General features: G+C 67.6%; 416 protein-coding genes, 2 tRNA genes, 1 other RNA gene, 1 pseudogene and 1 riboswitch (2 of these 421 only partly in view). Of the genes and pseudogenes, 241 read left to right on the top strand and 179 right to left on the bottom strand.

The window, feature by feature from the left end:
• The 4 genes from DQG15_RS04300 to DQG15_RS04285 all read left to right on the top strand — a co-directional run.
• Window positions 1-1111, top strand: the 3' portion of a protein-coding gene (locus tag DQG15_RS04300) for a biopolymer transporter ExbB (RefSeq protein WP_116083011.1). It extends 98 nt beyond the left edge of the window; only the last 1111 of its 1209 coding nucleotides appear in the window; its start codon lies off the left edge, out of view; its stop codon occupies window positions 1109-1111.
• Window positions 1112-1114: 3 nt separating this feature from the next.
• On the top strand, window positions 1115-3175 hold the full coding sequence (locus DQG15_RS04295) for a peptidoglycan -binding protein (protein ID WP_116083009.1): 2061 nt from the start codon (window positions 1115-1117) through the stop codon (window positions 3173-3175).
• A gap of 270 nt (window positions 3176-3445) precedes the next feature.
• Window positions 3446-4432 (top strand): TAXI family TRAP transporter solute-binding subunit, encoded by a 987-nt coding sequence (locus DQG15_RS04290; protein WP_116083007.1) that lies wholly within the window; start codon window positions 3446-3448, stop codon window positions 4430-4432.
• Window positions 4433-4513: 81 nt separating this feature from the next.
• Window positions 4514-6736, top strand: coding sequence for a TRAP transporter fused permease subunit (locus tag DQG15_RS04285; protein ID WP_116083006.1), 2223 nt, complete (start codon window positions 4514-4516; stop codon window positions 6734-6736).
• Between the two features lie 459 nt (window positions 6737-7195).
• Here the strand turns inward: DQG15_RS04285 and clpA are convergent, their stop codons facing one another.
• The gene (gene clpA, locus DQG15_RS04280; RefSeq protein WP_116083004.1) at window positions 7196-9532 is read right to left on the bottom strand and encodes an ATP-dependent Clp protease ATP-binding subunit ClpA; all 2337 of its coding nucleotides are present in this window, start codon (window positions 9530-9532) and stop codon (window positions 7196-7198) included.
• A gap of 248 nt (window positions 9533-9780) precedes the next feature.
• Window positions 9781-10548 (bottom strand): hydroxyacylglutathione hydrolase, encoded by a 768-nt coding sequence (gloB, locus tag DQG15_RS04275; protein WP_116083003.1) that lies wholly within the window; start codon window positions 10546-10548, stop codon window positions 9781-9783.
• Window positions 10549-10617: 69 nt separating this feature from the next.
• Here gloB and DQG15_RS04270 point away from each other — a divergent pair, with 69 nt between their 5' ends.
• From DQG15_RS04270 to DQG15_RS04245, 6 genes are all read left to right on the top strand, one after another.
• Window positions 10618-11400 (top strand): methyltransferase domain-containing protein, encoded by a 783-nt coding sequence (locus DQG15_RS04270; RefSeq protein ID WP_116083001.1) that lies wholly within the window; start codon window positions 10618-10620, stop codon window positions 11398-11400.
• 421 nt (window positions 11401-11821) lie between these two features.
• Window positions 11822-12382, top strand: coding sequence for a F0F1 ATP synthase subunit delta (locus tag DQG15_RS04265; protein ID WP_116083737.1), 561 nt, complete (start codon window positions 11822-11824; stop codon window positions 12380-12382).
• A complete protein-coding gene (gene atpA, locus DQG15_RS04260) occupies window positions 12382-13920 on the top strand; it encodes a F0F1 ATP synthase subunit alpha (protein WP_116082999.1) in 1539 nt (512 codons plus the stop codon). The genes DQG15_RS04265 and atpA overlap by 1 nt, the downstream gene beginning before the upstream one ends.
• Window positions 13921-13943: 23 nt before the next feature.
• A complete protein-coding gene (locus DQG15_RS04255; RefSeq protein WP_116082998.1) occupies window positions 13944-14825 on the top strand; it encodes a F0F1 ATP synthase subunit gamma in 882 nt (293 codons plus the stop codon).
• Between the two features lie 19 nt (window positions 14826-14844).
• Window positions 14845-16269, top strand: coding sequence for a F0F1 ATP synthase subunit beta (gene atpD / locus DQG15_RS04250; RefSeq protein ID WP_116082996.1), 1425 nt, complete (start codon window positions 14845-14847; stop codon window positions 16267-16269).
• Window positions 16270-16278: 9 nt separating this feature from the next.
• Window positions 16279-16716 carry a F0F1 ATP synthase subunit epsilon gene (locus DQG15_RS04245; protein ID WP_116082994.1) on the top strand — a complete coding sequence of 146 codons (438 nt, stop codon included), beginning with the start codon at window positions 16279-16281 and terminating at the stop codon, window positions 16714-16716.
• A 174-nt stretch (window positions 16717-16890) separates the two neighbouring features.
• On the opposite strand, the gene DQG15_RS04240 is transcribed toward DQG15_RS04245, so the two are convergent.
• Entirely contained in the window at window positions 16891-17706 is an 816-nt protein-coding gene (locus DQG15_RS04240) for a PRC-barrel domain-containing protein (RefSeq protein WP_157968887.1), read from the bottom strand.
• Between the two features lie 242 nt (window positions 17707-17948).
• On the opposite strand from DQG15_RS04240, the gene DQG15_RS04235 reads away from it, so the two are divergent.
• A complete protein-coding gene (locus tag DQG15_RS04235) occupies window positions 17949-18332 on the top strand; it encodes an H-type lectin domain-containing protein (RefSeq protein ID WP_116082991.1) in 384 nt (127 codons plus the stop codon).
• On the opposite strand, the gene DQG15_RS04230 is transcribed toward DQG15_RS04235, so the two are convergent.
• Together DQG15_RS04230 and DQG15_RS04225 are read right to left on the bottom strand one after the other, a co-directional pair.
• Entirely contained in the window at window positions 18329-19027 is a 699-nt protein-coding gene (locus DQG15_RS04230; RefSeq protein WP_116082989.1) for a YoaK family protein, read from the bottom strand. The two genes, DQG15_RS04235 and DQG15_RS04230, sit on opposite strands and share 4 nt — an antisense overlap.
• Window positions 19028-19141: 114 nt before the next feature.
• The gene (locus DQG15_RS04225) at window positions 19142-20152 is read right to left on the bottom strand and encodes a ribose-phosphate pyrophosphokinase (RefSeq protein WP_116082987.1); all 1011 of its coding nucleotides are present in this window, start codon (window positions 20150-20152) and stop codon (window positions 19142-19144) included.
• Window positions 20153-20337: 185 nt separating this feature from the next.
• Here DQG15_RS04225 and DQG15_RS04220 point away from each other — a divergent pair, with 185 nt between their 5' ends.
• Both DQG15_RS04220 and DQG15_RS04215 read left to right on the top strand, forming a co-directional pair.
• Window positions 20338-20937 (top strand): 2-hydroxychromene-2-carboxylate isomerase, encoded by a 600-nt coding sequence (locus DQG15_RS04220; protein ID WP_116082986.1) that lies wholly within the window; start codon window positions 20338-20340, stop codon window positions 20935-20937.
• 3 nt (window positions 20938-20940) lie between these two features.
• Window positions 20941-21708 carry an alpha/beta fold hydrolase gene (locus tag DQG15_RS04215; protein ID WP_232830704.1) on the top strand — a complete coding sequence of 256 codons (768 nt, stop codon included), beginning with the start codon at window positions 20941-20943 and terminating at the stop codon, window positions 21706-21708.
• 4 nt (window positions 21709-21712) lie between these two features.
• Here DQG15_RS04215 and DQG15_RS04210 read toward each other — a convergent pair whose 3' ends face one another.
• Genes DQG15_RS04210 through DQG15_RS04195 form a run of 4 tightly spaced genes read right to left on the bottom strand, consistent with a single transcriptional unit; the run spans window position 21713 to window position 25135 of the window.
• Window positions 21713-22756: a low specificity L-threonine aldolase gene (locus DQG15_RS04210; RefSeq protein ID WP_116082984.1), complete on the bottom strand. Its 1044-nt coding sequence runs from the start codon at window positions 22754-22756 to the stop codon at window positions 21713-21715.
• Window positions 22756-23268 (bottom strand): YcgN family cysteine cluster protein, encoded by a 513-nt coding sequence (locus DQG15_RS04205; RefSeq protein WP_370454158.1) that lies wholly within the window; start codon window positions 23266-23268, stop codon window positions 22756-22758. The genes DQG15_RS04210 and DQG15_RS04205 overlap by 1 nt, the downstream gene beginning before the upstream one ends.
• The gene (locus DQG15_RS04200) at window positions 23265-24200 is read right to left on the bottom strand and encodes a bifunctional riboflavin kinase/FAD synthetase (protein ID WP_116082982.1); all 936 of its coding nucleotides are present in this window, start codon (window positions 24198-24200) and stop codon (window positions 23265-23267) included. The genes DQG15_RS04205 and DQG15_RS04200 overlap by 4 nt, the downstream gene beginning before the upstream one ends.
• Window positions 24201-24253: 53 nt before the next feature.
• A complete protein-coding gene (locus tag DQG15_RS04195; protein ID WP_116082981.1) occupies window positions 24254-25135 on the bottom strand; it encodes a TIGR01459 family HAD-type hydrolase in 882 nt (293 codons plus the stop codon).
• Between the two features lie 176 nt (window positions 25136-25311).
• On the opposite strand from DQG15_RS04195, the gene DQG15_RS04190 reads away from it, so the two are divergent.
• Window positions 25312-25776: a GNAT family N-acetyltransferase gene (locus DQG15_RS04190; RefSeq protein ID WP_116082979.1), complete on the top strand. Its 465-nt coding sequence runs from the start codon at window positions 25312-25314 to the stop codon at window positions 25774-25776.
• Between the two features lie 70 nt (window positions 25777-25846).
• Here the strand turns inward: DQG15_RS04190 and groL are convergent, their stop codons facing one another.
• Window positions 25847-27493, bottom strand: coding sequence for a chaperonin GroEL (gene groL / locus DQG15_RS04185; RefSeq protein ID WP_116082978.1), 1647 nt, complete (start codon window positions 27491-27493; stop codon window positions 25847-25849).
• 50 nt (window positions 27494-27543) lie between these two features.
• Complete coding sequence (groES, locus tag DQG15_RS04180) at window positions 27544-27831, bottom strand: co-chaperone GroES (protein ID WP_116082976.1); 288 nt, start codon at window positions 27829-27831, stop codon at window positions 27544-27546.
• 340 nt (window positions 27832-28171) lie between these two features.
• On the opposite strand from groES, the gene DQG15_RS04175 reads away from it, so the two are divergent.
• Window positions 28172-28534: a hypothetical protein gene (locus DQG15_RS04175; RefSeq protein WP_116082975.1), complete on the top strand. Its 363-nt coding sequence runs from the start codon at window positions 28172-28174 to the stop codon at window positions 28532-28534.
• Window positions 28535-28553: 19 nt separating this feature from the next.
• On the opposite strand, the gene DQG15_RS04170 is transcribed toward DQG15_RS04175, so the two are convergent.
• Entirely contained in the window at window positions 28554-29159 is a 606-nt protein-coding gene (locus tag DQG15_RS04170) for a hypothetical protein (protein WP_116082973.1), read from the bottom strand.
• A gap of 2 nt (window positions 29160-29161) precedes the next feature.
• The gene (locus tag DQG15_RS04165) at window positions 29162-31048 is read right to left on the bottom strand and encodes a YadA-like family protein (protein WP_232830703.1); all 1887 of its coding nucleotides are present in this window, start codon (window positions 31046-31048) and stop codon (window positions 29162-29164) included.
• A gap of 226 nt (window positions 31049-31274) precedes the next feature.
• On the opposite strand from DQG15_RS04165, the gene DQG15_RS04160 reads away from it, so the two are divergent.
• Window positions 31275-32195 carry a manganese-dependent inorganic pyrophosphatase gene (locus DQG15_RS04160; protein WP_116082971.1) on the top strand — a complete coding sequence of 307 codons (921 nt, stop codon included), beginning with the start codon at window positions 31275-31277 and terminating at the stop codon, window positions 32193-32195.
• Between the two features lie 90 nt (window positions 32196-32285).
• Here the strand turns inward: DQG15_RS04160 and DQG15_RS04155 are convergent, their stop codons facing one another.
• Window positions 32286-33659, bottom strand: a complete 1374-nt coding sequence (locus tag DQG15_RS04155; RefSeq protein ID WP_116082970.1) for an L-serine ammonia-lyase — start codon at window positions 33657-33659, stop codon at window positions 32286-32288.
• Between the two features lie 156 nt (window positions 33660-33815).
• On the opposite strand from DQG15_RS04155, the gene rpiA reads away from it, so the two are divergent.
• The 5 genes from rpiA (at window position 33816) to wrbA (ending at window position 39269) form a co-directional block, all read left to right on the top strand.
• Complete coding sequence (gene rpiA, locus DQG15_RS04150; protein WP_116082968.1) at window positions 33816-34601, top strand: ribose-5-phosphate isomerase RpiA; 786 nt, start codon at window positions 33816-33818, stop codon at window positions 34599-34601.
• Between the two features lie 55 nt (window positions 34602-34656).
• Window positions 34657-36024 (top strand): glutathione-disulfide reductase, encoded by a 1368-nt coding sequence (gene gorA, locus DQG15_RS04145; protein WP_116082966.1) that lies wholly within the window; start codon window positions 34657-34659, stop codon window positions 36022-36024.
• 82 nt (window positions 36025-36106) lie between these two features.
• Window positions 36107-37342 (top strand): FtsH protease activity modulator HflK, encoded by a 1236-nt coding sequence (hflK, locus tag DQG15_RS04140; RefSeq protein ID WP_116082964.1) that lies wholly within the window; start codon window positions 36107-36109, stop codon window positions 37340-37342.
• Window position 37343: 1 nt separating this feature from the next.
• On the top strand, window positions 37344-38480 hold the full coding sequence (gene hflC / locus DQG15_RS04135; RefSeq protein ID WP_116082963.1) for a protease modulator HflC: 1137 nt from the start codon (window positions 37344-37346) through the stop codon (window positions 38478-38480).
• A gap of 195 nt (window positions 38481-38675) precedes the next feature.
• Window positions 38676-39269 (top strand): NAD(P)H:quinone oxidoreductase, encoded by a 594-nt coding sequence (wrbA, locus tag DQG15_RS04130; protein ID WP_116082961.1) that lies wholly within the window; start codon window positions 38676-38678, stop codon window positions 39267-39269.
• Between the two features lie 120 nt (window positions 39270-39389).
• On the opposite strand, the gene DQG15_RS04125 is transcribed toward wrbA, so the two are convergent.
• Genes DQG15_RS04125 through DQG15_RS04110 form a run of 4 tightly spaced genes read right to left on the bottom strand, consistent with a single transcriptional unit; the run spans window position 39390 to window position 45050 of the window.
• A complete protein-coding gene (locus tag DQG15_RS04125; protein ID WP_116082959.1) occupies window positions 39390-40934 on the bottom strand; it encodes a Ppx/GppA family phosphatase in 1545 nt (514 codons plus the stop codon).
• A 54-nt stretch (window positions 40935-40988) separates the two neighbouring features.
• Window positions 40989-43193, bottom strand: a complete 2205-nt coding sequence (locus DQG15_RS04120) for an RNA degradosome polyphosphate kinase (RefSeq protein WP_116082957.1) — start codon at window positions 43191-43193, stop codon at window positions 40989-40991.
• A 28-nt stretch (window positions 43194-43221) separates the two neighbouring features.
• Window positions 43222-43908 (bottom strand): DnaA ATPase domain-containing protein, encoded by a 687-nt coding sequence (locus tag DQG15_RS04115; RefSeq protein ID WP_116082955.1) that lies wholly within the window; start codon window positions 43906-43908, stop codon window positions 43222-43224.
• On the bottom strand, window positions 43905-45050 hold the full coding sequence (locus tag DQG15_RS04110; RefSeq protein WP_116082953.1) for an AI-2E family transporter: 1146 nt from the start codon (window positions 45048-45050) through the stop codon (window positions 43905-43907). Before DQG15_RS04110 ends, DQG15_RS04115 begins: the two co-directional genes overlap by 4 nt.
• A gap of 185 nt (window positions 45051-45235) precedes the next feature.
• Between DQG15_RS04110 and proS the strand changes: the two genes are divergently transcribed.
• Window positions 45236-46573 carry a proline--tRNA ligase gene (gene proS / locus DQG15_RS04105; RefSeq protein ID WP_116082952.1) on the top strand — a complete coding sequence of 446 codons (1338 nt, stop codon included), beginning with the start codon at window positions 45236-45238 and terminating at the stop codon, window positions 46571-46573.
• A 64-nt stretch (window positions 46574-46637) separates the two neighbouring features.
• Here proS and DQG15_RS04100 read toward each other — a convergent pair whose 3' ends face one another.
• Window positions 46638-47345: a glutathione S-transferase N-terminal domain-containing protein gene (locus DQG15_RS04100; protein ID WP_116082950.1), complete on the bottom strand. Its 708-nt coding sequence runs from the start codon at window positions 47343-47345 to the stop codon at window positions 46638-46640.
• Between the two features lie 29 nt (window positions 47346-47374).
• On the bottom strand, window positions 47375-48277 hold the full coding sequence (locus DQG15_RS04095; protein WP_116082948.1) for a hypothetical protein: 903 nt from the start codon (window positions 48275-48277) through the stop codon (window positions 47375-47377).
• A gap of 156 nt (window positions 48278-48433) precedes the next feature.
• On the opposite strand from DQG15_RS04095, the gene DQG15_RS04090 reads away from it, so the two are divergent.
• Window positions 48434-48889, top strand: a complete 456-nt coding sequence (locus DQG15_RS04090; protein ID WP_116082946.1) for a GNAT family N-acetyltransferase — start codon at window positions 48434-48436, stop codon at window positions 48887-48889.
• Window positions 48890-48897: 8 nt separating this feature from the next.
• On the opposite strand, the gene DQG15_RS04085 is transcribed toward DQG15_RS04090, so the two are convergent.
• Window positions 48898-49572 carry a glutathione S-transferase family protein gene (locus tag DQG15_RS04085; protein ID WP_116082945.1) on the bottom strand — a complete coding sequence of 225 codons (675 nt, stop codon included), beginning with the start codon at window positions 49570-49572 and terminating at the stop codon, window positions 48898-48900.
• A gap of 136 nt (window positions 49573-49708) precedes the next feature.
• Window positions 49709-49787: riboswitch (SAM riboswitch) on the top strand.
• A gap of 51 nt (window positions 49788-49838) precedes the next feature.
• Here DQG15_RS04085 and metZ point away from each other — a divergent pair.
• The 3 genes from metZ (at window position 49839) to DQG15_RS18080 (ending at window position 53582) form a co-directional block, all read left to right on the top strand.
• On the top strand, window positions 49839-51041 hold the full coding sequence (metZ, locus tag DQG15_RS04080; protein WP_116082939.1) for an O-succinylhomoserine sulfhydrylase: 1203 nt from the start codon (window positions 49839-49841) through the stop codon (window positions 51039-51041).
• A 97-nt stretch (window positions 51042-51138) separates the two neighbouring features.
• Complete coding sequence (gene folE2 / locus DQG15_RS04075; RefSeq protein WP_116082938.1) at window positions 51139-52236, top strand: GTP cyclohydrolase FolE2; 1098 nt, start codon at window positions 51139-51141, stop codon at window positions 52234-52236.
• Window positions 52237-52478: 242 nt separating this feature from the next.
• A complete protein-coding gene (locus DQG15_RS18080) occupies window positions 52479-53582 on the top strand; it encodes a hypothetical protein (protein WP_157968885.1) in 1104 nt (367 codons plus the stop codon).
• 116 nt (window positions 53583-53698) lie between these two features.
• Here the strand turns inward: DQG15_RS18080 and DQG15_RS04070 are convergent, their stop codons facing one another.
• Entirely contained in the window at window positions 53699-54616 is a 918-nt protein-coding gene (locus tag DQG15_RS04070; protein WP_116082936.1) for a cation diffusion facilitator family transporter, read from the bottom strand.
• Between the two features lie 85 nt (window positions 54617-54701).
• Between DQG15_RS04070 and DQG15_RS04065 the strand changes: the two genes are divergently transcribed.
• Window positions 54702-56150: a TrkH family potassium uptake protein gene (locus DQG15_RS04065; RefSeq protein WP_116082934.1), complete on the top strand. Its 1449-nt coding sequence runs from the start codon at window positions 54702-54704 to the stop codon at window positions 56148-56150.
• A 94-nt stretch (window positions 56151-56244) separates the two neighbouring features.
• Here the strand turns inward: DQG15_RS04065 and DQG15_RS04060 are convergent, their stop codons facing one another.
• Window positions 56245-58011, bottom strand: coding sequence for a trypsin-like peptidase domain-containing protein (locus DQG15_RS04060; RefSeq protein ID WP_232830702.1), 1767 nt, complete (start codon window positions 58009-58011; stop codon window positions 56245-56247).
• A 196-nt stretch (window positions 58012-58207) separates the two neighbouring features.
• Between DQG15_RS04060 and DQG15_RS04055 the strand changes: the two genes are divergently transcribed.
• From DQG15_RS04055 to glmM, 7 genes are all read left to right on the top strand, one after another.
• Window positions 58208-59173 carry a glycine--tRNA ligase subunit alpha gene (locus DQG15_RS04055; protein WP_232830701.1) on the top strand — a complete coding sequence of 322 codons (966 nt, stop codon included), beginning with the start codon at window positions 58208-58210 and terminating at the stop codon, window positions 59171-59173.
• Window positions 59170-59685, top strand: a complete 516-nt coding sequence (locus tag DQG15_RS04050) for a DUF6446 family protein (RefSeq protein WP_116082929.1) — start codon at window positions 59170-59172, stop codon at window positions 59683-59685. Before DQG15_RS04055 ends, DQG15_RS04050 begins: the two co-directional genes overlap by 4 nt.
• 3 nt (window positions 59686-59688) lie before the next feature.
• Window positions 59689-61734, top strand: a complete 2046-nt coding sequence (gene glyS / locus DQG15_RS04045; protein ID WP_116082928.1) for a glycine--tRNA ligase subunit beta — start codon at window positions 59689-59691, stop codon at window positions 61732-61734.
• 54 nt (window positions 61735-61788) lie between these two features.
• Window positions 61789-64458, top strand: a complete 2670-nt coding sequence (locus tag DQG15_RS04040; protein WP_116082926.1) for a putative PEP-binding protein — start codon at window positions 61789-61791, stop codon at window positions 64456-64458.
• Window positions 64459-64633: 175 nt separating this feature from the next.
• Window positions 64634-65536: a dihydroneopterin aldolase gene (locus DQG15_RS04035; protein WP_116082924.1), complete on the top strand. Its 903-nt coding sequence runs from the start codon at window positions 64634-64636 to the stop codon at window positions 65534-65536.
• Window positions 65533-66540: a dihydropteroate synthase gene (folP, locus tag DQG15_RS04030; protein WP_116082923.1), complete on the top strand. Its 1008-nt coding sequence runs from the start codon at window positions 65533-65535 to the stop codon at window positions 66538-66540. Before DQG15_RS04035 ends, folP begins: the two co-directional genes overlap by 4 nt.
• A gap of 13 nt (window positions 66541-66553) precedes the next feature.
• Entirely contained in the window at window positions 66554-67912 is a 1359-nt protein-coding gene (gene glmM, locus DQG15_RS04025) for a phosphoglucosamine mutase (RefSeq protein ID WP_116082921.1), read from the top strand.
• Window positions 67913-67937: 25 nt separating this feature from the next.
• On the opposite strand, the gene DQG15_RS04020 is transcribed toward glmM, so the two are convergent.
• Window positions 67938-68861, bottom strand: coding sequence for a DMT family transporter (locus tag DQG15_RS04020; protein ID WP_116082919.1), 924 nt, complete (start codon window positions 68859-68861; stop codon window positions 67938-67940).
• 115 nt (window positions 68862-68976) lie between these two features.
• Window positions 68977-69999, bottom strand: coding sequence for a ketol-acid reductoisomerase (gene ilvC / locus DQG15_RS04015; protein ID WP_116082918.1), 1023 nt, complete (start codon window positions 69997-69999; stop codon window positions 68977-68979).
• Between the two features lie 130 nt (window positions 70000-70129).
• Between ilvC and DQG15_RS04010 the strand changes: the two genes are divergently transcribed.
• Both DQG15_RS04010 and DQG15_RS04005 read left to right on the top strand, forming a co-directional pair.
• Window positions 70130-70585: an Lrp/AsnC family transcriptional regulator gene (locus DQG15_RS04010; protein WP_116082916.1), complete on the top strand. Its 456-nt coding sequence runs from the start codon at window positions 70130-70132 to the stop codon at window positions 70583-70585.
• A complete protein-coding gene (locus DQG15_RS04005; RefSeq protein WP_116082914.1) occupies window positions 70582-71049 on the top strand; it encodes an Lrp/AsnC family transcriptional regulator in 468 nt (155 codons plus the stop codon). Before DQG15_RS04010 ends, DQG15_RS04005 begins: the two co-directional genes overlap by 4 nt.
• A gap of 16 nt (window positions 71050-71065) precedes the next feature.
• On the opposite strand, the gene DQG15_RS04000 is transcribed toward DQG15_RS04005, so the two are convergent.
• Window positions 71066-72259 (bottom strand): FAD-dependent monooxygenase, encoded by a 1194-nt coding sequence (locus tag DQG15_RS04000; protein ID WP_116082913.1) that lies wholly within the window; start codon window positions 72257-72259, stop codon window positions 71066-71068.
• A gap of 128 nt (window positions 72260-72387) precedes the next feature.
• On the opposite strand from DQG15_RS04000, the gene DQG15_RS03995 reads away from it, so the two are divergent.
• Window positions 72388-73053, top strand: coding sequence for a GntR family transcriptional regulator (locus DQG15_RS03995; protein ID WP_116082911.1), 666 nt, complete (start codon window positions 72388-72390; stop codon window positions 73051-73053).
• Here DQG15_RS03995 and DQG15_RS03990 read toward each other — a convergent pair.
• Both DQG15_RS03990 and carA read right to left on the bottom strand, forming a co-directional pair.
• Window positions 72992-75004, bottom strand: a complete 2013-nt coding sequence (locus DQG15_RS03990) for a glycosyltransferase family 2 protein (RefSeq protein ID WP_116082910.1) — start codon at window positions 75002-75004, stop codon at window positions 72992-72994. The two genes, DQG15_RS03995 and DQG15_RS03990, sit on opposite strands and share 62 nt — an antisense overlap.
• Before the next feature lie 91 nt (window positions 75005-75095).
• Window positions 75096-76259, bottom strand: a complete 1164-nt coding sequence (gene carA, locus DQG15_RS03985) for a glutamine-hydrolyzing carbamoyl-phosphate synthase small subunit (protein WP_116082908.1) — start codon at window positions 76257-76259, stop codon at window positions 75096-75098.
• A gap of 165 nt (window positions 76260-76424) precedes the next feature.
• Between carA and DQG15_RS03980 the strand changes: the two genes are divergently transcribed.
• On the top strand, window positions 76425-76892 hold the full coding sequence (locus DQG15_RS03980) for a GatB/YqeY domain-containing protein (RefSeq protein ID WP_116082907.1): 468 nt from the start codon (window positions 76425-76427) through the stop codon (window positions 76890-76892).
• 145 nt (window positions 76893-77037) lie between these two features.
• Here DQG15_RS03980 and DQG15_RS03975 read toward each other — a convergent pair whose 3' ends face one another.
• The 3 genes from DQG15_RS03975 to ctaD form a co-directional block, all read right to left on the bottom strand.
• On the bottom strand, window positions 77038-77928 hold the full coding sequence (locus tag DQG15_RS03975) for a hypothetical protein (protein WP_116082905.1): 891 nt from the start codon (window positions 77926-77928) through the stop codon (window positions 77038-77040).
• The gene (locus tag DQG15_RS03970) at window positions 77928-78413 is read right to left on the bottom strand and encodes a DUF2244 domain-containing protein (protein WP_116082903.1); all 486 of its coding nucleotides are present in this window, start codon (window positions 78411-78413) and stop codon (window positions 77928-77930) included. Before DQG15_RS03970 ends, DQG15_RS03975 begins: the two co-directional genes overlap by 1 nt.
• Before the next feature lie 215 nt (window positions 78414-78628).
• Entirely contained in the window at window positions 78629-80305 is a 1677-nt protein-coding gene (gene ctaD, locus DQG15_RS03965) for a cytochrome c oxidase subunit I (RefSeq protein WP_116082902.1), read from the bottom strand.
• 489 nt (window positions 80306-80794) lie between these two features.
• Here ctaD and DQG15_RS03955 point away from each other — a divergent pair, with 489 nt between their 5' ends.
• Together DQG15_RS03955 and DQG15_RS03950 are read left to right on the top strand one after the other, a co-directional pair.
• Window positions 80795-82081, top strand: a complete 1287-nt coding sequence (locus tag DQG15_RS03955; protein ID WP_116082898.1) for a lipoprotein-releasing ABC transporter permease subunit — start codon at window positions 80795-80797, stop codon at window positions 82079-82081.
• Window positions 82074-82775 carry an ABC transporter ATP-binding protein gene (locus DQG15_RS03950; protein ID WP_116082896.1) on the top strand — a complete coding sequence of 234 codons (702 nt, stop codon included), beginning with the start codon at window positions 82074-82076 and terminating at the stop codon, window positions 82773-82775. Before DQG15_RS03955 ends, DQG15_RS03950 begins: the two co-directional genes overlap by 8 nt.
• Before the next feature lie 26 nt (window positions 82776-82801).
• Here DQG15_RS03950 and DQG15_RS03945 read toward each other — a convergent pair whose 3' ends face one another.
• The 3 genes from DQG15_RS03945 to parE are packed head-to-tail and all read right to left on the bottom strand — an operon-like array spanning window position 82802 to window position 86442.
• Window positions 82802-83758 carry a phosphotransferase family protein gene (locus DQG15_RS03945; protein WP_116082894.1) on the bottom strand — a complete coding sequence of 319 codons (957 nt, stop codon included), beginning with the start codon at window positions 83756-83758 and terminating at the stop codon, window positions 82802-82804.
• Between the two features lie 17 nt (window positions 83759-83775).
• Window positions 83776-84447, bottom strand: a complete 672-nt coding sequence (locus DQG15_RS03940; RefSeq protein WP_116082893.1) for a hypothetical protein — start codon at window positions 84445-84447, stop codon at window positions 83776-83778.
• A 36-nt stretch (window positions 84448-84483) separates the two neighbouring features.
• Window positions 84484-86442 (bottom strand): DNA topoisomerase IV subunit B, encoded by a 1959-nt coding sequence (gene parE, locus DQG15_RS03935; protein ID WP_116082891.1) that lies wholly within the window; start codon window positions 86440-86442, stop codon window positions 84484-84486.
• Between the two features lie 157 nt (window positions 86443-86599).
• Between parE and DQG15_RS03930 the strand changes: the two genes are divergently transcribed.
• The 3 genes from DQG15_RS03930 (at window position 86600) to DQG15_RS03920 (ending at window position 90049) form a co-directional block, all read left to right on the top strand.
• A complete protein-coding gene (locus DQG15_RS03930; RefSeq protein WP_116082890.1) occupies window positions 86600-87490 on the top strand; it encodes an NAD(P)-dependent oxidoreductase in 891 nt (296 codons plus the stop codon).
• A 127-nt stretch (window positions 87491-87617) separates the two neighbouring features.
• Window positions 87618-88982, top strand: a complete 1365-nt coding sequence (locus DQG15_RS03925; protein WP_116082889.1) for an MATE family efflux transporter — start codon at window positions 87618-87620, stop codon at window positions 88980-88982.
• A gap of 92 nt (window positions 88983-89074) precedes the next feature.
• Window positions 89075-90049 (top strand): DUF4123 domain-containing protein, encoded by a 975-nt coding sequence (locus DQG15_RS03920; protein ID WP_157968884.1) that lies wholly within the window; start codon window positions 89075-89077, stop codon window positions 90047-90049.
• A gap of 172 nt (window positions 90050-90221) precedes the next feature.
• Here the strand turns inward: DQG15_RS03920 and DQG15_RS03915 are convergent, their stop codons facing one another.
• Both DQG15_RS03915 and DQG15_RS03910 read right to left on the bottom strand, forming a co-directional pair.
• Entirely contained in the window at window positions 90222-90644 is a 423-nt protein-coding gene (locus DQG15_RS03915) for a hypothetical protein (protein WP_116082887.1), read from the bottom strand.
• A 65-nt stretch (window positions 90645-90709) separates the two neighbouring features.
• Window positions 90710-91912, bottom strand: a complete 1203-nt coding sequence (locus DQG15_RS03910) for a pyridoxal phosphate-dependent aminotransferase (RefSeq protein ID WP_116082885.1) — start codon at window positions 91910-91912, stop codon at window positions 90710-90712.
• Between the two features lie 95 nt (window positions 91913-92007).
• On the opposite strand from DQG15_RS03910, the gene DQG15_RS03905 reads away from it, so the two are divergent.
• From DQG15_RS03905 to DQG15_RS03895, 3 genes are all read left to right on the top strand, one after another.
• A complete protein-coding gene (locus DQG15_RS03905; RefSeq protein WP_116082883.1) occupies window positions 92008-92445 on the top strand; it encodes a helix-turn-helix domain-containing protein in 438 nt (145 codons plus the stop codon).
• Complete coding sequence (locus tag DQG15_RS03900) at window positions 92445-92726, top strand: succinate dehydrogenase assembly factor 2 (protein ID WP_116082882.1); 282 nt, start codon at window positions 92445-92447, stop codon at window positions 92724-92726. Before DQG15_RS03905 ends, DQG15_RS03900 begins: the two co-directional genes overlap by 1 nt.
• A 90-nt stretch (window positions 92727-92816) precedes the next feature.
• Window positions 92817-93314 carry a MarR family winged helix-turn-helix transcriptional regulator gene (locus DQG15_RS03895; protein WP_116082880.1) on the top strand — a complete coding sequence of 166 codons (498 nt, stop codon included), beginning with the start codon at window positions 92817-92819 and terminating at the stop codon, window positions 93312-93314.
• A 129-nt stretch (window positions 93315-93443) separates the two neighbouring features.
• Here DQG15_RS03895 and DQG15_RS03890 read toward each other — a convergent pair whose 3' ends face one another.
• The 4 genes from DQG15_RS03890 to DQG15_RS03875 all read right to left on the bottom strand — a co-directional run bounded on the left by DQG15_RS03890 (window position 93444) and on the right by DQG15_RS03875 (window position 97078).
• Window positions 93444-94133 (bottom strand): DUF1194 domain-containing protein, encoded by a 690-nt coding sequence (locus DQG15_RS03890; RefSeq protein ID WP_116082878.1) that lies wholly within the window; start codon window positions 94131-94133, stop codon window positions 93444-93446.
• The gene (locus tag DQG15_RS03885) at window positions 94130-94558 is read right to left on the bottom strand and encodes a VOC family protein (protein ID WP_116082877.1); all 429 of its coding nucleotides are present in this window, start codon (window positions 94556-94558) and stop codon (window positions 94130-94132) included. The genes DQG15_RS03890 and DQG15_RS03885 overlap by 4 nt, the downstream gene beginning before the upstream one ends.
• 83 nt (window positions 94559-94641) lie before the next feature.
• Window positions 94642-96060, bottom strand: coding sequence for a hypothetical protein (locus tag DQG15_RS03880; RefSeq protein ID WP_157968883.1), 1419 nt, complete (start codon window positions 96058-96060; stop codon window positions 94642-94644).
• Window positions 96032-97078, bottom strand: a complete 1047-nt coding sequence (locus tag DQG15_RS03875; RefSeq protein ID WP_116082874.1) for a hypothetical protein — start codon at window positions 97076-97078, stop codon at window positions 96032-96034. The genes DQG15_RS03880 and DQG15_RS03875 overlap by 29 nt, the downstream gene beginning before the upstream one ends.
• Before the next feature lie 226 nt (window positions 97079-97304).
• Here DQG15_RS03875 and thyX point away from each other — a divergent pair, with 226 nt between their 5' ends.
• Complete coding sequence (gene thyX, locus DQG15_RS03870) at window positions 97305-98213, top strand: FAD-dependent thymidylate synthase (protein WP_116082873.1); 909 nt, start codon at window positions 97305-97307, stop codon at window positions 98211-98213.
• 139 nt (window positions 98214-98352) lie between these two features.
• Complete coding sequence (locus DQG15_RS03865) at window positions 98353-98682, top strand: hypothetical protein (protein ID WP_116082871.1); 330 nt, start codon at window positions 98353-98355, stop codon at window positions 98680-98682.
• An 81-nt stretch (window positions 98683-98763) separates the two neighbouring features.
• On the opposite strand, the gene DQG15_RS03860 is transcribed toward DQG15_RS03865, so the two are convergent.
• Both DQG15_RS03860 and thrS read right to left on the bottom strand, forming a co-directional pair.
• Window positions 98764-98970 carry a cold-shock protein gene (locus tag DQG15_RS03860; protein WP_116082870.1) on the bottom strand — a complete coding sequence of 69 codons (207 nt, stop codon included), beginning with the start codon at window positions 98968-98970 and terminating at the stop codon, window positions 98764-98766.
• Window positions 98971-99111: 141 nt separating this feature from the next.
• On the bottom strand, window positions 99112-101115 hold the full coding sequence (gene thrS, locus DQG15_RS03855; protein WP_116082868.1) for a threonine--tRNA ligase: 2004 nt from the start codon (window positions 101113-101115) through the stop codon (window positions 99112-99114).
• 184 nt (window positions 101116-101299) lie between these two features.
• Between thrS and DQG15_RS03850 the strand changes: the two genes are divergently transcribed.
• Complete coding sequence (locus DQG15_RS03850; protein WP_116082866.1) at window positions 101300-101887, top strand: MOSC domain-containing protein; 588 nt, start codon at window positions 101300-101302, stop codon at window positions 101885-101887.
• Between the two features lie 96 nt (window positions 101888-101983).
• Here the strand turns inward: DQG15_RS03850 and DQG15_RS03845 are convergent, their stop codons facing one another.
• Window positions 101984-102790 carry a hypothetical protein gene (locus DQG15_RS03845; protein ID WP_157968882.1) on the bottom strand — a complete coding sequence of 269 codons (807 nt, stop codon included), beginning with the start codon at window positions 102788-102790 and terminating at the stop codon, window positions 101984-101986.
• A gap of 201 nt (window positions 102791-102991) precedes the next feature.
• Here DQG15_RS03845 and DQG15_RS03840 point away from each other — a divergent pair, with 201 nt between their 5' ends.
• Complete coding sequence (locus tag DQG15_RS03840) at window positions 102992-103315, top strand: chorismate mutase (RefSeq protein WP_116082863.1); 324 nt, start codon at window positions 102992-102994, stop codon at window positions 103313-103315.
• Window positions 103312-104211, top strand: coding sequence for a bifunctional methylenetetrahydrofolate dehydrogenase/methenyltetrahydrofolate cyclohydrolase FolD (gene folD / locus DQG15_RS03835; RefSeq protein ID WP_116082861.1), 900 nt, complete (start codon window positions 103312-103314; stop codon window positions 104209-104211). Before DQG15_RS03840 ends, folD begins: the two co-directional genes overlap by 4 nt.
• Before the next feature lie 4 nt (window positions 104212-104215).
• Here the strand turns inward: folD and pdeM are convergent, their stop codons facing one another.
• The 4 genes from pdeM to DQG15_RS03815 all read right to left on the bottom strand — a co-directional run bounded on the left by pdeM (window position 104216) and on the right by DQG15_RS03815 (window position 108663).
• On the bottom strand, window positions 104216-104944 hold the full coding sequence (gene pdeM / locus DQG15_RS03830; RefSeq protein WP_116082859.1) for a ligase-associated DNA damage response endonuclease PdeM: 729 nt from the start codon (window positions 104942-104944) through the stop codon (window positions 104216-104218).
• Window positions 104945-105068: 124 nt separating this feature from the next.
• The gene (locus DQG15_RS03825; protein ID WP_116082858.1) at window positions 105069-105485 is read right to left on the bottom strand and encodes a pyridoxamine 5'-phosphate oxidase family protein; all 417 of its coding nucleotides are present in this window, start codon (window positions 105483-105485) and stop codon (window positions 105069-105071) included.
• A gap of 60 nt (window positions 105486-105545) precedes the next feature.
• Window positions 105546-107978: a ligase-associated DNA damage response DEXH box helicase gene (locus tag DQG15_RS03820; RefSeq protein WP_116082856.1), complete on the bottom strand. Its 2433-nt coding sequence runs from the start codon at window positions 107976-107978 to the stop codon at window positions 105546-105548.
• A gap of 76 nt (window positions 107979-108054) precedes the next feature.
• Window positions 108055-108663 carry a MarR family winged helix-turn-helix transcriptional regulator gene (locus DQG15_RS03815; protein ID WP_232830700.1) on the bottom strand — a complete coding sequence of 203 codons (609 nt, stop codon included), beginning with the start codon at window positions 108661-108663 and terminating at the stop codon, window positions 108055-108057.
• Between the two features lie 142 nt (window positions 108664-108805).
• On the opposite strand from DQG15_RS03815, the gene DQG15_RS03810 reads away from it, so the two are divergent.
• From DQG15_RS03810 to DQG15_RS03765, 10 genes are all read left to right on the top strand, one after another.
• Window positions 108806-110344, top strand: coding sequence for an MDR family MFS transporter (locus DQG15_RS03810; RefSeq protein ID WP_198665058.1), 1539 nt, complete (start codon window positions 108806-108808; stop codon window positions 110342-110344).
• A 190-nt stretch (window positions 110345-110534) separates the two neighbouring features.
• On the top strand, window positions 110535-111557 hold the full coding sequence (locus DQG15_RS03805) for a tripartite tricarboxylate transporter substrate binding protein (protein ID WP_116082855.1): 1023 nt from the start codon (window positions 110535-110537) through the stop codon (window positions 111555-111557).
• Between the two features lie 79 nt (window positions 111558-111636).
• Window positions 111637-112119 (top strand): tripartite tricarboxylate transporter TctB family protein, encoded by a 483-nt coding sequence (locus DQG15_RS03800; RefSeq protein ID WP_116082853.1) that lies wholly within the window; start codon window positions 111637-111639, stop codon window positions 112117-112119.
• The gene (locus tag DQG15_RS03795) at window positions 112116-113639 is read left to right on the top strand and encodes a tripartite tricarboxylate transporter permease (protein ID WP_116082851.1); all 1524 of its coding nucleotides are present in this window, start codon (window positions 112116-112118) and stop codon (window positions 113637-113639) included. Before DQG15_RS03800 ends, DQG15_RS03795 begins: the two co-directional genes overlap by 4 nt.
• Window positions 113632-114456 carry a sugar phosphate isomerase/epimerase gene (locus DQG15_RS03790; RefSeq protein WP_116082850.1) on the top strand — a complete coding sequence of 275 codons (825 nt, stop codon included), beginning with the start codon at window positions 113632-113634 and terminating at the stop codon, window positions 114454-114456. The genes DQG15_RS03795 and DQG15_RS03790 overlap by 8 nt, the downstream gene beginning before the upstream one ends.
• Window positions 114453-115784, top strand: coding sequence for an enolase C-terminal domain-like protein (locus tag DQG15_RS03785; RefSeq protein WP_232830699.1), 1332 nt, complete (start codon window positions 114453-114455; stop codon window positions 115782-115784). The genes DQG15_RS03790 and DQG15_RS03785 overlap by 4 nt, the downstream gene beginning before the upstream one ends.
• A gap of 79 nt (window positions 115785-115863) precedes the next feature.
• A complete protein-coding gene (locus DQG15_RS03780; protein WP_198665057.1) occupies window positions 115864-117024 on the top strand; it encodes a Gfo/Idh/MocA family protein in 1161 nt (386 codons plus the stop codon).
• The gene (locus tag DQG15_RS03775; protein ID WP_116082846.1) at window positions 117021-118166 is read left to right on the top strand and encodes a dihydrodipicolinate synthase family protein; all 1146 of its coding nucleotides are present in this window, start codon (window positions 117021-117023) and stop codon (window positions 118164-118166) included. Before DQG15_RS03780 ends, DQG15_RS03775 begins: the two co-directional genes overlap by 4 nt.
• Entirely contained in the window at window positions 118163-118990 is an 828-nt protein-coding gene (locus tag DQG15_RS03770) for a sugar phosphate isomerase/epimerase (protein ID WP_116082844.1), read from the top strand. Before DQG15_RS03775 ends, DQG15_RS03770 begins: the two co-directional genes overlap by 4 nt.
• Window positions 118991-119118: 128 nt before the next feature.
• Window positions 119119-119787, top strand: a complete 669-nt coding sequence (locus DQG15_RS03765) for a TetR/AcrR family transcriptional regulator (protein ID WP_116082843.1) — start codon at window positions 119119-119121, stop codon at window positions 119785-119787.
• Here the strand turns inward: DQG15_RS03765 and DQG15_RS03760 are convergent.
• Together DQG15_RS03760 and DQG15_RS03755 are read right to left on the bottom strand one after the other, a co-directional pair.
• Window positions 119784-120263, bottom strand: coding sequence for an NUDIX domain-containing protein (locus tag DQG15_RS03760; protein ID WP_116082841.1), 480 nt, complete (start codon window positions 120261-120263; stop codon window positions 119784-119786). The genes DQG15_RS03765 and DQG15_RS03760 overlap by 4 nt on opposite strands.
• Window positions 120260-120502: a hypothetical protein gene (locus tag DQG15_RS03755; protein ID WP_116082839.1), complete on the bottom strand. Its 243-nt coding sequence runs from the start codon at window positions 120500-120502 to the stop codon at window positions 120260-120262. The genes DQG15_RS03760 and DQG15_RS03755 overlap by 4 nt, the downstream gene beginning before the upstream one ends.
• Window positions 120503-120669: 167 nt before the next feature.
• Here DQG15_RS03755 and DQG15_RS03750 point away from each other — a divergent pair, with 167 nt between their 5' ends.
• The 3 genes from DQG15_RS03750 (at window position 120670) to msrB (ending at window position 122470) form a co-directional block, all read left to right on the top strand.
• A complete protein-coding gene (locus tag DQG15_RS03750) occupies window positions 120670-121383 on the top strand; it encodes a M48 family metallopeptidase (RefSeq protein WP_116082838.1) in 714 nt (237 codons plus the stop codon).
• Window positions 121384-121488: 105 nt separating this feature from the next.
• Window positions 121489-121746 carry a GlsB/YeaQ/YmgE family stress response membrane protein gene (locus tag DQG15_RS03745; protein ID WP_116082836.1) on the top strand — a complete coding sequence of 86 codons (258 nt, stop codon included), beginning with the start codon at window positions 121489-121491 and terminating at the stop codon, window positions 121744-121746.
• Between the two features lie 226 nt (window positions 121747-121972).
• Window positions 121973-122470 (top strand): peptide-methionine (R)-S-oxide reductase MsrB, encoded by a 498-nt coding sequence (gene msrB / locus DQG15_RS03740; RefSeq protein ID WP_116082835.1) that lies wholly within the window; start codon window positions 121973-121975, stop codon window positions 122468-122470.
• Window positions 122471-122507: 37 nt separating this feature from the next.
• Here the strand turns inward: msrB and rimO are convergent, their stop codons facing one another.
• The 5 genes from rimO to DQG15_RS03715 form a co-directional block, all read right to left on the bottom strand.
• Window positions 122508-123890 carry a 30S ribosomal protein S12 methylthiotransferase RimO gene (gene rimO / locus DQG15_RS03735; RefSeq protein ID WP_116082833.1) on the bottom strand — a complete coding sequence of 461 codons (1383 nt, stop codon included), beginning with the start codon at window positions 123888-123890 and terminating at the stop codon, window positions 122508-122510.
• 36 nt (window positions 123891-123926) lie between these two features.
• Window positions 123927-124964 carry an AI-2E family transporter gene (locus DQG15_RS03730; RefSeq protein WP_116082832.1) on the bottom strand — a complete coding sequence of 346 codons (1038 nt, stop codon included), beginning with the start codon at window positions 124962-124964 and terminating at the stop codon, window positions 123927-123929.
• Between the two features lie 64 nt (window positions 124965-125028).
• Entirely contained in the window at window positions 125029-125790 is a 762-nt protein-coding gene (locus DQG15_RS03725) for an ABC transporter permease (protein ID WP_116082830.1), read from the bottom strand.
• Window positions 125787-126716, bottom strand: a complete 930-nt coding sequence (locus DQG15_RS03720; RefSeq protein WP_116082828.1) for an ABC transporter ATP-binding protein — start codon at window positions 126714-126716, stop codon at window positions 125787-125789. The genes DQG15_RS03725 and DQG15_RS03720 overlap by 4 nt, the downstream gene beginning before the upstream one ends.
• A 379-nt stretch (window positions 126717-127095) precedes the next feature.
• Window positions 127096-127752 (bottom strand): GcrA family cell cycle regulator, encoded by a 657-nt coding sequence (locus DQG15_RS03715; protein WP_116082827.1) that lies wholly within the window; start codon window positions 127750-127752, stop codon window positions 127096-127098.
• 201 nt (window positions 127753-127953) lie between these two features.
• Between DQG15_RS03715 and DQG15_RS03710 the strand changes: the two genes are divergently transcribed.
• The 6 genes from DQG15_RS03710 to DQG15_RS03685 all read left to right on the top strand — a co-directional run bounded on the left by DQG15_RS03710 (window position 127954) and on the right by DQG15_RS03685 (window position 133777).
• Window positions 127954-128757 (top strand): ABC transporter permease, encoded by an 804-nt coding sequence (locus DQG15_RS03710; protein ID WP_232830698.1) that lies wholly within the window; start codon window positions 127954-127956, stop codon window positions 128755-128757.
• Window positions 128758-128828: 71 nt separating this feature from the next.
• Window positions 128829-129830 carry a serine hydrolase domain-containing protein gene (locus DQG15_RS03705; RefSeq protein ID WP_370454167.1) on the top strand — a complete coding sequence of 334 codons (1002 nt, stop codon included), beginning with the start codon at window positions 128829-128831 and terminating at the stop codon, window positions 129828-129830.
• A gap of 116 nt (window positions 129831-129946) precedes the next feature.
• The gene (locus DQG15_RS03700; protein ID WP_116082824.1) at window positions 129947-130855 is read left to right on the top strand and encodes an ABC transporter substrate-binding protein; all 909 of its coding nucleotides are present in this window, start codon (window positions 129947-129949) and stop codon (window positions 130853-130855) included.
• Window positions 130856-130866: 11 nt separating this feature from the next.
• Window positions 130867-132045 (top strand): ABC transporter permease, encoded by a 1179-nt coding sequence (locus DQG15_RS03695; protein WP_116082822.1) that lies wholly within the window; start codon window positions 130867-130869, stop codon window positions 132043-132045.
• The gene (locus DQG15_RS03690) at window positions 132042-132998 is read left to right on the top strand and encodes an ABC transporter ATP-binding protein (protein WP_116082820.1); all 957 of its coding nucleotides are present in this window, start codon (window positions 132042-132044) and stop codon (window positions 132996-132998) included. Before DQG15_RS03695 ends, DQG15_RS03690 begins: the two co-directional genes overlap by 4 nt.
• Window positions 132995-133777: an ABC transporter permease gene (locus tag DQG15_RS03685; protein ID WP_116082819.1), complete on the top strand. Its 783-nt coding sequence runs from the start codon at window positions 132995-132997 to the stop codon at window positions 133775-133777. Before DQG15_RS03690 ends, DQG15_RS03685 begins: the two co-directional genes overlap by 4 nt.
• Window positions 133778-133858: 81 nt before the next feature.
• Here DQG15_RS03685 and DQG15_RS03680 read toward each other — a convergent pair whose 3' ends face one another.
• From DQG15_RS03680 to cobT, 3 genes are read right to left on the bottom strand one after another with little or no spacing between them, the layout of a single operon-like run.
• Complete coding sequence (locus DQG15_RS03680) at window positions 133859-134206, bottom strand: DUF427 domain-containing protein (protein WP_116082817.1); 348 nt, start codon at window positions 134204-134206, stop codon at window positions 133859-133861.
• Between the two features lie 57 nt (window positions 134207-134263).
• Window positions 134264-136081, bottom strand: coding sequence for an aminopeptidase P family protein (locus DQG15_RS03675; RefSeq protein ID WP_116082815.1), 1818 nt, complete (start codon window positions 136079-136081; stop codon window positions 134264-134266).
• Between the two features lie 4 nt (window positions 136082-136085).
• Window positions 136086-137960 (bottom strand): cobaltochelatase subunit CobT, encoded by a 1875-nt coding sequence (cobT, locus tag DQG15_RS03670; protein WP_116082814.1) that lies wholly within the window; start codon window positions 137958-137960, stop codon window positions 136086-136088.
• Between the two features lie 125 nt (window positions 137961-138085).
• On the opposite strand from cobT, the gene DQG15_RS03665 reads away from it, so the two are divergent.
• Window positions 138086-138340: a hypothetical protein gene (locus tag DQG15_RS03665; protein WP_116082812.1), complete on the top strand. Its 255-nt coding sequence runs from the start codon at window positions 138086-138088 to the stop codon at window positions 138338-138340.
• Between the two features lie 103 nt (window positions 138341-138443).
• On the opposite strand, the gene DQG15_RS03660 is transcribed toward DQG15_RS03665, so the two are convergent.
• Both DQG15_RS03660 and cobS read right to left on the bottom strand, forming a co-directional pair.
• Window positions 138444-138845 carry a hypothetical protein gene (locus DQG15_RS03660; RefSeq protein WP_116082811.1) on the bottom strand — a complete coding sequence of 134 codons (402 nt, stop codon included), beginning with the start codon at window positions 138843-138845 and terminating at the stop codon, window positions 138444-138446.
• Window positions 138842-139828, bottom strand: coding sequence for a cobaltochelatase subunit CobS (gene cobS, locus DQG15_RS03655; RefSeq protein ID WP_116082809.1), 987 nt, complete (start codon window positions 139826-139828; stop codon window positions 138842-138844). Before cobS ends, DQG15_RS03660 begins: the two co-directional genes overlap by 4 nt.
• A gap of 216 nt (window positions 139829-140044) precedes the next feature.
• Between cobS and DQG15_RS03650 the strand changes: the two genes are divergently transcribed.
• Complete coding sequence (locus tag DQG15_RS03650) at window positions 140045-140599, top strand: sigma-70 family RNA polymerase sigma factor (RefSeq protein WP_116082808.1); 555 nt, start codon at window positions 140045-140047, stop codon at window positions 140597-140599.
• Window positions 140596-141312, top strand: a complete 717-nt coding sequence (locus DQG15_RS03645) for an anti-sigma factor domain-containing protein (protein WP_157968881.1) — start codon at window positions 140596-140598, stop codon at window positions 141310-141312. Before DQG15_RS03650 ends, DQG15_RS03645 begins: the two co-directional genes overlap by 4 nt.
• 121 nt (window positions 141313-141433) lie before the next feature.
• Here DQG15_RS03645 and DQG15_RS03640 read toward each other — a convergent pair whose 3' ends face one another.
• Window positions 141434-142402, bottom strand: coding sequence for a YihY/virulence factor BrkB family protein (locus DQG15_RS03640; protein WP_116082804.1), 969 nt, complete (start codon window positions 142400-142402; stop codon window positions 141434-141436).
• A 229-nt stretch (window positions 142403-142631) separates the two neighbouring features.
• Between DQG15_RS03640 and DQG15_RS03635 the strand changes: the two genes are divergently transcribed.
• From DQG15_RS03635 to cydB, 3 genes are all read left to right on the top strand, one after another.
• On the top strand, window positions 142632-143186 hold the full coding sequence (locus DQG15_RS03635; protein ID WP_116082803.1) for a fasciclin domain-containing protein: 555 nt from the start codon (window positions 142632-142634) through the stop codon (window positions 143184-143186).
• Window positions 143187-143393: 207 nt separating this feature from the next.
• Entirely contained in the window at window positions 143394-144827 is a 1434-nt protein-coding gene (locus DQG15_RS03630; RefSeq protein ID WP_198665056.1) for a cytochrome ubiquinol oxidase subunit I, read from the top strand.
• A 9-nt stretch (window positions 144828-144836) separates the two neighbouring features.
• Window positions 144837-145865, top strand: coding sequence for a cytochrome d ubiquinol oxidase subunit II (gene cydB, locus DQG15_RS03625; RefSeq protein ID WP_116082800.1), 1029 nt, complete (start codon window positions 144837-144839; stop codon window positions 145863-145865).
• Between the two features lie 185 nt (window positions 145866-146050).
• Here cydB and DQG15_RS03615 read toward each other — a convergent pair whose 3' ends face one another.
• Entirely contained in the window at window positions 146051-147076 is a 1026-nt protein-coding gene (locus tag DQG15_RS03615; RefSeq protein WP_116082798.1) for a Hint domain-containing protein, read from the bottom strand.
• A gap of 190 nt (window positions 147077-147266) precedes the next feature.
• On the opposite strand from DQG15_RS03615, the gene DQG15_RS03610 reads away from it, so the two are divergent.
• The 8 genes from DQG15_RS03610 (at window position 147267) to DQG15_RS03570 (ending at window position 155631) form a co-directional block, all read left to right on the top strand.
• A complete protein-coding gene (locus DQG15_RS03610) occupies window positions 147267-148046 on the top strand; it encodes an SDR family oxidoreductase (protein ID WP_116082796.1) in 780 nt (259 codons plus the stop codon).
• Window positions 148047-148303: 257 nt separating this feature from the next.
• Complete coding sequence (gene radA, locus DQG15_RS03600; RefSeq protein ID WP_116082794.1) at window positions 148304-149668, top strand: DNA repair protein RadA; 1365 nt, start codon at window positions 148304-148306, stop codon at window positions 149666-149668.
• 53 nt (window positions 149669-149721) lie between these two features.
• On the top strand, window positions 149722-150342 hold the full coding sequence (locus tag DQG15_RS03595; RefSeq protein WP_116082792.1) for a CvpA family protein: 621 nt from the start codon (window positions 149722-149724) through the stop codon (window positions 150340-150342).
• Between the two features lie 114 nt (window positions 150343-150456).
• Complete coding sequence (gene purF, locus DQG15_RS03590; RefSeq protein WP_116082791.1) at window positions 150457-151962, top strand: amidophosphoribosyltransferase; 1506 nt, start codon at window positions 150457-150459, stop codon at window positions 151960-151962.
• Between the two features lie 99 nt (window positions 151963-152061).
• Window positions 152062-152733 carry an SDR family oxidoreductase gene (locus DQG15_RS03585; protein WP_116082789.1) on the top strand — a complete coding sequence of 224 codons (672 nt, stop codon included), beginning with the start codon at window positions 152062-152064 and terminating at the stop codon, window positions 152731-152733.
• Between the two features lie 79 nt (window positions 152734-152812).
• Window positions 152813-153607 carry a 5'/3'-nucleotidase SurE gene (surE, locus tag DQG15_RS03580; protein ID WP_116082788.1) on the top strand — a complete coding sequence of 265 codons (795 nt, stop codon included), beginning with the start codon at window positions 152813-152815 and terminating at the stop codon, window positions 153605-153607.
• Between the two features lie 16 nt (window positions 153608-153623).
• On the top strand, window positions 153624-154274 hold the full coding sequence (locus DQG15_RS03575; protein ID WP_116082786.1) for a protein-L-isoaspartate(D-aspartate) O-methyltransferase: 651 nt from the start codon (window positions 153624-153626) through the stop codon (window positions 154272-154274).
• Between the two features lie 148 nt (window positions 154275-154422).
• Complete coding sequence (locus DQG15_RS03570; RefSeq protein ID WP_116082785.1) at window positions 154423-155631, top strand: M23 family metallopeptidase; 1209 nt, start codon at window positions 154423-154425, stop codon at window positions 155629-155631.
• A 49-nt stretch (window positions 155632-155680) separates the two neighbouring features.
• On the opposite strand, the gene DQG15_RS03565 is transcribed toward DQG15_RS03570, so the two are convergent.
• A complete protein-coding gene (locus DQG15_RS03565) occupies window positions 155681-157552 on the bottom strand; it encodes an ABC transporter ATP-binding protein/permease (RefSeq protein ID WP_116082783.1) in 1872 nt (623 codons plus the stop codon).
• A gap of 118 nt (window positions 157553-157670) precedes the next feature.
• On the opposite strand from DQG15_RS03565, the gene DQG15_RS03560 reads away from it, so the two are divergent.
• Complete coding sequence (locus DQG15_RS03560) at window positions 157671-158822, top strand: ABC transporter ATP-binding protein (protein ID WP_116082782.1); 1152 nt, start codon at window positions 157671-157673, stop codon at window positions 158820-158822.
• Window positions 158823-158885: 63 nt separating this feature from the next.
• Here the strand turns inward: DQG15_RS03560 and DQG15_RS03555 are convergent, their stop codons facing one another.
• Window positions 158886-159812: an MBL fold metallo-hydrolase gene (locus DQG15_RS03555; protein WP_116082780.1), complete on the bottom strand. Its 927-nt coding sequence runs from the start codon at window positions 159810-159812 to the stop codon at window positions 158886-158888.
• 174 nt (window positions 159813-159986) lie between these two features.
• On the opposite strand from DQG15_RS03555, the gene DQG15_RS03550 reads away from it, so the two are divergent.
• The 7 genes from DQG15_RS03550 (at window position 159987) to DQG15_RS03520 (ending at window position 166082) form a co-directional block, all read left to right on the top strand.
• Window positions 159987-161021, top strand: coding sequence for an Atu2307/SP_0267 family LLM class monooxygenase (locus DQG15_RS03550; RefSeq protein ID WP_116082778.1), 1035 nt, complete (start codon window positions 159987-159989; stop codon window positions 161019-161021).
• A gap of 161 nt (window positions 161022-161182) precedes the next feature.
• The gene (locus tag DQG15_RS03545; RefSeq protein ID WP_116082776.1) at window positions 161183-161443 is read left to right on the top strand and encodes a twin-arginine translocase TatA/TatE family subunit; all 261 of its coding nucleotides are present in this window, start codon (window positions 161183-161185) and stop codon (window positions 161441-161443) included.
• Between the two features lie 32 nt (window positions 161444-161475).
• Window positions 161476-162027 (top strand): Sec-independent protein translocase protein TatB, encoded by a 552-nt coding sequence (gene tatB, locus DQG15_RS03540; protein ID WP_116082774.1) that lies wholly within the window; start codon window positions 161476-161478, stop codon window positions 162025-162027.
• Complete coding sequence (gene tatC, locus DQG15_RS03535) at window positions 162024-162896, top strand: twin-arginine translocase subunit TatC (RefSeq protein WP_116082773.1); 873 nt, start codon at window positions 162024-162026, stop codon at window positions 162894-162896. The genes tatB and tatC overlap by 4 nt, the downstream gene beginning before the upstream one ends.
• 2 nt (window positions 162897-162898) lie before the next feature.
• On the top strand, window positions 162899-163753 hold the full coding sequence (locus DQG15_RS03530) for an ATP-binding protein (protein ID WP_116082771.1): 855 nt from the start codon (window positions 162899-162901) through the stop codon (window positions 163751-163753).
• An 80-nt stretch (window positions 163754-163833) separates the two neighbouring features.
• Complete coding sequence (locus DQG15_RS03525) at window positions 163834-164820, top strand: XdhC family protein (protein WP_116082769.1); 987 nt, start codon at window positions 163834-163836, stop codon at window positions 164818-164820.
• A gap of 248 nt (window positions 164821-165068) precedes the next feature.
• Window positions 165069-166082 carry a molybdopterin-binding protein gene (locus DQG15_RS03520; RefSeq protein ID WP_116082768.1) on the top strand — a complete coding sequence of 338 codons (1014 nt, stop codon included), beginning with the start codon at window positions 165069-165071 and terminating at the stop codon, window positions 166080-166082.
• 59 nt (window positions 166083-166141) lie between these two features.
• Here DQG15_RS03520 and lexA read toward each other — a convergent pair whose 3' ends face one another.
• The 7 genes from lexA to DQG15_RS03485 all read right to left on the bottom strand — a co-directional run bounded on the left by lexA (window position 166142) and on the right by DQG15_RS03485 (window position 171721).
• Window positions 166142-166792 carry a transcriptional repressor LexA gene (gene lexA, locus DQG15_RS03515; RefSeq protein ID WP_116082766.1) on the bottom strand — a complete coding sequence of 217 codons (651 nt, stop codon included), beginning with the start codon at window positions 166790-166792 and terminating at the stop codon, window positions 166142-166144.
• 66 nt (window positions 166793-166858) lie between these two features.
• Window positions 166859-168049 carry a gephyrin-like molybdotransferase Glp gene (gene glp / locus DQG15_RS03510; RefSeq protein ID WP_116082765.1) on the bottom strand — a complete coding sequence of 397 codons (1191 nt, stop codon included), beginning with the start codon at window positions 168047-168049 and terminating at the stop codon, window positions 166859-166861.
• A complete protein-coding gene (moaC, locus tag DQG15_RS03505) occupies window positions 168046-168525 on the bottom strand; it encodes a cyclic pyranopterin monophosphate synthase MoaC (RefSeq protein WP_116082763.1) in 480 nt (159 codons plus the stop codon). The genes glp and moaC overlap by 4 nt, the downstream gene beginning before the upstream one ends.
• A complete protein-coding gene (trpC, locus tag DQG15_RS03500) occupies window positions 168522-169322 on the bottom strand; it encodes an indole-3-glycerol phosphate synthase TrpC (protein ID WP_116082761.1) in 801 nt (266 codons plus the stop codon). Before trpC ends, moaC begins: the two co-directional genes overlap by 4 nt.
• A 100-nt stretch (window positions 169323-169422) precedes the next feature.
• On the bottom strand, window positions 169423-170109 hold the full coding sequence (locus tag DQG15_RS03495) for a uracil-DNA glycosylase (RefSeq protein WP_116082759.1): 687 nt from the start codon (window positions 170107-170109) through the stop codon (window positions 169423-169425).
• 8 nt (window positions 170110-170117) lie between these two features.
• Window positions 170118-171131 carry an anthranilate phosphoribosyltransferase gene (trpD, locus tag DQG15_RS03490; protein ID WP_116082758.1) on the bottom strand — a complete coding sequence of 338 codons (1014 nt, stop codon included), beginning with the start codon at window positions 171129-171131 and terminating at the stop codon, window positions 170118-170120.
• Entirely contained in the window at window positions 171128-171721 is a 594-nt protein-coding gene (locus tag DQG15_RS03485) for an aminodeoxychorismate/anthranilate synthase component II (RefSeq protein ID WP_116082756.1), read from the bottom strand. Before DQG15_RS03485 ends, trpD begins: the two co-directional genes overlap by 4 nt.
• Window positions 171722-171893: 172 nt before the next feature.
• Between DQG15_RS03485 and DQG15_RS03480 the strand changes: the two genes are divergently transcribed.
• Complete coding sequence (locus DQG15_RS03480) at window positions 171894-174887, top strand: divergent polysaccharide deacetylase family protein (RefSeq protein WP_116082754.1); 2994 nt, start codon at window positions 171894-171896, stop codon at window positions 174885-174887.
• Window positions 174888-174937: 50 nt separating this feature from the next.
• Here DQG15_RS03480 and DQG15_RS03475 read toward each other — a convergent pair whose 3' ends face one another.
• The 3 genes from DQG15_RS03475 to pyrC all read right to left on the bottom strand — a co-directional run bounded on the left by DQG15_RS03475 (window position 174938) and on the right by pyrC (window position 178537).
• A complete protein-coding gene (locus DQG15_RS03475) occupies window positions 174938-176440 on the bottom strand; it encodes a replicative DNA helicase (protein ID WP_116083722.1) in 1503 nt (500 codons plus the stop codon).
• Between the two features lie 301 nt (window positions 176441-176741).
• Window positions 176742-177416 carry an orotate phosphoribosyltransferase gene (locus DQG15_RS03470; protein ID WP_116082752.1) on the bottom strand — a complete coding sequence of 225 codons (675 nt, stop codon included), beginning with the start codon at window positions 177414-177416 and terminating at the stop codon, window positions 176742-176744.
• A gap of 77 nt (window positions 177417-177493) precedes the next feature.
• Window positions 177494-178537 (bottom strand): dihydroorotase, encoded by a 1044-nt coding sequence (gene pyrC / locus DQG15_RS03465; RefSeq protein WP_116082751.1) that lies wholly within the window; start codon window positions 178535-178537, stop codon window positions 177494-177496.
• Between the two features lie 107 nt (window positions 178538-178644).
• Here pyrC and DQG15_RS03460 point away from each other — a divergent pair, with 107 nt between their 5' ends.
• Genes DQG15_RS03460 through DQG15_RS03425 form a run of 8 tightly spaced genes read left to right on the top strand, consistent with a single transcriptional unit; the run spans window position 178645 to window position 182596 of the window.
• A complete protein-coding gene (locus tag DQG15_RS03460; protein ID WP_116083720.1) occupies window positions 178645-179493 on the top strand; it encodes an urease accessory protein UreD in 849 nt (282 codons plus the stop codon).
• A gap of 16 nt (window positions 179494-179509) precedes the next feature.
• Entirely contained in the window at window positions 179510-179812 is a 303-nt protein-coding gene (locus tag DQG15_RS03455; protein WP_116082749.1) for an urease subunit gamma, read from the top strand.
• Window position 179813: 1 nt separating this feature from the next.
• Complete coding sequence (locus tag DQG15_RS03450) at window positions 179814-180389, top strand: HD domain-containing protein (protein ID WP_116082748.1); 576 nt, start codon at window positions 179814-179816, stop codon at window positions 180387-180389.
• The gene (locus DQG15_RS03445; RefSeq protein WP_116082746.1) at window positions 180386-180691 is read left to right on the top strand and encodes an urease subunit beta; all 306 of its coding nucleotides are present in this window, start codon (window positions 180386-180388) and stop codon (window positions 180689-180691) included. Before DQG15_RS03450 ends, DQG15_RS03445 begins: the two co-directional genes overlap by 4 nt.
• A gap of 49 nt (window positions 180692-180740) precedes the next feature.
• On the top strand, window positions 180741-181313 hold the full coding sequence (locus DQG15_RS03440; RefSeq protein WP_116082744.1) for a hypothetical protein: 573 nt from the start codon (window positions 180741-180743) through the stop codon (window positions 181311-181313).
• A gap of 35 nt (window positions 181314-181348) precedes the next feature.
• Window positions 181349-181663 (top strand): antifreeze protein, encoded by a 315-nt coding sequence (locus DQG15_RS03435; protein WP_232830696.1) that lies wholly within the window; start codon window positions 181349-181351, stop codon window positions 181661-181663.
• Window positions 181664-181667: 4 nt separating this feature from the next.
• The gene (locus DQG15_RS03430; RefSeq protein WP_116082740.1) at window positions 181668-182159 is read left to right on the top strand and encodes a GFA family protein; all 492 of its coding nucleotides are present in this window, start codon (window positions 181668-181670) and stop codon (window positions 182157-182159) included.
• Entirely contained in the window at window positions 182156-182596 is a 441-nt protein-coding gene (locus tag DQG15_RS03425) for an SRPBCC family protein (protein WP_116082739.1), read from the top strand. The genes DQG15_RS03430 and DQG15_RS03425 overlap by 4 nt, the downstream gene beginning before the upstream one ends.
• Before the next feature lie 54 nt (window positions 182597-182650).
• Here the strand turns inward: DQG15_RS03425 and ureG are convergent, their stop codons facing one another.
• The 8 genes from ureG to DQG15_RS03385 form a co-directional block, all read right to left on the bottom strand.
• Window positions 182651-183262, bottom strand: a complete 612-nt coding sequence (gene ureG / locus DQG15_RS03420; protein ID WP_116082737.1) for an urease accessory protein UreG — start codon at window positions 183260-183262, stop codon at window positions 182651-182653.
• A gap of 14 nt (window positions 183263-183276) precedes the next feature.
• Window positions 183277-183924 carry an urease accessory protein UreF gene (locus DQG15_RS03415; RefSeq protein ID WP_116082736.1) on the bottom strand — a complete coding sequence of 216 codons (648 nt, stop codon included), beginning with the start codon at window positions 183922-183924 and terminating at the stop codon, window positions 183277-183279.
• Window positions 183914-184195, bottom strand: a complete 282-nt coding sequence (locus DQG15_RS03410) for a YrhK family protein (protein WP_116082734.1) — start codon at window positions 184193-184195, stop codon at window positions 183914-183916. The genes DQG15_RS03415 and DQG15_RS03410 overlap by 11 nt, the downstream gene beginning before the upstream one ends.
• Window positions 184192-184629 (bottom strand): urease accessory protein UreE, encoded by a 438-nt coding sequence (locus DQG15_RS03405; RefSeq protein WP_370454166.1) that lies wholly within the window; start codon window positions 184627-184629, stop codon window positions 184192-184194. The genes DQG15_RS03410 and DQG15_RS03405 overlap by 4 nt, the downstream gene beginning before the upstream one ends.
• Window positions 184630-184832: 203 nt before the next feature.
• Window positions 184833-185060 carry a DUF1127 domain-containing protein gene (locus tag DQG15_RS03400; protein WP_116082733.1) on the bottom strand — a complete coding sequence of 76 codons (228 nt, stop codon included), beginning with the start codon at window positions 185058-185060 and terminating at the stop codon, window positions 184833-184835.
• 261 nt (window positions 185061-185321) lie between these two features.
• Window positions 185322-187031 carry an urease subunit alpha gene (gene ureC / locus DQG15_RS03395; RefSeq protein ID WP_116082731.1) on the bottom strand — a complete coding sequence of 570 codons (1710 nt, stop codon included), beginning with the start codon at window positions 187029-187031 and terminating at the stop codon, window positions 185322-185324.
• Between the two features lie 191 nt (window positions 187032-187222).
• Window positions 187223-188200, bottom strand: coding sequence for a phosphoadenosine phosphosulfate reductase (locus DQG15_RS03390; RefSeq protein WP_116082729.1), 978 nt, complete (start codon window positions 188198-188200; stop codon window positions 187223-187225).
• 151 nt (window positions 188201-188351) lie between these two features.
• Window positions 188352-189020 (bottom strand): hypothetical protein, encoded by a 669-nt coding sequence (locus tag DQG15_RS03385; protein WP_116082728.1) that lies wholly within the window; start codon window positions 189018-189020, stop codon window positions 188352-188354.
• A gap of 130 nt (window positions 189021-189150) precedes the next feature.
• Here DQG15_RS03385 and DQG15_RS03380 point away from each other — a divergent pair, with 130 nt between their 5' ends.
• From DQG15_RS03380 to der, 6 genes are all read left to right on the top strand, one after another.
• On the top strand, window positions 189151-190059 hold the full coding sequence (locus DQG15_RS03380; protein ID WP_116082726.1) for a MoxR family ATPase: 909 nt from the start codon (window positions 189151-189153) through the stop codon (window positions 190057-190059).
• Window positions 190059-191327, top strand: a complete 1269-nt coding sequence (locus tag DQG15_RS03375; RefSeq protein ID WP_116082724.1) for a VWA domain-containing protein — start codon at window positions 190059-190061, stop codon at window positions 191325-191327. Before DQG15_RS03380 ends, DQG15_RS03375 begins: the two co-directional genes overlap by 1 nt.
• A 60-nt stretch (window positions 191328-191387) precedes the next feature.
• Entirely contained in the window at window positions 191388-193439 is a 2052-nt protein-coding gene (locus tag DQG15_RS03370) for an OmpA family protein (RefSeq protein WP_116082723.1), read from the top strand.
• Window positions 193440-193709: 270 nt separating this feature from the next.
• Window positions 193710-194372: a hypothetical protein gene (locus DQG15_RS03365; protein ID WP_116082721.1), complete on the top strand. Its 663-nt coding sequence runs from the start codon at window positions 193710-193712 to the stop codon at window positions 194370-194372.
• Window positions 194373-194484: 112 nt separating this feature from the next.
• Window positions 194485-195804 carry a PQQ-binding-like beta-propeller repeat protein gene (locus DQG15_RS03360; RefSeq protein ID WP_232830695.1) on the top strand — a complete coding sequence of 440 codons (1320 nt, stop codon included), beginning with the start codon at window positions 194485-194487 and terminating at the stop codon, window positions 195802-195804.
• Between the two features lie 79 nt (window positions 195805-195883).
• Entirely contained in the window at window positions 195884-197371 is a 1488-nt protein-coding gene (gene der / locus DQG15_RS03355) for a ribosome biogenesis GTPase Der (protein WP_116082718.1), read from the top strand.
• Between the two features lie 121 nt (window positions 197372-197492).
• On the opposite strand, the gene serS is transcribed toward der, so the two are convergent.
• The gene (gene serS / locus DQG15_RS03350) at window positions 197493-198785 is read right to left on the bottom strand and encodes a serine--tRNA ligase (protein WP_116082716.1); all 1293 of its coding nucleotides are present in this window, start codon (window positions 198783-198785) and stop codon (window positions 197493-197495) included.
• Between the two features lie 297 nt (window positions 198786-199082).
• On the opposite strand from serS, the gene yajC reads away from it, so the two are divergent.
• From yajC to DQG15_RS03305, 9 genes are all read left to right on the top strand, one after another.
• Window positions 199083-199415 (top strand): preprotein translocase subunit YajC, encoded by a 333-nt coding sequence (gene yajC / locus DQG15_RS03345; RefSeq protein WP_198665055.1) that lies wholly within the window; start codon window positions 199083-199085, stop codon window positions 199413-199415.
• Window positions 199416-199428: 13 nt separating this feature from the next.
• Window positions 199429-201090: a protein translocase subunit SecD gene (gene secD, locus DQG15_RS03340; protein WP_116082715.1), complete on the top strand. Its 1662-nt coding sequence runs from the start codon at window positions 199429-199431 to the stop codon at window positions 201088-201090.
• A 1-nt stretch (window position 201091) separates the two neighbouring features.
• Window positions 201092-202069: a protein translocase subunit SecF gene (secF, locus tag DQG15_RS03335; protein ID WP_116082713.1), complete on the top strand. Its 978-nt coding sequence runs from the start codon at window positions 201092-201094 to the stop codon at window positions 202067-202069.
• Window positions 202062-202814 carry a sulfite exporter TauE/SafE family protein gene (locus tag DQG15_RS03330; protein WP_116082711.1) on the top strand — a complete coding sequence of 251 codons (753 nt, stop codon included), beginning with the start codon at window positions 202062-202064 and terminating at the stop codon, window positions 202812-202814. Before secF ends, DQG15_RS03330 begins: the two co-directional genes overlap by 8 nt.
• Before the next feature lie 50 nt (window positions 202815-202864).
• On the top strand, window positions 202865-203218 hold the full coding sequence (locus DQG15_RS03325) for an Mth938-like domain-containing protein (RefSeq protein WP_116082709.1): 354 nt from the start codon (window positions 202865-202867) through the stop codon (window positions 203216-203218).
• 212 nt (window positions 203219-203430) lie between these two features.
• Window positions 203431-204615, top strand: a complete 1185-nt coding sequence (locus DQG15_RS03320; protein WP_116083715.1) for an aspartate aminotransferase family protein — start codon at window positions 203431-203433, stop codon at window positions 204613-204615.
• Complete coding sequence (gene argF, locus DQG15_RS03315) at window positions 204612-205541, top strand: ornithine carbamoyltransferase (RefSeq protein ID WP_116082707.1); 930 nt, start codon at window positions 204612-204614, stop codon at window positions 205539-205541. The genes DQG15_RS03320 and argF overlap by 4 nt, the downstream gene beginning before the upstream one ends.
• A 176-nt stretch (window positions 205542-205717) precedes the next feature.
• Window positions 205718-207124: an NADP-dependent phosphogluconate dehydrogenase gene (gene gndA, locus DQG15_RS03310; protein ID WP_116082705.1), complete on the top strand. Its 1407-nt coding sequence runs from the start codon at window positions 205718-205720 to the stop codon at window positions 207122-207124.
• Window positions 207112-208095 carry a peptidoglycan DD-metalloendopeptidase family protein gene (locus DQG15_RS03305; protein WP_116082704.1) on the top strand — a complete coding sequence of 328 codons (984 nt, stop codon included), beginning with the start codon at window positions 207112-207114 and terminating at the stop codon, window positions 208093-208095. Before gndA ends, DQG15_RS03305 begins: the two co-directional genes overlap by 13 nt.
• A gap of 477 nt (window positions 208096-208572) precedes the next feature.
• Here the strand turns inward: DQG15_RS03305 and DQG15_RS03295 are convergent, their stop codons facing one another.
• The 6 genes from DQG15_RS03295 to DQG15_RS03270 all read right to left on the bottom strand — a co-directional run bounded on the left by DQG15_RS03295 (window position 208573) and on the right by DQG15_RS03270 (window position 212914).
• Window positions 208573-209067, bottom strand: coding sequence for a DUF892 family protein (locus tag DQG15_RS03295; RefSeq protein WP_116082700.1), 495 nt, complete (start codon window positions 209065-209067; stop codon window positions 208573-208575).
• 144 nt (window positions 209068-209211) lie between these two features.
• Window positions 209212-209958, bottom strand: coding sequence for a Crp/Fnr family transcriptional regulator (locus DQG15_RS03290; RefSeq protein ID WP_116082699.1), 747 nt, complete (start codon window positions 209956-209958; stop codon window positions 209212-209214).
• A 93-nt stretch (window positions 209959-210051) separates the two neighbouring features.
• On the bottom strand, window positions 210052-211284 hold the full coding sequence (locus DQG15_RS03285) for a DUF3618 domain-containing protein (RefSeq protein WP_116082697.1): 1233 nt from the start codon (window positions 211282-211284) through the stop codon (window positions 210052-210054).
• Window positions 211277-211723, bottom strand: coding sequence for a phage holin family protein (locus DQG15_RS03280; RefSeq protein ID WP_116082695.1), 447 nt, complete (start codon window positions 211721-211723; stop codon window positions 211277-211279). Before DQG15_RS03280 ends, DQG15_RS03285 begins: the two co-directional genes overlap by 8 nt.
• Entirely contained in the window at window positions 211723-212346 is a 624-nt protein-coding gene (locus DQG15_RS03275; RefSeq protein WP_116082693.1) for a hypothetical protein, read from the bottom strand. The genes DQG15_RS03280 and DQG15_RS03275 overlap by 1 nt, the downstream gene beginning before the upstream one ends.
• A 142-nt stretch (window positions 212347-212488) precedes the next feature.
• Complete coding sequence (locus tag DQG15_RS03270; RefSeq protein ID WP_116082691.1) at window positions 212489-212914, bottom strand: DUF4112 domain-containing protein; 426 nt, start codon at window positions 212912-212914, stop codon at window positions 212489-212491.
• A 267-nt stretch (window positions 212915-213181) separates the two neighbouring features.
• Between DQG15_RS03270 and DQG15_RS03265 the strand changes: the two genes are divergently transcribed.
• The 17 genes from DQG15_RS03265 to rpmG all read left to right on the top strand — a co-directional run bounded on the left by DQG15_RS03265 (window position 213182) and on the right by rpmG (window position 227210).
• Window positions 213182-214414: a putative DNA modification/repair radical SAM protein gene (locus DQG15_RS03265; RefSeq protein ID WP_116082689.1), complete on the top strand. Its 1233-nt coding sequence runs from the start codon at window positions 213182-213184 to the stop codon at window positions 214412-214414.
• Entirely contained in the window at window positions 214414-215859 is a 1446-nt protein-coding gene (locus tag DQG15_RS03260) for a UdgX family uracil-DNA binding protein (protein WP_116082688.1), read from the top strand. Before DQG15_RS03265 ends, DQG15_RS03260 begins: the two co-directional genes overlap by 1 nt.
• 82 nt (window positions 215860-215941) lie before the next feature.
• Complete coding sequence (locus DQG15_RS18075; RefSeq protein WP_157968879.1) at window positions 215942-216097, top strand: hypothetical protein; 156 nt, start codon at window positions 215942-215944, stop codon at window positions 216095-216097.
• A gap of 44 nt (window positions 216098-216141) precedes the next feature.
• Window positions 216142-217491, top strand: coding sequence for a 3-phosphoshikimate 1-carboxyvinyltransferase (gene aroA, locus DQG15_RS03255; RefSeq protein ID WP_116082687.1), 1350 nt, complete (start codon window positions 216142-216144; stop codon window positions 217489-217491).
• A gap of 218 nt (window positions 217492-217709) precedes the next feature.
• Window positions 217710-218117, top strand: a complete 408-nt coding sequence (locus tag DQG15_RS03250) for a GFA family protein (RefSeq protein ID WP_116082685.1) — start codon at window positions 217710-217712, stop codon at window positions 218115-218117.
• Entirely contained in the window at window positions 218114-219022 is a 909-nt protein-coding gene (locus tag DQG15_RS03245; protein ID WP_116082683.1) for an ATP-grasp fold amidoligase family protein, read from the top strand. The genes DQG15_RS03250 and DQG15_RS03245 overlap by 4 nt, the downstream gene beginning before the upstream one ends.
• Window positions 219019-219633 carry a d(CMP) kinase gene (locus DQG15_RS03240; protein ID WP_116082682.1) on the top strand — a complete coding sequence of 205 codons (615 nt, stop codon included), beginning with the start codon at window positions 219019-219021 and terminating at the stop codon, window positions 219631-219633. Before DQG15_RS03245 ends, DQG15_RS03240 begins: the two co-directional genes overlap by 4 nt.
• Before the next feature lie 229 nt (window positions 219634-219862).
• Window positions 219863-221545, top strand: a complete 1683-nt coding sequence (gene rpsA / locus DQG15_RS03235) for a 30S ribosomal protein S1 (RefSeq protein ID WP_116082680.1) — start codon at window positions 219863-219865, stop codon at window positions 221543-221545.
• 234 nt (window positions 221546-221779) lie between these two features.
• Window positions 221780-222076 carry an integration host factor subunit beta gene (gene ihfB, locus DQG15_RS03230; protein ID WP_116082679.1) on the top strand — a complete coding sequence of 99 codons (297 nt, stop codon included), beginning with the start codon at window positions 221780-221782 and terminating at the stop codon, window positions 222074-222076.
• Window positions 222077-222083: 7 nt separating this feature from the next.
• The gene (locus DQG15_RS03225; protein ID WP_116082677.1) at window positions 222084-222458 is read left to right on the top strand and encodes a lipopolysaccharide assembly protein LapA domain-containing protein; all 375 of its coding nucleotides are present in this window, start codon (window positions 222084-222086) and stop codon (window positions 222456-222458) included.
• 11 nt (window positions 222459-222469) lie between these two features.
• On the top strand, window positions 222470-223126 hold the full coding sequence (locus DQG15_RS03220; protein WP_116082676.1) for a phosphoribosylanthranilate isomerase: 657 nt from the start codon (window positions 222470-222472) through the stop codon (window positions 223124-223126).
• 155 nt (window positions 223127-223281) lie between these two features.
• Window positions 223282-223569, top strand: coding sequence for an Asp-tRNA(Asn)/Glu-tRNA(Gln) amidotransferase subunit GatC (gene gatC / locus DQG15_RS03215; protein WP_116082674.1), 288 nt, complete (start codon window positions 223282-223284; stop codon window positions 223567-223569).
• On the top strand, window positions 223566-225047 hold the full coding sequence (gatA, locus tag DQG15_RS03210) for an Asp-tRNA(Asn)/Glu-tRNA(Gln) amidotransferase subunit GatA (RefSeq protein WP_116082672.1): 1482 nt from the start codon (window positions 223566-223568) through the stop codon (window positions 225045-225047). The genes gatC and gatA overlap by 4 nt, the downstream gene beginning before the upstream one ends.
• A gap of 44 nt (window positions 225048-225091) precedes the next feature.
• The gene (locus tag DQG15_RS03205) at window positions 225092-225820 is read left to right on the top strand and encodes a hypothetical protein (protein WP_116082671.1); all 729 of its coding nucleotides are present in this window, start codon (window positions 225092-225094) and stop codon (window positions 225818-225820) included.
• A 7-nt stretch (window positions 225821-225827) separates the two neighbouring features.
• A complete protein-coding gene (locus tag DQG15_RS03200; protein ID WP_232830693.1) occupies window positions 225828-226526 on the top strand; it encodes an N-acetylmuramoyl-L-alanine amidase in 699 nt (232 codons plus the stop codon).
• A gap of 34 nt (window positions 226527-226560) precedes the next feature.
• An RNA gene (rnpB, locus tag DQG15_RS03195) (RNase P RNA component class A) lies at window positions 226561-226940 on the top strand.
• A 102-nt stretch (window positions 226941-227042) separates the two neighbouring features.
• Window positions 227043-227210, top strand: a complete 168-nt coding sequence (gene rpmG, locus DQG15_RS03190) for a 50S ribosomal protein L33 (RefSeq protein ID WP_093418185.1) — start codon at window positions 227043-227045, stop codon at window positions 227208-227210.
• Window positions 227211-227429: 219 nt separating this feature from the next.
• On the opposite strand, the gene DQG15_RS03185 is transcribed toward rpmG, so the two are convergent.
• Complete coding sequence (locus DQG15_RS03185) at window positions 227430-227882, bottom strand: DUF1178 family protein (RefSeq protein ID WP_370454157.1); 453 nt, start codon at window positions 227880-227882, stop codon at window positions 227430-227432.
• A gap of 114 nt (window positions 227883-227996) precedes the next feature.
• Here DQG15_RS03185 and DQG15_RS03180 point away from each other — a divergent pair, with 114 nt between their 5' ends.
• The 3 genes from DQG15_RS03180 to thpR are packed head-to-tail and all read left to right on the top strand — an operon-like array spanning window position 227997 to window position 230207.
• Window positions 227997-228542: a glutathione peroxidase gene (locus tag DQG15_RS03180; RefSeq protein WP_116082667.1), complete on the top strand. Its 546-nt coding sequence runs from the start codon at window positions 227997-227999 to the stop codon at window positions 228540-228542.
• Window positions 228532-229656: an acetoin utilization protein AcuC gene (locus tag DQG15_RS03175; RefSeq protein WP_232830692.1), complete on the top strand. Its 1125-nt coding sequence runs from the start codon at window positions 228532-228534 to the stop codon at window positions 229654-229656. Before DQG15_RS03180 ends, DQG15_RS03175 begins: the two co-directional genes overlap by 11 nt.
• Window positions 229653-230207: an RNA 2',3'-cyclic phosphodiesterase gene (gene thpR / locus DQG15_RS18070; RefSeq protein ID WP_157968878.1), complete on the top strand. Its 555-nt coding sequence runs from the start codon at window positions 229653-229655 to the stop codon at window positions 230205-230207. The genes DQG15_RS03175 and thpR overlap by 4 nt, the downstream gene beginning before the upstream one ends.
• Here thpR and DQG15_RS03165 read toward each other — a convergent pair.
• The 3 genes from DQG15_RS03165 to DQG15_RS18065 all read right to left on the bottom strand — a co-directional run bounded on the left by DQG15_RS03165 (window position 230177) and on the right by DQG15_RS18065 (window position 232309).
• Window positions 230177-231433, bottom strand: a complete 1257-nt coding sequence (locus tag DQG15_RS03165) for a 3-deoxy-D-manno-octulosonic acid transferase (RefSeq protein ID WP_116082664.1) — start codon at window positions 231431-231433, stop codon at window positions 230177-230179. The two genes, thpR and DQG15_RS03165, sit on opposite strands and share 31 nt — an antisense overlap.
• 133 nt (window positions 231434-231566) lie before the next feature.
• Window positions 231567-232124 carry an RNA polymerase sigma factor gene (locus DQG15_RS03160; protein ID WP_116082662.1) on the bottom strand — a complete coding sequence of 186 codons (558 nt, stop codon included), beginning with the start codon at window positions 232122-232124 and terminating at the stop codon, window positions 231567-231569.
• Window positions 232121-232309, bottom strand: a complete 189-nt coding sequence (locus DQG15_RS18065; protein ID WP_370454156.1) for a NepR family anti-sigma factor — start codon at window positions 232307-232309, stop codon at window positions 232121-232123. The genes DQG15_RS03160 and DQG15_RS18065 overlap by 4 nt, the downstream gene beginning before the upstream one ends.
• Before the next feature lie 366 nt (window positions 232310-232675).
• Between DQG15_RS18065 and DQG15_RS03155 the strand changes: the two genes are divergently transcribed.
• The 5 genes from DQG15_RS03155 to DQG15_RS03135 all read left to right on the top strand — a co-directional run bounded on the left by DQG15_RS03155 (window position 232676) and on the right by DQG15_RS03135 (window position 237565).
• Entirely contained in the window at window positions 232676-233812 is a 1137-nt protein-coding gene (locus DQG15_RS03155) for an NAD(P)H-dependent glycerol-3-phosphate dehydrogenase (RefSeq protein ID WP_116082661.1), read from the top strand.
• Window positions 233809-234582, top strand: a complete 774-nt coding sequence (locus DQG15_RS03150; RefSeq protein WP_116082658.1) for an HAD-IIB family hydrolase — start codon at window positions 233809-233811, stop codon at window positions 234580-234582. Before DQG15_RS03155 ends, DQG15_RS03150 begins: the two co-directional genes overlap by 4 nt.
• Entirely contained in the window at window positions 234572-236059 is a 1488-nt protein-coding gene (gene ggpS / locus DQG15_RS03145; RefSeq protein ID WP_116082656.1) for a glucosylglycerol-phosphate synthase, read from the top strand. The genes DQG15_RS03150 and ggpS overlap by 11 nt, the downstream gene beginning before the upstream one ends.
• Before the next feature lie 70 nt (window positions 236060-236129).
• The gene (locus DQG15_RS03140; RefSeq protein WP_116082654.1) at window positions 236130-237296 is read left to right on the top strand and encodes an acetate/propionate family kinase; all 1167 of its coding nucleotides are present in this window, start codon (window positions 236130-236132) and stop codon (window positions 237294-237296) included.
• Between the two features lie 50 nt (window positions 237297-237346).
• Window positions 237347-237565 (top strand): hypothetical protein, encoded by a 219-nt coding sequence (locus DQG15_RS03135; protein ID WP_116082652.1) that lies wholly within the window; start codon window positions 237347-237349, stop codon window positions 237563-237565.
• 155 nt (window positions 237566-237720) lie between these two features.
• Here DQG15_RS03135 and DQG15_RS03130 read toward each other — a convergent pair whose 3' ends face one another.
• Both DQG15_RS03130 and DQG15_RS03125 read right to left on the bottom strand, forming a co-directional pair.
• Entirely contained in the window at window positions 237721-240660 is a 2940-nt protein-coding gene (locus DQG15_RS03130) for a valine--tRNA ligase (protein WP_232830691.1), read from the bottom strand.
• A 119-nt stretch (window positions 240661-240779) separates the two neighbouring features.
• A complete protein-coding gene (locus tag DQG15_RS03125) occupies window positions 240780-241211 on the bottom strand; it encodes an Lrp/AsnC family transcriptional regulator (protein WP_116082648.1) in 432 nt (143 codons plus the stop codon).
• Window positions 241212-241431: 220 nt separating this feature from the next.
• On the opposite strand from DQG15_RS03125, the gene DQG15_RS03120 reads away from it, so the two are divergent.
• Together DQG15_RS03120 and DQG15_RS03115 are read left to right on the top strand one after the other, a co-directional pair.
• Complete coding sequence (locus tag DQG15_RS03120; RefSeq protein ID WP_116082646.1) at window positions 241432-242580, top strand: type III PLP-dependent enzyme; 1149 nt, start codon at window positions 241432-241434, stop codon at window positions 242578-242580.
• A 95-nt stretch (window positions 242581-242675) separates the two neighbouring features.
• Window positions 242676-244961: a xanthine dehydrogenase family protein molybdopterin-binding subunit gene (locus DQG15_RS03115; protein ID WP_116082644.1), complete on the top strand. Its 2286-nt coding sequence runs from the start codon at window positions 242676-242678 to the stop codon at window positions 244959-244961.
• Between the two features lie 137 nt (window positions 244962-245098).
• On the opposite strand, the gene metF is transcribed toward DQG15_RS03115, so the two are convergent.
• Together metF and DQG15_RS03105 are read right to left on the bottom strand one after the other, a co-directional pair.
• Window positions 245099-245968 (bottom strand): methylenetetrahydrofolate reductase [NAD(P)H], encoded by an 870-nt coding sequence (metF, locus tag DQG15_RS03110; RefSeq protein ID WP_116082642.1) that lies wholly within the window; start codon window positions 245966-245968, stop codon window positions 245099-245101.
• A 270-nt stretch (window positions 245969-246238) separates the two neighbouring features.
• Window positions 246239-247354, bottom strand: coding sequence for a hypothetical protein (locus tag DQG15_RS03105; RefSeq protein ID WP_116082640.1), 1116 nt, complete (start codon window positions 247352-247354; stop codon window positions 246239-246241).
• A gap of 168 nt (window positions 247355-247522) precedes the next feature.
• Between DQG15_RS03105 and DQG15_RS03100 the strand changes: the two genes are divergently transcribed.
• Entirely contained in the window at window positions 247523-248311 is a 789-nt protein-coding gene (locus DQG15_RS03100) for an inositol monophosphatase family protein (RefSeq protein WP_116082638.1), read from the top strand.
• A gap of 48 nt (window positions 248312-248359) precedes the next feature.
• Here the strand turns inward: DQG15_RS03100 and DQG15_RS03095 are convergent, their stop codons facing one another.
• A complete protein-coding gene (locus DQG15_RS03095) occupies window positions 248360-249085 on the bottom strand; it encodes a rhomboid family intramembrane serine protease (RefSeq protein WP_116082636.1) in 726 nt (241 codons plus the stop codon).
• A 90-nt stretch (window positions 249086-249175) separates the two neighbouring features.
• On the opposite strand from DQG15_RS03095, the gene DQG15_RS03090 reads away from it, so the two are divergent.
• The 16 genes from DQG15_RS03090 to recN all read left to right on the top strand — a co-directional run bounded on the left by DQG15_RS03090 (window position 249176) and on the right by recN (window position 267763).
• Window positions 249176-249261: transfer RNA gene (locus tag DQG15_RS03090), tRNA-Leu, on the top strand.
• Window positions 249262-249421: 160 nt separating this feature from the next.
• Window positions 249422-250087 carry an SDR family NAD(P)-dependent oxidoreductase gene (locus DQG15_RS03085; protein ID WP_116082635.1) on the top strand — a complete coding sequence of 222 codons (666 nt, stop codon included), beginning with the start codon at window positions 249422-249424 and terminating at the stop codon, window positions 250085-250087.
• 10 nt (window positions 250088-250097) lie between these two features.
• Window positions 250098-251504 (top strand): UDP-N-acetylmuramoyl-L-alanine--D-glutamate ligase, encoded by a 1407-nt coding sequence (gene murD, locus DQG15_RS03080; protein WP_116082633.1) that lies wholly within the window; start codon window positions 250098-250100, stop codon window positions 251502-251504.
• A 273-nt stretch (window positions 251505-251777) separates the two neighbouring features.
• Complete coding sequence (locus DQG15_RS03075; RefSeq protein ID WP_116082632.1) at window positions 251778-252779, top strand: LLM class flavin-dependent oxidoreductase; 1002 nt, start codon at window positions 251778-251780, stop codon at window positions 252777-252779.
• A 373-nt stretch (window positions 252780-253152) separates the two neighbouring features.
• Complete coding sequence (gene ftsW, locus DQG15_RS03070) at window positions 253153-254319, top strand: putative lipid II flippase FtsW (RefSeq protein WP_116082631.1); 1167 nt, start codon at window positions 253153-253155, stop codon at window positions 254317-254319.
• A gap of 1 nt (window position 254320) precedes the next feature.
• Window positions 254321-255445: a UDP-N-acetylglucosamine--N-acetylmuramyl-(pentapeptide) pyrophosphoryl-undecaprenol N-acetylglucosamine transferase gene (locus DQG15_RS03065; protein WP_116082630.1), complete on the top strand. Its 1125-nt coding sequence runs from the start codon at window positions 254321-254323 to the stop codon at window positions 255443-255445.
• Between the two features lie 18 nt (window positions 255446-255463).
• Window positions 255464-256885 (top strand): UDP-N-acetylmuramate--L-alanine ligase, encoded by a 1422-nt coding sequence (murC, locus tag DQG15_RS03060; RefSeq protein ID WP_116083711.1) that lies wholly within the window; start codon window positions 255464-255466, stop codon window positions 256883-256885.
• A 5-nt stretch (window positions 256886-256890) separates the two neighbouring features.
• Window positions 256891-257172, top strand: coding sequence for a DUF2484 family protein (locus DQG15_RS03055; RefSeq protein WP_116082629.1), 282 nt, complete (start codon window positions 256891-256893; stop codon window positions 257170-257172).
• A 60-nt stretch (window positions 257173-257232) separates the two neighbouring features.
• Complete coding sequence (gene murB, locus DQG15_RS03050; RefSeq protein ID WP_232830690.1) at window positions 257233-258168, top strand: UDP-N-acetylmuramate dehydrogenase; 936 nt, start codon at window positions 257233-257235, stop codon at window positions 258166-258168.
• 154 nt (window positions 258169-258322) lie between these two features.
• Window positions 258323-259210, top strand: coding sequence for a D-alanine--D-alanine ligase (locus DQG15_RS03045; RefSeq protein WP_116082627.1), 888 nt, complete (start codon window positions 258323-258325; stop codon window positions 259208-259210).
• On the top strand, window positions 259207-260427 hold the full coding sequence (locus DQG15_RS03040; protein ID WP_370454165.1) for a cell division protein FtsQ/DivIB: 1221 nt from the start codon (window positions 259207-259209) through the stop codon (window positions 260425-260427). The genes DQG15_RS03045 and DQG15_RS03040 overlap by 4 nt, the downstream gene beginning before the upstream one ends.
• Complete coding sequence (gene ftsA / locus DQG15_RS03035) at window positions 260424-261758, top strand: cell division protein FtsA (RefSeq protein ID WP_116082626.1); 1335 nt, start codon at window positions 260424-260426, stop codon at window positions 261756-261758. The genes DQG15_RS03040 and ftsA overlap by 4 nt, the downstream gene beginning before the upstream one ends.
• Before the next feature lie 273 nt (window positions 261759-262031).
• Window positions 262032-263777: a cell division protein FtsZ gene (ftsZ, locus tag DQG15_RS03030; protein ID WP_116082625.1), complete on the top strand. Its 1746-nt coding sequence runs from the start codon at window positions 262032-262034 to the stop codon at window positions 263775-263777.
• 307 nt (window positions 263778-264084) lie between these two features.
• A complete protein-coding gene (gene lpxC, locus DQG15_RS03025) occupies window positions 264085-265005 on the top strand; it encodes a UDP-3-O-acyl-N-acetylglucosamine deacetylase (protein ID WP_116082624.1) in 921 nt (306 codons plus the stop codon).
• 164 nt (window positions 265006-265169) lie between these two features.
• Complete coding sequence (locus tag DQG15_RS03020) at window positions 265170-266021, top strand: outer membrane protein assembly factor BamD (protein WP_198665054.1); 852 nt, start codon at window positions 265170-265172, stop codon at window positions 266019-266021.
• A gap of 92 nt (window positions 266022-266113) precedes the next feature.
• On the top strand, window positions 266114-267763 hold the full coding sequence (gene recN / locus DQG15_RS03015) for a DNA repair protein RecN (RefSeq protein ID WP_116082622.1): 1650 nt from the start codon (window positions 266114-266116) through the stop codon (window positions 267761-267763).
• On the opposite strand, the gene metG is transcribed toward recN, so the two are convergent.
• Together metG and DQG15_RS03005 are read right to left on the bottom strand one after the other, a co-directional pair.
• A complete protein-coding gene (gene metG / locus DQG15_RS03010) occupies window positions 267764-269485 on the bottom strand; it encodes a methionine--tRNA ligase (RefSeq protein ID WP_116082621.1) in 1722 nt (573 codons plus the stop codon).
• A 221-nt stretch (window positions 269486-269706) separates the two neighbouring features.
• Window positions 269707-269940: a DUF1127 domain-containing protein gene (locus DQG15_RS03005; protein ID WP_232830689.1), complete on the bottom strand. Its 234-nt coding sequence runs from the start codon at window positions 269938-269940 to the stop codon at window positions 269707-269709.
• Between the two features lie 106 nt (window positions 269941-270046).
• Between DQG15_RS03005 and DQG15_RS03000 the strand changes: the two genes are divergently transcribed.
• From DQG15_RS03000 to hisN, 3 genes are all read left to right on the top strand, one after another.
• Complete coding sequence (locus DQG15_RS03000) at window positions 270047-270961, top strand: LysR family transcriptional regulator (RefSeq protein ID WP_116082620.1); 915 nt, start codon at window positions 270047-270049, stop codon at window positions 270959-270961.
• Window positions 270962-271274: 313 nt separating this feature from the next.
• Window positions 271275-271643 carry a helix-turn-helix domain-containing protein gene (locus DQG15_RS02995; protein ID WP_116082618.1) on the top strand — a complete coding sequence of 123 codons (369 nt, stop codon included), beginning with the start codon at window positions 271275-271277 and terminating at the stop codon, window positions 271641-271643.
• 69 nt (window positions 271644-271712) lie between these two features.
• Entirely contained in the window at window positions 271713-272558 is an 846-nt protein-coding gene (gene hisN, locus DQG15_RS02990) for a histidinol-phosphatase (RefSeq protein ID WP_116082617.1), read from the top strand.
• A gap of 122 nt (window positions 272559-272680) precedes the next feature.
• Here hisN and guaD read toward each other — a convergent pair whose 3' ends face one another.
• Window positions 272681-273985: a guanine deaminase gene (gene guaD, locus DQG15_RS02985; protein ID WP_116082615.1), complete on the bottom strand. Its 1305-nt coding sequence runs from the start codon at window positions 273983-273985 to the stop codon at window positions 272681-272683.
• 119 nt (window positions 273986-274104) lie between these two features.
• Between guaD and mgtE the strand changes: the two genes are divergently transcribed.
• From mgtE to DQG15_RS02935, 10 genes are all read left to right on the top strand, one after another.
• Entirely contained in the window at window positions 274105-275499 is a 1395-nt protein-coding gene (mgtE, locus tag DQG15_RS02980) for a magnesium transporter (protein ID WP_116083704.1), read from the top strand.
• Window positions 275487-276047 (top strand): 5-formyltetrahydrofolate cyclo-ligase, encoded by a 561-nt coding sequence (locus DQG15_RS02975; protein ID WP_232830688.1) that lies wholly within the window; start codon window positions 275487-275489, stop codon window positions 276045-276047. Before mgtE ends, DQG15_RS02975 begins: the two co-directional genes overlap by 13 nt.
• Window positions 276048-276099: 52 nt before the next feature.
• A complete protein-coding gene (locus DQG15_RS02970) occupies window positions 276100-277599 on the top strand; it encodes a 2Fe-2S iron-sulfur cluster-binding protein (RefSeq protein WP_116082613.1) in 1500 nt (499 codons plus the stop codon).
• A gap of 119 nt (window positions 277600-277718) precedes the next feature.
• The gene (gene dnaG / locus DQG15_RS02965; protein WP_116082611.1) at window positions 277719-279740 is read left to right on the top strand and encodes a DNA primase; all 2022 of its coding nucleotides are present in this window, start codon (window positions 277719-277721) and stop codon (window positions 279738-279740) included.
• A 126-nt stretch (window positions 279741-279866) separates the two neighbouring features.
• On the top strand, window positions 279867-281855 hold the full coding sequence (gene rpoD, locus DQG15_RS02960; protein WP_116083703.1) for an RNA polymerase sigma factor RpoD: 1989 nt from the start codon (window positions 279867-279869) through the stop codon (window positions 281853-281855).
• An 86-nt stretch (window positions 281856-281941) separates the two neighbouring features.
• The gene (gene rmuC, locus DQG15_RS02955) at window positions 281942-283438 is read left to right on the top strand and encodes a DNA recombination protein RmuC (protein WP_116082610.1); all 1497 of its coding nucleotides are present in this window, start codon (window positions 281942-281944) and stop codon (window positions 283436-283438) included.
• Between the two features lie 158 nt (window positions 283439-283596).
• Window positions 283597-283989 (top strand): hypothetical protein, encoded by a 393-nt coding sequence (locus DQG15_RS02950; RefSeq protein ID WP_157968876.1) that lies wholly within the window; start codon window positions 283597-283599, stop codon window positions 283987-283989.
• A gap of 75 nt (window positions 283990-284064) precedes the next feature.
• Entirely contained in the window at window positions 284065-284469 is a 405-nt protein-coding gene (locus DQG15_RS02945; RefSeq protein ID WP_116082606.1) for a hypothetical protein, read from the top strand.
• A complete protein-coding gene (locus DQG15_RS02940) occupies window positions 284469-284912 on the top strand; it encodes a hypothetical protein (protein WP_116082604.1) in 444 nt (147 codons plus the stop codon). Before DQG15_RS02945 ends, DQG15_RS02940 begins: the two co-directional genes overlap by 1 nt.
• A complete protein-coding gene (locus tag DQG15_RS02935) occupies window positions 284909-285322 on the top strand; it encodes a secondary thiamine-phosphate synthase enzyme YjbQ (protein WP_116082602.1) in 414 nt (137 codons plus the stop codon). Before DQG15_RS02940 ends, DQG15_RS02935 begins: the two co-directional genes overlap by 4 nt.
• Window positions 285323-285325: 3 nt before the next feature.
• Here the strand turns inward: DQG15_RS02935 and DQG15_RS02930 are convergent, their stop codons facing one another.
• On the bottom strand, window positions 285326-286000 hold the full coding sequence (locus DQG15_RS02930) for an SDR family oxidoreductase (protein WP_116082601.1): 675 nt from the start codon (window positions 285998-286000) through the stop codon (window positions 285326-285328).
• Between the two features lie 200 nt (window positions 286001-286200).
• On the opposite strand from DQG15_RS02930, the gene nrdR reads away from it, so the two are divergent.
• Together nrdR and ribD are read left to right on the top strand one after the other, a co-directional pair.
• Window positions 286201-286662, top strand: a complete 462-nt coding sequence (nrdR, locus tag DQG15_RS02925; RefSeq protein ID WP_116082599.1) for a transcriptional regulator NrdR — start codon at window positions 286201-286203, stop codon at window positions 286660-286662.
• 29 nt (window positions 286663-286691) lie between these two features.
• Window positions 286692-287774 carry a bifunctional diaminohydroxyphosphoribosylaminopyrimidine deaminase/5-amino-6-(5-phosphoribosylamino)uracil reductase RibD gene (ribD, locus tag DQG15_RS02920; RefSeq protein ID WP_116082597.1) on the top strand — a complete coding sequence of 361 codons (1083 nt, stop codon included), beginning with the start codon at window positions 286692-286694 and terminating at the stop codon, window positions 287772-287774.
• Here ribD and DQG15_RS02915 read toward each other — a convergent pair.
• The 3 genes from DQG15_RS02915 to DQG15_RS02905 all read right to left on the bottom strand — a co-directional run bounded on the left by DQG15_RS02915 (window position 287771) and on the right by DQG15_RS02905 (window position 292418).
• Complete coding sequence (locus DQG15_RS02915) at window positions 287771-289801, bottom strand: capsular polysaccharide biosynthesis protein (RefSeq protein WP_116082595.1); 2031 nt, start codon at window positions 289799-289801, stop codon at window positions 287771-287773. The genes ribD and DQG15_RS02915 overlap by 4 nt on opposite strands.
• Before the next feature lie 7 nt (window positions 289802-289808).
• On the bottom strand, window positions 289809-290954 hold the full coding sequence (locus tag DQG15_RS02910) for a polysaccharide biosynthesis/export family protein (RefSeq protein WP_116082593.1): 1146 nt from the start codon (window positions 290952-290954) through the stop codon (window positions 289809-289811).
• A gap of 147 nt (window positions 290955-291101) precedes the next feature.
• Window positions 291102-292418, bottom strand: coding sequence for a capsule biosynthesis protein (locus tag DQG15_RS02905; protein ID WP_232830687.1), 1317 nt, complete (start codon window positions 292416-292418; stop codon window positions 291102-291104).
• Between the two features lie 202 nt (window positions 292419-292620).
• Between DQG15_RS02905 and DQG15_RS02900 the strand changes: the two genes are divergently transcribed.
• From DQG15_RS02900 to DQG15_RS02885, 4 genes are all read left to right on the top strand, one after another.
• Window positions 292621-293217 (top strand): riboflavin synthase, encoded by a 597-nt coding sequence (locus DQG15_RS02900; RefSeq protein ID WP_116082590.1) that lies wholly within the window; start codon window positions 292621-292623, stop codon window positions 293215-293217.
• Between the two features lie 156 nt (window positions 293218-293373).
• On the top strand, window positions 293374-294399 hold the full coding sequence (locus tag DQG15_RS02895) for a ligase-associated DNA damage response exonuclease (protein WP_116082588.1): 1026 nt from the start codon (window positions 293374-293376) through the stop codon (window positions 294397-294399).
• Complete coding sequence (locus DQG15_RS02890; protein ID WP_116082586.1) at window positions 294396-295994, top strand: ATP-dependent DNA ligase; 1599 nt, start codon at window positions 294396-294398, stop codon at window positions 295992-295994. Before DQG15_RS02895 ends, DQG15_RS02890 begins: the two co-directional genes overlap by 4 nt.
• Before the next feature lie 142 nt (window positions 295995-296136).
• Window positions 296137-297957 carry a M3 family oligoendopeptidase gene (locus tag DQG15_RS02885; RefSeq protein WP_370454155.1) on the top strand — a complete coding sequence of 607 codons (1821 nt, stop codon included), beginning with the start codon at window positions 296137-296139 and terminating at the stop codon, window positions 297955-297957.
• 64 nt (window positions 297958-298021) lie between these two features.
• Here the strand turns inward: DQG15_RS02885 and DQG15_RS02880 are convergent, their stop codons facing one another.
• The 4 genes from DQG15_RS02880 to DQG15_RS02865 all read right to left on the bottom strand — a co-directional run bounded on the left by DQG15_RS02880 (window position 298022) and on the right by DQG15_RS02865 (window position 302327).
• Window positions 298022-298735 (bottom strand): NAD(P)-dependent oxidoreductase, encoded by a 714-nt coding sequence (locus DQG15_RS02880; RefSeq protein ID WP_232830686.1) that lies wholly within the window; start codon window positions 298733-298735, stop codon window positions 298022-298024.
• 66 nt (window positions 298736-298801) lie between these two features.
• Window positions 298802-299779, bottom strand: coding sequence for a Gfo/Idh/MocA family protein (locus tag DQG15_RS02875; protein WP_116082583.1), 978 nt, complete (start codon window positions 299777-299779; stop codon window positions 298802-298804).
• A 416-nt stretch (window positions 299780-300195) separates the two neighbouring features.
• A complete protein-coding gene (rpoH, locus tag DQG15_RS02870) occupies window positions 300196-301095 on the bottom strand; it encodes an RNA polymerase sigma factor RpoH (protein WP_116082581.1) in 900 nt (299 codons plus the stop codon).
• A gap of 191 nt (window positions 301096-301286) precedes the next feature.
• Window positions 301287-302327: an RluA family pseudouridine synthase gene (locus DQG15_RS02865; protein WP_232830685.1), complete on the bottom strand. Its 1041-nt coding sequence runs from the start codon at window positions 302325-302327 to the stop codon at window positions 301287-301289.
• Between DQG15_RS02865 and DQG15_RS02860 the strand changes: the two genes are divergently transcribed.
• Complete coding sequence (locus DQG15_RS02860; protein ID WP_232830684.1) at window positions 302327-302680, top strand: DUF6476 family protein; 354 nt, start codon at window positions 302327-302329, stop codon at window positions 302678-302680. The genes DQG15_RS02865 and DQG15_RS02860 overlap by 1 nt on opposite strands.
• 4 nt (window positions 302681-302684) lie before the next feature.
• Here DQG15_RS02860 and DQG15_RS02855 read toward each other — a convergent pair whose 3' ends face one another.
• Window positions 302685-303332, bottom strand: coding sequence for an ImuA family protein (locus tag DQG15_RS02855; RefSeq protein ID WP_116082579.1), 648 nt, complete (start codon window positions 303330-303332; stop codon window positions 302685-302687).
• 111 nt (window positions 303333-303443) lie between these two features.
• Here DQG15_RS02855 and DQG15_RS02850 point away from each other — a divergent pair, with 111 nt between their 5' ends.
• A complete protein-coding gene (locus tag DQG15_RS02850) occupies window positions 303444-304490 on the top strand; it encodes an aldo/keto reductase (RefSeq protein ID WP_116082578.1) in 1047 nt (348 codons plus the stop codon).
• Between the two features lie 22 nt (window positions 304491-304512).
• On the opposite strand, the gene DQG15_RS02845 is transcribed toward DQG15_RS02850, so the two are convergent.
• Window positions 304513-304791 (bottom strand): DUF3572 domain-containing protein, encoded by a 279-nt coding sequence (locus DQG15_RS02845; protein ID WP_116082576.1) that lies wholly within the window; start codon window positions 304789-304791, stop codon window positions 304513-304515.
• 89 nt (window positions 304792-304880) lie between these two features.
• Here DQG15_RS02845 and DQG15_RS02840 point away from each other — a divergent pair, with 89 nt between their 5' ends.
• A complete protein-coding gene (locus DQG15_RS02840; protein WP_116082575.1) occupies window positions 304881-306410 on the top strand; it encodes a diguanylate cyclase in 1530 nt (509 codons plus the stop codon).
• An 86-nt stretch (window positions 306411-306496) separates the two neighbouring features.
• Here the strand turns inward: DQG15_RS02840 and DQG15_RS02835 are convergent, their stop codons facing one another.
• From DQG15_RS02835 to DQG15_RS02820, 4 genes are all read right to left on the bottom strand, one after another.
• A complete protein-coding gene (locus DQG15_RS02835) occupies window positions 306497-307000 on the bottom strand; it encodes a periplasmic heavy metal sensor (RefSeq protein ID WP_157968875.1) in 504 nt (167 codons plus the stop codon).
• Window positions 306993-307406, bottom strand: a complete 414-nt coding sequence (locus tag DQG15_RS02830; protein WP_116082571.1) for a dihydroorotate dehydrogenase — start codon at window positions 307404-307406, stop codon at window positions 306993-306995. The genes DQG15_RS02835 and DQG15_RS02830 overlap by 8 nt, the downstream gene beginning before the upstream one ends.
• The gene (locus DQG15_RS02825) at window positions 307403-307996 is read right to left on the bottom strand and encodes an RNA polymerase sigma factor (RefSeq protein WP_116082570.1); all 594 of its coding nucleotides are present in this window, start codon (window positions 307994-307996) and stop codon (window positions 307403-307405) included. The genes DQG15_RS02830 and DQG15_RS02825 overlap by 4 nt, the downstream gene beginning before the upstream one ends.
• A gap of 123 nt (window positions 307997-308119) precedes the next feature.
• Window positions 308120-308722, bottom strand: a complete 603-nt coding sequence (locus DQG15_RS02820; protein ID WP_198665053.1) for an EF-hand domain-containing protein — start codon at window positions 308720-308722, stop codon at window positions 308120-308122.
• A gap of 254 nt (window positions 308723-308976) precedes the next feature.
• Between DQG15_RS02820 and DQG15_RS02815 the strand changes: the two genes are divergently transcribed.
• Window positions 308977-309408, top strand: a complete 432-nt coding sequence (locus DQG15_RS02815; RefSeq protein ID WP_116082567.1) for a DUF983 domain-containing protein — start codon at window positions 308977-308979, stop codon at window positions 309406-309408.
• Window positions 309389-310060: an NUDIX domain-containing protein gene (locus DQG15_RS02810; RefSeq protein WP_116082565.1), complete on the top strand. Its 672-nt coding sequence runs from the start codon at window positions 309389-309391 to the stop codon at window positions 310058-310060. Before DQG15_RS02815 ends, DQG15_RS02810 begins: the two co-directional genes overlap by 20 nt.
• A gap of 5 nt (window positions 310061-310065) precedes the next feature.
• Here the strand turns inward: DQG15_RS02810 and DQG15_RS02805 are convergent, their stop codons facing one another.
• The gene (locus DQG15_RS02805) at window positions 310066-310950 is read right to left on the bottom strand and encodes a DMT family transporter (RefSeq protein WP_116082564.1); all 885 of its coding nucleotides are present in this window, start codon (window positions 310948-310950) and stop codon (window positions 310066-310068) included.
• A gap of 106 nt (window positions 310951-311056) precedes the next feature.
• On the opposite strand from DQG15_RS02805, the gene DQG15_RS02800 reads away from it, so the two are divergent.
• Both DQG15_RS02800 and DQG15_RS02795 read left to right on the top strand, forming a co-directional pair.
• Window positions 311057-311674, top strand: a complete 618-nt coding sequence (locus DQG15_RS02800) for a heme NO-binding domain-containing protein (RefSeq protein WP_116082562.1) — start codon at window positions 311057-311059, stop codon at window positions 311672-311674.
• Window positions 311671-312681, top strand: coding sequence for a GGDEF domain-containing protein (locus DQG15_RS02795; RefSeq protein WP_116082561.1), 1011 nt, complete (start codon window positions 311671-311673; stop codon window positions 312679-312681). The genes DQG15_RS02800 and DQG15_RS02795 overlap by 4 nt, the downstream gene beginning before the upstream one ends.
• A 513-nt stretch (window positions 312682-313194) precedes the next feature.
• Here the strand turns inward: DQG15_RS02795 and ligD are convergent.
• Both ligD and DQG15_RS02785 read right to left on the bottom strand, forming a co-directional pair.
• Entirely contained in the window at window positions 313195-315654 is a 2460-nt protein-coding gene (gene ligD, locus DQG15_RS02790) for a DNA ligase D (RefSeq protein ID WP_116082559.1), read from the bottom strand.
• The gene (locus tag DQG15_RS02785) at window positions 315651-316556 is read right to left on the bottom strand and encodes a Ku protein (protein ID WP_116082557.1); all 906 of its coding nucleotides are present in this window, start codon (window positions 316554-316556) and stop codon (window positions 315651-315653) included. The genes ligD and DQG15_RS02785 overlap by 4 nt, the downstream gene beginning before the upstream one ends.
• Window positions 316557-316785: 229 nt before the next feature.
• Here DQG15_RS02785 and DQG15_RS02780 point away from each other — a divergent pair, with 229 nt between their 5' ends.
• Both DQG15_RS02780 and DQG15_RS02775 read left to right on the top strand, forming a co-directional pair.
• Complete coding sequence (locus DQG15_RS02780; RefSeq protein WP_157968874.1) at window positions 316786-317799, top strand: PleD family two-component system response regulator; 1014 nt, start codon at window positions 316786-316788, stop codon at window positions 317797-317799.
• Window positions 317800-317846: 47 nt separating this feature from the next.
• On the top strand, window positions 317847-318167 hold the full coding sequence (locus DQG15_RS02775; protein WP_232830683.1) for an Hpt domain-containing protein: 321 nt from the start codon (window positions 317847-317849) through the stop codon (window positions 318165-318167).
• A gap of 74 nt (window positions 318168-318241) precedes the next feature.
• Here DQG15_RS02775 and moaA read toward each other — a convergent pair whose 3' ends face one another.
• Window positions 318242-319249 carry a GTP 3',8-cyclase MoaA gene (gene moaA / locus DQG15_RS02770; protein WP_116082552.1) on the bottom strand — a complete coding sequence of 336 codons (1008 nt, stop codon included), beginning with the start codon at window positions 319247-319249 and terminating at the stop codon, window positions 318242-318244.
• A gap of 121 nt (window positions 319250-319370) precedes the next feature.
• Here moaA and DQG15_RS02765 point away from each other — a divergent pair, with 121 nt between their 5' ends.
• Complete coding sequence (locus DQG15_RS02765) at window positions 319371-319865, top strand: D-galactarate dehydratase (protein WP_116082550.1); 495 nt, start codon at window positions 319371-319373, stop codon at window positions 319863-319865.
• A 4-nt stretch (window positions 319866-319869) separates the two neighbouring features.
• Here the strand turns inward: DQG15_RS02765 and DQG15_RS02760 are convergent, their stop codons facing one another.
• Complete coding sequence (locus DQG15_RS02760; protein WP_116082549.1) at window positions 319870-320565, bottom strand: HAD-IA family hydrolase; 696 nt, start codon at window positions 320563-320565, stop codon at window positions 319870-319872.
• A 225-nt stretch (window positions 320566-320790) separates the two neighbouring features.
• On the opposite strand from DQG15_RS02760, the gene DQG15_RS02755 reads away from it, so the two are divergent.
• Together DQG15_RS02755 and DQG15_RS02750 are read left to right on the top strand one after the other, a co-directional pair.
• Window positions 320791-323250, top strand: coding sequence for a penicillin acylase family protein (locus tag DQG15_RS02755; protein ID WP_116082547.1), 2460 nt, complete (start codon window positions 320791-320793; stop codon window positions 323248-323250).
• Window positions 323251-323316: 66 nt separating this feature from the next.
• The gene (locus DQG15_RS02750; RefSeq protein WP_116083696.1) at window positions 323317-324306 is read left to right on the top strand and encodes an aldo/keto reductase; all 990 of its coding nucleotides are present in this window, start codon (window positions 323317-323319) and stop codon (window positions 324304-324306) included.
• Window positions 324307-324359: 53 nt separating this feature from the next.
• Here the strand turns inward: DQG15_RS02750 and hflX are convergent, their stop codons facing one another.
• The 6 genes from hflX to DQG15_RS02720 all read right to left on the bottom strand — a co-directional run bounded on the left by hflX (window position 324360) and on the right by DQG15_RS02720 (window position 330608).
• Entirely contained in the window at window positions 324360-325598 is a 1239-nt protein-coding gene (gene hflX / locus DQG15_RS02745; protein WP_232830682.1) for a GTPase HflX, read from the bottom strand.
• Between the two features lie 47 nt (window positions 325599-325645).
• Entirely contained in the window at window positions 325646-325879 is a 234-nt protein-coding gene (gene hfq, locus DQG15_RS02740; RefSeq protein WP_116082543.1) for an RNA chaperone Hfq, read from the bottom strand.
• Window positions 325880-326062: 183 nt separating this feature from the next.
• Window positions 326063-327565 (bottom strand): TrkH family potassium uptake protein, encoded by a 1503-nt coding sequence (locus DQG15_RS02735; protein ID WP_116082542.1) that lies wholly within the window; start codon window positions 327563-327565, stop codon window positions 326063-326065.
• Window positions 327566-327569: 4 nt separating this feature from the next.
• The gene (gene trkA, locus DQG15_RS02730; protein WP_116082540.1) at window positions 327570-328946 is read right to left on the bottom strand and encodes a Trk system potassium transporter TrkA; all 1377 of its coding nucleotides are present in this window, start codon (window positions 328944-328946) and stop codon (window positions 327570-327572) included.
• A 93-nt stretch (window positions 328947-329039) separates the two neighbouring features.
• A complete protein-coding gene (locus DQG15_RS02725) occupies window positions 329040-329915 on the bottom strand; it encodes a lysophospholipid acyltransferase family protein (RefSeq protein ID WP_116082539.1) in 876 nt (291 codons plus the stop codon).
• A 132-nt stretch (window positions 329916-330047) separates the two neighbouring features.
• On the bottom strand, window positions 330048-330608 hold the full coding sequence (locus tag DQG15_RS02720; RefSeq protein ID WP_116082537.1) for a type 1 glutamine amidotransferase domain-containing protein: 561 nt from the start codon (window positions 330606-330608) through the stop codon (window positions 330048-330050).
• Between the two features lie 134 nt (window positions 330609-330742).
• On the opposite strand from DQG15_RS02720, the gene DQG15_RS02715 reads away from it, so the two are divergent.
• A complete protein-coding gene (locus DQG15_RS02715) occupies window positions 330743-331666 on the top strand; it encodes a dihydrodipicolinate synthase family protein (RefSeq protein WP_116082536.1) in 924 nt (307 codons plus the stop codon).
• A 3-nt stretch (window positions 331667-331669) separates the two neighbouring features.
• Here the strand turns inward: DQG15_RS02715 and DQG15_RS02710 are convergent, their stop codons facing one another.
• Window positions 331670-332683, bottom strand: a complete 1014-nt coding sequence (locus tag DQG15_RS02710; RefSeq protein WP_116082534.1) for an NAD-dependent epimerase/dehydratase family protein — start codon at window positions 332681-332683, stop codon at window positions 331670-331672.
• Window positions 332684-332804: 121 nt separating this feature from the next.
• On the opposite strand from DQG15_RS02710, the gene DQG15_RS02705 reads away from it, so the two are divergent.
• Window positions 332805-333653 (top strand): fumarylacetoacetate hydrolase family protein, encoded by an 849-nt coding sequence (locus DQG15_RS02705; protein WP_116083694.1) that lies wholly within the window; start codon window positions 332805-332807, stop codon window positions 333651-333653.
• Here DQG15_RS02705 and DQG15_RS02700 read toward each other — a convergent pair.
• From DQG15_RS02700 to DQG15_RS02685, 4 genes are all read right to left on the bottom strand, one after another.
• The gene (locus DQG15_RS02700; protein ID WP_116082532.1) at window positions 333628-334029 is read right to left on the bottom strand and encodes a TfoX/Sxy family protein; all 402 of its coding nucleotides are present in this window, start codon (window positions 334027-334029) and stop codon (window positions 333628-333630) included. The genes DQG15_RS02705 and DQG15_RS02700 overlap by 26 nt on opposite strands.
• A gap of 1 nt (window position 334030) precedes the next feature.
• Window positions 334031-334381, bottom strand: a complete 351-nt coding sequence (locus DQG15_RS02695; protein WP_116082530.1) for an iron-sulfur cluster assembly accessory protein — start codon at window positions 334379-334381, stop codon at window positions 334031-334033.
• A gap of 97 nt (window positions 334382-334478) precedes the next feature.
• Entirely contained in the window at window positions 334479-336203 is a 1725-nt protein-coding gene (locus DQG15_RS02690; protein ID WP_116082529.1) for a mechanosensitive ion channel family protein, read from the bottom strand.
• Window positions 336204-336275: 72 nt separating this feature from the next.
• Window positions 336276-336629 carry an SUF system Fe-S cluster assembly protein gene (locus DQG15_RS02685; RefSeq protein ID WP_116082527.1) on the bottom strand — a complete coding sequence of 118 codons (354 nt, stop codon included), beginning with the start codon at window positions 336627-336629 and terminating at the stop codon, window positions 336276-336278.
• Window positions 336630-336758: 129 nt separating this feature from the next.
• Between DQG15_RS02685 and tgt the strand changes: the two genes are divergently transcribed.
• The 5 genes from tgt (at window position 336759) to prfB (ending at window position 346068) form a co-directional block, all read left to right on the top strand.
• Entirely contained in the window at window positions 336759-337889 is a 1131-nt protein-coding gene (tgt, locus tag DQG15_RS02680) for a tRNA guanosine(34) transglycosylase Tgt (protein ID WP_116082526.1), read from the top strand.
• Between the two features lie 317 nt (window positions 337890-338206).
• Window positions 338207-339307, top strand: coding sequence for an alkene reductase (locus DQG15_RS02675; RefSeq protein ID WP_116082525.1), 1101 nt, complete (start codon window positions 338207-338209; stop codon window positions 339305-339307).
• 266 nt (window positions 339308-339573) lie between these two features.
• The gene (gene lon, locus DQG15_RS02670; protein ID WP_116082523.1) at window positions 339574-341991 is read left to right on the top strand and encodes an endopeptidase La; all 2418 of its coding nucleotides are present in this window, start codon (window positions 339574-339576) and stop codon (window positions 341989-341991) included.
• Between the two features lie 315 nt (window positions 341992-342306).
• Window positions 342307-344841 (top strand): penicillin-binding protein 1A, encoded by a 2535-nt coding sequence (locus tag DQG15_RS02665; RefSeq protein WP_116082521.1) that lies wholly within the window; start codon window positions 342307-342309, stop codon window positions 344839-344841.
• 102 nt (window positions 344842-344943) lie between these two features.
• Complete coding sequence (gene prfB, locus DQG15_RS02660; protein WP_116082520.1) at window positions 344944-346068, top strand: peptide chain release factor 2; 1125 nt, start codon at window positions 344944-344946, stop codon at window positions 346066-346068.
• Window positions 346069-346491: 423 nt separating this feature from the next.
• On the opposite strand, the gene DQG15_RS02655 is transcribed toward prfB, so the two are convergent.
• The 3 genes from DQG15_RS02655 to bcp form a co-directional block, all read right to left on the bottom strand.
• Window positions 346492-347052, bottom strand: coding sequence for a polymer-forming cytoskeletal protein (locus tag DQG15_RS02655; RefSeq protein ID WP_116082518.1), 561 nt, complete (start codon window positions 347050-347052; stop codon window positions 346492-346494).
• Window positions 347042-348361, bottom strand: coding sequence for a M23 family metallopeptidase (locus tag DQG15_RS02650; RefSeq protein ID WP_232830681.1), 1320 nt, complete (start codon window positions 348359-348361; stop codon window positions 347042-347044). Before DQG15_RS02650 ends, DQG15_RS02655 begins: the two co-directional genes overlap by 11 nt.
• A gap of 212 nt (window positions 348362-348573) precedes the next feature.
• Entirely contained in the window at window positions 348574-349035 is a 462-nt protein-coding gene (gene bcp / locus DQG15_RS02645; protein WP_116082516.1) for a thioredoxin-dependent thiol peroxidase, read from the bottom strand.
• Window positions 349036-349182: 147 nt separating this feature from the next.
• Between bcp and DQG15_RS02640 the strand changes: the two genes are divergently transcribed.
• The 7 genes from DQG15_RS02640 (at window position 349183) to DQG15_RS02610 (ending at window position 358844) form a co-directional block, all read left to right on the top strand.
• Window positions 349183-352560, top strand: a complete 3378-nt coding sequence (locus tag DQG15_RS02640) for an AsmA-like C-terminal region-containing protein (protein ID WP_116082515.1) — start codon at window positions 349183-349185, stop codon at window positions 352558-352560.
• A gap of 110 nt (window positions 352561-352670) precedes the next feature.
• On the top strand, window positions 352671-353735 hold the full coding sequence (gene queA, locus DQG15_RS02635; RefSeq protein WP_116083691.1) for a tRNA preQ1(34) S-adenosylmethionine ribosyltransferase-isomerase QueA: 1065 nt from the start codon (window positions 352671-352673) through the stop codon (window positions 353733-353735).
• 81 nt (window positions 353736-353816) lie between these two features.
• Window positions 353817-355118, top strand: coding sequence for an MFS transporter (locus DQG15_RS02630; RefSeq protein ID WP_116082513.1), 1302 nt, complete (start codon window positions 353817-353819; stop codon window positions 355116-355118).
• A complete protein-coding gene (locus tag DQG15_RS02625; RefSeq protein ID WP_116082512.1) occupies window positions 355115-355714 on the top strand; it encodes a DUF924 family protein in 600 nt (199 codons plus the stop codon). Before DQG15_RS02630 ends, DQG15_RS02625 begins: the two co-directional genes overlap by 4 nt.
• A gap of 87 nt (window positions 355715-355801) precedes the next feature.
• Entirely contained in the window at window positions 355802-357196 is a 1395-nt protein-coding gene (gene lpdA, locus DQG15_RS02620; protein WP_116082510.1) for a dihydrolipoyl dehydrogenase, read from the top strand.
• A 162-nt stretch (window positions 357197-357358) separates the two neighbouring features.
• On the top strand, window positions 357359-357859 hold the full coding sequence (locus DQG15_RS02615) for a methanogen output domain 1-containing protein (RefSeq protein ID WP_116082508.1): 501 nt from the start codon (window positions 357359-357361) through the stop codon (window positions 357857-357859).
• Window positions 357837-358844, top strand: coding sequence for a GGDEF domain-containing protein (locus DQG15_RS02610; RefSeq protein WP_116082507.1), 1008 nt, complete (start codon window positions 357837-357839; stop codon window positions 358842-358844). Before DQG15_RS02615 ends, DQG15_RS02610 begins: the two co-directional genes overlap by 23 nt.
• 233 nt (window positions 358845-359077) lie before the next feature.
• On the opposite strand, the gene DQG15_RS02605 is transcribed toward DQG15_RS02610, so the two are convergent.
• Entirely contained in the window at window positions 359078-359419 is a 342-nt protein-coding gene (locus DQG15_RS02605; protein WP_116082505.1) for a DUF3140 domain-containing protein, read from the bottom strand.
• Window positions 359420-359689: 270 nt separating this feature from the next.
• Here DQG15_RS02605 and DQG15_RS02600 point away from each other — a divergent pair, with 270 nt between their 5' ends.
• The 6 genes from DQG15_RS02600 to DQG15_RS02575 all read left to right on the top strand — a co-directional run bounded on the left by DQG15_RS02600 (window position 359690) and on the right by DQG15_RS02575 (window position 367862).
• On the top strand, window positions 359690-361261 hold the full coding sequence (locus DQG15_RS02600; protein ID WP_116082503.1) for a Re/Si-specific NAD(P)(+) transhydrogenase subunit alpha: 1572 nt from the start codon (window positions 359690-359692) through the stop codon (window positions 361259-361261).
• Window positions 361262-361274: 13 nt separating this feature from the next.
• Window positions 361275-362714, top strand: a complete 1440-nt coding sequence (locus tag DQG15_RS02595; protein WP_116082501.1) for an NAD(P)(+) transhydrogenase (Re/Si-specific) subunit beta — start codon at window positions 361275-361277, stop codon at window positions 362712-362714.
• Between the two features lie 195 nt (window positions 362715-362909).
• The gene (locus DQG15_RS02590; protein WP_116082499.1) at window positions 362910-365072 is read left to right on the top strand and encodes an esterase-like activity of phytase family protein; all 2163 of its coding nucleotides are present in this window, start codon (window positions 362910-362912) and stop codon (window positions 365070-365072) included.
• 53 nt (window positions 365073-365125) lie between these two features.
• Entirely contained in the window at window positions 365126-365773 is a 648-nt protein-coding gene (locus tag DQG15_RS02585) for a hypothetical protein (RefSeq protein ID WP_232830680.1), read from the top strand.
• A 13-nt stretch (window positions 365774-365786) separates the two neighbouring features.
• Window positions 365787-366947: a M20 aminoacylase family protein gene (locus DQG15_RS02580; protein WP_116082497.1), complete on the top strand. Its 1161-nt coding sequence runs from the start codon at window positions 365787-365789 to the stop codon at window positions 366945-366947.
• Between the two features lie 117 nt (window positions 366948-367064).
• On the top strand, window positions 367065-367862 hold the full coding sequence (locus tag DQG15_RS02575) for a glycosyl transferase (RefSeq protein ID WP_116082495.1): 798 nt from the start codon (window positions 367065-367067) through the stop codon (window positions 367860-367862).
• 73 nt (window positions 367863-367935) lie between these two features.
• On the opposite strand, the gene DQG15_RS02570 is transcribed toward DQG15_RS02575, so the two are convergent.
• The 3 genes from DQG15_RS02570 to DQG15_RS02560 form a co-directional block, all read right to left on the bottom strand.
• Window positions 367936-369150 (bottom strand): NADP-dependent isocitrate dehydrogenase, encoded by a 1215-nt coding sequence (locus tag DQG15_RS02570; RefSeq protein WP_116082494.1) that lies wholly within the window; start codon window positions 369148-369150, stop codon window positions 367936-367938.
• A gap of 108 nt (window positions 369151-369258) precedes the next feature.
• Window positions 369259-369492, bottom strand: a complete 234-nt coding sequence (locus DQG15_RS02565; protein ID WP_116082492.1) for a hypothetical protein — start codon at window positions 369490-369492, stop codon at window positions 369259-369261.
• Window positions 369493-369499: 7 nt separating this feature from the next.
• On the bottom strand, window positions 369500-370153 hold the full coding sequence (locus DQG15_RS02560; RefSeq protein WP_116082490.1) for an alpha/beta hydrolase: 654 nt from the start codon (window positions 370151-370153) through the stop codon (window positions 369500-369502).
• A gap of 242 nt (window positions 370154-370395) precedes the next feature.
• Here DQG15_RS02560 and DQG15_RS02555 point away from each other — a divergent pair, with 242 nt between their 5' ends.
• From DQG15_RS02555 to DQG15_RS02515, 9 genes are all read left to right on the top strand, one after another.
• Window positions 370396-370854 (top strand): Rrf2 family transcriptional regulator, encoded by a 459-nt coding sequence (locus DQG15_RS02555; protein ID WP_116082489.1) that lies wholly within the window; start codon window positions 370396-370398, stop codon window positions 370852-370854.
• 40 nt (window positions 370855-370894) lie between these two features.
• A complete protein-coding gene (locus DQG15_RS02550) occupies window positions 370895-371944 on the top strand; it encodes a cysteine desulfurase family protein (protein WP_232830679.1) in 1050 nt (349 codons plus the stop codon).
• Window positions 371945-371979: 35 nt separating this feature from the next.
• Window positions 371980-373503, top strand: coding sequence for a Fe-S cluster assembly protein SufB (sufB, locus tag DQG15_RS02545; RefSeq protein WP_116082487.1), 1524 nt, complete (start codon window positions 371980-371982; stop codon window positions 373501-373503).
• Between the two features lie 32 nt (window positions 373504-373535).
• A complete protein-coding gene (locus DQG15_RS02540) occupies window positions 373536-373853 on the top strand; it encodes a heavy metal-binding domain-containing protein (RefSeq protein ID WP_116082485.1) in 318 nt (105 codons plus the stop codon).
• Between the two features lie 79 nt (window positions 373854-373932).
• Window positions 373933-374685 carry a Fe-S cluster assembly ATPase SufC gene (gene sufC, locus DQG15_RS02535; RefSeq protein ID WP_116082483.1) on the top strand — a complete coding sequence of 251 codons (753 nt, stop codon included), beginning with the start codon at window positions 373933-373935 and terminating at the stop codon, window positions 374683-374685.
• Window positions 374685-375977 carry a SufD family Fe-S cluster assembly protein gene (locus tag DQG15_RS02530; RefSeq protein ID WP_116082482.1) on the top strand — a complete coding sequence of 431 codons (1293 nt, stop codon included), beginning with the start codon at window positions 374685-374687 and terminating at the stop codon, window positions 375975-375977. Before sufC ends, DQG15_RS02530 begins: the two co-directional genes overlap by 1 nt.
• Window positions 375978-375979: 2 nt before the next feature.
• Window positions 375980-376483 (top strand): YIP1 family protein, encoded by a 504-nt coding sequence (locus tag DQG15_RS02525; protein WP_116082480.1) that lies wholly within the window; start codon window positions 375980-375982, stop codon window positions 376481-376483.
• The gene (locus tag DQG15_RS02520) at window positions 376480-377094 is read left to right on the top strand and encodes a Yip1 family protein (RefSeq protein WP_116082479.1); all 615 of its coding nucleotides are present in this window, start codon (window positions 376480-376482) and stop codon (window positions 377092-377094) included. The genes DQG15_RS02525 and DQG15_RS02520 overlap by 4 nt, the downstream gene beginning before the upstream one ends.
• A complete protein-coding gene (locus DQG15_RS02515) occupies window positions 377091-378314 on the top strand; it encodes a cysteine desulfurase (protein ID WP_116082476.1) in 1224 nt (407 codons plus the stop codon). The genes DQG15_RS02520 and DQG15_RS02515 overlap by 4 nt, the downstream gene beginning before the upstream one ends.
• Window positions 378315-378481: 167 nt before the next feature.
• On the opposite strand, the gene DQG15_RS02510 is transcribed toward DQG15_RS02515, so the two are convergent.
• A tRNA-Arg gene (locus tag DQG15_RS02510) sits at window positions 378482-378558 on the bottom strand.
• A 67-nt stretch (window positions 378559-378625) separates the two neighbouring features.
• The gene (locus tag DQG15_RS02505) at window positions 378626-380167 is read right to left on the bottom strand and encodes a malonyl-CoA synthase (protein WP_116082474.1); all 1542 of its coding nucleotides are present in this window, start codon (window positions 380165-380167) and stop codon (window positions 378626-378628) included.
• 43 nt (window positions 380168-380210) lie between these two features.
• On the opposite strand from DQG15_RS02505, the gene DQG15_RS02500 reads away from it, so the two are divergent.
• Window positions 380211-381398 (top strand): Ldh family oxidoreductase, encoded by a 1188-nt coding sequence (locus tag DQG15_RS02500; protein WP_232830678.1) that lies wholly within the window; start codon window positions 380211-380213, stop codon window positions 381396-381398.
• 231 nt (window positions 381399-381629) lie between these two features.
• Window positions 381630-383837 carry a catalase/peroxidase HPI gene (gene katG / locus DQG15_RS02495; protein ID WP_116082470.1) on the top strand — a complete coding sequence of 736 codons (2208 nt, stop codon included), beginning with the start codon at window positions 381630-381632 and terminating at the stop codon, window positions 383835-383837.
• Between the two features lie 449 nt (window positions 383838-384286).
• Here the strand turns inward: katG and DQG15_RS18060 are convergent, their stop codons facing one another.
• The 8 genes from DQG15_RS18060 to DQG15_RS02460 all read right to left on the bottom strand — a co-directional run bounded on the left by DQG15_RS18060 (window position 384287) and on the right by DQG15_RS02460 (window position 391686).
• Window positions 384287-384922 carry a hypothetical protein gene (locus DQG15_RS18060; RefSeq protein WP_157968872.1) on the bottom strand — a complete coding sequence of 212 codons (636 nt, stop codon included), beginning with the start codon at window positions 384920-384922 and terminating at the stop codon, window positions 384287-384289.
• Window positions 384923-385297: 375 nt separating this feature from the next.
• Window positions 385298-387016: an ABC transporter substrate-binding protein gene (locus DQG15_RS02490; protein WP_116082469.1), complete on the bottom strand. Its 1719-nt coding sequence runs from the start codon at window positions 387014-387016 to the stop codon at window positions 385298-385300.
• A 59-nt stretch (window positions 387017-387075) separates the two neighbouring features.
• Window positions 387076-387501, bottom strand: coding sequence for a DUF2160 domain-containing protein (locus DQG15_RS02485; RefSeq protein ID WP_370454154.1), 426 nt, complete (start codon window positions 387499-387501; stop codon window positions 387076-387078).
• A gap of 1 nt (window position 387502) precedes the next feature.
• Window positions 387503-387733 (bottom strand): DUF1413 domain-containing protein, encoded by a 231-nt coding sequence (locus DQG15_RS02480; RefSeq protein WP_116082467.1) that lies wholly within the window; start codon window positions 387731-387733, stop codon window positions 387503-387505.
• Complete coding sequence (locus tag DQG15_RS02475; RefSeq protein WP_116082465.1) at window positions 387733-388626, bottom strand: carbohydrate ABC transporter permease; 894 nt, start codon at window positions 388624-388626, stop codon at window positions 387733-387735. Before DQG15_RS02475 ends, DQG15_RS02480 begins: the two co-directional genes overlap by 1 nt.
• The gene (locus DQG15_RS02470; RefSeq protein WP_116082464.1) at window positions 388626-389498 is read right to left on the bottom strand and encodes a carbohydrate ABC transporter permease; all 873 of its coding nucleotides are present in this window, start codon (window positions 389496-389498) and stop codon (window positions 388626-388628) included. Before DQG15_RS02470 ends, DQG15_RS02475 begins: the two co-directional genes overlap by 1 nt.
• A complete protein-coding gene (locus DQG15_RS02465) occupies window positions 389495-390601 on the bottom strand; it encodes an ABC transporter ATP-binding protein (protein WP_116082462.1) in 1107 nt (368 codons plus the stop codon). The genes DQG15_RS02470 and DQG15_RS02465 overlap by 4 nt, the downstream gene beginning before the upstream one ends.
• Window positions 390601-391686, bottom strand: coding sequence for an ABC transporter ATP-binding protein (locus tag DQG15_RS02460; RefSeq protein ID WP_116082461.1), 1086 nt, complete (start codon window positions 391684-391686; stop codon window positions 390601-390603). The genes DQG15_RS02465 and DQG15_RS02460 overlap by 1 nt, the downstream gene beginning before the upstream one ends.
• Before the next feature lie 346 nt (window positions 391687-392032).
• Here DQG15_RS02460 and DQG15_RS02455 point away from each other — a divergent pair, with 346 nt between their 5' ends.
• A complete protein-coding gene (locus tag DQG15_RS02455; RefSeq protein WP_116082459.1) occupies window positions 392033-392812 on the top strand; it encodes a DeoR/GlpR family DNA-binding transcription regulator in 780 nt (259 codons plus the stop codon).
• Between the two features lie 99 nt (window positions 392813-392911).
• Here the strand turns inward: DQG15_RS02455 and DQG15_RS02450 are convergent, their stop codons facing one another.
• Entirely contained in the window at window positions 392912-394291 is a 1380-nt protein-coding gene (locus DQG15_RS02450; RefSeq protein ID WP_116082458.1) for an NAD-dependent succinate-semialdehyde dehydrogenase, read from the bottom strand.
• Window positions 394292-394467: 176 nt separating this feature from the next.
• Between DQG15_RS02450 and DQG15_RS02445 the strand changes: the two genes are divergently transcribed.
• A complete protein-coding gene (locus tag DQG15_RS02445) occupies window positions 394468-394929 on the top strand; it encodes a MarR family winged helix-turn-helix transcriptional regulator (RefSeq protein WP_116082456.1) in 462 nt (153 codons plus the stop codon).
• A gap of 30 nt (window positions 394930-394959) precedes the next feature.
• Here DQG15_RS02445 and DQG15_RS02440 read toward each other — a convergent pair whose 3' ends face one another.
• From DQG15_RS02440 to chvE, 14 genes are all read right to left on the bottom strand, one after another.
• Entirely contained in the window at window positions 394960-396207 is a 1248-nt protein-coding gene (locus DQG15_RS02440; protein WP_116082454.1) for a TRAP transporter large permease, read from the bottom strand.
• Window positions 396204-396701, bottom strand: a complete 498-nt coding sequence (locus DQG15_RS02435) for a TRAP transporter small permease (RefSeq protein WP_116082452.1) — start codon at window positions 396699-396701, stop codon at window positions 396204-396206. Before DQG15_RS02435 ends, DQG15_RS02440 begins: the two co-directional genes overlap by 4 nt.
• Window positions 396701-397714 carry a TRAP transporter substrate-binding protein gene (locus DQG15_RS02430; protein WP_116082451.1) on the bottom strand — a complete coding sequence of 338 codons (1014 nt, stop codon included), beginning with the start codon at window positions 397712-397714 and terminating at the stop codon, window positions 396701-396703. The genes DQG15_RS02435 and DQG15_RS02430 overlap by 1 nt, the downstream gene beginning before the upstream one ends.
• 120 nt (window positions 397715-397834) lie before the next feature.
• Window positions 397835-398701 (bottom strand): SMP-30/gluconolactonase/LRE family protein, encoded by an 867-nt coding sequence (locus DQG15_RS02425; RefSeq protein ID WP_116082449.1) that lies wholly within the window; start codon window positions 398699-398701, stop codon window positions 397835-397837.
• A gap of 101 nt (window positions 398702-398802) precedes the next feature.
• Entirely contained in the window at window positions 398803-399744 is a 942-nt protein-coding gene (locus tag DQG15_RS02420; protein WP_116082448.1) for a Gfo/Idh/MocA family protein, read from the bottom strand.
• A gap of 23 nt (window positions 399745-399767) precedes the next feature.
• Entirely contained in the window at window positions 399768-400733 is a 966-nt protein-coding gene (gene yjfF / locus DQG15_RS02415) for a galactofuranose ABC transporter, permease protein YjfF (RefSeq protein ID WP_116082446.1), read from the bottom strand.
• A complete protein-coding gene (locus DQG15_RS02410) occupies window positions 400730-401755 on the bottom strand; it encodes an ABC transporter permease (RefSeq protein ID WP_116082444.1) in 1026 nt (341 codons plus the stop codon). Before DQG15_RS02410 ends, yjfF begins: the two co-directional genes overlap by 4 nt.
• Window positions 401752-403287, bottom strand: a complete 1536-nt coding sequence (locus tag DQG15_RS02405; protein WP_116082443.1) for a sugar ABC transporter ATP-binding protein — start codon at window positions 403285-403287, stop codon at window positions 401752-401754. Before DQG15_RS02405 ends, DQG15_RS02410 begins: the two co-directional genes overlap by 4 nt.
• 90 nt (window positions 403288-403377) lie before the next feature.
• A complete protein-coding gene (gene ytfQ, locus DQG15_RS02400; protein ID WP_116082441.1) occupies window positions 403378-404319 on the bottom strand; it encodes a galactofuranose ABC transporter, galactofuranose-binding protein YtfQ in 942 nt (313 codons plus the stop codon).
• Between the two features lie 173 nt (window positions 404320-404492).
• Window positions 404493-406235 carry an L-arabinonate dehydratase gene (araD, locus tag DQG15_RS02395; RefSeq protein WP_116082440.1) on the bottom strand — a complete coding sequence of 581 codons (1743 nt, stop codon included), beginning with the start codon at window positions 406233-406235 and terminating at the stop codon, window positions 404493-404495.
• The gene (gene araD1, locus DQG15_RS02390; protein WP_116082438.1) at window positions 406235-407227 is read right to left on the bottom strand and encodes an AraD1 family protein; all 993 of its coding nucleotides are present in this window, start codon (window positions 407225-407227) and stop codon (window positions 406235-406237) included. Before araD1 ends, araD begins: the two co-directional genes overlap by 1 nt.
• Before the next feature lie 5 nt (window positions 407228-407232).
• Window positions 407233-408432 (bottom strand): multiple monosaccharide ABC transporter permease, encoded by a 1200-nt coding sequence (gene mmsB / locus DQG15_RS02385; RefSeq protein WP_370454164.1) that lies wholly within the window; start codon window positions 408430-408432, stop codon window positions 407233-407235.
• A gap of 5 nt (window positions 408433-408437) precedes the next feature.
• Window positions 408438-409973 carry a multiple monosaccharide ABC transporter ATP-binding protein gene (gene mmsA, locus DQG15_RS02380; protein WP_116082435.1) on the bottom strand — a complete coding sequence of 512 codons (1536 nt, stop codon included), beginning with the start codon at window positions 409971-409973 and terminating at the stop codon, window positions 408438-408440.
• Window positions 409974-410108: 135 nt separating this feature from the next.
• Entirely contained in the window at window positions 410109-411173 is a 1065-nt protein-coding gene (gene chvE, locus DQG15_RS02375) for a multiple monosaccharide ABC transporter substrate-binding protein (protein WP_116082434.1), read from the bottom strand.
• Window positions 411174-411311: 138 nt separating this feature from the next.
• On the opposite strand from chvE, the gene DQG15_RS02370 reads away from it, so the two are divergent.
• Window positions 411312-412283, top strand: a complete 972-nt coding sequence (locus DQG15_RS02370; RefSeq protein WP_116082432.1) for a LysR family transcriptional regulator — start codon at window positions 411312-411314, stop codon at window positions 412281-412283.
• A gap of 58 nt (window positions 412284-412341) precedes the next feature.
• Here the strand turns inward: DQG15_RS02370 and DQG15_RS02365 are convergent, their stop codons facing one another.
• From DQG15_RS02365 to DQG15_RS02350, 4 genes are all read right to left on the bottom strand, one after another.
• Window positions 412342-414354 (bottom strand): CocE/NonD family hydrolase, encoded by a 2013-nt coding sequence (locus DQG15_RS02365; protein WP_198665051.1) that lies wholly within the window; start codon window positions 414352-414354, stop codon window positions 412342-412344.
• 98 nt (window positions 414355-414452) lie between these two features.
• A complete protein-coding gene (locus DQG15_RS02360) occupies window positions 414453-415751 on the bottom strand; it encodes an acetyl-CoA carboxylase biotin carboxylase subunit family protein (protein ID WP_116082430.1) in 1299 nt (432 codons plus the stop codon).
• 73 nt (window positions 415752-415824) lie between these two features.
• Entirely contained in the window at window positions 415825-418473 is a 2649-nt protein-coding gene (cphA, locus tag DQG15_RS02355) for a cyanophycin synthetase (RefSeq protein ID WP_116082429.1), read from the bottom strand.
• On the bottom strand, window positions 418460-419320 hold the full coding sequence (locus DQG15_RS02350) for a cyanophycinase (protein ID WP_116082427.1): 861 nt from the start codon (window positions 419318-419320) through the stop codon (window positions 418460-418462). Before DQG15_RS02350 ends, cphA begins: the two co-directional genes overlap by 14 nt.
• Window positions 419321-419433: 113 nt before the next feature.
• Here DQG15_RS02350 and DQG15_RS02345 point away from each other — a divergent pair, with 113 nt between their 5' ends.
• Complete coding sequence (locus DQG15_RS02345) at window positions 419434-420432, top strand: isoaspartyl peptidase/L-asparaginase family protein (protein ID WP_232830677.1); 999 nt, start codon at window positions 419434-419436, stop codon at window positions 420430-420432.
• Between the two features lie 3 nt (window positions 420433-420435).
• Here DQG15_RS02345 and DQG15_RS02340 read toward each other — a convergent pair whose 3' ends face one another.
• Window positions 420436-420741: a DoxX family protein gene (locus tag DQG15_RS02340; protein WP_157968871.1), complete on the bottom strand. Its 306-nt coding sequence runs from the start codon at window positions 420739-420741 to the stop codon at window positions 420436-420438.
• 220 nt (window positions 420742-420961) lie between these two features.
• Here DQG15_RS02340 and DQG15_RS02335 point away from each other — a divergent pair.
• A pseudogene (locus DQG15_RS02335) lies at window positions 420962-421102 on the top strand (IS5/IS1182 family transposase); the annotation flags it as partial.
• Window positions 421103-421207: 105 nt separating this feature from the next.
• On the opposite strand, the gene DQG15_RS02330 reads toward DQG15_RS02335, so the two are convergent.
• Both DQG15_RS02330 and DQG15_RS02325 read right to left on the bottom strand, forming a co-directional pair.
• Window positions 421208-421891 (bottom strand): FadR/GntR family transcriptional regulator, encoded by a 684-nt coding sequence (locus DQG15_RS02330; RefSeq protein WP_232830676.1) that lies wholly within the window; start codon window positions 421889-421891, stop codon window positions 421208-421210.
• 185 nt (window positions 421892-422076) lie between these two features.
• Window positions 422077-422439: a hypothetical protein gene (locus DQG15_RS02325; RefSeq protein WP_232830736.1), complete on the bottom strand. Its 363-nt coding sequence runs from the start codon at window positions 422437-422439 to the stop codon at window positions 422077-422079.
• On the opposite strand from DQG15_RS02325, the gene DQG15_RS18510 reads away from it, so the two are divergent.
• A complete protein-coding gene (locus DQG15_RS18510) occupies window positions 422341-422562 on the top strand; it encodes a hypothetical protein (protein ID WP_232830743.1) in 222 nt (73 codons plus the stop codon). The two genes, DQG15_RS02325 and DQG15_RS18510, sit on opposite strands and share 99 nt — an antisense overlap.
• Window positions 422563-422564: 2 nt before the next feature.
• Here the strand turns inward: DQG15_RS18510 and DQG15_RS02320 are convergent, their stop codons facing one another.
• The 4 genes from DQG15_RS02320 to DQG15_RS02305 form a co-directional block, all read right to left on the bottom strand.
• Window positions 422565-423590 carry an ABC transporter permease gene (locus DQG15_RS02320; RefSeq protein ID WP_232830675.1) on the bottom strand — a complete coding sequence of 342 codons (1026 nt, stop codon included), beginning with the start codon at window positions 423588-423590 and terminating at the stop codon, window positions 422565-422567.
• A 122-nt stretch (window positions 423591-423712) separates the two neighbouring features.
• Entirely contained in the window at window positions 423713-424966 is a 1254-nt protein-coding gene (locus tag DQG15_RS02315) for an O-antigen ligase domain-containing protein (RefSeq protein ID WP_116082419.1), read from the bottom strand.
• Window positions 424963-426492 carry a hypothetical protein gene (locus tag DQG15_RS02310; protein WP_198665050.1) on the bottom strand — a complete coding sequence of 510 codons (1530 nt, stop codon included), beginning with the start codon at window positions 426490-426492 and terminating at the stop codon, window positions 424963-424965. Before DQG15_RS02310 ends, DQG15_RS02315 begins: the two co-directional genes overlap by 4 nt.
• A gap of 108 nt (window positions 426493-426600) precedes the next feature.
• Window positions 426601-427212: a response regulator gene (locus DQG15_RS02305; RefSeq protein WP_116082417.1), complete on the bottom strand. Its 612-nt coding sequence runs from the start codon at window positions 427210-427212 to the stop codon at window positions 426601-426603.
• 371 nt (window positions 427213-427583) lie between these two features.
• Here DQG15_RS02305 and DQG15_RS02300 point away from each other — a divergent pair, with 371 nt between their 5' ends.
• The 4 genes from DQG15_RS02300 (at window position 427584) to DQG15_RS02285 (ending at window position 433083) form a co-directional block, all read left to right on the top strand.
• Window positions 427584-428990: a WecB/TagA/CpsF family glycosyltransferase gene (locus DQG15_RS02300; RefSeq protein WP_116082415.1), complete on the top strand. Its 1407-nt coding sequence runs from the start codon at window positions 427584-427586 to the stop codon at window positions 428988-428990.
• 24 nt (window positions 428991-429014) lie between these two features.
• Window positions 429015-429905, top strand: coding sequence for a UTP--glucose-1-phosphate uridylyltransferase (locus DQG15_RS02295; protein ID WP_116082414.1), 891 nt, complete (start codon window positions 429015-429017; stop codon window positions 429903-429905).
• Window positions 429906-430025: 120 nt separating this feature from the next.
• Entirely contained in the window at window positions 430026-430535 is a 510-nt protein-coding gene (locus DQG15_RS02290) for an oxidoreductase (RefSeq protein ID WP_116082412.1), read from the top strand.
• Between the two features lie 31 nt (window positions 430536-430566).
• On the top strand, window positions 430567-433083 hold the full coding sequence (locus tag DQG15_RS02285) for a PAS domain-containing hybrid sensor histidine kinase/response regulator (protein ID WP_116082410.1): 2517 nt from the start codon (window positions 430567-430569) through the stop codon (window positions 433081-433083).
• 374 nt (window positions 433084-433457) lie between these two features.
• On the opposite strand, the gene DQG15_RS02280 is transcribed toward DQG15_RS02285, so the two are convergent.
• Entirely contained in the window at window positions 433458-434699 is a 1242-nt protein-coding gene (locus tag DQG15_RS02280) for a polysaccharide biosynthesis/export family protein (RefSeq protein WP_116082409.1), read from the bottom strand.
• 214 nt (window positions 434700-434913) lie between these two features.
• Between DQG15_RS02280 and DQG15_RS02275 the strand changes: the two genes are divergently transcribed.
• From DQG15_RS02275 to DQG15_RS02235, 9 genes are all read left to right on the top strand, one after another.
• The gene (locus DQG15_RS02275; protein WP_116082407.1) at window positions 434914-436149 is read left to right on the top strand and encodes an oligosaccharide flippase family protein; all 1236 of its coding nucleotides are present in this window, start codon (window positions 434914-434916) and stop codon (window positions 436147-436149) included.
• Window positions 436149-437063: a glycosyltransferase family 2 protein gene (locus tag DQG15_RS02270; protein ID WP_116082406.1), complete on the top strand. Its 915-nt coding sequence runs from the start codon at window positions 436149-436151 to the stop codon at window positions 437061-437063. Before DQG15_RS02275 ends, DQG15_RS02270 begins: the two co-directional genes overlap by 1 nt.
• 13 nt (window positions 437064-437076) lie before the next feature.
• Window positions 437077-438045 (top strand): glycosyltransferase family 2 protein, encoded by a 969-nt coding sequence (locus tag DQG15_RS02265; RefSeq protein ID WP_116082404.1) that lies wholly within the window; start codon window positions 437077-437079, stop codon window positions 438043-438045.
• Between the two features lie 13 nt (window positions 438046-438058).
• Entirely contained in the window at window positions 438059-439030 is a 972-nt protein-coding gene (locus DQG15_RS02260) for a glycosyltransferase family 4 protein (RefSeq protein WP_116082403.1), read from the top strand.
• 188 nt (window positions 439031-439218) lie between these two features.
• Complete coding sequence (locus DQG15_RS02255; RefSeq protein WP_116082401.1) at window positions 439219-440514, top strand: extracellular solute-binding protein; 1296 nt, start codon at window positions 439219-439221, stop codon at window positions 440512-440514.
• A gap of 137 nt (window positions 440515-440651) precedes the next feature.
• Window positions 440652-441623 (top strand): ABC transporter permease subunit, encoded by a 972-nt coding sequence (locus tag DQG15_RS02250; protein WP_116082399.1) that lies wholly within the window; start codon window positions 440652-440654, stop codon window positions 441621-441623.
• A gap of 4 nt (window positions 441624-441627) precedes the next feature.
• Window positions 441628-442470: a sn-glycerol-3-phosphate ABC transporter permease UgpE gene (gene ugpE, locus DQG15_RS02245; RefSeq protein ID WP_116083682.1), complete on the top strand. Its 843-nt coding sequence runs from the start codon at window positions 441628-441630 to the stop codon at window positions 442468-442470.
• Window positions 442470-443543 (top strand): sn-glycerol-3-phosphate ABC transporter ATP-binding protein UgpC, encoded by a 1074-nt coding sequence (gene ugpC / locus DQG15_RS02240; protein ID WP_116082398.1) that lies wholly within the window; start codon window positions 442470-442472, stop codon window positions 443541-443543. The genes ugpE and ugpC overlap by 1 nt, the downstream gene beginning before the upstream one ends.
• Window positions 443540-444529, top strand: a complete 990-nt coding sequence (locus DQG15_RS02235) for an endonuclease (RefSeq protein WP_116082396.1) — start codon at window positions 443540-443542, stop codon at window positions 444527-444529. The genes ugpC and DQG15_RS02235 overlap by 4 nt, the downstream gene beginning before the upstream one ends.
• Window positions 444530-444531: 2 nt before the next feature.
• Here DQG15_RS02235 and DQG15_RS02230 read toward each other — a convergent pair whose 3' ends face one another.
• From DQG15_RS02230 to DQG15_RS02210, 5 genes are all read right to left on the bottom strand, one after another.
• Window positions 444532-445260, bottom strand: a complete 729-nt coding sequence (locus DQG15_RS02230; protein ID WP_116082395.1) for an SDR family oxidoreductase — start codon at window positions 445258-445260, stop codon at window positions 444532-444534.
• Between the two features lie 74 nt (window positions 445261-445334).
• Window positions 445335-446060 carry an SDR family oxidoreductase gene (locus DQG15_RS02225; RefSeq protein ID WP_116082393.1) on the bottom strand — a complete coding sequence of 242 codons (726 nt, stop codon included), beginning with the start codon at window positions 446058-446060 and terminating at the stop codon, window positions 445335-445337.
• 118 nt (window positions 446061-446178) lie between these two features.
• Complete coding sequence (locus DQG15_RS02220; protein WP_116082391.1) at window positions 446179-447156, bottom strand: ABC transporter permease; 978 nt, start codon at window positions 447154-447156, stop codon at window positions 446179-446181.
• Window positions 447146-448645 carry a sugar ABC transporter ATP-binding protein gene (locus DQG15_RS02215; RefSeq protein WP_116082390.1) on the bottom strand — a complete coding sequence of 500 codons (1500 nt, stop codon included), beginning with the start codon at window positions 448643-448645 and terminating at the stop codon, window positions 447146-447148. Before DQG15_RS02215 ends, DQG15_RS02220 begins: the two co-directional genes overlap by 11 nt.
• Before the next feature lie 66 nt (window positions 448646-448711).
• A protein-coding gene (locus DQG15_RS02210) for an ABC transporter substrate-binding protein (RefSeq protein WP_116082388.1) crosses the window boundary here: on the bottom strand, window positions 448712-449503 show its 3' portion. It continues 126 nt past the right edge of the window; 792 of the gene's 918 nt are visible here — the last part of the coding sequence; the start codon falls outside the window, past its right edge; the stop codon is at window positions 448712-448714.

Below are 449503 nucleotides of genomic sequence, written 5' to 3'. Positions count from 1 at the left end.
GTGGTTCATCTATCCCAGCGTCGCGCCCATCTTCCTGTCCAATCCCTTCCTGAACGGCCTGATCGCGCTCGTCTTCGTGGTCGGCGTGGCCGCCTGCTTCTTCCAGGTGTTGCAACTGTTCTTCTCGGTCGGCTGGGTGGAGCGGTTCGTCGGCGGCGAGGACACCTCCGAGGATACCGCGCCGCGGCTCCTCGCGCCCCTGGCCCAGCTCCTCTATACCCGCGGCACCACGCGGAAGATCAGCGCTACATCGGCGACATCGATCCTCGATTCCGTCGCCACCCGGATCGAGGAAGCGCGGGATATCACGCGCTACCTCGTGTCGCTCCTGATCTTCCTCGGCCTCCTCGGCACCTTCTACGGCCTCGCGACGACCGTGCCGGCGGTTGTCGAGACGATCCGGTCCCTGGCGCCACAGAACGGGGAGGGCGGCGTCGAGGTGTTCTCCCGCCTGATGAGCGGTCTCGAAGCGCAGCTCGGCGGGATGGGCACGGCCTTCGGCTCCTCGCTCCTCGGTCTCGCGGGATCCCTCGTGGTGGGCCTTCTGGAGCTCTTCGCCAGCCACGGCCAGAACCGCTTCTACCGCGAGCTGGAGGAATGGCTCTCCACCATCACCAAGCTGGGCTTCACGTCGGGCGACGGGGAGGCGGCGGATGCTCCAACCATGGTCGGTGTGCTGGAGCATATGGCCGACCAGATGGAATCCATGCGGGAGATGTTCACCCAATCGGACATCTCGCGCTCGATGATGGACGAACGCCTCGCCGATGTCGCCGCCTCCGTTACCGCGCTGACCGCCCGGCTGGAGCGGGGCGATGCGACCTCCGAAGCGCTCATGCGCGTGGCTGACGGGCAGGAGCGGCTGATCGAGCGGCTCGGACGGGCGGCGGACAGCGAGGGAGACGATGACGGCGGCGATGCTGAGAGCCGGATGCGCCTGCGCTCCATCGACCTGCAGCTCGTGCGGATCCTCGAGGAACTGGCCGCCGGCCGCCAGGAAACCGTGGCTGACCTGCGCTCCGACCTCGCCGGCGTGACCCGCGAACTCCGCCGGCAGGCCCCGAGGGGGCAGGCCCGCACCGGGCCGGCCACGAACCTCAGGGGGGAGTGACCCATGGCGCTCTCGCGGCGCAGCGGCAACCGCTTCTCGAACGCCATCTGGCCGGGCTTCGTCGACGCGATGACGGCGCTCCTCCTGGTGCTGATGTTCGTCCTGTCGATCTTCATGATCGTGCAGTTCATGCTGCAGGAAACGATCAGCGGCCAATCCTCCGAGCTTGATGCGCTGTCGGTGGAGATCTCGGAGCTGTCCGGCGCCCTCGGTCTCGAGCGTCAGCGCAGCGCCAGCCTCAGCGGTCAGGTGAACGACCTGTCCGCCTCGCTTCAGGACAGCCGAAGCGCGAGCGCAGAGCAGGCCGCCCTGATCGACGAACTCGGCGGCGAGATCGAGAGTAGGGACCGGGCGCTTGCCGCGGCACAGGGGCGGATCGCGAGTTTCGAGGAGCAGGTCGCGAGCCTGATCGCCGCGCGGGACAGCGCCGAGGATCGGGTCGCGACCATCACGGCCGCGCGCGACGAAGCTGCCGAGGAGCGGGACGCGTTCGAGACCGCACTCGCCACGGCGCGGGAGGAGATCGACGAGACCGTCGAAGCCGCCCGCCTCGCCGCCGCCCGGCGGGAGGCCCTCGAAGCTCTCGTCGCCGACCTGCAGAGCCAGGGTGAGGAAAACGAAACACAAATCGCCGCGCTCCGGGCCGATGTGTCGGATGCCGAGGCGGCCGAGGCCGAACTGCGTGCCGAGTTAACTGAGGAAGAAGAGGCCCGGCTCGCGGAAGCCGCGGCGGCAGAGGCCCTGCGCGCGCGTCTCGAAGGGGCGGAGGACGAGTTGACGGCGATGCAGCTCTCCCTCGAGGAGCAGCGCCGCGAGGCGGAGGAGACGCTGACGCTTCTTGCTGCCGCCGAAGAGGCCGGGGACGATCTCGACGCGCGCCTCGCCGCCGCGCTTGCCGCCCGCTCCGATCTGGAGACCCGTCTGGAGACGCAGGAGGGGGCCGCCGAAGAGCTGACCGGCGCCGAGGCGGAGATCGCGCGCCTCCGGGACGATCTGGCGGCTGCCACGGGGCGGGCCGACGAGCTGGCCGCGACCCTGTCCGAGATGCGCGGCGAGACCGAGGCCGCGTCGGCGGACGCCGAGGATCGCGCGCAGAGGCTGACCGCGCTGGAGAGCGAACTGGCCGAGGCGCGGAGCGCCGCCGCCGAGCTCCGCGCCGAGAACGAAGCGCTCCGGCAGGATGCGGGCTCCGCCGAGGAGGTCCGCGCACGATTGACCGCCGCCCTTGCGGCGAAGCTTGCGGCGGAAGGGGACGCCGCCGAGGCCCGCAGCGAGGCGGAGCAGCGTCAGGCCCTCTTGCAGCAGGCGAATGAGGAGCTCTCCGAGGTCGAGGCCCAGAGCGCCGATCAACAGCGGCGCGTCGCCGTTCTGAACGAGCAGGTCGCCGAGCTCCGGCGCCAGCTCGGCTCCCTGCAGAACCTTCTCGATATTGCCGAGGAGCGGGACGAGGCGGCGCAGGTCCAGCTTCAATCCCTCGGCAGCCGTCTCAACACCGCGCTCGCCCGCGCCGCCTCCGAGCAGCGCCGCCGGGCCGAACTGGAAGAGACGGAGCGCATGCGCCTCGCCGAGGAGGCCGAACGCCTGCGCGCGGAGGCCAACAACCTCGAGAACTACCGCTCCGAGTTCTTCGGCTCGCTGAGGGACATCCTCGGCGGTCGGGACGGCGTCCGGATCGAGGGGGACCGCTTCGTGTTCTCCTCCGAGGTGCTGTTCCAGCAGGGATCGGCGGACCTGTCCCCCGAGGGTCGCCGTGGGGTCGCCAACGTGGCCGACATCCTCTCCGACGTCGCCGGCGAGATCCCGGACGGCATCGACTGGGTGATCCGGGTGGACGGTCACACTGACAACGTGCCCCTCATCGGGACCGGCGAATATGCCGACAACTGGGAGCTGAGCCAGGCGCGAGCTCTGTCTGTCGTGCGCTACATGACCGACGCGCTCGGCTTCCCGCCGGACCGGCTCGCCGCCAACGGCTTCGGCCAGTACCAGCCCATCGCCGAGGGCGACAGCCCGGCTGCCCGCGCCCAGAACCGCCGGATCGAGCTGAAACTGACTGAGCGGTAGATTCGCCTCAGGCGCGAATCACTCTTCGCGGATTCACGTCGGCCCACGGGGGATTGGGGCCATATCCACCCACGTCCGGCACCCCATGGGTACGGATCGGAACACGTCACCTCTGCTTAAGCCTTCTTCTGACGCAAAACGGAGTTGCGCCGCTTGCATGGCTCCCCCTGCATGGGCTCAACTCGTGCCCATCGACAGACACCGGGGACGAGGAGGCGTGCAGCGCTCCCTTTCACCCCGTGCGTCGCCGTACACCAGAGGAGGACAACAATGACTTTCCGTTTCACCGCCATCGCGGCCTGCGCGCTCGCCGCGTCCCCCGCCTTCGCTCAGGATGAGTACGACCGGACGGACTGGCCATCCTCCTTCACCGTCGGCACGGCGAGCCAGGGCGGCACCTATTTCGCCTATGGTTCCGGCTGGGCCAACCTCGTCGGCGAGGAGCTCGGCCTCAGCGGCGGCGCCGAAGTGACCGGCGGCCCGATGCAGAACATGGCGCTCGTCCATACCGGCGACGCGGCCTTCGGCATGACCACGATGGGCCCCGCCCGCGAGAGCCTCGAAGGCACCAACCCCATCGCGCCCGGCCTCGAGATGACCAATGTCTGCGCGATGTTCCCGATGTACCAGACGCCGTTCTCCGTGACGGCGCTGTCCTCCTCGGGGATCGAGAGCATCTCCGATATCCCCGATGGCGCCCGGATCGGCTTCGGCCCGGCGGGCTCCACGTCGGACACGTACTTTCCGAGGATGATGGACGAGCTCGGCGTCAACTACGAGCGGCGCAACGGCGGCTGGTCCGACCTCGGCGGTCAGCTTCAGGACGGACTGCTCGACGTCATCGCCTTCGCGGCGGGCATCCCCGTCCCCGCGGTCAGCCAGCTCGAGGTGCAGACGGACGTGAACATCATCGAGTTCACCGACGAAGAGCAGCAGACGCTTCTGGACGCCTTCCCGGTCGCCGCCTTCGACATCGCGGCGGACACCTATTCCACCCTCGAGGAGCCGGCGACGTCGGTCGCGATGTGGAACTTCGCGGTGGCGAACTGCGACCTTCCGGCCTCCTTCGTCGAGGCGGTGGTGGACACCGTCATGTCCGACAACGCGCGCATGGTGAACATCCACCGCGCCGCCGAATCCACGACGCCGGAGAACGCGGACAAGAACACCGTCCTGCCCTGGCATCCGGGTGCGGCCGCGTGGTTCCGCGAGAACACCGACGCCGAGATCCCGGACGACATGGTCCACGGCGGCTGATCAGACGCTTGTACTGAAAAGGAGGCCCCGGCCGTGCGGCCGGGGCCTTCGTCACAATTGAACAGGGTGAGGGACCGAGGAATGGCCGAGAGCCGCGAAGACGAGCGCATCATCGCCGAAGGCGTCGACGAGGAGGCCATCGAGGAGAACAGGCGCCTGTTCGGCGGCTGGCGCTTCATCGCCATCGCCGTGGCGGCGGGGCTCTATGCCGCGTTCCACATGGCTGCGCTGACGGGGCTGTCGATCTCCTCCATGACCGGCGTGGACCTGCCGTTCCTGCCGACATTCCCGATGGAGACGTGGAACTTCCGGATCGTCCACGTCGCCGGCGCCCTCATGCTCGGCTTCCTGATCTATGCGCCCAATGCCTTCCCGGAGGATGCCGGTGGCGAGACGCGGATCCTCGGCCTCCTTGCCCTCGTGCTCGCCGTTCCGGCCCTTCTCGCTCTCGGCACCGCGATCTGGTTCGCCCTTCAGATCAGCGCCGGCGCGCAGTGGACCGGGATCGACGAGACCATTCGCTTCAATGAGACCTGGCTTTTCGGCGCGCCGCTCTGGATCGCCACCGGCGGCGCCATCGCGCTGAGCTGGCGTCATCGCCGCGTGCGGGAGGGCTTCGCCGCGCCCGATCTCGTCCTTGCGATCTGTGCCGTGGCCGTCGCGACCTACCTCATCACCATCTACGGCACCCTGATGCGCAACTCGACGGGCACGCCCTTCGCCCCGATCGGCATCTCCATGGCCGCCGTCGCCGGCAGCGCGCTGATCCTCGAGTTGACCCGCCGCGTCGCCGGCCTTGCCCTTGTGGTGATTTCGGCGATCTTCCTCATCTATGTCTTCGCCGGGCAGTACCTGCCGGGCTTCCTCAATTCGCCGCCCATCGAATGGACCCGTTTCTTCAGCCAGGTCTATACGGATGCCGGGATCCTGGGGCCGACCACGGCCGTCTCTTCCACCTACATCATCCTGTTCATCATCTTCGCCGCCTTCCTTCAGGCCTCGAAGGTCGGGGATTACTTCGTCAACTTCGCCTTCGCGCTCGCCGGCAAGGCCCGCGGCGGCCCGGCCAAGGTCGCGATCTTTGCCTCGGGCCTCATGGGCATGATCAACGGCACATCGGCCGGCAACGTCGTGGCCACTGGCTCGCTTACGATCCCGCTGATGAAGAAGGTCGGCTACAAGAAGAAGACCGCAGGCGCGATCGAGGCCGCCGCCTCCACGGGGGGGCAGATCGTGCCGCCGATCATGGGCGCGGGCGCCTTCATCATGGCCGAGATCACCGGCATCCCCTATACCGAGATCGCGATCGCCGCGATCATCCCGGCGATCCTCTACTTCGTTTCGGTCTACTTCATGGTGGACTTCGAAGCGGCCAAGCTCGGCATGGAAGGGATGCGCGAGGACGAGATTCCGAGCGCCCGGGCGCTGGCGAAGAAGTCCTTTCTCTTCCTGCCCATCGTCATCCTTATCGTCGCGCTGTTCATGGGCTATTCCGTGATCCGTGCCGGCGTCTACGCCACCCTTGCCGCCGTCGTCGTCAGCTGGCTGACCCGGCACAGGATGGGGCCGAGGGCCGTGGGCAAGGCCTTCGAGCTCGCCGGGATCATGTCGATCCAGATCATCGCGGTCTGCGCCTGCGCCGGCATCATCGTCGGCGTCATCAGCCTGACCGGCGTGGGAGCGCGGTTCTCCTCGCTGCTCCTCGGCCTCGCGGATGCCTCCCAGCTCCTGGCGCTCTTCTTCGCGATGTGCATCTCGATCCTGCTCGGGATGGGGATGCCGACGACGGCCGCCTACGCCGTTGCAGCCTCCGTCGTTGCGCCCGGCCTCGTCCAGCTCGGCATCCCGCCACTGACGGCGCACTTCTTCGTCTTCTACTTCGCGGTGCTCTCGGCGATCACGCCGCCCGTTGCGCTGGCCAGCTACGCGGCTGCCGGTATTTCGGGGGCGAACGCGATGGAGACCTCGACCGCCTCGTTCAAGATCGGCATCGCGGCATTCATCGTGCCGTTCATGTTCTTCTACAACTCCGCCATCCTGATGGACGGAACGTGGTTCGAGATTGCCCGGGCGGGCCTGACGGCCGTGGTCGGGGTGTTCCTTCTCTCCGCCGCCGTGCAGGGATGGTTCTTCGGTGCGCGTGCGGGGTGGATCGTGCGGGGCCTTGCGATGCTGGCAGCCCTGTCGCTGATCGAAGGGGGGCTGATGTCCGACCTTCTGGGCGTCGCGCTCGCCGTGGCGGCGGTCGGCGTGAGCCGGATGCTGTCCGGCTCGCCCGGCGCAGGAGCCAAGGCCGCCGGCTGACGGGGCAGGGGATCGCGGCCGCCCCGTCGCGCGAGGGCGGCACCGTCCCCCGAGAAGCGTGACCTGCCCCAATGGGGCGGGTCGCCGAACCGGACCTACAGCGTGGGGTCCGGAAGACGAGAACCGAGGTATCCCGGCCAGCCACGGGCTCTTACCCGAACTCAATGAAGATTCATTACGGCACTGTGTCTTGCAGTGCGGCGCCGGGACGGCTGCCCGGTGGGGCCTTTGGTCACGGCAGAGCGCGTCCGCGGGCCCGCCGCAGCCTGCGGCCTTTTCGGTCATTCGCCATCGTTCTGCAGGTGATGTCCTGACCGCCGGGTCCCGGGGACCCGGTCTGCAAGTCAACCGGTCAATCGAGGACGAACGCCTGCGCGTGTGCCTGGGAGGCAAGGGCAGTGGCAAGCGGGCACGAAAAAGGGGGCGCCCGAAGGCGCCCCCTGTTCGGTCGTGCGAGACTCACTCCGCCGTCAGAAGGGGCGGCTTGCGGGAGGAGAGCTGCCTCTTCTTCGGCTCTTCCACCTCGAGGTCGATTGCGTCGCCCTTGATCGTCACGCGGACATTGCCGCCCTTGACGAGCTTGCCGAAAAGAAGCTCCTCGGCGAGCGGCTTCTTGATGTTCTCCTGAATGACACGACCGAGCGGGCGGGCCCCCATCTTGTCGTCGTAGCCCCGGTCGGCCAGCCATTCGGCAGCCGGTTTGGTGAGCTCGATGGTGACGCCGCGATCCAGAAGCTGTGCTTCGAGCTGCAGGACGAACTTCTCGACGACCTGAAGGATGACCTCCTTCGGCAGGGCGCCGAAGCTGATCACCGCATCAAGACGGTTGCGGAATTCAGGCGTAAAGGTGCGCTCGATGGCGGCGGTATCCTCACCTTCGCGCTTGTCCCGGCCGAAACCGATGGCGGCCTTCTGCATGTCCGACGCGCCGGCATTCGACGTCATGATCAGAACGACATTCCGGAAGTCCACCGAGCGGCCGTTGTGGTCCGTCAGCTTGCCGTGATCCATCACCTGCAACAGGATGTTGAACACGTCCGGGTGCGCCTTCTCGATCTCGTCGAGCAGCAGGACGCAGTGGGGATGCTGGTCGACGCCATCCGTCAGCATGCCGCCCTGGTCGAACCCGACATAGCCCGGAGGCGCGCCGATAAGGCGGGAAACGGCGTGCTTCTCCATGTACTCGGACATGTCGAAGCGCAGCATCTCGACACCCAGCGTCTCCGCCAGTTGCTTGGCCACCTCCGTCTTGCCGACGCCTGTGGGGCCGGCGAAGAGGTAGTTGCCGATCGGCTTCTCGGGCTCCCGCAGGCCGGCGCGCGCCAGCTTGATCGCGGAGGACAGCGCGTCGATGGCCGCGTCCTGACCGAAGACCACCCGCTTGAGAGCGGCGTCGAGGTCCTTCAGCACCTCCGCATCGTCCTTGGAGACGTTCTTGGGCGGAATGCGGGCGATCTTGGCGACGACGGCCTCGATCTCCTTGGTGCCGATTGTCTTGCGCCGCTTGCTTTCCGACAGAAGGTGCTGCGCCGCGCCGGCCTCGTCGATCACGTCGATCGCCTTGTCCGGCAGTTTGCGGTCATGGATGTAGCGCGAGGAGAGTTCCACCGCCGTCTTGATTGCTTCGTTGGTGTACTTGATCTCGTGATGGTCCTCGAAATACGGCTTCAGACCCTTCAGGATCTTCACGCTGTCTTCGACGGACGGTTCGTTGACGTCGATCTTCTGGAACCGGCGGGACAGGGCCCGATCCTTCTCGAAGTGCTGGCGGAACTCCTTGTAGGTGGTGGAGCCCATGCAGCGCAGCTTGCCGCCCTGCAGCGCGGGTTTCAGCAGGTTGGACGCATCCATCGCGCCGCCAGATGTCGCGCCGGCGCCGATGACGGTATGGATCTCGTCGATGAACAGGATCGCGTCGGGATGTTCCTCGAGTTCCGTCATGACGGACTTCAGGCGCTCCTCGAAATCCCCACGGTAGCGGGTGCCAGCGAGGAGGGCGCCCATGTCGAGCGAGTAGATCGTGGTGCCGGACAGCACCTCGGGCGTTTCGCCGGACACGATCTTCCGCGCGAGACCCTCGGCGATGGCGGTCTTGCCGACACCGGGATCACCCACGAGGAGTGGGTTGTTCTTGCGGCGGCGGCAGAGGACCTGCACGCAGCGCTCGACCTCCGAAGACCGGCCGATGAGCGGGTCCACGTTGCCCTTGCGGGCCTTCACGTTGAGATCGACGCAGTACTTGCCGAGCGCGCTTTCCTTGGAGGCATCCTCCTGCTGCGGTTCGGCCTGGGCGGTCTCCGCATCCTCGTCATCCTCGGAGGCCCCCGTGACGGGGCGGCTTTCACCGAAGGAGGGGTTCTTCGCGACGCCGTGCGCGATGAAGTTCACCGCGTCGTAACGGGTCATTTCCTGCTCCTGCAGGAAATAGGCCGCATTCGATTCGCGTTCGGCGAAGATCGCGACGAGCACGTTGGCGCCCGTCACCTCGGTGCGGCCGGAGCTCTGGACGTGGATCGCGGCGCGCTGGATGACGCGCTGGAACGCGGCGGTCGGCACAGCTTCGGACCCTTCGATCTCTGTGACGAGGGTCGACAGGTCGTCGTCGATATATTCATCCAGGGTCTTGCGGAGGCTGCTGAGGTCCACGTCGCACGCCCGCATGACCTTGGCCGCGTCGGGCTCGTCGATCAGGGCGAGGAGCAGATGCTCCAGCGTGGCGAATTCATGGCGTTTGGCGTTGGCGATGGCCAGCGCCGCGTGGATGGCATGCTCGAGGGTATTCGAAAACGACGGCACGTTGCGTGCTCCTTTCCTCATCGGGGCCGAACGAAGGGGGGCGGGCCCGCCTTCTCCAACCGTGGCCTCATGATCTTAAAGTTTGGTTGGTGGACGCCACGCTTCAAGTGTTTTCTTGCCTTGCACGGCCCGGTTGGGGCCTTCGTGCACGAATTGTGATCGAACGGGCCGCGTCGCGGGCCGCCGGACCGGCTGAACACCCGTCCCCGGCACCCCCGGCTCGTCCGATGCACCAGAGGCGCGAGCGCTCAGAAATTGTCCTTCCTGCGCCGGATCTCGGCAAACACCTCGGCATCCGAGGCATCTTCCATGCCGAGGCCCGACCGGATGGCCGGGTCGCCGGCGCGGAGGAAGGGGTTGGTCTCCTTTTCCTCGGCGAGGCTGGAGGGGACGGTTGCGTCACCCTTGGCGCGGGCCGCTTCGATCTGACCGGAGCGTCGGGCGAGGGCGGGGTTCTCGGGGTCCACCGTCATCGCGAAGCGGGCGTTGGCGGCGGTGTATTCGTGGCCGGAATAGACAATGGTGTCCTGCGGCAGGGCCGCGAGTTTGCGTAAGGATGTCCACATGGTGTCGGCATCGCCTTCAAACAAGCGCCCGCACCCCATCGCCATCAGGCTGTCCGCGGTGAAGACGGCGTCCGATCCGGGAAAGTGGAAGGCCACATGGCCCATCGTATGGCCCGAGACGTCGATCACGCGGCCCTTCTCGCCGCCGATCATGATCTCGTCGCCCTCCTCGACCTCGACATCGAGCGGGGGCAGGCGGTGCGCATCCGCCTTTGCACCGATGACGCGCGGGGACCAGTGGGTGCGCAGCGCCTCGAGGCCGCCGACATGGTCGGAATGGTGGTGGGTGATGAAGACCTTGCCGAGCTCCCACCCCCTGGCCTCGAGAACGGACTGGATCGGGCCGGCTTCGGGCACGTCGATCACGGCGGTGTCGTTCGTGACGGGGTCGTGAGCGATGAAGGCGTAATTGTCAGAGAGGCAGGGGACGGTGACGATTTCGAGCGGCACGGCGTTTCCTTTCCGCGGTGCTTGGGTAAGGTGTAGGCACTTCACCTAGCCGGGGACGCCGCCGCCTCAATGCATCTCGACGTATTGGATCTGAGGACTTTCTACTACCGGACCCAGCTGGGGCGCGTGGCGCAGCGCGCGGTGCGTCATCAGGTCGCTGCGCTCTGGGACGTCGAGCGTGCGCGCGGGCAGACCATCGCGGGCTACGGCTTCGCGGTGCCGCTCCTCCGGCCCTACATGGGAAGCGCACGGCGCGTGATCGGACTGATGCCGGGGCCGCAGGGCGTGATGCCGTGGCCGGCCGGTATGCCGAATCTCTCCGTCCTCTGCGAGGAGACCATGTGGCCGCTCGAGACGGGCCGGGTGGACCGGCTGATCGTCATGCACGGGCTGGAGACGTCGGAGCACCCGCCGGCGCTCCTCGAGGAATGCGCCCGGGTCTTGGGTCCGGGAGGGAAGGCGCTCTTCATCGTTCCGAACCGGGCCGGCCTCTGGGCCCGCCGGGATCGCACGCCCTTCGGCTACGGTCGCCCCTATTCGCTGTCCCAGCTCGAGGCGCAACTGAGCCGCCACGGCTTCGCCGCCGAACGCCATTCCGCCGCGCTCTTCTCGCCGCCGTCCTCGCGCCGCTTCTGGCTGCGGTCGGCGGATCTGCTGGAGCGGGTGGGGCGGCGCGTCTCCTCCTACTTCGCGGGCGGAGTGATCCTCGTGGAGGCCAGCAAGCAGGTCACGATGCCGCGCGCCCCTGGCGTCCGCGACATGGTTCGACGTCCGCTCGACGTGCTGGAGGGAGCCAAGCAGCCCGGAACCGCCGGGGCAACGTCCCGGATCAATAAGGGCATCGGGCGCTAAGGCGAGGCGGGACGGCATGTCTTCCCGCGGCACCGCCCGACCGGCGCCCGCGAGCAGGGATCGCGCTTTGCGCGTCGGATCCGCACACTCCACCCCTGATTGATATCCGCGCTGCATCGGCTCCGCTGCACCGGCGCGGGCAGGGGAGTCCCGGTGCCGTACCGCCTCCCGCCCATAAAAAACTCCGCCCCGGTCGCCCGAAACACTACGTCAGGCAAGTAAACAACGGGTTTCGAAGCATGAAGATAGGCGGGCAATAGAGTTGCGCGGCCCGAACCATGCTGCTAGACCCCCTCTCGATCTGACGGGGGCCGGTCGCGGCGCCCGTCGTTGTTTGCCCGGTCCTTCCATCGCGGGGGCCGGGACGCCATTCAACGATCCGGGCCGGCCACGATCGCGGCCGACAAACGAAGGGGTGGACGTGTCCGAAACGGCTTCGATTTCAAACAGTATCGCCGGGCGCTATGCCGCTGCCCTGTTCGATCTGGCCAAGGGCGAGGGTAAGCTCGACGTCCTCGAGCGGGATGTGGACACGCTGGCGGCCGCGCTCGACCAGAGCGCCGATCTGCGCGAGCTGATCCATTCGCCGGTCTACACCCGGCAGGAGCAGCGCACGGGCGTTCTCGCCGTGGGCGAGAAGGCGGGCCTCGATCCGCTGACCCGCAACACGCTCGGACTGATGGCCGACAACCGCCGCCTCTTCGCGCTGCCCCAGTTCGTCGCCGCCGCGCGGGAGATGATCGCTGAGGACAAGGGCGAGGTGACGGCCGACGTGACCTCCGCCATCGAACTGGACGACAGCCAGCGCGGACGTCTCGCCGAGACGCTGAAGTCCCGCTTCGGCAAGGATATCAAACTGAACACGACCGTCGACGATAGCCTCATCGGCGGTCTTATCGTGAAGGTGGGCTCCAAGATGATCGACACGTCGGTCCGCGCCAGGCTCGCCGCGCTTCGCAATTCGATGAAAGAGGTCGGGTGATGGCACTGCAAGCCGCGGAAATTTCCGCGATCCTCAAGGACCAGATCAAGAATTTCGGCCAAGAGGCCGAAGTGGCCGAGGTCGGCCGCGTCCTGTCCGTCGGTGACGGCATCGCGCGTGTTCATGGCCTCGACAACATCCAGGCCGGTGAAATGGTCGAATTCCCGGGCGGAATTCAGGGGATGGCGCTGAACCTCGAGATCGACAACGTCGGCGTCGTCATCTTCGGCTCCGACCGGACGATCTCCGAAGGTGACGTGGTCAAGCGGACCAACTCCATCGTGGACGTTCCGGTGGGCGATGCCCTCCTCGGCCGCGTGGTCGACGCTCTCGGCGATCCCGTCGACGGCAAGGGCGATGTCGCCGCCTCAGAGCGCCGCGTGGCGGACGTGAAGGCCCCGGGCATCATCCCGCGCAAGTCGGTTCACGAGCCGATGGCGACCGGCCTCAAGGCCATCGACGCGATGATCCCGATCGGCCGTGGCCAGCGGGAACTGATCATCGGCGACCGCCAGACCGGCAAGACCGCCGTGGCGCTCGACGCGATCCTCAACCAGAAGAGCTACAACGAAGCCGCTGGCGACGACGAGAGCAAGAAGCTCTACTGCATCTACGTCGCCGTCGGTCAGAAGCGCTCCACGGTCGCCCAGCTTCTCAAGAAGCTCGAGGAAACCGGCGCCATCGAGTACACCACCGTCGTCGCCGCGACGGCGTCCGACCCGGCGCCGATGCAGTACCTCGCGCCCTACACCGCGACCGCGATGGCCGAGTACTACCGCGACAACGGCCGCCACGCGCTGATCATCTACGACGATCTGTCCAAGCAGGCCGTGTCCTACCGCCAGATGTCCCTGCTGCTGCGCCGCCCGCCGGGCCGCGAAGCCTATCCGGGTGACGTGTTCTACCTGCACTCCCGGCTTCTGGAGCGCTCGGCCAAGCTCAACGAGGAGCATGGCGCAGGCTCGCTCACCGCGCTGCCGATCATCGAGACGCAGGCCGGCGACGTGTCCGCCTACATCCCGACGAACGTGATCTCGATCACCGATGGCCAGATCTTCCTCGAGACCGACCTGTTCTACCAGGGCATCCGTCCTGCCGTGAACACCGGCCTCTCGGTCAGCCGCGTGGGCTCCGCCGCCCAGACGAACGCGATGAAGTCGGTCGCCGGTCCGGTGAAGCTGGAGCTCGCGCAGTACCGCGAGATGGCCGCCTTCGCCCAGTTCGGCTCCGATCTCGACGCGTCGACCCAGCGGCTTCTGAACCGTGGTGCGCGTCTGACCGAGCTGATGAAGCAGCAGCAGTATTCTCCGCTGACCAACGCCGAGATCGTCTGCGTCATCTTCGCCGGTACGCAGGGCTATCTCGACAAGGTCGCCGTGAAGGATGTCAGCCGGTTCGAGAAGGGCTTCCTGCAGTTCCTGCGCAGCAAGCATGCCGATCTGCTGGACTGGATCACCACCGAGGACCCGAAGATCAAGGGCGACGCCGCCGACCGCATCAAGACGGTCATCGACGAGTTCGCGAAGGACTTCGCCTGATCGCGGATCGCCAGGAGCACTGAATGCCCAGTCTCAAAGACCTCAGAAACCGGATCGACAGCGTCAAGTCGACCCGGAAGATCACCAAGGCGATGCAGATGGTCGCCGCCGCCAAGCTGCGCCGTGCGCAGGAGGCGGCGGAGGCCGCGCGCCCCTATGCCGAGCGCATGGAACGGGTGATTGCAGGCCTCGCAAAGTCCGTCGAAGGATCGGAGGGCGCGCCGCGCCTTCTGTCCGGAACCGGCCAGGACGAGACGCGCCTGATGGTCGTCATGACCTCCGAGCGCGGCCTCTGCGGCGGCTTCAACTCGAACATCGTCAAGATTGCACGCAAGGCGATCCGCGATGCGCAGGCGGACGGCAAGACCGTCAAGATCCTGACCGTCGGCAAGAAGGGGCGTGACCAGCTCCGCCGCGATTTCAAGGATCTCTTCGTCGGCCACCATGACCTGAGCGAGGTCAAGCGCCTCGGTTACGGCGATGCGCAGAAGGTCGCGAAGGATATCCTCGATCGGTTCGATGCCGGCGAGTTCGACGTGGCGACACTGTTCTATGGCGAGTTCGAGAACGTCGTCGTCCAGAACCCGACCGCGCAGCAGATCATCCCGGCCGATACTTCCGGCATGGATGCGGGCGACGAAGGCGATGCGACGCTCTACGACTACGAGCCGAGCGAGGAGGAGATCCTTGCGGATCTGCTGCCCCGTGCCGTGGCGACCCAGGTCTTCACGGCGCTCCTCGAGAACGCCGCGTCCGAGCAGGGCGCACGCATGTCGGCCATGGACAACGCCACGCGCAACGCGGGTGACATGATCGACGACCTGACCATCGAGTTCAACCGATCGCGCCAGGCCGTCATCACCAACGAGCTGATCGAGATCATTTCGGGCGCCGAGGCGCTCTGACGAGACGGAGAGACCGAATATGGCAAACCCAACTGGCAAAGTGACCCAGGTCATCGGCGCCGTCGTGGACGTCCGCTTCGACGGCCACCTGCCCGAGATCCTGAACGCGCTGGAGCTGGACAACAACGGCAAGCGCCTCGTCCTCGAGGTCGCCCAGCACCTCGGCGAGAGCACCGTTCGCGCCATCGCGATGGACAGCACCGAAGGCCTCGTTCGCGGCCAGGCCGTGACGGACCTCGGCACGCCGATTTCCGTTCCGGTGGGCGACGCGACCCTCGGGCGGATCATGAACGTCGTCGGTGAACCCGTGGACGAGAAGGGCCCGGTGAACGCCGCCGAGACCCGCCCGATCCACGCAGAGGCCCCGCCGTTCGCGGCTCAGGCGACCTCGTCCGACATCCTCGTGACCGGCATCAAGGTCATCGACCTGCTCGCCCCCTATTCGAAGGGCGGCAAGATCGGCCTCTTCGGCGGTGCGGGCGTCGGCAAGACGGTTCTCATCCAGGAACTGATCAACAACATCGCGAAGGTGCACTCGGGGTACTCCGTGTTCGCCGGCGTCGGCGAGCGGACCCGTGAGGGCAATGACCTCTACTACGAGTTCATCGAATCCGGCGTCATCGACGAGAACGACCTGTCCAAGTCCAAGGTGGCACTGGTCTACGGCCAGATGAACGAGCCGCCGGGAGCGCGGATGCGCGTCGCTCTGTCTGGCCTGACCATGGCCGAGCAGTTCCGCGACCAGTCGGGCACGGACGTGCTGTTCTTCGTGGACAACATCTTCCGCTTCACGCAGGCGGGCTCCGAGGTGTCGGCGCTTCTTGGCCGCATCCCCTCCGCCGTGGGCTACCAGCCGACGCTCGCGACCGACATGGGCGCGATGCAGGAGCGGATCACCTCCACGAATGCCGGCTCGATCACCTCGGTTCAGGCGATCTACGTGCCCGCGGACGACCTGACCGACCCCGCGCCGGCCACGTCCTTCGCCCACCTCGACGCGACTACGGTTCTCAGCCGCGCGATCTCCGAGCTCGGCATCTACCCGGCCGTGGACCCGCTCGACTCCACCTCGCGGATCCTCGATCCGCAGGTCGTCGGCGAGGAGCACTACCAGGTTGCCCGTGACGTTCAGGGTATCCTCCAGCGCTACAAGGCGCTTCAGGACATCATCGCCATCCTCGGGATGGACGAGCTTTCCGAGGAGGACAAGCTGACCGTGGCCCGTGCCCGGAAGATCCAGCGCTTCCTGTCGCAGCCGTTCGACGTGGCCCAGGTCTTCACCGGTTTCCCCGGCGTGCAGGTTCCGCTCGACAAGACGATCGCCTCCTTCAAGGCTGTCGTCGCCGGCGAGTACGATCACCTGCCCGAGAGCGCCTTCTACATGGTCGGCGATATCGACGAGGCGGTCGCGAAGGCCGAGAAGATGGCCGCGGACGCGGCGTAAGGAGGCCAGATGGCTGACACGATGCAGGTCGATCTCGTCTCGCCGGAGCGCATGGTTGCTTCCGTGCAGGCGAGTGAAGTGCGCATTCCGGGGGCGGACGGCGATCTGACGGCGATGCCCGATCACTCGCCGCTGATCACCACGCTCCGTCCGGGCGTCCTCGTCATCGTCACCGGTGGCAAGGAAGAGAAGTATCTCGTCACGGGCGGCTTCGCGGAGATCGGCAAGGAGGGTACGTCCATCCTCGCCGAGCGCGCGCATCATGCCGACGAGGTGAGCCAGGAGATGATCGACCAGATGGTCGAGGAGGCGCATCAGGAATACGGCCGTGCCAAGGAAACTTGGCAGAACGAGCCGGGCCCGGTCGATGACGCAGCCAAGCTCCTGTCCGACATGGTCGCCGCCGGCGAGCATATCGGGCTCAGCCCGAAGCAGCCCTCTCTCTGAGGTAAGCGCTCACAGCTTTACGAAAGGCCCCGCGGGTTCACCCGGCGGGGCCTTTCTCGTTTCCGGGCATGGGGCCCGAAGCGGAGTTCGCTGCGTGACCCTCTGAACGTCGAAAGGCCCCGCGGGGCAAACCCGCGGGGCCTTCCGTCTGATCGCCGAAACGACCAGGCTGGATCAGTTGGCAGCCGGTGCCGTCTCGCCGGCGGGTGCCGTCTCGCCAGCGGGTGCCATCGGCTCTGCGGTGCCATCGACCGGGGCAACGCCGCCGTCCATGGCGCCGGTGGAACCGCCCATCGTGTCCGTCGCCGGCATCGGTGCCTGCTGGCGCTCACGGAAGACGTATTCCGGAGCCGCATCGGCCTCCTCGCGGGTCAGGTCGAGGGTGATTTCCCGGCCGTCGTTGTTGATGTTCAGTTCTTCCCAGTTGACGGCGATCTGCTTCGCGCCGATCCCGAGGAAGCCGCCCACGGAAACGATGGCGGACGTGATTTCACCGGCCTCTGCATCGAGCATGACGTCGTTGATATCACCGATGGTTTCGCCGTCGAGGGACGTCACAGTCGCACCCATGATCCAATCGCCGCGAAGCTCGGGAGCCTGCTGCTCGGTCTCGACGACCTCGGAATTGGCTTCCGGCGCAGCGACCTCGGCATCGGCTTCCATCTCGGCGTCCGGTGCGGCATCCATGTCGGCCTCAGCGTCCATGTCGCCTTCGGCATCCATGTCGGCCTCAGCGTCCATGTCGCCCTCGGCTTCCATGTCGGCTTCGGCATCCATGTCGCCCTCGGCTTCCATGTCAGCTTCGGCGTCCATGTCGCCTTCGGTCGTCGCTTCGGCGTCGGTTTCGCCGTCGGTCACGATGATCTGGCCGCCGTCTTCGGCCTGACCTTCAGTGACTTCCTCATCAGAATTCGTTGCGGCGTCCTGCGCCGCGAGCGGAACAAACGTGAGAGGCAGGATGGCCGTCGTTGCAATCAATGTCTTCCACATGGATTCTCTCCCTTTCGGGCGGCGCGAACAGGTGCGGGCCGCCATCTTACGAGGAGCCAAACGCCGCAAACTCCGTTTGGGATCTCAGTGACTTGCGCGATAAGCTGGTATTGGCCGGCGGCCTGTGTTTCATCGGCGGAACTCTGCCGGGTTTCATGGCCGGGCCTGCGTGCCCGGTGCCGATCGAGCGCTATGACGCCCGGGTCCCGGTATGTTCGGTTCGGCGAGGAAGGTGGCCGGTAATGAGGTTCATGCGAAATCACCTGATCGGCGTCGATCAGGGCAGTCTCGTTCTCTTCAGCGATTTCGAGACGGGAGGGCCGATGTGGACCGGGACGGGGCCGCGCGCCGTCGAGACACGGGTGCGGTTTTCAGAGACCTTTCGCGCCATCCCGTCGGTGCACGTCTCGCTCGCCATGTTCGATTTTGGCCGCGGCGCCAATCAACGGGCCGACGTGAGCGCGGAGGCGGTCGACGTTGCCGGGTTCACACTCGTGTTCCGCACGTGGAGCGACACGCGCGTTGCCCGCGTCCGGGCGAGTTGGATGGCCATCGGAGAGGCGGCGCATAACGACGACTGGGAAGGGCTCTACGACGACGCGTCGGGTAACGGGGCCGAAGATTAGGCAGAGCGCCCCGCGCGGCAGATTTCGGGCACAGAGACCAGCAATAGCGCCGCGCCTGCGAGGATGAAGAGCCAGTGGCCGATCAGCGCGAAAATCAGCGTTCCCGCCACACCCCCGGCGGCGAACGCGGTGAGCGTCAGGAGGTGGAGCTTCAGCTTGGGCAGCGCCTTGGCCCGGGCCGCGCCGCGCTCGGTCAACGCCGCGAGCTCGATCCCCACGTCGGTCGCCATGCCGGAGACATGGGTCGTACGGACCTGCGCACCCGAGATCATCGTCGTCACGGCGTTCTGCAGGCCCATCACGAAGCTGAGGACCACCATCAGGTGCATCTCCCCGGCGGTCCCGGGGCGGGCGAGGAGGAGGATGCCGAGGGGCACGAGGATGGCCGCCTCCGCCGCGATGGCGAGCGCATAGACCGAGCGGACGCGGTGCCGCTCGCCCGTCCGGACCGCGAAGGCGGCGAGGCCTGCGCCGCAGATGAAGGCCGCCACCAGCCCCGCAAAGGACAGAGCGAGGAGAATGTCCTGCCGCCCGAGATACTCGGCGAACATCGAGATGTTGCCGGTCATGTTCGCTGTGAAGGACCCTGCGACGAGGAAGCCGACGGCGTTCAGCGCACCGGCGATGAGGGACATGACACCGGCCAGGGCCAGGTCGATGGTCTCTGTGCGATCTTCGCCGACATGGATCAGCATGGGCCGGTTCCATCCCCTCCGGATGGGGCGGTGTTAGGGCAGGGGCACGCGAGGCGTAAGGTGACGTCGTGCCTCACGGCCCGAAAGACCGGCCCCGATCTGGCCGGCTCCCGGTCAGTACATGCCTTCGTAGATCGCCGAGAGCGTCTCGTGCTCGAACAGGGACGACACGGAAGTGCCGTTCCAGATGTTCAGGATGGCCTGGGCGAACATCGGCGCGGTGGGGACGATGCGGATGTTGCGCGCATTCAGGACGGCGTCCGACGGCTCGATGGAATCCGTGATCACGAGGGACTTCATTACCGATTTCTCGATCCGCTCGATGGCGGGGCCGGAGAGCACGCCGTGGGTGATATAGGAATGCACTTCGCCCGCGCCGGCCTCGACCAGCGTCTCGGCCGCCTTGCAAAGCGTTCCCGCAGTATCGCAGATATCGTCCACGATGATGCAGATCTGGTCCTCGACATCGCCGATCACCGTCATCTCCGCCACTTCTCCCGCCTTCTCGCGGCGCTTGTCCACGATGGCGAGCGCGCAGCCGATCCGCTGGGCGAGGTCCCGTGCGCGGGCCACGCCGCCGACATCGGGAGAGACGATGGTGATCTTGTCCTTCCGGTCCTTGAACTGGTTCAGCACGTCGAGCGCGAAGACGGGGGAGGAGTACAGGTTGTCCACCGGGAGATCGAAGAAGCCCTGGATCTGCGCTGCGTGGAGATCCATCGTCAGGACCCGGTCGATGCCGGCCGTCGCGATCATGTTGGCCACGAGCTTGGCGCTGATCGGCGTGCGGGCCTTGGTGCGGCGATCCTGCCTGGCATAGCCGAAATACGGGATCACGGCGGTGATGCGAGCAGCCGAGGAGCGCTTGAGCGCGTCGGCCATGATCAGGAGCTCCATCAGGTTGTCGTTCGCGGGGCGGGACGTCGGCTGGACGATGAACATGTCCTCTCCCCGGACGTTCTCGAACACCTCGACGAAGATTTCCTGATCGTTGAACCGCTCGACCCTGGCATCCACGAGGCCCACCGTCATTCCCCGGTGCATCGAAACCCGCCTGACGATCCCGCGCGCCAATGTGAGATTCGAATTGCCCGCGATGAGCTTCGGCTGGGTCATGTTCTTCATGGGGGGACCTTTTGTGGCGATTCGCGTGGGAGCATCGAGCGCGCCCTCGCCATACGGCCCTGCGCTGCCGATGGGAACCGCCGGTAGCGCTCCCGGCCCCTTGCGGGCGCGCGTAAGGCCTTGTTCGTGGCCGTGAGGCCGCTAGGGTCGCCAAAATTTACCACGAGCGGCGGGAGGCCCCGAGCATGGCCGGACTGGACTATTACTTCACGACGATCTCGCCCTTCGTCTATCTCGCGGGCCAAAGGCTCGAGGAGATCGCCGCGCGGCACGGTCTGACCGTCACCTACAAGCCGGTGGATCCGATGGCCCTCTTTGCCCGGACCGGGGGGACGCCGCCCGCCGAGCGGCATCCCAACCGGCAGGCGCTCAGGCTGCAGGAACTGCGCCGCCAGTCGAGGAAGCGGGGGCTGGAGCTGAACGAGAGACCGGCCTTCTTCCCGGCCAACCCGGCCCCGTCGGCCTACGCGATCATCGCGGCACAGGAAGCCGGCGGCGGCGATCTGGGCGCTCTCGTCCATGCACTCGCCCGCGCCTGCTGGGCCGAGGAAAAGGACGTCTCCGAGGACGAGGTGATCAAGGCCGCGCTCTCAGAGGCCGGATTCGATCCCGCCCTTGCCGATAGCGGCCTCCTTCTCGGCGCGGAAACCTATCCGCGGAACCTTGAGGAGGCGGTCGGCGCCGGCGTCTTCGGGGTCCCGTTCTACATCACGCAGGGCGGTGAACGGTTCTGGGGCCAGGATCGGCTCGAGGACCTGGACGCCCACCTTTCGGGCGAGCTCTGAGGCGTGGAGGGCGTACATCGCTTCGGACAGGGGCCTGAGACGGCCCTCGCGCTCCATTGCGCTCTCGCCAGCGGCATGGCGTGGCGCGGCGTCGGAGAGCGGCTCGGGGACCTCCTCACCCTGACCGCGCCCGATCATCCCGGCCACGGCACCGCGCCGGACTGGGACGGGACCGGGGAGTACGGCGCCGTGGCGCTTGAGCGCGCGCTTGAGGCCATGGACGGGCCGGGCGTCCTCATCGGGCATTCCTTCGGCGGCGTGGTCGCGCTGCGCCTTGCCGCGGCACGCCCCGATCTGGTCCGCCGTCTCGTCCTGATCGAGCCCGTGTGGTTCCGCGCGGCGGAAGGCACGGAGGCGTTCGAGCAGCTCCAGGCGGACATGGTGGGACTGGCCGCGAAGCTGGAGGAGGGGCCGGAGCCCGCCGCGCGATACTTCACCGACATCTGGGGCACCGGTCGTCCGTGGGAGGCGCTCGACGCCCGCACGAGAGCCTATACGGCGGACCGAATGCACCTCGTCATCGCCGCCGAGACCGGAAATTTCGGCGATCCCGCAGGGCTTGCGGCTCCGGGGGGGCTCGAAGGGCTGACCATGCCGGTCCTCCTTGCCGCGGGCTCCGAAAGTCACCCGGTGCAGCGCGCGGTGAACGACGCGCTCGCGGCGCGGCTGCCGCACGCGCGGCAGGTGATCTGGGACGGGGCAGGGCACCTCGCCCCGATCACGAAGCCGGACGTCGTTGCCAGGACGCTGAGGGAGTTCCTGACGGAGTGATCCGTCAGCCCGCGCGGGCCGCCTCGACGAACGCGTCCACCATCTCCTCCTTTGCGGACCAGTCGCAGACGAGACGTGCGCCGATGCGCGCCGCGCCGTCCCCCTCCAGCGGCGCCATCGTCGCGTAGCGGGCGCCCTTGGCATGGAGCGCGGCATGAAGCGCGCGGGGGGCCTCGAAGAAGATCATGTTGGCCTCGTGGCGGTGCATCAGGCTGATATCGGGCACGCTTGCCAGCCCCTCGGCGAGCCGGGCACAGGTGGCATTGGCGCGGCCGGCGAGATCGAGCCACAGGCCGTCCGCCAGATAGGCCTCCATCTGCGCCGTGAGATAGCGGTGCTTCGAGAAGAGATGCGCGCCGCGCTTGCGGCGCAGGTCGAACTCCCACGCCTTCTCGGGATCGAAGATCACCGCCGCCTCGACGCCCATACAGCCGTTCTTCGTGCCTCCGAACGACAGCGCGTCGAGGTCCCGCACAAGGTCGGACGGCGCGCAGCCCAGGGCAGCGACGGCATTGGCAAAGCGCGAGCCATCCATGTGGACCGGCAGCCCGTGCGCCCGGGCGACGCCCGCGAGCGTCGTCACCTCGTCCACCGTGTAGAGCGTCCCCCGCTCGGTCACATTCGTCAGGGAGACCGGTCCGGCCTGCACCTGGTGAACGGAGCGGCCGCCGGTGGCGGAGGCGGTGATCGCCGCTTCGAGCGCATCCGGGTCCATCTTGGCATCCGGCCCGGTCACGAGGGTCAGCTTGGCGTCCGAATAGAATTCCGGCGCGCCGCACTCGTCCTGTTCGATATGGGCGAGCTCGTGGCAGAAGATCGTGTCCCACGGGCGAGACAGGGTCGCGAGAAGGAGAGCGTTCGCCGCCGTCCCAGTCGCCACGAGCCTCACCTCCGCCTGCGGCGCGCCGAGGATCTCCCGCAGCCTCGCCGTCACGCGATCCATCGCGTCTTCCGCGCCGTAGGACGGAAGGTAACCCTCGTTCGCCGCGCTCAGGGCCTCCATCACACTGGGATGGACCGGGCCGGTATTATCGGATGCGAAGAACATCAGACCTCTCCTTCGATCAAGTAGTCCTCCCAATCCTCCTCAGGCACGTCGAACTCCGAGACGGTGATGTTCCGGCAGGACACGCCGGCCTTGTGGACCGTGGCGGGATCGCCGGAGATCAGCGGGTGCCAGTCCTCCAGCGGCCGGCCCTCCCACAGGAGGCGATAGGCGCAGGTCACGGGCATCCAGTAGGCGTTCGTCGCGATGTTTGTCGGGGAGAGCGTCACGCAGTCGGGTACGAAGGAGTGACGGGTCTCGTAATGGGTGCAGCGGCAGGTGGCATCGTCGAGGAGGCGGCAGGCGATGCGGGTATAGGCGACCTCGCCGGTCTCCTCGTCCTCGAGCTTGTTCAGGCAGCACTTGCCGCACCCGTCACAGAGCGCTTCCCATTCCGCGCCCGTCATCTCCGGCAGCGGAACGTTCTCCCAGAATTGCGGGCGCAGGCCCTGCTTCTCGCCCGGCTTGCGGGCGGGCTTCGGGGCAGGGCGCCTGTCGCGCCGGGGCCGGCTCACAGGGCCTCCAGCACGGCGCGGGCTTCTGCCTTGTCGCGGTCCATCTGGGCGATCAGCGTCTCGATGCCGTCGAACTTTTCCTCCGGGCGGAGAAACTCGACGAGGGCGACGGAAATTTCGGTGCCGTAAAGGTCGCCGTCGAAGTCGAAGAGGAACGTCTCCAGCTTCGCCGCGCCGCCGTCGAACATGGGCCGTACGCCGAGGGACGCGACGCCCTGCCACGAGCCGGCATGGGGGCCGTCCAGTATGTCGACGAGTACGGCATAGACCCCGAGCTTCGGCAGGAGGAGCCCCTCCATTCCGAGATTGGCGGTGGGGTAGCCGAGCGTGCGGCCCCGCTTGTCGCCGTGCTCGACCGGTCCGTCGACGCGGTGCCAATGGCCGAGCATCGCGGCGGCATCCCGGGGGCGGCCCTCTTCGAGCGCCGCACGCACGCCGCTCGAGGAGACGCGGGACGCGCCGTCCCCAAGGCCGAAAGCGGGCAGGATCGTCACGCCGAAGCCGTTCGTCTCCCCCAGCCGGACAAAGGCCTCGGCATCCCCGGCGCGGCCCTTGCCGAAGCGGAAATCCTCGCCGACGACGGCATGGGTGAGGCCGAGGGTTGCGGCACAGATCTCGGCGCAGAACGCCTCCGGGGAGAGGTCGCGCACCCGGTCGAACTCGATCTCGAACAGAAGATCCAGCCCCAGCTTCTCCAGCCTGTGCGCGCGCGTATCGGGCCGCATCAGCCGGAAGGGCGGGGCGTCCGGCGCAAAGACCTCGCGCGGATGCGGCTCGAAGGTCAGCACGGCACGGGACGCGTCCGGCGCGGCCTCCCGCGCGCGGTCCAGAATGGCCTGATGGCCCAGATGCACGCCGTCGAAATTCCCGATCGCCGCGCAGGCGCCCCGGTCGGACGGCAGGACATCGTCGATCGTTCGGATGCGCCTCATGGTCCGCGAGGTAATCCCAGCTTGGCGGAAGGGCAAGCCGTCGGGGCGCAGCGTCAGCGGAGTTGGCCCATGGCATAGGTGGCCGGAACCTGCTCTTCGGAGAGATGTGCGTCGAGCCGGGCAGGATCGGGCTGGCCAGCCGGCCCTTCGCCGGTTCCGGTTTCCTTCAGCGACAGGCCCCCTGTGATGAAGAGGCTGTCCATCCCCTCGCCGAGCGCGCCGCGAATATCCGTGGCCGGGCCGTCCCCGATGCACAAGATGCGGTCGTCCGAGACGGGGGCGACCTCGACGAGCCGGCGCCGGGCAAGGTCGTAGATCGGCGGATGCGGCTTGCCGAAGTAGAGCGATGTGCCGCCCATCTCCTCGTAGAGCTTCGCGACGGCGCCGGCGCACCATTCCCGCTTCTCGCCGCGATCCACGACGATATCGGGATTGGCGCAGAGAAGCTTCATTCCCTTGGTCTTGGCGTAGAGCAGTTCGCCGCGCAGGACGGAGGGATCGGCCGTGCTGTCGAAGGGGCCCGTGCAGACGATGCCCTCGGCCTCGTCCAGGGGCACGGTGCGGATCTCGGCGGGGCTCTTCAGAAGGTGGATCGGCTCGAAGAACGGCGCCTCCTCGGGCGTTCCAATATGGAAGACGCGTGTCCCAACGGCGCCTTCGAACATCGCGAGGCGCGCGCTGTCTCCGGAGGTCGCGATGGTATCCCAGGCCTCGTGCGGGACGCCGAGCTCGTCCAGCTGCTTCTCCACCTCGGCGCGGGGGCGGGGGGAGTTGGTCAGAAGGACGACCTTGCCGCTGCTCTTGCGGAACGCCACCAGCGCGTCGACGGCGCCTTGGTGCGCGCGGACCCCGTCATGCACGCAGCCCCAGAGGTCGACGAAGGCCGCGTCGTACTGTGTCGCGATCTCGGACAGGCTTTCGATGATGCGGACCATGCTGGCTGTCTCCCGTCTGATACCGGCGCGCCGGTGCGCCCTTCGTCCGCCCCCTACCGCATGGAACCTGCGCCGCCCAGCCAAATGAGACGGGCGGGGGGCCGCGCCGGCACGATTGTTTTTGCGGCCTGGCAGGTTCAGAACGGAGCCCCCGAACCGATTGCGGAGATCCGCCCATGATCACCAGACCCGTCACACCCACCGATGCGCCGCGCATCTCCACCATGCTTCAGGCCCACGTCGCCGCCGGCAAGCGCAGTTCGCCGGCGGACGAGGCCTTCGTGCTCGAGCGGTACATCGACGATCCGGCCCGCATCGCGTGCACCCTTGCGGAGGATGACGCGGGGAGCCTCCTGGGGTTCCAGTCGCTGACGCTCGCCGCCGAGGGGAATCCCTACGGAACGCCCGCGGGGTGGGGCATCATCGGCACGCATGTTGCACCGGGTGCAGGGCGCGGCGGTGTCGGATCGCGGCTTTTCGAGGTGACGCAGGCGGTCGGTCTGGAGGTTGGCCTGCGGGATATCGAGGCGGTGATAGGCGTGCGGAACGTCGAGGGGCAGGCCTATTACGAGAAGATGGGCTTCATCACCCACCGCCTTGAGGGTGACGCCATCGCCAAGCGGTACCGCTACGGTCGCTGAGCCCCGCCGCTCCAACGAAAAGGGGCGCTCCCGAAGGAGCGCCCCCAAAGATCCGGATGGATCGGCTGACTTACATCATGCCGCCCATGCCGCCCATGTCGGGCATGCCGCCGCCGGCGCCGCCCTGGCCTTTCGGCTCGGGCTTGTCGGCGATCATGGCTTCCGTGGTGATCAGAAGCGCGGCCACGGAGGCTGCATCCTCGAGCGCGGTGCGGACGACCTTCGCGGGGTCGATCACGCCGAACTTGAACATGTCGCCATACTCTTCGGTCTGCGCGTTGAAGCCGAAGGACAGATCCTGGGATTCACGGATCTTGCCGGCAACCACGGAGCCGTCGACGCCGGAGTTCTCGGCGATCTGGCGCAGCGGAGCTTCCAGGGCCTTACGGACGATGGCGATGCCGGCGTCCTGATCGGCGTTGACGCCGGTGAGACCGTCGAGGGCCTTGCCGCCCTGGACGAGGGCGACACCGCCGCCGACGACGACACCTTCCTGAACCGCGGCGCGGGTTGCGTTGAGCGCGTCGTCGACGCGGTCCTTACGCTCCTTGACCTCGATTTCGGACATGCCGCCGACGCGGATGACGGCGACGCCGCCGGCCAGCTTGGCAACACGCTCCTGGAGCTTCTCACGGTCGTAGTCCGAGGTGGTCTCTTCGATCTGCGTGCGGATCTGGGAAACGCGGGCCTCGATCTCGGCCTTTTCGCCGTGACCGTCGACGATGGTGGTCTCGTCCTTGGTGATGTTCACCGTCTTGGCGGAGCCGAGCATGTCCATCGTGACATTCTCGAGCTTCATGCCGAGATCTTCGGAGATCACCTGGCCGCCCGTGAGGATCGCGATGTCCTGGAGCATGGCCTTGCGACGGTCGCCGAAGCCCGGGGCCTTGACGGCAGCGATCTTCAGGCCGCCGCGCAGCTTGTTGACCACGAGGGTCGCCAGCGCTTCGCCTTCCACGTCCTCGGCGATGATGAGGAGCGGCTTCTGGGACTGGATGACCTGCTCGAGGAGCGGCACGAGCGGCTGCAGCGAGGAGAGCTTCTTCTCGTGCAGAAGGATCATGCAGTCGTCGAGTTCGGCGACCATCTTGTCGGGGTTGGTGACGAAGTAGGGGGAGAGGTAGCCGCGGTCGAACTGCATGCCCTCGACGACTTCGGTCTCGGTCTCGAGGCCCTTGTTCTCCTCGACGGTGATGACACCCTCGTTGCCGACCTTCTGCATCGCGTCGGCGATCTGACGGCCGATCTCGGCCTCGCCGTTGGCGGAGATGGTGCCGACCTGGGCGACTTCGTCGCTGTCCGTTACGTCGCGGGCGGCGTCACGGATGTGCTGCACGACCTTGGACACGGCGAGGTCGATACCGCGCTTGAGGTCCATCGGGTTCATGCCGGCGGCGACGGACTTGAGGCCGTCCTTGATGATCGCCTGGGCGAGAACGGTGGCGGTGGTGGTGCCGTCGCCCGCTTCGTCGTTGGTGCGGGAAGCGACTTCCTTCACCATCTGGGCGCCCATGTTCTCGAACTTGTCCTCGAGCTCGATCTCCTTGGCGACCGACACACCGTCCTTGGTGATGCGGGGGGCGCCGAAGCTCTTCTCGATGACGACGTTACGGCCTTTGGGGCCGAGCGTGACCTTCACCGCGTCGGCGAGGATGTTCACGCCCTTGAGCATGCGGTTGCGGGCATCGGTGTCGAATTTGACGTCTTTTGCAGCCATGTGATGCTACTCCTGACTAATGGTATTGAATTGGGAAGGAGGGACGTCGCTCAGGAAATGATTCCGAGGATGTCGCTTTCCTTCATGATCAGCAGCTCTTCGCCATCGACGGTCACCTCGGTGCCGGACCACTTGCCGAACAGGACCTTGTCGCCTTCCTTGACGGCCATCGGAGCCAGCTCTCCGCTATCCTTGCGGGCACCTTCGCCGGCCGCCACGATCTGGCCCTCGGCGGGCTTTTCCTTGGCGCTGTCGGGGATGATGAGACCGCCCTTGGTCTTCTCGTCGGATTCGACGCGGCGAACCAGGACACGGTCGTGCAGGGGTTTGAATGCCATTTGGAACGCTCCTCGCGCATTGGATTTCATCTGTTGTCACTCACCGGGTGCGAGTGCCAACGGAGCTGATCTAGGGATACCCGCGGGACGTGTCAATACGGCGTCGGGGACCCATTGCGGTCAGCAGGGGGGGCGTGATCGGCCGCAGCGCGAATGCGCCGAAGGACGGTCGGGAGGCATCCGAAATCCGAAGCCGGAAGCGCTGGTGATGCCGCGGGATCGAGCCCTCCCGCGGCTTGTCCTGCCCCAATGAAGAAACCGCGTTGCGAGGGAACACACCGGCCCTCCGCCGGCGTTTGTCAGGTGAGTGTTTGAGCGAACGCAAGGGAAAGGATTTGCCATGACCGATGCGACCGATGACGACATCTGGGATCACGAACGCCGGTTCTGGACGGGTCACGCCGCCTTCCACGACAAGACCGTTCCAGCGGACACGATCATGGTCTTCGGCCCGCCACTTGGCGTGACCAAGGGCGACGAGGCCCGCAAGGCGCTCGACGAGGCGCCGGACTGGAGCGGTGTCGAAATGAGCGAGAAGAGCATCGCGCGCCCGGCGAAGAATGTCGCCGTGACGGGATATCTCGCCGAGGGCGATGCCGGGAACGGCGCGATCCACCGGGTCTACTGCACGTCGGTCTGGATCGCGCGGGACGATGGCTGGGTCCAGGCCCAGCACCAGCAGACGCCGGCGCCGGACCACTGATCCCGCCGCTGGTCGGGCGTCACTCGGCCTGCGGATCGGGCGCCTGATCCCCGCCGTCGGCATTCGGCGGGGCCGCGTCCTGTCCGGGAACAGGCGCTGGAGCCGGGGTCGGTGCGGGGCCGGGAGCCGGGGCCTGCCGCTCAGTCCTGTCGATTGGTGCGAAGCCGCCGACGCTCATGCCGTTCACGCGCCACGCGGCCTGCACCTGTTCGAAGGTCAGATCGAAGCTGATATGCTCCGGATAGGCCGGAACGTACCCGACGAGCCGCAACTGCCGGGAATCCGGCGTCGTCTCGAACCGAAGAATCTCAGGTTCGAGCGCCAGCGCCGGGAGGAGGTCCGGCCCCGCGCTTCTCAGGTTCGAGAAGAAGGCGCCGAGCGCCGCCGGATCGTTGGTTGCGGCGAAGGACGGCGCCGCGATGTCCCTCAGGACGGTGTAGTTGCCGGTCCTGTTCGCCTGCGAGATGGCGGCGAGCGTGTCCCGGATCAGCGCGGTGGCGTAGCTTTCCTCGATCGTGACGCCACCCGGGGCGGTCAGGACTTGTGCAGACAGGGGAGCGGCGAGGCCCCCCGAGACGAGGAGCACCGCCGCAAGAAGCGGCGGTGCGAGTTTGCTGATGGTCATGCTCAGAACGAGTAGGAGAAGCCGACGCGGCCGCCGGTCGAGCCGTGGTCGAAGCCGTGTGCGACACCGAGGTCGATCTGCATGTTGCCGTTGACGCGGTACCCGAAGCCGAATGCCGCCGCGGAGGAGCCTTCGAAGAAGCCAAGGCCGCCGGACATCGCGAAATCCGAGCCGGGCGCGACGTAGGGCGCGCTCATGGCCATCGCCATGGCGATGCCTTCCTCGTTGCGGTCGATGTCGTCGGACATGTCCTCGAACTGGTCCTGAAGCTCCGCGACGCCGGCCCCGAGGGCGCTGATCGCCGGCATCATGGTGGTGTCCACCGCGAGGTTGCCGGCGGCATCGGACGTCACCACACCGACGGGCGTTCCCTGCGCCGCCGTGCTGGCCTCGGACGTGACGCCGGCCAGCGTGTAGGTGTTGGCCGCGTTGCCGACGGAGACCTGGTTCGCCCGGGTCGTCGTCACGCCTTGGCCGATGGCGACGGCGTTCGACTGCGCCGCATTCGCTCCGTTGCCGAAGGAGAGGGAATTCGCCCCGCCCGCGGAGGACTGGTTTCCGAGGGCAACGGCGTTTTCACCAGAAGCGCTCGCGGCCTCGCCGACCGCGAGAGAGCGGACACCGGTCGCCGAGGCGAGGTGACCGAAGGCCTGCGCGCGCTCGGCGGTCGCTTCGGACCGCCAGCCGATCGACGTGGTGCCGGCACCGTTCGCCGCCGCCTCGCCGCCGAGGACTGTGGAGCTGTTGCCGATGGAGGAGGCACCTGCGCCGATGGCGATGGAGTCGACCCCGGAGACGGTTGCGCCGGCGTTCTGGCCGCTATCCTCGGTGCCATCTTCGCCGTCGGCGTTGTTGTTGCCGCCGATCGCGATGGAGCCGACACCCGATGCGCTGCTGTCCTCGCCGATCGCGACGGCCTGCAGGTTGGTCGCGCTGGCCTGGTGGCCGACGGCGGTGGCGAAATCGTCCGTCGCTTCCGACTGCCAGCCGAGAGCGGTCGTCCCCGGGCTGGTGGCGTTGCTCTCGCCGCCGATGGCCGTGGTCGAGGGGCCGGCTGCGTTCGCCTCGTCGCCGATGGCGAGGGCGTCAGCGCCGTTCGCGACCGATTCATTGCCGATGGCGGTGGCATTGTCCGACTGGGCATCGGCGTTCTCGCCGACCGCGAGGGAGCGTACCCCCTGTGCCGTCGCAAGGTGGCCGAAGGCCTGCGCGCGTTCGGCGGTCGCTTCGGAGCGCCAGCCGATCGCCGTGGTGCCGGCGCCGTCCGCTACGCCCTCGCCGCCGAGGACGGTGGAGCTGTTGCCGGTGGAGGAGGCACCCGCGCCGATGGCGATGGAATCCACCCCGGAGACGGTCGCGCCGGCGCCTTGGCCGGTGTCGTCCGTGTCATCTTCGCCGTCGGCATTGTTGTTGCCGCCGATGGCGATGGATCCGACACCGGACGCGTCGCTGTCCTCGCCGATCGCGACAGCTTGCAGGTTGGACGCGCTGGCCTGGTGGCCGACGGCGGTGGCGAAGTCGTCGATGGCTTCGGATTGCCAGCCGATGGACGTCGTTCCCGCGCCGGTCGCGTCGCTCTCGCCGCCGATGGCCGTGGTCGAGGGGCCGGACGCGTTCGCTTCGGAGCCGATCGCGACACCGTCCACGGAGTCCTCGGTCACAAGGGCGCTTTCGCCGAGAGCAACGCCGTTCGTGGCCCCGGTCTCGACGGTTGCACCGGCGCCGATGGCCACGGAGTTGGTCGCGTTGGCCGTGCCGCCGCCGGCGTCATAGCTTTGGGCGATTGCGGAGCCGGCGCCGAGGGAGAGGGCAAGAACGGAGGCGCAGGACAGCCGCAGGGCGGACGAACGGACGGACGCGCGCTGAGCGCGTTCGATTTCAAAGAACATGGAGATCCCCAGGTTACAGACAAACTTTTCAAGCAGGGCTGCCCCTCCCCAACGCGACGCGGCCCCTCGGCAACTCTGCCCCAAGGTTAACGCTGCGTCCGTCGCCCTGTCGTCTCCGAGTCCGATTGAGGCGGGAATGTGGCATTTGAGCCGCGTGCCGCACCCCCATGACATTGCGCCTGCGTCCCGCTAGATACGCCTCGAACGTCGACAGAGGATTTTCGCGATGACCCTTCAGGTATTCGGCCACAAGGCCCCCGACACCGACGCCACCTGCTCCGCAATCATCTGGGCGTGGTATCTCTCCGAACATCGCGGCACGCCCGCCGTCGCGCGCATTCTCGGCGAGCCCAACACCGAGGCTGCCTTCGTCCTGCAGCGCTGGTCCCTCGAGCGCCCCGAGATCATCGAGGACGTCGCGCCGGGCGATGCCGTCGTGATCGTGGATACCAACAACCCCGCGGAGCTGCCCGCCGGAATCGCCGAGGCCGACATCCGCGAGATCATCGACCACCACAGGCTGACCGGCGGCCTCGAGACCACGGTGCCGATCAACATCACCGTCCGCCCCGTCGCCTGCACCGCGACGATCCTGCATGACCTGATGGGCGCCGATGCGTCGACCATGCCCGAGGGCATCAAGGCGGCGATGCTGTCCTGCATCCTGTCCGACACGCTGGAATTCCGCTCCCCCACCACCACGGATGTCGACCGTGCGCTGGCCGAGCAGCTTGCCGGTGAACTGGACATCGTGATCGCCGATTACGCCGAAGAACTCTTCGCCGCGAAGTCCGACGTCTCCCGCTTCTCCGAAGCCGAGCTTCTGAGGATGGACAGCAAGGAATGCGAGGTCGACGGCACCAAGTACCGCGTGTCCGTCCTCGAGACCACGAGCGCCCAGTCGATCCTCGCCCGCAAGGAGGCGCTGAAGGATGCGACCGCCGCAGTGGCCGCCGAAGATGGTGTGGACGAGGTCCTGCTCTTCGTTGTCGACATCCTGCGCGAGGAAGCGACGATGCTGATCCAGAACGAGCGCGTAAAGGGCGTGGCGGAGCGCAGCTTCGATACGACCGTGTCGGGGGATACCGTGGTCCTGCCGGGCGTGATGAGCCGCAAGAAGCAGATCATTCCGGCCCTCAAGGGCTAGGATTATCCAAGGGGGAGCGCGCCGCAGCCGGGGCGCGCTCCCCTTGCGATGCAGGCCGCGTCGACTGCGCGGGGCGGCTCCCGCACACTTTCAGCAGTTCGGCACGTTCACCGCGAGGCCGCCAAGCGCGGTCTCCTTGTACTTCTCGCTCATGTCGGCGCCGGTCTGGCGCATCGTCTCGATGCAGGCGTCGAGCGGGACGAGGTGCTCCCCCGATCCGCGGAGCGACAGGCTCGCCGCGCTGATCGCCTTGACCGCGCCAAGGCCGTTGCGCTCGATGCAGGGCACCTGAACGAGGCCGCGGACGGGGTCGCAGGTCATGCCGAGATGATGCTCCAGGGCGATCTCGGCGGCGTTCTCCACCTGCGCCGCGTTCGCCCCCAGGACCGCGCTCAGACCAGCCGCGGCCATCGCCGCCGCGCTGCCGACCTCGGCCTGACAGCCGGCCTCCGCCCCCGAGATCGAGGCATTGCGCTTCACGAGACCGCCGATCGCAGCCGCGGTCAGCAGAAAGTCCGGTAACCGGTCACGGGTGGCGCCCGGCACATGGTCGAGCCAGTAGCGTATGACAGCCGGGATCACCCCGGCCGCGCCGTTCGTGGGGGCGGTGACGACCTGACCGCCAGCGGCGTTCTCCTCGTTCACCGCCATGGCATAGGCCAGGGTCCAGTCGTGGATCGTATGCGGTGCGGAGAGGTTGCGGCCGTACTCCTCCTTCAGGGCCCGGACGATGGCCGGAGCGCGGCGCTTGACGTTGAGGCCGCCGGGCAGGATCCCTTCGGTCTCGAGGCCGCGCGCGATGCAGGCCTCCATCACCTCCCAGAGCCGCTTGATCCCGGCGTCGATCTCAGCGCCGGACCGGCGGGCACGCTCGTTCCTCAGCTGCACCTCGGCGATGGTGAGCCCCTCCCGCGCGCAGACCTCCAGAAGCCCGGCAGCCGTGGAGAAGGGCAGGGGGAGGGCGGGGCCGGTCTCCTCTCCCGGGCCGGTCTTCAGCTCGTCCTCGGTGACGACGAAACCGCCGCCGACGGAGTAGTAGACCTCCGACAGGATCACGTCGCCCTGCGCGTCCGTCGCCATGAGGCGCATGCCGTTGGCGTGGCCGGTGAGCGGGGTGTCGTAATCGAAGACGAGGTCGGAGGCGGGGTCGAAGGCGAGGGGGCCGAAGCCATCGGGCGTCACGGTCTTCTCCAGGCGAATCCGCTCCAGTGCCGCGTCCGCCGCGTCCTTGTCGTAGGTTTCCGGCTCGAACCCGGCGAGGCCGAGGATCGTGGCCCGGTCCGTCGCATGGCCCACACCGGTGAAGGCAAGCGATCCGTGGAGGGAGGCACGCAGGCCGTGGGGCTGGAAGGGGGAGGCGCGCAGCCGCGACAGGAACCGCGCGGCGGCGACCATCGGTCCCATCGTGTGGGACGAGGAGGGGCCTATTCCGACCTTGAAGATATCGAAGACGCTCAGGAACATGAACCGCAGCCTAGCACCCTTTCGCCGGCGACATGACCCGCAAGCGACGCAACGCCGCGCAAAGGCGGTCGATGAGGCCGTATTCGGGCCTCGCCGCTGGACCGGATTCGCCCTATAAGCGGCGAAACCTCAAGGATGAGCCGGAGTCCGACGACGATGCCCGAGACCCTATCCCCCATCGAGCGGGCGAAGCACGCCGCCGCCTGGCGCGCCGCCGCGTTCGTCGAGAGCGGGATGCGCGTGGGACTGGGCACCGGCTCGACCGCGGCATGGATGGTCCGGCGGCTCGGGGAGCGGGTGGCCGAGGAGGGCCTGCAGATCGTCGGCGTGCCGACCTCGTCGCGCACCGCCGACCTCGCCCGGCAGGTCGGCCTCACGGTCGCCTCGCTCGACGAGGCGAAATGGCTCGACCTGACCATCGACGGGGCGGACGAGTTCGACGGCGCGCTCAATCTGGTCAAGGGCGGCGGCGGGGCGCTTCTGCAGGAGAAGATCGTCGCCACGGCCTCCGACCGGATGATCGTGATCGCGGACGCGGCGAAGGAGGTCTCCGCGCTCGGCTCCTTCCCGCTGCCCGTGGAGGTCGTCCCCTTCGGCTGGCAGACGACCAAGGCGCTGGTCGTCGAAACGCTGGTGAACATGGACGTGCTCGGCCGCGAGGCCACGCTGCGCATGAACGACGACGTGCCCTACGTCACGGATGAGGGGAACTACATCCTGGATCTGAACCTCCTTCGGATCGGCAATGCGCGGCAGCTATCGCTGGTGGTGAACCAGATACCGGGCGTGGTGGAGAACGGGCTCTTCATCGACGTCTGCGACATGGTCGTGATCGGGCATGGGGACGGTTCGGTCACCCTTCGCGACCCCTCCGGGACCGCGGCGCACAGCGCGGCGCCGATCGAAGGCGAGAGCGGCAACATCTTCGCCGAAGGCGACTGACAGGCCCCGCCCGGCGCGGCGGGGAAGACGCAAGACAGGCAAGCGGAACGACATCATGGACTTCGACTACGATCTCTTCGTCATCGGCGGCGGCTCGGGCGGCGTGCGCGCGGCCCGGCTGGCCTCCGCCGAAGCCGGCGCGAAGGTTGCGCTGGCCGAGGAAAGCCGCATGGGCGGCACCTGCGTCATTCGCGGCTGCGTGCCGAAAAAGCTGATGGTCTTCGCATCGGAGTACAACGAGAAGATCCGCGAGGCGTGTGATTACGGCTGGGACACGGGCCCCACGACGTTCGACTGGTCGACCTTCCGTCCAAAGATGCATGCCGAGCTCGACCGGCTGGAGGGCATCTACCGCCGCAATCTCGAGAAAGCCGGCGTCGAGATCTTCGACAGCCGTGCGCGCCTCAAGGACCCTCATACCGTCCAGTTCGCGAACGGCGTGACCAAGACGGCCAAGCACATCCTCGTCGCCGTCGGTGGCTGGCCGGTCTTCCCGCCCATCGAGAATGCCGAGGAACTCGGCATCTCCTCCAACGACGTGTTCCACCTCGACACGCTGCCCGAGCGGCTCCTGATCATCGGCGGTGGCTACATCGCGTGCGAGATGGCCTGCATCTTCAACGGGCTCGGCTCCGAGGTGCATGTGTGGCAGCGCGGCGGCCAGATCCTGAACGGCTTCGATGAGGAAGCGCGCGGCCATATCGCCGAGGACATGACGTCCCATGGCATACAGCTTCACTCGGGGACGAACATCCACGAGATGACGCGCCACGAGGATGGCGTGCGCATCCGGGTGAAGAGCACGACCGGCAAGGACGAGGTGTTCGACACCGTCCTCTTCGCGACGGGCCGGAAGCCCAACACCGCCGACCTCGGCTGCGAGGAGGCGGGGCTGGAACTCGGCCGCCACGGCGAGATCGTGGTGGACGATTACAGCCAGACAGCCGTTCCGTCGATCTACGCCATCGGCGACGTGACCGGCCGCATGGAGCTGACCCCCGTGGCGATCCGGGAGGGGGCCGCTTTCGTCGAGACCGTCTTCAAGGGCAACCCCACGAAGCCCGATCACGACCTCGTCCCGACTGCGATCTTCACCCAGCCCGAATACGGCAGCGTCGGAATGACGGAGGAGGAGGCGCAGGCCGAGCGGCCGATCGACGTCTACTGCACCTCCTTCCGGCCGATGCAGCAGGCCTTCATCGACCGCGAGGATCGCGTGATGATGAAGCTCATCGTCTGCAAGGAAAGCCGCAAGGTGCTGGGGTGCCACATCGTGTCTGACCACGCCGGGGAGATGATCCAGTTCGCCGCGATCGCCATCAAGATGGGCGCGACGAAGGAGGATTTCGACCGGACCGTGGCCGTCCACCCGACCGTCGGCGAAGAAATGGTAACCATGAAGACGCCCACGCGGTCGGGCTGACATTCGCGTCAGGGCGCTTGCGCATCGGCGCGGGTCCGCCCACCTTCTAACAAAGTGAACATCTGAGGAGGAACCCGAGGATATGGCAGGCAATAACGGCGGCCCCTGGGGCGGCAGCGGCGGCAATTCCGGCGGAGGCCGGGGGCCCGGCGGATCCGATCCCGAGGGCCCCGGAGGCAACGGTCCCCGCCGTCCGGCCGGCAACGGCTCCGGGCAGGGCATGTCCGAGATCGACCAGATCGTGCGCAAGGGGCAGGAGCAGCTCCGCGTCCTCATGGGCGGCAAGGGCAACAACGGCGGCGATCCGAACCGCGGCGGCGGCGGTGGCGGCGGTGGCTTCCACCTGTCCCGCGGCACCTTCGTGCTCGCGGCCCTCGTCGCGGTCGTGCTCTGGGCTTTCGCCTCGCTCTACTCGGTGCGTCCCGAGGAACAGTCCGTCGAGCTCTTCCTCGGCGATTACTATTCCACTGGCAACCCGGGCCTGAACTTCGCTCCCTGGCCGCTGATCACGCATGAGGTGATCCCGGTGACGCGCGAGCGCACCGAGCAGCTCGGCGTGCCCGGCGACAGCTCTCCGGGCGAGCAGGACGGACTGATGCTGACCACCGACGAGAACATCGTCGACATCGACTTCGAAGTGGTCTGGAACATCTCCGACCCCGCCCGCTTCCTGTTCAACCTCGCCGAGCCCGAGGCGACGATCCGCGCCGTGTCCGAAGCCGCGATGCGGGAAGTCATCGCCCAGTCGGAACTCGCTCCGATCCTCAACCGGGACCGCGCGCTCATCGCCGATACGGTTCAGACCCTCATCCAGGACACGCTCGACGCCTACGACGCCGGCGTGAACATCGTCCGTCTCAACCTCGACAAGGCCGACCCGCCCGCCGAGGTGATCGACGCGTTCCGCGAGGTGCAGGCAGCCGAGCAGGAGCGCGACCGTCTCCAGCGGCAGGCCGATGCCTATGCCAACCGGGTTCTTGCCGGCGCGCGCGGTGAAGCGGCCCAGACGCTCGAACAGGCCGAAGCCTACCGCGCCGAGGTCGTGAACGCCGCCCTCGGTGAGGCGAGCCGCTTCACCTCCGTCGTCGAGGAGTACCGCAAGGCCCCCGAGGTCACGCGCAAGCGTCTCTACCTCGAGACCATGGAGCGCATCCTCGGCAATGTGAACAAGATCATCCTCGACGAGGATACCGGCGCCGGCGGACAGGGCATCGTTCCCTACCTCCCGCTGAACGAGCTGCAGCGCGGCTCGGCGGGCGGCGCATCCCAGCGCAGCGGCCCTGCCGCCGCACAAACCACGTCCACGGGAGGCAATTGATATGGGCAAGGCCGCAATTTCGCTGATCGTGGCGGTGGTGATCCTCGTCGTCGTCGCGTCCTCCTCGCTCTTCATCGTCGACGAGCGGGAAAAGGCCCTCGTGCTCCAGTTCGGGCAGATCAAGGACGTGAAGGAGGAGCCCGGGCTCGCCTTCAAGATCCCGCTGATCCAGGAGGTGGTGCGCTACGACGACCGGATCCTCGCGCTCGATACCGACACCATCGAGGTCACCCCCTCCGATGACCGGCGCCTTGTCGTGGACGCGTTCGCGCGCTACCGGATCTCCGACGTGATCCAGTTCCGCCAGGCCGTCGGCGTGGGCGGAGAGCGGGCCGCCGAGGATCGTCTCGAGGGCATCCTCAACCCGCAGATCCGTGCCGTGCTCGGCTCCGACGGGGTCACGTCCAACACGATCCTGTCGGCGGATCGCTCCGATCTGATGAACCGGATCACCGAGCAGGCGCGCGCGCGCGCCGAACCGCTCGGGCTCTACGTCATCGACGTGCGCCTGAAGCAGACCAACCTGCCGAGCCAGAACCTCGACGCGACCTTCGCGCGAATGCGGGCCGAACGGGAACGCGAGGCGGCGGACGAGATCGCTCGCGGCGAGGAAGCCGCGCAACGGGTCCGCGCCCAAGCCGACAGGACCGTCGTGGAACTCGTGTCCGAGGCGCAGCGGGAAGCCCAGATCGTCCGCGGTGAAGCCGAGGCGGAGCGCACGCGCATCACCGCCGACGCCTATACTTCCGATCGGGACTACTTCGACTTCTCCCGCTCCCTCGAAGCGATGGAGACCGCGCTCGGCGGTGAGAACTCGTCCATGGTGATCACGCCGAACAACGAGTTCTTCACCTATCTCAACGGCACCGGCGCCCTGCCGGATATCGGTCCGGATGCCGGCACCGATGCGGCCGCGGGAGACGAGGAAGACGCTGCGGCGGGCACCGTAGAGGGCGCCGATACCGGCGTGACGCTCGATGCGGCCCCCGCGTCCGGCGATGCCGAGGCGGATGCTCCCGAAGCGGACGCCCCCGAGGCGGACGATGCCGAGACCGGCACGGATGCAGAGGCGAGCGAAGGGGCCGAGGAGGCTCCGGCGCCCGAAGGTGCGACCCTGCAGACCACCACCACCAACTGAGCCGCCGCGCTCATCGACCTGAGAGAAAAGGGCGCCGCTTCTTCCCGAAGCGGCGCCCTTTTACTGTGCGCCGCACGCCTCTTGCCGCATCCCGTGCGACATCGCACCTGCGTTGTGCGCGCACCGGGCTGGATCACCCGCGCGCTTCGCCTCATGTTGCGGTCGAGATTTGAATCAACAAACCGGAGTAATTCCATGGCCGACGTCAAGCTCGCCGTCATCTTCTACACGACATACGGCACCAACCACGCGATGGCCGAGGCCGCCGCCGACGCCGCCCGCGAAGCCGGCGCCGAGGTTCGTCTCCTCAAGGTCCGCGAGACCGTGCCCCAGGACATCATCGACGGTCAGGAAGGCTGGAAGGCCCAGCAGGAAAAGATGGCTGACATCCCCGAAGTGTCCCCCGAGGACATGGAATGGGCCAACGCCTATCTCTTCTCCGCGCCGACCCGCTACGGCAACGTCGCCAGCCAGATGCGCGCGTTCATCGACACGCTCGGTCCCCTCTGGCAGGACGGCAAGCTGGCCAACAAGCCGGTCAGCGCCATGACCTCGACCATGACCGATCATGGCGGCCAGGAAAGCACCCTGCTGGCGATGCACACCACGTTCATGCACTGGGGCTCCATCATCGTGCCGAACGGCTACACCGACCCCTCGATCTTCGAGTTCGGCGGAAACCCCTACGGCTATTCCCAGAAGGCCGGTGAGATCTCCCCCGAGGGCCTGAAGGTCATCCAGCACCAGGGCCGTCGCATCGTCGACGTGGCCCGCAAGATGGCCAGCTGATCCTGGAGGGCCCGTCCGCGCCTCCGGGTGCGATGACGGGCCTGCAAAAGCAGGAACGCCCTCGCATTGCAGTGCGAGGGCGTTCTTCGTTCGGAGCGCGGGCAGGGCGGTGCTGCGGTGTCAGCCTCTCGTCAGCTTGACCTGCGTATCGCATTTCAGCGCCTTGCCGAGGGAGGCGAAACGGGCGGCGGCGACCTCGCCGTAAAGGGGGGCGGAGCTGGGCGGCAGGAGCAGTTCGAGCGAGCCCTTGCGGGGGTGGTAACGCAGCTTTCCCATGCGTTCGGGTTGCGCCATGGAGAACATCGCGCCGAACCGCAGGGCCTTTCCCAGCACCTCGGCGCGCCAGATCTGGTTTTCGTCCAGCAACTTCAGCACATCGTCGAAGCGGGTGCCGGGCCGGGAATTCTTGTAGCGGTGCAGGAGAGCGAGGCCGAGAAAGACGCGGCCCTCGTGGTCGATCCCGCCGAGGTTCGAGCGGGTGGCGTTGTCGAAGCAGAGCTCGGCGCGGTAATCCGGATGTGCGCGCCAGGAGACGTCGTGAAGCAGGCAGGCGGTCTTGATCAGCCTCGCGTCCACCTTGCCGGTCGTGAAGAGGGGCGAGACGAAATCGTAGAGCACGCGGCCGAAGCCGGGCAGGCGTGCATTCATCGCTTCCGAATGGCGCGCGGCTTCGATCAGGGGATCGCGTGCACGTAGCCGCTCCGGCATCTGCTCGTAGAGCAACCCCTCGCGGATCCCGTAAGCGGAGACGTAGATCTCCTTCGTCCCCATCGTGGACATCAGGCGCCGCAGCACCTCGCCGGCGATCGGCACGAGGGAGATCCGCGCCGAGGATAGGCCGACGTCGCCACGCAATTCCTCGAGATCGAAATCCGCCACCCAGTCCAGCGTGGCGCGAACGGATTTCGGCGTCATTCGGTAATCGTGAAGGACGGAGAGCGGATAGCCCCTGCGATGCATGTCGAGCTTCGCGATGGCCCGCCAGGAGCCGCCGACGAGGTAGAGTCGCTTGTGCGGACCGCAGACCTCCTTCAGCCGCTCGAGCTCGGCGTCGATCTCCTTCTGGCGCCCCTTCTTGCCGGACTTCACGCTTTCGAGCCGGAGCGGGCCGAGGGCGGAGGTGGCGCGCTCGCCGACCTGTCCCGCCTCGATCCGCGCGAGTTCCATCGACGAGCCGCCGATATCGCAGGCGAGACCGTCCGCTCCGGGCCAGCCGAGAAGGACGCCCTGCGCCGACAGGCGGGCCTCTTCCTCGCCATCGATGACCTGGAGCCTGAGGCCCGTCTCGCGGAATACTTCCTCGCAGAAGTCCGGCCCGTCATCGGCGTTGCGCACGGCGGCGGTCGCGGTGGCGGAGAGGGGCGGGATCTCCATGCCCTCGGCCAGGGAGACGAAGCGGCGGATGGCGGACAGGGCGCGGATACGGCCCTCCGGGTTCAGCTTGTTGCCACCGCCGTTGTTCATGCCCGACCCGAGGCCGGCCATGACCTTCTCGTTGTAGAAATAGGCGGGAGATCGGGCTGCGCCGTCGAAGACGACGAGCCGGACCGAATTCGATCCCACGTCGATCACGCCGACGCGGGAGAGCGCGCGAGCGGCCGGATCCTCGAACAGGGGGCGTCCGAAGAAGCCCCTGTCCGTCTGTGCCTCGGGTGTGCCGTCCATCGCTCGGCTCCTCGGTCGCTTCGTCTATCTAACTGCGGTGCAGCGCGCCTCAGGTCAATCCTTCGTGTGCGCAAGTTCCGGTACGTCCGACGCGCCGGCGGACCCGCGGCCGGACAGGCTGGGGTTTTCCATGAAGAAGCGGTGGCAGTTGAAAGGCTTTTCGGAATTGGCCTCCGTCACCCCCCTGACCCAGGTTCCGTCGGGCCCGAGAACCCAGCTCTGCGCCTCGTCGGCGAGGTTGGCGGCGAGGATCTGGCTCACGATTTGAGCCTTCACGGTCGGGTTCGTCGTCTCCACCAGCGTCTCCACCCGGCGGTTGAGATTGCGTCCCATCCAGTCGGCCGACGACAGGAAGACCCGCGCCTTCCGGGAGGGCAGGCCATGGCCCGCCCCGAAGCAGACAATACGGGAATGCTCGAGAAAGCGCCCGACGATGGACTTCACCCGGATCGTCTCGGACAGCCCCCGTATGCCGGGACGGACGCCGCAGATGCCGCGGATCACGAGGTCGATCCGGACGCCGTCGCGGCTCGCGGCGTAGAGGGCGTCGATCACGTCGGGTTCGATCAGCGAGTTCATCTTCGCCCAGATCTGCGCCGGCCGGCCGGCGCGGGCGTGCTCCGCCTCCGCCTCGATCATCTCGATCAGGCGGGACTTGAGCGAATGGGGAGAGATCGCGAGGTTCTCGAGGCTTTCGGGCTGGGCGTAGCCGGACAGGTAGTTGAAGACCTTTGTCGCATCGCGTCCGAGCGCCGGGTCGCAGGTGAAGAAGCTGAGGTCGGTGTAGAAGCGCGCGGTGATCGGGTGATAATTTCCGGTGCCGTAATGGGTGTAGGTGACGAGTTTGCCGTTCTCCCGGCGCACCACGGTGCTGATCTTGGCGTGCGTCTTGTAGTTGACGAAGCCGTAGACGACATGCGCGCCCGCCCGTTCGAGGCGGCGGGACTGGCGGATATTGGCAGCCTCGTCGAAGCGCGCGGCGAGCTCCACGAGGGCGGTGACGGACTTGCCGTCCTCGGCCGCCTCGCAGAGCGCCTCCACGATGGGGGAGTTCTTCGAGGTGCGGTAGAGCGTCTGCTTGATGGCGAGTACGTCGGGATCCCGCGCCGCCTGCTGCAGGAACCGCACCACCATGTCGAAGGTCTCGTAGGGGTGGTGGAGGAGCATGTCCTTCTGCCGGATGGCCGAGAACATGTCCCCGTCGTGGTCCTGGACGCGCTCGGGCACGCGGGGCGCGAAGGGCGGCCAGAGCAGGTCCGGCCGGCTCTCCACGACCAGTTCGGCGACATCGGCCATGCCGATCAGGCCGCGGATCTCCACCACGTCCTCCATGGTGATGTGGAGTTCGGGCAGGATCACCTTGCGCAGGCCGTCCGGCGCGCCGTGAGACAGCTTGAGTCGGATCACCTCGCCGCGGCGGCGGCGCTTGAGGGCGGTCTCGAACTCCCTGACGAGATCCTCGGCCTCCTCTTCCACTTCGAGGTCGCTGTCGCGCAGGACGCGGAACGTGCAGTGATCGCGCAGGGTATAGCCGGGGAAAAGGCGCCCGAGGTGCAGCAGAAGCAGGTCCTCGAGCATGAAGAAGCGTTGCGCCCCGTCCTTCGGCGGCAGCGGCACGAAGCGGGTGACCTGCTGCGGGATCGGCAGGAGGGCCTGAAGCGGCCGCCCGTCCGCATCGCGGCGGAGCTGCACCGCGAGGGAGAAGCCGCCCGAGGGGATGAACGGGAAGGGGTGCGCGGGGTCGATCGCGAGGGGGGAGAGGACCGGAAAGACCTGCTCGAGGAAGTGCTGCTCCAGATGCCGGCGGTCGGCCTTGGTCAGCCGCGAGGGGGATAGGATTTGAATACCCTCCCGCTCCAGCGCCCGGCGCAGGTTGGCCCACGTCGTCTGCTGCGCCCGCATCAGGCCACGGGCATTTTCGTGGATGAGGGCGAGCTGCTCGGCCGGGGTGAGCCCGTCCGCGGACGGGGTGGTGTTGCCGGCACGCGCGAGCTCCATCAGGCCGGCGACGCGGACGGTGTAGAACTCGTCGAGATTGGTCGCGGAGATGGACAAGAACCGGACCCGCTCCAGAAGCGGCACGCTCGGGTTCATCGCCTCCTCGAGCACGCGCCAGTTGAACTTCAGCCAGCTGATCTCCCGGTTGAAGAAGCGCGCCGGCCCCGATGCCTCTACCAGCGGCAACGCCACCGGCGCCGGCGCCGCGCCGCGCAGGAAATCGGCGATTCCAACCTTGCTGGTCCCCTCCGGACTGCTCATCGAATGCTCCTCAAGGCGGATCGTTGTTCTAGTCGGGCAGGATATCCGCACCGTCTTCAGCGCCCAAGACATCGCGCGCGAGCTTGGTGCCGATCGGACGGCCGCTCGCCAGCGCCGCGTCGTCGAGCGCGGCGACGAGGCGTACGGCCTCGGCGGCGGACCGCTCCATGCGGCGCAGGAGGTAAGCCACGAGGCTGGGCGGCGGGGCGATCTGGCGGTCGTCGAAGAGCTTGACGATCATCGCTTCGAGCAGGCGATCGTCCGGCGGCTGCAACTCGACGGAGGCGGCCCCGCGCAGGCGGCTGCCGAGATCGGGAAGCGTTACCGGCCAGAGCGCGGGATCGCCGTCCCCGGTCAGCAGAAGATGCCCGCCCTCGGCGAGCGTCAGGTTGTAAAGATGGAACAGCGCCCGTTCCCGGGCGGGATCCCCGGCCACGAGATGCGCATCGTCCACCGCGACGTCCCCCGGAATCGCGTCCGCCTCGGCGAGGGCCGCGCCGGAGATCAGCCGCGCCCCGGCCTCTCGGGTCCAGACATGGGCGAGGTGGGTCTTGCCCATGCCCTTGGGCCCGCGGATCAGCAGCGCCCGGCCGGGCCAGTTGCGCCAGCCGTCGATGGCCGCGACGGCGGCGCCGTTCGCTTCGGAGACGAAGTAGTCGCCGCGGGTGCGGCCCGTTCGGACGGGCAGGTCGAAGTAGAGCTGTCGGGTGGTCATTCTGTCTTTACGGGCGGGCCGTCATCGGGAGGGGCTTCGCGATCGTTGGCATAGGAGCGCTCGAGATGGTGGGCCGGCATGTGGGTTTCCCCGGAGACACCGCGGTAGAGCGGGCCCTCCTTGTACTCGTCGACGAGAAACCGCGCGATCACGCCAAGTGCCGCCGCGACCGGAACTGCGACCAGAAGGCCGACGAAGCCGAAGAGGGCGCCGAAGGCGGAGAGCGCGAAGAGCAGCCAGACCGGGTGCAGGCCGACCGAGGTGCCGACGAGCTTCGGCGTCAGGATGTTGCCCTCGACGAACTGGCCGACCTGAAAGATCGCGTAGACGAGGACGATCATCCACCAGTCTCCCCAGAACTGGAACAGCGCCAGCCCGATGGAAAGCGCACCGCCGACGAAGGCGCCGACGAAGGGGATGAAGGTCAGGAAGCCCGCGAGCGCCCCTGCGACCAGTCCGAACTTCAGCCCCACCAACATGAGCGACACGGCGTAGAAGGTGCCGAGGATCAGGCAGACGAGCCCCTGTCCACGAATGAACCCGGCCATGGTATGGTCGATGTCCCGCGCGAGCTGACGGATCGTCGGGGCGCCGTCCCGGGGCAGGAGGCTGTCGATGCTGGCCACCATCCGGTCCCAGTCGAGCAGGAGATAGACCGAGACGACGGGGACGATGACCAGAAGGACGATGACGTTCACGACGCCGGAGAGCGACGTCATCAGCCCCTGCATCAGCTCGCCGCCGCGGGACTGGATCGTCTCGCCGATGGAAGAAAGCGACTGCCGCACGACGGAGGTGTCGTCCATCAGGTCCGGGAATCGTTCGGTGAGCGCGGCCTGCAGGTTCGCGACCATCTCGGGCGCCGCCTCGAACAGATCGATTGCCTGCCGCACGAGGGTCGGCACGACGAGCAGCATCGCGACGGCGAAGACGCAGATCCCGACCAGCGTGATCACCAACACCGCGAGGGACCGCTTCAGCCCGAGCCGCTCCAGCCGGTCGGCGAGCGGATCGAAGATGTAGGCAATGGCGCCGCCGAGGACGAACGGAAGGATGACGTCGCCCAGGATCCACAGAACGACGAGGAACACGATGGCGGCCACCATCCAGATCGCGGCCTGATGTTTCATCGGTAGCGCCATGTCGGCTGCCCCTGTTGCCTGCGGGATGGTGTCGCTCCAATCGCTCAAGCGACCCTGCAATGCAAGCAGCGTGGGGCGCGGTTGTTCCGCCCTTGCCACGGCTTGCCCGGAATGGGCGGTTCGCGTAACGCTCCGGCCCGACCCGTCCGCCCCTCTTTTCCGTCTCTCGCCCGGAGCCAGATCCCATGCGCCTCAGCCGCTACTTTCTTCCCGTCCTCAAGGAAACGCCGGCCGAGGCCCAGATCGCCAGCCACCGGCTGATGCTGCGCGCCGGCATGATCAAGCAATCCTCGGCCGGCATCTACTCGTGGCTGCCGCTGGGCTACCGCGTCCTGCGCAACATCGAACGGATCGTCCACGAAGAGCAGCAGCGCGCGGGCCACATCCCGATGCTGATGCCCACCCTGCAATCGGCGGATCTCTGGCGCGAATCAGGGCGTTACGATGCCTACGGCCCCGAGATGCTGCGCATCCGCGACCGTCACGACCGGGACATGCTCTACGGCCCCACGAACGAGGAGATGATCACGGACATCTTCCGCTCCCACGTCGCCTCCTACCGCGATCTGCCGATGACGCTCTACCACATCCAGTGGAAGTTCCGGGACGAGGTGCGCCCCCGGTTCGGCGTGATGCGCGGGCGCGAGTTCTTCATGAAGGACGGCTACAACTTCGACGTCTCCTACGAGGACGCGATGTATGCCTACGACCGGCACATGGTCTCCTATCTGCGGACCTACGAGCGGATGGGCCTGAAGGCGATCCCGATGAGAGCCGATTCGGGACCGATCGGCGGCGAGGACACGCACGAGTTTCTCGTCCTCGCGGAGACGGGCGAATCGGAAGTGTTCTACGACTCGGCGATTACCGACCTCACGCTCGGCGATCGCGCCATCGACTACGACGACCGCGCTTCCCTGCGCGCGGTCTGCGAAGAATGGACCACGCCCTACGCCCGCACCGACGAGACCCATGACGAGGACGTCTACGCCGGCATCCCCGAGGAGCGCCGCCGCACGTCGCGCGGCATCGAGGTCGGCCAGATCTTCTATTTCGGGACCAAGTATTCCGATGCGATGGGGGCCATCGTCACCAACGAGGACGGCGAGCGCGTTCCTGTCCACATGGGATCCCACGGCATCGGCGTCTCCCGTCTCGTCGGCGCGATCATCGAGGCGAGCCACGACGACAAGGGCATCATCTGGCCCGAGGGCGTGACCCCGTACCGGGCCGGGATCGTGAACCTGCGTCAGGGCGATGCAGAGGCGGATGCCGCCTGCGAGCAGCTCTATGCCGCGCTCGGCGATGCCGGTCTCGATCCGCTCTACGACGACCGGGACGAGCGGGCGGGCGCCAAGTTCGCGACGATGGACCTCATCGGCTTGCCGTGGCGCATCACCGTCGGCCCCCGGGGTCTCGCCAAAGGGGTGGTCGAACTCACGTCCCGCCGCACCGGCGAAAGCGAGGAGATGCCGATCGACGCTGCCGTCGAGCGTCTGCGCGCGATCTACGCCGGGGTCTGAGCCGAAGGCGCCGTGATCCCGGGCGCCGCGATCCCGGGCGAGTGACGGGATCGCGGTGCTGCTCTCAGTACTTCCGGCCGAAGAGCACGTCGGTGGTCGCCTTGTCCTGCGTCGCGCTCTGGCGCAGCTCGGCATGCACCGCGGCCCCGGCCTTCACGGCCGGGCGAGAGCCGACTGTCTCCAGCCAACGGGCCATGTTCGGCTTGTCCTCCAGCGTCTGCTGCTGCCCCTCCCATCCCTTCGCCCAGGGCCAGATCGCCATGTCCGCGATGGAGTAGAAGTCTCCCGCCACGAACTCCGTCTCGGCCAGTTTCCGATCCAGGACACCGTAGAGCCGGGCGGTTTCGTTCCGGTAGCGCTCCTTGGCATAGGGGAGGTCCTGGGGCGGATCCATCTGCGGCGCGTATTTCAGGAAATGGTGCGCCTGGCCCGCCATCGGGCCGAGGCCGCCCATCTGCCACATCAGCCACTGGTCGACGGCGATGCGGTCCCGCTGGGTCGGGCCGCAGAACTGTCCGGTCTTCCGCGCGAGATATTGCAGGATCGCACCCGATTCGAAGATCGAGACCGGTGCGCCGTCCGGCCCGTCCGGGTCGACGATGGCTGGCATCCGGTTATTCGGGGCGATCTTGAGAAAGTCCGGCTCGAACTGCTCGCCCTTGCCGATATTCACGAGGACGACCTCGTAGGGCAGTCCCATCTCCTCGAGGGCGATGGTGATCTTCCAGCCATTGGGCGTGGGCCAGTAATGAAGCTCGATGGGCGGGGTCATGGGGCCTCCCTAGGCGCAGGTGTCGGCCCTCAGGATGGTTGACCCGCCCCGAATGGCAAGGGGAGCCGGACGGAAAGGGCGCGCCGGGCGTTCGGGGGCCGTGTCGGATCGGGCAGGGCGGAGGCGAGTTGCGGCAGGGGCAGGGCGCCCGTGAGAATGTCCCGGTAGAAGTCAAACAGCCGCGCCCGGAGGTATACGGACCAGTGGCAGACGAGGTGCGAGGGCGGGGGGATCTCGTGGCCGAGGGTGGCGAGCGCCGCCCGCGTGGGCGCATCGTCTATGGCGAGGTCGATCCAGTCAGCGTCACGCCGGAGCGGCCCGCGGCCGAGGCTCCGTGCGCCGAAGCCGATCGGGGCAAGGGCGCGCTCCATGAGCAAATCGAAGAAGAGGTTCTCCCTGCTGCGCACGCTGAGGATTGGGGGCGGAGCCTGGGCGCGGGCAAGCGCCGCGTTCGCCGCGGCCTGGGTCTCCGCCGGGGCGAGGAGGACCGCCCCCGAGACAGCGCCCGGCGGCAGGTGCGGCAGGCTTTCGAGGGCGACGCGGGCGCCGAGCGAATGGGCAAGAAGGCGCGCGCCGCCGGATCCGTTTCCCCGCGTGTCCGCCACGCGGCGGAGGATCCGGGAGAGGCCGCGGCCGGCCGCTTCCGCCCGCGCATAGGCAGTGCCGAACGCGCCCCGCGCCTCCCAGCCGATGGCAAGCGTCAGCGGTCCGTCCGGCCTGTCTGCCCCGAGGGCCGCCGGCCAGGACAGTGCCCGGGGCGAGCGCTTCGGGGCGAGGGAGAATATGTGGCGGTGGGGCGAGTGCTCGGGCGAGGTTGGAGAGAAGCGGTATCCATGGATCATCGCGATCACCGGCCGGTCCGGATCGGCCGCGAGGCTTGCCTCCGCGACACGGTCGAGCACCCGCTCCTCGACCGATCCGTCCGCCGACATATTTGCCGCAAGTAGTGCCATGCCTCATCATGCCCGCCACATGTTGCGGCTTTGCTAAGGTTCCTCGGGAACCGCGGCATGACGCGGCGGTGAAGCTTTGATGACATCGGCGTCGCCCGGGCCTATGGCTGTGACACCCTGCGAGGAGCCGACCCCATGAGCGACAACATCATCTTCAGAGAAGCCGTGCGGGACGAGGTTCCCGCCATCGTCGCCCTCCTGAGGGACGACCACATGGGCAAGCTCCGCGAGGGCTCCGGCATGGAGGCGTATCTCGCCGCCTTCGACGCCATGTCCAAGGAGGGGGCGAACCGGCAATTCGTAGGCGTTATCAACGGCGAGGTCGTCGCCTGCTACCAGCTCACGGTGATTTCCGGTCTCTCCCTCTCCGCCTCCCGGCGGGCCCAGATCGAGGCGGTGCGCGTCGCCGCTCATCTTCGGGGGCAGGGCCACGGCGCACGGCTGGTCGCGGATGCCGAGGCCCGGGCGCGAGAGGCGGGCGCGCGGCTCCTTCAATTTACCTCGAATGCCGAGCGAAAAGACGCCCACCGCTTCTACCAGCGGCTCGGGTACGCCGCCTCGCATACCGGGTTCAAGAAGAGCCTGGACTAAGGCCGGCGTCAGAAATCCCCGAGCCTGAGCGTGTCGAGGGAGGGTTTCTGATCCATCGGGTAAGCGGGGAACCACGGCTTCGCACCAGCGAGGACGCTGCCGTAGGCGGTGCGCGTCATCAGGCGCCCGAGATAGGAGCCGAGCGCCGGATGCGCCGGCATCAACGGCACCACGGTATCGGCGAAGAAGAGCGCCGGACCCGCGACGATATCCGCAAGGGTCAGCCGGTCTCCGAAGATCCAGGGATCGGGCGCGAGTTCCGCCTCCAGCGCGTCATAGGCGGCCGACAGCGTCCGCCGCGCCTCTCCGACGCCGTGAAGATCCCGCGTGCCGGGCCCGCGGAGCCGATCCTCCACGATCTTCCGCGTGGGCTGCGTCAGCATCCGCTCGATCCGGCGCTCCCACATGCGCACCTCCAGCTCCCGCCCCGCGGGCAGAAGCGCGCGACCCGCGTCGAGCCGCTCGACGATGATGGACGCCTCGCCGAGCGCCCCGCCCGGCAACGCCGGATCGCGCAGGACAGGCAGCGTGCCGTGGGGCCAGATGGCGGCGAGCGCCCCGCGGTCGGCGGCATCGGCCAGATCGACGACGACGAGGGACACCGCCGCGCCGAGCTCGGCCGCGGCGAAGAGCGGAGCATGACTGGCGGGATCGAGCGGATGGTGGAGAAGTTCCGGGATCATGGCGGGATTCGCGCAAGGGAGAGCCCCAGCCTAGGACGGGATCCTTGTCATTTCATCATCGACAATCCCTTCGGGCGATCTTTTCGGGCAGGGTGTCGCCGCTTGACCTCTGACTGTGCCGGGGTCTATCCAAAGCGCCACCAAACGTGGCGATTTGTTCACCGGATTGCGGGCCACGCTAAACATGCTGCTAAAGAGGTCAGAACGCCGGACCCCCGGCTTTTGGCGCGAACGGTGGGGAGTCGATACGGCGAAAGGACATCACGATGGCATATGACGATGACACCAGCCTTGGCGGCACCGGGGCGCGCACCCGCGCGGTCCATGGCGGTACGCGGCGGTCGCAATGGGGCGAGGTCTCCGAGGCGATCTTCCTGACGCAGGGCTTCGTGTACGACAGTGCCGAGGCCGCCGAGGCCCGCTTCCAGGAGTGCGGGCCGGACGAGTTCATCTACGCGCGCTACGGCAATCCGACCGTGCGGATGTTCGAGGATCGCATCGCCCAGCTCGAAGGGGCGGAGGACGCCTTTGCCACCGCCTCCGGCATGGCCGCCGTCAACGGCGCGCTGACCTCGATCCTGAAGGCGGGCGATCGCGTCGTCTCCTCCCGCGCGCTGTTCGGCTCCTGCATCTACATTCTCGAATCGATCCTCGGGCGCTACGGGGTCGAGGTCGTCTTCGTTGACGGCACGGATCTGGACGCCTGGCGCGAGGCCGTCACGCCGGGGACCACCGCGGTTTTCCTCGAGACCATCTCCAACCCCGCGCTCGAGGTGGTCGACCTGCCGGCCGTCGCCGCCATCGCGCGGGAGGCCGGGGCTCTGACCATCGTCGACAACGTCTTCGCGACGCCCGTCTATTCCCGCGCGGTGGAGCAGGGGGCGGACCTCGTGATCTACTCGACCACCAAGCACATTGACGGGCAGGGGCGGGCGCTGGGCGGCGTCATCCTCGGCAGCCGCGAGATGATCCGCGGCCGGATCGAACCCTACATGAAGCACACCGGCGGCTCCATGAGCCCGTTCACGGCGTGGGTCATGCTCAAGGGGCTGGAGACGCTGGATTTGCGCGTGCGCGCCCAGGCCGAGAACGCCCGCGCCATGGCCCAGGCGATCTCGGGAGATCCGCGCCTTGCCCGCGTCATCCATCCCTCCCTGCCGGATCATCCGCAGGCGGAGGTGGCGCAGACGCTGACGGGCGGCGAATGCACCCTTCTGGCCATCGACCTCGCCGGCGGGCAGGAGGCGGCGTTCCGCTTCCTGAATGCGCTGAAGGTCATGGTGATCTCCAACAATCTCGGCGACGCCAAGAGCATCGTCACGCATCCTGCCACCACCACGCATCAGCGCCTCTCGGACGAGCAGAAGGAGACGCTGGGCATCACGCCGGGCCTCATCCGCATCTCCGCCGGGATCGAGGACACGGCGGACCTGATCGCGGATCTCCGCGCCGCACTCGACGCGGTCTGAAGGGCGGGCGACATCCCGTCCCGTCCGGGGCTCTCTGGATTTCGGAGCCCCGACATCACATCTCTAGGCCGGCGAGACCCAAAGAGGGGGGACGCAGATGAACATCCAGTCCGCCGATCTCGGCGCCGCACCGACCGACGAGGACGCGCTCGAGGCCGCCCGGACGCTGCGGGCCTGGGCCGCGCGCGCGAGCGTCGCCGAGATCGCCGCCCTCGGTCCCGACGCCGCACGGCTTGTGGGGCAGGTGAGCGCGGGCAGCGGCCTCGCGCAGGAGTATGACGCAGAGTTCCGCCCGGATGCGGCCTACCTCGCGTCGCTTCCGGATCTTCAGAATGGCCCCGCCGCGCTCATCCGCGGGGCGCGGCGCAAGATCCAGCATGTCGGCATCTCGAATTTCCGCCTGCCGGTGCAGTTCGCGACGCGGGGCGGCGCGCCCATGCTGCTCGAGACCTCCGTCACCGGGACCGTGAGCCTCGAGGCCAGCGCCAAGGGCATCAACATGTCCCGCATCATGCGCAGCTTCTACGACCACGCGGGCGAGGCGATGGGCTTCGATCTGATCGACCGGGCGCTCGACGCCTACAAGCGGGAGCTCGGCAGTTTCGACGCGCGGATCGCCCTTGCGACGTCCTTCCCCGTGATGCGCGAAAGCCTCCGTTCGGGGCTCGCCGGCTGGCAGTATTACGACGTGGCGGCCGAGATCGCCGAGCGCGGTGGGACGCGCCTCCGCATCCTGCACGTCGACTTTGTCTATTCCTCCACCTGCCCCTGCTCGCTGGAACTGGCCGAACATGCGCGCACGGTTCGCGGAACGCTCGCCACGCCGCATTCCCAGCGCTCCCTCGCGCGCCTCTCCGTCGTCCTCGATCCCGAGGCGCCCGAGCTGCCGATCGAGGACCTCATCGACCATTGCCGCGCCGCCGTTCCGACCGAGACGCAGGTCATGGTCAAGCGCGAGGACGAGCAGGCCTTCGCCGAACTGAACGCCGCCAATCCGATCTTCGTGGAGGACGCGGCACGGCTCTTCGCCGAAGCGCTGCAGGGCGATCACCGCATCGGCGACTTCCGCGTCGCCGCCAGCCATCAGGAGAGCCTGCACAGCCACGACGCCGTCAGCATCCTGACCGAAGGGGCCACCTTCGCCGCCGCCTCCCTCGATCCGCGGTTTCTCGGGACACTCCAGACGCGCGGGTAGCGGCGAAACGCGAGGCGGGCGGCCTCTTTCCTGACAGCGGGCACCAGTTTCTCAAGCGATGCCGCTGCTCATTCAGCTTAGAGCCTGAGGCGGTTTCGAGTCCAAGTTGTTGATTAATGGAATCAGCATTGTTGGCAAGGAACGGTAGCGCCGGATCTTACGCCTGGTTGACACGAGGCAATGGGCGTCCGACACTTATGGCATTGCATGTATTGCCGCATCCTCCAGATTGAAAGCTAATCATGGATCGAGTCCGCGAGGTCTTAAGTTCAGAGCCATTAGCTTCGGCGCGAAGCTTTGAGCAAAATTGGATTCTCCCGCAGCTCGCCCGAATAGAAAAGGCTATTCTTGAAGATCCATTAGTCGCAGACTGGTTGAACAGCCAAATCTCAATGACGGGAGGCGCGCACTTGCACTCAATCAATGTCGCGACTTGGCTGCATGATCGCTGTCAATCTATCGGGCTGGATGCCGCATTAAGTGAACTAGAAGCTGTAGTCAGGGTAGGGAGTGGCATTCTACCTCTCGATGTGATGCTGTTCGATAGCTTGGGCTTTGCATCTTCCAACGAAGTAGTTCATTTTGAATTTGCCAATGGAATATCCTTAGCTGCACTGGAAGTGTATAAGGATAGCGTTGTTTTCCCCGCCATTGACGAGTTCCCCCTCACTTGCATCCTGACGAGTCAGCATGACAGTAGCGGCAGATTCATAGAGCGCTGTATTGATGTATGTCGCTTTCTTTCCCTCGCTAGGCCGCCTGGTCAAGCCGTCCAGCCGAAGCTTTTTACAAAAGGATGGAGAAAGAACGCTCCTTTTCCACAAGGTCGCGATATTGGTTTAGTCAGTCGGCCACGGGCGAAACTAAACGGGCCGTTGTTGCATTACGAATTAAAAAACTCGAATGATCTCCTAGGTATTTTTGCATCCTTCGCGGGAAAAGACCAGGATGTGATCCGTACGGTTCTGGATCACTATTCCTATTGTGGTTCTAGCCTTGAGTTGGTTGAATCGGCAGTTCACATGAGAATTTGCCTTGAGACCTTACTCATCAGCTCTGGTTCGGGAGATAATCTTTTTAAAGTGTCGCGAAGAGGTGCACTGATGCTGGGCGGTGATTTGGTAGAACGAGAGCGTAATTGCAACCTAATCATCGGTGCTTACAAAGCTGGTTCAAGTGCCGTGCATACCGCTAGCGTGAAATCAAGTGAGAGAAGCCAATGGAGAGAATTTCTAGGCGTTCTTCAAAAACTTGTAAGGTGCTGGATCGCTGCAGGAGCGCCGTCGCTATCCAATGACGAGTGGAAACTAATTGAACTCGGGGGAGGATTTCCTCCAATCCGCTAGGCTGTGATGCAGGGTAACAATGATCACTTCGTCCGCACTGCTCACTCTCTCCCCAACAGGAAGACAGGTCCCCTCCGGCACGGCTCTCGTCCAGAGCATCCCCCCGCTCCCAAGCCTCACCGTTTCCGGGGCTCGCCGATCTCTATGACGCCGCGGTCGGTGCCTTCGGCCTCGGCCTTGTGTTCGGGCTCGACGTGGATGCTGACATTGATGTCGGGCACCGCGTCCTTCAGGGCCGCCTCGATCTGGTCGCAGACCTCGTGGGCATCCTCGACGGTCGTCTCTCCGGGGACGACGAGGTGGAAATCGACGAAGGTGGCGCGGCCGGCATGGCGGGTGCGCAGGTCGTGCGCCTCGAGCGCGCCGCCGGCTTCTGTGCTGATCACCTCCCGGATCGTCTGCATGGTCTGATCCGGTACGGCCTCGTCCAGGAGGCCGCTGAGGGAGGAGGCGATGAGCTTGCCGCCGGACCACAGGATGTTGACCGCGACGATGGCGGCGAGGAGCGGGTCCAGCACCCAGTACCCCGTGAGGCCGGCGAAGCAGATGCCGAGAACCACCCCGGCCGAGGTGATCACGTCCGCCCAGAGGTGCTTGCCGTCCGCCACGAGGGCAGGGGAGGAGAGCTGCGTCCCCCGCCGGATGAGGAGCCGGGACCATGCGGCATTGATCGCGGTGGCGACGGTCACGACCACGAGGCCGGAGGCCGGCATCTGCGGAATGTCGGGGGAGAGGAAGCCCAGCCACGCCTCGCGCAGGATCAGGAGCGCCGCGACGACGATCAGCACGCCCTCGACCACCGCCGAGATGAACTCCGCCTTGGTATGGCCGTAGGGATGCGCCTCGTCGGCGGGGCGGAGCGCCACCTTCACGGCGACGAGCGCCGCGATGGCCGCAACGACATTGACCGTGCTCTCGAGGGCATCCGAAAGGAGCGCGACCGAGCCCGTCATGACGGCGGCCCACGCCTTGAGCGCAAGGACGATCAGTCCCACGAGGATGCTGCCGAGAGCGAGTTTGACCTGATCCGTCATGGGCGTCTCATACAGCCCGTCCGGCCCCGGGCAAGCCGCTATGTTCGCTTGACAGCGCTGGCCCCCCGCGCCAACGCTCCGCGCCATGTTCGACCTGCGCCCCGTCGGTTACATCATCGGTCTGTTGCTGACGGTTCTCGGCGCGGCCATGCTCCTTCCGCTGGGCATGGACCTGCTCGCCGGCAACGGCGAATGGCCGGTCTTCCTCGAAAGTGCGATCATCACCGCGCTGACCGGGACGTTCCTCGCGATCTCCTGTGCCAACGGCGTCGGGCGGGGCCTGACGATCCGGCAGACCTTCCTCGTCACCACGCTCGTCTGGCTCATCCTCGCAATCTTCGCGGCCGTTCCGTTCATCCTCGGGGACACGCAGGCCAGCATCACCGACGCCTTCTTCGAATCGATGTCCGGGCTGACGACGACGGGCTCCACCGTCTTCACCGGGCTCGAAGAGCTGCCGGCGGGCATCCTGCTCTGGCGGTCCCTGCTGCAATGGATGGGCGGGATCGGGATCGTCGTCGTGGCCATGGTGTTCCTTCCCGAGCTCAGGGTCGGGGGCATGCAGATCTTCCGCTCGGAAGCGTTCGACACGCTGGGCAAGATCCTGCCCCGCGCGGCGGAGATCGCGGCGCGCATCACCTGGATCTATCTCGGCCTCACCTTCGCGGCCTTCCTCGCCTTTGCCGCCGTCGGCATGACGGCATTCGACGCGCTCTGTCATGCCCTCACGGCGATCTCGACGGGGGGCTTCTCAACCACGGATGCCTCCTTCGGCGCCCACCAGGGCGCGCCCGAATACGTGGCGACGGTCGTCATGCTTCTCGCGAGCCTGCCCTTCGTGCGCTACATCCAGCTTCTGGCGGGAACGGCGCGTCCCTTCTTCGAGGATACCCAGATCCGCGCCTATTTCACGGTGATCGGCGTCACCGTGGCGGGGCTCTTCCTGTTCCAGGTCTTCGTTGACGGGCTGCATCCCGAGCAGAGCTTCCGCGAGGCGATCTTCAACGTCGTCTCGATCATCTCGGGGACCGGCTTCGCCTCGGTGGACTACCAGCTTTGGGGCGCGGTCCCGGTCGTCGTCTTCTTCTTTCTCGGCCTCGTCGGAGGCTGCGCCGGCTCGACGTCCTGCTCGGTGAAGATCTTCCGCTACCAGATCCTGCTCTCCGCGGTGCGGGCGCAGATCCGGGCCATCCACTCCCCCCACGGCATGTTCCTGACGCGGTTCGACGGCCGGCCGGTCGGGCCCGACGTGCTGAACTCGGTGATGGCGTTCTTCTCGATCTTCGTGGTGTCGCTCGGCGTGCTGTCGATCCTGCTGTCCATGACGGGGCTCGACTTCACCACCTCCGTCTCGGGTGCGGCCACGGCGATCGCCAATATCGGTCCGGGCCTCGGCGACACGATCGGCCCGGCGGGCAACTTCTCCACCCTGAACCCGACGGCGAAATGGCTCCTGGCCATCGCCATGCTGGTGGGGCGGCTGGAGCTTCTCGTGGTCTACGCGATCCTGACGGTGAACTTCTGGCGCTCGTGACCCTCCGCGCCATGCCGGCGGGGCGGTCCCACGAGGCATGGCGCGGGACCGCCTCCGGCGGGGGTATTCTCGGGAAAGATGAACGCGGCCGGGATCAGTTCCAGCAGCTGACGAGCGTGGTCATGTCCGCGGCACGGGCGGTGAGATCCTCGGCGGGAAGGGCGGGGCCGTTCCCGGCTGTCCGGGCCGAAAGTCCGTTTTCCGCGAGGAAGGCGGCGAGCGCATCGGCGCCAGCAGCCAGGGAGACGTCGGCGGGAAGCCGGCGGTCCGCATCGTCGCCTGCCGGCAGGAGCATGCCGATCACTGCTCCGCGCTGGTCGAGCACGGGACCGCCCGAATCGCCGGGGAGGGTTTCCATATCGAGACGGCGGAGCGTCTCCTCGCCACCGAGGCCGCGGACATCGCTGAGAGTGCCGAACGTCATCACCGGCGCATCGAGGATGTCCTCGTAGGAGAAGCCGGCAACGGCGACCTCGGATCCAAGGCGCGGCACCTCCGCCTCGAGCGCGGCGGTGCGGATCGGGGCGAGCCGCGTTTCGGGGGAGAGAAGGGCGAGGCCGAGCGCCGTGTCACGGGCGGTGATCGTGGCGTCTGTGCTGGTGCCGAGGCTGATCCTCTCGCAGTTCTCGACCGCATCGAGGGTGGTCAGGACGGCGCCGTCATCGGCGACGAAGAAGCCCGTGCGGGAGCGCGCCGGTCGGCGGACCTCGAGGCCGGACAAGAGGTCCGATGCCTGATCCATGCCGCCGGCCTCGCCAGCCGTATCGGGCAGGATGACGCCGGAGACGGGGGTGAAGCTCTCCCGCATGGTCTGGCGGATGCGGTTCATCGCGTCCGCTTCCTCGGGCGGCCAGATCAGGGTGAACCCCTTCACGGCCCCGCCCGACAGCGCGGCATAGGTGTAGCTTTCCAGCTCCTCGTTCGCGCCCTCAAGGGTGAAGGAGGTGCGGTTACGTTCGCGGGGTCCGTCCTGCGGAACGATCTCCAGCGTCTGCATGATGTCGTAGAGACCGAAGAGGGTGCCCTCGTCCCCGGACTGGCTGATGAGCAGGACGCGAACGCCGCTGTCGCCGGTGCTGCCGTAATGGACGAAGGGCGGGTTCACCTCCTCGAACTCCACGAGGCCGGCGGGCATGATGATCTCGATCCCGGCCTTGTCGTCCGCGATCTGGGCCATGCCGATGCGGGAGAGGTCCTCGCGGAAGGCGCCGACGAGTTCGGTCCGCTCGGCGGTGGTCAGAACGCCGGTGTCGGGACGCCCTTCGGCGCGCTGCCAGGACGACATGGCGCGGCGCGTGTTGGGTCCGATGGCGCCGTCGATGGCGCCTTCGTAATGACCCTGCCACTTCAGCGCCTCCTGCAGGAGGCGGCGTTCCTCGCCGTTCAGGCGTCCTTCGCTGGCGCGTGCCTCGGCGACGGTTTCCTCGGGCGCCTGCGGCTCCGCGGCAGGCTCGGACCCGGTCTCTGTCCCGGTCGCCTGTTCGACCGCATCGTCCAGCGCCTCTTCCGAAACCGGAGTGATGGGGGCGGCGCCGACGGGGAAGAACCGGCGGCCGAACCGCTCGCCATCGGTGACGTAGGCGTCGGATGGCACGAGGCCCTGGCGGCGGAACGCGGAGAGCTCGCTCGCCGCGGCCGCGTCGTCCGCGTAGGGACCGACCACGACGGCGTACCAGCTCGTCCCGAGGCGGAAGCCCGCCACATTCGGGAAGGCCCCGGCATAGGCGCGGGCCCGGTCCTCGGCGTCGGCCAGTGTCGGCTGGGCTTCAACCTGCACCCAGGATTGCTGCGCCTGGAGCGCGGCTGCGCTCAAGAGAAGCGCAGAGCAGGTCGCGAAGATCGTTTCGGTCAGCCGTGTCACGCGTCGTTGCCTCATTGGTCCGTGGCCCTCTCGAGATCGGGGCCTGTTTCGGTGGCGGACCATAGCAACGCCGCCCGTGGCCGCACGGCGAAAGGCGTTCATTTTTTCGTGCCTGTGGCGCTTTTGTTCGCGGCGGAGGGACCCTCCCTCCGGATTGACCGCGACACGGGGCGCCCATAGGAAGACGCCACCTTTGATGCGGAGACCGGAAATGGCGGGCGGGACCACGCAACCGAGGAGCTTTCAGGAGGTCATCCTGCGGCTTCAGACCTATTGGGCGGGCAAGGGATGCGCCGTGCTGCAGCCCTACGACATGGAGGTCGGTGCCGGCACCTTCCATCCGGCCACGACCCTGCGGTCGCTCGGCCCGCGCCCCTGGGCGGCGGCCTACGTGCAGCCCTCCCGGCGGCCGACGGACGGACGCTATGGCGACAACCCCAACCGCCTTCAGCATTATTACCAGTACCAGGTCCTGATCAAACCGAGCCCGCCCGACCTGCAGCAACTCTACCTCGGCTCGCTGGAGGCGATCGGGATCGATGCGACGGTCCATGACATCCGCTTCGTTGAGGACGACTGGGAGAGCCCGACCGTGGGGGCCTGGGGTCTCGGCTGGGAGGTTTGGTGCGACGGCATGGAAGTCAGCCAGTTCACCTATTTCCAGCAGGTCGGCGGCTTCGACTGCAAGCCCGTGTCGGGCGAGTTGACCTACGGGCTCGAGCGTCTGGCGATGTACGTGCTCGGCGTCGATCACGTCATGGAGATGCCCTTCAACGATCCGGATGCGCCGATCCCGCTCACCTACGGGGATGTCTTCCGCCAGACCGAGGGCGAGTATTCGCGCTGGAACTTCGATGTGGCCGATACGGACACGCTCCTTCGACATTTCGAGGATGCGGAGGCGGAGTGCCAGCGCATCCTCGGTGCGGGCGCGGACGATCCGCGCTCGGGGCGGCGGATCGTGATGGCGCATCCGGCGTACGATCAGGCGATCAAGGCCAGCCACATCTTCAACCTCCTGGATGCGCGGGGGGTGATCTCCGTGACCGAGCGGCAGGCCTATATCGGCCGGGTCCGGGCGCTGTCCAAGGCCTGCGCGACGGCCTTTCTCGAAACCCCTGCCGGCGGCGCGGATGACGCGCCGTCCGCGGGCGCGGCATGAACGGCAAGGTCCTCGGCATGATCATCATCGCAGCGGCGGCGCTTGTCGGGGCGGGCGTCTGGTGGACCGCCGAATACGCCTATTTCGAGCCGGTCGAGGATGCCCGGATCGAACTCACGCGGGTGGACGGCACCGTCGAGCCGATCCTCGCGGACAACGTCGAGGCGATCGACCGCGAGACCTCCCCGATCAGCTACCGCGCCTGCTTCGAGACGTCCCAGAGCGATGCGATGCTGACCGAGACCTACGAGGTCTACGCTGGCGCCGAGCCCCTCAACGCCTCCCGCGGCTTTGCCTGTTTCGACGCCGACGCGATCGGCGAGGCGCTCGAGCAGGAGACCGCCATCGCCTATCTCGGCCGCCGGGATATCGAATACGGCATCGACCGGGTCGTCGCGATCACCGAGGACGGCCGGGGCTATGCCTGGAACCAGATCAATGAATGCGGCGCCGCTGCCTTCGACGGGCAGCCCCTGCCGCCCGATTGCCCGCCGGCGCCGGAGAGGAACTAAGCGATGCCCGACCTTCTGATCGAGCTTTTCTCGGAAGAGATCCCGGCGCGGATGCAGGCCCGCGCCGCGGATGACCTGAAGTCGATGATGACGGACCGCATGGTGGAGGCGGGTCTGACCTATGCCCACGCCGCCGCCTTCGCGACGCCGCGCCGCCTGACCCTTGCCGTCGAGGGCCTGACCGATCACAGCCCGGCCACGCGGGAAGAGCGCAAGGGTCCGCGCGTCGATGCGCCCGAGAAGGCGCTGGAGGGCTTCCTGCGCTCCACGGGGCTGTCCAAGGATCAGCTCGAGGCGCGGGACGACAAGAAGGGTCAGGTCTGGTTCGCCACCATCGAGAAGCCCGGCCGTCCGGCCGAGGAGATCGTGGCCGAGGCGCTGACGCAGGTCATCGAGGGCTTTCCCTGGCCGAAGTCGATGCGCTGGGGAGAGGGCTCCCTCCGCTGGGTGCGGCCGCTGCACTCGATCCTCTGCATCCTGACGGACGAGGAGGGTCACCGCGTGGTGCCGGTGGAGGTCGCAGGCTACGCGGCGGGGGACACCACCGAAGGGCACCGGTTCCTCTCTCCGGGGCGGTTCAGGGTCAGTTCATTCGACGATTACGCCGCGAAGCTGAAGCGCGCCCATGTCATCCTCGATCCCGAGGAGCGGCGCGAGCGCATCCGCCACGAGGCGCAGAACCTCGCCTTCGCGCAGGGGCTCGAGGTGATCGAGGATAACGGCCTCCTGGCCGAGGTCGCGGGGCTGGTCGAATGGCCGGTGCCCCTGATGGGCGAGATCGGCGCGGAGTTCATGGAGCTGCCGCCCGAGGTGCTCCAGACCTCGATGAAGGAACATCAGAAGTTCTTCTCCGTGCGAGACAGGACGGGAAAGATCGTTCGCTTCCTGACGGTCGCGAATATCGAGGCGCCGGACGACGGCGCGGCGATCCTCGCCGGCAACGGCCGCGTCCTGCGAGCGCGTCTGTCCGATGCGAAGTTCTTCTGGGAGAACGATCTGGCCGTAGCGAAGGACGGCATGGGCGCCTGGACGGACAAGCTCGCGAACGTGACCTTCCACAACAAGCTCGGCAGCCAGAAGGACCGGATCGAGCGGATTGCCGCGCTTGCCCGCGAGATCGCGCCGATGGTGGGAGCGGGTCCGGATGCGGCGGGCCGTGCCGCCCTGATCGCCAAGGCGGACCTGTCCTCGGAGATGGTGTACGAGTTCCCCGAGCTTCAGGGCCTGATGGGCCGCTACTACGCCGAGGCGGCCGGGCTGCCGGCGGATGTCGCCGCGGCTGCCGAGGAGCATTACCGCCCCCTGGGTCCTTCGGACGACGTGCCGACGGCGCCCGTATCGGTGACCGTGGCGCTCGCCGACAAGCTCGACACGCTGACCGGCTTCTGGGCCATCGACGAGAAGCCCACCGGCTCCAAGGATCCGTTCGCCCTTCGCCGCGCGGCGCTTGGCGTCATCCGCCTCGTGACGGTGAACGGCCTGCGCCTGCCGCTGCAAAGTGCCGTTCCGGGCGGCGGCGTGTCGGACGATCTTCTGTCCTTCTTCCACGACCGTCTGAAGGTGCACCTGCGCGATCGCGGCATTCGCCATGACGTGATCGACGCGGTTCTCGCCATGCCCGGCTCGGACGATCTCGCTCTCGTCACCGCGCGGGCGGAGGCGCTGGCGGGCGTCCTTGCGACCGATGACGGGGAGAACCTCGTCCAGGGCTTCAAACGCGCGAACAACCTGCTGACCCAGGCGGAGGCGCAGGACGGTGTCGCCTACGAGTTCGGCCCGGACGAGAAATTCGCCGAGGCCGCGGAAGAGAAGGCGCTCTTCAAGGCCCTCGATGAGGCGGAAGCGAAGATCGGCCCGGCGATGGAGGCCGAGGATTTCGGCACCGCGATGGAGGCCATGGCCGCCCTCCGCGCTCCGATCGACGCCTTCTTCGAGGCGGTCCAGATCAACACGGACAACCAGATCGTCCGGCGCAACCGGCTCAACCTGCTGCATCGCATCCGGCAGATCTGCCTCGCGGCGGCGGACCTTACGCGGATCGAGGGATGATGTGACGCACCGTCCCTCCGCCCTCGGTGCTGCACCGCAGAAAGATAAGCTTGAATGAGCGGGGGTAACGCCTACTTGAATGGCGTCAAGGAGGGCGCCGCAGTGCAGCATTATGCCCGGTACAGTGATTTCACCCTGATCACGCCGACAGCCTCCATGTCGGCGGCGGTTCATGGTGGCCGAGCGAAATGCCTGCAACGGCTCGTGCGCCTCGGTCTTCCCGTCCCGCGCACCGTCGCTCTCTCCTACGACGTCGTCCATCGCATCGCCGAAGGGCACATGCCCGACCTGCCGCGGCTCCTCTCGGCGTTCGGGCGGGAGCCGCTTCTCTCCGTTCGCCCCTCTTCGATGGATGCCGAATGGGGCGGTCCGGGCGCCGTTCTCAACGTCGGAATGTGCGACGCGCGGCGGGACGCGCTGGCGGAGACCATCGGCGATGAGGCCGCGACGGCGCTCTACCTGCGCTTCGTGCAGGCCTACGCGGTGGATGTGCTGAGGCTCGACCCGGATGCCTTCGCCGTCCCCGATGCCAGCGCCAGCTCCCTCGCGGCTGCGCTTCAGACCTTCGAGGAGGAGACCGACGAGCCATTCCCGCAGGACGCGGGCGTGCAGCTCGCCGAGGTCCTGCGCTCCATGGCGAGAAGCTGGGAAAGCACTTCGGTCCGCCTCCTGCGGCAGGCCCGGGGGGCGCCGGCGGATGCGGGGCTGGGGCTGGTCGTTCAGGCGATGGCACTGGGCCTCGGGCCGGGGGAAAGCGGCTCGGGCGTGGTCCGCGGGATGGACCCAGCGACCGGCGAGCACGTCATGAACGGGCGCTATCTGCGACAGTCCATCTTCCGCGACGCGCTGACCGGCACCGGGGGACAGGAGGGCGCGCTCCATCTCGCGGCCGATCCGAGGGGAGCGTCGCTCGAGAGCGAAGCGCCCGAAATCTTCGCCGAGCTGACGGAGTTCTCGCGCATCTGCCGCAAGCGGCTGCGGGAGGAGATGGAGATCGAGTTCTCCGTCGCCGGCGGAACGCTCCATGTCCTCGATGCCGTCCGCATGCCACGCTCGTCCCGCGCGGCGGTCAAGGCGGTGGTCGACCTTGCCGAGGACGGAATCATCCCGCGCGAGGAAGCGATCCTCAGGATCGAGCCCCGCGCGCTGTCGCAGCTCCTCCACCGACAGGTGGACCCCGATGCGCGCCGCGAGGTGATCCTCAAGGGGATCGCCGCAAGCCCCGGCGCCGCGACGGGGCGTCTCGTCTTCTCCGCGATGGCCGCGCAGACCGCCGCGTCACAGGGCGAGGCCTGCATCCTCTTGCGCCGCGAGACGACGCCGGAGGACATCCGCGGGATGCACGTCGCCTCCGCCATCGTCACCGAGCGGGGCGGAATGTCCTCCCACGCCGCGGTGATCGCGCGCGGACTGGGTCTGCCCTGCATTGTCGGCGCCGTCGGCAGCCGCATCGACACCCGCGAGCGCACGGTCACGCTGAAGGATGGCCGCGTCTTCCGCGAGGGGGACATGGTCACGGTGGACGGCTCCGCCGGTGTCGCCCTCGAAGGGGCCGCGCCGCTGCTGGAACCGATGCTGGACGGCCCCTTCACCACGCTGCTCGGCTGGGCCGACAAGGTGCGCGATATCGGGATCCGCGCCAACGCCGACACGCCGGACGATGCGCGCACCGCCGAGACCTTTCTCGCCGAGGGAATCGGCCTGTGCCGCACGGAGCATATGTTCTTCGAGGATGCCCGCCTGACGCTGATGCGGGAGATGATCTTCACCGACGACAGCAAGGACCGCGCCGCGTCCCTCGAACGCCTCCTGCCGATGCAGCGCCGGGACTTTGCGGACCTCTTCCACATCATGGCCGGCCGGCCGGTCTGCATCCGTCTCTTCGACTTGCCGCTGCACGAGTTCCTTCCGCGCGACAGGGAGGACCAGCGCGCGCTCGCCGATGCCCTCGACCTGCCGCTGTCGGACGTGGTGCGCCGGGTGCAGAACATGAGCGAGTTCAACCCGATGCTCGGAATGCGCGGGGTACGCCTCGGAATCACGGTGCCCGAGATCTACGAGATGCAGGCGCGCGCGATCTTCGAGGCGACGGTGCAGGCCAGCCGGGAGACAGGCGCGCCCGTCGTGCCCGAGATCATGATCCCGCTCGTCTCCGCCCGCCGCGAGGTGGAACTGGTGAAGACGCGCGTCGACGCCGTGGCCGCCGCGGTGAAGAACGAGAGCGGCGAGACCTTCGAGTACCGCCTCGGCGTGATGGTGGAGACGCCCCGCGCCGCGCTCAGGGCGGGCGAGATTTCCGATCACGCCGCCTTCCTGTCCTTCGGGACGAACGACCTGACACAGATGACCTACGGTCTGTCCCGCGACGATGCGGGCCGGTTCATGGGCGCCTACGTGGCCGAAGGGGTCTTTCCCGAGGATCCGTTCCACACGCTCGACCTCGACGGCGTCGGTGAACTGCTCCTCCTGGGGGCGGAGCGGGCGCGCGAGAACCGTCCGGACATCACCGTCTCCCTCTGCGGCGAGCATGGTGGGGACCCGGACACGATCGCATTCTGCCGCGCCGCGGGGTTCGACTACGTGTCCTGCTCGCCCTTCCGCGTCCCGGTGGCCCGTCTCGCCGCCGCCCATCTTGCGCTTGGCGGCACCCCCCACGGCACGCCCTGGGAGCGGGAGGACGCGGCGAACGCTGCCGGCGCCGGAGCCGCGATCCGCAGGCTGTAAAGGCGAAGGGGGTGGCCGGCGGCCGTGTCCCGGCCCTAGGCCGCGCTGAGGTCATCGCGTTCGGGCCACGCCATTGGTCCCGTCCTGCTCCTTCCAGTCGTACGGGGGCGTTTTCGCGCCTCCATTCGTCGCGACCGGTTCTGGCGGTGGAGCGCGGGGCGTGGCAGGAGAGGGCATGACCGATCCCGATCTCTCCGCCGCCTTCGGCCATCCCGAGGACCGCGCCACGGCCAGTGCCGCGCGTCCGCGAGACCGCATTTCCCTGCGCGATCACGTCCGCGACGTGGAAATCGGCGCGTTCCAGGAGGAGCGGGGGAGCCAGCAGCGGCTTCGCTTCGATATCGTCTGCGAGGTGACCGGCACCGGCGCGCCCGTGGATGACGATGTGGACCGCATCCTGTCCTACGACACGCTGGTCGAAGCCGTGGATGCCGCGCTCGCCGAGGAACGGCTCAACCTGCTCGAGACACTGGCCGAGCGCATCGCGGGGCTTCTTCTGCAGGAGCCGCGGGCGGAGCGTGTCTTCGTGCGGATCGAGAAGCTGGACCGGGGCCCCTATGCCCTTGGCGTGGAAATCGTGCGCAGCGCCGGGGCGGAGCGCGAGCGCGGCCTCCCGGCGCCGGACCTGCCGCGGCCGGTCGTGGCGCATCTGTCGAACGATGCCATTGCCGATCCGCGCCTTTCCCAGTGGCTGGACGCGCTGGAGGAGGGCGGCGCCCCGGTCGTGCTCACCGTGACCCTGCCCGAGACACCGGCCCCCGTGGCCGGCGCGCCCATGCCTCAGCGGCGGATCGACCTCCTCGCGCTCGATCAGAATGCCTGGGTGCTCGCCGCCCGGGATCCGCGCTGCCTCGTCGTCGGCAGCCGCACCGAGATCGAACATGCGATACGGCAGGGTCGGATGCTGGTCTGGGCGCCGTCCAAGATCATGCTGGATTCGCTGGAGCGTCCCGAGGCCGGCCCGCGGGAGCCCGAACGCCTCGCCGCCTTCCTCGCCGATACGCTCGGTGCCACCCGCCGCGTGGGCATCGGCGCGGACATGCCCGGCGGCGAGCGTCTGGAGACCGACGCCCGATGAGCACGATCCTGAGGCCAATCGCCCGGACCGGACAGCCCCGCGGGCCCGCCGCGCTCCCCCTCGCCGGGAGCCGGTCCGTGTGGTTCGATGAGGTCGAGGTGCTGGAGGCCGGCCGGACGCCGGCGCTCGTTCCCGCTCGGGAGCTGGACGCCGCGGCGCGGGACAGGCTCTCGGCGCCCCGGCCGGCGCTCTGCGGGATGACCTTCGAGACCGCGCGGATCATGGGCATCATCAACGTCACGCCGGACAGCTTCTCGGATGGCGGGCTCACCGGCAGCGCCGAGGCGGCGGCCGAGGCGGCTCGGCACATGTCGCCGCTGGCGGACCTTCTCGATATCGGCGGCGAAAGCACCCGGCCCGGCGCGGAGGACGTGCCGGAGGCGGAGGAGATCGCCCGCGTCGCCCCCGCCATCGCGGCGATAAGGGACGCCGGCATCGCCACGCCCGTCTCCATCGACACCCGGAAGGCCGCCGTCGCCGAGGCCGCGCTTGGCGCCGGGGCGGACATGGTCAACGATGTCTCCGCCCTGACCTTCGATCCCGCACTCGGCCCGCTGACTGCCCGTCATGGCGCGCCCCTGTGCCTGATGCACGCCAAGGGCCTGCCGAAGACCATGCAGGACGCACCGGCCTATGGGGACGTGCTGCACGAGGTCATGGCGGCGCTCAGGGAGCGGATCGCGGCGGCCGAGGCCATGGGCGTCGCCCGGGAGCGTCTGATCGTCGATCCGGGTATCGGCTTCGGCAAGACCGCCGATCACAATCTGCAACTGATCCGTAACCTTTCCGCCTTCCACGATCTCGGCCTGCCCGTCCTGCTCGGCGTCTCGCGCAAACGGTTCATCGGTGCGATCGGCAAGGAGGCGGAGCCTCGCCGACGGGCGCCCGGCTCGATCGCCGTTGCGCTTGCCGCGCTCGCGCAGGGCGTGCACATTCTGAGGGTACACGACGTGGGCGAAACGCGGCAGGCCATGAACCTCGCCCAGGCCCTTTACGAGACTTGAGGCGAGCGATCTTATGACGGGCAGGACACTCTTCGGAACCGACGGCGTTCGGGGCCGGGCCAACGCGTATCCCATGACTGCGGAGATGGCGCTCAAGCTGGGCGCTGCCGCGGGCCAGCATTTTCGGCAGGACGGCACAGCCGGGCACCGCGTCGTGATCGGCAAGGACACCCGCCTGTCCGGCTACATGTTCGAGAACGCGCTGACGGCGGGGCTGACCTCCACCGGCATGAACGTGCTTCTCCTCGGCCCCATTCCGACGCCCGCCGTTGGCTATCTCACGCGCTCCATGCGGGCGGATCTCGGGATCATGATCTCCGCCTCGCACAACCCGCACGAGGATAACGGCATCAAGTTCTTCGGACCCGACGGCTTCAAGCTCTCCGATGCCGACGAGGCCGCCATCGAGGCCCTGGCGGAGGCCGGCCCGCGTCTTGCCGATGCCGGCGCCATCGGCCGCGCGCGGCGGATCGATGATGGGCGGTTCCGCTATGTCGAACGGGCCAAGGCCTCCTTTCCGGTGAACCGGACGCTCTCCGGCCTCAAGGTCGTGATCGACTGCGCCAACGGCGCCGCCTATCGCACCGCGCCGCAGGTCCTCTGGGAGCTGGGGGCGGAGGTGATCGAGGTCGGCACCGATCCCGACGGCCTCAACATCAATCTCGGCTGCGGCTCGACCTCTGTCGCGCAGGCGGCCGAAGTCGTGCGCTCCAGCGGCGCCGATGTCGGCATCTGTCTCGACGGCGACGCGGACCGGGTGATGATCCTCGACGAGACCGGGGCCGTCGCCGACGGCGACCAGATCATGGCGCTGCTCGCGGGGCAGTGGGCCGAGACCGGTCGTCTTGCCGGCGGCACTCTCGTCGCGACCGTCATGTCGAACCTCGGCCTCGAGCGGCATCTCGAAGCGAAGGGGCTCCGCCTCGAACGCACCCCGGTCGGTGACCGCCACGTGGTCGAGCGGATGCGCTCTGGTGGCTGGAACCTCGGCGGCGAGCAGTCGGGCCATATCGTCATGACCGATTACACGACGACCGGCGACGGCCTGATCGCCGGCCTCCAGTTCCTGGCCGCGATGACCGAGAGCGCGCTTCCCGCCAGCGCGCTCGCCCGCACGTTCGAGACCGTTCCGCAACTCCTGAAGAACGTCCGGTTCCGTGCCGGATCGGATCCGCTGGCGGCGTCCGGCGTCCGGCGCGCCATCGCTGGCGCCGAAGCGAAGATGGGCGAGGGGGGGCGCGTACTGATCCGCAAGTCCGGCACTGAGCCGCTGATCCGCGTCATGGCCGAGTGCGAGGACGAAGCGCTTCTGACTGCTGTTGTGGACGATATCGTCGGCGCGGTGGAAAATGAGGGGACCGTCGTGGCCTGACGCCGCGCCGGGCCCTGGCCGGCTCTCAGCCCCGCCAGTGCAGCAGCGTCCGGACCGTGCGCCACTGGCCGATGACGAGCCCCGTGCCGATCAGGGCCAGCGCGGCGAAGAGCGTAGGCGGCAGGGTCTCGCCGAGAAGGACCACGCCGAAGATCACCGACCAGACCGGGACCTGGAAGTTCACCAGCGTCATGAAGCCCGGGCCGGCGCTCCGCACGACCTGGATCCTCAGAAGGACAGCCAGCGCCGTCGGCACGAGGCCGAGCGCGATCGCCGCCAGCAGGGGGCGCGTCGGCGGGACCGCGGGAAGCCCCTCGACGAGCAGCGCGAAGGGAACGATGGCAACCGCGCCGAACAGCAGCGTGAGCGCGGCCATGGCGATGCCGTCGATGGGCGGGCAACGCCGGGTCAGGATCGAGGCGATGGAATAGCAGATGGTCGCGGCGAGACAGACGATCCGCCCCGCGAGCCCCAATGGTCCAGAGGCGCCCGGATCGTCACCCCCGCCCGCAATGAGAAGAGCCGCGCCGGCGAACCCGAGCGCGACGCCGATGATCCGGCGCGGCGTCAGGCGTTCGCCCGGTACGAAGAAATGCGCCATCGGCAGGAGCACGAGCGGCAGCATCGCCATCGACAACCCGCCGAACGCGGACGGGACGTGCTGGAGCCCCCAGGACAGCATCGAGAAGGGCACAGCCGTGCTCAGAAGGCCGGCCCAGAAGAGATAGGGCAAGTGGTCCCGCCCGATCCCCCGCATCCGGGGCAGGGCGAAGGGCACGAGAGCGATGGCCGCGAGCAGGATCCGGGAGGCCGCGAGTGTGATCGGCTCGATCCCGTCGAGCGCGATCTTGGTCAGCATGAACGTGCCGCCCCAGATCAGTCCGAGGAAGAGGATCGAGAGCCAGTTCGCCGCCGTGGGCGGCTCGACGGGGGCTGTGTTCGCGGCCATGTGGCGCCTTGGATCACGCGGCCGCGCGCCTGTCCAGATCGGCCGGTCTGTGCGGCCACGCACCGTCGTCAGCGGTGTGCGGCCCCCCTTGAGAGGGGACCGCACGGGGTATCGATCAGTTGCGCTCGCGGTCGACCATGCGGCCGGCGGAGATCCAGGGCATCATGCCGCGCAGCTTCTCGCCGACCTGCTCGATCTGATGCTCGTCGTTCAGACGGCGGGTCGCCTTGAAGGAGGGCTGGCCGACGGCGTTTTCCTGCATGAAGTCGCGCACGAACTTGCCGGACTGGATGTCCCGCAGGACCTCCTTCATGCGCTTCTTGGTCTCGTCGTAGGGCAGGATGCGCGGACCGGAGACGTACTCGCCGTACTCGGCGGTGTTCGAGATCGAGTAGTTCATGTTCGCGATGCCGCCTTCGTAGATCAGGTCCACGATCAGCTTCACCTCGTGCAGGCACTCGAAATAGGCCATCTCGGGCTCGTAGCCGGCCTCGACCAGCGTCTCGAAGCCCATGCGGATCAGCTCGACGAGACCGCCGCACAGCACGGCCTGCTCACCGAAGAGGTCCGTCTCGCATTCCTCGCGGAAGTTGGTCTCGATGATGCCGGAGCGGCCGCCGCCGATGGCGGAGCAATAGGACAGAGCGATCTCCATCGCCTTGCCGGAGGCGTCCTGGTGAACCGCCGCGAGGCAGGGCACACCGCCGCCCTTCGTGTACTCGCCGCGCACCGTGTGGCCGGGACCCTTCGGCGCCATCATGACGACGTCGACGCCAGCTTTCGGCTCGATCAGCCCGAAATGCACGTTCAGACCGTGGGCGAAGGCGATCGCCGCGCCCTCGCGCAGGTTGTCGTGGACGTATTTGCGGTAGGTCTCGGCCTGCAGCTCGTCGGGCATGGTGAACATCATCAGATCGCACCAGGCGGCGGCCTCGGCGATGCCCATGACCTTCAGGCCCTCGCCCTCGGCCTTCTTGGCGCTGGGGGAGCCTTCGCGGAGAGCGACGACGAGGTTCTTCGCGCCCGAATCGCGCAGGTTCAGCGCGTGGGCGTGGCCCTGGCTGCCATAGCCGAGGATGGCGACCTTCATGTCCTTGATCAGATTGATGTCGCAGTCGCGATCGTAATAGACGCGCATGGCGGTCTCCCTTTGATGAGTTCCGGGCAGGGGATAGCGCATCTGGGCCGGAAAGCGCGATGCGAAACTTGCGGATCTCTGCAGCTTTGTTGAATTGTCATTCGCTTAGTGCTGCGCTATCCGAAAAACCATGCTCGATGACACGGACAGACGCATTCTGCGGCAGTTTCAGGCCGAACCGGACCTGTCCGCGCAAGGGCTAGCGGATCGCGTGGGCCTCTCCCACGGGGCGTGCTGGCGACGGCTGGAGAAGTTGCGCAGCAGCGGGATCCTGAAAGGGCAGGAGGCCGTGATCGATTGGCGCGCCCTTGGCTGGGCCGTCCGGGTCTCGCTCCGGATCACCCTCGACAAGACCCGCCGCAACGCCTTCGACGCGTTCCTCGAGGAGGTCCGCAAGGTTCCCGAAGTCCTCGAGATCCAGACCCTTCTCGGCCGTGTCGACATCCGCCTCGAGCTTATCGCCCGAGACCTGTCGCACTACCAGACCATCTGGCGGGACCGCATCCTCACCCTGCCACATATCGCCGACATCGAGGCTCTTATGCACGTGGCGGACATCAAGTCGGTGGACGAGCTTCCGCTATGACGGCGCCTCTCAATCTGGACGCGGCGGACCGCGCGATCCTCCGCGCCCTCGTCGGGGACGCCAGCCTCAGCGCCTCCGAACTCGGGCGGCGCCTCGGATTGTCACAGCCGGCGACGTGGCGCCGCATCCGCCGCCTGACCGATGCCGGCATCCTGAAGGGCCGCCGCCTCGTCCTCGACCGCGAAGCGCTCGGCTTCGGCGTGACCGTCTTTCTCGGCATCAAGCTTGCGGCGCGCGGGCGTCCCGAACTGGAGGTCTTCGAGCGGGCGGTCTGCGCCATTCCGGAGGTGCAGATCGTCGAGCACGTCCTCGGCCTCTACGATTACCGCCTCCGCGTCACGGCGCGCGACCTTCCCGATTTCGAACGCGTCCTTCGCCGCCGCATCATGACGCTGCCGGGGGTGGGGCAGGTGGAATCGAACGTCCTCCTTTCGGAAGAGCGGCTGCCCGGCCCCTTGGGCTGACGCGGCGAGGCCCCCGTCAGTCCGCAGCCGATCCGAGCCCCGCCCGCATCAGGGCGCGGCGGACGGGCGGCAGATCGTGGAGCGCGGCAAGCCCGGCAGGGCGTATCGTGTGCGCAAGAAGGCTTCCGGAGCGTGCGACACGGTTGAAGGCATCGATGGCGCCGGCCCTGAGCGCGATGTCACGTTCCCGCGCGGCGGCATAGGCGGCGAGGCCCGCCGGCGCGCCGGGATCTGTGCCGAGAGCCGTCTCGAGCGCGGCGATGTCGGCAATCGAGGTGTTCAGCCCCTGCGCCCCGATCGGCGGCAGCACATGCGCCGCCTCGGCGATGAGCGCCACACGCCGTGAGGCCAGCCGTTCCGCGATCCGCGTGACCACGGGGAAGAGGCCGGGCCGTGCAAGGGGCGTCATCGTTCCCAGGAGCCCGCAGGATCGCTCCGTCGCTTCGGCGGCGAGCTCTGCCTCGGACAGGGCGGCAAGGCGTATCGCTTCGGGACCGTCAGCCATCCAGACGATGGCGGAGGCGGGCCGGCCGTCCGCATCGGGCAGGGGCACCGTCGTGAACGCTCCGCCCTGTTCGTAGATCTCGGCCGAGACATTGGCGTGGGGATGGGTATGGCGCACCGGGAAGGCCAGCGCCTTCTGGCCATAACGCGTCTCGGAGGTGCCGATCCCGGCAGCGCGCCGCACGGCGCTGTCCCGCCCGTCCGCTCCGACGATCAGGCGCGCCGAGATGCGTGTGCCGTCCGCCAACACCGCAAGGGCGCGATCCTCCCGCGCGTGCAGATCCTTCAGCCCCGCGCCGATCCTGAGGGGAACGGACAGCGCCTCGAGCCGGTCCAGGAGTTCCGCGCCGAGGCGTGCATTGGGAATGTTCCAGCCGAAGACCTCGGCGCCCAGATCGTCCGGGTGAAAGGTCCGCTCGGAGATGACGTGTCGCGGCCGGCCGCCGGTTTCGACGATCCGCAGCGCGGCGAGGGGTGTCGCCGTTCCGTCGTCCACCTCGATCCCGGCGCGACGCAGGACGCTCCGCGAGGGCAGCAGAAACGCGGTGGAGCGCCGGTCGGCCCCTTCGCTCTTCGGATCGCGGGGCGGGGCGGAGGCGCTCGCGAGGACGACGTCGTGGCCGGCGTTCTTGAGCGACGCCGCGGCGATCAGGCCGGCAAGGCCGGCGCCGACGATGAGGATGTCCGTCTCGATATCTGCCCGCATCGCCTGTACTCCCGTCGCTCATTCCGCACCCGACCTAGGCCGATGCGGCCGGCATTGCCAGAGCGCGGCGGCTTGACCCCGGAAGAGGGGTCGGCCAGCCTTGCGCCTCCCGAGTTCGGAGACCGCCCATGGCCAGCGACCGGCCGAGCCAGATCGACGCTTATTCGCTCATTCTCGAAGCGATCGACACCGGCCTATACCGTCCGGGCGACCGGCTCGTCGAAAGCGAGCTGGCCGAGCGGTTCGGTGTGTCCCGCACGCCCGTCCGGGAAGCCCTCCAGAAACTGGAGACGCAGTCACTTCTCGCGCGCGACGGGCGGTCCCTGATCGTCGCCGCCCTCGATCACAGCCAGCTGGCCGAGCTTTACGCCGTCCGCTCCGAACTGGAAGCGCTGGCGGCGCAGCTTGCGGCCCGCCACGCGGCGGAAGAGGAGATCGCGGTCCTGCGCGCCATGGCGGAGGAGCACGGGACGATGGTGGACCAGCCGCAGGCGCTGGCGCGCGCGAACAAGCGATTTCACCGCCAGATCCACCTCGCCTCCCACAACAGGTACCTCGTCCAGCAGCTTGAATTCGTCCACCGCACGATGGCCCTGATGGCCGAGACGTCGCTGGCCGGTCCCGGCCGGGGGGACGCCGCCGTCGCCGAACATCGCGGCATCGTGGACGCCATAGCCGCTCGGAACGAGGAGGGCGCGCGGGCGGCGCTCCGGCACCACATCTCGGAAGCCTTCAAGGAGCGGCTGCGGCTTGCAGGGGAAGCGCCCCGGGTCGGGCCCGCCGCGCGGCCGTGACGCCCGGGCGGTGGCGCTTGTCGAAAATACCGTGCGTCGTCTTGTCCCAGTAGAATGGCCGCAGAACGACCTCCCAGGCGGCCTTCCACGCCGCGAGAACGGCAAGCGGATGGTAGAAATACAGCGACGGCACCCACTTCATCAGCCAGCCGCTCTCTCCGCGGCGCCTGAGGCCGAGGGCCGCGACGGCGATGCCGGAGGCCTCCGACGCGACGAAGAGCGCCGCCAGGGGCCAGGTCGCTGCCTCCCCGAGGCCGGGAGCGGGCGGCACGAGCCCGAGGGGCGCCAGCCAGAACATCCAGAACAGCGGCGCCAGAAGCACCTGCACGATGGAGCCCAGAACGAGCACCTGCATTCCGAGGAACCCCCTCGCCCCGAGCTGCCTCCAGAGGCTGCGCGGCCGGCGCATGTGGGTGGCCCAGGTCATCATGTACCCCTTGATCCAGCGGGACCTCTGCCGGACCCAGGGGAGCGGCCTGCAACAGGCCTCCTCCTGCGTGACGGTGGCGACGATCTCCGTGCGGTAGCCCGCGCGCGCGAGACGAAGGCCGAGATCGGCATCCTCCGTGACGTTCCACGCATCCCAGCCCCCGAGCGCTTCGAGGGCGGCGCGGCGGAAGAACAGCGTCGTGCCGCCGAGCGGGATCGGCAGGCCGAGCCGCTGCAGGCCCGGCAACATGACGCGGAACCATGCGGCGTATTCCACCGTGAAGCAGCGGCTCATCCAGTTCGTGCCGGGATTGTAGTAGTCCAGCATCCCCTGCAGGCAGGCGACGTCCGGCCCACGCTGCGCGAAAGCGGTCGCGATCTGGTGGAGCTGCCCTTCAGCCGGCGCATCCTCGGCGTCGTAGATCCCGACGATTCCGCCCCGGCAGAAGGACAGGGCGTAGTTCAGCGCCCGCGGCTTGGTGCGCACGGCCCCCGGCGGGACGGTACAGACACGGATCCAGTGGGGCAGTTCCGTCCGGGCGAGGGCGGATGCGGTGGTCGCATCGTCCGCTTCGGTGACGAGCAGGATGTCCGTCAGCTCACGCGGGTAGTCGAGCGCCTCCAGCCTCCGGACCAACCGGCCGGCGATGTCCTCCTCCCGGAAGAGCGGCACGAGGATTGAGATCACCGGCAACCGCGCCACCACCGCTGCCGGTCGGGAGCGGGCGGACGCGAACTCGCCGCGGCGCCGCCCATCGCGGAAGGCCGCCCAGAGGATCGCGACGCGGAGCGCCAGAGTGGCCGCCAGGAAGAGCGCCGCGATACCGGTCAGCACCCAGAAGACCTCGGCGGGCGCGAGCATTGCGGCCCCCGTGGCAGAGGCGAGTGCGGCGAGGCCGAGGGGACGGCGGCAGGAGATCCGTCCGCGCGGGCGGCAGGAGAATGGCGCCGGGACGGAAGTCTCCGCCAACGTCGTCAGTTCGGCGGCGCCGGCCCGCGCCACGGCCGCCTGCACGTCGCTCGCCCGGGCGACGACCATCGCGACCGGGCCGAGGACCGTTTCCAGGTATCGCCTGTCGTTCGCGAATCGCTCCGGCCGGCTGGTTGCCACGAGGGTCAGCCCTCCCGCCCGTCGCCACGGAACGAGGCCGCGCGCGAGGCAGTCCGCCGCGCCCAGCCTGGCCATGAGCATCGCATCCGGGGGCTCGGCTGACAGGTCGGCGATATCGGCGTTCCACTGCCGCGCCAGCGCCGCGGTGAGTTGCGCCTCGGAGATCAGGCCGCGGGCCAGCAGAATTTCCCCAAGTCGCGCGTCGGACCGGGCCTGATCGCTCAGCGCCTGCACCAGGTCTCCCGGGCCGATCGCGCCCGATTCGACCAGAAGCCGCCCGAGCGGCGTCCGCCGTGGCGCCTCCGGGGCGCTCTCGACGGCTCTGAGATAGGGCGGGAAGGGCTGCGGATGGCGCGCCTGTGCGGCGGCGGAGGGAAAGGATCTCTGGTGCGGATCCGGATTGGCAGTCATCTATCGCATCACCCACGGCAGACCATTCTGGTTCCGGGGATAGACGACAGGTACGGTAAAAGCCGGGTTAAACGGCGCGGAACGATCCGGGTCAGGCCGCGCCGGATCGCTCGCGAATTGCATCCGCGAACCGCTCGAACAGGTAGAAGCTGTCCATCGGGCCGGGGCTGGCTTCGGGATGATACTGCACCGAGAAGACCGGCTTGTCCGTCACGCGGATTCCGCAATTGCTGCCGTCGAAGAGCGAGACGTGGGTCTCTTCGACTCCCTTCGGCAGGGTCTGGCTGTCCACCGTGAAGCCGTGGTTCATGGACGTGATCTCGACCTTGCCGGTCGTCAGGTCCTTCACCGGGTGGTTCGCGCCGTGATGGCCGTGGTTCATCTTGATGGTCTTGGCGCCGAGGGCGAGGGCCAGCATCTGGTGGCCAAGGCAGATGCCGAAGAGCGGCAGGTCCGGCTTGCGGCGCATGACATCCTGAAGCATCGGCACGGCATACTCACCGGTCGCCGCCGGATCGCCGGGGCCGTTCGTCAGGAAGAGACCCTCGGGATCGTGCGCCAGGATGTCGTCCGCGGTGGCCGAGGCGGGCAGGACCGTCACGTCGCAGCCGGCGGAGGCCAGGGAGCGCAGGATGTTGCGCTTGGCACCGTAGTCGACGGCGACGACACGGGGCGCATCGCCCTCCCGCCGCAGGTAGCCGGCGGGCCAGGCCCACCGCATCTCGTCCCAGCGGTAGGACTGCACGCAGGTCACATCCTTCGCCAGATCACGGCCGACGAGGCCGGGGAACGCGCGCGCCTGCGCGACGAGCGCCTCGATGTCGAAATTGCCCTCGGGATCGTGCGAGAGCGCGACATGGGGCGCGCCCTGCTGGCGGATCGCGCGGGTCAGGCGGCGGGTGTCCACGCCGCCGATCGCGATGCGGCCACGCCGGGCCAGCCACTCGCCGAGGGTCTCAGCCGCTCGCCAGTTGGAGGGGAGCGTCGGATCCCATTTCACGACCATGCCGGAGGCGATCGGATCCTGCGCCTCGTCGTCTTCGGGCGTGACGCCGGTATTGCCGATATGCGGGAAGGTGAAGGTCACCACCTGTCCGGCATAGGAGGGGTCCGTCATGATCTCCTGGTAGCCGGTCATCGCGGTGTTGAAGCACAGCTCCGCCTCGCAGGTGCCGGTGGCGCCGAAGCCGCGCCCGTAGAACACCGTGCCGTCAGCGAGGGCGAGGCAGGCGGTGGGGCGAGGTGCGGCAGTCATGGGAAGGAGCCTCCTTGAGGGCATGTCGCGAGGGCGTCTGGCAAACGCCCTGCATCTACGCAGCGTCCCCGGTGGGGTCAATGGGCCGATCAGCGTGTTGTCTCGTCGCACAGTTGAGCGTACAGGACGCGGCCAGACCGAGATGACCGTTGCTCAGGGGAACCGATGTCGCAGCTCAAGACCAGGGTCAGCAGCGCCCTCAAGGACGCCATGCGCCAGAAGGACCAGACGCGGCTCGGAACGCTGCGCCTGATCAATGCCGCCATCAAGGATCGCGAGATCGCGGCCAGGGGAGCCGGAAGCGAGGGGCCTGCGGAGATCAGCGACGCCGAGGTGACGCAGATCCTCGCCAAGATGGTGAAGCAGCGCCAGGAAAGCGTCCGCGCCTACGAGGAGGGCGGGCGGTTGGAACTCGCCGAGCGCGAACAGTCCGAGATCGCCGTGATCGAGGAGTTTCTCCCCAAACCCCTGACGGAGGCCGAAACGAGTGCTGCCATCGACGCCGCCATCGAGGAGACCGGCGCCACCGGGATCCGCGACATGGGCAAGGTGATGGGCGAGCTCAAATCCCGCCATGCCGGCCGGATGGATTTCGGCGCCGTCGGCGCCCGCGTCCGCGCGCGCCTGTCCTGACGGAGCGCCTGCGGCGCATTCCTTGAAGTAAGGGTGCCTCCGGCGGGGGTATTTGCCTGAAAGATGAACGGGGCGGGGGCTGACCTCGCCCCTTTTCTCGTGGGTCCGCAAATTCGGGGCACGGGCGGGCAAGGCCGCGATCCCCCTAGCGGTAGAGCGCCTCGGCGGCCCTAAGATCCTCGTTCGCAACGGCAAAGCGCTGAACGAAACGCGCTTTGAACGACACCCGCCCCCGCCGCGCTCCGAAATTCTCGCCGTGGTTCAGCCGGTAGAGCACCGCGGGGGCAGGCAGCGGCGCCAGGGGGCGGCCGGCAAGGGCGGCGAGGAAGGGGAACATGCGGTGTTCGTGGGAGACGGCCGCGGACAGAAAGTCGAGGCTCTCGGGCTGTGCCGTGTCATAGCGGAAGGCGGCGCAGGAGCCGCAGAGTTTCCAGAACGCCTTCTGGCCCGGCCGTGACAGGCTTTGTGGTCGGGCGAGGGCGAGGGTGCCCGTGCCCTCGTCCCGCACGTGGCCCTGTTCGACGAGCCAGCCCGTTTCGCTTTCGCCGGAACTCAGACGCTCTCCCGCGCCGCGGCCGAGGATGTCGTCGGCGTCGAACGGCATGGCGAGGCCGCTCGCCGGGGCGCGTTCGGGCAGGGACGCGACGAGGCTGCGGAGCTTGTCCCACTTGTCGTTGCCCTCCACATGCCGCGCGAAGGGCAGGAAGGTCGCGGCCTTCGGAAGATCGCCCGCGGGGCGGTCCTGGCCGCAGATCAGCGCCTGCCAGCGTCCGCCACCGCGGGCGAGACTGTCCAGCGTCTCCTGAAGGCGGGCGGAGACGGCGTCCCAGTTCCCGACATGGTGCTTCCCGACAAGGGGGATGAGGTAGGTGACGTGGCGGGGCGCCGGCCCGGGCGGCGGTCCGGCCCTGCGGAGGCGGAGGGCCGCGGCTTCGGAGGGCGAGAGATTCCCGGCCACGCGCTCACCGCCCGGCAGGCGCGCGGCGAGGAGGAGCGCGGCGCGGCGGCGCTTCGGTGTGGCCCGGGCCTGCGCCATCAGGGACGGGCCGGCAGGCGGCGGGAGAGATCGCCGTAGAGGCTGAGGCGTTCCTCCGCGGACAGAAAGGCGCCGATCTCGACCTCGCGTCCGCCGCCCGACAATGTCACGTAGTTCGGGACCGGGCCCTTCTTCTCGTGCAGGCGGGCCTCGACCCAGTAGGGATGGGCGGACCATTCCCGCCGGATGCCCCGGCGCTCCGTCCTGACGAGATCCACGCGGTCCTCGCTCAGGGTCAGTTCCTCCAGAAGCTCACCGTCCCGGTAGCTGCGCTGCAGGAAATAATAGAGCAGCCAGATGGCGGCCACGATGAACGGGAGCAGGCCCCAGAGGACCGGCGTTCCGAGCACCGCGATGAGCGGCAGCAAGAGGAGCGTGGCCGTCGTGCCGATGAAGATCACGAAACCGGTCCGGGGCAGGGAGCGATAGGGCCAGAGATGCAGGCGGGCAGGGCCCGGCGTCGTCTCGATCCATTCATAGGGCATGACCCGGTCTCTCTCGCTCCTGGCGCGGCGTCTGCGGTATCCGCCCCCATCTAGGAGATGAGAGCGGCGTTGCATAGCCGGTCTCGCGGGATGGTGCAGCCGGCGCGCCGGATCATTCGGGGCCGCCGTCGCTCGCCGGCCCTGTTCGACAGGAAAAGGGCCCCGGGATCGTCTCCCGGGGCCCTTCGTGCGTTCGTGGTGGTCCTGAGCTGCCCTTAGTGGGCGTGGACCTTGTCCCAGTCCTCGCGCTTCGGAAGCGTCTCGAAGGTGTGCTCCGGCGGGGGGCACGGCAGGGTCCATTCGAGGGTATCCGCGTACTCGTTCCAGTAGTTGTTCTGGGTGATCCGCTTGCCCCGGGTGAGGGTGTAGAAGACCACGCCGATGAAGAAGAGGAACGAGGCGAAGGAGAGGAACGCGCCGATGGAGGAGACGTAGTTCCAGGTCGCGAAGGCCTCGGGGTAGTCGATGTAGCGGCGCGGCATGCCCTGACGCCCGAGGAAGTGCTGCGGGAAGAAGGTCAGGTTGGCGCCGATGAAGAACACCCAGAAGTGCACCTTGCCGGCCCATTCGGGGTACTGACGGCCCGAGAACTTGCCGATGTAGAAGTACACACCGGCGAAGATCGCGAAGACGGCCCCGAGGCTCATCACGTAGTGGAAGTGCGCCACGACGTAGTAGGTGTCGTGATAGGCGCGGTCGATGCCGGCTTGGCTCAGGACGATGCCGGTGACGCCGCCCACGGTGAAGAGGAAGAGGAACCCGAACGCCCAGAGCATCGGCGTCTTGAGCTCGACCGAGCCACCCCACATCGTCGCGATCCAGGAGAAGATCTTGATGCCCGTCGGCACGGCGATGACCATGGTCGCCAGCATGAAGTAGCTCTGCTGGGTGAGGGACATGCCCACCGTGTACATGTGGTGCGCCCAGACGACGAAGCCGAGGACCCCGATCGCCACCATCGCGTAGACCATCGGCAGGTAGCCGAAGATCGGCTTGCGGCTGAAGGTGGCGATGACGTGGGAGATGATGCCGAAGCCCGGCACGATCACGATGTACACCTCGGGGTGCCCGAAGAACCACAGGATGTGCTGGTAGAGCACCGGGTCGCCGCCGCCGGCGGGATCGAAGAAGGCGGTGCCGAAGTTCCGGTCCGTCAGCAGCATGGTGATGGCGCCGGCGAGGACGGGCAGCGCGAGGAGGATCAGCCACGCGGTGACGAAGATCGACCAGGCGAAGAGCGGCACCTTGTGCATGGTCATGCCGGGGGCGCGCATGTTCAGGAACGTCGTGATCATGTTGATCGCGCCGAGGATCGACGACGCGCCCGACAGGTGGACGGCGAAGATCGCGAGGTCGGTCGAATACCCGCCCTCGGTGGTGGAGAGCGGCGGGTAGAGCACCCAGCCGATGCCCGAACCGGCCTGACCGTTGCCGCCCGGCGCGAGAACCGAGGCGACGGCGAGCGACGTGCCCGCGACGTAGAGCCAGAAGGAGAGGTTGTTCATCCGCGGGAACGCCATGTCCGGCGCGCCGATCTGGAGCGGCATCAGGTAGTTGCCGAAGCCGCCGAAGAGGGCCGGAATCACCACGAAGAACATCATCAGGATGCCGTGCGCCGTGATCAGCACGTTCCACAGGTGCCCGTTGGGGGTACATTCGCCTGCGGGCGCCTGCGAGAAGACCCGCGCGCCTTCCATGCACATGTACTGCACATCCGGCGTCATGAGTTCGAGACGCATGTAAACTGTGAAGGCCACCGAGATCAGCCCGACAAAGGCTGATACGAAGAGATACAGGATCCCGATGTCCTTGTGGTTCGTGGACATGAACCACCGCGTGAAGAATCCACGCTCGTCGTGATGGTCGTGCCCGTGGATGGCGGCGTCGGCCATGCAAGCCTCCCTGAGAGATCAGCCTTGGGTGCGGGAGCAGGGCGCGTCCCGTCGTCAATGCCTGCTTCTAAGGCGATGACCCGTGGCAGGCAATGTCCGAATATGCCGCAGGGGACCGCGTCCCGGCGTCGCCCCCTGCCTCGGACCCCGCGCGGCAGGGCTCCGGAGGGGGCCCGGGGGCAGCCGACCCGCAGGGGACATGCCGGCCGAAACCGTAATCCCGACGGCGCGCCGTTGCGGAAGGCATGGAATCCCCGGAAGCGACGGATCGGCTACGGAACGGCACCTTTCCCCGATCCGGAACCGCTGACCCCGGATCGCACGCATGTCCTGCCCCCGGGCGAGTCGCCCCCGGTGCCCTCTCGGCCTTGCCCCCTCCACACCCTCATCAACTTCCTGCGCCGACATGCTCTGCAGGACGCCCCGCGGCTTGACCCTTGAGGCTGCCCCCACCATGGTCCGCGCGACTTTGATGCAAGGATTTGAGCCTTGGCTTCCAGCCCTCCCCCCTTTTCCCGGTTCGAGTGGATGATCGCGTGGCGCTACCTGCGGGCGACGCGCGCCGAGGGGGGCGTCTCCGTCATGACATGGATCAGCCTGATCGGCATCGCGCTCGCCGTCTTCGCGCTGATCGCGGTCCTTGCCGTGCGCACGGGGTTCCGGGCGGAGTTCGTGGACACGATCCTCGGCGCCAATGCCCATGTCACGCTCTACCAGTCCTCGGCGGTCGACGAGGCGGGGCAGAGTTCCCGCCAGATCGAAGATTATACGGCCCTCGCTGAACGGGTCGCCGCGGTTCCCGGGGTCACCCGCGCCGCGCCGCTGATCAAGGGGCAGGTCATGTCCTCCGCCAACGGACGGACGGCGGGCGTCGAGGTCTACGGGATCACGCTGGAGGATCTCCGGGGCGTGCCGCGGATCGAAAGCCCTGAGGACTCGCTCGGCGATCTCTCCCGCTTCGACGAGGGCATCGCCATCGGCTGGGAGGTCGCCGCGTCGCTCGGGGTCGGACCGGGGGACATGATCCGCCTGATCTCCCCCGATGGCGTGCGCACGGCCTTCGGCACTTCGCCCCGCGTCAACGCCTACGAGGTGGTCTACGTCTTCCGCGCAGGCCGCTACGATATCGACCGGACCCGCCTCTACATGCCGTTTGCCGAGGCGCAGTCCTACTTCAACCGCGAGGGCTTCGCCGACGAGCTTGAGGTCATGGTAGAGGATCCCGACCGCGTGGACAATTTGACGACGGATCTGCTCAGGGCCGGCGGCGAGCGCACGCTGCTCTGGACGTGGCGGGACGCCTCCGGATCCTTCCTTCAGGCCCTCCAGATGGAGGACAACGTGATGTTCATCATCATGTCGATCCTCGTGCTGATCGCGGCGATGAACATCGTCTCCGGCCTCATCATGCTGGTCAAGAACAAGGGGCGGGACATCGGGATCCTGCGCACAATGGGCCTGACCGAAGGCTCCGTGCTCAGGGTGTTCTTCATCTGCGGCGCGTCGGTCGGAACGATCGGAACGCTCGCGGGGGTGATACTCGGCTGTCTCTTCGCGATCTACATCGACCAGATCTTCAACGTGGTGAACTACATCGCCGGCGGCGGCGTCTGGGATGCCTCGATCCGCGGCATCTATGCCGTGCCCGCCAAGCTGGAGCTCGGGGACGTGATCTCCGCGATCGCGCTGTCGCTCGGGCTGTCCTACGTCATCACGATCTTTCCCGCCCGCCGCGCCGCGCGGATGAACCCGGTGGAGGCCCTGCGCTATGAGTGAGACCGCGCTGAGCCTCTCCGGCATCGAGAAGACCTACAATCGCGGCAAGGCCGGCGCCGTCCATGTCCTCTCGGGGGTGGACCTCACGCTGAAGCGGGGCGAGGTCGTCGCTCTCGTCGCACCCTCGGGGGCCGGCAAGTCGACGCTACTGCACATCGCCGGCCTTCTCGACACGCCGGACGAAGGCCATGTGAGCGTGGCGGGGCAGGAGCTGACCGGGACGGGGGATGCGCGGCGGACCGCGGCGCGAAGGGCCGAGATCGGCTTCGTCTACCAGTTCCACCATCTGCTTCCGGAGTTCACCGCGGCGGAGAATATCGTGCTGCCGCAACTCGCCAACGGTGCCGGCCGGGCGGAGGCCGAGGCCCGCGCGCTGGAGCTTCTGGGGACTGTCGGCATGGATCACCGCGCCGACCATCGGCCCTCGGCGCTGTCGGGGGGCGAGCAGCAGCGCGTCGCCTTCTGCCGCGCGCTCGCGAATGCGCCCGCACTTCTCCTCGCCGACGAGCCGACCGGCAACCTCGATCCGACCACCTCCGACACGGTGTTCGCCGCCCTGATGAGCCTCGTTCGGGAGACCGGCCTTGCCGCCCTGATCGCGACCCACAACCTCGAGCTTGCGAGCCGCATGGACCGCGTTCTGCACCTCGACGGCGGACGTCTGACGGAACGGGAGCGGTCAGAGGCGTCCTGATTCGGCGCCCGGCTCGGGGTCCCGGCCTAGGGTCCGTCCCTGAAATCGCTCCGATCGGCCAGCCAGTGCTCCGCCATGTCCAGCGCGGCGCCCCTGCGGCGGGCGCTGTTGGAGAGGGAGAGAAGATCCATCGAGAGCTTCACGCCGGCCCAGAAGCGCAGAAGACCGGGCGGGTGCCCCTCCAGAAGTCCCGTTGAGAGAAGCGCGTCCAGCGCCGCCGGATCCACGCCCCAGAGCGGCCGCGGCACGGGATGGGCGGTCGAGGTGAAGACGAGCATGGTGGCGACGTCCCGCACGACCGGCCAGTGCGTGACAAGGGAGAGGTCGACGCCCCAGACCGCAGTCTCGTCCATCAGCATGTTCAGGGGTGTGAAGTCGCCGTGGATCAGCGCCTGCCGGATGATCCGGTCGCTGAGGACGGGAACCTGTTCGGCGAGGCGATCCGCAATGGCGTCCGTGACGGCGCGCGTCGCAGCATCGCGCCCGGTGGCTGCGGCCTCGGCGCGGTTCTTCGCCCAGAAGCGCACGCCGAACGTCACCTCCTTCTCGCTGCCCTCGGCATAGGCGCCGAGCCAGCCGGCGGTGCGAGACAGGAGCACGCGCCGCGCGCTTTCATCCGCCTCGGCCAGCAGATCCTGAAGACGGCGCCCCGGCACCCGCTCGATCACCGCCAGCCCCTCTTCCGGGGCGAAGTGGACGGGGCGGGGAACACGGAAGGGACCGCTCCCCATCCGTGGCAGCCGTCGCGCGAGGGCAGCCTCCATCCGCTCCACCTCGGCCATGCCGCCGGGGCCATCCACGAGCTTGGCGATCACGGGGGCGCCGTTCAGCTCGGCTGCAATCACCACGCGGCCGGGCTTGGCCTGGATGCTGTCGCCGATCTCGAGGCCGGACAGCTCCGGGAGCGTTCGGGAGAGGGCGGCGAGGCGTGCCTGCCCTTTGGCCATCATCTCCAGCTTGTCGAGAAAGGACAACTTCGCCAAGCGCGGGCCTCCCAGGGTCAGGAGCAGATACCGCGGATCTCGGCGTCCGCATAGGGAATCATGATCCGGCCGGCCCGCTCGCGGTCTGCGATGCCGGGGAACTGCGGGGTCAGAAGCGCGCTCAGGCGGGCCGTGCGGGCGCCTTCGGGATCGAGCGCGCGGCAGCAGACGTATTCCTCGACGATGCTGGCCTGCTGCTCGTAGGGATAATCGAGAAAGGGCCGATCGGCGGCCACGTCGAATAGGTAGGGATCTTCGGCCTCGATCTGCTCCCCCACGGCGCGGAGCGGGTTGTATCCCGTCACGTCGCGGGCCTGCCATTGCCAGACATGGGTCAGCTCATGGGCAAGAAGCATGGCCTGGGGCAGGGGGAGCGTCTCGGGATAGCTCGCGAGCCAGTCGTCCCGCTGGTAGTTCTTCGCCACGAACATTCGGCTCCCGAGAACGAAGGCGGCGGTGGAGACCTCCACCGAAGGGCCTTCCTCCGGCGGCCAGATCCGCTCCCGGCAGGCAAGCTGCGGTCTGGGCGGGCGCTCGAACACGATCCCGCCAATCAGGGCGCCGTCATGGAAGCGGACGCGGGATGTATCCACCTCCGCTCCGTGCACACTGTCGATGAAGGCCCGCTCGTTCTGCGTCATCGGCCGCGCGCAGGCGGCCAGCAGGATCAGAAGAAGGAGCGCGCGCATGGAGTCGGGGTGCGCTGGATCGGGACGGAGATGCCCTCAAACATCGAGCTCTTCCACGAACTTGGCGTTCTGCTGGATGTAGTCGAAGCGCATCTCGGGCTTCTTGCCCATCAGGCGCTCGACGAGATCCCCCGTCTCTCCGGCCACGTCCTCGTCGATGGAGATGCGGATGAGCCGGCGGCTCGCGGGGTCCATCGTGGTTTCCTTGAGGTCCTTGGCATCCATTTCGCCGAGCCCCTTGAAGCGGGAGACGTCGATCTTGCCGCGCCCGCCGAGCCCCTTTTCCATCGCCGCGTCGCGCTCTGCCTGGTCGAGGCAATAGACGCGCTTCGCCCCTTGCGTGAGGCGGAAGAGCGGCGGGCAGGCAAGGTAGAGGTGCCCGGCATCGATCATCGGGCGCATCTGCGAGAAGAAGAAGGTCATCAGCAGGGACGCGATATGCGCGCCGTCCACGTCCGCATCGGTCATGATGATGATCTTGTCGTAGCGAAGGTCGTCCAGCCGGAAGCGGGACCCGAGGCCGACGCCCATCGCCTGGCAGAGGTCCGAGATTTCCTGGTTCGCGCCCATCTTCGAGGAGGCGGCGCCGAGAACGTTCAGGATCTTGCCCCGGAGCGGCAGAAGCGCCTGCGTCTTGCGGTCCCGCGCCATCTTGGCGGATCCGCCGGCGCTGTCGCCCTCGACGATGAAGAGCTCGGTGCCGGCGCGGTTCGTGGCGGAGCAATCCACGAGCTTGCCCGGCAGGCGAAGCTTCTTCGTCGCGGTCTTGCGCGCGGTTTCCTTTTCCTGACGGCGGCGGATCCGCTCCTCGGCGCGCAGGACGAGGAAGTCGAGAATCGCCCCGGCACTCTTGGTATCCGTCGCGAGCCAGTGGTCGAAATGGTCCCGCACGGCGCCTTCGACCATGCGCTGCGCCTCGGTGGTGGCGAGCCGATCCTTGGTCTGGCCGACGAATTCGGGCTCGCGGATGAAGCAGGAGACGAGGGCGCAGCCGCCGGTGGTCAGGTCGTCCCGCGTGATCTGAGCCGCCTTGCGATTCCCGGCCAGCTCGCCGTAGGCCTTCAGCCCCTTGAGGAGCGCGGCCCAGAAACCCGCCTCGTGGGTGCCGCCCTCGGGGGTCGGGACCGTGTTGCAGTAGGACTGGATGAACCCGTCTTTCGCCGGCGTCCAGTTCACCGCCCATTCGACGGAGCCGGGCTGGCCGTACTTTTCCTGGAACGAGACCTTCCCGGCGAAGGGCGCGTCGGCATAGGTCGTCGAGCCTTCGAGCTGCTCGCCGAGGTAGTCGGACAAACCGCCGGGGAAGTGGAACGTGGCCTCCTGCGGCGTGTCACCGTCGGGGATCGCGGATTTCCAGCGAATCTCCACGCCCGAGAAGAGGTAGGCCTTGGACTTCACCATCTTCATCAGCCGCGAGGGGCGGAAGCGGTGAGCGCCGAAGATCTCCTCGTCAGCGTGGAAGGTCACGGTGGTGCCGCGCCGGTTGGGGGCGGCCCCGACATGCGCCACCGGTCCGAGCGGCTTGCCGCGGGAAAACTCCTGCACGTAGAGCTCGCGGTTCCGCGCAACCTCGATGCGGACATGGTCTGACAGCGCGTTCACCACCGAGATGCCGACGCCGTGGAGGCCGCCCGACGTCTGATAGGCCTTGCCGTCGAACTTGCCGCCGGCATGGAGCGTGCAGAGGATCACCTCGAGGGCGGACTTGTCCGGGAACTTCGGGTGCGGATCCACAGGGATGCCGCGGCCATTGTCCCGCACGGTGATGGAGTGGTCGGCGTTCACTTCGACCTCGATGCGCGTCGCGTGGCCGGCCACGGCCTCGTCCATCGAGTTGTCGAGCACCTCCGCGACGAGATGATGCAGCGCACGCTCGTCCGTGCCGCCGATGTACATGCCGGGCCGCTTGCGCACCGGCTCCAGCCCTTCGAGCACCTCGATCGAGGAGGCGTCGTAGGCGGGCGCATCCTGCGCGGAAAGAAGATCGTCGGCCATTGGTGCTGCTCATTTCGTTCTGGATTTGCCCCAATGGTATCCTGACGCGTGCCCCGCCGCAAAGGCTTCCGGCGGGGCGCGCGGTCAAGATGACGCCAGGGGGGTGACGTCCGCCGCTCCGCGCCTATCCTTGGGGCGAACCATCGGGGAGCGAGCGATGCGCATTTTCTTCACGGGCGGCAGCGGCAAGGCGGGGCGTCATGCGATCCCGGTGCTGAAGGCCGCCGGCCATACCATCGTCAACGCGGACCGCGCCCCGCTGGGGCTGGACGGAGTGGACGATCTGAACGTCGATCTGACCGATGGCGGGCAGGTGTGGAATGCGCTGACGATGATCGGCAACCTCGGCGAGCTCGATGGCGAGGCGCCGCCGCGCTTCGACGCCGTGGTGCATTTCGCCGCGACCCCGCGCATCCTGATCGAGCCGGACGACGCAACCTATCGCAACAACGTGCTGTCCACCTACAACGTCATCGAGGCGGCGGTGAAGCTCGGGATCCCGAAGGTGATCTTCGCGTCTTCCGAAACGACCTACGGCATCTGCTTCGCCCGCGGCGAGTTGAAGCCGGACTACGTCCCGGTGGACGAGGATCACCCCACTGTGCCCCATGACAGCTACGGGATGTCCAAGGTGACAGGGGAGGTCATCGGGCGCTCCTTCCAGGCCAGAAGCGGGACGGATATCTACGGTCTGAGGATCAACAACGTCATAGAACCTCATGAGTACAAACGGGATTTTCCCGCTTACGTCGAGAACCCGGACCTGCGGCGGCGCAACATCTTCGCCTATATCGACGCGCGGGACCTCGGCCATGCGGTGGAGCGATGCCTGCGGACGGACGGGCTGGGCTACCGGGTCTTCAACATCGCCAACGCAGACCCCTCCGTCGATCTGACCTCGGCCGAGATCGCGGAGCGCTGGTACGGCGGCGTCCCGATGCGCCGCGAGATGGGCGAGCGGGAGACGTTCTACGACATCACCCGCGCGCGCGAGGAGCTGGGCTTCGAGCCGAAATACAGCTGGCGAGAGGAACTGGGGCGCACGTAGAGGCCGGGCCGGCGTTCGTCACGGGAGCGCGGCGCGGGGAGGATTGAACCTCGAGGAGAGCTCGCGGCGCAGCTGCTCTCGCGAACGGTCCTTGCCGGCCGCTCCGCGCGGGATTAGGGCCGGCGCCATGACGGATCGCCTCTCCATAGCCGGACACGCGCGGGCTCTCTTGAGCCTTGGGCTGCCGCTTGTCGGGGCCAATCTGGGCATGTTCGTGATCGGCATGACCGACACGGCCATGCTCGGTCGCTACAGCGTCGAGGCGCTTGCCGCCGGGGTGCTCGGGCAGTCCTTCTTCATCCTGTTCTTTCTCTTCGGAGCGGGGTTCGCGCAGGCGGTCCTGCCGATGGTCGCGGCGCAGCCCGAAACTGACGAAGGGCGGCTTCAGGTGCGGCGGGTGATGAGGATGGGGCTCTGGCTCTCCGTCATCTTCTCGCTCATCCTTCTGCCGCTCTTCTGGTTCTCCGGCTCGCTCCTTCTCGCGCTCGGGCAGGAGCCGCGCATCGCGGCGCTGACGGCGGACTACCTGCGAATCGTCGGGCCCGGCCTTGTGCCGGCGCTCGCGGTGATGGTGCTGAAAAGCTACCTGTCCGCCCTTGAACGCACGCAGATCTCGCTCTGGGTCACAGTCGGAGCGGTGGTCGTGAACATCGCCGTCAACTGGGTGCTGATCTTCGGCAATCTCGGAGCGCCGGAGCTGGGCGTCCAGGGGGCGGCGCTGGCCTCCGTCTCGGTGCATCTCGTCTCTCTTCTCGGCCTTGCGCTCTATGCGCAGCACGTCTTTCCTGTGCAGGCGCTCTTCGCGCGGCTCTGGGTGTCCGACGGGGCGGTCTTCTGGCAGGTGTTCCGGCTCGGCTGGCCGATCGGTCTGACCCAGCTCGCCGAGGTCGGCCTGTTCTCGGCGACGGCCGTCATGATCGGCTGGCTGGGCGCCGTCCCGCTGGCCGCCCACGGGATCGCGCTCCAGATCGCCACCGCGACCTTCGTGGTCCACCTGGGCCTGTCGAGCGCGGCCACGATCCGGGCCGGTCGGGCCTTCGGCCTCGGGGATATGCGCCATCTGAGGCGCGGCGCATTTGCCGCGCTCGGGCTGTCGGGCCTGATGGTTTTGCTGACGGTCGCCGTCTTCCTCCTGGCGCCCGAGCCGCTGATGGTGCCCTTTCTCGACCCCGAGGATCCGCAGCGGCCGCGCATCGTCGCCCTCGGGACGTCTCTTATCGCCGTCGCGGCCCTCTTTCAGATGGCGGACGCGGCGCAGGTCATGGCGCTGGGGTTCCTGCGCGGGATGCAGGACACGCGGGTGCCGATGATCTACGCCACCATCGCCTATTGGCTCGTCGGTCTGCCGGCGAGCTACATCCTCGGCTTTCCGCTCGGCCTCGGCGCGCCCGGGGTCTGGGGCGGACTGGTGATCGGCCTCGCGGTCGCGGCGACCCTGCTGATGCTCCGCTTCTGGCGGGCCGGGCGGGTCCCGGCTCCGCAGCCGGGCTGAGGCGGGACCCTCCGGCAACAAAGCCCTGTGCGACCGGCGACGGGATGGGTAGGCTTCCGCTCGAGACAGACCGGGACGAAGGACGCGACGCCATGACCATCGCCGAGGCCGACGCCATGAAGTTGCCGGGGGAGGAGGATCGCCTGGGTGAGGCCCTCCGCCGACTGCCGGGACGCCTCTTCGCGGTGCTCGACGGGGCGAACTATCCCGATCTGCCCGGACGCCTCCGCGAGGTCGGCCTCGACTATTTCGCCCTCTACGGCGAGGAGACCGACGCGCCGGACATACGCTACGGCCCCCATCTCGTCGTCTGCCCGAGCGCCTTCGCCGTGGAGCAGGTTCGCGACGTCTCCGCCGGAACGCCGACGGTGGTCTGGTGGGCCTGGCCCGACGAGGGGAGCGAGACGGAGGTCGCCGTCTGGCGCCACATGCGCCGCCTGTCCGTGGTGGACGTGCCTGTCGGCCGCGACGAGGAGATGATCGGCCCGCCCCGCCACGGCGCCGTGACCGGCTCGGGTCCGGAAGAGCCCGTCTTCCTACGTCATGCCGATGCCGACGTGGTTGCCGCGCTGATGGATGTGCTCGAGCCCGAGCAAAAGGCTCAGCTCTTCGGGGAGGCGTTGGCGATCCTGGCCGAAACGCCTGCCGCGCCCGGCCTTGCCCTGTTCGAGCGGCCGGAGGCGGAAGATCCGGGCGGCCGCCTGTCCCTGTCGCCCGATCAATATGCGTGCCTGACGGTGTCCTATAGGCGGGCCCTCGGGCGCCGGGCGGAAATCGAGTTCGCCTCCCTCGCCGGCCCCGGCGAGACGGGACGGAGGCGGATCCAGGATGCCGTCGAGCGCGCCGAGCGGTACCGGCTCTCCACCAAGTCGGAGATTTGGGACTTCATCACGATGGACATGCGCTACGGCGCCCGGTTCGAGACCGCTGCCGGCCGGGAGGGCGTTCTCGCCGAACTGACCCGGACCGACATGCCCTCCGCCATGCGCCTCTGGCGCGCCGAGATGCTGGCCCAGCAGATCCGCGGCGAGGACCGGCAGGAGATTTCCGGCACGCGCAGCTTCTGAGGCGAGACGGGCAGGGGGCTGGGCGAAGGCACCGCCACTCTTGCACGAGCACCTCCGCTGGCACTCCGCGGCAGGGCGGGATCGACAACCCGTGAGCGTCCCCGTGGCCATTATCTCCAAGCTTGCCGCGCCGCCATGAGGATCGCGGACGGTCGGACGTCCCGGTCCCGCGTCACCCGGCTTCGCCGTTATCCTGTCGGGCCTTCGTCAGGCGATCGGCCTTCTTGCGAACGAGGACGGAGCGCAGATCGTGCATCGCGAGGAGAAGCGCGTCGGTGACATTCTCGAGCTGGTCGTCGGTCGCCTTGGACTGCGCCCATTGCGCTGTCAGGTTCAGATGATCGATGGCGCGGTGGATGTCGTCGAGGTCCCGCCAGGACAGGACTTTCTGACGCTCCTCCATCCAGCCCCGGATCGTCGCGATGTCGGTCGCGGAGAGCGTGCGGTCCCCGTGGGGCTTCACCTCGCCGTTGCGGATGTTGACCACCGCGATCTGGTCCATCTCGATCCGGCGCTGGCGGTTCTCGGTATCGACCCGGAAGACCATCGCGCCGTTCTCGCGGATGCGGAAGTAGTAGTCAGGAAGATCGATCATGGCCCGCTCCGCTCAAGAGTGGGGCGCCCGACCCTCGCGGGAACGAAAGGGCGCCCGGACTCTTCTTAGCTCAGCGCGGCGCAGAAGTCCTGAATGCGCGAGCAGGCTTCCTTCAGATTCTCGTCCGATGTCGCATAGCTGATGCGGAAGGCAGGGGAGAGACCGAAGGCCGCGCCGAAGACGACCGCGACGCCCTTCTCCTCGAGAAGCGCCTTCGCGAAGGTCTCGTCGTCCTCGATCTTCGTCCCCGCCTCGGTGGTCTTGCCGATGCAGTCATCGATAACGGGATAGACGTAGAAAGCGCCCTCGGGCAGCGGGCAGGAGATGCCCTCCGCGGCGTTCAGCATCTCGACGACCATGTCCCTGCGCCGCTTGAAGGTCGCATTGTTCTCGGGGATGAACTCCTGCGTGCCGTTCAGCGCCTCGACCGCCGCCCATTGCGAGATGGAGCAGGGGTTCGACGTCGATTGCGACTGGATCTTGCGCATGGCGTCGATCAGCATCTTCGGCCCCGCGGCATAGCCGATGCGCCAGCCCGTCATGGCATAGGCCTTGGAGACGCCGTTCACGGTGAGCGTGCGATCGTAGAGGGCAGGCTCCACCTGCGCCGGGGTCGCGAACTCGAAATCGTCGTAGGTCAGGTGCTCGTACATGTCGTCCGACATCACCCAGACATGGGGATGGCGAAGGAGCACGTCCGTCAGCGCCTTCAGCTCGTCGCGGGCATAGGCCGCGCCCGTGGGGTTCGACGGAGAGTTGAAGATGAACCACTTCGTCTTGTCGGTGATCGCGGCCTCGAGCGCCTCGGGCGTCAGCTTGAAGCCGGTCGCGCTGGTCGTCTCGACGAAGACGGGCTCGCCGCCGGCAAGCAGGGCCATGTCCGGATAGCTGACCCAGTAGGGCGCCGGGATCACGACCTCGTCGCCCGGATTGAGCGTCGCCTGGAGGGCATTGTAGAGGATCTGCTTGCCGCCGGTGCCGACGGAGACCTGCTCCGGCTTGTAGTCGAGGCCGTTGTCGCGCTTGAACTTGGCGCAGATCGCGGCCTTGAGCTCGGGGATGCCGTCGGCAGGGGTGTACTTCGTCTTGCCGTCGGAGATCGCTTGAACCGCGGCGTCCTTGATGTTCTGGGGCGTGTCGAAATCAGGCTCGCCGGCGCCGAGGCCGATGACATCGCGGCCCGCTTCCTTGAGCTCCTTGGCCATCGTGGTCACCGCGATGGTGGCGGAAGGCTTAACGCGGGCAATGGAATCGGACAAAAACGACATGGGCTTCTTTCCGGGTCGGGAACAGGTTCGAGGCGTCTTAGGCTTGCCCCGACAAGGCTTCAAGCGATATCCGTACTGCAAGGGAGAGGCGTGACATGAGCGAAGACCAGAACTGGTTCGGCGAGGATACGGCGACCTTCGGAGACCGCCTGATCGGCGCGCGGGAGGCCCTCGGCATCGGTCAGGAAGAACTGGCGCACCGCCTTGGCGTCAAGATCGCCACGGTACAGGCCTGGGAGAACGACTCCAACGAGCCGCGCGCCAACAAGCTTCAGATGCTGTCCGGTCTGCTCGGCGTGTCGCTCACATGGCTGATCAACGGCACGGGCGACGGTCTGCAGACCCCGCCGGATTCGACCGAAGCGCCCCGTCCCGAGCTGTCCGCGCTGCTCGACGAGATGACGCAGCTGCGCATCTCCATCGACCGGGCCACGAACAAGCTCCTCGTGCTCGAGCGGCAACTCCGCGCCGCGCTCTCGGCGCCGGTGCTGCCCGACGACGTCTACGATGACAGTTACGAAGGAACGTCGTGATGGAGACATCCGCCAAGGCCGGCCGCACCGAAGACCGCGAGACCCGCGAACGCCGCCTCACGATGCGCTCGGGCCGGCGCGGTATGAAGGAGATGGACCTGATCCTCGGCCCCTTCGCCCGCACGACGATCGACACGCTCGGCGAGGAAGAGCTGGACCGCTACGAGGCTCTTCTCAGCGAGAACGATCAGGACCTCTACCGCTGGGTCAGCGGGCAGGTGGCGCCCCCCGATGAACACGCGGCGATGATCCGCCGGATCGCGGAGCAGGCCGGCGTCTGATCGCGCGGAGAGTGCCGGCCGATCTTAACGGCATATTCGCTTTTTTGCCTCACAAGCCTTCGGACCAGCAACAGTCCGAAGGCATCTGGCATGAGCATCGAAATCGCATTGCTGCCGGGAGAACGCAGCTCTGTTCATGCGACCTATCTCGACGGGCTGAGCCTCCTGGAACGGCTTCACCGGCTTATGCTCGACGTGGTGAAGGACGAGTTCGAGCGGCTCGGTCTCATCGACGTGAACCCGGTTCAGGCTCTCCTCATCTACAATATCGGCGATAACGAGGTGACGGCGGGGGAGCTCAAGTCCCGCGGATACTACCAAGGCTCCAATGTCAGCTACAATCTGAAGAAGCTGGTCGAGCTGGGCTACATGCACCATCAGCGCTGCGATATCGACCGCCGCTCCGTCCGCGTTCGCCTGACCGCGGAGGGCCGTGAAATCCGGGACGTGATCTGCGCGCTGTTCGAGCGGCATTCCGAGGAAATGCTGGACCGGGGCGTGATCGAGGCCAACGCGCTCGAGACCGCGACGAGCACCTTGCGCCGGCTCGAGCGTTACTGGCGGGAGCAGATCCGGTACATCTACTGAGGGTCGCTTCCCGAGGGCGACCCGGACAAGGGCGCCGCGGGTGAGCCAATGACCTCCCTCGTTGACGGAAGGAGCGGGGGGACGCGGATTGTGCGCCGCTCGAGCGTCCGTCAGGTGCCGATACTTTCCTCAGCGAAGGGCGCCATAGACCCGGCCGGCAAGTTCGCGGGTCAGTTTTTCGCGCATGGCGCGCGCGACATCGTCATAGCCGCGCGCCACGACTGAAAACGCGCCGGGGCCGTGGAGGACGCTCTCTTCGTAATAGCGTTCAAGACCCTCCGGATCGCCCGGCTCCGAAACGATGGGCAGGCCGTTCACCGTCACTCCGGCGAAATCGAAATTGGCATAGGCGAGGCCGGGCCCGAATCCCTCGTTGTTCGGCCCATCGCCGCTGACGTCCAGGGTGTGCGCCGCGCAAGGCGGCGCGTCCGCGAAAGCGCCCGAGGCATAGCCGAGCGCGTAGCCGAGGGCCGTCGGAGATTCGGTCTCGCTGCGGGGGCTGGCGGAAATGCGGGCGGCGGCGCTCTCGAGCGCGTCCGCGCCGTCGATCAGCGTCCAGCTGATGATCTCGGTCTGCGTCCAGCGGCCGGACCATTCGAACACCGAAAGCGCGACGGGGGCGTCCGGAAGCGTGGCGAGGAAGCCCGCCCGGACCTCCTCACTCACAAGCGCCGCGGCGAGCCCCTGCCGCTGGAGTGCATCCTCGCGTGCATCCACCGAGGAGGACACATCAATCGCGAGGAGCAGGGCGAGGCGGCAGGCATCTGCCGCCCCGGGAAAAGCGGCAAGGGATGCCGCCGAAAGAAGGGTCCTGATCACCAGTGGCCCGTGTTCTCCATGCTGGCCCACGGCTCTTCCGGCGCGAGGGCGTCCCCTTCCTGGAGCAGTTCGATGGAGATGTTGTCCGGCGAGCGGACGAACGCCATGTGGCCGTCCCGCGGCGGGCGGTTGATGGTCACGCCGGCATCCTGAAGCTTGGCGCACATCTCGTAGATGTTGTCCACGCGGTAGGCGAGATGGCCGAAATGGCGGCTGTCGGAGGGAAGGCCCTCGTCGCCGTCCCAGTTGTAGGTCAGCTCGACGGGCGTTTCGTGCTGTCCCGGAGGCGCCATGAAGATCAGGGAGAATCGCCCCTTCTCGTTGTCGATCCGGCGCTTTTCCTCGAGGCCGAGAAGGCGGAAGAAGTCCATCGTGGCGTCGAGGTCCTTCACGCGGACCATGGTATGCAGGTAGCGGATCGTCATGTCGCCTCAATCTCGTTCTGGGTCAGGATGACGGGGAGGGTAGGGCGCCGCCGGGCGAGCGCAATCCCCTGTCCCCGATCCCGTCAGAACGCCGATGCGACGCCCAAGGTCAGGTTCGTGGCCTCGCCGTCGAAGCGGCTGATGGTGCTGTCCGTGGTGCGCGCCTCGAGGCCGATGACCGGAGAGAAGCCCATGCGCCCCACGGCGTCGATCCTGAGCGACAGTCGCGCCGACAGGGTCTCGTCCTGCCGTCCGCCCGGCACGTCGATGAAGCCGACGCGGTAGGCGTCGAAGTCCCGCCGTTCCCAGCTCAGTCCGCCGGACAGGTGCATCCCTGCCAGTGGCTCGCCCATCGACAGATCGAGGGCGGCCGAGGCGCCGGACCAGTCGAGATTGGCGTCGTCCGACGCGACATCCCTTGCCGAAAGGGAAAAGCGCGTGTGCACACCGACAATCTCGCGGGAGAGGGCAACGGAGGCGGTCCGGCCGGTGCGGGCCTCGCCGCCGGTGAGCGACAGGCGCCGCTCGAGACCCGCGCCAAGGCGTAGGTCCACCTCGCCCGGAAGCTCTACGCTGCGGCCGAGGGAGAGGCGCGCGGAGCGGTCGAGCGGCTCGTAGCCGTACCAGGACTTTCCGAAGGCGAGCGCATAGGTATCCGGGACCGGCAGATCGCCGGGCGCAATCGAATGGGTCAGGCCTATCTCAGCGGCGCCGTAATCGAAGGCGCTGCCCTCGATGCCGGGCGCCTGCTCCCGCGCCTCCTCCGACAGTTCGTTCCAGGTCCGGTAGCCGTCGAAGGTCAGGGCGGTGCGATGGTCCGTCCCGCGGGACAGGGTGCGGGCCGCGGCGAGGGTGGCGCTGGTGCGGGTGCCGGACAGGGCCCTCGCGGTCCCCGAAAGGCGGCCCACCGGCAGGCTGTCATCGAGGACCAGCCATTCTGAGCTGGAGCCACCGTTGATGTTGTCCGTCCGGCCATTGCTGAAGGACAGGCGGACCGTGAGGGGAGAAACGGCCCGCATCCGGCCGAAGGCCTCGCCGACCCGGTCCCGCGTCGAATCGTCGGGGGCGGTGCCGTAGGCGCGCCGCATCCAGAATTGCGCAGCGATCCAGCTGTCGTCCGCTGCCGCGGCACGGGAGGTGTACCACGCGGCCTCGTGCTTCAGACCGTCGCTGCCGGCCATACGCCACGCTTCTGCGCCAGCCTCGCGGCCGGCCTTCGCATCCCCGAGGGACGGGGAAGTGGCTGCGATGAGGATGAGGGCCGTGGGGTCCTCCGGGTCTGCGAGACGAAGCTTCCGGCCGAGGGCATTGGCAAGGGCGTCGTCGCCGGCGCGGAAGGCGCGCCGCGCCAGCTCCCGGGCTTCGGGGATGCTGAGGCTGATCTCCTCCGCCCGCGGCGCCTCGGGGACCGCGAGGCACAGGGCGAACGCCGCCACCGCCGCAAGGGCGCGGCCGGGGCCGAGGGTGCCGCGCTCAGTCAATGTCTTCGAGACTGTCCACATCGGTGCAGATCGCTGGCGCATCGGCCGTTCCGCAGCGGGGCAGGACGAAGATGCCGGTCTCCCGGTCGAACGTGCCGCTGATCTCCTCGCGCGGATCTTCGGGGATGAAGATCGTGTCGAGCGCCACGACGCCCGCCAGCCCCTCGGAATTCTCGCCTCCGATCGTGCCGCCGAACGTGCCGGCCCCGAACGGCACACCGTCTTCGTCGCGCATGCGTGCGGTGCCGAGGAAAACGCCGCTGTCATCCAGATCGCCATCGGCGAGGAAGACCGTTTCCAGCTCCTGATCGGCAAAGGGCCCGTCCACGAAGCGGCGGTCGTAGATCGCGCCGTTGACGGCATTGTCCCCGAAATCGACGTTGATGAAGACGCTGCCGGTGGTCTGGGCGGCCTGCTGGGGGACGAGCGCGGGATCGGTGCCCGGGGGCACCGGCATCCGCTGGTCCTGATCGGCATCGGCCAGGTTCGTCACGCCAGCGTAGTTGCCGGCATAGCTCACCTGGCCTTCGGTCGGCTTCGCATAGTCTCCGACCCGTTCGTAGTAGCCGCCCTGATAGACATCCGTGAACTGACCCGCATCGCCGGCGACGACGGCCTGCACCGAGCCGTCCGAACTGCGCGCCGCGAGGGCGACGAAGATCCGGTCGAGCGCATCGTCCTGAACCGAGAAGGCACGGTAGCCGGCCACGTCGAGGGCGGCATTGCGGTCGTAGGTCGCAAGGATGCGGTCCGCGTCGAGCGCGTTCATTTCCACCGTCAGGGTATCGTCGCCCGGATCCGCGGGATCGCCGGGATCGTAGGCGATGGAGCGCAGGTTCTGCGCCAGCGCATCGGGAATGGTGTTCTCGTCAAGATCGGGCGTCTCGCCGGGATCCTCGGGGCCGGGATCTTCGGCGCCGGGACCCTCGCCGTTGTCTTCGTCCGAGACCCGGTCGCCGTTGACCGGATTGCTGCCGTCTCCGCCGCCGCATGCGGCAAGTAGAATCATCAGCGCGATGGGTATCGCCTGCTTGACCATTGGAACTGCCCCGAGATCGTTTTTGCCTGTTTTGCGGGGGAGTTTTCGGGTGCGTTCACTCCAAGTCAACGCTCCGCGGCTGGAGCGTTGCAGTCTTGGACCGGGTGCGGCCCTGATGCCGCAGGACGAACTTTCGATGGAGGACGCAAGTCTCGTGGTTTAATCCGCCCCCGCCCTCAAGATATGGTCGTCTCCGAGTCGCCCGAAAGCCTAAGGACACCGCCCCATGCCCCTCACCCCGGAGCAGCGTGCCGAGATCGAAGATGCCCGCGCCGAAACGCGCCAGACCCTGCGTGCCACGTCGGACGGGATGGAGGCGCATCTCTATCGCGCCCACGAGGTCCTCGATCACGGGCTTGTCCGCGTCATCGACTACATGGGCGACGATTCCGCCATCGTTCAGGCGGCGCGCGTCTCCTACGGGCGGGGCACGAAGGCGGTTCAGAACGACGAGGGGCTGATCCGCTACCTCATGCGGCATTGGCATTCGACGCCGTTCGAGATGTGCGAGATCAAGCTGCACGTGAAGCTGCCGGTCTTCGTCGCGCGGCAATGGATCCGCCATCGCACGGCGAACGTGAACGAGTATTCCGCCCGCTACTCCATTCTGGATCGGGAATTCTACATCCCCGCGCCCGAGCATCTCGCGGCGCAATCCGTGCAGAACAACCAGGGCCGGGGTGAGACGCTGGAGGGCGACGAGGCCGCGCGGGTTCTGGACTGGCTGCGCGAGGATGCGGGGCGGGCCTACGATCATTACGAGGCAATGCTGTCGAAGGAGGGCCAGCAGGGCCTCGCGCGGGAGCTCGCGCGGATGAACCTGCCGGCGAATGTCTATACCCAGTGGTACTGGAAGGTGGACCTGCACAACCTCTTCCACTTCCTGCGTCTGCGCGCCGACCCCCACGCGCAATACGAGATCCGCGTCTATGCCGAGGCGATCTGCAAGATCGTGGCCGACTGGGTTCCCGCCGCCTACCGCGCCTTCGAGGATTACCGCCTCGGCGGAGCGTCCCTCTCCGCCAAGGCCCTCGACTGCGTCCGGCGCATGGGCCGCGGCGAAGAGGTCACGCAGGAGACGAGCGGCATGAGCAAGGGCGAATGGCGGGAGTTCATGGCGGTGATGGACGGGTAGGGCCTCGTCCATCTACCTGTCGCGTCCGGCAGTCGTCAGCCGGGGAAAACCTTCCGTCTCCGCCGCGGCGCGTCCGCCCGGCGGGATTTGCCGCCGCGATGGGGCTGGAGTCTCTCCATACCGGTCCTAGGTCAGCCGGATGCCCCGCTATCCCACCACCCCCGACGGCCGCTATTTCATCGCGAAAAGCCGGCTCTGGCGTTCGACCGATCCCGGCCTGCCCGAGGGGGAGCGCAAGGCGGCGGTTCATGAGCTCATGTCCGCGCGGCGGGCGATCAAGGGAGCTGAGGGAGAGGCGTTGAAAGCCGCCCGCGCGCGCGTCGATGCGGCGAAGCGTCGTCTCGGCGAGCGGGGGGCGGTCTGGTGGACGGACGGCGCGCCGGACGAGGGGGGAAAGCACCCCAAGAACAGCACTTACGCCGAATGGTGGGCCGATCTGCCGGTGGCGGATCGCGAGGCCGGCGGCTAGCGGCGCAGGCTCTCGCCCGATGCCGGGCCGCCAGGGAGATAGGGGCCGCCCAGCGGGCTGCGCGACCCCTTGCCTGTAAGATCAGAGCGCTTGCAGATCCGTGGCGGAGGACCGGCCGTCCCGTCCCTCGCGCAACTCGTAGGCGATCTTCATGTTGTCGGCGAGGCCCGTCATCCCGGCCTGCTCCACGGCGGAGATATGGACGAAGATGTCCTTTCCGCCGTCATCCGGGGCGATGAAACCGTAGCCCTTGGTCGTGTTGAACCATTTCACGGTGCCAGTCGGCATGACCCGTGTCTCCTCAAGTCAGTCGCAGTTCAGGCGCTTGCAGCCCGGCGGAGCCGCAGAATCGCGGCGCCGCCCCTTAAGGAAATGCGAAAAGGACGCGGTCTGGCAAGATGAAATGACGCTCGGGAACGAGCGCCGCGATCAGGCCGTCCCGGTCGCCGCCCGCGCCTTCAGATCGGGCGGAAGCGCCTCCTCGGTGAGCGATGTGATGAGCTCGTCGAGGGGCACCGTCTGGGTCTGCTTCTCGCCGAGGCGGCGGACCGTGACGGTGCGGTTCTCCACTTCGCGCTGACCGATCGCGAGGATGACCGGCACCTTGGCCATGGAGTGTTCGCGGACCTTGTAGTTGATCTTTTCGTTGCGGATGTCGGCCTCGGCACGCAGGCCGGCCGCCTGAAGGCTGGCCACCGCCTCATGAACGAAGTCGTCCGCATCAGAGACGATGGAGCAGACGGAGACCTGCGTGGGCGCGAGCCAGAGCGGCATGCGACCGGCATGCTCCTCGATCAGGATCCCGATGAACCGCTCGAAGGAGCCGACGCAGGCCCGGTGCAGCATGAAGGGCCGGTGCTTCTCGCCGTCGGCGCCGATGTAGTTTGCGTCCAGACGCTCGGGCAGGTTCGGATCGACCTGGAACGTGCCGCATTGCCAGACCCGGCCGATGGCATCGGTCAGGTAGAAATCCAGCTTCGGGCCGTAGAACGCCCCGTCGCCGGGCTCCAGCGTGTAGGTGCGACCGGTCTTGCGGATCGCCTCCTCGAGCGCGTTCTCGACGTAATCCCACGATTCCTCCGTTCCCACGCGCTTCTCGGGCCGCGTGGCGAACTTGATCTCGAAGGTCGGGAAGCCGAGGTCCTCGTAGACTGCCGCGAGGAATTCGATGAAGCGGGCGCATTCCTCCTCGATCTGCTCCTCGGTGCAGAAGATGTGCGCGTCGTCCTGGGTGAAGCCCCGGACCCGCATGATGCCGTGAAGGGCGCCCGACGGCTCGTAGCGCGCGCAGGACCCGAACTCGGCCAGCCGAAGCGGCAGATCCCGGTAGGACTTCAGCCCCTGGTTGTAGACCTGAACGTGGCAGGGACAGTTCATCGGCTTGAGCGCGTTGATGCGGGTCTCGGCGCGGTTCTTCGCGCTCGCGTCGTCGTTCTCGCCGTCGCGGCTTTCGTCCACCTCCACGATGAACATGTGGTGCTGGTACTTCTCCCAGTGGCCGGAGGCCTCCCAGAGTTTGCGGTCCACCACCTGCGGGGTGTTGATCTCGCGATAGCCGCCGGCGCGCTGCTTGCGGCGCATGTAGTCCTGAAGCGCGGTGTAGATCGTCCAGCCGTTCGGGTGCCAGAACACTTGCCCCGGCGCCTCCTCCTGCATGTGGAAGAGGTCCATCTCGCGGCCCAGGCGGCGGTGATCGCGCTTCTCGGCCTCCTCGAGGAAGGTCAGGTGCTTCTTCAGGTCGTCGCGGTTGCGGAAGGCAACGCCGTAGATCCGTTGGAGCATCTGGCGGGAGCTGTCGCCGCGCCAGTAGGCGCCCGAAACGCGCATCAGCTTGAAGGCATCCGCCGGAACCTGCCCGGTATGCTGAAGGTGCGGCCCGCGGCAAAGGTCTTGCCAGTCTCCGTGCCAGTACATCCGCAAGGGCTCGTCCCCCGGAATGGCCTCGATCAGCTCGACCTTGTACGGCTCGCCCAGCTCCTCGTAATGCGCGATGGCGCGGGGGCGGTCCCAGACCTCGGTGCGTACGGGGTCGCGGGCGTTGATGATCTCCTTCATCTTCGCCTCGATGGCGCCCAGATCGTCCGGCGTGAAGGGCTCCGCGCGGTCGAAATCGTAGTACCAGCCGTTCTCGATGACGGGGCCGATGGTGACCTTCACGTCGGGCCAGATCGACTGCACGGCTCGGGCCATGATGTGCGCAAGGTCGTGGCGGATCAGCTCGAGGGCCGGGCCGTCATCCTTCATCGTGTTGATCGCGAGCGCGCCATCCGCCTCGATGGGCCAGGCAAGGTCCCAGTGCGCGCCGTCATAGGTCGCGCTGACCGCCTTCTTGGCGAGCGAGGTGGAGATGTCCGCGGCGACCTCGCCGGCGGTGATCCCGGCGGGGTAGGAGCGGCTAGCGCCATCGGGGAGGGTGAGGGTGATATCGGCCATGAACGGCTCCTCGTCGGTTCGGCGCCTACGAAAACGCCCGGTTGCGGGTAAATTGCCGGGCCTGAATGCGCCGCGCGGACGGGGAAGGTCAACCCGGCCTCCGCCGCTTCGCTTGCCTTGCGCTGCGGAAGGGGGCAATCGGGTCGCACCACATCCGCCCGCCCCGTTCGAGGAACCGACGCCCATGCCCGCACTTCTCGCCACCAAGATCACCGGCACGATCGTCTGGCTCGGCCGCGTGCCGGACCGGGAGGCCACGTTGCGCGCCGAAGCGCTGGAGGAGGTGCGGGCGTCCTTTTCCGGCATCGAAGGCGAGAGCCATGGGGGGCTGACGCGGCCCTCCTGCTCCCGCGTATCGACGCAGTATCCCAAGGGGACCGAGATCCGGAACGTTCGCCAGCTCAGCATCGTCTCGGCCGAGGAGCTGGCGGAGATCGGGGCGGAGATGGGCCTCGAGAGGGTCGATCCGGCCTGGCTCGGCGCGAGCATGGTGATCGGCGGGATCCCCGATTTCACCCATCTGCCGCCCTCATCGCGGCTGCAGTCCAACTCCGGCGCGACGCTGACGGTGGATATGGAGAACCAGCCCTGCCACCTGCCGGCGAAGGTCATCGACGAGGATCGCCCCGGCGCCGGCCGCGCCTTCAAGCGGGCGGCCGAAGGGCGGCGAGGCGTGACCGCGTGGGTCGAGCGGGAAGGTGTCCTGCGCGTGGGGGACGAGGTCCGGCTCCACATTCCGGGCCAGCGCAGGTGGCAGGGCGCAGGGATCTAAGCACCAAAACTGCACGGGGCCGAGGCCGGCGCGAGGACATGCGCCGACCGTCACGCCTGCAGTCGGGGTATTCCACCCTGTGATAAGCGCGGGCTCTCAGAACCCGCTGGCGTAGCGGTAATAGACGATCGGCGGATCCTCGGTCTGGCTGCCGACGCCATCTTCGGCAGCCATGCGGCGGGCGCGTTCGAGCGCGGCGACGGCGGCATCCTCGACTTCGCCTTCGCTCAGATCGCCGGAGCCATCTGCATCCAGCTCATCGAAATGAGCGGTGACGACGGCTTCGACGTCCCGCTGCGGGGCCTGGCCGGCCCACTCGCCGGTGGAAACGATTCCGTCGCCATCCGCATCCAGCGCGTCGAACATCCGCGCGGCGGAGGCCATTGCATCATCCGGAGCCAGATCGGCGGGATTGGCGATGGAGCGGCCGGTTGGATCGAAGATGAACCGGCGGAGCACCACGACCTCCTGCGAGGCCAGATCGGAGTTCCGCGCAGCCTCGAATGCCGCGCGGGCCGCCTCGAAATACTCGGCGCGGGTGATGACCCCGTCGCCGTCCAGATCGGCGTCCGACACGTTGAGATCGCTGCGGTCGGCGGGAGCAGGGCGGGCCGCTGCCGTCGCGGTCAGGCAGGCCACAGCTTCCTCGCGGCCGACGGTGCCGCTGTCGTCCTGGTCCATCGCGGCGAAATGAGCGCGGGCCGCCTCGCGGACGGCGTCGGCCGAAACGGCGTCCTCGACGCTCTCGATGGCCACATATCCCATGCGGCAGACATCCGGCAGCTCGACGCTGGTCGGAACGGACGGCGTGGTCCCTTGCGGAGCGGCCGACTGGGCGAGGGATTGAGCCGGAGAAAGAGCGAGAAGGCACAGGGCCGTGGCGGCGAGGGGGCGATACGTCATGCTGAAATTGGCGTCCGTGCGAGAATGGATTTTGGATTCATCGGCATGGCAACGCGGCGGATCGTTTCCGTGTTCCCGAGTGCGTCGCGGCAACCCGCCGCGATGACGCTGGAGAACCCTGCCATGCCGGAGCCCGGCTTGCCGGTCCGGCAGGCGCGGGATAAGCCGCGGCACGAAAACGGACCTTCGCGAGGTAGAGACATGACCCGGCCCCCGGCTTCCGCGTGCGGCGACATGGGCGCGCTGCGCCTCCAGATCGACGAGATAGACCGTGAGCTGATCGCGCTTCTCATCGAGCGCGCCGCCCATATCGACCGTGCCGCCGAGCTGAAACCCGCCGCGGGACTGCCGGCGCATATCGACAGCCGGGTCGAGGAGGTCGTGAACAACGTACGTTCCGCCGCAGGCGGGGCGGGGCTCGACGCGGATCTCGCCGAGGATATCTGGCGGCGGCTCATCGGATGGTCGATCGCGCGCGAGGAGACGGCCATGCAGCACAGCGGGATCAAGGGAGCGGACGAATGAGCGCAGACATCATCGACGGAAAGGCCTTCGCGGCCTCCATTCGCGATCGCGTGGCCGCGGCCACGAGCAACCTGAAGGAGGAATTCGGCCTGACGCCCGGTCTCGCCGTGGTGCTCGTGGGCGAGGATCCGGCAAGCCAGGTCTACACCCGGTCGAAGGAGAGGATGGCGACGGCGGCCGGGATGGCCTCCTTCGAGCATCGCCTTGCCGAGGAGACGACGGAGCGCGAGCTCCTGGGACTGATCGACAATCTCAATGCCGATCCCGAGGTTCACGGCATCCTCGTCCAGCTTCCCCTGCCGCCGCATCTCGACGCAGCGCTGGTGATCAACGCCATCGACCCCAACAAGGACGTGGACGGCTTCCACATCTCGAATGCGGGCCGTCTCGCGACGGGGCAGACCTCGATGGTGCCCTGCACGCCGCTCGGGTGCCTTCTGCTTCTGAAGGACCGGATCGGCGATCTCTCGGGCAAGCATGCCGTCGTGGTCGGCCGCTCCAACATCGTCGGCAAGCCGATGGCGAGCCTTCTTCTTGGGGCGAACGCAACGGTGAGCATCGCCCATTCGCGGACGGCCGATCTGGCCGGGCTCTGCCGTCAGGCGGATATCCTCGTGGCGGCGGTCGGCCGGCCGGGGATGATCAAGGGCGACTGGATCAAACCCGGCGCGACGGTGATCGACGTCGGCATCAACCGACTTCCGTCCGAGACCGAGGGCGGCAAGGACCGTCTGGTCGGGGATGTGGACTTTGCCGCGGCCAAGGAGGTCGCGGGTGCGATCACGCCTGTGCCGGGCGGCGTCGGACCGATGACGATTGCGTGCCTGCTGGCCAACACCGTCGTCGCCGCGGCGCGCATCAACGGCCTTCCGGAGCCGGACGAGCTGACCGTCTGAGGCGTCAGGCTCGCCTGCGCAGCCCGGTGGGTGCGCGCATCGCGCCGGGCCTCTTGCCCTTCGGCATGGAAAAGACCGGCAGGCGGGCCATCGGCTCGCCCGTCAGGATCGCCAGCGTGCGGGAGCGCTCCATGAGGCGCTCCAGGGGCGGCGCATCGGCGAAGAGACCGCCCGTATAGGTGCCGAACGCCGGCAGTATCAGGCGTGATCCGTCGGTGACGAAGCAAGGCCGCGCAATGCGACTGCCGCGCGCGTTGACCGCGATCTTGGGGTGCCAGTGCCCCGAGATCTCGCCGGGCGACGCGCCTTGTTCGGCGATATGACGGAAGGTGAGCGGACCGAGGGTGAGTTCGGCGAGGTGGCGCCCGTCGACGTCCAGGGGCCCCGGATCGTGGTTGCCCTCGATCCAGACCCAATCCCGCCCGGCCATGAGGCGCAGGAGCCAGAGCCGCTCTTCCTCAGCCAGACCGCCGAGGGCGGCGGCGTCGTCGAAACTGTCGCCGAGGCAGATCACGCGGGCCGGGCTAAGGGCGGAGATCGCGGCATCGAGGCGCTGCAGCGTGTCGCCGGTCTCGTAGGGGGGCAGAAGCGATCCGCCCCGCCGTGCATGACGCTCCGACTTGCCGAGGTGCAGATCTGAGGCGCAGAGCGTCCGCTCGGCCTCCCACCACAGAAGGCCGGAGGACAGCAGCGTCAGGGCGGTACCCGCGAAATCTATCCCGTGCGCGTTCATGCTGCGTTCCTACCCGGCGAGCGCAAGGCGGGCAAGGGCGGGACAGGGGACGCGGGATGAGTCCGGGGCAGGTCGCCCCCGCCGGACGACGGTCTCCGGGGGGGGGCTCAGGACGAGAAGGAGATCAGAGCTTGATCTCGCCGTCCTCGTAATCCGCCCACCAGTGGATGCGGGAGGCGGCGACCTCGATCATCACGATGCCGGGCGTGTCGAGGCCGTCCTTGAACCACTCCTCGAGGTCCGGGACCCAGTGCGGCTCCATCGTGGCGCGGTCGCGGTGCAGCGTGGCGCTGCCCTCGATGGACAGGAACGTCATGTCCTTCCCGACGAGGGAGAGGCCGACCTTGGGGTCCCGCTCGATATCGGTCACGGTCTGGCTCTCGTCGAACGTGAAGTAGCGCGAGGTGCCGTCGAACGTCACATCGCGGTTGTTGCTCATCGGGCGGGCGGCAATGCTGCCGTTCTCGCAATGGGTGGACAGCATGGTGAAGTCGATCGCCTTCATGCGTTCGGCGATGTCGGGCAGGGTCATCTCGGCCATTTCGCGGCTCCTTGAGGTCGGTCCCACCGGTAACGCCGAAGCTGCCGGGAGGGGTCCGTCTCAGGCGAGGCCGGCCGCTTCCATCAGCCGTTCGGCCTCTTCCTCCACGAGGCGCGCCTCCGCCCGGCCCTTGATCGGCACACGGCCCATTTCGAGGAACATCGGCGCGGCGAGGGGGGAGACGCGGGTGAGGATCGCGTGGTCGATCCGTCCCTCGATCCGGTCCAGCATCTGCTCGATGCGTCCGAAATCGACGAGACCGCGGGTCGCCTCCTCCCGGGTGATCTGCATGAGCAGATGGTCCGGGTCGTATTTGAGAAGCGTGTCGTAGAGGATGTCCGAGGAGAAGGTCGCCTGCTTGCCGGACTTGCGCTTGCCTGGCGTGTTGCGCTCGATCAGCCCGGCGATGGTGGCGGAGGTCTTGAAGGTTCGCTTCATCACCGCATTGCCGGCAAGCCATGTCTCGAGGCCCTCGAAGAGGTTCTCGCGCGCGAAGAGGGGGGCGGGGTCGGTCACCTCGTCCAGCCCCCAGACCAGGGTCGCGTAATCGGTGGCGACGAAGCCGAGCGGGTTCAGGCCCTGCTCCTCCATGCGGGCGGTCATCAGAAGGCCGAGGGTTTGCTGCGCGTTGCGGCCGGCGAAGCCATAGGCGCAGACATGGTTGCGACCGTCGTGGGGGAAGGATTCGATGAGCAGGCGGTCCCGCTCCGGCAGATGGCTGACCTCGCGCTGGAGACGGAGCCAGTCGGCGGTATGCCGCGGCAGTTCCGGCCAGTCCTCCTGCCGGAACATCTGCAGGATGCGGTCGGAGAGCTGAGTGGAGGTGGCGAACTTCGTGCCCATGAACGTGGCGATGCGCGGCGGCTGGGTCGGGCGCCGCGTGACCTCCACGGTCATCTCGCGCAGACCCTCGTACCGCACGACCTCGCCGCCGATGAGGAAGGTGTCGCCGGGGGTGAGGGTCGCCGCGAACCCCTCCTCCACCTCACCGAGGGGCATCCCGCCGCGCCCCCGGAGCCGGACCTTCAGCGTATCGGTGTCCATGATCGTGCCCATGTTCATCCGGATGCGGCGGGAGGTCCGGGGGTCGCGGAGCTCCCACAGCCCGTCCGCGCGCTGCCGGATCCGCTGCCAGCGATCGTAGGCCCGCAGCGCATAGCCGCCGGTGGCGCAGAACTGGAGGCAGTCGTCGAACTCCGCGCGCGTCAGGGCGGCATAGGGGCCGGCCGTCCTGACCTCGGCGAAGAGCGCGTCCGCGTCGAAGGGACCGGCACAGGCCGTGAGAAGGATGTGCTGGCAGAGCACGTCGCGGGGGCCGGGCCCGCGGGCCTCGCCGTCGAGCCTGCCCTCGGCCACGGCCTTCAGGGCCGCGACGCATTCGACCACCTCGAACCGGTTTGCGGGAACGAGGAGCGCCTTCGAGGGGGCGTTGTAGCGGTGGTTGGCCCGGCCGATCCGCTGGACGAGGCGCTTCACGTTCTTCGGCGCGCCGACCTGGATCACGAGATCCACGTCGCCCCAGTCGATGCCGAGATCGAGGGAGCCGGTACAGACGATCGCGCGGAGCTGCCCCGCCACCATCGCCGCCTCCACCTTGGCGCGTTGCTCGCGGGAGAGGGAGCCGTGGTGGATGCCGATCGGCAGCGCCTCCTCATTCGCAAGCCAGAGGTTGTGGAAGAAGATCTCCGCCTGCGCGCGGGTGTTGTGGAAGATCAGCGTGGTGCGGTGGCGCCGCACTTCGTCCAGCACTGCCGGGATCGCGTAGGCCGCGCCGCCGCCGGCCCAGGGCGGCGCCTCCTCGGTGGTCAGCATTGAGATGTCCGCCGGCGGCCCGGGGTCGGCATGGATGATGGACGCGGTATGGGGCGCCTCGGCGAGCAGGCGTCCGATGGCGTCCGGATCCTCGACGGTGGCGGAGAGGCCGACGCGGCGGAGGCCGGGGCGAAGCGTGCCGAGGCGGGAGAGGGCGAGGACGAGCTGGTCCCCCCGCTTGCTCTCGGCGAGGGCGTGGATCTCGTCCACCACGATGCGTTTGAGACCGGCGAAGATCCGCGGCGCATCCTCGTAGGAGGTCATCAGCGCAAGGCTTTCCGGCGTCGTCAGCAGGATATGCGGCGGATCGGCGCGCTGGCGCTGGCGGACGGAATAGCTCGTGTCCCCGGTGCGGTCCTCGACGCGGATCGGAAGGTCCATCTCGGTGATCGGCGTGGTGAGGTTGCGGCGGATGTCAGCGGCCAGCGCCTTGAGCGGCGAGACGTAGATCGTGTGGAGGCCCTGATGCGTGCCGTCCGCGAGCTCCGCCAGGGTGGGCAGGAAGCCGGCAAGCGTCTTGCCGCCGCCGGTCGGCGCGATGAGGAGGGTGGCCGGGTCCTGCGCCCGCTCGAGCATGGCGCGCTGATGGGGGTGCACCTGCCAGCCGCGCGCGGTGAACCAGTCGCGGAAGACCTGAGGCAGCCCGGGACTCTCGGGGCGATCGGGGGAGGACAGCGTCATCTCAGGGCAGATAGGCGCGCGATCGTCCGGCGACAGGGCAGGGCGCATGCAGTCGCGCCGCCGTGATCGACAGGTGTCATCCCTCCGCGTCGCCGATCCGGGGCAGGCTGGCGCGGAGACCGGCGACCTCGGTATCCCGCTCGGCCGCCATCTTGCCACTGTTGTCGGCCCAGGTGCTGAAGCGGTCGAGGAGGGGAAGGAAGGTCGCAATCTCGTCTGCGGTCCAGCTTTTCAGGAAATCACCGAGCACGAGAAGCTTGTAGGCGTGCACGGCCTCCACCACGCGGGAGCCGTCCAGTGTCGCCCGAAGGACGGTGCGGCGGGCATCCTCCTGGCTCACGGCCCGTTCGGCGAGGCCGAGGCGGATCAGCTCGCCTGCAATGCGGGACGCGCGGGAGGGATCTATGCCGAGGCGCTGGGCGACGGTGGCGACCATGATCTCCCCCGCATCATCCTGCCCCGCCGCACCGCCGGGGGGACAGATCACGGCCATCGCGTCGAGTTGCGCCAGCTCCAGGGGAAGGCCCAGATCGCGCAGCGCATGGTGGCCGAGTTCCCGGCGGTTGACCCGTCTGCGCCAGTTCTGGAGGACCGTGTCGACATCCCGCGCCGCGCGGGTCAGGCGCGGATCGATCCCCATGGCGGCGAGGTCGGTGGGCTGTCGGTCATCGCTGTCGTCGGCCACGCGCAGGCTCCGTCTCAAGTAATACGTGCAGTTGACATGTATATGCTATCAGCACATATCCGGAACAACCCTGATTGCGCCGCCTCGCCCCATGTCGGGGAAGAGGCGGCCCTCCCCGTATATCTCCGGAAGCCGTTTTACCATGTCACAAACCGCATTCGACTCCCCCTCGCAGGCCATGGTGGACGAAGCGCCGGGGGGCGCGTCGGTCAAGATCGTCTTGGCCGCCGTCGCCCTCTCGCTGCTCTTCGCGTCGCTGGGGCAGACCATCGTGTCCACCGCGCTGCCGATCATCGCCGCCGATCTGGGGGGGATCGACAACCTGACATGGCTCATCACGGCCTACCTTCTCGCCTCCACGGTCGCGGCCCCGGTCTCGGGCAAGCTTGGCGACCTCTTCGGCCGGAAGGCGGTGATGCAGGGGGCCATCGCCATCTTCGTCGTCGGCGCCGTGATCGCGGGGCTTGCGCCGAGCATGGGGATCCTCATCGCTGGCCGCGCTGTGCAGGGGCTCGGGGGCGGCAGCCTGATCGTTGTGTCCATGGCCGTCGTGGGCGATGTCCTTCCGCCGCGGGACAGGGGCAAGGCGCAGGGTATCCTCGGGGCCGTCTTCGGTGTCTCCACCGTGCTCGGACCGCTGATCGGCGGGTTCCTCGTCGAAGCGCTGAGCTGGCACTGGATCTTCTTCGTCAACCTGCCCGTCGGCGCGCTGGCCTTCGTCGTCATCGCCGCGGCGCTCGAGACGCCGGCCCCCGGCATTCGTCCGCGCATCGACTACGCCGGCGCGGCCTGTCTCGCGACATTCCTGTCGGCAATCGTGCTGATCGCGAACATGGGAGGCAGCGCCGTGCCGTGGGTGAGCGGGACGATGGCGCTCCTCCTCGCCATTGCCGTCTGCGCCCTCGCAGGCTTCGTGGCGGCCGAGCGGCGTGCGTCCCAGCCGATCCTTCCGCTCGAGCTCTTTCGGAACAACACGTTCCTCGTGGTGAACGGCGTGGGCTTCTTCGTCGGCGTCGCGATGTTCGGCACCATCACGTTCATGCCGCTCTACCTTCAGGTGGTTCAGGGAGTGACGCCGACCGTCTCGGGGCTGTTCCTGCTGCCGATGATGGGCGGGCTGATCGCCGCCTCCATGGCGGCGGGGCAGCTGATGTCCCGGACGGGGCGCTACAAGCTGCTGCCGATCATCTCGACCGCGATCCTCGCGATGTCGCTCCTGACCATGACCGCATTGTCGTCCGAGACGTCGCTCTGGGTGATCGCGGCGGGCATGCTGGGGATCGGCCTCGGCCTCGGGCCGGTCTTCTCCGTCGGCGTCGCGGCGATCCAGAACGCGGTGCCGGCGCGGATGCTGGGGGTGGGGACGGCGAGCGCCAACATGTTCCGGCTGATCGGCGGCTCCATCGGCACGGCCGCCTTCGGTGCGATCTTCGCCAGCGGTCTTTCGGCGAATATCGCGGGCCACATTTCCGGCGATCTCTCGGGCGGAGTGCGGTCGGTCAGTGCCGAGATGGTCGCCAGCCTCCCCGCGGCGGACCGCGTGACGGTGCTCGAAGGCTTCAGCAATGCGCTCCACCCGATCTTCTTCGCGGGGGCCGTGCTCGCCGTTCTGGCGTGCCTGCTGTCGCTCCGGTTGAGGGAGCTGCCGCTCGGAACGACCCTGCCGGGCGCGCGCCCATAGGCGGAGATTGCGGCGCCCCGACCGGAAAGCCCTGCCGGGCGCCCTCTTGAAGAGGGGCCGCGGGACCGCAGTCTCGCATCGCCCTGCTGTGTCACCCGGAGATGTTCGGGCCAGAAGGGCGGCCCATCACGACGCTTGACAGGTCATGGCCTCGCTGTAACCTACCAATCGGTAGAAAAGGGAGGAAACCATGTTCGACCGCACGACTCTCGGCCTTCTGGCCGCGACCTGCATGACCGCGCTGCCCGCAGCGGCGCAGGAGTATAGCTGGACGCCAGACCGCCCGATCAACATCATCGTTCCGTGGTCCGCAGGCGGATCGACCGACCAGGTCACGCGGGTCGTCGCGCCGATCATCGAGGAGGCTCTCGGGACCGAGGTCGTCGTGGTGAACCAGCCCGGCGCCTCCGGCTCGACCGGTACGGCCGCGGCGCTCGACGCCCCCCGTGACGGGTACACCTGGACCGCCAACGCGATCGCCAACAACGCGACCTACGCGGTGACGGGCCTCGTCGAGGACACGACGATCGATGATTATCACATCTACCTGCACGTCGCGAACGTGCCCCTCGTCTCGGTCAATGCCGACAGCGAATATCAGGATTTCGATGCGCTGCTGGAGGCGATGGAGACCGGCAGCGTGACCGTCGGCACGGCCGGCGTGAACAGCTCGGGCGGCATGGCCCTTGCTGCGATCCGGGAGGGATCCGGCACAGACCTCGAAGGCGCGCGGATGATCACCTATGACGGCGGCAACCCCGCCGTGATCGCCGCAGCGTCGGGCGAGGTGGTCGCGACGACGCAGCTCGCCGTGGAGCAGACCGAAATGATCCGCGCCGGCCGCCTGCGCGCGCTGACCGTGCTGTCCGACGAGGCGCTGGAGGTCGAGGGCATTGATCCGGTGCCGCCGATCACCGATTTCCTGCCCGATTTCGAGGTGGCCGCCGACTATTTCGGCGTGTTCATCCCCGTCGGTGCGCCGCAGGAGGTCTATGATACCATGGATCAGGTGTGGGAAGATCACGTCATGAACTCGGAGGCGCTCAAGACCTACGCCACCGACCGCGGCGCCGTCTTCATGCCGAGCTATGGCGATGCGGCGCTGGAGCGGGCGATGCCCGTAGTGATCTCCGAGGCCTGCGCCCGGGTGACGCGCGGCGAGGCGGTCCTCGATCCGTCCGAGATCGGGATCGACTGCCCCGACGAGGGCTGATCCGCTCCTCCTTGCCCGTCAGGGGCGGCGGCGTTGAGCGCTGCCGTCCCGGTCCTTCCGTCCTTCGCGGAGCAATCCCATGAATATGACGCTGGCCGATCGTCTGACCGCGATCGCCTTCGCCGCACTTGGCCTCGCCATGGCCGTCGGCGGCTACACGATGGACCGGCTCGAGATCCGGCGCATCCACCCGGCCTCCATTCCGGGGCTCGTTCCGATGATCCTGGGGGTCCTTCTCGTGATCTGCGCTGTCGTGCTCTGGCGCGAGGCGCGTGCCGCCAATTCCGAGGATGCGGCCATCTTCAAGGACGGCTCGTGGACGCGCCTCGGCCTGACCGCCGCGGCCACGCTGATCTACGCCATCGTTCTCGTCGGCTGGCTTCCCTTCATCTGGTCCACCGGGATCTTCGTCTTTTCCTTCGCCGCGATCTTCAGCTGGCGGGAGGGCGCCGGCCGGGGTGCACAGGCCAAGTCCATCGCGGGCGCTCTCATGCTCGCGGTCGCGACCGCATGGGGCACCAGCATCCTCTTCCGTGACGTCTTTCTGGTGAGGTTGCCGTGAGTGCGCTGACAGACCTCTTCGCCGCCCTCGTCGGACTGATGACCCCCGGCATGATCTTCCATGCCGCCTGGGCGACGCTCCTCGGGATCGTCATCGGGTCGCTGCCGGGGCTGACCGCGACCATGGGCGTCGCGCTGATGACGACGCTGACCTACTCGCTCGACAGCACCGCCGCGATCCTCGTTCTGATCTGCATGTATGTCGGCGCGATCTACGGCGGCTCGCGCAGCGCCATCCTGCTGAACATCCCCGGCACTCCGGCCAGTGCCGCCACCTCGCTCGACGGCTACCCTCTCGCCAAGCAGGGGCGGGCGGGCTACGCGATGGGTCTTGCGACGGCGGGGTCCATGCTCGGCACGCTCGTCGGCATCGTTCTTCTGGTAATGATCGCGCCGCCGCTCGCCGAAGCCGCGCTCAACTTCGGCAGTTTCGAGTTCTTCTGGCTGGCTGTGTTCGGCGTGGTCATCTCGGGTCAGCTGACCGCGGATTCGACGCCGGTGAAAGGCTATATCGCCGGCATCCTCGGGCTCATGGTCGCGATGGTCGGCTCCGAGGGCATCCACGCCCATGTCCGCTTCAATTTCGGCCTCTCCGACATGAATGCCGGAATCGGCCTCATTCCCGCCATGGTGGGGGCCTTCGGCTTCGCCGAAGTGCTGAACGCGATGTGGGGCAGGGCCGGCATCCTCGCGACCGCCAAGGACAAGAGCGACCGCATCCTCCCCGAACTGATCGACCTCTGGCGCTACAAGGTCACCATCGTGCGCTCCGGCGTCATCGGCACCCTCGTCGGGATCATTCCCGGCGTCGGCGAGGATATCGGCGCCTGGGCGAGCTACGTCGCCGCGCGGCGGACATCGAAGGAGGCGGATCGCTTCGGCAAGGGCAGCCATGAAGGGCTGACGGCGGCGGAGACCGGAAACTCCGCGGTCGTGCCCGGCTCGCTCATCCCGGCGATCACGCTGGCGGTGCCAGGCTCGGCCAGCTCCGCCGTCCTCATCGCCGCGCTCTTCATCCACGGCATCCGTCCGGGTCCGCTGATCATGATCGAGCAGCCGCAGTTCATCAGCTCCGTCGCCGCGATGCTGATCCTCGCGACGCTGTTCATGGGATTCTACGGCCTGACCCTGACCCGCGCCTTCGTGCAGGTTCTCCGGGTGCCCTACGCCTACCTGATGCCGGTCGTGTTCGTGCTTTGCGTCATCGGCACCTACGCGCTCAGCCAGCGGATCTTCGACATCTGGGTGATGGTCTTCTTCGGGCTCGCGGGCTTCGTTCTGCGGCAGATGAAGTATCCGATGGCGCCGCTCGTCCTCGGCATCATCCTCGGCGATCTTCTGGACAAGTCGCTCCGCCGCGGGCTGACGCTGAGCGACGGCGATCTGACGCCGTTCTTCACGCGGCCTGTCTCGCTTGCCTTCGTGGTGCTCATCGCGGTCTCGATCCTCGCCAACTTCAGCTTCGTGCGCCGGCGGGTCTCGGGGCTCCTGCGGCGCAAGCGGGAGGAGCGGGATGCTTGATCTGGCGATCTGCAACGAGCTTCTGTCCGAGGAGGGCCTCGGCCTTCGGGAGCAGGCGGCGCTCGCACGGGACCTCGGCTATGCCGGGCTCGAGGTGGCGCCGTTCACGCTGGGGCCCGATCCGCATCTGATCGGGCCGGAGGACGCGGCGAAGATCAGGGCCGGGATCGAGGCGGAGGGCGTGCGGGTCACGGGCCTGCATTGGCTTTTGACCCATGTGCCTGACGCGTCGATCATCGATCCCGAGCGTCAGGAGGCAGCGCAGGCGATCCTGATCGGCCTTGCCGAACTCTGCGCAGCACTCGGAGGGCGGGTCATGGTCCATGGCTCGCCGCCGAGCCGCGTCCGGCCGGACGGAATGCCGGAGGATGCCCTGATCGAACGGCTCGCGGCGTTCTTCGCCCCGATCGCAGAGCGCTGCGGCGATCTGGGCCTCACGTATTGCATCGAACCCCTGGCGGAGAGCGAGACGATCCACACCGTCGCCGAGGGCGCGGCGCTCGTGGACGCGGTGGGCCATCCGGCCTTTCTCACCATGATCGATTGCAGCGCGGCGGGCCAGACGGAGCCGCCGGTGGCGGACCTGATCCGCGCTTGGGCGCCGACGGGAAAGCTCGGGCACATCCATGCCAACGACAGCAATCGTGGCGCGCCGGGAATGGGCGACGATCCGTTTTGCGACATCGTCCGTGCCCTCGTCGAAACGGGCTGGCCGCATCCCCTGGGCGTCGAGCCCTTCCGGACATTGATCGACGCGCGCATCACGGCGGCCACGGCCATCGCCACGTTGCGCGCCTGCGAAAGGGCATGCGCATGATGCGGGTGAAGATCGAGGAAGTGGAGTGGAGCGAACGGGCCGTCGTCACACGGCTGCCCTTCCGCTTTGGAGCGGTCACGTTGCGCGAAACCGGGGAGGCGCACTGCCGGCTTGGAATCGTGGTGAACGGAACGGCGGCGGAAGGTCGTTCGGCGCAGCTCATGGTGCCGCGCTGGTTCGACAAGCGAGAGGCGCTGACCGGCCCGGAGACCATCGAGGAACTCCGTGAGAGCGTCCGCACCGCCTGCGCCGCCGCGCCGGGGCTCGAGGGTCCGGCCGCGGCGATCACCGAGGAGCTGCGCTCCGAGGTGCGCGCCCGGATGCAGGAGGACACGCCCCGCCTCGCCGCCGAATACGGGCCGGCGCTGGTCGAGATGGCGCTGATCGACGCGATCTGCCGGGCAGCCGGGCTTCCGTTCTGGAAAGCGGCGAAGGCGGATCTGTTCGGCCTCGCGGGGCACCTCCCCGCCGATCTCGGGAAGGCCGCGCTCGAAGGGTCGCTGGCACGGATCAAGGCCCCGGCACGTCTTCGCCTGCGCCATACCGTAGGCTACGATTCGCCCCTGACGCGGAACGAGGTCGGTCCGGATGCGCCGCAGGACGGCCTGCCGGTCTCTCTCGAGGAGGTCATAGAGCGGCACGGCGTCTCCGCCTTCAAGATCAAGCTGAAGGGGGAGCCGGAGGCGGACCTCGCGCGGCTCGGTGCCATCCGTGCCGTCGTCGAGCGTTGCCCGGACCTCGCCGTCACCCTTGATGCGAACGAACAATACGGCGCCGCGGAGTTTGCCGATTTCCTCAGGGGGTTCCGCGAAGATGCCGGACTCGCCCCGCTCCGGGACGCGCTTCGCTTCGTCGAGCAGCCCTTCGACCGGGCCGAGGCACTGTCCGGCCCCGTGCCCGACGACATCGGCGTGCCCCTCGTCATCGACGAAAGCGACGATCGGCGGGACGCGTTTGCGGACGCGTTGGCGCTCGGCTGGTCCGGCACCTCGGTCAAGAGCGGCAAGGGCGTGTTTCGCGCGCTTCTGAACAAGGCGCGGGCGGAGGCGGCGGGCGCGCTCCTGTCCGGCGAGGATCTGACCTGCCAGCCCGGGCTCGCCTGGCAGCAGGATACCGCGATGGCAGCCGCCTGCGGCGTGCGCGACGTCGAGCGCAATGGCCATCACTTCGCCGGCGGCATGCAGGGCGCACCCGAAGAGGAAGTTGCCGCCCGGCTCGCCGCCCACCCGGACATCTACGTGTCCGTGGATGGCCGTCCCGGCCTTCGGATCGAGGCGGGAGAGGTCGCAATCGGCTCGCTCGACCGTCCCGGGTTCGGCGGAATCTGAGAAAACACCACAGCTTTCTGTTGGAAGCTACCGAACGGTAGGTTAAGCTTTCGGCAAGGAATTCAGGAGGACCAGCAAGGTGAAACAGGAACGCATCGGCATCATCATGCACGGGGTCACGGGCCGAATGGGGATGAACCAGCATCTCATCCGGTCGGTGCTCGCGATCCGCGACCAGGGGGGCGTGGTCCTCTCTGACGGAACGCGGCTCGTCCCCGATCCGATCATCGTCGGGCGCAACGAAAGCAAGATCGAAGCCCTCGCGAAGGCGCACGGGGTGACGCGGTTCACCACCGATCTCGATGCCGCCCTCGCGAACCCGGACGACACGATCTTCTTCGATGCGGCCTCAACGCAGATGCGTCCGGCGCTCCTGCGCAAGGCGATCGACGCGGGCAAGCACGTCTATTCCGAGAAGCCCGTCAGCGAGAGTCTCGAGGAAGCGATCGAGCTCGCGAAGCATGCGAAGAAGGCCGGCGTCAAGAACGGGATCGTGCATGACAAGCTGGACCTGCCCGGCCTTCTGAAGCTGCGGCGCCTGCGGGATCTCGGGTTCTTCGGCAAGATGCTGAGCGTGAAGGGCGAGTTCGGCTACTGGGTGTTCACGGGCGATGACCTGACGCCCCAGCGGCCCTCATGGAACTACCGCGCCGAGGATGGCGGCGGGATGATCTCGGACATGCTCTGCCACTGGCGCTACGTGCTCGACAACGTCATCGCTCCGGTCAAGTCCGTGAGCTGCCTCGGCTTCACCCATATCGACAGCCGCCTCGACGAGGCGGGAGAGCGCTTCAAGGCCACGGCGGACGATGCCGCCTATGCGACCTTCCTGCTCGACGGGCCGGACGGGGAGATCGTCGCGCATATCAATTCGAGCTGGTGCACCCGCGTGCGGCGGGACGATCTCGTGACCTTCCAGGTGGACGGCACCCACGGCTCCGCCGTCGCAGGCCTGCACAAATGCGTCAGCCAGCACCGCGTGAACACGCCGAAGCCGGTCTGGAACCCCGATCAGCCGCAGGTGATGGACTTCTACGAGGACTGGGAAGAGGTGCCGGACAACACGGTCTACGACAATGGCTTCAAGGTCCAGTGGGAGCAGTTCCTGCGCCATGTCGCCGAAGACGCGCCGTGGTCCTACACACTGGCCGAGGGCGCGAAGGGCGTACAGCTCGCCGAGGCGGGATACCTCTCCTCGAAGGAGCGTCGCTGGGTCGATCTGGAGGATCTGGGGCTGTGAGCGCGCGCCTGAGATTGCCGGGCGGGGACGTGACGCTGGTGGCGGGGCCGGTCCCCGAGGCCACCGGCGAGTGGACCCGCACCGCCTATGCCGCTGCCCATGTCGTCGCTGATCCGTTGGCGGAGGCCGATCCCTGGCTCGACGCGCCGATCGACTGGGATCGTACGCTGGCCTTCCGGGAGCACCTCTGGTCGCTCGGGCTCGGTGTCGCCGAAAGCATGGATACCGCACAGCGCGGAATGGGGCTCGACTGGCCGACCTCGCTGGAGCTCATACGCCGCTCCATGGAGATCGCCGGCCCCGCAGGGCATCTGATCGCAAGCGGAGCGGGGACTGATCATCTCGCCCCCGGCCCTGACGTCACCGTCGAGGACGTCATCAGAGCCTACGAGGAACAATGCGAGGCGGTGGAGGCGACCGGCAGCCGCGTGATCCTCATGGCGAGCCGCGCCCTGGCGCGCGCCGCAACTGGCCCGGAGGACTACCAGCGCGTCTATTCCCGCGTTCTCTCCGGCCTCCAGAAGCCCGCGATCCTGCATTGGCTCGGCGAGATGTTCGATCCGGCGCTCGAGGGCTATTGGGGCAGCTCGGACCACATGGCGGCGATGGACACCGCGCTTTCCGTCATCGCCGACAACGCGGCGAAGGTGGACGGCATCAAGATCAGCCTCCTGTCGGCGGAGAAGGAAATCTCCATGCGCCGCCGGCTGCCCGAAGGCGTGCTGATGTATACCGGGGACGATTTCAACTATCCCGAGCTGATCGAGGGGGACGAGGAGGGGCATTCCCACGCGCTCCTCGGCATCTTCGACCCCATCGCCGGCGCCGCCTGCCGGGCGCTGTCGAACCTCGCGAAGGGCGACCGGGAGGCCTACCACGCCGCCTTCGCGCCGACCGTCCCGCTCGCGCGGCACATCTTCAAGGCGCCGACCCGCTTCTACAAGACGGGCGTCGTCTTCCTCGCCTACCTCACCGGGCACCAGGATCACTTCACCATGATCGGCGGGCAGGAGAGCACACGCTCCACGCGGCACCTCGCCGATATCGTGCGCATGGCGAACGACGCCCGCCTCTTCACCGATCCGGACCTCGCCGCGGCACGCGCCCGCCCGGTCTTCGCAGCGCGGGGGGTGGAAGCATGAGCGGGCTCGAGCCGGGGCGCCTCTCCCTCAACACCGCGACCGTGCGGGAGCAATGGGGTCTGGCCGAAGCCATCGAGGGCTGCGCGCGTCACGGGATCGGCGGCATCTCCCCCTGGCGGGACAAGCTGCACGAGATGGGCGTCGACGCTGCGGCGAAGGCGATCCGCGATGCCGGGCTCGGCGTGTCCGGTCTCTGCCGGGGCGGCTGGTTCACTGAAGCGGGCGCTATAAACGCCGATGTCAGGGACGACAATCGCCGGGCCGTGGACGAGGCGGCCGCACTCGGAGCCGAGTGCCTCGTGATGGTTGTGGGCGGTCTGCCGAAGGGCAGCAAGGACCTGCCCGCCGCATGGTCTCTCGTCGAGGAGGGGCTGGCGGAGACGCTGGATTACGCCCGCAAGGCCGGCGTCAAAATCGCCATCGAGCCGCTGCATCCGATGTACGCCGCCGATCGGGCCTGCGTGAACACGATGGGTCACGCGCTCGACATCTGCGACCGGCTCGGGGACGGCATCGGCTGCGCCGTGGATGTTTACCACGTCTGGTGGGATCCGGAGCTCGAGACCCAGCTTGCCCGTGCCGGCAAGGAGCGGATCATGGCCTTCCACATCTGCGACTGGCTCGTGCCGACGCGGGACATGCTGACCGACCGCGGCATGATGGGCGACGGCGTGATCGACATCCCCGGCATCCGCGGCCTTGTCGAGGCTCAGGGCTTCGACGGGCTGAACGAGGTGGAGATATTCTCCGCGCTCGACTGGTGGAAGAGGGACCCGGACGACGTGCTCGCCACGATCGTCGAGCGCGGGCGGAGCGTCTGCTAGCGGGGCAGGGCGGGACGGCGTGTGCGGGGGGCAACGTAGCGTCCCCCGCGCCGCCGGTGACGCGGATCCGGGTGGCGATCAGGCAGCGCTGAGGTTACTCTCGAGGCCTCACTGGAAGGATCGACCGTATGGCCAAGGCCACGTCAGCGGCACCCCGCCGCAAGCGCGACGCCGAACAGACCCGCGCCGACATCCTCCAGGCCGCCCTGGAAGAGTTTTCCAACATGGGCCATTCGGGGGCCCGGGTGGACCGTATCGCCGCGCGGGCCGGCATCTCCAAGCCGATGATCTACGATTATTTCGGCGACAAGGACGCGATCTACGCCGCCTCCCTGCGCGAAGCCTACATCCAGATCCGGCGGGGCGAGGCCGATCTCGATCTCGATCCGGGCCGGCCCGAACGCGCGGTGCGGGAACTGGTGCGGTTCACCATCGACCATTACTGGCGCAAGCCGTGGTTCATCCGGATGCTGAATAACGAGAACCTCCTCGGCGGGGACACGATCCGCAGCCTGCACGACGCGGCCGGCATCCAGTCCGTCTTCGTCACGCGTCTCGAGGAGGTGCTGCGCCACGGGGAGAGCCAGGGGCATTTCCGCCGCAAGGTGGACCCGGCGGAGTTCTACATCTTCGTGGCCTCGATCTGCTACTTCCCGATCTCCAACATGCACACCCTCCGCGCCGTCTTCGCCGTGCCGATCGACGACGCATGGATCGAGCGCTGGGGGAACGAGGCGGCGGACATGGTGCTGGCCTACCTGCGCGATCCGAGGGACGCGGCCGGTGAGGCGGGCTAGCCCACGAGGATCTCGAGGGGATCGTAGGACGCATCGGTGCCTGCAGGGGAAAAGGCGATGCGGAGCAGGCTGTCGGGCTTGATGCGCAAGCCCGCCGCCTCGCCTTCGGTCGCCCACATGTGGCGGTTCACAATGCCCTCGGGGTCCGCCCATCCGGGCAGCTGCGCGTCCGCGACATCGCCCGCGAGCGTGGCACGGAAGAACAGGTCGACCTGATGGAAATCGCGATCGGGGGCGTGGAACTCGTTCACGAGGCAGAGCCGGCCGACCTCGATGGCAAGGCCCGTCTCCTCCTCGACCTCCCGCGCGAGGTTGTCCGGCAATCCCGTCCCGCGCTCCACGCCGCCGCCGGGCGCGCACCACAGATCGCTCTGCCGGCCCGGATAGGCGTTGACGAGGAGAAGCCGCCCGCGATGGACGATCACCGCGCGCACGGCGAGGCGAGGGCCGCCCGCCGCGTGCGGCAGCGCGCTCATCCGCCGTCGGCGGGTTTGAGGCGGTAGACGCCTTCCGGCAGGTTCAGCGCCGCTCGAAGGTCCCGGAGCTGCGTGAGGCTGAAGGTGATCTTCTGCACCTCGTCGGTGCGCGCATCGAGTTGCTCGATGGTGACGCAATCCTCGAAGGACGTGACGATGATATCCTCGCCGAGCGGGGCATCGCCCTCGTCCACCAGCGTGATGACGGTCGCGTCGAAGTCGTGTTCGATAGAAAACATGGGGGTAGGGTCTACGCTCCTCCGCGCCGGTTCTCCAGCCCAGAACCGCCTGCCGGAAAAACCCGTGGGCCGCGCACGACCTCGCGCCGGTTGCGAGACAGGGGCTGGAAGATCGGCGCCATCAGTTTAGCATTCCCCCGACCTTGTCCTTTGCCTGGAGCCTGCCGATGCGCTGGATCGCCCTCGTTCTCATGATACCTCTCGGGGCGTGCGCCGTTCCCGTGACGACCCCGCCGACGGGGTCCGGCAGCGTCAGCGCGCCGAGCGTTCCGACGCGCCAGGTGAATCCCGATACGGCTGCCCGGAACTTCGTTTCCGTGGTGCAACGGGTCGAACCGGTCGCAGAACGCGAATGCCGGGCGCGGGCGCCGCAGCTCGACTGCGACTTCCTCATCGTGGTGGATGATCGTCCGGGTCTGCCGGCCAACGCCTTCCAGACGCTCGACAAGGACGGTCGGCCTGTCATCGGTTTCACGCTCGCCCTGATCGCCGACGCGCAGAACACCGATGAGCTTGCCTTCGTCCTCGGTCACGAGGCCTCGCACCACATTTCAGGCCACATCGCTCGAAGCCAGGCGTCCGCGCAGGCCGGCGCGCTGATCCTCGGGGGGCTCGCACAGGTGGCGGGCAGCGGCGCAAACTCGATCGAGACCGCGGCCCGCCTTGGTGCGACCGTGGGATCGCGGCGGTATTCCAAGGACTTCGAGCTCGAAGCCGATCGCCTCGGCACGATCATCGCAATCCGCGCCGGCTACGATCCCGTGAAAGGGGCGGAGTTCTTCACCCGCATCCCCGATCCCGGCGATCGTTTCCTCGGTTCGCATCCGCCAAATGGCGAGCGCATCGCCATCGTCCGTCAGACGGCCGCGCAGTATCGCTGAGGTGGATTTTTCGAACGGAGGGAACTGTTAACCGAGTCTTCACGTTTGCGTGCCGAAGGGCCGTCTACGGTCTGTTCAGAATCTGAATTTACAGGAGTCGTTCAAATGACAGGTCTTGGGTGGTTCGCCGCGATTATCGTCGGCGCCCTCGCGGGGTGGATCGCGGAAAAGATCATGAAGTCCGACATGGGGCTTCTGATGAACATCGTACTCGGCATCCTTGGTGCCGTCGTGCTCAATGCGATCCTCTTCGCCATCGTCGGTTCGACGCTCGGCGGATGGATCGGGCAGCTCATCATCGGCATCATCGGCGCATGCCTGCTGATCTGGATCTGGCGGATGGTCCGGGGCCGCTCGGCGTAACGTCCAGCGGTGCAGGCGAGGGCCCTCGAGGTCTTCGCCGCCCCTCCAATGTTGAAGGGCCGTCTCTCTCCGGAGGGCGGCCCTTTTTCCTTGTTCTCAGGGGTAACGCCACCGATGCCCGAATTGGTGCAGCGGGTCCGAACCGGCGTCACACGAGAGTGATGCGCGAAACCTCGCGCAGTGCCGACACGTTTCTTACGTTGATAATGACGCCAAGGGAGGTCCCATGACCAGTAGACGCAAGGTACTATTCGGCGGTTCCGCAGCGGCCGTCGCAGCTGCCATCGGCGGTGTCGCCGTCTGGCGCAGCACGCCCGCCATGGCGCAGGATTTCGAGGTCTCGCTGACAGAGGCCGAATGGCGCGAGCGCCTGACCGAAGAGGAATTTGCCGTGCTGCGGGAGGAGGCAACCGAACGCGCCTTCACCAGCCCGCTCAACGACGAGACCCGCGCCGGCATCTTCACCTGCGCCGGTTGCGATCAGGATCTCTATTCCTCCGAGACGAAGTACAAGTCGGGCACCGGCTGGCCGAGCTTCTGGGATAATCTCCCGGGCGCCGTTGGGACCAAGAGGGATATCAAGCTTCTGATCCCGCGCACCGAGGTGCATTGCTCCCGCTGCGGCGGTCATCTCGGGCATATCTTCGACGATGGCCCCGAGCCGACCGGAAAGCGCCACTGCCTGAACGGGGTAGCACTGAACTTCCGGCCCGAGAGCGCCTGAGCCCGATCGTTTTCGGAGGAATCGCGACGGGGCCGGATCAGTCCAGCCGGCCCCACAGATCGTATTCCGAGGCCTCGTCCACCGTCACCGTGACGATGTCACCGGGGCTCAGTGCCTCGTGGCGCTCGTCGATGAAGAGGTGGCCGTCGATTTCCGGCGCGTCGCCCTTGGTGCGGCAGGTCGCGCCGTCGGCGTCCACCGCGTCGACGATCACGTCCATCCGCTGACCGACCTTGGCATCGAGCTTGGCGGCGCTGATCGCCTGCGCCTTCTCCATGAAGCGATCCCACCGCTCCTGCTTCACCTCGTCCGGCACATGGTCCGGGAGCTCGTTCGACCGGGCGCCGGCGACGTTCTCGTACTGAAAACAGCCGACCCGATCGAGCCGGGCTTCGTCCAGCCAGTCCAGAAGGGTCTCGAACTCCTCTTCGGTCTCGCCGGGATAACCGACGATGAAGGTGGAGCGAAGGGTGATGTCCGGGCAGGCCGCGCGCCAGGCCGCGATCTCGTCCAGCGTCTTCGCCGCCGCGGCGGGCCGAGCCATGCGTCGCAGAGTCTCGGGATGGGCGTGCTGGAACGGGATGTCGAGATAGGGCAGGACCAACCCCTCCGCCATTAGCGGGATCAGGTTGCGCACGTGGGGGTAGGGGTAGACGTAATGCAGCCGCACCCACGCCCCGAGCCGACCAAGCTCTCGCGACAGATCCGTGATATGCGCGCGGACCTCGTTGTCCTTCCAGGGCGCTGCCGCGTGACGCAGGTCGACGCCGTAGGCGGATGTATCCTGCGAGATCACCAGAAGTTCCTTCACGCCGGCCTCGACCAGCCGCTCGGCCTCCCGCAGCACGGCGTTCGCCGGGCGTGAGGCGAGCTTGCCGCGCATGTCGGGGATGATGCAGAACTTGCACTTGTGGTTACAGCCCTCGGAGATCTTGAGGTAGCTGTAGTGCCGCGGCGTGAGCGAGACCTCCTGCGCGGGCAGCAGGTCGATGAAGGGATCGGGCGCAGGCGGGACGGCGGAATGGACGGCGTCCAGCACCTGCTCGTACTGATGCGGCCCGGTGACGGCCAAAACGGAGGGATGCGCGCCGGTGATGAAGTCTTCTTCCGCGCCGAGACATCCGGTGACGATCACCCTGCCGTTCTCCGCGAGCGCCTCACCGATAGCTTCGAGGCTCTCCGCCTTGGCGCTGTCGAGAAACCCGCATGTGTTCACGATCACCGCGTCGGCGCCTGAATAGTCGGGGGAGATGCCGTAGCCCTCCGCGCGCAGCCGCGTGAGGATGCGCTCGCTATCCACCAGGGCCTTGGGACAACCGAGCGAGACCATGCCGATGGTCGGCTGGCCGGGACGGGCATCACCCTGCCTCAGACGGGCATGGGCGATGTCGGGGCGGAGATCGGGCGGGTTCTGCATGATCGGCGCGGTATAGGGCAGGCGGCGCGCCCTTGAAAGTCACACCTTGCCGTTGGCGCTCATCATCACGGCAAAGGGACGCGTGATGCGGATCTCCGCCAGCACGATCACGAGGCTCGCGGTGAGCGGAACGGAGAGGATCGCGCCCGGAATGCCCCAGAGCGAGCCCCAGAAGGCCAGGGCGAGTAGGACAACGAAGGGCGACAGGTTGAATGTCCGCCCCATGAGGCGCGGCTCGAGGACGGAGCCGACATAGACCTGCGCCGCCGTCAGCGTCGCCAGCGACAGGCCCGCCATCGCGAAGGAGCCGAACTGCGCGAGGCACAGAAGGACCGGGAACGCGACGCCGAGCAGCGAGCCGACATAGGGAATGTAGTTCAGGAACCCGATGAGAACGGCCCAGAAGATCGCGAACTCGATCCCGATCGCCCACATGATGATGAAGGAGACGAGGCCGAGAACGGTGTTCACGAAGGTCTTCACCAGAAGATACTCGCCGATCCGCTCGTTGATCCGCGCCATGACCTCCAGCGTTTTCGCCCGGTCGTCGGGATCGCCGATGGCTCGGTTCAGCTTGGTGCCGAATCGCGCCCGCTCGGCTAGGAAGAACGACGCATAGAGGACGATCAGGAAGAGGGAGCCGCCGAGGCCGCGGAGCGAGTTCACGAGCGGCGTTACCAGCCGGCCGGTGTCGATCTGGTCGAACGTCGCTTCGCGCAGGCGCGCCCAGGTCGGTTGATCCTCGAAGCCGAGCCAAGCCGCGCCCCGTCCGATCACCGTATCGAGATTGGCCTCGTAGCCCGGTATGGCGGCGACGACGCGGGCGAAGGTCGTCACGATCAGCGTGAAGAGAAGGGCGACGCCGATGGTGAACCCCGCAAGGACGAAGAGCCGCAGGAGCCATGACGGCGCCCGGCCGAGGAGCGGCACGTTGCGCATCGCCTGCGCCGCGGCGATCAGGACGTAGACCGAGATGATCGCGGCGAGGATCGGCAGGAGCAGCGTCTGGCCCAGCCAGAGCAGCCAGCCGATCATCAGCGCGATCGCGAGGGAATATGCAAGACTGGCCAGTGGCATGGACGCGATGCTGCCGTGCGGCGGCGGCAAAGTGAAGATGCCGCCGCGCGTTTCGAGCGCTAAATCAGGGCCGGAGGCGCCAGCCGCTCCGGAAGATCCACCAGATGACCCCGAGACAGGCCGCCATGAACAGCGCCACGGCCGCGAGGGATACCGCGATGGGCACGTCGGAGATCCCGTAGAAGGACCAGCGGAAGCCGGAGATCAGATAGAGGACCGGGTTGAAGAACGTGACCGTCCGCCAGCCTTCGGGCAGCATCGAGACCGAGTAGAACGACCCGCCGAGGAAGACGAGCGGCGTGATGATCAGAAGCGGCACGAGCTGGAGCTGCTCGAAGTTCTTCGCCCATATGCCGATGATGAAGCCCAGGAGAGCGAAGCTGATCCCGGTGAGCAGAAGGAACGCGACCATCCAGACCGGGTGCTCGATTCGCAGGTCCACGAAGAATGTGGAGGTCGCGAGGATGATCACCGCGATCATGATGGACTTCGTCGCCGCCGCGCCCACGTAGCCGATCACGATCTCGATGAAGTTCACCGGGGCCGAGAGAAGCTCGTAGATCGTGCCGATGAACTTGGGGAAGTAGATCCCGAAGCTGGCATTGGTCACCGATTGCTGCAGCAGCGTGAGCATGATGAGGCCGGGCACGATGAACGCGCCGTAGCTCACCCCCTCGACGCTCTCGATCCGCCCGCCGATGGCGGCCCCGAAGACGACGAAGTAGAGGATCGTGGACAGGACGGGAGAGACGATGCTCTGCAGGATCGTGCGGAACGTCCGCGTCATCTCGAAGACATAGATCGCCTTGATGGATCGCCAGTTCATGCGCCGTGCTCCTCGACGAGCCGCAGGAACACATCCTCCAGGCTCGATTGACGGGTCGAGACGTCGGACAGGACCAGCCCCGCCTCGGCGATTGCGGCGATGAGCCGTGTTATGCCGGTGCGCTCCGCGCTTCGATCGAACCTGTAGCTCAGATGGTGGCCACCGTTGCCCAGCGTGACGTCGAAGGGGGCGAGGGCAGGGGGGAGCTCCGAGATCGGCTCGGCAAGTTCGACGTGCAGTTCCTTCTGGCCGAGCTGGCTCAGCATCTGGGATTTCTCCTGAACCAGCATCAGCTCGCCACGGTCGATGACGCCGATCCGGTCCGCCATCTCCTCGGCTTCCTCGATGTAGTGCGTGGTGAGGATGATGGTCACGCCGCTCGCGCGCAGCTGCCTCACCAGGTTCCACATGTCCTTTCGAAGAGTGACGTCGACGCCGGCGGTCGGCTCGTCGAGGAAGAGGACGCGCGGATCGTGGGAGAGCGCCTTGGCGATCAGCACCCGGCGACGCATCCCGCCCGACAGCTCGTTGTTCTTCGAGTTGCGCTTGTCCCAGAGCGACAGGGAGCGCAGCACCTCCTCGATCCGCGCATCGTCCCGCTTCTTGCCGAAGACACCGCGGGAGAAGGCGACGGTGTTGCCGACCGTCTCGAACGGCTCGATGGTGATTTCCTGCGGCACGAGGCCGATCAGCTCGCGGGCACGGCGATAATCGGTGACGATATCATGTCCGCCGACGCGAACGGTGCCGCCCGTCGGCTGCACGAGGCCGCAGATGGCGGAGATCATTGTCGTCTTGCCGGCGCCGTTCGGGCCAAGCAGGGCGAGGATCTCGCCTTCCTCTATGGTCAGGTCCACGCTCTTGAGAGCGGTGAAGCCGCCATCATAGGTCTTCGACAGACCCTTGATTTCGATAATGGCGCCCATCGGCTCCCCCGCTTGCTTGCACGATCCGATACCTAGCGCGGTGGGGTCCTGCACAACAGCGCGATCGTGAAGTTCCGGCTGTGCATTGATGCGAAAGTCGGTGTCGCACGTTCGGGGCTCGGCACTGGCCCAGGGCGCGGTCCCTCGTCTTGGTGCAACTTCGCCGGTCAGGCTCTCCGTCCCGGCGCGATGGCAATGGCAAGGTATGTCGGACGCATGGAGTCTCTCCGCTCTCTCGGGCGGGGTGGAGGTAGTGCCGCAGACGCAGACGACCGCAGATCAGGGCAGGGCGGCACGCAAAAAAGCCCCCGCAGAGATCTGCGAGGGCTTCTGTATTGTCCGAGGCGATGCGCGGATCGCCTTAGCCTTGGGCTGTGCTCTAGCGGCGGCGGTCGCGGCGGGAGGACATCGGCTGGAAGGCAACGCCGACATGGGCCTCGCAGTAGGGTTTGCCAGCCTGTGCGGGCAGGCCGCAGAACCAGAAATCGTCCGTCGCGGGGTCGCCGATGGGCCATTTGCAGGTCCGCTCGGTCAGCTCCATCAGGGAGATCTTCCGGGACTTCTTCTCGACTTCGCGAACGGAGGCGAGGGTCTCGGGGCTGATCTCGTTGGCGCTCGGCTGCGGCGGAAGGGGCTGGCCGGCGGGCACGATGGTCCGGCGGAGCGGAACGACGCCGGTCGCGGCGGCGGGTTCCGCCTCCTCTTCCTCGGCCGCCTCGACGACCTCGGGATCGGCGGCTTCCTCAGGCGTCTCCGAGGGCGCGGGGGCGGCGGGAGACGGCGCGGCGGCCTCTTCCTCGGCAGGCGCGGGGCGCGGCGGCTCGGCAGGGGGCGCAGCCTGCGCCGGTGCGGCCGGGGCCGCGGTCTCGGCCGGAGCGCCTTCGGCCCCGCTGCGATTGGAGAGGCCGAGGCGATGGACCTTGCCGATCACGGCATTGCGCGTCACGCCGCCAAGCTCCTTGGCGATCTGACTGGCGCTCTGTCCCTCGCTCCACATTCTTTTCAGCGTCTCGACGCGTTCGTCGGTCCAGGACATGCGGGGTCCCTCCAGCTGGCAAACCATGAATACGAAAAGACCCTGGCGCCCGCCATCGGCACGCACCTTTGCCTTTTCGTTCGAGCGCCTATCCTATGCATGCCGGTCGCCCTTCACAAGGCGGCGTCCCGCATGGCAGGAGGATGCCGGCGAAAGGCCGCATCCGGCGGCACCAGGCAGACGCGGAAGGCAGGCGAGCACATGGCGGATATCACGACAATGGGCACGCGCCGCTTCGGGCGCTTCAACTGGCTCGGCACATGGACCCTGACGCAGCGCGAGGTGATGCGCTTCCTCAACGTCTGGGTCCAGACGCTCGGCGCGCCTTTGGTCACCGCGGGTCTCTTCCTCGCCGTCTTCTCGCTGGCGATCGGACGGGCGCGGCCGGACGTGATGGGGGTGCCGTTTCTCCATTTCCTCGCCCCCGGCATCCTGATGATGAGCGTGATCCAGAACGCTTTCGCCAACACGTCCTCCTCCCTCGTGTCGGCCAAGGTGACGGGGAACATCATCGATACGCTGATGCCGCCCCTGTCGCCCCTCGAAATTCTCGTCGGCTACATCGCGGGCGGCGTGGCGCGGGGGATGTTCGTGGCGATCGCGATCGGCCTCGTCCTGATCTTCGTGCTCGGCATCGGCCTGGCGCACCCGTTCTGGGCCCTCACCTTCGCGCTGCTGGGGGCGGCCTTCATGGCGAGCCTCGGCCTCGTCGCCGCGACCTTCGCGCAGAAGTTCGACCAGATGGCGGCGATCACCAATTTCATCATCACGCCGCTGAGCTTCCTGTCGGGGACGTTCTATTCCATCGAGATCCTTCCGCCGGCGCTCGAGACCATCACCCGCTTCAACCCGGTCTTCTACCTGATCGACGGCGTGCGCTACGGCACCATCGGCGTGTCGGACAGCTCTCCCTGGCTCGGGCTCGCGGTCTGCCTCGTCGCCACGGGCCTCGTCATGGCGATCTGCTGGCACTGGCTCCGGACCGGATATCGCCTGAAGCCCTGATCCTCACGGGCTTCTGATTGGTGCCGAGCACTCGTCGCCCCACCTCGGGAAGGGGCAACAGGGCGGGAGCGATCATGCACAGACGAACGGCTCTTCTCGCGGGCGGCGCGGCGCTGGCGCTTCCCGGGTCCCTTCTGGCGCAGGAGGCCGGGGGGTGGGACGAGGTCATCGCTGCTGCTCGCGGGCTCGATCAGTTCCGAGCGATCGTCGTGCAACAAGGCGGTGAGGAAGTCCTCGCCGAGGCGATCAGCGGCCCCGGGCCGGACGTGCCGGTCAACGTCAAATCCGTCAGCAAGTCCGTCGTCGCGGCGCTTCTGGGCGCGGTGATCGGCAGTGGTGAGGTGGGCAGCGTCGACGTCACGCTCGGGGAGGTCATGCCCGCCCTCATCCCGGCGGGCGCGGCCCCTGAGGTTCCCGGCATCACCCTCGAGGACCTCGTGACCCTTCGCGCCGGGCTGGAACGCACCTCCGGCGCGAATTACGGCGGGTGGGTCTCCTCCTCCAACTGGGTGGCGGACGCGCTCGGTCGCGAGATGGTGGCAGAGCCGGGCGGACGGATGCTCTACTCGACCGGCTCCTTCCACATCCTCGGCGCCGCCCTGACGGAAGCGACGGGACAGAGCCTGCTCGCCCTCGCGCGGGCCCATCTGGGTGGCCCCCTCGGGATCGAGATCCCGGCCTGGACGCGCGATCCGCAGGGCTACTATCTCGGCGGCAACGAGATGGCCCTCTCCCCCCGCGCCATGGTCCGGATCGGGGAGACCTACCGGCAGGGCGGCCTCTACGACGGGGCCCGCATCCTGCCGCGGGACTACATCGACGCCTCGCTCCGTCCCCGCGGCCGCTCCCCCTTTTCCGGCCTCTCCTATGGCTACGGCTGGTTCCTCGACCAGATCGGCGGGCGGGATTTCGCGCTCGCCCGCGGGTACGGCGGTCAGGTGATCTTCGTCATGCCGTCGCTCGAGCTGACCGTCGCAATCACGTCCGATCCGACGAGGCCGGCCCGGAGCGGCGGGTACTTCGGCGATCTCATGGGCCTGATAGAGCGCCGGATCGTCCCGGCGGCGGCCTGAGGTTCGCCTCGCCTGACCTGGTGCAGTTTCCGCCGAGGAAATTTCTTGCCGCTACGGCGTGCGCCCTACATCAAGTCGCCAAGTGCAGGGCTTAACCGAAAAGGCGCCGACCAGACATGAAACATCCCGTTCTCGCAGCCATTCTCGGCCTCTCCGCCGGCCTCGCCACGACCGCCCAGGCGGATGTCGTGGTCTCCTCCAAGATCGACACGGAAGGCGGCCTTCTGGGCAACATGATCGCGCTGGCGCTCGAGGCCGAGGGCCTTCCGGTGGAGCGCCGTCTCCAGCTCGGCGGCACGCAGGTCGTCCGCGAGGCGATCATCGCGGGGCAGATCGACATCTACCCCGAATATACCGGCAACGCCGCCTTCTTCTTCGACGAGGCGGATGCCGACACCTGGAAGAACGCGGACGACGCGCTTGCCCGTGCCCGCGAGCTCGATGCCGAGGCGAACGACATCACCTGGCTCGAGGCCGCACCCGCGAACAACACCTGGGCCATCGCCGTGACCGGTCCGGTCGCGGAGGAGAACGGACTCTCCACCATGACCGAGTTCGGTGAATGGGTCGCCGGCGGCGGTGACATCACGCTTGCCGCCTCGACCGAGTTCGTCTCCTCCCCGGCGGTGCTTCCGGCGATGCAGGAGACCTACGGCTTCGAACTCGGCGAGGATCAGACCGTCATCCTCTCCGGCGGCGATACCGCCGCGACCATTCAGGCCGCCGCCCGGGGCACGTCCGGCGTCAATGCCGCGATGGTCTACGGCACTGACGGCGGCGTCGGCGCGACGGGCCTCGTGGTGATGGAGGACGATCAGGGCGTGCAGCCGGTCTATGAGCCGACGCCCATCGTCCGCGCATCGATCCTCGAGGAATACCCCTCGATCCCCGAGATCCTGAACCCGATCTTCACCGGCCTCGACATGCAGACGCTCCAGCAGCTGAACGGACGCATCCAGGTCGGGGGCGAGCCGTCCGAAGCGGTCGCGCGTGACTACCTCACCGAAGCCGGGATCCTGGACTGATCGCGGCCCGAATGGATCGGCCGGGCTCCGCCCTCGGAGTGATCTCCCCGCCGGGACTTCTCTTCGCGGTGCTGGGGCTCGGCGCTCTGTTCCTTCCGTTCTCCACCCTCGCGGCGAACCGTATCGTCGCGGGGGAGGGGCTACGGGTCTGGTCGGCCGTCGGCCCGGGCATCGCGGTCGCAGGCACGCTTGCGATCCTCGCGGGCCTCGCGATCGGCCTGCTTCGCGGGCGCCCGTGGTTGCGCTTCGGCGGCAGCCTCGTGGGTCTCGCGGGCCTGTTTCTCCTCATCGGCACGACCGGGAGCCATCTTCTGGGTGGAGCCGGGGAGTTCGCCCGCGTCTCTCCAGCTGCAGGGTTCTGGTGCCTCTTCCTCGTTCTGACCTTGTTGATGGCGGATGCGCTCTCCTCGCGCGCGCCGGGGCCGATCTTGCGGCTCGGCCTTCTGGCCCTGATCCTGGCGGGGCTCGGCATCCTGCTCTGGTCGGGCCTTCTGTCGGACCTCTCCATCGCGCAGGAATACGCAAGCCGCAGGGACGCGTTCGCCTCCGCGACGAGCCGGCATGTCGCGCTTGCCTTCGGCTCGCTCGCCGCTGCCGCGCTCATCGGCTTTCCGCTCGGCATCGCCTGTCATCGCAGTCCCGGCCTTCGCTCCGGCGCGATACCGACCCTGAGTTTCCTGCAGACGATCCCCTCCCTCGCGATGTTTGGCATCATGATTCCGATCCTCGCCTGGGTCGCGGCGAGCCTGCCCGCCGCGCGCGCCATCGGCATCGCCGGGATCGGCTTCGCGCCGGCCTTCCTCGCGCTCCTGCTCTATTCCCTCCTGCCGGTCGTCTCGAACACCGTCGCGGGCCTCGCCTCGGTTCCGCCGAGATCCCGGGAGGCGGCACGGGGAATGGGCATGACCGTCCTGCAGCGCCTCGTCACGGTGGAGCTGCCGCTTGCGTTGCCGGTGATCCTCGCGGGCCTGCGCATCGTACTCGTCCAGAATATCGGCCTCGCGGTCATCGCCGGGCTGATCGGCGGCGGGGGCTACGGCACCTTCGTTTTCCAGGGGCTGAACCAGACCGCGGCGGACCTGATCCTCCTCGGTGCGCTCCCGACCGTTCTCATGGCGATCACCGCGGCGGTGCTCATGGACATCCTCGTGGATCTCGCCCGCCCCGTTCCCAAGGAAACCCGCGCATGATCGAGATCGACGGCATCACCAAGCGCTTCGGCGAGACCCTCGCGGTCGATAGCGTCACCATGACCGTCGAGACCGGGACGATCACCGTCATCGTCGGCACCTCCGGGTCGGGCAAGACGACCCTGATGCGCATGATCAACCGCCTCGAGGAGCCGACCTCGGGCGAGGTGCGGATCAACGGCGAGCGCACGGCGGACACCCCGCCGCACCTTCTGCGCCGCCGCATCGGGTATGCCATCCAGGGCCACGGCCTCTTCCCGCACCACACCGTCGCCCGCAACATCGCAGCGGTGCCGCGCCTCCTCGGCTGGGACCGGAAGACGATCGACGCCCGGGTGGACGAGCTTCTGAGCCTGTTCGGCATGGAGCCTGCCGCGTTCCGCTCCCGCTATCCCCAAGAGCTTTCGGGCGGCCAGCAGCAGCGGGTGGGCGTCGCCCGCGCGCTCGCCTCCCGTCCGGATCTTCTGCTGATGGACGAGCCGTTTGGCGCTCTCGATCCCATCATCCGGGCCCGCGCGCAGGAGGATCTGAGGGACATCCAGCGCAAGCTCGGCTCCACCATCGTTCTCGTCACCCACGACATGGAGGAGGCGATCCGTCTGGGGGACATGGTCGGCGTGATGGATGGCGGCCGGCTCGTCCAGTATGCCTCCCCGGAGGAGATCGTCGCCCGGCCCGCCACCGGGTTCGTCGCGGACATGGTAGGCGATGCGGAGCGGCCGATGCGCCTTCTGTCGCTGATCCCTGCCGCTGAGATCGTGGAGGAGGGGCGCGCGGATGGCGCGCCGCTGCCGCAGGACGCGACCCTCCGCGATGCGCTCTCCGCCTGTCTCTGGTCGGGACGCGACGCCGTTCCATTGGGTCGCGAGGGGCAGGCCCCGGGCCGCGTGACGCTCGATGGCATCCGCGCCCGCGCCGAGGCCGGACCGAGGACGGAGGGCCGCGCACCGTGAGCGTGGGCTGGATCCTCCGCGGAGCGCTCGCGCTCCTTCTCGCCGGGCTCGTCCTGACGCCGGAGACCTTCGCGCCCCTCTTTGCGCCGGTTGCGCCGGCGAACGGTCCGGTCATCTACCAGAGGACGTCGCTCCTCTCCCTGTCCCTCAGCCATCTCGGCCTCGTCGCGGCGGCCTCGACGGCGGCGACGCTGGTCGCCGTGACGCTGGCGATCCTCGTCACGCGGCCCTCGGGCGCCCCGTTCCGGCCGCTGTCCCGGACGATCACGAATGTTGGCCAGACCTTTCCGCCGGTCGCCGTCCTCGCGCTTGCCGTGCCGGTCCTGGGGTTCGGGGCCGGGCCGACGTTGATCGCGCTCTTTCTCTACGGCCTCCTGCCGATCTTCGAGAACGCGATGACGGGCCTGTCCAACCTGCCGCCCCAGACGATGGAAGCCGCGCGGGGGATGGGGATGGGGCGCCGCCAGCGGCTATGGCAGGTGGAGCTGCCGCTGGCCCTGCCGGTCATCCTCGCCGGCATACGCCTGTCCGTGGTGATCGCCCTCGGCACCGCCACCATCGGGTCCACCGTGGCGGCGCGGACGCTGGGGGAGGTGATCATCGCGGGGCTTCTGACGAACAACACCGCCTACGTCCTGCAGGGCGGGCTGATCGTGGGACTCTTCGCCGTCCTGATCTACGACGCGATGGTGCTTCTGGAGAAGAGGCTGGTGCGCCGGGCGAGCCGGGCAGAACCTGCTAAACCCCGGCGCGGACGGGACGCGGCCCCTTCGGGCTGAGCCCTGCGGCGGCGCTCTGGCCCCCGGGACCCGCCGGACGGCCGGGGTGCGGTCGTCCGGAGACCGTCCCCGAAGCCGGTCTCAGACCTGCTCGACGGTCACTTCATCCGCGGAATTGTAGAAGGCGACGTGACCCGCGATCTCGGTCACGCCGTCCTTCGGTGCCACGTAGGTCCACGCGGCATCCTTGAGCGTCTTGCTCTTCGTGACGATCGAGAAGTAGCCCGCCTCACCCTTGTAGGGGCAGTGGCTCGTGTGGCTGGATTCCTCCAGGAACGCCATCGCGATGTCCTCGCGCGGGAAGTAGATGACCGAAGGATAGTCCCCCTCGGTCAGTTCCAGCGCATCGTCGCTTTCCGCGATCACGGCGCCGCCCGCTCGCACGACCCACGTGCCGCCGGCGGGACGGACCTTGATGTGCTCAGCCATGAAAACGCCCTTCCTGAGAATCTGAACGAACCGGTTCGGACCGGATGCGCGCAAACCTTAGAGGGGACGGCACGCCCCGTCGAGCCATTCGCTCACGGAAGCGTCAAGGAGCGGACCGATCCTCGCCGCGACTTCGGCATGGTAGGCGTCGAGCCAGCCCCTCTCCTCGGCATCGAGAAGCGCCGGCTCGATCATCCGCCGATCGATCGGCGCGAAGGTGAGCGTCGAGAAGGAGAGCATCTCCCGGTCGTCGGCTCCGGGCAGGGCAGGGGCCGGAATGACCGACACGAGGTTCTCGATGCGGATGCCGAAATCGCCCTCGTCGTAATAGCCCGGCTCGTTCGAGAGGATCATGCCGGTCTCGAGCGGCACCTCCGAGGTGCGGGACAGCCGCTGCGGCCCCTCGTGGACGCTGAGATAGGCGCCGACGCCGTGGCCCGTTCCGTGGTCGAAATCGAGACCGGCGCGCCAAAGGGCAGCGCGGGCGAGGGGGTCGAGATCGCGCCCGGCAAGGCCCTTCGGCCAGCGTGCGCGGGAGATCGCGATCATGCCCTTGAGGACCAGCGTGAAGGCCCGCCGCGCGCGATCGGGCACCTCGCCCACCGCCACGGTCCGGGTGATGTCCGTCGTACCGTCTGAATATTGCCCGCCGCTGTCCACCAGCAGCACGTCCCCCGGCATCACGGTACGGTCGCTCTCGCTGTTCACGCGGTAATGCGGCATGGCGCCGTTAGGGCCGGAGCCGACGATGGTCTCGAAGGAGATGTCCCTGAGCGTCGGATCGGCGGCGCGCTCCTCTTCGAGCCGGGTCGCGATGGCGATCTCGGTGAGCTTTCCCGACGGGGCCTCCCTGTCGATCCAGGTGAGGAACCGCGCCATGGCGGCGCCGTCCCGGACATGGGCGGCGGCCATTCCGGCCAGTTCGGCGGGATTCTTGCGGGCCTTGGGGAGGGACACCGGATCGACGCCGCGGACGATCTTCGCGCCGACCGCGTCCCAGGCCGCGACGGGCAGGCTCGCTGGATCGACGAGGACCGGCCCGTCCAGCGCGCCGAGAAACGCGGAGAACGCCTCCGGGGCGTGAACCGCGATCTCCTCGCCCAGATGCTCCCGAAGGAGCTGGGTCATCTTTCCGGGCGCGGCGAAGAGATCGACCGTTCCGCCGGCATGGAGGATCGCGAAAGCATGGGGCACCGGATTGCGCACGATGTCCGAGCCGCGGATGTTCAACAGCCAGGCGATGCTGTCTGGCAGCGTGATCACGGCGGAGGCCGCGCCCTCGGCGGCCACCGCCCGCCCGATCCGGGCCCGTTTCTCGTCATGGATCTCACCGGCGAGATCGAGGGGGTGAATGCTCATTTCCCCCATGGGCGGCTCCGGCTGATCGTCCCAGATCCGGTCCACGAGGTTGTCCCACGGTACCAGCGCGATGCCCCTCGGCTCCAGCGCCTTTCGCAGCTTCTCGATCTCGGACACGGAATGCAGCCACGGATCGAACCCGATCCGCGCTTCCGAGCCGTCCGCCACATCGTCTCGCCCGAGTTTCTCGTCGATCCAGCTGATCAGGCTTCCGCCGGGGGTGATCACGGTCTCGAAGCTGCCGGCATCAAGCTGCTCCCGGACCTGCACCTTGTAGCGTCCGTCCGTCACCACCGCTGCGGTCCCGTCCAGCACTACGGCATTGCCCGCGGACCCGGTGAACCCTGTCAGCCAGGCCAGGCGCTCGTCCCGCGGGGCGACGTACTCGCCCTGATGCGCATCGGCGCGCGGGATGAGGAAGCCCGAAAGCCCCTCGCGGGCCAGTTCTGCGCGGAGCGCGGCGAGGCGGGGCAGGGCGTTCTCGGGGCGGGAGGTGGTTTCGAAGGTCTGGAACACGTGATCAGGACGCTTTCTTAATGCCGAAAATGCGAGCGCGGGCCCGTGGGTCGGTGTCGAAGAGGGCGGCGAGCTGCTCGGTCATGGCGCCCGCAAGCTGTTCGACATCGGTGATCGTCACCGCGCGCTGGTAGTAGCGGGTGACGTCGTGCCCGATGCCGATGGCCAGAAGCTCCACGGCCTTGCGCCGCTCGATCATCGTGATGACGTCCCGCAAGTGCTTCTCGAGGTAGTTGGCCGGGTTCACCGACAGGGTGCTGTCATCGACCGGGGCGCCGTCCGAGATCACCATGAGGATGCGGCGCGCCTCGCGGCGACCCAGCATCCGGCGATGCGCCCATTCCAGCGCCTCCCCGTCGATGTTCTCCTTCAGGAGCCCTTCCTTCATCATCAGGCCGAGGTTGTCCCGCGCCCGGCGCCACGGCGCATCGGCCGACTTGTAGACGATATGGCGCAGGTCGTTCAGCCGGCCGGGATCGGCCGGGCGACCGTCCGCCAGCCAGCGCTCGCGGGACTGTCCTCCCTTCCAGGCGCGGGTGGTGAAGCCGAGGATCTCCACCTTGACGTCGCAGCGCTCGAGGGTCCGGGCCAGAACGTCGGCGCAGATCGCCGCGATGGAGATCGGGCGGCCGCGCATCGAGCCCGAATTGTCGAGCAGCAGGGTCACCACCGTGTCGCGGAACTCGGTATCCTTCTCGACCTTGAACGACAGCGGCATCGTCGGGTTCGCGACCACGCGGGCGAGGCGGCCGGCATCGAGCGTGCCTTCCTCCAGATCGAACTCCCAACTGCGGTTCTGTTGCGCCTGAAGGCGCCGCTGGAGCTTGTTCGCGAGCCGTCCGACGGCCCCTTTCAGCGGGTCGAGCTGCTGGTCGAGATAGGCGCGCAGGCGTTCCAGCTCGACGCGCTCGGCGAGGTCCTCGGCACCGATTTCCTCATCGTAATCGGAGATATAGACGCCATAGCTCGGATCGGCCTCGCTCACGGGTTGCGGGGCCGGCGGCTCGATCGGCGCTTCGCCCTCCGGCAGCTCGCTCTCGTCTCCGGCTTCGCTCTCGGTCTGTTCGTCCATCGAGACCTGGGCTTCGGACGGGTCGTCCTGAGGCTCCTGGCTCTGATCGGGCGCGGCCTCGGTCTCGTCCTGCTCGTCGTTCTCGCTCTCGGTCTCGCCGCCCTCGTCGCGGCCGTCGTTCTCCTCGGTCTCGCCGGACTGGTCCTCGTCGTCGCCTGCGTCGGGATCGTCTCCGAGCTGGTCCCCGTAGCCCAGGTCCTCGATCATCTTGCGGGCGAGACGCGCGAAGCTGCGCTGGTCGGACAGCGCCTCTTCGAGGCCGCCGAGGGTCTCTTCCGCCGAACTCTCCAGATGCTCCCGCCACAGATCGAGCACGTTCTTGGCGCCCGCCGGCAGCTCCCGCCCGGTGGAGCGTTGCCGCACGAGGTAGCCCGCCGCGGCGGCGAGGGGGGCCTCGCTCGCCTCACGGATATCGCCGTAGCCGCGCTTTTCGGCCTCAGCGCCGATCCGCGCGTCGATGTTCCCGGCGGTGCCCGGCATCCGGCGAGCGCCGACGGCCTCGCAGCGGGCCGTTTCCATCGCTTCGTAGATGTCCTGCGCCATCTGCCCGGTGGGGCGGTAGCGGGCATGGGTCGCGGCATTGTGGTACCGATGGCGGAGCGCGAAGGCGTCGGCCGTACCGCGGGCGATCAGCACCTCCTCGGCCTTCATCCGGCGGGAGATCTGCGGCAGCCGGATGCTGTCCGCGGTCTGTCCCGGCGGATCGACCGTGTAGGTCACGCCGATATCGGGCGCGTCGGCGAGGACGCGCGTCGCCTCGGCGAGCGCCTTCTTGAACGGCTCGGACGGATTGTCGGACTTCGCCATGGGCGCAACTCCCCCGGATTCTGACCAGCGGGACACTAGGCCGATTGCGCGGGCGATGCCAGCGGGAGGCGGCGTTCCGGCGCGCCGCCGCAACAGGCGGCGATCCCGTTATCGCAGGGACCGGGATGGCCGGTGACGCGCCGGCCACCGATGGCACCTATTCGATGAACGGCGAGATGCATGGCAGTGCTGCCGACATGAGCCGGGGAGATATTAATCGCGGCTCGCAGGGCTACGGGGCCGACGACCCCCGGACCATGGGCCGCGACGGATCGCAATCCGCGCGCTCCGGCGGCTCGATCATCGTGCTGCCGGCGGGCGTCAGCCCCGAGGCGTTCATCGAGCGCCTGATGGAGGAGGGCGGCCGCACCAGCCGCTGACCGTCGCGAGGTCGGAAGAGGATCAGGGGGCGTCCGTGAGCGGGCGCGCTCTTCCTGTGGGGCCGCTGGCCGAAGATCGGCGCGGGAGGGCGGCCGTCGCCCTTCAGTCCCTCAGGAGCCGTGCGTCACAGGCCCGTCCGTGCTCCATCAGCCATTGGGAGGAGGCGCGATGCGCCGGATCGTCGATAAGCCTGTGAAGGTGGGACAGCGCGGCACCGCGGGTGGCCTTGGCGATGGCGCTGGCTTCCTTGAGCGTGAAGCCGCCCTGTCGGGCCGCGGGCATCACGGCGTCGAGCCGCTCTTCCACCGGCTTCAGTCGCATCCACGCTCCGCGCTCGATTTCCTGCCCGGTCTGCTGCAGGAGGATGACGTGGGCGGCATAGAGGCCGTAGCAGGCGGAGAGACCCCGTGCGAGCTCCAGCGGCGCCTCGGCAGTCTCGCCTCGCGCCGCTGGTCCGATCAGGATCCCCAGGATGGCCGCCAGGGCGGCCAGCCGAACGCTCACTTCAAGCTCAGGGACACGGCACTCTCCGGCAGTTCCTCGTCGAAGCAGCGCTGGTAGAACTCGGCAACCGTCTGGCGCTCCAGCTCGTCGCACTTGTTCAGGAACGTCAGGCGGAAGGCATAGCCGACCGACTTGAAGATCTCCGCATTCTGCGCCCAGGCAATCACCGTCCGCGGGCTCATAACGGTGGACAGCTCGCCGTTCATGAACGCCGTCCGGGTCAGATCGGCCACGGTGACCATCTGGCTGACGGTCTGGCGTCCGTCCGCAGTGTTGTAATGCGGCGCCTTGCTCAGGGCGATCGCGACCTCGGCATCGTGCTCGAGATAGTTCAGCGTGGCGACGAGGGACCAGCGGTCCATCTGGCCCTGGTTGATCTGCTGGGTGCCGTGATAGAGGCCCGTCGTGTCCCCGAGGCCCACGGTGTTGGACGTGGCGAAGAGACGGAACGACGGGTGCGGCGTGATCACCTCGTTCTGATCGAGCAGGGTGAGCTTGCCGTCCCGCTCCAGAACGCGCTGGATGACGAACATCACGTCCGCGCGCCCCGCATCGTACTCGTCGAACACGATGGCACAGGGGTTGCGCAGCGCCCAGGGCAGGATGCCTTCCTGGAACTCGGTGACCTGCATCCCGTCCCGCAGCTTGATCGCATCCTTGCCGATGAGGTCGATGCGGGAGATGTGACTGTCGAGGTTGACGCGCACGCAGGGCCAGTTCAGCCGGTTGGCCACCTGTTCGATATGGGTGGACTTGCCGGTGCCGTGGTAGCCCTGGATCATGACGCGGCGGTTGTGGGAAAAACCTGCAAGGATCGCCAGCGTGGTATCGGCGTCGAACTTGTAGGTCTCGTCGGCTTCGGGAACGCGATCCGTGGGTTCGGCGAACCCTTTCACGATCATGTCGGTATCGAGCCCGAAGACTTCGCGAACCGAAATGTCCTCGGTGGGCCGGGCGGGCCGGTCGACGCTGCCGTCTGCCATGACGATGGTGTCCTTTCGTGTGCCGCACGTGGGGCCGCCGAAGCTGCCGTTCGCGCCTCGCGACCGGATGCAACATATCGCGCGTAGGGGCAAGTGGAAGGCCCCCCTTGACCGGGACGCGCCGCAGCAAGGCTTGCCCCCGGGGCCCCGAACGGGCACAAATCGTGAAAACGCAGCCCGGCCCGGAGATGGCCGCGGGGGGACGCTTTTCGCCGCATGACGAGAACACGTGAGGATATCGAAGCGCTGATCGCGCGGACCGCGCTTGGGGACCGCGCCGCTTTCGGCGAACTTTACGACGCCACCAGTGCGAAACTCTTCGGCGTGGCTCTCCGTATCTTGAAGGACAGGGGCACGGCGGAAGACGCGCTTCAGGACATTTTCGTCAAGGTGTGGCACGGCGCGGATCGGTTCACTCCAGGCGGGGCGAGCCCGATGTCGTGGCTTATCGCCATCGCCCGCAACCATGCCATCGACCGGCTGCGCCGGGCGCAGGCGGCGGGAGGCTTAGCGCCGCTGGGTGAGGAGGGTCTTCAGGTCGCCGAAACGCGTCCTGGCCCGGAGGCCGAAGCGATTGCCTCCGGCGAGCGCTCCCGGCTCGACGGGTGCCTCGCAGAACTGCCCGAGGACCGCGCTGCCGCGGTCCGGGGCGCCTATCTCGACGGTGACACCTACCAGGTGCTCGCCGAGCGGCACGGCGTGCCGCTGAACACGATGCGAACATGGCTCCGCCGGAGCCTCTTGAAACTGAAGGATTGTCTGACGCGATGAGCGACGCTGCCGACATCTACGGAGCGGGGCCGGGCGGCCCGGACGGGGGCGGAGACGCCGCGACCGCCGGGGAATACGCTCTCGGCCTCCTGCCCCCCGATGAGGCGCGGACCTTCAGCAGCAGGATGCGCGCGGAACCCGCATTGCAGTCACTCCTCGCCTTCTGGCAGGAGCGGTTCGCGCTTCTCGCCGAGGAGGAGATCGAGCCCGTCAAGCCGCCGCGGGCGGTGCGCCGCAAGATCCACGCCCGCCTATTCGAGACCCGCCCGCGACGGACGGTCACGCGGTTCTGGCAGACGCTCGGCGGGCTTGTCGTGACGGCGGCCGCGGCCGGGGCGATCTGGCTCGCGGTGCCGAGCTCGATGGACCGGGGGGCGCATTTCGAGTTCTCGGCGGAACTCGGCACGGCCGAGACCCCGGTGCATGTCGTCGCCTCCTACGACGAGGATCGCAACGTTCTGACCGTCGAGCGGCTGCGCGCCGATCCCGGACCGGAGGTGTCCTACGAGATGTGGGTGATCGAGGGGGAGAACGCGCCCGTGTCCCTCGGTCTTCTGCCGCCGGCGCCGCGCGCGGATCTCTTCCTGCCGGCTGATCTCGGCGCGGGGTTCGCCGGCAGCATCTTCGCGATCTCCGAAGAGCCGATCGGCGGGTCCAAGACCGGCGCCCCGACGGGGGAGATCCTCGGCACGGCGGCTTTCGCGGAATTGTGAGCAGTAGCCGGCGTCGCCCGGCTGCTCCGTCCGTCGGCCGGCACCGTACGCCGGATCGCGCCGTGGAAGCCTTTTCCGCAGCCTTTGGATCGCGGGGTCAGGCGTCCAGCCACGCCCACGTTCATTCCTCCTCCTTCTCTTCCCCATCTTCAATCTTGCCGCGCATGGCCCGTGCCAGACGGCGGATGCGGATGGCCCGGTTCAGCTCCCCTCCGAAGATCAGGATCAGGGCGGCAAGGTACATGAAGTAGAGCGCGGCGATGATGCCGGCGAGGCCGGCATAGTAGCTGGCATAGGCCGCGAAGCTCGAGAGGTAGAAGGTAAAGACCGCCGTCAGGATGCTCCACGCCGCAATGGTGAAGATCACTCCGGGCCAGATGCTGGAAAAGCGGGTGCGCCGCGCCGGCAGGAAGACATGCGCCGCGAAGAGGGAGATGAGCAGGATCAGGCCCGCCGCCGGATAGCGAACGAGGCCCATCGAGATCGAGGATGGGTCGAAGGCGGGAAAGAGCTGGTGAAGAAGCGATCCCGCACGCGGCGCGAGGACCACGAGATACCCCACCAGCGTCAGCACGAGGCCGGACAGCAGCACGAAGGCGGACATCACGGTGTAGACCACGACGGCCGAGCGCGTCTCCCGGACGCCATAGGCACGGTTGAGGCCGACGCGTACACCGTCCACCCCGCCCACGGCGAACCAGATCGTCAGCAAAATACCGATGCTGAGGACCCCGCCGCGCTGGATCGTCATGACCTTCTCGACCTCGCCCACGATCGGATCGACCAGCGCCGGCGGCACGATCGCGATCAGGAAGTGGATCAGGTCGTCGGCCATGGTGCGGTCGCCGATGAAGGCGGTGAGCGAACTGGTGAAGATCAGGAAGGGAAAGACCGCCAAGAGCATGCGGAAGGCGACGTTGCCGGCGAGGCCGAAGGCGTCGTCGCTCCAGAGCCGGAGCACCGCTTCATGCACCACCGCCCAGACAACGCGCCATCCGGAGCCGGTGAGCAGATCTTCCGGGCGGGCGCTGACCACGCCGTGGGTCACGACGGCATCGCGAACGGCCTCGTGGCCGGATCTGGCGTTCATTCGGCTTCTCGCGTGACGCCGGTGTCGGATCCCGGCGGTGTCTTAGGTAGATTGCCCGCGTCGTTTTGCCCAGCGCTCCCTCCGGTCCACCTTGCCGGTTCGGACCTTCGGGACATGATTTTTCGTCGGCGCGCCCTTTGGTGAAACTTTTCCATCGCGGCACGCGTGGTTTCGAACATAGCCCACCGGGACAATCCGGCGGGATGCTACTGACAGGGAACATCACTTCATGCGTACCTCCTTCCTCATCGCCGCCGCCACCACAGTCGCTCTCGGCACCGGCGCCGCCATGGCCCAGGACAATCCGACCGTCGGCGGGGCGGAAATGTCCGCCAAGCTGAACATCGTGGAGAACGCGATGAATTCGCCGATCCACACCACGCTCGTGGCCGCCGTGCAGCAAGCCGAGCTGGGCGACCTGCTGACCGGCAGCGGCCCCTTCACCGTCTTCGCGCCCACGGATGAGGCCTTCGCCGCTCTGCCCGAAGGCACCGTCGAGACCCTGATGATGGACGAAAATCAGGAGATGCTGCAGACCGTGCTCGGCTGCCACGTCGTCGAGGCCGACGCGATGTCCGGCGCGATTGCCGGCATGATCGCCGACGACGGCGGCGCGCATCCGGTCCCGACCGTGGGCGGCTGCACCCTGACGGCCGAGATGTCGGGCGACGAGATCACGCTCACGGATGAGAACGGCACCGTCGCCACCGTGATCGTGGCCGATGTCGAGCAGTCGAACGGCGTCATCCATGTCATCGACGCGGTCCTGACGCCGCCGATGTAATTCCGTTCGAACGCTTTCGTTGACGAGTGCCACGCCGCGTGGGGACACGATCCCCGCGCGGCGTTTTTCGTGGCGGGCCCGCCGCGCGACCGTGTGCCGCGCGGTCAGGGGGCAGACGCAGGACCTTTTCTCCCTATCTTGGAAGCTAGGACGCGGCGCGCGGAGCAGGCCCCTGCACCCTGCATGCGCCTCGACGGAGAAAGCGGCATGGATACCTTCCTCGGCTTCGACGCGGTCTTGCTGGCGCGGATTCAGTTCGGGTTCACCGTCGCCTTCCATTTCATCTTTCCGGCCTTCTCCATCGGCCTTGCCTCGTATCTCGCCGTTCTCAACGCGCTCTGGCTCAGGCGGCGGGACCCGGCTTACCTCGCGCTCTTCAAGTATTGGCTGAAGATCTTCGCGATTTCCTTCGCCATGGGCGTGGTCTCGGGGATCGTCATGTCCTACCAGTTCGGGACCAACTGGTCGGCCTATGCGGACCTGACCGGCCCCGTCCTCGGTCCTCTCATGGCCTACGAGGTGCTGACGGCCTTCTTCCTCGAGGCGGGGTTCCTCGGGATCATGCTCTTCGGGCGCGAGAAGGTGGGGGACGGGCTGCACATGTTCGCCTGCCTGATGGTCGCCGTCGGCACCGCGATCTCCGCCTCCTGGATCATCTCGGTGAACTCCTGGATGCATACGCCCCAAGGCTACATCATCGGCGACACCGGACAGTTCCTGCCGGAGGACTGGTTCGAGGTCATCTTCAATCCCTCCTTCCCCTATCGCCTCGCCCATTCGCTGACGGCCGCCTATCTCACCACCGCCTTCGTCGTCGGCGGGGTCGGGGCGTTCCACCTCCTGCGCGGGCACCGGGTGAACCGCGCCGTGCGGATCATGTTCTCCATGTCGATGTGGATGGCCGCATTGGTCGCGCCCGTGCAGATCTTTCTCGGCGATGCGCACGGGCTGAACACGCTGGAGCATCAGCCCGCCAAGGTCATGGCGATGGAGGGGCATTTCGAGAGCCACCCGGACGGCGCGCCGCTGATCCTCTTCGGCCTGCCGGATCAGGAGGCGGGCGAGATGCGCTACGCGGTGGAGATCCCGAACCTGTCCTCGCTCATCCTCAAGCACGACTGGAACGCGCCTCTCGCCGGTCTGGACACCATTCCCGATGACGAGGAGCCGCCCGTCGCGATCGTGTTCTGGACCTTCCGCGTGATGATCGCCATCGGGATGGCGATGCTGGGCATTGGGCTGTGGTCCCTCTGGGCGCGCTGGCGCGGCACGCTCTACACGCAGCGCTGGCTCCACCGCGGCGCCTTGCTGATGGCCCCTTCGGGATTCGTCGCGGTGACGGCCGGCTGGATGACGACGGAGGTCGGCCGCCAGCCCTACACGGTCTACGGTCTGCTGCGAACGGCGGACAGCGTGTCGCCGCTTGGCGCTCAGGCCGTCGGCACATCCCTCATCGCCTTCATCGTGATCTACTTCACCGTCTTCGGAGCGGGGGCGCTCTACATCCTGCGACTGATGTCGCGGCCGCCCGAGCCGAACGAGCGCGGCGTGCGGGTGGAGCCGGGCCCGATCCGGACCTCCGGCATCACCCCGGCGGCGCAGGAGCAGGACACCTCCGCCACACAGAAGCCCGCGGAATAGGAGGCGGACATGGACGGCCTTTTCGTCAGCTTCGACCTCACGATCGCCTGGGCGCTTCTCCTGGCCTTCGCGATCTACGTCTACGTGGTCCTCGACGGGTTCGATCTCGGCATCGGCATTCTCTACCCCTTCTTCCCCGAGAAGAAGGACCGGGACCTGTTGATGAACACGGTCGCGCCGGTCTGGGACGGCAACGAGACATGGCTCGTCCTCGGCGGCGGCGGCCTCTTCGCGGCCTTTCCGCTCGCCTACGCGATCCTGATGCCGGCGCTCTACCCGCCGATGATCGCCATGCTGCTGGCGCTGGTCTTCCGGGGTGTCGCGTTCGAGTATCGTTGGCGCGCGACCTCCCGCCTGTCCGAGAAGGCATGGGATGGCGCCTTCATAGGAGGCTCGGCGCTTGCCGCGTTCGCGCAAGGGATTGCGCTCGGTGCGATCCTTCAGGGCATCGAGGTCGAGGGCCGGCAATATGCCGGCGGGTGGTGGGACTGGCTGACGCCGTTCTCGATCCTCACCGGCTTTTCGGTCATGGCGGGCTATGCGCTCCTCGGCGCCTGCTGGCTGAACATGAAGCTGGAGGGGGACGTGCAGCACCGCGTCCGCCGAATCGCGCGGATACTGGCGCTGCTCACGGTCTTCTTCATCGTAGCGGTGTCGCTGGCGACACCGTTTCTCGAAGCGTCCTACTGGCTGCGCTGGTTCGGCTGGCCGAACATGCTCGCGACGGCGCCGGTGCCCATCGCGGTGGGGCTGATCACGGTGCTGCTCGGCCGCTCGCTCTTCGCCCACGGGCGGGACTGGCTGCCGCTCGTTCTGACGCTACTGCTGTTCCTGCTGTGCTTCCTCGGCCTCGGCCTCTCGATCTGGCCGGACGTGGTGCCCGGCGAGGTCACGATCTGGGACGCAGCGAGCCCCCAGAAGAGCCAGGCCTTCATGTTCGTGGGAGCGATCGTGCTCGTGCCGATCATCCTCGCCTATACCGCCTATGCCTACTGGGTGTTCCGCGGAAAGCTCGATCCGGAGCAGGGCTATCACTGAGCCGCGCCGCACACGTCCGCTCTGGTCCCGGCTTGCGTGGTTCGCCGGGCTGTGGCTCGCCGGCGTGATCGTGATCACCGTGGTGGCCTACGCGATCCGTGCGATGATCCTCTGAAGGGTCGCGAAGCGGGGAGGCGCCGGATCCGCGCGCGACCCCGTCCGCGACCCCGGTGGCCCGGGGAGCGTCAGCCGCGGCGGCGGTGGATCATGCGCTCCATCGCGGCGGCGGCGCGGGCGGGGTCGGCCTCGGTTCCGAAATGCGGATCGTGTGCCACCTCGGGCAGGCGCTCGCCCACCTCGCGGGCCACATCCTCGGCGAGGGTGGCCAGGGTGGCCGGGCTGACCTCTAGGCTCTCGGCGGGGATGCACTCGGCGTAGATGATCTCGTGCCGGTCGAGGATCAGCGTGAAGTAATCGACGAAGTTTCCGGGGCGCACGAAGATGCGCTCGCCATCCGCGAGATAGCCCGCGCGCACCAGCATCTCCGCCGTGGGCGTGACCCGGTCCTGTCCCCGCTGGTAGATGAAGAGGCGCTGATGCTGGCTCACGATCAGATCCGCCGCGTTCCCCAACGTGTCCCTCGCGATCACGACCGGGGCATGGGGGCCGGCGGCGCGGACGGTGCGGTGGAGGATATGGCGGATCGGCTGCGGCCCGTGGTCCCGCGTCAGGATGCGGTCTCCGGCGGACAGGCGCTCCACCGGCATCTGCCGCCCGTCGGCCATCGTGATCTCCGTGCCGCGCGCGAAGGCGACGGAGGTGACGTCAGCGAGGCGGACGTCGCCGGGGTCAGGATCGACCGAGACGAGCGTGTGATCGAATCCGGGCTCCAGCGGGTCGATCGGCAGCGCGGCGTAGAGAGCACGGCGCTGCCCCCCGATCTCAATCAGGAGGACGTCCGCCTTGTGCCCCTGCGGGCCGAGGAAGGTGGCTCTCGCAACGGCGCGGAGCGGCTGGCCGGCGCGCCCGATCCCGGAGCCCTCCGCCACGCGGTGAACGCCCTCGCGCCGTCCCATCACGCCGCGCCCGCCCGCACCGGCGACCGAGAGCTGACGCAAGCTGGCGCCGGGGCAGAGGCGATAGACATCCCCCGGCTCGATCTCCTCGGGGCCAAGCAGATGATCGCCGAGATTGGCGCCGGCAACGACCCGGAACGCCTCCGCCTCGTAGACGTGGCAACCGTAGCTCGCTGTGGTGTCGTCCTCGTCCATCTCAGGTGACGCTCGCTTCTCAGGTTGGGTCCGGTCCCATGATCGACGCACGGACCCCTGCCGTAGTTTCATGCCACACGAGTCTGGACCGGCGCATGGCTCCATTGAGGCAAGGGTACGACTTTTCGGCGAGCCAGCGAGATGTTAGTACGTTCGCTGAACACGAAGGGCGCGGAAAGAGGCAGGCGACATGGATCTGGGCATCAAGGGCAGGACTGCGCTGGTCACGGCATCCTCGAAGGGACTGGGACGCGGCTGCGCCGAGGCGCTCGCCGCGGCGGGGGTGAACCTCGTCCTGAATGCCCGCGGGGCAGAGGCACTGGAGGCGACGGCCGAGGCGATCCGCTCCGAGCATGGTGTCACCGTCACGGCCATTGCCGCGGATATCACCGAGGAAGCGGGCCGCGCGAAGGTGCTGGCCGCGGCGGGCGATGTGGACATCCTCGTCACCAATGCCGGCGGGCCGCCGCCGGGATTGTGGTCGGACTGGTCGCGGGAGGATTTCATTGCCGCGCTCGACGCCAACATGCTCACGCCCATCGCGCTGATGCAGGCCTGCTTGCCGGGAATGATGGAGCGGGGCTGGGGGCGCGTCGTCAACATCACCTCGCAATCGGTGAAGGCCCCGATCCCGGTTCTCGGCCTGTCGAACTCCGCCCGCGCCGGCCTCACGGGCTTCGTCGCCGGGACCGCGCGACAGGTGGCGGAGAAGGGCGTGACGATCAACAACCTGCTGCCCGGCATCCACGATACCGACCGCGCCACCGGCCTCGACACCGGGGTGTCGAAGTCGGAAGGCATCAGCATGGCGGAGGCCCGCGCCCGGCGGGAAGCGAGCATTCCGGCGAAGCGCTACGGCACGCCCGCCGAGTTCGGCTCGGCCTGTGCTTTCCTCTGCTCGGCCCATGCGGGCTTCATCGTGGGGCAGAATATCCTGCTCGACGGCGGTGCCACGAACGCCACGATCTGAGGGTGACGGCGACGCCAGAGGCGCGCGGGCGGGGCAGGGCGCAGGCTTGGAAGCCGTTCCCTCGCGTGGGTCTTCTTTCGGCCTCCGGCTGGCTGTACACCGGGTGATCTCCGGCCCTGCCTTTCTGCGCCGCACGGGCCGGGCAGGACGCCGGCTCGAGCCTTGGCATCCGGAGACGGCGTGGGGGCTCTGGCTCTTCACCGCCTGCGTGCTCGCCTCGCTGGCACTTTCATTGTTCTGGGAAGGAACGCGCTGACATGGCCAAGGCCGGTCCCGTCTACGTCTGTGCCGAATGCGGCGCGGTTCATGCCAAGTGGTCCGGGCGCTGCGATGCCTGCGGAGCGTGGAACTCCATCCACGAGGAAGCGCCCGCCGCGCCGGGGCCGGGCGGCGTGCGCCTGCCGCGCTCCCACCGCGCCGCAATCCTGACCGACCTGTCCTCCACCGAAGCGCCGCCGCCGCGGACACTCAGCGGCATCGGGGAGCTGGACCGGGTGCTCGGCGGCGGCCTCGTGCCCGGCTCCGCGATACTGGTCGGTGGCGATCCGGGCATCGGCAAGTCGACCCTCCTCCTTCAGGCCGCTGCGGCCTTCGCGGGGTCCGGCCTCAAATGCGTCTACGTCTCGGGGGAGGAGGCCTCGGCGCAGGTGCGGATGCGCGCGGGGCGCCTCGGCCTAGGGCAGGCGAACGTTCAGCTCGCGGCGGAGACGGACCTGACCGGCATCCTCACCATGCTCGATGCGGAGCGGCCCGATCTCGTCATCATCGATTCCATTCAGACCATGTGGTCGGATGCCGTCGGGTCGGCGCCCGGCTCCGTCAGCCAGGTCAGGAGCGCCGCGCATGAGCTCGCCGGGTTCGCCAAGCGGCGGGGCTCCGCCGTCGTGCTCGTCGGCCACGTCACCAAGGAGGGACAGATCGCCGGCCCCCGCGTCGTCGAGCATATGGTCGATACCGTCCTCTACTTCGAGGGCGAGCGGGGCCATCAGTTCCGCATCCTCCGCTCGGTGAAGAACCGGTTCGGGCCGGCTGACGAGATCGGCGTCTTCGAGATGACCGGCGGCGGTCTGGCCGAGGTGCAGAACCCGTCCGCGCTCTTCCTGTCGGGCCGGGAGGAACGCGCGCCCGGCTCCTCCGTCTTCGCCGGAATCGAGGGAACGCGGCCGGTGCTCGTTGAAATTCAGGCCCTCGTCGCGCCCAGCCCGCATTCCCAGGCCCGCCGCGCCGTCGTCGGCTGGGACGGGGCCCGGCTCGCGATGATCCTCGCGGTCATGGAGGCGCGGGTGGGCCTGCCGTTCACCGGGCTCGACGTCTATCTCAACGTCGCCGGCGGCCTTCGCATCTCGGAGCCTGCCGCGGACCTCGCCGTCGCGGCGGCGCTTCTGTCCGCGCGGGAAGACGCCGCTCTGCCCGCCGATATGGTCGTCTTCGGCGAGATAAGTCTCAGCGGCGCCCTGCGACCGGTCTCCCAGACCGAAAACAGGTTGAAAGAGGCGCAGAAACTTGGTTTTTCCCAGGCGGCGTTGCCGGAGCGGTCGAAAGCGGCCGAAGGAACCGGCGTAGCGCTGCGGTCGGTCCCCGATCTTGCCGCCTTCGCCGGAAGCATGTTCGGCGCTGGGTAGCATTCGTTCGGCAAGGCGACGGCCGTACAGTCGAAGGCATGAAAGCGAGGGCCATGGAAGGCTTTACTCTGGTCGATGCGGGGGTGGCGGTTGTCATCGTCTTCTCCGCGATCCTGGCATATTCGCGCGGCTTCGTCCGCGAGGCACTCGCCATCGCGGGGTGGGTCGGCGCGGCGATCCTCGCCTACGTCTTCGCCCCTGCGGCGGAGCCTCTCGTCGGGGAGATCCCGTATGTAGGCGAGATCCTCGACAATTGCGCGGCCTCGACGCTGGCGGCCTTCGCCGCGGTCTTCGCCGTCGCGCTCGTCGTCTTCGCCCTGTTTACGCCGCTCTTCTCCTCCCTCGTGCAGCGCTCGGCGCTGAACGTGGTCGACCAGGGCCTCGGGTTCCTCTTCGGCGTGGCGAGGGGTGTCCTGCTCGTCATCATCGCGCTCGTGATCTACGACTTCGTCGTGGGCGGCGAAGGCGTGGAGATGGTCGAGAACAGCCGCTCCGCGGCATTGTTCGAATCGGCCGGCGCCCGCGTGACCGGTGAAATCACCGACCAGGAAGACGCACTCGCGTGGCTGACGGGTCGCTTCGAGACGCTGATGGACACGTCCTGCGGCGTTCCGCCGAACGAGGCCGGGGGCGGTAATGTCCTGACGGGGCCCGGTGAAAGCATCGAAGGCTGATCCGGACCGGGGCCCCCTCGCCATGATGTGTAGCGGGCCCCGTAACGGGGGGATGACATACCCCGGCTCAGGCCCTATCAGGGCCGTGCCCTCCCGCTGCCGGATTCGACTCCCATGACCGATATCCCCGCGACCCAGGCTTCCGATACCGGAGCCGGGAAGTTTCCACCGTCCCACCCGTTCGACGACGACAAGCTGCGCGAGGAATGCGGCGTGTTCGGCGTCGTCGGCGTCGGCGAGGCGGCGAACTTCACCGCCCTCGGCCTTCACGCTCTCCAGCACAGGGGGCAGGAGGCCGGCGGCATCGTCGCCTATGACCAGGCCGAGGGCTTCACCTCCGCCAGGCGATTCGGCTACGTGCGGGACAACTTCACCTCCGCCAGCCTGATGGAGACACTGCCCGGCACCATCGCCATCGGGCATGTGCGCTACTCCACCACGGGCTCCAAGGGCGCGACGCAGATCCGCGACGTGCAGCCGTTCTTCGGTGAGTTCTCCATGGGCGGCGCCGCCATCGCCCATAACGGCAACATCACCAATGCCGCCGCGCTCCGCCGCGAGCTCATCGAGCGCGGCTCGATCTTCCAGTCCTCCTCGGACAGCGAGTGCATCGTTCACCTGATGGCCCGCAGCCTGCAGCGCGACATCCCCGAACGGATGAAGGACGCGCTCCGCCGGGTCGAGGGCGCCTTTTCCGTCGTTGCCATGACGCGCACCAAGCTGATCGGTGTGCGCGATCCTCTCGGCGTGCGTCCCCTCGTTCTCGGCAAGGTCGGGGACGGATGGGCGCTCTCCTCCGAAACCTGCGCGCTCGACATCATCGGCGCCGAGTTCGTGCGCGAGGTCGAGCCCGGGGAGATGGTCGTGGTGACCGCCGGGGGCGTGCAGAGCTACCGCCCCTTCGAGCCGAAGAAGCCGCGGTTCTGCATCTTCGAGCACGTCTACTTCTCCCGTCCCGATTCGATCCTCGGGGGGCGTTCGGTCTACGAGACACGCCGGCAGATCGGCGTGGAGCTGGCCCGCGAAGCGCCGGTGGACGCGGACCTCGTCTGCCCCGTCCCCGACAGCGGCACCCCGGCGGCGATCGGGTTCAGTCAGGAGAGCGGCATTCCCTACGCGATGGGGATCGTCCGCAACCAGTACATGGGCCGGACGTTCATCGAGCCGACCGAGCAGATCCGGAACATGGGCGTGCGCCTCAAGCTCAACGTGAACCGCGCCCTGATCGCCGGCAAGCGTGTGATCCTCGTGGACGATTCCGTGGTCCGCGGCACCACCAGCCGCAAGATCAAGGAAATGATCCTCGATGCCGGCGCGAAGGAAGTTCATTTCCGCATCGCCTCGCCGCCAACCTCCTGGCCCTGCTTCTACGGCGTCGACACGCCGGAGCGGGACAAGCTTCTCGCCAGCCACATGACCGAGGACGAGATGTGCGCGCATCTGGGTGTCGATTCGTTGCGCTTCATCTCCCTGAACGGCCTCTATCGCGCCGTGGGTGAGGAGAAGGGGCGCGATCCCGCCGCGCCGCAATATTGCGATGCCTGCTTCTCCGGCGAATACCCCGTCGAACCCGCCGACATGCTGGAGCGCGGGTTCCAGATCAAGACGGCCGCCGAATAGGGCAGGGGCCCGGCGCCCCCGACCCTTTGGCGCGTCATCGTCGCCCCGGCCATCGGGGCGCTGTTGACCCTGCCGCCGCTTCACGGCACTTGAGCCGCCATGAGCGATGATCCAACCACCCGCAAACCCCTCGCCCTCGTCACCGGTGCCAGCCGGGGGCTCGGATTTGCCGTCGCCGAGGCGCTCGCCTCCACCCATCACGTCATGGCCGTGGCGCGGACCGTGGGCGGGCTCGAGGATCTCGACGACCGCATCCAGTCCGCCGGGGGCACCGCCACGCTGGCGCCCCTCGACGTGACCGATGACGGCGCGATGCAGCATATGTGCCGGTCGATCCATGATCGCTGGGGCGGGCTGGACCTCTGGGCGCATACCGCGATCCATGCCGCCCCCCTCGGCCCGGCGCAGATGATCGCCGCGAAGGACTGGGAGCTGAGCTGGAAGGTCAACACGGAGGCGACCCGCCGCCTCGTGGCCTACGTCTCGCCGCTTCTCACCGCGCGCGGCGGGCGGGCGGTCTTCTTCGACGATCCCCGCGCCGGGCAGCCGTTCTTCGGGGCCTACGGCGCGACGAAGGCCGCGCAATCCGCCCTCGTCGCCTCCTGGGCCGCGGAGACGGAACGGACCGGGCCCGCCGTCGCGATGCTGGCCGCCCGTCCGATGGCGACGGCCCTGCGCGCGCGCTTCTTCCCGGGCGAGGATCGCGGAGCCCTCGCATCCCCCGCGGACGAGGCGCGGCGGCTCCTGCCGGAGATCCTCGGCCGGTCCTGAGACAGGATGCACCACCCGCCCCGGCTTGTCGCTCGGGCGGTGCTTGTCTAAGCAGGGCCCCGGATCGCAAGGAGCCCTCATGCGCATTTTGGTCACCAACGACGACGGCATCAACGCGCCGGGTCTCGCCGTACTGGAACGGATCGCCGCGGAGATCGCGGGTGAGGGCGGCGAGGTCTGGTGCGTCGCGCCGGCCTTCGAGCAGTCGGGCGTCGCCCACTGCATCAGCTACACCCATCCCACCATGATCGCCGAATTGGCCCCGCGGCGCTTCGCTGCGGAAGGCTCCCCGGCCGACTGCGTGCTCGCCGGGATCTTCGACGTCCTCGGCGGCGAGAAACCGGATCTCGTCCTGTCGGGCGTGAACCGGGGCAACAATTCCGCCGAGAACGCCGTCTATTCGGGCACGCTCGGCGGCGCGATGGAGGGAGCGCTGCACGGCATCCCGGCCATCGCCCTGTCGCAGTATCTCGGCGCCGGCACGAAGGATCTGGACGATCCGTTCGAGGCGTCGGCGGTCCATGGCGCCGGCGTCGTGCGGAAGCTCCTCGCCGCGGACCAGTGGCGCCTTGGCGAGGAGGGGGGCTATACCACCTTCTACAACGTCAATTTTCCGCCCTGTGCGGCGTCCGAGGTCGCCGGTACCCGCGCGGCCATTCAGGGGCGGCGTCCGGGCGACGGGTTCGGCATGGATGCAAGCGTCTCCCCCGGCGGGCGGCGCTTCCTGTGGGTGCGCGGCGCGCGTCAGGACGTGGACAGCGGTCCGGGGACCGATGCCACGCTGAACCGCGAGAACTACATCACGGTCACGCCCATGCGGGCCGACCTCACGGCGCACGATGCCGTCGAGCCGCTGTCGGCGGCACTCAAGTAACGAGGGAGAGGCGGACGTGACCAGTCCGGACGAGGTGGCCGAACAGAAGATGCGCTTCCTCTTCGCGCTGCGTCAGCGCGGGGTGCGGGATGCGCGCGTCCTGTCGGCGATGGAAGCGACCGACCGCGGCCTGTTCATCCGCGGCACCTTCGCGGACCGCGCCTATGACGACACGCCTCTGCCCATCGCCTGCGGGCAGACCATCAGCCAGCCCTCGATCGTGGGTCTGATGACCCAGGCGCTCGAGGTCGGCCCGCGTGACAAGGTGCTGGAGATCGGCACCGGCTCCGGATACCAGGCTGCCGTCCTCGCGCGGCTGGCGCGGCGGGTCTACACGGTGGACCGCTTTCGGCGGCTTGTCGCTTCCGCCGAGCAGATCTTCGTGACGATGGGGCTGACAAATGTCACCACCTTCACCGGAGACGGCTCTCACGGTCTGCCGGACCACGCGCCCTTCGACCGCATTCTGGTCACCGCCGCGGCGGAAGACCCGCCGGGTCCGCTCTTGGCCCAATTGCGGATCGGGGGTATCATGGTGCTGCCGGTGGGGCAGTCCGACGCCGTGCAGACGCTGATCCGCGTTCGCCGGACCGAGGACGGCTACGAGTACGACGAAATGCTGCCAGTGCGCTTCGTGCCTCTCCTCGAGGGGCTGGGGCGCGAGTGACGGCGAGTGCCTCGTCCGTCTCCGGGCGGGCGCCAGGCAATGCCGGGCGGGACGACGCCCGGTCGGGGCGAGCCGCCACGCGGCGGTTGATGGAAAACAAGAGGGCGCAGATCGAAGGCGTCCCGGCGGATCGAGGAGTGACGGGGTTATGAGGCACCCTCTGAGAAGCGTGGCGCTCGGCGCCCTCGTGGTGGCGCTCGGCGCCTGCGGGGAACAGAGCCCGCTCGAGATGTTCGGCGGCGGTGGTGCGGGCGGTTACGGCGGCGCCGAAACGACGCGGGCCGCGACGGTTGCGCCACGACCGGACCCGGATGCCCGGGGCATCATTTCCTACCCGTCCTACCAGATGGCCGTTGCGCGGCGCGGCGATACCGTCGGCGCCGTGGCACAGCGGGTCGGGCTGCCGGCCCAGGAACTGGCCGATTACAACGGCGTGCCGCAGGACGCGGTGATGAACCCCGGCGCGGTTCTCGCCCTGCCGCGGCGCGTGGCGGCTTCTTCCGTTGGCGCAGGCGGGCAGACGGGTGCGATCTCCGCGGCCGCTCCGGTGCAGGTCACGACGCTGGCCGGCAACGCCATCGACCGCGCCGAGAGCAATGCGCCGGCCGGGGCAACGATTTCCGCTCCCGGCGCGACGCCGACGCAGGTCTCTGCGCCTGCGCAGATGCAGACCGGGCAGGAGCCGGTCCGTCACCGCGTCCAGCGCGGCGAGACGGCGTATTCCATCGCGCGGCGCTACAACGTGTCGGTCTCCGATCTTGCCTCCTGGAACGGGCTCAGCGGCAATCTGACCGTGCGCGAAGGCCAGTTCCTGATGATTCCAGTTGCCGTCGGCGCTGCGCCTCAGCCTGCTGCCGTGTCCCGTCCGGGAGAGGGGTCCCCGACGCCGACACCTCCCTCGGCCGCGAAGCCCCTGCCGCAGGAAGAGAAGCCGGCCGCCGCGAAACCTGAGCCCGAAGCCACGCCGGCCTCTCCCAAGATGGACCAGTTCGCGAGCGAAGAGAGCGCCGCGCAGATGGCCCGTCCCGTCGCCGGCAGCGTCATCCGCGATTTCGCGAAGGGAAAGAACGACGGGATCGACATTTCCGCCCCCGCCGGAGCGGCGGTGAAGGCGGCCGACAGCGGGACCGTCGCCGCGATCACGCAGGATACCGACCAGGTTCCGATCATCGTAATCCGTCATTCGGGCGGGCTGCTCACGGTCTATGCCAATGTCGACCAGCTGGAGGTCCAGAAGGGCGACACCGTGAGCCGTGGCCAGACCATCGCCAAGGTCCGCGCGGCAAGCCCGTCCTTCCTGCACTTCGAGGTCCGCAAGGGCGTCGAGGCGGTGGATCCGGGAACCTACCTGAACTGAGCAGGACTGCCGCCCGGGCGGCGGCTCAGAGGATAAGGAGCGCGCGCTGTCAGGCGCGCGCTTCCTTCGTCTCCGGATCGTCCGATGCGCCGGCATCCTGCGCCGCCCACATCGCGGCGTAATGCCCGCCCTTGGCGAGCAGCATCTCGTGACTGCCGGCTTCGATCACCCGGCCGTGGTTCAGCACCGCGATGCGATCGGCATGGGCAATGGTGGACAGGCGGTGAGCGACGATCATCACGCTGCGCCCTTCGCCGGCCCGCGCCAGTGAGCGGCGGATCTGAAGCTCGGTATGGGTGTCGAGCGCGCTGGTCGCCTCGTCGAGGATCAGGATCGGGGGATCCTTCAGCAGCGTTCGCGCGATTCCGACGCGCTGCTTCTCCCCGCCCGAAAGCTTCAGACCGCGCTCGCCGACGCGGGTGTCATAGCCCAACGGCAGGGAGGCGATGAAATCGTGCAGTCCGGCCTCGCGCGCCGCCTGCTCGACTTCATCCATGCCGGCGCCCTCGCGGCCGTAGGCGATGTTGTAACCGATCGTGTCGTTGAAGAGGACCGTGTCCTGCGGAACGACGCCGAGGGCTTCGCGGAGGCTCGTCTGGGTGACGTCCCTCAGATCCTGGCCATCGATCGTGATGCGGCCTGCGCCGGGATCGTAGAAACGGAACAGGAGGCGCGCGAGGGTGCTCTTGCCGGCGCCGCTCGGGCCGACCACGGCCAAGGTGCCGCCGGGCGGGATCTCCAGGTCGATCCCCTGAAGGATCGGGCGGTCCGGATCGTAGGCAAAGCGGACCCCTTCGAACCGGACCCGGCCGCCGGAGACCTCCAGGGCGCGCGCGCCGGGGCTGTCCGTCACCTCGGACTCATGGTCGAGCAGGTCGAACATCTGTCCCATGTCCACGAGGGCCTGTCGGATCTCCCGGTAGACGCTGCCGAGGAAGTTCAGCGGCATGATGACCTGGAGCATGTACGAGTTGACCATGACGAAATCGCCCACCGTCATCTCGCCCGTGGAAACGCCCCGTGCGGCCATTGCCATCCCGGTCACGAGGCCGGCATTCACGATCAGCGCCTGTCCGGCATTGATCGCGCCGAGAGAATAGCTCGTTTTCAGCGCGGCGCCTTCATAGGCGGCCATCGCGGTGTCGTAGCGCACGGCCTCGCGGTTCTCCGCGCCGAAATACTTGACGGTCTCGAAGTTCAGCAGGCTGTCTATCGCGCTCTGGCTCGCGGCGTTGTCCTGCCGGTTCATCTCCCGCCTGATCTTCACGCGCCATTCGGTGATGATGAAGGTGAAGGCGACATAGGCGGCGAGGACGACACCCATCACGAGAAGGAAGCGCGCGTCGAAGAGCGTGGTGAGGATGATGCAGATCAGCGCCAGCTCGAAGATGAGCGGCCCGATCGAGAAGACGAGGAAGCGCAGGAGGAACGCCACCCCCTTCACCCCGCGGTCCATGATCCGCGACAGCGCCCCGGTGCGCCTCTCCATGTGATACCGCAGCGACATCCGGTGTATATGCCGGAACGTGCGCAGGCCCAGCCGGCGAAGGCCGTTCTGCGCGACGCGCGCGAAGAGCATGTCCCTCAGCTGCGTGAAGGCGGTGCCGAGAAGGCGCGCCGTGCCGTAGGCGACGGTGAGGCCGACGGCGCCGAGCGCGAGAAGCATCCCGGCATCCTGCGGCGTGTCGCCGGCAAGCGCGTCCACTGCGGACTTGTAGATCAGCGGCGTTCCGACGGCGACCAGCTTTGCGAGGACGAGCACGGCGAGCGCGGCGACCGTTCGCACCTTCAAGGGCGTGTTGCCCCGAGGCCAGAGATAGGGCGCTGCGTCGCGGATGACACGCATCCCGCGCTTGCCCTCCGCTGACGCGGACAGGTCCTTTTCGTCGTCGGGGGGCTGGGAGGTGAAATCACGGCTCATTGAGGCTTAGCTAGGGGGTTCAGAGGGCATTGCCAATGTGCCGTGGCGCCTTGCCCGCACCGGGGGCGGCTGCTAGCAAGACGCTGCAAAACCGAGAGAAATCATCAGATTTGAGCGCATGACCGTGGCACCGACCGAAAACCAGACCCGGCGGGCGGGGTCCTCTCCACGCCTCGAACTCAGCGGAATCCGGCGCACATTCGATGGGCGCGAGGTGGTCCGGGGCGTGTCCTTGAGTGTCTCGGCGGGCGAGGTCCTGTGTCTGCTCGGACCCTCCGGCTGCGGCAAGTCGACGACGCTCCGGATCGCGGCGGGGGTGGACCGGCAGGATGCGGGCGAGGTTCGTCTCGGCGGCGAGGTCGCGGCGTCCGGCGCCACCTTCGTTCCGCCGGAACGACGGTCGGTCGGGCTGATGTTCCAGGACTTCGCTCTCTTTCCGCACCTGAAGGTGGCGGACAACGTCGCCTTCGGCCTCAAGGGCGGCGCGGCGGCGAACAAGGCCCGGATCGGCGAACTCCTGGAGCGGGTGGGCCTCTCCCGGTTTCACGACAGCTGGCCGCACGAGCTTTCGGGCGGGGAGCAGCAGCGGGTGGCTCTGGCCCGTGCGCTGGCGCCGCGTCCGCGGGTGATGCTGATGGACGAGCCCTTCTCCGGCCTCGACAATCGCCTGAGGGACGGGATCCGGGACGAGACGCTGTCGCTTCTGAAGGAGGAGGGAACGGCAGTCCTCCTCGTGACGCACGAGCCCGACGAGGCGATGCGCATGGCCGACGAGATCGCCCTGATGCGGGATGGGCGAATCGTGCAGAGCGGCGCACCCTACAACATCTACACTGCGCCGGTGGACCGGGCCGCTGCGGCGTTCTTCTCCGATATCAACGTGGTGCGGGGCGTCAGCCGCGGCGCCCTGACGGAAACGCCGTTCGGGGCCTTCCTGACCCCCGGCCATGCGGACGGTGCGGAGGTGGAGATCGTCATCCGCCCGCAGCATCTCGGGATCGATTTCGACCGGGATGGCAGGGGCCCCGCTGCAACGCCGCAACAGGGCGTGGCGGCGCGCGCGCGGGTGCTGCGGGCCCGGTTCACCGGGCGCGAGAGCCTCGTGGAGTTCCGGATGGAGGCGGACGGACAGGTCGTGAAAGCGACGGTGCCGAACGTCTTCCTGCCGGCTGCCGGGACGCCGCTGTGGCTGACGCTCCGGCGGGACCGCTGCTTCGTGTTTCCTGCAAGCCGGGGCGCGGGCTCCGGGGCCGGACTTCCGTCCACCTGAAGAACCCGGTGGGTCGTGCAGCCCGAAGGAGCGCCGGCCCCGTGAGACCGGCGCTGCCCTGCTTCAGAACGAGAGCTGGTAGGTGTGGGGCACGAAGCGGAAGCCGTCTCCGTCGACCTCGATGAAGCCCACTCCGGGGAAGGGCATGTGGTAGCCGAGGACGGGGAAGCGTTCCTCGGCGGCCATGCCGAGCACACGGCGGCGCGTCTCGGCCGCCATCTCCTTGTCCTGATCGTAGCGCACCTCCCAGTCGGGATGTCCGACTGACCAGACGTAGTGGTTCGCCACGTCGGCCATGAGGAGAAGGCGGGTGCCCTCGCTCTCGATCATGTAGGTCATGTGGCCGGGCGTATGGCCGAATGCGGCCATGGCGGTGATGCCGGGGGCGATTTCGGCGCCATCCTCGATCAAGGTGAACCGGTCGATGAGGGGGGCGATGTTCGCCTCGTAGGCATCATTCGGGTTCTCGGCCCACCAATCGGCCTCGACTTGGCCCGAAATGTACTCCGCATCCGGGAAGACGGGCTCGCCGCCCTCGGTCATCAGGCCGCGGATGTGGTCGGGGTGCATGTGGGTGATGACGACGTGGGTGATATCGGACGGGGCCATGCCGGCGGCCTCGAGCGCGGCCGTGATCTCATCCGCACTGTTGCCGGTGTCGAAGAGGATCATGTTGCCGTCCGTTTCGACCACGGTGGGCAGGTAGAAGCTGATCGACCGGTCAGAGGGGATGAAGCGTTCCTCGCTCGCGGCGGCGAAAGTCTCGTCGTCCACGTTCAGCCCGAAGATCGAATGCGGATCGTCGCCGACGTTGGTGGACGTCAGGAGCGGCGTCACCGTGATCGCCCCGACGGTGAGAGTCGCATGGGAGGGAAGGCCGCTGCGGGACGCCCCGTCGGCCTCCTGCGCACGGGCGGGAGCAGCATGAAAGGTGGCGGCGAGCGGCAGGGCGGCGCCGGCGAAGAGGGCGGTTCTGCGGGAAAGAGTCATCGGGTCGTATCCTCCTGTTGGTTTGAAGTGCAGTTAGGGCGACAGAGCGCGATGCCAGTCACGGGAGCGCGAGCACGACGGATCCCCTGCACATGTGGTGTGCGGCCCGGATGGTGGACTTGGCGTCCTGGCGTTGCCACCTCGCGGGAAACATTCGGACGGGAGAACAAGGCCATGGAACTTGGACTTTACACATTCGGCGATGTCGGCATCGAGCCTGCCACGGGGCGCCGGATCGAGGCGCCGGAGCGTCTGTCGAACCTCATGGAGGAAATCGAACTCGCCGATCAGGTCGGGCTAGATTTTTTCGGTCTCGGCGAACATCATCGCCCGAACTATGCCATCTCCGCCCCCGCCGTGGCCCTCGCCGCGGCCGCCCGGACGACGAAGAACATCCGACTTTCCTCAGCGGTCTCCGTGCTGTCCTCCGACGATCCGGTCCGGGTCTTCCAGCAATACGCCACGCTCGACGGTCTGTCGGGCGGCCGGGCCGAGCTCATGGTGGGGCGGGGCAGCTTCATCGAGAGCTTCCCGCTCTTCGGCTACGATCTGAACGATTACGATTCCCTGTTCCAGGAAAAGCTCGCCATGCTGCTGGCGATCAACGAGCAGGAAAAGCTGAGCTGGCCGGGCACCGATTTCACGCAGGCCGTAGAGGGCCTCGGTATCTATCCCCGCCCGGTCAACGGCTCGCTCCCGATCTGGATCGCGGCCGGTGGGACGCCGGCCAGCATGGTTCGCGCAGGCGCCCTCGGCCTGCCGCTGGCGCTCGCGATCATCGGCGGTGCACCCCGCCGCTTCAAGCCGCTGGCGGATCTCTATCGCCGCGCGGCGAAGGAGGAAGGCAACGAGGCGCAGGCGCGCGTGTCGCTCAACGTGCACGGGTTCGTGCACGACGATGCGCAGAAAGCGGCGGACATCTTCTTCCCGGCCCAGAAGGAGGTCATGGACCAGATCGGCCGGGAGCGGGGATGGGGCCCGCAGAGCCGGGCGCAGTTCGACGCGCTGATGGGCCCGGAAGGCGCCATGTTCGTCGGCTCGCCGGCGCAGATCACCGACAAGATCCTCGGTCTGCGCGAGGATCTCGGCTTCGACCGGATCACGATGCAGATGGCGATCGGCATGATCCCGCATGCCGACATGATGCGCGCCATCGAGACGCTGGGCACGAAGGTCGCTCCCGAACTGCGCCGGGCGGGCGCTGCCTGAGCGAACTTGCTCCGCCTTCCGCGCCCCGGCTCATCAAAATCCGGGGGGCGGGCGGTTTGCCGCTTTCAAGCGGGCCGCGAAATCTTTAAGTAATGCTGGACTTCGACCAATTGGCGCACCGGATCACCGGGCGTCGCCCCCGCACGGATGGGAGTGTGCTCATGTTCAACAATATCGGTATTCCCGGCCTGATCCTGATCGCCGTGGTCGTGCTCGTGCTCTTCGGGCGCGGCAAGGTCTCCGCTCTCATGGGCGAGGTCGGAAAGGGCATCACGGCCTTCAAGAAGGGTGTGAGCGAAGGCTCCACGGAGAATGACGAGGAGACCCGCACCGCCGAACAGGCTCGGATCGAATCCCCGGCCGCCACGACACACGATGCGACCCCGGCCCCCGAAACCCTGCGCGAGCGGGACAAGGTCTGATCCTCGCCTGCGTCCCGGGGGGCGTCTGAGACATGCTGGATATCGGCTGGAGCGAACTTCTGGTGATCGGCGTCGTCGCGCTGATCGTGGTGGGTCCCAAGGACCTGCCCGTGCTCTTTCGCACGCTGGGTCAGTTCACGGGCAAGATGAAGCGCATGGCGCGCGAATTCACCTCCGCCATGGAGGATGCCGCTGACCAGTCGGGCATGAAGGACGTGCACCGCGACCTGCGCAGCATGACGAACCCCAAAAAGATGGGCGTGGACGCGCTGAAGAAGGCGACCAAGTTCGACCCGTTCGGCGAGGATGACGCCGGCACGACCGGCGCCGGAAGCAAGGCGGCCGCGCGATCGGCCGCCGGCGGAGATGGTGGGGAGCGTGCGGCCAAGGCGGCGCAGATGCGGGAGGCGGCCGCGACCGAGGCGCAGGACCGGATCGACGCCGAGGCGGCGGCTGATCTTCCCGAGGCCGACGAGGAACGCGCGCTGCCCGAAGGGTCCTCCTTCGCCGCCCCGTCCGCCATCGAGCCCACTCCTGCAGATGCCCCCGATACGCCCGAGAAAGCGGACGGAACACGCGGATGAGCCAGTTCGACGACGAGATCGAGGACAGCGCGGCTCCGCTGATCGAGCACCTCGCCGAGCTTCGGACGCGCATCATCCGCGCGGTTGCTGCGTTCCTCGTGGCGATGATCGTGTGCTTCACCGTGGCCGAGCCGCTGCTCGAATTCCTGATGCAGCCGATCGCTGACGTGCTGCGCGCCCGCGGCGAGGATCCCCAGCTCATCTTCACCGCACCGCAGGAGAAGTTCTTCGTCCTCGTGCGGATCTCGGTGATCTTCGGTCTCGGCCTCGCCTTCCCGGTGATCGCCCATCAGCTCTGGCGCTTCGTGGCGCCGGGCCTCTACCGGTCCGAGAAGAACGCCTTCCTGCCGTTCATCATAGCCTCGCCGCTGCTCTTCCTCGCCGGCGCATCCTTCGCGCATTACGTCGTCACGCCGCTGGCGATGTCCTTCTTCATCGGCTTCTCGGATGCGATCCCGACGATCGCGGCCCTTCTCGCGGGGGAGGGCGTAGACGTCATCGCCGAGGCTCCGCAGAACGAGGAGTTGCGCACGGTCTTCCTCGGCTCGGTCCGAGAGAGCCTCGATCTGTCGCTGAAGTTCATCCTCGCCTTCGGCCTGTGCTTCCAGCTTCCGGTTCTGCTGACCCTCATGGGCAAGGCGGGTCTTGTCTCCGCCGAGGGCCTGCGAAACGTCCGCAAGTATGCCGTCGTCGGCATCCTGGTCCTCGCTGCGCTCGTCACCCCGCCGGACGTCATCACCCAGGTGATCCTCTTCACGGTGGTCTATTCGCTCTACGAGGTCTCCATCTTCCTGGTCGCCCGCGTCGAGCGGAAACGCCTGAAGGAGCTGAGGGAAGCGGGCATCCTCGATGAGGACGAGGAGCTCTGATCATGCCGAAGGACGGCCTCGCCGAAGACGCGCTCACCCGCATCGCGGCCGCCCTCGAACGCCTGGCGCCGCCGCCCCCCGCCGAGCCGGACTTCACGGAGGCGTCCGCCTTCGTCTGGCAGGCGGAGGACCTGCGCCTTCTGCCCGTCCGCGATGTCACCCGTCAGCCGCTGGACCTTCTGATCGGGATCGACCGTGCGCGGGACACGCTCCTCGAGAACACCCGTCAGTTCGCCAAGGGACTTCCTGCCAACAATGCGCTGCTCTGGGGCGCGCGGGGCATGGGAAAATCCTCTCTGGTGAAGGCCGTCCATGGCGCGCTCTTGGAGGAGGGGCATGCGCTGAAGCTCGTCGAGGTGCTGCGCGAGGATCTGCCCTCCATCGGCCGCCTGCTGTCGCTCCTCGATGGCGCCGCCGAGCGCTTCGTTCTCTTCTGCGACGATCTCTCCTTCAGCCATGACGATCAGCACTACAAATCCCTCAAAGCGGTTCTCGACGGCGGGGTTCGCGGACGGCCCGCCAACGTGGTCTTCTACGCGACCTCGAATCGCCGTCACCTGATGCCGCGGGACATGATCGACAATGAGCGTTCCGCCGGGATCAATCCCGGCGAGGCGGTGGAGGAGAAGGTCTCGCTCAGCGATCGCTTCGGCCTCTGGCTCGGCTTCCACCCCTGCGATCAGGACGCCTACCTTGCCATGGTCCGCGGCTATTGCGACGCCCATGACCTCGAGATCGGCGACGAGGAGCTGCGCGCCGAGGCAATCGAATGGCAGGCGACGCGCGGTGGCCGTTCGGGCCGCGTGGCATGGCAGTTCTTCACCGATCTGGCCGGTCGCAGGGGCGTGCGCCTCTGAGCCGTCTGCCGGGGCGGGGGCGTTGCCTGCTGGTCGGCCCCCATGCCGCGTCCTAGCTATGAGCGCCAAGGAGACGCCGCATGACGACACCCGCCTTCGATGACATCCCGGAGACCGCTCTCGCCTGGCACCGAGAGGGCAGGGGCGCTGCCCTCGCGACCGTGATTGAAACATGGGGCTCCGCCCCGCGCCCTGTCGGCAGCCAGCTCGCGATCTCGGGCGACGGCGCCATCGCCGGGTCCGTCTCCGGCGGCTGCGTCGAGGGCGCCGTGGTGGTGGAGGCTGCGGACATGATCGCCACCTCGGCGCGCGAGGCCAAGCTGCTCGAGTTCGGCGTCTCCGATGACGAGGCTTTCGCAGTCGGTCTGGCCTGCGGCGGCCGGATCGCCGTTCTCGTCGAGCCGATCGGGTCTGCCCTGCCGGACACCCTCCTCTCGGAGCTTGTGGAGGCCCGCGCCGCCCGCCGTCCCGTCGCCTACCTCGTCGATGCGGAAGCCGGTCAGCGTCGTCTTGCCGGTCCGGAAGAGGAGGGCCTGCCGGCCCGTTTCCGCGCGGACCGGTCCGGCTTTCTGGAGGACGGGCGAACCTTTGCAGGCATCCACAACCCGCCGCTGCGGATGGTCGTGGTCGGCGCCGTCCACATCGCTCAGCCGCTCGTCGTCATGGCCCGTCTCGCCGGCTATGCCCCCGAACTGATCGATCCGCGCGAGGCGTTCGGCAGCGCCGAGCGCTTCCCCGGCGAGGCGCTGTCCCACGATTACCCCGACGAGGTTCTGGCGCGCGTCCCACCCGATGCGCGAACTGCCGTCGTCACGCTGTCACACGATCCCAAGATCGACGACCCGGCCATCCTCGCCGCTCTCCGCTCCGACTGTTTCTATCTCGGCTGCCTCGGCTCCACCCGCACCCACGCCAAGCGCATGGATCGCCTCCGCCCACAGGTCGGCGATGCCGCACTCGCGCGCATCCACGCCCCTGTCGGGCTCGACATCGGCTCCCGCAGCCCGGCCGAGATCGCCATTTCCATCATGGCCGAGGTGACCGGCGCTCTGCGGCGGGGGGACTGATGTGGTTCGGAGAGGTCAGGACAGAAGCCGCGGAGGGCGCGATCCTTGCCCACTCGTTGCGGGTGGAATGCCCCGTCGAGGCCGCTAGGGGCGAAGACGAGCGGACCGGTGCCGAAGCGGGCGCCGCCGCGGCGGTGGGAGAGGGTGGGTACAGCCACGACGCTGGTGGATATCCACCTTCTTCGGATGACAGACAGTCCGCGGGCCTGGTAGCTGCCAAACCGCCCGACTTCCTCACTCCTACTGACATGCGGACCCCTAAATCGGCAGCGACTGATTCGGCTCCGCGGGCGGACGGGCAGGGCCGCGACCGGACCGCCCTGCGAATATGGAAGAAGGGGCACGTCCTGTCTGCCGAGGACACCCGTGCCATCCTACGCGGCGGGATCGAGCGAATCACGGTCGCCCGTCTAGAGCCCGGCGACATCGGCGAGGATGCCGCCGCCGCCCGCCTGGCCGCTGCCCTCGTTCCGGGTCCTGCTGCTGCGGGTCTGCGCCTCAGCGATCCGTTTACGGGGCGGGTCAACATCAACGCCGCGGGCCCCGGCCTGATCGAACTGGATGTCGAGGCGATCCACGCCCTGAACGCCGTCGACCCTGGCATCACTCTCGCCACACTGGCCCCCTTCGCGCGGGTCACTGCCGGGCAGCTCGTCGGCACCGTGAAGGTCGTAAGCTATGCTGTTCCCAAATCGGCGCTTGAGGCGGCGTGCGCCCGTGGGCGCGGTGCGTTTCGCCTGACGCCTCCGCGCCTCAGGACCGCGGCCCTGATCCTGACGACGGTGCCGGGGCAGAAGCCCTCCCTGAACGAGAAGGGCCGGGCTGCCGTTCAATACAGGCTGGACGCGCTGGAGGTCGGCCTCATCGAGGTCAAGGATGTCCCGCATGAAACGGGCGCCATCGCGCACGCCCTTGCCGGCGTTGAGGCCGATATCGCTCTCATTCTCACCGGGTCGGCGACGTCGGACCTGCACGACACCGCACCGGACGCGCTCAGGCGATCCGGAGGGGCAGTCAATCGTTTCGGAATGCCGGTCGATCCGGGCAACCTTCTGTTCACCGGCACGCTGCGCAACGGGCGGCCCGTGATCGGCCTGCCGGGATGCGCGCGGTCCCCCGCTCCGAACGGCGCGGACTGGGTGCTCGAGCGCCTCATCTGCGGCCTTCCCTGTGGCGATGAGGAGATCTCCCGGATGGGCGTCGGAGGGCTGCTCAAGGAAAGCCCCGGAAGGCCCCATTCGCGCGAGCGGCGCGGTCCTTGACCGGGCCGGGCATCCTGCAGGGTCAGCCAAGTTAAGCTAGTTACCCTGCGACCGAACGATCAGTACGTCCGGATCAGACCGACGAGCCGTCCCTGAACCTGAACCTGGTTGTCCTTGAGGATGCGCGTCTCGTAGGCGGGGTTGGCGGCTTCGAGCGCGATGGCGCCCTTCTGCCTGCGGAACCGCTTCAGCGTCGCTTCCTGGCCTTCGACGAGCGCGACGACGATGTCGCCGTTATCGGCGGTGAGCTGTTCGCGGATCACGACCACGTCCCCGTCATTGATCCCGGCATCGATCATCGAGTCGCCGCGGACCTCGAGAGCATAATGCCGACCCGCGCCGACCATGCCCTGGGGAACGGCAACCGCGTGACTGACCTCGCTGATGGCCTCGATCGGCACACCGGCCGCGATCCGGCCCATCACGTCCAGCTCGACAGCGCCGGGGATTTCGGGACGGTTTGAAGGGGCGGGCGCAGATCTGGCGGAGCTCAGCGATTCAGGTAGCTTGACGACTTCAAGGGCACGCGCGCGATGAGCGAGCCGTCGGATGAAGCCGCGTTCCTCGAGCGCCGTGATGAGCCTGTGGATCCCTGATTTCGACTTGAGCTCCAGCGCATCCTTCATCTCGTCGAAGGATGGCGGAACACCGTCGCGCTGGATCCTCTTGTTGATGAAGTCGAGAAGGTCGAGCTGTTTCTTCGTGAGCATGGGCAGCCTGTTCGTGGGCGACAGATAGCCGCTTTGCGGATGTTCTGCCCTCGTTCTTGTTTTGTGTCAAGCCGTTCCTGCCCACAGGGGCAGGGTTTCCACCGTCTCTCCCGCCATGCGCGGCCCGTCATTTTCCGGTCTCACGATCAGGTGGGTGGCTTCGGCGAGGATGCTCAAGAGCGAGCTGTCCTGGCTGGGAAATGGGCGCACGGTGCCGTCGTCCGCAATGCTCGCCCGCATGTAGTGGGCTCGTGGTCCATTCGCCGGCAGGTCCACCGCCAGCGGCCTCGCAACCGTCGGCATCTGGACCTTCGGCAAGCCCTGCATCGCGCGGAGGAGGGGGAGGACGAACAGCATCCCGCAAACGATCGAGGACACGGGATTTCCCGGCAGCCCGACCATGGCCGTCTTTCCGATGCGACCTGCCATCAGCGGCTTGCCGGGTCGCATCGCGACCTTGTGGAAGGCGCGTTCCATGCCGAGGTTCTCGGTCACGTCTCCGACAAGGTCGTGATCGCCGACCGACACGCCGCCGACCGTGACGAGAAGGTCAGCATGTTTCGCCAGTTGGACGCTCAGGTGGAGGCTTTCCGCGGTATCCCTGGCAATCGGCAACAGGGACACATCGGCCCCCTCCGCCTCGAACATCGCCTTGAGGGCGTAGGTGTTCGACGCGACAATCTGATCCCGCGCAGGCGTCTCGCCGGGCGCTACGAGTTCGTTTCCGGTGGCGAGCAGGGCAACCACAGGACGTCGGGCGACGGTCAGGATCCCTGCGTTCATGGATGCGGCGAGCGCAATGTCCCCGGGGGTGAGACGTCGGGGCGCCGTCAGCCTGTCGCCCGCCCGGAAATCTCCGCCGGCAGGGCGGATGTTCGTGCCGTCACCGAGCGTCGGAAGGATTTCGATTTCGTCTCCGGTTCGCCGTGTATCTTCTTGAATTACAACGTGATCTGCGCCGTCAGGTATCGGCGCACCGGTGAAGACCCGGATGCATTCTCCCGCCTCGATGCGGCCCGTCCACATGCGTCCCGCCGGTGCTTCCCCGACGACCTTCAGGGTCGCGCCAGGGGCGACGTCAGGCGCGCGCGCTGCATATCCGTCCATGGCCGACGCGGCGAATGGTGGCTGGTCCCGGATCGCCACGACATCTTCGGCAAGCACCCGTCCTGCAGCCATGGAGATAGGCACGGGTTCGGAGGGGAGCGGGCTGGCGAGACTGAAGATATGCTTCAGGGCATCTGCAACGGAAATCACGTGCGGTCTGCCTCGTAACGTCCTGATTTTCCGCCATCCTTCAGGACGACCCGTATCTGTCCGATCTCCATGGCGCGATCTGCGGCCTTAAGCATGTCGTAGATTGTCAGGCCCGCGATGCTGACCGCTGTCAGGGCTTCCATCTCCACGCCGGTCCGGCCCGTCGTCTTGACTGTGGCCGTGATGCGGACCCCCGGGAGCGTGTCGTCCGGCGTCAGGTCGAGAGCGACGCGGGCGAGCGGGAGGGGGTGGCAGAGCGGGATGAGATCGGCGGTCCGCTTGGCGGCCATGATGCCGGCAAGACGAGCGACACCGAGGACATCACCCTTCTTCGCCGTACCTTCGTTTACCAGTGCAAGTGTCTGAGGCGACATGAGAATGACGCCCGTCGCTTCGGCGATGCGGTCCGTCTCGGCCTTGCCGGAGACGTCGACCATGTGCGCTTGCCCGGCGTCGTCGAAATGCGTGAGGCTCATGCGGCTACCGGGTTCGCGAGGAGGCTGCGCGCCGCCTCGGCAACGTCGGATTGCCGCATCATGCTTTCGCCGATGAGGAAGCAGCGGGCCCGGTATCCGGCGAGTTCGGCGAGGTCGGACGCCGTTCCGATCCCGCTCTCGGTCACGAGGATCCGATCGTGGGGGACGCTTGCGGCCAGGGACTTCGTCACATCAAGAGAGGTCTCGAAGGTATTGAGGTTCCTGTTATTTATTCCCATCAACCGCGATGGGAGCCGGAGAGCCCGGTCGAGTTCCTCCGCGTCGTGCACCTCGATCAGGACGTCCATCCCGTAGTCCGACGCGGCCGCGCAGAGATCGGAGGCCTGACCGTCCGACAGGGTCGCCATGATGACAAGGATGCAATCCGCTCCGAGCGCACGGGATTCCGCGACCTGCCACGGATCATAGAGGAAATCCTTCCGAAGGACTGGCAGCGAGACGGCGTCCCGCGCTTCGGCGAGAAAGGCATCGGACCCTTGGAAGGACGGTCCATCGGTCAGAACGGAGAGGCACGTGGCGCCACCCTCGGCATAGGCCGCCGCGAGATCCTTCGGGGAGAAATCCGCGCGGATGAGGCCCTTGGACGGGCTCGCCTTCTTGATTTCGGCAATCAGTCCGTAGCCTGCCTTCGAGGCGGCCTCGAGCGCATCGGCGAATGGTCTGACAGGGGATGCCGCGCGGGCGGCGGCGTCGACCTCGGCGAAGGAGCGTGCCGCCTTTCGGGCGGCGACGTCTTCGAGCTTGTAGGCCTTGATACGGTCGAGGATCGTGGACATCGGGCTCCTCCGGAACGCGTGGGACGTGACCGGTGGTAGCTTGCCACGCCGGCGCGGTCTAGGCGGAGGACGACCCTCCGTGCGTCACAGGCGGTGGGGCTCAGTCGCGCTCGACGTTTGCGGGTGCGTCCGGGCCGGCCCAGTCGATCGGGGCCTCTCCCCGGCGCTCGAGCCAGTCGTTCGTCTGGCTGAAGGGGCGCGCATCGAAGAACCCTTTATACGCCGAAAGCGGAGATGGGTGCGGCGCGGGGAGCATGAGGTGATCGGGGTTCGTAAGGCGGGCGCCGATCTTCTGCGCCGGTCCTCCCCAAAGAAGAAAGGCGCGGGGCGCGGTATCGAGCCGGTCCAGCACCTCGCTCACGAGGCGGGACCATCCCAGACGCGCATGACCCTGCGCCTTGCTTTCGGGAACGGTCAGGGCGGTGTTCAGGAGGAGCACGCCCTGTTCGGCCCAATCGGTCAGATCGGTGCGGGTTCGGCGACGTCCGGTCTCCGCCTTAACGAGCTTCAGGATGTTCCCGAGGCTGTCGAGACGACCGCCGAAGCCCGCAGGTATCGAGAATGCGAGCCCGTCCGCCTTGCCGCGCGTGTGATAGGGGTCCTGCCCGAGGATCACGGCCCGGGTGCGCTCCGGCGGGGTAAGTTCGAGCGCCCGGAAGATGGAGGCTTGGGGCGGGAAGACGGGACCGGCCTCCTCGGCCAGCCGCGCTTCGATTTCGGGCAGCGTCTCCTCGAAGAAGGGCAGGTCGGCCCAGCCGCCGAGACGGGACGTGTCGAGGCGGTCCATGCTCCGGATCAGCCTGTCGTGATCCGGGCGAGATGGGCAGCCTTTTCACGCGCAGCGCCGCTGTCGATCGACTCGGCGGCCATCCGGGCGCCGTCTTCGAGGGTCTCGACACGCCCGGCAACGAGAAGGCCCGCGGCGGCGTTCAGAAGGACCGCATCGCGATAGGCGCCGGTCTCGCCGTCCAGAAGACGAACGATCGCCCGCCCGTTCTCCTTCGGTGTGCCGCCGAGGATCGCCTCGAACGGGTGAACCGGCAGGCCCGCTTCTTCCGGCGTTACGATCCGCTCCGTCACCTTGCCGTCCTTCAGCTCCGCAAGCCAGGACGGCCCGGCGATGGACAGCTCGTCCGTCCCGTCGCCGCCATGAACGAGCCAGGCGTGCTCGGAGCCGAGCTGACCGAGCGTGGTCGCCATGGGCACGAGAAGATCCCGCGAATAGGCGCCGGTGAGCTGGCGCAGGACCCCGGCGGGATTGCTGAGCGGTCCCAGCACGTTGAAGATCGTGCGCGTTCCGAGTTCCGTGCGGACCGGTCCGACATGCTTCATCGACGGGTGGTGCATCGTCGCCATCATGAAGGCGATGCCGGCCTCGGAAAGCGCGCGCTCGACGATGTCCTTGCCGACCATCACGTTGACGCCGAGCTCCCCCAGCGCATCCGCCGAGCCCGATTTCGACGAGAGGTTCCGGTTGCCATGCTTCGCCACGGGAACGCCCGCCCCGGCGACCACGAGCGCCGCCGCGGTGGAGATGTTGAGCGTGCCCTTGCCGTCGCCCCCGGTGCCGACGATGTCGATCGCGCCCTCTGGCGCGGCGACGGAGATGCAGTGAGCGCGCATCACGGCGACGGCGGCCGTGGTCTCCTCGATGGCTTCGCCGCGGGTCCTCAGGGCCATAAGCAGGCCGCCGATCTGCGCGGCGGTCGCATCGCCCTCGAGCAGGATCGTGAAGGCTTCCTCGGCCTCGGCGCGTGTCAGGGCGCGCTCGGCGGCGGCGGCGATCAGGGGCTTCATTCGGTCGGTCAAGCGGCCTCCGCAGGGGCAAGGCCCGCGAGTTTCAGGAAATTGCGGAGGAGGGCGTGGCCATGCTCCGAGCGTATGCTTTCGGGGTGGAACTGGACACCGTGAATCGGCAGGTCCCGGTGGGCGAGGCCCATGATCGTGCCGTCCTCCAGCGCCGCCGTGACCTTAAGGGTATCGGGCAGCGATTCCTTCTCGACGATCAGCGAGTGGTAGCGCGTGGCGGAGAGCGGGTTCGGCAGTCCTGCGAACACGCCGGTTCCGCCGTGCTGCATGAGGCCGGGCTTGCCGTGGACGATCTCGTGGCACCGGACGACGCGGCCACCGAAGGCCTGCCCGATCGCCTGGTGGCCGAGACAGACGCCCATGAGCGGAATGCGCGCCTCCGCCGCCGCTGCAATCAGCGGCAGGCAGATGCCGGCGCGGTCGGGATCGCAGGGGCCGGGCGATATCAGGATGGCGGAGGGATCGAGCCCCATCGCCGCCTGCACGTCCAGCGCGTCGTTGCGTTCCACGCGGATGTCCGCACCGAGCTCGCCCAGATAGTGCACGAGGTTCCAGGTAAAGCTGTCGTAGTTGTCGATCAGCAGCAGCATGACGGGACCTTCCGGGGGAAATCGCGTGAACCGCCGTCGCGGCCGGGCTATACTTGCCGCGCCCCGGCGGGCAGGGTCAAGAGCGACCCCGGCGCCGGGGCCTCGAGGGGTGAACGGTGCGGGACAGGGCCGGGCCCCAGGGGGCAGACAGAGACGAGCGGGAGCTTACACTATGGGCGGCGGAATCCTGTCGGGACTTCTTTGGGGCAGTGCCTTGTCGGTCATCGCGCTCGGCGTGGCGTCGCAGCTCGCACCGCTGCCGGAGACGAGGGGATCGGAATCAGGGGCACCTGAGCCGGAGGCCACGCTGGAGGTCCTGCCCGGCGCAGCACCGGACATGGCACCCTCGACGGGCCGCGATGGCGCCGCTGCGCGCCTGAGCGTGCCGGAAGCGGACGAGACGCCAGAGCGCCGGCCGGAGCCCCTGGCCTCGCGTCCGGCACCTGCCGGCGAGGCCGTAGATCCCGGCGTCTCCGCCGAGCTGAACGTGCCGGCCGGATCCGAGTTCCGGCGCGGACTGACCGATGGCGCGCCGAGCCTTCCCGAACCGGACGGTCAGGGCCCGTCGCTCTCCACCTTGCCGTCCGCACCGCAGGGCAGCGCCGCTGGAGAATTGCCGCTGCGCTTCGACACCGACCCCGCGGGACGTCCCGATGCCTCCGACAGTCCGGTCCGGGCGCCGCGCGCACCCGAGGCCGGGGACGACTCGCCCTCCCTCGCCGCGCCGGCGCAGGAGGACGGAGAAAAGAGCGAGGTCACCCAATCGCCGGGCGTCGCGCCCGAGGTTTCGGGTCCCGACGCGCTGCCGCCGCGCGGTGAGGAGGCCCGGGGCGAGGGGAGCGGTCGGACAGGCCTTCCGGCCGAAGGCGGCACGGCGCCCGAGGTCGCGTCCATGAGCCCCGCGCGTGGGACTGCGCCGGATGCAGAGGACGGCGCCAGCCTGGATGCAGCGCGAACGGCGCCGGGCGCCGAATCCGAGTCCGGACAGGACGCCGCCCTCGCGACACCCGTCGCGATCGACGTTGCGGAAGAGGAGAAGGACGGTCCGGCCGATGCCATCACGGACGGGCGCAGATCCGATTCGCGCCGTGAAGGGGATCCTGCTGGCGATTCCGATCCCGAGCTGGCGGCTGGCGCTCCGGACCGGATCCGGCAGGGAATGACGGACGAGGCCGGGATGACCCCCGAGATCCGCCCGGAAACTCCTCTGTCCACGGACAGACCCGAGATGGTTGCGGCCTCCTCGCTGGAACCCGCTTCCACGAGCGATCTCGATCCCGAGCCGGGCGCCCCGGTCGCGGCGCTGGAGGGCGATCGGGCGGGCGCAGCTGAACCGGACAGGCCCACCCTCGAAACCGGTGCTCCCGCCACCCCCGCGGACGCGCCGCTTGCCAGTGAGCCGGCCCTCACGGAGATCGATGAAGGGGCGCGTATCACGGCCGGCGAGGCGGTCTCCGCGAGCGGCGGAGATGAGGTCGAGGCCGCCAGCGCCGATCCCGCGATGACCGAAGCCGCTCCAGAGGCGCGCCGGGCAGGGGCGGCGGACAGCGTTTCTCGTGCCGATATCGGCTCGTCCGACCCCGCAGCCGTACCCTCACCCACACTGTCCGCACGGGCTCGCCCGGGTGACGTTCCGGACGCGCCGGCTCCCCGTCGGGCGGCGGGCGAGCCCGGCGATCCGGCGCGCTCCGATACGGCGGAGGCGAGTTCCGGCCCGTCTACCGAGCTGACCATCGGCGCCACCGCCAGCGGCGCGCGCCCGGCGGACCGCGCCGCGCCCGCCTCGACGACGCAGGCGGATCCCTCCCGGATCGCCCGGACCGGCGCCACACGCTCGCGCTCGCCGGAGGCTGAGGACGCGGCCAGCGCCCCGGCGACCCCGGCCATCCTCGCCTCGTCCCGCACCGCCACCCGCAGCGACACCGCCGAGGCAGACCGGCCCGGAGAGAGCCCTGTGACGGCCGCGGCGTCACAGCCTGCCATGCGAAGCCCGTCCGGCGATGCGGACCGGTCCGAAACGCCCGCTGCCGCGACCGTGTCCTCCGCGAGCCCGGATGCGCCTCGCGCCGCTCGCGGTGTGCCGGCGCCGGTCTCGTCCGCCTCCGCAGAGCGGGCAGGATCGGACAAGGCTCCCGCCATAGAGACCACGGGCCCCCTCGCCAGTGCGGCTCCCCCCGAGACGGCGCCGCGCGAGGCAGCACGGCGGAGTGCGCCCGTCGGCTCGGAGCCGGCCCGGACCGCTGACCGCGATGCCGCGCGCACCACCCGGTCAGAGGCGCCCGTTCGCTCGGACGCGCCGCGCATCACGGGGCGCGAAGTGGTGCAATCCCCCGAGATGCCGCCCATGGTCGACGATCAGGCGCCCACCGGGATCGGCCTCCGCGTCCTGCCGCTGACGGAGAGGACCGGCCGCTCGACGCTCCCCCCGGAAGGCAACCTCGTTGCCCGCAGGGCCGCGGACATGGACCTTGGCGAGGACGTGCCGCAGGCCGAGAGCCAAGGTGCCCTGCAGCGCAATGCCATCCCCTTCGAGGATGCCGCTGGCCGCCCGCTACTTTCGGTGGTGCTTCTCGATGACGGCACGACGACGCCCGAAACCATTTCCGGCCTCGCCTTCCCGGTGACCGTTGCCGTCGATCCCGCCTCGGAGGACGCAGCCGCGCGCGCCGCGTCCCTCTCAGGCGCCGGCGCAGAGGTCGTGATCATGGCGAGCGGCCTGCCGAAGGGCGCCCGGCCGCAGGATCTCGAGACCTCCGTCGAGGACTGGCTGACCCGCGTTCCGTCCGCCATCGGCGTGATGGACACGGAGGCCCGCGATCTCGGCGCGGACGAGGACATGGCGCGGCAGGCGATCTCCGCCCTCGCGCGCGAAGGGCATGGCCTCCTGCTGCGCGATACGGGGCTCGGCGGCGCGGAACGCCTCGCCGGCGAGGCCGGTCTTCCCTCGGCGTCGCTCTGGCGCCGCATCGACATGGGTGAGCCGCGTCCGGCCGGGATCGGGCGTGCGCTCGACCGGGCTGCATTCGAAGCGGGCCGGATCGGCGGGGTCGTCGTCTCGGCGACAATGGCGCCGGACACGCTCGAAGGTCTGAGAAACTGGGCGGCGGCTGAGGAGGACGGCTCGGTCGCGCTCGCGCCCCTCTCGGCGATACTCGCGGACGAGTAGGCGCCACCTCTTCGTGTGGGATTCCCCCAGCGGGCCGGGGCCGATGGCGATCAGAAGTCGCCACCGCCCTCGGCACGATCCTGCCACGGTTTCACGAGGTTTCCGAAGCGGGTGAAGCGGCCTTCGAAGGACAGCTCGACGGTGCCGATGGGGCCGTGCCGCTGCTTGCCGATGACGACCTCGGCCTTGCCGTGGGCGCTCTCCATTTCCTGCTGCCACTTCGCCATCGCCTCGAGGTCGTTCTCGCCCGGCTTCTCGCGTTCCTTGTAGTACTCCTCGCGGTACACGAACATCACCACGTCAGCGTCCTGCTCGATGGAGCCGGATTCCCGCAGGTCAGAGAGCTGGGGCCGCTTGTCTTCCCGCGATTCGACCTGCCTCGACAGCTGGGAGAGGGCGATGACCGGGATGTCGAGTTCCTTGGCGATGGCCTTCAGGCCCTGCGTGATCTCGGAGACCTCGTTGACGCGGCTGTCCTTCGCCGATGCGGGGCGGACGAGCTGGAGATAGTCGATCATCAGAACGTCCAGACCGTGCTCCCGCTTGAGCTTGCGGGCGCGGGTGGCGAGCTGGCTGATCGGCAGCGCGGGCGTGTCGTCGATGTGCAGCGGACAGGATTCGAGGGCCTTCGCGGCCTCCACGAACCGACGGAACTCCTCCTCCGTCATGTCGCCGCGGCGGATCTGTTCGCTCGGCACCTCGGCCGCCTCTGAGAGGACACGCGCGGCGAGCTGTTCGGCGCTCATCTCGAGGGAGAAGAACCCGACGACGCCGCCCTCGAGCGTTCCTTCGGTTCCGTCGGGCCGCCGGCCGCGGCGGTAGGCCTTGGCGACGTTGAACGCAATGTTGGTCGCCAAGGACGTCTTGCCCATTGAGGGGCGTCCGGCGAGGATCAGAAGGTCCGAATTGTGCAGTCCGCCGAGCTTGCGGTCGAGGTCGGTCAGGCCGGTCGAGACGCCGGCGAGACCGCCCTCGCGCATGTAGGCGGCGTTCGCGACATGAACCGCGTCGGTGACCGCGCGCAGGAAGGACACGAATCCGCTGCCCGCCTTGCCCTGCTCGCCGAGGGAATAGAGGTCCTGTTCGGCGCGGACGATCTGCTCGTCCGGCTCCATCTCCGCATCGACCTTGGCCGCGCGGGCAGCGATCTCCTTGCCGACTTCCATGAGCTTCCGGCGGGTCGCGAGGTCCCGCACGATCTGGGCGTAGTCCCGCGCCGCGAAGCTGGCGATGGCGGCGGAGGAGAGCTGCACGAGGTAGCCCGGCCCCCCCAGTTCCTTCAGCCCCGGATCGTCCTCTAGGAAGGTCTTGAGCGTGGTCGGCGTCGCCTGGAGGTTCTTCGCGATCCGGCTTTCGGCGAGCGTGAAGATGCGCGCGTGGACCGGGTCGTAGAAGTGCTCCGGCCGCACGATGGAGGCGACGCGGTCCAGAGTGTCGTTGTTGGTGAGGATCGCACCGAGGAGCTGCTGCTCCGCCTCGATGTTGCACGGCACGCCGCCGTCGCCCGATCCGCTCTGGCCGCCGCCCGGCGTGATGGTGGTGATCTCGTTCATGTGCATGCCCGGCCGGCTTGGCGCCGGTCCCCTGTTCTGGGCGATCTGCCGTCGCCCGGATCGTCCCCGGTTCTACGCCCTCGGGGCCGTTTGCGCAAAATGTATGAACCTGTGGAGAGCTCGTGGACGAGCTGTGGATAGACTGTGGATGAAATGGCCCGGACGGCTCTGCGGAGCGCGGCGTTTGCACCGGCCCCGCTGCGGAGAGATCCAGAGATGCGTTTTCTCGCACGCCATATCGCCGCCCACGCCCGCCCTCAGTGCCGGGCGAGCGCTGCGGGGCTGTGCCGAGAGGCCCGTCTTACTTCCGGGCCGCCTGCCATGCGCGGGGATCGGCGAGGAATTCCTCGACGCCGTTCAGCGCATCGGGGCCGAAGGCTTCGCGCTCCTTGGCCACGGCGAGGACATCGTGCCAGGTGCAGAGGCTGTGCAGCGTGACGCCGTGGTCGCCCAGCGTCTTGGACATCTCGGGGTAGATTCCCCAGGAGAAGACCACGGCGGTATGGGCGCAGGTGGCGCCGGTCTCGCGGATCGCGTCGACGAAGGAGAGCTTGGAGCCGCCGTCGGTCGTCAGATCCTCGACGAGAAGGATACGCTGGCCCTCCGTCATCACGCCTTCGATCCGGGCGCCGCGCCCGTAGCCCTTCGGCTTCTTGCGCACGTAGCTCATCGGCAGCGCCAGCCGCTCCGACATGAACGCCGCGAAGGGAATGCCGGCGGTTTCGCCGCCCGCCACCCCGTCGAACGCCTCGAAGCCCGCGTCCCGCATCACCGTGACGGCGAGAAAGTCCATCAGGGCGGAGCGCACGCGCGGGAAGGAGATCAGCTTGCGGCAATCGATATAGGCCGGCGACGGCAACCCCGACGACAGCGTAAACGGCTCCTCGGGGCGGAAATGGACCGCGTCCACCTCCAGCAGCATCCCGGCGGTCAAGCGAGCGATGGTCTGGCGATCGGGAAAGCTGGTGGGGATCATGTCGGCCTCGTCTGCGAAGGAGCTGTTGCGGTCGGAAACGGCTCCTAGCGCGCGGGGCCGGGCAGGGGAAGGGCGGCTCAGTCCACCACACGCCAGTGGATGGGCCGGCCGGGATCGAAGACGGTCACGTCCTCACCGCCCTCGACCGCGACGGGCGCGGGGACGTCCTGCGGATCGCCCTTGGCGAGCGTGATCTTGACGGTGTTCGGCGTCAGCCCGTAGAAGGCCGCGCCGTTGAAGGACGTGAAGTCCTCCAGCGCGTCCAGCTTGCCGGCCTCGTCGAAGACCTCGGCAAGGCACGCCATCGCGTTCGGCGCCGTGAAGATGCCGGCACAACCGCACGCACTTTCCTTGGCGTGGGTCGGATGCGGCGCGCTGTCCGTGCCGAGGAAGACGTGGGGATTGGCCGAGGTGACCAGCTCCACGAGGGATTCGCGATGCACTTCGCGCTTGGCGACGGGGAGGCAGTAGTAATGCGGACGGATGCCTCCGACGAGCATGTGGTTGCGGTTGATCATCAGGTGATGGACCGTGACCGTCGCCGCCAGGTCGCCCTGGCTCTCGGCGAGATAGGCGCAGGCGTTGGCGGTGGTGATATGCTCCATGACCACCCGCAGGCCGGGCGTGCGGCGCCGGATGGGCTCCAGCACCCGGTCAATGAACGCGGCCTCGCGGTCGAAGATGTCGATCTTCGGATCGGTCACCTCGCCATGCATGCACAGGGGGATGCCGGCCTCGGCCATCGCCTCCAGAACCCCCTGGACCTTTGTGAAGTCCTTCACGCCGGACGCCGAATTGGTCGTGGCGCCCGCGGGATAGAGCTTCACCGCGGTGATCTCGCCGCGCTTGTGAGCCGAGACGACATCCTCCGCGTCCGTCTCCTCGGTCAGGTAGAGCGTCATCAGCGGCGTGAAGTCTGCGCCGTCCGGCAGCGCCGCCATGATCCGCTCGCGATAGGCGGCCGCATCCGCCGCCGTCACCACGGGCGGGACGAGGTTCGGCATGATGATGGCGCGGGCGAAGTGCCGGGCCGTCTCGGGCAGCACCGCCTTCAGCATGGCGCCGTCCCTGAGGTGGAGGTGAAAGTCGTCGGGGCGGGCGATACGGATGATGTCTGGCATGGGATCCTGTTAGCCTCGCCACTCGGGGACGGTCCAGCGAAAACGGGCAATGCCGCGTTGCAGCATCGGGCGGAGGGATCTACCATGGGGGCGTGAGGGACGCGATGATGTTGGACGGCAGCCGAGCGACGGGACGATTGCAGCGCGCCGAGGGGCGCGCGCATGTGGCCTTCGCAGCGGCCCCGGGCGGCGCGCGTCTCACCGGCCTGCACCAGTCAGGCTGCGCCAAGGCGATGCTTCCGCGCAGTCCGGGCAGGGTGCCCGAGGCGGTGTTTCTGAACACGTCGGGCGGGCTGACGGCCGGGGACCGGCTCACCTTCTCGCTCGATCTCGCAGCCGGCGCGCGCGCCGTCGGCACCACGCAGACCGCCGAGCGCGCCTATGCCTCCCTCGAGGGGCCGGCGGCAGATGTGCGCACCGATCTCAGCCTCGCCTCGGGCGCCTCCCTCGACTGGCTGCCGCAGGAGACGATCCTCTTCGAGCGCGCCGCGATGGCCAGGCGCACCCGTGCCGAGCTGGCCCCCGGCGCGCGCCTTCTGATGGTGGAGACGCTGGTCCTCGGACGGGCCGCGATGGGGGAGGTGCTGAGGAACGTGCGCCTCCTCGACCGGCGCGAAGTGGTCCGCGGCGGCGTGCCGCTCTGGATCGACCCGGTGGAGATCGGCGCCGAGGCGCTGGCCCGTGCCGGGGATCCTGCGCTCTTCGGAGGGGACCGCGCCTTTTCCACGGTTGCCCTGATCGCGGATGGCGCCGAGGATGGGCTCGGGCCGGCGCGGGACGCGCTCGCCGGGGTCACGAGAGACGGGCACGGCGTGCGCGCTGTCGCCTCGGCCTGGAACGGACGGCTCGTCGCGCGTCTCGCGGCGCCGGACGCCTTCCCTCTGCGGCGCGCCTTGCGCAGCCTCTTCGCGACGTTGCGCGGCGGCGCCCCGATGCCCCGCGTCTGGCAGGATTAACGAAAGAAGGACGGACATGAACCTGAGCCCCCGTGAGAAGGACAAGCTGCTGATCAGCGTCGCCGCGATGGTCGCGCGCGGGCGGCTGGAGCGCGGCGTGAAGCTGAACCACCCCGAAGCCATCGCGCTGATAACCGATTACGTCGTCGAAGGCGCACGGGACGGCCGCTCCGTCGCCGATCTGATGGAGGCCGGCGCCGGTGTCGTCAGCGCCGATCAGTGCATGGACGGGATCCCGGAGATGATCCACGACGTTCAGGTGGAAGCGACCTTCCCGGACGGCACCAAGCTCGTGACCGTCCATCACCCGATCCGGTAGCATGACAGACCAGACCACCCTCCAGCGCCTGACCCTCGCCTACGTGATCGCGGCCGAAACCCATTCGGGCCAGCGGCGCAAAGGCTCGGACGTCACGCCCTACATCAATCACCCAGCCGAGGTCGCGCGGCTCGTCTCCGAGCACGGAACGCCGGACGAGGTCATCGCCGCCGTGCTGCACGACACGGTCGAGGATGGCGACGTCACCCTCGGCGACATCCGCCGCGACTTCGGCGAGACGGTAGCGGACATCGTGGAGGCGCTGACCAATCCGCCGGACTGGGAGGGTCTTTCGCGCGCAGAGATGAAGGATCGTCAGGCCGAGCACATGGCCGATGCGACGCTGCCTGTGAAGCGCGTCAAGATCGCCGACCAGACGTCGAACGTGCGTGATTTCTTCCGCAATCCGGGCGCATGGGACGAGGCGGCTGCCCGGGAGTACATCGACGGGGCGGAGCGCGTCGTCGACGCCTGCCGCGGAACCGACGCGCTTCTGGAGCACCTCTTCGACCATGCCGTCGCCGAAGCGCGCAAGGCAAACGGGCTGACCGCCCCCCGCTCAGGAGAAAATGCATGATTCCCGGAGAAATCATCGTCGCGGCAGGAGATATCGTGCTGAACGACGGTGCCGAACAGACGGTGCTTCTGGTGGCCAATACCGGAGATCGACCGGTCCAGGTCGGAAGCCACTACCACTTTGCCGAAACCAACTCCGCTCTCGAGTTCGACCGCGCCGCAGCGCGCGGCCAGCGGCTCGACATCGCTGCCGGGACCGCGGTGCGGTTCGAGCCGGGGCAGACCCGCGAAGTCCGCCTCGTTCCCTATGGCGGGGCGAGGCGGGTCGTCGGGTTCAATGCCGAGGTGATGGGCGATCTCTGAGGATCGCCCGCGCCATTTCACGCCCGCATCCGAAAGGAACGACGAGATCATGACACCGATGGACTTCTGGCGCGCCAACTTCACCATGTGGGCGAAGGCGTCTGAAATGCAGGCCGAGACGATGAAATCCGTCTACGGCGTGACCAGCGGCTGGCAAAGCGCCATGCTCATGCCGGGCCTCTGCGCCATGGCCGCGTACCGCCCCCTGACGGGCGGCAAGCATGCCACCGAAGTGAAGCCCGTGCCCACCGGAAAGGCAGCACCGGCCGCGCGTGCCCCGGTTGCGCGCAAGACGCCGGCCAGTGTCAGATCGGCCGCCTCGGCGCCTGCGCCGCACTCCATCGAGGAAATCTACGAGCGCTCCGTTGCGAAGAAGGATGCCAAGCCCGCATCCGCGCCGGTCAAGGTCGAGGCGCCGAAGGCCGTTCCTGCCAATGCAGGCTCCAACACGGAAAAGCCCGCTGCCGCATCCGCGACACCCGCCCGTGCTTCGAAGAGCGCCGCCCCGGCGCGCAAACAGGCCGCAAAGCCGACCGCCTCGCGCAGCACCCGCAGCACCACCAAACGCCAGCCGGCCAGGGCGGGCAACCGCGCCACGCCCCGCTCCGGCGACAAGTCCTGACATCCGGCCGCTCCGGCCACGGGAGATAGAAGACCATGCCACGCAATCCGGCCCCGTGGGAGCTTGCCACCCATATCTGTTCGGCGTGGACCCAGTCTATGCTGCTCGCGCAGGAGGCCCAGATGGTGATCGCCTACCGGACCCTCGGCGCCGCCGGCCTCTGGCCCGTCGCCGCCAGCGAGAACAGCCGCATGGTCAGCGAGAAGGCCCCTGCCTTCAACGCCTCCGCCATGGCCGCCTGGATGGCGGCCATGACCGGCAAGCGCCCGGACGAGATCATGACCGCGGCCATCCGGCCCCTGCGCAAGGAAACGAGCCGCAACGCGAAACGCCTCTCAGGGAGACGTTGACGATATGCCGATGACGCTCGAGGGCTCCTGCCGCTGCGGCGCCGTGCACTTCACGCTTCAGAGCCACACACCCGTACCCTACCAGCTTTGCTACTGCTCGATCTGCCGAAAGACGGGCGGAGGCGGTGGCTATGCGATCAATCTGGGCGGGCTCGCAAAGACGCTGACCGTATCCGGTGAGGACGTAATCGGCAGGTTCAGCGCCGAGATCGAGCGGGGCGGCATCTGCGAGACCTCCTCCGGAGAACGCAGTTTCTGCACCGGCTGCGGCGCGGCTCTCTGGGTCTACGATCCGGGCTGGCCGGACCTGATCCATCCCTTCGCCAGCGCCATCGACACGGACCTTCCCGCCGCACCGGAGCGCGTCCACATCCTGCTCGCGGACAAGGCGTCCTGGGCCCGGGTCCCGGACGGCCCGGCAGAGACGCATTTCGAGGGCTATCCGGACGAGAGCCTTGAGGATTGGCACAAGGCGCGGGGCCTGTGGGTAGCATGAGGACGGTTCGGCTCCGGCACGATTACGATGCCCCGCCGGACAGGCTCTGGCGCCTCGCCACCGATTACGGCGCGCTCGCGCGATCCTGCGACGGTCTCGTCAGCTTCTCCGGCCTGCCGGACGGCCGGGTCCGCGAGGGCCAGGAGATCGACGTCCGGGTTCGGCTTTTCGGCCGCTTGCCGCCGCAGCCCTATACCATGCGTGTCATCGCCTGCGACGACGACGCCATGACCTGCCTGTCCGAAGAAAAGGGGATGGGCGTGCGCCGCTGGCGTCACACCTTTGCGGTCACGCCGCGCGGGTGCGGATCCCGCCTGTCCGAGGAGATCGAGATCGACGCCGGCCCCCTGACCGCCCTTTATGCGGCTTGGGCCCGGCTTCTCTATTCCCGCCGTCACCCGAGGCGCGTGGAGATGCTGGAACGCCAGGCGGTCTGACCTCCGGGCCATTCATCTCCTCGGGAGGGGCGCCCTGGTACGGACGTGATGCTCCTAGAAACCGCCCTCGCGCATCACGAATTCCGCGATCTCCTCGACCCCGTCGCCGGATGCGAGAGACGCTAGGACATAGGGCCGGCCGTTCCGGGCCGCCTCGGTGTCGCTGCGCAGAAGGTCGACATCCACGCCGACATGGGGCGCAAGGTCGGTCTTGTTGACCACCAGCAGGTCGGACTTCGTGAGGCCCGGGCCCTTCTTGCGGGGGATGTCCTGCCCGGCGGCGGTGTCGATCACGTAGATCGTCAGATCCGCAAGCTCAGGCGAGAAGGTGGCCGCGAGATTGTCTCCACCCGATTCGATGAGAACGAGGTCGAGATCCGGGATCGCCCGGCGCAGATCGGCGATGGCGGCAAGGTTGATCGACGCATCCTCCCGGATCGCCGTGTGCGGGCAACCGCCTGTCTCCACGCCGCGAATGCGCTCCGATGGCAGCGCCTGCGCGCGGACGAGGGCATCGGCATCCTCGCGGGTGTAGATGTCGTTCGTCACCACGGCCATTGAGAGACGGCCCGAGAGCGCGCGGCACAGCTTCTCGGTCAGTGTCGTCTTTCCAGCGCCGACGGGACCGCCGATGCCGACGCGGAGAGGGCCGTTGGGGCTTGCCATGGGAAAGAGGTCCTTCAGGTCAGGAAGAGGCGGGGCTGCAATGTCTCGTGCGCCGCCGAGGCGAGATCGGCGCCGAAGGCGGCGCTGCCGATGGCGGCTGGGTCGGTTCCGGGCGCGGCCGCCGCGATGGCGAGGATCGTGCCCTGAAGCCGTGCGATCACGCGCTGTCCCTCGGTCTGTCCAAGGGGGACGAGGCGGATGGCCGCGGAGACGAGGGTTCCGGCGAAAGCCTGGAGATAAAGCGCCGCGACTTCCTGCGCGTCGGCGCCAAGCTGAGCGGCGGCGGCGCCCAGGGCGACGGGAAGGGGGGCGGGGATACACTCGACGCCGGTGGCGCCGGTGACGGTCCGGGCGAACGCGTCCCCCTGTTCCTCGGTCTCCTTCAGGCGCTCGGCGCTTGGCGCGAGGGCACGGGCGAGGGCGGACAGGCCGGCCAGATCCGCGTCCGGCGCCATTGCCGCGCAGAGAAGCGCCGCGTCCTGACGCCCTGATCCGAACCGAAGCACCCCGTCCAGCCAGAGCTCCAGCTCGGCGGCCGAGCCGACGGCGCCCTCCGCAACGGCCGTCTCCAGCCCGGAGGAGTAGGCGAAGGCGCCGATGGGGAAGGCAGGAGACAGCCACTGGACGAGGCTGAGCCGCGCCCTCAGCGCATCACTCTTCATAGCGCTCGGCGAGATCTTTCCTGTCGCCGATTCGAAGGTAGTGCAGCTCCCGCGCGACGCGGATCGTCGGTTTGGCGGCGAAGAGAAGGGATCCGATGAGGAACAGCCACGTCCCGGCCGTCTGCCAGCTCTCGAAGAAGAACATGACGGACCCGATGACGAAGGACACCGCCGCGCCGAAATCGACGAACGTGTAGGCCAGCTCGTACCGGGCATAGACGCGCTTGTGCTTGTGGCTGCGCTTCCGCTGATCGGGATTGAAGAGCTTCATGGCTGCGGATCGTGGTCGTGCGCATGCCGGTGCGCGTGATCGTGCGGGTGGGCATGGTCGTGGTCGCCGGAATGGCCGTGGTCGTGACCCATCGTCCGGCCGTGCCCGTATGCGCCGCCCTCGGGGCGGAACGGACCGGTGATCTCGGTCACGTCGGCGCCGAGCTGGCGGAGCATGGCGGCCAGGACATGGTCCTGCCGGATGAGGAGATGTCCGTCGCCGATTTGGCAGGGCGCGTGGCGATTCCCGATGTGCCACGCAAGACGGGGCAGGTCGCCCCGGATCTCGAGAAGCGTCTCCGGCGCGGCGCGCACGCCGATGCGGCCGCCATGCTCCAGCTCGAGCGAATCGCCCTCCTCGAGGGAAGTCACCGCTTCGAGATCGACGAGGATTGCGGCGCCGGTGTCGGTCACAAGGCGCTTCCGGCGGATCATGCGGCCATCGTAATCGAGGGTCACTGTCTCGTCGGCGCCGTCAAAGGTGCCCCTTGAAACGGAAACGGCCCGGCGCGGTTTCGCGTCGGGGCCGTTTGGTCTGGCCTCTGCGGCCGATCTGTCGTCCATCTGCGTCATCAGGTCAGGTTAGCTGTCCTGACGGGGCCCGCAAGGGCCATGCTGCATGCTGACGCGGCGGCTGATCAGTAGAGCCTGTCGCGGAAGACGTAGCGCACGATGTCGTCGCGGGTCAGGCCACGCTTGGCAAGCTGTGCGTCCGTCAGGTTCTGCAGCTCCTGCACGCGGCGGAGGCGGGCATTGCTCTCGCCGATCGACACGAGGAAGCGGCCGAAGGCGCGGAAGGGGGCCGCGATGGCGCTGCCAAGGGTGCTGGCGTGGTCGGTGCTGTGGGTGCCGGTGATGAAGGCCATGGTATGGTTCCTGCTCTCGAATGTCGTTGTCTGCTGCTGACGCCAAGTTATGCCGCAGCGCGGAAGACGACCACCGACAAGGCCGAAGACCCGCGTTGCACGAGGCTCATGGCAAGGTCATGCATACTGACCAATATAGGGTTGCGTGAGATGCATGGCGCAGGAAAACAAGGGCCTCCGGCAAGCGCGCGGTCCGGGCGGCAGGGGAGCGGCGACGAAAAGCCTGGGGGTCGGCGCATGGCTGCACCTGCAGCATGATCCTCAGAACAGGAAGTAGCGCTGCGCCATTGGCAGCTCCGTCGCTGGCTCGCAGGTCAGCAGTTCCCCGTCCGCGCGGACCTCGTAGGTTTCGGGATTCACGTCGATCGCCGGCATCGCGTCGTTCAGGATCATGTCCGCCTTGCCGATGCCGCGGGTATCGCCGACGGCCAGCGTGCCGCGCATCAGGCCGAGCTCTCCGGCGAGACCGCGGGTCTGCGCTGACTGGGAGACGAAGGTGACGGCGGAGCGCGTCGCCGCCTGCCCGAGGGCGCCGAACATGGGGCGCGAATAGACCGGCTGCGGCGTCGGAATGGAGGCATTGGGATCGCCCATCTGCGCGCAGGCGATGCTGCCCCCGATCAGGACCGTGTCGGGCTTCACCCCGAAGAAGGCGGGAGACCACAGCACGAGATCTGCCCGCTTGCCGGGCTCGATGCTGCCGATATGGGCGGACATGCCATGCGCGATGGCCGGATTGATGGTGTACTTGGCGATGTAGCGGCGGACGCGGAGATTGTCGTTCTCCCCGGCCTCTCCGGGCAGCCGTCCGCGCTGGACCTTCATCTTGTGCGCCGTCTGCCACGTGCGGATGATGACCTCGCCGACACGGCCCATCGCCTGGCTGTCCGACGCGATGATCGAGAAGGCGCCCATGTCGTGCAGGATATCCTCGGCGGCAATGGTTTCCTTGCGAATCCGGCTTTCGGCGAAGGAGACGTCCTCCGGGATCGAGCGGTCGAGGTGGTGGCAGACCATGAGCATGTCGAGATGCTCCTCGAGCGTGTTGCCCGTGAAGGGCCGCGTCGGGTTGGTCGAGGAGGGGATCACGTGCGGCAGGCCGCAGACGCGGATGATGTCGGGGGCGTGTCCGCCGCCGGCGCCCTCGGTGTGGAAGGCGTGGATCGTCCGGCCCTTCATCGCGGCGATGGTGTTCTCGACGAAGCCGCTTTCGTTCAGCGTATCGGTGTGGATCATCACCTGGACGTCCATGTCGTCCGCGACGGAGAGACAGGTGTCGATGGCGGCCGGGGTGGTGCCCCAGTCCTCGTGCAGCTTGAGCGCGCAGGCACCGCCGTCCACCATCTCGACCAGCGGCGCGGCGCGGGAGGCGTTGCCCTTGCCCGAGAGGCCGAAATTCATCGGCAGGCCGTCAAGCGCCTGGAGCATCCGCCCCAGATGCCACGGGCCGGGGGTACAGGTCGTGGCGAGCGTGCCGTGGGCGGGGCCGGTGCCGCCTCCGAGCATGGTCGTCACGCCGGAATGAAGCGCGTCCTCCACCTGCTGCGGGCAGATGAAGTGGATATGGCTGTCGAACGCGCCGGCTGTGAGGATGCGGCCCTCGGCGGCGATGATCTCCGTGCCGGGGCCGATGATCACGTCCACGCCGGTCTGGGTATCGGGGTTGCCGGCCTTGCCGATCGTGTGGATGCGCCCGTCTCTCAGGCCGACATCGGCTTTGTAGATGCCGGTCGCGTCCACGATCAGCGCGTTGGTGATGACGGTATCCATCGCGCCCTCGGCGCGACTGACCTGGGACTGGCCCATTCCGTCCCGGATCACCTTGCCGCCGCCGAACTTCACCTCCTCGCCATAGGTGGTCAGGTCACGCTCGACCTCGATGACGAGGTCGGTGTCGGCCAGCCGCACGCGGTCGCCGGTGGTCGGTCCGAACATGGCGGCATAGGTGTCGCGGGAGATCGTCGCTGGCATGGGGGAGGGCCTCGTGGGGATCGTTTGCGCCAGTGGACGCGATCCGGGCCGGACGGGTCAAGCGCGGCGCCGCGGTACCGGCGCCCCGCCCATGGCCGATCGGGCCTCGGGCGGAGATATTGCGTCGGAAAGATGAAAATGGAGGCGCGCGCGGGTCCCCGGCCGCAGGGCGGCGCCGAAAGGATGCGGACCTAGTCGTCCTCGCGGGCCGGCGGCAGGGTGCGACCCTTCGCGGCCAGGGCCTCCTCGGCGGCGGCTAGGGCGCGGCGGAACCGGGGGCGGTTCGCCACCTTGAGCGCGGCGCGCGCCCAGAGCGCGGCCAGAAGCGGGCGATCCTCCTCCTCGAGCTTGCCGAGCGTGCGGCGGAGGTAGGGCGGGTAGTCATGACGCCGGCGCCAGTGGCGGGCGAAGGCCTTTGCGTCGAACGTGCCCTTGCCGGCGGCCCTGAGGATCGGGACGAGGACGTTCATCCGCTTGAGATGGCCTTCGGGGGCCGTGCCGAGATGGGACACCGGCAGCATCGTCATGCCCGGCCGGGTGAAGAGCGCGGCATGCATCGCGTCCTCGAGCACGGTGGGGTCGTAGATGATCCAGCCCTGTTCGGCACCGTCGGCCATGCGCGGGGCATAGCCGAACCGATCCGCGAAGCAGACGCGGCGCATCTCCGGCCAGCGACGGTCCCACCCGGCAATGCCGGGCTCGAGCGTCGCCTGGGGGCCGATCAGCAGAAGTCGCGCGCCGGGAGAGGCGACGGAATAGGCCGCGGCCGCATAGCCGCAGGGGCCCGCGCCGTAGAAGAGGACGGTCTTGAACTGATCGAAGAAGCCCTCGTCGATGAGCTTGTCGAAGAAGGCGTGGACGTCGGCGTCCCTGAACCAGGTGTCGCCCTCGGAATAGAGGCAGAGCTGGGACCAGCCCTCCTTGCCGGCGATGCTCAGGCCGTAGGGCAGCTCCGTCTCGCCGCCATCGCGGATGATCTCGGCATTCTCGAAGGTGACGAGAAGCACGTCCTCGTCGTCTTCGGTATAGAGTGCCCCATGGTCGCGGCCGAGGCGCTCGTGAAAGCCGTGCATGCGGCCGTGTGCGTCCAGACGGGCGCGCCAGGCGCTCGTGTGGCTGTCGTCCTCCGCCTCCGGGGCGGGGCCTGTCGGAGTCGCGCTGCCGTCCATCACGGTCTCCAGTCTAGCGGCGACCGGACGCATCCGTCCACCGATCTCTCGGGGTGGTGCGCGTCCGGCAGGCCAATCATTCCGTTGTGCCCGATGTCGCAACCGAACGTGGCCGGATCAAGGAGCCGGAAGGAGCATTTCGCGGCGGCTTTCAGGCCTCTCTGCGAAACACCAGGAGGGCGCCCGCGGAATGGCGGGGCGCGTAGGTGAGGCCTGCGGCGGCCATCGCGGCGAGGGCGGCATCGGTGCCGGCGGGGCCGTCGCGGTCAGGCGTGAGACAGAGGATCGCGGCGCGGAGGCCGGAGAAGGGGCGTTCCGACATTGCCAGCGATTCGGCCTCTCGCGGGGAGGCGATGAGAAGGGTGGGCGCGTGGTCCCGTTCGAGCTCTGCAATACCGAGAAGGGGGATCTCCGGGCCGTCCTCGGCGGAGACCGGCACCGCGCTTAGGGGATCCGCGGGCGCCGAGAGGCGCGTGAGGCCGGGTGCCCCAGCGACCAGACCGGGGCGGAGGGCGATGCGGGGCAGTCCGTTCTCCTCCGCCATGCCGCGGATCATGGCGGCGAGGCGGGGGTCGGGCTCGGTCACGGCCACGCGGGGAACGCCGAGGCGCGCTGCGAGAACGCCGGCGATATGGCCCGGCCCTCCTCCGACGATCAGGACACTGTCATCGGTGCGGGCATGGCGCAGGGCGGCGGCGATCAGGTCCTCGTCGTACTCACCTGCGCGCATGGCCCGGCGGACCGCTCCCGGGAGCACCTCCACCCCCGGAAAGGCGAGACCGCGGAAGCGCAGGGACCGTGTCTTGCTCGTTCCGTCCATGCCGGTCTCCGTTCAACCTGGGGGCGGGGGCGAGGTTAGCCCTCATCGCGCCGCGCCGCCACCGCTTGACCGCCCCGACGCGCCCGGCGCAGCCTCGGGAGGAGAGGATCCGTGCGGGGAGGGGACGGGAATGGCTCAGGTGCCGGGCTCCATAGGCGAGGTGGAGGAGATGCTGGCGCGGCAGGATTACATCTGCGGGCGGGCGCTGGCGACCGTGGTGTTCCTGTCGCTTCGGCTCGGGCGGCCGCTTTTCATCGAGGGCGAGGCGGGCACCGGGAAGACGGAAATCGCTAAGGCGCTCGCCGTGGGGCTGGGGCGCCGCCTGATTCGCCTGCAGTGCTACGAGGGGCTGGACGCGGCGAGCGCGGTCTACGAGTGGAACTTCCCCGCGCAGATGATTGCCATGCGCGCGGCGGAGGCCGCCGGCGGGGCGGCCAGCCGCGAGGAGCTGGTGGCCGAGATGTTCTCCGAGGCCTACCTCGTCGAGCGACCTCTCCTCGAGGCGATGCGGCCGGGTCCGGGCGGGGCGCCGGTCCTGCTCATCGACGAGATCGACCGGACGGACGAGCCGTTTGAGGCCTTTCTGCTCGAAGCGCTGAGCGACTTTCAGGTGACGGTGCCGGAACTGGGCACGATCCGCGCGGAGGCCCCGCCGATCGTGGTGCTGACGTCGAACCGGACGCGGGAAGTCCATGACGCTCTCAAGCGCCGCTGCCTCTATCACTGGGTGGACTATCCCGATGCCGAGCGGGAGCTGGCCATTCTCGCCGCACGGGTGCCGGAGGCGCAGGCGCGGCTCAGCCGGGAGGTGGTCGCCTTCGTGCAGCGGCTCCGGGACGCGGACCTCTTCAAGCGGCCGGGCGTCGCGGAGACCATCGACTGGGCCCGCTGTCTTCTCGCGCTGGACGCGGTGGCGCTGTCGCCGGAGGTGATCACCGACACGCTGGGCGCGGTGCTCAAGTACCAGGACGACATCGCGCGCATGCAGGGCTCGGAGGCGGCGCGGATCCTCGCGGAGGCACGGGCGGAGATCGCCTGATGGCGCGGATCGGCGCGCCCGAGATCCCGGAGCATGGCCGGCTGGCCGAGAACGTCGCGCATTTCGCGCGGGCGCTCCGGGCGGCCGGGCTGAAGGTCGGGCCGGGGCGTGTGAGCGACGCTGTGCGCGCGGTGGAGGCGGCCGGGTTTTCGGACCGCCGGGATTTCTATTGGGTGCTCCATGCGTGCTTCGTCTCGCGGCCGGAGGAGCGCACGGTCTTCGCGCAGGCGTTCCGGCTGTTCTGGCGCGACCCGCGGTACCTCGAGCACATGATGGCGCTGCTGGTCCCCTCGGTGCGCGGCTTGCAGGAGGAACGCGCCGCCGATCCGGGCGCCCGGCGTGCCGCCGAAGCCCTGACGCAAGAGGCGCCTCCACCGCCGCAGGACCATGCGGGCAGCGAGGACGTTACGGAGATCGACGCGCGGGCCACGGCATCCGCAGACGAGCGCCTTCGCAGCCTCGATTTTGCGCAGATGAGCGCCGATGAGATGCGGGCAGCGGAGCGGGCGGTGAGCCGAATGGCCCTCGGTCTGCCGCAGATCCAGAGCCGGCGGATGCGGGCGGACAGGGCAGGGCGCTCGCCCGACTGGCGCCGGGTCCTCGCGGCCTCCGCGCGGCGGGGCGGCGAGATCGGGGCGCTGCCGATGCGAAAGAAGGGCGTCCGGCCGCCGGATCTCGTGGCGCTTTGCGACATCTCTGGCTCGATGTCGGAATACTCGCGGATCGTCCTGCACTTCCTTCACGCGGTCTCGAACAGGAGGGACGCGGGGTGGGGCCGTGTCCATGCCTTTACGTTCGGCACCCGACTGACCAACATCACCCGCCACCTCGATCGGCGGGACGTCGATGCCGCCCTCTCCGCAGCCGGACGCGAAGCGGCGGACTGGGAGGGGGGGACGCGGATCGCGGAGAGCCTCGCGGCCTTCAACCGCGACTGGTCCCGACGGGTTCTTGCGCGGGGGGCGATCGTGCTTCTGATCACCGACGGGCTGGAGCGGGGCGCACCGGACCAGCTCGCCCGGCAGATGGAGCGGCTCCGGCTATCCGCGCGCCGGGTGATCTGGGTGAACCCGCTTCTGCGCTTCGACGGCTTCTCCCCGCGCGCGGCCGGCATCCGCTCGATGCTGCCGCATGTCGATTCCTTCCGTGCAGGGCATTCGATCCGGGCTCTCGAAGACCTTGCCTCGGTGCTGGCAGGATCCATGGATGCCGGCGAGCGGGGCCGGTTGATGGCGATGCTGAGAGCGGCCCAGCCCACGCAGCCGTGAGGAACCGACGCGGCCCCCTCGGAGTTTGCTGCGAAACCTATATCCTGGGAGGCAGGTCAAATGAACTTCATGGGCAAGAAAACCTTGCGTACGACGACCGCGCTGGTCGCGAGCATTTCTCTGGTGGCGCCGACGGCGCCGCTTTATGCGCAGGACGCTCTCGCGGACGCCGTGGGCGCGGAAATGTGCGAGGACGGCGAGCAGCTCATCGTCCCCGAAGAGGGCGCGGAGGGTCTCGCCGGCGAGATCGAGATGCCAACGTGCTTCACCGAAGAGGAGCTGATCGAGGCTGGTGAGATCGAGGATCCGGAGGCCGAGCAGTCCTCCGAGACGGAGGTCGAAGCCGAGACCGACATGTCCGGCGAAGCCGATGTCGCGACCGACGAGGCCATGACCGAAGGCGCGACGGACATGTCCGTCACTGCGGAAACCACGGCCGAGACGGATGCCGAGGCCGATCCGATGCCGGAGACCATGGATGAAGCCATGGACGAGGCGACGGACGAAACGGAAGAAACCGCCGCCGAGGTTGTGGACGAGACTGAAGAGGTTGCTGACGAAGCTGCGTCCGAAATGGACGACGCGGCGACCGAGACGGCCGAAAGCGTCGACGAGATGTCTGACGAGACGGTCGAGACCATGGATGACATGTCCGATGAGGTCGCCGAGGAGAGCGAAAGCGCCGCCGAGCAGCTGCTCGACAATGCCGACTCCTCGGACGCTGAGACCGAGAACGATCTGGGTTCGGCCATCGCAGCCGAGACCGACGCGCAGTCTCCCGAAGACACCGAGATGACTGACGCGGAGATGTCCGAAGAGGACGGCGAGACGGAGACGACTGCCGAGACCGAGACGACTGCCGAGACGACTGCCGAGGCGGACGCCGAAACGACCGACGCCGACACCGATACGGCCGCCGACGCGGAGTTCACGAACGAGGAAGAATCCCTCGCTGCCCTTCTCGAGGAGCCCGAGCTCGACGAGGAGACGCAAGAAATCGTTGAGAACATCGGCACCGACCGTGCCGAGGATGGCTCCAGCACCTCTGCCGCGGTGCAGGCCGAGGAATCCGGTGAGGCGGACGCCGAGGATGACACCGTCGAGGTGACCGAAGAAACCGTCACCGAGGCCGACAGCCGCTCTTCCGCCGAGGAGTTCATCAACCAGCTCACGACCAACGCGCGCAACAACGATGACGACGATGACGATGACGGTCTGACCACCGGTCAGAAGGCCGCCATCGGCGTTCTGGGCGCACTCGCCGTAGGTGCGGTCCTGTCCAACAACCGCCGCGTCGTCGCCAACTCCGGCGACCGTGTCGTGGTCGAGCGTCAGGACGGCAGCTACGACGTTCTGAAGGACGACAACGCCCTTCTGCGTCAGCCGGGTAACGAGGTGCAGACCCGCACCTACGACGACGGCTCCAGCCGCCAGATCGTGACGCGCCCCGACGGGACCCAGATCGTCACGCTGCGCGATTCACAGCTGCGCGTCCTTCGCCGGACGAAGGTCTATCCGGACGGAGAGCAGGTCGTTCTCTTTGACGACACCGGGTCTGTCCAGCAGGTGAACGTCCAAACCCTGCCGGAGAACCAGCAGCCCGTCTTCAACTTCGCCGACACGTCGACCGCCGACGAAGCTGCCCTGCGCCGGGCTCTGTCCACGCAGGTCAACACGGACCGCAGCTACGCGCTCTACCAGGTGCGTGACATCCGTCAGGTGCGCGAACTCGCGCCGGCCATCGACGTCGAGGCAATCACCTTTGCCTCCGGCTCTTCGGCCATCTCCCCGGATGAAGCGCGCACGCTCGTGCAGCTGGGCCGTGCGATCAGCGACACGATCGCCGACAACCCGCGCGAGATGTTCCTCGTCGAAGGTCACACCGATGCGGTGGGCAACGCTGCCTACAACCTCGGCCTGTCCGACCGTCGCGCGGAGAGCGTCGCGCTCGCTCTGACCGAGTACTTCGACGTTCCGCCGGAGAACCTCGTGACCCAAGGGTACGGCGAGCAGTTCCTGAAGGTTGAGACGCTGTCCGCGGAACCTGCGAACCGCCGTGCCACAGTGCGCCGGATCACGCCGCTCCTGCAGCAGACGGCCTCCGCCCGGTAAACGGACGACACTAGGAAGATGAGAGGCGCGGGGGGACATTCTCCCCGCGCCTTTTTCGTGCGGCGAGGCACCTCACTGATGGGCTAGGGCACCCTCGGTCCGGCGCGCCTGCCCCGTGTCTTGCGGCACTCTGAGCCGACCGGACACCGCAACGTGCGTCCGCGCCGGGATGCGCAGGCGCGCCCGGGGTTGGCATCGCGTCTGGCGATCGGCTAAAGAGGCGCGGCAAGACAAGGGGGCTGGATCGCTCCCGGGGGCAGGCAGGGGCGCATGAGCAACAACGAAAGCTTCATCGACGAGGTGAACGACGAGGTTCGCCGGGACCGGCTCTTCAGGATGATGAAGCGCTGGGGCTGGATTCCGATCCTTCTCGTCGTGCTGCTCGTGGCCGGCGCCGCCTGGTACGAATATCGCCAGTCCCGCGAGATCGCGGAAGCGCGCGCGTTCGGGGATGCGGTCCTCACCGCCCTCGAACTTCCCGACGACGCTGCCCGCACCGATGCGCTGGCCGAGATCCGCGCTGCGGAAGGCGAGATGCCGGTCCTGTCGCTTCTCCTGGCCGCCGAACGGCTTGCCGGAAGCGATCCCGAAGCCAGTGCCGAGGCCCTGCGCCCGGTGGTGGCGGACGCCGATATTTCCCGCATCTACGGTGATCTGGCTGCCTTCAAGATGGTGCTTCTCGGCGAGGCCGGCGGCGTGGACAACACGACGCGCGCCCAGCTTCTGGAGCGTATCGCGACCCCCGGCGCGCCCTACAGGGCGCTGGCGATGGAGCAACAGGCCATCGATCTCGCCGCGGCGGGCGAGGACGACCAGGCGCTGGAGCTGGCGCAGTCGCTGCTCGACGAGCCGAACCTGACCCAAGGCTTGATCCGGCGCGTCACGCAGTTGATTGTGGCGCTCGAGGGCGAACCGGAGTCCGAAGCGGGCTGACGGCTGCGCCGAGATAGCCACGCCCCCCGCATGGGGGCAGCGCCTCCCGGACTAGGCGGGGGGCAGGACGCGACAGAACCGGGGCATACCCGGAGGCACGAGGGACGAAGGCGTGAAGGCATTCAGCATTCTGGCGGGAGCGGCACTGGCCAGCCTCGCGCTCACCGGCTGCAACCGTGAGACGATCCTCCCCGGAGAGCGCATCGGCGTCCGCGACGTGCTCGACATGGGCAGTGTCGAAGGGGAGTTGCCGCCTGCCGGCGCGCGCGCCTTCGCCGCTCCGGCGCAGGTCAATCATACCGAGTGGACCCACCGGAACGGCACCGCCCGGCACGAGATCCAGCACCCCGCTCTCGCCACCTCCCTCACCCGGATCTGGACGGCGAATATCGGCGAGGGAGACACCCGCAAACAGCGCATCACCGCCGATCCCGTCGTCTCCGGCGGCCGCGTCTTCACCCTCGACAGCGCATCCACCGTCAGCGCGCACAGCACGTCGGGCGCGCTTCTGTGGACCCGCAATCTTCGCCCCGCGGGCGAGAGCAGCCGCGGCGCGTCCGGCGGCGGCCTCGCGATCGGGGGCGGGCGGCTCTTCGTGTCCACCGGTTACGGCGAACTCCGCGCGCTCGATCCGGCCACCGGCGCCGAGATGTGGGAGCAGGAATTCGACGGCCCGATCTCCGGCGCGCCGACCGTGATGGGCGATCTGGTCTACGTCTCCACCCGCGATGCACGGGCATTCGCCGTCGGCGCCGCGAACGGACGCCTTCAATGGCAGGTCGCCGCCGCGCCGACGGACAGCGTGATGGTCAACGGCGCGGGCCCCGCCGCCTCGGATGGCGCGGTCGTCTTCCCGTTCGGGTCGGCCGAACTCGTCACCACGCTGCCCATGGGCGGTCTCCAGCTCTGGAACGCGACCCTTGCGGGCAAGCGCCTCGGTCGCGCCTGGGCCGGCGTTACGGACATCACCGGCGATCCTGTGATCGACGGCAACGTCGTCTATGCCGGCAGCCCCTCCGGCCGCGTCGCCGCGTTCGAGCTGGGCACCGGGGAGCGTCTCTGGACCGCGCGGGAGGGAGCGATGAGCCCCGTCTGGCCCGCCGGCGGATCGGTCTTCCTCGTGTCCGACATCAACGAGCTGGTGCGCCTCGACGCGGCAACCGGCCAGAAGATCTGGGCGAACCCGCTCCCCTTCTTCACCAACGACGCCCCGAAACGTCGCCGGGACATCTACACCCATTACGGGCCTGTCCTTGCCGGCGGGCGGCTCTGGGTCGGCTCCTCGGACGGTCTCCTCCGGGCCTTCTCCCCCGAAACCGGCGGTCTCCTGGCGCAGGTCGAGCTGCCGGGCGGAGCGAGCACGAACCCGGTCGTCGCGGGCGGGACGCTCTACATCGTTTCGGGATCCGGGCAGCTTCACGCCTACCGCTGAGGGCGATGCACAGATCCGACCGGCATTTACACGGGGGGTGAAGCCCGTGTAAGGGGCCGATCCTGACCGGAGCACCGCCATGACCTTTTCGCTCGCCCTCGTGGGCCGCCCGAACGTGGGCAAGTCCACCCTCTTCAACCGCCTCGTCGGCAAGCGCCTCGCGCTGGTGGACGACCGTCCCGGCGTCACCCGCGATCTGCGGGAGGGGGAGGGCCGTCTCGGCGATCTGCGGTTCACCGTCATCGACACGGCCGGTCTCGAGGAGGCAACGGACGAAAGCCTCGAGGGACGGATGCGCAAGCTCACCGAGCGGGCGGTGGCCGAGGCGGATGTCTGTCTCTTCATGCTCGACGCCCGTGCAGGCGTGACCCCGACGGACGAACTCTTCGCGGGCATTCTCCGCAAGGGCGCGAAGAACGTGCTTCTCGCCGCCAACAAGGCCGAGGGCAGCGCCGCGGATGCCGGCATCTTCGAGGCCTACGGTCTTGGCCTCGGCGAGCCGATCCGCCTGTCCGCCGAACACGGCGAGGGCATGTCGGACCTTCATGCCGCGCTCATGCCTCTGGCCGATGCCTATGCCGAACGTGCCGCCAGAGAGGCGCCCGAGACGGATGTCACCCTGCCGGACGAGCTGGAGGAGGATGGCGAGGACTTCGACGCGCCGAACCCCCGTGCCGCCATCACCGCCGCACGCCCCCTTCAGGTCGCGGTCGTGGGCCGTCCGAATGCCGGCAAGTCCACGCTGGTGAACAAGATCCTCGGGGAGGATCGCCTGCTGACCGGCCCGGAGGCGGGCATCACCCGCGACGCGATCTCCCTCCGGATCGACTGGAAGGACGTGCCCATGCGCGTCTTCGACACCGCCGGGATGCGCCGAAAGGCCAAGGTGGTGGAGAAGCTGGAGAAGCTCTCCGTCGGCGATGGCCTCCGCGCGGTGAAGTTCGCCGAGGTGGTGGTGATCCTGCTCGACGCGGAAATCCCCTTCGAAAGTCAGGATCTCCGGATCGCCGACCTCGCCGAGCGGGAGGGAAGGGCGGTCGTCGTCGCGGTGAACAAGTGGGACGTGGAGGAGGACCGGCAAGGCAAGCTGGCGGAGCTGAAGGAGGCTTTCGAGCGCCTCCTGCCGCAGCTTCGCGGCGCTCCCCTCGTCACCGTCTCCGCCAAGACCGGCCGAGGCCTCGACCGGCTGCATGACGCGATCCTGAAGGCGCATGACGTCTGGAACCGGCGCGTCCCGACGTCCCGTCTCAACCAGTGGCTCTCGGCAATGACGGAAGCGCACCCGCCGCCGGCGCCCGGCGGCCGCCGCATCCGCCTGCGCTACATGACGCAGGCGAAGACCCGGCCGCCCGGCTTCGTGCTGATGTGCTCCCGTCCCGAGGCGCTCAACGATTCCTACCGGCGCTACCTCGTGAACGGCTTGCGCACCGATTTCGACATGCCGGGGACGCCGATCCGTCTCTTCGTGCGCGGGCAGGGGGATCAGAACCCCTACAAGAACCGCACCAAGTCCACGCCCTCGCGTCTGCGCAAGCACCTGGGCAAGGGGCCCGCAGGCGGCTACTGACGGGCCGCAGGTCCGCTGCCGCGCGCCCTCATGTTGCCCGGGTTTGACGACCGGGGCCGTTCATCTTTCGAGAAATACCCCGGGGGGAGCCGGAGGCGGGGGGCAGCGCCCCCCTTCACCCTCAGACCAGCTCGCCGGCTGCGGACAGATGGGTCCGGCCGCCGAGCCAGGGGGCGAGGGCCTCCGGCAGGGCGACGGAGCCGTCCTCGCGCTGGCCGTTCTCCAGCACCGCGATGAGGGTGCGCCCGACGGCAAGGCCGGAGCCGTTCAGCGTATGGACGAAATCGGGCTTGCCGCCGCCCTCGGGACGGTAGCGGGCATTCATCCGGCGCGCCTGAAAATCGCCGCAGAAGCTGACGGATGAGATCTCCCGGTAGGTGTCCTGTCCCGGCAGCCAGACTTCCAGGTCATAGGTCTTGCGGGCGCCGAACCCCATGTCCCCCGCGCAGAGGGTCATCGTGCGGTAGGCGAGGCCGAGGCGGTCGAGAATGTCCTCGGCGCATCCGCGCATCCGCTCCAGCTCCTCCTCGCCTTTGTCCGGATGCGTGACCGAAACCATCTCCACCTTCTCGAACTGGTGCTGGCGCAGCATCCCGGAGGTGTCCCTCCCGGCGCTGCCGGCTTCGGAGCGGAAGCAGAGCGAATGGGCGGTCATGCGGCGGGGCAGGGTGGCCTCGTCGAGGATATCGCCCTGCACGATGTTCGTCAGGGTCACCTCCGATGTCGGGATCAGCCAGAGCCCCTCGCGCAGAAGGTAGCTGTCCTCGCCGAACTTCGGAAGCTGGCCGGTGCCGATCATGGCTTCCTCGCGGACCATGACCGGACCGTTCACCTCCAGAAGCCCGTTTTCGGAAATGTGCGTCTCGAGCATGAACTGGGCGAGGGCGCGGTGGATGCGGGCGATGGCGCCGGTCAGAAGGACGAAGCGGGCGCCCGACAGCTTGGCGGCGGTCTCGAAATCCATGCCGGCGCGGACGCCGGGGATATCGAAATGCTCCTTCGGCGCGAAGTCGAAGCTCGGCGGCGCGCCGCGGCGGTGCAACTCGACATTGCCGTCCTCGTCTTCGCCTTCGGGCACGTCCGCCAGCGGCAGGTTCGGCAGGCCGAGCAGCTCCGCGCGCAACTCGGCGTCGCGCGACTTGGCCTCCTCGTCGAGGCGGGCGATCTCGTCCTTCTTCTGCCCGACGAGGGCGCGAAGGCGCTCGAATTCGGCCTCGTCGCCGGAGGCCTTTGCCTTGCCGACTTCCTTGGAGGCCGCGTTGCGCTCCGCCATCGCCGCCTCGGAGCGGGTGATCGCATCGCGCCGTGCGGCGTCGAGGGCGAGGAGGCGCTCGGACGCGGCCGCCACGCCGCGCCGGGCAAGGCCGGCGTCGAAGGCGGCGGGATCGTCGCGGATAAGGCGGATATCGTGCATGTCGCGGGCTCGCTACTGTCCTGACTGATGTCTGGTCCGCCTTATGGCTCATCGAGGCGCCGGGAGGAACCGCCGAGATGGCGCGGGGGCGGCTCGGTACCGTGGCGCGACAGACGGGAGCGGAGCGATGGAGGCGCCGCCGCGTCCCGCGCCTCTATGCCGCGCCCCTCGCGGCCCTGCCACGGGCAGCTTGGGCCTTGAGCGTCTTGCGCCAGAGGCCACCCCGCCATAGGTTGCCGGCCAATTCGCCGGGTCGTCGTCGCGACCCGGCCGACCCGTCACGAGAAGGAAGTCCAGATGTTCGCAACGCCCGCCTACGCACAGGCTGCCGGCGCCGGTGGGGCAGGAGCCCTGATGCAGTTCCTGCCGCTCATCCTCATCTTTGCCATCATGTGGCTGCTGCTGATCCGTCCCCAGCAGAAGAAGGTGAAACAGCACCGCGCCATGGTGGAAGCGCTGCGCCGCGGTGACATGGTCGTCACGCAAGGCGGGCTGATCGGCAAGGTCTCCAAGGTCAAGAGCGACGACGAGCTCGAGATCGAACTGTCCGAAGGCGTCCGCGTCCGCGTGGTGCGCGCGACGATCGCGCAGGTCATGTCCAAGACCGAGCCCGCCCAGGCCGAGAGCTGAGGCTGAGAGGCACATGCTGAAGATCCCGCTTTTTAGCCGGCTGGTCATCATCGGGCTGGTTCTGGCGGGGCTCATCGCCGCCCTGCCGAACCTCTTCTACGACCGGGTCGAAACCCACAACGACGCGCTTCGGACCATCGAGTCCGCCGGCGCAACGGCTGAGGCGGAGGCCGATGCCTCCGTCTGGCCAAGCTACCTTCCGGCCAACCTCGTCAACCTCGGCCTCGACCTTCGGGGCGGGGCCTACCTTCTTGCCGAGGTCGCCGTGGATCAGGTCTACGGCGACAGGATGGACGCCTACTGGCCCGAGATCCGCGATGCCCTGCGCAGCGAGCGCGACACCGTCGGCGCGGTCCGCAGGGTGAACGCCCCGGAGGGCCAGCTTCGTCTGCAGATCGAGAATGCGGACGGCATGGCCACCGCGCTCGAGGTCGTGCGCAACATCTCCCGCCCCGTGGTCAGCCTCACCGGCGCCGGCTCGAACGACATCGAGGCGAGCGCCAGTGGCAACGTGATCACCGTGCAGCTCTCCGAAGCGGAGCAGGTCGCCACCGACGACCGCACCATGCAGCAGAGCCTCGAGATCATCCGCCGCCGCGTGGACGAGGCCGGCACCCGCGAGCCCTCCATCCAGCGGCAGGGCGCCGACCGCGTGGTCATCCAGGTCCCGGGCGTCGGCTCCGCGCAGGAGGTCAAGGACCTCATCGGCACGACGGCGCAGCTCACCTTCAACCCGGTCGTCACGCGGACGACCAATCCCAACGAGGCCCCCGGGCCGCTCAACGTGCTGCTGCCGGCGGCCGACGAGGAGGGCGTCTACTATGTCCTCGAGCAGTCGCCCGTCGTCACCGGCGAGCAACTCACCGACAGCCAGCCGACCTTCGACCAGAACGGCCGCCCGGCCGTCTCCTTCCGGTTCAATCCGCAGGGCGCCCGCCGCTTCGGGGATTACACCCAGGAGAACATCGGCTCCCCCTTCGCGATCGTGCTGGATGACGAGGTGATTTCCGCCCCGGTCATCCAGGCGCATATCGCCGGCGGCTCCGGCATCATCACCGGCAACTTCTCGGTCGAGGAAAGCAACAACCTCGCCGTGCTTCTGCGCGCCGGTGCGCTGCCGGCCGAGATCTCGTTCCTTCAGGAACGCTCCATCGGCCCCGAGCTCGGCGCCGACAGCATCCAGGCCGGCACCATCGCCTGCATCGTGGGCGGGATCGCGGTTCTGGCCTTCATGTGGGCAAGCTACGGCCTCTTCGGGTTCTTCGCCAACATCGCGCTGCTGATCAACGTTGGCCTGATCTTCGGGCTCCTGTCCGTTATCGGCGCCACGCTGACCCTGCCGGGCATCGCCGGGATCGTTCTCACGATCGGCATGGCGGTGGATGCCAACGTGCTCGTCTTCGAGCGCATCAAGGAGGAGCTGAAGACGGCGCGGGGTCCGGCACGGGCCATCGAACTGGGCTACGAGCGGGCGATCAGCGCCATCGTGGACGCCAACTTCACCACCTTCATCGCGGCCGTCATCCTCTTCACGCTCGGCTCCGGCCCGGTTCGCGGCTTCGCCGTCACCCTCGGCCTCGGCATCGTGACCTCCGTCTTCACGGCAATCTGGGTCACGCGCCTGATCGTCGTGACGTGGTTCGAGCGCCGCCGCCCCAGGACGATCGAGATCTGACATGCGTTTGAGACTTGTTCCCCAAGAGACCGACTGGAACTTCTTCAAGTTCTGGAAGATCACCTTCGGCGCGTCGGTCCTGGCGGTCATCGCCTCCATCGTGCTGTTCTTCACCGTGGGTCTGAACCTCGGCATCGACTTCCTCGGCGGGACCACCATCCGCACCGAGAGCCCCGCGGCGGTGGATGTGGGCGAGTATCGCTCCGCCCTCGCCGAGCTCGGCCTCGGGGACGTGGCGATCACCGAAGTGTTCGATCCCTCCTTCGGCCCGGACGAGAACGTCGCCCAGGTGCGCATCCAGGCGCAGGAGGGCGAGGAAGCCATCACGGAGCAGAAGATCGCCACCGTCGAGGCCGCGCTTCAGGAGGTGAACCCGGAGATCCGCTTCACCTCTGTGGAGAGCGTCGGGCCCGAAGTGTCCGGCGAGTTGATCTGGGACGCGGTCCTCTCCGTTCTGGCGGTCATGGGCGCCGTCCTCGTCTACGTCTGGCTGCGCTTCGAGTGGCAGTTCAGCGTGGGCGCCGTCGCGGCCCTGATCCACGACGTGATCGTCACCATCGGCATCTTCTGCCTGCTGCAGCTTCCGTTCGATCTTTCGATCATCGCGGCGCTCCTGACCATCGTCGGCTATTCGCTGAACGATACCGTCGTCGTGTTCGACCGGGTTCGCGAGAACTTGCGGAAGTTCAAGACGATGCCGCTTCGGCAGCTGATGAACCTGTCGCTGAACGAGACCCTGAGCCGCACGGCGATGACGTCCTTCACGACGCTGATCGCGCTCATCGCCCTCTATATCCTCGGCGGCGACGTGATCCGCGGCTTCGTCTTCGCGATGATCTGGGGCATCGTCATCGGCACCTATTCCTCCGTCTTCGTCGCCGGCACGATCCTGCTGCGTCTCGGGGTAAAGCGGGACTGGTCGAAGGAGAAGGGCGGGGACAGCCCGGCCGGAACGCAGTTCACCAGCACCGATGCCTGACGCGATCCTGGCGGCCCTGGCCCTTCCGGGGGCCGGGGTCGTCGCCGGGGCCGCACTCGTCGCCGGCTTCGTCTACGGCTTCGCGGGCTTCGGCGCCTCCCTCGTTTACATGCCGGTGGCGGGCCTCGTCCTGGGGCCGGAAGCGGCGGTCGTCACCTTCGTCCTCTCGGGGCTCGGAGCCCTCGTCTCGGTGCTGCCCGGCGCGCTTCGGATCGCGGACCGGAGGGGCCTTGCGACCACGCTGGCCGGCGCCATCGCCCTCCTGCCGGTCGGGCTCGTCATCCTCACCACGGTCGACCCGGTGCCGCTTCGCTGGGCGGTCTGCACGATCATCGCGGCAACGCTGGTGGCGCTCGCCTTCGGCTGGCGCTATCAGACCCGCCCCCACTGGTCCGCGCGTCTCGGCGTCGGCGTGACGACGGGGGTGCTCGGCGGGGCGACGGGGCTCATGTCCCCCATCCTGATCCTTTTCCACCTGAGCGGCGACCGCCCCCCGCGGGAGATCCGCGCGGAGACGGGCGCGTTCCTCGCGATCCTGAACGCGGCGCTTCTGCCGGGGCTGTGGTGGCGGGGCGTTGTGAGCGCGGAGCTGCTCTGGCTGGGGCTCCTGCTCCTGCCGCTCTACACGCTCGGAAGTTGGGCGGGGACGGCCGCCTTCACCCCGGCATCGGGACCGCGTTACCGCCCCTTTGCCTATGCCGTGGTGGCAGGCTCGGTGCTGATCGGGCTTCCCATCTTCGACTGAAGGCCCGCCGCGCCTATATCGGGGGCGACGGAGCGAGAAGGAGACCATCCATGCAGATGACCGACATGCAGTTCGGGGCCGCGCGTCCGGTGGACGGGTACGGGCCGGGCTTCTTCCGCGTTGCCGGTGAGGTTCATCACGGCCCGATGATCGCCGCGCCGGACGGCGTGCATCCCTGGCGCGGCATGGAGGCGCCGGAGGAGATCGCGGCGCTGGCGGGGCAGGTCGACGTGGTTCTGCTCGGAACGGGCGCTGATCCTGCACATCTACCCGCGGAGTTCCGCGCCGCGCTCGAGGAGGCCGGGATCGGCGTCGATGCCATGTCCTCCCCCTCCGCCTGCCGCACCTACAATGTCTGCCTTGCCGAGGGGCGGCGGGTCGCGCTGGCGGCCCTCCCGGTCTGATCCCGGGCCCCGCGGCATTTCCTCTGGTCCGCCCCCGCGGCCCCTGCTAGAGGGTGGAGCATGGGCATGACGTCTCACCTTCTCCGCCGCCGACGCGGCGCCTGACGGACCCGCCGGTTCACCGGCCGGGGCGCCTCTCTTTTGCGCCCCATGTTGACAGCCCCTCGCCCTCGCGGCACTTCCCAGATCACATGTAGTTGAGGACCAGGATGATGATCCCCTCCCTTTTGCCGACCTACTCGCGCGCGCCCCTCCGGTTTGTCCGGGGCAACGGCTCCTGGCTGGAGACGGAGGATGGCCGCCGATTTGTCGATCTGGGGGCCGGGATCGCGGTGAACGTCCTCGGTCATGCGGCGCCCGAACTCGTCTCGGCGCTGACCGAACAGGCCGGCAAGCTCTGGCATGTCTCCAACCTCTACGACATCCCACTCCAGCAGAAGCTGGCGGACCGGCTGGTCGAGCTGACCTTCGCCGATACGGTCTTCCTGACCAACAGCGGCACCGAATCCTGCGAGCTCGCGGTGAAGATGGCGCGCAGGTACTGGCACGAGAAGGGCACGCCCGAACGCAACGTGATCCTGACCTTCGAGGGGGCCTTCCACGGCCGCTCCTCCGCCGGGATCGCAGCCTCTGGCGGAGAGAAGATGGTGGGCGGCTTCGCCCCGATCCTGCAGGGGTTCCGCAAGCTCGGATTCGGCGACCTCGCGGCGGTGGAGGCGGAGATCCGCAAGGCGGACGTCGCCGCGCTCCTGATCGAGCCGATCCAGGGCGAGGCCGGTATCCGCCCGGTGCCCGAGGAGGACCTGAAGCGGCTCCGGACGCTCTGTGACGAGACCGGCGTCCTTCTGATCCTCGACGAGGTTCAAAGCGGCGTCGGCCGGACCGGACGGCTCTTCGCCCATGAACTGGCCGGTATCACGCCGGACATCATGATGGTCGCCAAGGGCATCGGCGGCGGCTTTCCCCTCGGCGGGGTTCTCGCGACGGCCGAGGCCGCGTCCGGGATGACCCTCGGCACGCACGGGACGACCTATGGTGGCAACCCGCTCGCCTGCTCGGTCGCCCTCGCGGTTCTGGAGAAGGTGGGGGAGCCCGCCTTTCTCGATGCCGTTGCGGCGAAGGGCGAGGCGTTGACGAAGCGGCTGGAGGCGCTCGTGGAGGCGCATCCCGGCGTCTTCCAAGCGGTGCGAGGGCCGGGGCTGATGATCGGTCTCGTTTGCACCGTGCCCAACACCGAGGTCGTCGCGGCCTGCTACGACGCCGGGGTCATCGTGATCCCGGCCGGAAACAACGTGGTGCGCCTCCTGCCGGCGCTGAACATCGGCGAGGATGATATCGCCGAAGGGCTCGCGCGGATCGACGCCGCAGCCAAACGGATCGAGGAGAACGCGGCATGAGCCATTTTCTGGACATCGACACGACGGCGCCGGAGGATCTGCGGCGGATGATCGACGAGGGGCGGCGGATCAAGGCGGACCGGGCCGGCAAGCCCAAGGGCACCCCCGATGCCGAGCAGCCGTTCAAGGACCGCGTGGTGGCGCTCATCTTCGAGAAGCCTTCGACCCGGACGCGCGTCTCCTTCGACGTCGGCGTTCGGCAGATGGGCGGCGAGACGCTCGTGCTCTCCGGCGCTGAGATGCAGCTCGGTCATGGCGAGACCATCGCGGACACTGCCCGCGTCCTCTCCCGTTACGTCGATATGATCGCGATCCGCACCTTCGACGCGGCGACGCTGCAGGAGCTGGCGGACAATGCCGACGTGCCCGTGATCAACGGTCTGACGAATGCCAGCCACCCGTGCCAGATCATGGCGGACATCATGACCTTCGAGGAGCATCGGGGGCCGATCGGCGGCAAGAAGGTCGTGTGGACGGGGGACGGCAACAACGTCTGTGCCTCGTTCATCCATGCAGCCGGGCAGTTCGGCTTCGATTTCGTCTTCACCGGGCCCGAAACGCTGGAACCGCCGGTCAAGGTGATGGAGGCCGCGCGGGCGAAGGGCGTCTCGGTGAGCGTGGAGCGCGACGCCGGGAAGGCGGTCGAGGGGGCGGACCTCGTCGTCACCGATACGTGGCTGTCGATGCATGACGCGCAATCGGCTCGGGAGCGACGCCACAATCAGCTTCGCCCCTACCAGGTCAACGACGCGCTCATGGATGCGGCCGGGCCGGACGCGTTGTTCATGCATTGCCTGCCGGCGCATCGCGGCGAGGAGGTGACGAGCCAGGTCATGGACGGTCCGCGCTCGGTGATCTTCGACGAAGCGGAGAACCGCCTGCACGCCCAGAAAGCGGTCATGCGGTGGTGCCTCGGCGCGCTCTGACGCGAAGAGGGCGGGCGGCCATTTGCCGCCTGGAAAGGCCGGGGATCTCCGCCGGAGTGAGTGTCTGTTTCTCGAAAGGCAGCCGGTAGCGGGCGCGTCCAATGGGCGCGCCCGTTTGCTTCAAGGCCTGCGGGCGATAGGTTCTGATGCGAAACTGGACTATCGGGAGACGACACATGGCCACCACGGCACGGATCGGACTGGCAGGGCTCGGCACTATGGGCAGCGCGCTGGCTCTCAACATCGCCGAGAAGGGATTTCCCGTGGCGGTCTGGAACCGGAACACGGCCCATATTACCGAGGTGATGGAGGAGGCCGGGCCGCTTCGCGATGCCCTCGTTCCCTCCGAGACGCTGGAGGAACTGGTGGCGGCCATCGCTCCGCCGCGGGCGATCATCATCATGGTCAAGGCCGGGGCGCCTGTCTTCGAGACCATCGAGAAGCTGGTGCCGCTCCTCGACAAGGGTGACACGCTGATCGATGCCGGCAACGCCGATTTCAACGATACCCGCGCCACCGAGAAACGACTGCGCGAGAAGGGCATCCACTTCATCGGGATGGGCGTCTCGGGCGGCGAGGATGGCGCCCGGCACGGCCCGTCCATCATGGTGGGGGGCGATGCCTCCGCTTACGAGCCGATCCGCGATATCGTGGAGGCCATCGCCGCGACCTACGAAGGCGACCCCTGCGCCGCGCGCCTCGGGCCGGACGGAGCCGGGCATTTCGTGAAGACGGTGCATAACGGCATCGAATACGCCGACATGGAACTGATCGCTGAGGCTTCCGGGCTGATGCGCAAGGGCCAGGGCAAGTCCCCGGCTGAGATCGCAAAGGTGTTCGGCCGCTGGAACGAGGGCCGTCTGCAGTCCTATCTCTGCGAAATAACGGAGAAGGTCCTGTCGGCCACCGACCCCGAGACGGGCAAGCCTGCGGTCGACCTGATCGTGGACGAGGCGGGCCAGAAGGGGACCGGTCGCTGGACCCTGATCGAGGCGCTCAAGCTGGGGCAGTCCGCCTCCACCATCGAGGCGGCGGTGGCGGCGCGTTCGTGGTCTGCGATGAGCGGGCTCCGGGCCGAGGGCGCGAAAGCTTTCGGCGAGGCGGACGGTCCAGCGCCGGCGCTCTCCGAAGACGATCTCGGCCGGGCGCTCCTCGCCGCGCGTATCCTCGCCTACGGTCAGGGGTTCCTGCTTCTGAAGGCCGCCTCCGACGAGTTCGGATGGGATATCGACCTCGCGCGCGTGGCCGAGATCTGGCGCGCCGGCTGCATCATCCGCTCTTCGCTTCTCGACGATATTGCGGCGGCGATCCGGGACGGTCTGCCGGAGGGCGCACTGCATCTGGCTCCGGCGTTCCGCGAGCCGCTGGTGAACGGCGCGCCTGCGCTCAGGCAGGTGGTGACGCAAAGCGTGACGGCCGGCCTTCCTGCGACCGGCTTCGCCTCCGCGCTGTCCTACTTCGACAGCATGCGGCAGGGACGCGGAACGGCCGATCTTATCCAGGGATTGAGGGATTTCTTCGGGCGGCACGGCTTCGAACGCGTGGGCGCCGAGGGCGTCCATCACGGGCCATGGTGGGACTGAGCCGGCTCGCCGCCGCGGCGGCCCTGTGCCTCGCGGCGGCGCCCGCGGTCTGCGAAGAGCAGGCGGGCGCGCGGTTCGCGGACGCGTTCCTCGAGGGGGACGTGGACGCTCTCTGGGCGGCGATGACGCCCGAGATGAAGGAGGCCGTCAGTAGCCGAGAAACCTTCGAAGAAATCCGCGCGGAAATTCTGGCGGAACTCGGCGAGGAGGTTGCCGTCCGCGCCGAGATCACGACCCACGAGGGCGGGCTCGAGATCTACCGTAGGATCGGACGCTGGAGCGGCACCGACCGGCCCGTCGAGATACGCATCACCCTCGATGCGGCGGGCAACGTCGCCGGCTTCTGGGTACGTCCGCAGGCTGTCGCGGTGGAGAGCCGGTTCCTGGACTACCGGACGAAAGCGGATCTGCGACTGCCTGTGAGCGGGAAGTGGTACGTGGTCTGGGGCGGACGGAGCGTGGAGGAGAACTACCATGCCGTCGATCCCGCTCAGCGCTTCGCGATGGACCTCCTCGTGCTGGAGGATGGCGAGAGTTTCGCGGGGGACCGGACAGACCTGTCGTCGTACCATTGTTGGGGCAGGGAAGTCCGCGCCCCGGCGGCCGGCAAGATCGTTCGCGCGGTGGGTGACCTTTCCGACCAGCCGATCGACGCAACGGATGCGACGCATCCGGCCGGCAATCATGTCGTGATCGACTTCGGGTCAGGGGAGTTCGGCTTTCTCGCGCATTTTCAGGCGGGAAGCGTGGCCGTGGCGGAGGGGGACACGGTCGGCGCCGGGGATCTCCTTGGCCTGTGCGGCAACAGCGGGAACACCACCGAGCCGCACCTGCATTTTCATCTGCAAACTACTCCGATCCTCGGAGACGGGGAGGGCCTTCCGGCTCAGTTCCTGGATTATGTCGCGGATGGCGGCGACGTGGCGCGCGGGGAGCCGGCGCGCGGGCAGACCGTCTCCCCGGCCAAGTAATCTCAGACCGGAAGCGGCCCGTCTCCGTTCGCGGGGGGAGCCGTCCGATCGTCCGTGACCGGGGTCCCATCCGGCTCCGGATCGCCCGTGGGCTGAGGCTCGGGGTCTCTCGCCGGGACAGGATCGCCGGGGCCGCCCGCGCCTGCGGTTGCCCCCTCCGCGCGCGACTCCTCAGTCTCTCCCCACCGCTCGGCTGCGGCATCAATGGCGCGCCCGGCGCCGGCTTTCTTTTCGAGTTCCATGGCTCTCTCCTGCATGGTCACCTGGATGCAATCTCCGGGGGAGCACTCTGTTCCGGCGGCCCGGCATCCGGTCGCGGAGAGGCGCCGATGCTGATCGAAAAAGAGGCGGCAGGCCCGAGGCGGCGATGGGTGTCTTCCGGGGATACGATGCACGGAGCGCGCAGAAAAACGCCCCCGCGGAACTCCGCGAGGGCGTCGTGTGGTTCGGAGGGCCCGAACCCAAGTAGAAGGTCGATCAGGCCGCGGCGGGGTTCACCTTGCCTTCGGCGATCTTCGTCATGTGGTCGTCGCCATCATACGACGCGTCGAGGCACTTATCGAGCTTCGTGACATCGTCGGACAGCTCCAGGCGCTCGGCAAAGGCCTTGACGCAGCCATAGCCGGCGATCGCGTAATGGGCCATGCGCTGGTACTGCGTGATGATCATCGCATCCTGCGTGTCTTCATCGCCGAACTCTTCGTCGAGCGCATGCGCCTTCGCTTCGGCAGCGAGGCCTTCCATGCCCTTGCAGTGCTCGCCGGTCGGATCGACGCCGTGGGCCTTGCAGAGGTCGGACATGGTGCTCATGCCGTTCTCGATGCCATCCACGCCGGCCTGGAGGGCCTTCTTGAGCTCCTCGTTCTTGGCGGCGTTCACGAGCTTGGACGTCACGTCGCGGGATTGCTTGCAGGCGCTGTAGAGGTCCTGAAGCTGATCGATGTAGATGTCCTTGAGGCTGTTCATGGCCATGGGTCTTACCCTCCTTGCGGGTCACGTTATGTGCTGCCGGGTGAACGTCCGCCTCTGAGTGAGGTTCCGGTTTGAACAAAAAGACCGGGCAGGGCCGAATGGGCCGCAAACCCGGTCAGACACCATCCTGATGCCGCAGTTCGCTCAGCGCAGCGGTCGCTCGTCGGGCGCGGACGGAAACCAGCTCGTATCGAGGGCGGCGTAACGGTCCCGGAAGTCGATCTGCCGCTCCATCTCCTCGCGGTCGAGCAGACGGTAATAGGGGCGCTCCACCTGTATCCGGCCCCTGCGAATGAAGTCCTGCATCATGCGGTTCACGTAGACCGGCGTCGTCCCGATGGCCTGCCCGATTTCGGCCTGGCTCATCGGGATCCGGAAGCGGTTTCCGGTTCCGACATTGGCGACGGCCAGCCGCGCGCGCAGGTCGAGGAAGAAATGGATGAGGCGGTCCTCGCCGGAATAGATCGCCATTGCCGTCTGCTTGTCCCTGAGGGCGGTCTGATCGACGCCGCTCACGCTCATCAGCAAGGAGGCAAGACGCGGCAGGCGACCGAAGAGCTTGGTGACGGCATCGCGGGGAAAGGGACAGACCGTGCCGTCGGTCTGCATTACGGTCTCATGGCCGGCATTGTCGGCGCCGAGTTCCGCAAGTCCGACGATCTCGCCGGGCAGGAAGATCCGGCTGATCGCGGTCTTGCCCTTGAACTCCGCCCTGGCCACGAGCCAGCCTTCCTTAACGATGAAGATGGGCGCGTCATGCGCGTCGGTGTCGATGATGACGTCGCCGGCCGCGTGTTGCTGCTCCGTATCCTCGAGGGTCGCGATGAAGTCCTTCTCTTCCTCGGACAGGGCCATGTACCGGGTGAGACGCGCAACGAGGCAACTTTCCACGCTCAAGGGTCCTTTCTGTAAATCCGCCGGCGACGTCGTACGTCACCGGCGGATTTTTCGAGAGTATCACGAACTGATTGTCAACGGGACCGATCAGTCCTTGTCGTGGGCCTTCTGCGCGGCATCGCCGATGCGCGCCGCGGTTTCCTTGACCTTGGCCTCGGCCTCGTCGACCGCCGCGCGGCCGTCGGGCATGTCGGGCGCCGCTTCGCGGGCCTGAGCCATGGTTTCGCGGGCCACGGTCTCGGCTTCGCCCGCCGCGGCTTTCGCGGCGCGCTCCAGACGATCCCGCTCGTCACGATAGATGGCTTCAGCTTCATCCATCATGTGATCGGAGTAGTCGCCGAAGGTGTCATCCTCGAACCGGGTGCGGGGCAGGGCGGCGCCGACGGCGGCACCAAGCGCCAGGAACGCTGCACCGACCACGAGGGGCTGGTCGTGGTAGAAGGCGCGCGCCTTTGCGCTGCCCTCGTTGTAATACTGCTCGGCACTGATGCGCGCCTCGATGGCGCGTTCCCGTGCCGCAATCACCCGGCGGCGGGCTTCATCGGACATGTGCTCGGTTCCTTCCGAAATGCGCTCACGAAGATCATGCACCGCGGAGGAGACGCGGCCGGCGCCCTCGCTGGCGCTCGCCTGAGCGGAGTAATAGCCGGATTTCGCATCGGCCTTGGCATGATGAAGGCGAGCCTTCGTCGCGTACTTCGCTTCGCTGGCCTTGCCGCTCACCTTGCCGCGCGCATCGTAGTAAGCGCCGGTCGCCTTGTGCCGGGCGTGGCTGAGGCTGCCGCGAGCCTTCGACTTGGCGCGGGACAGGCGGGAGGCCGACTTGCTCCAGCTGCTCGATGCGCCGGACGCCGCAGAGCCGGGGATCGTGCCGGTGCCGGTGTAGGACCGGCGGCCGGCGCTCGCGCCCTCCAGTTCGGCTTCGGCGGCCGCGACACGGGCGTCGAAGTCGGTGGCATAGGGATCGCGGCGAAGGCCCGGGGAGGTCGGACGGTAGGCCGGATCGTAGGCAACCGGGGCCGGGGCGGGCGCGGGATGACGACGCTTGGTAGGCGACGAGGAGGACGAGGAAGGTCCGAAGACCAGCCACGCAATCCCGGCGCCCGTCAGGGCCAGAGCCACGGGGTTGGCCTTGACGCTGTTGCCGAGCGAGCGGCCGATCTCGCCGCCGTTCTTCCGAACGCTGTCCGACGCGGTATGCAGGAAGCTGTCGAACGAGAGGCTGTCCTGGAGCGCTTCGAGGGTCTTGGTGAGGGCCGAACGCTCGTCTTCGATATCGCGCTCGATCTCGCTGGGTGACCGGTTCTGACCGTCAGCCATGGTTTGTCTCCTTGTAGGTATCGCGCACCGCTTCGGCGTCGCGCTTGATATTCTTGGTGGTCCGGGTCGGCGCGAGGCTCGTGCCCTTGAGATCGTGGGACCCCTTGGCGACAAGGGCGAAGGCGATGACCGCGAGGGCCACGCCGACGATGAGGGACGCCCAGCCCGGCTCGAGACCGGTTTCGGCGAGCGCCGCGACAAGCGCGGCGGCGAGCACGTTCAGCGCCACGAGGGCTATGATGCCCGCGGCGGCGAGAAGGCCGATGGCGATCGCGGCGCGCTTCACGTTCTCGCTGATTTCCGCGCGAGCGAGGTCCATCTCGTTCCGCAGAAGGTTGCTCACATGGTTCATCGCGTCGGACAGGAGGCCAATCGGCCCCCTGCCTTTTTCCGCGACCGGCTCATGAGGAGGCGCCGTGGGGTCGGGACGCGTCGACATTATTTCGGGCCTCCGGCCGGTTTGTAGGTTGCCGGATCGCCGACGCCGCCGACGGCGGGGGACGCCGAAGTCGGGGGCGTCATTGGTTTCGTGCCGAGCGGATCGGGCTGCGCTTCAGGCGAGACATCGACCGACGGGCCATCCGGGCTGTAGCCTGCCGGGGGCTCTCCGACACCGCCGAAATCGTCTTCGTGCGTCGCCTTGGCGAAGCGGCTGGCGGCGAAACCGATCAGCGCGGCGCCGCCGAGGAAGGCGAGGGGGTTCCGGCGGGCGAAGTTGCTCAAATCCTCGACGACATCGGAGATTTCCGTGTCGCGAAGGTTGTCGGCCGCGCTGTTGAGGGTCTTGGCGAACTGGCCCACGAAGCGCTCCTGATAGGAGCCTTCGCTCATGTCGTCCGCGGCGTCGCGCAGGTTGCCGGCCAGCTTCTCGGTCTCGCTGGCAGCGTAGTCGCGGGCGCCATAGACGCGGTCCTCGACTTCGGCGCGGCCCTGATCGGCCCAACCTTTGGCGCGGCTTTTGAGGCCTTCGGCATTCGCCTCGGCGCGCTCCTGAGCGTGATCGGCCGCTTTTTCGGCCTCGTGCTGGGCGTCCTTCGCCGTTTGTTTCAGATTGTCGGACATTTGGAAGCTCCTGTTCAGGCGATGAATTGCAGGACCGCTAGGATCACCACGATGAGGCCGATGAGATAGAAGAGGCTATGCATGCGTGGTGGTCTCCTTGCCGTGCTGCGTCGGATCGGGCCCCGCCGGGCATCCGGACTGCTCAATAGCGACCCGGCCGATCCTCTCGATTAGTTGAAGCGCCAACTCCGGCGCCTGCGCCGGGGTTCCTCGAAGGCGACGCGAGATTCTCCTTCAAGAGCGCGATATTCCGCTTGTTGGCCTTGAAGGCGACGTCGAAGAAATCGCCGACGAACGGGACGAGGCCGACGACGTAATCAAGGCCTGCATTCACGCCCATGCGGGCGAGGGTCCGTCGGTCCGCACCGAGGCGATAGCCCTCGAGTGCGATATAGGCGGCGGGTGCGAGGGCGAGGGTGTCGCCGATCCCCGGAACGAGGCCCAGAATTCCGTCCCAGCCGATCCTCCACGGAGTGAAGGGGATGCCGTAGCGAGCATCCATCATGCCGGCCAGTCGGTCGAGGCGGGCGAGCCGAGCTTCGAGATCGGCGGGACGGGACGGTTTCATCGGCGGTGGCTTGTCCGGTCCCGCTCGATACGGATCGGCATCGGCGCAGGTGCAGGCGCGAGCAACTCGGCAAGCGCGGACGCGGCACTCCCCACAAGATCACGCACGGTTTTCAGAAATGGCATGGGAATCCCCCCGGGTTGGCAGTGAGGGGAGAACCACATTTGCGTGTACCGGTTCCGTCCGCGGTCGAGGACACTCGGTAAATTGAACTGGTTTAGCGGTTCCGGCTGGCCGGATGCGCGTGAGAACTTTATATGAACATTCATGACCAAGAAAAGCCTCATGGACCGGCTGGCGATCCTGTCAGATGCGGCGAAGTACGACGCCTCCTGCGCGTCCTCCGGCACGTCGAAGCGGGATAGCCGGGACGGCAAAGGCCTCGGTTCGACCGAAGGGTCCGGCATCTGCCATGCCTATGCCCCGGACGGGCGCTGCATCAGCCTGCTGAAGATCCTGATGACGAACTTCTGCATCTACGACTGCTCCTATTGCGTGAACCGCGTCTCCTCGAACGTGGAGCGGGCGCGGTTCTCCGTGGAGGAGGTCGTCTGGCTCACGACGGAATTCTATCGTCGCAACTACATCGAGGGGCTCTTCCTGTCCTCGGGGATCATCCGGTCCCCTGATCAGACCATGTCCGACATGGTGCGCATCGCGAAGGTCCTGCGACAGGACCACCAGTTCCGAGGGTACATCCACCTCAAGACGATCCCCGACGCCGCGCCCGAGCTGATCGAGGAGGCGGGCCTCTACGCCGACCGCCTGTCGATCAACGTCGAGCTGCCGACCGATGGTGGCGTGAAGCGGTTCGCGCCCGAAAAGCGCCCGTCGCAGATCCGCGGCGCGATGGGACAGGTCCGAGCGACGTCCGAGGGGTACAGGGAAAAGAGCTGGAAGGGTCGCAAGAAAGGCCGGTTCGCCCCTGCCGGTCAATCCACGCAGATGATCGTGGGCGCGGACGGCGCGAACGATGCGACGATCCTCGACACATCTTCCACGCTCTACGGCGATTATCGCCTTCGCCGGGTCTACTACTCCGCCTTCTCCCCGATCCCGGACAGTACCGCCGCGCTGCCTCTCATCCGCCCGCCGCTCCAGCGGGAGCACCGGCTCTACCAGGCGGACTGGCTGATGCGCTTTTACGGCTTCGATGCGAAGGAACTGGCTGCGAACGAAACCGGCATGCTGGATCTTGCGGTCGATCCGAAGCTCGACTGGGCCCTGCGCCATCGCGGAGATTTCCCGGTGGAGGTCAATCGCGCGGGGCGGGACATGCTCCTGCGCGTGCCGGGCTTCGGCACGAAGACGGTGGACCGGGTGCTGAGGCTGAGACGTGACAGGACCATCCGCTATGACGATCTGATCCGGCTCGGCGCGTCGTTGAAGAAGGCGGCGCCGTTCATCTCCCTGCCGGACTGGACGCCCCGCGCGCTGATCGACAGCGCCGGCCTTCGTGCCCGCTTCGCCCCTCCGGCGGAGCAGCTGTCCCTCTTCTGATGCGCGTCGTCGTCCTTCCGCGGATCGGCACGTCCGAGGCGTGGCGCGCCGAGGCGCGGGCCCTGGCAGGGGAGGGCGCGCGCCCCGAGGACGTCTCATGGTCGCGGGGGGAGGCGTCGCCCGGGCTGCTCGACGGGATCTCCGCGCCGTCCGGGACGCCCCGCAAGCTCACCGTGCCACGTGCCTTCCCGAGCTTTGCCGACACGGTGATCTGCCATTCGGATCCCGAGCGCTTCGCCCTTCTCTATGCGTTGCTCCTGCGGCTGCAGGACAGGCCCGGCCTGATGGCGGACAGGGCCGATCCGCAGGTGGGGCGGCTGCGCAAGCTGGAGAAGGCCGTTCACCGGGACATGCACAAGATGAAGGCATTTGTCCGGTTCAGGGAGGTCGGCGCGCCCGATCCCGAAACAGGCCGGCGCTCCTTCGTCTCCTGGTTCGAGCCCGATCACTACATCGCCGAGGCGATGGCCGGTTTCTTCACCCGTCGGTTCGCCAGCATGTCATGGATCATCGCAACGCCGGACATGGGGATCGCCTGGGACGGCACGCGAAGCGAGCTGATCCCCGATCCGCCGCGCCCGCCCGAGGGGGAGGATGCCGCCGAGGATCTCTGGCGCACCTATTACGCCAACATATTCAATCCCGCGCGCCTGATGGTGAAGGCGATGCAGTCGGAGATGCCGAAGAAGTACTGGCGGAACCTTCCCGAGGCGCGGCTCATTCCCGACCTGATCGCCTCGGCCCCGGCACGCGTGGAAGCGATGCGCGCCGCCGAAGCCTCCGAACCCACACCTACCGCCGCCGCTGTTGCGCGCCGCCGGGAGACCGACATGGACCTGTTTCTGCCCCGGACGATTCCCGGCCTTGCGAAGGAAGCCGCCGGCTGCACCCGCTGCCCGCTCCACGGCCCAGCCACGCAGACCGTCTTCGGCGAAGGGCCCGAGGATGCGCCCTTGATGTTCGTCGGCGAGCAGCCGGGGGACAACGAGGATCTGGAAGGTCGCCCCTTCGTCGGTCCCGCCGGCCAGCTCTTCGATGCCTGCGCCCGGAAGGCCGGGATCGACCGGGAGGCGGCCTATGTCACCAATGCCGTGAAGCACTTCAAGTTCACGCCGCGCGGCAAGTCCCGCATCCACCAGCGGCCGTCGGCGGGCGAGGTGTCCGCGTGCCGCTGGTGGCTTGAAAGCGAGGCGGAGGTCGTCCGGCCGGCCCTCTTCGTGGCTCTCGGCGCCACGGCCCTCCATGCGCTGACAGGGGACGGCAAGGGGATCCTCAAGCGGCGCGGCAGCTTCGAGCGCGGGCGCTTCGGCGCGCCGGTCTTCGTCACCGTCCATCCCTCCTACCTGCTGCGTCTTCCGGATGCGTCGAAGCGGGCGGAGGAGGAGGCGCGCTTCGTCGAGGATCTGGCCGCGGTGCAGGAGGAGCTCGGGCGCCTCGTCGCCTGAGGACTGCTTGCGCATGCCGGCCTAACGGCGCGCCTTGGTCGTGCTAGGATTCCCTAAGGTCATCCTGCGGGGGAGGGATCGCATGGCGCGGCGTGCCATGCCATGGCTGCCGGGCGTCATCGCCAAAGCGCTCGGGATCGCGGGGCAGGAAACACTGTCCGAGAAGGTCGGGCGGCTGGCGGAGTTCCAGGGCGGGACGGAGCCGCCGCCGCTGGACGCTGCCGCCGGGACAGGCTAACTCCGCGGGGCACTGCCCGATCCCAGCCCGAAGGAGCGCCCCCTATGTCCCATGGAGGTCCCGCAAGACCGCTCGCCGCGCGGAAATCCGGTCCGCTGACAGGGGTTGCGGACGTTCCGGGAGACAAGTCCGTCAGCCACCGCGCCCTGATCCTCGGTGCGCTTGCGGTGGGGGAGACGAAGATCACCGGGCTTCTCGAGGGACAGGACGTGATCGACACGGGCCGGGCGATGACCGCCTTCGGGGCGGAGGTGGTTCGCCACGGCGAGGGCGCTTGGTCCGTCCACGGGGTCGGCACCGGGGGCTTCGCTGAACCGGCCGACGTGATCGATTGCGGCAACTCGGGCACGGGCGTGCGTCTTGTCATGGGCGCCATGGCGACGACACCGATCACCGCGACATTCACTGGGGACGCCTCGCTCCGGGCTCGCCCCATGGCGCGGATCACCGAGCCTCTGTCGATGTTCGGCGCGCGTGCGGTCGGTCGCTCCGGCGGGCGGCTTCCGATGACGATCGTCGGCGCGGCAGACCCGATTCCGGCCGACTACGCGACGCCAGTGCCGTCGGCACAGATCAAGTCCGCGATCCTTCTCGCCGGTCTGAACGCGCCGGGGCAGACCGTCGTGACGGAGGCGGAGACGTCGCGGGACCATACCGAGCGGATGCTCGCCGGCTTCGGCGCGTCGGTCGAGGTGGAAGAGATCGGGGCAGGGCGCCGGGTGATCCTGACCGGCCAGCCCGACCTGCGCCCCCAGACCATCGCCGTGCCGCGCGATCCGTCCTCCGCCGCATTTCCGGTCTGCGCCGCGCTGATCGTTCCGGGCTCCGACGTCACTGTTCCCGGCATCGGCCTCAATCCTACGCGCGCGGGCCTGTTCGAGACGCTCCGGGACATGGGCGCGGACCTCACCTACGAGAATGCGCGCGAAGAGGGTGGCGAGCCGGTGGCGGACCTGCGCGCCCGCTTCTCACCGGACATGAAAGGCATCGACGTGCCGCCGGCGCGCGCGGCCTCGATGATCGACGAGTACCCGATCCTCTCCGTCGTCGCCGCCTTTGCGGAAGGACGGACAGAGATGCGCGGCGTCAAGGAGCTGCGCGTGAAGGAATGCGACCGGATCGACGCGATGGCCACCGGCCTGCGCGATGCGGGCGTGACCGTCGAGGAGGGCGAGGACTGGTTCGCCGTCGAGGGCCGCGGGCCGGAGGGCGTTCCGGGCGGGACGAAGGTGACCGCGCGGCTCGACCACCGCATCGCCATGTCCTTCCTGATCCTCGGCATGGCGGCGGAGGAAGCGATGATGGTCGACGATGCCGGCCCGATCTCCACCTCCTTCCCGATCTTCGAGGAACTGATGTCCCGCCTCGGCGCGAGCTTCGAAGACGCGGCCTGACCACCGGCCCGCAGCGGCGCGATTCCTCGAGGGAAGAACGACTCCGACATGACCTCACCGGTTTTGCGATCACTCGACGCCACGGGCGATCGGGCCCCGTCCGCCCGCGCCGAACGAGGGTCGCTTTCGGCAAACCGGCAGTTTGCGAAGGTCGCGGCTCGAAGCCCCTTCCGTCCTAGCGGAAAACTATCGACCTCGGTGCACTGGAGACTGAAACGATGAGCGGACTGACCGGACGCTGTAATTGTGGCGAAGTCAGCTATCGCGTGACGGGGCCGTTCTCCCCCATCGTCGCCTGTCACTGCACCGAGTGCCGGCGCGCCTCCGGCCACTTCGTCGCGGCGACGTCGGCGGTGGAGACGGACCTCGTGATCGAGGGGGTGCCCCGCTGGTACGAAAGCACCCCCGGAACGGTGCGCGGGTTCTGCCCGACCTGCGGCGCGGGCCTGTTCTGGCGGCAGACGCCGGGCCGGATCTCGATCTGGGCCGGCTCGATCGATGCGCCGACGAACCTTGCCCTCGAGGCCCATATCTTCACGTCCGAGAAGGGCGACTATTACGAGATCACGGACGGTTTGCCTTCTCATCCGGATCGTCTGCCAACCACGAAGGAGGGGGAGGCATGATGTTTCCGCCGCGGCCTATATTCGCCAACGGACGCCTATACCGGCAACACAGAAAGCTTGTCCGCAAGTTCAAGGAAAAGCTCGGATACGCACCGAACCTCGCGCGGCCCCGGACTTTTTCCGAAAAGGTGCAATGGCGCAAGCTGAATGACCGCAACCCACTCTTCCAAATGCTTGCGGACAAGGTTGCCGTGCGGGACTGGGCGGCGGACCGGATCGGGGGAGAGGAGGGATGCGCGCTTCTGACCGAGTGCGTCGCCGTGATCGAGGATGCGGCGGATGCCGACGTCCACGCCCTGCCTGACGGGGTCGCGTTCAAGTCTGCCCACGCATCCAGCTGGAACATGCTGGTGGAACGCTGGACGCCGGAGCTGCGCCGGCTGGCCGAGACCAAACTCGCGTCATGGACCACCGGTCGCTATGGCGCCGCCAAGAGGGAGGTGGCTTATCTGGAGGTGCCTCGGCGCGTACTCGTCGACCGTCTTCTTTACCGGTCGGATGGGCAGCTGGCTGACACCCTGAAGTTTTTCTGTTTCCACGGTCGGGCCGAATTCCTCTCCATAGACCAGTGGCCCGATGCTACGCCCCCCCTGCACGGGGATGCGGAGTTTCACCAATCTTTCATGACCCCTGCATGGGAACCGGCCGGCTTTACCACCGGCCGCCCCGAGCCGTCCGTGACGCCACCCCGGCCGAAGCGGATGAGGGATGCGCTGTCGATCGCTGAACGTCTCTCGGCCGGCATCGATTTCGTCCGCGTCGATTTGCTTGCCACGGAAGATGAGTTAAAGCTGTCCGAAATGACGCTGTATCCCAAATCCGGGGTCGTGCCCTACGATCCGCCCCAGTGGGATCGCCTCCACGGCGATCTCTGGACACTGCCGCATGAAGGCAGGTCGTCATGAGTTTCACGGTCGCCATCGATGGCCCCGCCGCAGCGGGGAAGGGGACGATCGGGCGCGCGGTCGCCGCTCATTTCGGGTTTGCCCATCTCGATACCGGACTTCTCTATCGTGCGGTCGGACGGCGGACACTGGATGGCACGACGCCGGAGGATGCGGCCGTCGCGCTCAAGGCGTCCGACCTCGAGGACGACGCGGCGCTCCGCCATCCCGACGTGGCCCAGGCCGCCAGCCGGGTCGCCGCCGTTCCGGAAGTTCGCCGGGCCCTTCTGCATTTCCAGCGCGCCTTCGCGGCGCGGTCGGGCGGCGCGGTGCTCGACGGGCGCGATATCGGAACGGTGATCTGTCCGGATGCGGCCGTGAAGCTGTTCGTGACGGCTTCCGATGCCGTCCGCGCACATCGCCGCCACGCGGAGCTGATTGCCAAGGGGCACGAGATCGATCTGGAGGAGGTCGCCGCCGATCTGCGCCAGCGCGACCAGAGGGACGCCGCCCGCGCGACGGCACCGCTCCACGCCGCGGCCGACGCTGTCACGCTCGATACGTCAGACATGGCGATCGACGAGGCCGTCACGCGTGCTCTCGAGGCGGTGGAAGCCGCGCGGACCCGCTGAGAGCGGGGTTTCGCGGCCCCGCCCTTGCGTGCGCGCCCTGCCTGCTGTAAAGAGCGCGGCGTCACCAGGGGGCTGATCGCGCCCGAACGTTCGAGCAGGGCCGGACCGATGCCGGGCCCTGTCTTCGTGCATTCGGCGTCTTTCATTCTCCTGACCGACCAGATTCTCAAGACCGGCGGACCCAACCGCCTGGCCCGAAACAACCCGTGAAAAGGAATACCGGACCCTTATGAGCGCCAACGCATCCATGGAGGAATTCGAAGCCCTCCTCTCCGAAAGCTTCGAGATCGACACCCCGAACGAAGGTTCGGTCGTGCGCGGCAAGGTCATCGCCATCGAGGCGGGACAAGCCATCATCGACGTCGGCTACAAGATGGAAGGCCGCGTCGAGCTCAAGGAATTCGCAAACCCCGGCGAAGCCCCCGAGATCTCGGTGGGCGACGAAGTCGAGGTTTATCTCGACCGTGTCGAGAACGCCCGTGGCGAAGCCGTCATCAGCCGTGACAAGGCCCGCCGCGAAGAAGCCTGGGACCGTCTCGAGAAGGCATATGCCGACGAGAACCGTGTCGAGGGCGCGATCTTCGGCCGCGTCAAGGGCGGCTTCACCGTCGATCTCGGCGGCGCCGTGGCCTTCCTGCCCGGCAGCCAGGTCGATGTGCGCCCCGTGCGCGATGCCGGCCCGCTGATGGGTCTCAAGCAGCCTTTCCAGATCCTCAAGATGGATCGCCGTCGCGGCAACATCGTCGTCTCGCGCCGTGCCATCCTCGAGGAGAGCCGCGCCGAGCAGCGTGCCGAGGTCATCGCCAAGCTGACCGAAGGCGACAGCGTCGACGGCGTCGTCAAGAACATCACCGAGTACGGCGCCTTCGTCGACCTTGGCGGTGTGGACGGCCTCCTTCACGTCACCGACATGGCGTGGCGCCGGGTCAATCACCCGTCCGAGATCGTCTCCATCGGTGAGACGATCAAGGTCAACGTGATCAAGATCAACAAGGAAACCCACCGCATCAGCCTCGGCATGAAGCAGCTGCAGGACGATCCGTGGGATGCCGTGGAAGCCAAGTTCCCGCTGGATTCGGTTCACACTGGCCGGGTCACGAACATCACCGATTACGGCGCGTTCGTGGAGCTGGAGCCGGGCGTCGAGGGTCTCGTGCACGTCTCCGAGATGAGCTGGACCAAGAAGAACGTCCATCCGGGCAAGATCGTCTCCACCTCCCAGGAGGTCGAGGTGATGGTGCTCGAGATCGACACGCAGAAGCGTCGCGTTTCGCTCGGTCTCAAGCAGACCATGCGCAACCCGTGGGAAGTCTTCGCCGAAACCCATCCCGAGGGCACCGAGGTCGAGGGCGAGGTCAAGAACATCACCGAGTTCGGCCTGTTCGTCGGCCTTCCGGGCGACATCGACGGCATGGTCCACCTGTCCGACCTGTCGTGGGATCAGCGCGGCGAGGAAGCCATCCAGGATTACCGCAAGGGCGACGTCGTCCAGGCCGTGGTCACGGAGACCGACGTCGAGAAGGAGCGCATCTCGCTCTCCATCAAGGCGCTTGGCGGCGACAAGTTCGCCGAGGCGATCGGCGGCGTGAAGCGCGGCTCGATCATCACCGTCGAAGTGACGGCGATCGAGGATGGCGGCATCGAGGTGGAGTACGAGGGCATGAAGTCCTTCATCCGCCGCTCCGACCTGGCCCGCGACCGCTCCGAGCAGCGTCCCGAGCGGTTCTCGGCCGGTGACAAGGTGGACGTCCGCGTCACCAACCTCGACAGCAAGACCCGTCGTCTCGGCCTGTCCATCAAGGCCCGCGAGATCGCCGAGGAGAAGGAAGCCGTGCAGCAGTATGGCTCCTCCGACTCGGGCGCCTCGCTCGGCGACATTCTCGGCGCTGCGCTTAAGGGCGACGAGAACTGAGGTCCGCATCCGGCCCATCCGAGGCCGGAGTGAGAGACATCGAGAGGGCCCGCGCGGGGGATCGCGCGGGCCCTTTCTTCATCGAAGGCAGGGGCAAGACGGCCACGGACGACGCTTGACGCGAAGCAATTTCGGCGAGTGGGTGCCGTAAGGGCCTGTCGGGCATTCCTAAAAGGGAATGATGCGCTATAGTCGTCCTCGGGCTGATGGCATCGCAGGCGGAGGAGACTCTCCATGATACGTTCCGAACTGATCCACCTGATCGCCGAGGAAAATCCGCATCTCTATCAACGCGATGTCGAGAAGATCGTGAACACGATCTTCGAAGAGATCATCGATGCGCTGGCGAATGGGGACCGGATCGAGCTGCGCGGCTTTGGCGCCTTCTCCGTGAAGAAGCGGGACGCCCGGACCGGCCGCAATCCCCGGACCGGGGAATCGGTTGCGGTCGAAGAGAAATACGTGCCCTTCTTCAAGACCGGCAAGCTCCTGCGCGAACGCCTCAACGACAGCGCGAACGAAAAGGCCTGAACGCGACATGAAATACATTAGGCTGGCCGTCCTGGCCGTCCTCCTGATCGTCCTTCTGACGATCTCCCTCGCAAACCGGCAGATCGTCGAACTGGCGCTGATGCCGGAGCCGCTCGAGCGCCTGTTCGGCGTCGCGCCCGGCGCCTCGCTGCCGCTGTTCATCGTGGTTCTGGGCAGCGTCGTCGTCGGCCTTCTCATCGGCTACCTTCTGGAATGGGTGCGCGAGCACAAGCACCGCGTCGAAGCGCGCAACCGCGGCCGCGAGATCGCCGATCTCCGGGCCGAGAATGCCCGCCTGCGCGGGGAGAAGAACGAGGGCAAGGACGAGGTTCTGGCCATTCTCGACGACAGCACGGTGCAGCAGCGCCGCCGCGCCTCCTGAGAGAGACCTCCATGACCGACAGTTCCGGGATCCGCATCAAGGTGTGCGGTCTGACACGGCCCGAAGATGTGACCGCCATTGCCGAGGCCGGCGCCGATTACGCCGGCTTCGTCTTCTACGAGCCATCGCCGCGCAATATTGGCCTCGACGTCGCCGCCGAGCTGACCCGGCTGGTGCCGGACGGGATCGAGAAGGTCGCGCTGACGGTAAATGCGCCCGACGCGCTCTTCGAGGGGCTGCTGGACGTCGCCCGGATCGACCTCATCCAGTGCCATGGCAACGAGGGGCCGCAGCGGCTCGAGGAGTTGCGGGACATGTTCGGCCTGCCGGTGATGAAGGCGATCACCATCGCCTCAGAGGCCGATCTTGAAGCGCTCCCCGATTATCTCGAATCGGCTGACCAGCTCCTCATCGATGCCAAGGGCAGCGCGGCGGACGCGCTTCCGGGCGGCAACGGGGAAAGCTTCGACTGGTCCCTCCTCGAGGGCGTTGAGTGGGACATGCCCTGGATGCTCGCCGGCGGGCTGACCCCGGACAACGTGGGCGAGGCGATCCGCGTCACCGGCGCGAAGCAGGTCGATGTGTCCTCGGGGGTCGAATCGGCGCGCGGCATCAAGGATGCCGGGCTGATCCGCGCCTTCTGCGACGCCGCCCGCGCCGCCGGATAGGGCAGGGCGCTCGCCCGGCGCCGATCCGTGCCGCTCAGGGCGGGATCCTCATGGCCCGGACCTTTCGCGCGGCCCGGCCGGCTTGCGGGCGGCGCGGCCTTGGCTTAGACCGCCTCGCGATCCGCTCAGACAGTTACTCGAAAGGCGCTGACCCCATGTCGATCGATACCGACACCGCGCGGCGCGTGGCCCGGCTTGCCCGGATCCGCGTCGAGGAGGACCAGCTTCCGGCACTCGCCGGTGAGTTCAACGCCATCCTCGGCTTCATCGAGCAGCTCTCCGAGGTCGACGTGACAGGCGTCGAACCGATGACCTCCGTCACGCCGCAGCGCCTCAAGCGCCGGGATGACGAGGTGACCGATGGCGGCTACCCCAAGAAGGTGCTGTCCAACGCTCCTGATGCCCGCGAGGGCTTCTTTGCCGTTCCGAAGGTGGTCGAATGAGCGCTCCAGAGACCATCGCCGAAGCGCGCGACGCGCTCCGCAAGGGGGACGTGACCTCCGCCGAGCTGACCGAGGGCTATATCTCCGCGATTTCGGAGGCGGGAGCGCTCGGCGCGTTCGTCCACGAGACGCCGGATCTCGCCATGGACATGGCGCGCGCCGCGGACAAGCGCATCTCCGAAGGCGACGCGCCGGACATGTGCGGCATCCCGCTCGGCATCAAGGACCTGTTCTGCACGCAAGGTGTCGCGTCACAGGCGGCGTCCCGCATCCTCGACGGCTTCACGCCCGAATACGAGAGCACGGTGACGGCGAAGCTCTGGCGGTCTGGCGCCGTGATGCTCGGCAAGCTGAACATGGACGAGTTCGCCATGGGCAGCTCGAACGAGACCAGCACCTACGGACCGGCCGTGAATCCCTATCGTCGCTCGGGCGACACCGAGGCGCTGACCCCCGGCGGCTCCTCCGGCGGCTCCGCCTCCGCCGTGGCGGCGTCCCTCTGCCTCGCCGCGACCGGCACGGATACCGGCGGATCGATCCGCCAGCCGGCGGCCTTCACCGGCATCACCGGCCTCAAGCCCACCTATGGCCGCGTTTCCCGCTGGGGGATCATCGCGTTCGCCTCATCGCTCGATCAGGCCGGACCGATGACCCGGACCGTGCGGGACAGCGCGATCATGCTGCAGGCGATGGCCGGGCACGATGCGAGCGATTCGACCTCCGCCGACATTCCCGTGCCCGATTTCGAGGCCGCGCTCACGGGCGATATCCGTGGCAAGGTGATCGGCGTTCCCCGCGAGTATCGCATGGACGGGATCCCGAAGGAGATCGACACGCTCTGGCAGGACGGCGTGCGCATGCTGCGCGAGGCCGGGGCGGAGATCAGGGAGATTTCCCTGCCGAACACGAAATACGCTCTGCCGGCCTATTACGTCATCGCGCCCGCCGAAGCCTCCTCCAACCTTGCGCGCTACGACGGGGTGCGCTTCGGACGCCGCGCGAAAAGCGAGCCCGGTGACGGCATTCTCGAGATGTACGAGAAGACCCGCGCCGAAGGTTTCGGTGCAGAGGTTCAGCGCCGCGTCATGGTGGGCACCTATGTTCTGTCTGCCGGCTTCTACGATGCGTATTACAACCGTGCGCGGAAGGTGCGGGCCCTGATCAAGCACGATTTCGACACGGCCTTCGACAAGGGCGTCGACGCGATCCTGACGCCGACCACCCCCTCGGCAGCCTTTGCGCTCGGCAGCATGGCTGACGCGGACCCGGTGCAGATGTATCTCAACGATGTCTTCACCGTGACCGTGAACCTCGCGGGCCTGCCGGCGATCTCCGTTCCGGCGGGCCAGACGGAGGACGGCCTTCCCCTCGGTCTCCAGCTCATTGGGCGTCCCTGGGACGAGTCCGGTCTGCTGAACACCGCCGACGTACTGGAACGTGAAGCCGGCTTCGTGGCGCGTCCGGAGCGTTGGTGGTAACGTGCCGGCAGCAAAAAACTTCTTCTCATCCTGGTAGACCGAAGATGACCCGTTCGATTCATTCCTCCACCGCCCTGACCGTTCTTGCCGCGCTCGCGCTCTCCGCGTGCCAGCCGGCAATCCCGGACAGTGCGGCGCAGTACGACGACCGGGTGAGCTTCGAGACCGCCCGCGCGGGGCAGGCCACCGGCGCGCTGCCGGTCCTGCCGCCCGAAGCTACTGGCGCTCCCGCGGTGAACAGCTCTGCGGTCGATGGCCTGTCCTCCTCCGATCTCGCCGCGGCCGGGATCGGCGCGCAGGGCTCCACTTCGGCGTCGTCCTATCCGCCACCCGAGGCGGTTGTCGTGGAGCCCGTTCCCGGCGCGGTCATCAGCCCCCCTGGGTCGGCCGAACTCTCGGACGAGCAGAACTTCAAGGCCGTGGCCGAGCGGGAGACGATCGAGAGCGACGCCGAGCGCCTCGAACGCCAGCGGGCGCAATACCGTCAGGTGCAGCCGGGCGAGTTGCCGCAGCGCACGGGCGAGGGCGGTCCGAACATCGTCGCCTATGCCCTCCAGACGAGCAATTCCGTCGGACAGCCGCTGTACCGCCGGATGTTCGCCAGCGCTGAGAAGGCTCGGCGGAACTGCGCGAACTATCCCTCGCCTGACGTGGCGCAGCGGGATTTCCTCGCCCGCGGCGGGCCGCAGCGCGACCGTCTCGGGATCGACCCGGATGGCGACGGGTTCGCCTGCTCCTGGGATCCCAGCGGCTTCCGCGCCGCGCGCAGCTGATCTGCCGTTGACCCTCGCAGAAGAGCGCGCCGCGCGGTCTTCTCCCAATCACGGGGACCGGCGGGACGGGCTGCGCCCGGATCTCGTCGTCCTGCATTTCACCGCCATGGCAACCGCCGAGCTTGCCCTCGACCGCCTCTGCGATCCTGTGGCGGAGGTCTCCGCGCACTGGCTGATCGCGCGGGACGGGGAGGTGCATTCGCTCGTTCCGGAGGAGCGGCGTGCCTGGCATGCCGGTGCAGGAAGCTGGTGCGGGCAGGGGGATATCAACTCCCGGTCCATCGGCATCGAGCTCGACAATGACGGGCGGTCTCCGTTCTCGGAGCCGCTGATGTCCGCCCTCGAGGATCTGCTCCCCGGTGTGATGGCCCGCCACGGGATCGGCCCCGGCGGGGTGATCGGCCACTCCGACATGGCTCCGGGACGGAAGGTCGATCCGGGCGGGCGGTTCGACTGGCTGCGTCTCGTGCGCCGGGATCTCGCCCTCTGGCCGGATGTGGACATTCTTTCGATCAAGGAGGAGGGGCCGTGCGATATCGGCGAGCTGGACTCCCTTCTCACCGAGATCGGCTATCCAGGCGACGCCCCCCACGAGGACCGGCTGGCGGCCTTCCGCCTTCGTGCGCGACCCTTCTTCACCGGCGCTGCGGATGCCACAGATCTTGCACGGGCACGCGCCGTCCTCGCACGTCTTGCCGAGGCTTGACCCCGAGGATCACCGCGCATAGCTGGACGCTCGCGCGGATGGCCGGACGGCCGCGGGAGGACATCCTTCCGAGGAAAGTCCGGACTCCATGAAGAAACGGTGCCGGGTAACGCCCGGGCGGGGTAACCCGACGGAAAGCGCCACAGAGAACAGACCGCCCCGGATCCGTCCGGGGTCAGGGTGAAACGGTGGGGTAAGAGCCCACCGCGGAGGCGGCAACGTCTCCGGCATGGCAAGCCCCACCGGGAGCAATGCCGAATAGGACCTCCGCGCCCGATACGAGGGCAGGGCCGCTTCAGCCCGGGAGGTCGGGTTGGCAGCTAGATCCCGTCCGCGAGGGCGGGAGCAGATGAATGGTCGTCGGCGGGGATCCGTCCCCGACCACAGGATCCGGCTTACAGGCCGTCCGCGCGAAATCTCAGGCCCGCTCCCTGTTGACAGGGGGCGGCGCACGGGTAAAAGGCGCATTCAAGCTTATCACCGGCGGGCCGACCTCCCGCGCGAAGGAGAGACGAGATGGCGAAGCCGACAACGATCAAGATCCGCCTGAACTCGACCGCGGATACGGGCCACTTCTACGTGACCAAGAAGAACGCCCGGACCATGACCGAGAAGATGACGATCAAGAAGTACGACCCCGTCGCGCGCAAGCACGTCGAGTACAAGGAAGGCAAGATCAAGTAAGAGGCGCTCGCGCGCTCGGCACTTGGGCCTTGCTGACATTCGGAAGCCGCGCCTCCTTTTGTGGAGTGCGCGGCTTCTGACATTCTGGGGGTAGCGCGGGTGCGCCGGGAGGCGAGGTCCGGCGCCGCGTGGACTGGTGGGACAAGTCGCCGGTGCTGCGCAGCGTGCGCGACGAGGGGGCACTATCCGGGGCTCAGGCGAATCAGCCGATCTCGGCGCTCAGTTCGCCTTCGTATTGCGAAGGAAGGGCAGGGGGACGACCTCGATCCCGTCGCGGAGAAGCTCCCTTGCCTCGTCGGGCCGTGCCTCTCCGCGGATGGCCCGGCTCGGCTTTTCGCCCTCGTGTATGGCGCGGGCTTCGCGGGCGAAGTTCCGGCCGACATCCTCGGTCCCCGCCTCGATCTTCCGGCGCAGCTCCCGGAGCGCCTGTTCGGCGGGGCTCGCGGGCTGCGATAGGGGACGCTCGGACGGTGCGGAATCTTTGGTCGGCGTGCGGCCGGAGGAGACGCTCGGCGCCATCATCGCCCGGTCGACCTCAGACGAGCCACAAACGGCGCAGCCGAGACGGCCGGAATCGCGCAGGGCCTCGAACTTCTCGGCCGAGGCAAACCAGCTTTCGAAGCGGTGGTCCTTGTCGCATTTGAGGGAGTAGCGGATCATCGGTCCGAGCATGTAGGCAGTTCCGCCGCCCCTGCAAGTGTCTCCGTGCCGCATGGCGCAAGATCTTGAAGCGGCGTGACCGCGCCATACCATTGCGGCTCACAGTCCTGACGAAGGGGCGTTTCGATGCACCGCCGCACATTCTCTTTCGCCCTCGGCGCAACGCTCGTGGCAGGGCCCCTCGGGGCGGCGTCCTCTGGGCCGCGCATACCAGACTTCACCTTCGCGTCCATCGATGGCGGTCGACACGATCTTTCGGCGTGGCGGGGAGATCCGGTGCTCGTGGTGAACACAGCGTCGCTCTGCGCATTTGCGCCCCAGCTGGACGGACTTCAGGATCTTCACGATCGCTATGCAGATCGGGGCCTGCATGTGCTGGCCGTACCGTCGGACGACTTCCACCAGGAACTCGGCAGCGACAAGGAGGTGCGGGACTTCTGTGCGCTCCAGTTCGACATCACCCTGCCGATGGCCTCGATCACGCATGTCCGCGGCCCGAAGGCGCATCCCTTCTATGCGTGGGTGAAGGCCGAGGAGGGGTTCGAGCCGGACTGGAACTTCAACAAGATCTTGCTTGGCCCGGACGGGCGCGTCGTGCGGACGTTCGGCGCCGCCACCCGCCCCCTGTCCATGCCGATGATCCGCTCCATCGAGGCGCTGCTTGACGGCTGACCCTGCGCCGAAGCTCATCGGATCGGAGATCTATCGCGGCTCGTCCTACGGCTCCTGGCACCCGCTTGCGATCCCGCGCGTCTCCACCGTGATGGACCTGACCCGCGCGCTTGGCTGGGTCCCGCCGGGAAGCTACATCCCGAGCCCGCGCGCAAAGCCCGCGGCTCTCCATGCCTGGCATGATCCGGCCTACGTCGCCGCGCTACAAAGGGCGGAGGCGGATGGCGAGGTGGACGAGGAGACCCGCCGGCGGCACGACATCGGCACCGTCTCCAACCCGATCTTCCCGGAAATCTACCGCCGACCGGCGACGGCCGCCGGCGGATCCCTTCTGGCAGGGGAGCTTCTTGCGACAGGCGGCGTGATCCACAATCCCGCCGGCGGAACGCATCACGGGATGCCGGACCGTGCCGGTGGCTTCTGCTATCTCAACGATCCCGTGCTCGGCATCCTGTCGCTGCGCAGGAACGGAGCGCGGCGGGTGGCCTATGTCGATATCGACGCGCACCATCCGGACGGGGTCGCAGTCGGCTTCAGCGGAGAGCCGGATGTCCTGATGATCTCGGTCCACGAGGAGAAGCGCTGGCCCTTCACGGGCGCGCTGGAGGATCGGGAGGGCGGCAGCGCCGTGAACCTGCCAGTGCCGGCCGGACTGAACGACACCGAGTTCAACTTCATCGCGGGCGAGCTGATCCTGCCGCTGGTGGAGCGGTTCGCGCCGGATGCCATCGTCCTGCAATGCGGTGCGGATGCGGTTCAGGAGGATCCGCTCTCCCGGCTCGCACTGTCGAACAATGCGCATTTCGGGATGGTGGCGGCGCTGCGCCCGCTTTCCCCGCGCTACCTCGTCCTCGGCGGCGGGGGCTACAACCCCTGGACGGTCGGGCGGCTCTGGTCCGGTGTCTGGGGGACACTCCTCGGCGCCGAGATGCCCGACAGGGTGCCCCCGGAGGCCGAGGAGGTCCTGAGGGCGCTGAGCTGGTCCCGCAAGGGGCGGGGCGCGCCGACCGAGGCGCTGATGACGACGATCCGGGACGCGCCGCGGGAGGGGCCTATCGGCGAGCGGGTGCGGGCCGACGTCGGATTTCTGAGGCGACGGGAGGGCCTTGCGTGATCCGCCTCTTCGCCGCGATCCCGCTGCCAGAAGAGGTGCGCGAGCGCCTGACGGACATCGCCATCGACACGCCCGTCGGCCGGGCGGTGGACGCCGACCTCGTGCATCTCACGCTGTCCTTCTTCGGGGAGGTGACGGAGCCGCAGGGCGCCGATCTGCATGCCGCGCTGCTCGAGGTGAAGGGCGCCCCGTTCGATCTCTCCCTGAGCGGGCTCGGTGTCTTCGGACGCTCCCGCCCACGCATCGCCTATGCTGCCGTCCTGCCGTCGGAGCCGCTTATGCGGTTGCAGGCGAAGGTGGCCCAGGCGGGGCGCGCGGCGGGGCTGGAGCTGGAGGCCCGGCGCTTCGTGCCCCATGTGACGCTCGTGCGCCTGAGCGGCCATCGACCAGAGGCGGCGCCCATCGCGGATTTCGTGGTGGATGAGAACGATGCCGTGGAAGAGAGTGTGGAGGTCACGGGCTTCTGCCTCTACCGCTCGACGCTCCATCGCGACGGGCCGCACTACGAGCGGCTTCACAGTTATCCCTTCGGGGCGGTCCGGGACGTCTGAGCGAGGGCCCGGAGCTCGGCGGCCAGGGCGGCGATCCGGTCCGGTGTGACCGGGGTCAGCGCGATCTGCGCCGCCCGGGCTAGTTCGGCGGCCGCATCCGGGGTGAGACTGGCGAGGGCGCGGCCAAGCTCGGCGGCATTGCGAACCTCCAGCGCCCCGCCGGCCGTGTCGAGCGCGGCATAGGCTTCCGCGAAATTCGACGTATCCGGCCCGTGAAGAAGCGCGCAGCCGAAGGAGGCGGGCTCGTAGGGCGTGTGTCCGCCGCGGTCCGACAGCGATCCGCCGACCCAGCAGATCGAGGCGGACGCGTACCACAATGCCATCTCGCCGAGCGTATCGGCGAGAAGGATGTCGGTCTCCTCGGTCACCGCGTCCCCGGTTGAGCGGCGCGCGACGCGGAACGGCGTCTTCGAGAGCAAGGCCGCAACCTCGTCGCCCCGGGCGGGATGGCGGATGGCGAGGATGAGGCGCAGCTCGGGCCGCTCCTTGCGCGCTTCGGTGAAGGCCTCGAGGACGATACGCTCTTCCGGCGCGTGGGTGGAGGCGGCGAGGCAGGTCAGCTCCCGCGCGTAGGGCCACGCGGCACGGAGCGCGGTCTCCGGCGGGGAGGCGAGGGACACCGAGGCCTTGAGCGTCATCGGGTCCGCAAGCGAGGCCTCCGCGACGCCGAGATCCGCAAACCGTTCCGCCGATGAGGCATCCTGCGGCACAACCAGCGACAGGCCCGCGAGATGAGGGCCGACGACCACGCCCCAGCGGGACCACCGTTCTGCGCTGCGTTCGGACAGGCGGGCCGAGATCAGGACGCGCGGAATGCCGCGGCGGGCGAGGAGGGCGAAGCGGTTCGGCCATATCTCGTTCTCGACCCCGACATAGAGGCACGGTTTTGCGCGCCGAAGGAACCGGAAGAGGCAGAGGCGCTGATCAAGCGGGGCAAGGCGCGGGGTGAGGCCATCGAGGCCCCAGCCTCGGACCGTATCCCGGGCGTTCACCGTGTTGCAGGTGAGGGTGACCGGCCCGCCCGCCACCAGCGCCGTGACGAGGCCCCGTGCCGAATTGGCCTCGCCGACCGACGCCGCGTGAACCCAAGGGCCAGGGGCCGCGGGCCCGCCGCCCATCCGCTCCCGAAAATCAGCCCAGCTTTCCCGCCCGCGCACCGCGCGCAGGAAGAACGCGGTGAAGATCGGCAAGAGGGCGATGGTCAGTAGGAGCCGATAAAGTAGCATGGGGCCTATCTTCCGGGCTGTGTCCCCGGATCGGCGTCTCACCGGGTCTCGGCGACAGCGAAGAGCCGGAAAGAAGCCCCCCATGCGCTGAACAGCATGGAGGGCTTTCGTTGGAACGCTCGCGTAAGCCGGATCAGCAGGGCGACAGGCCGACCCCTGCGAGGACGGCGACCGTGGCCTGGTCGGTCAGCTCCATTTCCTCGTCGTCGCGCATATGCAGCATCTTGATCAGCGCCTGACGACCGCGGTTCGCGCGGCTCTTGATCGTGCCGATGGCGACGCCGCAGGTCTCAGCGGCCTCCTCGTAGGAGAAGCCCGATGCGCCGACGAGGATCAACGCCTCGCGCTGCTCATCAGGGAGCTTGGCGAAGGCGACAGAAAAGTCCCGGAGAGCGAGGCGCCCGTCATGGTCGGGCTTGCTCGCCAACGTGGCGGCAAAGGCGCCGTCGGGATCGCTGACCTCGCGCTTCGACTTCCGACGGCCGGAATAGAAGGTGTTGCGGAGGATGGTGAAGAGCCAAGCGCGGAGATTGGTGCCCACCTCGAACTTGTCGAGATTGGACCACGCCTTGACGACCGTGTCCTGAACGAGATCGTCAGCGGCGGCAGAATTTCGGGTCAGCGAGAGCGCAAACGCGCGCATGGCCGGCAGATGGTCGACGATTTCGTCGCGGGGATCCCGATGATTCATTGCGCGTTGTCTTGCTCTCTTAGTTGTCTCAGCAGATCCGTGAACCGATCGGGAACCTCTTCCTGCAGCATCTCATTGTATGCGCGGCGGAGGTTTGCATCGACATATTCCGTTCGCTCGGGATCGGCGTTTTCGTACCCCGCGTCGCTTTCGGTCGTCGTTCGGTTCATTGTCGCTAAACTCATCTAAGGTCTGGCCTGCCGCGTTTGTTGATGTCAGAATTCCGTGCCATCGGAGCAACTCCTCGCCGTGCAGGAAAGTTCCAAGCATCTTTCATCGGTCCTGAAACCGGACCGATCTCTGATATCTAGGCAGCGGCTTTCGGAAAATGATCTAACCCGGCCGAACGTGGGTTCAAGTCGTCTCCTCGAGAGGTGTTCCACCCCGTTAACGCAGGTCGGGGATTGGGAACCGCGCCCGGGCACGATATGTTGATTGCGAAGGGCGCCACCGGACCGGGTGAACGGGTCGGGGCGCCGGTAGCTTCAGAGGGACTTCATGACAATCCGGGACATGCCGAGCCGTTCGTCGATTGGATCGGGAGGCCGCACATGACCGAGGCATCCGGGACCGGCGAAAGCGGTCTGGGGCAGGCCAGACCCTACGACACCGTGACAGTCATCGGCGCAGGCGCATGGGGCACGGCGCTCGCCGCCATGGCCCGCCGCGCCGGGCGCACCACGAGGATCTGGGGCCGGACGCGGGAGGATATCGAAGCCTTCTCCCGCACGGGCCGGAACGACCGCTACCTCAACGGAGTGGCGCTTCCCGAGGGCATCGAGCCGATGGCGGATCTGGAGGAGGCGCTTGCGGGAACCGGATGCGTGCTCCTCGTGACGCCCTCCCGCAGCCTTCGCGAAATGTGCGGCAAGCTCAAGGGATTGGTGCCCGAAGGCGCTCCGGTCGTCCTTTGTGCCAAGGGGATCGAGCAGGGGACGGGCAAGCTTCTGTCGGAGGTTGCGGCGGAGGAACTTCCGGGCCACGTCATCGGCGCGCTCTCAGGGCCGACATTTGCCCGCGAAACGGCGATGAACCATCCCACGGCCGTCACGCTCGCGTTCGAGTTCACCCCGGCGGACCGGCGCGAGCCGTCGCAGGCGCCGGCCTCCCGGCTCGCGACGTCGCTCGGCTCCAACACCTTCCGCCCCTACATCTCTGACGACCTGACCGGTGTCGAGGTCGCGGGCGCGGTGAAGAACGTGATCGCCATCGCCTGCGGGATGATGACAGGCGCGGGGTATGCCGAGAATACCCGTGCCGCGTTGATCACCTGGGGTCTCGATGAAATGAAAACGCTCGCCGAAGCCTTGGGCGGGCGACGCGAAACGGTGACGGGCCTTGCCGGCACCGGCGATCTGACCCTGACCTGCTCGTCCCCCACCTCACGGAACATGAAGCTTGGACTTCAGCTCGGGCAGGGCATTCCCCGCGACGAGTGCTTCGGCGGGCAGGATACCGTGGTCGAGGGAGAAGTGAACGCCGTCTCCGTCAACGACCTGGCCGAGCGCATCGGGGTCGAGCTGCCCGTCTGCCGCGCCGTCCACGACATCCTTCACGAGGGCGCGGACCTGCGCCAGACCTTTACCGATCTCTGGGGCCGTCCTCTCGTGGGCGAACCCAAGGCGCTGAACGTCGCCCTCGATCACCCGTCGCACGCCCTTGAACGAGCCATGAAAGCCGCCCAATGACCGATCTGACGACCCGCGAATTCGTCCTCGCCACCGATCTCGACGGAACCTTCCTCGGCGGTACTGATGAGGCCCGGGCCGCCCTCTACGAATGGATCGACGCGAACCGCGACAGCGTCGGTCTCGTCTTCGTCACGGGGCGCGATCCGGAATTCATCGTCGATCTGACCCGCGGCACGCCGATCCCGACACCGGACTACGTGGTCGGCGACGTGGGCACGACCATCGCCCGCGTCGTGGACGGGCAGGTCGAGCCCATCGCCGAGCTGGAAGAGGAGATCGCGCGGACGTGGGGCGATGCGGGACCGCGCGTCCGGCAGGCGCTCGACGGGCATCCGGGCCTGACGGTTCAGGACACCGAGTTCCGCTATCGCGTCTCCTTCGACATGGATCCCGAGACCTACGACGACAGCGCCGCGCTGAAGGTGTCCGAGATGGGGTTCGATCCGCTCATCTCCGCCAACCGTTATTTCGACGTCCTGCCCCGCGGCATCTCCAAGGGTCCGTCCATCCGGCGGCTCGTGTCGCACCTCGGTGTCGAGGAACGGCGCGTCCTGTGCGCCGGCGACACCCTCAACGATCTGTCCATGCTGGTCTGCGGCCTTCCTGCCGTCGCGGTCGGCAATTCCGAAGCTCCGCTCCTCGAGGCCCTGCCCGAGGACGCCCCCCATATCTGGCGCGCCAAGGCCGATGGCTGCGCCGGGATCTGGGAGGCGATCGCCGCCTTCGGCCTTCATTCCCAAGCCCGAGAGACCCCCAATGCCCTCTGATCTCGTCATCGTCTATCATCGCCAGCCCTACGAGGAGGTCGTCGAGAACGGCGAGACCCTCTACCGCGAGAACAAGAGCCCCAACGGCATCGTGCCGACGCTGAAGGGCCTCTTCGGCAAGGCCAAGAAGGGCTCCTGGGTCGCTTGGAAAGAGGCCGAGGATCCGAATGATCCGGGCTTCGAGCGGGTGATCGAGATCGAGGACAGTTTCGGGACCTACAACGTCTCCCGACTGCCCCTGACCAAGGAGCAGGTCAGGAGCTTCTATCACGTCACCTCGAAGGAGGCCTTCTGGCCGATCCTCCACTCCTTCAAGGATCGCTACAATTACGATCCGGTCGACTGGCCGACCTTCCGCGAGGTGAACTGGGCCTTCGCCGAGGCCGCCGCGAACGAGGCCGCCGAGGGTGCGCTCGTCTGGGTGCACGACTACAACCTCTGGCTGGTTCCCGGATACCTGCGCAAACTGCGGCCGGACGTCACGATCAGCTTCTTCCACCACACGCCGTTCCCGTCGGCGGACATGTTCAACGTCCTGCCGTGGCGCGAGGAGATCGTGTCGAGCCTCTTGTCGTGCGATGTCGTCGGCTTCCATATCCCGCGCTACGCCGCCAACTTCGCCCGCGTGGCGCAATCGCTGTTCGACTGCGAAATCTCCGCGCGACGGCGGATCAAGCAATCCGACCAGCCCATCGGCTCCGCGCTCGACGAGCGGTCGATGTTCACCGAACTGACGATGGAGGACGGCCGCAAGGTCGCTCTGTCCGCCAGCCCCGTCGGGATCGACGTGGATTACGTCCGCTCCAAGGCCGAGGCGGTCGATGGCCTCGTGGGAGAGATCAAGGCCGACATGGGCGAGCAGAAGCTCATCCTCTCTGTGTCCCGGACGGATTATACGAAGGGCGGGATCGAGCAGCTCCTGGCGTACGAGCGGCTGCTGCAGAGCCGTAAGGACCTGATCGGCAAGGTGCGCCTCATGCACGTCTCGGTCATGGCGAACCGCAACATGACCGCCTATGCCGAGATCCAGGCCGAGGTGGAGCAGATCGCCGGCCGCATCAACGGCACCTTCGGGACGCTCGAATGGCAACCGCTCGCCCTGATCAGCCAGGCCGTGCCCTTCGACAAGCTGGTGGCCTATTACCGCGCGGCCGATATCTGCTGGATCACGCCGCTCGCCGACGGGATGAACCTCGTCTGCAAGGAATACATCGCCGCGCGCGTGGACGGGGACGGCGTCGTCGTTCTCTCCGAGTTCGCCGGCGCGGCGGTGGAGTTGCCCTCGGCCATTCTCACCAACCCGTTCTCCAGCCGCTCCATGGACGTGGCCATCGAGCAGGGTCTCGCCATGTCCGAGCCCGAGCGGCGGGACCGGATGAAGGCCATGCGCGAGCAGATCGAGAAGGCGGACATCAAGGCCTGGGGCGACGAGCAGCTGTCCTACGGCAAGAAAGCCGTCGGCGCGTCCGCCGCCTGAGCCGGATATGCGGGACGCCGGGGTCCGCCCCGGCGCTCGCCACGTCCTCACCCCCCGGAAGGCGCCCCCAATGGATGCGGTCCTGACGCTCAATGCCGGCTCCTCCTCGCTCAAGTTCTCGGTCTACGAGGCCGGGGCACAGACGGGGCGGGGACCGGCGAAGATTCTCGGCGGACAGATCGAGCCCCTTGGCCCGGCCGCACGCCTCACCCTGGACGAGGCCGGTGAAACGCGCGTGACCGAGATCGGCCCGGCGGGCATGGGAGAGGCGATCGGCACTATTCTCGTGACGCTGCAGCGCCGGCTCGCGGGGCGGAGGGTCGCCGCGGTGGGACACCGGATCGTCCATGGCGGGACCGATTTCGATCGGCCGGTCCGCCTGACCCCCGGTGTCCTGAAGCGGCTTGAGGCGTTCGAACCTCTCGCCCCGCTCCATCAGCCGCACAACCTCGCCGGCGTCGCGGCCGCCGAGATCGCCTTTCCGGACGCGGCCCAGGTCGGCTGCTTCGACACCGCCTTCCACCGCGGGCATCCATGGGTGAACGATACCTTCGCGCTGCCGGCGCATCTCTACGAGGAGGGCGTGCGCAGGTACGGCTTCCACGGCCTGTCCTACGATTACATCTCGACCCGTCTTTCCGAAGACTGGCCGGACCTCGCGCGCGGCCGCGTCGTCGTCGCGCATCTCGGCAACGGTGCAAGCATGTGCGCGATGTCGGGCGGGCGCTCCGTCGCCTCTACCATGGGCTTCTCGGCGCTGGATGGCCTCCCCATGGGGACGCGCTCGGGGCAGGTCGATCCGGGTGTCCTCCTCTACCTCCTGGAGAAGGGGGAGGGGCCGGAGAGCATCGCCCGCATGCTCTACCGCGAAAGCGGTCTCCTCGGCCTCTCAGGCATCAGCCATGACATGCGCACGCTCCTCGCCTCCTCCGATCCGGCGGCGGCGCGGGCAATCGAGTACTACACGTTCCGCATCCGCAGGGAGATCGGCGCCATGGCGGCGGCGCTCGGCGGGATAGACGGTCTCGTCTTCACCGGCGGGGTTGGCCGGAATGCCGCGCCCGTCAGGACGATGGCCCTCGCCGGACTGGACTTTCTGGGCCTGACGCTGGACCCCGAGGCGAACCTGAACGGAGCCGAGCGCATCGGGAGCGGCTCGGCCGAGATCCTCGCGCTCGAGACGGATGAGGAAGGCGTCATCGCCCGGGCCTGTTTCAGAACGATCGCAGCCGATTGAACCAGATCGCGGGGTTCGGCGTTGGGACCGCGACGCAAGGAGTTACACGAATGTCCGCACCGCACACCGATGTCGAAAAGCAGGAAAAGCAGCACCGCCCCGCGATGATGGGGATCGGCTTCGCGATCCTCTGGGGGGTCGTCTTGCTGGCGGTGTTCATCGTCTTCATGATCTGGCGCGGCAGCGCGCCTGAAGAGGCCGAAACCCAGATCGACGGGCGCACGGGCGCGGTCGAGGAGCCTGCAGAGGGCGCCGCGACCGTCGAGTGATGCAAGTCCCGTCATGAGAGATTCATAAGGCGCCGTGAGGGATCAAGGCGCCTTTTTTAATGGTCGTCGCCTGCGCCGCTGCGGGGAGCGCCGGTCAGGGGCCCATTCCACCCTTGGGCGGAATGGTGGGGGCGACCAGCGGTCACCCCCCGGCGTCACGCGATCTCGCTGATCCGCGCCAGGGCATCCGCGAGCTTGTTCTCCTCGGCCTGCCGGGCCTCAAGATTGCCGCGGGTTTCTTCGATCACGTCGTCCGGCGCGCTTTCGATGAACTTGGGGTTCTCCAGCCGCTTGCGCATGCCGCCGATCTCCCCCTGAAGCTTCTTGAGCGTCTTCTCGAGACGGGCCTTCTCTGCGCCGGCGTCGATGATATCCGCGAGCGGCAGGCCGAAGGTCGCCCCTTTCACGGGCACCGTGATCGCCCCTTTCGGCATCTCGCCGGCGGCCTCGAGGCTCGCGATCCGCGCCAGTCGCATGATCATCGCCTCGTTCGCGGCCCATGCAGCTTCCGCGCGGGCGTCCATCCCGGTATGGACCATCGGCACCTGAAGGCCCGCCGGCACGCGGACCTGCGCCCGGGCCGACCTAATCCCGTCGATCAGCGAAATCGCGAAGGCCATCTCCTGAGACGCCTCCTCGTCCGCCAGCGCGCCCACGTCCAGCTCGGGCCAGGGCGCGAGGATGAGGGGCGTGGCGCGGGATGCGAGCGTGCCCCAGAGTTCTTCCGTCACGTACGGCATGAACGGGTGGAGGAGTGCGAGGCAGCGATCGATGACCCAGGCCATGACCGCGCGGGTCTCGGCGACCATCGCGGCGTCTTCGCCCATCAGCAGGGGCTTGGAGAACTCCACGTACCAGTCACAGACCGTGCCCCAGACGAACGAATAGAGCGTGTTGGCAGCGTCGTTGAACCGGAACGCCTCCAGCGCCTCGGAGGTCTCAGCCGCGGCCTTCGCGGTCTCGCCGAGGATCCAGCGGTTCACCGGCGCGGTCGCCTCGGGGATGCCCTCCGGCGCGCCGGCTTCAAAGGCGCCGTTCATCTCGGCGAACCGGCAGGCGTTCCAGAGCTTCGTGCTGAAGTTGCGGTATCCCGCGATCCGGTCCTTCGAGAGCTTGAGATCCCGCCCCATCGCGGCCATCGCCGAAAGTGTGAAGCGAACGGCATCGGCGCCGAACTCGTCGATCAGGTCGAGCGGGTCGAGGACGTTGCCGAGGGACTTCGACATCTTCTTGCCCTTCTCGTCCCGGACGAGGGCATGGACGTAGACCGTATCGAAGGGCCGTTCCTCGACGATGGCGTATTGCATCATCATCATCCGGGCGACCCAGAAGAAGATGATGTCGAAGCCAGTGACGAGGACCGAGGTCGGGAAGTAGCGCTTCAGCTCTTCCGTCTCCTCCGGCCAGCCGAGCGTGCCGATCGGCCAGAGACCGGACGAGAACCACGTGTCGAGGACGTCGGGATCCTGCGTGAGGGCGACGCCGTCGCCGGCCTTCTTCTGCGCCTCGGCTTCGGTGGTCGCGCAGTACTGGTTGCCGTCGGCGTCGAACCACACCGGGATGCGATGGCCCCACCACAGCTGGCGGGAGATGCACCAGGGCTCGATGTTCTCCAGCCAGTGGAAATAGACCTTGGCGTCCCGCTCGGGGAGGATCTTCACGGTGCCGTCGCGGACCGCATCGAGGGCCGGGCCGACGATCTGGGCGGCGTCGACGAACCACTGGTCCGTCAGCATCGGCTCGATGACGACCTTCGAGCGGTCTCCGAACGGCTGCATGATCGGCTTGGTCTCGACGAGGGGGACAAGCGTGTCGGCCCGCGCCTCGCCGCCTTCCTCGGGCGCTTCAGGCGCCTTGGCGGCCTTCGCACCAAGCCGTGGATCGGTGGGCGGGACCATCACGGCGAGGCCCTCAGCGGTGATCTGGTCGACCACGCGCTGGCGCGCCTCCAGACGGTCCAGCCCGCGCAGATCGTCGGGGACGAGGTTGACGGCGTCGGCCTCCGCCTCGTTCAACGTCCGCTCGCCCTTGGCCACGGACATCGCGACGGCGGCGGCCTCGGCATGGGGCGCACCGTCCGCGCGCATCTGCGCCTTGGTGTCCATCAGGCGGTACATCGGAATGCCGCCGCGCTTCGCGACTTCGTAGTCGTTGAAATCGTGCGCTCCGGTGATCTTCACCGCGCCGGAGCCGAAGTCCGGGTCCGGGTATTCGTCGGTGATGATCGGGATCAGGCGGCGGTGCTCCTTCGGCCCGACGGGGATCTCGCAGAGCTTGCCGACGATGGGGGCGTAGCGTTCGTCCGAGGGATGCACCGCGACGGCGCCGTCCCCGAGCATGGTCTCGGGGCGCGTGGTCGCGATGGAGATGTAGTCCCGCGTCTCCCGCAGGGTGACGGTCCCGTCCTCGTCCTTCTCGATGTACTCGTAGGTTTCGCCGCCGGCGAGGGGATAGCGGAAGTGCCACATGTGGCCCGGCGTCTCGACGTTCTCCACCTCGAGGTCGGAGATCGCGGTCTCGAAATGCGGGTCCCAGTTCACGAGGCGCTTGCCGCGGTAGATCTTGCCTTGCTCGTAGAGTTCAACGAAGACGCGGATGACGGCGTCGTGGAAGTCGGGGCCGCTGCCCGCATCCGGATCGCCCGGCGCACCGCCCATGGTGAAGGCCTCGCGCGACCAGTCGCAGGAGGCGCCGAGGCGCCGGAGCTGGCCGATGATCGTGCCGCGGCTCTTCTGCTTCTGTTGCCAGACCCGCTCGACGAAAGCCTCGCGCCCCATCTCCCGGCGCGGCGGCTCGCCGTTGGCCGCCATTTCCCGCTCGGTGACCATCTGGGTCGCGATGCCGGCATGGTCGGTTCCGGGCTGCCAGAGCGTGTCGTGCCCGCGCATGCGGTGCCAACGGACGAGGATGTCCTGAAGCGTGTTGTTGAACGCGTGGCCCATGTGGAGCGAGCCCGTGACGTTCGGCGGCGGAATCACGATGCTGAAGGTCTCGGCGCCGCTCTTGGCACCCGCTCCGGCGCGAAAGGCGCCGGCCTCTTCCCATGCTGCGTAGATCCGCGCCTCGGCGGCCTCGTGGTCGAAGGTCTTGTCCATCGCTTGGGATCGCCCGTCGTCTGAATATGTGATTGGGCGCCGGTCTACATAAGCCGCGCGCGAAGGGAAAGCGCGATGGGGCATGGGCCCCGGACCGCGCTTCCGGCGGTGAAGGGCGCTCAGATCCTGCGGTCGAACTTCGTCGTGAGATGGATCAGGCTCTCGGTCGTCCGCACGCCGGGGATGGTGCCGATCTCGTCCAGGGTCTCGTCGAGGGCCTGCGTCGTCTCCACCGAGAGCGAGAGGATCAGGTCCACGCGGCCCGTCGTCGTATGGCAGGCCTCAACCTCGGTCATCGTTCGCAGGCGCTGGAGGACCGCGGGCGTCGCGCGCGGTTCGACCTGCAGGAGCACCGTGCCGCGAATCCGCCTCAGCGTGACCGCCTCGCCGAGACGGATGGTGTATCCGGAGATCACCTTGCTCCGTTCCAGCCGCTCGATCCGCGCCTGAACGGTGGAGCGGGCGACCTTGAACCGGCGCGCGAGGCGGGAGGTCGAGGTCGAACTGTCTGCCGCAAGGGCGGCCAAAAGCTTCTCATCGAGGTCGTCCATCAAATCTGCCCGCTGTTTTCGTCATTTTGCCAACCATACTGCACAATTCGACGCTTTTCATCGGTGAAAATGTCCATCATATGCGCTTCATTCCTTTCAGGACTAAGGGCGCGGCAAAATGTCGGTACCTGGCCTGGTTCGGAGGTTGCGTAAGCGGCTCCCAACCCGTCAGGCGGGGCAAGAGGTGGCTGCGCTCTGTTGGCAAGAAAGGGCAGAGCCGATGGGGCTGAACAAGACGATCTGGGCGAACCCGTCCGATTTCATCCGCGCCGAGCAGCCGGACAATCCGGTACTCTTCTTCTCACCCGCGATCCTGCAGGCGACCGCGCGGCGGTTCCTCGACGGATTTCCGGGGCTCGTGACCTATGCGGTCAAGTCGAACCCGGACGAGATCGTCATCGCCAACCTCGATGCCGCCGGCATCCGGGGCTACGACGTCGCCTCGCTCTACGAGATCGACCTCATCGCCCGCGTAGCCCCCGGCGCCGCCATGCATTACAACAACCCCGTCCGCTCCCGCGCCGAGATCGCCGAAGCGGTGGAGAAGGGCGTGCGCTCCTTCTCTGTCGACTCGCTGTCCGAACTCGAGAAGCTCTACGAGCTGGTGCCGCAGGGCGCCGAGATCTCCGTGCGCTTCAAGCTGCCCGTGAAGGGCGCGGCCTACGATTTCGGCGCGAAGTTCGGCGCGACGGCGCCGCTCGCGACCGAGCTTCTGGCCCGCGCGAACGGCATGGGCTTCGTCCCGTCCCTGACGTTCCACCCCGGAACCCAGTGCACCGATCCGATGGCATGGGATGCCTACATCCGGACCGCCGCCAAGATCGCCGCCGATGCCGGTGTCACGCTGTCCCGCCTGAACGTGGGCGGCGGCTTCCCGGCGCATCGGCTGAATGCCGTGGCGCCCGAGCTCGACGCGATCTTCGCGCTGGTCGACCGGGTCACGGGCGAAGCCTTCGGTGACGCGCGACCGGCGCTCGTTTGCGAGCCCGGCCGCGGCCTCGTGGCAGAGAGTTTCTCGCTTGCGACCCGCGTCCGCGCCGTGCGCGATGCCGACCACGTCTTCCTCAACGATGGCGTCTATGGCGGCCTTGCCGAACTGCCGCTCATCGGGATCATCGACCGCGTCGAGCTGCGGGACGCCGAAGGCCGCCGGAAGTCCGGCCTGCCGGTGCCGCGCATCGTGTTCGGGCCGACCTGCGACAGCGTCGATCGTCTACCCGGCGAGCTGCCGCTGCCCGGCGACATCGCCGAGGGGGATTACGTGATCTTCCACGGCATGGGTGCCTATTCCACGGCGACCGTGACCCGGTTCAACGGCTTCGGCGTCTTGGACATGGTGACGGCGCTTTCGCTGAACTCGGCCCAGTAAGGGCGCATTCCCCCGGCGGGCCGACCATTTGAGATGGACGGCGCCGCCGGGGCGGCTAGGCTCTGACCCGAACCTCCAGACGGGATAGACGAGCCATGACCCCTAAATCCGGCACGTCGCAGGGCGGACGCTTCGAAGACATCCGCCTCCTGAGCGGACATGGGCGGTACACGGACGAGACGGCACCGGCGGATGCCCTCGTCGCGGTCTTCCTGCGTGCGCCCGTGGCCCATGCGACGATCAGCCTGGACGGGCTGGAGGAGGCCCGGACGATGCCGGGCGTCGCGGATATCCTGACCGCCGCCGAGATCCGCGCCGAGGGGATCGACCCCGACTTGCCGGCGACACTCGTGAAGGGCGGGGCGAGCCCTCCGAGGCCCGCGCTCGCGGAGGGCCGCGTGCGGCATGTGGGAGAGGCGATCGCCTGCGTTGTAGCGACGAGCCGCGCGGCGGCGCTGGACGCCGCCGAGGCCATCGCGCTCGATTTCGAGGAACTGCCGGCGAAGCTCGACCTCGCGGAGGGCGGCGCGCCACTGCACGAGGAGGCGCCGGAGAACCGCGCCTATACCTTCCGGGCGGGGGCGTGGGACGCGGCCGAAGCGGGGCTGGAGGCCGCCGCGCACCGCCTGTCCTTCGAGATCGCCGACCACCGCGTGATCTGCAATCCGATGGAGCCCCGGGCGGCCTGGGCCGGATGGACGGAGGGGCGACTGCACGTCTGCCTCGGTGGCCAGAACGTCTGGTGGATCAAGTCGCGGCTCGCGGCGTGGTTCTCGGTGCCCGAAAGCCAGGTCCGCGTGACGATCCCCGATGTCGGCGGCGGTTTCGGCACCCGCGCGATGTTCTACCCCGAATATCCCGTCCTTGCCCTCGCTGCGCGACGCCTCGGTCGGCCCGTCCGCTGGGCGTCCGATCGCAGCGAGACCATGCTCACCGACGCCGGGGCGCGGGATCTCGTGTCCACCGTGGAGATGGGGTTCGACGCGCAGAAGCGCCTGACCGCGTACCGCGTGCGCAACCTCTCCAATCTCGGGGCCTACAATTCCCAATTCGGGCAGGGCATCCAGTGCGGTAATTTCTCCCGCGTGCTGACCGGCGTCTACGACGTTCAGGACGCGGCGATGGAGACGGTGGGCATCTATACCAACACCACGCCGACGGACGCCTATCGCGGCGCCGGGCGGCCCGAGGCGATCTACGCGCTCGAGCGGGCGATGGATCAGGCGGCGCGCGTCTTCGGCGAGGACCCCGCATCCTTCCGACGCCGCTCGATGATCCGCCCCGACCAGCTTCCCTACGCGACGGCGACGGGGGAGAGCTATGACGTGGGCGATTTCCCGGGCATCCTCGACGCGCTCTGCAAGAAGGCCGACTTGGACGGTTTCGAAGCGCGCCGGGCGGCCTCCGAGGCGAAGGGCAGGCTTCGCGGCATCGGCCTCGTCACCTATATCGAGGCGATCCTCGGTGCGCCGGACGAGACGACTACGGTGGAGTTCACGCAAGAAGGGCGCGTGCGGCTCTATGTCGGTACGCAATCGGCAGGCCAGGGACACGAGACGGTGCATGCGCGGCTGCTGGAGGCGCGGACCGGAATCCCCGCGCATGCCGTCGACGTCGTCATGGGCGACAGCGACCTGATCGCGAAGGGCGGCGGCACCGGCGGCTCCCGGTCCGTCACCGTGCAGGCGATGGTGACCGACCGCGCAGGGGAAATGATGGAGGCGGCCTTCGCGTCGTTCCTCGCCGCCGAGCTTGGCGTGCCGGAGGATGCCCTGACGTTCGAGGATGGCCGCTTCCGCGCCGAGGGCAGCAATGCCGCGCCCGATCTCATGGAGGCGGCCCGGATGGCCCGCGCCGCGGGGCGGGGCGACCTGCTGAAGCACACGGCCACGGCGACCCTGCCGGGGCGATCCTTCCCGAACGGCGCCCACGCCGCCGAAGTGGAGGTGGATCCCGAGACGGGGGATGTCAGCCTCCTGTCATACAAGGTGGTGGATGATTTCGGCACGCTGATCGACCCGGTTCTCGCCATCGGGCAGGTTCATGGCGGCGTGGCGCAGGGTGTCGGACAGGCGCTGATGGAGCGGGCGGCGCATGACGAGGAGGGGCAGGCGCTGGCCGTCACCTTCATGGATTATGCCATGCCGCGGGCCTACGATCTGCCGATGATCGAGTTCTCTCAGCGCCCGATCCCGTCCCCGCGCAACCCGGTCGGCATGAAGGGATGCGGCGAAGCCGGAACGGTGGGGGCCATCGCGGCGGTGTCGAACGCGGTGCAGGATGCGCTCTGGGCGCGGGGCGTGCGCAACGCGCAGATGCCGTTCACCGCCTCCCGCGTCTGGGCGATGCTGCAGGAGGCCGCCGGAAGCGGGGACAGCTGATCGTCCCCGCTGGCTGCGCCGCTCAGAGCGCTCTCACGGCTTGGTAAGGTAAATCCGCCGGCGAGACGGCCTTCGTACATGCAAACGGCCCGCGGGCTGTCGCCCCGGGCCGTCTCCTACGTCGAGGCTATGGCGCCTCAGGCCACGTCTTCGAGCACCGAGTCCTGCGTTACGCCGAGGGCATGGCAGACGTCGCGCGTCAGGTGCGGGCGATTCAGCGTATAGAAATGCAGCTTGTCCACGCCGCCGTCGATCAGCTCCGAGCTGAGCTCGGTGGCCAGCGCCGTCGCCAGAAGATCCTGCCGTCCGTCACGCTCAGCCGCCTCGAAGGCCTCGCCGAGCCATGCGGGAAGGCGCGCGCCGCAGGCGGTGGCGAAGCGTCGGGTGTTCTTCCAGTTCTCGATCGGCAGGATGCCCGGAATGATCGGCGCATCGATCCCGGCCTTGGCGCAGGCATCGCGGAACCGGAAGAAGGTGTCCGCTTCGAAGAAGAACTGCGTGATCGCCTCGGTCGCACCTGCGTCGATCTTGCGCTTGAGCCACTCGACGTCCTGCCCCTCCCGCGTCGCCTCGGGGTGCGGGTCGGGATAGGCGCCGACGCGGATGGTGAAGTCGCCCGCCTCGCGCAGGCCTTCGATGAGTTCGCAGGTGTCCCGGAACCCCTCGGGGTGGGGCGTGAAGCTGTCCACCCCCTTGGGCGGATCGCCCCGGAGCGCGACGATGTCGGTCACGCCGGCCTTGGCGTAGCTTCTCGCGATCTCCAGCGTCTCCTCGCGGGAGGCGTCGACGCAGGTGAGATGCGCAGCCACGGTCAGATCAGTAGAGGCGTTGATCGCGTCCACGGCCTCATGGGTCAGCTTGCGGGTCGTACCGCCGGCACCATAGGTCACGGAGACGAAGCGGGGGCGGAGCGGCGCCAGCGCCTGAACGGTGTCCCACAGCTTGAAGGACGCCTGCACACTGCGCGGCGGGAAGAACTCGAAGGACACGCTCGGCACGGTCGCCATGTCGGATACCACCCTTGTTCAGTCGCAATTGGATATTGCATCGGCGTACAGTTGAGGCAACGTCATAATCTCCGGGACGATCATGAGTTCCGATGCATATTGAATTCCGTCACCTCGGCACACGCGGAGCCATGCGTGACGCTGGCGGCCTCGCTCAGGCCGCCACGATGCTGGACTTAACACAAATCGCGCCGCCCCACCAAGTCAAAGGGACGCGGAAGCGGACGGACTCCGGCCTGCGCCCGTCCGGAGATGAAGGCGCCCGGGGCGTCAGGCGCCGATCCACGAATCGACGAAGCGCGACACGCTGCCCCACCATCCTTGCTCCGCCTGCTGCGCGGCGATGACTGTTTCATGCATCTTGAGCGAGGACTTGATGAGCGGATCATCCGAGTCGAGTTCAAGCTCGGCATCCTTCATCATGTGGGCCGCCGTGCGCTTGAGCTGATCGAGATAGGCGACGCCCGAGTCGAAATCCGATTGCGAAATCACCGTATTGCCGCCGCCGAACATCTGCAGGAGGCGCATCTTGTCCCCGCCGAGACCGGAGACGAGGGTGACGGCGGCGATGAGCGGCACCTTGTCCACTGCGCCACGCAGCCAGAGGTTGAACTTGCGATTGTTGCGCGACAGGTCGGAGGCAGTGCCGCGCGCGGCCCAGAGCGTCTTCGCCTTCGCGGTGAACTTGTCGAGGACGAGGAACTCGGCGTAGCGCCAGAGGGATTCCACGGCGAACTCGAAGATCCCGGCCATGTAATCCACCGCCTTTGTCGCGAAGGCGCCGAAGGAGGACAGGGTGCTCGAGATCGAGGATTTCGCCAGTTCGAACACGCCCGAGAGCATCGCCCGGTTCATCCCCGATTCCACGCCCTTCACCAGTGTCGCCGGATGGCCGTAGTTGATCTTGACGTTGTACCCGGCGACGTAGCTCCTCAGCTTCTGGATAAAGGATTTCCCGGCGTTCCAGAGGTTTGCGACATCCCCGACGCTCTCGAGACTGTCGGCATCGTCCATCACCTGCGCCGCGACCCAGAGGGCGAGGTTCTTGCTGAAGCTGATGAGTTCGTGTGGTGCGCCGAAGAGCTCGGCAATTTGGGAGCGAAGCTCGGCCACGAAGGACGTCGCCCAGGACATCACCTTGGCAAGTCCGGTCCCGGCGCCGTTCGCCCCGGCCGCGGCCGATCCGAACATCGTCAGCGGATCGCCGATGGCCTCGTTGAAGTCGCCGAAGCCGTCCCAGCGACGATTGGCGAGCGCGGTGAAGGCGCGGACCGAGCCGTTCACGGCCAGATCCGCGTAGGGCGATTCCACGTCAACGCCCTGCCACAGATAAATGACACCCTGCCGCGCATTGCGGATGCCCGGCGGGCCCTGAAGTGCGTCCATTGAAATGACTCCGGTTTTCCAAACCGCGGCCTGAATGATGGCCGGCCGGGCCACCTTAATCGCCGCCTGAAACCGCGCAAGCGTCCTTCGGTCCCCGCATCGCTTGTGTCCGCCGCTTCTTGTGGCCTATACCGCGCGCCTGACCGAACCTCCCCGGGAGAGCCGCCGATGCAGGGCAGCGCAAACCTCAACGTGATGATGAAAGCCGCGCGCAAGGCCGGGCGCGGCCTCGTGCGTGATTTCGGCGAGGTCGAGAACCTCCAGGTCAGCCGCAAGGGCCCCGGAGATTTCGTGTCCCGCGCCGATATCACCGCCGAGAAGGTCATCCGCGAAGAGCTGACCCATGCCCGTCCGAACTACGGCTGGCTCGGCGAAGAGAGCGATCCGGTCGAGGGCAAGGATCCCACGCGCCGCTGGATCGTCGATCCGCTCGACGGCACGACGAACTTCCTGCACGGCCTGCCGCACTGGTCCGTCTCCATCGCTCTGGAGCACAAGGGCGAGATCGTCGCGGGTGTGGTCTACGATCCGGCCAAGGACGAGATGTTCTATGCCGAGAAGGGGCAGGGCGCCTGGATGAACGAGCGCCGGATCCGCGTCTCCGGTCGCTTCCAGCTGTCAGAGGCCGTCTTCGCGGGCGGCATGCCGTTCGGCGCCAAGCGCACCCTGCCGGCCATGCTGCGCGACCTCGGGCGCCTGATGCCGGCCTGCGCCGGTCTTCGCCGCTGGGGCGCTGCATCGCTCGATCTGGCCTACGTCGCCGCCGGGCGGTGCGAGGGGTTCTGGGAGCGGGAGCTGTCGCCGTGGGACATGGCCGCGGGCCTCGTCATCGTGCGCGAGGCGGGCGGCCTGATCGGCCCGATCCGCGAGGGGCAGGACATCCTCGAAAGCGGCGGCGTCATCGCCTGCAACGGCGAGCTCTTCGAGCGCTTCGCCGGGATCATCCGAGAGACCTGAGCCGCGCCGCCCGGACCTCTGATGGATCGGCTGCGCAGCCGCCGGCGCTCAGCGCCGCCGCACCACCGGCACCCGGCTTCTGCTGTATCTGGCCTCCTCGTGCGGCGGGTGGCCGTGGGTCCGCGACCAGAAGGCCACCGCGCCGCGCTTCAGCCAGATCGGCAGGGTCAGGGCCAGTCCGATGACGAAGCCGCCGGCATGGGCCCAGTACGCGACGCCGCCGCCCATCGGATCGCTCCCCACCGAGTTGAACAGCTGCAGCGCGAACCAGCCAAGGAGCACGATCCAGGCCGGGATCGGGATCACCTTGAAGATGACGACGAAGATGAAGAGCACGTCGACGCGCGCCTTCGGGAAGAGCAGCAGGTACCCGCCCATCACGCCCGCGATGGCGCCCGAGGCCCCGACCGTCGGAACGGTCGAGTACGGCGCCGCCGCGACATGGGCGATCCCCGCCCCGACCCCGGCGGCGATGTAGAAGCCGAGAAAGCCCGCATGGCCCATCTCTTCTTCCAGGTTGTCGCCGAAGATCCAGAGGTAGAGCATGTTGCCGATGAGATGCATCCAGCCGGCATGCAGGAACATCGAGGTCACGAAGCTCAGCGGCGATGAGAGCGCCGGTATGAGCGCCCAGTCGGCGTAATAGGCGGCGAGACGCATGGGATCCTGCGCGACGCCGAGGGACATCAGGAAGATCGCGACATTCGCGGCGATCAGCGTCCAGACGACGTAGGGCCTGCCGCCCGAAGGATTGTGGTCGCGGATAGGGAACATGGCGCGACGCTACATTCCGCCGCCGCGCCGTCAAGCGCAGGGAGGCGCTTGTGGGACCCCTCGGCGCTGTTCTATGCCTTCCCTCGCTGCGCGGGCGTGGCGGAATGGTAGACGCATGGCACTTAAAATGCTTGGGGCTGATGCCCGTGGGGGTTCGAGTCCCCCCGCCCGTACCAGCGTGTCGCGAAACGGCGCAGACATCTTGGACGCAGCGCCGCGGGGGCGCGCGCCCGGGTCGCCTCCGATTGGCCGCAGCGCCGGGGGCCACGGCCCGCACCGCTCCGTTCAGCCGAGGGCGGTGTCCCGCCCGCGCTACCCCGCCTCGAGGAGGACGACGTGACGAGACCAGACACACCTCGCGCCCTTGTCACGGGCGGAAACCGGGGGATCGGACGGGCCATCGCGGCCGCCCTGATCGCGAAAGGCTGCGCCGTGACCATCACCGCGCGGGATCCGGCCGAGGGGGAAGCGGCGGCGGAGGCGCTCGGCTGCGACTGGATGCGGGCGGACGTGGCCGAGCCGGAAACGCTCCATGGCCTGATCGATATGCCCTTCGACATTCTCGTGAACAATGCCGGGATCCTTCCCGAGGGCTCCCTTCTGGACAATCCCGAAGGGTTCGTGGACGCGATGGCGGTGATGGTGACGGGGCCTTTCCTGCTCATCCGCGCGCTGGCGCCGAGCATGGGGCGGCGCGGCTGGGGCCGGATCGTCAACGTCTCCTCGAGCATGGGCAGTTTCGCCTCCGGCCTTTCGGGGCCGAACGGTTACGGGATCGCGAAGGCCGCGCTGAACGCTCTGACGCATGTCCTGCCTCGGGACCTGCCGGAGGGCGTGAAGATCAACGCGATGGACCCCGGATGGATCGCGACACGGATGGGCGGCGAGCACGCGCCGGGCGATCCCGAAGATGCAGCGGCCGAAGCGGTGCGGCTCGCGCTCCTGCCCGAGGATGGACCGACGGGCGGGTTCTGGCGTCACGGACAACGGGCCGAATGGTAGGGAGACGGGCATGATCAGGGTCAGGGGACACGAGGGCGAGCGCGTCGCCGTTCTGGGGCTGGGCCGGTCGGGCCTCTCCGCGGCGAAGGCCCTCAGGGCGGGCGGCGCGCTGCCGCTGTGCTGGGACGACGGGGCCTCGGGGCGGGCCGCGGCGGAGGCGGAGGGGCTGGACCTTCTCGATCCGACCGCGCCCGGCGCCCTCGAGGGTGTCGCCGCCATGATCGTCTCGCCCGGCATTCCGCATCTCTACCCCGCGCCGCATCCGGCGGTGCTCGCTGCGCTGAAGGCCGGCGTGCCGCTCGACAACGATATCGGCCTCTTCTTCCGCTCCTGGGCGGAGGAGGGCTGGGAAAACTTCGACCTGCCGCCGAAGGTGATCGCGGTCACGGGGTCCAACGGCAAGAGCACGACCTCCGCCCTCATCGCCCATATCCTGCGCGAGGCGGGGCGGGACGTTCAGCTTGCGGGCAATATCGGCGTCGGCGTGCTCGACTGCGAGCCGGCGGTGAACGGGTCGATCGCGGTGCTCGAGCTGTCCTCCTACCAGACCGATCTTGCCCGCGCGCTGACGCCGGATATCGCCGTCTTCATCAACCTCTCCCCCGACCATCTCGACCGTCACGGCGGCATGGGCGGGTATTTCGCCGCCAAGCGCAGGCTGTTCGCCGAGGGCGGGCCGGACCGTGCCGTGGTGGGTGTGGACGAGGCCGAGGGCCTTTATCTCGCCGGGCAGCTGGCCGAGGGGCCGGGAGACGACCGGGTCATCCGCATCTCTTCCGCCGGCAAGCTCGATGGGCCGGGCTGGACGGTCCATGCGCGCAAGGGCTTTTTGTCCGAGCGGCGGAAATCGCGCCAGGTGTCCTCCGCCGATCTGCGCGAGCTTCCGGGCCTGCCGGGGGCGCACAATCACCAGAACGTCTGCGCCGCCTGGGCCGCCGTCCGCTCCCTTGGCCTGTCGCCCTCGGTGATCAAGGGCGCGCTGGCCACCTTCACGGGCCTGCCGCACCGCTCGCAGCCGGTGGGCGAGGCGGGGGGCATTCGCTTCGTCAACGACAGCAAGGCCACGAACGTGGATGCCGCATCCCGCGCGCTCCAGGCCTTCGACAAGGTGCGCTGGATCTGCGGCGGCCTGATGAAGGAGGGAGGCCTCGACCTTCTGCATCCGCATCTGGACCGCGTGGCGAAGGCGTACGTCATCGGTCGGGAGGCCGAGGCATTTGCCCTGGCGCTGGGGCCGGGGGTGACGTCCGAGGTCTGCACCACGATGGCCCAGGCGGTCGCGCGCGCGGCGGAAGAGGCGGAACCGGGAGAGACGGTCCTCCTCGCCCCGGCCGCGGCGTCCTTCGACCAGTACGACAACTTCGAAAAGCGCGGCGATGACTTCGCCAGCGAAGTCGCGCGCGTTTTGGCGGGCTGAGGGAAGCACCCGGAGAACCTCCGCTGGCACCGGGCGACCGTTTTCGGCCGCAGCATGCCGGAGGGGCCCGCCCCGTGGGGCACCTTGGGCTGAGGGACGGCGCCGCCGAGCACGGGCCCGCACGGCAAGAAGGCGGCGTCCTGCCTGCCGGTGGCGCGTTCGCCGGGGCGGGATCTGACGGGGAAACGAACCGGGCGCGTTGCAGGGGAAAGGGGCGGGGCGTCTTGCGTGCTGGCGGTGTCTGCCTACGTGAGTGAACAAAGGAGTTCACCCATGCAGTATTCCGTCCTCGATCTGTCCCCCGTGCCCGAGGGGCACGATGCCGCCGAAGCGATTGCCAACACCGTCGATCTCGCGCGCCATGCCGAGGCGCAGGGCTATCGTCGCTTCTGGATGGCGGAGCATCACAACATGCCCGGCATCGCCTCCGCCGCGACGTCCGTCCTCATCGGCCATGTCGCCGGGGCGACCGAGCGCATTCGCGTGGGCGCAGGCGGCATCATGCTGCCGAACCATTCGCCGCTGATGGTCGCCGAAGCCTTCGGAACGCTCGCGACGATCCATGGCGACCGGATCGATCTCGGCCTCGGTCGCGCGCCCGGGACGGACATGGCCACGGCGCGGGCTCTGCGGCGGGGCGGCGGGAACGGTGAGGAGTTTCCGAACGACGTCGTCGAGTTGATGAACTATCTCGGCGCGCCGCGCGATGGCGCGCGGGTGCGGGCGCTTCCGGGCGAAGGAACGCACGTGCCGGTGTGGATCCTCGGCTCGTCGCTCTACGGGGCGGAGCTGGCGGCGATGCTCGGGCTGCCCTACGCCTTTGCCAGCCATTTCGCTCCGCAGGCGCTGGAGCAGGCGCGGGAGCTCTACCGGGCGCGGTTCCAGCCGGGCGCGCTGGATCAGCCCCGCTTCATGCTCGCGATCAACGTCTTCGCCGCGGAGAGCGACGCGCGCGGGGCCTACCTCCGCTCCTCCATGCAGCAGGCGTTCGCGCGGCTGCGTCTCGGTCAGCCCGGCAAGTTGCCGCGCCCGGTGGACGACGTGACCCAGATCCTGCCGGCGCAGGCCGTCGAGATGGCGGACGAGGCGTTGAGGATCACCGCCGTGGGCGGTCCGCAAACGGTGCGGGACAGGCTCGAGGCGCTGATCGCCGAGCACCGTCCGGACGAGGTGATCCTCACCGGGCAGATTCACGACCACGAGGCGCGCAAGGAGAGCTTTGAGCGCGCGGCGGATATCCTCAGGGATCTGGGGGCGGAGCGCGCGGCGGCGTGAGGGGCGCTGTCCGCCCTCTGTCGCAGGCCCATTCCTACCTGTGATCCCGGGCGGGGGTGCCATTCGAGATGCGGTGCCCATGGATGAGGGCGGCGCCATCGGCAGATCCATGAGGCGGGTCAGGGGCTCGGTCAGCGGCGGGCGTTGATTGCTGCCTCCCGCAGATCTTCTCCGGGCCGAGCCCCCTTGCTGGCGCGGCCCGGCTGGCCCTCGTCCTGATCAAGACGAGCACGTCACCACCGCCCGGATGACCGCTCCGAGAAAAGCAATCGATCCCGGCGCGCATTTTCCTAGAATCCTCGCGGGTGCTGCGCTACTGTCACTCTCACGAGATCCGGAAAACCGGACAGGCAGAGCAGTTGGGCAGTAATCCATGACGGAAATGGTCTATGGCGCCGTGCCGATGCGCACGGGCGACGCAGTATTGCCGCGTTGGTGGCGCACGATCGACAAGTGGACCATGTCCTGCATCTTCCTCCTCTTCGGGGTGGGGTTGCTGCTGGGGCTGGCTGCCTCTCCGCCGCTGGCGGAGCGCAACGGGCTCGATCCATTCTACTACGTCGAGCGGCAGATCTTCTTCGGCGGCATGGCGATGGCCGTCATGCTGGTCGTGTCGATGATGACGCCGGACGCGGTGCGCCGCTGGGCGGTGGTGGGCTTCCTGATCACCCTCGTCTCTCTTCTCCTGTTGCCGTTTCTCGGCACCGATTTCGGCAAGGGCGCCACGCGCTGGTTCTCCTTCGGCTTCGCCTCGGTGCAGCCGTCCGAGTTCCTCAAGCCCGCCTTCGTCGTCGTCTGCGCCTGGATGCTGTCCGCGGGGCAGGAGCCGGGCGGCCCTCCGGGCAAGACATTGTCGCTGTGCGTGACGATACTCGTCGTCGCACTCCTCGTGCTGCAGCCCGACTTCGGCCAATCGGCGCTGATCGTCTTCGCGTGGGGCGTGATGTACTTCATCGCGGGCGCGCCGATCCTTCTTCTCATGGGGCTGGCGGGCTGCGCCGTCCTGTTCGGGATCGGGGCCTATTCCTCCTCCGAGCACTTTGCCCGCAGGATCGACGGCTTCCTGTCCCCCGAGATCGATCCGCGCACCCAGCTCGGCTATGCCACCAACGCCATCCAGGAGGGCGGCTTCTTCGGCGTCGGCGTCGGCGAGGGGCAGGTCAAGTGGTCGCTGCCGGACGCGCATACCGACTTCATCATCGCCGTTGCGGCAGAGGAGTACGGCGTCGTCCTCGTGAGCTTCATCATCCTGCTCTACTCCGTCATCGTCGTGCGCTCGCTGATGCGCCTGATGAAGGAGCGCGATCCGTTCACCCGCCTCGCCGGGGCAGGGCTTGCCTGCATCTTCGGCGTGCAGGCGATGATCAACATGGGCGTCGCGGTCCGGCTCCTGCCGGCGAAGGGGATGACCTTGCCCTTCGTCAGCTACGGCGGCTCCTCCCTGATCGCCGGCGGTCTTCTCGTCGGCATGCTGCTTGCGATGACCCGCGCGCGGCCGCAGGGCGAGATCGGCGACATCCTGCTGCGGCGGGGCCGTTGAGATGGATGCGGCACCCCTGATCGTCATCGCCGCCGGCGGAACCGGCGGCCACATGTTCCCTGCGCAGGCGCTGGCCGAGGCGATGCTGGCGCGCGGCTGGCGGGTCTCGCTCTCCACCGACCCGCGCGGCGCACGCTATACCGGGGGCTTTCCGCCCGAGGTCGAGATCCAGCGCGTCTCCTCGGCGACCCCCTCCCGCGGCGGATTGCTCGGGAAGGCGACGGTCGGCCCGTGCGTGGCCGCCGGAACGCTGAGTGCCATGACCCGGATGATGCGCGATCGCCCCGCGATCGTGGTGGGCTTCGGCGGATACCCCGCGATCCCTGCCATGGCGGCGGCGACGGCCTTGCGGCTGCCGCGGATGATCCACGAGCAGAACGGCGTTCTCGGCCGGGTGAACCAGATCTTCGCGAAACGAGTGAATGCGGTCGCATGCGGGACCTGGCCGACGGAGCTGCCGGAGAACGTCGAGGGCGTCCATACCGGCAACCCGGTGCGCGCGCGCGTTCTGGAGCGGGCCGAGGCGGCCTACATTCCGCCGGGGGACTACCCGATGTCGGTGCTCGTCATCGGCGGATCGCAGGGTGCAAAGATCCTGTCCGACGTGGTGCCGCCGGCCATCGCCGCGCTGCCGCTTGAGACGGTGCGCAACATCCGCGTCGCCCATCAGGCGCGCGGCGAGGATATCGAACGGGTCGCCACGTACTACGCCGAGCACGCGATCGATGCCGAGGTCGAGCCCTTCTTCGACGACCTGCCGCGCCGGATGACGGAGGCGCAGCTCGTGATCTCCCGCGCCGGCGCCTCCTCGGTCGCGGACATCTCGGTGATCGGGCGCCCCTCGATCCTCGTGCCGCTCGCCGCTGCGATCCGCGACGAGCAGAGCGCCAATGCCCGCGGTCTCGCCGATGCCGGCGGCGCCATCGTGATGCCGGAGCGCCTGTTCGAGGTCGACGTTCTGTCGGAGCAGATCTCCGCCGTGCTGTCGAACCCGGCCGCGGCGCTCGAGATGTCCCGCGCGGCACTGTCGCAGGGACGACCTGACGCCACCGACCGGCTGGTCGAACTGGTGCTCGAATTGACAGGGGAAACAACCTCTGCTCAGGGACAGAAGGACACTGAATAAATGGACGGAAGCCTGCTGATGAGCCCCGCGACGAAGCTGCCGACCGATGTCGGACCGATCCACTTTGTCGGGATCGGCGGGATCGGGATGTCCGGCATCGCCGAGGTCCTGTTGACCCACGGATACCGGGTGCAGGGCTCTGACCTCAGGGCGAGCCCGATCACCGAGCGGCTCGAGGCGCTCGGCGCCCGCGTCTTCATCGGTCAGTCGGCGGACAACCTGGAGGGTGCGGAGGTCGTCGTGATCTCGTCGGCCATCAAGTCCGGCAATGCCGAGCTCGACGAGGCGCGGCTGAGGGGTCTGCCGGTGGTTCGCCGGGCGGAAATGCTGGCCGAGCTGATGCGGCTGAAGTCCAACGTCGCCATCGCCGGCACCCACGGCAAGACCACGACGACGACCATGGTCGCCACGCTTCTCGACGCCGGCGGGATCGATCCGACCGTCATCAACGGCGGGATCATCCACGCCTACGGCTCCAATGCACGGGCGGGGCAGGGCGAGTGGATGGTGGTCGAGGCCGACGAGAGCGACGGCACGTTCAACCGCCTGCCGGCGACGATCGCTGTCGTGACCAATATCGACCCCGAGCACATGGAACACTGGGGCACGATCGAGAACCTCCGCCAGGGGTTCACCGATTTCGTCTCCAACATCCCGTTCTACGGCCTCGCCGTCTGCTGCACGGACCATCCCGAGGTCCAGGCGCTGGTCGGGCGGGTGACGGACCGCAAGGTCGTCACCTTTGGCTTCAATGCCCAGGCGGACGTCCGGGCGGTGAATCTGACCTATCGCAAGGGCGTCGCCTGCTTCGACATCGCCCTGCGCTCCGAGGAGAAGGTGATCGAGGGCTGCACCCTGCCGATGCCGGGGGATCACAACGTCTCCAACGCGCTCGCCGCCGTCGCAGTGGCGCGGCATCTCGGCATGAAGACCGATGAGATCCGCAGCGCGCTGGCCAGCTTCGGCGGCGTCAACCGGCGCTTCACCCGCGTGGGCGAGGTGAACGGAGTAACGGTGATCGACGATTACGGCCATCACCCGGTCGAGATCTCGGCCGTCCTCAAGGCCGCGCGTCAGGCCAGCGAAGGCCGCGTCATCGCGGTGCACCAGCCGCATCGCTACTCGCGCCTGCATTCGCTTTTCGATGACTTCTGCCACTGCTTCAACGAGGCCGACGTGGTCGCCATCGCCGAGGTCTACGGCGCGGGCGAGGACCCGATCGAGGGCGCCGACCGCGATGCGCTGGTCCAGGGGCTGATCCGTCACGGCCATCGCCATGCCCGCGCCATCGTCTCCGAAGATGATCTCGAGCGGCTGGTGCGGGAGCAGGCCGGGCCGGGCGACATCGTCGTCTGTCTTGGGGCGGGCACGATCTCGACCTGGGCGAACAACCTGCCGGATCGCCTCTCCCGCGACGCGGTCGCGCAGGCCGCGGGCTAGGTCCGGTGGCCGGCGCTGCCCTCCTTGCCGGTTTCCTCTGGATGCTGGCGAGCCAGGTCGCCGGAATGCTGCCCTCGCGCCGCAGACACTGGCCGGCCGCGATCATCCTGATCGCCACCGGCATCCCGCTTCTGGGATGGATCACGTTCGAGACGGGGCCGCTCTTCGGCCTTCTCTTCCTGATCGCCGGGATCTCCGTCCTGCGCTGGCCGCTCTATTTCGCCGGCCGCTGGACGGCGAGCCGGGTCGCCGGGCGCAAGGGCGAGGCGGGGGCCGGGGGCGAGTGAGCGCCTGTTTTCGCCGCCCTCACGGGCGGCGTGCCTCCGGCGGTGGGTATTTGAAGAAAGATGAAGAGGTCCGAGATGGAGATGCCCGAGGTACGCGGCCAGCTCGAGGAGCGCCGGACGATGGCCGATCTGACATGGCTGCGCGTGGGCGGCCCGGCGGACTGGTTCTTCCGTCCCGCCGATGTCGAGGATCTCTGCGCCTTCCTGTCTGCCCTGCCGGATGATGTACCCGTCTTCACCATGGGTGTCGGCTCGAACCTGATCGTTCGCGATGGCGGGATCCGCGGCGTGGTGATCCGCCTCGGTCGCGGCTTCAACGGGATCGAAGTGGACGGGGATCGCGTCGTTGCCGGAGCGGCGGCGCTCGACGCCCATGTCGCGCGCAAGGCGGCCGCGGCGGGGCTGGACCTCACCTATCTTCGCACCATTCCCGGGGCGATCGGCGGCGCCGTGCGGATGAACGCCGGCTGCTATGGCACCTACACCGCGGATCGGCTGGAGAGCGTCCAGCTGGTCCTCAGGGACGGCACGCGCGAGACGCGGAATGCCGAGGCGCTGAACTTCGCCTACCGTTCGAGCGAGCTCCCGGAGGGCGCCGTGATCGTCTCCGCGACGTTCCGGGCGCCCCGCGGCGAGGCGGATGCGCTCGAAGCGCGGATGTCGGAGCAGGTCGCGGCGCGGGATGCGTCCCAGCCGGTGAAGGCGCGTTCGGCCGGCTCCACGTTCCGCAATCCGGCCGGATTTTCCTCCACCGGACGGGCAGACGACGTCCACGATCTTAAGGCCTGGAAGGTGATCGATGAGGCCGGGATGCGCGGTGCGCGCCGCGGCGGCGCGGTGATGAGCGAGAAGCATTGCAACTTCCTGCTGAACGAGGGGGACGCCACGGCCGCCGATCTCGAAGGTCTGGGCGAAGATGTGCGGAAAAAGGTTTACGATTCCAGCGCAATAACATTAGAGTGGGAAATCATGCGGGTCGGAGAACCCGGGGCCTGACAAAAGGCGGCATCTAACGCCGCAGGATGGCCGGTAACGAGGACAGTGCGGGGCCGATACAGGCGCGGCCCCGGTTTTTTAGAGACAAAAAGGGCCATTCGATAAGGCCCGTGAACACGAGGCGGGCGGTTTGTCGGGCAGGGCATCCCCCATAGTGGCGGTCCTCAAGGGAGGACTCTCGGCGGAGCGCGATGTCTCGCTCTCCTCGGGGCGTGAATGCGCAGCCGCGCTCAGGGGCGAACAATTCGAGGTGGTCGAGATCGATGCCGGCGCGGATATCTGCGCCCGGCTCGAGGAGCATGCACCGGACGTCGTCTTCAATGCCCTTCACGGGCGCTGGGGCGAGGACGGGTGCATTCAGGGCCTGCTCGAGTGGATGCGCCTTCCCTATACCCATTCCGGCGTCCTCACCTCCTCCCTCGCGATGGACAAGGAGCGCACCAAGGACGCCTATCGCGCGGCGGGGCTTCCCGTCGTCGAGAGCCGGCTTGCGACGCGTGACGAGATCATGGCGGGGCATGTCCTGCCGGTGCCCTACGTGGTAAAGCCGTACAACGAGGGATCCTCGGTCGGCGTCTACATCGTGCGGGACGGGACCAACGGGCCCACGCTCGGTGCCGCCTCCCCCGCGGTCATGATGGTCGAGGCCTTCGTGCCGGGCCGCGAGCTGACCGTGACGGTGCTGAACGGCAGCGCGCTCGGCGTGACCGATATCGTCACCGAGGGCTGGTACGATTACGAGGCGAAATACGTTCCGGGCGGGTCCCGCCACGTTGTTCCCGCCGAGATCCCCCGCGAGATCGAGGAGGCCTGCCGCCATTTTGCCGAGGCCGCGCATCTGGCGCTTGGCTGCCGCGGCATCTCCCGCACCGACTTCCGCTGGAACGAGGCGCTCGGCCTCGAGGGGCTGGTGCTTCTGGAGACGAACACGCAGCCCGGCATGACCCCGACATCGCTGACCCCCGAGCAGGCGGCCCATGCGGGCATTCCTTTCGGAGCGCTCTGCCGCTGGCTCGTGGAGGATGCCTCGTGCGACAGATGAGGAGCGAACCGGGCTTTCGCGGCGCAGGGAGCCGGACGCCGTCCCCTGGCGCCGGCGACGTACCCGAAGCGGGCTGGTCCGGTCCGGACTGGGCGCCGTTCCGCGGGCCGGAGCCCGAAGAGGACGATATCTGGGTGGAGGCGCCCGACGAGGACGCCCTGCTGGAGCCCTTGGGTGACAACGCCGAGGTCTGGAACGAGCCGGACTGGACCGAGCCCGAGCATAGCGGACCCGGCTGGGCCGGTCCGGGGGCCGTGTCGCTGGAGCCGGCTGCCGCGGAGACCGGCCGCGCGCCCCGGCGCCAGGCCGGACGGCGCGGGCTGCGGGGCCTCTTCGGCGCGCACACAAGCGACGAGGAACGCCGCGATCCGGCGCCGTCGCGACTTGCCTACAAGATGGAGCGTCTCTGGCTGCGTCCCGGGCTGCGCCGCCTGGTGCGGATCGGACTGCCGATGGCGGCCTGCGCCATGGCCGCGAGCTGGTACTTCTCGGACGAGACGCGGCGCGCCGAGGTTGCATCCTACGTGGTGACCACGCGGGACTGGGTGCAGCAGCGCCCCGAGTTCATGGTCGAGATGCTGGCGGTGGACGGCGCCTCGCCAGAGCTGACGCAGGCGGTGCGGGAGGCGACGCAGGTGGACCTGCCGCTGTCCTCCTTCGATCTCGATCTCGACCGGATGCGCGCCGATATCGAGGCTCTCTCGGCGGTGCGCGAGGCGCAGCTCAGGGTTCGTCCGGGCGGCGTTTTGCAGATTGAGGTGTCCGAGCGTGAGCCGGCCCTGGTCTGGCGCTCCCGCAAGGGCCTGTCTCTGCTCGATTCCGAGGGCGTGCGGATCGCCGGGATCGAGGAGCGGGGCGACTGGCCGGCGCTGCCGCTCATTGCAGGGGACGGGGCGAATGACGCCATAACCGAAGCGATGAACCTCGTGGCGGCCGCGCAGCCGCTTCAGGAGCGCTTCCGCGGTCTGGTGCGGATGGGTGAGCGGCGCTGGGACGTCGTGCTCGACCGCGGCCAGCGCATCATGCTGCCGGAATCGCAGCCGGCGCAGGTGCTCGAGCGCCTGATCGCTCTCGACGAGGCGCACAAGATTCTCGAGCGGGCCGTGACCCGTGTCGACCTGCGCGATCCCGCGCGTCCGACCCTGAGGGTCGCGGCCGCGTCGATCGACCAGCTCCGGGCCATCATGGCCGGGTCCATCCAGAAGGTGAGCGAATGACCGACCTCTACCAGTCCCAGCGAATGATGCGGCGCATGCGGCAGCAGGCGCTTGATCGCGGCGTTATCGCGATCCTGGATGTCGGTACGTTCAAGATTGCCTGTCTCGTACTGCGCTTCGACGGCGAGACGCGCTTCCGCGAGAGTGACGGGATCGGGTCCCTGGCAGGGCAGGCGGGGTTCCGGGTGATCGGGGCTGCGACCACGCGCTCCCGCGGCGTGGCCTTCGGCGAGATCGAGACGATGAACGAGACCGAGCGGGCGATCCGCACGGCCGTTCAGGCGGCCCAGAAGATGGCGGGCATGCGGGTCGATCACGTCATCGCCTGCTTCTCCGGCGCCCATCCGCGCTCCTACGGTCTCGAGGGCCGCATCGATCTTGACGACAGCGTGGTCGAGGGCGGCGATGTCGCGCGGGTCCTGGCGGCCTGCGACGTTCCCGATTTCGGGCACAACCGCGAGGTTCTGCACGCTCAGCCGGTCAACTTCTCGATCGACCATCGCTCCGGTCTCGGGGATCCGCGCGGGCAGATGGGCAATTCGCTGTCGGCGGACATGCACCTGCTCACGGTGGACACCCAGCCGATCCAGAACCTGCTGTACTGCATCAAGCGCTGCGACCTCGAACTCGCGGGTCTCGCATCTTCGGCTTACGCGGCCGGTATTTCAGCGCTGGTCGAGGACGAGCAGGAGCTGGGGTCGGCCTGCATCGATCTCGGTGGCGGGACGACGGGCCTCTCCGTCTTCATCAAGAAGCACATGATCTATTCGGACGCGGTGCGCATCGGCGGGGACCACGTCACCGTGGATATCTCCAAGGGATTGCAGATCCCGCTGTCCACCGCGGAGCGCATCAAGACGTTCTACGGCGGCGTCGTCGCCACCGGGATGGACGACCGGGAGATGATCGAGATCGGCGGCGATACCGGCGACTGGGAGCATGACCGGCGCACGGTCAGTCGCGCCGAGCTCATCGGCATCATGCGACCGCGTGTGGAGGAGATTCTCGAGGAGGTCCGCGCCAGGCTCGATGCGGCCGGCTTTGACCACCTGCCGGCGCAGCAGATCGTCCTCACCGGCGGCGGCAGCCAGATTCCCGGTCTCGACGGGCTTGCATCCCGCATCCTGGGGCAGCAGGTCCGGCTCGGCCGTCCGCTGCGTGTCCAGGGTCTGCCGCAGGCGGCGACGGGCCCGGCCTTCGCCAGCTCCGTCGGGCTCGCGCTGTTCGCCGCGCATCCGCAGGACGAGTGGTGGGATTTCGAGATTCCATCCGATCGCTACCCGGCCCGATCGCTGAAGCGCGCGGTTCGTTGGTTCCGCGACAACTGGTGACCGCAGGATCTTGCGTTGATCCACCTCCACGGGCGGCGAACACTTGCCGCCTGCACCATATTTTGCAGTCGTACTGCGTTTTTCGGGTGACGCCGGGATCGTGACCGCGTAAGATTCTCTTAATCCACTGGACAATGCCCTTTCGGCCACACCTGGCCCCGGGCTGACGGGGAGACGGGGGCAGAGATCCTTCGGGTCGCGAAGACCAAAAGGCAACGAGAACAGGGCCAGAATGCCGGGGCGGGCAGGGTCCGGAAAACAGGCGGAGCGGACATGACACTCAACCTCAGCATGCATGACAGATCGGACGAACTGAAGCCGCGTATCACGGTCTTCGGTGTCGGCGGTGCGGGCGGCAACGCTGTCAACAACATGATCGAGAAGAACCTGCAGGGCGTGGAGTTCGTGACCGCGAATACCGATGCCCAGGCGCTGTCCCAGAGCCAGGCTGCGGCCCGCATCCAGATGGGTGTGAAGGCGACCGAGGGTCTCGGCGCCGGTGCGCGGCCCTCGGTGGGCGCGCTTGCCGCGGAGGAGACGATCGAGGAGATCGTCGATCATCTCGCCGGGGCGCACATGTGCTTCATCACGGCCGGCATGGGCGGCGGCACCGGGACCGGCGCCGCGCCGATCATCGCGCAGGCCGCGCGTGAGCTCGGCGTCCTGACGGTGGGCGTCGTGACCAAGCCCTTCATGTTCGAGGGCGGCAAGCGGATGCGGCAGGCCGAAGAGGGCGTCGAGCGCCTTCAGAAGGTCGTCGATACGCTGATCATCATTCCTAACCAGAACCTCTTCCGTCTGGCCAACGAGAACACGACGTTCACCGAGGCCTTCGCGCTTGCGGACGACGTGCTCTACCAGGGCGTGAAGGGCGTGACCGACCTCATGGTCCGTCCGGGTCTCATCAACCTCGACTTCGCCGACGTCCGCGCCGTGATGGACGAGATGGGTAAGGCGATGATGGGCACCGGCGAGGCCGAGGGCGACGAGCGCGCCAAGCAGGCCGCCGAACGCGCCATCAACAACCCGCTGCTCGACGAGATCAGCATGGCCGGCGCCAAGGGCGTCCTCATCAACATCACCGGCGGCGAGGATCTGACCCTCTTCGAACTGGACGAGGCCGCAAACGTCATCCGCGAGCTGGTGGACGAGGAAGCCAACATCATCATCGGCTCCACCCTCGACCCCGAGATGCAGGGCAAGATGCGCGTCTCCGTCGTCGCCACCGGCATCGATGCGGTGGTCAAAAGCGACATCCCCGTTCCGCGCCGCTCCCTCGCCGCGCCGCTCCAGCAGCCCCAGCAGGTTGCCGAGCCGGAGTACGAGGAGGTCCAGGAGCAGGACCACTACTACGAGGAAGCGCCGCGCCCCGCACCGGTCCGTGCCGTCCGCGAAGAGGCCCCGGCCTTCCGCGCCGCCCCGCGTCCCGCGCCGGCGCCCGCACCCGAGCAGTCCTATGACGACGAGGAGGCCGGCGGCCCCTCCCTCTTCGAGGGAATCGGCGACGACGAGAACGGCGATGACGGACTGCCCGCTCCGGCGTACAGGCCGGCGGCCCGCGCTCCGGAGCCGGCGCCCCGCCGCGAAGCGCCTCGTGGCAATGCCGACGTTCCGGGCGAGGCCTTTGTCGCGCCCAAGGCCGGCGGCCGCGGTCAGCCCTCCCCGGAGGCCATCGCCCGGCTTCAGGCCGCGGTGAACAAGGCCGCTCCCCGCGCCGCGCAGGGCACCACGCCCCGTCCGCAGCCGCAGGTTCAGGCCCGTCGTCCGCAGCAGGCGTCCGATCAGCCGCAACAGGCCGCCGGCGATCGCCAGCGCTTCGGCATCGGCAACCTGATCGGGCGGATGTCCGGCCATGGTCATGAGGGCGGCATGCCGCAGGACCGCGGAACCGCCGCGACCGCGCGCCAGCAGCCGCCGATGGAGCGTCAGCAGTTCGAGCAGGCCTACGAGGAGGACGAACCGTCCACCGAGCAGGAGAAAATCGAGATCCCCGCGTTCCTGCGTCGCCAGGCCAACTAAGCACCACGTACACATCAACAGGGAAAGGGGTCGCCATGGGCGGCCCCTTTTTCACATTGCGATCAGAGAATTAGCCTCCGCCGCCCGGTGCCTTGCGAAGTGTCGCCGATCCGTTCGGCCCGGTGTTACAAGCGGTCACAATCTTTGAGTTGTAGACTGGCCTCCCCCCTTTTACCTCAAATGCACTGCCCGAAGTGGGTTCGGGCCCGGCGTGCCGCAAAGGCACGACCTCATCGAGAGAACGGCGGCGCCACAAAGAGCGCCACTTGAGCATAAGCCGTTCCGGACACTGGCGTGCGAGGCTGCGATGCAGACGACACTTCATGCGAACGTGACGCTCGACGGCGTCGGCCTTCACTCCGGCGCGCCTGTTCGCCTGACCCTTCGCCCGGCCGAGGCCGGGACCGGCATCCGGTTTCGTCGCGTCGATGTTCTGCCGACGCTGGCCGACATTCCCGCACGCTGGGATCTCGTCGAGCCGACGCCGCTCTGCACCCGCCTCGTGAACGAATCCGGCACCTCCATCTCCACCGTGGAGCACGTCATGGCGGCCCTTGCTGGCTGCGGTGTTCACAACGCCGTCGTAGAGGTTTCCGGACCGGAAGTCCCGATCCTCGACGGCAGCGCGGCGCCGTTTGCCGAGGCGATTCTCGATGTGGGTCTGGTGGAGCTGGATGCGCCGCTCAAGGCGCTGCGGATCCTGCGGCCTGTGGAAGTGCGCTCCGGCGCCGCCCGCGCGAGGCTGGCGCCCGCCGATCACCTCCATATCTCGTTCGACATCGATTTCCCGGACCGCGCAATCGGCGCGCAATCCCGCAGGCTCGACATGGCCAACGGCGCGTTCCTGCGCGAGCTCTGCGACAGCCGCACGTTCTGCCGCGCCGCCGATGTCGAGGCGATGCGAGCCCGCGGTCAGGCGCTCGGCGGGACCTATTTCAACGCCGTCGTGGTTGACGGAGAGCGGATCCTGTCCCCCGGCGGTCTGCGCCACAGGGACGAGCCCGTCCGCCACAAGATGCTCGACGCGCTCGGAGATCTCGCACTCGCCGGCGCGCCGATCCTCGGCGCCTACGAGGGCGTCCGTGCGGGGCACACGCTGACGAACCAGCTCCTCCGCCGGCTCTTCTCGGTTCCGGGCGCGGTGGACATCGTGACCTGCGATGCCGGCACCCTGCACAAGTTGCCCGGGGCGGGGGTGCGCGCCTCCGATCTCAGGGCAGTTGCCTGAACGCCGCACGCCTCGCGCAGCTGCGATCCCGAAATGCCGGGCTATGGCTTTTGCTCCCCAAATCTTCTGTGCTAGACGATGCGGGCGCTGATCGGGCCGAGCCAGGGCCGGCGTGCGATGAAGCGATGTTTCCGGGAGACGGACCAGATGACGGAGCGGCGCTCATGAGTATCGGAACGCGCGCGACTCGGCTCGCATCCGTGATTGCCCTTGCCGCGGCGCTCGGCGCCTGCGGGCAGGAGCGTGGCGTCTTCTCGAGCCGTCAGGTGCCGCTCGAGAATTTCGGCCCCGAGGAGATCTACCAGCGCGGCGAGGCGGATCTGCAGGACAAGGACTACGAGGACGCGGCCGAACTCTTCGCGGAGGTCGAGCGACTCTATCCGTATTCCCAGTGGGCGCGTCGCGCGCTGATCATGCAGGCCTATTCCTATCATCTGGACCGGGATTACGAGAATTCCCGCGGCGCCGCGCAGCGCTACATCCAGTTCTACCCGGCGGAGGAGGATGCGGCCTACGCGCAGTATCTCCTCGCGCTGTCCTATTACGACCAGATCGACGAGGTCGGCCGCGACCAGGGCCTGACCTTCCAGGCGCTGCAATCGCTCCGCACCGTGATCGAGGTTTATCCCGACAGCGAGTATGCCCGCTCCGCGATTCTCAAGTTCGACCTCGCCTTCGACCATCTCGCGGCGAAGGAGATGGAGGTCGGTCGCTACTACCTGCGCCGCGATCACTTCACGAGCGCGATCAGCCGCTTCCGCGTCGTCGTCGAGGAATTCCAGACGACCACGCATACGCCCGAAGCGCTGCACCGTCTCGTGGAGGCGTATCTCTCGCTCGGGCTCGAGAAAGAGGCGCAGACCGCCGGCGCGATCCTCGCCTACAACTTCCGGTCGACCGAGTGGTACGAGGACAGCTACCGTCTGCTCGTTGAGCGCGGGCTGAAGGCCGAGGCGCAGGGCGACAGCTGGTTGCGGCAGATCTATCGCCAGACCGTCAAGGGCGAGTGGCTCTGATCGGGTAGGCCCCGACGCCCGCGCGACCCTTCGTTCAGGGGGTGCGCGCGGGATCTTTCATGTCCCGCCGCAGGGTGCGATAGATCGCCCCGATGCTGCGCTCACTCGACATCCGCGATCTTCTGATCATCGACAGGCTGGAGCTCGATTTCCGGTCCGGCCTCAACGTGCTGACCGGGGAGACGGGGGCAGGCAAGTCCATCCTCCTCGACGCGCTCGGCTTCGTTCTGGGCTGGCGCGGTCGCGCCGAGATGGTGCGCCCCGGCGCATCCGCGGGCGAGGTGGTCGCGGTGTTCGATCTCCCGGAGGGCCATGCCGCGCGGGCCGTTCTGGACGAGGCCGGATTGCCGGTCTCCGATGAACTCATCCTGCGGCGCGTGAACGCGGCCGACGGGCGCAAGACCGGCTACGTCAACGACCGGCGCGCGAGCGGCGAGGTGCTGCGCGCTCTGTCGGACACCCTCGTGGAACTGCACGGACAGCACGACGACCGTGGCCTCCTGAACCCCCGCGGCCATCGTGGCCTCCTCGATGACTTTGCGGCGTCAGGTGCGGAGCTGGCGGCCGTCCGCGTCGCCTGGCGCGCCCGGCGGGACGCCGAGGCGGCGCTTACGCGGGCGCGCGAGGAGGCGGACACGCTGAAGAGCGAGGAGGAGTTCCTGCGTCACGCCGTCGCCGAGCTGGACAAGCTCGATCCCCAGCCCGGCGAGGAAGCCGAACTCGACGGGCGTCGCCGCGAGATGCAGGGCGCCGAGCGTGTCCGCGAAGACATCACCCGCGCGCTTGCGGCGGTCTCCGGTGATGGCGCCGAGGGCATGGTCTCGGATGCTGCGCGTTGGCTCGATGGCGCCTCCGAGGGGGCTGGCGGGCGTCTCGACGGAGCGCTCGAAGCGCTCACGCGGGCGGCCGACGCCTTGAGCGAAGCAGAGCAGGGGATCGAGGCGGCGCTCGACGCGATGAGCTACGATCCGCGCGAGCTGGAGGCGGTCGAGGAACGGCTGTTCGCGATCCGCGGTCTTGCCCGGAAGTATCAGGTGCTGCCGGACGACCTTGGCGGGCATGCCGCCGATCTTCGCGGCCGTCTCGCCGCGCTCGACGCCTCCGAACGGGGCCTAGAGGATCTGGAGAGGGCGTTGAAGGATGCCGAGGCGTCCTTCGATGCCGCCGCCGGGACACTCAGCGACATGAGGCGTGCGGCGGCCGAGCGGCTGGACGCTGCGATGGCGGCCGAGCTTGCGCCGCTCAAGATGGAGCGGGCGGTGTTTCGCACGGTGATCGAGGCCGGGGAGGCGGGGCCGGACGGGCGCGACGCGGTGACCTTTACCGTGGCCACGAACCCCGGCGCCCCGCCGGGACCCCTGAACAAGATCGCCAGCGGCGGCGAACTCTCACGGTTTCTCCTGGCGCTGAAGGTCTGCCTGACGGGTGGCGGCGCCGGGATGACGCTGATCTTCGACGAGATCGATCGCGGCGTCGGCGGGGCGACGGCGGATGCGGTCGGCCGGCGGCTCGCGGCTCTGTCCGAGCGGGCGCAGGTCCTCGTCGTCACGCATTCCCCGCAGGTCGCCGCACGCGGCGCGCATCACTGGCGGGTGGAGAAACGCGTCTCGGACGGGATGACGCTCTCCACCGTGGTGCCGCTCCGCGGGGAGGAGCGCACCGACGAGCTCGCGCGCATGCTGGCGGGGGACATCGTGACCGACGAGGCCCGCGCCGCGGCACGGGCCCTTCTCGGCGCCTGATCAGTCGCGTTTGCCGGCGAAGGTGACCTTCCACTCCTCGCGTTGATCGTCGTCGATCTTGGCAAAGAGCGTGTCCGGCACAACGAAGCCCTGACCTGCTGGCAGACGGAGGAGCGCCTGCTCCATGTCGGTCGGCCACTTCGTCTCCTCGGTCCGAAGCGCTTCGAGCAGCTTTGCCGAGGCGTCCGGAATGAAGGGGGCGGAGATCACGGCATAGACGCGGATGAGGTTGAGCGCGAAGCGAATGTCCGCCGCCGCGCGACCCGGGTCCTCCTTGAAGGTCGACCAGGGGGCCGCGTCCTGCAGGAACTCGTTGCCGGCCACCCACATCGCGCGCAGCTCCGCCGCAGCGCGACGGACCTCGATCGCATCCATGTGCTTGCAGTAGGTCTCGAGACGCTCCTGCAACTCGGCGACAAGGGCGCGGCCGCGCTCGGTGATCTCTTCGCCGCCCTCCGGAACTTCTTCGCCGAACTTGGAGCGGCAGAACTTCGTCACGCGGGAGACGAAATTGCCGAGCACGTCGGCCAGGTCCTTGTTCACGCCTGCCTGGAAGGAATCCCAGGTGAATTCCGAGTCCGACGTCTCGGGCGCGTGGGACAGGAGCCACCAGCGCCAGTAATCGGGCGGCAGCAGGTCCAGCGCCTGATCCATGAAGATGCCGCGACCCTGGCTCGTGGAGAACTGGCCGCCGTCATAGGTCAGGTAATTGAAGGACTTGATGTAGTCGACGACCTTCCAGGGCTCGCCCGATCCCATGATCGTCGCAGGGAAGGAGAGGGTGTGGAAGGGCACGTTGTCCTTGCCCATGAACTGAACGTAGCGCACGTCGTCCGCGCCCTCGTCGGTCCGCCACCAGCGCCACCAATGCTCCTCGTCGAGACCTTGCGCATCGGCCCATTCGGCGGCGCAAGCGATATATTCGATGGGCGCGTCGAACCAGACGTAGAAGACCTTATTCTCCATGCCCGGCCACGGCTCGCCGCCTCTGGCGACCGGAACGCCCCAGTGGAGATCGCGGGTGATGCCGCGGTCCTGGAGCCCGTCACCGTCGTTCAGCCATTTGCGGGCGATCGAGGTGGTCAGGATCGGCCAGTCGGACTTGCTGTCGATCCATTCGGCCAGGTCGCCCTTCAGCTTGGACTGCAGAAGGTAGAGGTGCTTCGTCTCGCGGACCTCCAACCTCGTGGAGCCGGACAGCGAGGACCGGGGCTCGATGAGGTCCGTCGGCTCGAGCTGCTTGGTGCAGTTCTCGCACTGGTCTCCGCGTGCCTTGTCGTACCCGCAATTGGGGCAGGTGCCCTCGATGTAGCGGTCGGGCAGGAAGCGGTCGTCGTCGATCGAGAAGACCTGCCGCTCGCTGCGCTCCTCCATCAGGCCGTTGTCGGCGAGCGCCCCGGCGAAATGCTGGGTCAGCCGGCGGTTCTGCATCGAGGATGAGCGGCCGAAATGGTCGAAGGAGAGGCGGAAGCCCGCGGCGAGCTTGGCCTGCACCCGGTGCATCTGGTGGCAGTACTCTTCGACGGGCATGCCTGCCTTGGTCGCCGCGATCTCGGCCGGTGTGCCATGCTCGTCCGTGGCGCACAGAAACAGCACCTCGTGTCCCCGGGCGCGGGCGTAGCGGGCATAGAGGTCCGCCGGAAGCTGGCTGCCGACGAGGTTGCCGAGATGCTTGACGCCGTTGATGTAAGGAATCGCGGAAGTAATGAGAATGCGCGTCATGAATGCTGGCCTTCGGGCACGGGGTCGGGTCCGCGCCCCCTCTAGCTCAAGCCTGCGCGGGGCGCCAGCGCCGGGCCTTCCAAATGCAGCGGCGTCCGGGCCGGCCGGGCTGACCGGGAAGCCCCACGGATCACATCGTGGACATGAAAAAAGGCGCGGAGCGGCCCCCGTGGGTGGGGCTGCCCGCGCCTTTGGCTCGCAGATCGGGGCTTGGCCCTGGATCAGTAGTGCCAGCTGGAGGGCACATCCCAGATCGGGCGGGAGGCTTCCTGCATCGCTTCGTGCCGGGTCAGGCCCAGATCGGCGAGGCGGGACTCGTCCAGACCGGACAGCTCGCGGCGCTGGCGGCCGAGCGCGAAGAGGTCGAACAACGTCCGGAACGGATGCCGGCGGCCGAGGGAGGCGAAGGGAAGGCGGGAGAGGGTCGACTGGGCGTGCATGGTGCGGACTTTCATCTGGCGACGTCGGGAGGCGTCGAATTCGTTTTCGGGGCTGTATCTGTCTGCTCTTGTGCTATCGTTCAAACGAATGTTTATGAACCGAAGTATCACGGAAATTGATATGCCGCGAAATCTCGACATGACCGCCCTGCGTTCCTTCGTGGCCGTGGCCGATAGCGGCGGGGTCACCAGGGCCGCGGGTCTGCTGAACCTGACGCAATCCGCCGTGTCCATGCAGCTCAAGCGGCTGGAGGAAGGGCTGGGCCTGTCGCTCATGGATCGCTCCCGCCGCGGCATCGCGCTCACGGCAGAGGGCGATCAGCTCCTTGCCTATGCGCGGCGGATGGTGTCGCTGAACGACGAGGCAATCGGTCGCCTGACGTCGCAGGAATTCGAGGGCGAGGTGACGCTCGGCGTTCCGCACGACATCGTCTATCCCTTCATCCCGCAGGTGCTCCAGAAGTTTGCCGCAGCCTATCCGAGGATGCGGGCGAACCTCCTGTCGCTCTACACGCGTCAGCTTCAGGACCTCTACCGCCGCGGGCAGTGCGGGATCATCCTGACCACCGAGCAGGAAATCATGGAGGGCGGCGAGGTGTTGTCCGACACGCCGCTGTCCTGGGTCGGGGCGCGTGGCGGGCAGGCCTGGCGACGGCTGCCCCTCCGCCTCGCCTTCGCCCGGTCCTGCATCTTTCGCAGCGAGGTCGTCGATGCGCTCGACCGTGCGGGCATCCCCTGGGAGATGGCGGTCGAGGCGGAGAGCGAACGGGCGATCGAGGCGACGGTCAGTGCCGATCTGGCGATCACGGCCGACCTCGAGGGGACCGCGCCACCCTTTCTCGAACGCATTCCCCATGGCGGTGCGCTGCCCGAGTTACGCAGCTACCACATAAACCTCTACGTCTCCGAAGTGATCCGCGGCAAGGCGGAGCTGGCGCTCGCCGATCTGGTGCGGGAGGCGTACCGGAACCCCGTGGCGAACCCGGCCGTGAACACGGCCCAGACGGACCTCCTGCCGGTCGCTGAAAACCCGTGACCTGGCGCGAGTCGCCGTATGCGGGAGTAGCCAATCCGCCAAAATCGGTCACGTGCGCTCAAGTTCGATCGGCGCTGAGATTAGTTTTGCGAAATAGAAAGCAACTGCCAGTTGACACTTGCTTTACGCACATAACTTCGCATTTTGCAAATTTTTAGCTAGTACGTTGAAGTTTAACAAAACATAGTTGATGAAAAAGCTTGCCAGAGACCTGACCTTTTCGGCATGTATTAATTGAGTTCATCCTAAGGGATAATGTTGTCAGCTCGGGTCGTGCCCGGGGATGACGTATTACAGTTGTAGCGAGGCAGTAGTGACACATCCGGTTGATATACATGTGGGCAAGCGCGTCCGGCATCGTCGTTGGATGATCGGCATGACCCAGCAACAGCTCGCCGAGAAGGTGGGCATCAAGTTTCAGCAGATCCAGAAGTACGAAACGGGCATGAACCGCGTCAGCGCGTCCCGCCTGTTCGACATCGCGCAGGTTCTCGGCACGGATGTCTCCTTCTATTTTGATGGCCTCGAAGGCGCCAGCGGCCCGGACAGCGCCAAGAGCACGACGCCCGACGTGCTGGCCGACAAGGAAGCCATGGATCTCGTCCGCACCTATTACGCTATCCCCGAAGCCCAGCGGCGCCGCCTGTTCGACCTCGCCCGGGCCCTCGGCCAGGCTGCCTGATCGGGCCCGCCGCGCCCCCATATGTCCCAGCCGCTTGACCGATCTCGCGGCCGGGCGTACCGCGGTTCCATGACCAGCACAGAACAGACGACGGCCCGTTTCGGCGGGGCCGCCGCATCCTCCGAGCTGAGGCGCGTTGCCGCTGAACTTGCGGAGGCCGCACGCGAGGCGATCCTGCCGTATTTCCGTGCGCCCGGTCTCGTGGCCGAGTCCAAGGAGGCGGATGCCTTCGATCCCGTCACCGCCGCCGATCGCGCCGCTGAAACCGCCATGCGCGACATTCTGAACCGCAGGCGCCCTCAGGACGGCATCCACGGCGAGGAGTTCGGCAAGCAGGAGGGAACGAGTGGCCTGACATGGGTGCTCGATCCCATAGACGGCACGCGCGCCTTTCTCGCCGGAGCGCCGAGCTGGGGCGTGCTGATCGCCCTGTCCGACGAGGCCGGCCCGATGTTCGGGATGATCGATCAGCCCTTTACCTCCGAGCGGTGGGAGGGTGCGGCGGGCCTTGTCGCGACCCATTCCGGGCCGCAGGGCGCGCGGGAGCTGCGCGTGCGGCGGGAAACGGATCCCGCCGGTGCGATCCTGATGACCACCTTTCCCGAGGTCGGATCACAGGAGGACGCCGCGGCGTTCGCCCGCGTCGCCCGCGACGTGAAGCTGACGCGCTACGGCCTCGACTGCTATGCCTATGGTCTCCTCGCGCTGGGGCAGATCGACCTTGTCATCGAAGCGGGGCTGAAAGCCTACGACATCTGCGCACCGATCGCCGTGATAGAGGCGGCCGGAGGGATCGTGACCGACTGGCAGGGTGGGCCTGCCCATGAGGGAGGCCGGGCACTGGCCGCCGCGACACCCGAACTCCATGCCTGGGCTATCGAACGGTTGGCGGACGGGGCGGGACAAGCCTCCTGATCGAACGCGCATTTGCGCGCCCGTTCGGCATTCGCCCGGCGACCTCGCGGAACGCGCCGGCCGGGAAACACCGTATCTTTTCGAAATCCGGATAGTCCGCGCGGGAGGCTCACGCCCGCCGCTCAGCCGTTACAGGGCGGGAACATCCTGCGACCGGCGACATAGGTGGCCGCCGTTGCCCGGTCGTCGCCCATCATGATCGTGGGGAAGACCGCATCCCAGATCGTCTCCGCCCCCCCGGCGCGCTGCGCGATGGCGGGGGTTGAGGCGAGATCGAGCACGACGAGATCTGCATCGGATCCCGGCGCGAGTGTGCCGATCCGATCGGGCAGACGCATGGCCGCGGCGGATCCCGCGGTCGCAAGCCAGATGAGCTCGGCCGGGTGGAGCGGCGTTCCGGTCAGCTGGCCGATCTCGTAGGCCGCTGCCATGGTCCGCAGCATCGAGAAGGAGGAGCCGCCGCCGGTATCGGTGGCCAGGCCGACAATCTGGCCCTCCGCCTTGGCCGGCGCCATGCCGAACAGGCCAGAGCCGATGAAGGCGTTCGACGTCGGGCAGTGGATGAGGGCGGCGCCCGCTTCCCTGAGGCGATCCCGCTCGCGATCCTCGAGGTGGATGGCATGGCCGAAGAGTGCGCCCTCCCGCACGAGACCATGCGCCTCGTAGGTGTCCAGATAATCCCGGGCCTCCGGGTGCAGCTCCTTCACCCAGGCAATCTCGTCCAGCTGTTCGGAGAGGTGGGTCTGCATCAGGCAATCCGGGTTCTCCGCCCAGAGCGCGCCGAGCGCCTCGAGCTGTTCGGGCGTAGAGGTGGGCGTGAACCGTGGCGTGATGACGTAGCGCGCGCGGCCCCTGCCGTGCCAGCGGGCGAGAAGGGCGGCGCTGTCGTCATATGCGGACCTGGCGTCATCGCGCAGCCCATCCGGCGCGTTGCGGTCCATGCAGGTCTTCCCTGCGGCGACGGCCATGCCGCGCCGTTCGGCGGCGCCGAAGAAGGCGTCCACCGAGGCGGGATGAATCGTGCAGTAGGAGCAGGCGGTCGTGGTGCCGTTCGCGATCAGCAGATCGAGGTAGCGTTCTGCGATCTCGTCCGCATAGGCCGGATCGCCGAACCGCATCTCCTCGGGGAAGGTGTAGGTGTTCAGCCAGTCGATCAGGCGCTTGCCCCATGAGGCGATGATCGCCGTCTGGGGATAGTGGACATGCGCATCGACGAAGCCCGGCAGGATCAGCCCCCGCCCGTGATCCTCGATCGTCGCCCGGGGCGCGCGGGACCTCAGCTCATCGGCGGGGCCGGTGGCGAGGATGCGACCGTCCTCCACGAGGACACCGCCATGGGCGTCGAATCGGCTGGCCGCGTCCGGCGTGCTGCCGAAGGGGTCCGACTGGATGTCGAGCACCTGCCCGAGGATGAGTGTCTGTGTCATGAGGGGGACATTATGGCTCTCCAGCGGCGGGCGAAAGGGATGCCGGCGGGTTCAGGTTGCTCCTGCCACAGCCGGCCCTATTGTCGCCCCTGACCGCGCAGATCCGGGGGCGCTCCATCATGGCTGACGACATTCTTACGCCGGAGGCTTCCGATGAGCGGGAGGCCGGCCAGTACACGCTGGACGGGCCATTCACGCGCAATGTCCTCGAGGCCGTGGAGGTGGAGGATGCGGAGCGCCTGGCCGAGCTCCTCGAGCCGCTCCACCCGGCCGACATGGCCGACCTTCTGGAGCAGATCGAGGGCTGGCAACGTGCGGATCTCTTGCGCGTCTACGGCGGCCGGCTGGACGGCGCCGTGCTCAGCGAGCTGGACGAGAGCCTTCGCGAGGAGGTGATCCACCTCCTGCCGCCCGACGTGCTCTCCGAGGCGGTGCGCGAACTCGACAGCGACGATGTGGTCGATCTCGTCGAGGACCTCGAGGGCGAGCAGAAGGACATGATCCTCGAGGCACTGTCCGCCTCGTCCCGCGCCGCCGTCGAGCAGGCGCTGACCTACCCCGAGTTCTCCGCAGGCCGCCTGATGCAGCGCGAGATCGTTCGCGCGCCGGAGCATTGGCGTGTCGGCGAGGCGATCGATTTCCTGCGTGCCAACCCGGACAATCTGCCGGACCAGTTCTACCACGTCGTTCTCGTCGATCCCCGGATGCGGGCGGTGGGGCAGGTGGCTATCGGGAAGATCCTCGCGTCTCGCCGAGGCACACTTCTGCGCGACATCGTGGAAGAGGATTTCCGCACCGTGCCCGTCGATCAGGACGAGGGCGAGGTGGCCTATGCCTTCAACCAGTATCACCTGATCTCCGCCCCCGTGGTCGACGAGGAGAAACGCGTCGTCGGCGTGATCACCATCGATGACGCGATGGTGGTGATGGACGAGGAGCACGAGGAGGACATCCTGCGCCTCGCCGGTGTCGGCGAGACGCGGATTTCCGACCGGGTGGTCGACACCACGCGCCGCCGTCTTCCCTGGCTGGCGGTGAACCTCGCGACGGCGATCCTCGCCTCCCTCGTCATCGCCCAGTTCGAGGAGGTGATCGCGCAGGTCGTGGCGCTCGCCGTGCTGATGCCCATCGTGGCCAGCATGGGCGGTAATGCCGGCACGCAGGCGCTGACAGTCGCGGTCCGAGCGCTGGCCACAAAGGATCTCACCGGCTCCAACGTCTTGCGCATCGTGCGAAGGGAGGCGGCGGTCGGCCTGATCAACGGGGTGATCTTTGCCATCCTGATGGGCGCGGTGGGGATCCTCTGGTTCGGCGATATCGGGATCGCCTACGTGATCTCGGCTGCGATGGTCATAAACATGCTGATGGCGGGGCTTGCGGGGATCCTGATCCCGCTCCTGCTCGACAAGGCGGGGGTCGATCCCGCGCTGGCCTCCGGGACCTTCGTCACGACGGTTACGGATGTCGTGGGCTTCTTCGCGTTCCTCGGTCTGGCGGCCTTGTGGCTGCTCTGACGAAGGCCGAGGCGCGGGCGCGGGCCGGCGGGGCGCGGGACGCGGCGCATCGTTCGGGCGCCGGCCCCCTTGTGTCGGCAGCGCTCGTTGAGTGTCTCGCGAGCGAGGCGGGCCGCGTGATCGCGGGCTACATGCCGATCCGCTCCGAAGCCGATCCGCTGCCCGCGATGACGGCCCTTGCAGCGCGAAACCGGATCTGCGTGCCCGTCGTGGTCGGCCCGGGAGAGGCATTGCGCTTTCGCGAATGGGTGCCGGGATGCGCGCTCGAAAGGGGGCCCTTCGGGGTCGAGGTGCCGGCCGGTGGCGCGGATCTTTCCCCAGATCTTCTGATCGTGCCCATGCTCGCCTTCGACGCACGGCTCTACCGCCTCGGTTACGGCGGCGGGTTCTATGACCGGACGCTCGAGGCGCTGCGCAAGACGGGGGCGCCGGAGGCGGTGGGCCTCGCCTATGCCGCGCAGGAGCTGACGGAGCTGCCGCTCGAGCCGACGGATCAGCCCCTCGACCGGCTCGTCACCGAGCAAGGGGCCAGGCGGCCTTTACCGTGAACCTCGCGTTAACGTCTCCGGCCCATGCTCGGAGAGACCTAAAGGAGATCCCATGCGGCTGGAAACGGGCGGTCTGATCGACCGGACGACGCGCATCACGTTTCGCTTCGCCGGCAGGACCTATCAGGGCCATCCCGGGGATACACTTGCCTCTGCGCTGCTGGCGGCCGGTGTGCGCGTCGTCGGGCGCTCGCCGATCTACCGGCGTCCGCGCGGTCTCGCTCGGCTCGGGCCGGAAGAGCCGAACGGCATTGTCGTGGTGAAAGGGCGGGCGATCCGGGCGACCGAGCTTGTGCTGAGCGAGGGGTTGGACGCCTCACCGCTCGATCGCAGCGCATGGCGCATCGGCCGGCGTGCCGAGGTGCGCGCGCCGGACGAAACGAGCGTCGACCCGGAGGACATGTCCTGCGATGTCCTCGTCGTCGGCGCGGGGCCAGCGGGCCTCATGGCCGCGCGCGTTGCGGCGGAGGCTGGCGCCAGTGTCCTTCTGGTCGAAGCGGATGCGAGGCCGGGTGGATATCTCCTTGGTGAGCGCGAAACGGTCGGCGGCAAGTCCGGGGCGGACTGGGCGGCGGAGGAGGTGGAACGCCTGTCGCATCAGGGCGCTCGGGTCCGGTTCGGATGGCGCGTCACTGCGGCCGGCGGCGACCGGGTGAGGGCGGTCGAGCGGTTGCCCGATGGCACGCCCCGGCCGTGGCGCATGGACGCGCGGGCACTGGTTCTGGCCTGCGGCGCGTCCGAGGAGCCGGAGGTTTTTCCCGGCAACGACCGTCCGGGCATCCTCAGTGCAGCGGCCGTGCGCATGGCGCTCCACCGGTTCGGGGCGGCGCCGGGCACCCGGATCGCGGTTTACGGCGATGGGCGGGAGGCACGGCGGACGGCCATCGATCTCGTGGCCGCCGGGATCGAGGTGCCGGCGCTGATCGACCCGTCCTACGGGCCGCCGGACGGCGCGGACCTGCCGGAGGGCGTGCCGCTCCTGACCGATACGGAGATTGCCGGCACGAAAGGGCGCCGCGGTCTGACGGCGCTGCTTCTGACAAAGCGGGGGGAGACCCGGTCGAAATCGCTCAGGGTCGACGCGCTCGCGGTCTCGGGGACTTGGGCGCCCCGGCTCACGCTCGCCCGGGAGCGGGGTGCCACGCCGGGCTGGAGCCGCGATCTGATGATGTTCCTGCCGCAGCCTGCCGCCGGTCCGGGCTGGGCCGCGGCAGGCGCGATGGCGGGAGCCAAATCGACTGCGGAGTGCCTCGCATCGGGGCGTGACGCGGCGTGCGCCGTCCTTGCATCGCTCGGGCGGACGGCGGCGGATGTCCCACTTCCGCAGGCGCCCGCGGAGGCGGACCCGCCGAGACCGCCCCGTTTCGCACCACTGAAGGGACGCGCCTTCGTCGATCTGGCACGGGACATGACGACCGCGGACGTGCGGTTCCTCGCCTCCAAGGGGCGTGCTCTGCCTGCGCCTCCCTCCCTCCTGGCCCTGAGCTACCTGTCGCAGGCCTCCGGCATGGGTATCGAGGAGCTGGCGGCGAAGATGGACCCGGGCCCGTAGAACCGCGCGCCCGGCCCGCGCTGAAATCGTGATTTCCAGCCCGGCCCCGCACCGCGATAGACCGCAGGTCACTCCCGGATCCGCTTCCAGAATCGCGCCGGGCATAGGATAGTTTCGCGATGGCCCTTCCGGACGGATTCCTCGACGAGCTTCGCGCCCGCGTCAGCCTCTCGCAGGTGGTGGGCAAGAAGGTCCTGTGGGACAAGCGCAAGTCCCAGCAGGGCAAGGGGGACTGGTGGGCGCCGTGCCCGTTCCACCAGGAAAAGACCGCCTCGTTTCACGTCGATGACCGCAAGGGGTTCTACTACTGCTTCGGGTGCCAGGCGAAAGGCAACGCCTTCACCTTCGTGCAGGAGACCGAGAATGTCGGCTTCATGGAGGCGGTGGAGATCCTCGCCCGGGAGGCCGGGATGGAGGTCCCGAAGGGCGATCCGAAGGCGCAGGCGCGGGCCGACCGGAACACCCGGCTGAGGGAGGCGGTGGACGCCGCCGCACGCTTCTATCGCACGCAACTCTCGACCGCTGCCGCCGCCGAAGCGCGGGCCTATCTCCAGCGGCGGGGCGTGAAGGCGGAGACGCTGGAGCGTTTCGGCATCGGCTATGCTCCGACCGGCCGCACCGCGCTTGCCGACGCGCTGACCGGCCGCGGCATGGAGGCGGACCTGCTGGTCGAGGCCGGCCTCTGCCGCCGCTCGGAGCGGGACGGCTCGCTCTACGATTTCCTGAGGGACCGCATCGTCTTCCCGATCCGGGACGGGCAGGACCGGGCGGTCGCATTCGGGGGACGGGCGATGTCCGCCGATGCGCAGGCAAAGTATCTCAACACCTCCGAGACGCCGATTTTCGACAAGGGCGCCGGCCTCTACAACATCGCGCCGGCCCGGTCCGCGGCGGGGCGCTCGGGCTCCCTGATCGTCGCCGAGGGCTACATGGACGTGATCGCGCTCCATGAACACGGCTTCCCCGCCGCTGTCGCCCCGCTCGGCACGGCGATCACGGAAGCGCAGCTCGCCCTGATCTGGCGGATCTCCAGCGAGCCTGTCGTCGCGCTCGACGGGGACACGGCCGGTCTTCGCGCCGCCTACCGCCTGATTTCCCGCGCGCTTCCGATGCTGGAGCCGGGGCGGGAACTGCGCTTCGTCCTGCTGCCGGAGGGCAAGGATCCCGACGATCTGCTGCGGTCCGAGGGCGGACCGGAAGCGATGGGGGAGCTGATCGGCAAGGCCCAGCCGATGGCGAAGCTCCTGTGGCGTGAGAAGACGGAGGGGCTCGTCCTCGACAGCCCCGAACGGCGCGCCTCCCTCGACCGGGATCTGCGCGCCGTGCTCGACGAGATCCGCGACCGCTCCATCAAGATGCACTATGCGGAGGAATTCCGCCGGCTGCGCGCCGACCTCTACGGCTACGGCCATCCCGGCGGACCGGATGGCTCCGGATCCGGCGCGTCGCCGGAACCCCGTGGGCTGCCGCCCGCGTCAGGTTTCCAGAAGCGTGGCGGTGCGTGGAAAAAGGGCACCGCGCCGCTTTTGCCGTCGACGGAGCAATCCCGCGCGTCGCTTCTGGCCTCCGGCGCGGAGGGCGTGACGGACCGGCTTCGGGAGGCGGTGATCCTCGCGACGCTCATCCACACGCCGGTCCTGATCGACGAATTTGCGCATATTCTCGAGGAGTTCGAGTTCCGCGGGCAGGGCCATGCCGCCATCGCCGCGAGCCTTTTGCGGGTGCCGCCCGGGGTCGATTCCGAGGGCGTGCTCATCCACCTTCGCGAGGAGGTGGGAGCGCGCGGCCTTGAAACGATGCTGTCACCGCGCCATGTCCAGATCGCTCCCTCGGTCCGCCGGGCCGGGGATGCCGAACTCGCGCGGGCCTGCCTGACCGAGGAACTGGCCAAGCTCGGGGCCGCGCGTGGCATGGCCCGTGAGATGGCGGAAAGCGTGGCCGCGATCTCGGGGTCCGCCGGCGAGGGCCTCGACTGGCGCATCGCCCAGGCCGCCGATGCCGTCCTGCGGGCGGCGAGTGCGGGCGAGGGCGGCCGCTCGGAGCTGGAGACCGCGCCCAACGGGGCGCGACTGGATCGACGTGAGAAGGATGCGTTGCAGGAACTGTTGCGCCGAATCGGATACGAGGGAACGGGACCTTAGTCCGAATCGGTCAACGTATTGGAAATCATTGCAGGCAACGGTAGGACATCTGGAACGCCAAGCCGCATGACCTATGATTCGCAGGTTCGGGCGGATGCCCGAATCACCTCGTCAGTGGGAGAGACCATGGCCGCGAAAGACAACGACGGGACGAAGACCGAGGAGCAGTCCGACGGCATGACGCTCGACATGAGCCAGGCCGCCGTGAAGAAGATGATCGCCGAGGCGCGCGAGCGCGGCTACATCACCTACGACCAGCTCAACCAGGTCCTTCCGCCGGAGCAGGTGAGCTCGGAGCAGATCGAGGACGTGATGTCGATGCTGTCCGAGATGGGCATCAACATCATCGAGAACGACGAGGCCGAGGAAGAGGAGGGGCAGAGCAGCTCCACCGCCGTGGTCGAAGCGTCCTCCGGACGTGACGTCACGGTCTCCCAGTCGGAGAGCGAGAAGCTCGACCGGACCGACGATCCGGTGCGCATGTACCTGCGCGAGATGGGCTCGGTCGAGCTTCTGTCCCGCGAGGGCGAGATCGCCATCGCCAAACGCATCGAGGCCGGTCGCAACACCATGATCGCGGGCCTCTGCGAGAGCCCGCTCACCTTCCAGGCCATCACGATCTGGCGGGACGAGCTTCTGAGCGAAGACATTCTGCTGCGTGACGTGATCGACCTCGAGGCGACCTTCGGCCGCTCCCTCGAGGAGGACGACGACGACACGCCCGTGGTGGACACTACCACCCCCGCCGCCAAGACGGCCGCCGCGGAACAGCCCGAGGTCGATGCGGACGGAAACCCGATCCGCAACAATGACGACGACGACGAGGACGAGGACGAACAGGCCAACATGTCCCTTGCGGCCATGGAGGCGGCGCTGAAGCCTCGCGTCCTGGAGACGCTTGAGGTCATCGCGCGGGACTATCTCCGGCTCGAGGAGATGCAGGATCGCCGCATGTCGGCAACCCTGAACGAGGACGGGTCCTTCTCCGCCGAGAACGAGTCGACCTACCAGACGCTGCGCTCGGAGATCGTGCTCCTCGTCAACGAGCTGCACCTGCACAACAACCGCATCGAGGCGCTGATCGACCAGCTCTACGGCATCAACCGCCGGATCATGTCGATCGACTCGAACATGGTGAAGCTCGCCGATCAGGCCCGCATCAACCGTCGCGAGTTCATCGAGGCCTATCGCGGCTCCGAGCTCGATCCGACCTGGATGGACCGTATGGCCCAGCAGCCCGGTCGTGGCTGGACGGCGCTGTTCGATCGCTCGTCGGACAAGGTGCAGGACCTGCGCGCCGAGATGGCGCAGGTGGGTCAGTATGTCGGCGTCGACATCAACGAATTCCGCCGCATCGTGAACCAGGTGCAGAAGGGTGAGAAGGAGGCCCGGGCGGCCAAGAAGGAGATGGTCGAGGCCAACCTCCGGCTCGTGATCTCCATTGCCAAGAAGTACACCAACCGCGGCCTGCAATTCCTTGATCTTATTCAGGAAGGCAACATCGGCCTGATGAAGGCGGTGGACAAGTTCGAGTACCGCCGCGGCTACAAGTTCTCCACCTATGCGACGTGGTGGATCCGCCAGGCGATCACCCGTTCCATCGCCGACCAGGCCCGCACGATCCGTATCCCGGTGCACATGATCGAGACGATCAACAAGCTGGTGCGCACCGGTCGCCAGATGCTGCACGAGATCGGTCGGGAGCCGACCCCGGAAGAGCTGGCGGAGAAGCTCCAGATGCCGCTGGAGAAGGTCCGCAAGGTGATGAAGATCGCCAAGGAGCCGATCTCCCTCGAAACGCCGATCGGCGACGAGGAAGACAGCCAGCTCGGCGATTTCATCGAGGACAAGAACGCCGTCCTGCCGCTCGACAGCGCCATTCAGGAGAACCTGAAGGAGACCACGACCCGCGTCCTGTCGTCGCTTACGGCGCGGGAGGAGCGTGTCCTGCGGATGCGGTTCGGCATCGGGATGAACACGGATCACACGCTCGAGGAGGTCGGTCAGCAATTCTCGGTCACCCGCGAGCGGATCCGCCAGATCGAGGCGAAAGCCTTGCGCAAGCTCAAGCACCCCTCGCGCAGCCGCAAGCTTCGCAGCTTCCTCGATCAGTGAAGGATCGCGGGCCGCTTCGGCGGCCCGCATCTTGATTGCCGGTAGGCATTCATGAAACATTAGGGGAACATCTCTAGGATTCCCCCATGTCCCTCGACCAGATCGATCCCCTCTACATTACGGGCGCCGCTGCGCTTCTCGCACTCATTTGCGTCGCCCTCGGCCTGCGTGCCACAGCGCGGGGGCAGCAGGCGCGGGACCTGTCCCGCCGTCTGGCGGAGACGGAGGCGCGCCTCGCCGAGGAGCGCAGCGCGGCGACGGCCCGCTCGGGTGAACTCGAGCTTCTGGCGGAGCAGCTGCGATCGGACTTGTCAGCGGCCCGAATTCGCGCGGAGCGGCGGGAGGAAGCTGCCGAAAACCTGTCTCGGGAGGTGGAGCGCGTCGAAACCCTGCGGGCCGACCTTGCGGAGAAGCTGGAGGAGACGCGCATCGCTCACGGCACGTCCGAGCGGGAAATCAGCCGTCTCAGGACCGAGATCACCAAGGATCGCGAAGCCGCCGATCGGGAAATACAGACGCTCCAGAACCTGCGCGAGGAGATGACGTCCCGCTTCCGGGAGCTCGCGAGCCAGACGCTGAAGGTGCAAGGCGAGGATTTCGCCAAGGCCAATCAGCAGAAGCTGAACGAGCTGCTCGCGCCCTTCAAGGAGCATGTCGGCAACTTCCAGATCGAGCTTCGCAACGTCCACAAATCTGCCGACGAGGAGCGCGCGCGCCTCAAGGAACAGATCGCGACGCTTCACAGCCGCTCCGAGGAGATCAGCCGCGAGGCGGTGAACCTTACCCAGGCCCTCAAGGGCGACAAGCAGCGTCAGGGCGCCTGGGGGGAGATGATCCTCGAGCGCATCCTGGAGGAATCCGGCCTCGAACGGGATGTGCACTACGAGGTCCAGGCCAGCCGCCGGGACGAGGAGGGCGCCCGCTGGCGCCCCGACGTCGTGGTGCGGATGCCGCAGGGCAAGTCCCTCGTCATCGACAGCAAGGTCTCCCTCATCGCCTACGAGGCCGCGACGAATGCGGACACCGAGGAGGAGCGCAAGAGAGCCCTGACCGAGCACGTGCGCGCAGTCAGGACCCATATCGAAACGCTCGCGGCCAAGGGCTACCAGGCTCTGGAGGCCGGGAGCGTCGATTACGTGCTGATGTTCATGCCCATCGAGGGGGCGCTCTCCGAAGCTCTCAGGGTGCAGGGCGATCTCACGGCGATGGCCCTGCGCAAGGGGATCGGCATCGTCACGCCCACCACGATGATGGTCACGTTGCGCACGGTGGAGCATATCTGGGCCGTCGAGCGCCGGGAAAGCAATGCCGAGGCTATCGCGGACCGCGCGGGCAAGCTCTACGACAAGTTCGTCGGCGTGCTGGAGGAGTTCGACAAGATCGGCTCGCATCTCGACAATGCGCGCGATGCCCATTCCCGCGCCGTCGACCGTCTCGCCCGCGGCCGGGGCAACGTGCTCGGGCAGGTGGACAAGCTTCGCACGCTTGGCGCCCGGACCGACAAGCGCCTGCCGATGGATCACGATTCCGCGCCTGACGACGACGGGGGGCGGCCCGCACTGACGGATCAGGCGGCCGAGTAAACCGTTCATAAGGGCGGGGAAACGGGCGATGGATCCGCATCTCCGGACGCGAATTGAGGGCAGGGCGATGGCCAAGCCGGGCGGTGCGCGCCCGCGCGGGCGCGCCGCAGCGCCCCGGCCCACTGGCCGAGCCGGGCGCGGCGATCTAGATGACGGTCATGCCTACATTCAAAGCCTCCGCTACCCTTCTCGCCGCCATCGCGCTCTGCCTGTCGCTGGTCTATCTCCTTTTGCCTGCCCTTCCGCTCTTCACCTTTGCGCAGGAGCGTACCGCGGAGGGGCTGTTCATGGCGCGCCGCAACGCGCTGCCCCTCGCGGGGCTCGCCGTGATGCTCTTCGCGGCGCGGGACTGCGACCCCTCCCATGCGCGGCGCGCGATCTGCCTTGCGGTGATCGTGACATTCGGCGGCCTCGCCATCCTCGGCCTGATCGCGCTCGTGCGGGGAACGTCGGGGTGGATGACCCTGCCGGCCATCGCCGTCGAACTCGTTCTCGCGGCGCTCTTCGTGCCGCATCTCGCGGCGCGCTCGCGCGCCGATCCGCGCGTGTGAGGGGCCGTGCGCTCCCAAGCCCTTGATCGGCAGCGCGCGCCGGGTCAGTCTTTGCCCCAATCCAGGAGTTGTCCCATGCCCCGCAACGGTCCCTTTCTTCTTGCCGCCGCTCTCTGCCTTGTGGCCGGGGCAGGGCAGGCCGAACGACAAATGACGCCCCACGGCCTCTATGCCGCCGGCGACGCGAGCGGTTTCGAGGTCCTGTCCCTCCCCAATCGGACCGGCGCGGACTACTTCTGTGCCGCCGGCACGTTCGCCCGCGAGCGCCTTGGGGCGAGGGCGACGGACCGCGTGGAGATCGCCCGGCCGCTCGGCCCCTCCCGCGTCGATCCCGGCCGCCGCGCCGTGACCTTCGTCGTGACGCCGCCGGAGCGAAAGGGCTTCACCCTTCGCGACGTGGTCCTGTCGACAAAGCGCACTGGGCAGAACCGGACGGTCGGTCACGCCGTATCGCTCTGCAATCAGACGAGGGACCGGTGATGCGCGGGAGCTTGCTCGCTGCGGCGTTCACGCTGCTCGCGGCCCCCTCGAGCGCCGATTACATCGCGTATAACAGGATGATCTCCGCGGAGGACCCGACGCGGGCCGGCGTCATCGAGGTGTACCAGAAGGCCGGCGCCGGCCCCGCGGATTACTGGTGTGCTGCGGGGGATTACGCCCGCCGCGTATTGCGGCGGGACGGCAGTGACAGGCTCTATCTTCTCCGCCCGCTCGGCCGCTCCAATGCTGCACCCCGCCGGAGCTCCGTCGCGTTCACCATCGTGCCGTATCCGGAGGTCGACGGCGGCCCGCGTCCGGGCGACGGCGGCAGCTATTCCGTTCCGCTCGACGTCGTGGGGTACAATCTGCGCACGCTGCATGCCCGGGCGTTCTGCCCCGACAGCCTCAGGCGCTTTCGTCGTCTCGGTCTTGCGTTCCCATGAAGGTATTCGAGCTAAACACAAGCGGGCCGGGTCTGACCGAGATCACCGCAGAGGTTGCCCGGTGGGTCGCGGATCAGGGCGGGGAGGGCGTCTTGACGCTGATGATCCGCCACACGTCCGCCTCGCTCCTCATTCAGGAGAACGCGGATCCGGACGTGCAGCGCGACCTCAAAGCCTATTTCGCACGACTCGTTCCCCCCGCCAACGATCCGTCGATGGAGTACCTCGTGCACCGGGCGGAGGGGCCGGACGACATGCCGGCTCATATCAAGGCCGCGATGATGCCCGTGTCGCTCTCCATCCCCGTCGAAGGGGGCCGGATGGCGCTCGGGACGTGGCAGGGGATCTACATCTTCGAGCATCGCGCCAGGCCGCATCGACGTCAGGTCGCGGCGTACCTGGCGCGCTAGGCGTCAATTCGTCGGCATGAGGAAGATCTCGCGCACGGTGTTACGCGGATCCGCGTTCAGCGCGTGGACCACGGCATCCGCGACGTCGTCTGCATGGAGCTTGTCCGGCTTGGCCTCGTCGAAGAAGGGCGTGTCCACCATGCCGGGAGCGATCAGGGTGCAGCGCCCGCCCCACTCCCGCATCTCCTCCGCAAGGTTCCCGGCGAGCCCGTGGATGAAGAACTTCGTCGCGCCGTAGACCGAGCCCTTGATGTGCGTGCGCCCGGCGGCGGACCCGGTGAAGACCATGTGTCCCTTGCGCTCGCGCAAATGGGGCAGCGCGGCATGTGCGGTATGGAGCGCAGCCAGAACGTTGACGTGGATCATGTCGTGCCACGCCTCCGGGTCGCCCGCCTCGACGCCGGAAGAGTTGGTGCCCCGGCCCGCATTGGCATAGGCCGCATCGAGCCCGCCGAACGTCTCCACGAGACGGGCGATGGCCTCCTTCTGCGCCGCGAGATCCGTGACGTCGCCGGGCAGGGCGAGGGCGTTTTCGCCGATCTCGGCCGCGAGCGCCTCCAGCTTGTCCGCACTGCGGGCCATGAGGCCGACCTTCCAGCCGCTGGCCGCCGCCGCCTTTGCCGTGGCCGCGCCGATGCCGCTCGAGGCACCTGTGATGAAGAGAACCTTGTCGGACATGTCGCCCCTTTCCCGTGATCCCATGAAATGACGCCGACCAACGCGTCCTCGCTGCAACGGTTTCACATAGATGATTCGGGCCACATGATGCGTCCGGCCATTCGCCCTACCCAATCCCTCGCGGCCTCCCTATAGTTGCTGTGGACAAGTTGGGGCGAACCCGACGATACGGCGGGACAACGAAGAGGGGGACGGCCTGGATGCGCTGCCCGTTTTGCGGAAATGTCGATACTCAGGTGAAGGATTCCCGACCGGCGGAGGAGCATGTCGCGATCCGTCGGCGCCGTTTCTGCCCTGCCTGCGCGGGGCGCTTCACGACCTATGAGCGTGTGCAACTGCGCGATCTCGTCGTGATCAAGACGAACGGCCGGCGCGAGGATTTCGACCGTGACAAGCTGGAGCGCTCGATCCGGATCGCGCTGCAAAAGCGCCCCATCGAGCACGAGCGCATGGAGCAGATGATCTCCGGCATCGTCCGGCGGCTGGAATCCCTCGGCGATACCGATATCGAGAGCAAGGTGATCGGCGAGATCGTCATGGAGCGTCTGGCGGCGATCGATACGGTGGCCTACGTGCGATTTGCCAGTGTTTACAAGAACTTCCAGGCAGCGGACGACTTCGACAAATTCGTCAGTGAGCTTCGCCCCGACGCCAAGGTTTGAGCGCGGTGCGGGAGACTGATGCCCGCTGGATGCGGGCGGCTCTGGGGCTGGCCGCGCGCGGCCTCGGCCGGGTCTGGCCCAACCCCGCTGTCGGCTGCATCATCGTTCGGGACGGCCGTGTCGTGGGCCGGGGGCGGACGCAGGATGGCGGGCGGCCCCATGCCGAGGTGGTCGCGCTGACCGAAGCCGGCCGGGCAGCGGAGGGGGCCGATGTCTACGTCACGCTGGAACCTTGCGCCCATCACGGAAAGACACCGCCCTGCTCCGATGCGCTCGTCGCCGCGCGTCCCGCGCGCGTGATCACAGCCCTGACGGACCCCGATCCGCGGACCGCGGGTCAGGGCCACGCGCGTCTCCGCGCGGCGGGCATAAAGGTCGTGACGGGGGTCCTCGCGGCCGAGGCGGACCGCCTGCAGGAAGGCTTCCTCCGGCGCGTCACCTCCGGCCGGCCCATGCTGACGCTGAAGCTCGCGGGCAGTGTCGACGGACGGATCGCGACCGCGTCGGGTGAAAGCCGGTGGATCACCGGGCCGGCGGCCCGGCGGCTCGTCCACGGGATGCGGGCGCGGCACGATGCCGTGCTCATAGGGTCGGGTACGGCGCGTGCGGACGATCCGATGCTGACGGTGCGCGGGCTCGGTGTGGATCGCCAGCCGGTCCGCGTCGTTGCGTCCCGCAGGCTCGATCTGGACCCGAAGGGCCGCCTCGCGGCCTCGGCCCGCGATGTGCCGCTCTGGCTCTGCCACGGGCCTGACGCACCGGCGAAGCGGATCGCCGAGTGGAGGGAGCAGGGCGCGGTTCTCCTCGAATGCCCCCTCGCGGGATCCCAGCTCGACATGGACGGTATGATGGCTGCGCTCGGCGCCGGCGGCCTGACGCGGGTGTTCTGCGAGGGCGGCGGGCAGCTTGCTGCGAGCCTCTTGGGCGCCGGGCTCGTCGATGAGCTGATCGCGTTCACCGGCGGTGTCGCCCTCGGCGCCGAAGGGTGGCCGGGACTCGCGGCGATGGGGATCGGAGCGCTCGGCGAGGCTCCAAGGTTCCGACTGGATCGGTTGGAGGAGATCGGGGGAGATGCGGTGGCGTATTGGCGCCCGCATCGCGAAATCCCCTAGAGCCAGAAGGGACCCAAGCCAGCCGCGACGCCTTGCGCCTTCGACAGGAGACGCAGGGCTGGTCCCGTCCTCGGCCCTGTCCCGGCGGCCAGACGTTCTGCCACGATCTCCGGCGGGCAGGGCAGGGAACTTACCGGATCGAGATATCGCGGATAGCCGATGAGGGTTGCGTGGATCAGCCCGGCAAGAGGGGGGCGGGCCGTGCGGCGGGCCGGCACAGGTCCGAGGTCTCGCGTCAGGCCCCAGCCGGCATAGAACGGCGCACCGAGGACGGTGACGGCGCGCCCGCGCAGGAGCGCCTCGAAGCCCATGAGGGAGGTCATCGTCCAGATCTCGTCCGCGGCCTCGATCAACGTGACTGGATCGGCGCGGGTCGCCACCACGTCGGCGATCTCTGCCGCGTCCGGAACGGCCCCGATGCGGAGGCCGGCTTCGACGTCGGGATGAGGTTTGTAGATCAGGAGGGCACCCGGATGCACCGTGCGCGCGGCAGCGAGGCAGTCCCGGTTCGTACGGATGTCGCCGGCGCCAAGACGGATAGAGGCGTCGTCCTCGACCTGGCCCGGCACGACGACGACGCGGCGCCCGGCAGGCTCCGGCAGATCCGCCGCTCCACCGGTGTTGTACTTCGTCAACCGATCCCTCGTGATCCGCGCGGCGAGGCGTTCGGCGCGGGCGAGGGCGTGCGGCGGAAGGCTCGCGGACGCGGAGATAAGGCGTTCGAGGCGGCTCTCTGTACCCGGATCGTAGTAGATGCCGAGATCGTCCGACACGAGGGAGAGGGGCGGGACCAGTTCCGCCCCGAGGCCACGGGAGCGCAGGAAACCGTCCTCGACACGGCGGAGCGGGCGGCCCGTGATCGCGGGTGCCGTTCCGGCCCAGGCGAGGATGGGGCGGTCCGCCTTCAGGGCCGCATCGGCCGAGCCCGCGAACCTCAGGCGCCTTTCCCGACCGAAGAACCGCTGGAGGTGACCCCGCTTCCAGAGGCGCATCCCGAGAGCCACATGGCCCTGCCGGTCCTCGCGGTAGGCGCGTGCCTCCGCCTCCAGCTGATCGATCGCCTCCTCCAGCGTGGCGCGGCGGCGGCGGCAGGGATCGTACCACACCGGGTGCAGGATCATCGCGGCGGCAAAGAGTTGCGCCCGCGTCAGCCTGCGCCGGCGACGGTCCACGGGGAACGCGTCCTCCGTCAGCCCCCAGCCGGCATAGAACGGCTGGCCGAAGATGGCCGGACGGTGCCCCGCCATGATCGCCTCGAACCCGAGCCCCGAACTGACGGCATAGACCGCGATCGCCCCATCCAGGAGACGGTGGGGCGAGACGGGGTCGGCGAAGAGCTGCACCCGGTCGCTCTCGTGCTCCGGCCCGAAATGCCCGGTGCGGCGTCCGGCCAGCGTCTCGGGGTGGACCTTGAGAAGGATCCGCGCGCCCGGGTGTTCGATCTGCGCCGTGCCCAGCATTTCCGCGAACCGGCCCCGCACGTCGCGGATGGAGCCGAGGGAGGCATCCCCAGCGGTCTGGTCGATCACGAGGACGTACCCAGGTTCGGGCGGTGCGAGCGCCGGATCGTGGGCGCTGTATTTCGACAGGTCGGCCTCCCTGAGGCGCGCCATCGCGACGCGGGCGCGGTCCAGCAGGGCGGTGTCGTCGAGGGGATGGGTGGCGAGAAGGTGCTCGAGGTCCGAGGGGCGCGTGGGATCGAAATGCAGGCCGCGTTCGTCGAGCGTGAGGCCGATGGGCGGGGCGCCGTCCCGGCCGAGCTTCACCGATCGCAGCAGCGCATCCTCGATCCGCAGGATCTTCGCGCCGGTTCGCGAGGCGACGCGTTCCCCGCGGCGGGCGGTCGGGGAGGCCCCCCAGACGCCGACCCAGTCCTCCGGGCCCGGCCGTCCCGTCGTCACGTGCCAGCCGGCCGAGGCGAGGATCTGGCGGATGCGAGGCGCGAGGAATCCGCCGTTGTAAACGAAGAGCCGCCGCGCCTCGGGGGACGCGGCGGCTCCTTGACGGTCGCCCTGCGGCTCCGTCATTGCCGGATCAACTTCCGCTGGCGGCGGCGGCGGTCGAGGCGACCGAATTGACCGTCCCGAGGGACCCGGTCAGCGCCGCGAGCGTCTTCTGCCACTGAACGAACGGCGCTTCGGTGACGTAGAGCGTGTCATCGTCCCTGATCGCGAAGTCCCGCGCCTCGAAGATGCCGTTCGGCTCGGTCAGGTCGAGAACGTAGACCATGCGCTGCGGCCCGATGAGGTCCGTCCGTCCGAGCACCTGCTGGGCGATCTCCTGCGGCTCGTTGCGGAAGACGAAGACGCCGGTCGGGTCCGCCAGATTGGTCTGGAGCCCGCCCACCTGCGCGATGGCCTCGATGGCGCTGATCGTCTGGTTCTCGAAGGGGACACGGTTCTGGGTGCCGGTGGCGCCGAGGACGGTGAAGTCCCTCGTGTCCTCCTGGACGAGAAGGCGGTCGCCGTCCCGGAGCGCGACGTCGTAGCGCGGTTCGGAGTAAAGATCCTGGAACCAGACCTTGCCGGTATGGGCGCCGCGCGTGATCGTGACGACGGCGATCTCGGTCGGGATCACGACGCCGCCGGCGCGGGCCAGCATGGCGCCGAGCGTCCGCGTCGGTCGCTCGATCGGGTAGACGCCCGGCGCGCCGACACCGCCCGCGACGGAAACCGATGCCCCGTCGCCCGCCAGTCGGCGCACGAGGACCTGCGGGTCGGGGGTCTGCCTGTCGAGGCGTTCGGTGATCAGGGTGCGGACGCGATCGGGCGTATTGCCCGCCGCCCGGATCCGGCCGGCATAGGGCACGTAGATGAAGCCCTCCGCGTCGACCTGGACCTCGTCGAGGATCGTGCTGTTCATCCCCTCGCCGACGAGAAGGCCGTCATCGACGTTCTCGTAGACGGTGAGGCCGAGCGTGTCGCCCGGTCGGATCGTGTCCGACCCGATGACGCCGGCATTGAGGAACCCGGCGGACAGGCCGTAGGACGGCACGACGGAGGTCGCGCGGGTGACCCGGCTGTTGACCGAAACGATGAAGGCGTCGCCCTGTCTCTGGACGGAGCCTGCGTAGATTTCGCGCTTGTTGGGGCCCGACCGCGGCAGGCCGCACGCCGAAACCAGACCCGCGAGCACGACAAGGGCGGCGAGACGCGCCCACCGTGATGTTGCGATTTTCACTGCTCTGGCTCCTTCGAACCGTTATCTCTGCCTCGGTATTTTTGGGATCAAGGCTACAGCAAGGCGGGGCGAAGGGAAGCGGCCCATCGGCGGCGACCGGCCGATGTGTGGCTTTGCTGTCGCGAAACCGCCGCTACCGTGTAGACGTCAGCGCACGACCTGAAGGTGCTGGCGGGGATGGGCGTTGCCGCTCGCGAGGGCGTCGTAGGGATCGTCGGCGGCCAGCATCATGTCCACCACCTGGCGCAGAAGCTGGCGGCGGGCGGCAGCGGAATAGAAGCCGCCGGCGACCTGGCTGGTTTCGAGCAGGAAGGTGCGGAAGTCGCGATAGGCGCGGGCATCGGGCCGGGAGGGACGGGCGAAGAAGGCCGGCAGCGTCTGGTCCGAGACAAATTCGGATTTGGCATAGACCGCCTTGCCGAACACCTTGAGCGGCAGGCCGCGCCAGAGCACCTGCTGCGCCGCCGTGGAGTTCACCGTGACGGCGGAGCGGGCATGGTCGAGCAGACCTGCCAGCTTGCCGCCGCGGACGTAATGCACCCGGCCGGCGACGCCGTGAGCGCGGGCGAGGCGACGGATTTCGGTGCGCAGGGGCTTCCGGCCGTCTTCCAGCGGATGTGCCTTGAAAACGAGGTGGTGATGCTTCGGTGCGCCGCTGGCGAACCCTTCGATCAGAAGCTCGAGGAATTCGGTCATGGAGGAGAAGGGCGAATGCTGCTGGAAGCTCGCGTCGTGCTCCAGTTGCAGCAGCGCCAGATGATAGGGAAACCCGCCGCCGCGGATCCGCCCCGTGGCGACGATCCTGTCCATCCAGTGGAAGGGCATGAGCATGAGGCGGCGCAGGTAGAGGCGGAATTCCTGCGATGCCGTCAGCGCGCGGTGAGGGCGGAAATTGGCGTAGCGTCCTGTCCGGATCAGCAGCACCCCGTGATAGAGGGCGCCGTAAAAGACGTGGTGGCGCATGTCGCCCCAGCGCGCCGGAGCGGGGAGCTGCTCCAGCTCGGACTGGTCCAGCGCCCGGCGCATGTCGGGCACCGAAAGGCGCATCAGGCGCGAATGGCCGTTCGCCCCGCCGCGCTCGTAGGTGACCCAGTAGGGCCTGAGGTAGCCTTCCTCGAAGACGTGCACCGTCACGCCGCGGCAGCGCGCGATCTCCACGGCCCTGGCATGTATGGCGCGGGTGTCCCCGTAGAGGACGATGTCGGTGATCTCCTTGTCATGGAGCAGCATGGAGAAGAAGGCGGGCCACTCCTCCGCCGTCTCGCTGAACGGGATCAGCGAACGGCGATGAAACCAGAACGCGTCGTCCCCGGCGTTGAACGCGACGCGCCAGACCTCCGCGCCCGCCGCGCGGAGCATCCGGCCAAGCTGGTGGAAGAACGGTCCGTGCGGGCCCTGAAGGAACAGGAAGCGTCGCTGAGGGAGATGCGCGGAAGGGGAACTCTCGAACGTCATCGTACTCATCTACCAACACCCTACCATGCTTTACTTAGAACCGGATCGACGCTCGGGGTAAACCCGCTCGACAAGGCAGGATTGGGACCGAAGGACGGCGACGGTCGTTCGGTTGAGTGGCAGGACTTGTCCGCCGACCGCGCCGCAGCTACCTCGGGGGGCACAGCGGGGCCGGACGGCGCCGCGGAAACCGTCAGGGGAGAGCCGCGCCATGTTCACCGGGATCGTCAGCGATATCGGCACCATCACCCAGCTCGAGGCGCGCGGCGACCTGCGCGCCAGGATCGGCACCTCCTTTGACACCTCCGACATCGACCTCGGCGCCTCCATCGCCTGCGATGGCTGCTGCCTGACGGTGGTCACGACCGGCCCGGACTGGTTCGACGTGGACGTGTCGGCGGAGACGGTGTCCAAGACCAACCTCGGCACGTGGGAGGCCGGGGGGCGCATCAACCTCGAACGCGCGCTCAGGGTCGGGGACGAGCTCGGCGGGCACATCGTGTCCGGTCATGTGGACGGCGTGGCCGAGGTGATCCGCATGGCGCCAGAGGGCGACAGTCTGCGCCTGACGTTCCGCGCGCCGGAAGACCTTGCTCGTTTCATCGCGCCCAAGGGCTCCGTGACCCTGAACGGCACGTCATTGACTGTGAACGAGGTCGATGGCGCAGAGTTTGGCGTGAACCTCATTCCGCATACCCGCGAGGTCACCACTTGGGGGCGTGTCGCCGAGGGCGATCTGGTCAACCTCGAGATCGACACGCTCGCGCGCTACGTCGCCCGCATGGTCGAGGCCGGCGGCGCGATGTGACTTGGGCGGCCCTGCGGGAGCGGGGCGCAGAGGCCTCCGCCCCGGCGGGCGCAATCCGGTCTGTCCCGGACCCACGGTTCGCCCCGTCCGGCACCGCCTCCCTGCATCCCCCAAGCAGGGCGTGACGCGGCGGCCGCGCGGCTTATCTTCCCTCGCATGGCCAGCAATCCCGTTCTCACCGTCACGGACAAGGGTATCTATTGCCCCGCCGGCGACTTCTTCATCGACCCGTGGCGCCCCGTCGATCGGGCGCTGATCACCCATGGTCACGCGGATCACGCCCGCGCAGGTCACGCGCGCTATCTCGCGACGCGCGCGGCGGCGCCCGTGATGCGACATCGGCTGGGGGATATCCGCCTCGAGGAGATCGAGTACGGCGAGGTGCGCACCATCGGGGACGCCGAGGTGTCCTACCATCCCGCGGGCCACGTGCCGGGCTCGGCGCAGGTCCGGGTGGAGGTGAACGGCGAGGTCTGGGTCGTCTCGGGGGACTACAAGACGGAGGCGGACGGGCTGTCCGAGCCGTTCGAGCCGGTCCGCTGCCATGCCTTCGTCACCGAATGCACCTTCGGATTGCCGATCTTCAAATGGGACCCGCAGGCGGAGGTGATCGCCGATATCAATGCCTGGTGGGCGGCGAACCAGGCGGCGGGACGGGTTTCTGTCCTCGGGGCATATGCGCTTGGAAAGGCGCAGCGGATCCTCGCTAATATCGACGCGTCACAGGGGCCGATCCTGACGCACGGGGCCGTCGAGTCGACGAATGACGTCCTCCGGGGGCAGGGGATCGCGCTTCCCGAGACGATCCGCGTCACCCCCGAGACGAAGCCGAAGGATCATCCCGGCGCGCTCGTCCTCGCGACGCCCTCGGCGCTTGGCACACCCTGGATGCGCCGCTTCGGCGCCGCCTCTTCGGCCTTCGCCTCGGGCTGGATGCGAATGCGCGGGGTCAGGCGACGGCGCTCGGCGGACCGGGGATTCGTCATGTCCGATCATGCCGACTGGGACGGACTGAACGCGGCCATCCGGGAGACCGGCGCGGAAACGGTGCTCGTCACCCACGGGTACACGTCGATCTTCCGCCGCTGGCTGGAAGAGCAGGGGTACGACGCCCGTATCGTCGAGACCGAATACGAGGGCGAGAGCCTCGAGGGGCAGGGCGAGGGGGAGGAGGCGGCATGAAGCGGTTCGCTCGGCTCTTCACCGCCCTCGACCAGACCACGAAGACCAACGCCAAGGTCGCTGCGCTCGCGGCGTACCTCCAAGAGGCGCCCGAGGCGGACAGGCTCTGGACCGTCGCGCTCCTCTCCGGCCGTCGCCCCAAGCGGACTGTCACCTCCACGCTCCTGCGCGAATGGGCGGCGGAGCGGGCGGGCCTGCCGCTCTGGCTCTTCGAGGAAAGCTATCCCATCGTCGGCGATCTGGCCGAGACCATCGCGCTCATCCTGCCCGAGGGAGGGGGCAGCGACGACCGTCCTCTGGCCGAGTGGATCGCCGTGATCCAGGCGCTGCCGAAGATGGACGAGGTGGAGCGCAAGGCGACCATTCTAGCCGCATGGGACGGGCAGGGACCGGTTGAGCGGTTCGTCTTCAACAAGCTGATGACCGGCGGCTTCCGCATGGGCGTGTCGCAGAAGCTGATGACGCGGGCGCTCGCGCAGGCGACCGGGATCGACGAGCCCGACCTCGCGCACCGCCTGATGGGAGACTGGACGCCGCAGACGACGACATGGGAGGCCCTCATCGTCGCGCACGACCCTTCGGCGGACCTGTCGCGGCCCTATCCCTTTTATCTCGCCTACCAGCTCGACGCCGGACCAGAGGAACTGGGCGCGCCCGAAGACTGGGCGGCGGAGTACAAGTGGGACGGCATCCGGGGGCAGCTCGTCCTGCGCGGCGGGGAGCATCACGTGTGGTCCCGCGGCGAGGAACTGATGACGGACCGGTTCCCGGAACTCGCCGTCACGCGGGATTTCGTGCCGCCGGGCACCGTGATCGACGGCGAACTCCTCGCCTGGGAGGAGGGGGCGGACGCCCCGATGTCGTTCAACGCGCTGCAGAAACGGATCGGGCGAAAGACGGTGCCGAAGGCGCTTCTGCGCGACGCCCCCGTCGTGATCCGCGCCTACGACCTTCTGGAATGGAACGGCGAGGACATCCGCGCGCGGCCCTTCGACGACCGCCGGGCGCTGCTCGATGCGGCCCTCGCCGACCTGCCCCCGGAATGCCCGATCAGGCCCTCGCCGCTCCTGACGTTCGAGACGTGGGACGCGCTTGCGGCTTTGCGCGCAGAGAGCCGGGAGCGGCAGGCCGAGGGCGTCATGCTCAAGCGCCGCGCGTCCCCCTATCTCTCGGGCCGGAAGAAGGGGGATTGGTGGAAGTGGAAGGTCGATCCGCTGATGATCGACGCGGTGATGATCTACGCCCAGCAGGGGCACGGCCGCCGCGCCAACCTCTTCACCGATTTCACTTTTGCCGTACGGGACGGAGAGGCGCTGGTCCCGTTCACCAAGGCGTATTCGGGCCTGACCGATGCCGAATTCCGCAAGATCACCGCCTGGGTGCGCAAGAACACGCTGGAACGCTACGGGCCCGTGCGGCAGGTGAAGCCGGTCCATGTCTTCGAGATTGCATTCGAGGGGATCCAGAAGAGCCCGCGACACAAGTCCGGCGTGGCGCTCCGCTTCCCCCGCATGAGCCGCTGGCGCCTCGACAAGCCAGCGGAAGAGGCCAACACTCTGGATGATCTGAAGGACATGCTGGCGGCGTACGGATGAATGCCGCCGGGCGAGGTTGGCCCGCCGGGCCTTGATCGAGGGCAGGGCGCTCGGACCGTCTCACCGCCCCGTCTTGCCTCCCGCCGCCAACCCTCCTAACCCTTGGACCCTCAAACGACGCTGCCACGCCATGGAGGCCCCGATGTTCGACCCCAAGCCGCTCCGCGATGCAAATGCCACGGCCGGGGAGCGCGATTTCGGCGACCTGCCGGAATGGGATCTGAGCGATCTCTACCCCGCGCCGGACGGCGCCGAGTTCAAGCGCGATCTCGACTGGCTGGAAGAGGCCTGCCGCTCCTTCGCGGAGGATTTCGAGGGCAAGCTGGCCTCGCTGGACAGCGCCGGGATGCTCGACTGCGTCCTGCGCTACGAGCGGATCGACATCGTCGCCGGACGCCTGATGTCCTATGCCGGCCTGCGCTACTATCAGAACACCACCGACGGCGAGCGCGCCAAGTTCATCGGCGATGCGCAGCAGAAGGTGACGGACTACACCACGCCGCTCGTTTTCTTCTCGCTGGAGATGAACCGGATCGAGGATGCCCATCTCGAGGATCTTCTGTCCCACAATGACGATCTGGCGCGCTATCGCCCGATCTTCGAGCGGATGCGGGCAATGCGGCCCTACCAGCTCTCGGACGAGCTCGAGAAGTTCCTGCACGACCAGTCGACCGTCGGCGCCTCTGCCTGGAACCGCCTCTTCGACGAGACAATGGCGGGCCTCGAATTCACCGTCGAGGGTGAGACACGGAGCCTCGAAGCGACGCTCGACCTCCTGACGAGCCGCGCCCGCGACACCCGCGAGGCCGCGGCGCGCGAACTGGCGCGCGTCTTCGGGCAGAACGTCCGGCTCTTCGCGCGGGTGCACAACACGCTCGCCAAGGAGAAGGAGATCGAGGATCGCTGGCGCTCCATGCCGACGCCGCAGACGGGCCGGCACCTGTCCAACCATGTCGAGCCCGAGGTGGTCGAGGCGCTGCGCAATGCCGTGGTGAACGCCTATCCGCGCCTCTCGCACAGGTACTACGAGCTCAAGCGCAAGTGGATGGGGCTGGACACGCTGGAGGTCTGGGACCGCAACGCGCCCCTGCCGATGGAGACCGAGCGCGTCATCGGCTGGAACGAGGCGCAGGAGATGGTGATGTCCGCCTATGCCGGGTTCGACCCGCGCATGGCGGAGCTGGCCGAGCCGTTTTTCTCTAAGGGCTGGACCGATGCCGCGGTGAAGCCGGGCAAGGCGCCGGGCGCCTTCGCGCATCCGACCGTGGTCGACGTGCACCCCTACGTGATGCTGAACTACCTCGGCAAACCGCGCGATGTGATGACGCTGGCGCACGAGCTTGGCCACGGCGTCCACCAGCGCCTCGCGGCCGGGCAGGGGGAGCTTCTGGCCAACACACCGCTGACGCTGGCCGAGACCGCGTCCGTCTTCGGAGAGATGCTGACCTTCCGGAAGATGCTCGCCGCGGCCGGGACCGACAAGGAGCGCAAGGTCCTGCTCGCTGGCAAGGTCGAGGACATGATCAACACCGTCGTCCGGCAGATCGCGTTCTACGATTTCGAATGCAAACTGCACGAGGCGCGTCGCCATGGCGAGCTCACGGTGGAGGACATCAACGCGCTGTGGATGAGCGTGCAAGGGGAGAGCCTCGGGCCCGCATTTACCTTCATGGAGGGCTACGAGACGTTCTGGACCTACGTCCCGCACTTCGTGCACTCGCCCTTCTATGTCTATGCCTATGCCTTCGGAGACGGTCTCGTGAACGCGCTCTACGCCTCCTACGAGGAAGCGCCGGAGGGCTTTCAGGAGAAGTACTTCGAGATGCTGAAGGCCGGCGGCTCCAAGCACCACAAGGAGCTTCTGGCGCCGTTCGGTCTCGACGCCTCCGACCCCGCGTTCTGGGAAAAGGGCCTGTCGATGATCTCAAGCTTCATCGACGAGCTCGAGGCCATGGAAGACTGAGCCTCGAGCGGTACCGGACAGCGGGACCGGGCGTGCCGATGCGCGCCCGGCCGCCGGGATTCCCTTATCCAGCCAGTTCCTTGAACAGCTCCTTCGGCGAGGATTTGTCCGGCGCCTCCCGTCTTCCGATGGCCGGGGTCTGGCGGGACCATTCGCCACTTTCGGCAAGGCGCACCATGAAGTCTCCGAGGTCGGCGTGGCGGGTTCTCACGACCTCTTTCGGCAGATGGTCCGGGAACACCTGGTAATCGCCGGTGACCTCGCCATCCATGAGCCACCCGGGGCGCACGGCGGTCCAGTTGAGCCAGTCGTCTGACGCCTCCAGCATGTGCTCCATTGCGCCCATCTGGTCGTAGACCCGGCGGAGGGCATTCATGGCCGACATCTGGAACCAGATCGGGCCATGGCGTCGCTGCTCCACGAATGCCGCGGAAATGACGATGAGGCGGGAGAGGCCGGCCTTCCGCATTCCGGTGATCGTATTGCGCACGCCGCGAGTGTAGAGCGGCGGCGGATCGAAGGCCGTCTTCAGCGACAACGGCACGCCGATGGCCGACACGACTGCATCCGCACCCTCAAGCTGCGGCGCGAGGTCCCCCGACATCACGTCCAGATCCCGCGCCTCGACATCCGGGTCCTGTGGCTTCTCGTCCTGCGACCAATGCGGTTCACATGCGATCACCTTGTGACCGCGGCGGCGGGCGGCCTGCACCGCGTCGCGCCCCGTCGCGCCGTTCGCCCCGATCACGAGGATCGTCTTTCGCCCTGGTTCGCTCATCGCGCCTCTCCTGAAGCTCAAATTCGCAGCCCAACAGGCACGGGCGCCTCGCGTTCCCCGCGGCCGCTACATCGGCGGATTTCCCGCCTCGTAAACGGCGTCGATGACAGCCTGGGTCCCCCGCGCGTCCTCCAGCGTCCACGGGAACGGCCGCTCGCCGCGGATCGCCGCGCCGAATGCTTCGACTTGCAAGACGTACTGGGCGGCGTCCGGGAAGCGCTCTTCCGTCACCGTCATGCCCTGGCGCAGGGAGATCCGTGCTTCGCCGTAGGACTGCGCGTTGAACGGCGTGTGCACCTCGATCGCGCCGGCATCGCCCAGGAAGACCATGCGTTGCGCGTTGTCGATCCGCATGGAGGTCAGCCAGTTCGCGGTAAATCCCTGGAAACGGGCGGCGACGGAGGCAGAGACATCGACGCCGTTCTCCCATGTCAGATCCGCGGCGGTGATCTCGACCGGCTCCTGCCCGGTGGCCCAGCGTGTGGAGCCGTAGACGTAGACGCCGATATCGGGAATGATCCCGCCGCCGTCACCGGCGCGGTTGCGGATGTTCGACAAGTCGGTGTTGTTGAAGCCGAAGAAGCCGGTGACATGCCGCAGCGTCCCGATCACGCCTCCGCTGAGCATCTCCCGCACGCGCTGCCATTGGGGGTGATGCACGATCATGTAGGCCTCGGCAGCCTGCAATCCGGTCTCGTCCCGCACCGCGATCAGCCGGTCGATCTCCTCGGCCTCCATGGCGATGGGTTTTTCGGTCAGGACGTGCTTGCCCGCTCGAAGCGCCTTCTCCGTCCACTCGACATGGAGCGCGTTCGGCAGGGGGATATAGACCGCGTCGATGTCCGGGTCCTGCAGGACGGCGTCGTAACTGTCGAGGACCCGCAGATCCGGGTTCAGGGACTGGAACGGCGCGGCCTTCTCGGACGAGGACGTGCCGAGCGCGGCGAGAACGGCGCCTCTCGCGCTGTGGATCGCAGGGGCCATCTGCCGCTGCGCGAAGTCTGCTGCGCCAAGGATACCCCAGCGGATCGGTTGTTCGCTCATGCGTTTTCCTCCCGTGAACCAGCTTTGCGGACGGTAGCGAAGGGGGGAGGAGGGGAAAAGGGCTGGCGAAGTGCGCGTGAAAGGAGCGCCCTGCGCGTGGCCCGGTTTGAGGCCGTGCGCGTCCAAGGGGGCATTGCGTGACTGCGTTCCGGGGCAACGAAGGCTTATGGCGGATAGCCCGGCCTGTCCCGTCCGGCGTTCGACGAATTGGCCCGAGGCGGCCCTTCGGGTCTGGCAACGTTCGGGGCGAAATAGTGCCGTCCCTCTGCCGCACGGCATCAAGTGAAGGGGCGATGGCTCCTCGTTCGACGCATGCCCGGACGTGCGCGCCTACGCATCTTCCCCCCCCTCAACAAAGAACACCCGGCCGCATCATCTGCGGCCGGGTGCGCTTGCAGTCAGGTCTTGAACTCGGGTCAGACCGGTTCGGCCACCACGCCGCGCTCCGACGCGAGGGAGCGCATCCGGTTCTGGAGCTTCTCGAAGGCGCGGACCTCGATCTGGCGGATCCGCTCCCGGCTGACATTGTAGACGCCGGAGAGGTCTTCGAGGGTCACGGACGGCTCTGCAAGACGGCGCTGGGTAAGAATGTCCTTCTCACGGTCGTTCAGCACCTCCATCGCTTCCATCAGAAGCTCCCGCCGGACGCTCATCTCGTCACTCTCGGCGTAGGCTTCGGCCTGGTCGGCATCCTCGTCCTCGAGCCAGTCCTGCCATTGCGTCGAGCTGTCGCCGTCGCTGCCGATCATCGCGTTGAGCGAGGCATCCCCGCCGGACATCCGGCGGTTCATGCTGATCACCTCTTCTTCGGTGACCCCGAGATCAGTGGCGATCCGCTTGACGTTGTCCGGCCGCAGATCGCCTTCTTCGAGCGCGCCAAGGCGGGCCTTGGCCTTGCGGAGGTTGAAGAACAGCTTCTTCTGCGCGCTGGTCGTGCCCAGCTTCACGAGGCTCCAGGACCGAAGGATGTACTCTTGGATGGAGGCACGGATCCACCACATCGCGTAAGTCGCGAGACGGAAGCCCTTCTCCGGATCGAACCGCTTGACGGCCTGCATCAGGCCGACATTCGCCTCCGAGATCACCTCGGCCTGCGGCAGGCCGTAGCCGCGATAGCCCATGGCGATCTTCGCCGCGAGACGCAGGTGGGACGTGACGAGCTGGTGCGCCGCCTCGCTGTCCTCATGGTCGGTCCAGCGCTTGGCGAGCATGTATTCCTGCTCCGGCTCCAGCATCGGAAACTTCCGGATTTCCTGCAGATAGCGGTTGAGGCCCTGTTCCGGCGACGGTGCCGGGAGACTTGCAAAATTGGCCATGACCTTCCCTCCGTGTCGAGCGGGCGGGCACATGTTCAAAGGCATGCCTCGCCTGTTGGATCAGATATAAGAACTAAACCGATCAGTTCAAGTTCGTCCGGTCCGGATTTCTGCCGCGTCCGCATCGAACATGGAAACAACGCATTAATGAAGGGTTACCGTCGCGGTTTCACGGCGAAATGAGGCATGTGTCAGGCCGGACCCGAGGCGCGGAGGGCCCCGAGAAGCGCCGTCATGTCCTCCGGCAGGGGGGCTTCGAAGGAGAGCCGCTCTTCGCTCACGGGATGAACGAACGCCAGGGTGGCGGCGTGAAGTGCCTGCCTTTCAAAGCGATCCATCGCTTCGGCCGCCGCGCCGAGGGACTTCGGGGGTGCTCGGCGGCGACCTCCGTAGACCGGATCGCCTGCAAGCGGAAAGCCCAGGTGCGACAGGTGGACGCGGATCTGGTGGGTGCGCCCGGTTTCGAGGCGGCATTCCAGCAGAGCGGCGGCCGGAGGCGTCCCGAAGGTCTCGCGGGCCCGGGCGCGGGTCACGGCCCGGCGTCCGCCCGATTGCTGGACGGCCTGTCTCTGACGGTCCTTGGGATGACGGCCGAGACGCGTCTCGATCCTGAGGACGCCGCCGTCTTCCCAGCGCGCGGCGGACATACCGCCAAGACGGGGATCGGCCGGATCCGGCGCGCCGTGGCAGATCGCGAGGTACCGCCGGTCGGCGGTATGCGCCTCGAACTGCGCGGCGAGGCCGTGATGGGCGGCGTCGGACTTGGCCACGACGAGAAGCCCCGATGTCTCCTTGTCGATCCGGTGCACGATGCCGGGACGGGCCGAGCCGCCGACGCCGGAGAGCGTCTCGCCGCAATGCCCGAGGAGCGCGTTGACGAGGGTGCCGGAGGGCGTTCCGGGGGCGGGGTGGACGACCATGCCGGCGGGCTTGTTCACCACGATCAGGTGAGCGTCCTCGAAGGCAATGTCGAGCGGGATGTCCTCGGCCGTCATGTGGGTCGGGGCAGGGGGCGGCACGTCGATGCGAAGACGATCGCCCTCGGCGACCCTGGCCCTGGGATCGGTGAGGGGCGCGCCGTCCCGGCTGACATGGCCGTTCTCTATGAGCCTTGCGAGGCGCGAGCGGCTGAGCGCGGCGCTCTCTGGCACATCCCGCGAAAGCGCCTTATCAAGCCGACCCGGCGGCTCGGCTCCGATCGTCACCCATATCGCGTCTTCGAGGTCTTCCAATGGACCGCCCTTCGCTCACGCCCGATTCAGATGCCGGGGAGGTGCTCCCGGCCGGCCCGCCGCCGGACCCGGCCGACCTGCGCGCGCTGCGCTGGTTGAGGGGGCTCGTCATGGCGCTTCTGGTGACGATGATCCTCGGTGTCGGCACCGTGAGCGGTCTCGTCGCGCTGCGCCTGTCGGCCCCCTCGGCACCGCCGGCCTTCCCCGATAGCCCGGACCTGCCGCCGGGCGCAACGCCCCTTGCGGTGACCCGCGGAGACGGATGGTGGGCGGTGGTCACCGATGACGGCCGCATCCTGATCCTCGGGGCGGACGGAACGGTGCTGGACGAGGTCGCCGTCGCGCTGCCCTGAGCGCTCAGGCGAGCCCGCCCAGAAGCGGCACGAGGCTCAGGCGCCGGTCCGGTCCCTCGCGCGCGGTGAGCATCCAATCCGCCGTCGGGGCGGAGCGGGCCCTGAGACGGCTGATGCGCCAGCGTCCGAAGCTCTTCTTCGGCGCCTCCGAATGCCGCGAGGCCAGGGACCAGCGCGTCTCGATCCCGGCGGAGCCACCCTCCGCCGTCAGGATCAGCCCCATCGGCCAGTGCGCCGGATCGTCCTTCCGCTCGGACCCCGTCTCCGCGGCCAGGTGCAGCCGCCGCACCGGTGTCAGCCCCGGCGGACGGGGCAGCTCGGCCACCACGGTGGGGACGGAGCCCGAGCGCAGGCTTTCCTCCATGCACCACAGCAGATCCTCCTCCCGCCGCGGCGTCACGGTGTAGACGCGGGCGGGATCCATCCAGCGGGTCAGCCCCTCGCCGTTCAGCCGTTCGGGATACCAGGCCGGCACGATCCAGATGACCGGGCCGGGGCGGGCGCCGGCGATGGCAACGGCGAGTGTGCGCCTGGCGGGACCGCAGATCTCGTGCGTCCGGCCGAGGGCGAGGTCCACGCCCGGCAGGAGCGTCATCGCGGGCCGCGCGCTGCGGGAGGTCCGGGACAGGAGGGTATGAAGCGACTCGGTCATGGGCCCAAGTTTAGAATGTTCATACTTCGTTCTCAAGTCCGCTCCCCTTGCGGCTGCCGCTCCGTCGGGTAGTCCGGTAGGGAAGAGATCCCTTGCGAAGGACATGCTGCGATGAAGACGAGAAAGATCGGCGAAAGCGGCCTCGAGGTCAGCGAAATCTGCCTCGGCACCATGACATGGGGCAGCCAGAACGACGCGGCCGAGGCCCATGCCCAGATCGACCGGTCGGTCGAGGCCGGCGTGACCATCATGGACGCGGCCGAGATGTACCCCACCACCCCGCGGCGGGACGACACCACCGGCCGCACCGAGGAGATCATAGGCGAATGGTACGCGGGCGCCGCCGGCCGGCGGGAGAAGATGCTGATCGCCACGAAGATCGCCGGGCCGAACGGCGGCTTCGCGAATGACGGGCGCGGCGTTCATCCCGACACGATGCGCGCCTCGCTCGAGGGCTCGCTCCGGCGCCTCGGAACCGACCGCATCGACCTCTACCAGCTTCACTGGCCGAACCGCGGCTCCTACCACTTCCGCCAGAACTGGGACTTCGATCCCAGCGGCATCTCCCGCGCCGAGACCGAGCAGCACATGGCGGACGTTCTCGGCACCGCGGCCGAGCTTCGCGCCGAAGGCAAGCTGCGGGAGATCGCGCTATCGAACGAGACGGCCTGGGGGACAGCCAAGTGGCTGGAGATCGCCCGGCGGGACGGCCTGCCGCGGATGGCCTCGATCCAGAACGAGTATTCGCTCCTCTGCCGTCTTTACGACACGGACCTCGCCGAGCTCTCGGTCACCGAGGATGTGCCGCTTCTGTGCTATTCGCCGCTCGCCGCGGGCCTGCTGACCGGCAAGTATCGCGGCGGCGCCGTGCCGGAGGGTAGCCGTCAGTCGATCAACGCCGGCCTTGGCGGGCGAATGACGGACGGGGTGCATGCGGCGGTCGAGGCCTATGCGAACATCGCCGAGGCGCATGGGCTGGACCTTGCCCAGATGGCGCTGGCCTTCTGCATGACCCGGCCCTTCATGGGCTCCACGATCATCGGCGCGACGACGCCCGAGCAGCTCGAGACCGCTCTCGGCGCGGCTGACGTGACGCTGACCGACGAGGTGATGGCCGAGATCGGCAAGGCTCACAGGGCCCACCCGCTGCCCTACTGATCGAGCGCGCGAACCGGCGGCGTCAGGTCCATTCGGGCAGGGCGCCGCCGGGCAGGTCGGCACGGGCGAGCCGCAGCGTTTCGGGGGCGACGTTCTCCGCCTCGGCGAAGCGCATCACCCAGGCATCGTCCATCATCACGAAATCCAGCACCGAGGCGAGGAACTCCGGATCCGCGGCGCCCGCGGCCAGCTCGTCCCGCGCCAATCCCGACGAGCCGAGGAAGACCTCGAGCAAATCGTCCTCCCGCGCCAGCCAGCCCAGTGCCCTGATGGCGAGAATTTCGGCGCTATCCTGCGACATGATCGATCCCCGGAGGTCTGGTCATCATTTGTTAACCATTTCTGCCCAGAAGTGAACGCACCCCATGGGCGAGGCGAATTGTTCCAAACATGTCAGGTCCTATTCTCATCGTCGACGATCTCGCAACCAACCGTATCGCCCTGAAGGCGCAGCTTGGTGAGAGCTGTCACGATTTCGTTCAGGCGACGCTGTGCAACGGGTTGCGGGAGGCGCGGCGGACACATCCGCAGATCATTCTTCTGTCCGTGGGGGATGACAGGCTGGGTGTGAGCCTCTGCCGCCGCATGAAGGCGGACCCGCTGCTCGCGCACGTGCCGATCATCGCCATTTTGCGGATGGGGGACGAGAGCACCTCCAACGACGCGCCGGCGATCCGCCGGGGGGCACTTCACGCCGGGGCGGAGGACGTGATGAGCGTGCCCGTCGATGCAACGCTCCTGCTGGCGAGGATCCGCAATCTGCGGCGCGTGGCGGCGGAAGCGCAGGACATGACGCCGAATGCCGTACTCGGCCCGGATACCTTCGCCACGAGCGCACCTGCGCCGAACCTGTTCGGCACGGGACTGGCGGAAGCCGCCCAGACCTTCGAGCGGCCGGGGCGGGCGGTAATCGTCGCTTCGGATCGCGGCGAGGCGATCCTCTGGCGCGGGCGCCTCGCGCGCTTCTGCCATCACGCGATCGAGATCATGGACCGGACCGAGGCGCTCGACGCCTGGGAGGAGCGGCGGCGCAGACCGAGCGGTCGCGACGCCGACGCCCGAACCCCGCCGGACCTTTTCCTCGTCCTGTCGCGGCGCGATGCGCTGCCGGGCGAGGTGCTCGGCCTCGTCAACGATCTGCGCTCCAACGAGGCGACGCGGCAATGCGGGATCATCGTTGCCACGTCCGATCCGGAGATCGCCGCCTACGCCCTCGATATCGGCGCCTGGGACGTGATCGGCCTGCCGGTGGATTTCGAGACCTGCGCCATCCTTCTGTCCAGGCAGATTGCCCGGAAGCGGGTTGCCGACCGTCGCCGCCGCGCGCTGCGCGACGGGCTAGAAGCTGCCGTCCTCGACCCCCTCACGGGCCTTGCCAACCGCCGGGCGGTCCTCGCTGTGCTGGCCGACACCGTGCACAATGCGGCCAGGACCAAATCGTGCTGTGGCGTGCTCGTGGTCGATCTCGACAACTTCAAGGACGTCAACGACACCTTCGGCCATGCGGCGGGGGACATCGTCCTGTCCGAAATCGCCAGCCGTTTGTCCCGTGCCTGCCGGACGCGCGACCTGATCGGACGGATCGGCGGTGAGGAGTTCCTTGTGATCCTTCCCGACACGGACCTGACCGAGACGCTCGCCATGGCGGAACGCCTGCGCCGGGAGGCGAGCAGCCGCCCCGTCGCCCTTGCGTCGACGCCTGCGGGAAGCACGATGGAGCGCGAGGCGCATTCCCTGAAACAGACGATCTCGATCGGCCTGACGACGTTCTGCGGAGAGGACGGCCGCAGTTCGGCGGAGATCCTCGCGGATGCTGACCAGGCGCTCTACGGAGCCAAGACGGCGGGCCGCAATCGGGTCATACGATCCTGCCAAAATATAAAGGGCTCGAGAGGAGAGGACGTGGCGCAGGCTGGATAAGCGGCAGCGTGATCCGTCTCAATATATCGGCGCAAGGCTTTGCAGCGAAACGGTTTCCGGAAACCTGTGCCGCCAGTTGTAGGCCATCAGTCTCGCTTCCCCGGTGGAGGGCCGCGCCGCCCTGGTCCGCGGCGGATCGCCTGTTGCAACCGGTCGGCAAACGCCGCGCGTTCGGCGGCGTCCATGGTCGAGAGGCGCTCGATCATGATCGCGTGGCCGCGCTTCCGTCCCCGATCGACGATTTCCCCCTGCCGGGCGAGCAGGCTCTCCAGCCGTGCCGGGTCGAACGGATCCGCGCGGAGCGCCTCGATCGTCTCGGCGAAGGTCGTGCGCATCTCCCGGCGGTCCGCCCGGAAGGCGGCCCGGCCCTCTGCCGCCGCGCCGCGCAGCGCCTCCCGATCCCGCTGGCCGAAAGCGGACAGGTAGGGGCCGAGGCCCAGTTCGCCCTCGACGCGCGCAGGGCGGTGCCGGTCCTTCAGGGCCGCTCCGATGACGATGCCGCCGACCAGCAGGTTCAGGGCCAGCGACAGGATGAGTAAGGCACGCAGCCAGATCGGCACGCGGCGGGACGGGGCGGGCGTATCAGCCATCGACGGCGGCATCCTCGGTCAGAAGGGGGGAGATATCGGGCATCGCCCACGCGAGGGTGGTCTCCTCGTCGCCGGTCACGCCGGGCAGGTCCACGGCGAAAGGCGGCGCGTAGCCGATCCAGAGACCTGCCAGTGTCGCCGCGCTTAGGGTCGCTGCGGCCGGCCAGCCGCCGAGGGCGGCGAGCGCACGTCGAATGCGACCGCTTGCTGGGAGCGATGGCGCGGGGGCGTGCACGGGGTCGATCTCCCGCGCCTCGGCGACGTCGTAGGCATCGGCAAGGATACGGCCCATCAGCGCGGTCGAGGGCGCGGCCCCCTCCTGCCGCGCCGCCGCGAAAAGGGCGTCCAGCTCGGCATCCTGCCGCAGGTCCAGTTCGGTCCCGGTCTTCGTGGTCCTCGTCTTCATTCTTCGAACCCCAGTTCGTCGCGACGCCCCTTGAGGATCGCGGACAGGCCGCGCTTGCCGCGCGCGATCAGGCTTTCCACCGCCTCGATGCCGACGCCCATCACATCCGCGATCTCGGGGTTGGGCAACCCCTCGAGGTGGCGAAGGGTGATGGCGGTGCATTGCCGCTCCGGCAGGTCCGCCAGCGCGGCCCGGAGAGCGGCGGTCCGGGCCCGGTGCTGCAAGCCCGCTTCGACGCCAGGGGCGTCCGCGGCGGGCTCGGTTCCCTCCGGGAACGCGATGTCCCAGCCCACGGACCGACGTCGGCGCAGGCGGTCGGTGCAGAGGTTCGACGCGACCCGCCAGAGCCATGTCGAAACCTGCGCCTCTCCCCGGCGCCAGTCGGGGGCAATCTTCCACAGCCGCAGCATCGCCTCCTGCGTGACGTCCTCCGCCTCCGCGCCATCGCCGAGCATCCGGCTCGCCAGCGCATGGATGCGTGGGGCGAGGCGCAGGGTCAGGGCGCGGGCCGCTGCGCGGTCTCCGCCGGCATAGAGCGCGAGCAGGTCCTCGTCGGACCTCTCCTCGGTGACGTCGAGCGGCATGTCCATCCTTCGGCTTTGGTATCCTGCCGGTTCGTCGCCCGACAATGGCGGGCCGGGCGATCAGGGCGGGGCCGGGCGAACATCCGCCTCGGCCCCGCCGCGCGGGATGTGCTCAGGAGCGGGGCCGCGTCACCGGGCGTCCTGCCCGTCGGGTCCTGGACGGAGCGCCCGCAGCGCGTCGAACTCGGCCTCGCTCAGCGATCCGTTGCCGTCCGTATCGCCGAGGTGGATCATGGCGCGGGCCATGCCGCCTCTGTCCGGTCCGCCGCGCCAGGTGCCGCGATGCGGCCGGCCGCCATCCTCCGCGCGCTCCCGCTTGCCGGGATGCGCGCCGCGCATGCCCGGCCCGCCGCGATGCCCGTGCATCTGGGCTTGCTCCGCCGCGTCCAGTGCGTCCTGACGGGTCACCGTGCCGTCCCCGTCCGTATCGAGCCTGTCGAACATCCGGCCCACGTGCCGTTCGAAGCGCTCTGCCTCCCGGCGTTCCGCCGCGGCGCGCATGTCCTCGAGGCTGATCTCGCCGTCGCCGTCCTCATCGGCGGCGTCGAACATCGCGGCAGCACGGGCGCGCGACCGGTTCGAGAGCTCCTCGAGGGAGAGGTCGCCGTCGCCATCGGCATCGAGATCGGCGAAGGCCGGGCGGTCGGCACGCTCGGGGCCGGCGCTCTGGGCGAAGGCCGCGGGGGCGAGGCCGGCGGCGATCAGGGAGGCGATCAGGGTCATCCGTGTCATCTTGGAACAGGTCCTCTCGGGAATATGTCGTCCGCGTCGAAGCCCCGGTCCGCCTTGGTCCCGTGGGGGAGGCCACCGCCCGGCGCTTCGAAGGGTTCCACGCACCACGCGCCGCATTCCGTCGTCACGCTTTCGTCAGATGCCAGCGGCCCGCAACGGCGGTCCCGGGGCCCTGCGACCGATGCACCCGTCGCCATGACGTCCGATCTTCCCTATGTATGGTCTTCGCGGAGAGCACCGAAGGAGCCACAGCCATGGATCTCGATCACGGCACGGAACAGCACCCGGCCGCGCCCGAACGGGGCGGGGACGACCGTCCCCTCGGCCAGTCCGTCCTGCGCGGCTTCCGCCAGCGCTGCCCCAATTGCGGCGAGGGGAAGATCCTCTTCAAGTACCTCAAGGTGCGTCCCGCCTGTCCCGTCTGCGGGGAGGATCTGTCGCACCAGCGCGCCGATGACGGCCCGGCCTATGTCACCATCCTCCTCGTGGGGCACATCCTCGGTGTCGTGATCCACCTCGTCTGGGTCCACCTGCGGCCCAGCCCGCTGATGATGGCGCTGACGCTGTCGGCCGGCGTCATCGTGCTGTCGCTCTGGCTCCTGCCGAGAATCAAGGGGGCGTTCGTGGGCCTTCAGTGGTCCCGCAGGATGCATGGCTTCGGGCAGGGTGAGCCGGCCACTGACTGAGGCGCCGCATATCCCGGTCCGGCCCGCGGCGACGGTGATCTTCCATCGCGAGGGCGCGTCCGGGCCCGAGGTGCTGATGGGCCGGCGAGGCGGGCGCGCGGCCTTCCTGCCGGGCCGCATGGTCTTTCCCGGCGGCGCCGTCGAAGCCACCGATGAGGAGGTTCCGCTGGCCGCGATGCCGCCGGAGCGCGAGCTGTATCGTCTCGGGTTGCGCTCCGAGCTTGCGCCGCGGGCGCTCCTCGTCGCCGCGATCCGGGAAACCTGGGAGGAGACGGGCCTTCTGCTCGGCGTGCCCGGGGCGTGGGAGGATCCGCCGGCTGGCTGGCGCGGCTTCGCCGAGGCGGGCTATGTCCCCGACGCCTCCGCGCTTCGCCTCGTCCTGCGCGCGGTCACGCCGCCGGGCCGGCCCCGTCGTTTCGATGCGCGGATCTTCAGCGCGCCCGCCGAAGCGCTCGTCGAGGCGGGACATGCGGGAGACGGGGAGCTCTCGAGCCTGGCCTGGGTGCCGATGGAGGCCGCCCTTGCGGACGATCCGCCCTTCATAACCCGCCTCGCGCTGGGCGAGCTCGCCGATCGCCTAGACAACCCGGACCTTCCGCCGCGCCTCGTTGCCTGCGAAGCGCGACTGACCCGGTCGAGCCGCCTCGGCTGATCCCGTCAGCTCAGCACGATCAGCGCCACGATGGACACGCCGAGCGCCGCGATCCCCGCGCCCTCGCGCAGGGTGATCCGTTCCCCGAAGAAGAGAACGCCGCCAGCGATCCCGAAGAGCAGCTCGACCTGTCCGACCGCCTGCACCACCGCGGCATTCATCTGCGCGAAGGCCGCGAACCAGCAATAGCTTCCGGCGAGCGATGTCAGCCCGACGAGCAGTCCCGGCCGCCATGCGCGAAGCACGTGACCGATCTGCGGCCTGTCCCTGAGGGCGAACCATATGGCCATGATCGCGGTCTGCATCACGACGACGATGGTCAGCGCGACGCCGGCACGGAGGGCCACCGATCCGTCCATGAGCGCCAGCGTTGCCCCGCGATAGGACACGCCGGCCACCGCGAAGGCCGCTCCGGAAGCGAGGCCCAGCACCAGCGCCCGCCCGTCCGGGCGCAGGCCGCGTTCGGGGAGGGACAGGAACACGAGGCCGCACGCACCGACGAGGATCGCCAGAACCGCGAGGGGCGGCAGCGTGTCGCCGAGGATGGCCCAGCCCATGGCCGCCGTCATCAGGATCTCGGATTTCTTCAGCGTGATCCCCACCGCGAAATGCCTGAGGCGGAAGAGGCTCACCACCCAGATCGTCGCCGCGATCTGCCCCACCGCACCGCCGAGGGCGAAGAGCCAGAAGGAGGGGGCAGCGGCCGGCATCTCCTGGCCCGCGACAAGCGCGCCGGCGAGGCCGAGGACGAGGAAAGGGGCCGCCCAGAGAAAGCGGGCCCACGTGGCGCCGGCAGAGGACAGGCCGCCCATGTTCAGCCGCTTCTGCAGCGCGAAGCGCACCGTCTGGAAGAGGGCTGCGGCGAATGTGGCGAGGATCCAGGGCTCCATCGTGGTCCCTTGTCATGCCCGCGAGGAGGGCGAAAGCGCGTATTTGCCGCTCGTTAGGAATTGGATCCTAACCTGCCGTTAGGGGCAGAGACGGGATTCGAGGCGGATGCACGGTCTGATCAACAGGGCGATCCAGGGATTCGCCATCGATACGGCGGGGCCGGATGCATGGCGCCGCGTGGCGCGGGAGGCGGCCATCGATCCCAACCAGCCCTTCATGCCGCTCATGGTCCGCAACACGCCGGTGACGCACCGCCTCCTCCAGGCTACATCCCGTGTCCTCGAAAAGCCGGCTCCGGTGGTGCTGGAGGATCTGGGGACGTGGCTCGTGGCCAGCCGGGGGACCGCGCCGATCCGCCGCCTCCTGCGCTTCGGCGGCGAGACGTTTCCCGATTTCCTGAATTCCCTCGAGGATCTTCCGGGCCGCGCCCGTCTGGCCGTCTCCGGCCTTCACCTGCCTGCCATTCGGCTCTGTCAGGACCGCGACGGAAGCTACACGATCGGGGTCGACGCGCCTCATCGGGGATACGGTTACGTTTTATGCGGGATCCTGCGCGCCCTGGCGGACGATTACGGCACGCTTGCGCTTCTCGATCCGCCGCCGGAGGAACCGGATGCTGGTGCGTTCGGTGCCGGCAGTTTCCATCTCGGGCTGACCCTGATCGACGTTTCCTTCGCCGAGGCCAGGGCGTTCTCGCTCGTGGGTCCGGAGCGCGGCGAATGACGGCGTCCAGGCAGAGCGAATTCGGGAAGGCGCGTCCCGCGGCGCCGACCGGCCTTGCGCCCGAAGTGCTCGAGCGGTTGATGCCGATGCATCTCGTCGTCGCTGCGGATGGCACGATAGAACAGGCGGGGCGAACGATGACGCGGCTGCGCGCCGGGCTCGAGGGGCAGAGCTTCTTCGAGGTCTTCGATTTGCGCAGGCCGGCGGGGGCGTGCAGCGTCCCCGATCTCGTCGCCGGGGAGGGGCGCCTGCGTCTCGGCTTCCGCGATTTTCCCCGTACGGCCTTCAAGGCGACCGCGGTCCCTCTGCCCGAGGGAGGCGGCGCCCTCGTGAACCTGTCCTTCGGGATCTCGATTGTGGACGCGGTCCGGCAGTATCACCTGAACGCCGGGGACTTCGCCGAGACCGATCTTGCGATCGAGATGCTTTACCTCGTCGAGGCGAAACACGCCGTGATGAGCGACGCGGAGCGCCTGACCGCGCAGATCTACGGCGCGCAGCAGGCTGCCGAGGAAAGGGCGGCGACCGACGCGCTGACCGGGCTCAGGAACCGCCGCGCGCTTGACGACGCATTGCAGACGCTGGTCGACGGTGGCCGGCCCTTCGCGGTCCTTCAGATGGACCTCGATCATTTCAAGGCGGTGAACGACACCCACGGTCATGCCGCCGGCGACGATGTGCTGCTCCGGGTCGCCGCGATCCTGTCGGGGCAGATCCGGAAGGGGGACATCGCGGCACGCCTTGGTGGTGACGAGTTCTGCCTGCTCCTGCCGGGCACCGTCGATCCGGACCGGCTCTCGGCTCTCGGCAAGACCCTGATCGCCCGTATCGAGGAGCCGATCAGGGCCGGTGGGGTCACCTGCCACGTGTCGGCCTCCATCGGCGTGGCGGTGTCGCAGGGTACGAACGCGGACCCCGCGTCGCTTCTCTCCCGGGCGGATGCCGCGCTCTACGCGTCCAAGCATGCCGGTCGCGGACGCTGTACCTTTGCCGAGGGGGAGGGGTGACGGATGTGGCTAGAAGGCAGCCGGTGCGTCCGGTGAGAGCGCAATCGTCGGAGTCTGGCGGCCGGCGTCTGGGGCGAACGACGCCGCGGCATTGATCGGAGAGGTGCAGATGTCTCGGGCTGCGGGACGGGCCGGGGAAATGCAGGGCGCCGCTCGGCGATCATTGGCCCTTGGAACGACCTTGTACGGGATCCGGGATCAGCGCGGACGCCGCCAACACCATTCCTGCGCGTTGCACGTCCGGTCGGCCCGTCGGCCAGGATGTCTCGCCATCCCGGCGGTCTCGCAGGCGGGGTAGCCGGCGGCCCGCCGCCGTTCCTCGCCGATGCAAGCAGGTTTCCGGGCGCCGGGCGCGAGCGGCGTGGCCCGCGGTTGCGGTTTCGGTCTTGTCGCGTCGGCAACGCCGCCTCGTCGAACTTCGCGATCGCGGGTATCCGGCAGGCGCAGGCCCGCGCTGAACTCACGCATCTGGATGAGGGCCGGGCGCAGGGTGCACCGCGCTCCAGCACCGCGTCAGGACGTCATCTTCTCCAGCGCGTCGATGGTCCTGTCGGTAATGGATTGCAACGAGTCCTGAGCGGCGAGATAGGGGCAGGTTTCGGGCCACCAGCGGTCCGCGGCATCCAGCGTGAAAGCGTTCGCCGAGCCCAAGCTGTCCAGCTCGTTCCACGTCACCGGCCGCGCAACCGGGCCACCGGCGCGGGCACGAACGGAATAGGGGGAGATGGCCGTGCTGCCGCGCTCGTTGCGCAGCCAGTCAATGAAGATCTTTCCCTTCCGCTTGGCCTTGGACATGGTGGCGACGTAGCGGCCCGGAGCGTCGTGTTGCATCACATGTGCAACCGTCTTGCTGAAGAGCTTCACCGTCTCCCAGCTGCGTGTCCGCCGAAGCGGCGCCCAGACATGGACGCCCTTGCCGCCCGTCACCATGGCCGACGCGGTGATCCCCAGATCCTCCAGCCTGTCCTTCACGTCGAAGGCCGCGTGTTTCACATCGGCGAAGTCGAGGCCCTCGTCGGGGTCGAGATCGAAGACGATGCGGTCCGGCCGATCCAGCCTGTCCCGTCTAGCGCCCCAGATATGGAACTCGATCGCGCCCATCTGCGCGGAGGCGACGAGATGCGAGGGCCGGGTGGCGTAAAGGTAATCCTCCGTCCCGTCCTTCTCCTCGACCTCCACGCGGGGCATGTCTTCCGGCCACCCCTTGCCCGGATGCTTCTGAAAGAAGCACGACTCCTCCGGGCCCGACGGGCAGCGCAAGAGGGAGAGAGGCCGGTCTCCGGCCGCCTCCACCATCCGTGCGCCGGCCATCTCGTAGTAGTTCGCAAGGACCAGCTTGGTGGTGCCGGGATCAAGGAACAGCTGTCGTGCGGGATGGGTGATGGCGATGCCGGCGACGACGGCATCTTCCTCTGCGGTCTCGTGATCCATTCGCACCTCCGCTGCGTCCTTGTCCGACCTCAGACCGAGAAAGGCGCCGTGCCGGATATGCCCCTCCCGCGTCAGCTCCGTGAAATCGACCTCGGCGATCATGTCGGGCGTGACCCAGATCGCGCCTCTAGCCATACCCTCGGGGACATCTTCGAAGGGGGACGTCTTGCGTGGCCTTGCGGCTTTCTCGATGGCCTCGAAATCCCGAGCCTTGAACCCGGTCCCGACGCGGCCCCGATAGATCAGCGTCCCGTCCCGGAACTCACCGAGAAGCAGGGAGGAGAACGGGCGTCCGGCCTTGTCCGATGGGGAGAGCCCGCCGATGACGAATTCCTGCCGCTTCGTGCATTTGACCTTGACCCAGGCCTTGGCCCGGGAGGCGCGGTAAGGGGCGTTCGTCCGCTTGCTGATGATCCCCTCGGCGCCCTCCTCGCACGCCTCCGCGAAGACCTCGCCGCCGCCGCCCGTGATGACCTCCGTCAGGCGGATCTTGCCGGTCTTCGGCGCGTCCTTCAGCAGCGCCTCCAGCGCCGCGCGGCGTTCCGTCAGGGGCTTTCCGCGGAGGTCCTTCCCGTCCTTCGCAAGACAGTCGAATGCATGGAAGACGAGCGGACCGCCCTCCGAGAGCGCGGCCTGAAGGGAGGAGAAGGGGGATCCGTCGATCCGGGCGGCCATCACTTCGCCGTCGATCAGCGCGGATTTGCAGGGCAGGGCGGCGGCGGCCTCTTCGAGGTCCGCGAACCTGTCCGACCAGTCCTTGCCGGACCGGGTGTAGAAGACCGGCCCGCCCTTGCCGAGCGCGATCAGGCAGCGATAGCCATCGAACTTGGTCTCGTGCCACCAATCGTCGCCCTCCGGGGCCTCCTCAACCAGCGTGGCGAGCTGCACTCCCTCGAAGGCGGGGCGCTTGCCGCGCTGGGCGGAGTTGGGTGAGGCCCTATCGGAAGCGTCCGGCGCATCGCGGCCTTGCGCAATCTCGTCCATCCCGCGGCTCGTCTTCACGCTTGTCATGAACTCCCGCGTCAGGCGATCGCCGTCATCGCCTGCGAAATCGTCCTTCTCCTTGATCAGCAGCCAGTTCTCCCGCGTCTCGCCCTTTTTTCCGCGCATACGGACCAGCGCCCACCCGCCTTCCATCCGCTCACCGCTGAGGCGGAAGTGCAGCTTTCCGCTCTCGAGGCCCTCGGACGGATCGTGCAGCGGCTCCCAGTCGCCCTGATCCCAGAGCATGACGGTGCCGCCGCCGTATTCCTTCTTCGGGATCGTGCCTTCGAAGGTGCCGTAGGTCAGCGGATGATCCTCGGTGCGCACCGCGAGACGCTTCTCGGCCGGATCGTCAGACGGCCCCTTCGTCACCGCCCACGACAGCAGGGCGCCGTCCCATTCGAGGCGGAAATCCCAGTGCAGGCGGGTCGCGTCGTGCTTCTGGACGTAGAACTTCAGTGTCGTTCCAGAACGGCCCGCCTCACCCTTCGGCTCGCTCGTGCGGGCAAAGTCGCGCTTGTCGTTGTAGCGCTTCAGGCGGTCCGCATCGCCCGTCATGAGGCCTTTTTCCGGGAGGCCGCGGTTTTCGATTTGCCTCGGCCGGGGCCGGAGGAGGACGGTTTGGAGGCCGAGGATTTCGACCCGGACGCCTTGCGCCGGGAGGACGAGCCGCCGCCCTCTTCCTTGAGGCTCTGCTTCAGAGCGCTCATCAGATCCACGACGTTGTCTTCGCCGTCCCCCTCATCCTTGTCGGCGGAGGCTCGCGGCGTCTTCTTGTTCTTGACCTTGGCATCGAGCAGCTTGCGAAGCGCCTGGTCGTAGCTGTCCTCGAAGGCCTCGGCATGGAACGGTTTGGTCTTCTTCTCGATGAGGGTCGTGGCGACATCGAGAAGCTCCTCGTCGCTTTCGGCATCTTCCATTCCGGAGAACAGGGGATCGGCGTTCCGGATCTCGTCCGCATAGTGCAGCGTTTCCAGCAAGAGCCCGTCGCCGCAGGGTTTTATCGCGCAGAGATACTCCTTGCCGCGCATGGTCAGTTGCCCGAGGCCGACCTTGTCCGCTGCCCGGAGCGCATCGCGCACCACGCGGTAGGCATCGGCGGCGAGATCGTCTGAGGCGACGATGTAGTAGGGCTTGTCGAAGTAGAGCGGCGGAATCTCGCAGGCATCCACGAACTGGACCAGCTCGAGCGTCTTCTTGGTCTCGAGCCATATCTCCTCCAGCTCCTCGGGCTCGATGAGGACATACTCGTCGCCGACCTCGTAACCCTTGACGATGTCATCCGATTTCACCGGCCCCACGCCCTTGGCGACCTTCTGGTACCGGATCCGCTCGCCCGACGGCTCGTGGATCTGACGGAACGAGACGCGCGCGCCCGTCTTCGTCGCGCTGAAGATCTCGACGGGGATCGAAACGAGGGAAAGGCGCAGCTGGCCTTTCCAGAGAGCGCGAGGTGCCATGAAAACGATCTCCTTGCCGCTGGGTGAACCGGACTGCGAGGCAACGCCGTGAGCGTCGCTTCGGTTCAGCGAGGGCGTCATGGGGGGCGCCGAGGCGAGGCACCGAAAACACCAGAAAGCCGTCACAATCTGGTCCCTTTTGGAGGGTCAAACCGAGGGCAAGGCCCGAACCGGGCAACGACTCACGCCCCCCGGATCACCCGCCGGGGCGCAGACCAAAGGAGCGATCATGCGAATTCTTGCGGTCGACGACGATCAGATGCTGCTCGACCTTCTGGTCCCCTCCATGGCCCACATGGGCTACACCGACGTGGATACGGCGCTTTCGGCGCGCGAAGCCTTCGATCTCATCATGAATGCTTCGCAGCCCTACGAGTGCATCCTCCTCGACATCCAGATGCCGGAGACGGACGGGATCGAGCTTTGCTCGATGATCCGGATGCTGGACGACTACAAGACGACGCCCATCGTCATGCTCACCGCGATGACCGACCGGGCCTATATCGACAAGGCCTTCGCCGCGGGCGCCGTGGATTACATCACCAAGCCGTTCGACGGCCTGGAGGTCGGGACCCGCCTGCGGATCGCGCAGCGCATGGTGGAGGATCGCAAGGCCGTGACGGACAAGGTCTTCGCGCTCAACACGCTGAAGACCAAGGTGAACGAGGCCTACCGCTTCAAGCGCGAGACCGCGATCAGCATCGAGGATGTGCCGGGCGTGGTCGATCATCTCGTTCTCGAGAACTACGTGCTTCAGCTATCGCGCGGGCAGTCCTTCCTCTCCACCGCGATCGGCTTCCGCATCGTCGAGTTCGACCGGCTCTTCGGCTCCCTCTCGGCGCCGGATCTCTACTACACGCTCGCCGACGTCGCCGAGGCGATTTCGGAGCAATTCCGCAACTCCTCCTTCCTCATGGCGTACATGGGCAGCGGGATGTACGCGCTCGTTACCTCCCGCGGGGACCCGGCCATCGGACCGGAACTGCAGGACGCGGTTCAGGGCGCGGTGGACGCAATGGAGCTGAGCACCGAGGACGGTATCCCCTGCGAGATCACTGTCGCGACTGGCCTGCCGCAGACCAACTCGATCTTCTTCGGCTCGAGCGCCATGGCCATGGTCCATGCCGCGCTCGATGATGTGCGGCAGCGCGAAGGACGTATCCCGGGCTTCGCCTTCCGCCGGCCGTCGGATGATGCGGCCCGGCTCGATGCGCATGCCGAGCGCCTGTCCCGGATGATGTGACCATGCATCAATCTGACTACACGAAGTCCTCGACCCTTCCCCCGGGGATGGTCGAGACGATCAGATCCGTGCGCGCGTCGTTCCTCGCCGGCCTCGGCGCACGGCTCGAGTTGCTGGACGCGCTGATGGACCGGGCCGAGGAGGCGCCGGGAGAGGCTCTGCCCCGCATCGAGCAAGAGGCTCACCGCATCCGCGGCCTCGCGGCCTCAATCGATTTCGACGACCTCGGACGGTTGGCGTCAGACGCGGAAGATGCACTGCGCTCCCACTCGGAAACACGTCCCGGTCAGCGGCTCGGTGACGCCGCACGCCGATGTGTCGAGGATTTTCTCGACGAGATGGATCGTATCCTAACCGCTCGCGGTTGAAAGAAAATTTGTCAGTATCACGGAGTACGAGATGCTTGGAAGACTAAGCTTTCCCCCGACCCAGTCCCGCTCCATCAGCCGCCGGTATGGCTCATGTGACGTGACATCTGCCCGCCGGCTTCCGATCGCGAGTAATCGAAATCGTGCCCCTTCGGCTTGCGCGAAATTGCGGCACGAATCGCCGCCTCGAGCGGCGCGTCGTCTCCGGGATGAGCGCGCAACGGCTGTCGCAAATCTGCTTGATCTTCCTGCCCGAGGCACATGAACAGCTCGCCCGTGCAGGTGAGGCGGACCCGGTTGCAGCTTTCGCAGAAATTATGGGTCAGCGGGGTGATGAAGCCGATTTTCTGCGCCGACTCCTCTAGCCTGACGTAGCGCGCCGGCCCGCCAGAGCGCTCGGCCAGGTCCGTGAGCGTGAAACGCTCCGCCAGCTGGCGGCGCAGATCCTTCAGGGACCAGTACTGGCCGACGCGATCCTCATTTCCCAGATCCCCCATCGGCATGACTTCGATGAAGGTCAGGTCCATGTCCCGCGCGGCGCACCAGGCTTGCAGGTCGAAAAGCTCGTCCTCGTTGAAGCCCCTGAGCGCGACGGTGTTGATCTTGACCCGGATGCCGGCCTGCTGCGCGGCATCAATCCCCTTCAGCACCTGGGGCAGGCGTCCCCAGCGTGTGACGCGAGCGAACTTCTCCTCATCCAGCGTGTCGAGGCTGACATTGATGCGGCGTATCCCGATGGCGGCGAGGTCATCGGCGAAGCGATGAAGCTGCGAGCCGTTGGTCGTGATGGTCAACTCATCGAGAGCGCCGCTCTCCAGATGTCGGGACATGGCGCCGAAATAGGTCATGATATCGCGCCGGACGAGCGGCTCCCCGCCGGTGATCCGAAGCTTGCGTACACCCAGACGGATGAAGGCGCTGGACATCCGGTCGAGCTCTTCCAGCGTCAGCAATTCCTTTTTGGGGAGGAACTGCATGTTTTCGGCCATGCAGTATACGCAGCGGAAATCGCAGCGGTCTGTGACGGAGACGCGCAGGTAGCTGATCGCGCGCTGGAACGGATCGATGAGGGGTGCATCCATGTCCCAGAGGTAGAGGTGGGGCCGCGGGGCCGCAAGGCGGGGCGGTGCGAAGTGTTGCCCGATTGCGGGCGAGCCGCTAGGACGGAACGCCAGAGACATGCGCCGCGGGAGAGCCGGACCAATGCAAAAGACACTGATTCTCGCCTTCCTTGCGGCCACTGCGATAACCGCTGGCTGCGCAAAGGAAACGTCCGTCACGGCCGCCGCGCCGGACCAGCCACCGGCGAGCGAGGAGCAGGGGACCAGCGTTGGCGCCGGAACCGCCGCCGCGCCGCCGCCGGCTCGCGCGACCACGGTTGATGAGTTCGACACGACCTCCGAGGAAGAGCGCGCTGCCGCCAAGGCGCCTCCGGAGGCCGAGGAGAGCGGATCGTCCAGCCTCGGAACCACGATCGCGTCCCTCGGCGATCCGACAGAGCCCGGTTTCTGGCTGGAGACGCCGCTGGTGTCCGGAGTCCGTCAGGGTCGGATCGAGTACCAGGGCGAAAGCGTGAAGGTCGAACTGCGACCCTCCGGCGGCGAATCCGGCTCCGGCTCCCGGATCTCTCTTCCCGCCATGCGGCTCATCGGTGCCGGGCTGACGGACCTGCCCGAGATCGCCGTTTTCGCGCTTTAAGCCGTCAGGCGGTCTCGCGCAGTCCCGCGCGGGAGAGACCGAAATGCGCCGGGTCGAGCTCGGCGACGACGGCTTGCGCCCCGGGAAAGAGGCTCGCCGTGTGGTACCGGCCGGGAAATCCGAATGTCTTGATGCCCGCGGCGATCGCGGCGGCGGCGGCGCAGGGGCTGTCTTCGATGGCGACGACCTCGCCGGGCGCGAGATCCAGCGTCTTCAGCGCCGTGAGGTAGCATTCGGGGTCCGGCTTGCCTCGCTCGACCTGTTCGGCCGTGACGATGCAGGCGAAATCCTCGGCCGTCACGGGCGGATGCGTGCAGGACAGAAGCGCATCGACCCCGGATCGCGGCGCGGTGGTCACGAGTGCGACGGCGCGCCCGTCCGCTTTCGCCGCCGCGATCAGCGCCGCGACGCCGGGCCGAAGCGGCACCCCGAGGGAACGCATCATCCGCATGTAGGCACGGTTCTGCTCGCGATAGAGCAGGATCGGCTCGACCGTTTCGCCGCGCTCCCGCGCAAACCTTGCGATCCGTTCGGCACCCTCGGCATGTGCCTGAAGCTGGGCGTAGATCTCCGGCGTCCATGTCCAGTCCAGTCCGGCGGCCGCGAATGCGGCGTTGTAGGCGCGGCGATGCACCTCCGCCATCTCGGCAAGTGTGCCGACGGATCCGAAGAGGATCGCCTTGGGCGGGGTCGGGATCATCGCGGATGCATCCTTCTGTGAACGTGCGGCGCTTTGATGGTCACATGCCGCTGGGGAAGAAAAGGTTCCCGCGCGGCGTCGCCGGACGTCTGGCAGATTTGGTGCGGGGCGGGCACGACCGGCGCGGCAGGCAGCGCGCTTTTACCTGCGCGCGCCATCAATTAATGTTCCGGCGCGCGGCAATCGGGCGAGCAGATCCCGGAGCCCTCAAGCAAAGGGACGAACATGGAACGCATCTTCCGCTGGTCACTGCGGATCCTCCTCGTCGTCATGGCGCTCGGGGCCATCGCGCTTGCTCTGGTCTACTACTTCGCCTCCCGTTCCCTGCCGGATTACGATGCAAACTGGCGGGTGAACGGCGTGGCTGGCGAGGTGGAGATCGTGCGGGATACCGCGAACGTGCCCCACATCTTCGCCGCCGCGAACGAGGACGTGTTCTACGGTCTCGGCTTCGCTCACGCGCAGGATCGCCTCTGGCAGATGATGCTGCTGCGCCGCACCGCGCAGGGACGGCTCTCGGAGCTTTTCGGTGCGCGGACGGTGAAGACGGACGAGCTTCTGAGGCGTCTGGATCTTTACGGTGCGGCCGAGGCCAGCGTTCCCGATCAGGACGCGGAGACGACAGCCGCGCTCGAGGCCTATGCCGACGGGGTCAATGCGTGGCTGGCGCAGGTCAACGAGAAGGCGCTCGGCCGCGGCGCGCCGGAGTTCTTCCTGTTCGCGCCGGAGATCGCGCCCTGGCGCCCGGCGGACAGTCTCGCGGTGATCAAGCTGATGGCGCTTCAGCTCTCGGCGCAGGCGCAGCACGAGGTTCTGCGCGCCCGTGCCTCCCTCGCGCTCGAGCCCCAATTCCTGCAGGACCTGATGCCACGGGATCCGGGGACGGCACGGATCGAACTTGCCTATGCCGAGATCATGGAGGGCCTGGATGTGGCGTCGGCGCTCGGCGCGCCTGCGCAGGCGCCGTTCATGAGCCCTGTTCCGAAGATCGGAGAGGAGGGCGCGTCCAACGCCTGGGCCGCGGCGCCGTCCCGCTCGGCGGCGGGCGGCACGCTTCTAGCAAACGATCCGCACCTCGAGTTCACCGCTCCCTCCATCTGGTACCTCGCGCGGCTCGATCTCTCGACCGGCGGCGTCATCGGCGGCACGATCCCCGGCATGCCCTTCGTCATGCTCGGTCGCTCCGCCAGCCTCGGCTGGGGCATGACCTCGGCCTATGTCGACGATCAGGACCTCTACATGGAGGAACTGAACCCCGGGGACGCCTCCGAGTACCGCACCCCCCGCGGCTGGCAGCCGTTCCGCACCGAACGGTCGATCATTCGCGTGAAGGATGCCGCGCCGGTCACGATCACGCTGCGGTGGACGGAGAACGGCCCCGTAATCCCCGGCTCCCATTGGGACCTCGGATCCGTCACGCCGCCGGGTCATGTCGCCGCCCTTGCCTGGACCGCGCTCAGCCCCGATGACACGACCGCCAGCGCCGGCATGCGCCTGATGCGGGCGCGGGACGTGGACGCGGCCATCGCGGCGGGGGAGGAGTTCATCGCGCCGGCCCAGAACGTGACGCTGGTGGACCGCGACCGCATCGCCTTCCGCACCTTCGGCGTCGTTCCGGCCCGCGATCCCGCGCATGAAAGTCAGGGCCGGATGCCGTCCCTAGGCTGGAAGGAGCAGAACCGCTGGCAGGGGCGCATGCCCTATGACGACAATCCCGGCCAGGCCGACCCCGAAGGCGGTGTTCTGGGCAACACCAACAACAAGACGGTGAATCGCCCCTTTCCGAACCACGTCTCCTACGTCTGGGGCGATACGCAGCGGATCCAGCGCCTCACGCGCCTGATGGGCGAGCGGGACGTTCATACCCGCGAGAGCTTCATCGCCGCGCAGCTCGACACCGTGAGCCCGACAGCGCGCCTCCTCCTGCCGCTCGTCGCACGAGACCTCTGGTATCAGGGGGAGGCGGCCCCCGATGGCACGGCGGAGCGGCAGCGTCAGGTCGCGCTCGAGATGCTGGCCAACTGGAACGGCGAGATGAACGAGCACCTGCCGGAGCCGCTGATCTATGCCGCGTGGATGAAGCGGCTGCAGGACAAGCTGATCGTGGACGATCTCGGTCCGCTGGCCGCAGCGTGGGACCATCCCGATCCGGTTTTCCTCGAACGGGTGTTCCGCAATACCGGGGGCGCCGCGCGCTGGTGCGACATCCGCCAGAGCTCCTTTACCGAAACCTGCACGGACATCGCCCGGATCGCCCTCGACGAGGCGTTGATCGAGATCGAGTCAAAATGGGGCGGCTCGCTCGAATCCCTGCGCTGGGGCGATGCCCATGAAGCGCACCACGACCATCCCGTCCTCGGGGAAGCGCCGATCCTGAAGTGGTTCGTCAATATCCGGCAGAGCACCTCGGGCGGGGATTTCACCCTGCGCCGCGGGCGGACCGCCGGGACCGGGCCGGACCCGTTCTCCAGCGTGCACGGGGCGGGCTATCGCGGCGTCTACGACTTCGCGGACCCCGACTCGTCGGTCTTCATCACCGCCACGGGCCAGTCGGGGCATCCGCTCAGCCGCCATTACGACGATCTGGGCGAACTCTGGCGACGGGGGGAGTACATCCCGATGACGCTCGATCCGGCACTGGCGCGGGCCGGGGCGACCGGCATCACGCGGCTCATCCCCCGCTAGGGCGGAACCGCGCCGACCTCGGGCTCATTGATCTGCGAACGACAACGGATGTCATCGGAGAACATCATGGATCGCAGACCCCTCGGCGAAACCGGCCTCGATATTGCCCCCGTCGTCTTCGGCGGAAACGTCCTTGGGTGGACCGTGGACCGCGAGACGGGGTTCCGCCTTCTCTCGGGGTTCACCGATGCCGGGCTGAACGCGATCGACACGGCAGACATCTACCTCGGGGGTGTGGACGGGGGCCGGTACGGCGCGTCGGAAACCATGATCGGCGAATGGCTCGCCGAGGATCAGAGCCGGCGGGATCGGATCGTCCTGATCACCAAGGTCGGCGGCAAGATGGGGGACGAGGGGCGCGGCCTCTCGCCGGCTTGGATCGAGAAGGAGGTCGATGCCTCCCTGACCCGGCTCCAGACCGACCGGATCGACCTCTATCTTTCGCATTTCCCGGATGACAGCGTGGCCCACGAGGACACGCTCGGCGCCTACCAGCGCCTGATCGAGAAGGGCAAGATTACCGCCTGCGGCGCCTCCAACTACAGCGCGGACCAGCTTGCGGATGCGCTCGCGGTGTCCCGGCAGGGCGGGTTGCCGCGCTATTCGGTGATCCAGCCGGAGTTCAACCTGATCGAACGGGACGCACTCGCAGGGCCGATGCGGGATCTGGTGGACCGCGAGCGGATCGGCGTCATCACCTATTTCTCCCTCGCCTCCGGTTTCCTGACGGGCAAGTACCGCAGCAAGGACGATCTCAAGGGGAAGAGCCGTGCGGGATTTGCCGGCAAGTATCTGGACGATCCCCGCGCCATGCGCGTCCTGGAGGCTCTGGACGACGTCGCGAAGAGCACCGGCGCCGCCCATGCCGAGGTGGCCCTGGCCTGGGTCCGCCAGTCGCCCGGCATCACGGCGCCCATTGCCTCGGCGACATCCGAAGAGCAACTCGCAAGCCTCGTTCGGGGCGCGACGCTGGAGCTCAGCCCGCAGCAGATGCAGACGCTCAATGAGGCGGGTCAGGAGGGCCAGGGCGAACCGGGATCGACCGCGAAATCCTGACAGGGGGTAGGACGCGCCCGGCACGGGGTCGGGCGCATCGCGGCTAAGGAGACTTACAGAGCCTCGAAATCCATGCGCTGACGGTCGGTCCAGCGGACGTCCAGCGACCAGCCCTCATCGGTCTGGCGCTCGGCCTCGATCACGTCCCGCTCGTGAAGCCAGGCGCGACGGCGTCCCTCCGAAAAGGGAATCTCGACCGTCTGCCGCCGCCGTACGCCCTCGAGCTGGGCTGTGATCGCATCAACGGCCTCCGCAACACCGGTGCCGTCGAGCGCGGAGATCAGGAGTGCATCCTCTGACCGGTTCGCGATGGCCTCAAGCGCGGCGCGAGCGTCGCCCTCAAGCATGTCCGCCTTGTTCCAGAGCTCGATGCGGGGGACGTCCTCCGGCACGCCGAGCTCGCCGAGGATCGTATCCACGTCCTCCGCCTGGCTGTCCGTATCCGGGTGGGCGACGTCGCGGACATGCAGGATGAGATCGGCCGCCAGAACCTCCTCCAGCGTGGCGCGGAACGCCGCGACGAGCTGTGTGGGAAGGTCCGAGATGAAGCCGACGGTGTCCGACAGGATCACGCGCGTTCCGCCTTCGAGGGTCACGCCCCGCATGGTCGGATCGAGCGTGGCGAAGAGCATGTCCTGCGCCATCACCTCGGCGCCGGTCAGCCGGTTGAAGAGGGTGGACTTGCCGGCATTGGTATAGCCGACAAGGGCGACCACGGGGAACGGCACCTTGGCGCGCGCAGCGCGGTGCAGCCCCCGGGTGCGGGTGACCTTCTCGAGCTGGCGGCGGATACGGGTGATCGCCTCGTCGAGGGCTCGGCGGTCTGCCTCGATCTGGGTTTCACCGGGACCGCCGACGAAGCCGAGGCCGCCGCGCTGTCGTTCGAGGTGGGTCCAGGCGCGCACCAGCCGTGTCCGCTGATAGGACAGCGCCGCAAGTTCGACCTGCAGCACGCCCTCCCGCGTCGCGGCACGGTCCGCGAAGATCTCGAGGATCAGGCCGGTCCGGTCGAGCAACTTGACCTTCCACGCGTCCTCGAGATTGCGCTGCTGGACCGGGGTCACGGGGCCGTCGATCAGGACGAGTTCGACCTCCTCGGCCTCAATCGTGGTCTTGATCTCGTCCATCTTGCCGGTGCCGAAGATCGTCGCGGGCCGCACCTCGCGGAGCGGCACGACGCTGGCTCCCACCACGTCGAGACCGGGCAGGGCGGCCGCGAGGGCCACCGCTTCGTCGAGGGCATGGATGGGGTCCTTCCGACGCTCCGCTCCGCGGATGTCGGGGTGAAGCACGAGGGCCCGCGTGGGCTTCGTGCGGCGGTCCTGGGGCTCGTGGTCGGTCAGTCTTCGGTCTCGTGCAGGTTGATCGGCTGGGAGGGCATGATGGTCGAGATCGCGTGCTTGTACACGAGCTGGGACTGTCCATCCCGGCGCAGGAGCACGCAGAAATTGTCGAACCAGGTGATCACACCCTGAAGCTTGACCCCGTTGATGAGAAAGATCGTGACCGGGACCTTCGTCTTCCGGACATGATTGAGAAATGCATCTTGTAGATTCTGCTTATCGGCAGCCATTCTGTGTAGCCTTTGTTCATCGTTCTTCGCCGCGATCGTCCCCTCCCCGCGGCCGGGATCGGCGGCGATGACGAGTGCCCCTGCGTTCTGCGTTCGCACTATGGAGAGGCGCGGAACGGGTTTCCACCCCCGAACAGGGGTATTCGGCGGCATTTTTCAAGCGAAGACCCGGCGGATCGTTCGTCAGCCGCGCCAGAACTCGGGGTTGAAGAGGGCAATGATGGCCAGCGTCTCCATCCGCCCCACGACCATGGCGACCGCCGCGATGGCCTTTCCCCAGTCCGTCAGGAGCGCGAACGAATACTCGGGCTGCTGGATCACGGCGACGAGCGGGCCGGTGGAGGAGAGTGCGGCGACGGACAGGACCATGGCCTCGTCGAAGCTCATGCCGGTGGCGGCGAGAAGGCCCGAGCAGACCGCCAGCGAAATCGCGAAGAGCATGAAGAAGATCCAGGCGATGAAGGCGCCTTGCCGGCGGATCCGCCGCGCCTCCCGCCCTGCGCCGCCGATGGAGTGGGGATGGACGAGCCGCTCCATCTCCCGCACGCCATGCTTGTAGAGCGCGAAGACCCGCAGGAGCTTCACGCCGCCCGCCGTGGTCGCGACGCCGCCGCCGACGAGGGCCGCGGCAAGCAGGATGAGGCCCGGCGATTGCAGGCCCGACCACCATCGGGCGGTGTCCCACTCGGCGCTGACGAAGCCTGTCGTGGTCAGGAACGACAGCAGCGAGAAGATGCTGCCCCAGAGCGCACCTATGGCGGAGCCAAGATCCGCTTCGAGGCGGCCCTCGTAGGCACCGATCCAGTGGCGCAGGAACAGGAGCACCGGCACGAGGGTCACGCAGGCCGTCGCCATTCGCAGCTCGGGATCATTCGACAGGCGCTCCCACGTGGGCAGGCGCCCCTCGGTCCAGAACGTCGCGCGCGAGACGCCGAAGACGAGGAAGACGAAAATGATCATTTCCCCCGGAATGCCGGAAACTGAGGCCGCCGTCCCCCCCGTTGGGCTGATGCCACTCGTCGCGAGGGTCGACATCGCATGGCAGATCGCCGTCAGCGGGCGTTCTCCGGCAATGGCGAGGGCGAGCCATAGGAGGCCCGTCAGACCCGCATAGATCGGTGCGAGCGTCTCGGCGATGCGGTACAGCCTGCGGTCCGCCTCCTCCGCGCTGATCCGGTCCGGGCGGGCCCCCGCTCCGGCGCGCAGGGTTGAGGTGACCTCGAACCCGCCCAGGTTCATCGGCGCCAGAAGCCCGAACGCCGCGACCCAGATCAGGAAGCCGCCGAGCCAGCCGACGGTCGCGCGCCACAGATGCACCGTGTCGGGCAGCGCGAGCGGCCGCCACAGCGTCGCGCCGGTGGTGGTGAGGGAGGAAACCATCTCGAACCACGCATCGGGCAGGCTCACGCCCGCTGCAGCCTGTACCGGCAGGGCGAGGTAGACCGGCAGGAGCGTGTAGGCGGCGACGAGGGTCAGAAGATGGCTGCGCGAAACGTTCCGCACCGGCGCGGCAGAGGTGGCAAGGCCGAGAAGCGTGGTCCCGATCACACCGAACGCGCCGGCGAGCAGAAAGGCGCGCGCCGACTGCGCATCCTCGACGGCGACGGCATGGAAGACCGGGAGGAACATCGCGAGCGATGCGATGCCGGACAGGACCACGATCAGGGGAAGGCGCGGGACGCGCATGTGATCAGAAGAAGTCGATCGAGACCTGAAGCAGGCGCTCGACCTCGGGCACGTCCGCGGCGAGGGCGAAGATCATCACGATGTCCCCCTCCATGATCCGCGTTCCGCCCTGGGGATGGATAATCTTCCGGCCGCGCTTGATCGCCCCGATGAGCGCGCCTTCGGGAAAGTCGGTTTCCCGCACGAGTTGCCCGGAGATGGGGGAGGTGGACAGAACCTGCGCCTCGATCACTTCTGCTTCCGCATCGCCGATGGAGTACACGCCGCGCACCCTGCCGTGCCGGATATGACGCAGGATCGAGGAGACCGTGGTGGCGCGGGGGTTGATGTAGGCATCGATGCCGAGCGGGCCCATCAGGGGCACGAGCGTGGGATCGTTGACGAGGCAGATGGTCAGCGGGTTGCCTGCGGTCTTTGCGCGGACGGCGGCGAGGAGGTTCACCTTGTCGTCGTCGGTGACGCAGAGGACGGCATCGGCCCGGTCGACATTCGCCTCCATCAGGAGGCCCATGTCCAGCCCGTCGCCGTTCAGCACGATCGTCCGCTCCAGCGCGTCGGCGGCCCGCTCGGCATTGCCGCGGTCCCGCTCGATGACCTTCGCGCGGATGCGGCGGGTCTGCTTTTCCAGCGCCTGCGCAACCGCGAGGCCCACGTTACCTCCACCGACGATGACGACGCGCTCCTGCTTCCGGGTGGACTTGCCGAAGATCTCGAGCGTGCGGTCCACATCGGTCTGGCTTGCCGCAACGTAGATCTGGTCGCCGGCGAACAGCTGGTCCCGCGCGTCGGGCGCGAAGAGCGTCCCGTCCCGGCGGATACCGACGACGATGGCGGCGAGGGTGGAGAAGAGATCGGTGAGCTGCCGCAGCGGCGTGTCTAGGACGGGGCATTCGGGGCCGAGCTGGAGCCCCAGAAGCTGGACCTCGCCGTCGAGGAACTGCTCCGTGTCGAAGGCGGCGGGGGCGGAGAGGCGCTGGATCGCCGCGTCCGCCACCTCCCGCTCGGGCGAGATCACCACGTCGATCGGCATGTGATCGCGGCGGTAGAGGTCCGAGTAGATCGCCGTCAGGTAGGATTGCGCGCGCAGGCGGGCGATCTTGCGCGGGACGGCGAAGACGGAGTGGGCCACCTGACAGGTGACCATGTTCACCTCGTCCGAATGGGTCGCGGCGATGACCATGTCCGCATCGCGCGCGCCGGCGGCCTCGAGGACGTCGGGATAGCTCGCGAAGCCGGCGATGCCCTGAACGTCCAGCGCATCGGTGGCACGGTTGACGAGGTCGGGATTGCTGTCCACGACCGTGACGTCGTTCTGCTCGCCCGATAGGTGGCGGGCGATCTGCCAGCCGACCTGTCCCGCCCCGCAGATGATGACCTTCATGGCACCTCGGTGTTCAGCCCCAACGCCGGCAGGGATGGCAGAGGGGAGGGGACGCGTCAACGCTGCCCGGCGCTCATGGCCGGGGGCGGACGCTTACTGTGTCAGCGTAGGCTTCAAGAGGCGCGGGCGGCGCGTCATCTCCGCGAGCGACACGGCCGGAGCGTTCGGCCCGCCGAGACGCAGGGTCCGTGCCCGCAGCTCCTCGATGGCTTCGGAGGACCCCGCCGGCAGGGTTTTTGCCGGGATCGGACGGCCGACGGTCAGGCGGTAGGGCTGCCTGCCCTTGTTCAGCGTCTCGTGGAAGAGCGTGATGTCCCGCAGCGACGGGTGGAGCAGGTCGAAAAGGTAGAAGAGCACCGAATTGCGGGCGCGAATGTTGATCGGGATCACGTCGAGATCGAACTTGCGCGCGATCATCGCTGCCGACGCCATCCATGGGCGCTCGTGCAGACTGAGGCCGCGGCGCTTGGCAAGGCGGCCCGACGGAAAGATCACGCCGATCCGTCCGTCCTTGATGGCCTTGCGGGTGTAGGCCATCGTCTCGCGGGTCTTGGCATGGGTCCGCTTTTCCTCCCGCCATTCGACGGGGCAGATCATCGTCTCCATCTGCGGCATGACCCGAAGGATGTCGCTGTTGGCGTAAACGAAGAGGTCAGGACGCTTCGCTCTCAGAGCGTGCCACAGAATGACGCCGTCCGCGATGCCGGTGGGGTGGTTCGCCACGACGAGCGCGGGGCCGCTGGCGGGGATGCGGTCGAGCCCGGTGATCTTGACATCACGCGCGATGATCCCGGCCACGCGGTCCATAATTTCAGCATTGGGCGCGTCGCGGAGTTCGGAGCCGAGCTCGAGCGTCTTGTCGTAACTCAGGGTCTTGTCGAGCAGGTGGCGCGCGGAGCGGCAGAACGCGTTATCCTTGAACAGCCACTTCGCGCGCTCGGCGATAAGGGGATCTATTCTGTCACGCATCTGGATCCCTCGGCCTGGGCTGGCTCGTCCAAAGAACACCGCACATACGAAAAAGGCGGCACGGCCCTAGATATAGGCCGCGCCGCCCGGTGACAATGCGGCGCGCAGGGAGGCGCGCCGATCTGCCGATGGTCAGGCCGCGTCACGGCCGGATGCGCCCTGCTCGACCGCATCCTTGATGGTGCGGACGAAGGCGTCGAGGTCGTCGGGGTTGCGGCTGGTGATCAGGTTCCCGTCATGGACGACCGTCTCGTCCACCACATCGGCCCCGGCATTCCTCAGATCGGTGCGGATGGACGGGAAGGACGTCGCACGGCGGCCCTTGAGCACGTCCGCCTCGACGAGGAGCCACGGCCCGTGACAGATCGCAGCAAGCGGTTTGCCGCTATCGGCGAAGGCCTTCACGAACGAGACCGCCTCGGGGATCGTCCTCAGCTTGTCGGGATTGATCTGGCCGCCCGGCAGGACGAGCGCGTCGTAGTCGGCCGCGTTCGCGTCCTTCAGGGACAGGTCCGCAGGCTCGGTGCTCCCCCAATCCGTCTCGTCCCAAGAGCGCACGTCGTCGCCCTCCGGAGAGATGATGTGGACCGTGGCGCCAGCCTTCTTCAGCTCGTCCCGCGGCACGGTCAGCTCGACCTTCTCGAAGCCGTCGGTGGCGAGGATGGCGATTTTTGCGGTTTCGATGGTGGGCATGTGAAGCCTCCGTTCGTCTTGTGTCATTTGAATGTGAAACGGCTTGGGGGAGGGTGCTGTTCCAATCGCCCCCGCCCGCCACGCAGGATCGTGAGGAGGGGCCGGTGCACTGGTGCCCCCGCGGCGGACGGGGCATGGTGCGACGAGCCGAATTCGAAGGGGAGCTCGGAGCCATGTTCACCGGGTTGATTGCTTATGTCGCCACGCCGATGAATGCGGATGGCGAGGTGCGGAGCGAGACGCTCGGGAGGCATCTCGATCGCCTCGCCGCATCCGGAATCGCCGCGGTGGGGCTTCTCGGGAGCACCGGGTCCTACATGTTCCTCGGAGCGGCCGAGCGGCGCCGGGCCGTCTCGGCCGCCGCCGAGGCGATCGGCGGAAGGGCCCGGCTTGTCGTCGGCGCCGGCGCGTTGCGGACCGACGAGGCGGCTGCGGCGGCGCGGGACGCGGCCCGCGCGGGGGCGGACGGCTTGCTCCTCGCCGCCGTGTCCTACACCCCTCTGCGCGCGCTGGAGGTCGAGGCGCATGTTACCGACGTCGCGCAGGCGACGGACCTGCCTCTTTGCCTCTATGACAATCCCGCCGCGACACGCTTTGCCTATACGCCCGAGCTTGCCGGGCGTCTCTCCGCGCTTCCCACCGTGACCGGCATCAAGCTGATCGCGGAGGATCGGGACCGCATTGGGGCGCAGCTGGCCTCCTATCGGCGCGCGCTCCCCGAGGCGTTCGCGATCGGGTTTGCCGGCGATGCGAACAGCCCGGCAGGGCTCGCCATGGGGGCGGACGCCTGGCACAGCATCCTCGCCGGCTTCGCGCCGGACTATGCCCAGGCGCTCTGGTCGGCCGCCCGGTCCGGCGACGAGGACGTCCTTGCGCGGCTCCATGGCCGGGGTGCGCCGCTCTGGGATCTGCTTCGCGAGTGGGGCGGGCTCCGCGTCGCACATGCGGCCATGGAGCTGGAAACGCGGGAGGACTGGCCCCCGCAACGCCCGCTCCAGCCGATGTCGCCGGATGCCCAGGATGCCCTGTCGGCGGCCCTCGAGCGTCTGCGGGACTAGGGCCTACTTGTTGTAATACTCGCGGAACCACGCGACGAACCGCTCGATCCCGTCCCTCACGTCGGTCTGTGGCTTGTAGCCGGTCAGCGTGTGCAGAAGGTCCGCATTCGCCCAGGTGGCCGGCACGTCGCCGGGCTGCATGTCCATGTAGTTGCGGATCGCCTCCCGGCCGAGCGACTGCTCGATGGCCTCGACGAAGTCCATCAGCCGGACCTTGTCCGAGTTTCCGATATTGACCACGCGGAACGGCGCCACGGGGGAGAGGCTGTCGCCCTCGGGCACAACGCCGTCCACCGGCCGGACGGGCGCGGCATCCATCAGGAGGCGAATGCCGCGGACGAGATCCTCGACATAGGTGAAGTCGCGGTACATCTCGCCGTGATTGTAGATATCGATGGGCCGTCCATCGAGGATCCGGTCGACGAACTTGAACAGCGCGAGGTCCGGCCGGCCCCAGGGCCCGTAGACCGTGAAGAAGCGGAACATGGTCGTCGGCAGGTCCCACAGATGCGCATAGGAATGGCCCATGCTCTCGTTCGCCTTCTTGGTGGCGGCGTAGATCGTGAGCTGGGTGTCGGCCTTGTCGGTCTCGGCGAACGGCATGTCCTCGTTGGCGCCGTAGACGGAGGAGGTTGAGGCCATCATCAGGTGTCTCACCTTCAGGCGGCGCGCGGCCTCCATTACGTTGAAGGTGCCGATGACGTTGCTGTCGATATAGGCGCGGGGGTTCTCGAGGCTGTAGCGCACGCCCGCCTGCGCGGCGAGGTGGACGATGACGTCCGGCTGGAACTCCTCCGCGACGCGGTTGAAGAGCTCGGCGTCCTCGAGCTGGCCCTCGGTCGCGGTGAAGTTCGGATCCTGCAGCAGCATGGCGTGGCGGCGGCGCTTCAGCGCGACGTCGTAATAGTCGCTCATCCCGTCATAGCCGAGGACGACGTAGTTCTCCGAAAGAAGCAGCTTTGCGAGGTGGTAACCGATGAAGCCGGCGGTTCCGGTGATCAGCACGCGTTCGCTCATGGGGTTCGCTCCTTGGGGTCCCGTGCCACGCGCTTAGCAGCCTTGCCGCACGGGGGCCAGTTGACGTCGCCCGTCGCCGCGGAGATTGTCCGCGGAACTTTCCGGAATGAAGGACAGCGACATGCGGTTTGCGACATTCGCGAGGGCCGGGCGGCTCGGTTGGGGCGCGCTGACGGAGGGCGGCATCGTTCCGGTTCCGGGGCGGGGGCGCACGCGGGGAACGCTGAAAGGCGCGATCGCCGGCGGGCTGCTGACGGAGGCCGCGGAATATGCCGCGGGCCGCCCGGCGGAATTCGCGCTTTCGGACGTCACGCTCCTGCCGCCGATCCCCGATCCGGCCAAGATCTTCTGCATCGGGGTCAACTACGCCGCGCACCGGGAGGAAACCGGGCGCAAGGAGGTCGGGCATCCGACCGTCTTCACCCGCTTCGCCGACAGCCAGGTCGGCCACGGCCAGGCGATGGTTGTGCCGCGGAACTGCGAGCGGTTCGACTACGAGGGCGAGCTTGCCGTGGTGATCGGGCTTGGCGGCCGGCATATCGGCGCGAAGGACGCGATGGCGCATGTCGCTGGCTATTCGTGCTACAACGACGGCTCCGCGCGGGACTGGCAGCGCCACACGAGCCAGTTCACGCCCGGCAAGAATCACCCCGGATCGGGCGCCTTCGGTCCGGCCCTCGTGACGCCGGACGAGATCGGCGATTACCGCGAGCTGCCGATCGAGACGCGGCTGAACGGCGAGGTGGTGCAGCAGGGCAAGCTCGACCAGCTCCTCTTCTCCATCGAGGAGGTGATCGCGTACATCTCCGGCTTCACGCCCCTCCAGCCCGGCGACGTCATCGTCACCGGCACGCCCTCCGGCGTCGGCGAGCGGCGCGATCCGCCACTCTACATGAAGGCGGGGGACGTGGTGGAGGTGTCGGCGGGTGCCGTCGGCACCCTCGTCAATCCCGTCGTGCAGGCGGACTAGACGCGCCTCTCGCCGCCTTGCGGGCCTTCTTCTCCTCCCGCTCGGCGGCCGCAACCTCCGCCGCGGCGAGGGAGAGGCGGCCCCAGCGGAGCGCTTCCTCGGGGTCGTCGAGTGCGCCCTCCGGCAGGGACATGAAGCCGGGGATTTTCCGCGGACCGCGCTTGGTGTCATAGGCGAAGGGCAGGGCGCCGGCCTCAGCGTAGGAGGCGCTCAGATCGCCTCCGGCTTTCATGTAGAGGACGTCATCGATCACGACGGCGATCATCGCATCGCCGATATAGAGCCCGACTCCGCCGAACATCCGGCGGGGTCGGATGTCTCCCAGCGGCTCGAACAGATCCCGTGCAAGCTCGATCAGGCCGGGATCGGCGGCCATGTCAGGTTTCGGCGAACTTGATCGATTCCCCGCAGCCGCAGGCCTCGGTGACGTTGGGGTTGTTGAACCGGAAGCCGCTTTCGAGAAGCGAGGTCGCGTAATCGATTTCGGTGCCGAAGAGGAACATCTGGGCCATCGGAGCAATCATCACCCGCGCACCGTCCTGCTCGACCACCTCGTCGTTCGGATCTATCTCGGTGGCGTAGTCCATGGTGTATTCCATGCCGGCGCAGCCGCCCTTCTTGATGCCGATGCGAAGGCCCGTCGTTCCGTCCCGATCCATCAATCGCGCGATCTGCGCGGTTGCGGCGGGGGTGAGTGTGACGGCCTGTTTTCCGGGTATGCCGAACATCGCGAGGCGCCCTTCCTGCTTCTGGGTCCTGAGAACCCAACATAAGGCCGGACCGCGCCCGGCTCAACGGGGCGATGACGCGCAGGCGCCGTCCGCCTCAGGCGGCCTCGGCCGGATTTGCCTCGGGAAAGACGGTTTCGCCCTCCTCCTGCATCTTTGCCGCGGCCTTGAGGAGACGCTCGCGCACCGTGCAGGAGATGACCCAAGAGGTCGACGGATCGGTCGTCGGAACCTTGAACATGACTTCCTGCCCGAAGATGTCGTGGCCCGCGACATGGACGCCGCGATCTTCCTTCGGGCCGATTTCCCAGTCCTCCGTATCGCAGCCCTCGTCGAGGATGTGATTATAGGCATCCCGCAGCTTCTCGATATTCGCGGAATGGGACAGGCGGATCATCACCGGGCGGACCATGTCCGAATTCTTCAGGGTCCAGTTCTCGTAGACCTCGGAGGTGAACTCCGTCACCGGCACGATCAACCGCTCGCCCGACCAGACGCGGAGCTGAACGTAGGTGAAGTTGATCCGTTCCACGACCACCATATAGCCCTTGAAGAGGAGACGGTCCCCGATGCGGGCGGACTGGTTCAGACTGATCTGCAGGCTGGCCATGATGTTGGACAGCACGTTGCGCGCCGCGAAGCCGAGTATGATCGTCAGCGCGCCGGCGGAGGCGAGGAGCGTGAAGCCGACGCTGCGGAAGACGTTGGCGCTCGACAGCACGATCCCGGCCGCCACCACCACGACAATGACGATGGCCGCCCGGCGGAACGCCGCGAGCCGCGTGGCCACGGACCGGCGATACTCGAATTCCGGTCCGCTGGCGGAGAGCGTCTCGTTGTCGAAGGACACGATCCGGTCGAGGATCCTGTCGATGCCGTTCACCAGCAGCAGCATGATCGCGATGGTGTAGCCGAGCACCGTGAGCGGCTGGAGAAAGACGTCCACCTGCCCCGAGAAGACGAAGAGATTGGCGGTGATCGTCGAGATGACGAAGGTTACGACGGCGATGATCGCGGGCCAGCGGCTGGCTTTGATCACGTCCTGCAGAATCCGGCGCCCGGTTCGGCGCGAGATCGCCTGGATAACATGCGAGGTCGCGAACCCCGCGATCGCGGCTGCCCCGGCAAGAATGGGCAGCGCGAGGACCTCCCACCACCTGAGGCCCCAGAATGCCCGCTCCCTCAACGTTCCGGGCAACCTCTGCTCGATCCTCGAGGGGCCGTAGAGTTCGGCCAGCCGCGGAACGTTCGCGACGGTCGTCTTGGAGAAGAGCCAGACCGCGTTGCCATTCTCGGGCTTCACCCGATTGAGCAGGATCGGCACGGAGCGCTTGTCCATCGACAGGACCCAGATCCGGATGGACCGGCGGGCGGAGGAAGCGGGATCGCTGCCGGACGCGGAAAAGTCGATGCCGTCGGGGCGGTCGGGCAGGTCGTGCCAGTCGATCAGCACCTTGCGGTCGATGACCGAGGCCAGGGAGCGGGCGAGCAAGGGACCCCCCGCAGCCTGCTCCTCATCGCTGTAATCGCCGAGGTTCAGCAGATGCGCCGCAGCCTGCCAGTCCTCGGCCTCCGCGGCGGCACGGAAGCTCTCCATCGTGCCTTGCGGGGTCGAGCGATCCACCCAGTCCGGCAGCTCGCCGAGGCCGGCATTGATGGTTTCTTGATTGAAGAATTCCCCGGATTCGCTGGAGCTGGCGCTCCCCCCGCTGCCGGGACCGGTGCCGAGGCTTCCCGCATCGAGCTGTGCATGAGCCGGAAGCCCCGCCACGAGAAACAGAAGGAGCATTCCGGCGAGCGGGCGGAGAAATGATGCGATCATGAGGATCCGAACCGGATCATCACGCGATTGTTCCCTCCGGCCGCGAGATTGGCCGAAGGGGAGCGCCCGATATCACATGAAGCCGAGTTCGAGCCGGGCCTCGTCGCTCATCATCTCCATGCCCCAGGGCGGGGACCACGTCAGCTCGACCTGAACCTGCTTGACCCCCGGAAGCGGCTCCACCGCGTCGGCGACCCAGCCGGGCATCTCCCCGGCGACCGGGCAGCCGGGCGCGGTCAGCGTCATCAGGATGCCGACCTCGTTCGCCTCGTTGATATCGATCGTGTAGACGAGGCCGAGGTCGTAGATGTTCACCGGAATCTCCGGATCGTACACGCTGCGGCAGGCGTCCACGACGGTGTCGTAGAGCGGATGGTCTGTGCTGGACGGCCGGATCAGCGGCTCGCCTTCGATCTGATCGGTCATGGCTGCCCTTTCGAGAATGTCAGCCCCATATAGGAAACCCCTCCGGGCCCGTCCACCGCCGGCGGCCAGCAGGCGGTCTCGGATGAGGGACGCTTGGCAAGGCGCGCGCGTGCGCCTAGAGGCACTCCCATGACCCGCACCTTCTCCTTCACGCTCGAGGCCACGGACGGCGCTGCGCGCCTCGGCCGGATCGAAACCCCGCGCGGCGAGATTCGCACGCCCGCCTTCATGCCGGTCGGGACGGCCGCCACGGTGAAGGCGATGATGCCCGAAAGCGTGCGCGCCACGGGCGCCGACATACTGCTCGGCAATACCTACCACCTGATGCTGCGCCCCGGCGCGGAGCGGATCGCCCGGCTGGGGGGGCTTCACACCTTCATGAACTGGGAACGGCCGATCCTGACGGATTCGGGCGGCTTCCAGGTGATGAGCCTCGCCGATCTGCGCAAGATGACGGAGCGGGGGGTGACCTTCCGCTCCCATATCGACGGCTCCAAACATGAGCTCACCCCGGAAAGCTCGATGGAGATCCAGCGCCTCCTCGGGTCGGACATCGTGATGGCGTTCGACGAATGCACCACATTCCCGGCCGAGAAGGAGGTTGCGGCCTCGAGCATGGCGCTGTCGATGCGGTGGGCCGAGCGCAGCCGCGACGCGTTCGGGGACCGCCCGGGCCATGCGCTCTTCGGCATCCAGCAAGGCTCCGTTTACCGCGACCTGCGACAGGAGAGCGCCGAGGCGCTCAAGGCGCTCGACTTTCCGGGCTACGCCATCGGCGGGCTCGCGGTGGGCGAGGGACAGGAGGCGATGTTCGACGTGCTGGACTACGCCCCCGGCATGCTGCCGCAGGATCGCCCGCGTTACCTCATGGGCGTCGGCAAGCCGGACGATATCGTGGGCGCGGTGAAGCGCGGCGTCGACATGATGGATTGCGTGCTGCCCTCGCGGTCGGGCCGGACCGGGCAGGCCTTTACCCGCCGGGGCGCGGTGAACATCAAGAACGCGCGCCACGCCGATGATCCGCGCCCGCTGGACGAGCAGTGCACCTGTCCCGCCTGCCGCCACTACTCCCGCGCCTATCTCCACCACGTCTTTAGGGCGGGCGAGATGATCTCCGGAATGCTGCTGACCTGGCACAACCTGCATTACTTCCAGGAGATCATGCAGGGGATGCGGGAGGCGATCGCCGCCGGCACCTTCGAGGCGTGGGAGCGGGATTTCCACGCGGTACGGGCCGGGGGTGATCTCGATCCCGTGTAAGGATGGTTTCGTAAGCGATTGACGCGAAACGATATTGATCGGACGAGCGAGTGCGATCCCGGCCGGGAAGTATCCGCGGCGGGCTCTTCCGACGGGAATGGGTCCTCCGCCGGCGACACGTCCGAGGCGGTCGCCGGTGTGCCCTGTCCCGCGCCGCGCGCAGGCCGTCTGCCCGAGCCGGGTTCCGCCGCCATTCGCTCGTCCGGGCCAATGCGACGGTGCGTCAGTGCACGTTGTTTGCTCGCCGCACCCCATTAGGTCAGCTCGCAATTCCCGCATCATCCTGCGGGTCGAGACAATCGACAGGAGTTCCACCGATGTCTGGTGAAAAACTATTCACGCCCCTCAAGGCGGGCGCGATCGAAATGAAGAACCGCGTTGTCATGGCGCCGCTGACCCGCAACCGGGCAGACCACGAGACGGACGCGCCCGTCGCGATGAACGTCGAGTATTACCGTCAGCGCGTCGGCGCCGGCCTGATCATCACCGAGGCGACGCAGATCAGCCCCGAGGGCAAGGGCTACGCCTTCACCCCCGGCATCCATTCGGACGAGCAGGTCGCGGGATGGAAAGAGGTTACGGATGCGGTCCATGCCCTGGGCGGCAAGATCGTGCTGCAGCTCTGGCACGTCGGCCGTATCAGCCACGTCTCCCTTCAGCCCGAGGGAAACAAGCCAGTTGCCCCGTCCGCCGTCCAGGCCGGCGTGCAGACCTTCGACGGCACCCAGATGGTCGACGTCTCCGAGCCGCGCGCCCTTGAGACGGACGAGCTTCCCCGGATCGTGGACGATTTCAGGAAAGCCGCCGAGAACGCCAAGCGCGCCGGTTTCGACGGGGTCGAGGTGCACCTCGCCAACGGCTACCTTCTGGACCAGTTCATGCGCGAGGATTTGAACTCCCGTGAGGACGGGTATGGCGGCTCCATCGAGAACCGCGCGCGCCTGTCCCTCGAGGTGGTGGACGCTGTGACCGAAATCTGGGGACCTGAGCGCACCGGCGCCCGGATTTCCCCGTTCTCGCCGGCCAACGATGCGCCGACGACGGGCGCGCAGGAGCAGTTCGCCTACGTCGTGAAGGAGCTGAACGACCGCGGCCTTGCGTTCCTCGACGTGATCGAGGGCGCCACGGGTGGCAGCCGGGAGCTGTCCGACGGGCAGGACCTCGAGGCGCTGAAGGCGCTCTGGTCCGGGGTCTATATCGGCAACAACGGGTACGATCGGGATCTTGCCGTGAACGCTGTCGAGTCGGGCTCCGTCGATGCCGTGGCCTTCGGCCGCGCCTACCTCGCCAATCCCGACCTCGCCGAGCGTCTGGAGGCCGATGCGCCGTTGAACGATCCGAACCCCAAGACGTTCTATGGCGGCGGGGAAGAGGGCTACACCGACTACCCGACACTCGCCGAGACCCGGGCGGCCTGATCCGGCTTCAGGTCCCGGAGACAGGAGGAGGGGCGCGGCGCAACTGCCGCGCCCCTTTGTATATCGCTCAAATCCTGCTCTCCGAAGTGTGACGTGCCCTTGCCGCGGGCTCTCGCGACAGGCAGACTGCGTCCCTGTCCAGAAGATCCGCGATTGAACGGGGCGGCCGGCATACCCACCTGAATGCCGTTGCCCGGAGAAGGGCGAGAGGTTGCCGCTTGGCGGGACCCGACCCTTCTTGCCAAAGAGAACAAAGGAACCCGAGCATGACTGATCAAAAGAGCCAATCCTATCCGGTCCTGCCGCTTCGTGACATCGTCGTCTTTCCGCACATGGTCGTTCCGCTCTTCGTCGGTCGCGACAAGTCCGTGCGCGCGCTTGAAGAGGTCATGCAGGATGACAAGGAAATCCTGCTGTCGAGCCAGAAGGACCCGGCCGAGGACGATCCGGATGCGGATGGCATCTACCGCGCCGGCGTGCTGGCGAACGTTCTGCAGCTTCTGAAGCTGCCCGACGGCACCGTGAAGGTGCTGGTCGAAGGCCGCAGCCGCGTGACCATCACCGAATTCACCCGCGACGACGACTTCTTCGAGGCGCGTGCCGAGCCGCTCGAGGAAACGGCAGGGGACGAGGAGACCGCCCGAGCCCTCCTGCGCTCCGTCTCCGAGGAATTCGAACGCTACGCCAAGGTGAAGAAGAACGTCCCCGAGGACGCTCTTGCCGCCGTGTCCGAAACGAAGGAGCCCGCCAAGCTGGCCGATCTCGTCTCGGGCCATCTCGGCGTGGACGTGGGCAAGAAGCAGGAACTGTTGGAAACGCTCTCCGTCGCCGAGCGGCTGGAGAAGGTCTATGGCCTGATGCAGGGGGAGATGTCCGTCCTGCAGGTCGAGAAGAAGATCAAGACCCGCGTCAAGTCGCAGATGGAGCGCACCCAGCGGGAATACTATCTGAATGAGCAGATGAAGGCCATTCAGAAGGAGCTCGGGGACGGCGAGGACGGCCAGAACGAGGTGGCCGAGCTGGAGGCGAAGATCGCCGAGACGAAGTTCTCCACCGAGGCGCGCGAGAAGGCCGAGGCGGAGCTCAAGAAGCTCAAGAACATGAGCCCGATGTCGGCCGAGGCGACGGTCGTGCGCAACTACCTCGACTGGATGCTGTCCATCCCGTGGGGGACGAAGTCGCGCGTCAAGAAGGACCTGGGCCGCGCCCAGCAGATCCTCGATGACGATCACTACAGCCTCGAGAAGGTGAAGGAGCGCATCGTCGAGTACCTCGCGGTGCAGCAACGCTCCAAGAAGCTGAAGGGGCCGATCATGTGCCTCGTCGGCCCTCCGGGCGTCGGCAAGACCTCCCTTGGCAAGTCGGTCGCGAAGGCGACGGGGCGTGAGTTCATCCGCATCTCGCTTGGCGGCGTGCGGGACGAGAGCGAGATCCGCGGGCACCGCCGGACCTATATCGGCTCCATGCCCGGCAAGATCATCCAGGCGCTGAAGAAGGCGAAGACCACGAACCCGCTCATCCTGCTCGACGAGATCGACAAGATGGGTCAGGATTTCCGAGGCGACCCGGCGTCGGCCATGCTCGAAGTGCTGGATCCGGAGCAGAACGGCACCTTCTCGGATCACTACCTCGAAGTCGAGTACGACCTGTCGAACGTGATGTTCCTGACGACGGCGAACTCGTACAACATGCCCGGACCGCTTCTCGACCGGATGGAGATCATTCCGCTCGCCGGCTACACCGAGGAGGAGAAGGCCGAGATCGCGCGCCGGCATCTCATCCCGAAGCAGGTGAAGGATCACGGTCTGAAGAAGGCCGAGTTCCGCATCGAGGACGAGGCGCTGACAGAGATCATCCGCACCTACACCCGCGAGGCGGGCGTGCGGAACCTCGAGCGGGAGCTGGCGAAGCTCGCGCGCAAGGCCGTGACCCGGATCGTCAAGAAGGAGGTCGAGAGCCTCGTCGTCACGACGGACAACCTCGAGGACCTGCTCGGAGTGAAGCGTCATCGCTACGGTCTGGCCGAGAAGGAGGACCAGATCGGCGTCGTCACCGGTCTTGCCTATACCTCCGTCGGCGGGGACCTGCTCCAGATCGAGGCGCTTCGCCTGCCGGGCAAGGGCCGGATGAAGACCACCGGCAAGCTCGGTGACGTCATGAAGGAATCGATCGACGCGGCCTCCTCCTACGTCCGCTCGATCGCCCCGGCGATCGGGGTGAAGCCGCCGAAGTTCGACACGATGGACATCCACGTTCACGTGCCGGACGGGGCGACCCCGAAGGACGGGCCGTCGGCGGGCCTCGCGATGGTCACCGCCATCGTCTCCTCGCTGACGCAGATTCCGGTCCGCAAGGATATCGCCATGACGGGCGAGGTCACCCTGCGCGGCAATGCCTCCGCCATCGGCGGGTTGAAGGAGAAGCTCCTCGCGGCACTTCGGGGCGGCATCACGACCGTGCTGATCCCGGAGGAGAACGAGAAGGACCTGCCGGAGATTCCGGACAACGTGAAGGAGGGGCTGACGATCATCCCCGTGTCCCACGTGAGCGAGGTTCTGGAGCACGCCCTCGTGCGCAAGCCGACGCCCATCGAATGGGACGAGGCGGCCGAGGAAGCCGCGGCCGCGGCGCGCGCGGCCGAGCTTGCCGCGCGGATGGGTGATCCGGCGCAGACCACGCATTGACGCCGGTCTGACCCGACAAAAAGGGGGCGTTCGCCTTAAGTGGCGGGCGCCCCCTTCTTCTGTAGCGGAGCGCTTGCAGACGTTTTACGGCACGGCTGGATGCGCGGTCGAGGCCGGGGCCGGCGGGGGCACCGGATCCCGCGCGCATCAATCCGCTGTTCCCGTGGCGCGTCCTCTTGTCTTTATCCGCCGTTCACCGCAAACGGCATACGCGATCGTGACTGCCGGACCGGGGGGCTTTCGGCCAGCCAGGTTTTGACCAGAGGGGCGCGACGCCCTATACATCGGCGAGCTTTTTCCGGAGATTGCACCATCATGCTCAGGGCTCTCACTTCGCTCTTCGGCGGCCTGTTCACGCTCCTGACCACGGGGGCACTGTTCGGCGCGCTGCTGATCGGCGGCATCTTCTGGATGTATGGCCGGGAGCTCCCCGATCATGACGATCTCGCGACCTACGCGCCGAAGACGATCTCCCGGATCTACTCCACCGAGGGACGGATCATCGACGAGTTCGCCGTCGAGCGGCGCCTCTTCGTGCCCGCGAGCGATATCCCGGACTTGGTGAAGCAGGCCTTCATCTCGGCCGAAGACAAGAACTTCTACTCTCACCGCGGCTACGACCCGCTCGGCATGGTGGCCGCGGCGGTCGACGCGGCGCAGGGCGGTCGCCTTCGCGGCGCATCCACGATCACCCAGCAGGTGATGAAGAACTTCCTGCTCTCGGGCGACCGCTCGGTCGAGCGGAAAATCAAGGAACTGATCCTCGCCTCGCGCGTGGAGGAAGCCCTGCCGAAGGACAAGATCCTCGAGCTCTATCTCAACGAGATCTATCTCGGCGTGAACTCCTATGGCGTCGCCGCCGCGGCGCAATCCTACTTCAACAAGGACCTGGACGAGCTGTCCCCCGGCGAAGCGGCGTATCTCGCCGCGCTGCCGAAGGCGCCCTCCAACCTTCATCCCGTCCGGGATTACGACGCCGCCGTCGCGCGCCGGAACTTCGTCCTGCGGGAGATGCTCGAGAACGGGTATATCAGCAATGAGGCCTACGAAGCGGCCAAGAACGCGCCACTTCAGACCGTCCAGAGCGACGATCTCGAAGGCTACCGCACCGAGCTTCCCCCCCGCAGCTATTTCACCGACGAGATCCGCCGCCAGCTGTCGGGCACGTTCGGGGAGGAGGAGTTCTTCGGCGGAGGTCTGACGATCCGCGCCACCGTGGACCCGGAGCTGCAGATCGAGGCCGCCGGGGCCCTGCGCGAGGCGCTCGAGGATTACGACCGCTCCCTCGGCCGCTGGCGCGGCTCCGGCAAGACGATCGAGACGGATCGCCTCGGCTCCGAAGAGGCCTGGCGCGCCGCCCTCGCCGAGGTGGACATCGCGCGCGACATCGATCTTGAGAACGAGTGGCACCCCGCCGTCGTCCTCGCCCTCTCCGATGCCGGCAATGCGCGGCTCGGGATCGAGGGCGTCGAGGAAACGGAGGAGGGCAACTGGGTCACGTCCGACGACATGGGCTGGATTTCCCGCGCCTCGCGCCCCTCGGAGATCCTCGAGGTCGGCGACGTGGTCCATGTCCGCAAGATGACCTCGGACGATGATGGCTCCTTCATCCGCTGGACGCTGCGCCAGGTGCCGGAGGTCGAGGGCGGGTTCATGGCGATGGACGTGCATAACGGACGGGTCATCGCCATGCAGGGCGGCTTTTCCTATCAGCACTCGGTCTTCAACCGCGCAACCCAGGCCACGCGTCAGCCCGGCTCGGCCTTCAAGCCCTTCGTCTACGCCGCGGCGCTCGACTCCGGCTACACGCCCGCCACCATCGTCGTCGACGCGCCCATCGAGGTGGACACCGCGCAAGGCGTCTGGCGGCCGAAGAACTCGTCCAACAAGTTCTACGGCCCGACGCCGCTGCGCACGGGCATCGAGCAGAGCCGGAACCTGATGACCGTCCGCCTCGCGCAGGAAGTCGGGATGGACACCATCGCGCGCTATGCCGAGGAGTTCGGCGTCTACGATGACATGAGCCCCTTCCTCGCCAACGCCCTCGGCTCCGAGGAAACCACGATCTTCAAGATGGTCGCGGCCTATTCCATGTTCGCCAATGGCGGCGAGCGGGTGGAGCCGACGCTTGTCGACCGGGTCCAGGACCGCTGGGGCAAGACCGTCTACCGCCACGACCAGCGCTCCTGCGCCGACTGCACGCTGGCCTCGCTGCCCTCCGGCGAGGCGCCGCGCATCGTGGCCGACAACGAGCGCGTCATCGACGCGATCACCGCCTACCAGCTCACCTCGATGCTGCAGGGCGTCGTTCAGCGCGGCACCGCCGCCGGCATCGTCACGCTGCCCGTTCCGGTCGCCGGCAAGACCGGTACGACGAACGACGCGAAGGATGTCTGGTTCGTCGGCTTCACCAGCAATATCGCGGCCGGCTGCTACATCGGCTACGACCGTCCGCGCAGCCTCGGCCGCGCCTATGGCGGCACCACCTGCGGTCCGGTCTTCGACCGGTTCATGAAGAAGGCGACGGCGAAGTACGGCGGCGGCAAGTTCAAGGTCCCGCCGGGCGGTCACTTCGTGAAGATCGACCGCTTCTCGGGGGCCCGTCTGCCGGACAGTGCCTCCGGTCCCAATGTCGTCGCGGAGTATTTCCGTGACGGGGCGGATCCGCTCATGGGCTTCGGCGGCGCCGTGGTCGATGGCGGCTTCGCCATGGGGAACAACCTGCCGATGTTCTCCCGCGGGGAAACCGACCGCGGGGCGGGAGAGGTCGTGACCACCTCGACCGGCCGGCAGGTCAAGATTGCCCCCAAGGCCTCCTTCGGCTCCATGAGCTCCGGCGGCCTGTACTGATCATCGCCGGACGCCTGGGCGCTCCCTCGAGAGGGCGCCCGCTTGCCGCGCGTCGCCGCGCGGGATAGAAGCTGTGTCCGACCCGAACTTTGGAGAACCGCCATGCGGGCCGAAGCCCAGAACACCGCCGAGCGGATCCGCAAATCGCTGAAGCTCCTCGGCCAGCGCCTGGATCGCGAGACCGCGGATCACCGGCTCGAAGAGTTCGACGCCCGCGTCGAGAACCCCGACCTCTGGAACGATCCGGCCGCCGCACAGAAGCTCATGCGGGAACGTCAGGCGCTGGTCGATGCGATCGGAACGCATGACGGCATCGCACAGGAGCTCGAGGATCAGATCGAACTGATCGAGCTTGGCGAAGCGGAGGGGGACGACGAGGTCGTCGCCGAAGCCGAGGCCGCGCTGAAGTCCCTCGCCGAGAAGGCCGCCGCCAAGGAGATCGAGGCGCTGCTGGACGGTGAGGCGGATTCCAACGACACGTTCCTCGAGGTGAATGCTGGGGCAGGGGGCACGGAAAGCTGCGACTGGGCCAGCATGCTCGCCCGGATGTATGTCCGCTGGGCGGAATCCAAGGGCTATGACGTCGAGCTGCAGGCACGGAGCGACGGCGAGGAGGCGGGCATCAAGTCAGCCACCTACAAGATCACCGGGCACAACGCCTATGGCTGGCTGAAATCCGAGAGCGGTGTCCACCGTCTCGTGCGCATCTCGCCCTATGACAGCTCAGCGCGGCGACACACCTCCTTCAGCTCGGTCTGGGTCTACCCGGTGGTGGACGACAATATCGAGATCGAGGTGAACCCGGCCGATATCCGCCTCGACACCTACCGCTCCTCCGGCGCCGGCGGCCAGCACGTCAACACGACGGATTCCGCCGTCCGGATCACGCACATCCCCACCGGCATCGTCGTGACGAGTTCCGAGAAGTCCCAGCACCAGAACCGGGACATCGCCATGAAGGCGCTGAAATCCCGGCTCTACCAGATGGAGCTGGACCGTCGCACTGCCTCGATCCAGGAAGCCCACGAGGCCAAGGGAGAGGCTGGCTGGGGCAACCAGATCCGGTCTTACGTCCTTCAGCCCTACCAGATGGTGAAGGACCTCCGGACGAACTTCGAGACCTCGGATACGCAGGGCGTCCTGGACGGTGATCTCGATGGCCTGATGGGCGCGACCCTCGCTCTCGAAGTCTCCGGCAAGAGCCGCAGCGAAGCGCAGGCCGAGTAGGCCGCCGACCGGGGGGCGGTCGCTGCTGGGACGGCGCATCGCAGGATCAGCTCATTTGCAAGAGCGCAAGCCGACGACGCGGACCAGGGCCGACGTGAGGCACTCATTATCGGCGACGTTGCCGGGCCTTCGGCGCCCGGACTGCTGATGAAGCTGGTCGGCTCTTCTCCTGCGACCTTCAGCGGGTCTGGCCAGGAACTTAGCCGCGTCGCTCATCACGGTCCCGGGCGTCTTCGGCCTGCAAGGGTCCCTTAACAAGCGATGAGTACCCCGCGGTCGCTCGCCTTCCTTCCCCTCTCCATACTCGTTGCCTCACGGTGAAGCTGCCACCCAGCTGGCGGGGTCGGCACCCTGACCGCAAAAGAAAAGGCGGGCCGCAGGGCCCGCCTTCATCCGTCTCATGTCCTGTGCCGGCTCGCGGCGTCAGCTCGTCGCCTTCTGGGGCCGGGGCTGGTGCGATTGCCGGGCGCCGTCATCGTCGCCGCCGTGCGACGTCGCCGGGGCGCGGGCGCCACCGCTCTGGGTCGCCAGCGGGTCGTCCCTGCGCTGGACGGAGCCTTCGAAATGGGCACCGCTCTCTATCGCGATCGTCTTGTGGATGATGTCACCCTCGACGCGTGCGGTGGAGGTCAGGCGCACCTTGAGGCCGCGCACGCGACCGATGATGCGGCCGTTCACCACCACGTCGTCGGCGATGCACTCGCCGCGGATCGTGGCGCCTTCGCCAACGGTCAGCAGGTGCGCGCGGATGTCACCCTCGATCGTGCCCTCGACCTGCACGTCGCCGGTCGTCTTGATGTTCCCGGTGATCGTCAGATCCGAGGACAGGACCGATGCCGGCGGCTTGGCCTTGGGAGCGCTTTGCGGCGGCTTGTGGTCTGTCCCGGTCTTGCTTCCGGTCGGGACATGGGTCGTCTCGGAGCGGGAGGGGGCCTCGGTCTCGCCCGGCTTCGCGGGCTCGTTAATGCGGCTCTTAGAAAACATTCTTCCCTGCCTTGATGAATTTGATGGGGTTCACGGCGGTGCCCCCGACCCTCACTTCGTAGTGGAGATGCGTCCCGGTCGAGCGGCCGGTATTGCCCATAGCAGCAATCTTGTCACCGCGCGAGACTCTTTGCCCGACCTTTACGAAGATTTCGGAATTGTGGCCGTAGCGCGTCTCGATCCCGAATTCATGCTTGATTTTCACCAGCTTGCCGTAGCCGGAGGACCAGCCGGCGTGCGTGACGACGCCATCGGCGGTGGACAGAACGGGCGATCCGTGGGCGCCGGCGAAATCCACGCCTTCATGCATCCGGCCCCACCGTTGCCCGAAGGGAGAGGTCTGGCGGTAGGCGGTCTTCAGGGGCATGTCGAAGGGGGCCTTCTCGACCGCGATGCGGTAGAGGTTCATCCGGTCGAGCCCGCGGAGGATCGCGTTGGCGCGGTCTTCCTCCTCGGACGGCGGCGCGCCCTTGGTGGAGAAGCTGATCGGAGTGAGCGGGCCACCCTGGCCGGAATAGCCGGACTTCACGGAGTTGATCAGGCTGTCGGGCGGCAGGCCAGCGGCCGAGAACATCTTCTCGAGCGGTTCGACGGAGACGGTCAGCGCTTCTTCTAGCTGCGTGAAGATCTTGTCGTTGCGGTCGAGGATCAGGTCACGCTGGAAGGCCATCTCGCGGGCCTCTTCCTGAGCGAGGGACGCAAGATCGGACATCTCGTCCCGCTCGGAGGCGGCGGCCTGCAGGGCGTCGTTGAGGAATTCGACCGTGCGGTCGGGGTCGGCGATGTTGGCGGTCTTGCCCTCAACGGCGACTTCGCCGGCTAGCGTGGCCGCCAGACGCTGGGATTCTTCGGATGCCTCATCCCGCTCGGTCATTGTCCGGCGGAGCGTGGCCTGGATCACGCCGATCCCGGTCTCGAGCTCCTTGCGGCGATCTTCCGAGGCGAGCAGCTGCGACTGCATCTTGGAGATCTGATCGAGGGCGGCGTTGAAGCGCTCCTGCGCGGCGACGGCTTCCTCGGCGCGGGCGTCCCGCTCGCCGGAGAGTTCGTTCAGCCGGGCCTCGTAGGTGATCTGCTCACGCTCGGCCTGCTCGCGGACGGATCCGGCGCCGATGCTGTCCATCATCAGGATGGCGGTGGCGATGATCGTCCAGCCGACGAGGGCGGAGCAGCCAAAGAGGGCGACGGTCTGCGTGCCGGGCCGGAGGCGGATGAATCGGGTTTCGGTATCGGAGCGGAGGAAAAGTCTCTGCTCCGGCAGGTAGCGTTCCAGAATTGCGTTCAAGCGGTTCATGATACGCGTGTGCAAATGTCCAACCCCACCTTGCCCCTGTCATTTTCAGGCTGACCTGTTCCTCGCAAGCAACGGTCGCCTTGGGGTCAGGTCTTTGCAAAGCGGCGGACATTTCGCAAGTTCGCCGGCCCCGTGGGGTCCGAATGGCGCCCAAAGTCGCTCGAAAGCGGCGAAAGTCCGCCGATTGCGGCAGGGATTATGGAACCCGGTCGCGGGCCGCCGGCCGATCAGAGATCGCGCGCGGCCTTCAGCACGGCCTCGACATGTCCGGGAACCTTGACCTTGCGCCAGACCTCCGCGATTCCCCCGTCCGCATCGATCAGGAAGGTGGCACGGTCGACGCCCATATACGTCTTTCCGTACATGCTCTTCTCGACCCAGGTGCCGTATTCCTCGCAGACAGTTCCGTCCTCATCGGCGAGGAGAGTGACGCCAAGCTCATGTTTTGCCTTGAACTTGTCATGCTTGGCGACGCTGTCCCGGCTGATGCCGAGCACGGTGGTTCCGGCCTCGGCGAAGGCGTCCGCGTCTTCGGTGAAGGCGATCGCCTCCTTGGTGCAGCCGGGGGTGTCGTCCTTGGGATAGAAGTAGAGCACGACCTTGCCGCCCTTCAGATCCGACAGGGTGATCTCGCCCCCGCCATCGCGGGGCAGGGTGAAGTCGGGCGCGGGCTGGCCGGTCTCGATCATGTGTTTGTCATCCTCGGTGCATGAACGCGGCTTCAATTCCAGCCGCAGCGCGGCGAGTATAAACGCCGAATGAAACGAGCAGGCAACAGCAGGGCCGCCCTGTCCGGGCAGGGGGCGGCAGAATCGGGACAGAAGGCAACGCCGCGCATGCGGCGCGGCCTGACGTGGTTCGGGATCTTGCTGGCTCCCGTCACGGGGCGACGCAATCCGCTCGTCCGGGTGGCGATCCTGCTCTTCGACGGCGTGGTTCTGGTGGCCTTGGCGCTGTTTCTCGCGGTGCTTCTGGCGCCGGGGCGCGAGCTCCCGGCTCCGGATTGGCTGGCGGACAGGATCGAGGCGCGGGTGGAGGGCGGCCTTGGCGGTGGCAGTCTGACGATCGGCGGCGTTGCCCTCTCCCTCGCCGATCCGGGGCTGCCCCGCGCGGTCCTGAGGGATGTCTCCGTGGTGGACGAGGCCGGGCGGACCATCGCAGACGTGCCGCGGATCTCGGTGTCCATCGCCAAGGGGCGACTCCTCCGCGGCCGGCTGGAGCCGCGTGACCTCGGCGTGAGCGGCCCCTCCCTCGTGATCCGGAGGGACAGGGACGGCCGCTTCGATTTCGGCTTCGGTGCGCTCGGAACCGGTGAGGCGCGATTCGGCTCCATCGCCGAGGCCATGAGCGCCGTTGACGATTTTCTGGAGCTTCCGAGCCTCGCCGGTATCGAGACCGTGTCCATCGACAACGTGACGGCGCGACTCGAGGATGCTCGGGCGGGACGGATCTGGGAGGGGCGCGGCGGCACCGTGACCGTGACGCAGGGCGAGCAGGACCTCACGATCGATGCCGCCCTTCGCATCGCCGAGGCCCGTGGCGGCAAGGACGCGCCCGGCGGGGACGGCATCTGGCCCGAGCCCAGCCGTGTCGCGGTCAACATCACGAAGCGCAAGGGAGAGCCTGCGGCCAGCATCTCCGCCACGGTGGACGACCTGCCGGCGCAGGGGCTGGCCGCGCAATCGCCGGCGCTGGCCTTTCTTGCGCCGCTCTCCGCGCCGGTCTCGGGATCGCTGCTCGCCAATATCGGCGGCGACGGGCTCGGTGCGCTCTATACCACGCTCGAGCTCGGAGCCGGCTCGCTGGTGCCGGGCTCCGGCGCCGATCCGGTGGCGTTCGACGGGGCCCGCGCCTACCTGCGCTACGAGCCGACCGAGCAGAAGCTGATCTTCGACGAGCTGTCCGTCACCGCCCCTGCGCTCGATATCGCGGCCTCCGGGCACGCCTATATGTCGAGCGCGCGGGACGATGGCGATGCCTGGCCGGACACCCTCGTCGCCCAGCTGGCCTTCTCCGATCTGAGGCTCGATCCCGAGGGACTGATGGCGCAGCCTGCGCTCTTCGACGAGGGCGCGCTCGACGTGAAGGTCAGCCTCGATCCCCTGCGCGTCGAGGTGGGGCAGGCGGTCCTTTCCCGCGAGGGCGCGCTCACCCGGCTCGTCGCCACCGGTCGCGCGGAGGCGGGGCCGGACGGCTGGGATGCGGCCGTGGACCTCTCGGTCGACGAGATCGGGGCAGACGATCTGCTTGCCCTATGGCCGCTCGATGCGGTCGCGCGGACGCGATCCTGGGTCGATGAACGCGTGCGCTCCGGCACGTTGTCGAACGCCAGGGCCGCGATCCGCATCGCGCCGGAGGAACGCCCGGTCATCTCGCTCGGCTGGGAATTCCGCGATGCAGTGGTCCAGCCGCTCGACACGCTGCCCCCGATCACGGGCGCCGAGGGCTACGCCACGATGACGGGGGATACCTACTCGATGTCCCTCGATGCGGGGGAGGTCGTCGCACCCGAGGGCGGGAGCATCGACGTCGCCGGCTCCGTCTTCCGCATCCCCGACATCCGCCAGCGCCCCGCAACGGGCGAGATACTCTGGCGCTCGACCTCGCCCCTTACTGCGACGCTGTCGCTCCTCGATCAGAAGCCGTTCGAGGTGATGACCAAGGCGAACCGGCCGGTGGACATCGCAACAGGCACGGCGATCCTGGAAGGAACGATCCGGACGCCGCTGCGCAAGGGGGTGCAACCGGACGAGGTCGAGTGGCGGATGGAGGGACGTCTCAGCGGCCTGTCCTCCGGCAAGATCGTCGAGGGCAAGACCCTGACCGCCGAGACCCTGACGCTCGACGCCTCGAACGACGCCATCGTCATCGGCGGGCCCGGCACGTTGGACGGCGTGCCGCTGACCGCACGCTGGCGCCAGCCCCTTGGCCCTCCTGAGACGCGCGGGCCGGGTACGGTCACCGGCAGCGTCGAGATTTCGCCCCGTACCATCGAGACGTTCAACATCGGTCTGCCGCCCGGCACGGTGACGGGGTCCGGAACAGGGGAGCTGACGCTGACGCTCGGCAAGGGCACGCCGCCCGAGTTCCGCCTGACATCGCAGCTTCGGGGCGTTGGCCTGTCGGTGCCGCAGATCGGCTGGTCCAAGGCGCCGGCGACGGCGGCGGACCTGGCGGTGACGGGTTCGCTCGGCAAACCACCGCGGGTGGACCGTCTCGTCCTGGACGCGCCGGGGCTCGAGGCGACAGGCGCGGTCACGCTCAAGGCCGGCGGCGGTGGGCTCGACCGGGCCGTCTTCTCCCGCATCGCGACGGGCGGGTGGCTCGATGCCGCCGTCACCTTGCGCGGACGGGGCAGGGGCGTGCCGCCGTCCCTCGTGCTCACGGGGGGCACGGTAGACCTGCGCGAGCTGCCGGACGGACTTGGCGGGGAGGGTGGCGGCAGTGGCGGACCCGGCGTTCCGCTCTCGGTCTCCCTCGACCGGCTCGTCGTGTCGGGCGGTATTTCCCTGACCGGTGTGAACGGGGATCTCCTCCTCGGAGACGGTGTCAACGGCCGCATCACCGGCTCCGTCAACGGCGCGGCGCCGGTGGCGGGACTCATCGGCAAGACCGCGTCGGGCCAGCAGGCCGTTCGCGTCACCTCCGGCGATGCGGGCGCGGTCCTGCGCGCCGCGGGTCTCTTTCGCCGGGCGCTCGGCGGGGATCTGTCGCTGACGCTCGTCTCCGCCGGCGGACCGGGTCGATTCGATGGCACCGCCATCGTGCAGGGAACGCGGGTTCAGGGCGCGCCGGGGCTCGTCGCGCTCCTCAACACCATCTCCGTCGTCGGTCTGATCGAGCAGGTGAACGGCCCGGGCCTTCTGATGGACGACGTACGCGCCGAGTTCCGGCTCGTGCCGGGGGCGGTGGAAATCGAACGGATGAGCGGCACCGGTCCCTCCATCGGCATCTCCGCCGCCGGCGTCTACGACATCTCCCGCGACCGGCTCGCGATACAGGGTGTCTTCTCGCCGATCTACGCCGTGAACGGGATCGGTCAGATCATCAGCCGACCGGGCGAAGGGCTCATCGGGGTGAACTACTCGCTGCGCGGGCCGTCCTCCGCCCCCGAGATTTCGGTGAACCCGCTCTCCGTCCTAACCCCCGGCATCTTCCGCGAGATCTTCCGCGCCGATCCTCCGCGACTGGCGCGCCCCGGAGAGACGCAGTAGGGCGCGCGCGCCCCGAATGGATGGCACGATCTGAAGGGCGGAGGCGGGGGTCAGCCCATCGCCATGGTCCTCTCTGGCCCGTCCGGGCGAGACGCAGTATGCGGCGCTCCATGAAACTCAGCGATTTTGACTTCGAGCTCCCCGAGGACCTCATTGCCACGCGGCCCGCCCGGCCGCGCACCTCGGCGCGCCTGCTGGTGGCGTCTCCGGAAAGGATCGAGGATGCGCGGGTGAGCGAGATCGGCCGCTGGCTCAGGCCGGGTGACCGTCTCGTTCTGAACGACACCCGCGTCATTCCCGCACGGCTCTCGGGCACAAGGCGGCGGGCGATGCCGGATGGCGGCGTGGCGGAAGCACGGATCGAGGTCACGCTGCTGGAGCCCGGCACTGATGGTCTCTGGCACGCGCTGATCCGGCCGGCCCGCAAGCTGAAGGAAGGCGAGCGGATCGATTTCGCAGGCGGCCTTCATGCGGAGCTTCAGGAGAGTTTCGGAGAAGGGCAGGCAGCGCTTCGCTTCTCCGCAGAGGGGGAGGCGTTCGACCGGGCGCTCGAGGAGGCCGGGCAGATGCCCCTTCCGCCCTACATCGCCGCGAGGCGCAAGGCCGACGAGGCGGATCGCGAGGATTACCAGACCGTCTTCGCCCGCGCCTCCGGCGCCGTCGCCGCGCCCACCGCGAGCCTGCATTTCGACGACGCACTTCTCGCCGAGCTCGGCGGCGCCGGCATTGCGATGACCCACGTGACGCTCCATGTCGGCGCGGGCACGTTCCTGCCGGTGAAGGTCGACGACATCTCGGAGCACCGGATGCATTCGGAGCGAGGCGAGGTGACGGACAGGGCCGCGGCGGAGATCGCGGAGACCCGTGCGGCAGGAGGGCGCATCATTCCGGTCGGCACCACCGCGCTTCGCCTGATCGAGACGGCAGCGGTGGGCGGCGAAATCCGGCCCTGGCAGGGCGCGACGGACATCTTCATCACGCCCGGCTTCCGGTTTCGTGCCGCCGACGCGCTGATGACCAACTTCCACCTGCCCAAATCGACGCTGATGATGCTCGTCTCTGCGCTCATGGGAATGGACCGCGTTCGCGCGATCTACGACCACGCCATTCACGAACGGTACAGGTTCTTCTCGTACGGGGACAGCTCGCTCCTCTTCCCTCGCGGAATGGGCTGAACACGACATCAAGGCGTCGCGATAGGCATATAATGGCGATGCGGGTTCGCGGTATCGGGCGGACCTTGCTAGGAGACGGACATGTTTAAGGTTCTTGGCGCCACATGGGCGCTGATGCTCGGGATGCTGCTGCTGATGGTCGGCAACGGCATACAGGGCACGCTGCTGGGGATCCGCGGCGAGATCGAGGGGTTCAGCACCTTCGAGATCTCCGTGGTCATGTCGGCCTACTTCGTGGGCTTTCTCGGCGGCTCCCAACTCGCGCCGGAACTGATCCGTCGGGTGGGGCATGTCCGCGTCTTCGCGGCGCTCGGCTCCCTCGTTTCGGCGATCCTGATCCTGTATCCCGCCATGACGCATCCGCTTGCATGGACCGTGGGCCGGGTGGTGATCGGGTTCTGCTTCTCCGGCGTTTACGTGACCGCCGAAAGCTGGCTGAACAACTCGGTCGACAACGCGAACCGTGGCAAGGCGCTCTCGCTCTACATGATCGTCCAGATGTCCGGTATCGTCGCTGCGCAGGGCCTCCTGACGCTGGGCGATCCGTCCGGCTTCATCATGTTCATCGTGCCGTCCGTCCTCGTGTCCGTCTCCTTCGCGCCCATCCTGCTGTCCGTCTCTCCCGCGCCGGCCTTCGGCACGGTGAAGCGGATGAAGCTGCGACGGCTCTACGAGGTCTCTCCGCTCGGCTGCATCGGGATCATGATCACCGGCGGGGTCTATTCTGCGCTCTTCGGCATGGCGGCCGTCTATGGTGCCGCGGTCGGATTGACGGTGCCGGAGATCTCCGCGTTCATCGCGGTGATCTATGTGGGCGGGCTGGTCTGCCAGTTCCCCATCGGATGGGCCTCCGACCGTGTGGACCGGCGCGTGCTGATCCTCGCCCTCGGAATTTCCGGCGCGGTCGCCTCGCTCGGGGCGTTCTTCTTCGGAGACATCTTCACCCTGCTGCTTGTCGCCGCCTTCATCATCGGCGGGACGTCCAACCCGCTTTATGCGCTGCTGCTGGCCTACACGAACGACTACGTCGAGTTCGACGAGATGGCCGCGACCTCTGGCGGACTGATGTTTCTGAACGGAATCGGGGCGATCATCGGCCCGCTGGCGACAGGCTGGATCATGGGAACGCTCGGCGCCCCGGCGTACTTCCTGTTCCTCGTGACCCTGATGGCCGGCCTCTCGGTCTACGCCGCGTGGCGGATGACGCAGCGCGCGACGCCCGAGACCCTGGACAACACGAGTTACGCACCGATCCTTCCCTCCGCGACGGCGGTGGCTCTGGAGGAATGGGTCGAAGACTGGCAGGATCAGGAACGCGAAGACGACGCTGCCGACGCTGCGAAGGCGCTGGCCGAAGATTCCCATCGAGAGGTCGAAGCATGACATCAGCCGCGGTAGCCACGCCGGAGGAGGTCCGTACCTTCTGGGTAGACGAGGTCGGGCCCGAGGGCTGGTACACCAAGAGCGACGCTCTCGACAGGACGATCCGGGAGCGCTTCATGGCCACCTGGGAAGCTGCGCGGGACGGGCGTCTCTTTCGATGGAACGGGACCACGCCGGGGAGCCTCGCGCTCCTGATCGTGCTCGACCAGTTCCCCCGCAACATGTTCCGCGACGACGGGAGGGCCTATTCCACCGATGGCGCCGCGCGCGCCGTCTCCCGCTGTGCGCTGTCGCGGGGGCGGGACATGGAGGTGGACGTGCCGGCCCGGCAGTTCTTCTACATGCCGTGGATGCATGCCGAGAGCCTCGAGAATCAGGCCCGGTCCGTGCGGATGTTCCTGATGCACATGCCTGGGTCGGACAACGTCCTGCATGCCCGGGCCCACCGCGACATCATCCGCGCCTTCGGCCGTTTCCCGCATCGCAACGACGAGCTCGGCCGCCAGTCCACGCCGGCGGAGCGTGCCTACATGGACGAGGGCGGCTACGGCGCGGTCCTTCGTCGGCTCAAGGACGGGGCTGCTTCGGCCGCATGACCGGGATGCCCGATCAGGGGGGTGTCATCTTGCGCCCGCTGGAATAGTTTAACGCTTAACTATTCGTCAGAATCGGGAGGCCCCCTCATGGCCGACACCTACGACATGATCGTCATCGGCGCCGGACCGGGCGGCTACGTCGCCGCGATCCGGGGCGCGCAACTCGGCCTGAAGGTCGCCATCGTGGAGCGCGAGCACATGGGCGGGATCTGCCTCAACTGGGGCTGCATTCCGACCAAGGCGATGCTGCGCTCGTCGGAGGTGTTCCACCTGATGGAGCGTGCCAAGGACTTCGGCCTGAGCGCCGAGGGGATCGGCTACGACCTCGATGCGGTCGTCAAGCGCTCCCGCGGCGTGGCCAAGCAGCTGGCCTCCGGCGTCGGCCATCTGATGAAGAAGAACAAGATCACGACGGTGATGGGCGAGGCCAAGCTCACCGGCGAGGGCAAGGTGTCCGTCAAGACAGACAAGGGCACCGAGGAACTCTCCGCCAAGAACATCGTGCTCGCGACCGGTGCGCGCGCGCGGAACCTGCCCGGCCTCGAGGCGGACGGCGAGCGCGTCTGGTCCTACAAGCACGCCCTTCAGCCGCCGCACATGCCGAAGAAGCTCCTGGTCATCGGGTCCGGGGCCATCGGAATTGAGTTTGCCAGCTTCTACAACACCTTGGGCGCCGAAACGACGGTGGTCGAAGTGATGGACAGGATCCTGCCCGTCGAGGATCCCGAGATCAGCGCCTTCGCGAAGAAGGCGTTCCAGAAGCAGAAGATGACCATCATGGAGAAGGCCATCGTCAAGCAGCTGGACCGCGAGAAGGGCAAGGTCACCGCTCATATCGAGGTGAAGGGCAAGGTCGAGACGCATGAGTTCGACACCGTGATCTCCGCGGTCGGCATCGTCGGCAATGTCGAGAATCTCGGCCTCGAGGAGATGGGCGTGAAGGTCGACCGGACGCACGTTGTGGTGGACGAGTACTGCCGCACCGGTGTCGAGGGCCTCTACGCGATCGGGGACATCGCAGGCGCGCCCTGGCTCGCGCACAAGGCCTCCCACGAGGGGACCATGGTGGCCGAGCTGATCGCCGGAAAGAACGACGTCCACCCCGTCCGCCCCGAGAGCATCGCCGGCTGCACCTACTGTCAGCCGCAGGTCGCCTCCGTCGGCTACTCGGAGGAGAAGGCCAAGGAGATGGGCTACGAGGTCAAGGTTGGGCGGTTCCCGTTCATCGGCAACGGCAAGGCGATCGCCCTCGGCGAGGCGGAGGGGATGGTGAAGACCGTCTTCGACGCCAAGACCGGCGAGCTGCTCGGCGCGCACATGATCGGCGCCGAGGTCACCGAACTGATCCAGGGCTACGTCGTCGGTCGCCAGCTCGAGACGACCGAGGAGGACCTGATGTCGGCGGTCTTCCCGCACCCGACCCTGTCCGAAATGATGCACGAGAGCGTTCTCGATGCCTATGACCGCGTGATCCACATCTAGCACGCGGCGGTTTTCCGATCCGTGAAGGCGCGTCCTCCGGGGCGCGCCTTTTTCATGCGCAGTCCGAGGAACATCCGCGGTTTTGCCTCAATCCGTTAAGCAATCCTTCACGCTTCGTGCGCAATGAGGGGGACAGATTGGGCAAGCCACAGGACAGTTTCGATGGAAACCGGACGACAGGATACTGGCCTCACACCGGACGCATTCTTCGCCGATATCGTCGGCGGTCTTGCCGGCGAGCTGGAGGAGAACATCGGTCTCAAGGGCTCTGCCGCATTCATCGGCGAGGTGGGAACCGAGATTGGGGACGACCTTTTCGACAGGTTCGACGCTGCGCGGGAGGACGGCGCCTGGACGCCGCAGGAAATCGGGAAGGTCCTGTGCGATCTCAAGGAGCGGATCGGCGGGCATTTCGAGGTGGAGCACGCCTCAGACGGTGAAATCGTCCTGACGGCGACGCGCTGCCCCTTCGCCCATCGCGTTCGGGGCCGGCCCTCCTTGTGCATGATGACGACGACCGTCTTCGGAACGATTGTGTCCCGTGCTTCGGGCTATGCGGACGTCGTGATCGACGAGGCACTCGCGCGCGGTGACGCGGGCTGCCGGGTAACGGTAAAACTACGCCGTGAGGGTACGCCCAATGGTTTCGAGTTCTTTCGATAAGGAGTTTCCGCTCGTCATCGAACTGATCGCGGCCATGCCGGTGACGACCTTTCTCATCGATGACGAGACGGTCGTTCTCGCCTGCAGCGACGAATTGGATGTGCCAGGGCGGGCTGTGGAGCCGGGGTGTCAGTTGACGGACCATGTCGGGCGGACGGCAGGTCGCCTGCTGAAGGCGATCCGACGTGCACGCCGCAGCACCTTTCCGATCCACGTCATGCTGGACTGGGCGGGGGAGAACGCTCCGTTCACGTTGCGCCGCATCCGGGATGACGGCACGGGCCGGCCGCTCAACGTTCTGCAGTCGGATCGCTCCCGCATCTCGCTGGGCAAGCTGACGAAGGACGCTGTGGAGACGCGACGCCTGGCGAGGTCCCTCGATCGGGCCCGGTTCCAGAATGACCGTCTGCGCGACGAGGCGGAGCGTCTGGAACAGAAAACGCTGACTGATGCCAAGACGGGATTGCGCAACGAGGTCGGGTTCGAGCGCGTCCTGCGCGGAGATCTCAAGTCCGAACGGATCGGAACGCTGGCCTATATCGACCTGGACGGGTTCAAGGCAGTGAACGACACGATGGGCCACGAGGCGGGGGACCACGTGCTCCGCATCGTCGCAGAGCGCCTGTCGGCTGCGATCCGTGAGCGCGATACGGCGGCGCGCCTCGGCGGTGACGAGTTCGCCGTCTGGTTTCCGGACTCCCGGGAGGACGACGAGGCGGCGCTGAGGGCGCGCCTCCTAGAGTCTTTCTCGGCACCGCTGTCGCCGTTTGACACGCCGTCCGGCGCGACCCCGATCATGATCGACGCATCGATCGGAATGGCCCATGCGCCGAGCGCCAGTGCCACCTACGAGGCGCTGCTGCGCATCGCAGATGAACGGATGTACGAGGACAAGCGCCGCCGCGCAGAGGTGCGGGCCGTACGGACGGTGCCGAAGACGGTCCTTCCGGACCTGAAGGTCGTGAGGTCCTGCTCGCGCAACTGACAAGTCCTTTCACGGGGGTGCCCGGCCCGTAATTCGCGCATTTGGAGCTTCATGGGACGCGCGCGATCCGGGAGCGTGCTGGCAGGCCCTGCAGTGAGGGGAACGCACTCCACACACCAGGTGCGATGCCCCACATCGGACATCTTCCGCGTGCTCTAGCGCATGCACGACGTGCCGGGCCCAGCTTCCTCACGCCCCGAAGCCCGTCCGCCGGCACACTCCGAACGCCCGGGTCACCTGCAGGGGTCGTGGCCCCAGTTCATCAGGCTGTAGCGCCATTTCGAAGTCTCCACGTCCTTCTTCGGGCCGCCCTGCTTGAGGTGCCGGTGCACGTAGCCCGTGACCTTCTTCATCCAGTCGTGGTCGTCCTCGGTGAGCTCGTCCACGTTCTTGCGCTTGATCTCGACAATGCGGCGCCCTGAATAATGGCCGGTGCTTTCGCCGTCGCTGTCATCCCCGACGGCCTTGCTTTCGTCGGTCTTCAGCCAGTCTTCCAGCTCCGAGGGGCTCATGTTCACCGCGTCGCGGAAGTCCTTGCGGATCTCGGTGCGGTCGTCGTCGTCGCGTTCGGCCATTGGCGTCTCCCGTAACTTGGCGCTTTTCCCAAACCCCGGTGCGCCGAGAGGTTCCCGGACCTCGGTCGCAAGATCCCTAGCGCGCCGAGCGACAGACGCCGCCTTCGGACGCATGGCGGCAGACCCAGAGGCACGCGGGCGTCCAGGAAACTTGCGGCTGATCACAAGAACTTGGCTGACGCGATTGTGGTCCAGCAGGTGCTGACCTAAAGTGCGAGTGCCCAAGCCCGGGCATATTGGACAATTCCACATCGAGGGAGGACGGCAAGAATGCTGATCGGAACGCCCGTCGAGACGTTCGAGGGCGAGAAGCGGGTCGCGATGACGCCGAAGAGCGTCGAGGACATCGCGAAACTCGGCCATTCCTGTCTGATCGAAGCCGGGGCCGGCGCGGCCGCGGGTTTCTCGGACGCCGATTACGAGGCCGCCGGTGCAGACGTCGTACCGGATGCCAAGGCGCTGTACGAAGAGGCGGACATCATCGCCAAGGTGCAGCCACCGAGCGATGCCGAGGTGGACATGCTTCGCTCCGGCCAGACGCTGATCTCCTTCTTCTGGCCGGTGGCCAACGAGGATCTGCTCGAGCGCGCCTCGGAGCGCGGTGCCACGATCATCGCGATGGACATGGTCCCGCGGATCTCCCGCGCCCAGAAGATGGACGCGCTGTCCTCCATGGCCAACATCGCCGGCTATCGCGCGGTGATCGAGGCGAGTGCCAATTTCGAACGGTTCTTCACCGGGCAGGTGACGGCGGCGGGCAAGGTGCCTCCGGCAAAGGTGCTCGTGGTCGGCGCCGGTGTCGCGGGTCTCGCGGCCATCGGCACGGCGACGTCTCTCGGCGCCATCGTGCGCGCCTTCGACGTGCGCCCCGAAGTGTCCGAGCAGATCGAATCGATGGGGGCCGAGTTCCTCTTCCTCGACTTCGAGGACAGCCAGGACAGCTCCGGGTCCGGCGGATACGCCGCGCCGTCCTCCCCCGAATTCCGCGAGAAGCAGCTCGAGCTGTTCCGCCAGCAGGCCCCCGATGTGGATATCGTCATCACCACGGCGCTGATACCGAACCGGGAGGCGCCCGAGCTGTGGACCGAGGACATGGTCAAGGCCATGAAGCCGGGCTCCGTGATCGTCGACCTCGCGGCGGAGAAGGGCGGCAACTGCAAGCTGACGCAGAAGGACAAGAAGATCGTGACCGACAACGGCGTCACGATCATCGGGTACACCGACTTCCCCTCGCGGATGGCGACGCAGTCCTCGACCCTCTATGCGACCAACATCCGGCACATGCTGACGGACCTGACGCCCGAGAAGGACGGCACGGTCAATCAGAACATGGAGGATGACGTGATCCGCGGGGCGACCGTTGCCCATGCCGGAGAGGTCACCTTCCCGCCGCCGCCGCCGAAGGTGAAGGCGATCGCCGCGGCACCGAAGAAGGCCGCCGCACGGGAACTGACGCCCGAGGAGAAGAAGGCGGCCGAGGCGGAGACCTTCCGCCAGCAGACCCGCTTCCAGGTCGGCCTGCTCGTCGCGGGTGGCCTCCTGATGCTCCTGATCGGGGCGTTCGCGCCGGCGAGCTTCCTGCAGCACTTCATCGTCTTCGCGCTGGCCTGCTTCGTGGGGTTCCAGGTCATCTGGAACGTGTCCCATGCCTTGCACACGCCGCTCATGGCGGTGACGAACGCGATCTCGGGCATCGTCATCTTGGGTGCGCTCCTGCAGATCGGGTCGAGTTCGTGGCTCGTCGTGATCCTCGCATTCGTCTCGGTGCTCATCGCGACGATCAACGTCGTCGGCGGCTTCCTGGTCACGCGCCGGATGCTCGCAATGTTCCAGAAATCCTGAGGGGGCGCGGGAAATGTCTATCGGTATGACCTCAGCGGCCTACGTCGCCGCCGCCATCCTCTTCATCCTCTCGCTCGGCGGTCTGTCGAACCAGGAGAGCGCCAAGCGCGCGGTCTGGTACGGGATCATCGGCATGGCCATCGCGGTGATCGCGACGGTCTTCGGGCCGGGTGTCGAGAACATCATCCTCATCCTGCTCGCGGTCGCGGCGGGCGCCTTCGCGGGGCAATACGTCGCCGCCAAGGTGCAGATGACGGAAATGCCGCAGCTCGTCGCTGCGCTTCACTCCTTCGTCGGGCTCGCGGCCGTCTTCATCGGTCTGAACGCCGATCTGGAGCTGACCGAAGTGCAGCGCACCATCGCCGGAGGGGGCTCCGTACTGGAGCTGTCCGGGTTCTCGGCGGCGCTCGCGATGAAGGATGGTGTCGAGATCGCGATAATGAAGGTCGAGGTGTTCCTCGGCATCTTCATCGGCGCGGTGACCTTCACCGGCTCCGTTGTCGCCTTCGGCAAGCTCGCGGGCCGTGTCGACGGCAAGCCGAGCAAGCTGCCGGGCGGTCACATGATCAATGCCGCGGCCCTGGCGGCCTGCGTCATCCTCGGCCTGATGTATTTCGGCGGGGCGGGTCTCTGGACCATGGTCCTCGTCGCGATCATCGCGGGCTTCATCGGCTGGCATCTCATCATGGGGATCGGCGGTGCGGACATGCCTGTCGTCGTCTCCATGCTGAACAGCTACTCGGGCTGGGCGGCCGCGGCGATCGGCTTCACGCTCGGCAATGACCTGCTCATCGTCACCGGGGCTCTCGTCGGCTCCTCGGGTGCGATCCTGTCCTACATCATGTGCAAGGCGATGAACCGGAAGTTCGTCTCCGTCATCCTCGGCGGCTTTGGCGGGACGTCCGGCCCGGCGGCCGAGATCGAAGGGGAGCAGGTCGCCATCGACGCGGACGGCGTCGCGGCGCTGCTCGACGATGCGGACAGCGTCGTGATCGTGCCGGGCTACGGTCTGGCCGTGGCGCAGGCCCAAGGGTCGGTGTCCGAACTCGTCCGCCGTCTGCGCGGTCAGGGCAAGGAGGTGCGCTTCGCGATCCACCCCGTCGCCGGCCGCCTTCCGGGGCACATGAACGTGCTCCTCGCCGAAGCGAAGGTGCCCTACGACATCGTGCTGGAGATGGACGAGATCAACGACGACTTCCCGAACACGGACGTCGCCATCGTCATCGGCTCGAATGACATCGTGAACCCCGCCGCACAGGACGATCCGAACTCCCCCATCGCGGGGATGCCGGTCCTCGAAGTGTGGAAGGCGAAGAACGTCATCGTGTCCAAGCGCGGTCAGGGCACGGGCTATTCGGGCATCGAGAACCCGCTGTTCTTCAAGGACAACACGCGGATGTTCTACGGTGACGCGAAGGACTCGCTCAACAAGCTCCTGACGAAGCTCGGCTGAGCGGACCCGTTCGGGATCAAGACTAGGGGCCGTCCCGAGGGGGCGGCCCTTTTTCGTGGCGCATGCGCGGGCAGTTCGCGTGACCGCAGGGAAGGGGCGCGTCGTCACCGCCACGTTACATCCCGTTGGCATGGAGCCCGCGAGCACCGCCATCGAGAGGCGGTGCCGATCCGGATAACCAGGGGGACACTCCGAGTGACACGCCAACTTCTATCCGCTGCGTCCGCAGCCGCGCTTTTCGCCGGCGCCGCCCATGCGCAGGGAACGGAGCAGAATTTCAACCGCATCGCGTCCTTCCCGGTCGCACTTAACGCACCCGAGGGATCCGGGGATGCGATGACATCCTCCGAGATCATCGCCGCGACCGCAGACGGGATGACCCTCGTCTACACCGACAGCCCGGCGATGACCGTGGGCTTCATCGGGATCGAGGATCCCGCCTCCCCCGAAGCGCTCGGGCGGATCGACCTCCAGGGCGAGCCGACCTCCGTCGCGGTCGTGGGGCAGACGGCCTATGTCGCGGTCAACACCTCCGAGGACTACGTGAACACGTCGGGCGAGCTCCTGACGATCGACGTCGCGACGCAGGAGATCGTCTCCCGATGCGATCTCGGCGGGCAGCCCGATTCCATCGCCGCCTCCGGGGACGGCGCCTTCCTGTCCATCGCCATCGAGAACGAGCGCGACGAGGACCTGGACGACGGCGTCCTGCCGCAGATGCCGGCGGGCTACCTCTCCATGATCGACATCGGTGAGACCGGTGCCGAGTGCGACAGCCTGACCGAGGTGGACCTGACCGGGCTTGCCGAGGTCGGCCCCTCGGATCCGGAGCCCGAATTCGTCGACATCAACGAGGACGGTGAGACGGTCGTCTCCCTTCAGGAGAACAACCACCTCGTCATCGTGAGCCGGGACGGCGAGATCGTCGCCGATTTCACCGCCGGCAGCACGGATCTCGAGGGGATCGACACCGAGGATGACGGAGCGCTGGTGTTCGACGGGGCGCAGGACGAGCGCCGCCGCGAGCCCGATACCATCGCCTGGATCGGAACGGATTACATCGCGACCGCCGATGAAGGCGACTACGAGGGTGGCTCCCGCGGCTGGACGGTCTTCAACCGCGACGGCACCGTGGCCTGGGAAGCCGGCGCAAGCTTCGAGCATGCCGCGGTGATGGTCGGTCATTATCCCGACAAGCGCTCCGACGCGAAGGGCGTCGAGCCCGAATCAGTCGAGATCGGAACGTTCGGCGATCTGCCGATGGCCTTCGTCGGCTCCGAGCGGGGCAGTGTCGTCGGCGTCTACGACATCACCGACCCCGAGGCGCCGGTCCTGCGCCAGATGCTGCCGTCGGGCATCGGGCCCGAGGGTCTGCTCGCCATTCCGTCCCGCGGCCTTCTCGTCACCGCGAACGAGGAAGACCTGATCGAGGATGGTGGAGCGCGCAGCCATGTGATGATCTACGAGCTGCAGGATGGCCCGGCGGCCTATCCGCACATCACCTCCGAGGGCATGGACGAGCTGACCGGCTGGGGCGCCCTGTCCGGCCTCGCGGCGGTGGACGACAGCACGCTCGTCGCCATCTCCGACAGCTTCTACGGTCTCGAGCCGAAGATCTTCACCATCGACGTCTCCCAGACGCCGGCTCGGATCACGGATGCGATGCTCGTCACGCGCGGCGGCGATGCAGCCCAGAAGCTCGATCTCGAGGGCATCGCGCTCGACGGTGAGGGCGGCTACTGGCTCGCCTCCGAGGGACGCACCGAGCGCGCCATTCCGCACGCGATCTACCACGTGGACGCGGGGGGCGAGATCGACCGGGAGATCGGCCTGCCCGAAGAGCTGTCCCATGTCGAGAAGCGCTTCGGCTTCGAGGGGATCACGATGCTGGACGGGCGCCTCTGGATGGCCGTGCAGCGCGAATGGGCGGACGATGCCAAGGGCGAGGTCAAGCTCGTCGCCTACGATCCCGAAAACGGCGAGTGGGGCGGCGTGCGCTATCCGCTGGAGACCCCTGAGACGGGCTGGATCGGCCTGTCCGAGATCGTCGCGGGCGGCGAGTGGGTCTACCTGATCGAGCGGGACAACCAGCTTGGGCAGAGCGCGGCGGTCAAGCAGATCACCCGCGTCGCGGCCGAGGCCTTCGAGCCTGCGCCCCTCGGAGGCGAGCTGCCGCTCGTCGAGAAGGAGGTCGTTCGGGACCTGATCCCGGATCTTCTCGCCACGAACGGCTACGTTCAGGACAAGGTCGAGGGCCTCGCCATCACCGAAGGCGGCACGATGTGGATCGTCACGGACAATGACGGCGTGGACGACAGCTCCGGCGAGACGATGCTCTGGAGCGTGCCGCGCGACTGATCGTCTGCGAGAGGGTGACGCAAGGAGCGGCGGCCCCGGGCAGGGGCCGCCGCTTGACGTTCCGGGGAGAGGGTCCCACGCTGCCGCTCCAGCAGGACGATGAGGTGGGTGAGATGGCGGATCGCGACGTGCGAGGAGGGCTCGGTCACAATGGCGGGCCGACGCTTGAGCGGGGCGCCTCCTGGCGCCGGCACTGTTGGAGCGCGGCGCGGCGGCACCTCCTGCCGACATTGCCGCTCGAGGTCATCCGCACACGGGTGGCGCGGGCGAAGGCGCTCGGCCTCGACTATCCCACTTACGCCACGATCCGCGCGACGGGCGGCGGCGACATCGTCGCGTTCCTGTTCTCGAGCAACGCCCTGCGCCTCCTGCGGGAGCGGGACGAGCTGCCCAAGATGCACACGGCGCGACTGTCCGCGATCGAACGGGCGGGGCGGATCGCACTGGCCTGTCCCCCTCTCGATGCGGCGCGGCTGGAGGAGCGGTTGAGAGAAAGCGGCGCACCTCTCGATGCGGCCCGCCCCGCGCCGGGCTTCCCGGCCGGATGGGGCCATCAGCGCAAGGCCCTGCTCGCGGCGCTGGCGCCGGAGCGCTTTTCGCCGGGACGTGTGGTCCTCGTCGGTGATACGGGCCTCGAGCGCGAATGGTGCGCGGCCGGTATGCTGGCCGGTTACGTTCCCGCAGACACCTACTTTTCCTGAGAGGAGAGTCCCCTTGGCCCCCATCCGCAACCGTATCGCCGAGCTGCAGGACGAGATCGCGGCGTGGAGACGGGATTTCCATGCGAACCCCGAGCTCCTCTTCGATGTGCACCGCACCGCCGGGATCGTGGCGGAGAAACTCAGGGAGTTCGGCTGCGACGAGGTGACGGAGGGGATCGGGCGGACCGGCGTCGTGGCCGTGATCGAGGGCAGGGGGCCGGGGCGCACCATCGGGCTCCGCGCGGACATGGACGCGCTGCCGATCACGGAAGCGACCGGCGTGCCCCATGCCTCCACCGCTCCGGGCGTGATGCATGCCTGCGGCCATGACGGGCATACCGCGATGCTCCTCGGGGCGGCGCGGTACCTTTCCGAGACGCGCAATTTCGACGGTCGCATCGTGCTGATCTTCCAGCCGGCCGAAGAAGGCGGCGGCGGCGGCCGGGAGATGTGCGAGGACGGCCTGATGTCGCGCTGGGGCATCGATGAGGTCTACGGGATGCACAACTGGCCGGGCGTCCCGCTCGGCACCTTCGCCATCAGCCCCGGCCCGTTCTTCGCCGCGACGGACCAGTTCGAGATCGAGGTGGTGGGCAAGGGTGCACATGCCGCCAAGCCGCACGAGGGGGTGGACCCGGTGGTCGCGGCGTCCCATCTCGTTCTCGCGATCCAGTCCATCGCCTCCCGCCATGCCGATCCGGTGGAGCAGGTGGTGGTCTCGGTGACGGCGATCGAGAGCTCGTCCAAGGCCTTCAACGTGATTCCGCCGCGCGTGTCCCTGCGCGGGACGGTGCGGACGATGTCGCACGAGATGCGGGCGCTGGCGCGGGAGCGGCTGGACGAGATCTGCGCCCATGTGCCGGCGGCGTTCGGGGCGCGGGCGGAGATCACCCACCTCGATGGCTACCCGGTCATGGCGAACCATCCCGGTGAAACCGCGTTCGCCGCCGAGGCCGCCACGGCGGTCTCCGGCGATTGCGCCGAGGCGCCCCTCATCATGGGGGGCGAGGATTTCGCCTACATGCTTGAGGAGCGTCCCGGCGCCTATATCCTCCTCGGCAACGGCGACACCGCGCCGGTGCATCATCCCGAATACGAGTTCGACGATGCCGCGATCCCGATGGGCGTATCCTGGTGGGTCGAAGTCGCAGAGCGCCGGCTCGGCCGGCAATGAGCGGAGCCGGTCGCGATCGCCCACGAGGAGGGCGGGTTCGCCTCAGTGCCGCGATACGCGCGGGCGGTCCCTGCCGCCGGCTTTCCTTCCGGCGCCGCCGCGGCTAAGCCCCCCGGCATGGTCACCGTCGTATGCATAAAGTGGGGGACGGCCTTCGGGCCGGCCTATGTGAACCGGCTCTATTCGGGCGTCCGGCGCAACCTGCGGGGTCCGGTGCGCTTTCTGTGCATGACGGAGCATTCGGAGGGCCTGCACCCCGATGTCGAGGTGCTGGAGCTTCCGCGGGAGCCCTTCGCGGAGGACATGCAGGCCGCGCTGGCGGTCGCGGATCGCAAGGGAGCGATGCGGAAGGTGTCGCTCTTTCGCCCTGGATTGATCGAGGGACTGGAGGGACCCGTCCTCGGGTTCGATCTCGACGTCGTCATCACTGGGCCGCTGGATGATCTCATGGATTTCGCTCCGGGAAAGGTCGCCATGCGGGCGGACTGGGTCGAGGCCCGGCGGGGGCGGCCGACGGGGCACGGCTCCGTCTTCCGCTACGATCCGGCCCTCCATCCCTGGCTCTACGAGGAGATTGCCGCCGACCCTGCGTCCCGCGTCGCCTGGGCGCGTGGTTCAGAGCAGCGATATACGTCGACGCTCGCGCAGGAGCGCGGCGCGTTCGCCTACCTGCCGGAGGATCGGGTTGTGAGCTTCAAGCACGATTGCCTGCGCTGGCCGCCGATGAGCTACATCCGCGAGCCGCATCTGCCGGCGAGCGCGTCCGTCGTGTGCTTCCACGGACGACCGAAGATGGAGGATGCCGTTGCGGGCTGGACCGGTATGGGCGGCCTGCGCCATGCGCGGCCCTGCGGTTGGCTGAAGGATCACTGGATCGACCGGACAAGGGCCGATCTCGGGGAGGGCTGGGGCTAAGCCGGTCCACTCCTGACCCGCCCGCTTCCAGCCCGGTAGAGGGGGCGGCGCCGCTCGGACGCCGCCGCCAATCTCAAAGCTGGAGGGTCTTGTCCAGGTTCTCGTCGAGCTTCTCGAGGAAGCCCATCGTGGTCAGCCAGGACTGCTCCGGGCCGACGAGGAGGGCGAGATCCTTGGTCATGTGGCCGCTCTCGACGGTATCCACGATGACCTTCTCAAGGGTCTCCGCGAAGGTCTTGAGCTGCGCGTTGCCGTCGAGCTTGGCGCGATGCTTGAGCGCGCCGGTCCAGGCGTAGATCGAGGCGATGGAATTGGTCGAGGTCTGCTTACCGGCCTGGTGCTGGCGATAGTGGCGCGTGACCGTTCCATGGGCGGCCTCGGACTCGACGATCTTGCCGTCGGGCGTCATCAGGATGGACGTCATCAGGCCAAGCGAGCCGAAGCCCTGCGCGACGGTATCGGACTGCACGTCGCCGTCGTAGTTCTTGCAGGCCCAGACATACCCGCCGGACCACTTGAGGGAGGAGGCGACCATGTCGTCGATCAGGCGGTGCTCGTACCAGATGCCGGCCTTCTTGAAATCCGCCTCGAACTCGGCCTCGAAGACCTCCTGAAACAGATCCTTGAAGCGGCCGTCATAGGCCTTGAGGATCGTGTTCTTGGTGGAGAGGTAGACCGGCCAGCCCCGCAGCAGGCCGTAATTGAAGGAGGCGCGGGCGAAGTCCCGGATCGAATCGTCGAGGTTGTACATCGCCATGGTTACGCCAGCGCCGGGCGCCTGGAAGACCTCGCGTTCGATCGTCTCGCCGTCCTCGCCGACGAACTTGAGCGTCAGCGTTCCCTTGCCGGGGAAGCGGAAATCGGTCGCCTTGTACTGGTCGCCGTAAGCGTGCCGGCCGACGACGATGGGCTGCGTCCAGCCCGGCACGAGGCGGGGCACGTTGCGGCAGATGATCGGCTCCCGGAAGATGACGCCGCCGAGGATGTTGCGGATCGTCCCGTTGGGAGAGCGCCACATCTTCTTCAGGCCGAACTCCTCCACGCGGGCCTCGTCGGGCGTGATCGTCGCGCATTTGACGCCGACGCCGACCTCCTTGATCTTCTCCGCGGCGTCCACGGTGATCTGGTCATCGGTCCGGTCGCGCTCCTCGATGCCGAGGTCGTAGTAGAGCAGGTCGATGTCGAGATACGGCAGAATGAGCTTCTGCTTGATGAAGTCCCACATGATGCGGGTCATCTCGTCGCCGTCGAGTTCGACGACGGGGCCGTCCACCTTGATCTTGCTCATCTCTGTTCCTCTGGTCCGCTTTGAAGGTCGCCCTCCCGCACGCGGGTTCGACCTAGCGCGCACCGGGGGAGAATGGAAGGCGTGCTCGGTAACGGGAAGAACGGGGGGCTAGTCCGGCTTCGGCGCCTCCGGGGCGTCCTTCAGGGCGGACAGCAGGACGCCGCGCGCCCGCCGCTCGGCGAGCCGGACGCGGACGGCCGTCAGGAAGGCCTCCTGCGTCGTCTGGGAGGTGTTGGCGAGGGTTCGGGACACCTCGTCGATCACGCTGTCGTCGCCGAGCCTGTCGGCGGCCTCGATGGCGTCCTTCGCGAGGCCGTCCGCGATGTCTTCGGTGATCCCCACGCCCGTCTCAGCGAGTGGTTTCGGTGAGGCGGCGGCGGACGTAGGTGTCCACCGAGGAGAGCATCGGATCCATGTAGGGATCCTCGAAGAAGTGCCCGGCGCCCTCCATCTCCTCGTGGGTGATGGTGATGCCCTTCTGCTCTTGGAGCTTGCCAACGAGGGTGCGCGTGTCCTTCGGGGGCGCGACGCGGTCCGCCGAGCCGTTGATGATCAGACCCGAGGAGGGGCAGGGGGCGAGGAACGAGAAGTCGTACATGTTCGCCGGCGGAGAGACGGAGATGAATCCGGTGATCTCCGGCCGCCGCATCAGCAGCTGCATGCCGATCCAGGCGCCGAAGGAGAAGCCAGCGACCCAGCAGTGCTTGGCATTGGCGTTCTGCGACTGAAGATAGTCGAGGGCGGAGGCCGCATCCGACAATTCGCCGACGCCCTGATCGTACTCCCCCTGGGACCGGCCGACGCCGCGGAAGTTGAACCGCAGCACGGTGAAGCCCATGCGGTAGAAGGTGTAATGAAGGTTGTATACGACCTTGTTGTTCATGGTGCCCCCGAATTGCGGATGGGGGTGCAGCATGATCGCGATCGGCGCATCCTTCTGCTTCTGGGGGTGGTAGCGGCCTTCGAGCCGTCCTTCGGGTCCGGGGAAGATAACCTCGGGCATCCACACCTCTTATCAGCGGCCACCGCCTCCTCGCACTGGAGGGCGGCGGGGGGCGGCAGGGTCCGCTTGACCGGACACGCGCCGCATTCTAGAATAATTCTAATCTGAAGGCGAACCGCTCAGGGTCCGCCGCCACGGGTCAAAGGCAGTTACGCCCCAGACGGGGCGGCGTCAATGGATCACGGGCGGGGAGCAGGCGCCGGCTTCGGGACTTGAACGGGTCTGGCGGAGAGGCAGGGACTATGAAGCTGAGCACGAAGGGACGATACGCTATGGTCGCGCTGGTCGATCTGGCGCTTGCGTCGGACGAACGGCTTCTGACGCTGTCGGACATCGCCTCGCGTCAGAATATCTCTCTGCCCTACCTTGAGCAGCTCTTCGTCAAGCTGCGCCGGGCCGGTCTCGTGGCGTCGGTGCGGGGGCCGGGGGGCGGCTACAGGCTGGCGCGTCCCGCCGCCGAGATCCGCGTGTCGGAGATACTGGACGCCGTGGACGAGACGGTGAGCGCGCTGCACACGGGCGCCGGCGCAAAGGGCGCGATATCCGGCAGCCGGGCGCAATCCATGACCAATCGGCTTTGGGAAGGACTGTCGGCCCATGTCTACGTCTTCCTGCACCAGGCGCGGCTCTCCGACGTGACGAAAAACGCGCTCGCGCCCTGTCCGGCGGTGCCGAACCTGTTCCAGGTGGTGGACGAGTGAGCCGCATCGGGGGCTCTTGGAGAAAGACGAAGGCGGGCGCGTGACAGGACCCAGGACATATCTCGACTGGAATGCGACGGCCCCCCTGAGGGCCGGGGCGCGTCAGGCCATGCTGGCCGCGATGGATGTCGTCGGCAACCCGTCCTCGGTCCATGCCGAGGGGCGGGCGGCACGCGCCATCGTGGAGCGGGCGCGGGCGCAGGTCGCCGCGGCGTTCGGGGCGGACGGGGCGGATATCGTCTTCACCTCGGGCGCGACTGAGGCGGCAGCGCTGGCGCTCGAGGGACGGAACCTCAGCTCTGCGCTGGTGGAGCACGATGCCGTGGGCGCTTGGACGGACGGGACCCTGCCGGTGGATGCCGCCGGCCGCGTGACGGTCCTCGATGCGGGGCGGACGGCGCTTCAGGCGGCGAACTCGGAGACGGGGATCCTGCAGGATCTGCCGGACGGTATCGCGGTCAGCGACATGACTCAGGCCTTCGGCAAGCTCCCGGTGGCGTTCAACTGGGGCGGCGCATCCATGGCCCTCATTTCGGCGCACAAGATCGGCGGGCCGAAGGGGATCGGCGCGCTGGTGATGCGGCGGGGCACGGAGCTCGCCGCCCGGATCCGCGGTGGCGGCCAGGAGGAAGGTCGGCGCGCGGGGACGGAGAACGTCGCCGCGATCGCGGGCTTCGGCGCGGCTGCCGAAGAGGCGGCGCGGGATCTCGATGCCGATGTCTGGGCCGGGGTGGCGAAACTTAGAGATATTCTAGAAAGCCGGCTGGAAGATGCCGCGACAGATGTTATCTGCGTGGGCAGAGGCGCGCCGCGCCTGCCGAACACGAGCATGTTTCTCGTTCCCGGTTGGCGGGGAGAGACACAGGTCATGCAGATGGACCTCGCCGGGTTCGCCGTATCCGCCGGATCGGCCTGTTCGAGCGGCAAGGTCCGGTCGAGTGGCGTGCTGAGGGCAATGGGATACGACGAGGACGAGGCCGGATGCGCGATCCGTGTCTCCCTCGGACCGGAGACGACGGAAGAGGATGTGCGCCGTTTCGCTGAGGCGTGGACGGCGCGGTACCGCAAATGGCGGGAGAGGGCGGCCTGAGGGCCGCTTCCCCGACGAATGACAGGGATCACACGATGACCGCACCCGATGGAAAGCTGGAGGTTCGCGAGGGCGTCGACCGCGAGACGGTGGAAACCGTCGCGAACATGGGCGCCTACAAGCACGGCTGGAACACCGAAATCGAAATGGATTTCGCGCCGAAGGGTCTGGACGAGAGCATCGTCCGGCTGATCTCCGAGCGCAATGAAGAGCCGGGCTGGATGACGGAATGGCGTCTCGAGGCGTTCGAGCGCTGGCAGACCAAGACCGAGCCGGACTGGGCGATGCTCAACATCACGCCCATCGACTACCAGGAGCAGTATTACTACGCCCGCCCCGCGACCATGCGCGAAAAGCCGAAATCGTTGGACGAAGTGGATCCCAAGCTCCTCGAGACCTATCAGAAGCTCGGGATTCCGCTGAAGGAGCAGGCGATCCTCGCCGGCGTCGAGGGCGCCGAGGACGCTCCGTCCGAGGGGCGCCGCGTGGCCGTCGATGCCGTCTTCGACAGTGTCTCGGTCGGCACGACCTTCAAGGAGGAACTGGCGAAGGCCGGTGTGATCTTCTGCTCGATCTCCGAGGCGATCCGCGAGCACCCCGAACTCGTGAAGAAGTACCTCGGCTCCGTCGTGCCGCAATCGGACAACTACTTCGCCACGCTGAACTCCGCGGTCTTCTCCGACGGCTCGTTCGTCTACGTCCCGCCGGGCGTGCGCTGTCCGATGGAACTCAGCACGTATTTCCGCATCAATGCCGAGAATACCGGCCAGTTCGAGCGGACGCTGATCATCGCCGACAAGGGCTCCTACGTCTCCTATCTCGAAGGGTGCACCGCGCCGCAGAGGGACACCGCCCAGCTTCACGCGGCGGTCGTCGAGATCATCGCCGAGGAGGACGCGGAGGTGAAGTACTCCACCGTCCAGAACTGGTTCCCGGGCGACGAGAACGGCAAGGGCGGCATCTACAACTTCGTCACCAAGCGGGCCGATTGCCGGGGCGACCGCTCCAAGGTGATGTGGACGCAGGTCGAAACCGGCTCGGCGATCACCTGGAAGTACCCGTCGTGCATCCTGCGCGGCAACGAAAGCCAGGGCGAGTTCTATTCCATCGCCATCACGAACAACTGGCAGCAGGCCGATACCGGCACCAAGATGATCCATCTCGGCCGGGATACGCGCTCGCGCATCGTCTCCAAGGGGATCAGCGCCGGCCATGCCCAGAACACCTATCGCGGGCAGGTGGCGATGCACCCCAAGGCCAAGGACAGCCGCAACTACACCCAGTGCGACAGCCTTCTGATCGGCTCCGAATGCGGGGCGCACACGGTGCCGTATATCGAGGTGCGCAACAATTCGAGCCGGGTCGAGCACGAGGCGACCACCTCCAAGGTCGATGACGACCAGCTCTTCTACTGCCGCCAGCGCGGCATGGACGAGGAAGAGGCCGTCGCGCTCGTGGTGAACGGGTTCTGCAAGGAAGTGCTGCAGGCGCTGCCCATGGAATTCGCGATGGAAGCGCAGCAGCTCGTCGCGATCTCGCTCGAGGGGTCCGTGGGCTGATGGCGTTGTTCGGAGGCAGGGAGAGCCGTGACATGCTCGTGACCACCACGCAGACCGTCGAGGGCCGGCCGGTGGCCGAGTATCTCGGCATCGTCACCGGGGAAGCGATCCTCGGCGCGAACATCTTCCGCGATCTCTTCGCCGGGGTGCGGGACATCGTGGGCGGCCGTTCGGGCGCCTACGAGAAGTCCCTGCGCGAGGCCCGGGAGACCGCGCTTGCGGAGATGAAGGAAGAGGCGGAACGCCTCGGCGGCAACGCCGTGATCGGCGTCGATCTCGATTATGAGGTCGTCGGCAAGGAGTCCGGGATGCTGATGGTCAGCGCCTCGGGCACGGCCGTCCGCCTCTAGCGCCACCCGCGCACCATGACAGACAGCGAGGGGGTCCCATGCGCGGGCCGCCTCCCCGACATACGAGGACGACAAAGACATGCTCGATATCAAGAACCTGCACGTGAAGCTCGAGGAAGAGGACAAGGCGATCCTCAAGGGCCTCGATCTGACCGTCGAGACCGGCAAGGTCCACGCCATCATGGGGCCGAACGGCTCCGGCAAATCCACCCTGTCCTACGTGCTTTCGGGCCGGGACGGCTACGAGGTGACGGACGGATCGGCTCAGCTCGAGGGCGAGGACATCCTGGAGCTGGAGCCCGAAGAGCGGGCCGCTGCAGGCCTCTTCCTCGCGTTCCAGTACCCGGTGGAGATCCCCGGCGTAGGCAACATGACGTTCCTGCGCACGGCCTACAATGCCCAGCAGAAGGCTCGCGGCAAGCCCGAGATCAGCGCGGCCGAGTTCCTCAAGCTCATCCGTGAAAAGGCAGCCGAGCTTCAGATCGACGCCGACATGCTGAAGCGGCCCGTCAACATGGGCTTCTCCGGCGGTGAGAAGAAGCGCAACGAGATCCTGCAGATGGCGGTTCTCCAGCCGAAGATGTGCATCCTCGACGAAACCGATTCCGGGCTCGACGTCGACGCGATGCGCCTCGTCGCGGACGGCGTGAACAAGCTGCGGGATGCGGGCCGCTCCTTCCTCGTCATCACGCACTATCAGCGTCTTCTCGATCACATCGTGCCGGACGTGGTGCATATCATGTCGAACGGCCGGATCGTGAAGACAGGTGGTCCGGATCTCGCCCTCGAGGTGGAGAAGAACGGCTACGCCGAGTTCCTGGAGGACGCGTGATGGCATTGCCGCAGGCGAAACAGGACGCGACCGACGCGCGGCTTGCCGCTCTCACGATGCCCTCGGGGGGCGCATGGATCACCCAGACCCGTGAGGCGGCCCGCGCCCGTCTGGCCGATATGGGGCTTCCAGGCCGGCGCGACGAATACTGGCGCTGGACCAATCCCGCGACGCTCAATGCCCCCGAGGCGGGCACTGCGGCGCTTCACGCCGGCGAGTCGGAGATGCTGTTCGGCGAGCATGATCGCCTGACCCTCGTCTTCACCGATGGCGTGCTCGACACGGCGAAATCGGACGATCTGGCGCTCGAGGGCGTCGAGATCGAGACGCTGGAAAGCGCAGGCGCGGCGGATATCCACTGGGCGCGGGACGTCTACGGCCAGCTCGAGGCGGTCGGACAAAGCCCGGTGGCGCGGCCCTTCGCGGTGCTGAACACGGCCTATGCGACGAGCGGCCTCGTGATCCGAGCGACCGGCAAGGCGGCGAAGCCCATCCACATCCACCACGCCCGGTCCGAGGCGGGGGCCGACACGATGGTGCGCCTCGCCGTGCGCGTCGAGAGCGGCGCCGAGCTGACCATCCTGGAGGACGGACCGGCGGCGGCGCGGATGAACATGGTGATGGAAGTGGACGTGGCCTCCACCGGTGCCTTCCACCATGTCCGTGCGCAGGGCAGGGCGCCCGAGCGGCGGGCGATCACCCATGTCTTCGCGCGGCTGGGGCAGGAGAGCACCTTCAAGTCGTTCACCCTGACCGCGAATGGCGCGCTCACCCGCAACGAGGCGGTGATCGAGTTCACCGGGGATGACGCGGCTGCCCATGTCGCCGGCGCCTGCCTCGGGGACGGCAAGGATTTCCACCACGACGACACCGTCTTCGTCACCCACGGCGCCGAGCGCTGCGAGAGCCGTCAGGTCTTCAAGAAGGTGCTGCGCAACGGCGCGACCGGCATCTTCCAGGGCAAGATCCTCGTCCGCGAGGGGGCTCAGAAGACGGATGGCTACCAGATCAGCCAGTCGCTCCTTCTGGACGAGGACAGCACCTTCCTCGCGAAGCCGGAACTGGAAATCTATGCCGACGACGTCGTCTGCTCGCACGGTTCGACATCGGGCGCCATCGACGAGGAAGGCAAGTTCTACCTTCGCTCGCGGGGGATCCCGGAGGACGAGGCGACGGACCTGATGACCATCGCGTTCATCGCCGAGGCCATCGAGGAGATCGAGGACAGCTCCCTCGGCGAGCAGATGCTGGCGCGTCTCGAGGACTGGCTGGCCCGGCGCCGGGGCGACTGACCATGGGCGTCGCCGCCGACATGCTCGCAAGCTGGCGCGCGCCGCGGGCCGTGTTCCGGCGGCGCCTCTCCGCGGGGCAGCGGGAGGATCGCGCCGCGGCCGTCCTTCTGCTGGCCTGCGCGCTTCTGTTCGTGTCGTCCTGGCCGATCCTGGCCCGCGCGGCACATCTCGATCCGGACGGACCGCCGCTCGACATGCGCCTCGGGGGCGCGCTCCTCGGCTGGGTCTGCCTCGCGCCGCTGGTCTTCTATGCGGTTGCCGGTGTGTCCCACCTTGTCGCGTTGCCCTTCGGCGGGCGGGGTAGTTTCTACGCCGCGCGCCTTGCGCTCTTCTGGTCTCTCCTCGCCGCAGCGCCTCTTTGGCTCCTCCACGGTCTTGCCGCCGGGCTTGCCGGGCCCGGACCGATCCTCACAGTTGTCGCCTCGGTCGCAACGCTCGCTTTTTTCGCGATCTGGGGCGCCTGTCTCTGGGAAGCGGAGCGGGGACGGGGCAGGGTGGCCGCATGAGCGACAGAGAACTCCCGTCCGTCCCAGCCCTCCTCGGCCTCTCCCTGCGCGATCCGAAAGCGACCGTCGCGGTCATCCGTGCGCTCCGGATTCCGCTGCATGCGGCATGGATGGCGCTCGCGCTGTCCGTCATCCTCGGCACGATTCTGGCGTCGATCTCGGCCGGCATTCCGACGACGGATCTGCCTGAAGACGCCGAGTACGCCGCGATCCTGATGCTCTTCGGCAACCCCATGATCCTCGCGGCCATGCAAGGCGGGCTTCTCGCCCTCGGGACAGTGTTCCTGCACAAGGTCGCCGAGCGGATGGGCGGACGGGGGGAGTTGGCGGATGCCGTCGCGATCTCCGCCTGGCTTCAGTTCGTTCTCGTCTGCATCCAAGCGCTCCAGACGCTGCTTCTGCCGATCGCTCCCGGCCTCTCCGGACTCCTCGGCCTCGCCGCCGTCCTGATCTTCTTCTGGCTGCTCGCCCAGTTCGGAACCGCGCTCTACGGGTTCGGCTCCCCGTGGCTCGTCCTCGGCGGGGCGATGACCGCGCTGCTGTTCCTCGCGGTCGGGATGGCGATCCTCTACGCGATTCTCATTCTCTTCATCGGGGGCGTTCCCGCATGACCTACGACGTGGGCGCGATCCGCGCCGACTTTCCGATCCTCTCCCGCGAGGTGAATGGAAAGCCGCTCGTCTACCTGGACAACGGAGCTTCGGCGCAGAAGCCGCAGGCCGTGATCGATGCGGTAACTCGCGGATACGCTGAAGAATATTCCAACGTTCACAGAGGTTTGCACTACCTTTCTAATGTTGCGACCGACAAGTACGAAAGTGTGCGCGGCAAGATCGCGCGCTTTCTGAACGCGCCCTCGGAAGACGAGATCATCTTCACCACCGGGACGACGATGGGGATCAATCTCGTCGCGTATTCCTGGGCCATGCCACGCATGGAGGCGGGGGACGAGATCGTCCTGTCGGTGATGGAGCACCATGCCAACATCGTTCCCTGGCACTTCCTGCGCGAGCGTCAGGGCGTCGTCATCAAGTGGGTCGACGTGGACGATAGCGGCGCGCTCGATCCGCAGGCCGTGATCGATGCGATCGGTCCGAAGACCAAGCTCGTCGCCGTCACGCACATGTCCAACGTCCTCGGCACGGTGGTGGACGTCGAAGCCATCGTCGAGGGGGCGCATGAGGCCGGCGTGCCAGTCCTCGTGGATGGCAGTCAGGCTGCGGTGCATCGCCCGGTCGACGTTGCCGCGATCGGCGCTGACTTCTATCTTTTCACCGGCCACAAGCTCTACGCGCCGTCCGGCTCCGGCGGGATGCATGTCCGCCCCGAACGGCTCGCCGAGATGCGCCCGTTCCTTGGGGGTGGCGACATGATCCGCGAGGTCCACAAGGACGAGGTGATCTACGCGGATCCGCCGATGCTGTTCGAGGCGGGCACCCCCTCCATCGTGGCCCAGATCGGCCTCGGTGCGGCCATCGATTACGTCTCCGCCATCGGCATGGAGAACATCGCCGCGTGGGAAGCCGAGCTCGCGCGCTATGCGCGGGAGAAGCTGACGGGGCTGAACTGGCTGCATATCCAGGGGCAGGCTCCGGGCAAGGGCGCTATCTTCTCCTTCACGCTCGACGGCGCCGCCCATCCGCATGACATCGCGACCGTTCTGGACAAGAAAGGCGTCGCCGTCCGAGCGGGTCACCATTGCGCGGGCCCCCTGATGGACAGGCTCGGTGTCAGCGCCACCTGCCGTGCGTCTTTCGGGATGTACAACACTAAGGCGGAGGTCGACACGCTGGTGGACGCTCTGGAACTCTGCCACGACCTCTTCGCCTGAAGCGGGCGCCGGCGCCGACGTGAAGAGCGACGGCGCCTGCGGCGAGGGCAGGGCTTGGATCAATGCGGTGTGGAGATGCTGAGGCTCAAGCGGGCTGACCCCGGGTATCACGTCGCTGCACGGGGAGGCGCTTTGGCGCGCCGACCGGACGGGATCATGTCAGGAAATGGTGCACCCGATAGGATTCGAACCTATGGCCTCTGCCTTCGGAGGGCAGCGCTCTATCCAGCTGAGCTACGGGTGCCTTGGGGCGTCTCCTACTGGATGCGGACACCCTTCGCAAGCGTAAGATCGGAGGGCCTCCTGCGGCGTCAACGCGGGGCGTCGGCGCCCCCTCGGCTGGCCGAATAGCGGCGCCGGAGCTCTGCCTTCTGGACCTTTCCCATGGTGTTGCGTGGCAGCTCGTCGACGACCTCGTAGCCCCGCGGCTGCTTGTAGCGCGCGAGGGTCTCGCCGAGCCGTGCCGCGATGGCGTCCAGATCCGGGGTGGCGCCCGGTGCGGGCACGATGATGGCGAGCGGCACCTCGCCCAGATCAGCGTCGGGACAGCCGATGACGGCGCTTTCCAGAACGCCCTCCATCTCGTCCAGCACCTCTTCGATTTCCTTGGGGTAGACGTTGTATCCCCCCGAGATCACGAGGTCCTTGTCCCGGCCGACGATCGTGAGGTAGCCGTCCTCGTCCAGCCTGCCGAGATCGCCGGTGATGAAGAACCCGTCCGGGCGGAACTCGGCGGCCGTCTTCTCGGGCATGTTCCAATAGCCTTGGAAAACGTTCGGTCCGCGTACCTCGACAATGCCCGTCTCGCCCTGCGGCACGGGCGCGCCGCTCTCCCGGTCGACAACGCGCAGCTCGACGCCGGGCAGGGGGCGGCCGACCGTGCCTGGCTTTCGCGCGCCCTCGTAGGGGTTGGAGACGGACATGTTCGTCTCCGTCATGCCGTAGCGCTCCAGGATGCGGTGCCCCGTGCGGGCCTCGAAGTCCCGATGCGTCTCGGACAGGAGCGGCGCGGAGCCGGAGATGAAGAGACGCATCCCCCCAGCGACCTCCGCCGTGAAGCCCGGATCGGCCAGAAGGCGGGTATAGAAGGTCGGCACGCCCATGAGCGCGGTCGCCTCGGGCATCCAGCGGATCAGCTCGGCTGTGTCGAGTTTCGGCAGGAGCACCATGGCGCCGCCGGCGGCGAGGGTGACGTTCGTGGCGACGAAGAGGCCGTGGGTGTGAAAGATCGGCAGCGCATGAAGCAGCGTGTCGGCCTCGGTGAACCGCCAGTGCTCCCGGAGCGTCAGGGCGTTGGACGCGAGGTTGGCATGGGTCAGCATCGCACCCTTGCTGCGCCCCGTGGTGCCGGAGGTGTAGAGAAAGGCGGCGAGGTCGTCGTCCGTCCGGGGCTCGGCGCCGGGGAAGGCGGCGGCACTCTCGGCCAGATCTGCCAGGGTTCCGGCGCCCGCCGCGTCCAGCGTCAGGAGCCGCGCACCCGAAGCTTCGCAGACGGGGGCGAGCGTCTCCTCGGAGGAGGGATCGCAGACGAGGATACGCGCGGCGCTGTCCTCGACGAAGTAGGAGACCTCGGCCGCCGTGTACCCGGTATTGAGCGGCAGGTAGATCAGCCCGGTGCGCACGCAGGCGGCATAGAGCGCAAGGGCGTCCGCTGACTTGGCAGCCTGCACCGCGACGCGGTCTCCCGGCGCGAGCCCTGCCTGCCGCAGCGCGCCTGCAAGGCGGGCCGAGTGGCCGAGGAACTCCGCGTAGGAGATCGTCCGTCCGTCCGGCAGGTGGAGGAAGGTCGACTCCGAACCCTCATGCGGGGCGAAAAGCGTATCCCAGAGGGCGTTTCCTGTCAGCGCGGTCATCCAGGGGGGTGCTCCTTCGCTCGTCATTCCGCCCCCTTCTTCCATGGAACGGAACGGTCTGTCCATCAGCGGGGGCGGGTGGGAGGTGGGCGTGCGCGACCGCTCTGCCGTCCACCCCGGTCGGACATGTTCTCTCGAGGCGACATGCGATACACCGTCCACCGTTCATGCCGCGTGGGAGATGTCGATGGTGGACTCTGTGAGGGTCGGAATTGAAGCGCTGGAGGCACGGGTCCAGGGGATCCTCGAGATCTGCGGGGTCGCGCCGATGCCCGCAGGGGCCGTAGCGCGGGTCATCGTGGCGGGGGAGCGGGATGGCTGCGCCTCGCACGGCCTGCACCGGCTCGAACAATGCCTTCAGGTCCTGAAGGCCGGGCAGGTCGAGCCGGAGGCCGAGCCGCGCCTCGCCGCCGGCGAGGGGCCGATCCTCAGGGTCGATGCCGGCGGCGGCTTTGCGCCCGCGGCATGGGAGCTGGCTCGCCCCGCCCTGATCGCGCGGACGCGAGAGTTGGGTCTGGCGGCGCTTGCGATCACCGATTGCCTGCATTTCGCGGCGCTCTGGCCGGAGGTCGAGGATCTCGCGCGGGCCGGGCTCGCGTCGATCTCGATGTGTCCGAGCTATGCCACCGTGGCGCCGTTCGGCGGCACCGAACCGCTTCTCGGCACCAACCCCTTCGCCTTCGGCTGGCCCCGACCGGACGCAGATCCCTACGTGTTCGACTTCGCCACCAGCGTCGCCGCGCGCGGTGAGGTCGAACTGCACCGCAAGGCCGGAACGGAGCTGCCCGAGGGCTGGGCCGTCGACAGGGCAGGCGCCCCGACGAGAGATCCGCAAGCGGCGCTCGACGGGGCGCTCCTGACCTTCGGGGCGCACAAGGGAACGGCGATCTCGGCGATGATCGAGCTTTTGGCCGGCGCGATGCTGGGGGACAGGATGAGCGTCGAGGCGCGGGACTTCGCCGGCGGCGCAGCGCTGCCGCCGCGCCATGGCGCGCTGATCCTCGCCTTCGATCCCGGCACCTTCGCCGCCGGCTCCGGCCGCGATCCGGGCCAGGAGGGGGAACGCCTGATCGAAGCGCTCGGCGGACAGACCGGCCGCCTTCCGTCGCAGCGCCGCTACGCTGCCCGGACAATCTCGAAGGCGGACGGCATCGGCTTGAGCGCGGACCAGATGGCGACCCTGGACCGGCTGTCCGAAGGCGGACTGGATGCCGTGAGGGCGCCGGGCTGACGCGCGCAGGTATAAGCGCAGCTTCAGGATCGGATCAGGAAAAATAACTTAAACCGATGGGATCGATCGGTTAGGAACGCGCCCGTAACGACGCTCGGACCAATCGGGACCGCGCCGGAACCGTCGTCCCGCCCCGCTCCGCGGCGCCCTTTCCGGGGGGCCGGACGGGGAGCGGGACGGCCCCGGCCCCCGAGACCGCAGCCGACACGACGACAGCCACGGGAGACCGACATGGACGGAAACGACGCACAACGAGCTGGCGGATGCCCCGTCATCCATACGCCGAAGCAGACGGGACGCGGCAATCGCGAATGGTGGCCCGAACAGCTCAACCTCAAGATCCTGCACCAGCATTCCGACCTGTCCAATCCCATGGATCCGGACTTCGACTATGCCGAGGCCTTCAAGGCGCTCGACCTCGATGCCGTGAAGCAGGATCTCACTGCGCTGATGACGGATACCCAGCCCTGGTGGCCGGCCGACTGGGGCCATTACGGGCCCTTCATCATCCGCATGGCCTGGCATTCCGCGGGCACCTATCGCATCGGTGATGGCCGGGGCGGCGCGACGAGCGGCTCCCAGCGGTTCGCCCCGCTGAACTCCTGGCCGGACAATGCCAACCTCGACAAGGCCCGGCGCCTGCTCTGGCCGGTGAAGAAGAAGTACGGCCGGGCGATCTCTTGGGCGGATCTCATGATCCTCGCCGGGAACGTCGCGCTCGAAAGCATGGGCTTCAAGACGTTCGGGTATTCGGGCGGGCGTGCCGACGTGCACGAGCCGGGCGAAGACATCTACTGGGGCTCCGAGGAGGAATGGCTCGCCACCTCCGACAAGCCGAACAGCCGCTATTCCGAAGGCCGCGCGCTGGAGAACCCGCTGGCCGCAGTCCAGATGGGCCTGATCTACGTCAATCCCGAGGGGCCGGACGGCACGCCCGATCCCATGGCCTCCGCGCAGGACATCCGCGAGACGTTCGGCCGCATGGCGATGAACGACGAGGAGACCGTCGCGCTGATCGCCGGCGGGCATACCTTCGGCAAGACCCACGGCGCCGGCAGCCCCGACGACATAGATTTCGAGCCAGAGGGCGCGGACATCACCGAGCAGGGCTTCGGCTGGAAGCACAAGCACGGGCTGCACGGCAATGACACCTTCACCTCCGGCCTCGAGGTCATCTGGTCGACGAAACCTACCGAGTGGAGCAACGAGTACTTCCGCATCCTCTTCGACTACGAGTGGGAACTGACCAAGAGCCCGGCCGGCGCCAATCAGTGGACGCCGAAGGGGGGTGAGGGGGAGGGGACCGTTCCCGATCCGCACGAGCCCGGCAAGAGACGCACGCCGAACATGCTAACGACGGACCTCGCCCTGCGCGTCGATCCCACGTATGAGAAGATCTCCCGTCGGTTCTACGAGAACCCCGAGGAGTTCGCCGATGCCTTCGCCCGCGCCTGGTTCAAGCTGACCCACCGCGACATGGGCCCCAAGGTCCGCTACATCGGCAAGGAGGTCCCGGATGAGGACCTGATCTGGCAGGATCCGCTGCCGAAGGCGGACTACGATCAGATCGATGCCTCCGATGTCGCGGCGCTGAAGGAGACCATTCTCGGCTCCGGCCTTTCGGTGGCTGACCTGGTCTACACCGCGTGGTCCTCGGCCTCCGTCTTCCGCGGCTCGGACCGTCGGGGCGGGGCGAACGGGGCGCGCATCCGGCTCGCGCCGCAGAAGGACTGGGAGGTCAACCAGCCGGCCCGGCTCGGCAAGGTTCTGGGCACCCTCGAAGGCATCAAGTCGGACTTCGACGCGGTGAGCGCGCCGAAGAAGGTGTCGCTGGCGGACCTCATCGTCCTCGGCGGCAGCGCGGCGGTGGAGAAGGCGGCGAAGGACGCTGGCCACTCCATCGAGGTGCCCTTCGCGCCCGGCCGGACGGATGCGACCCAGGAGCAGACGGACGCCGCCTCCTTCGACGCGATGGAGCCGCATGCGGATGCGTTCCGCAACTATGTCCACGCCCAGATCACCGTTCCCACCGAGAAGATCATGGTGGACCGGGCGCAGCTCCTGACCCTGACGGCGCCCGAGATGACCGTCCTGATCGGTGGCCTGCGCGTTCTTGGCGCGACCTACGGGGATCAGCCCCACGGGGTCTTCACGACCCGGAAGGGGCAGCTCACCAACGACTTCTTCGTCAACCTGCTCGACATGGACGTCGCATGGAAGAAGTCGGAGGCAAACGAGCACGTTTACGAGGGCCGGGACCGCGCGAGCGATGAGCTGAAATGGACCGCGAGCCGCGTCGACCTCGTCTTCGGCTCCAATTCGCAGCTCCGGAGCCTGTCGGAAGTCTACGCCGCCGACGACGCCGGCGAGAAGTTCGCCCGCGATTTCGTCGCCGCCTGGACAAAGGTCATGAACGCCGATCGCTTCGACCTGGCCTGACGGTCCCGCCTCCGCAAGAGGGGCCATGACATGAGAAAGCCCGGAGCGATGCAGGTCGCCCCGGGCTTTTTCGTCGGTTGGGTGGCGGTGTCGGCGTTCTGTTGAAAACTCCGGGATCGACAGGTCCCGTAGATACTGAGCCTCGAATTTCCGAAGCACCGTCATGGCTGTCGAGTGTTCAGCGAACGCGAACCGCAGTCAGTGTCTTCCGGGTTACGGCAGCTCGCCACGTCAAGCAATTCCGACCCAACCGCTGCGCATTTCTGACTCGGACCGGACCAAGGGCACGGGGGGACGAAGGTCCAGTATGCGGGCCGAAGCGGACATTGATGGCAAACATCCTAATGATCGCTTCACATCTCGCGCCAAAAACGTCTGTTTCTAGCTCACTCAAAAATTTGGTATTCGAATATGCCATTTATCCTTCAAAAAAGACGCAACCATGGCGTTCAACCCCATTCGTGTTTCATATCCAGTTCCTGCGCGAACGAAACAGTTCCATCCGACTCGACCACAATGGTTAGGCACTTAGAACCATCGTCGATCCCGAAAATATAGCGACATCGAGCTTGCCGTGCCGCCTCTTCGTTGCTGCGCACACCAACGGAAAAGCCTTCGGAGCCAAATTCTCCGCGCTCTGGCCAATCCATATCTACGCGATCAGTTTCTAGAAGGTCCTGGTATCCAGCTGCCGTTGAAAAGTAATGGCGGACGGCCATGTGAACTGACATTCGATTTGGAGCGATTTCCCATACTGCAACGGAGTGATGCATCGCAATGACCTGTGCGCTATCACGATCAATTCGATACTCCCCATGAAACTCCATAATTCGCTGAGCGATATCGTCAAATATCTCTTTCCATAAGGGCCAGTTTTCTTCAATTGTGGATGGAGCTGCGAATATAGCGAGCGCTACAGAAGCTCCTTGCATACTCTTCCAAATTCCGGCAGGCCAATCGGCACCTAGTCCGGCGTTCCCATCTAATATCATTATTCCCGGAGGCGGAACTCTGACGAGTTCAAGGAATGCTTCGTTTGATTGATCGTCGGGTCCGTAAACGTTTGTCGTCGTCAAAAGCTGCATAAGTCCGACTTTCAGTTGTTTGCGAGGAAGAATTTGGAGAAAAGGTCGTCGGCAGTTCTGCGTATTGTAGCGTAAGAAATTAAAATCGAAAAGCTGACATCGGTCTATGCCGAAGCATCGATGTGCATTGAATCGAAGCCGACCTTCGCTGCGTGGGGCACGGACGACAGCTCCTCCTTTGCGCACGCGATCTGGGTCAGTGACATGACAGGACAGTCACTTTTGTCTGGTACCTGACAAGGGCGGACACGGGTGGACGATCAAGTCCAGAATGCAGCGCCTGAGCACATCGGACGCCGCATGAAAAAAACACCCCCGCGATCTCTCGCGGGGGGCTCTCGTCTTGGCCGATCCCCGAAGGCGGGGATCCGGGGGTTACTGCCAGGAGGCGACCAGATCGTCGTAGGGGATGGTCTGGGGCTCCTCGTCCTCGTTTTCGAGCGCGGGCTTGGGGGCGCCGGGCTGCTCGAGCCAGTATTCGGCCGTCTCGGGCTCGTTGAGTGCGGGGCCGAGGTCCCCCTGAACGCCGGCGCGCTCGAGACGCTCCATTACGTCCTCCATGTCGGAGCAGAGCGTGTCGAGGGCTTCCTGCGAGGTCTTGGCGCCGGACATGGCGTCACCGATGTTCTGCCACCACAGCTGCGCGAGCTTGGGGTAGTCGGGAACGTTCGTGCCGGTGGGCGACCAGCGCACGCGGTCGGGGGAGCGATAGAACTCGACGAGACCGCCGAGGTTCGGCGCACGCTCGGTGAAGTGCTCCGAGTTGATCGTGCTGTCCCGGATGAAGGTCAGACCGACGTCGGCCTTCTTCACGTCGACCGTCTTGGAGGTGACGAACTGCGCGTAGAGCCAGGCGGCCTTGGCGCGGTCGTCGGGCGTCGAGTCGAGGATCGTCCAGGAGCCCACGTCCTGATAGCCGACCTTCATGCCCTCTTCCCAGTAGACGCCGTGGGGCGAGGGGGCGAGGCGCCATTTCGGCGTGCCGTCCTCGTTCATCACCGCCGGGCTGTCGACGAGCGGGGCGACGAAGGTGGTGTAGAGGAACATCTGCTGAGCGATGTTGCCCTGTCCCGGGACCGGGCCGGCCTCGGAGAAGGTCATGCCGGCGGCGGCGGGCGGCGAGTAGTCCTGAAGCCACTGGATCGCCTTGTCGACGGCATAGACGGCGGCGGGGGAGTTGGTTGCGCCGCCGCGGTCCATGCAGGCGCCGACGGGCTGGGAGTTCTCGTTCACCCGGATGCCCCATTCGTCCACCGGCAGGCCGTTCGGCTCACCCTTGTCGCCCATGCCGGCCATCGACATCCACGCATCGGTGTAGCGCCAGCCGAGGGAGGGGTCCTTCTTGCCGTAATCCATGTTGCCATAGATCTCGTCGTCGATCCCCATGTGGCTGAGGTCGCGCCCGGTGAAGAACTCCGCGATGTCCTCATAGGCCGCCCAGTTGACCGGAACGCCGAGCTCGTAGCCGTACTCCTCCTGGAAGTCCGTCTTGTTCTTCTCGTCGTTGAACCAATCGTAGCGGAACCAGTACAGGTTCGCGAACTGCTGATCCGGAAGCTGGTAGAGGTTGCCGTCCGGCCCGGTGGTGAACTGGGTGCCGATGAAGTCGTCGAGATCGAGGGTGGGCGAGGTCACGTCAGCGCCGGTCCCGGCCATCCATTCGGTGAGGTTGCGCGCCTGGCCGTAGCGCCAGTGGGTGCCGATCAGGTCCGAGTCGTTGACGAACGCATCGTAGACGTTCTGCCCGGACTGCATTTGCACCTGGAGCCGCTCGACCACGTCGCCCTCGCCGATCAGGTCGTGCGTGACGTTGATCCCCGTGATCGCGGAGAAGGCCGGGGCCAGCACTTGGGCTTCGTATTCATGCGTCGTGATGGTCTCGGAGACGACGTTGATGTCCATCCCCTGGAACTGTTCCGCGGCGTCGATGAACCACTGCATCTCCGCTTCCTGCTCCTCGCGGGACAGGGTGGTGACGCCGTCGATCTCGGTGTCGAGGAATTCCATTGCCGCGTCCATGTCGGCGAAGGCCGGGGCCGAGAGCAGCCCCAGCGCCGCCGCGAGCGCGGTGGTCGATCTGAGTGAGACGTTCATGTTGGTCCTCCCTGGGTGAACGTATGGTGAGCGTTGGTCTTGGTCTTGGGTTCGCCCTTTCAGACGAACCGGAATATGCCTGCCGCAACGACAAGACATACGATCAGCGCGATCCACTGGGGGCCCAAGGCCAGTCCCAGCCACGCGAGATTGATGAAGCCCGACGCAAGAAGGGCGATGAAGAGCCGGTCTCCCCGCGTCGTCTCGATGCCGAGCACGCCCCGGCGGGGCGTCTCGGGGTAGCGGATGGCGAGGATGGAAAGCGCGACCAGAAGTCCCGCCACCAGCCAGAAGAAGAGCGCCGTCGGCAGGACCCATGCCATCCAGCCACCGGGGCTCAGGCTGTCAGTCCAGGCGATGGCGCTGTCCTCGCCGCTCGCGCCCATGGCGACGACGAGGATAAAGATACCGGCCGCGAGCCATGGCAGGACGAGCCCTGCGAAGAGGCCCTTGTGGCCGCGGGAGACGGGGGACGTGGCGGCCATGTCAGCTGTCCTTCTTGCGATAGATGCGGCCACCGCCGGCCTTCGTCCCGGTATCCTCGATGCCGGGGACATCGCCGCGACGCACAAGACGGAGGAAGGCATTGCCCTTGGCAACCTTCCGCCCGATCGGCAGCGCATCCCAGCCGTTGCCGTAGAGGTCCGGAAAGTGGAACTCGCCCTCAGGCTGCTGCTTTGCCTTGCGAACAAGGGTCTCGATCTCGTCGCCGGTCATCACACCCTCCCCAGGGCGAAGCCCTTGGCGATGTAGTTGCGCACGAAGTAGATCACGAGTGCGCCCGGGATGATCGTCAGGACGCCGGCGGCAGCGAGGACGCCCCAGTCGATGCCGGCGGCGCCGACGGTCCGCGTCATCGTGGCGGCGATCGGCTTGGCGTTCACGCTCGTCAGGGTGCGCGACAGGAGCAGCTCCACCCAGGAGAACATGAAGCAGAAGAACGCCGCGACGCCGATCCCGGAGGAGATGAGCGGCATGAAGATCTTCACGAAGAACCGCCCGAAGGAGAACCCGTCGATATAGGCCGTCTCGTCTATTTCCTTTGGCACACCGCGCATGAAGCCTTCGAGAATCCAGACCGCGAGCGGCACGTTGAAGAGGCAGTGCGCCAGCGCCACGGCGATGTGCGTGTCGAAAAGGCCGACCGAGGAATAGAGCTGGAAGAAGGGCAGGGCGAAGACCGCAGGCGGCGCCATCCGGTTCGTCAGCAGCCAGAAGAACAGGTGCTTGTCCCCGAGGAAATTGTAGCGGGAGAAGGCATAGGCCGCCGGCAGCGCCACGGTGATCGAGATGACCGTGTTCATCACCACGTAGATCAGCGAGTTCACGTAGCCCATGTACCAGGACGGATCTGTGAGGATGGTCTCGTAATTGGCCAGCGTCAGGTTCTGCGGCACGAGGGAGAAGCTGCCGAGGATCTCGGCATTGGTCTTCAGGCTCATGTTGAGCAGCCAGTAGATCGGCACCAGCAGGAACAGAAGATAGAGCGTCATCACCACGGCGGAGCCGCTGAAGCGGGAGCCGCGCCGAAGCTTGGTGTTCGCGTCCTCGGGGGACAGATCGCCGGGCAGGTGGGCGGCGCCGGGCGCGGCTGCGGTCTCACTGCTCATCACGCGCCTCCTTCTTTATCGGCATTGGTCATGACGATGTAGAACACGTAGGAAATCACCATGATCACGAGGAAATACATGAGCGAGAAGGCGGCGGCGGGTCCGAGGTCGAACTGCCCGAGCGCCATCTTCACGAGGTCGATGGAGAGGAACGTGGTCGCGTTGCCCGGTCCGCCGCCCGTGAGCACGAACGGCTCGGTGTAGATCTTGAAGCTGTCCATGAAGCGCAGGAGGATCGCGATGGTCAGAACCCCCTTCATCTTCGGCAGCTCGATGTAGCGAAAGACGGCCCAGCGGCTGGCCTGATCGATCTTCGCGGCCTGGTAATAGGCGTTCGGGATCGATTGCAGGCCGGCATAGGCCAGAAGCGCGACGAGCGAGGTCCAGTGCCAGACATCCATGACGATGACGGTGGCCCAGGCGGCGTAGAAGCCTTGCGTGTAGTTGTAGTCGACCCCGAGCGCATCGAGCGTGTAGCCGAGGAGGCCGATATCCACGCGGCCGAAGATCTGCCAGATCGTGCCCACCACGTTCCAGGGAATGAGGAGTGGCAGGGACATCAGGACGAGACAGAAGGACGCCCAGAAGCCTTTCTTCGGCATGTTGAGCGCGATGAAGATGCCGAGCGGCACCTCGATGGCAAGGATGATGCCGGAAAAGACGATCTGCCGGCCGAGCGCATTCCACATCCGCTCCGAATGGATCATGTCCTCGAACCAGGCGAGCCCGGCCCAGAAGAACTGATTGTTCCCGAACGTGTCCTGCACCGAGTAGTTGACCACGGTCATGAGCGGGATCACCGCCGAGAACGCGACGAGGATCAGCACGGGCAGGACGAGGAACCAGGCTTTCTGATTGTCCGTCTTCATCAGGCGGCCTCCCTGCCTGCGCCGAGCGGCGCTTCGCCGCCCTCGGGCACCACGCGCCAGTCGTTCTCGTAGACGTTCACCCCGCCGGGGGCGAAGGCGATATGCGTACCGCCGTCCGGGACTGGGGCGCCTTCGCCGACGATGGCGGCCACCTGCGTTCCGCCGGCATCGAGCCGGACGATCTTGTGCCGCCCGACATCCTCGACGCGGGTGACGCGGGCGGGAATGCCGGTCTGTCCCAGGCGGATGTATTCGGGACGCACACCGATCTTCGTCGCGCCCGAGCCGGGCGTGTAGCCTGCGCTCAGATCGATCTCGGCACCGCCGATCCGGGCCGTTCGGCCCTGAACCTCGGCGTCGAAGAGGTTCATCCCCGGCGAGCCGATGAAGTACCCGACGAAGGTATGCGCGGGCCGCTCGAAAAGCTCGTCCGGCGTTCCGATCTGCACCACCCGCCCGTCATACATCACGACGACCTTGTCGGCGAAGGTCAGCGCCTCGGTCTGGTCGTGGGTGACGTAGATCATGGTATGGCCGAACTCGTGGTGCAGCTTCTTCAGCTGTGTCCGCAGCTCCCATTTCATGTGCGGGTCGATCACCGTCAGTGGCTCGTCGAACAGCAGGGCATTGACGTCGTCCCGCACCATCCCGCGGCCGAGGCTGATCTTCTGCTTGGCATCCGCGGTCAGCCCGGAGGCACGGCGATCGAGTACGTCCGTCATATCGATCATGCGGCCGATGCGCTCGACCCGCGCGTTGATCTCGGAGGTTGGAAGTCCCCGGTTCTTGAGGGGAAAGGCGAGGTTCTCGCGCATGGTCATGGTGTCGTAGACCACCGGGAACTGGAACACTTGGGCGATGTTGCGATCCGCGGTCGACAGGTGGGTCACGTCCTTGCCGTCGAAGAGCACCCGGCCGTGCGAGGGGATGAGAAGGCCCGAAATGATGTTCAGAAGCGTGGACTTGCCGCAACCCGAGGGGCCGAGAAGCGCGTAGGCCTCACCGTCCGCCCAGTCGTGGTTCAGCTCCTGAAGCGCGAAGTCCTCGGGCGATGTGGGGGTTTCGAGGTAGGAATGGGCGAGGCCCTGAAGGGTGATCTTGGCCATTACGCGGCCTCCGCATAGGGGGCGGGCTGTACGAGACGGCCGCTCTCGCCGAAGAGATAGACATGGCGCGGATGCAGGTGGACGCGCAGGGGCTGGTCCGGCTCGAGATGCCGGACGCCGTGGACGAGGCCGACCCAGCGCTGTCCCTCGTGGTCGAGATGGACGAAGGTTTCGGAGCCCGTGATCTCCGTCACGATCAGCGTCGTGTCGAAGGTCAGCGCGTCCTCCCCGCCTTCGAGGCTGAGGTGGTTGGGCCGGAACCCCACCTTGTACGTGCCGTCCGCCAGATCGCCGCCAAGCGCCGCGGCCGGAACCTCCGTCGTCTTGCCGAACCGGAGCATGCCGCCCCGCTTCTCGACATCCACGAAGTTCATCGGGGGATCCGAGAAGACCCGCGCCGTCGTCGCATCCACGGGGCGGCGATAGACCGACGGGGTGGGCCCGAACTGCGTCACGCGGCCTTCCCAGAGCGTCGCGCAGTGCCCGCCGAGGAGCAGCGCTTCCTCGGGTTCGGTCGTGGCGTAAACGAAAATGGAGCCGGAGCGTTCGAAGATCTTCGGAATTTCAGCCCTCAGCTCCTCGCGCAGCTTGTAGTCGAGGTTCGCCAGAGGCTCGTCGAGCAGGACGAGGCCCGCATTTTTCACGAGCGCGCGCGCCAGGGCGCAGCGCTGCTGCTGCCCGCCCGACAACTCGAGCGGCTTCCGGTCGATTTGTGGGGTGAGCTGCATCAGCTCCGCGGCCTCCCGCACCCGGCGGTCGATCTCGTCCTTGTCCAGCTTGAGAAGGCGCAAGGGGGAGGCGATGTTGTCGTAGACGCTCATCGACGGGTAGTTGATGAATTGCTGGTACACCATCGCCACCTTGCGATCCTGTACCCTCTGGCCCGTCACATCTTCACCCTTCCAAAGGATGCGGCCCGTCGTCGGCTGATCCAGCCCCGCCATGAGGCGCATCAGGGATGTCTTGCCGGACAACGTCGGGCCGAGGAGCACATTCATCGTTCCGGGGCTCAGGGTAAGGTCCGTCTTGTGGATGTGCGTCGCCCCGCCGACGACCTTGGAGACGTTCTCGAGCGTCAGGCTCATATGGCCCTCCAGGGTGCGGCCGCACGCAGCAAGAAACGGCGCCGCAGGGGCGCGCGCTTGCCGTCAACGGCGGCCGGATTTGGTGTGAACTCCTCCCGAACGGTCATCGGCCCTCCCAAGCCTCACGGTCTCGGCAACGCTAGCGGGGCGCTCTCGATACGGCAAGTTCTAACTTTCGCCAATGTTCGTTTGACGCTGCGATACGCAAAAAATGTCCGCGTTGATGTTCGCTGATGTGCGTTTATGGCGCATTTTTGCGGCGAAACTCACTTTTTATGTCTTCTGCCGGGCGCCCGGGGACGTATAACCGTCTCGCGCGTCCCGACCCGAACCGGTGAACCCATCGATGTCCCAGACGATCCGACACCCCGAGATTCTCGAAATTGCCCGCCGCGACGGGAAGGTGACGGTGGACGCTCTCGCGCAGCATTTCGGCGTGACCTTCCAGACCATCAGGCGGGATCTGGCGGACCTTGCCGAAACCGGGCGGCTGGAGCGGGTGCATGGCGGGGCGGTCCTGCCGTCCGGCGTCACCAATATCGGTTACGAGGATCGCCGCGGCCTGCATGCGGGCGCAAAGGGCGCGATCGCCGCCGCCTGCGCCGCAGCGATCCCGAACGACTGCTCGGTATTTCTGAGCATCGGCACGAGCACGGAGGCGGTGGCCTCCCGGATGCTCGCGCACCGCAACATCCTCGCCGTGACGAACAACATCAACGTCGCCGCACTTCTCGAGAAGAACCCCGATTGCCAGATCGTCGTGGCGGGTGGAACGCTGCGGCGTTCCGATGGCGGGCTGGTCGGAGATCTCACCACGCGGACCATCCGGCATTTCAAGTTCGACGTCGCCGTGATCGGCTGCTCGGCCCTCGACGACGAGGGGGACGTCCTCGATTTCGACATGCAGGAGGTCGGTGTGACGCGCACCATCATAGACCAGGCGCGGCGCATCCTGCTTGTCGCCGATCATTCGAAGTTCCTGCGCAAGGCGCCCGTCCGCGTCGCGACGCTGGCTGACCTCGATGCGTTCTTCACCGACCGCGCGTTGCCGGAGGCGTTCCTCCGCCGCTGCGCGGAGCACTCCGTCGACGTGCATGTCGCGGGCGAGGGGACGGTCTTGGACTGACCGGGGTCTGGCAAACGGCAAACGGCCCGGCCGCTTCAGCGCGCCGGGCCGTTTCATGCAGGCTAGGGCAGGGAGAGGCCGCCGACCTCTCCACCCCCGTTACTGCTCGGTGATGTAAATCGACTTGGTGTTGACGAATTCCTTCATGCCGAAGCCGCCGTGCTCCCGGCCGTAGCCCGAATTCTTGACGCCGCCGAAGGGCATGTTTGGAATGGCGATGTTGTAGCCGTTGATCGAGATCATGCCGGTGTCGAAATGCTTGCTCGCAAGCTCCCGCGCGCGGCCCTCGTCCTTGCAGAAGATGCCGCCGCCGAGACCGTAACGGCTGTCGTTGGCGATGCGCATCGCGTCCTCGTCGTCCTTCGCCTTGATGACGGAGGCGACGGGGCCGAAGAGTTCGTCGTCATAGGCCGGCTGGCCGGGCGCGACGTCCACGAGAACAGTGGCGGGGTAATAGGCGCCCGTCCGATCCGGAACCTTGCCGCCGCAAAGCGCCCGCGCGCCCTTCGCGATGCTGTCGTCCACCTGCTTCGCCAGCTCGTCGCGCAGCTCGGTGCGGGACATCGGCCCGAGACCCGTCTTCTCGTCGAACGGATCGCCCATCTCGATAGCGCTCATCTGCTGGGTGAAGCGCTCGACGAAGGCGTCGTAATGCTTCTCGGTTACGACGAAGCGCTTGGCGTTCACGCAGGTCTGGCCGTTGTTGTAGATCCGTCCCATGACGCAAGTCTTCACGGCGAGGTCGAGGTCGGCGTCTTCGAGGACGATGTAGGCATCGTTCGAGCCAAGCTCGAGGACGGACTTCTTGAGCTGCTCAGCGGCCTTCTGACCGACGGCCCGGCCAGCGCCGTCGCTGCCGGTGAGGGTCACGCCGCGCACGAGGTCGTTCTCGATGATCTTGTCGGACTGGTCATGGTCTATGATCAGGAGGGTGAAGAGGTTCTTCGGCAGGCCCGCGCGCTCCATCACGTCGCGGAGGAAGAGGCCGCTGCCGGTGCAGCTTTCGGCGTGCTTCAGCAGGATGCCGTTGCCCGCCATGAGATTGGCGATGGCGTAGCGCACGACCTGATAGCAGGGGAAGTTCCACGGCTGGATGCCGTAGATCACACCGATCGGCGACTGGGTGACGACGCCTGTGCCGCCGGGGATGTCGCGTTCCTCGTCGGCCAGTTCCTTCGGTCCGTTCTCCGCGGTGAACTCGCAGATCTGCGCGCAGAGGTCGATCTCCTGCTTGCTGTCGCCGATCCGCTTGCCGACCTCGCGGGACATCAGCGCCGCGAACTCGTCCTTGCTCGCCTTCAGCTCCTTGCCGATCGCGCGGATGATCTCGGCGCGGTCCTCGTGGCTCTTCAGCCTCCAGGACAGGAACGCCTCATGGCAGGCCTCCACCGCGGCCTTGGCGGCATCGTTCGTCATGTAATCGTAGGTCTCGAGGACCTCATCGGTCGCGGGATTGATCGTCTTGATCTGGTCGCTCATGTCGCGCCTCGTCGTATCTGGAATGTCGGGTGGGCAACGCGGGGCGCGCGGAATGTTTCCTTGTGCGGGACCCAATTGCGTGCAATTCAATTCGCGACGCTGCGTCGTTTGGCGATGCGGCCGCGTCGATGCGTGGCATCGGCGGCAGGAGCGATCCGGGGAAGGGGCAGGGCGCGATGACCGATGAGAGCACGGACGACCTGGCCCTCGGGCGGCAGATCTGCTTCCCCGTCTACGCTGCGTCCAACATGCTTACGCGGCTCTACCGGCCGGCGCTCGGCCCGCTCGGTCTGACCTATCCCCAGTACCTCGTAATGCTGGTCCTCTGGGAGGAAGCGCCACAGAGTGTGTCTTCCCTTGGCGCCCGGCTCCATCTCGACAGCGGTACCCTCACGCCGCTCCTGAAACGTCTGGAAGCCTCAGGCTACGTCACGCGCGCGCGTGATGCCGAGGACGAGCGGAGGGTGAAGGTCTCCCTGACGGAGGCGGGAGCAGCCCTGCGCGCGCGCGCCGAGCCCATCCCGCGAAAGCTCGCAGGCGATCTGGGCCTCAGCGAGGCGGAGTTCGACGCGATGCGCCGGAGTGTATGGTCACTGGTGAAGGCACTGGAGACACCAAGGGACGCCGGCCTCCCCTGAGGCCGGGCGCGCCCGCCGGCACCTGCGCCCTCAGAGCATCAGCGGCAGGTACGTCACCCCGATCAGCACCCCGATCAGCACGGCGAGGTAGGGCAGGACCGCCTTCGCGATCCGCTCCAGCCCGATATTGGTCACCGAGGCCGCCACGTAGAGATTGATCGCGACCGGCGGAGTGATCATCCCGATCGACAATCCCACCACCATGATGATCCCGAAATGGATCGTGTCGATGCCGAGCTGCATCACCAGCGGCAGCAGGATCGGGGTCAGGATGATGAGCGCCGAGGCGGTTTCGATGAAGATGCCCGTGACGAGAACCACGACGAGGATCATCGCGAGGACGACCATCGGCTCCTGGCTGAGGGACAGCACGCCGGATGCGATGCTCGCGGGCACCTGCCAGTTGGAGAGCGCCCAGCTCAAGGCCGCCGAGGCCGCAATGACGAACATCACGACCGCCGTCGTCACGCCGGAGCGGATCACGATGCGGTAGATGTCCCGCAAGGTGAGGTCCCGGTAGATGAAGAGCGACACGAGGATCGCGTAGTCGACGGCGACCACGGCCGCCTCGCTCGGCGTGAAGATCCCGGAGAAGATGCCGCCGAGGATGATCACGGGCGTCATCAGGCCCCAGAAGGCAGAGACGAAGCTGCGCGCGATGGTCCGGAGCGAGAAGGCGCTGCCGCTGGGATAGGCGCGGCGATAGCCCTGCCAGAGCGCGATTGCCATAAGGCCGAGCCCCATGGCCACACCCGGCAGGAAGCCGTTCAGGAACAGTTCGGCCACGGATTCCTGCGCGATGACCGCGTAGAGGATCATCGGGACCGAGGGCGGAATGACGACGCCGATCGTGCCGCCGGCGGCAATGAGGCTGGCGGCGGAGGCCGCGTCGTAGCCCTTCGCCTTCAGCTCCGGCACCAGCGTCGCGCTGACAGCGGCGGTTGTCGCGGCGCCGGACCCCGAGATCGCGGCGAAGAACATAGCCGCTAGGATGGACACGATGGAGAGCCCGCCTTTCAGAAAGCCGATAAGCGCATCGGCGAGCTGGACGAGGCGGGTGCTGATCTTGCCCGCTGCCATGATGTCCCCGGCGAGGATGAACATCGGCACGGCGACGAGGGCGAAGCTGTTGACGCCGGAGAACATCTGCTGCGGCACCACGAGGAGCGGCGTGCCGCTGGCCCAAATCGCGGCAAGGGTGCCGGCGCCGATGGCGATGGCGACCGGAACGCCGATGACCATGAGGACGGCGAAGATCCCGAACAGAACGAGGCTCATGCGGTGTCCTTCGGGCCCGTGTCCCGCCCCGATGCGGTCGCCGCGAGATCGGCGATGCACAGGGCGGCCATGAGTGCGCCGCTGATCGGGATCACGGCATAGACGTAGATCATCGGCAACTGCATGGAGGCGGAGCGCTGGAAGGACTGCATGGACATGTAGGTCCAGCCGATCCACGTCAGCGCGATGAGAAAGGCCGTCATGGCGACGAGACCCACGAGCACGGCGCCGCGGCGAAGCCCGGCGGGCAACCTGTCGGTCACGATCGTCACGGCGATATGGCGCTTCTCGGCAAGGGCGAGCGTGGCGCCGAGGAAGGTCAGCCAGACAAGCAGGAAGCGCGCGACCTCCTCCGTCCAGCTGACCGCCGTGAAGAGGACCCGCGAGACGATCTGGAGCGTGATCACGGCCGCGAGGGCCGCCATCCCGGCAAAGACCACCGGGCGCAGCACGGCCGCAAGACCGCGCTCCAGAGAGCTCGCGAGCCGCTCCATCAGTTCGCCGAGGTCTGCGCCTGGATGCGCTCCAGAAGCTCGCCGAACTTTTCGCCGTACTCGTCGTAGACCGGCTGGATCTGCGCCTTGAACGCGTCGAGATCGGGCTCGAGGTCGATCTCCATGCCGCGCTCGCGCAGCTCGTCGAGCTGCTGGGCTTCCATCTCGGCATTGACCTCGCGCTCGTGCGCGGAGGCATCGCGCGCGGCTTCGACGAGGACGTCATGCGCCTCTTCCGGGACCTTGTTCCAGGCCGGCTGGCCCATCACGAAGATGGCGGGGGCGTAGCTGTGCCGCGTCATCGTCATGTAGTTCTGGGTCTCGTCCAGCTTGAAGCTGTGCACGACGTTGACCGGGTTTTCCTGCCCGTCGATCGTGCTCTGCTGCATCGCCGTCAGGGCTTCGGTCCAGGCCATGGGAATGGCGTTGGCGCCGAGCTCGCGGAAGGTGTCGATGTAGACCGGGTTCTCCATGACGCGGATGCGCAGGCCGCCCATGTCGTCGGGGCTCGCCACCGGGCGGACGGAGTTGGTCAGGTTGCGGAAGCCGCGCTCGGCATAGGCCAGGCCCTTAAGGTTCACGGTCTCGAGGCGGTCGAGCAGCTCCTGCCCGATCTCGCCGTCGAGCACCTCGTAGGCGTCCTCGTTGGAGGGGAACAGGAACGGCAGTTCGAACACCGCCATTTCCGGCAGGAAGTTCGAGACCGGGCCATTGGTGATCACGCCCATGTCGATGCTGCCGATCTGCATTCCCTCGAGAAGCGTGCGCTCGTCGCCCAGCGTGGCGTTCGGGAAGATCTCGACCTCGATCTTGCCGCCGGTCCGCTCGGAGACCAGTTCGGCGAAGCGCTCGGCGGCGACGTGGAAGCCGTCCTGCTCGTTGACCACGTGGGCCAGACGCAGGGAGACGGGCTCCATGTCGGCGAAATCCTCGGGGGCCGCGCTGGCGGCGGAGCCGATCAGACCGGCAAGGGCGGCGACCGACGCGGTCGCAAGAAATGAACGTCGCAGCATCGGAAAATCTCCTCCTTCAGTGCTGGAGGAGCAATGTCTATTCTGCGAAGGGGCGTCAACCATACCGAAGGGAGATCGGGGTGGGGAAGGCCGCGCGTCCCCCCGGTTCCGGCGCGACCCTCAGTCCAATCGCACCCGGTATTCCCGGCGTCCGGTCCCCGCACCGCGGAGCGCGAAGGTCAGTCCCTCGCCCGGCCGCTCGGTCAGGGTCTCTTCGGACAGCCCGATCGCGGCAGTGGTGCAGTAGAGCGTCGAGAGGTCCTCGCTCCCGAACGCGGGGCAGGAGGGTTGGGTGGCAGGCACGCTGACCGCCCCGTCCGGCGTTCCCTCCGCCGTGAAGATGGCGATCCGGGAGGCGCCCCAATGGGACACGAAGAGCCGCCCCTCGCGGTCGGTGACGGCCCCGTCAGGGAAGCTGCCGGAGGCGCGTTCGTCGATGAAGACCTCGGGCTCCCCGCGTGGCCAGCCCTCGTCGTCCAGCTCCCAGCGAAAGATGCAGGAGGTCGGGGTATCAGCGAAGTAGGCGAACCGGGCGTCAGGGCTGAAGCAGATCGCGTTGGGGATGGTGATGCCAGGGCGAAGGCAGGTCAGTTCGCCCTTGTAATAGCGGTATATCGCGCCGGCGCCGGCTGCCTTGTCGATGCCCATCGTTCCGACCCAGAAGCCCCCCCAGGGATCGGCGCGGCCGTCATTGGAGCGGGTCGCGACGTTCTCGGCTTCGAGCGGGCAGACGCGCTCCCGCGCGTTGCTGTCCAGATCGAGGAGGGTCAGATCGGTCTGCGTCGCGACGATCACGGAGGTTCGGTCTACCCAGCCGAGGCAGGAGACGAACCGGTCGAAGGACCAGTCCCGCAGCGCGCCGTCCTGTCGCCCAAGGACCCGGCGGGAAAGGATGTCGCACCACAGGAGTTGCTCCCGTTCGGGGTGCCAGAGCGGACCCTCTCCGAGAAGACAGCGGGTCGTGTCGTGAATGTCGGCCGCGCTCATGTGCGCATACCCGAGAGGCGCCGGATCAGGGGGGTGTCGTCAGCGAGGTGGCACCTTGAGAGGGCGGTCATTCGAAGCTCCGTCTGGGGTCGGTGTCCGGGTCAGTCGTGGAAAGCGGGGCCTGCCACCCGACGCCCGAGCATGAACGCGTCGGCGACATGGATCAACGGGGCCGCATCCGCATCCGAGCGACGTCTGGCGATCAGCTCGTCGAACCGGGCGTAGAGGGCGGGATATTCGCCAGTCGTGCCCGTCTCGTGCTCAGCTTCGTCGATGAAGAGACGCGAGCCGCCCTCGGTCAGGCGCAAGGGCCCGGCATCCGTCTCCACCTCGATCTGCCAGATATCGTCCCCCTCTTGTCGCCAGTCGAACCCGGCCGTCGCCTCTACGAGGTCTCCGTCCGTGAAGGTCAGATCGGCGGCGATCGGCGTGTCGCGGTTCTCCGGGAAGGTGAGCGTCGCGGCGGTCAGATGCAGCAGGTCCGGACAGATCTCGGTCAGGATCGACAGCGCGTTGATGCCGGGATCGAAGACGCCGAGCCCGCCCGCCTTCCAGATCCACTCTTGGCCGGGATGCCACTTCCGGACGTCCTCCTTCCAGTCGATCCGGATGCGCCGGATCCTCTTGTCCGCGAGCCATGCCTTCGCCGGCGCCACGCCACTGGCCATACGCGAGTGCCACGAGGCGAAGAGGGTGACGCCGGCGTCTTCGGCCATCTGCTGCAGGCGCAACACCTCGGCAATTGTCGCGCCGGGCGGCTTCTCGAGCATCACGTGCCGGCCCGCGGCGATCGCGGCGCGTGCGGCTGCGAACCGGGGGACGGGAGGCATGCAGAGCGACACGGCAGGGATGTCCGGCCGCGCGTCCAGGAGGGCCTCCAGCGTCTCGTGGGTCTCGACGCCCTCGACGCCGCCGGAGCGGCTGACGCAGGCGGCAAGGGTGAAGGCGTCCGATCCGGCAAGAGCGGGGACATGCTGGTCCCGGGCGATCTTGCCGATCCCGACAAGGGCGACGGGCAGGGGGCGGGGCAGGGAGGAGGACATGGTTTCTCCGTCTGGAACAGGGATCACGCCCGCAGCGCGGTGACTCGAAGGAGGCCGCGCTGGAGCAGGATGAAGAGAAGCAGCAGGACGCCGATGACGATCTTGGCCCACCAGCTCGACAGCGAGCCGTCGAACACGATGTAGGTTTGGATGAGGCCCATGGTCAGGACCCCGAAGAGCGTCCCCACCATGTAGCCAGCACCGCCCGTCAGGAGCGTGCCGCCAATCACGACGGCGGCGATGGCGGTGAGCTCGGCGCCCACCGTCGCGAGGGGGTAGCCGGAGCCGGTATAGATCGAGAAGACGATGCCGGAGAGGCCCGCCATGAACCCCGAGAACGCATAGATCCCGACCGTCACGGGGCCCACGCGAACGCCCATCAGCCGCGCCGTGTGCTCCCCGCCGCCGATGGCGAAGACGGACGCGCCGAAGCGGGTGCGATGCGCAATGAGGGCCCCCACCGCCACCGACAGCAGCATCAGGATGCCGATGAAGGTCAGTCGCCCCTTGCCCGGCATCAGCCAATACGCATCCTTCAGCGCCTCGTAGAACGGATCGGAGATCGGCACGGAATCGATGGTCAGCATGTAGGAGGCGCCGCGGGCGAGGAACATCCCCGCCAGCGTGACGATGAAGGGCGGCATGGCGAGGCCGTGGATGATCCCGCCCATCGCGGCGCCGAAGGCCGTCGTGATCGACAGAAGCATGGCGAAGACGATCAAGGGATGCAGTCCCGTCTCGCGCAGGACGACGGCGATGAAGACGCCCGAGAAGGCGATCACCGAGCCGACGGAAAGGTCGATTCCGCCCGACAGGATGACGAGTGTCATGCCGACCGCGACGATCCCGAGATAGGCGTTGTCCGTCAGCAGGTTCCCGGCGACGCGGGTGGAGAGCATGTAGGGAAACTGCAGCCAGCAGACGATATAGGCCGCGATGAAGATGCCGATCGTCGCAAGAAGCGGGTAGAGGCGGGGATTGACGCTCATCGCGGTGCGCTCCCTTCGACCGGGGCCGGTTCGCGAAGGCGCTGCGCGCGGCGGCGCAGTAGGAACCAGTGCCGGGCCATGTTCGGCGATTGCACGACGAGGACGGTCAGCACGAGCCCGGCCTTGATGACGAGGTTGTACTCGGACGGGAAGCCCGACAGCAGGATGCCGGTGTCGATGGTCTGGATGATCATCGCGCCGAGGACCGAGGCGGCGATGGAGAACCGCCCGCCGAGGAGCGAGTTGCCACCGATCACCACCGCGAGGATCGCGTCGAGTTCCAGCCAGAGCCCGGCATTGTTGGCATCCGCGCCGCGAATATCCGCCGTAGCGATGATCCCGGCGAGCGCGGCGCACAGGCCGGAAGCCATGTAGACCGCGATAAGGAGCACCTTCGCATTGATCCCCGCGAGGGCAGAGGCGGAGCGGTTGATGCCGATGGCTTCGACGAGAAGCCCCAGCGCCGTCCGCCGCATGAGCGCCGCGAAGGCGATGGCCGTCAGCACCCAGATGAAGATCGGGACGGGCACGGCGGCGAGGCTGCCGGAGCCGAGCCAGGAGAAGGCGGGATCGTTGAACGTGAGGATCCGTCCCTCGGTAATAAGCTGAGCGATGCCGCGGCCGGAGGTCATCAGGATCAGCGTCGCGACGATCGGCTGGATCCCGATGATCGCGACGAGACAGCCGTTCCAGAGCCCGCAGACGAGGCCGGTCGCGAGCGCCAGCAGGAGCGCGGGCCCGACGCCCCAGCCCGACGCGATGGCCCAGGCGCCCGCGGCGCCGGTGATCGCCATGACCGTGCCGACGGAGAGATCGATCCCGCGCGTTGCAATGACGAGGGTCATGCCGACGGCCAGGAGTGCCACCGGCGCGCCGCGCTTGAGCACGTCCACCACCGGCCCGGAGAGGCGCCCGCCCTGGTAGTCGACGGCAAGGAACTGCGGAAAGAACACGGACGTCAGCGCCATGAGGATCGCAAGGGTGACGATCTGGGGCAGGACCCGCCTGAGCGCACGTTTCATCGGGTGGCCTCCATGGTGGTCGCGGGCTCGGCAGGCCGGCCGGCGATGGCGCGCACGATCTCGTCCGCCGCGACCTCGGACCCGGTCAGCTCCCGCACGTGGCGGCGGTCTCGCAGGACGATGATGCGGTCCGAGGCAGCGACGAGCTCGTCGAACTCCGAGGAGATCACCAGCACGGACATGCCCGCCTCCGTCAGCTCGCGGATCAGGCGCAGGATCTCGGCATGAGCGCCGACATCGATGCCGCGCGTCGGCTCGTCGAGGATCAGGAACCGTGGGTTCATCGCCAGCCACCGGGCCAGGACGACCTTCTGCTGATTGCCGCCCGACAGATCGCCGATGGCCTTCTCGGCGTCGGAGGTGCGAATGTCGAGCCGGTCGATGTACTTCTGCGCCAGCCGGTTCTGTTCGGCGCGCGGAATGGGCCGCGTCCAGCCGCGGCGGGCCTGCAGGGCGAGGATGATGTTCTCGCGCACGGACAGATCGGCGATGATGCCATCGGTCTTGCGGTCCTCGGGGGCAAAGCCGAAGCCCGACCGGATCGCCTCGCGCGGGGTGCCGTGCGCGACGGCGCCCTCTGCGTCGCGGGCCGACCCGGTCGCGGGGCTGCGCACGCCGAAGAGAAGTTCAGCGCTTTCGGTGCGGCCGGAGCCGAGAAGCCCCGCAAGGCCGATCACCTCGCCCTCGCGCACGGACAGATCGAACGGCTCGACGAGGCCCGGACGCCCGATCTTCTCGAAGTGCAGGATCTCGGCCCGGCTTTGCGCCTGATCATCCCCGGAGCCCTTCGCCGCGCCGTGTTCCGTGACGTCCTCCAGTTCCCGGCCGAGCATGTGCTCGATGAGCTGGAGGCGGTTCAGCTCGGCTACGCGTTCCGTGGTGATCTTCCGGCCGTTGCGAAGCACCGTCAGCCGGTCGCAGATCTCGAACACTTGATCGAGAAAGTGGGATACGAAGACGATGCCGAGGCCCTTGTCCCTCAGGCCCCGCACCACGTCGAACAGCATCCGCACCTCGGCGGCATCGAGGCTCGCGGTCGGCTCGTCCAGGATCAAGACCTTTCCGGACAGCGCCACGGCCCGGGCGATGGCAACAACCTGCTGCACCGCGACGGAATAGAAACCAAGATCCCGCGACACGTCGATCTCGAGGCCGTAGCCCCGGAGCATCTCCTCGGCCATGCGGGTCTGCGCGCGCCCGTCGATCATGCCGAAGCGGCGCGGCTCCCGGCCGAAGGTCAGGTTCTGCGCGACGGTCAGGTTCGGCAGGAGGTTCACCTCCTGATAGACCGTGCCGATCCCGAGGTCCTGCGCCTGAGAGGTGGACTCGGGCGAGATCTGCGCGCCATCCAGCCATATCTCGCCCGCGTCCCGGCGATAGGCGCCGGTCAGGCACTTGATCAGGGTGGACTTGCCGGCGCCGTTCTCGCCGAGAAGTGCGTGGACCTCACCGGCCTCCAGATCGAAATCGACCGCATCCAGCGCCTTCGTGCCCGGAAAGGCTTTCGACAGGGATCTGATGGACAGCAGCATGGCAGCGGGGTCTCGCAAGCGAATGAATGGGGGAGCCGGGAGGAAAAGGCGCGGGCCGCCGGATCGGCCGCCCGCGCCGGTGATCGCCTCTTAGTAGCCGAGGTCCTTCCGGGCCTCGTACTCGGCCATCGGATCGTCGTCCTGCGTGTAGAGCGCGGAGTCCGTCTGGATGAACTTCTCGGGCTCGGTGCCGCTCTCCCAATAGGCTTCGAGGGCGTCGAAGGCGGGGCCGGCCATGTTCGGCGTCAGTTCCACGGTCGCGTTCGCATCGCCGTTGGCGATGGCCTGAAAGATGTCCGGGACCGCGTCGATGGACACGATGAGGATGTCCTCGCCGGGATTCATGCCCGCCTCGTTGATCGCCTGGATCGCGCCGAGCGCCATGTCGTCGTTATGGGCGTAGAGCGCGCAGATCTCGTTGCCGCTCTCGGCCTGGAGGAAGCTCTCCATGACCTCCTTGCCGCCAGTGCGGGTAAAATCGCCGGTCTGGCTGCGCACGATCTCGAGGTTATCGTGGCCCTCGATCGCGTTGCGGAACCCGGTGGCACGGTCGATGGCGGGGGAGGACCCCGTGGTGCCCTCGAGCTCGACGATGCGGCACTCCTCGTCGCCCACCTCGTCCGCCAGCCACTGGCCAGCAACTTCACCTTCGTGGACCAGATCTGAGCCCACGGCGGTCAGGTAGAGATCGTCCGAGCTGTCCACGCGGCGGTCGAGCAGGACGACCGGGATCTCGGCCTCGGCGGCTTCCTCCAGGACGCTGTCCCAACCGGTCGCGACGACCGGGGCGAGCAGGATCGCGTCCACCCCTTGCGCGACGAAGGACCGGATGGCGGCGATCTGGTTTTCCTGGCGCTGCTGCGCGTCGGAGAAGCGCAGGTCGATCCCGCGCTCTTCGGCCTGCTGGCGCGTGAGCGTGGTTTCGGCGGCGCGCCAGCCGGATTCGGAGCCGATCTGCGAGAAGCCCACGGTCTGGGCTTGTGCCGAAACGGCGCCGAGGATGATGGCGGTCGTGGTCAACAATGTCTTCATTGGTCTCTCTCCCTTTAAGTGTCATGGGCGCGGTGGGCGGCCCATAGGGGGCCGTTCGCGCGGTTCGGCGTCTCTCTCCCCCCCGGCTACCCGGGGGCCTCCTGCCACGGCGCGCCGGACGCTATAGGCCCGGACGCGCCGTCTCGCTCCCGCGGCACGGATGCCGCGGATCTTCAGTGGCTGTCCTTCGGGACCTCGTTCCCGCGGCAGCCTTTGAGGAAGTCGAAGTCGGCGCCGCTCTCGGCGCCCTCGACATGATCGTGAAAGAGCCTGGCGTAGCCGCTGGCGGGCGGCGGTTCGGACCGCGTCCAGGCCTTCAGCCGGTCCTGCAACTCAGCTTCCGGGATGTCGAGATGCAGGCGCCGGCCAGGCACGTCGAGCTCGATCATGTCGCCGCTGCGGACCACTGCGAGAGGGCCGCCCACCGCCGCTTCGGGCGCGGTGTGCAGAACGACGGTGCCGTAGGCGGTGCCCGACATGCGCGCGTCCGAGATCCGGACCATGTCCGTGATGCCGCGGCGCAGGACCTTGGGCGGCAGGCCCATGTTCCCCACCTCGGACATCCCCGGATAGCCTCTCGGTCCGCAATTCTTCAGCACCATGACGCAGGTCTCGTCGATGTCGAGATCCTCGTCGGCGATGCGCGCCTTGTAATCGTCGATATCCTCGAAGACGACGGCGCGGCCCCTGTGCTTCATCAGCTCCGGGCTGGCCGCGGAGGGCTTCAGGACCGCCCCGTTCGGCGCAAGGTTCCCGTGCAGGACAGCGATGCCGCCCGAGGCCGTGAGCGCCCGCTCGACCGGCAGGATCACGTCGTCGTTCCAGTTCACCGCGTCCGAGACCTCGTCCCAGATCCGTCCGCCCGACACCGTCAGCGCGTCCTTGTGCAGCATGCCGGCCTCGCCGAGGCGCCTGAGGACCACCGGCAGGCCGCCGGCATAGAAAAACTCCTCCATGAGGTACTTGCCCGACGGCATGAGGTTCAGAATCGTGGGCACGTCGCGGCCAAGCCGGTCCCAGTCCGACAGCGTGAGGTCGACACCTACGCGGCCGGCGAGCGCGAGGACATGCAGCACCGCGTTGGTCGAGCCGCCGATGGCGCCGTTGCAGCGGATCGCGTTCTCGAAGGCTTCGCGGGTCAGGATGTCGGACGGCTTCAGGTCGTCCTTCACCATCTGCACGATCCGGCGGCCGGTGAGCTGCGCCATCACCCGCCGCCGCGCATCGACGCCGGGGATCGCCGCATTGCCGGAGAGGGCCATGCCGAGCGCCTCGGCCATCGAGGCCATGGTCGACGCGGTGCCCATCGTGTTGCAGGTCCCCGAGGAGCGGGACATGGCCTGCTCCGCCTCGAGGAACTCCTCCTGCGTCATCTTCCCGGCCTTGATGTCCTCGGACATCTGCCAGAGCGCCGTGCCGGAGCCGACGCGCTCGCCGCGGAACCAGCCGTTCAGCATCGGCCCGCCGGTGACGACGATGGAGGGGATGTCGGTCGAGGCCGCGCCCATCATCAGCGACGGGGTCGTCTTGTCGCAGCCGACGAGAAGGACTGCGCCGTCGATCGGCTGCGCGCGCATCGTTTCCTCGACGGCCATCGCGGCGAGGTTGCGGTACATCATCGCCGTGGGGCGGAAGGTGTTCTCCGACGCGGAGAAGACCGGCACCTCGACGGGGAAGCCGCCGGCCTCCCAGATCCCCGCCTTCACCTTCTCGGCAAGCTCGCGCAGATGGCCGTTGCAGGGGGTGAGCTCGGACCACGTGTTGAGGATGCCGATGACCGGGCGCCCGTCGAACAGGTCATGGGGGTAGCCCTGATTCTTCAGCCAGCCGCGGTGATAGATGTTGTCGCGGCTGACGCCGCCGTACCATTCCTGACTTCTGAGCCGTCTGGGCCATTCGGCGGGTTCAAAGCTCATCACAGCACCCGGATATCTGTCAGGGGTTCGCGCGTTTCGGCCTGCGGACGGGCGAGGGGGTTGCGCAGCGGAAGCCCGAAGGGGCCGGCCTCGATCTCGAAGATGTCCCCGTCCTCGGCGCTAACGCCGTCCGCGAAGGACAGCGTCGCGGTGCCGAACATGTGGACATGCACGTCGCCCGGCTGCCGGAAGAGGTCGTACTTGAAGTGATGGTGTTCGAGGTTGCGGATCGAGTGGGACATGTTCGCCTCCCCGGACAGGAAGGATTTCTCGAAGATGACCTCCTCGCCGCGACGGATCCGGCTCGTCCCCTCGATGCTGTCCGGAAGCTCGCCGACCAGAAGTTCCGGGCCGACGGCGCAGGGGCGCAGCTTGGAATGGGCGAGGTAGAGGTAGTTCTGCCGCTCGGTGACGTGGTCCGAAAACTCGTTGGCAAGTGCGAAGCCCACCCGCACGGGCATGCCGTCCCGGCCGATCACGTAGAGCCCGGCGATCTCCGGCTCCTCCCCGCCATCGAGGGCGAACGTGGGGCTCTTCAAGGGTCCGCCGGGGGGGACGAGGGCGTGACCTGTGCCCTTGTAGAACCATTCGGGCTGCACGCCCGCCGCCCCGTTGCCGGGCTTGCCGCCCTCGACGCCCATGCGGAACATGCGCATCGAGTCCGTCTCGTCCTCGGGCTTCTTGGAATGCATCGAGGCGCGGGTGGAGGCGGAGCCGAGATGTGTGAGCCCGGTCCCGGTGAGGTGCAGGTGCGCGGGATCGGGATGGGTGAGCGGGGGCAGGAGGCGGCCCTGCGACTGGAGATCCTCGAGGTCCACCGCGCCGTTCAGGCCGAGGGCGAGGATATGGTCCCGGATCGAGGTGCCGGTCCCCGCGGCCTCCATCGCAAGCTCGTAGAGCGAGGCGTCCGACTTGACCTCGTAGGCCTCCGATCCCTCACGGGCGACGACCTGCGGGCGGCCCGCCTCGCCAATGTACTGAGAGAGCAGCATGGCCCTTATCCCTTTTTCTTGTTCATGACGTCGAAGATCACGGCGGCCAGGAGCACGAGGCCCTTGATCACCTGCTGGTAGTCGATCCCGATCCCGAGGATGGACATGCCGTTGTTCATCACGCCCATGATGAAGGCGCCGATGACGGCTCCGACCACGGTTCCGACACCGCCGGCCATGGAGGCGCCTCCGATGAAGACAGCCGCGATCACGTCGAGTTCGAAGGTCGCGCCGGCCTTCGGCGTCGCGGTGTTGAGGCGTGCGGCGAAGACGAGGCCGGCAAGCGCCGCCAGCATTCCCATGTTGGCAAAGGTCAGGAAGGTCAGGCGCTTTGCGTTGATGCCCGAGAGCATGGCCGCCTTCTCGTTGCCGCCGATGGCGTAGATGCGCCGGCCCGTCGTGGTGCGGCTCGTGACGAAGGAATAGATCGCGATCAGCAGCGCCATCACGATGAAGACGTTGGGCAGGCCCCGGAAATCGGCCATCAGCCAGCTCATCCAGGTGATCCCGATGAAGACGATGGCGGTCTTGGCGGCGAAGAAGGCGAAGGGCTCCTCCGGCGCGCCGGTCTTCGCCTGCGCCGCGCGGTTCCTCAGCGCCAGGAGCGTCAGGCCGACCGCCACGGCGAGGCCGATCAGGAAGGACATCAGGTTGAATCCCTCCATGGCGAAGAGGTCCGGCAGGAAGCCCGAGGAGATGAGCTGGAATTGCGGCGGGAAGGGGCCGACCGACTGGCCCGCGAGGAGCCACAGCGTCAGGCCCTTGAAGACCAGCATTCCCGCGAGCGTCACGATGAAGGAGGGGATGCGGAAATAGGCGATCCAGAACCCCTGCGCCATGCCGATCACCGCGCCGGCGGCGAGACAGACGACGGCGGCGACGGGGTAGGGCACGTCCCAGTTCACGATCATCACCGCCGCGAGCGCGCCGATGAAGCCGAGGACGGAGCCGACGCTGAGGTCGATATGCCCGGCGACGATCACGAGGAGCATCCCCACCGCCATGATGACGATGTACGAGTTCTGCAGCACCAGGTTCGTCAGGTTCACCGGCTTGAGGAGGATCCCGCCCGTCGCGACCTGGAAGAAGGCCATGATGGCGATCAGCGCGAAGAGGATGCCGTATTCGCGCAGGTGCCCCTTCAGAAAGCGCCAGCTGGCACGCGCCTGTTCTCCGGCGGGCCGATCGGCCGTTTCATCGACGATCTGGCTCATTGCACACGGTCTCCGGATTTGATGATGCGGGCCATGATCTTCTCCTGGCTGGCTTCGGCCGTGGGCATCTCGCCCACGAAGCGGCCTTCGTTCATGACGTAGAGGCGGTCGGTAATTCCGAGGAGCTCCGGCATCTCCGACGAGATGACGATGATCGCCTTGCCGCTGGCGGCGAGGTCACGGATCACGGTGTAGATCTCGAATTTCGCGCCGACGTCGATGCCGCGCGTCGGCTCGTCGAGGATCAGCACGTCGGGATCGGCGAAGAGCCACTTGGACAGCACGACCTTCTGCTGGTTGCCGCCCGAAAGGTTCACCGTCTCCTGCTCGATGGAGCTCGACTTGATGTTAAGCCGCCCGCGATAGCGCTCCGCCACCTCCGCCTCTCGCGCGCCGTTCACGACGACGCCGTCGGCGACCGCGTCCAGCTTAGCGAGCGGCACGTTCCGGCGGATGGTTTCGTCGAGGACGAGGCCGTAGGTCTTGCGGTCCTCGGTGGCATAGGCGAGCCCGGCATTGATCGCCGAGCGCACGGTTGAGAGGTCCGCCACGTGGCCGTTGATCTTCGCGGTGCCGCTGATGTCCCGGCCGTAGGAGCGGCCGAAGAGGCTCATGGCAAGTTCTGTGCGGCCCGCGCCCATCAGCCCGGCGATGCCGACCACCTCGCCGTGGCGGACGTGGAACGAGACGTCCCTGACGACGACGCGGTCCGTCTGCACCGGATGATGGACGGTCCAGCCCGTGACCTCCATCGCCACCTCGTCGCGGATCTGCGGGTCGCGTTCGGGGTAGCGGTCGTTCAGCGACCGTCCAACCATGTCGCGGATGATGTCGTCCTCGCTGATGCCGTCCTTGCAGTCGAGGCGGGCCACGGCGCCACCGTCGCGCAGGACGGTGATCGTGTCCGCCACCTGCCGGATCTCGTTGAGCTTGTGGCTGATCAGGATCGAGGTGACGCCCTGCTTGCGCAATTCGGCGAGGAGGGCGAGGAGCTTGTCGCTGTCCTGCTCGTTGAGCGACGAGGTCGGCTCGTCGAGGATCAGCAGGCGCACGTCCTTGGACAGGGCCTTGGCGATCTCCACGAGCTGCTGCTTGCCGAGGCCGAGATCGGCGACCGTCGCCTTGGGGCTTTCCTTCAGACCGACGCGCGCCAGGAGGTCCGCCGCGCGCATCTCCGTCCGGCGCCAGTCGATGATGCCGCGCTTGGCGCGCTCGTTGCCCATGAAGATGTTCTCCGCCACGGACAAAAGCGGGATCAGGGCGAGTTCCTGATGAATGATGATGATGCCGCGGCTCTCGCTGTCGCGGATGCCGCGAAACGACTGGACCTCGCCGTCGTAGAGGATGTCGCCGCTGTAGGAGCCGTGCGGATAGACGCCCGACAGTACCTTCATCAGGGTCGATTTGCCGGCGCCGTTCTCGCCCACGAGGGCGTGGATCTCACCTTCTTCCACCTTCAGGTTCACCCGGTCGAGCGCCTTCACACCGGGAAATTCCTTGGTGATGTCGCGCATCTCGAGCAGCGTCGCCATGGCGGAATCCTTGAAGAAGAGACACCGGGTCCCGCGGGAAAGTGCCCGCCGGCCGGGGATGAAGGTGGGGGAGCCGAAGTGCGGGGCCGGGGTGGCCGGGGGCCGGGCGGCATCCGGTGCCGCCCGGCGCGACCGTCACTCGATCTGGTCTTCGGTGTAGTAGCCGCCGCCCACGAGGACGTCCTGCCAGTTGCTTTCCGTCACCGGAACCGGCTCCAGAAGGTAGGACGGCACGACCTTGACGCCGTTGTCGTAGGTCTCGGTGTCGTTGATCTCCGGCTCGCCGCCCTGCAGGAGCGCATCGACCATGCCCACGGCTACGCCGGCGAGTTCCCGGGTGTCCTTGAAGATGGTGGAATACTGCTCGCCGCGCACGATCGCCTTGATCGAGGGGATCTCCGCGTCCTGACCGGTGACGATGGGCATCTCCATGTCGCCCGAGCCGTAGCCCACGCCCCTCAGCGAGGAGATGATGCCGATGGAGAGCCCGTCATAGGGGGACAGGACGCCGTGCACCGTCTCGTCGGTGTAGTTGGCGGACAGAAGGTTATCCATCCGCGCCTGCGCGACGGAGCCGTCCCAGCGCAGCGTGCCGACGGTATCCATCCCGGTCTGACCGGACACGATGTTGATGCGGCCGTCGTCGATCAGCGGTTGCAGGACGGACATCGCGCCATCGTAGAAGAAGTACGCGTTGTTGTCGTCGGGGCTGCCGCCGAAGAGCTCGACGTTCCAGGGCTCGGCATCGGGGAAGCGCTCCTCGAGACCCTCGACGAGCGTGTTGGCCTGCTGCACACCGACCTGGAAGTTGTCGAAGGTGGCGTAGTAGCTGACATCGCCCGAGTCGCGGATCAGCCGGTCATAGGCGACGACCGGGATATCCATCGCGGCCGCGTTGGCTAGCGCGTTCGTCAGCGTGGTGCCGTCGATCGCGGCGATCACGAGGGCATCGACGCCCTTGGTGATCATGTTCTCGATCTGGGCGAGCTGGTTGGGGATATCGTCTTCGGCATATTGAAGGTCGGTCGCGTAGCCGGCCTCCTCGAACTGCCGGACCATGTTCTCGCCGTCGGCGATCCAGCGGGCCGAAGACTTGGTCGGCATGGCGATGCCGACGGTGCCCTGATCCTGTGCGTAAGCGGGCAGCGCCAGAAGCGCAGCCATCGCGGTGGCGCCAAGGGCGCGTCGCGTGAGTTTCATGTTGTCCTCCCTTCGCCGGAGCGGATCGTGCGCCGGCTTCTCCCGGGCACGCGACGTTGCGCGGCCCGATACAACCCTTGCCCTTTACGCAGATACATAACAAATTCCGATTGTGCGCTTCGATATACCGAAAATGATATGAGCAGCTCGGACCGCCCCAGATCTACCGCCGCCCCGGACCTCGTCCGCGGGGGGCTCAAGTTTTCCCAGCTCCGGCTGATGTCCGCGCTCCGTGAGCATGGCCGGATCGGCGCGGCGGCGAGCCATGTGGGCATGACTCAGCCAGCCGCCTCCCGGCTTCTGGCGCAGCTGGAGCCCCTTGTCGGAACGCCCCTCTACATCCGGCACCCGCGGGGGATCGAACTGACGGAAGCGGGTCGCATCCTCGCCGATCAGGCGACGGAGACGCTGAAGGGGCTCGACCGCGCTCATCAGAAGATGGAGGGGCTGAAGGGCGGCATTCGGGGCCATGTGCGTGTCGGCTCGGTGACTGGACCGTCCCTTGAACAGCTCTTGCCGGTACAGCGCGAGGTGCGGCTGGCCTATCCCGAGATCGAGGTGACGGTGCAGGTGGACACCTCGGACCGTCTCGCCGAGGCGCTCCTTGCCGACAATCTCGATTTCTACATCGGCCGGGTCCCGGATGCCGCCGATGCCCGTCCCTTCGCCATCGACATGATCGGACCGGAGCCGATCAGTCTTCTGGTGCGCCTCGCCCATCCCCTGACGCGCAAGGCGGACGCGACGCTGAAAGACTGCCTCGACTACGACTGGGTGATGCAGCCGCCCGGCGGGCTGCTGCGCCGGACGGCGGAGAACTATCTTCTGTCGAAGGGTCTGAGCGTGCCGTCGCGCGTGGTCAGCACGACCTCGATCCTCTTCACGCTCGCCCTCGTCAACGAGACGAACGCCATCGCGCCGATCGCGAGCGCTGTGTGCCGCTTCTTCATCGAACGGGCGGCGCTCGGCAGCCGGCTCGCGATCCTGCCCGTCGCGGAGGACATCGCGGTCGAGGATTTCGGCATCGTCTCCCGGGCCGGTGCGGCCCTGACGCCCGCGGCCGACCGCTTCATGACCCTCCTGCGCGCCCGCTCAAGAGCTCAGGACTAACCGGCGGTCCGCAGTGGGCAGGGCGGGGCAGGGCGGACATGCCGCCCGTCCGCCGGTCTCAGCTCATCACGCGGGGCACCCGGACGTCCCAGTCGAGATCGCGTACCAGCTCCCCGCCGCTCCACGCGCGCAGCCGCGCCTCGATCCGGAAATGGGTCGCGTCGCCCGTCAGGCGCGTATCCGTCTCCGTCCGCACCTCCCACCCATCGCGGCTCATCTCATGGATCCACGTCACCTCGCCCTCGGCGGAGAGGGGATCGCCGGGCAGGATCGTGTAGATCTCGCGCCCCTCGGCGGAGTGGCGGAACTCCTGTGCCGAGATCACCGCGTCCCCCTCGTGGTCCCGCACTTCGATGGTCAGGCGGCCGGTATCGCGGTCCTCGGTGACGGTCCATTCGGCCTTGGGTGCTGCTTCGAACGACATGTCGAGTGGCGCGCCCGCGCGCGGCGGGTCGAAATCGGGCGCCGTGTCCACATTCGCCTCCCGCAGGGGGAGGGTGAGGGACGATGCCGCCGGCAGGACCGTGAGACGGACCGGCTCGGGGACGGGCCAGGCGATCGGGAAGTAGCTCGTCGAAAGGCCCAGGCGGATGCGATGCCCGGCCCGGAAGATCTGGGCGACATGCTTGAACGGAACCGAGACGGTGTAGTCGCGCCCCGGCTCCAGCGCCTCCGGCGTTTCGTGGCTGCTCCGGTGGTTCAGGTTCAGCAGGCCATAGCTCACCCGCGTCGCCGCGCCGTCCGGGGCCACGTCCATCAGGCGCACGGCCACCTGAGCCACCGGGCGATCCACCCGGAAGGTGAGGGTCAGGGCGGCGGCGCCGGCGATGGCGAGATCGGCCTCGAGCGGGGCCGTCTCGAAGGTCAGGCTCCCGGCGTCGTCGCGGCGCTGGTCTCCGGGCTGGTCTCCGGGATGGGCGTAGGAACACCACTTCCCCCCCTGCATCCCTGTCCAGAGCGGAGAGGCGATCGTCAGGGGTGCGTCCGGCGCGCCCTCGGTCCCGAGCGATCCGTCAGAGCCAAGAGGATAGGTGGCCGGCGTCACATTGGGGGAGGGCCAGGCGGGCTCGGTGATCCAGTGGCCCTCGCGGACGTCGTAGTGAGAGCGCGGCTCCGCGTGGTCCTGCAGGAACAGGCGCAGCGGCGGCTCGTCCATTATGCCGGTCTCCTCGCCCTTCAGCCACTGGTCCCACCAGCGCGTCTCCTCCGTGAGCCAGTCGATGGCGGGGCCGGGGGCGCCGAGATAGGGATACTTGTGGGACCACGGGCCGACGATGCCCTTGGCGGGAGAGCGCAGGTTCTGGACGAGGCGGAAGACCGAGTTGCAGTAGCCGTCCGCCCAGCCGCTGACCGCATAAACCGGCACCTCGACGTCGTCCCAGTTCTCGCAGATGGAGCCGTGCTTCCAGAAGGCGTCCCGCGTTGGGTGGCGCATCCATTCCTCGAGCCAGAGGCCGGACTGGTCGAGCCGCGCCTCCCACATTTCCCGCCAGCGCGCGCCGACATGGGCGGGATCGGGCGGAAGCGTATTGATGCCGAACATGACCGACGCCCAGGAGAGCTGGTCGCCGAGAAGCGCACCGCCCATGTAGTGGATGTCATCGGCGTAGCGGTCGTCGGTGGAGCAGATCGTCACGACGGCTTTCAGTGCGGGGGGCCGCAGGGCCGCGAGCTGAAGGCCATTGAAGCCACCCCAGGATATCCCGACGATACCGACGCCGCCGTCGCACCAGTCCTGCGCCGCGATCCAGGCGATGGCGTCGCAACCGTCCTGCAGCTCGATGTCGGTGTACTCGTCGGTCATCACGCCGTCCGACTCGCCGGTTCCGCGGATGTCGAGCCGGACATAGGCGTAGCCATGCCCCGCGAGCCAGGGCGCGCGGGCGGCGTCCCGCTCCAGCGTCTTGTCGTTCTTGCGGTAGGGAATGTACTCGAGGATTGCGGGGACCGGCCGGTCAGCGGCGTCCTGCGGCATCCAGATCCGCGCGGCGAGGCGGGTGCCGTCCGGCATCGGGATCTCGACGTGCTCGAGTTCGCGCACGTCGCGCGGCATGTCCGTGTCGATCTTCATGGGTCAGCGATCCGGTCAGGGAAGGGCGGGGGCATGGACCTTATCCGCGCCCCCGGCTCCGAAGTCCATCCACCGCGCTGCTCCCGAAGAGCCTGCGCCTACTCGACGATGTCGGCGAACTCGTAGTTGAGCTTCTTCATTACCTGCTCGTAGTTCCACAGCAGCTTGGACTGCTTTCCGGCCCCCATCCAGACGGAGGCGACGGCGTAGCTGTAGGCGTCCTGTTCGGGCAGTTCCGAAAGCATCATGTTCTTCGACACATAGGAGACGATACGGGCGCCCTCCACGGTCTCGGCGGCGACTTGAACCTCCGCCGCCGAGGGGGCGCGGGCGACGCGGGCATCGCGGAAGAAGACCCTGTAGAAGAACTCCGCCGCGACGCTCTCGGGGCCTTCGCCCTTCGGCATGTCGGGCGCCCGGCCGAGGCCGAGATCGATGGTTACCTGCTGGTGCGATACGCCGTCGACCATCTCGAAGAGGTCGCAGTGCGACTGCGCGATGCGGGTGTTGATCTCCAGCAGCCAGATCCGGTCCTGAACCTCGTCCCAGTAATACTCGATGTTGAAGCCCGCATTGTCGTAGCCGATATGGCTCATGATCGTGCGGGTGATCTCCCACATCTTTTCCTGAACGCGGGCGGGCAGGGTCGAGGGATAGAGGTAGTAGAAGAAGCTGAGCACCTGCGGGTAGCGGATCGAATCCACCGTGCCGTAGGGCACCACGTTGCCATCATGCACATAGCCCTCGACGGTGCATTGGCGCCCGCCGATGACCTGCTCGGCCATGCAGTAATGGCCCTCAACGGCGCGGATGTCCTCCGGCAGGTCGGCTTGCGCGAGGACGTGGTCGAAGGGCTCGCCAATGGTGCGGATCTCTGCGCGGAGCTTCTCGATCGCAAAGTCGAAGTCCTCGGGGCTGTCGATCCGGAAGCCGAGGCGCGAGCCGGAGGACTTGATCGGCTTCACGAAGAACGGGAAGCGCAGATCCGCTTCGCCGATCTTGGACAGCGCGTCGTCGTCGAACGGATCGAATGCTGTGAACTTCGGGATGTGGTCCGGGATCGCTTCGCGCATCACGCACCGGGACCAGAACTTGTGCTCACACTTCAGCAGCGCCTCGAGAGAGGTCTGCTTCGTGCCGTATTCCCGGCAGAGGATCGGAAGCATGGTCGAGACAGGAAAGTCGATATAGCCGACGATGGCGTCTATCGATCCACCGAAGGCGTCGAGCGTCCCGCGCGCCTCGTCGAGCATCGCGGGGATGTCGAAGTCCTGCGTGTCGGAGACCTGCGCTGGCGTCAGCAGCTGGTGGAATTCGACGTCCTCCACGCCGCGCAGGCGCTTCAGCCGCTCGGCGTTGTGATCGTTCAAGCCGATGACGAACACGTTTTTCGTCATGTTACCCCCCTCTGGTACGGGTCCCGCGAGATGCGGGCCCGTTTCTTTTGATTTGGTTGTGTCGCGTGGCCGCTCAGGTTCGCGCCAGATCGGCCTGTTCGCCGTAGCTGCGCCCCTTGAGCCGCGCGGTCGTCCCTTCGATGTCATCGACGAGAAGAAGGAGGAAGTCCCCCTCTTCCGCGAGATCGATGGCCCGCTCGACGGCGTCAGCCTCGCTCATGATCACCTCGACGCGACCGGCAGATCCCGCCTCGCGCGCGCCGTCGGAAATCAGCGTGGCGACCTCGCCCTCTGCCCGCCCCCGCGCATCGCTTTCGTAGACGAAGACCACGTCGCACATGGCGGCAAGCTGCGCGCCGAGGCCTTTGAGATCCTCGTCCCTGCGATTGCCGGGCGCGGTGGAGACGGCAATCTTGCGCTGCGTTCCGAGACCGTTGACCAGCGGCTCCAGCGCCTGGAGCGCAGGAACGTTGTGGCCGTAGTCGATCAGGCACTTCACCCCGTCCGCCTCGAAGTAGTTCGTGCGGCCCGGCATCTGCGCCGGGGTGGGGTGGAACGTCATCAGGCCAGCGCGGATGTCATCGATCTCGAGGCCATGGGCAAGGGCGACGGCCGACGCCGCCATCGCGTTCTGGATGTTGAAGGGCGCATGCCCCTCGAAGGTGATCGGAACGTCGTTGATCTCGGCGATCTCTACGGTGACCTTGCCGCGCAACAGGACGATCCAGCCGTTGCGCACGGTCAGCACCATGCCAAGCTCGCTCAGATGCTGGACGAGGTCCGGATTGTCGGGATCCATCGTGAAGTAGATGATTTCCCCGCGGGACCAGTAGGTGCCATGTTCCATGACGAGCGGGTCGTCCGCGTTGAGGACGCAGAAGCCGCCCTCCGACTTGCGCTTGACCGCATCGACCACGACCGTCTTGCAGCGGGCGAGTTCCTCCAAGGTATGGATGTCCCGCTCGCCGAGATGGTCGGACGCGATGTTGAGAAGGACGCCCACATTCGCCTCGTCGAAACCGAGGCCCCGGCGCATGATGCCGCCGCGGGCGACCTCGAGAACCGCATGTTCGACGGTCGGCTCGCGCAGGACGGCCTGCGCCGCCGCGGGGCCGGAATAGTCACCGCGGAGGATGACGTGGTTGTCGATCTCCACAGTTCCCGTGCACCCCATGCCGACGGACTTGCCGGCCTGCCGCAGAAGGTGGGTGGTCAGGCGCGTCGTCGTCGTCTTGCCGTTCGTGCCCGTGATCGCGGTGATCGGAATGCGGCCGTCATCGGTGGGATCGGGGAATAACATCTCCACGACCGCCTCGCCCACTTCGCGCGGTTTGCCATGGGTGGGGGACATGTGCATCCGGAAGCCCGGGCCGGCATTGACCTCGACGATCCCGGCGGACTGCTCCTCGAGCGGACGGGATACGGTCTCGCACAGAAGATCGATGCCGATCACGTCGAGCCCGATCATACGGGCAATCCTCTCCATGGTGAAGCGCACGTCGGGGTGGACCTCGTCGGTGAGATCGGTCGCCGTGCCGCCGGTGGAGATGTTCGCGGTGGATTTGAGGAACGCCACCTCTTTCTCGGCGAGCACCGTGTCGAGCGAATAGCCCGCCTGGTCCAGCATCCGCTCGGTCTGTTCATCCACGACGATCTGCGTGAGGAGATTCTCGTGCCCCACGCCACGACGGGGATCGGCGTTCTCCGCGTCGATCAGCTCACGGATCGTGCGGCTGCCGTCGCCGGTGACATGGGCGGGACGGCGGCGGGCAGCGGCGACGAGCTTGCCGCCGATCACCAGCATCCGGTGATCCTCACCCTTGATGTAGCTCTCGACGATGACGCCGGCATAGTCATCCCGCGCACGGGCAACGGCGGCCTCGTAGCCGGACTTCAGATCCTCCAGCGACGCGATGTCCGTTGTGACGCCGCGGCCGTGATTGCCCGAAAGCGGCTTGGTGACGACCGGCCAGCCGATCCACTCCGCTGCCGTCTGCGCCTCTTCCCAGGAATAACACGTCTCCCCGCGGGGCACCGGGATGCCGGCATCGCCGAGGATCTGCTTGGTCCATTCCTTGTCGTCGGCGATGGAGTGACCGATGATGCCGGACGCATCCGTGACCGTCGCCTGAAAGCGCCGCTGCCGGATGCCGTATCCCAGCTGCGTGTAGCTCGTGCCCTCGGTGAGATTGTAGGCGGGAATGTTCCGCGCCTTGGCGGCCGCGACGATGGAGCCGGTGGACGGGCCGAGCGCGTGAGCGTCCCGCACCTCCTTCAGCTTGTCGATATGCGGCTGAAGGTCGACCTCCTCGCTGTCGTAGAGCTTGCGGACGATCTCCACCGCCGCTTCGCCGGCTGCAAGGCCGGTGGCCTCGTCCCGGTAGCGGTAGATGACATGGTAGATGCCCTTGTCGTAGCTGTCGACGGACTTGCCGTAGCCCACCGAGAAACCGACGAGGTTCTGAAGTTCGATCGCGACGTGTTCGACCATGTGGCCAGCCCACGTGCCGTTCCGAACCCGCTGAAGGAAACCGCCCGGCTCGCCGATCGAGCAGCGATGATCGTGGATTGTGGGGATGAGTGCCTCGAGCCGGTCCGCTATCCCCTCGACCTTGTCGCTTGGCCGCTCCTCCAGGTCTTGAATGTCGAGCCGCATGTAGATCGCTTGGTAGCGGCTGTAGTAGTTCGGCCCGCGGAGTGCGCGGTGGTCAAGAATATGCAATACTTTGCTCCAGGCCCAGTGCCTTTAGCTCGTCCGGTCCGAGAACCCGTCTGGTTCCCATATCGAAGCCGTAGCCGTTCACGAGCGCGTGCATCTTAACGTTGGAGACCGCCACGGGTTCCCCGTCGTGAAGTTCGAACACGTTGGAGCCGCCGATGTCGGAACTGTCCACGAGGATGACATGGCCGGGCCCGAGGGCGCGCATGATGTTCCCGTCGAAATGCACACCGGCATTCTCGCCGAGGCCGACGCCCAGGTATTCGGGGTTCGTCGTTCCGACCTCCATGAGCCGGGAGAACCGGCCGCGCTCCAGGAAGTGCGTGTCGATGATGACGTCTTCGACGAACCCGAAGCCGGCGGTCATCTTGACCGCGCCCTTGCGGAGCGAGTCGTCCGGCGAGCCGCCATAGACCATGGTGCGGGACTGGCAGGCCGCACCAGCGCTCGTCCCGGCAATAACGGCGCCGTCCGTCCGGCGCTCGCGGATTGCGTCCAGCGCGGCGGAGGCGCCGAGAACGTTCGTCAGCCGCATCTGGTCCCCGCCCGAGAGGAAGACGATATCGGACCGCTGGATCATCGCGACGAATTCATCCGCTTCGGCATCCTTGCGGTCCCGTATGCGAACGTCGAGAACCTCGGCCGCGCCGAAAAGCCTGAACGCGTCCTCGTATGCGGCGTAGACGTCTTCCGGAATACTGCTGGCGGTGGTGATGACCCCGACGACGGGCGCCTCCTTGCCCGAGAGGGAAACAACGTGGCGCAGGATCTGGGCTTCGGACGCCTTGTCCTCCGCGCCCCCGATGGCCACGAGAGGCCCCTGCATCTTCACCTTGGCATTCATGTTCATCACCCGGGGCCCCCGTGACGCGCGTCTTGCGACGTTCAACTCTCTGGAACGTCTATCAGTATGGGATTAAGCAAAGACTGAAAACTGCAACATCCCGGCGGCGCGATGCGCGGATGTCACATCTCGGTGCGGCATTGCCGGTCATCTCGCCTGATTTCCGGGCGGCGGAAGGACAAGAGACGATGGCGGGCGACACTGAATACACCCTGGTTATTCATGGCGGTGCGGGCGTCCTTCCGCGCGAGCGGATGACGCCGGAGCGCGAGGCCGAGACACGCGCGGCGCTCGACCGTGTGCTCGCCGCGGGCGAGGAGGTCCTGAAAACAGGCGGCTCCGCGCTCGACGGCGTGACGGCGGCGGTGACGGCGCTGGAGGACGAACCGCTCTTCAATGCCGGGCGGGGAGCGGTCTTCACCAGCGGTGGCAAGCACGAGATGGACGCCGCGATGATGGATGGCCGGGACCGGTCCGCCGGCGCCGTCGCCGGGATCTGCGGGCCGCGGAACCCCATTACTCTGGCCCGGCTGATCAAGGACCGCACGCCCCACGTTCTGATGATCGGCGAGGGGGCAGTCGCGATCGCCCGCGAGGCCGGCCTCCCCTTCGAGGGGGACGCCTACTTCTTCACCGAGGAACGCTGGGACAGCCTGCAGGAGACCCTGCGGATGGAGGCCGAGGGCACGCTCGACGACGATCCCGCCCGGCGCCACGGCACCGTGGGCGCGGTCGCGCGAGACAGCTTGGGCAACCTCGCCGCGGCGACCTCCACCGGCGGCATGACGGCCAAGCGCCCCGGCCGCGTCGGCGACACTCCGATCGTCGGAGCGGGAACCTTCGCCTGCAACCGCACCTGTGCGATTTCCGCCACCGGGGACGGCGAGGCCTTCCTTCGCCTTTCGGTCGCCCATGAGATCGACGCGCGGATGCGGCTGATGGGGGAGACGCTTGAAGCCGCCGCCGGCGCCGTCATCGGCACGGACCTGACGGAAATCGGCGGAAGCGGCGGGCTCATCGCCGTGGGCCGGGACGGGGAGATCGCAGTGCCGTTCAACTGCGAGGGCATGTATCGCGGCTGGAGCCGTTCCGGCACAAGAGAGACCGCGATCTACTGACGCTCACCTTGCGAAGGCGACCAACACGAGGGCGATGCTGATGAATGCGGGGAAAGCGGCGTTCAGTGGCATGCGGTGCTGGATCAGTGTGAACGTCGCGGACATCATCACGCCGAAACCGAGCGCCGCACCCGCAAATCGGGTCGGCGGGAAGACGAGCAGCGCTGCGGTCACGAGTTCCAGCGCGCCGGTGATCCAGTGCATCCAGATGGGCAGCCCTACCAGCGCGTAGCGTCCGCGAAAGGATGCGGACGACGCGAAGTTCATGACCGCAATGACCACGAAGAACGCGGCAAGCGTGTAGACCAACAGCGATACCATGCGGCGAAGTACTCACGTCCCTTCTGTACGCAACGGCGTACAGTCCGGGTTTCAAGGATGGGCTCGTTTAAGAACTTATTTTAGCAGGGTTCAATTCACAATCGAATGTTGAGCGCCGCGGCGCGGACTTCAACCCCTGAGGAGGGCTCGGTCTCCCTATTGGTCAGAGGGGTTCAGTTCAGGAAAGCCGTAGGGTCAGGTTAGTCGCATTCCGAAGCCTGAAACCTCCCACTATCGCACGACGAAGTGGACCAACGACATCGCCTCTCTCAAACGACGTGGCTCCCGTTCGATCTGGTTCAATCCAGAGATGGAGTGGTGCGCAGTCAGGACCGGCAGGCGCGGCCGTACGACAGGATGGTGAAGGTCCGCTCGCCGCCGGTGTCAGCCGTGCTGATGCCGGGCTCCGGGCTCCTCGCGCTGATCTCGGTCCTCGCGCAGCGCCCGCCGCGGGTCAGGACCCGCCGCCGCGCCATAGATTTCTGTAGCGTTCGAGACTGCCTTCGAGATGCGCCTCCATCCGGGCTTCGGCGGCGTCCCTGTCTCCATCGATGATGGCGTTCGCGATGGCGGAGTGTTCGGTCACGAGGTCCGGGTTCGGGGTGTAGGGGCGGGGCGGTCCGCCGCCCGATCTCAACTCCACCCGCGGGATGATGCCGGGGCGTATGAGAGCCAGGAATTCGGGGAACCGCCGGTTGTTCGAGGCAAGCGCAATGGCTTCGTGGAAGGCGAAATCCGCCTCGCGCGGCGATACCCCGTCCTCGATGGCGCGGGCGACCGCCTCGTGGGTCTGCTCGATCGCGTCGATCTGGTCCGCCGAGCGCCGGATCGCCGCCAGCCCCGCGGCGCGGATCTCGAAGGCGGAGCGCAGCTCGAAGAGCTCGATCACGCTCGACAGCCGCTCGGTATCGATATCCTCGAACGGCTTCGTGGCGCGCCCCGGCCCGATCGCGTAGACCCCGGAGCCCTTGCGCGCCTCCACCAGCCCGTCGACCCTGAGAAGCGCCAACGCCTCCCGCACCACGGTGCGGCTGACCGAATGGGCCTCCGTCAGCTCCCGCTCGCTCGGCAGACGATCCCCGGCCTTGTATTGGCCGGCCTCGATCTGCGCGCGCAGGCTCTCCGCGATCTGGGTCACGCGCGTTCGCGGCGGGTCCGGGGGCGTCTGGGCATCCATGATGGCGGCGTAGGTCCTGTTCTGTATGACAAGTTGAGACTACCGGGTCGGTGCCACCTTGCCAAGATTGTGCCGGGGACGAAGAGAAAATGCGTTGACGGGCCGAGGCCCGGCCGGCTAACCTGTATTACAGATAACATTTATTGTTATACAGACGCGAAACGGAGGCGAGGTACGTTGATCATCAAGGACGTCACGACAACTGTGTTCCGGCACATGACCCGGCGCCATTCGGACAGCGCCGGCCATGCACATCCGGGGCCGGAGCATCCCGTCGAGGTCGCGCTCCTGACGATCCGCACCGAGGACGGGGACGAGGGATATTCCTTCTGCCCGCCCGAGATCGTCCGGCCGCATGTCCTCGACAAATTCGTGCGCAAGGTCCTGATCGGCAGGATCACCGGGAAGAAATGAGCGCCCGAAGGCGGCAGGAGCGTGCCCGTCAGGTCCTGAACGTAGGGGGCGTGCGTCGCGAGGAGGGGGGCCAGGATCGCCGAGCCGACGAGCAGGGCGAGGACGACGAGGCCGAAGGCCGAGGTCGGCTGCTTCAGAAGGAAGCGCAGGATGTTTCGGGCGACCACCAGCCCTTGCGGGACGGTCCGGCGGGGCGGGCTCTGGGAAAGGGTATCTGACATCACGAGCCGGTCCTGGGATCGAATACGCGGTAGAGAATGTCCGAGATCACGTTCAGCCCGATGAAGATGAGGCCGACGACGAGCACGCAGGTCATCACCGCGTTCATGTCCCCGATCAGGAGGTTCGCGGTCAGGTAGGAGCCGAAGCCGGGCCAGGCGAAGACCGTCTCGATCAGCACGGCGCCTTCGAGCAGCGCGCCATAGGCCAGCGCGACGATGGTGACGAGCTGGACCCGGATGTTGCCGAAGGCGTGGCGCCAGATCGTCTGCCGGTTCGAGAGGCCTTTGACGCGGGCCGTGGTGATGTATTCCTGGTTGATCTGGTCGAGCATGAAGCTGCGGGTCATGCGCGTGATGTAGGCCGAGGAGGAATAGCCGAGGAGGGCGGCGGGCAGCAGGATATGGTTGATCGCGCTGCGGAACACGTCCCACTCGCCGGCCAGCGCGCTGTCGATCAAGAGGAAGTTCGTCCGCTCCGGCACGAGGCCGATATAGAACTGGTCCATCCGTCCGGAGCCACCCACCCAGCCGAGCCAGGCATAGAAGACCAGAAGTCCGATCATGCCGGTCCAGAAGATCGGCATCGAGTGTCCCATGAGGCTGAAGACGCGGATCAGGTGATCCTGCCAGCGATCCTTGTGGACTGCGGCCAGCACGCCGAGCGGAATGCCGACGACGGCACCGAAGAGGATTGCGAAGGTGGCCAGTTCGATCGTCGCGGGCAGGACCCTGAGAATATCCGTCAGCACCGGCTGACCCGTGCGGATGGAGGTGCCGAAATCGAGCGTGAAGACGTCCCGCACGTAGAAGAGAAACTGTTCCCAGACCGGGCGGTCGAGCCCAAGCTGGCGGTAGACCGTCTCGTAGACCTGACGCGTCGCGTCTTCGCCCACGATGGCGCGCACCGGGTCGGACGGCATGATGCGGCCGATCACGAAGGTCAGGATCAGAAGCCCGAACAGAGTGACGAAAATCGACCCGCCCTGGCCCAGAAGCGCGGTCGCGCGTCTGCGATCTGGTATCACGTAGATGTCCTCCCTCACGTCACCGCAGCGGCATCGCGCTGTATGACATGTGGTAGAAACTGTATTACAGGATGAAAGCTGTCAAGCCTTGCCGAGGCTTTGGGCGCGGTTTCGTCCTGGCCTCACCGGTGGCGTGCGGCGTGCGAGCCGAGAACCAGAAGGCCCGGCCAGAGCATGTAGGCCTCGATCTCGAGGTTCTCCCCGAAGGACAGCAGGATGATCGTCATGACGATGCTGAGCGGCAGGCGCCCCTCGGGGGAGCGGGCGGCATCGACGAGCGCGAGACAGGTCTGCCAGGCCAGCGGCACGAGGAGGGCGAGAAGACCGACCATCCCCTTCACGAAGAGCAGGCCCCACCACGTGTGGTGGCTGCCGATTGGCATGTATTCCACGATATGGGCGCCGGGATGCACGGTGCCGTGGCCGAACCAGTAGGCCTCGTTCTCCCACCGCTCCCCGGCAATGCGCTGAAGCGTGGCGCGCACGCGGGTGCTGTCGGCGCGCGCGCCCTTGAACGCCGCGACCCCGTCCATCGCCGCCTGCGCCAGCATCGCCCCGGTCATCGCGAGGGAGGCGGTAAGCGCCGCCAGCGCACCCCACGCCCAGCCCTTGAGGACGAGCGGCATCAGCCGCGGCCCGGCGGTGCAGGCGACGAGGCCGACGAGGCCCATCCGGGATTTCGTGAGCAGGATCATCACCACGCCCGCCGTCACGCCGATCGCGCGCCACCTGATGTTCCGCTCCTCGAGCGCGAAGCAGACCTGCAGCACGCCGAGCAGGGCCGCGAAGGGGGACCAGGGGGCGTAGAACTGCCATCGCGGCGTCCAGCTCGACGGATCCCATGTGAAGAAGTAGACGGAGAAGTACTCCGGCCCCGGCCCGCCGATTGCCTTGAGAGGAGAGGTAAAGATGCGCTCCGGCAGGCCGATATAAGGCGCGGCGAACAGGATCGGCGTGAGGATCAGCGTCCAGAGCCCGAGCCGGCATTGCGCCCGGACGAGAACCTCCCGGCGGATGGGCAGGATCGCCCCCGCAAGCGGGAAGAGCGCGAGGAGCGCCCAGCCCTTGGCCCAGCCGATTGAGGACTTGATGGTCTTCTTCAGGCCCAGCCCCCAGTCGATATGTCCGATCCAGAGCGCGACCAGCATCACCGCCATGCCGAGGATCCACGCCCAGACGAGGGGCGGGATCGGACCCGTCGCCCTCAGGTCCCGCCGGATCGCCGGGCCGAGATAAAGCGACAGCACCGCGAGCCCCCCGAGCAGCCAGGCAAGGACCGGCCCCACCACGTAGAGCGCACCAAGGGCGTAGAAGACCCAGGTGGCGCAGATGGCGCGGTAGACCATCGCCTCGGCGGGGTTGGCCGGGGCAATCATTCCGCCGGCACCGCATGGGGCGCGAGGGGAGCCGCCGTTTCGCTCGGAGTGGTGCCGGCGGAGGGGTCGGGCTTGTCCGCGAGGAGCCTGCCGATCAGCGGCCGGCGGATCCAGCCGAGTAGAAGGCCCATCAGGAGGAACATGGTCGCGGCGACGCCCGCGGCCAGCGCCAGCTTGTCCTTCGGGGAGGACGGCACCTCCGGCAAAGACGGGTTCTCGAGGACCTGCACGAGCGGGTAGGAGGCGTAGAGGTCGGTCTTCGAGGTCTGGGTCCGCGCCATGGCCGAGGCGAAGACGGCCCCTGCGACGGTGAAGTCGCGCTGAAGATCCTCGAGACGTGCGGCCGCCTCGATCAGGTCCATCTTGCGGGCCTCGGAGGCGTCCAGGCGTTCGGTCTGCGCGGCGAGCTCCGCCTCGAGACCGGCCCGCTCCGCCTCGCGGGTGACGAGCCGGCTGAGAAGATCGGCGCGGCTGCCGACATGGCTGAGGTCGAGGCGGTCGATCTGGGCATCCGGAAGGCCGGTCAGGAGGCGGGCGCGGGTCCGCGCGCCCTCCGCCGCCGCCGCGCGGGCGCTGGTCGCAGCGCGGATCGTGGGATGATTGGCGCCACGCTGTCCGCCCGCCTGAGCGAGCGCCGCGGCATGGTCTGCCATCTCGGCGGTCAGGGCGACGAACTCGGTATCGGCGTGGAGCCGGAGCGCGGCGGCCGCGAGGTCCGCGTCGACGTCGAGCGAGGCCTCGAGGGTGCGGACGGCCTCAGCGGCTTCGTCCCGCCGCGCCCGCAGATCCCGGATCGTTCCGGCGAGAGCGCCCGCATCGGCAACGAGCGCGTCGTACTGCGTCGCGGAAATGAGGCCGGTTTCCTTCTGAAGCGCGGAGATCTCCGCCCGCGTGCTCAGAACCGACTGGCGGTACTCCTCGATGGCGGCGCTGCCGCTGGTCTCCCGCTGGGTCAGCTCGTCCGTCCGCAGCGTCTCCACCTCCCGGAAGAACGCCTGAAGCAGAGCGTCGCCCCGCGCCTGCGAGTCTTCGGGCGATGCGCCGGTGACGGAGACGTGGATGAGACCGGTCTGGTCGACGAGATCGACGCGCGGGCTGCCGAAGGCCTGCACCGAGAGACCCAAGCTTTCGGCGGCGCTGCGGCGGATGCGGTCCGCGGCAATCAGGCGCTTGTAGGTCTCGGTCGGGCTGACCGAATTGCTGGCGAACGGGGAACTCGCGAAGGAGGAGGCCTGCCCGATACTGTCGAGATTGACCGAGGCGGACGCGCCCGCGCCGGGCAGGATCAGCGACATCGACGAGGTGTACCGAACGGGCGCGGTCTTCAGGTAGCTCGCGATGGGCGTCCAGATGCAGACCGCGCCGAGCGCGAAGACGCCGGCATAGCGGGGCAGGCGGCCGAGATCGGACACCCGGCCCCCCTTCAGGAGGCGGACCGGCGAGAGTTGACGGATCGGCGTCCGCACGAGCGCCGGAACGGGCGGCACGGCGGAGCGGATGGATGAGCGAAAGATGGTGCGTGTCATGGGCGAGGTCTCCTCGCCGCCACACTATCGCTCTCTGTTGCCGCCTGCGCGTGCCGGTGGGGATAGCGCCGGGCCCCGGCCGTATCGCCCCCTATCCGGAGGGATAGCTCAGAAGAGGCCGGCGTCCTTGGCGATCATCGCCGCCTGGGTCCGGTTCGACGCGCCGATCTTGCGGTAGAGCGTTTTCATGTGGAGCTTCACGGTCGGCTCGCGGATGTCGAGATCGCGGGCGATCTCCTTGTTGGACTTGCCCTGCGTCAGCCCTTCGAGGACCTGGATCTCGCGCTGGGACAGCTTCTCCGTCAGCGGATGGGCCGGGCCATCGTCCCCGCCGCGCAGGAAGTCGAGCGGGGCATATTGCTCCCCCATCGCCATGAAGCGCACGGCATTGACGAGGGACCGGGCGGAGAGCGTCTTGGGCAGAAAGCCCGCCGCGCCAGAGGCCAGCGCCTGCTCGGCGATCTCCGGGCTCGCGGTGCCGGAGATGATCGCGACGCGCGGCGCATCCTTACGGGCGAGGATCTCGTCCAGGGAGGCGATCCCGTCCATTCCCGGCATGGAATAATCGAGGAGGACGAGGTCGTACGGGGTCTCGGCCATGCGCGCCTCGGCGCTGGCCCGGTCGGCGGCGGTTTCGACCTCGAAGCCGGCCTCGCCCTCGAAATAGAGCACCAGCATGTCCCGCAGGAGCTCGTGGTCGTCCGCGATGAGAATGCGCATGTCGCTCCCTCTGCCGGGGCGGCGGTCCGGGGACGAGACGCCGGCAGGACGGGCAGTTGTGAGCGCGTCTTGGGTCATGGCGAGGTCTCCCGATCGGTCTTCTACCTATCCGCGTGCGAGTATGAACGCGATGCACGTACAAAGCACGAAAAAGATGACGAAAACAGGGCGAGGGGGGCGAGTCCTCCTATCCGGCCGGATAGGGGAGCGCCCCGATGCGAAGGGTCCGCGCCCGAAAGAGGGACCCGCCCTCCGTTGGGAATGGTCAGTGGGGCATCCGCGCGCCCGGCCTCTCCCTTCGCCGCGTTGCCGGACGGGGGGCGGCCACGCAGCATCGGGGGGTCAACAGCCACCAGCCCGGATCCCTCGCCATGACCTTCGCCCCGTCGCCCGCCACCTTCTTTCCCCCCCATGACACCCGCTTCGTGTCACGGTCCGCGCCGGAGCGCCCGTCTCCCGTGCGTCTGTTCGGGATCGACATCGCCTCCGCGACATCGGCTGCGATGATCGAGCACCTCCTGGAGCCGGGCCGCCGATCGCGGGTCGCCTTCCTCAATGCCCATTGCGCCAATGTCGCCGCGCGGAATGCCGACTATGCCGATGCGCTGGTCACGGCCGATGCGGTCCTGCCGGACGGGATCGGGATCGAGATCGGCGCGCGGATGAGCGGACAGCGGGTGACGGAGAACCTCAACGGGACCGATTTCGTCCCCGCTCTCCTGCACGAGGCGGCCCGCCGCGGTCTATCCGTCTTTCTTCTCGGGGGGCGCCCGGGGGTGGCTTCGGCCGCCGCGGACCGGCTCGCTCTGAGCATTCCCGGGCTTCGCATCGCCGGAACGCGGGACGGTTACGGGGACCTCGAGGATGAGACCGCCACGCGTGCGGCGATCAATACCTCGGGGGCGGACATTCTCCTCGTCGCGCTCGGCGTGCCCCGGCAGGATCTCTGGCTTGCCCGGAACGCGGAGTGTCTCAGGCCGCGCCTGTCCCTCGGCGTCGGTGCGCTCTTCGACTTTCTCGCGGGACGCGTGCGGCGTGCGCCAAAGCTCGTTCGGCGCCTGCGCTGCGAATGGATCTGGCGCCTCGCGATGGAGCCACGGCGCATGGCCGGCCGCTACCTCTGGGGCAACGCCGCGTTCCTCGTGCGCGCCCTGCGTCATGCAACGGGGCAGGGGGACGGCGTCGCTCCCCTCCGCCGCATGCTCGACATCGCGCTTGCGGGGGGCGGATTGATCGCGCTCGCGCCGCTCTTCGGACTCGTCGCCGTCGCCCTGCGCCTCGACAGCCGCGGTCCGGTCTTCTTCCGGCAGACCCGCATCGGCAAGGACGGCGTCCCCTTCACCATGCTGAAGTTCCGCTCGATGCATGTGGATGCCGAGGCGCGGCGGGACGCCCTCCTGGCGGAGTCGGACCGGGAGGGCGTCTGCTTCAAGTCCCGCACCGATCCCAGGGTCACGCGGGTGGGCCGGATCCTCCGCCGGTTCTCCATCGACGAGCTGCCGCAAATTCTGAACATCCTGCGCGGAGAGATGTCCGTCGTCGGCCCGCGTCCCGCCCTGCCGCAGGAGGTCGCGGCCTATCCCGGCCACGCGCTGGGGCGACTCGCGGTGAAGCCGGGACTGACCGGAGTATGGCAGGTCTCGGGCCGTGCCGAGGTCGGTTTCGACAAGATGATCGACATGGACCTGGCCTATGCCCGCTCCCGCAGCCTGATCTTAGACATTTTGCTGATTTCTTGCACCTTCCGAGCCGTCTTCGGCGGCCGCGGCGCCTACTGATCCCACCTCGAAGGAGACCTTCCGATGTCACACGTCAAGATCGCCGTCTTTCCCGTCGCCGGACTCGGCACCCGGTTCCTGCCCGCAACCAAGGCCGTCCCGAAGGAGATGCTGCCGCTTCTCGACCGTCCGCTGATCGAGTACGCCGTCGAGGAGGCCCGCGACGCCGGCATCGAGGAGTTCGTCTTCGTCAGCGCGCCCGGCAAGGCCGCCCTTGAGCGGCACTTCGCCGAAGCGCCGGAGCTCGAGCGCAAGCTGGAGGCCGGCGGGAAGACCGGGCTGCTTCAGGCGCTTGCAGGGACGCGGCTGCCCGAGGGGGCCCTCAGCGTCGTGCATCAGCCGGAGCCGCTCGGCCTCGGTCATGCCGTCGGCCTCGCGAGGGATCTCGTCGGGAGCCGTCCCTTCGCCGTCCTTCTGCCCGATGACGTGATCCGGGCGCCGAAGGGATGCCTTGCGCAGATGGTGGAAGCCCATGCCGGGCATGGCGGCCACGTCCTTGCGACGATGGAGGTCCGGCCCGAGGAGGTCAGTTCCTACGGCATCCTCGACGTGGAGAGCGTGTCCGGCCGGCTGGCCACCGCGCGGGGCCTCGTCGAGAAGCCCCAGGCCATCGCCGCACCGTCCCGCCTCGCCGTGGTCGGCCGCTACGTTCTCGCGCCCTCCGTCTTCGCGCGGCTCGATGAGATCCCGCCGGGCGCCGGCGGCGAGATCCAGCTTACCGATGCGATCAATGCCGATGCGGGCGAGGTTCCCGTCGCGGGATTCCGGTTCGAGGGCGAGCGCTTCGATTGCGGCTCGGTCGCGGGATATGTCGAGGCCTGTCTTGCCTGCGCGATGGAGCGACCCGAGCTGGCCGGAAGGCTTCGCGCCTCCGTCCTGCGCCGCCTCTCCGCTCCGCGCGTGCAGGCCGCCTGAGATCCGGAGGAGCCCGTCCTATCCGTTCGGATAGGGGGGCTCTGCCGATGCTCCCCTCCCCGAAGCCCGGCGCCCGTGGCACATCCGGGTCCGACCCCAATCGATCAAGGTGAGACGACGATGATACAGCTCCTCCGCGCAGCCTCTCTTGCCGCCTTCGCCCTCTGCGCCGGACCCGTTTCGGCGCAGGAGCTTCCGGCGCCCACGGGCGAGACCCTCCTGACCGTGACCGGCGCCATCGCCCGAACCAACGACGAGGGGGCAGCCCTCTTCGACCGGGCCATGCTCGAAGGTCTGGAGCCCGTGACCATCGAGACGGAAACGATCTGGACCGAGGGTCCGCAGACCTTCACCGGCGTGTCGCTGGCCCGCCTCATGGACGAGCTCGGCGGCGAGGGCGAGACGCTGATGGCCACCGCGATCAACGATTATGCCGTCGAGATCCCCGCCGGGGACGCGGTGGAGGGCGGCGCCATCGTGGCCTATCTTAACAACGGGGAGCCGATGTCCGTCCGGGGCAAGGGACCGCTCTGGATCGTCTATCCCTTCGACGCCTCGCCGGACTACCGGACCGAGGCGATCTACTCCCGCAGCATCTGGCAGCTGGATCGCATCGACGTGCTCCCCTAACCTCCGGGCGTCATCCGGGAAGGAACGCAAGGTGGCATCACTGGGGACCGGGACGATCCCGCGACGGATCGGCGGAGCGCTCGCCGCGGCAGGGACCATTGTCCTTGCCGCGGCGCTCGTGCTCTGGATCGTGACGAGTGCGCTGCGGGAAATAGACGATCTGGCCACGGCCAGTTCGGACGACGTGGAGTGGAGCCTTGCGCAGCTCGACGTGGAGTATTTGCGGCTCCGGCTTGCGCTCTCGGAGGCGCAGAGGGACCCGGGCGCGCTCGATGCCGTGCGCCGGCGCTTCGATGTCTTCTACAGCCGGATCGCGACTCTCTCCTCGGGCGAGGTCTATTCGGAGCTGCGTGCAGATGCGGCGTTCGACGGCGCGCTGGAGGAGGTGCGGGCATTCCTCGACGCCAGCATCCCCGCCATCGACGCCGGGGACGCCGCCTTGCGCGCGGCGACGCCGGACCTGGCCGCGGCGGCGGCAGACCGGACCGACGATGTCCGCACGCTGACGCTCTCCGGTCTCGCCACGTTCGTCGACATGGCCGAGACGCGGCGCGAGCAGGTGATGGAGACGCTGTCGCGCATGGCCGCTCTTCTGCTCGTCCTCTTCGCGGGCCTCGCGCTTCTGGCGTTCTGGCTCCTCCGCCTCAATCGTCTGAGCGCGTCGCGGGCGCGGCTGATCGAGCAGACGGGGACCCGGATGCGCACCATCGTGGAGACCTCCCTCGACGCGATCCTGGTGACGGACGAAGCGGGACGAATCCTCGAATCGAATCGCGCCGCTCGCGCCATCTTCGGCTATTCGGAAGAGGAGGCGCGCGGCGCGGACGCCCTGTCCCTGCTGTTCCCCGACGAAGATCCGGAGGCGGCCCGCGAAGGCGCGCTGCAGTTTCTGGAATCCGGCCGCCGCCCGGACCCGGCGGAGCAACAGTTCGAGCTTATGGGGCGTTCGAAGGACGGGAGGGCCTTCCCCGTCGAGCTTTCGGTGGACCGGGCGAAGGGGCCGGACGGCCCTGTCTACGTGTCGTTCATCCGGGACATCTCCCGCCGCAAGCTGGCCGAGGAGGGGCTCACCGAGGCCCGGGACAAGGCTCTGGCCGGGGAGAAGGCGAAGGCGGAGTTCCTCGCGGTGATGAGCCACGAGATGCGCACGCCGCTGAACGGTCTCCTCGGATCGATCCAGCTCATGCGGGACACCGACCTGAGCCAGCGGCAGGCGGGGCTCGTGGACACGATGCATGGCACCGGGAACCATCTCCTGGGCCTGATCAACGATGTGCTCGATCTTTCCAAGTACGAGGCGGGCAAACTCACCGCGGAGACCCGCGTGTTCGATCCCGCGCGCCTCCTCGACGGGGTGGTGGAGACGACCGCCAGCCTCGCCGCGGCGAACGGCAACGCACTCGGCTGGAGCTGGGCCGGGGCCCCGGTGGGCCCGCTGAAGGGGGATGCGCGGCGGCTGCGGCAGGTTCTTCTGAACCTCGTCGGCAACGCGCTGAAGTTCACCCGCGGCGGAGCGGTGGAGATCGAGGCCGAAGCGCTTGGCAACGATCTTCTGGAAATCCGCGTGATCGACAGCGGGATCGGTATCTCGCCGGAGGATCTGGGCCGGATCTTCCAGGATTTCGAGACGGTGGATTCGTCCTATGCGCGGCAGGCCGGCGGGACCGGGCTCGGTCTCGGCATCGCGCGGCGTCTCGTGGAGATCATGGGCGGCCGGATCGGCGCGGAGAGCGAGCCCGGGGAGGGAAGCCTCTTCTGGGTGCGCCTGCCGATGGTCGCCGCCGATCAGGCCGTCTCCGGCACGCCGCTTGCCGCGGATGCGCCCGGTCCGGGCGCACGGCCGCTCTCGATCCTGCTGGTGGAGGACAACGAGATCAACCGGTTCGTCGCCCGCGAGATGCTCCAGTCGGACGGGCATGAGGTGACGGAAGCGGTGAACGGTCAGGCCGGCGTCGAGTGGGCGGAGCGCCGGCGCTTCGACGTGATCCTGATGGATATTTCCATGCCCGTGATGGACGGGCAGGAGGCGGCCCGCCGCATTCGCTCCGGGAGCGGCCCCTGTGCCCGGACGCCGATCGTGGCGGTAACGGCCCATGCGCTGCCGGAGGAGGTCGCGCGGTTCAGGGAGGCCGGGATGGAGCATTCGATTTCCAAGCCCATCGACCGCGCCGCCCTCTCGCGGATCATGGCTCTTCTCGGCGATACGTCCCCGGAGGCAGCGCCTGCCACGGCCAGCCTCGCGGCCCTGAAGGACGGTACGGACCCGGATGTGCTGCGACGGCTCGTGGCGAAGTTCATCGGCGAGATGGACGCTGCCGTCGCCGTATTCCCGGACGAGGATGACATGGGCGCTCTCGCGGCACAGGCGCACCGACAGGCCGGATCCTGCGCGGCCTTCGGTCTTGGCGAGCTGCGGGAGACCCTCGCCCGGATCGAGACCGAAGCGAAAGAGGGGACGCGTCCGGACCGGGAAATCGAGGCGCTCGCCGATCTCTGGACGCGGATCCGGCCCGGTTTCGTCGCCGAACTGGAGAGCAACGCTCCCTGATAGTGAAGACGGACCCGGGGTAGGTGATGCCGCCGACAGAACCCCACCGGTGTGACGAGCACCGAGCGCGGGTGAGGCCGGCACCCGGCGTTCAGGATGGAGGCTTCCCGGCAAGGGGGAGGCGTCTGTGATCTTCTCAGCTCGCACCCTGGTATGACATCGGGATGGTACGAGCGTTCGAAGGCCTGGCGCGCGGCAATGTCCTAGCGTCGTCGCCAGCCTCACTGGTCGGGCCGGGCTAGGGACGACCGCGTGCAGAGGCCTCCGACGGCTTCGACGCGCGCTCCGAACAGCATCCCCGAACTGAAAGACCCGGAGCGATCCGCATCGCTCCGGGCCCTTCGCGTGCACCCGATCGGTCTCTTCCCGGTGCGTCAGAGGCCCGGCACGAGCAGCCCCGCGGTGACGGTCCCGACGACGCGGCCGACTTCCGCAAGGTTCGTCATGCCGCTGTCGTAGCAGGCGATGCTGTCGCCCGGCAGCAGGTAGGGGTCGTAATCGTCACGGTCGGCGCGGGCGCGCATGTCCTCGATGCTGCGCTCGATCACGACGGAGACGCCGGTGACGGGGTTGCGGGAGAACAGCGCGGCGGAGCGGTTCGCGCTGGTTGCCCGGGCGCCGCCGACACAGTTGGCATCCACCACCGCCTGCATGAAGCGCGTTCCATAGGGCACCTCCCGCACGGTCTGGCCGATGGCGGAAATGGCGTTGCCGGTGGCGGGCTGCGTGAGGTTCGACAGGTAGAGGGAAATGCCCGGCGGGCTGATCGGGCTCGGGCGCATGAGATTGTCTTGGAAGCAGTGGCGGGATGGAACGTGGATCTGGTCTCCGGTCAGCAGCATCACGTCGTCCGCCGCGCTGCCGGCGATCATGCCCCGCAGGTCCAGCACGTAGTTGGTGCCGCCGCGGGTGAGACGCACGCGGGCGAGATCCGCATCGGGACGCACGCCGCCGGCATTGCGGATCGCGGCCGAGAGGTTGCGCGCCTCGGTCGAGGCGCCGAGTGCGGATTGCCGGAGGCTGTCGATCCGGTCGCCTGAAACGCCACCGATCTGAACCGGCTGCGGCTCGAACACGGCGCCCGCGACGGCGACATGGGCGGGCGCGAAGTCGGCGACCAGAAGGGAAACGGCCGGTGTGGCGGCATAGAAACCACCGCCGACGAGGGCCGCCCTGATGTCCGAGGCGACCTGCTCCGTGGTCCGGCCCTGCGCCGGCACCGGGGCGATGAACGGCAGCTTCAAGGTGCCGTCGCGGGACACGACGAAAGTGCCAGTGAAGGTCTCGTCCTGCGGCACGCGCAGATCGACGAGATCCCCGCGGGACAGAAGCTCACCGCCGAGGCCGCGCGGAATGTCGCCCGAAAGCTTGCTGACGGCGGCGTATGTTTCATTCGCGATCGGGCCGGCCCCGTCCGCGCAGCGCTCTAGGTTCATCGCCGCGGAGCGCAGGAGGGCGCCTGCATCTCCGCGCCCCTCGGGCAGGCGGTACTGCGCCTGGTAGGCGCCGCCGCGGGTGGCGGGCTCGAGGTTGGCGGGCTGGTGCGGGGTGCCGCACCCGGCAGCGAGGAGGAGGGAGAGGGCACCGGCGGCGCGGGTGAGCGTGGGGAAGGTCATGGGACTGGCTTTCATTGAGCGATCGAGGACGCCCCATGATCTACCGTGCGGCGGCGGCGCCCTGCATCTCCGCGCCCGGATCGCGGCACCACCCGGACGGATAGGTGGGTGCCCGACCGGGCGCCGGGCCTCGCCGGAGGGGAGCGGGACGGACGGGTCCGCGGACGGCTAGACCTTGGCCATGGCCGCTCCCGGCCCGCCAACGGAGGCCCCGATGCCCCTTTCATTCCGACCCGGCCCGTTCGCCAGGAACCTGATGGCCTACTGCCTGTCCGAAGTTGCGGCCAAGGCCTCCCGCGTCCTCGTGGTGGTCGCCGTCGCGCGGACCATGGATGCGACCGCGATCGGCGTCGCGGCGGCCGCGCTGGCGGGATCCGATATCCTGAAGGCCCTGACGGAGAACGGCGCCGGTCAGCGCATCATCGCGGCCTCCGAAGAGGACCTTCCCGGCATCTGTCGCACCGCGCGGCGGATCTTCTGGTCGTGGTGCCTCGGTCTCTTCGCGCTGCAGATCGCGCTCGGCCTCGGCCTCTGGGCGGCGAGCGGCGATGCGATGCTCTTCGTACTCGTCGCGATCCTCGCCGGGGAATACCTTTTCATGCCGGCCGGCCTCGTGAACTGCGCCCTGGCGATGCGGGCGGGCAAGATGCGCCAGACCGCCTCCATCGCCGCGGGGCAGGTGGTCGGGGCGAACGCGCTGACGGCTCTCCTCGCCGTGGTGATCGCGGGGCCCCTCGCGCTCGTCCTGCCGCGCCTTCTCGCCGCGCCGATCTGGCTTCTCGCGATGCGCAGGTTGCAGCCCTGGACGCCGGTCCTCGCGCCGCCCGCTCCCATCGGCCCCTTCGTGCGCTACGGGGCGTCCGTTCTCGGCACGGAGGTCGTGAAGGCGCTTCGGCTGCAGGCGGACAAGCTGGTGATCGCGGCGCTCATGGGCGCCGAAGCCCTGGGCATCTACTTTCTCGCCTTCAATGCCGGGCTCGGCCTCGCGACATCCTTCTCGCAGGCCTTTGCGACCGTCCTGTTCCCGCACCTGTGCACCGCGTCCGACCGCATCGCCGCGCTCAGGCAGGCGCTGACCCTCAGTCTCTGCATCCTCGTGCCGGTCGTGCTCCTGCAGGCGCTTCTCGTTCCGGTCTACGTGCCCATTCTCTTCGGGGACGACTGGACCGGTCTTGCCCCCATCGTGCGCATCCTCTGCCTCGCCGCGATCCCGACCATCGTCTGGGCGTCCGCCGCAGGGTGGCTGAGGGCCGCGGACCGGCCGGAGGTCGAGTTCGCCCTGACGCTGGGCATGACCGCCGCGCTCATCGCCAACACCGTTCTTCTCGCACCCTACGGCCTTGTCGCCATTGCGCTGGGGTATCTCGCGGTCTCGGCCGTCGCCCAGATCGGCGGCGCGGCCCCCGTCCTTCTCCGCGCCTTCCTTCCCGCTCAACCGAGGTTTGCCTGATGCCCCGTTTCACCATAATCGTGCCCTGCTTCAACGCCGAGGACACTCTTCCCGAAACGCTGGACAGCCTTGTCGCCCAGACGCTCGGGGACTGGGAGGCGCTCCTGGTCGATGACGGCTCCACCGATGCGACGCGGCTTCTGATCGATGCTGCCCGCCACGCAGAGCAGCGCTTCCGGCTGATCGAGGGAGAGGGGCGCGGCCCCGCCGTCGCACGCAACACGGCTGCGCGGTTCGCGAATGCGCCGATCCTCGCCTTCTGCGATGCGGACGATCTGTGGACGCCGGACAAGCTCGCCCGCCTCGCCCAGGCCTTCGACGACCACGAGCTTGCCGCCGTCTATGCGCGCTACGGCTTCTTCGATCACGGAGAGATCCGCACCCTGTCCACCGTTCCGACGGGCCCGCTGCGGGTGCCGCAGCTTCTGGGAGAGAACCCGGTCGGGACCATGTCGAACCTCGCGGTCCGGGCCTGCGTCTTCGCCTCGACCGGGGGGTTCGACGAGACCCTCGTGCACAACGAAGACCTTGAATGGCTGGTCCGCCTCGTCGGCGAGGGCCACCGGACTATCGGGCTGCAGCAGACGCTGGTGCATTACCGCACAAGCCGGACGGGGCTCTCAGCCGATCTGTGCAAGATGCAGGCCGGCCGGCAGGCCGCCATCGCCAGCGCCCGCAGCTATGGCTACGAGGCCGAACCGCGGCACGAGGCGGTGAACCTGCGGTACCTCGCCCGCCGCGCGCTCAGGGTCGACGCGCCGGGCGCGGAAGCCCTTCGCTTCGCGCTGGCCGGCCTTTTGCGGAGCCCTGCCGGCTTCTTCTCGAGCCCCCGCCGCGGCGCGCTGACCATCGCCGGCGCGCTCGCAGCTCCGCTTCTGCCACGTCCCCTTCGTCGCCGCCTCTTCGCTTCCTGAAAGGATCACGCCCATGCCCCGTGCCACCATCGTCGTTCCCGCCTACAACGTCGCCGCCACCCTTCCGGCGACCCTCGCCTCTCTTCGCGCCCAGACCTTCGACGACTTCGAGATCCTCGTCGTCGACGACGGCTCCACCGATCGCACCGCGAGCATCGCCCGGTCCACCGGGGACACCCGTGTCCGCCTCGTGCAGCAACCCAATCGCGGACTTGCCGGGGCGCGGAATACCGGCATCCACCATGCCCGCGGCGCCTATGTCGGCTTCTGCGACGCGGACGATCTCTGGCGTCCGGGCAAGCTTGCGGCTCATGTCGCGCATCTCGACGGTGCCCCGGAGGTCGGCCTGAGCTACTCGGGCTCCGAGATGATCGACGAGGCCGGCCGCTCCCTCGGCCTCGCGCAGAAGCCCCGGCTCCGCGGCGTGACGGCGGCGCATATCCTCAAGCGCAATCCGATCGGCAACGGCTCCGCGGCGGTCCTGCGCCGGAGCGCCCTCGACGCCATCGCATGGCGGCCCCGGCTGGAGAGGCATCGGGACTGGTGGTTCGATGAGACCCTGCGCCAGTCCGAAGACATCGAGTGCTGGCTTCGCCTCGGGCTCACGACGGATTGGGAAATCGAGGGCATTCCGGGCCTTCTGACCCGCTACCGCATCGCGGGCGGCGGTCTTTCGGCCGGGATCGACGCGCAATACGCCTCCTGGGAGCGGGCCATGGCGGGCCTCGTCCCCGTCGCGCCCGACTTCATGGCGCGACATCTGCCGGCCGCACGCGCCTACCAGCTGCGCTACCTCGCGCGGCGGGCCGTGAGCGCGGGGCAGGGCAGGCGGGCGGCGGCCCTCTGCGCCCAATCCCTGCGCACGTCCCTCCGGCCGCTTGCCGAGGAGCCGGCCAAGACCCTGACCACGCTCGCCGCCGCATCGCTGATGTCCCTCACCGGCTCCGTGCCGTTCCTCGCAGCTCGCACCACCGCTTCCTGAAAGGACCCGTCCCATGACCCGTATCCTCCATCTCGTCGATGACACGAACCCCGGCGGCGTCACGCGCTACCTGGACTTCCTCGCATCAAGCCCCGCCTCAGGGCTCGAGCACATCGTCCGTCCCGTCTCCCGAACCAGGCCGAGCGCCGGGGGGGAGGCGGCGGACATCATCGTCTCCCATCTCGCGGTGACGTGGCGCGGCCTGCCGGGATTGATGGCCCTTCGGGGGGCGCATCCGGACACGCCTCTCGTCCATGTCGAGCACAGCTACTCGGCCGGGTTCGTCGCCTGCAACGTCACCGCGCGGCGCCGCTTCCATACCCTCCTGCGCACCGCCTATGCGCTCTTCGACAGGGTCGTTGCCGTCAGCGGGGCGCAGGGAGAGTGGCTCCGGCTGCGGAATCTGGTCAGGCCCTGCGCGCTGAGCGTGATCCCGCCTTGCGTGGACCTCGCGCCGTTCCGTGCCCTCCCGGCGCCTCGCCAGAGGCGTGTCATCGGGGCGATGGGTCGGTTCGATCCGCAGAAGGGATTCGACCTTCTGATCAGGGCCTTCCGGGCCGTGGACGATCCCTCACTGACGCTGCGGCTGATCGGAGACGGCGCGGAGCGTGCGGCGCTCGAGGCCCTCGCGGAGGGGGACGCGCGCATTTCCTTCCACGGCTTCGCCGGCGATCCCGCCGCGGCGATGGCGGAGTGCGACGTCATCGCGATGCCCTCGCGGTGGGAGCCCTACGGCCTCGTGGCGCTCGAAGCCATGGCCGCGGGCCGGGTGCTCCTCGTGGGCGCGGCGGACGGCTTGGCCGATCACGCCGGGTCCGGCGCGCATGCCGTGCGGGGCGCCGGAACGGAGGTGTGGCGGGACTCGCTCTCGAGCCTCGACGAAATCGCCGCGGCGCCCCGCCCGGACGGGGCGGAAGAGGCCTGCCGGGCCGCATGGCATGCGCTCGCCCGGACGGCGCAGGCCGCGCCCGCACTCGCGGCCTGAAACGTGCATTCCGGACGCCGCGCACCGGCAGGGTCCGCGCGGCGTCCGGAGCATCCGGCCCGCAAGTGCCGCAACGACACATCGTCCCGGAGGCGATCTTCATGGAACCGTCACGGACGCGTGACCTGACCGTTACGGACGAGGCCTAGCCCGGCGGCACATTTGGAATCGCTACAGGGACAAGCGACATGATGAAGACCGCAACGGCGACGATCGCCCTCAGCCTGACGGCCACCTCCGTGATGGCGCAGACCGAGATCAGCTGGTGGCACGGCATGGGCGGCCGCAACGGCGAGGTGATCAACGAGATCTCCCAGCAGTTCAATGACGCCCAGGACGCCTGCAACCTGACGCCGGTGTCCCGCGGCACCTACGAAGAGGCGCTGGCCTCCGGCATCGCCGCCTTCCGCTCGGGCGAGCAGCCCAACATCCTTCAGGTCTTCGATGCCGGCGCCGCGACGATCATCGCCGCCGAGGGCGCGACGATCCCCGCGGAGGACCTGATCCTGAACGCCGGTGAGGAGTTCGACCGCGAAGCCTTCATCGCCGGCGTGCGCAACTTCTACGCCGACAGCGACGGCAAGTTCATCGGCATGCCGTTCAACTCCTCGGCGCCGATCATGTACTACAACGAAGAGGCCTTCGAGAAAGCCGGCGTCGAGCCGCCGAAGACCTGGGAAGAGTTCGAGGAAATCGCCCCCGCCCTGAAGGAGGCCGGCTACCTGCCGTTGACCGCGTCCCAGCTCACGTGGATGATGGTCGAGAACTTCAAGTCCCGGAACAACCAGCAGTTCGCCACCAACAACAACGGCTATGACAGCGTCGACGGCACCGAGATCCTCGTCACCGACGAGAACCAGGTGATGATGTTCGAGAAGCTGAAGGAGTGGGCCGACGCCGAGCTCTTCGGGTTCTACGGCGCCGGCTGGGGCGACAACCTCAAGCCCTTCGAAGACGGCCAGTCGGCGATCTGGATCGGCTCCTCGGGCTCCTTCGGCGGCCTGCAGCAATCCACCGATTTCGACTTCTCCGCCGATTTCATGCCCTACTGGGATGCGATCGAGGGCGCCGGCACGCAGAGCTTCATCGGGGGCGCCGCGCTCTTCGCGATGTCCGGCAAGTCCGACGAGGAGAATGCCTGCACGGCGCAGTTCTTCTCCTTCCTGACCTCCCCGGAAACGCAGGTCTACTACCACAAGAACACCGGCTACGTTCCGATCACCGAGGCCGCCTACGAGATGGCCAAGGAAGAGGGCTACTACGACGAGCAGCCGGTGGCCGAGGTCGGCATCCAGCAGCTGATGCTCGAAGGCGGCGAGTGGACCGGCGGCTACCGCATGGGCTTCTATCCGCAGATCCGCACCGTGATGGAGCGCGAGTTCAACCGCATCTTCTCGGGTGAAGTCGAGGTGCAGGACGCGTTCGAGACGATCGAAGAGGAAGGCAACCAGCTCCTGGCGCGCTTCGCCAAGACCGCCGGCTGATCCTCTCTTCGGATCCGAACCTAAAGGGATCCGGCCCCCCAGCGCGGGCCGGATCCCCGCATCGTTCCAAGGGCGGCCTCCGGCCGGGGAAGTAACCCCGCGCCCCGGGCCGCCATCCCTATGGAGTACCGGTCCCCATGGCCGAAACCTACCACACGGGCAGCGCGCGGCAGGGTGCGATCCTGTCCCGCCTGCGGGCATGGTACAGCGCCGAGACCGCTGACCCCGCCAAGCGGGTGCAGTTCGACCGGCCGCTGACGCCGTGGCTGTTCCTTCTGCCGCAGCTCGCCATCGTCGCGATCTTCTTCTACTGGCCCTCCGTGCAGGCGGTGACCTCGTCGTTCTACATCGAGGATCCGTTCGGCTTCGGAGCGACGTTCGTCGGCGGCGAGAACTACGCCGATGCGCTCGCCTCCAGCCAGTACCTCTCCACCGCGACCTTCACCGCCTTCTTCTGCGCCATCGTCACGGCGCTCTCGCTCGGGATCGGGCTTCTGCTTGCGGTGAAGGCGGACAAGGTGATCCGCGGCGCCCCCGCCTACAAGACGCTTCTCATCTCCGTCTACGCCATCGCGCCGCCGGTGGCGGGGCTCATCGGGATGATGTTCTTCGACATGCACATGGGACCGCTGAAGGATCTCGCGGCGTTCTTCGGCCACGATCTGCGCGTCGGGATCGACTATTGGGACACCGCCGTCGCGGTCGTCACCATCTCGGTCTGGAAGCAGATCCCCTACAACTTCATCTTCTTCCTGTCGGGGCTGCACTCCGTTCCGACTTCGGTTCGCGAGGCCGCGCTCATCGACGCGCAATCGGGCTGGCGGCGGTTCAGGGACGTGACGCTGCCGCTTCTTGCGCCGACGGCGTTCTTCCTGCTGGTGATCAACATCACCTACAGCCTGTTCGACACCTTCCCGATCTTCGACGTGGTGGTGAAGGACAAGCCGGCCAACAACCCGATCACGCTCGTCTACAAGGTCTATCTCGACGGCTTCAAAGGCAACGACATCGGCGGCTCCTCCGCCCAGTCGGTGATCCTCATGATCGTCGTCGCGGCGCTGACCATCATGCAGTTCCGCTTCCTCGAACGCCGCGTGCATTACGGGTGACATGATGCAGAAGATCAAACCCTTCGACCACCTGATCCTCATTGCGGGCGTCCTGTTCCTGATCGCGCCCGTCGTGATGGCTCTCATGTCCTCGACCCATACGCCCACGGACATCCACTCCAACGGCCTCTACCTCACCCCCGGCAGCTATGGCGGCGAAACCTATCGCAAGGTGCTGACCCACAAGGGCGGCTTCACCGGGGACGTGACCGGCCTCACGATGCTGATGAACTCGATGATCATGGGCATCGGCTTCGCGGTCGGAAAGATCGTCCTGTCGATGATGGCGGCTTATGCGCTCGTTTACTTTCGCTTCCGGTTCGCCACGATCCTGTTCTGGATGATCTTCACCACCCTCCTGCTGCCGCTCGAGGTCCGGATCATGCCGTCCTATCAGGTGATGTCCACGCTCGGCCTTCTGAACACCTACACCGGTCTGATCGTGCCGCTTCTGGCTTCAGCCACGGGCACGTTCTTCTTCCGCCAGTTCTTCCGATCCGTGCCGGACGAGCTGCTGGAGGCCGCGCGGATAGACGGGGCAGGGCCCTTCAAGTTCTTCATCGACATCCTCGTGCCGCTCTCGCGCACGATGATGGCGGCGATCTTCATCATCATGTTCATCTACGGCTGGAACCAGTATCTCTGGCCGCTGCTGATGACGACGGACGAGACCTTCTACACGCTCATGCGGGGCATCAAGTCCATCCTGCAGGTGTGGATCGGCTCCCAGATCCCCGACTACAACGAAGCATTCGCCCTTGCGGTGCTGGCAATGATCCCCCCCGTTGCGGTGGTGGTGATCTTCCAGCGCATGTTCATCAAGGGTCTCACGGAAAGCGACAAGTGATGGCACATCTCTCCCTCAGAGGCGTGGGCAAGACCTATGCCGGCAGCACCCAGCCCGCCGTCAGCGGCATCGACATCGAGATCGAGGACGGCGAGTTCATCGTCCTCGTCGGCCCGTCGGGCTGCGGCAAGTCCACGCTTCTGCGCATGGTCGCGGGGCTCGAGACGATCACGGACGGCGAGGTGCGCATCGGTGGACGGCTCGTGAACAAGCTCGATCCCGCCGAGCGGGACATCGCGATGGTGTTCCAGAACTACGCGCTCTACCCGCACATGACCGTGCACGACAACATGGTCTACGGGCTGAAGAACCGCGGCGAGAGCAAGCAGGTGATCGAGGAGCGCGTCGCCGAGGCGGCCCGGATGCTGGAACTCGGGCCCTATCTCGACCGCAAGCCCCGCGCGCTGTCCGGCGGCCAGCGGCAGCGTGTCGCCATGGGCCGGGCCATCGTGCGGCAGCCGGCCGCGTTCCTCTTCGACGAGCCGCTCTCGAACCTTGATGCCAAGCTTCGCGTGTCGATGCGGATGGAGATCCGCAAGTTGCAGAAGCGGCTCGCCACGACGTCGCTCTACGTCACCCACGACCAGCTCGAGGCGATGACGCTCGCCGATCGGCTCGTCGTCCTGAACGGCGGCCGGGTCGAGCAGATCGGCGCGCCACTCGAGATCTACCGCTCTCCGGCCTCCACCTTCGTCGCCTCCTTCATCGGCGCCCCCGCGATGAGCCTTCTCGACGCCCGGATCGAAGGCGGCGAGATCGTCCTGGAAGGACACAGGCTGGGGCGCGTGGACCACGCCGAAGGGCCGGTGACGCTTGGCCTCCGGGCCGAGGATTTGCGGATTTCGGACCAGGGGCTGCCGCTTGTCGTCGAGCATGTCGAGGAGCTGGGCGCGCAGCGGATCGTGCACGGGATGGTCGGCGGCCAGCCTCTCGCGGTCATCGACACCTCGGAGCGTCAGTTGGCCGGGGAGGTCCTCATTGCCGTCGATCCCGCCCGTTTGCACCTCTTCGATACAATGTCAGGCAGGCGCATCGAGGCATCCCGCGCGCCGGTTCTGGAGGGCGCGGTGTGATCCGCGAGACCGTCCGGGAGCTCCCGGCTCCGACCCCCGCCGACCTGGCGTTGAAGGATCTGCCGCGGGATGTGGCCACGCATGACGCGCACATGGCTGGCGTGGCGCCGATGAACCTCGTCGAGACCGGTGGGACGGCGGATGCCGCGGCCCTGCCGTTTCCGATCACCGTCGGCGCCTGGAACCTCGAACGGTGCCTCTTTCCGGTGCCCTCCGCCACGAAGATGAGCGATTGCGGCCTACTACTGGTCTCCGAGATGGATCACGGCATGGCCCGCACCGGCCAGCGCAATACCACGCGAGACGTCGCCGCAGCGCTCTGCATGGACTACGCTTACGCTGTCGAGTTCCTCGAGCTCGGCCTCGGCTCCCCGATCGAGCGGGATTTCTGCACCGACGATTCCAATGAGCTCGGCTTCCACGGCAACGGGCTGATGGCGAAGACTGCCCTCGAGGCGCCTTTCGCCCTTCGCCTCTTCGGGGAGCGCCAGTGGTTCCGGGATGCCGAGCAGCCCCGCCTCGGGGAACGCATCGCCGTAGGAGCGCGCGTGCTAACGGAGGAGGGCCCGATCCTCGCCGTCTCCACCCATCTCGAAAGTGCCTGTGGGCCGGAGCACAGGGAGCGGCAGCTCCGCGGGCTCCTCGAGGTGATCGACGCGGAGTTTCCGGACCTGCCCTGCCTCCTCGGCGGCGACCTAAATACCGGGAACCACAACGAGGGGAACTGGCGGGCGGAGGGTCTGTTCGATGTCAGCTCGAAGGCGGGCTTCGAGATCCATGGCGGGCCGGAGGACCAGCCGACGACGCGCCCGAGCCTGATCACCCGCTGGCCGGAGCGGTCCCAGAAACTCGACTGGATCCTGACCCGCGGTTTGCGGATGGGCGAGACGGAGATCCGCTCCTCGCTGGACGCGGACGGCCGGCCGCTGTCCGATCACGACGCTGTCGTGACGCGCGTGATCGGACTTAAACGTTCTAAATTATAGCCTTAGATGTCGAAGTTCGACGGCAGGACGATCATGTCCCGGATCGTGACATTCCGCGGCCGGGTGAGCATGAACATCACGGCATCGGACACTTCCTGCGTCTCCATCAGGGCGCCAGCATCCTTCATCCGCTGGAGCCGCTCCGGCTCCCAGTCGGACAGCAGCGCCGAGATGACGGGCCCGGGGGAGACCTGTCCCACGCGGACGCCATTCTCCATCAATTGCCGGCGCATGGTCTGCACGAAGCTGGTGATGGCCCATTTCGAGGCGGAGTAGACCGGCTCGACATGGATCGCGCTGTGGCCGGCGATGGAACAGGTGACGATGATGTCCCCGACGCCGCGCTCGCTCATGTGCGGGGCGACGGCGTGGACGTTCTTGATCACCGCGTTGACGTTCAGTCCGACCATCCGGTCGATGGCCTCCGGCGTCGTGTCCACGAGATCGCCACCGATATAGCTGCCGGCGTTGCAGAGCAGGATATCGATATGCCCGGCCTTCTCGAGGATCTCGGGCACCATCGCGTTGCAGCTTTCGGCGTTCAGAAGGTCGGTCACCTGGACGATCGCCTTGTCGCCGAGCTCGCCCGCAAGCTTCGTCAGTCCCGCCTCGTCCCGGTCGACCATGACGACCGTCGCGCCGGCGGCGAGCAGGTCCTTCGTCATCGAAAGCCCGATGCCGGAGGCGGCGCCGGTGACGGCAGCGACCTTCCCGTTCAGTGATTCAGCCATTTCGTTCAGTCTCCTTGGTCGCGGCGCCGATTGGTCCCGGGCGCCCGTAAGCCTGTGGTTCGGGCGGCGTGCCGTCAGATCGCGAGGAAGCCGCCATCGACGGACAGGACGCTGCCGGTGACCATGACGGCATCGTCCGACAGCAGAAGGGCGATCGCGCGCGCGACGTCCTCGGCTTCGGCGAACCGCCCGACGGGATGGCGCACCATCATTGGGTCGCGCTTCGCCGGGTCGCTCCAGGCGCCCTTGGCGAGCTCCGTCATGGTGACGGTGGGCGCGATTGCCACTGCGCGTATGCCGTGGGGGCCGAGCTCCCGGGCCATGACCCGCGTCGCGCCTTCGAGTCCCGCCTTGGAGGCCGCGTAGCACAGGTGATCCTGGAAGCCGCGATGCCCTGCGATGGACGTGACATTGACGATTGTGCCGCCGCCGCCCGCGTCGATCCGCATCCGCGCGAATTCCTGCGCGCAGATGAGGGCGGTCCGCAGGTTGATGTTCATGACCGTGTCGTAGCCCTCTTCCGTCATGTCGAGGACGCTTTCGAGGACGTTCGTTCCGGCGCAGTTGATCAGGAAATCCGCGGGCCCGACCTCCGCCATGGCGGCGCGGGCGCCGGCGGCCGTGGAGAGATCCACCGCGTGGCTCTGCCCGCCGATCTTCTCGCGCAGACTGTCGAGGTCCGATTGCGTGCGGCTGAGGGCGATGATCTTCGCGCCCCGCTCGGCCAGAAGCTCGGCGGTCGCCCGGCCGATGCCCTTGCCGGCGCCGGTGATGATGACGGTCTTGCCAGTGAAATCCATGATGCCCTCGAAGAATGGTCCGGCCGGCCGGGGGCCGCCTTGGGGGTGATGCGATGTGCCGGGATCGGCGTGGTCCGGGGAGGGCCGGGGCGGCTGAAGCGCGCGCCCCGGCCGCTCCTCAGCGCCATTCCCGGCCGATATAGATGGCCAGAAGGATGATGAGGCCCTTGATGACGTCCTGCAGGTAGGGATTGATCCCCATCAGGTTCAGGCCGTTGTTGATGATGCCGAGGAGGATCGCGCCGATCAGCGTGCCGAGGATCAGGCCCCGACCACCGGCGATCGCCGTGCCGCCGAGGACCACCATGGCGATCGCGTCGAGCTCGAAGGCGACGCCGGCGCCCGGCTGCCCGCTCATCAGCCGCCCGGTCAGCACGATGGCGGCCATCGCCGAGGTGAAGCCGGAGATCATGAACACGAAGAGCTTGATGCGCTTGGTGTTCACGCCCGAAAGGTTCGCCGCGGTCTCGTTGCCGCCGATGGAATAGACATGCCGGCCGAAGGCGGTGCGCTGAAGGAGAACCCATGCGAGGGCGTAGAGCACGACCATGATGATGATCGGGGTGGGTATGCCGCCGATCCTGCCGATGCCGAACCAGGAGACCCAGCCGGGCAGCCCGCTGATCGGGTAGCCGCCCGAATAGACGAGGCCGAGGCCGCGCGCGATCAGCATGGTGGCCAGCGTCACGATGATCGCCGGCATCTTGCCCCAGGCCACGAGGATCCCGTTGAAGAGGCCGAAGAGGATGCCGACGACGATCATCGCCAGCAGGCCAAGCCAGCCCGGCAGCCCCATGTTCACCATGACCCCGGCGCCGAGCGTGCCGCACAGCGCCATCACCGCGCCGACGGACAAATCGATGCCGCCCGTCAGGATGACGAAGGTCATGCCGATGGCGAGGATGCCGATAATGGATTGCTGCCGCAGGACGTTGACGAGGTTGTCGACGCTGAAAAAGTTGTCGCTCGCGAAGGCCATGGCGATCGACACGACGATCAGACCGACGAGCGGCAACAGAAGCGGCGAATGCTTGATGCTCGCCAGAACCGTGTGAACCGGCGAGGACGACCGTTGGGTCTCGGCGTCATGCGACATATCTGAGCTTCCCCGTGGTTGCATGTTTCATGATGTCTTCGGAGGTGATCTCGTCGCCTTCGATGGTCGCGACGATGGCACCGCTGCGGAACACGCAGACGCGGTCCGACAGGCCCATCACCTCGGGCAGTTCGGAGGAGATCATGATGATCGAGTAGCCCTCCTCGGTGAGCTGTCGCATCAGGTGGTAGATCTCGGACTTGGCGCCGACATCGATCCCGCGGGTCGGTTCGTCGAAGATCAGGATCGGGGTGTGGTGGTTCAGCCAGCGGGCGATCACGACCTTCTGCTGGTTCCCGCCCGAAAGCGTATCGACGGGCACGTCCGGACCCGGCGCCTTCACCTGGACGTCCTCCATCACCTTCGTGGTGTGCTTCCGCTCCTCCGAGAGGTCGAGGAAGTACTTCAGCGTCCGGTACTTGCCGTAATTGTTGATCGAGATGTTCTGCATGATCGAGAACGACGTGATGAGCCCCTGATCCTTGCGGCTCTCGGGCAGAAGGCCGATGCCGCGGGCCAGCGCCTCGCTCGGGTTTGCCGGCGCGCCGGGCGTTCCGTTGATCTCCACCTTCACGCTCGCGGCGGGGTAGGCGCCGAGGATCGACAGGGCGGTTTCGGTGCGGCCCGATCCGACGAGCCCGGCGAAGCCGAGGATCTCGCCCTTGCGCAGCTGGAAGGTGCTGACGGGGCCGTTCTTGCGCAGCTGTATCTGGGCCGCGTCGATGACCACCTCCGCGTTCGGAGCGGCGGGGGGCTTGGGCGGGAAGTTGTTCTCGATCCGGCGGCCGACCATCATTTCGACCAGCTCGTCGGTGCTGATCGAACCGACATCCCGCGTGCCGACATATTCGCCATCGCGCAGGACCGTGATGCGATCCCCGATCTCGTAGATCTCCTCGAGGTGGTGGGAGATGAAGACGATGGCGACGCCCTGAGAGCGCAGATCCCGCATCACCTTGAACAGGTGCTCCGTCTCGCTCGGGGTCAACGTCGCCGTCGGCTCGTCGAGGACGAGGATCCGCGCGTCGAGGGACAGCGCCTTGGCGATCTCCACGAATTGCTGTTCGGCCACGCTGAGATCGGCGACCGGCACGTTGAGCGGGACATCGACGCCGAGCTTGTCGAGAACCTCGCGGGCGCGCTTGCGCATGGCCTTGCGGGCGAGGAAGCCGCCCGTCTTGATCTCCCGGGCGAGGAAGATGTTCTCCACCGCCGTCAGGTACGGGATCAGGCTGAATTCCTGGAACACGATGCCCACGCCGGCCTGAATGGCCTCGTCGTAGTGCTCGAAGGACCGCTCCTTGCCATCGATGACGATGGTGCCCTCATCCGCACGGACGATCCCGCAGAGGATCTTCATCATCGTGGACTTGCCGGCGCCGTTCTCGCCAAGGAGTGCATGGACTTCACCGTCGCGGACCTCGAGGTCCACTCCGTGAAGGACCTTGACCGGACCGAAGGCCTTCCGGATGCCCTTCATCTCAAGCATGTCGTTCCCTCCCAATGACGCCGCGCCCGGAGGGTCCCGGACGCGGCAGGCTCTCAGGCCCGGATCTTACCAGGCGAAGTCTTCGGCATTCTCGGCATCGACGACGCGGACGTCGATCGGGACCTCGGCCGGAACGACCTGAGCGCCCCAGTACTGGGCCAGCGCCATGCCGAGGCCGACGCGGATCTGGTCGCGCGGGAACTGGGCCGTCGTCTCGATGAAGGGCGTGCCGCGGGCGATCGCGTCGACCGCTTCGGGGGCGCCGTCAACGGAGGTCAGCTTGATGTCCTTGCCGGCGCCCTGGATCGCGGCGAGGGCCCCCATGGCACCGCCGTCGTTCACCGAGAAGATACCGCCGAGATCGGGATGCGCCTGCATCATGTTCTCGACGACGCCGAGCGCGACGGAGCGATCCTGACGGCCATTCTGCGTGTCGACGAGGGTGATGCCGGGGGCTTCGCCCAAGGCTTCCTTGCAGCCTTCGACGCGCTCGAGGATCGGAACCACCGGGATGCCGTCGAGGATCGCGACCTCGCCTTCGCCGCCCATCGCCTCGGCGAGGTATTGGCAGGACAGGTAGCCGGCGTCACGGTTCTTCGAGCCGACGAAGGTGTCCACCGGGCCGTTGGCATTGGCGTCCACGGCGACGACGATGACACCGGCGTCCTTCGCCATGCGCACGGCGGATTCGATGCCGGCGCTGTCCGTCGGGTTGAGAAGGAGGATGTCGATGTCCTGCTGGAGCATGTCCTCGACGTCGGAGATCTGCTTGGCGACGTCATGGCCGGCATCGGTCACGACGACCTCGGCATTGATCCCCTCGGCCGCTTCCATCAGCGCTTCGCGCATGCTGACGAA

The sequence above is a fragment of the Tropicimonas sp. IMCC34011 genome (genome assembly GCF_003390865.1).
Lineage (GTDB): Bacteria > Pseudomonadota > Alphaproteobacteria > Rhodobacterales > Rhodobacteraceae > Tropicimonas_B.
The sequence above is the reverse complement of the archived record's forward strand: the minus strand, read 5'-3'. Positions and strand labels throughout refer to the sequence as shown.

Coding starts and splice junctions, on each gene's coding strand:
- DQG15_RS03185 (WP_370454157.1), bottom strand. CDS start 227,882: ATGCTCGGACCGATGATCCGCTACTCCCTCAAATGCGACAAGGACCAC.
- DQG15_RS02570 (WP_116082494.1), bottom strand. CDS start 369,150: ATGAGCAAGATCAAGGTGGACGGCCCCGTCGTCGAACTCGACGGCGAC.
- DQG15_RS03270 (WP_116082691.1), bottom strand. CDS start 212,914: ATGAAACCGTCCCGTCCCGCCGATCTCGAAGCTCGGCTCGCCCGCCTC.
- DQG15_RS03260 (WP_116082688.1), top strand. CDS start 214,414: ATGCGCGTCGTCGTCCTTCCGCGGATCGGCACGTCCGAGGCGTGGCGC.
- DQG15_RS02360 (WP_116082430.1), bottom strand. CDS start 415,751: ATGACGAAAAACGTGTTCGTCATCGGCTTGAACGATCACAACGCCGAG.
- DQG15_RS02685 (WP_116082527.1), bottom strand. CDS start 336,629: ATGACCGATCAGATCGAAGGCGAGCCGCTGATCCGGCCGTCCAGCACA.
- DQG15_RS03365 (WP_116082721.1), top strand. CDS start 193,710: ATGAGCAACAACGAAAGCTTCATCGACGAGGTGAACGACGAGGTTCGC.
- DQG15_RS02275 (WP_116082407.1), top strand. CDS start 434,914: ATGCCCCTTTCATTCCGACCCGGCCCGTTCGCCAGGAACCTGATGGCC.
- DQG15_RS02765 (WP_116082550.1), top strand. CDS start 319,371: ATGCAAAAGACACTGATTCTCGCCTTCCTTGCGGCCACTGCGATAACC.
- queA (WP_116083691.1), top strand. CDS start 352,671: ATGAAACTCAGCGATTTTGACTTCGAGCTCCCCGAGGACCTCATTGCC.
- radA (WP_116082794.1), top strand. CDS start 148,304: ATGGCCAAGGCCGGTCCCGTCTACGTCTGTGCCGAATGCGGCGCGGTT.
- DQG15_RS02295 (WP_116082414.1), top strand. CDS start 429,015: ATGTCACACGTCAAGATCGCCGTCTTTCCCGTCGCCGGACTCGGCACC.
- DQG15_RS04195 (WP_116082981.1), bottom strand. CDS start 25,135: ATGGTCCGCATCATCGAAAGCCTGTCCGAGATCGCGACACAGTACGAC.
- DQG15_RS04220 (WP_116082986.1), top strand. CDS start 20,338: ATGGCCGGACTGGACTATTACTTCACGACGATCTCGCCCTTCGTCTAT.
- ureG (WP_116082737.1), bottom strand. CDS start 183,262: ATGGCAAGCCCCAACGGCCCTCTCCGCGTCGGCATCGGCGGTCCCGTC.
- DQG15_RS02890 (WP_116082586.1), top strand. CDS start 294,396: ATGAAGCGGTTCGCTCGGCTCTTCACCGCCCTCGACCAGACCACGAAG.
- DQG15_RS03570 (WP_116082785.1), top strand. CDS start 154,423: ATGAGGCACCCTCTGAGAAGCGTGGCGCTCGGCGCCCTCGTGGTGGCG.
- DQG15_RS02450 (WP_116082458.1), bottom strand. CDS start 394,291: ATGAGCGACCAGATCAAGACGATCAATCCCGCGACCGATGAGGTCCTC.
- DQG15_RS02880 (WP_232830686.1), bottom strand. CDS start 298,735: ATGAGCGAACCAGGGCGAAAGACGATCCTCGTGATCGGGGCGAACGGC.
- DQG15_RS03115 (WP_116082644.1), top strand. CDS start 242,676: ATGACCCCTAAATCCGGCACGTCGCAGGGCGGACGCTTCGAAGACATC.
- moaC (WP_116082763.1), bottom strand. CDS start 168,525: ATGAGCCTCACGCATTTCGACGACGCCGGGCAAGCGCACATGGTCGAC.
- DQG15_RS02410 (WP_116082444.1), bottom strand. CDS start 401,755: ATGAAACGTGCGCTCAGGCGGGTCCTGCCCCAGATCGTCACCCTTGCG.
- DQG15_RS03690 (WP_116082820.1), top strand. CDS start 132,042: ATGATCGAGATCGACGGCATCACCAAGCGCTTCGGCGAGACCCTCGCG.
- DQG15_RS03410 (WP_116082734.1), bottom strand. CDS start 184,195: ATGAAGCTCTTCAATCCCGATCAGCGGAAGCGCAGCCACAAGCACAAG.
- DQG15_RS03875 (WP_116082874.1), bottom strand. CDS start 97,078: ATGGTCAAGCAGGCGATACCCATCGCGCTGATGATTCTACTTGCCGCA.
- metZ (WP_116082939.1), top strand. CDS start 49,839: ATGGCATATGACGATGACACCAGCCTTGGCGGCACCGGGGCGCGCACC.
- folP (WP_116082923.1), top strand. CDS start 65,533: ATGAGCACGATCCTGAGGCCAATCGCCCGGACCGGACAGCCCCGCGGG.
- ctaD (WP_116082902.1), bottom strand. CDS start 80,305: ATGGCCGACGCCGCCATCCACGGGCACGACCATCACGACGAGCGTGGA.
- DQG15_RS03155 (WP_116082661.1), top strand. CDS start 232,676: ATGACCGAGGCATCCGGGACCGGCGAAAGCGGTCTGGGGCAGGCCAGA.
- DQG15_RS03770 (WP_116082844.1), top strand. CDS start 118,163: ATGAGCGGGCTCGAGCCGGGGCGCCTCTCCCTCAACACCGCGACCGTG.
- DQG15_RS03895 (WP_116082880.1), top strand. CDS start 92,817: ATGAGCATCGAAATCGCATTGCTGCCGGGAGAACGCAGCTCTGTTCAT.
- DQG15_RS03005 (WP_232830689.1), bottom strand. CDS start 269,940: ATGAAAGTCCGCACCATGCACGCCCAGTCGACCCTCTCCCGCCTTCCC.
- DQG15_RS03765 (WP_116082843.1), top strand. CDS start 119,119: ATGGCCAAGGCCACGTCAGCGGCACCCCGCCGCAAGCGCGACGCCGAA.
- katG (WP_116082470.1), top strand. CDS start 381,630: ATGGACGGAAACGACGCACAACGAGCTGGCGGATGCCCCGTCATCCAT.
- DQG15_RS02675 (WP_116082525.1), top strand. CDS start 338,207: ATGTCTGGTGAAAAACTATTCACGCCCCTCAAGGCGGGCGCGATCGAA.
- DQG15_RS03020 (WP_198665054.1), top strand. CDS start 265,170: ATGAGTATCGGAACGCGCGCGACTCGGCTCGCATCCGTGATTGCCCTT.
- DQG15_RS04070 (WP_116082936.1), bottom strand. CDS start 54,616: ATGACGGATCAGGTCAAACTCGCTCTCGGCAGCATCCTCGTGGGACTG.
- DQG15_RS03860 (WP_116082870.1), bottom strand. CDS start 98,970: ATGCCGACTGGCACCGTGAAATGGTTCAACACGACCAAGGGCTACGGT.
- DQG15_RS02900 (WP_116082590.1), top strand. CDS start 292,621: ATGTTCACCGGGATCGTCAGCGATATCGGCACCATCACCCAGCTCGAG.
- DQG15_RS02605 (WP_116082505.1), bottom strand. CDS start 359,419: ATGGCCGAACGCGACGACGACGACCGCACCGAGATCCGCAAGGACTTC.
- rpmG (WP_093418185.1), top strand. CDS start 227,043: ATGGCGAAGCCGACAACGATCAAGATCCGCCTGAACTCGACCGCGGAT.
- DQG15_RS03680 (WP_116082817.1), bottom strand. CDS start 134,206: ATGGCTGAGCACATCAAGGTCCGTCCCGCCGGCGGCACGTGGGTCGTG.
- DQG15_RS03610 (WP_116082796.1), top strand. CDS start 147,267: ATGGATCTGGGCATCAAGGGCAGGACTGCGCTGGTCACGGCATCCTCG.
- DQG15_RS04125 (WP_116082959.1), bottom strand. CDS start 40,934: ATGGACGGCACACCCGAGGCACAGACGGACAGGGGCTTCTTCGGACGC.
- parE (WP_116082891.1), bottom strand. CDS start 86,442: ATGGCCGACGATCTTCTTTCCGCGCAGGATGCGCCCGCCTACGACGCC.
- DQG15_RS03715 (WP_116082827.1), bottom strand. CDS start 127,752: ATGTCCTGGACCGACGAACGCGTCGAGACGCTGAAAAGAATGTGGAGC.
- DQG15_RS02475 (WP_116082465.1), bottom strand. CDS start 388,626: ATGAGCAGTGAGACCGCAGCCGCGCCCGGCGCCGCCCACCTGCCCGGC.
- DQG15_RS03415 (WP_116082736.1), bottom strand. CDS start 183,924: ATGAAGAGTGATGCGCTGAGGGCGCGGCTCAGCCTCGTCCAGTGGCTG.
- DQG15_RS03940 (WP_116082893.1), bottom strand. CDS start 84,447: ATGCGCGCGCTCCTTCTTCTGATCCTGCTGGCCGCCTGCGCGCGGCCG.
- DQG15_RS03320 (WP_116083715.1), top strand. CDS start 203,431: ATGATCCCCTCCCTTTTGCCGACCTACTCGCGCGCGCCCCTCCGGTTT.
- DQG15_RS18510 (WP_232830743.1), top strand. CDS start 422,341: ATGAGCGCCCGAAGGCGGCAGGAGCGTGCCCGTCAGGTCCTGAACGTA.
- araD1 (WP_116082438.1), bottom strand. CDS start 407,227: ATGCTGCTCTCTCAGTACATTGGCGAGGCGGGCCGCCCGCAGGTCGTC.
- hisN (WP_116082617.1), top strand. CDS start 271,713: ATGACCAGCACAGAACAGACGACGGCCCGTTTCGGCGGGGCCGCCGCA.
- DQG15_RS04290 (WP_116083007.1), top strand. CDS start 3,446: ATGACTTTCCGTTTCACCGCCATCGCGGCCTGCGCGCTCGCCGCGTCC.
- DQG15_RS03530 (WP_116082771.1), top strand. CDS start 162,899: ATGCCGAAGGACGGCCTCGCCGAAGACGCGCTCACCCGCATCGCGGCC.
- metG (WP_116082621.1), bottom strand. CDS start 269,485: ATGACGCGCATTCTCATTACTTCCGCGATTCCTTACATCAACGGCGTC.
- tatB (WP_116082774.1), top strand. CDS start 161,476: ATGCTGGATATCGGCTGGAGCGAACTTCTGGTGATCGGCGTCGTCGCG.
- secF (WP_116082713.1), top strand. CDS start 201,092: ATGCGTTTGAGACTTGTTCCCCAAGAGACCGACTGGAACTTCTTCAAG.
- DQG15_RS04225 (WP_116082987.1), bottom strand. CDS start 20,152: ATGAAGAACATGACCCAGCCGAAGCTCATCGCGGGCAATTCGAATCTC.
- DQG15_RS02365 (WP_198665051.1), bottom strand. CDS start 414,354: ATGAAGATCGACACGGACATGCCGCGCGACGTGCGCGAACTCGAGCAC.
- DQG15_RS03075 (WP_116082632.1), top strand. CDS start 251,778: ATGCAGTATTCCGTCCTCGATCTGTCCCCCGTGCCCGAGGGGCACGAT.
- DQG15_RS03135 (WP_116082652.1), top strand. CDS start 237,347: ATGTCCGCACCGCACACCGATGTCGAAAAGCAGGAAAAGCAGCACCGC.
- hflC (WP_116082963.1), top strand. CDS start 37,344: ATGGGCAAGGCCGCAATTTCGCTGATCGTGGCGGTGGTGATCCTCGTC.
- metF (WP_116082642.1), bottom strand. CDS start 245,968: ATGGCGACCGTGCCGAGCGTGTCCTTCGAGTTCTTCCCGCCGCGCAGT.
- DQG15_RS03440 (WP_116082744.1), top strand. CDS start 180,741: ATGACACCGATGGACTTCTGGCGCGCCAACTTCACCATGTGGGCGAAG.
- folE2 (WP_116082938.1), top strand. CDS start 51,139: ATGAACATCCAGTCCGCCGATCTCGGCGCCGCACCGACCGACGAGGAC.
- DQG15_RS02555 (WP_116082489.1), top strand. CDS start 370,396: ATGAAGCTGAGCACGAAGGGACGATACGCTATGGTCGCGCTGGTCGAT.
- glyS (WP_116082928.1), top strand. CDS start 59,689: ATGCCCGACCTTCTGATCGAGCTTTTCTCGGAAGAGATCCCGGCGCGG.
- DQG15_RS03225 (WP_116082677.1), top strand. CDS start 222,084: ATGAAATACATTAGGCTGGCCGTCCTGGCCGTCCTCCTGATCGTCCTT.
- DQG15_RS03725 (WP_116082830.1), bottom strand. CDS start 125,790: ATGAACTGGCGATCCATCAAGGCGATCTATGTCTTCGAGATGACGCGG.
- DQG15_RS03595 (WP_116082792.1), top strand. CDS start 149,722: ATGGAAGGCTTTACTCTGGTCGATGCGGGGGTGGCGGTTGTCATCGTC.
- prfB (WP_116082520.1), top strand. CDS start 344,944: ATGCGGGCCGAAGCCCAGAACACCGCCGAGCGGATCCGCAAATCGCTG.
- DQG15_RS02315 (WP_116082419.1), bottom strand. CDS start 424,966: ATGATTGCCCCGGCCAACCCCGCCGAGGCGATGGTCTACCGCGCCATC.
- DQG15_RS04100 (WP_116082950.1), bottom strand. CDS start 47,345: ATGACCCCGCCCATCGAGCTTCATTACTGGCCCACGCCCAATGGCTGG.
- pdeM (WP_116082859.1), bottom strand. CDS start 104,944: ATGAACGCGCACGGGATAGATTTCGCGGGTACCGCCCTGACGCTGCTG.
- DQG15_RS03755 (WP_116082839.1), bottom strand. CDS start 120,502: ATGTTTTCTATCGAACACGACTTCGACGCGACCGTCATCACGCTGGTG.
- DQG15_RS03380 (WP_116082726.1), top strand. CDS start 189,151: ATGGCTCAGGTGCCGGGCTCCATAGGCGAGGTGGAGGAGATGCTGGCG.
- DQG15_RS03240 (WP_116082682.1), top strand. CDS start 219,019: ATGAGTTTCACGGTCGCCATCGATGGCCCCGCCGCAGCGGGGAAGGGG.
- DQG15_RS02370 (WP_116082432.1), top strand. CDS start 411,312: ATGAGCAGCTCGGACCGCCCCAGATCTACCGCCGCCCCGGACCTCGTC.
- DQG15_RS02255 (WP_116082401.1), top strand. CDS start 439,219: ATGATGAAGACCGCAACGGCGACGATCGCCCTCAGCCTGACGGCCACC.
- DQG15_RS03695 (WP_116082822.1), top strand. CDS start 130,867: ATGGATCGGCCGGGCTCCGCCCTCGGAGTGATCTCCCCGCCGGGACTT.
- DQG15_RS02455 (WP_116082459.1), top strand. CDS start 392,033: ATGTCCCAGACGATCCGACACCCCGAGATTCTCGAAATTGCCCGCCGC.
- DQG15_RS02970 (WP_116082613.1), top strand. CDS start 276,100: ATGCGGCTGGAAACGGGCGGTCTGATCGACCGGACGACGCGCATCACG.
- DQG15_RS02615 (WP_116082508.1), top strand. CDS start 357,359: ATGGAAACCGGACGACAGGATACTGGCCTCACACCGGACGCATTCTTC.
- ggpS (WP_116082656.1), top strand. CDS start 234,572: ATGCCCTCTGATCTCGTCATCGTCTATCATCGCCAGCCCTACGAGGAG.
- DQG15_RS03980 (WP_116082907.1), top strand. CDS start 76,425: ATGTCGCAGCTCAAGACCAGGGTCAGCAGCGCCCTCAAGGACGCCATG.
- ribD (WP_116082597.1), top strand. CDS start 286,692: ATGCGGGCGGCTCTGGGGCTGGCCGCGCGCGGCCTCGGCCGGGTCTGG.
- trpC (WP_116082761.1), bottom strand. CDS start 169,322: ATGTCCACGATCCTCGACCGTATCAAGGCCTACAAGCTCGAAGACGTC.
- DQG15_RS03405 (WP_370454166.1), bottom strand. CDS start 184,629: ATGATCCGCCGGAAGCGCCTTGTGACCGACACCGGCGCCGCAATCCTC.
- DQG15_RS04165 (WP_232830703.1), bottom strand. CDS start 31,048: ATGTTCTTTGAAATCGAACGCGCTCAGCGCGCGTCCGTCCGTTCGTCC.
- DQG15_RS03390 (WP_116082729.1), bottom strand. CDS start 188,200: ATGGACGGCAGCGCGACTCCGACAGGCCCCGCCCCGGAGGCGGAGGAC.
- gatC (WP_116082674.1), top strand. CDS start 223,282: ATGTCGATCGATACCGACACCGCGCGGCGCGTGGCCCGGCTTGCCCGG.
- DQG15_RS03915 (WP_116082887.1), bottom strand. CDS start 90,644: ATGATCGATCTTCCTGACTACTACTTCCGCATCCGCGAGAACGGCGCG.
- DQG15_RS03130 (WP_232830691.1), bottom strand. CDS start 240,660: ATGGACAAGACCTTCGACCACGAGGCCGCCGAGGCGCGGATCTACGCA.
- DQG15_RS03900 (WP_116082882.1), top strand. CDS start 92,445: ATGGAGACATCCGCCAAGGCCGGCCGCACCGAAGACCGCGAGACCCGC.
- DQG15_RS03325 (WP_116082709.1), top strand. CDS start 202,865: ATGCAGATGACCGACATGCAGTTCGGGGCCGCGCGTCCGGTGGACGGG.
- DQG15_RS02885 (WP_370454155.1), top strand. CDS start 296,137: ATGTTCGACCCCAAGCCGCTCCGCGATGCAAATGCCACGGCCGGGGAG.
- DQG15_RS03455 (WP_116082749.1), top strand. CDS start 179,510: ATGAACCTGAGCCCCCGTGAGAAGGACAAGCTGCTGATCAGCGTCGCC.
- ugpC (WP_116082398.1), top strand. CDS start 442,470: ATGGCACATCTCTCCCTCAGAGGCGTGGGCAAGACCTATGCCGGCAGC.
- DQG15_RS03125 (WP_116082648.1), bottom strand. CDS start 241,211: ATGGACGACCTCGATGAGAAGCTTTTGGCCGCCCTTGCGGCAGACAGT.
- DQG15_RS02710 (WP_116082534.1), bottom strand. CDS start 332,683: ATGAGCGAACGCGTGCTGATCACCGGAACCGCCGGCTTCATCGGTTAC.
- DQG15_RS03850 (WP_116082866.1), top strand. CDS start 101,300: ATGCCCGCACTTCTCGCCACCAAGATCACCGGCACGATCGTCTGGCTC.
- DQG15_RS04090 (WP_116082946.1), top strand. CDS start 48,434: ATGAGCGACAACATCATCTTCAGAGAAGCCGTGCGGGACGAGGTTCCC.
- lon (WP_116082523.1), top strand. CDS start 339,574: ATGACTGATCAAAAGAGCCAATCCTATCCGGTCCTGCCGCTTCGTGAC.
- DQG15_RS03275 (WP_116082693.1), bottom strand. CDS start 212,346: ATGTCCGACAATCTGAAACAAACGGCGAAGGACGCCCAGCACGAGGCC.
- DQG15_RS02310 (WP_198665050.1), bottom strand. CDS start 426,492: ATGACACGCACCATCTTTCGCTCATCCATCCGCTCCGCCGTGCCGCCC.
- DQG15_RS03930 (WP_116082890.1), top strand. CDS start 86,600: ATGCGCATTTTCTTCACGGGCGGCAGCGGCAAGGCGGGGCGTCATGCG.
- DQG15_RS02350 (WP_116082427.1), bottom strand. CDS start 419,320: ATGAACATGAATGCCAAGGTGAAGATGCAGGGGCCTCTCGTGGCCATC.
- DQG15_RS02785 (WP_116082557.1), bottom strand. CDS start 316,556: ATGGCACCTCGCGCTCTCTGGAAAGGCCAGCTGCGCCTTTCCCTCGTT.
- DQG15_RS02700 (WP_116082532.1), bottom strand. CDS start 334,029: ATGGCCGCCGATCCCGGCCTGATCGAGCTTGCACGGGATCTGTTCGAG.
- DQG15_RS02640 (WP_116082515.1), top strand. CDS start 349,183: ATGCGGCGCGGCCTGACGTGGTTCGGGATCTTGCTGGCTCCCGTCACG.
- DQG15_RS04155 (WP_116082970.1), bottom strand. CDS start 33,659: ATGTTCCTGAGCGTCTTCGATATCTTCAAGGTCGGAATAGGCCCCTCC.
- hflK (WP_116082964.1), top strand. CDS start 36,107: ATGGCAGGCAATAACGGCGGCCCCTGGGGCGGCAGCGGCGGCAATTCC.
- ihfB (WP_116082679.1), top strand. CDS start 221,780: ATGATACGTTCCGAACTGATCCACCTGATCGCCGAGGAAAATCCGCAT.
- DQG15_RS02445 (WP_116082456.1), top strand. CDS start 394,468: ATGACCGATGAGAGCACGGACGACCTGGCCCTCGGGCGGCAGATCTGC.
- DQG15_RS02625 (WP_116082512.1), top strand. CDS start 355,115: ATGACATCAGCCGCGGTAGCCACGCCGGAGGAGGTCCGTACCTTCTGG.
- DQG15_RS02460 (WP_116082461.1), bottom strand. CDS start 391,686: ATGAGCCTGACGCTCGAGAACGTCTCCAAGGTCGTCGGCGGGGCGACG.
- DQG15_RS03105 (WP_116082640.1), bottom strand. CDS start 247,354: ATGGACGCACTTCAGGGCCCGCCGGGCATCCGCAATGCGCGGCAGGGT.
- DQG15_RS03975 (WP_116082905.1), bottom strand. CDS start 77,928: ATGGCGCAGGCCCGGGCCACACCGAAGCGCCGCCGCGCCGCGCTCCTC.
- lexA (WP_116082766.1), bottom strand. CDS start 166,792: ATGCTCACGAAGAAACAGCTCGACCTTCTCGACTTCATCAACAAGAGG.
- DQG15_RS03760 (WP_116082841.1), bottom strand. CDS start 120,263: ATGAGCGCGCTGCCGCACGCGGCGGGCGGCCCTCGCCTCGCCGTGCGC.
- DQG15_RS03645 (WP_157968881.1), top strand. CDS start 140,596: ATGAGCGACGCTGCCGACATCTACGGAGCGGGGCCGGGCGGCCCGGAC.
- DQG15_RS04120 (WP_116082957.1), bottom strand. CDS start 43,193: ATGAGCAGTCCGGAGGGGACCAGCAAGGTTGGAATCGCCGATTTCCTG.
- recN (WP_116082622.1), top strand. CDS start 266,114: ATGCTGCGCTCACTCGACATCCGCGATCTTCTGATCATCGACAGGCTG.
- DQG15_RS02735 (WP_116082542.1), bottom strand. CDS start 327,565: ATGCGCGTCCCGCGCCTTCCCCTGATCGTGGTCCTGTCCGGCATCGCA.
- DQG15_RS04005 (WP_116082914.1), top strand. CDS start 70,582: ATGACGGCGCCTCTCAATCTGGACGCGGCGGACCGCGCGATCCTCCGC.
- DQG15_RS04020 (WP_116082919.1), bottom strand. CDS start 68,861: ATGGCCGCGAACACAGCCCCCGTCGAGCCGCCCACGGCGGCGAACTGG.
- DQG15_RS02560 (WP_116082490.1), bottom strand. CDS start 370,153: ATGCCCGAGGTTATCTTCCCCGGACCCGAAGGACGGCTCGAAGGCCGC.
- DQG15_RS02220 (WP_116082391.1), bottom strand. CDS start 447,156: ATGTCGCATGACGCCGAGACCCAACGGTCGTCCTCGCCGGTTCACACG.
- DQG15_RS03180 (WP_116082667.1), top strand. CDS start 227,997: ATGCACCGCCGCACATTCTCTTTCGCCCTCGGCGCAACGCTCGTGGCA.
- DQG15_RS02260 (WP_116082403.1), top strand. CDS start 438,059: ATGACCCGTATCCTCCATCTCGTCGATGACACGAACCCCGGCGGCGTC.
- ftsA (WP_116082626.1), top strand. CDS start 260,424: ATGACCGACCTCTACCAGTCCCAGCGAATGATGCGGCGCATGCGGCAG.
- DQG15_RS03665 (WP_116082812.1), top strand. CDS start 138,086: ATGGCCGGTGACGCGCCGGCCACCGATGGCACCTATTCGATGAACGGC.
- moaA (WP_116082552.1), bottom strand. CDS start 319,249: ATGGATGCACCCCTCATCGATCCGTTCCAGCGCGCGATCAGCTACCTG.
- DQG15_RS04160 (WP_116082971.1), top strand. CDS start 31,275: ATGACCCTTCAGGTATTCGGCCACAAGGCCCCCGACACCGACGCCACC.
- DQG15_RS03265 (WP_116082689.1), top strand. CDS start 213,182: ATGACCAAGAAAAGCCTCATGGACCGGCTGGCGATCCTGTCAGATGCG.
- DQG15_RS02290 (WP_116082412.1), top strand. CDS start 430,026: ATGATACAGCTCCTCCGCGCAGCCTCTCTTGCCGCCTTCGCCCTCTGC.
- DQG15_RS03305 (WP_116082704.1), top strand. CDS start 207,112: ATGGTGGGACTGAGCCGGCTCGCCGCCGCGGCGGCCCTGTGCCTCGCG.
- DQG15_RS03785 (WP_232830699.1), top strand. CDS start 114,453: ATGATGCGGGTGAAGATCGAGGAAGTGGAGTGGAGCGAACGGGCCGTC.
- DQG15_RS04230 (WP_116082989.1), bottom strand. CDS start 19,027: ATGCTGATCCATGTCGGCGAAGATCGCACAGAGACCATCGACCTGGCC.
- DQG15_RS02835 (WP_157968875.1), bottom strand. CDS start 307,000: ATGGCTGATACGCCCGCCCCGTCCCGCCGCGTGCCGATCTGGCTGCGT.
- DQG15_RS03250 (WP_116082685.1), top strand. CDS start 217,710: ATGAGCGGACTGACCGGACGCTGTAATTGTGGCGAAGTCAGCTATCGC.
- DQG15_RS04255 (WP_116082998.1), top strand. CDS start 13,944: ATGCCCAGTCTCAAAGACCTCAGAAACCGGATCGACAGCGTCAAGTCG.
- DQG15_RS02690 (WP_116082529.1), bottom strand. CDS start 336,203: ATGATCGCATCATTTCTCCGCCCGCTCGCCGGAATGCTCCTTCTGTTT.
- thyX (WP_116082873.1), top strand. CDS start 97,305: ATGCCCCTCACCCCGGAGCAGCGTGCCGAGATCGAAGATGCCCGCGCC.
- DQG15_RS02420 (WP_116082448.1), bottom strand. CDS start 399,744: ATGTCCTCCTCCCTGCCCCGCCCCCTGCCCGTCGCCCTTGTCGGGATC.
- DQG15_RS03810 (WP_198665058.1), top strand. CDS start 108,806: ATGTCACAAACCGCATTCGACTCCCCCTCGCAGGCCATGGTGGACGAA.
- groL (WP_116082978.1), bottom strand. CDS start 27,493: ATGGCTGCAAAAGACGTCAAATTCGACACCGATGCCCGCAACCGCATG.
- DQG15_RS02695 (WP_116082530.1), bottom strand. CDS start 334,381: ATGTTCGGCATACCCGGAAAACAGGCCGTCACACTCACCCCCGCCGCA.
- DQG15_RS04055 (WP_232830701.1), top strand. CDS start 58,208: ATGCGGAGACCGGAAATGGCGGGCGGGACCACGCAACCGAGGAGCTTT.
- DQG15_RS02850 (WP_116082578.1), top strand. CDS start 303,444: ATGAAGACGAGAAAGATCGGCGAAAGCGGCCTCGAGGTCAGCGAAATC.
- DQG15_RS03480 (WP_116082754.1), top strand. CDS start 171,894: ATGGGCGGCGGAATCCTGTCGGGACTTCTTTGGGGCAGTGCCTTGTCG.
- DQG15_RS03710 (WP_232830698.1), top strand. CDS start 127,954: ATGGCGGATATCACGACAATGGGCACGCGCCGCTTCGGGCGCTTCAAC.
- DQG15_RS03560 (WP_116082782.1), top strand. CDS start 157,671: ATGACCGTGGCACCGACCGAAAACCAGACCCGGCGGGCGGGGTCCTCT.
- DQG15_RS18080 (WP_157968885.1), top strand. CDS start 52,479: ATGGATCGAGTCCGCGAGGTCTTAAGTTCAGAGCCATTAGCTTCGGCG.
- DQG15_RS02855 (WP_116082579.1), bottom strand. CDS start 303,332: ATGACCGAGTCGCTTCATACCCTCCTGTCCCGGACCTCCCGCAGCGCG.
- DQG15_RS02705 (WP_116083694.1), top strand. CDS start 332,805: ATGCGGTTTGCGACATTCGCGAGGGCCGGGCGGCTCGGTTGGGGCGCG.
- DQG15_RS02305 (WP_116082417.1), bottom strand. CDS start 427,212: ATGCGCATTCTCATCGCGGACGACCACGAGCTCCTGCGGGACATGCTG.
- glmM (WP_116082921.1), top strand. CDS start 66,554: ATGACGGGCAGGACACTCTTCGGAACCGACGGCGTTCGGGGCCGGGCC.
- DQG15_RS03565 (WP_116082783.1), bottom strand. CDS start 157,552: ATGAGCCGTGATTTCACCTCCCAGCCCCCCGACGACGAAAAGGACCTG.
- DQG15_RS03525 (WP_116082769.1), top strand. CDS start 163,834: ATGACGACACCCGCCTTCGATGACATCCCGGAGACCGCTCTCGCCTGG.
- groES (WP_116082976.1), bottom strand. CDS start 27,831: ATGGCATTCAAACCCCTGCACGACCGTGTCCTGGTTCGCCGCGTCGAA.
- DQG15_RS03845 (WP_157968882.1), bottom strand. CDS start 102,790: ATGACGTATCGCCCCCTCGCCGCCACGGCCCTGTGCCTTCTCGCTCTT.
- DQG15_RS02915 (WP_116082595.1), bottom strand. CDS start 289,801: ATGACGGAGCCGCAGGGCGACCGTCAAGGAGCCGCCGCGTCCCCCGAG.
- tatC (WP_116082773.1), top strand. CDS start 162,024: ATGAGCCAGTTCGACGACGAGATCGAGGACAGCGCGGCTCCGCTGATC.
- DQG15_RS03445 (WP_116082746.1), top strand. CDS start 180,386: ATGATTCCCGGAGAAATCATCGTCGCGGCAGGAGATATCGTGCTGAAC.
- gorA (WP_116082966.1), top strand. CDS start 34,657: ATGGACTTCGACTACGATCTCTTCGTCATCGGCGGCGGCTCGGGCGGC.
- DQG15_RS03790 (WP_116082850.1), top strand. CDS start 113,632: ATGCTTGATCTGGCGATCTGCAACGAGCTTCTGTCCGAGGAGGGCCTC.
- DQG15_RS02825 (WP_116082570.1), bottom strand. CDS start 307,996: ATGGACATGCCGCTCGACGTCACCGAGGAGAGGTCCGACGAGGACCTG.
- DQG15_RS02225 (WP_116082393.1), bottom strand. CDS start 446,060: ATGGATTTCACTGGCAAGACCGTCATCATCACCGGCGCCGGCAAGGGC.
- rpoD (WP_116083703.1), top strand. CDS start 279,867: ATGGCCGCGAAAGACAACGACGGGACGAAGACCGAGGAGCAGTCCGAC.
- DQG15_RS02820 (WP_198665053.1), bottom strand. CDS start 308,722: ATGACACGGATGACCCTGATCGCCTCCCTGATCGCCGCCGGCCTCGCC.
- proS (WP_116082952.1), top strand. CDS start 45,236: ATGCGCCTCAGCCGCTACTTTCTTCCCGTCCTCAAGGAAACGCCGGCC.
- DQG15_RS02520 (WP_116082479.1), top strand. CDS start 376,480: ATGAGCGACAGAGAACTCCCGTCCGTCCCAGCCCTCCTCGGCCTCTCC.
- DQG15_RS02840 (WP_116082575.1), top strand. CDS start 304,881: ATGTCAGGTCCTATTCTCATCGTCGACGATCTCGCAACCAACCGTATC.
- DQG15_RS03745 (WP_116082836.1), top strand. CDS start 121,489: ATGACAGGTCTTGGGTGGTTCGCCGCGATTATCGTCGGCGCCCTCGCG.
- DQG15_RS18075 (WP_157968879.1), top strand. CDS start 215,942: ATGGCGCGGCGTGCCATGCCATGGCTGCCGGGCGTCATCGCCAAAGCG.
- DQG15_RS03825 (WP_116082858.1), bottom strand. CDS start 105,485: ATGGCCGAGATGACCCTGCCCGACATCGCCGAACGCATGAAGGCGATC.
- araD (WP_116082440.1), bottom strand. CDS start 406,235: ATGAGCTTTGAACCCGCCGAATGGCCCAGACGGCTCAGAAGTCAGGAA.
- DQG15_RS02595 (WP_116082501.1), top strand. CDS start 361,275: ATGTCTATCGGTATGACCTCAGCGGCCTACGTCGCCGCCGCCATCCTC.
- gatA (WP_116082672.1), top strand. CDS start 223,566: ATGAGCGCTCCAGAGACCATCGCCGAAGCGCGCGACGCGCTCCGCAAG.
- tgt (WP_116082526.1), top strand. CDS start 336,759: ATGACCCGCACCTTCTCCTTCACGCTCGAGGCCACGGACGGCGCTGCG.
- purF (WP_116082791.1), top strand. CDS start 150,457: ATGACCGATATCCCCGCGACCCAGGCTTCCGATACCGGAGCCGGGAAG.
- DQG15_RS02485 (WP_370454154.1), bottom strand. CDS start 387,501: ATGGCCGCCACGTCCCCCGTCTCCCGCGGCCACAAGGGCCTCTTCGCA.
- DQG15_RS02425 (WP_116082449.1), bottom strand. CDS start 398,701: ATGAGCGCGGCCGACATTCACGACACGACCCGCTGTCTTCTCGGAGAG.
- DQG15_RS03995 (WP_116082911.1), top strand. CDS start 72,388: ATGGCCAGCGACCGGCCGAGCCAGATCGACGCTTATTCGCTCATTCTC.
- folD (WP_116082861.1), top strand. CDS start 103,312: ATGAGCGCAGACATCATCGACGGAAAGGCCTTCGCGGCCTCCATTCGC.
- DQG15_RS04170 (WP_116082973.1), bottom strand. CDS start 29,159: ATGACCATCAGCAAACTCGCACCGCCGCTTCTTGCGGCGGTGCTCCTC.
- DQG15_RS02530 (WP_116082482.1), top strand. CDS start 374,685: ATGGCATTGCCGCAGGCGAAACAGGACGCGACCGACGCGCGGCTTGCC.
- der (WP_116082718.1), top strand. CDS start 195,884: ATGACCTTTTCGCTCGCCCTCGTGGGCCGCCCGAACGTGGGCAAGTCC.
- DQG15_RS04210 (WP_116082984.1), bottom strand. CDS start 22,756: ATGTTCTTCGCATCCGATAATACCGGCCCGGTCCATCCCAGTGTGATG.
- DQG15_RS03375 (WP_116082724.1), top strand. CDS start 190,059: ATGGCGCGGATCGGCGCGCCCGAGATCCCGGAGCATGGCCGGCTGGCC.
- DQG15_RS02905 (WP_232830687.1), bottom strand. CDS start 292,418: ATGAGTACGATGACGTTCGAGAGTTCCCCTTCCGCGCATCTCCCTCAG.
- DQG15_RS03425 (WP_116082739.1), top strand. CDS start 182,156: ATGAGGACGGTTCGGCTCCGGCACGATTACGATGCCCCGCCGGACAGG.
- DQG15_RS03330 (WP_116082711.1), top strand. CDS start 202,062: ATGCCTGACGCGATCCTGGCGGCCCTGGCCCTTCCGGGGGCCGGGGTC.
- bcp (WP_116082516.1), bottom strand. CDS start 349,035: ATGATCGAGACCGGCCAGCCCGCGCCCGACTTCACCCTGCCCCGCGAT.
- ytfQ (WP_116082441.1), bottom strand. CDS start 404,319: ATGAAGACATTGTTGACCACGACCGCCATCATCCTCGGCGCCGTTTCG.
- DQG15_RS02895 (WP_116082588.1), top strand. CDS start 293,374: ATGGCCAGCAATCCCGTTCTCACCGTCACGGACAAGGGTATCTATTGC.
- DQG15_RS02500 (WP_232830678.1), top strand. CDS start 380,211: ATGGAACGGAACGGTCTGTCCATCAGCGGGGGCGGGTGGGAGGTGGGC.
- DQG15_RS04200 (WP_116082982.1), bottom strand. CDS start 24,200: ATGAGGCGCATCCGAACGATCGACGATGTCCTGCCGTCCGACCGGGGC.
- DQG15_RS04050 (WP_116082929.1), top strand. CDS start 59,170: ATGAACGGCAAGGTCCTCGGCATGATCATCATCGCAGCGGCGGCGCTT.
- thrS (WP_116082868.1), bottom strand. CDS start 101,115: ATGGCCGATATCACCCTCACCCTCCCCGATGGCGCTAGCCGCTCCTAC.
- lpxC (WP_116082624.1), top strand. CDS start 264,085: ATGCAGACGACACTTCATGCGAACGTGACGCTCGACGGCGTCGGCCTT.
- DQG15_RS02760 (WP_116082549.1), bottom strand. CDS start 320,565: ATGATCCCGACCCCGCCCAAGGCGATCCTCTTCGGATCCGTCGGCACA.
- DQG15_RS03700 (WP_116082824.1), top strand. CDS start 129,947: ATGAAACATCCCGTTCTCGCAGCCATTCTCGGCCTCTCCGCCGGCCTC.
- ligD (WP_116082559.1), bottom strand. CDS start 315,654: ATGACGGGCGATGCGGACCGCCTGAAGCGCTACAACGACAAGCGCGAC.
- DQG15_RS03495 (WP_116082759.1), bottom strand. CDS start 170,109: ATGGACCGCCTCGACACGTCCCGTCTCGGCGGCTGGGCCGACCTGCCC.
- DQG15_RS02830 (WP_116082571.1), bottom strand. CDS start 307,406: ATGAAGACGAGGACCACGAAGACCGGGACCGAACTGGACCTGCGGCAG.
- DQG15_RS03720 (WP_116082828.1), bottom strand. CDS start 126,716: ATGGGCGCCATTATCGAAATCAAGGGTCTGTCGAAGACCTATGATGGC.
- DQG15_RS02950 (WP_157968876.1), top strand. CDS start 283,597: ATGCCTACATTCAAAGCCTCCGCTACCCTTCTCGCCGCCATCGCGCTC.
- rpoH (WP_116082581.1), bottom strand. CDS start 301,095: ATGGCCAATTTTGCAAGTCTCCCGGCACCGTCGCCGGAACAGGGCCTC.
- DQG15_RS03160 (WP_116082662.1), bottom strand. CDS start 232,124: ATGAATCATCGGGATCCCCGCGACGAAATCGTCGACCATCTGCCGGCC.
- DQG15_RS04040 (WP_116082926.1), top strand. CDS start 61,789: ATGAGCGGGGGTAACGCCTACTTGAATGGCGTCAAGGAGGGCGCCGCA.
- DQG15_RS04035 (WP_116082924.1), top strand. CDS start 64,634: ATGACCGATCCCGATCTCTCCGCCGCCTTCGGCCATCCCGAGGACCGC.
- DQG15_RS03910 (WP_116082885.1), bottom strand. CDS start 91,912: ATGTCGTTTTTGTCCGATTCCATTGCCCGCGTTAAGCCTTCCGCCACC.
- DQG15_RS03730 (WP_116082832.1), bottom strand. CDS start 124,964: ATGCCACTGGCCAGTCTTGCATATTCCCTCGCGATCGCGCTGATGATC.
- nrdR (WP_116082599.1), top strand. CDS start 286,201: ATGCGCTGCCCGTTTTGCGGAAATGTCGATACTCAGGTGAAGGATTCC.
- DQG15_RS03585 (WP_116082789.1), top strand. CDS start 152,062: ATGAGCGATGATCCAACCACCCGCAAACCCCTCGCCCTCGTCACCGGT.
- DQG15_RS03550 (WP_116082778.1), top strand. CDS start 159,987: ATGGAACTTGGACTTTACACATTCGGCGATGTCGGCATCGAGCCTGCC.
- sufB (WP_116082487.1), top strand. CDS start 371,980: ATGACCGCACCCGATGGAAAGCTGGAGGTTCGCGAGGGCGTCGACCGC.
- DQG15_RS02230 (WP_116082395.1), bottom strand. CDS start 445,260: ATGGCTGAATCACTGAACGGGAAGGTCGCTGCCGTCACCGGCGCCGCC.
- DQG15_RS02515 (WP_116082476.1), top strand. CDS start 377,091: ATGACCTACGACGTGGGCGCGATCCGCGCCGACTTTCCGATCCTCTCC.
- DQG15_RS02630 (WP_116082513.1), top strand. CDS start 353,817: ATGTTTAAGGTTCTTGGCGCCACATGGGCGCTGATGCTCGGGATGCTG.
- pyrC (WP_116082751.1), bottom strand. CDS start 178,537: ATGCCAGACATCATCCGTATCGCCCGCCCCGACGACTTTCACCTCCAC.
- hfq (WP_116082543.1), bottom strand. CDS start 325,879: ATGGCTGCCGATAAGCAGAATCTACAAGATGCATTTCTCAATCATGTC.
- DQG15_RS03630 (WP_198665056.1), top strand. CDS start 143,394: ATGGATACCTTCCTCGGCTTCGACGCGGTCTTGCTGGCGCGGATTCAG.
- DQG15_RS02800 (WP_116082562.1), top strand. CDS start 311,057: ATGCACGGTCTGATCAACAGGGCGATCCAGGGATTCGCCATCGATACG.
- DQG15_RS03635 (WP_116082803.1), top strand. CDS start 142,632: ATGCGTACCTCCTTCCTCATCGCCGCCGCCACCACAGTCGCTCTCGGC.
- DQG15_RS02490 (WP_116082469.1), bottom strand. CDS start 387,016: ATGAACGTCTCACTCAGATCGACCACCGCGCTCGCGGCGGCGCTGGGG.
- trkA (WP_116082540.1), bottom strand. CDS start 328,946: ATGAAGGTCATCATCTGCGGGGCGGGACAGGTCGGCTGGCAGATCGCC.
- DQG15_RS02525 (WP_116082480.1), top strand. CDS start 375,980: ATGGGCGTCGCCGCCGACATGCTCGCAAGCTGGCGCGCGCCGCGGGCC.
- yajC (WP_198665055.1), top strand. CDS start 199,083: ATGTTCGCAACGCCCGCCTACGCACAGGCTGCCGGCGCCGGTGGGGCA.
- DQG15_RS02940 (WP_116082604.1), top strand. CDS start 284,469: ATGCGCGGGAGCTTGCTCGCTGCGGCGTTCACGCTGCTCGCGGCCCCC.
- DQG15_RS03925 (WP_116082889.1), top strand. CDS start 87,618: ATGACGGATCGCCTCTCCATAGCCGGACACGCGCGGGCTCTCTTGAGC.
- DQG15_RS03545 (WP_116082776.1), top strand. CDS start 161,183: ATGTTCAACAATATCGGTATTCCCGGCCTGATCCTGATCGCCGTGGTC.
- DQG15_RS03470 (WP_116082752.1), bottom strand. CDS start 177,416: ATGATCCCCACCAGCTTTCCCGATCGCCAGACCATCGCTCGCTTGACC.
- DQG15_RS04285 (WP_116083006.1), top strand. CDS start 4,514: ATGGCCGAGAGCCGCGAAGACGAGCGCATCATCGCCGAAGGCGTCGAC.
- DQG15_RS02250 (WP_116082399.1), top strand. CDS start 440,652: ATGGCCGAAACCTACCACACGGGCAGCGCGCGGCAGGGTGCGATCCTG.
- DQG15_RS03840 (WP_116082863.1), top strand. CDS start 102,992: ATGACCCGGCCCCCGGCTTCCGCGTGCGGCGACATGGGCGCGCTGCGC.
- DQG15_RS04065 (WP_116082934.1), top strand. CDS start 54,702: ATGTTCGACCTGCGCCCCGTCGGTTACATCATCGGTCTGTTGCTGACG.
- DQG15_RS04010 (WP_116082916.1), top strand. CDS start 70,130: ATGCTCGATGACACGGACAGACGCATTCTGCGGCAGTTTCAGGCCGAA.
- surE (WP_116082788.1), top strand. CDS start 152,813: ATGCGCATTTTGGTCACCAACGACGACGGCATCAACGCGCCGGGTCTC.
- DQG15_RS04295 (WP_116083009.1), top strand. CDS start 1,115: ATGGCGCTCTCGCGGCGCAGCGGCAACCGCTTCTCGAACGCCATCTGG.
- DQG15_RS03245 (WP_116082683.1), top strand. CDS start 218,114: ATGATGTTTCCGCCGCGGCCTATATTCGCCAACGGACGCCTATACCGG.
- dnaG (WP_116082611.1), top strand. CDS start 277,719: ATGGCCCTTCCGGACGGATTCCTCGACGAGCTTCGCGCCCGCGTCAGC.
- DQG15_RS03820 (WP_116082856.1), bottom strand. CDS start 107,978: ATGACGCTGTCCTCCCCCGATCGCCCCGAGAGTCCCGGGCTGCCTCAG.
- DQG15_RS02755 (WP_116082547.1), top strand. CDS start 320,791: ATGGAACGCATCTTCCGCTGGTCACTGCGGATCCTCCTCGTCGTCATG.
- serS (WP_116082716.1), bottom strand. CDS start 198,785: ATGCACGATATCCGCCTTATCCGCGACGATCCCGCCGCCTTCGACGCC.
- DQG15_RS03370 (WP_116082723.1), top strand. CDS start 191,388: ATGAACTTCATGGGCAAGAAAACCTTGCGTACGACGACCGCGCTGGTC.
- DQG15_RS03385 (WP_116082728.1), bottom strand. CDS start 189,020: ATGGACGGAACGAGCAAGACACGGTCCCTGCGCTTCCGCGGTCTCGCC.
- DQG15_RS03120 (WP_116082646.1), top strand. CDS start 241,432: ATGGGGCTGAACAAGACGATCTGGGCGAACCCGTCCGATTTCATCCGC.
- DQG15_RS02795 (WP_116082561.1), top strand. CDS start 311,671: ATGACGGCGTCCAGGCAGAGCGAATTCGGGAAGGCGCGTCCCGCGGCG.
- murB (WP_232830690.1), top strand. CDS start 257,233: ATGAAGAGGTCCGAGATGGAGATGCCCGAGGTACGCGGCCAGCTCGAG.
- DQG15_RS04235 (WP_116082991.1), top strand. CDS start 17,949: ATGAGGTTCATGCGAAATCACCTGATCGGCGTCGATCAGGGCAGTCTC.
- DQG15_RS02430 (WP_116082451.1), bottom strand. CDS start 397,714: ATGCTGCGACGTTCATTTCTTGCGACCGCGTCGGTCGCCGCCCTTGCC.
- DQG15_RS03040 (WP_370454165.1), top strand. CDS start 259,207: ATGAGGAGCGAACCGGGCTTTCGCGGCGCAGGGAGCCGGACGCCGTCC.
- ureC (WP_116082731.1), bottom strand. CDS start 187,031: ATGCCAGCGACGATCTCCCGCGACACCTATGCCGCCATGTTCGGACCG.
- DQG15_RS03140 (WP_116082654.1), top strand. CDS start 236,130: ATGGATGCGGTCCTGACGCTCAATGCCGGCTCCTCCTCGCTCAAGTTC.
- mmsA (WP_116082435.1), bottom strand. CDS start 409,973: ATGGCGACGCTGCTCGAGATGCGCGACATCACCAAGGAATTTCCCGGT.
- DQG15_RS02280 (WP_116082409.1), bottom strand. CDS start 434,699: ATGACCTTCCCCACGCTCACCCGCGCCGCCGGTGCCCTCTCCCTCCTC.
- DQG15_RS04000 (WP_116082913.1), bottom strand. CDS start 72,259: ATGCGGGCAGATATCGAGACGGACATCCTCATCGTCGGCGCCGGCCTT.
- DQG15_RS02935 (WP_116082602.1), top strand. CDS start 284,909: ATGAAGGTATTCGAGCTAAACACAAGCGGGCCGGGTCTGACCGAGATC.
- DQG15_RS04245 (WP_116082994.1), top strand. CDS start 16,279: ATGGCTGACACGATGCAGGTCGATCTCGTCTCGCCGGAGCGCATGGTT.
- mgtE (WP_116083704.1), top strand. CDS start 274,105: ATGGCTGACGACATTCTTACGCCGGAGGCTTCCGATGAGCGGGAGGCC.
- DQG15_RS03450 (WP_116082748.1), top strand. CDS start 179,814: ATGACAGACCAGACCACCCTCCAGCGCCTGACCCTCGCCTACGTGATC.
- DQG15_RS03280 (WP_116082695.1), bottom strand. CDS start 211,723: ATGTCGACGCGTCCCGACCCCACGGCGCCTCCTCATGAGCCGGTCGCG.
- DQG15_RS03475 (WP_116083722.1), bottom strand. CDS start 176,440: ATGAACGAGATCACCACCATCACGCCGGGCGGCGGCCAGAGCGGATCG.
- DQG15_RS02665 (WP_116082521.1), top strand. CDS start 342,307: ATGCTCAGGGCTCTCACTTCGCTCTTCGGCGGCCTGTTCACGCTCCTG.
- DQG15_RS03750 (WP_116082838.1), top strand. CDS start 120,670: ATGCGCTGGATCGCCCTCGTTCTCATGATACCTCTCGGGGCGTGCGCC.
- DQG15_RS03065 (WP_116082630.1), top strand. CDS start 254,321: ATGGATGCGGCACCCCTGATCGTCATCGCCGCCGGCGGAACCGGCGGC.
- rmuC (WP_116082610.1), top strand. CDS start 281,942: ATGTCCCTCGACCAGATCGATCCCCTCTACATTACGGGCGCCGCTGCG.
- DQG15_RS03295 (WP_116082700.1), bottom strand. CDS start 209,067: ATGGCCATGAACAGCCTCAAGGACATCTACATCGATCAGCTTCAGGAC.
- ftsW (WP_116082631.1), top strand. CDS start 253,153: ATGACGGAAATGGTCTATGGCGCCGTGCCGATGCGCACGGGCGACGCA.
- DQG15_RS03150 (WP_116082658.1), top strand. CDS start 233,809: ATGACCGATCTGACGACCCGCGAATTCGTCCTCGCCACCGATCTCGAC.
- rpsA (WP_116082680.1), top strand. CDS start 219,863: ATGAGCGCCAACGCATCCATGGAGGAATTCGAAGCCCTCCTCTCCGAA.
- DQG15_RS03950 (WP_116082896.1), top strand. CDS start 82,074: ATGAGTGAGACCGCGCTGAGCCTCTCCGGCATCGAGAAGACCTACAAT.
- DQG15_RS03865 (WP_116082871.1), top strand. CDS start 98,353: ATGCCCCGCTATCCCACCACCCCCGACGGCCGCTATTTCATCGCGAAA.
- cobS (WP_116082809.1), bottom strand. CDS start 139,828: ATGGCAGACGGCAGCGTCGACCGGCCCGCCCGGCCCACCGAGGACATT.
- DQG15_RS02805 (WP_116082564.1), bottom strand. CDS start 310,950: ATGGAGCCCTGGATCCTCGCCACATTCGCCGCAGCCCTCTTCCAGACG.
- gndA (WP_116082705.1), top strand. CDS start 205,718: ATGGCCACCACGGCACGGATCGGACTGGCAGGGCTCGGCACTATGGGC.
- DQG15_RS02875 (WP_116082583.1), bottom strand. CDS start 299,779: ATGAGCGAACAACCGATCCGCTGGGGTATCCTTGGCGCAGCAGACTTC.
- DQG15_RS02860 (WP_232830684.1), top strand. CDS start 302,327: ATGGACCGCCCTTCGCTCACGCCCGATTCAGATGCCGGGGAGGTGCTC.
- DQG15_RS02575 (WP_116082495.1), top strand. CDS start 367,065: ATGGTCACCGTCGTATGCATAAAGTGGGGGACGGCCTTCGGGCCGGCC.
- DQG15_RS04190 (WP_116082979.1), top strand. CDS start 25,312: ATGATCACCAGACCCGTCACACCCACCGATGCGCCGCGCATCTCCACC.
- DQG15_RS03100 (WP_116082638.1), top strand. CDS start 247,523: ATGCAGGGCAGCGCAAACCTCAACGTGATGATGAAAGCCGCGCGCAAG.
- argF (WP_116082707.1), top strand. CDS start 204,612: ATGAGCCATTTTCTGGACATCGACACGACGGCGCCGGAGGATCTGCGG.
- ilvC (WP_116082918.1), bottom strand. CDS start 69,999: ATGCGCGTCTATTACGATCGCGACTGCGACATCAATCTGATCAAGGAC.
- DQG15_RS02270 (WP_116082406.1), top strand. CDS start 436,149: ATGCCCCGTTTCACCATAATCGTGCCCTGCTTCAACGCCGAGGACACT.
- DQG15_RS02750 (WP_116083696.1), top strand. CDS start 323,317: ATGGATCGCAGACCCCTCGGCGAAACCGGCCTCGATATTGCCCCCGTC.
- DQG15_RS03990 (WP_116082910.1), bottom strand. CDS start 75,004: ATGACTGCCAATCCGGATCCGCACCAGAGATCCTTTCCCTCCGCCGCC.
- DQG15_RS03400 (WP_116082733.1), bottom strand. CDS start 185,060: ATGGCCTTCATCACCGGCACCCACAGCACCGACCACGCCAGCACCCTT.
- DQG15_RS02610 (WP_116082507.1), top strand. CDS start 357,837: ATGGTTTCGAGTTCTTTCGATAAGGAGTTTCCGCTCGTCATCGAACTG.
- DQG15_RS03285 (WP_116082697.1), bottom strand. CDS start 211,284: ATGGCTGACGGTCAGAACCGGTCACCCAGCGAGATCGAGCGCGATATC.
- DQG15_RS03800 (WP_116082853.1), top strand. CDS start 111,637: ATGAATATGACGCTGGCCGATCGTCTGACCGCGATCGCCTTCGCCGCA.
- DQG15_RS02845 (WP_116082576.1), bottom strand. CDS start 304,791: ATGTCGCAGGATAGCGCCGAAATTCTCGCCATCAGGGCACTGGGCTGG.
- msrB (WP_116082835.1), top strand. CDS start 121,973: ATGACCAGTAGACGCAAGGTACTATTCGGCGGTTCCGCAGCGGCCGTC.
- carA (WP_116082908.1), bottom strand. CDS start 76,259: ATGACTGCCGCACCTCGCCCCACCGCCTGCCTCGCCCTCGCTGACGGC.
- DQG15_RS02480 (WP_116082467.1), bottom strand. CDS start 387,733: ATGACCGGCGACGAGATCGAGACCCTTGTTCGCAAGGCAAAGCAGCAG.
- DQG15_RS02345 (WP_232830677.1), top strand. CDS start 419,434: ATGTCACATCTCGGTGCGGCATTGCCGGTCATCTCGCCTGATTTCCGG.
- guaD (WP_116082615.1), bottom strand. CDS start 273,985: ATGACACAGACACTCATCCTCGGGCAGGTGCTCGACATCCAGTCGGAC.
- DQG15_RS02405 (WP_116082443.1), bottom strand. CDS start 403,287: ATGCTGCTGTCCATCAGATCCCTGTCGAAAGCCTTTCCGGGCACGAAG.
- DQG15_RS03430 (WP_116082740.1), top strand. CDS start 181,668: ATGCCGATGACGCTCGAGGGCTCCTGCCGCTGCGGCGCCGTGCACTTC.
- DQG15_RS02215 (WP_116082390.1), bottom strand. CDS start 448,645: ATGCTTGAGATGAAGGGCATCCGGAAGGCCTTCGGTCCGGTCAAGGTC.
- DQG15_RS03970 (WP_116082903.1), bottom strand. CDS start 78,413: ATGCCCTATGAATGGATCGAGACGACGCCGGGCCCTGCCCGCCTGCAT.
- DQG15_RS04110 (WP_116082953.1), bottom strand. CDS start 45,050: ATGGCGCTACCGATGAAACATCAGGCCGCGATCTGGATGGTGGCCGCC.
- DQG15_RS03460 (WP_116083720.1), top strand. CDS start 178,645: ATGTTGGACGGCAGCCGAGCGACGGGACGATTGCAGCGCGCCGAGGGG.
- DQG15_RS04240 (WP_157968887.1), bottom strand. CDS start 17,706: ATGTGGAAGACATTGATTGCAACGACGGCCATCCTGCCTCTCACGTTT.
- DQG15_RS02265 (WP_116082404.1), top strand. CDS start 437,077: ATGCCCCGTGCCACCATCGTCGTTCCCGCCTACAACGTCGCCGCCACC.
- secD (WP_116082715.1), top strand. CDS start 199,429: ATGCTGAAGATCCCGCTTTTTAGCCGGCTGGTCATCATCGGGCTGGTT.
- DQG15_RS03485 (WP_116082756.1), bottom strand. CDS start 171,721: ATGCTGCTGCTGATCGACAACTACGACAGCTTTACCTGGAACCTCGTG.
- DQG15_RS18065 (WP_370454156.1), bottom strand. CDS start 232,309: ATGAGTTTAGCGACAATGAACCGAACGACGACCGAAAGCGACGCGGGG.
- DQG15_RS03220 (WP_116082676.1), top strand. CDS start 222,470: ATGACCGACAGTTCCGGGATCCGCATCAAGGTGTGCGGTCTGACACGG.
- DQG15_RS04095 (WP_116082948.1), bottom strand. CDS start 48,277: ATGTCGGCGGACGGATCGGTCGAGGAGCGGGTGCTCGACCGTGTCGCG.
- atpA (WP_116082999.1), top strand. CDS start 12,382: ATGGCACTGCAAGCCGCGGAAATTTCCGCGATCCTCAAGGACCAGATC.
- DQG15_RS03615 (WP_116082798.1), bottom strand. CDS start 147,076: ATGGACGAGGACGACACCACAGCGAGCTACGGTTGCCACGTCTACGAG.
- DQG15_RS02945 (WP_116082606.1), top strand. CDS start 284,065: ATGCCCCGCAACGGTCCCTTTCTTCTTGCCGCCGCTCTCTGCCTTGTG.
- DQG15_RS04270 (WP_116083001.1), top strand. CDS start 10,618: ATGCATCTCGACGTATTGGATCTGAGGACTTTCTACTACCGGACCCAG.
- DQG15_RS02725 (WP_116082539.1), bottom strand. CDS start 329,915: ATGCGTGACAGAATAGATCCCCTTATCGCCGAGCGCGCGAAGTGGCTG.
- DQG15_RS04085 (WP_116082945.1), bottom strand. CDS start 49,572: ATGATCCCGGAACTTCTCCACCATCCGCTCGATCCCGCCAGTCATGCT.
- cobT (WP_116082814.1), bottom strand. CDS start 137,960: ATGGCGAAGTCCGACAATCCGTCCGAGCCGTTCAAGAAGGCGCTCGCC.
- DQG15_RS02435 (WP_116082452.1), bottom strand. CDS start 396,701: ATGGAGCGGCTCGCGAGCTCTCTGGAGCGCGGTCTTGCGGCCGTGCTG.
- rpiA (WP_116082968.1), top strand. CDS start 33,816: ATGCCCGAGACCCTATCCCCCATCGAGCGGGCGAAGCACGCCGCCGCC.
- murD (WP_116082633.1), top strand. CDS start 250,098: ATGATCAGGGTCAGGGGACACGAGGGCGAGCGCGTCGCCGTTCTGGGG.
- DQG15_RS02930 (WP_116082601.1), bottom strand. CDS start 286,000: ATGTCCGACAAGGTTCTCTTCATCACAGGTGCCTCGAGCGGCATCGGC.
- DQG15_RS03650 (WP_116082808.1), top strand. CDS start 140,045: ATGACGAGAACACGTGAGGATATCGAAGCGCTGATCGCGCGGACCGCG.
- DQG15_RS03520 (WP_116082768.1), top strand. CDS start 165,069: ATGCGGACCCCTAAATCGGCAGCGACTGATTCGGCTCCGCGGGCGGAC.
- DQG15_RS03640 (WP_116082804.1), bottom strand. CDS start 142,402: ATGAACGCCAGATCCGGCCACGAGGCCGTTCGCGATGCCGTCGTGACC.
- yjfF (WP_116082446.1), bottom strand. CDS start 400,733: ATGAGCGTCAATCCCCGCCTCTACCCGCTTCTTGCGACGATCGGCATC.
- DQG15_RS03905 (WP_116082883.1), top strand. CDS start 92,008: ATGAGCGAAGACCAGAACTGGTTCGGCGAGGATACGGCGACCTTCGGA.
- DQG15_RS02505 (WP_116082474.1), bottom strand. CDS start 380,167: ATGACCGCGCTGACAGGAAACGCCCTCTGGGATACGCTTTTCGCCCCG.
- cydB (WP_116082800.1), top strand. CDS start 144,837: ATGGACGGCCTTTTCGTCAGCTTCGACCTCACGATCGCCTGGGCGCTT.
- lpdA (WP_116082510.1), top strand. CDS start 355,802: ATGGCCGACACCTACGACATGATCGTCATCGGCGCCGGACCGGGCGGC.
- DQG15_RS03095 (WP_116082636.1), bottom strand. CDS start 249,085: ATGTTCCCTATCCGCGACCACAATCCTTCGGGCGGCAGGCCCTACGTC.
- DQG15_RS03205 (WP_116082671.1), top strand. CDS start 225,092: ATGACCCGTTCGATTCATTCCTCCACCGCCCTGACCGTTCTTGCCGCG.
- ugpE (WP_116083682.1), top strand. CDS start 441,628: ATGCAGAAGATCAAACCCTTCGACCACCTGATCCTCATTGCGGGCGTC.
- DQG15_RS02540 (WP_116082485.1), top strand. CDS start 373,536: ATGCTCGTGACCACCACGCAGACCGTCGAGGGCCGGCCGGTGGCCGAG.
- DQG15_RS02720 (WP_116082537.1), bottom strand. CDS start 330,608: ATGCCCACCATCGAAACCGCAAAAATCGCCATCCTCGCCACCGACGGC.
- DQG15_RS04115 (WP_116082955.1), bottom strand. CDS start 43,908: ATGACCACCCGACAGCTCTACTTCGACCTGCCCGTCCGAACGGGCCGC.
- DQG15_RS02775 (WP_232830683.1), top strand. CDS start 317,847: ATGGTCGAGACGATCAGATCCGTGCGCGCGTCGTTCCTCGCCGGCCTC.
- DQG15_RS03885 (WP_116082877.1), bottom strand. CDS start 94,558: ATGACGATCCGCTACCTGCATACCATGGTCCGCGTGAAGGACCTCGAC.
- DQG15_RS02655 (WP_116082518.1), bottom strand. CDS start 347,052: ATGTTTTCTAAGAGCCGCATTAACGAGCCCGCGAAGCCGGGCGAGACC.
- DQG15_RS02300 (WP_116082415.1), top strand. CDS start 427,584: ATGACCTTCGCCCCGTCGCCCGCCACCTTCTTTCCCCCCCATGACACC.
- aroA (WP_116082687.1), top strand. CDS start 216,142: ATGTCCCATGGAGGTCCCGCAAGACCGCTCGCCGCGCGGAAATCCGGT.
- atpD (WP_116082996.1), top strand. CDS start 14,845: ATGGCAAACCCAACTGGCAAAGTGACCCAGGTCATCGGCGCCGTCGTG.
- DQG15_RS03805 (WP_116082855.1), top strand. CDS start 110,535: ATGTTCGACCGCACGACTCTCGGCCTTCTGGCCGCGACCTGCATGACC.
- chvE (WP_116082434.1), bottom strand. CDS start 411,173: ATGAAACTCACGCGACGCGCCCTTGGCGCCACCGCGATGGCTGCGCTT.
- DQG15_RS03920 (WP_157968884.1), top strand. CDS start 89,075: ATGACCATCGCCGAGGCCGACGCCATGAAGTTGCCGGGGGAGGAGGAT.
- wrbA (WP_116082961.1), top strand. CDS start 38,676: ATGGCCGACGTCAAGCTCGCCGTCATCTTCTACACGACATACGGCACC.
- DQG15_RS02715 (WP_116082536.1), top strand. CDS start 330,743: ATGGTGCGACGAGCCGAATTCGAAGGGGAGCTCGGAGCCATGTTCACC.
- DQG15_RS02440 (WP_116082454.1), bottom strand. CDS start 396,207: ATGAGCCTCGTTCTGTTCGGGATCTTCGCCGTCCTCATGGTCATCGGC.
- DQG15_RS02600 (WP_116082503.1), top strand. CDS start 359,690: ATGCTGATCGGAACGCCCGTCGAGACGTTCGAGGGCGAGAAGCGGGTC.
- DQG15_RS04175 (WP_116082975.1), top strand. CDS start 28,172: ATGACCGATGCGACCGATGACGACATCTGGGATCACGAACGCCGGTTC.
- DQG15_RS02465 (WP_116082462.1), bottom strand. CDS start 390,601: ATGGCCAAGATCACCCTTCAGGGCCTCGCCCATTCCTACCTCGAAACC.
- DQG15_RS02780 (WP_157968874.1), top strand. CDS start 316,786: ATGCGAATTCTTGCGGTCGACGACGATCAGATGCTGCTCGACCTTCTG.
- DQG15_RS03165 (WP_116082664.1), bottom strand. CDS start 231,433: ATGCTACTTTATCGGCTCCTACTGACCATCGCCCTCTTGCCGATCTTC.
- DQG15_RS03000 (WP_116082620.1), top strand. CDS start 270,047: ATGCCGCGAAATCTCGACATGACCGCCCTGCGTTCCTTCGTGGCCGTG.
- ftsZ (WP_116082625.1), top strand. CDS start 262,032: ATGACACTCAACCTCAGCATGCATGACAGATCGGACGAACTGAAGCCG.
- murC (WP_116083711.1), top strand. CDS start 255,464: ATGAGCCCCGCGACGAAGCTGCCGACCGATGTCGGACCGATCCACTTT.
- DQG15_RS03435 (WP_232830696.1), top strand. CDS start 181,349: ATGCCACGCAATCCGGCCCCGTGGGAGCTTGCCACCCATATCTGTTCG.
- DQG15_RS18060 (WP_157968872.1), bottom strand. CDS start 384,922: ATGCAGCTTTTGACGACGACAAACGTTTACGGACCCGACGATCAATCA.
- sufC (WP_116082483.1), top strand. CDS start 373,933: ATGCTCGATATCAAGAACCTGCACGTGAAGCTCGAGGAAGAGGACAAG.
- DQG15_RS02815 (WP_116082567.1), top strand. CDS start 308,977: ATGGATCTCGATCACGGCACGGAACAGCACCCGGCCGCGCCCGAACGG.
- DQG15_RS03880 (WP_157968883.1), bottom strand. CDS start 96,060: ATGTGGACAGTCTCGAAGACATTGACTGAGCGCGGCACCCTCGGCCCC.
- DQG15_RS03555 (WP_116082780.1), bottom strand. CDS start 159,812: ATGACTCTTTCCCGCAGAACCGCCCTCTTCGCCGGCGCCGCCCTGCCG.